Raw genomic sequence first — 461,373 nt, 5'->3', positions numbered from 1 at the left:
GCAGGACTTATCAACGACACTTACAAAGTAAACACCAAGGAAGCAGATGCTCCCGACTACGTTCTACAACGCATCAACCATGCCATTTTTCAGAATGTGGAAATGCTTCAATCCAATATTGCCGCTGTCACAAGCCATATCCGTAAGAAACTGACCGAAGCCGGAGAATCGGATATTGACCGTAAAGTTTTATCCTTTCTTTCTACTGAAGAAGGTAAGACTTATTGGTTCGACGGCGACAGCTATTGGCGTGTAATGGTTTTCATTCCTCGCGCCAAGACATACGAAACCGTCAATCCGGAATATTCTAATTATGCCGGACAGGCATTCGGTAACTTCCAGGCTATGCTGGCTGATATTCCTGAGACTTTAGGTGAAACAATTCCCGACTTCCATAATATGGAGTTCCGCCTGAAACAATTACGTGACGCCGTTGCAACCAACGCAGCCGGACGCGTAGCAGAAGTGCAGTATTATTTGGATGAAATAGAAAAACGGGCGGATGAAATGTGCAAGGCAGAACGTCTGTACCGCGAAGGCAAACTTCCTAAACGTGTATGCCACTGTGATACAAAAGTAAATAACATGATGTTCGATGAAGACGGAAAAGTGCTTTGTGTCATTGATCTGGATACGGTAATGCCTAGTTTCATATTCTCTGATTACGGAGATTTCCTACGCACGGGAGCCAACACCGGTGATGAAGACGACAAAGACCTTGATCGTGTAAACTTCAATATGGAAATATTCAAAGCATTCACCAAAGGATATCTGGAAGGTGCAAAATCATTCCTGACTCCTATTGAAATAGAGAATCTTCCCTATGCTGCAGCTTTATTCCCCTATATGCAATGTGTACGTTTCCTTGCCGATTATATCAATGGAGATACTTACTACAAGATTAAATATCCCGAACATAATCTGGTACGTACAAAAGCACAATTCAAATTGCTTCAAAGCGTAGAAGAACATACACCGGAAATGGTAGCATTCATCAATGAATGCTTAAAAAAGTGAGAATAGAAAATTGAGAATGGAGATTTTACTTAGTGAAAACTCCATTCTTCCAATGATAAACAATTGGGCGGCGGAGGAACGGTTTTAGTTTTTCCGCCGTTTCTTTTGCCATATAGTCAGGAGTGGTCAATGTAAGAGTCAGTTCCGAATTATCTTTGCTAAAATCAGCCTTCATCAGCAACATATCAGCAGAACGGCGAGCCTCATCAAAATCATAAATAGTTGTCGAATCAGGAGTACTCAAAAAGTCACTCATCACCGGTAGAGAGATAAACTGAGAATCTGCAAGTGGTTTCCAATCGGTCGTATAGAAACGCAGACTGCTATCACATGCCGGAGCACAAGCAGTAGAGACCAGACATACCACTTTCGTCGTATCGCTCAGTGCCAACACCTTCATCTGCCAAGATGTTTGCGGAGACATTTGCATACGGACATAATCCGTACCAAGCTCTGTCATTTCCGACTTTTTACCAAAACGGTTTTCAACTTGCGCTTTCATCTTGCTTTCCAAAAAGTCAATACAATCTTCACGATTTACTTTAGTAAGCAAAGGAGTTAATGAATCCGGGATATTCACAAACAAAGTTTTAGCTTCCTGCGCCTGAAGAGAAGCCAGCGAAAACAATCCTACAACAAAAAAGAATATAGCGGAAACGAGTCTATTTATTTTCATATCAATCTTATTTAACCTATAATAGTCAGATTATGAATCTGCCGTTTTAACTTTTAGACCCCAAATATAAGAATATCATTCCGATTAACACCAGTATAAGGTCAATCGCTTTGCTTTTTAAATTCTTTTCACGGAAGAAGAGTGCTCCAAAAGTGAAAGAAACAATTACACTTCCCCGGCGAATCATCGAAACAATGGAAATCATAGAATCATCATAACTCAATGCATAAAAGTAAACGAAATCGGCGGCCGAAAGAAATACGGAAATCAGGATAATTGTCCAGTCCCAACGAAACGGTGTGGTAGACTTCCGTTTAGGCCACCAAAGCAGAAGCAGAATAGGACACATGATAAAAACCTGATAGACATTGTACCATGACTGCACCAGCATTGGATTCAGAGATTTCATCAGATATTTATCATACAATCCGCTGATAGCTCCTGTTATTGCGGCCAGTACAATAAAAAATATCCACTTATTATGCTTAAAATCAATTCCTTCCTTCTTTCCCGAACGGCTTAACATGAAAAAAGAAGCAATAGCCAGCATCACCCCAATCCATTGGTAGAGATTCAGCCTTTCGCCAAATACCAACATCGCTCCGATAAGCACCATTACCGGACGAGTAGCATTGATAGGTCCCACGATAGTGATAGGAAGGTGTTTCATCCCAAAATACCCGAATATCCATGAGGATAACACGATGAATGACTTGATAATGATATATTTATGCTGTTCCCAACCAGCAACAGGAACATTAAATATTGTTCCTCCCAACAAATCCGGCTCATACACGGACAGCAAGATGAAAGGCAGAAAGACAAGACTGGAAAAGAAAGTATTCAAAAACAAAACGGGAAGCACTGCATTATCTTTCAGCGACTGTTTCTTGAATACATCATAAAAGCCCAGCAAAGTGGCTGAGAGAAAAGCTAATAATAACCACATAAAAGATTGTTATAAGTTATTAGTTATATAAACAAGGTTTCCGGATATTCCACATTGACCAAGAACAAGGCTTGTCCCGGAGCAGATGTCCCGGCCTTGCAACGATCCTGCTGCTCGATTATTCTTCGGAAATCTTCAACAGAAAGTTTTCCACGTCCCACTTCAATCAGTGTACCTACTATGGCACGCACCATATTTCGCAAGAAGCGGTCGGCACGAATGGTAAACACCCAAGTAGCTTCATCATCCGTCACTTTTGTCCATTCGGCATGAGTGATATGGCAGATGTTGGTTTTTACATCCGTATGCAGCTTGCTGAAACTTGTAAAGTCACTATATTCAAAAAGGGTACGTGCAGCCTCGTTCATCCGTTCATAATCCAGCGAACTATAAATCCGCCAACGATATTGCCGGTTGAAAGGATACTTCACTGCTGTCACATAATATTTGTAAGTCCTTGCTGTTGCATCAAAACGGGCATGAGCTTCCGGTTTTACACGGCAAACCCGATAAACAGAAATATCCGGAGGTAACAAACGATTCAATTTTTCAGCAACAGAAACTGTATCTAATAGTCCGTCATAATCGAAATGAGCCACCATTAAAGAAGCATGTACTCCGGCGTCTGTTCTACCCGCCCCCACTACCTCTATCTCGCAACGTAGAAAAGTGGATAACGCTTTCATCAGACATTCCTGCACACTAATCCCATTCGGTTGAATCTGCCAACCGTGATAGTTGGTTCCGTCATAAGCCAAATAAATGAAATACCTTTGCACTCTAATTCCTGTTTTTAGGGTTTTCGTGTGCAAAAGTACTCATTTTTTTATTCATAAGTAGAAGGAGTAGTACCAAAAGCGTCTACAAAATGTTTACGGAACGTCGGAATATCATTATATCCCACCATTTCAGCTACTTCCTGCACACCGTATTGTTTCGTTTTCAACAATACACCCGCACGACGCATACGTACTCCCCTGATAAGTTCTATAATCGTATAGTCCGTACTTTGCTTCACTTTTCGGTAAAGAGTCGGCTGACTCATATTTAATTCCGATGCAAGCTTCTTCACACTAAAGTCAGCTTCACAGATATTTTCCTCTACAATTTTAATTACGGAAGTGATAAATGGATCTTCTGCCTTTGCTTCTTCTTCTCCCGGCTGCTCTGTTTCATCTGCGTCAACGGCATCTGCTCCAGGTAACTTAAATAACTTTGCATACATTTGTTTCAACGTCTGACGGCCATTAATCAAATTACTGACTTTCGCTTTCAGAATACCGGGTGTGAAAGGTTTCAACACATAATCATCTGCTCCCAACTCCAAACCATGGATAATATCGTCATCCTCTACCTTCGCTGTCAGCATAATAAAAGGGATACTACAAGTTTCCGGGCATTCTTTTACTTCACGGCAACATTCAAATCCGTCTTTTATCGGCATCATGACATCACAAATTATCAAATCCGGCAACTCTTTCATAGCCATATCCACGCCTTCTTGACCGTTAGTAGCCATCAACAGATTATATTCATTCCCAAATAAAACTTTCAGATAAAGCCGAATATCTTTATGATCTTCCACAATTAATATTGTCTTTTTCTCTTCATTTGTCACAGATTGTGCCATTTCTTTAGGAGACAATACTCCCGGAAAAAGTATTGGACCCTGTCTCCCTATATTTTCGCTAATTTTCGAATCAGCTTTGAGTTGATCCAACACTTCCGGTTCTACTTCAGGCAGTTCTTCCGGATCAATAAACAATATATTCGGCTCACTTTCCAGGACGGCTCTATCTACCGGAAGATTCACCGTTACCTTTGTCCCCTTTCCTTCAACACTTTCCAATGAGATTGTTCCTTGATGCGCCTCTATCATCTGCCGCATAATAGAAAAGCCTAACTGTGCGGCAGATAAATCATTATCCAATGTCCCGTTCTCACTCATCAATTGCTCGGAAGTTCTCACCTTCTTCATTCCATTATCCTCTACTGTCAGACTGACATAATGCACATTATTCTCTATTATTTCACAAACAGAAAAATAAACTGTTCCTGCATAATGCGTATGAGTGAAAGCATTTGTCAACAGATTATGAATAATAAATTCTAGTTTCTTCTTATTTACATAGAATTCTAGTTCTTTCTTGACCCTTTTCTCGCAACGAAAATCAATCGGATATACTTTCAACAAATCACGGACTCCAAAAACACTACTGTCAATCATCTTTTCTACCGAATAGGGAGCTACTTCCAACTTCGTTTCCGGATTCCCCTGTCGGTATATAGCCAGTAGTTGATCACAAGCATCAACCATACGAAGCGAATTCCGGTATGCAACCTGCAAAGAAAGGTTCGATATTTGGGAATTGTCTTTCTGTAATTCTTTCAACGGAGCAATGATCAACGAAAGAGGAGTACGCAATTCCTGTACAAACAACATAAGCAAGCCGTTCCGCAAAGCTTCTATCTCCTTCTTTTGAGTCTGCTTCATCTTCTCCAGGCTCAAGTTCTCTTTCAATACCATCTCCCGGTCACGGTGCATCTGCTTACGCTGCTCTTTCTTCTTAAAATAAATGTAGAAAAAACAAGAAAATGCGACAAGTAACAAAACATAAGCTATATAAGCCCAAATAGTTTGAAACCATTTATCTTTCACAACCATAAGAATCTCATTCACATCCCCTTCCTTACCATCCGGAAATACAAGTTTCGCCTGCAAAGTATATTTTCCGGCAGACAGTCCATTGAACCATAAGCCTTCCGAAAGTGGCACCATTCTCCAATCCTTATCTAAGGGAAGTAATCGATAAGCTATCTTACGTTCAGCCATCCCATAACCTAAATCGGAAAAGAACAAATGGAAATCATTGTTATCAGAATTGAATACAAGCTTTTTCTGTTGTTCCGGAGAACCTGAAAGAATCAACTGTCCATTTCGTTTCTCCCCAGCCAAGATCGTTTCTCCACCCACTTCTATATCTGTCAGCATCAGCTGCCTTCTTTCACAATCCGCTTTCGTAGCAGAGGGATCAAAGAAAATCAATCCCCAAGAATTTGCCCAAAGCAACCGTCCATCATTCAAACGGCATACCGCACTACAATTACCTACCGAAAGATAATTATAGAAAGCATCCTGCCCATTTCTAATCGTCATCACTCCGACATTATTTCCGGCCCAAGTATTCCCGATACGATCATCTACCATACAGCCTACATGTCCATTGGTCAGTCCGTTTTGCAAAGTGTATATAGCTTCCAACTTATCCTTCTCCCTTCCATCAATACGGATAACAACATTCAAATAAGCTGCATAAATCTGATTATAGTTATTTACATAAATAGTTCGTACAGCCGCCTCTTCCAGTCCATTTTCTTTCTCAATATTTCCTTCTACTCTAATTTGTACTCCATCCGTTTCAAGTCTTTTCAAACCTCTATCCGTCCCAATCCACACATTGCCTTCTTTATCCTCTGCTATTGTAAATACATTCTTTATTTTTTCAGGCAATTTAATGCTCTTGCATTCGTGAGTTTCAAGTTCAACCTGCATCAACCCATTTGAAGTGCCTACCCACAAACGATTCCATGAGTCCAGGCAAAGACTATAAATAACAGTTTGTATCCTCTCACCTTTATTATTTTGCAGATGAAAGGACTCCACCTCATTTGTTAATGGATCAATGATAACAATCTCTCCCCAATTATTACCCAACCAGATATTCCCGTTCTTACCTTTATATATATGAAAGCGTCCGGAAAAGCCTGATGCTTTTTTCCAAGGTTCAAAATGTGTATCCAACGAAAACACAGGAGTAGTACTTTTCATAATCCCCCCATCGCTAACGGTCAACCATACATATCCTTTTGAATCTTCGACCATACCATCCACCCGAGAGCCAAAATCCTGCCGTACCCTACTGTACATACTATCACTAATATCAAATTTCACGACCCCACCGCCAAATGTACCTACCCAAAGAATTTGTTGTTTATCATCCCAAAACAGGCTGGTCATTTTATTTTCAATACTCGAATGGAATGCCTTCTCATTCTTCGTCAGCAAAGTCAACACAAACGGACTCTTACACAGATTGTCATTATCGAAACGCAACTTATACAATCCATTCCAAGTTGTCAAATAAAAAGTCCGGTTATCTTTCAAAACCAGATCCGTAACATAAGAATTAGAGAATTCAGACTGATCTTTTCCTTCCATGGAGATAACACGTTCCTCATTCGTTTTAAGGTCATAACATATAATGTCATCCCATAATCGGCAAATCCATAAATAACCATGCTTTAAAAACAATCTATTTACTACGCTGTATTCCTTAATCAAAGAAGTTTTTTTCGCCACTAAATCATAATGTACCACTTTCCTCTGATTAACAGAGAAATACAAATTTGTTTTTCCATCACTACAAAGATGAGCAACCTTTCCTCTTACCAAAGGCTCAGGATTCAAAAGACATAACACAAAATCATGTTTTCCTTCTGTCTTGCGAACAATGCGCGATTCAAATAAACCTTGTGAAGTAACCAAATACAAACTCCCGTCATTCCAGCAGAAATCCAGAATATCTTTCAGTTCCAGAGGCTTATCAAAACGTACCGGCAAAAACTTTTCAATATCCTTATCAAAACAAGTAATTCCACCTTGGAAAAGTAACGCATAATATAAACCGTCGGGACCTTCGCAAAGTTTTTTCACAGCTTGATGCAGAGGAGTGGAAAGAGAATCAATCCCCATAATGAGGGGATAGTCACGAAATCTAAATCCGTCATAACGTGAAATTCCTTTATCAGTAGAGAGCCATATAAAACCGTCACTTCCATAACAAACATTATAAATAGTATTGTCACTGACTCCGTTTTTGATTACTACCGGTTCCAGATTCCAATGAGTATCTATTGAATATGCAGGGAAAATACCTGACAACACCAGTAGTAAAAAGAAGAATTTCCTCATATCTTAATAGTATTTTGTTCATGTGTATTGGTCGATAAAGGTAGACAAAATAATTATCATCAAATCACATAACAAATATTTTTTAGAAATAATTCACAATAAAACAAAAGCCCTCCTATTCTTTTGAAATAGAAAGACTTTTGCCGTTTGTTTTGTTCATTACGCAATCGATCTCCAATTATTATATTGTTTGCTGCTTGGTTCCTCTTTTTTATTCAAAGGAGTGAATCATATCATACAGACACTCCTTAGTAATATATATTATACTAATACCTAAATGCAATAAATTCTTATGATATTATTTAGCAGCTTTCAGAGTAAAGCTATAAGTTCCTTGACCGGCAGCAAAGTTATAGCTACCTTTGAAATCTACCGGTACCTTTACTACACAGTTACCCTGGTCGCTTACGCGGAAATAAAGATAAGTAGTCGAATTGAAGATACTGTTACCGTCGGCAGTTGTTGATAAAGAAGCGCCATATCCCTGCCAACTGAATAAGTCAGTCGAAGAAGAGTAAGTAGTACCGATATAATATACCGCACCTTTATCTATATTAAAATTCAATGATACACATAATGCGAATTGCTCAACGAAAGCGCCACTTCTTGTACGAGCCTGATATTCGGCAAGCATTTTCACCGCTTTCTTATCAGTAGCATCACCATAAAATCCTTCTGTTGTTTCCGATTCACAGTTACGGACAGTATTACCATTCTGACGAAGCGCTTCCAGTACACTTGCCATTTCCTCTGCAGTAACAAAAGGAATTTCCTCAGCTTTCTGATCGTAAGCTGCCGACTCAATACCATATAAAGATTTCATGGATTCGAAGTTTGAAGTATTATCTTCAAAACTGTCACTTTCAGCATTAGAACATGCTACAAAAGTTAATGCCAATACACATGCGAAAAAGAATTTAATTGATTTCATATTAGTTCCTCCTAAATTTTACTTATTCATTTAATCTGCTTGCGAATCGTTATTTATCAGTTCGCGGTCTTTTTACACTTTTAATTGTTTATTTATTCATGTTCCTTAGGAGGGGAATCTTAAACTTAAGTTGTCTTATTTATCTTTCCTTGTTCGTTTGTACATTACAAACATAGGCATTTTATTCAATAAGGAAAACTTTCTGAAAAGAAAAATGAATGAATTACCACTCTTTAACGAACGAAATACAGCTTATTCAAGCGATTGACTAAGTTCTACAAGTATTAAAACACCACTCATATGCAAATCATTCATCACAAAGGATAAAAATCACCAATTAACAGCAACGAATAACCAACCACCCATGAATGAATTATTCACCACCCTACTTATCAATTTCCATTGAAGACAAAGGCAAGAAAGATGAATCTGCCAATCAACAGCTATCTGCATTATGCCTACTTTTGTAACATCAACAAACAAAACCCATCATGCGATGAAAAAGAAAAGAATCTTATTTTTATTCGTTACCCTGTTTGCTTCTACCTTATTATATAGTCAGGTAGTCGGAGTAAAAACCAATGTCGTAATGGACGCGCTTAAAATTATCAATCTTGGAGCCGAAGTCGGTTTAAGTAAGAAACTAACTCTGGACTTGTATGCCAACTACAACCCTTGGACATACAAAGATCAGAAGATGATGAAGATGCTTGCCTTCCAACCGGAACTTCGATATTGGTTCTGTGATAAATTCAACGGTCATTTCGTAGGTGCACACCTTCATGGAGGCGTTTATCAGGCAGCAGCCATTGATATGCCATGGGGCATCTGGCCCGAATTGAAAGACCACCGTTTCAAAGGACACTTTTACGGATTTGGCGTTTCCTACGGTTATCAATGGATTCTGGGCAAGCACTGGAATCTTGAAGGAAATATCGGTATAGGTTACGCGCGTGTCAAGTATGAGCAGTTCGAATGCAAGACGTGCGGTGAAAAAGTCAAGGAAGGACATAAGAACTATGTAGGTCCTACAAAAGCCGCCGTCAGTTTAATCTATTTATTTTAAAACAAAACAAATATGAAAAAGATATTATGCATATTCTTCTGCCTGCTGCCTATATTAGGCGGGAAAGCACAGACTCTCTATAAAGATCAAGTGCGTATAGAGAAAGAATCTATCACACGCAGTGAAGATAACAATGTATTAACTATCAATCTGGACATTGTCTTGAAAGAAAACCTGAAACTGGAATCCAACAATGTAGCCACATTGACTCCATTTCTTGAGGCAAACGGAAAGACCAAGGTGTTGTCTTCTATTGTAGTGTATGGACGCAAACGCGACATTGTCAACCAACGAAACCACAAGACTCCCGAGAACACTTATACCATTATACGTCGCAAACAACATCAGGAACAAAAAATAAACTATCTGGTACAAATGCCATTCGAAGCATGGATGCGCAATGCAAACATGAAACTGAATATAGACCTATGTGGTTGTTGTGACATCCTGGAGGAGAACAGCGGTGAATTAATCACCCAGTTGAACATTTTACCACTGAAAGTAAAACCTTCCATAGCCTATATCACTCCAAAAGCCGAAGACATAAAATATCGTGCAGTAGAAGGAAGCGCATTTCTGGATTTCCCAGTCAACAAAATCATCATCTATCCGGAGTATCGTCGTAACACAAGTGAGTTGGCAAAAATACGTGCAACAATCGATACCGTGCGCAACGACAAATATACAACTCTTACCGGTATAAAGATTCACGGTTACGCTTCACCCGAAGGCAGCTACGCCAACAATACCCGTTTGGCAAAGAATCGTACCCAGGCTCTTGTAGATTATGTGACCAGTTATTACAATTTCGATAAGAAGCTCATCACTTCGGAATATACCCCGGAGGACTGGAAAGGTTTCCGCAAATTTGTTTCCGCTTCATCAATAGAGAAAAAGGAGGAAGTTCTTCGCTTGATAGATGATGAAAGCATAAACATTGATAAGAAGGAACGCGATATCGCTAATCTGGTTGGACCTCAGACATACCAATATATATTGGCAGAATGTTATCCTGCACTCCGTCATTCAGATTATACGGTCAATTATACAGTACGCGGTCTCAGTCTTGAAGAGTCTAAAGAGATAATTAATAAACGCCCGCAATTATTGAGTTTACAGGAAATCTACCGGATTGCAGAAAGTTGTGAACCGGGAAGCGAAGAATTCAACCATTCTTTCCAAGTAGCCGCTACAATGTTTCCGGATGATCCAATCGCCAACCTCAATGCCGGAGCAATGGAAATACAAAAAGGTGGTGATATGACAACCGCTAAGAGATATCTGGCTAAAGCTAATCCAAAAGCCGCAGAGACACAGAACAATCTAGGAATTATCGCTATGATAGAAGGAGACTTAGACACAGCCGAAAAATATTTCAATGCAGCTAAAGCTGCCGGTCTCATAAAGCAAGCAGACGCCAACTTGAAAGAATTAAAAAAGAAACAAAATTACCCCTTAGAATAAACAAGAACAATAACACAAACAGTATTTGTTCCCCCTATGATTTATAATTAAAATTTTAACCCCAAATCAAGAAACGCACCACCTGAGAAGGCAGTGCGTTTTTTCTTATCTATCAAGTAACGCTCACATTATTTTCCTGGGGATTTAATATATTATTTCAGTTTGCCAATTTGAGGGATTTATTTCAAAGTAGCCTTATCCGAAATATTAGTCTCCGCTACTACAGATTCGAACTTATCCAGCACGGTTACAAACTCGCTATTTAATTAATACATAGCAAAATACGCTTCATTAAATTCTCAAACAATTCTCACCGTTGTGAGAAAAAAATACTCATCACTATGAGAAAATATTCTCACCTTGATAAGAATTAATTCTCACTAAAGTGAGAAAGTATTCTTGTAACGATGAGATCATCCACCTGTTCCACGTAACGCAGTCTACTATGAACACGACAACAGCAGCAATAAATCATTCAAAACAGAATGAAAAAGACACAAATCATTCCATCCCGCCTAAATAGTTGCAAAATTTATTCTATTGCGCAGAATAAGTTGAAGAAAATATATAATACAAACAGTGGAAAAAGAAAAGGAAAGGCGGTATAATATTCATCTCCTCAACAAATCATTCACAAAATGACTAATTCACCCACCCTAAAAGTGACATTTGAAAGATTGAAAAATTCACCTTGAAAATTGAAAAAAACACCAATCAACAGTTTTACATTTCTCCCATAACTTTGCAATGTCGATAAGGAACAAAAAGATTCCTTAAAACAAACAAAACAAAAATTTAGTAATAAACAAATAAAAGAAACATTGCCTATAAGAAACAAACAAAATCCCTCCAACTGGAAGTTAGTTATTTCACCTTATAATATATAAGGGCTTCCGATCAGAAAAAGAAATGATGTTTTTCACAAAACAAATGCTCCTCATCTTTTAGATGACTCTTACCCCCAAAAAAGAAAAAGAAATCAGCATAACTACTAATAATATGTAGTGTGCAACTAAAGAAAAGAAAAAAATTATAGCATCACACATTAAACTCAAAACAAAGATGAAAGTTAGAAATTTATTATTAGCAAGTCTAGCAGTAGCTGCCATGACAGCTTGTAGCAACGAGAATGACGAATTCGTAAACAATGGTAATCAAACCAGTGAAAAGAATGCGATTATGGAATTTGGTATCGCATTTCCTAGTTTAACCCGCGCCACAGAAACTGGATTGTCTGCAGAACAGGACTTCCAAAGCGCAACTGTTATTATTAGTTATGAAAGCGGAGGAAAAGATGTGACCATTATTCCTAGAATTAAGTTCGAAGAATCGACTCCCAATGTATTGTATACCAAAGACAAAATCACGGTACAGCCAGGAAATGCTACTGTAGATGTTGTGCTTAACCCGACATCTGCAATTGAAGCTGCTTTAACCGGGGATGGCTGGTTCACCAGCATTTATAACACATCCACATATAATGCTGGCGAAATCACTGGAATCGACGATATCACTGGCAAAAACAATTTCTTGATGAGTAGTGACGGCAAGACAAAAGTTAAATTTGTAGCAGAACAAGAAGTCCCTGCTTTAGTAAAAGTCAGTCGAGTAGCTGCTAAACTGGAAGAAACAACTCCAACCAATAATGCTTTTGATGTTGCCAATAGCAGCGAAGGAACAGCTATGAAAGATCCGGCTGGAAATGCTATCAAGGTGGAAATTTCCATAAGCAACTATTCATATGCTAATTTGCAAACGACTTCGTATGTATTCCCACAGACAAATGCCATCACCCCAGCTTTGTTCCAAGAATATACATTAGGTTCATTTGCTTACAAGCCTATTACTGGTATAACGACTCAAAACGAAGAAGAATTTGGTTCTATCGTATACTGTCTCGAAAACTATGGAGAAAATCACACAATGGCGATATATAAAGCTACAGCTACTATCAATGATGAAGCCAAAACATTCTGGGTAGACAGAGACAATGTATTGTACCAATCTATCAATGAATTAAAAGCAGTATATACAGACATTGAAGCAACGACCTCTATTGCAGATTGTTGGAGTAAGTACGGTGTCAGAAAATATGAAGAAGGTGTATGCTACTACAAAGCAGACATCCTAAGTAATGGCAAAGCCGAGATTGTTCGTAACAACGTTTATAAATTAAAAGTTACAGGCATAGCAAAGCTAGGATTACCGGAACCAAAAGACGAACCCAAGCTGGCAACATTGAAACTCTCAGTTGAAGTTGAACCATGGACTATTCAAACAAATAATTTTGAATTCAAATAATTTCCAAAGATAAAAAGTTGCAAGAGGGAGAGAAGGAGATTCCTCCTCTCCCCCCTTATCTATTTCTACATCTCTCGCGCTTCACCAAAAGAAGATTAATCAAACAAAACATAAGCGTTCCAAAAGCATAAAAACAGAAACAATGATAAGCATATTAACTGACATACAAAAAAAAGCAAACAAGATATTGCTATTCACAACATTGGTTGGTACAATGACTGCTTGCGATTCCGTACTTGATTTCGATGAAGGCGATTGCAGTATCGAATACGGCGTAACATTCAAGTACGACTACAATATAAAAAATGTGGACGCGTTCGCTCAAGAGGTGAAAAACATAACGCTTTATGCTTTTGATGACAACAATAATCTCGTAGCCATGAAAGCGGAATCAGGAGACATGTTGGCAACAGGCGAATATGCCATGACAATGGATATCGATCCCGAAAAATATCACCTCATAGCATGGGCAGGACTGGACGATGAATCATTTGCTGTTCCCTTGCTTACTCCCGGCAAGGCTAATATTACAGACCTTAACGTCAAAACGATACGCAACAGTGTGGTAGTCCCTACTAAACAGGGTAGATCAGAAGGAGATAAAGACAAGTTTATTGTAGAACATGAACTCTCCTCATTATGGCACGGAGAATTAAAGAAAGGCCCCTCTACCCGTAGTGGAAGAAAGCGCTTCACAGAAGTCAGTTTAATAAAAAACACAAACAATATACGCATTGCTTTGGTGCAAGTAAAACAAAACGAAAATGCAACAATCACACGTGCTATCAATAAAAACGAATTAAAATTCAATATATACGACGATAACGGATTTATGAATTATGACAATACGCTATTGGACGATGATATGTTGACTTACAAACCATTTATGACTGAACAAAAAACAGTTGCTACTAGGGCATTCAACGTGGTAGACACTGAATATCCTGCTGTCATTGCAGAATTGAGCGTAGCACGACTCATGAAGGACAAAAATCCCGAATTAAGTATCATAGATACGAAAACAAATAAAAATATCCTAAAAACCGGAGATTTGATCGGGTATCTTAACCTGTTGAGAACAGAGAAATACGCAGATATGCCGTTACAAGAATACCTAGACAGAGAAGACAACTATAGTATGCTTGTCTTTGTAGACGAAAACCTAACATTAATCAATACAGTCGTCGAGATCAATGATTGGGTTATCCAATTAAACGACTTTGACTTGTAAGAGAAGTTTTAAAACAAAACAACCCATTAGCCATGATACGAAAAAACGATATATACAGTTGGTTGTCCATATTAGCAATGCTTCCTATGGTGTTGACAGCGTGTTTGGAAGAGGATAATTATAAACAATGTCCCAACCAAACTGATAAAATTCAACTTACAATAAGCCTACCGGAGCAGACACGCATCGCTACAAACACCCGTGCGGTAAGTAACCGTGTTGATTATTCTATTGTTAATAATTTAAATATTGTATTAGCTAGTGGAAATGATATAACTAAGATCTATTATTTTGATGAAAGTGGTTTGACTCCCAACGATGACCGTGTTATCATGACCAGAAACTCTTTACCAATGAGACCCGAAGAAGGAGACAATAAAAGGTATATCACGATCAGAGGAGAAGAAGGAGATTTCGACCAAGTTACTGAAATATATGCAATTGCTAATTATAACAATTCTATCACGATAAAAACCATTGATGCACTCAAGCAATTAAAACAAACAGCTGCAGACGGGCAGCCCAATCGAGCAAACGATTGTATGATGTTCGGCTCCACTAAACAATTAACAAACGGGACACTTTCATTAAAGCGTACTCTTGCTATGTTTTCAGTAAAGATAGATGGCAGCGAACTGAAAGATGGCGTTAGAATCACTCCAAAAAGAATGAGTTTGCACAATGTCCCCAAATCTTGTTTCATCGGAAACGATAATAAAATAAGCCATTCGGATGGATTTGTTTCATTAGGCCAAACGATCGACTTGGCAAATGCCGAAGGTTGGGGAGCCCTAACAAATACAACCGAATTTGTAGGAGGACATGAACTAGAACCGGGGACTATCCCCATGTTTATGTTTGAAAATCTTCAAGGAACCAATGAAAACATCGCAATAGGTGACCAAAGAAACAAACATCCTAAAGAATACACAGGCAGTACGCCTGCTGATTTACAATCGTTCTTAGATGGTAACAATGGGAATAAGTATTCATATATTTTAGTTGAAGCTGAATATTATTATCAAGACCCCCAAAATTCAAATAAAGGAGTCCAAGGAACTATCGCATATCGTTTTCTATTGGGCAACAATGCATACAATGACTTTAATATAAAAAGGAACAACTATTATCAAGTTACGCTAACTTTAAAAGGCAATGGTGGCGCTAATGAAGATGGGAAAGAAGATGCCGATGGAAATCTAATAGTCAACAAAGAAGATCTTAGTTGGCGCATAGATATGAATATTAAAGACTGGGGATTCGTAAAAGACGATTTTGATTTCGATTGCCATGCGACACACGGGTATTTAGAAGTAGTGGGTGATGACAATTGGAAAATCAGTGCTGGTCCAGCCAGTGGTCAGTCATGGGTTAAGTTTTACTCTGAGACAGAAGGTAGATGGGTAGAACCTACTGAATACGGTGAATGCGGTCAGAATGGAAGAATAGAGTATTATGTTCAAACATGGGCTCTAAATGCGACAGGTTTCACTGGATCAGAAGACATATCAAGAGAAATTACGTTAACAATTACATCCAAAGTAAACAAGAAGGATCATCAGACAGTCACCATGAAGCAATGGACTCCTATAAAAATCGCCAATAAAGTATGGGTTGAACGTTTCGAAGAGGAAGACAATTTAGCTTGGGGATATATGGATAATGATATGAGTGGAACAGTTACTCAATCTAAACCTTATTTCAATACAACGTTCAATTTCGGAGAAAGTACAACCCAGCATGGACTTTATAATACATGGTTCATGTACTTTAAAGAGAATGAAACATCCCCGGTTCAAACATATTGTTATAGGAAATCCGGTCGCGATTTACCACACGGAGCTCCGACAAGTACTTCTGATGACTATTGTCTACCAGATGCAGAGACCATGAAAACTATCATGAATTTTAAGTATACAGGAAATAATCCGTTCCAACCGCTTCGGACTGATAAAGATTACTGGACCGGTTCTGTAGATAGTAATAGTAAACAAAGTACTTACTATCTGGACTCCGCTACGAAAACTCTTAAAACGACTCAAGACAGAAATGCCACTAAAAGAGCCAGAGCGATATATGTAACTCCCCATTAATTTAATACACCATATTATGACACCGAAAGACATCCTACAACTAGAATCAACAGATATACGCCAAGCGTATCTGTTTGAAGAAAACGGGCACTGGTATGCATACGAACATTCAGCCAACCGGATAGAGAAATTCGTGAAGGGTTTTGTAGACTTTAAACACAAAGTGCAAGATGTCTGCGGTAGAATAAAAATAGAGATCGATCTCAACGTCCTGGAAAAATGCTCCGTTACGCTGTGTGAAGACTCACTGCTTATACTCGACTGTCCTACGGCATAGAAGCCGTCAAAGAGTATAAGCTTCATAACTAGATATAAAAGAATTACACAGAAATTGTTTGTTTTGTTTGTGTTCCTCAGTCCACTCAGAGGCAGCTTGTGAAAGTAGCGCTGAGTGGGTGGGGATTTTTTTTATGAATTATCTTTGTTTATCTCCCATAAACCCGTATATTTGAGGTATTATAACTAGAGACTTTATATTAATACAGAATTACTATGAGCCATACCTTTTTTCTCATCATCGCTCTTGTCACAACGGGAATCTTTCTCATCCAATTCGTATTATCTATCTTTTTCGGAGATCTGGATGCAGATGTAGACGTAGATACCGACATCAGCAGTGTGGTTTCCTTTAAAGGACTTACCCACTTCGGAATCGGATTCGGCTGGTATATGTATCTGGCGGGAAACACGGAAATCCAAAGTTACGTTGTCGGTATTCTGGTAGGGTTATTCTTTGTTTTTGCCGCCTGGTTTCTGTATAAGAAAGCCTACCAACTGCAACAAGTCAACCGCACGGAACAGACAGACCAGCTTGTGGGACGTGAATGTACCATCTATTTCAAACAAAGCGACAGCAAATACACTGTACAAACCAACCGTGACGGAGCAATGCGCGAAGTAGACGTCATCTCCGAATCGGGAAAAGCTTATCAAACCGGAGACCGTACCGTTATCACCAGATATCAGGACGGAACATTGTATATTCAATAATTATTCTAAATACACAAATTTATGACACAAGAAATGCTAATCATGGCCGCTATATTAGTAGCGGTTATCCTGCTCACTTTCATCGGTATCCTTTCACGCTACCGCAAATGTAAGAGTGACGAAGTCCTCGTTGTATATGGTAAGACGGGAGGAGAAAAGAAATCTGCTAAATTATACCACGGTGGTGCCGCATTCGTCTGGCCGATTATCCAAGGCTACGAATTTCTGTCAATGAAGCCGATGCAGATCGACTGCAAACTGACAGGCGCACTTTCCGCACAAAATATCCGTGTAGATGTTCCGACTACAATCACTGTTGCTATCAGCACCGATGCCGAAGTCATGCAAAACGCCGCCGAACGTATGCTGGGATTGACCATGGACGACAAACAGAATCTGATTACAGATGTCGTTTACGGTCAGATGCGTCTGGTCATAGCCGACATGACAATCGAAGAACTGAACTCCGACCGCGATAAATTCCTTTCTAAAGTAAAAGACAATATCGACACGGAACTCCGCAAATTCGGTTTGTATCTGATGAATATCAACATCAGCGATATCCGCGATGCTGCCAACTACATCGTGAACTTGGGTAAGGAAGCCGAGAGCAAGGCCCAGAACGAAGCACAAGCTAATATCGAAGAACAGGAAAAACTCGGTGCTATCAAAATCGCGACTCAAATCAAGGAACGTGAAACGAAGGTTGCAGAAACCCGCAAAGACCAGGATATCGCCATTGCAGAAACCAAGAAATTGCAGGAGATATCTGTTGCCAATGCAGACAAGGACAGAATTTCCCAAGTAGCGATTGCCAACGCAGAGAAAGAAGCGCAGGTTGCCAAAGCCGAAGCGGAGAAAAACATCCGCATCGAACAGGCAAATACCGAAAAGGAAAGCCGCATCGCCGAACTGAACTCTGACATGGAAATCAAACAAGCGGAAGCCGGTAAGAAGGCTGCTATCGGGCGAAATGAAGCACAAAAGGAAGTCGCTCTTTCAAACTCCGAACTAGCCGTGACACAAGCCAACGCTGACAAACAAGCCGGTGAAGCTGCTGCCAGATCGGAAGCTGCCGTACAGGCTGCCCGTGAAATTGCTCAGAAAGAAGTAGAAGAAGCGAAAGCCAAAAAAGTAGAATCTTCACTGAAAGCAGAAAAAATTGTTCCTGCCGAAATTGCCCGGCAAGAAGCTATCCTGCAGGCGAATGCTATCGCAGAGAAGATTACCCGCGAAGCAGAGGCCCGCGCAAAAGCGACTCTGGCACAGGCGGAAGCGGAAGCCAGAGCGATCCAGTTAAAATTGGAAGCAGAAGCGGAAGGTAAGAAAAAGTCATTGCTCGCCGAAGCAGAAGGTTTCGAAGCAATGGTAAGAGCAGCCGAATCAAATCCGGCTATCGCTATCCAATACAAGATGGTAGACCAGTGGAAGGAAATTGCCGGCGAACAGGTGAAGGCATTCGAACACATGAACTTAGGAAACATCACTGTATTCGACGGAGGAAACGGGAGTACAAGCAACTTCCTGAATACATTAGTGAAAACGGTTGCGCCTAGTCTCGGTGTATTGGATAAACTGCCTATCGGTGAAACTGTAAAGGGAATTATTCATCCGGAAAACAAAACGGAAGAAAAAACTGAGGAGAAAAAAGAGGAAAAGAAGAAATAATCCCTAATCTCTACTAAAAGAGAGAGGAAACAACCATAACTTCTCTACCATAAGTTTGAAAAAGTATGAAGGTATCTGCAACAGAATAGTTGCAGATACCTTCATACTTTTTCAACTTTATAGTAGAGGAACGAAAAAATCAAATAGAATCCATTTGGTAAACTAAAACAAAATAGTGTATATTTGCAAGCAAAAAATACAAAATGACCATACATAAACTTCGTATTTTACCGATTTTCCTACTAATTACAGGGCTTACGCTTACTTCCGGTTGCAAAAAGAAAGATATGTCGCTCAGACTAAACGAACCACGCAATATTCGTGGCGTTGTCAGCTACAAACGCTCTTTCCCCGATTTGAATGACAAACATCTGGAAGTAGCAAAAGCTGTTGGTATCCGTCCGTTGGAGGACCGGGAAGAAGCGGAAAGCATGAAAGAAAAGTTGACACATATTACTGATAATGAGTTCTATGTGGTAGATTCGCTGACCCATTCCATCCCCTACCTCGTCCCTCGTGCAAGTGCGCTACTCGACACTATCGGTTCTAATTTTCTCGATTCACTTGCTGCCAAAGGATTAAATCCCAATCAGGTAATTGTCACTTCCGTATTGCGTACCCAAAGCGACGTGAAACGTCTGCGTCGCAGAAACGGGAACGCTTCCGCCAACTCGGCGCATTGCTTCGGAGCTACTTTCGATGTTAGCTGGAAACGGTTCAAGAAGGTGGAGGACGAGAATGGAAGACCCTTACAAGATGTCGGCTCCGATACCCTGAAACTTGTTCTGTCCGAGGTTCTGAGAGATTTGCGACAAGCCGAAAAATGCTACATCAAGTATGAGCTGAAACAGGGTTGTTTCCATATTACTGCCCGGTAAATATTATTATTCAAAGCCTTAGCCCGGAATAGTATAAAACCTCAAGGTTAATTTTGCGTTATGATGAAAAACAGCTATCTTTGTACGAATCCAACGCTAAAAAAAGCAGATTATGAGCAAGCTATATCCTATCGGCATACAGAATTTTGAAAGTCTCCGCAAAGACGGTTATCTTTATGTAGATAAAACCAGACTTATTTATCAATTAGTAAAGACCGGCCGCTATTATTTTCTCAGCCGCCCGCGTCGCTTTGGAAAAAGCCTGCTGATATCTACCCTTGAGGCTTATTATCAGGGAAAGAAAGAGCTTTTTGAAGGATTGGCTATCGAACAATTGGAAAAGGATTGGATAAAACATCCGATACTACATCTGGACTTAAACATCGAGAAATACGATACGCCCGAAAGTCTGGATCATATCCTCAATGACAATCTGGAACACTGGGAAAGCCTATATGGTACACGCCCATCGGAAGTTTCTTTCTCTCTACGTTTTGCCGGTATCATACAACGTGCTTACGAACAGACCGGGCAACGTGTCGTTATCCTTGTGGACGAATATGACAAACCCATGCTGCAAGCAATCGGAAACGAAGAATTACAGAAATATTTCCGAAACACACTGAAGCCTTTCTATGGTGTATTAAAAAGCAAGGACGGATGTATCAAGCTCGGATTCCTGACAGGCGTTACCAAGTTTGGAAAGATTAGTATATTCAGCGACCTGAATAACCTGATTGATATTTCTATGGACGAACAGTACGTGGAACTCTGCGGCATCACAGAAAAAGAAATCCACGATAACATGGAAGAAGACTTGTATATCCTGGCAGATAAACAGAAAATGACTTACGAAGAAGTATGCACCGAACTGAAAGAATGTTATGACGGCTACCATTTCGTGGAAGACTCCATAGGAATATATAACCCATTCAGCCTGCTCAACACATTTTACAAGATGAAGTTCGGCAGCTACTGGTTCGAAACCGGCACTCCAACCTATCTGGTAGAATTACTGAAGAAATCCAATTATAATCTTCAGCATATCACACATGAAGAAACGGATGCCGACGTACTGAACAGCATTGATTCGACTTCCCGTAATCCCATTCCGGTCATTTACCAAAGCGGCTATCTTACTATCAAAGGATTCGACAACCGTTTTGGGATTTATCGTCTAGGGTTCCCCAATAGAGAAGTAGAAGAAGGTTTTATTAAATATTTGCTACCGTTCTATACGAATATAGATGTTATCGAATCTCCTTTCCAAATACGTCAGTTTGTTGATGAAGTGGAACATGGTGATTGCAATGCTTTCTTCCGTCGCCTGCAAAGTTTCTTTGCCGATACACCCTACGAATTGATACGCGATCTGGAACTGCACTACCAAAATGTACTTTTTATTGTTTTCAAATTAATTGGTTTCTATGTAAAAGCCGAGTATCATACTTCACAGGGACGAATAGACCTAGTCCTGCAAACCGATCACTACGTCTACATTATGGAATTCAAACTGGAAGGAACTGCCGAAGAGGCCCTCCGACAAATCAATGACAAGCATTATGCGCAAGCATTTGCTTCCGACAAACGAACTATATTCAAGATAGGCGTCAATTTCAGCAACGAAACAAGAAATATCGAAAAGTGGATAGTAGAATAATTGCAATAAAATTCATCCCCAAACAATCAGAGAATCCAAAACGTTTCATTAAATTTGCAGAAATTTTTCTTTAATACAATTGAATGATAGAGAAACTGATTGTCCTTGAGGATATTGATCCGGTTATTTTTTATGGCGTAAACAACGCTAACATACAGTTAATAAAAGCTTTATATCCGAAGCTACGTATCGTTGCACGCGGCAATGTCATCAAAGTGCTGGGCGATGAGGAAGAAATGTGTGCCTTCGAAGAAAATATCACCAAACTGGAGAAATACTGCGCCGAATATAATTCACTAAAAGAAGAAGTTATCATCGACATCATCAAAGGGAATGCCCCGCAAGCAGAACAGAACGGAAACGTAATTGTGTTCAGCGTCACCGGAAAGCCGATCATTCCCCGGAGCGAGAACCAACTGAAACTAGTGGAAGGCTTCGCCAAGAATGATATGGTATTCGCTATCGGCCCGGCCGGTTCGGGAAAGACATATACCGCCATTGCCCTTGCCGTACGCGCACTGAAGAATAAGGAAATCAAGAAAATCATCCTCAGCCGCCCCGCCGTAGAAGCCGGCGAAAAACTCGGTTTCCTGCCCGGTGACATGAAAGATAAGATAGACCCGTATCTGCAACCGTTGTACGATGCATTGCAGGATATGATACCCGCCACCAAGTTAAAGGAATACATGGAGCTGAACATTATACAGATTGCTCCGTTAGCCTTTATGCGCGGACGCACGCTGAATGACGCAGTCGTGATCCTGGATGAAGCGCAAAATACCACTGCACAACAAATCAAAATGTTCCTTACCCGCATGGGGATGAATACCAAAATGATTGTGACGGGAGATATGACACAGATCGACCTTCCCGCCTCACAAACATCGGGATTGGTACAGGCACTCCGTATCCTGAAAGGGGTAAAAGGCATCAGTTTCGTTGAGCTGAACAAGAAAGATATTGTGCGCCATAAGTTAGTGGAACGCATCGTAGACGCTTACGAGAGATTCGACAAGGAAGCGAAAGCCGAACGGGAGAAACGGAAAAACGAGCAACTCGTCATCAACGGCGAACGCCCGGTGAAACTGGCAAAAGACTGATAGACTCAAAATCCGGAAGCCTATTGCAACTTATAAATTGGAACTTGTAATTTGTAATTATAGATAAAACAATGAAAGCATTAACAAAAACAGATTTCAACTTTCCGGGACAGAAAAGCGTGTACCACGGAAAAGTGCGCGATGTGTACAACATCAACGGCGAAAAACTCGTCATGGTAGCAACCGACCGTATTTCGGCTTTTGACGTAGTACTGCCTGAAGGTATTCCTTACAAAGGACAAATGCTGAACCAGATTGCAGCTAAATTCCTCGATGCCACTACTGACATCTGTCCGAACTGGAAACTGGCTACTCCGGACCCCATGGTTACCGTTGGGGTATTGTGCGAAGGTTTTCCGGTAGAAATGATTGTACGCGGTTATCTGTGCGGTAGCGCATGGCGTGCTTACAAAAGCGGCGTACGCGAAATTTGCGGTGTGAAACTACCGGACGGAATGCGCGAGAACCAAAAATTCCCGGAACCGATCGTTACCCCGACGACGAAAGCAGAAATGGGACTTCATGACGAAGACATCTCTAAAGAAGAAATCCTGAAACAAGGACTGGCTACTCCCGAAGAATACGAAATTCTCGAAAAATATACGCTGGCTCTCTTCAAACGCGGAACTGAAATCGCAGCAGAACGCGGACTGATCCTTGTAGATACTAAATACGAATTCGGCAAGCACAACGGCACAATCTACCTTATGGACGAAATCCATACTCCGGACTCCAGCCGTTATTTCTACGCTGAAGGTTATCAGGAGCGTTTCGAAAAAGGTGAGGCCCAGAAACAACTTTCCAAAGAATTCGTCCGCGAATGGTTAATGGAAAATGGCTTCCAGGGTAAAGACGGTCAGAAAGTACCGGAAATGACTCCGGCTATCGTACAAAGCATCAGCGACCGTTACATCGAATTGTTCGAAAACATCACCGGCGAGAAATTTGTGAAAGAAGATACCAGCAACATCGCTGAACGTATCGAAAAGAACGTAATGGATTTCTTGACAAAATAAGAATGGACTACCCACAACAACATATCAAGCCTTACAACGAGGAAGGCAAAAAGACCGAGCAGGTGGAACGTATGTTCGATAATATCGCACATGCTTACGACAAGCTGAATCATACCTTGTCTTTAGGTATCGACCGCAGCTGGCGTCGCAAAGCCATTGCCTGGCTCCGTCCTTTCCATCCGCAACGTATGATGGATGTGGCTACCGGTACGGGGGATTTCGCTATCCTTGCCTGCCGCAAACTGCAACCTGCCGAACTGATCGGCACGGACATCTCGGAAGGCATGATGAACGTGGGTCGTGAAAAAGTAAAGAAGGAAGGACTCTCGGACAAAATTTCTTTTGCCCGGGAGGACTGTACTTCACTCTCTTTTGCCGATAATGACTTTGACGCTATTACCGTTGCCTTCGGTATCCGCAACTTCGAAGATCTCGACAAAGGGCTCTCCGAAATGTGCCGCGTACTGAAACCGGGCGGACATCTCGTTATCCTGGAACTGACTACTCCGGACCGTTTCCCGATGAAGCAATTATTTTCCATTTATTCCAAAGCCGTCATTCCGTTATTAGGCAAACTTCTCTCCAAAGACAACAACGCATACCGTTATCTGCCGGACACAATCAAAGTCTTTCCGCAAGGAGAAATAATGAAAGGTGTCATCTCACGAGCCGGATTCAGCGAAGTAAACTTCCGGCGGCTGACATTTGGTATCTGCACGCTTTACACCGCGACAAAATAATGAGTTATTATGAATGGTTAATTTAATTCTTTCGTGTTATGGAAAAATATGGTTTAATCGGCTACCCTCTAAGACATTCATTCTCCATCGGATACTTTAACGAGAAGTTCAAATCCGAAGGCATCAACGCAGAATATGTGAACTTCGAGATTCCTCAAATCAATGATTTTATGGAAGTTATCGAGGAGAACCCCAATTTGCGAGGTCTCAATGTCACTATCCCTTACAAAGAGCAGGTGATCCCCTTCTTGAACGAGCTTGATCCGGACACCGCAAAAATAGGTGCTGTCAATGTAATCAAGATTATCCGCCAACAGAAAGGAAAAGTTAAACTGATCGGCTATAACTCCGACATCATAGGATTTACCCAGTCCATTCAACCGTTATTACAGGCTCATCACAAGAAAGCGTTAATTCTGGGAACCGGCGGTGCTTCCAAAGCTGTCTACCACGGACTCAAAAACCTGGGAATCGAAAGTGTTTTCGTTTCGCGTACTCACAAAGCGGACGGAATGCTTACTTACGAGGAGCTGACTCCTGAAATTATGGCCGAATATACAGTTATTGTCAACTGTACTCCCGTAGGTATGTTTCCCAAAGTAGATTTCTGCCCGAATATCCCCTACGAGCTATTGACTCCAAACCATTTGCTCTACGATTTGTTATATAATCCGAACGTCACCCTCTTCATGAAAAAAGGAGAAGCACAAGGCGCTGTTGTCAAAAACGGCCTGGAAATGCTGCTGCTTCAAGCATTTGCCGCTTGGGAAATCTGGAACCGGTAGCCAGCGGAATGTCTCTCCCGAGTTCTCATGCGGAAGGTAAATAACAGGACGTGATTTCCTGACAGACAAAGAGATTATTTATAAATTGGGATAAGTTATGAGAAAGAGAATTATTTATGTCATTATCATTGTCGTGCTGCTGTTGACCGGTTGTACAATCGGCGGGAGTTTCTATATGTTGAATTTCTCTCTGACCCCGGATGCCAAGATATTGTCTAAAGATGCTGACTCTTATCCCTATATGTACAGAAACTATCCATTCCTCCGCCCATGGGTGGATAGTTTGCGCCAAGCGGACGCACTCAAAGATACTTTTATTATCAATCCGCACGGTATCCAGCTTCATGCATATTATGTTGCCGCCCCTAAACCGACCGACAAGACGGCAGTGATCGTTCACGGATATACGGATAACGCCATTCGTATGTTTATGATCGGGTATTTGTACAACCGTGATTTGGGCTATAACATTCTGCTCCCCGACCTTCAACATCAGGGCGAGAGCGAAGGGCGTGCCATTCAAATGGGGTGGAAAGACCGTTTTGACGTACTCCAATGGATGAACATTGCCAACAAGATTTTTGGAGACAGCACTCAAATGGCGGTGCACGGTATTTCAATGGGAGGTGCGACCACCATGATGGTGTCCGGTGAGGAGCAGCAGCCTTTTGTCAAATGCTTTGTGGAAGATTGCGGCTATACCAGCGTATGGGATGAGTTCTCGCATGAACTGAAATCGTCCTTCTTTCTTCCTCCTTTCCCACTGATGTATACCACAAGCTGGCTATGTGAGAAAAAATACGGGTGGAACTTCAAAGAGGCTTCCTCATTGAAGCAGGTGGCGAAATGCAAGTTACCGATGTTGTTTATCCACGGAGACAAAGACACGTATGTGCCCACCTGGATGGTGTACCCGCTTTATGAAGCAAAACCGGAGCCTAAAGAACTTTGGATTGTATCGGGGGCTGCTCATGCCGTTTCATACCAGGAGAATAAACAGGAGTACACCGATAAAGTCCGTGACTTCGTCGGGCGATACATTCATTAAACCTATTATAACAAAGAGTTTTAAAACCATAACAGAAAAAGTTTCTATCTTTGCAAATGTAAAACAACTGTTATGAAATCAATATTCACATTTATAATTGCCGCCTTTTTGCTGTTTCCTCTGCAAGCTCAGGAGAAAGTATACACGGTAGATAATCTTCCCAAAGTCCACCTGCAAAACAAGATGCAATATGTTTGTAATCCGGCGGGAATACTGTCGCAAGCGGCTTGTGACAGCATAGATGCCATGCTATATGCATTGGAACAGCAGACGGGCATTGAAACGGTGGTTGCCGTAGTTCCCTCTATCGGGGAGACAGACTGTTTCGACTTTTGCCACCAACTGCTGAATAAATGGGGTGTAGGGAAGAAAGACAAAAACAATGGTCTGGTTATTTTATTAGTTACCGACCAACGTTGTATTCAATTTTATACCGGCTACGGCTTGGAAGGTGTGCTTCCGGATGCAATCTGCAAAAGGATTCAAACGAAATATATGATTCCTTATCTGAAAGATGGGAACTGGGACGCAGGAATGGTGGCAGGTTTGAAAGCAACTTGTCAACGGCTCGATGGTTCTATGGAGAATGATTCTCTAGCGGAACCCGGAGACGGAGGTTCATTTGATTTCTTCCTCGCTCTTTTCTGCTTCTTCGCTATCGGCGGGGGACTCGCCTTTTTTGCAGCACGGAAACAAAGCCGTTGCCCGAATTGCGGGAAACACCAATTACAAAGAAGCGGAAGCAGGCTTGTTTCCCGAATCAACGGAGTGAAGACCGAAGATATTACTTATACGTGCAGGAACTGCGGACATACACTCGTGCGTCGCCACCAAAGTTATGACAATGATTATCACCATCGGGGTGGCGGCGGAGGCGGTCCGTTTATCGGTGGCTTCGGAGGAGGTCGAGGTTTCGGAGGAGGCGGAGGTTTTAGCGGCGGCAGCTTCGGAGGAGGAATGGGCGGAGGCGGCGGTGCCGGCTCCCGGTTCTAAAACTAGAAACAATCAGATTATCAATTTCAATAAAAAAACAAGAAACATGAAAAAGTCAATTATCATCATCTTAGCCGTTGTGGCTATCCTTGTTATATGGGCAGTAAGTGTATATAACGGTCTGGTTACTATGGACGAGAATGTTACCGGTCAATGGGCAAATGTAGAAACTCAATACCAACGTCGTGCAGACTTGATTCCGAATCTGGTAAATACCGTAAAAGGATATGCAACGCACGAAAAAGAGACTTTGGAAGGAGTTGTCGCAGCACGCAGCCAAGCGACCCAAATCAAAGTGGATGCCGAAGACCTGACTCCGGAGAAGCTGGCAGAATATCAGAAAGCACAGGGTGCCGTAACTTCAGCACTAGGTAAGTTGCTGGCTATCACGGAAAACTATCCCGACCTGAAGGCCAATCAGAACTTCCTTGAGCTGCAAGCCCAACTGGAAGGAACGGAAAACCGTATCAACGTAGCACGCAAAAACTTCAACGATGCTGCACAAGCTTACAACACCAATATCCGCCGCTTCCCGAAAAATATCTTTGCAGGTATGTTCGGTTTCGATAAGAAAGCATATTTTGAAGCAGAAGAAGGAAGTGAAAAAGCTCCGAAAGTAGAGTTCTAGAGATAAGCAACGGCATTTCTAATAAGATAGTTGGCTGTACGAAAAAAAAGCAGTACTTTTGCAGCCGTATACAAAATAATTCTATAACTCATGAGTAATCAACGATACATGATGCGTGGCGTAAGCGCATCAAAAGAAGATGTGCACAACGCCATCAAGAACATCGACAAAGGAATTTTCCCGAAAGCTTTCTGCAAAATCATCCCGGACATATTGGGAGGTGACCCTGACTATTGTAACATCATGCATGCCGACGGTGCAGGAACAAAATCATCCCTTGCTTATATGTACTGGAAAGAAACAGGCGACCTGTCTGTCTGGAAAGGTATTGCACAAGACGCCCTGATTATGAATATCGACGACTTGCTCTGTGTAGGTGCCGTAGACAACATCCTCGTTTCTTCCACTATCGGACGTAACAAACTCTTGATTCCGGGAGAAGTGATCTCTGCAATCATCAACGGAACGGACGAACTGCTGGCCGAACTTCGCGAAATGGGTGTAGGCGTATATGCTACCGGTGGCGAAACTGCTGATGTCGGTGATCTGGTACGCACAATTATCGTTGACTCTACCGTGACTTGCCGCATGAAACGCTCGGACGTTATCAATAATGCCAACATTCGCCCGGGTGACGTTATTGTAGGATTGGCCTCTTATGGACAGGCTACTTATGAAAAAGAATACAATGGCGGTATGGGTAGCAACGGTCTTACAAGTGCCCGCCATGACGTATTCGGCAAATATCTCGCAGAGAAATATCCGGAAAGTTACGATGCGGCAGTACCCGAAGAACTGGTTTATTCCGGCGGACTGAAACTGACTGACAGCGTGGAAGGTTCTCCGATTGATGCGGGCAAGCTAGTGCTCTCTCCTACCCGTACGTATGCTCCGGTGGTAAAGAAACTGTTGGATGCACTCCGCTCCGAAATTCATGGCATGGTTCACTGCTCCGGCGGTGCGCAAACCAAAGTGCTGCATTTCGTAGAAAATGTACGTGTTGTGAAGGATAATCTGTTCCCCGTTCCTCCGTTGTTCAAGACTATACAGGAACAGAGCGGCACGGACTGGGCAGAAATGTACAAAGTATTCAATATGGGGCACCGTCTCGAAGTTTACCTGTCACCGGAACATGCCGAAGAGGTGATTGCTATTTCCGAATCTTTCGGCATCCCCGCACAGATTGTAGGACGTATCGAAGCGTGTGAACAGACAGAATTAATCATTAAGAGCGAATTCGGAGAATTCAGATACTAAAGAATGGCAGATAACAGTACCATATTAGAGAAATTAGACGGACTTGTAGCCCGTTTTGAAGAAATATCTACCCTTATCACCGACCCGGCAGTGATTGCCGACCAAAAACGTTACGTCAAACTGACGAAAGAATATAAGGAACTGGATGATTTGATGAAAGCCCGCAAGGAATATATGCAGCTGCTGGGTAATATTGAAGAGGCCAGAAACATTCTAGCCAATGAATCGGATGCCGATATGCGCGAAATGGCAAAAGAAGAAATGGACAGTAGTCAGGAACGTCTTCCCGTATTGGAAGAGGAAATCAAACTGATGCTTGTTCCCGCCGACCCGCAGGATAGCAAGAATGCGATTCTCGAAATCCGTGGCGGTACAGGAGGCGACGAAGCCGCTATCTTTGCCGGCGACCTTTTCCGTATGTATGCCAAGTATTGCGAAACCAAAGGCTGGAAAATGGAAGTATCCAGCGCCAACGAAGGGGCAGCCGGCGGTTTCAAGGAAATCATTTGCAGCGTGACGGGTGATAACGTTTACGGGACATTGAAATACGAATCGGGAGTGCACCGCGTACAGCGTGTTCCCGCCACAGAGACGCAGGGACGTGTACATACATCCGCTGCCTCGGTAGCCGTACTCCCCGAAGCGGAAGAATTTGACGTTGTCATCAACGAAGGAGAAATCAAATGGGATACTTTCCGAAGCGGTGGCGCCGGCGGACAGAATGTCAACAAGGTGGAATCCGGTGTACGCCTGCGTTATATCTGGAAGAATCCGAATACAGGCGTAGCGGAAGAAATCCTTATTGAATGTACCGAAACGCGCGACCAACCGAAAAATAAGGAACGCGCACTGGCCCGCCTCCGTACCTTTATCTACGACAAGGAACATCAGAAATATATCGATGACATTGCTTCCAAACGTAAAACAATGGTATCTACCGGAGACCGTTCTGCTAAAATCCGTACATACAACTATCCACAAGGACGTATTACCGACCACCGTATCAATTATACGATCTATAATCTGACCGCCTTCATGGACGGAGATATCCAAGATTGCATCGACCACCTGATTGTGGCGGAAAATGCGGAACGTCTGAAAGAAAGCGAACTTTAAAACATTTATATAGAAATGGATAAGCAACAATTATTTGAAAACATAAAACGCAAGAAATCATTCCTTTGCGTAGGACTTGATACCGACATCAAGAAAATACCCGAACATCTGCTGAAGGAAGAAGACCCGATCTTCGCTTTCAACAAAGCTATCATCGACGCAACAGCCGACTTGTGCATTGCTTACAAGCCAAACCTCGCTTTCTATGAAAGCATGGGCGTGAAAGGTTGGATTGCCTTTGAAAAGACAGTAAAATATATCAAAGATAATTATCCCGACCAGTTCATCATTGCCGATGCAAAGCGTGGCGATATAGGAAACACTTCCGCCATGTATGCCCGTACTTTCTTCGAAGAACTGGACATAGACTCTGTAACCGTAGCTCCTTATATGGGCGAGGACAGCGTAACTCCGTTCCTGACCTACGAAGGCAAATGGGTGATCCTGTTGGCACTGACTTCCAACAAAGGTTCTCATGACTTCCAGTTGACGGAAGACGTGAACGGTGAACGCTTGTTTGAGAAAGTGTTGCGCAAATCACAGGAATGGGCAGGCGATGACCGCATGATGTATGTGGTAGGCGCTACTCAGGGACGTGCGTTTGAAGACATCCGTAAAATTGTTCCTAATCACTTCCTTCTCGTTCCGGGTGTCGGAGCACAAGGCGGCTCGCTCGAAGAAGTTTGCAAGTATGGAATGAACAGTACCTGTGGGTTAATTGTTAACTCGTCCCGTGGAATTATCTACGTGGACAAGACAGAGAAATTTGCCGAAGCTGCCCGCACTGCCGCACAAGAAGTACAGGCACAAATGGCAGAGCAGCTAAAAGCCATTCTCTAAAAGAATAAAGAATCTCTAAAAGAAACGAATGCCTTACGAAAGAAAGATAATCAACGACCCTGTATTCGGGTTTATCAATATTCCAAAGGGGCTGCTGTATGATATTGTACGGCATCCCCTTTTGCAGCGTCTTACCCGCATCAAGCAAGTAGGGCTCTCCTCGGTAGTATATCCCGGCGCACAACATACCCGCTTCCAACACTCATTAGGTGCTTTCTACCTGATGAGCGAAGCTATCACCCAACTGGCCTCCAAAGGTAATTTTATCTTTGACAGCGAGGCTGAAGCTGTACAAGCGGCTATCCTGCTGCACGACATCGGTCACGGTCCTTTCTCTCATGTGCTCGAAAACACCATTGTCAAAGGAGTTTCTCACGAAGAAATCTCCCTTATACTCATGGAACGGATGAACAAGGAGATGAACGGGCAACTCAGCCTTGCCATTCAAATCTTCAAGGACGAATATCCGAAACGTTTCCTGCATCAGCTTGTAAGCGGGCAACTGGATATGGACAGGCTCGATTATCTTCGACGCGACAGTTTCTACACCGGTGTAACGGAAGGGAATATCGGTTCGGCAAGAATCATCAAAATGCTCGACGTGGCGGACGACCGCCTCGTTATCGAATCGAAAGGCATCTATTCTATTGAGAATTTCCTGACTGCACGCCGCCTGATGTACTGGCAAGTATATCTGCACAAGACCTCGGTTGCTTATGAAAGAATGCTCATCAGCACCCTGCTACGTGCTAAGGAACTTGCCTCAAAAGGTGTAGAATTATTTGCATCGCCCGCATTGCGTTTCTTCCTCTACAATGATATCAATCACCAGGAGTTCTATCATAATCCCGATTGTCTGGAAAATTTCATCCAACTGGATGATAATGATATCTGGACTGCTTTAAAAGTATGGAGCACTCATCCTGACAAAGTTCTTTCCACCTTAAGCCTGGGAATGATCAACCGAAATATCTTTAAAGTGGAAATTTCGTCGGAACCGATTAGTAAGGACAGAAAAAAAGAATTAACTTTGCACATCAGCCAGCAACTAGGCATAACCCTTTCCGAAGCGAACTATTTTGTCTCTACCCCCAGCATCGAAAAGAATATGTACGACCCGGCAGATGACAGTATTGACATTATCTACAAGGACGGCACTATCAAAAATATTGCCGAAGCATCGGACATGCTGAACATCTCATTATTGTCCAAAAAGGTAAAGAAATACTATCTCTGCTACCAGAGATTGCACAGATAAGTATAAAATATTCATGCAATAACACGGAAATCTGAAAAAAAAGTCCGTTATTTGTGAACTAATTAAATTTTAAAGAAAAGACATGGAGTTCTCGGCTAAGCAAATTGCAGCATTTATCCAAGGGGAAATCATTGGAGACGAAAACGCTACGGTACACACATTCGCTAAGATTGAAGAGGGAATGCCCGGAGCTATTTCTTTCCTGTCGAACCCTAAATATACACCTTATATCTACGAGACACAGTCCAGCATTGTACTGGTTAATAAGGACTTCACTCCCGAGCATGAGATCAAAGCCACCCTTATCAAAGTAGACAATGCTTACGAAAGCCTGGCAAAATTGCTCAACCTTTATGAAATGAGCAAACCCAAGAAAGAAGGGATAGATTCATTGGCTTTTGTCGCACCCAGTGCCAAGATCGGCGAAAACGTATATATCGGTGCTTTCGCTTATATCGGCGAGAACGCCGTCATCGGAGATAATACTCAAATTTACCCGCATACTTTTGTTGGAGACGGTGTAAAGATAGGCAAAGGTTGCCTGCTTTACTCAAATGTAAACGTTTATCATGACTGCCGTATCGGCAATGAGTGTATATTACATTCCGGCGCGGTAATCGGAGCCGACGGATTCGGATTCGCTCCCACTCCTAACGGGTATGATAAGATTCCACAAATCGGAATCGTTATTCTGGAAGATAAAGTAGACATAGGTGCCAATACCTGTGTTGACCGGGCTACCATGGGAGCAACGGTTATACATAGCGGCGCCAAAATAGATAATCTGGTACAGATTGCCCACAACGACGAAGTGGGATCGCATACTGTAATGGCTGCTCAAGTCGGTATTGCCGGTTCTACCAAGATCGGCGAATGGTGTATGTTTGGCGGACAGGTAGGTATTGCCGGACACATCAAGATCGGTGACCGCGTAAATCTCGGAGCACAATCGGGTGTACCAAGCAGCATTAAGTCCGACAACCAACTGATCGGAACACCTCCTATGGAGTTGAAACCGTATTTCAAGGCGGCTATTGTGACTAAGAAACTACCGGATATGTACACAGAACTGAACAAATTACGCAAAGAAGTAGAAGAATTAAAACAACTATTAAATAAGTAACCAATGCTGAAACAAAAAACGCTGAAAGATAGCTTTTCACTGAGCGGGAAAGGTCTTCACACTGGACTTGACCTCACTGTTACATTTAATCCTGCTCCGGACAATCACGGATATAAAATCCAACGCATTGACCTGGAAGGACAACCAACTATCGATGCAGTAGCGGACAACGTGACGGAAACCACCCGTGGTACCGTGTTATCAAAGAACGGAGTCAAAGTAAGTACCGTAGAGCATGGTATGGCAGCCCTTTACGCATTGGGCATTGATAACTGCCTCATCCAGGTGAATGGTCCGGAATTTCCGATTCTGGACGGTAGTGCACAATATTATGTACAAGAAATAGAACGTGTAGGGACAGAAGAACAAAGCGCTGTCAAAGACTTTTATATCATCAAATCTAAAATCGAATTCCGTGATGAAGCAACCGGTTCTTCTATCATCGTATTGCCGGATGAGAATTTTAGCCTGAATGTACTGGTTTCTTATGACTCGACAATCATCCCTAACCAGTTTGCTACACTTGAAGATATGCATAAATTCAAAGACGAAGTGGCTGCCAGCCGTACTTTCGTCTTTGTTCGCGAAATAGAGCCTCTTCTCTCTGCCGGATTGATAAAAGGCGGTGACCTGGACAATGCAATCGTTATCTACGAACGTAAAATGTCGCAAGAAAGCTATGACAAGCTGGCGGACGTAATGGGAGTTCCTCACATGGATGCCGACCAGTTGGGTTATATCAATCATAAACCGTTGGTTTGGCCGAATGAATGTGCCCGTCACAAGTTGCTGGACGTAATCGGTGATCTTGCTTTAATCGGTAAACCGATCAAAGGCCGTATCATCGCCACCCGTCCCGGACACACAATCAACAATAAGTTTGCCCGTCAGATGCGGAAAGAAATCCGCTTGCACGAAATTCAGGCACCGACTTATGATTGTAGCCGCGAACCTATAATGGATGTAAACCGCATCCGTGAACTTCTGCCGCACCGTTATCCTTTCCAACTGGTAGATAAAGTAATTGAAATTGGTGCCAACTATATCGTAGGTGTCAAGAATATTACCGCCAACGAGCCTTTCTTCCAGGGACATTTCCCGCAAGAACCTGTTATGCCGGGAGTGCTTCAAGTAGAAGCCATGGCACAAGTGGGAGGTCTGCTTGTCCTCAATTCCGTTGACGAACCGGAACGCTACTCTACCTATTTTATGAAGATAGACGGTGTAAAATTCCGCCAAAAGGTAGTGCCGGGAGACACGTTATTGTTCCGTGTGGAATTGCTGGCTCCGATCCGTCGTGGTATCTCCACGATGAAAGGTTATGCATTCGTCGGCGAGAAGGTGGTTTGTGAAGCGGAATTCATGGCACAAATAGTAAAAAACAAGTAATAATTGATATTTAAAAGCATGATAAGTCCTTTAGCGTATATTCATCCCGAAGCAAAAATCGGGGAAAATGTAGAAATTGCGCCTTTTGTATTTATAGATAAAAACGTGGTTATTGGCGACAACAATAAGATTATGGCTAATGCCAATATTTTATATGGTTCACGTATCGGTAACGGAAATACTATTTTTCCGGGAGCTGTTATCGGAGCCATTCCGCAAGACCTCAAGTTTCGCGGTGAAGAGTCAACAGCCGAAATCGGAGACAATAATCTGATTCGCGAAAATGTCACGATCAACCGTGGTACAGCAGCTAAAGGGCGCACAATCGTGGGCAACAATAACTTACTAATGGAAGGTGTACACGTGGCACACGATGCGCTGGTTGGTAACGGATGTATCATTGGGAACTCTACCAAAATGGCAGGTGAAATCGTGATTGATGATAACGCTATTGTTAGTGCCAATGTATTGATGCACCAGTTCTGTCATGTAGGCAGTCATGTAATGATTCAGGGCGGATGCCGCTTCAGCAAGGATATTCCTCCTTATATTATTGCAGGACGCGAACCGATCGCTTTCAGCGGCATCAACATCATCGGCTTGCGCCGTCGCGGTTTCGCCAACGAAGTGATTGAGAATATTCACAATGCATATCGTATCATCTACCAGAGTGGACTGAACACGACTGAAGCATTGAAGAAAATCGAAGATGAATTTGAAAAGAGTCCCGAGATTGACTATATCATTGAATTCATCCGCAACTCGGAGCGTGGAATTATTAAATAAACACTTCAAAATAGTCATATTATGATATACAGATTTACTATCATATCTGATGAAGTTGACGATTTTGTCAGAGAAATACAAATTGATCCGGAAGCAACATTCTTCGACTTCCATGAAGCTATACTGAAATCAGTAGGGTATGCTAATGACCAGATGACTTCTTTCTTTATCTGCGACGATGATTGGGAAAAAGAAAAAGAAGTGACTTTGGAAGAAATGGATGATAATCCGGAAATAGATAGCTGGGTGATGAAAGAAACTCCGATCAGCGAACTGATAGAGGACGAAAAACAAAAGTTACTGTATGTGTTCGACTACATGACAGAACGTTGTTTCTTCATCGAACTGACAGAAATTATCACCGGTAAAGATATGAATGGTGCTAAATGTACTAAGAAAGCCGGAGAAGCTCCCAAACAGACTGTTGATTTTGAAGAAATGGCCGCAGCCGGTGGCTCGCTCGACCTCGACGAAAACTTTTACGGAGATCAGGACTTCGACATGGAGGACTTCGATCAGGAAGGTTTTGACATAGGAGGAGGCGACGCTGGCAACCCATACGAAGAAGATAAATTCTAAGTCTTAAATATCAAGTATCAGGTATTAATTGCTATGCAGTGCCGGGCAGTTAATACCTGACATTTTTTAATTCCATGTTTTAGTACTCAACAACCGATACTTACTACTTTTAACCCCATGCCCACTCTCATCGCTCTGATAGGACCCACAGGCGTAGGAAAAACAGAATTAAGCCTGCGATTAGCCGAGAATTTTCAGACTCATATCGTGTCTGCCGATTCTAGACAGTTATATGCTGAACTGAAAATAGGGACAGCCGCTCCTACTCCCGAACAACTCGAACGTGTGCCGCATCACTTGGTAGGAACGCTTCATCTTACAGACTATTATAGCGCCGCGCAATATGAGACGGAAGCAATGGAGATTCTCGAAAAGTTATTCATGCAGCATGAGGTGGTTGTCTTGACGGGCGGTTCAATGATGTATGTGGATGCTATTTGCAAAGGTATTGACGATATTCCTACCGTAGACGCGGAAACCCGTCAGCTCATGTTGCAGAAATACGAGGAAGAAGGGCTTGAACAACTCTGTGCGGAACTCCGGTTACTAGATCCGGAGTATTATCGTATTGTGGATTTGAAAAATCCAAAACGGGTGATTCATGCACTGGAAATCTGCTACATGACCGGACGTACTTACACCTCTTTCCGCACACAACAAAAGAAAAAACGTCCTTTCCATATCATCAAAGTCGGTTTAACCCGCGACCGAGAAGAACTTTATGACCGTATCAACCGTCGGGTAGACCAAATGATGCAAGAAGGATTACTGGAAGAAGTACGTTCCGTACTTCCTTACCGACATCTCAATTCACTCAATACAGTAGGCTACAAAGAACTGTTCAAATATCTGGACGGAGAATGGGAACTTCCTTTCGCTATCGAAAAGATAAAACAAAATTCGCGCATTTACTCACGCAAACAAATGACTTGGTTTAAGCGGGATGAGGAAATACGTTGGTTTCATCCGGAACAAGAAACGGAGATACTTTCGTACCTCCGTTAAAAAAAGATCATATTGAGTAAAAACTTTTATTTACCCAGTTTCGATACTTTCTGATAAACTTCACGGTAAACACTGTTGCCTAATTGGAATAAAAGCGTCATTCGTTTTCCGTCAATCCGGTAGGATATAGGAACAAGAGCTGATGCGGTTCTTCCATATTCATTATGCAATACCTCACAATAAAGTCCTTCTGCAATAATATTATACTCACCCGAACGAGTAATCTTATAAGGACAAAATACGCTTCCCGTACCTCTGTTTCCTGCTTCTAAGTACATTGCATTTTTAACATAGGCATCTACATTATAAAATTTACCTTCTTTATCAAGTACCTTATATCTGGTCACTTGTGAAGTAGCGTCATTCTGAACAAGTCTCCAGATACCTTTTAAGTTTTGGCTCATACAAAGATTGGGCATAAGAAAAAGAAATGAAACAGCCAACAAAATCTTACATAAATTTCCTTTCATAATAAATAGAATTTAAAGTTCAACATATATTTATTCTTTAATTTAATCAGCACAACAACCTTGCGTATGAGTTCGTCGCTAGCTTATAAAATCATTCTTGTTTATCTTTCAAAATGACTTTAAGTGTAGGCTTCACTTTAACTTCAATGGTAGGCTTTCCATTATAACCAACCAGAAGTACACCGTTTTTAGGGGCTTTTATAGTAAAGTGCCCTATTGAATCTGTTCTTTCCGTAAATCTCGTACCTCTTACATTTACAATAGCGGATGTCGGTTTCTCGTCCTCATTATACACTACTCCGGTCACGGTAATCCAGTCAGAACGGTACTTGTCTGTTTTCAAACGTACAATTTTCTCTTTGCCCGCTTGATCTAAAGACACTGCTTTAATTGTCTTTATAGACATTCCTTTCAATTTCGATTTTTCGACTTCATCATCGTCTATACAATAGATAATCTTTCCTTCTACCCCTTCTGCGACACTTTCTGCCAGTTCCAAAGCATCAGCATAAGGTTTTTCCGGATTATCTTTTTTAAATTGATACTCTCCTTCCGTAAGCAAAGTAACAATTATCACTCCATTTTTTCCTTTTTCCCCATAAATAGATGTAGCAGTTTTATCTTTCAATATAGAAAAACTTTTAATACGGTCAGGAGCTATCTTAGACAAAGCTTCTTTATCCGATACTTCTTTATCATTAATAATGATTAAGGGTTGTTTGCCCTCTTCAACTCCATAAAGAGTCAAACTATTTCCGACTTTAGTACCGGAAGATAAAGTTCCGGTCGTTTTCAGACTAACGGATGTCTCAGGAAACAATTTAACCACATCCTGTTCCATTCGTATTGACATTTCAGAAGCTACGGCTGCTTTCACCGTTTTATATCCAATAAATGAGAACCACAAATAACTATCCTTCGGTGTTTTCAGACGAAAGCGGCCATTTGCATCTGTTATTGCGCCAATAGTTGTATTGGGAACGACTATGCTTACTCCGGCTTTAGGCTGGCCCTGCTCGTCAGTAACAATTCCTGCGACAAGAAAGTCCGGCACAGTATTTGTTTCAGTCGCTTTGATCTCAGTAAAAGTGCTGATGTCTTGTACACGTGTTTTCCCCTCCCTGCGAGTGGTAACAAGTATCACCCCATTTGCACCACGCTTGCCATATAAACCAATAGATGCACTATCTTTCAGTACCGAGAAACTTTCTATTATCCCTCTATCTATTTTTTCGAAAGTCTCCATACTCATTTCCTTGCCATCGACCATAATTAACGGCTTCTTATTCTCCGGAAATCTGATATCTCCAAACCTCACCGGAACGGAATATTTCACAGACACAGGCATACCACGTTGCTTTCCGGGAGTCCAGGCCGGCATTTCACTCACAATTCTTTCAGCCTCTTTAGTTAAGATAGGTTGGTCGGACTGAAGCGCTCGCACATCCTTTACTTTCCCGCTTTCAGATACAGTGAAACCGACTATCACACTACCTCCGGCTTTCCCTTTCACATCAGAACTTTTTGTTTTATTCTCCAAATACTTATACAACGCATTCATACCACCCGGATATTCAGGCATTTGCTCCACCACCTCAAAAACAACTAATTCTTCATTACCTTTCGTTTTTGCCGCACGATTTTCAGCACGAACCTTGGCCTTACTATCGCTATGTGACACTTTTACAGTATCTTGCAGCATATTTTCTGTATCTCTCAACACATTTTCTTGCACAATCTCGGCCAAATCATTAACTTTGACGGCAGAAATTTCTTCTACTTGTTCGGAGATTTCGGGACGGGCAAAAGCAGTTACTGCAATAGCTGCCAATGGAAGCACATACAAGTACTTCAACCGTGCCCACGGATTTGATTTTTCTTTTAACATCATAGTGATACGTTTTTTAAGTTTACTGTGATTAAAGCTGTTGGCCATAGAGTAGAGCCTTGTGCCAACGGCTTTTTTTATTAATAATAGTTGATATTCTTTCGCGTTTACACCTTCATTGATAACAGTCTCATCGGCTTCATACTCATGGATATTCTGCAACTCCTGTTTCAACAGCCATGCACCGGGGTTGAACCATTGGAAAAAGATACAGATATCAGCTACCAATAAATCAATAGAATGCCGATGACGGATATGTGCTGCTTCATGAATCAGAATTTCCCGCCCGTTCTCCTCCAAATCCTTCCGGCTGATAACGATATACTTCATCCAGCTGAACGGAGCTATCTCCTGTTCGTGGACAACAAGTGTTGTTCCATTCTCCAACTTTTCCCGTTTACCGGAATGTATTAACCTGAAAAGACGGATCAAAGAGTATAGATTGCGGCAAGCAAAGAAGATAATACCGGACAGATAAACAAGCAGAAGAATTTCTATCCAGGACAAGGAAGCGACTTCGTGTACAGCCACTCCGCCGGTTGCATCGACAGTCGCGGGTTCCATTTCTGCCATTAGCAACACCTGCTCAATGGTGAGCATTGTTTGTTGTACTTCAACCTGATGGTTCGTGGTTACTTCAATGAAGGGAATGAGCAATGACAAAAACAGTACGCCCAATAAAGCAACACGATTAAAGCGATGAAAAGTTTCTTTGCTAAGTAAGACCCGAAAAAACAGGTAAAACAAGACAAGGCAAACTGATGATTTTAATATATAGATAAAGAATGCTCCCATAGTATAGATTGTCGTTTTATTAATTGGTGTTCATTAAATAGTGTTCTCAGGTCAGCCTTTCCTGTCCGCCTTCTCTACCTCTTGAATCAATTGTCTAAGTTCATCCAAAGAAATATCTTCTTCTTTGACTAAAGACGAAACTGCATTCAGGTAGGAATTATTAAAATACTTACTGATTACATTCCGAAGTGTTCCTTTACGAAAATCTTCTTCACTGACGATCGGATAGTATTGATAAGTATTCCCAAAAATATAATGAGCCAGAAAGCCTTTATCTTCCAGCCCGCGCACAATCGTTGATAAGGTGTTAAAATGCGGCTTCGGTTCTTCATAGAAAGCCAACATTTCTTTCACAAACAAGGGACCCTTTTCCCAAAAAAATCCCATGATTTCTTCTTCCTTTGCTGTTAATCCTTTCATACCTGCATCTTTGTTTGATGCAAATAACGAGAAGTTTTAGTTTATAAACTAATTTTTCTAGTTAATATAAACTAAAAGATATAGTTTAAAAGATGACAAGCCTGTAAAAGGCTCTATCAAAGATAAATTCTTCATTCTTTTACCCCCACAGTTTATCAACAATAAAATTCCCTATAAAGAATAAATCGCCCATAAAGACGATACTGAATACCAGAAAAGTGAAACAGGTACTCCAACGAGCTCCCCCATTTTCTTCACCGCTTTTGATACGGAGCAAGGAGCTATGCAAGCAATCACCTGCTATGAACAACACAAACAAGCTCGGTATCAAGTCACCCCATGACACCAACCACAAGTTATCACCCTTTCCCATTAGGAATGTCAATGCCACGGCCAACAAGAAGACGGAAGCATACTGCAAGTCTTTTCTCTTTGAATTCATAGTGGTAATATTTAAAGTACTTTTCACAAAGATATTGAATCTCATTAAATATCCTCTATCAAATCCATACAAAAAATCAGTATCATTACATATTTTACTTGCCTTTATCTGTCACTACAAAAGTAAATGAACAAGCAGACACAAGACGAAAGGCAGAGCTCCTTCATCCACTAACACTGATGAACAGGGAAAGATGAAGGAATGAACGGATCATGAGATATTTCACCAAACCAATGAAACTCTAATCCTCCACTTGCTCTCCTTCAGATTCTTCCGGTTTATTTCCGGTTTTAGAAGACTTCTTTTTTAATCGGCCACTTTTTCTCAAGGCTTCGGCAATAATCCACTGAAGTTGCCCGTTTGTACTACGAAACTCATCAGCCGCCCATTTTTCAATGGCGTCCATTGTTTCAGTATCCACTCGCAAAACAAAACTCTTTATTGAAGATTCCTTTTTAGCCACTTCTATTTTACCTTCTTATTTATAGTTTATCAATGATTCAGCGTACCTGTATTCACAACCGGTTGCGCAGCTTCGTCCGCACAAAGCACCACTAGCAAATTACTCACCATGGCAGCTTTCTTTTCCTCATCCAGTTCAACAATTTCCTCTTCAGAAAGTTTATGCAATGCCATACGTACCATTGAAACAGCACCTTCAACTATCTTTTCGCGAGCACTGATGATAGCCGACGCCTGCTGACGGCGTAACATAACTGCTGCAATCTCCGGAGCATAAGCCAAATAATTAATACGGGCTTCCACTATCTCCATACCTGCCATGGCCAGACGTTCATTCAACTTTTGTTCCAACTGCTCGTTAATTTCATCACCGCCACTACGTAACGTCAATTCATCCAAATCCGCTTCGTTGTCGTCATAAGCATACAGTCCCGCTACCTGACGAAGCGCAGCGTCACTTTGCACACGAACAAAATCCTCAAAGGCATTCATTCGCCCGGCAACAGTCACAGTCATCTGTCCGCTCCCTCTATTATCCGCCATTGTCTGCGCATCAATTTCGAACATAGCTTTATAAGTGTCTTTCAATTTCCAGACAAGCACCAGACCGATCAAAATAGGATTACCAATCTTGTCATTTACTTTAATAGGCTCCACATCCAAGTTACGGGCACGTAAAGATAGTTTCTTCTTATTCATAAAAGGATTAACCCAGAAAAATCCCGTTTCAGTAAACGTACCTTTATATTTCCCGAAGAATACCATGACACGGGCTTCGTTCGGTTCCTGCGAAAAATAACCCGGAATCATTAGAACAGCTAATGCAAGAAAAAGCAATAGCAAGAAAAACATAATTATGCTTCCTTTGAAAAGCATAAAACTCACAACAACCAACAAAGGCAACACGATCAAATTAAGAAACAAGGCCAAAAAGCCATTAACAACCGCATCATCGTACTTAATTTCTTTTGTAATCATAGCATTTAATTTTGATATTATTTTGATATCACAAATATATCAAATTTAGAAATTAAAAAGCAAACAAAAAGAGACTTTTTTTCCATGAGAAGGCATATTTTTAACTAAACAGCCCTGTCTTGTTCCTAAACAAATATAAAAGTTAAGGAAATAAGCGGCTATCCGAACCTAAAAAAAGAGTTTGCTCTTTGAGGTATTTAAGTTTATTACTATTTTTGCAGGATACGAATTTAAAACCTATAAACAGTAAAACATAAAACAATTCATAAAATGAGAAAAGTAAGTTTAGCTCTACTCTTCTGCCTTCTCTGCCTTACCGGAATGGCACAAGGACAAAAGGCTCTTGATTTAAAAGATATCACCTCCGGACGTTTCCGCCCGGAAAACATTCAGGGAGTAATCCCCACGCCCGACGGTGAATACTACACACAGATGAACGGCGAAGGCACACAAATTATTAAATATTCCTTCAAGACAGGTGAAAAAGTGGAAGTGGTGTTCGATGTGAATACTGCACGCGAATGTGATTTCAAACACTTCGACAGTTACCAGTTCTCACCCGACGGTCAGAAATTGCTTATTGCTACGAAAACGACTCCGATTTACCGGCATTCTTATACAGCTGTACATTATATCTACCCTTTGAAACGAAATGATAAGGGCGTTACGACAAACAACATTATTGAACGGCTGTCCGACGGCGGACCTCAACAGGTCCCCGTCTTTTCTCCGGACGGAACAATGATCGCTTTCGTACGTGACAACAACATATTCCTCGTAAAACTGCTCTACGGCAACAGCGAAAGCAAAGTGACTGAAGACGGTAAGCAAAATTCTATCATCAACGGTATTCCTGACTGGGTATATGAAGAAGAGTTCGGGTTTAACCGCGCATTGGAATTCAGTGCGGACAATACCATGATTGCTTTTATCCGTTTCGATGAGTCTGAAGTTCCCTCCTACTCTTTCCCGATATTTGCAGGACAAGCGCCCTACATCAATGCCTTGAAAGATTATCCGGGCGAATATACCTATAAATACCCGAAAGCAGGATATCCGAATTCCAAAGTTGAAGTACGTACCTACGATATCAAATCACACGTGACACGTACAATGAAGCTCCCGTTGGATACAGATGGGTATATCCCCCGCATCCGTTTCACAAAAGATGCCTCCAAATTGGCAATCATGACACTGAACCGCCATCAGGACCGTTTCGACCTTTACTTTGCCGATCCTCGTTCCACCCTTTGCAAATTAGTATTGCGTGACGAATCACCTTATTATATAAAGGAAAATATATTCGACAATATTCACTTCTATCCCGATTATTTCAGTATGCTTAGCGAACGTGACGGTTACAGTCATCTCTATTGGTATAGCATGGGAGGTAATCTCATTAAGAAAGTGACTAACGGCAAGTTTGAAGTAAAAGACTTTTTGGGTTATGATGAGGAGGATGGTTCGTTCTATTACACCAGTAATGAGGAAAGTCCTCTGCGCAAGGCGGTCTACAAGACGGATAAGAAAGGAAAAAAGACCAAATTGTCTCAACAGACAGGAACAAACACACCGCTTTTCAGCAAATCGATGAAATATTATATGAATAAATATTCCAGTTTGGATACTCCAATGCAGATTACGCTGAACGATAATACCGGCAAAACATTAAAGACGCTGGTTACAAATGACCAGTTGAAACAAAAACTGGCAGGATACGCAGTTCCCAAGAAAGAATTTTTCACTTTTCAGACTACAGATGGAGTGACATTGAACGGTTGGATGATGAAACCTGTCAATTTTTCCGCTTCGAAAAAATATCCGGTACTGATGTTCCAATACAGCGGCCCCGGCTCACAACAGGTGCTGGATACATGGGGAATCAGTTGGGAAACGTATATGGCAAGCCTCGGCTACCTCGTTGTCTGTGTGGACGGACGTGGAACCGGAGGACGTGGAGAAGCTTTCGAGAAATGTACTTACCTGAAAATCGGTGTAAAAGAAGCCAGAGACCAGGTGGAAACCGCACTTTACCTAGGCAAACAAGCGTATGTAGATAAAGATCGCATCGGTATTTGGGGATGGAGCTACGGCGGATACATGACTTTGATGAGCATGAGTGAGGGTACCCCCGTATTCAAGGCAGGCGTAGCTGTTGCCGCACCAACCGACTGGCGTTTCTACGACACGATTTATACGGAACGCTTCATGCGTACACCGAAAGAAAATGCGGAAGGATACAAGGAATCGTCTGCTTTCACCCGTGCTGACAAGTTGCACGGTAATTTGTTGCTGGTACACGGCATGGCAGATGATAATGTACACTTCCAGAATTGCACGGAATATGCCGAACATTTAGTACAACTCGGCAAGCAATTTGATATGCAGGTATATACTAACCGTAATCACGGCATATACGGTGGCAACACCCGCAATCATCTGTACACACGGTTGACCAACTTCTTCTTGAATAATTTATAATGGCTGACAGAGTACGTAAGCCTGAATGGCTGAAAATCAATATCGGTGCCAACGAACGATACACCGAAACCAAACGGATTGTCGACTCCCACTGCCTGCATACGATATGCAGCAGTGGGCGTTGCCCCAATATGGGGGAATGCTGGGGAAAGGGAACTGCCACATTTATGATTGGCGGAGATATCTGTACCCGTAGTTGCAAGTTTTGCAACACCCAAACCGGACGTCCGTACCCATTGGATGTAAATGAACCTGTTCATGTGGCGGAGTCTATCGCATTGATGAAACTGGATCATGCAGTAATCACCTCGGTAGACCGTGACGATCTTCCCGACCTGGGAGCAGAGCATTGGGCACGTACTATCCGGGAGATTAAGCGTTTGAATCCTCAAACGACTATCGAAGTACTGATACCTGATTTTCAAGGAAAGACAGAACTGCTAAATCAGGTCATTGAAGCGCATCCCGATATTATTTCTCATAATATGGAAACTGTCCGGCGTATCAGTCCCCTGGTACGCAGTGCAGCAAATTATGATACCAGTTTACAAGTGATCTCTCACATTTCCAAAAACGGAGTAAAGTCCAAAAGCGGCATTATGGTTGGTTTAGGAGAAACTCCCGAAGAAGTGGAAACACTTATGGATGATCTACTGGCAGCCGGTTGCCAGATACTCACCATAGGACAATATCTGCAACCCAGTCACCGGCATTATCCCGTTGCCGAATATGTGACCCCGCAACAATTTGCAAAATACAAGATTATCGGCTTAAAAAAAGGATTCAATATCGTGGAGAGTGCTCCTCTTGTCCGTTCCTCCTACCATGCTGAGAAACATATCCGTTAGCAAACAAAACACAAGCACTATTTGTTTTATAGATAGAACCGACAAATAAACATAAAGAGATGGATCATAAAGGAATACTTTCTTCCGCATTTAACATGTCACTGGGTTTTATCCCCGTTATTATTTCCATTTTATTGTGCGAATTTATAACGCAAGACACGGCTATTTACATCGGTACAGTCATAGGTATCGTAGGTGTATATCTTTCTTATCATCGTAAAGGAATACTGCTACCCAACTTTATTCTTTATATATCGGCAGGAATACTGATTCTTCTTTCTCTGGCAGCCCTTATTCCGGGCGATTATGTTCCTGAAGGTGCACTTCCTCTCACATTGGAAGTGAGCATTCTCATACCGATGCTAATACTCTATATGCACAAGAAAAGATTCATCAACCATTTCTTGAAACAGATAGGTTCCTGCAACAAACGCCTGTATGCACAAGGGGCGGAGGCTGCTGTTGTTTCTGCACGAATTGCTCTGATTTTCGGTATACTTCACTTTATTATCATCAGTATCGTGATAATCTGCCAGAACCCGTTAAGTTCTACCAGCAAACTTACTCTTTATAAAGTGCTACCACCCATCGTCTTTGTCATGAGCATTCTATTTAACCAGATTGCCATTCGCTTCTTCAATCACTTGATGTCTCACACTGAGTACGTACCTATCGTCAACACCAAAGGAGACGTCATTGGAAAGACTCCTGCAGTAGAGGCGATCAATTACAAGAATGCATATATCAATCCGGTCATAAGAATTGCTATCTCCACACATGGGATGTTATTTCTCTGCGACCGGCCTTCGACAGCTATTTTGGATAAGAATAAGACAGATATTCCTCTGGAATGTTACCTGCGTTTCGGCGAATCCTTGTCCGACGGTGTTAATCGTTTATTAACCAATGCTTTTCCACATGCCAAAGAAAATATAAAGCCGGAGTTCAATATTGTTTATCACTTTGAAAATGAAGTGACCAACCGGCTGATCTATCTGTTTATCGCTGAAATAAAAGACGATGCAATCCTCTGTACTCCCCGCTTCAAGAACAGCAAGTTATGGAGTTTCAAGCAGATTGAAGAAAACTTAGGCAAAAGATTCTTCAGCAGTTGTTTCGAAGATGAATACGAACATTTAAAAGGAGTTATTTGTATAAGAGAAAAATACAGGGAATCTTAGACAGTTCGGGCACGTGTCCTTTCCAATCCTTCACCGTACGCGTTTGTATATACTCTCCTTCACAAGTAATATTGGCAGCAATACAAAGTTTGGTCTGCGGGCGGCAATTCTGCAAAATATCTTCTATCATCTTATGATTGCGGTAAGGCGTCTCAATAAATAGCTGCGTCTGGCTTTCGAAATACGCCCGCTGTTCCAAAGTTTTTAATTTCTTGGTACGCTCGTCCGGTTCAATCGGCAGATAACCATGAAAAGCGAAGCTCTGTCCGTTAAAGCCGGAAGCCATTACGGAAAGAATGATCGAAGAAGGTCCCACCAAAGGAACAACCTTTAACTTCTTGCGCTGCGCGATAGCAACCACATCCGCCCCCGGATCGGCAACAGCCGGACAACCGGCTTCGGAAATCACTCCCATAGAAGCACCGCCAACCAAAGGTTTCAGATAACCGGAAATGTCTTCAGGTGAAGTGTGCTTGTTCAACAGGTAGAACGTCAGCGCATCAATATCAATCTCCCGGTCCACTTTCTTCAAGAAACGGCGGGCAGAACGAATATCTTCAACGATAAAATGCCGGATACCGGAGATAATCTCCTTATTATAAGAAGGCAAAACCTTTTCGACAGGTGTATCACCTAGAGTCACAGGTAGTAAATAGAGAGCAGTTTCCACTTTTAAAATTGAGAATTGAGAATTAAAATTGCCAATGAAGCTATCAGGAAGCCAGATAATCGGACTGGTTCAACATCTCGTGATAGTCGGTAAATTCCAACAAATCTTTCAGCTTCATATCCTTATGCTTTTTCATATAGGAAGAAACAATCTGTGCGCCTATCCATATACCCACTGATGCAGGTGCTTGTCCACCCAGCATTTCAACAGCAGGGGCAGGTTTCATATAATAACGGATGATCATCGGGTCACGCGCATGCAAATGATCGTTGGAACAAATATGTTCCCAAATAGCCTTTTCGTTTTTCTTGCACCAGGCATTTTCCTCATCCGAATAACCGATTGCATCACCAATATTATCATAACCCAACAAATGCTGCACTACATAATTGATCTTCCCGGAATGCATCATCAGGTCAATCAGGCAAGTCCCCTCGTGATAACTCATTCCGTAACGGTCGAGGAGATAGAATACAAAACAATCCGGCACAATACGTTCGGGACGCATTGAACGGCATTGATAGTCGTAATAGAAGCGTTTGTAAAGCGGGTAATCTTCCCCCATATATTTATCGAGGCTGATACCGAGCAACGTGTCTACAAGAATAATAGACTCGTTGAATGCGGATATCTGCGAATAGACAAACGGCACCTTCGTACCGGGGACCTCTTTTTTCAGTTTCCGGAATCCTTTATTCAGTCCTTTCTCCACTTCATCAAGATTGGGGAACTTAGCTTCCACGTCACTCACTAAGCGGACTAACGTAGTATCCGAATAGAATTTTTGAAGACGCTGAAAAATGGTATCGTCTTTCACGGTACCGATAGCCAGTACATCTTCAATCAGAATTTTCGTCGGCTGGCGGTAATCCATTGTCAGCTTCTGCATAGCAGAAAAGCTGTTGGAACGAACATATTCGTTCAACAGCTTATCATATCTCAGAACAGAAATCTCTTCTCCTTTCTGCTCCGTACCTTTTCCTGTGCTTATCCCGCAGGAGGCGAAAAGCATACTTATTAATATAACAAGAAGAGAAATCCGTAGTTTCATAATCTTTTATCCGTAAATGATATTACCATTTTCGTCCATATATTCATCCAACCCTTTCTCATAGGTAGCCATTGCACGAAGACTCATACCTACGCTGGAGAAACCACCGTCATGGAAAAGGTTCTGCATAGTCACCTTACGGGTAAGATCGGAGAACATCACGATACAATAATCTGCACATTCATCGGCAGTCGCATTTCCGAGCGGAGACATACGGTTGGCGAAGTCGAACAACTTATCCATACCTTTCACGCCCGAACCGGCAGTAGTGAATGTAGGCGACTGTGAAATTGTATTCACACGCACACTATGCTCGCGTCCGTAGATATAGCCGAAGCTGCGTGCAATAGATTCCAGCAATGCTTTTGCATCTGCCATATCGTTGTAGCCGTAGAAAGTACGCTGTGCAGCCACATAGCTCAATGCAACGATTGAACCGTAATCTGCAATCGCATTCAGTTTCTTGGCCGACTGAATCATTTTATGGAATGAAACGGCTGAAATATCCAATGTCTTATCCAACATTCCATAGTCAAGGTCATCATAAGTACGTTTCTTGCGTACGTTGGGAGACATACCGATAGAGTGGAGCACAAAATCAATTTGTCCGCCCAGTATATCCATTGAGGTCTTAAACACATTCGACAAATCCTCTACGCTCGTTGCATCTGCCGGAACAATCTGGCAATTCAGTTTCTCTGCTAAAGCATTGACTTCTCCCATACGGATAGCCATTGGAGTATTTGATAATGTAATTGTTGCACCTTCTTCTACGGCACGCTCTGCCACTTTCCAGGCAATAGACTGATCGTTCAGAGCACCGAAGATAATACCTCTTTTTCCTTTCAACAAGTTATAACTCATATCTTTTAATCGTTAAATTTTGTGCAAAGATAGGAACTTTCTGCATAAAAACACGAGATGTGTGCAAATAATAGACAGAAATGACAAAAAATACACGTAATCTATCAATTAGTCCACATCCTCTTGAAGTTTCCCACCTATCTTTGCGAATGATAATTAAGAGGTTTTTTCATAATATTTATTTAAGGTTAGAATTAGGTTAACATGAATTCGTCTTATTCCGCTCCGGCAGGCTGCCTGCGAAAGATCGCCTGCGGAGGGACATAAGAATTATGAAATCATCCTTATTAATATCAACAATATACCAAGAAAAACAATAGATGTATAACCCTATAGAATTAGATTACTAAATGAACACATTGACAAAAAGACTCCTCTGGATAGCCGTATGCTGTTTGCCGTTTATCTCGGGATGTAAACAACCCAATGAGAATGCAGTAAGCAAGAACGCAATAAGCGACGCACTTTACCGGAATTTACCTTTTGAAATGCCCGAAGTGCAACAACCGGCTTTTCCTGCTTATGAGGTAAACATCGAAAAATTCGGAGCCAAAGGAGATGGATTATTCCTGAATACAAAGGCGATCAATGATGCGATCAAAGACGTCAACCAACGTGGTGGGGGGAAAGTGATTATCCCTGAAGGTATCTGGTTGACCGGTCCTATCGAGTTGCTGAGTAATGTGAATCTTTATACAGAACAGAATGCATTGGTACTTTTCACAGGCGACTTCGAAGCATATCCTATCATCGACACTTCTTTTGAAGGATTGGAAACCCGTCGTTGCCAGTCACCGATCTCGGCACGGAATGCGGAGAATATCGCTGTCACCGGCTATGGCACGTTTGATGGTAACGGAGATTGCTGGCGTCCGGTGAAGAAAGAGAAACTGACTGCTTCACAGTGGAAGAAACTGGTCAATTCGGGCGGTGTCCTGGATGAGAAACAGGAGATATGGTATCCCACCGCAGGTTCGCTGAAAGGGGCTATGGCTTGCAAAGATTTCAACGTACCCGAAGGGATTAATACAGATGAAGAATGGGCTGAAATCCGTCCGTGGTTGCGTCCGGTGTTGCTCAGCATTGTGAAAAGCAAGAAAGTGTTGTTGGAAGGCGTAACTTTCAAGAACTCTCCGAGCTGGTGTCTGCATCCGTTGTCCTGCGAAGATTTCACAGTTAATAATATTATGGTTATCAATCCATGGTACTCACAGAATGGTGACGCGATTGATTTGGAATCTTGCAAGAATGCGCTGATTATCAACAGCGTATTTGATGCGGGAGATGACGCGATTTGTATCAAGTCGGGTAAAGACGAAGATGGTCGCCGTCGCGGAGAACCTTGTCAGAATGTGATTGTGAAGAATAATACAGTACTGCACGGGCATGGAGGATTCGTGGTAGGTAGCGAGATGTCCGGAGGCGTGAAGAATATCTATGTAGAAGACTGCACATTCATGGGTACAGATGTAGGTTTGCGCTTCAAGAGCACTCGCGGACGTGGCGGTGTGGTAGAAAACATCTACATTAATAACATCAACATGATTAATATACCGAACGAGCCGCTATTGTTCGATTTGTTCTACGGCGGAAAAGGTGCAGGAGAAGAATCGGAAGAAGATTTGCTGAATCGTATGAAGACTGCCATTCCTCCGGTAACGGAAGAAACTCCGGCATTCCGTAATATTCATATTTCAAATATTGTTTGCAGAGGTTCGGGGCGTGCGATGTTCTTCAACGGTCTTCCGGAAATGCCAATCAGCAATGTGACGGTTAAAAACGTTGTTATGACGGAAGCTACGGATGGAGTTGTTATCAGCCAGGTAGACGGAGTTACTTTAGAAAACGTTTATGTAGAATCGGCAAAGGGTAACAATATATTAAATGTCAAGAATGCCAAAAACCTGACTGTCGACGGAAAAGTTTATGAAGAACTGGGTGCAAAAGGACAGATTCTGAGCCTCAAATAAGATACATTCCAGAAAAAAAGAAGAAAACCACAATATCATTATATAGAGTAAAAAGCTCAAATAGCAGACTATTTTATCCTTAAAAGATAGACGGTCTGCTATTTTTTCCGTTACTTTTGTGACAAAGAAATACAACGTATAATATCAGCTTTAGAAGCATGAAAAAGAATATTCTTATTATCGCTTTCCTTTTAGGGAGCGTCATCCTGCCCACCTTGGCTCAGAAACAGGAAAAGACGATTACGATAGAGGTACATAATAACTGGAACCAACCACAAACGGATGCACCGGTAGTGATCAGCCTACGCGAGCTTCAAATGGGGTTCAAGGTAAAGTCTGCCGTAGTCATGGAAGGAAGCGATGAAATACCTTCCCAACTGGATGACTTGAACAGGGACCACAAAATGGATGAATTGGCATTCGTTACCGAACTCCCTGCCCAGAGCAGAAAAACATTCCGGATTACTCTTTCTTCGGAAAAGAGCACGAAGACTTATCCTGAACGGGTTTATGCTGATATGTTTATCACAGACCACCGCAAAGGGAAACATCAACGGGTACAGGCTATTACCGTTCCCGGTACCAGCAATATATATAGTATGGTACGTCCTCACGGTCCGGTGTTGGAATCGGAGTTAGTAGGCTATCGTCTTTATTTCAATGAAAAGCAGACGCCGGATATATATGGCAAATTCAACAAAGGACTGGAAATCAAGGAATCACAATTCTATCCTACGGATGAACAGCTAACCAAAGGATTCGGGGATGATGTGCTGCGGGTATTTGACAGCTGCGGTCCGGGTGCCTTGAAAGGTTGGGATGGACAGAAAGCAATACACGTCACTCCGGTGGAGACCCGCACGGAACGTATCATCTCCTATGGACCGGTACGTGTCATTGCAGAAATCGAAGTGACCGGCTGGCAATATCAAGGCTCGGAACTGGATATGACGACACGGTATACCCTCTATGCCGGACACCGAGATCTCCGTATCGAGGCTTTCTTTGACGAACCGCTCAAAAAAGAGATATTCTGCACAGGAGTTCAGGATATTGTAGGTAATTCCAAATCTTTCTCCGACCATCAAGGTCTTGTAGGAAGCTGGGGTACGGACTGGCCCGTAAACGATACAGTGAAATATGCCAAAGAAACAGTAGGACTCGGCACCTGCATTCCTCAACGTTATGTGAAATCGGAGGAGAAAGATAAAGCGAACTTCCTTTATACAATTACTGCTCCGGGAAGTAACTACTTCCGGTATCACACCACGTTCACTTCCATGAAAGAAACTTTCGGATATAAAACCCCGGAAGCGTGGTTTGCTTATCTCCGCCAATGGAAAGAAGAACTGGCACATCCCGTCACTGTGAAAATTAAGGATATCTGTATAACTAAATAGGGATTATGAAACGATTGACACAGACTTTAGCTTTCTGCCTGCTTACGGCTTTCACCGCAGTAGCACAGAAAAACTATGTATCCGAAGTATGGGTTTCCGATCTCGGAAACGGCAAATACAAAAATCCGGTACTCTATGCCGATTATTCCGATCCGGACGCTTGCCGTGTAGGAGATGATTTCTATATGACTTCATCCAGTTTCAACTGCCTGCCCGGATTGCAGATTCTGCATTCCAAGGATTTGGTGAACTGGACAATTATCGGCGCTGCCATCCCCAATGCCCTTACTCCTATTGAAACTCCGGAACGACCGGAACACGGTAACCGTGTATGGGCACCGGCCATTCGTCACCACAACGGTGAATTTTATATCTTTTGGGGAGACCCTGACCAGGGGGCTTTCATGGTGAAAGCAAAAGATCCGAAAGGTCCGTGGAGTGAGCCTGTTCTTGTAAAGCCGGGAAAAGGGATTATCGACACTTGCCCGTTTTGGGATGAGGACGGAAAAGTATATATGGTACATGCATACGCAGGAAGTCGTGCCGGACTGAAAAGTGTAATCACAATCTGCGAACTGAATGCAGAGGCAACGAAAGCAACCACTCCTTCCCGTATCATATTTGACGGACACGAGGCACACCAGACTTGCGAAGGTCCCAAAATGTATAAGAGAAATGACTATTACTATATCTTTCATCCGGCAGGCGGCGTACCGACAGGCTGGCAGGTCGTGTTACGTTCCAAAAACATTTACGGTCCTTACGAGTGGAAAACGGTATTGGCACAAGGCAACTCTCCCGTCAACGGGCCTCATCAGGGAGCTTGGGTAGATACCCCTACCGGAGAAGACTGGTTCCTTCATTTCCAGGATGTAGGCGCTTACGGCCGTATCATGCATCTGCAACCGATGAAATGGGTAAACGACTGGCCTGTCATCGGAACAGACAAAGACGGTGACGGTTGCAGTGAGCCTGTTTTGACTTACAGGAAACCGAATGTAGGAAAGACATATCCCATTTGTACTCCACAGGAAAGTGATGAGTTTGACGGTTATACCCTTTCGCCACAATGGCAATGGCACGCTAACATCAACGAAAAATGGGCGTATTATGCGGGAGACAAAAGTCATGTCAGGTTATACTCTTACCCGGTGGTAGAAGAGTATAAAAACCTGTGGGATGTAGCTAACCTCTTGCTACAGAAAACCTCTTCCGATAATTTCAGCGCAACGATGAAGCTGACGTTCAGCCCTAACCTGAAAAACAAGGGTGAACGTACCGGACTTGTCGTTATGGGCAGGGACTATGCCGGACTGATTCTTGAAAATACAGATAAAGGTCTTGTGCTGTCGCAAGTTGAATGCCTAAGAGCGGATAAAGGAAAACCGGAAGAAGTGAGAGCCTCCGTTCCCCTTTCTCAAAATACGGTTTATCTGAAGGTACGTTTCAGTTGTGACGGAAAGAAAATCAAGAGCAGTGAAGGCGGGCACGACCTCATTGCAATGTGTAATTTCAGTTATAGCCTTGACGGGAAAAAGTTTGAATCATTCGGTGCTCCTTTCCGGGCAAGAGAAGGACAATGGATCGGTGCCAAGGTTGGTATGTTCTGTACTCGTCCTGCCATTGTTACTAACGACGGCGGTTGGGCAGATGTGGATTGGTTTCGGATTACAAAGAAATAAAAAAGAGTAACCAAATACAAAAAGACGCTCCTGCATCATAAAAATCTTGCAGGAGCGTCTTTTCTTTTCTACCTTTGTAAACGAAAAGATCCAAGATAGCAAGATTAATTATAAAACAGAAAGCTCAATGAAGAAACTAGTTATATTCGATTTGGACGGTACATTGCTAAACACCATTGCCGATCTGGCCCATAGCACCAATTACGCATTAAACAAATTAGGATATCCTACCCATGACATTGAGAAGTATAACTTTATGGTGGGAAACGGTATCAACAAGCTTTTTGAGCGTGCTCTGCCCGAAGGAGAAAAAACAGAAGAAAATGTACTCCGTGTAAGAAAGGAGTTCATTCCTTACTATGACGTTCACAATGCAGATGACAGCCGTCCTTATCCGGGTATTTCAGAACTTTTATCCTATTTGCAATCCGAAGGTATACAGCTTGCAGTAGCTTCGAACAAATATCAGGCAGCTACCGAGAAACTGATAGCCTACTATTTCCCAAAGATCCGCTTCACTGCCGTTTTCGGCCAACGGGAAGGAGTGAACGTCAAACCCGATCCGGCAGTCGTCTTTGATATTTTGAAATTAGCCGATGTAGAAAAAGAAAATGTTCTTTATGTCGGGGATTCAGGAGTCGATATGCAAACGGCAGCTAATGCAAATGTAACAGCCTGTGGTGTAACATGGGGGTTCCGACCTCGAACAGAATTGGAAAAGTTTAATCCGGCGTATATAGTGGACTCTGCAAAAGAGATTGAAAAACTGGTATCATCGACTTGCTAAAATGACCTATTGCAAATGTTATTCTCATAACTTAATCATCAACGCTTAATGAACTGTAGCAAAACTATCGTTCATTCTCATCATAACTAACAGACAATGAAAGATTATACCACCATAATCAGTCGATTTTCAATAAGAAACCTTTATCGTTGCACTCCAGTGAACAGGCTTGTGCACTGAAGTGAATAGGGCTATCCACCTGAGTGCACCGATCTGTTTACCAGAGTGCAACAATAAGGATGAAGGAACTATTTGCATACTACATGATAGACTTCATTCTCCCTGACAGAAAAAGCACAATAATCACGATATATAGTAACAGGCACTGTTCTTCCATTAGCTGTCACTTCTATCTCCCGGTCCGACCACGGATTCCGGATCTTGCAAACAGGTGCTTTGCCTGCCTGAATTTTCAACTCGGTCACTTGAGCCCCATCATACGAAGCTGACACAAGAAAACCTCCTTTAGCCCGAAGACGTGTAAAGGATGCCGGTTTCTTCATCCAGTCGGGAAAAAGGTAAAGCACATCATCTACCGTTTGTAGCATCATGGAATGTACCGCCTCCATAATCGCACTCTTCTCCAGACAATGGTGCCCATCCGTAATCAAGAAGTTCTTTCCCGCAGTTTCAGCCTGATACCTCATCTTGTCGATAAGTATTTCCGGGTCGAAAGCTACGCGGGCTCCCATCACATAAGCACTCAAGCCCAATTCGTTCATGAGTTTATAGCCCTCCTGTGCCACAAAATAATAGTGGACCGTATTGCGTGCAATCTGAAGAGCTTCAGGAGATGATGCCAGATTCAAGACTTCACATGGATAAGCGGCATGTAACTGTATCATGTGATTCGGCGCATCCCATCCGGCTTCATTCTTGGCATAAACAGGTAGTCCCTGGTTCGGTTGCCGGGTAGGCATAATCACTTTGTAGGCCGGAAGATGATCCACAATATCCTGCCATTTGTCTCGTCTGTCCGCATCCATGTTCAGGATTTGGCTATAACGCAGCAGGAGCCGGAATGTCTGTTCCACAAAAGCCACATCCGACGGCGGATTCAGGTCCCACGAGTTTTCATGTCCCCCGGTGGTAATCGTATATCGGTAGGAATTACCGTATCGTTCTTTTTGAATGTAATCTTCGTAAAAATCCCCACACTCCCTGATAAAAGGATAGGCTCTTTCACGTAGAAAAGTTTCATCACCGGTGTATTCGTAATACCAGCTAAACAACGGTACATTGAAAGGAGCATTGACTGTTTGCTGCCAGTAGGTACAATAAAAGCCACCAATTCCCAACGCACTGACAGGAAATAAAAGCCCCCTGCACGATTTTCCTTTCAGCGAAGGGTGTACCAATTCCAATTCTTCCTTTGCCCGCCTTCTACCCTCCGGAATCATCCCTTCAAGAAAACGGTAGTAGGGCATGGCAAGCTCGGGACGGTTAGATGAAAACATACTGTAAAATCCACCTTGGCTATTATAATTCAGATGAATATCTCCGTGGTAGTTCATTTCGTCATCCATATTCCATACACCATACATTCCTCCGCAAGCAGGAGAGTGTTCGTCATAAGCCGAAGCCTGTAAATAGACAGAGACAAGATATTGCCTGTCAATCAGGTCATCGCCGGTCTCCACATACGAACGTCGCCACATCTCTGTCCACCAAAGATCTTTCTGCTGTTTCAACCGACGGAGATCTTTTACCGACAAAGAGGTTAACCGGACGTAGGCTTCATCAAGACGCGCGTTATCTTCAGTACCTCCGCCCGATACATAAGTGACTACATACACCTTCTCACCTGCATTCAACGTGAAAGTACTTTTTACATTGTTTTCTGCATCCTGCTTCACCGACGAGACTGCCCCGAAAATACGGGTAGAGACACCTGCTTGCGAAATCCAACGTACACTGTCTGTCAACGTCCGGCGATATGCTTGGGCAATAGTACCTTTCACAATCGCCTTATCCTCATAATTTGAAGTTGTTCCGCCTGCATAAGTATCTACAGTGATGGTAACAGGGTGTTCGGAAGCAGTGACAAGTTCCGTCACTATCACGTTGGAGCCTCTGCCCATCCAGCTTGTCATCTCCACAGCCGGCAATGTCCCGCTTGTCATTCGCAATTCATTACCCAACATATCCATTTCGTAACGGAACCCTTCGGCAGAAGGAGCATCAACCGATACTTTTATTCCTCCTATCGGAAGGGCCGCCGGTCCCCTGCCCGTCCAATCCTCCCAACCATCCGTCACGAAATCGACTTTCGATATACGAATGGTCTGGCTATTGGCAGTTGTATGGCTGACACATCCCACATCTCCATTGCCCATAAAAGGTCCCATAGGTGCATGCTTGCTCCGTATACTTTCGTAAGAGAAAGGTTCTTCCCATTTGGCAGTCAGCAAGTTCCGCTTTCCGGCGAAAAACGCTTCGTCTTTTTGTTCATCATACATAGACTCCATCCTCTGCATTTGAGCCCCGACCGCCTGCCGTCTCCACTGAAACGGCTTATCCTTTTTCAATTCCAGACATTCTTTCATCCCATCGTGTGCCCATTCCAAAGTCTCATCAGCAACAGCGTGAATGGTAAACGATTCAAGTCTGCCTGCTTTCCAGCAGATGTCCAGTGTGTGCCCACCATAAATACGCATTCCCTTGAGCGAACCATCGGGAAATCCGACGGGCCAGGCGGGCAAGAATTCGATATATCCGGATTTTGTAAACACCAACATCTCCATCAACAAACGAGGAAAACTCAATATCGCATCTAGATTGAAGATAGCACGTCCCGGCTCATGGGAAGTGATTAATCCGTCGTAAAGATAGTTCCGCTTACTAAAACGCTCTATGTTTTGCCGCACCTTATCCGCATCTCCCAAACGGGCGGCCTGAAGCGCCAGATGAATCAAACCGTGAGCAGAACTTGTATCAAATCCGAAACGTTTGTCCAACGCCACTTTTGCCGCCTTCTGCAATGCAGGATCGGCATCCGGCCCAACCAAGTCAATCCCCGGGAAGACAGGATAAAGGTGGGAATTATGGCGGTGATTATAGATATCGGGATAAGCCGGATCCACCCACTCAGCCAAAGCGCCGTCATTGTTAATGCGGTAAGCCGGCAATTTCTGCAGTATAGCATTCCATCTTTCCATCTCAGCAGAAGAAGCATGGAAACGTCGGCCCATGTCACAAAGGAAAGTAAACACTTCACGGGCTATCGCCACATCCATAGTAGCATCTTTACTTAGCCAGGTATTCGTACCTTTCGGAGCGTTTTCCGGAGAAATAGAGGTTGTGATATGATATAATCCGTCAGTACCTTCCACCAAATAGTCTTCGTAAAAATCAGCCATTTCCTTATATAAAGGATAGACTTTCTCTTTCAGATATGTCACATTGCCGGTCAACATGGCATATTCATACAAAGGACGCAAATTCCATCCTGCCCCACCTGCCCAAAACATCCATGGAAAGGAACTACCGAAGTGTGTCAGGTAGCCATTGGTAGGATCATTGTAATGAGCAACGACAAAGCCGCGGCAACCTAAATAATTGCGGGCGTTCAGTCGCCATCCCGGCAGCAGGCTTTCTATGTGTCGGTTATAACTTTCGGCACATTCGGGCAGGTTGCTCATCGTTGTGGCGGATATAGCCAGATTAAGATTGGAATCCCAGACGAAACCTCCAATCCATGCAGGTTTCCATCCTCCACTCCATATTCCCTGTAAAGGAGGAGGGAATTTTCCACACGAAGAAATCAACAGATAACGTCCCATGGCATGAAGTTGTTCAAGGAACAAGGGTGTTGGCCCTGTTTCTTTGATCTGTGCCAACATCTGTTCAGTAGGCGTCACTGTCCATTGTTCACCACAACCTAAATCCAACTGCATACGGTGAAATAGTTCGCTGTGTTTTTGCGCATGAGGCCGCAACAACTTGTCATAGTTTGCAGCCAACTTATCCAGCCCGGCTTTGACAGCATCCAACGAAGCATTTCGGGCATCTTCCTGCGGGACAATACTCACTATAATTAATACTTCTTCTGCATTTCTGACTACCAACGATTTACCTTTCGTCTGTATGTTTCCTCCTCTCAAAGTAACCTTCGCCACTCCATCATATCCGCCGGGATCTTTGTCGTATGCGGCATGATAAGTGAGCCAATGCCCGGAAGCTTCCCGATTTACCTCAGAAAAGGCATGATCCAAATCGTGTTCAAAGTGTTCTCCTTCCCGTCCGGGAGTTTCCTCCAGACTAAGTTCCACATTTATTTTCCCTTTGTTGCTTGCTTTCAGGCGAATGACATTCACATTGTCTTTCCTTGAAGAAAAAACCGATTCTGTAAAACTGCCTGCACCTTGCTTCCAGACAACAGTCGCTTCCCCCGTCTCCAAGTTCAATTGCCGCCGGTAATCTGCTACCGGAAGAGGCAACTTGTCCAACTGACGGATGCAAAGATCGAAAGCCGGATGCGGAATTAACGGCCATCGTTGATTAGCTCCCATTGCACGCAATTGTCTTTCTGCCTCATCCGTCAACAGCCAAGCCGCTTCATCCGATTTACCTTTTTCCATTAGTTGACGAACGTATGGCATCAATTGTGCAGTTTGCGGAACAGTCACTTTATGCCTGTCCCATCCGCGGATAAACAATTCTTCATGAACACAAGTGATTCGTTCTTCCTGCGGACGTCCCGCTATCAAACTGCCAATCTTCCCATTGCCGGTCACGAAAGCGTCCTCCCATTGCAATGCAGGGTTCTTCGACCAGATAGTCCAACGACCGATAGAAGAATTAGCGGCAGCCAAGACACCTGTATTTAGCAAAAATCCCAATAATATTCCTAATCCACAGATTAAAACATGCTTCTTCATAGTTACTGATGATATTAATTCCATATATCATATACCTTAACCCGCACCCTGGAATCTCCTTTAAATTCAATAGCGCCGGGTAAGTTCCCTCTTTTTTTACGCTTTCTCCCCAAATAGTCTTTATCGAAAGCCTTCTTTCCATCCGGCAACTCAATCCGCTGTCGGGGAATAACAGCTTCTCCCAATTGCTGCGAATAGACCAATGCTTTAGTACATTCCTTGCTCAATGATTTCGTAGGGATGAACTCCAAATACCAACCATCAGCCATTTCTTCTACTCTATATTGCACCAGTGTATCTACTACATTCCCTTCTATCTTTGTCGGTAATTTGCTATTCTCGTACATACTCAAATTTTCCCGTAAGAGCAAATTATTGAAGTAACACACATTCCCGCAAGGACAATCATGGTATCCCTTAATTTGAGTGTCATGAGGAAACATATAAGGAGTTTGCCGTTCATCCACATCGCCTGTAGGCCATATTTTCCAAGCAATTGTATTGTGTACAAAAGCAACTCCTTGTGAAAGTTTGACTTGCGCCAGTTCGGGCGACAAAAATAAATTATTATCCACAATGATGGGACCGTGGTTCACTTCCAAGGAGAAATCCTGTACTCTGTTGTCGTGAAGGAGATTACGTGTCACCCTTGTACCTTGTGTCATCCAGTCCAGCCAAATGCCGCCCTCCGTCCGATAAATGTGATTGTGTTCTATCACAGCGTCTATAGCCGCATGCAGTTTGATACCGGCCAATTCGTATCCCCAAAATGAAGAACCTCCGATATCATGAACCACATTGTCGCTAATGGTACTGAAGATTGCTCCCAAACTACCTGCGATACCGGCTTGTCCACAGAAAGAAACACGATTGTGGCGTACCGAATGACTGCCGATATGCTCCCTGTTCCATTGGTTGTCCAATGCCCTTTTGACAGTGCCGACATATCCTTCTACGCTTTCTGCCTTATTATCCCATTCATCTCCGTATTTACCTAAAGTAATGCCCACACATTTTGAATGAGTAACCACATTGTCCTCTATAGTCCATCCTTTACTCCAATGTGTACCGATAGCCCCTATTTGTTCAGCAGTGGGCGGTGCCCATGGCGTAGCAGCTTGACTGACGTGAAAACCTCTTACTGTAATGTAGTTGACAAACGGTTTCTCCGGATAGAATACCGTCGGGCGTACATTAATCTCCACCAGTTCACGGTTCGGATCGCATCCCGGAAAATTGGCCCATATCCATGTACTGTCATTTCCTACTTTACTATACCACAACTGACGATTACCTTTATTCAGAAGCACATCTTCCAACCGTTCCGTTTCCGCAAGGGCACGGTCATTCAAATATACTTCTCCGGTATGCGACCATTGTCCTCTTGCCAACCAATCACCATGTATCGTATCATTGTACGGATTGAAGTCGCCGAACAAACTATTAGGGATCACCGTTTCCCATGTCTCATTGTTCAGCCGTCTCCAATTTTTAATGACTTCGGAACCTTTGATTTCCACTTTTTCTCCTTCAGCCGCTTGATAGGTTATCGGTCGCTCTTTAGATTCTCCTCCCCGCGGTGGAGCAACTCTCTCCCTGTAAACACCTTCGTGTACGATGACAACATCTCCCGGGTATGCCCGTTCGGCCGCAGTCTGAATATGCCGCAATGGAGCTGTCGCAGAGCCATCGGCACTATCATTTCCACTAATAGAAACATGCCACTGCCGAGGTGATTGTAAAGACTTCACCTCTTTGGCTTGTGCAAAGACACACATATATAGCATTGCATAAGTAGCAATAACCTTCATAAAACTCATACTTATTCCTTCCCTACCTTTAAACTTTTACGGGTAGAAAAACCTTTACCCGTAGCATTTATATTGATTTTCGAAATCTCACCGGTTCTCACCAAAAATGAAGCGACTCCTGCTTCTAGTGGATACGAAGTAGGACCTACGATTTCTCCTCCTTGTACCGACAATTCTACAGGAATTCCGTTAACAGGACAAAGTACTCCTTGTTTGTCCAGCATTCTGACATATACAATCAGCAAGTCATTCTTTGTAGCCGGTTTGCCACTCTCAAAATAAGTAATATCCAGACGTTCCGGGACCCCGGGAGTCTTCACCGTATATTCTGCCACTTTTTTCCCTTGATGATAACCGACAGCTTTCAATACCCCTCTCTCCTTAGATACTCCATAAAACGTGAACGGTGGGAAATGAAGATTCTTGCCATTGCCTCCATTCGGTACGGGAATATAGTCACTATCCGGGCCTTTATCAGCTGTTTGCCGTCTGATAGTTTTGCCATTTAAAACCAGTTCTACCTCATCCACATTACCGTACACCATTACTGTATCGGATAAAATTTCGTCCCTATACGCCGGAATAAATACCTCATAAGGCATCTTTCCCGAAGGTAGCATGCTACCTTCCGCAATCTGTGTTCTGAAAAAAGAAAGACTGAATTTAGGTAATCTAAAGATGTCGGCCACACCACTATAACAAATATTATCGCAACATCCCCGATTGTAATCATACATACTCCATACCGCATCCCCCATTGTCTTTGGATAATAAATACGGTATCGGTTGTGCGACCATTGCGCATTCCATGCGTTCTGAAGTTGAGCCTTTTCTCCGTCTCCCCGTCTGATACGTGTTGTGCTGTAATGCCCGCCAAACTCATAATCATAATATTCGCGTATAAATCCCGGTTTACCACTATTATTGGGACGTTTGAAGCCTTCTTCCCAGTCATTGTAACAGACATCAAATCCTTTATAACCATACGAATCGCCTGATGTGAAACATTGATCTCCCGGCAGTTCCTCATGGGCAATCTTGACTACTCCGTCTTTCCACTCGGCCGGAGGCCATGACTCATTAAGCGTTGTTTCCCACATCACAATGGATGGATGATTACGATCACGACGAATCATGTCACGCACATCCCGGTGCGTGAGCGATATGAACAACGGATTTTTATTGAAAAACTGCCATCCGGGTATCGGTTCTATGGCAAGAAGTCCCAACTCATCGCAAGCATCCAATGCAGCAGTAGCTTGCGGATAATGTCCCAAACGAACAATGTTGAATCCGTTTGAACGAATTTGATACATATCACGATATTGTGCCTGATCGGAAATAGCATTACCTACATACGGATATTCCATGTGTCGGTTACTACCTACCAACCTAAGCGGTTTTCCGTTGATGACAAACCCTTTTTCAATACTCATTTCTATATGACGTATTCCTATACGAGTTTCTTCCTTATCTACCACTTTCCCATTTTCTACGACTTCTGTCGACAACACATACAAATTCGGTTCATCCGGACTCCACAAAGCCGGATGTTTCACCTCCATGCGCTGATTGTTTTCTATTGTTACGCCAGGGTGCAATGTGAGTGTTTCTGAAATGTTCTGTACTTTTTTATCCTTTCCTTTCTGCTTTTTCCAAGTATAAAGCGTGTGTCTAAGTTCCACCACTTTTTCCTTATCAGAAGTATTCTTTATTTCAGTTTTCGCATCCACTACCGATAGCTCCTGCGACACCTTCGGATAGGTAATAAATATACCTGCTCCTGCCGGATGTCCGTCAAGAATGGGATGAGTAATATGTACATCAGCTTTCGCTATCAAGTGTACATTCCGATAAATTCCCCCATAATAACAAAAATCAAGTGTTTCCAACGGTTTTCCGGGAGGAATCAACGAATTGTTACGGTTGTCCAAACGGACTAATAATTCATTTTCTTTATCCGTTTTCAACAATCCGGTTGCGTCTACCACAAATGGGGTGTATCCTCCGGCATGTTGCATGACATGCTTACCGTTAATCCACACATCGGCCAAGTGCATCGCGCCTTCAAACTCTATCCAAATATGCTTCTTCTCCTCCTCCGGTGTAATGGTAATCTTTTTTTTGTAATAGCAGATACCTTGCCATTGATGCAGCACAGTCAATGGTTCTACAAATGGCGTATGCGGAAGAGTAATTTGTTCCCATTGTTTGTTCTCCAACTGCCGCAGTTCCGCTCCCAAAGTATTTTGCGGAACAGCCAATTCGCTATTTCCGTTCATATCCATGTGCTGCACATTGTATTGTGAACTCCAGTCACTTCCCTGATTCTTGATTTCCGCTTTCGACGTTTCATCGGAAATGCGACAAAAATTCCAATACTGACTGATACAACGCTTCTGCGCAAGCCCCGGAGTCCCGAGGCTAAACGCAAACAGCAATAGTAAAAAATAAAGTCTGTTATGATTCATCGTCCTATTTTATATCTCGTTGAATTCAATATTATTTTTCTCCATAGACTAATTTTCTCTTTCCATCCCAAGAAACAGCTTCAATGCGTGTGGAACCTTCGGGATAGCAAACCTTTGTTTCACTCAGGTCAGGAGAATCAGTTCCCACAATGGCAGCATATTTCAATTCATCTCCCTGATAGGTTTCAAAGACTACAGCATTTTTCCACACATCGTGATCGATGACAATCCAACCATTATTTCTTACCTTGACACCTTCATTATAAGTTCCTTCTACTGCTAATTTGTCCTTAAATGCCTTCTGACTATTGGCTGATAAATAATAAAGTACAGGAGTAGCCGGTTTAGAATACTTGGAAGCATACTTCACCAACTCATCGCAATCTGTTTGGGTAATAGTCATTTGTCCACGTGCATAGTCGTCCAATTCCTTATCAATAGGTTTCAGCATACCTGCCTTGATAAAGAAGTCGGTCAAATCCTCTTTCACAACATCCATAGTATTGCGCATGAAATTGAGCTGGAGTTGCCCGTTAGTCAATTGTGATTCATCCGTATTGCGTACAATCTCAGCCACATCACCGTACCAATCGCGTTTTTCTCCTCCCACAATCTCACGATAATAGAGCAGCAACTGCCATAGCGGACAGAGTTTCACAAAGTGATCGCCTCCGTAAGGATACTTAGAAGGATCCATATTATCCTGGCCTTTTTGACAGAGCCACTGCTCTCCTTTAATGATGCCATAATTGAGATAAGAATTAAAACGCCCTCCCCGGACATTATTATCATTTCCATCGTTACACCTTTCATGTTCCAACGGCATATTCTCCCGATAGAATTTATATCGTGCACATACAGAATATACATTATTCGTCACTTCAGTGGTTGATACCCATTTCAATCCCGGTCTGATTTGATTGACATGTCCGAACTCATGCGCAATGGCCCAAACTCCTTCACGCAAAGATTTGGTAGTACTGGCCAATTCGTTCATACAACCTTCATACCATCCGGCTCCCCAACCATCAGCAAACAATCCGTCTTTGGTTACACGAGCAAACATATGGTTTTTAGGCCGACGCCCCCATTTATCTAATCCCATGAGTTCATGTTCCAATTCCACTATATCGTCATAGTTCTGTATCAATTTTCCTAAATTGTCACAATAAGTCTTTATACTGTTCACCCCAAACACCAGATTAACACGATCGCCTTTAATATCTATGCAACCATAAGTAGCTTTATTCAAAATTTCACGCCAGTCGGCCGATACATCCCGATGTTTGTCGTAATATCCGTTCACTTTACCGGAAGCGATATGCAATTTAAGAGCTGGTGCAGTTTTCCAATTCGGAGTATAATACTCAATATAACTCAATCCTCCATGTGCAATCCTCAACTTGTTAATACCCTCACTTAAAGGATATGAAGTCGGATCCGGTGTACGTTGTCCTTGTCTTATTGCATCGAAATCGTACACTTTCAAATTCACTTGTTCTCCATTGGTATTACCTAAAATTACGACAGCCTCCTCGCCATCCTTAAAATAAATACCTGTGGGGTTCTCAAACGGATTATATCCACTAGTTTTCATCTCTGCCGCCAAATCGTTAATTTCACGATAAGGTTCATAAGTTTGCACACGGTACTCCAAATCATAGGTCTTGTCATACAAACTTTGCGCTATCATTCTGAAAAAGCTATTTTCCAATCCGTCTATCTTGCGTTGATCCACATCTGCACGAAGTTCGGAACAGAGTTCGTCGGCAAATACTTCCGTAAGTCCTGCTACAGGAGCAGCATTCCTATAAAATTCCATTTCACCACAACTCACCACTCCACCGACAGCTTCATTCACCTCAAATCGGAAGGACTTTACCCCCTTCAGCGGTTCAGCGAAACTTATTTTCGACGAAGAAGAACTACCAGCAAAATCATACGATGCTATCTTTTCATAATTTTCTTTCTGCGCTGTGGAAACATATAAGTCGAACTTCTTCCAATTACCATTATCACCTGAACCTCGAGGTTTATATACAAAATAATCCACGTCTTGAGGAGCTTCAAAAGTGTACTCAAGTTTCACAGGCAAAACTGTACCGTACCACCGTGAGTGATACCAAGTGGACGCAGTCCCGTCAAATGACTTTTCAATACTCTCATCATCCGAATTAAATTCACTTGCCTTTCCACTGGCGATAGGCAAGAATATATCGCCGAGTTCAGACGGATCACCGGGCTTGTATTCTTTATCCCGATGTCCCTGGCGAAACATCAATGAGCGTTCGACCTTCTGATCCACAGAACGGAATACGACAGAGATATAGCGCACCGTATCATCTTCATTTCTTTCAATGCTGAAAGTACGTTCCGATTCCGCCATAGCCCGTACCTGTACTTGTTGCTTCATTTCCTTAATCCAATCAGCGTTTTGCGGAATTTCCACTTCATATTCTACGTTACTTACCACCTTGACGGTAACTACCGTATCTGTATAGTTCAAATTGAGACGCTCATTTTCCAACAAAATATCCGGTTGCTCTCCCAATTGTTTCACGTGTACTTTTTGTTCAAGGCCTTCTCCTTTAACAACAATGTCTGTTTCACGCAAGTCTCTTCCCGTATTCTTTTCTACCGAAATAGACAACAAATCATCTGCTCCCTGAACCGTACACCAATTCCCGGATGAAAGCACATTGGCCTGCCACGCGATGTTTGTATTCACTACAATAGAAGTATTTGCAGCCTCTTGTGCAAACACCACAGTGTCCTTCTTTATTTCCAAAAAAGGTTGCGGTTTGCTTTCCTGATCGGAACAAGATATAGCAAACAGACTCATTGCCCAGCTACATAATATCAAAATAATAATACTATATTTTTTCATGGTTTAAAATCATTTTAGTTATAAAATAAGGTTATTCAAGTACTTTCCTTTATTTGTGATTCAATGTCTCAATCACAAAATGATAAGTCAGCGAGCCTTCATTCCACATGGAGAAATTCGTTCCCCACAAATTGTTGTTCAGATTAAAATGCACTCCTTTATGTTTATCAGGATAGTTGGTAGAATAATTCAACCCCTGAGCTTCTCCTACGTTGAGCAAGAAAGCTTCTTTACTGCTGATACGTATCGTTTCCCCGGAGGTTATCAAATCGACATAACGGTCTATCCCATGCATTTGCCGGTTACCTTTCTCCACCACATCCATCAGATCCACCCGTTCACCCATCTTCTCGGCTATCACCGATTCAATACCGGGCACCGTGAACGACAACCAATAAGATTCGGGCAAACGTACTGCCGGTTTACCATAAACGGTCAATGCCACTTCCGACCGTTTTCCATTCTTTGTCGTAAAACAGTTCACCTGTATTCGTTCGGGATATACGCGTTTGTCCACTTTCTCATTTTCAGGAAACCTCAGTTCAGTAATAATACGTGTCCCCTTTTTCTCTTTACGTACCGATTGCGCCATTGTCTGTGCATAAAGCGTTACACTCACTGCATGTGATTCTTTCAGACCTCGTTTACCCAAGTCATCCAATGCCCATTCATACCGTGCACGAAGATATCTATTTTGAAAATCATCATAATCATCTCCATCAAACATTTGATAAGACAATCCCGCCAACGTCATTCCACCGGCTATCGGTTGTTCCCAACGCTTCCGTGCCATTGGTTTCATCTTTGAGTTATCCTCCAGTTTAACCTTATCCACTTCTGCGACTACTTCACGCGCCTCTTTTTGCAAGGAAGCCGGAAGGAAAGCGATAGCACTGTCGATATAATTATCAATCTCTTTCCATGAAGCCTCAGCCATACTGAATACTCCTTCGGAACGACCTTTGAGAAACTTATCCATATCATATTTGTCCCATTGACGAAGATGTGTTTTCACATCCACACCTTGCGTATGTTCTGCTATCAGACCTAATTCGGCTGCAAAGTCCAAAGCAACGTCACTATCTTTTTTGATTTTCCCTTCATTCAACCATTGAGAATACAACCGCGAAACAGCACGAAATTTAGCCATACGTATCGGTGCTCCACCATAACCAAATATCCACGTATCACCAATCTCAGAAGTAACAACCGGCAAATCCTTCTTTATCAGCAACAGTTCCCGGGCGACATCATTGAACGATGCACCTACAAGCTGAGCTTGAGGATAACGCTTACGCAAATCGGCATAAATCTTTTTCACACGTTCATAGCTATGCGGTCCGTGGTTGTCGCCCGTAAAATTAATACTGACAACTGTCTTTCCATCCGGCAATACTTCATCTTCTCCATAATCTTTCTGATAAACCAGCAACAAGTCATTGCCAGAAGGACTGCGCCACCGACAGAAAGTAGGCACCGAAGGTAACGGACAAGCTGAATTAATTCCCACATGCAAAAGACGAATGCCTGCGTCATACATCGGATCGATGATACTACGAGTGTGTCCCGGCACATCAGTCATCTTTGCAGCAATAGTCTGCTTGTTGTATTTCTTATCCAAACGTTTGGAAAGCAACAAGCAGGTTTCAAACAGTTCACGCGTCATTGTCTCCGATTCCACAGTATAGGGAACGGAATTCCATACGATATCGCCACGACCAATGGCCTCCTCCAACTGCTTCACAGCCTCAGGAGATGCCGTGCGAAGATATTTCCAGATAAGCCATGAGCCGGTTGTCCATACATACCGGTCACCAGAGCCGTCAGCGCGCAAGCGTTCACTAACTTCTATGGCTTTCGGAATAAAATCATGCACATACCTTTCGGTCACAACGGAACTAAGATCAGTAAATCCCACATCAAGGTGAGTTTTGAATGCAACGTAAACTTTCTCGATCTTCTCACCGGATGCTTGAGCCATACAACCGGCTATACCTAAGAAGATGAAAAAAGTAAAAAGTGATATTCGTTTCATGTCATTGCATGTGTTTTAAGAAGATTGAATGGTATAAATACATTACTTATTCGTAAATCTAAACCAATTAAAGTCGGCATATCCGTTATTTCCTTGCGGCGCAGTATTGAAATTGAACAATGCAAAACGATTGGCTGTCCACGGCAATCCCAATCCCATCTGCAATTCATTACCAATGCGTTTATAATTCACACCATCCAGACTGTAATAGAACAAAGCCTTAAATTCTTTGTCTGTAGCACGTACACGTATCCACAGTTTATCTCCATTGAAATGCTCTACGGTTTCGATATCCTTACCGTCATTACACATCACAATTTTGCGTCTACCGGATTCTTGTCGTATCGCAACATAGGCATAAGGAAACTCGAAGATTCCGAATCCGGCAATATTGCCATCTTTAAGTCCGGTCACTTCCATTTCTACCGAACCCTCGCAACTCGGTCCCTGAACACGTTGTGTCAATGTATTACGAGCATCTTTCAATGTAGAAGCTTGGGAAGCATACAGACGCATATATCCCTTACGTTCCTTCAAACTCCATCTGCTATTATCCGGATTATGATTCCATTGCCATTGCAGACCTAATTGAGAAGCATTGAACTCATCGGTAGTAGCCGGACTCTTTATCTTCGATTTTTTCCCGGTAGCAGGTTTAGGATAAGTGATAAGATCTTTTCCTTCATCACCCAGCATAGGCCAACCGTTTATCCATTTCACGGGCACAAGACACGGAACACGTCCTATCGGTCCTCTGTCCTGCATAATCATAAACCACCAGTCTCCATTTTTCAACTGTACCATCCCACCTTGATGAAGTCCGTTTTCGGGATATGAACTCCAATCGTTCATTATGAGTTTATGTTCATAGGGACCATAGATATTATCCGACCGCAAGCAGATTTGCCATCCTCCCGTTCCCCCGGCAGGACAAGTAATATAATATTTTCCATTGATGCGATACATATGAGATCCTTCCATACCAAAACCGCCTCCTAACTCATGTGCATTTTTAAAACCGCCCTGCCATATCTTCACAGGTTTCCCTTTAACGGATTTCACGTCCGAGTTCAACTCTGTCAAGTATAGTGTACCTTGCCCGTGAACTACGTAAACCTTTCCATCTTCATCAAAGAATAACCCCGGATCATATAAATATTCAGGAAATATAGTACGTTCCCAAGGTCCTTTCACATCATCGGCTATACAAATAGAGAAATGCCCGGTTTCCCGTCCCCAACCATAGGGTGTACAGAAACCAACGTAAAATTTTCCGTTATGATGCCGTATCGTAGTTGCCCACGCCCCATTCAGATAAAGATTGCCACCCTGCATATCATATTTCGGATCCTCATCATAACGATCCAAAGCATATCCTGCCATTTCCCAGTTTACCAAATCTTCCGATACAGCAATAGGGCATCCCGGCACATAGTGCATACTGGTAGACACGAGATAAAACTTATCATCAACCCGGATCAGATCCGGATCGGGCCAGTCTCCCCACATGATAGGGTTCGTAAATGTTCCATTCTGATTATCCGGATTCCAAACAGTTGTTTGAGCGAAGGTGCAGTGCATTCCTGCACTACACACCAATCCTAAAAAAAGTGATTTATATATATTCATATACCTATTGAATTATTACTCAATAAACTCTGCATCCTCATAATAAGGAGCTACTTCTATCCCTTCCAACACGGCCCCGCAAGTTTCTGATTGTCGAAGTCCGAGCACCAATGTATTCGTTCCTCCCATATTCAACCAACATTCCGGTAAGAAAAACTCCCGTTGCGGACCTTCTTCCCAATAACGTCCGATATTATGCCCATTCAACCACATATATCCTGTACCTGAAGCATTGATAATGGCTCTCCAAGGAATCCAGCATTCTTTTTCCGTTTTGGGCAGATCAAATGTTACTTTATACCAAGTGAATAAGGCATCTTGTTTACCTTTAGGCTGTATATTGTTTCCTTTTCGATGCAATGTACCATCGGTTTTCAATGTCACCACCTTCCAATTGTCACTGCCGGCGGTTTTCCCTCCACAATATCCTTGTGTCACTCCTCCAAGATCAAGCGCTACTTCCCACTTCAGAGGCTTCAGTATTTTCAGTTCACTGAACAAGCGGATTCCCTTTAACAATCCTCCTGCACCGCTACTATTACGCACCACAATAGCCACTTTATTCTCTCCTTCATGCAGAAAATCTTTCATATTGGCTACAAACGGCTTGTCCCAAGCATCGTGGCTTGCCACCTCCTTACCGTTTACAAAAAGCGTACCCGCATCATCCACGCAAGCGAATTCTATCATTGTTTGCCCTTCGGTCAACATCTGACGTGTCATATCAATAGAAGTACGATAAATAGCCGTTCCTTCTTTCCCTTGCAACACCCATGCGGCAGGCCATTCCGGCTTCTCCAGTCCGGCTATTTGCAATGTAGCAAGATTGGCGATAGTGCTTTGATCAAGCATGATGGTTTCCCAGCCTTCATTGTTAGACAGCAGTGACTTGATATCTTTGACATTATTTTCCACCTTTTTCACTTCCCATTTTTCGATAGGAAGGATAGCAGATTGCTTCTTGCCCAATCCGGCAGATTTCATTCCGCTCAATTCCTCCATCGGGCGATATCCATGAGCGTGTCCACGATTTTCATAGATGCTTACGATTTCATTGCTTCCCTCATGCAGTAGCCCATCTATGACAAATGTATTATCCAGTTCATCGGTAGAAGCCCTTTTAGCTATTTTTCCATTCACTTGTACATAAAGCGGATCAGCCGTAAACATCTCACAAACCAATGTTCCATATTCCTCTACCTCTTTCTTCGATAGTTTTACTACACTACGATACATGGAGTAACGACAATCGTTCACACCAATTTCTGGTAAAGAAACACCTTTACGCAGTGGTCGCCAGTTCCCCTGAAAGGTTTCATCACAACGTTCTGCCTGTGCAATCCGTATCGGCATAGGCATATTGACGGGACGTTCCGGCAAAGTCTGTTCTTTCGGATACCATTCACATTGTCCATTCGCCTGAGAGAGTACCAGTACCTTGCTGTCCAATGGCTCAACCGAGCAATAAACATTGAATGCCGGCATACCTTTTATATGAAATTGAACGTTATCACGGAATGCTTTTTTCTTATCTTTATTAAATATAAAAATAAACAAAGTTCCCTCTTTTGTCCGGCGTACTCCAACGGTCAAATCCTTGATGTTGTCCGATGTAGTAAACTCTATCGCTTCACTTCTCGCTAATTGAGTACCAAAACGGTTGACGAAATCCCCGACTCCTTTCACGGCAGCGAATTTCTCACTCACACCACCACTTTCTTTTAATGCAGCTCCGTAATCGTAGCTGGTAGTCATGCGGCGAGCGCCCCAACCGGCTAGATTTGTTCCTCCGAAAAACATATAATAATTAAGTCCGGTAGAACCTCCGGCCATTGCCATCAATGCCATTCCACGCGCATGACGTCCATCCAAATAGCTGTCCTCACTCAATCCTCCACCTACCGTGGAAAACCAGCCACCCTGCAATTCACACACAAAAGCCGGCGCGTTAGGCTGTTGTCTCTTTAAATCTTCAATGCGGCTTTTCGCCTCCTGTATATTCCACCATACATATTGATTGTCCATATCGAACAGCTGACTGATAACGGCATCTTTCGAGCCTCTTACCTCAGGTGTAACACAGGTAAACAGCGGTACCTCAATTCCATTATTCGTGCAATAAGCTGCCATGTCGCGCAGCACCTCTTCTTTTTTCTCTGACTCCATGCCAAAGTAAATGTATTCGTTCTCGAGTTGCACCATGATAATTCCTTTCTCACCGGATTTCTTACGTGTAAGCTGCTCCTCGGCAAAAACCGGACAAACAGCATCGTACCAATGTTTGGTCCATTTCATGTGTTCGGGATGGTTACTTCGTAACCAAAAGCTAGTGTCATATTTTGCCGGACAAAACTTGGCAACCCATCTAGGATAACCTCCTCCTGCCCATTCTGCACAAATAAAAGGCCCCGGGCGGACAATGGTATACAGTCCGAACTCTTCGTGAGCCATCTTGAGCCACGCCTTCAGGTCGTCAAAGTCACATTGCGAATAGTCCTTTACATTACGCGGCATGGTGCGCTCATGCCAATTCCACGGCACATAAGTCTCCACAGTGTTGAATCCCGCCTCCTTTATTTTACGGAAACGATCCCGCCACAACTCTTGAGGAACGCGAAAATAATGAAAAGCCGCACTCAAGATAAAAATATCCCGACCTTCTATCGTGAAGCAATGCTGATCGTAACGAATACGTTCCGGATGTGAGAATTGTTTAGCGGGAAGTTGTTCGGCATATAAGTTAAAAGCAAAACAACATACGAGGATCAATGTTATCAATTTGTTCATGAAGTTCTATTGTTTAGACGAAAGGGAGGGAGACATGCCCCCTCCTTTCCATAAATAATAAGCAATAATTTCAGTTATTCTTATATATCAGCTATTCCTTGTCTTCGGGTCGGTAAATACCTTCCGGATCGTAAATCTCAGTTCTGACAGTATAGAATTCCAACTCAGCTAACGCAAAGTACACAGCATTGCCGGAAGTCTCATCTGCACGATAACGGATGTATGAATAAGGCTGTCCTTCTGTCCCCAGCGTAGGTGTGGTATAAGAAGCACCACCTTTACCTTCATCTTCTATTTCTGCAATCTTGTTCCACTGTTCACCGTCATTACTTCCTAATACGGTAATCTCTACAGGACATTGACCATACTTTCCACCACGGTAGTAAGTTTGTATCTTAAACTGCTCTACAGGAGATGGGAGAGTGATATCTATATAGTGCGGAACAGTACCCGCATCATGCCAATCAGTATGAAAAAAGTTAGTGTAATTACCATCCACCAAATACTCTATATACTTTCCTTCATCCGGATCAGGTTTATTACAAAACAAGTTGTCTTTACTTAATAAAATTTTATCAGTGATTTCCTTCACCACCGGCTGGACAGGAAGTGCGGAAGCTCTTACTTCCAACTTCTCACCCACATCTTGGGTTGAGCTGACAGGTGTGGCATGGAATGTGTATTCGCCATCTTTTGCCAACATGCCCTCAATAAGCATGGTATCGCAAAAAACACTGGCATTCTTATTCACACGTTTGCCTGTGACAGGATGAGTATAGTCTATCTGTACATAGAACAGGTTGGAATCAACGGGAACTTCCCATTCCAGCAGCACTCCTCCTTCAAGAGGCGTTGCTGTCAGATTGCTAATAGCCGACGGTAAGACAGCTGCATTGTCATCATCGTCGTTACAAGCAGATACCATAAATATGGTGGCTAAACATGCCATGAAAAAATATTTCTTTTTCATCGTAATTGCTATTTTAATGATTAATAACCCGGATTTTGCACAATCAACGTATTCTTATTCAATTCCGAATCTGCAATCGGAAGCAGGTAATGAGTCGGTGAAGTGAACTTCCAAGCACGATCTACTACCACTGGACGGAAGAAATCCTCATCCGACACACCATCTGTATTAAGAGCAGACGGATTGTGGTCTAAGACATGCTCCAATTCTTTCCACCTTGCCATGTCCCAACGGTAGTGTCCTTCGAAACTCAACTCGATGATACGTTCTTGACGAATTATTTCAATTAGCTTATCTTTTGTCAACGTAGCAATTCCTTCCCATGATTTTTCCACAGTCGGTATGCCGGCATGTTCCCTTATCTTGTTCAGTGCTGTCTTGGCAATGTTTAATTCACCTGCTTCTGCTGCAGCTTCTGCAAGATTCAAATACAGTTCACCCAAGCGAATAACAGGCCACGGATAATTCTGGAACCCGTTGCGGGTATCATAAGTAGGCGTGCACCATTTCTTTACTAAATATCCACTCAATGAAAAGTCCGTAGAACGGTTTTGTTTTCCATGATTGTCTGATTTACGGAACATAGTAACAATTCTACCTTCATTATATCCTTCACGCTGCATTTCAAAATATCCGTTATGGAATGAAACCCATGAATAGAAACGAGGTTCACGTTTCAAGTTGAGGTTACACGTGGTACGTCCTTCATACTGTCCTATCTTAAAATAATCACCAGGAGTGTAGTATTTCGGATCTTCGTCAATCGGGAGTCCGTTTTCTGTATAGAATACTTTCACAAAATCCAATGTAGGACCTACTCCATTCCAGCTATTACCTCCATTCACCGGATCACGCGGAGCGGATTGGTTTTGTGGCCCATAAACACCTTCCGTACGGGTATCCGCCCAAATGACTTCCATATTTTTCTTATCCATAATTTGCATCTTCAAAGCATATTGGATTAAATCCTTGGGCCAACATTCTTCAGGAATTTCGCTTTCATTAGCAATCTGAAACTGGGTGTATTTCTGTTCATTCGCCAGCGTCAACGCTTCTTGACAAGCCGTAAGCGCAGTATTCCATTTAGATGGATTATAATCCAACGGCATCAATGGCTCATTTGTCTCCGGATCGTAAAGAGATGAGTTGGCATAAAAACTATTGCCATTGAAAAGAGGAGACGCCGCATACAAATAAAGCCTTGCTTTCAGTGCTTTAGCAGCCAGCTGTGTAGCTCTGCCGTAGTAGGATGATGATTGAACGGCAAGCAATCCGTTGTTGCAAGCTTCGTCATACTTGTCGGCAATCCATTTTACGCATACGTCAAACGGACTTCGCTTCAGTTTCTCCGTGCTACTTACACTAACCTCGTGATCCATAATGATAATCGGACCATACGCACGTAGTAACATGAAGTGATAATACGCAATCAAAAAATTAGCTTCTGCCTTATATATGATTTTCAGTTCTTCTTCCATACGTGGCACAGCATCGACATTGTTTATCAGCGTATAACAACGACGTATACCGGCATACATACGACTCCAATACGCGAAATCACCTATATTGGCCGCAGTATGAGTTCCCTCAAGAAATTTCCGGTCATAATCGGTGAGACAATCACCTCCTTGATATAGATAGCACCCCTCGCGTTCTTTGGGCATAAAAGCATAACAAGAATACAAATAGCGTTCAGCTGCATTTTTATCTTTAAATGCATCTTCCTCAGTCGGACGTTCATCAGGAACGATGTCCAAATAGTCGCAAGAACTTATCCCTGCTACCAGAAAAATAAGCAATAGAGCTTGGTATAGTTTGTTTTTCATAAATCCGGTTTATTTATTGATTGAAAATTGAACACCCACATTAAACACTCGTTGAGTCGGATAAGACAATCCACTACCGCTTCCCATTTCAGGATCCCAATATTTGAATGGAGAGAATGTCAACAAGTTAGATCCTCTCAGATAAACACGGAAAAACTTATGGTTGAATCCGACCTCTAAGTTTTTCAACTTAAGGAATGCACCGTTACGTTGCCAGTATGTAGACGCTTTTGTATTGTTTTCATTGTCACGTTTACTGAGACGCGGATATTCAGCATAGATATTTTGGTTAGTTTCACTCCAATAGTCATCAGCTATGAACTGCAATACATTACGTGTACCTTCAGCACCAAAAGGATGGATACCATTCATCATAATAGATACACGAGCTGCACCTTGAAAGAAGAAAGAGAAATCAAACTTCTTGTAACGGAATGAAGGACCGAAACCATATACTATTTCAGGAGTTGTCGGCATACCTGTATATTGACGGTCGTTTGAATCGATAACATTATCATAATTACCGTTTACGTCCGGCAAGTTCTTGTATTTGATATCACCTCCGCTCACCCAGCCTCCAAGGTTTTGTTTCGGATTACGTTGTACCTCGGAATCATCGATAAAGAGACGTTCGGCAATGTACAAAAGCTGTTGGTCAACAGAATGTCCCACACGTGAGATATTGGGATATTTCTGGAAATCCGGCTCGTCATATTCAAGCACTTTGTTATGGGCATACGTAAATGTTCCCTTGAATGACATATCGAAATCGTTATTGAACCTCTTCACATAGTCGATAGAGAAATCAAGTCCCTTATTTTCCACTTTACCAAGATTACCATACATTTTTGTCGCAAGGTTCATCCATTTATCCTTTCCATTCGTACCCCAGTAGTCCGGAATCTGTTGACGCTCCATAAAGATATCTTTACGTATTTCCTTGAAGATATCGAACGTTATGTTCAGTTCATTCTTGATACCCAAGTCGATACCAAAGTTCCATTTGCTACCTACTTCCCATGTAATATCATTGTTGGCATAACGGATATATTTCGGACCATTTTTTGAAATGTTTTGATCTCGGCCTGTTGTATATCCCAAATCACCGTTTTCCAACTCTATGTTTGAAAGATAAATGTAACGTTCACCTCCAATTTGGTCATTACCTACAAGTCCCCAAGATGCACGCAGTTTCAAATTACTCACCACATCAGAGAACTTTTCAAAGAACTTTTCACGACTGATATTGTATCCTACTGCCACGGAAGGGAAGAAACCAAAACGGTTTCCTTTAGCAAAGTTCTCGCTACCATTGTATCCGAAGTTCAATTCAGCCATATAGCGGTAATCATAAGCATAAGTGACGCGACCGGCAAATCCTTGCTTGCGTTGCGGAAGCGACTCAATGAGATCCTCAGGAGCGTTACCGTTGTATTGGTCTTGATTGTAGAGGAACATTCCGGATACATTGTGCACCGTATTGAACGTACGATTATAATTAATCATTGCCTGAATATAGAGTCGACGGTCACCACTCGATTTATTCGAGGTCTGCAATACAGTACTTTGTTCAGAACCAATTCGATTCAACGTGTAGTCCGATAAATTGTCAGTATTATAGTTTATTACCTGAAACTGATTGTAACCGGCCGAACGATTGGTGTTAGTACTACTCCAGTTTTTGAACGAGAACAAAGCTTCTGCAGAAAGACCTTCGGTAATGAAATCAAGTTTTTGCTCAAATTTCAGGTTGGCCATAACCGTACTTTCAAATTGTGACTGATATCCTCTTGCCATTTCAGCGTATGGATTACGGAAGCCACTATTATATTTACCACCGGATTTTCCACCCCAACGGATGTAATCCACATTTGGGTCATCCGGGAAACGTACCGGAAAATCAACCGGATTGGATTCCATAACCATACCAAACAGATCACTCGTATTAGAGGTAGGACCAGAATAGTCCCTCAGTTGCACATTCAAGTTCAACGACAGTTTACTTGATTTAGATAAATTCAGATTGAAGTTATTTTGGAACACATATCGCATGATGTTGAGGTTATTTTTATAACTAAAATCATCGGTATTACGCAACACACCACTATCATGGTTGACAGACACACTGCTAAAATAATCTAATTTTTTGGAACCACCGCGAATAGTAACATTGATATTTTGATTCATAGCCCCGCTACGGAACAATTCATCATACCAATTCACGTTAGGATAAATAAGCGGATCCAATCCTGCCCTTGTACCGGCAATCTTATTGTCGGAATAAAGCACCTCACCTGTACCACGTGTCAACACGGCTTCATTGTACATCTCCATATAACGCACACCATCAACAAACTTCGGCGTTTTGGTATGGGTGGAATACGCGTTTTCTAAACGAATATTAACGATAGCTTTGTCACTTTCACGTCCCGATTTGGTTTTGACAATCATCACACCGTTTGCACCACGTGAACCATAAAGCGCTGTAGCCGTTGCATCTTTCAACACGGAGAAACTCTCAATAACTTCCGGATCGATAGCATTCAAGTCACCGCTCGAAGCTTGCACACCATCAATGATAATCAATGGACTCCTTGTGCCATTGAAAGTAGAAATACCGCGAATCCAAAAGTCGGCCCCATCAGCCCCCGGTTCACCGGAACGCTGTACGGCAACCACACCAGCCAAACGTCCAGCAAAACCTGTAGACAACTGGGAACTGGGAACTTTCAGTTCGTCAGGCTTCACCATCTGTACCGAACCAACTACTGATTCTTTCTTTTGCGTACCATAGCCTACTACGACCACTTCATTCAACGTTTGTGAAGATTCCTTCATGACTACCTTAACAAACGTGCCTACCGTAGCTTCCACATTGACCGGATCATATCCTATATAAGAGATACTCAACGTCACTTTCTTAGCAGGTACTGTCAACACGAAGTTACCATCAATATCAGTGATGACACCAGTCTCAGTATGTCCCTTCAAAACTACGGACGCACCAATAACGGGTTCTCCATTTCCATCCCGGACAGTACCTTTAATCTGGTATTTCTCATTGCTTACATTACTTACTTCTTCTCTCCGCTTCAACACGATATCTGTGCCATTTATCACATAATCCACCTGAGAATTCGCAAATATCCCATTAAGAACTTCGGACAAATTCATTCCTTTAGCAGAAAAAGAGATCTTCTGCTTAACGTTAAAATCTTTCGTATTATAAAAGAAATTGTACCCCGTCTTTTTTTCGATTTCCTTGAGTGCTTTTTCAATAGTCACATCCTGAAAACGGAATTCCATAGCCGCATTTTGAGAATGAACGGTCTCAGCATACGAAATCCCAATGGACATGAACATAAACATAATAAAGAACCTCATAAACAAAGGTATTTTACCAATTGCCCATAAAAAAGTATTTTTTCGGACATTTTTTTGGTTGTAATTACATAAATACATAACTTTAAAATGTGATTTAAGATTGGTAAAAAATGATTGTTGCTTGTTGGCAGACAAGCGATCTCGTTTTTTCAATATAGAAAAGCATGGCAGTGCTTTTCTATATTTTTTTGTTTCTTTTTTCAAGTTGGTGCTTTCATAGTACGTCAATAATTAAGATGATTAATATAATTCTATTGTTGCTCTATCTCCGTCGTTTCCCGGACTATTATTCTTTACAATACGATAATTAAACCGACAAGAAATAGAAAGATTCTTTATAATCTGTTCCACCCCCTGATTTTTAATTGTGCCGGTGAAACGGCTATTTTGCAATTCGTCATTGATAATACGGAATGTCACGTGGTATTTTTTAGATAAGATATCAAGTGCTTCTTGAAGCGGACAATCTTCAAGAACAATTTTTCCGTCTTTCCATCCTATTTCTCTTTCTATATCAACTTCCTCCACTTTAGATTTTCCCGTTTTAGCATCATAAGAAATCTTTTGTCCCGGCTGTATCAACACAGCTCTTTCTTTTTTATCAGCCGTTCGGCTAATAAACTTAACCGCCCCGCTAACCAGTGTCGTACTTGCTCCTTGCCTGTTAGTCTTGACATTAAATTCTGTTCCCAACACTTCGACTTCAGCCTCTGAAACAGTATGAACAATGAAACGTTTACCATTTTGCTTACGCACCACGAAGTAGGCTTCTCCATCTAAATACACCCTACGTTCCTTAGTAAAGTGAGTGGGATACTTTAGTGTCGCTTGAGAATTTAAATAAACCGTACTGCTGTCCGGCAAGAGTACAGTACAAACTTCACTTTCATTTCCGCGAGCTTCCATCCACACAATGGCATCATTTCCTTCACTGTTATCTGAAAACCAATAAATAGTAGTCAGAATAAGAACGGGGAGAGCTAATATCGCAGCCACCTTTCCTATATATCGCCAAATGTGTCTGTGTTTCTTCCGTTCTACCTGGCTCCAAAAATCTTGTAACGCCTGCTGAGGGGATGCCTCTTTCGAGCCATGCAACAGACGTGTAGCTACAAAGATCCGCGCCACTTGCTTAGCCATACGGCTATTGGCCTCGGAACTATGTATCCATTCCTCTACCTTTTTTTTCTCTTCTTCGCTGACCTCTTTTTCAAAATAGCGGAGTAGCAAAGATTCATCTATCATTTTCTGTTCTTGCATAATTGACATCGTAAGCGTTTTATTACCCGCCTACATATACAATACACAGAAACCGGAGGATGTACTAAACAAAAAATGATTTTTTTTATAACTACCCGATAAAAAAATCAGCAGATGAAAAAAATGAGAGAGATTATAATATAAAACCGTAGATAGCTAATATGGGAAGATAATCTTTCAATCTCTCCCGCAGAATTTTGAGAGACTGCTGAATGCGGTAATCAACAGTTTTAATAGACACTTGCAATGTCTCAGCTATCTCTTGACGGGTTTTGTCCTGAAAACGGTGCATAGTAAAAGCTTGGCGGTAGGAAGAAGGCAATTCGTCAATAGCCTCTTGGATAAGTGATTGCAGTTCATTGACTACGGATAAATCTATAAACTCATAATAATCATCCTGCTCTTGCTCAAACCACGATGATTCTTCAAGTATTTCCTTTTCTTGTCTCCGAAGTACATTGAAGCACCTACGTTTGACAGAAGTGATCAGATATTGTCGTAAAGAAGAAGTCGTATCCGGCACAAAAGTCGCCCTGTTTTCCCATAACCACATCATCAATTCCTGCAACACTTCTTTGGCGTCTTCTGCAGACACATAATAACGGCTATACCCATATAATAAGGTATAGTACTTCATAAAAAAGTCATCGAAGGCTTTCTTATCTCCTCTACTGATAGAATGCCACAGCACTATATCCTCATCTACCGTCAGTTCTATGTCAGGTTCTATCAACATTGCTTAGCCATTTTAAGACGATTCAGGTCACAATTATTTATAATTTGCAAATATACACTTCTTTTTTAAGCAAACATCAAATATCATTAATTTAATCAATAAAAATATATACTAAAAAGATGCAAATCTATTACATTCATATCTGCATCATTTACTTTTCATTATAAATCTCCCATAAAGGACATCTCAGTCCATAACAAAAAAAGAAAAAAACAGACTCTTCTCATTAAAACAATCTCTTCGTTTTTAATAAACTATTGAAGAGTTTATTATAAACGGTATTCAAGTTTATTATAAACTATAAATTCCGAAATCAAGGATAGAAATATGATTTTTTGCAACAAAAAAGGCTACAAACCCTATAAAGATTCGCAGCCTTTAGTTTATACGACATCCCTCACAGCTTAACTACTGCAAGAAACTACTATTATATTGTTATAATATTGCACTATTTTATTTTTCATTATTTTTAATTTTTTCCTTTATCCATTGATAGTTGGATCTACAAATATACAAAATCAAAAAGGCTTTGTCAAGAGTTTCCTGCCCATAAGACGTTTTTTGCAAACCATTCTGGCAAGTTTTATTCTCACCGCAATGAAATTCCCTCATAACGGTGAGAATACTTTGAAAATATCATAACCGGATTATAACTTTATAATCCTATCTATTATTAACCGCCTGCGTTAACTGTTTCAAGGCCTGTTCTAATGTAGCACGCGGACAAGCAATATTCAATCGCATAAAACCTTCGCCTTCTTTGCCAAAGGTAGTGCCCTCATTCAGAGCCAGATGAGCATCTTCCACAAACAGACGATTCAGTTCTTCCCGGTTCAATCCTAATTCGCGGCAATCAAGAAAGATTAGATAAGAAGCTTGCGGACGGATCATCTTGATAGTGGGAATCTGTTCTTTCAGATAGTGTTCGGTGTAATCAATGTTTCCCTGTATATAGGCAATGACCTGATCCAGCCATTCTGTTCCGTGACTGTAAGCGGCAGCCACACTAAGATAAGCAAACAAATGCCCTTCACTGAACTCGCTTGCTTCCATATAGGTCTGAAAACGGTGACGAAGTTCGTCATTCTCAATAATTGCATAAGAACTTGCCAGCCCCGGCATATTGAATGCTTTACTCGGAGACATAAAGACAAGTGAATTCATCCGTGCTTTTTCTGAAATCAAAGCAAAGGTGGAATGCTTGTAAGGAGGTAAGGTCAAATCGGCATGAATCTCGTCAGAAATAACCAATGTGCCGCTTTCATAACAGATATCAGCGATTTGAGAAAGTTCCTCTTTCGTCCATACACGTCCGCCCGGGTTATGAGGATTGCTCAAAACCAACAGTTTACATCCTTGCACATCTTTGCGGAAACGGTTGAAGTCTATATGATACTGGCCGTCTTTCAATATCAGCGGACTGAACACGACTTCGCGCTCATTCTTCTGTGTCACCAGAAAGAAAGGATGATAAACAGGAGGCATGACCATTACTTTATCTCCTTTCTCCGTGAAACAATGGATGGCAAAAGCCAATCCACGCACAATGCCGGGAGTAAATGTCAGCATATCTTCGCTAATCGTCCACCCGTGGCGTTCTTTCAGCCAGTTAATGATAGACTCCGCCCATTCCTTGCAGGCAAAAGTATATCCGAGCACTTCGTGTTCCAAACGTTTCTTCAAAGCATCTATCACAAAAGGAGCCGTACGGAAATCCATATCGGCCACCCACATCGGAATCAGGTCATTGCGTCCCCAACGACCTTCCACAGCATCCCATTTTACGGAATCCGTACCTTTACGGTTTATTATTTCATCAAAATTATAGTTCATACTGCATGATGTTTTTTTATATTATGTGAGACAGAAGTAGCATATTTATAATTAATACTGATTATTAATCACTTACATAGAATTAAATCAGAACTTAACCCATTTTGCTAACCGGGAACAAAAATAGAGATTTCCATTGAATTGTATAGTTCGAAAAAGGGAAAAATTATTATTCATTACACTTTCTATTCCACCCAAGTTAACAAACTGATAACGGAAAATATAGAAGAAATAACCAATGCAAAAATCTCCTTTATTGACTATTACGAACAATAAAGGAGATTTACCTAGAAATTAAAGTTCTTTCTTACTGAAAAGTAGGCATTTTGAATCTGTATAATAATCCACCTACCATGGAAGTTACACGGTCAGGTCTTCCCTGTTCGGAGCCATCGTATGTATCGGTACGGATACCGATTTTAGGTTCGGCGTACAGATACAAAGAAGAAGCCACCTTCAGTTTTACCTGCACACCAGCATCCAGTCCCGGCACTGCTCGGAACTTACCATAACGGCGTACCAGTCCGGCCGTAACTCCCATAAAAGGAACAACATCTATCACATGATTGGGGCTGTATCCTTTTGCCAATGTGGCCAGACTTATCATATAATCCATACCCAAACCAGCATAATGGAGATTCATCTTTGACGACGTTTTGGCCTTGTACATAATTGTTCCATTTGCCCGCCATGCAGATAACGGAGTGTACCATTTACCAATGCTTCCCTTTGCTTCTACACCTGCATTCTTCACCAAGTCTTTGTTGGCTACAAGCAAGCTACCCAATCCAAGTGCACCGGAAATGAAGTAACGCTTGTCATCCAGACCAAACACGCTACGATTGGCTGTTTTTGAATAAGGAACAAAGCGATAGTGAAAACCTGCATTGACTCCTACCATCACGTCTTTCTGCATAAAGCCCAGATTACCTTCAATAAATTTATCTCCATAAAAGCGAATCTGCGGTTCAATGTACAAACCGAGAAAATCATTCACATGCCATAATCCCTGTATGCTTGCATTAACACCCGGTTGGAATTTATGGTCTGATTTGGAAGTATAAGCAAGGTTGATACCTACCGAACCTATTAAATCAAAGATACGATCGGGATTGTATCCACTCATGGTAGACATTATGCCCCACAAGTAATCAAGACTGCCACTGACGCTGGCATGTCTAAGTTTGCCCGCTTTAACACTTCCTGGAACTACATAGTTCGTAAAAAATCCACCTGTACCCACGAGGCGCAAACCGGAATAAGGGCTCAACCACTTACCTATAGAAACAGAAGCCTGCGGACCTAAAGAACCAAAGTTTTCAAGGTTCGTCTTATTCAAGAACATTTGCACACCAATTCCCGAAGTCATAAACAGATTGTCTGCGATGTGATTGCTTGAGAATCTGTTCTTCGGACGTGCTGCACGGTCAATCGTATGATAAGTCAAGCCAAAATTCAACTCTCTGAGCTGATCTGTATTGCGACCTACTCCACGACCTCCTGCATATCTCTTACTATACACATTGAGGCGAGGTTCTATAAATAAATCCACAGAACGGTTGATACGGAAACTTCCCTGCACACCGACTCCTATTCCCGGAGCATACTTGGCGGTTTCATCCACTCCTTTCGTACCTGCCAGATTAACTCCGGCAATACCGATCAGACTAAATATTCTGTCTTCATCATATCCCCAAAGAACATTATTGATATTCAACAGATAGTCAGCATGCAGATCAACATGTTTAAAGTAACCGCTTGCGCTGCCCGAAGGGGTGTCCGAAAACCCAACTGTCCCGGACAAACGCAGGCCGGAAGAAGGACTGAACCATTTACCGATTCCGGCAGAGAACTGGGGACCTAATCCTTTAATCGTATTCTTGATTCCCGGAACTTTCAGTGTACTGATACCACCGGATAAAGAGATAAACATATGATTCAGGAAGGAGCTATTATCGAAACCATCGAAATGTATCTTAGTTCCCATTGGAGCACCAGGCATATAGGTCAGACCTACCAGAACTGAACCAGCCATTTTATAGTTTCTCCAATTTTCCGTATACGCAAAACTGTCATTATACCATCCGATCCGTGGCTCTACAAACAAATCCAATGTAGAAGAAAGACGTACATTTCCCTGTAAACCGAGATGAGCACCATAATAAAGCTGACCACCACCTTTCAAATCCGGATACTTTTCGGAACGATCGCTATTGTCACCCACCTTAGAATAACCGGCTTCTATACCTGCAATCCCTACTAACTCAAAACAACGATTTGCATTGTATCCGTATGCCAGGGAGGACATATTCAACAAATAGTCCAAGCTGCCGCCACCCATTTTTATTTTAGAATCGTAGATACTCGACGGCAGATAACCCAAATTCACCCCTATCCGAAGTCCGTGAACCGGAGTAATCCACTTTCCCATAAAGAGATGAGCGGTCATTCCCATTCCATCCTGACTATCTCCACTTGTTAACAAGCTGTATGGTCCTATTCCGGCAGAGAAAAAGAGATGTTCATTGAATCTATTACTCTCGAACTTTTCATTTGCAGGGCGTTTCTGTAACATATATTGCAATGCACCATAATCCTGTGCCCGTAAGGTAACAGCAAGCATCAGGAAGATTGCCACTGCTACATATTTATTGTTGATTCTGAAGATATTCATCGTTTACTCTTGTTGTATATATCATTATTTAATTTTCTGCTCTTCTGGCAGCAAGTCAATAATATCACCATCCACCTTCGCTACTTCCAATAAGGAAGGATCAAGTTCAAGGGCCTTCTCAATGCTCATAATCGCATCACCTATTTTCTCCAGGCGGTTGGCGGCAATCGCTTTTATATAATATTCGCGGGCGGTCTCTACCTCCATGGTAGAAATCTTATCCCATGCCTCCTGATTTTTCTTCATTGCCAATAGCATCACCACCTCATTGAAAGGACTAGTAGCCGCCACCTTCTCGAAAGCATCATTATAATAACCGGCCAATGCCTGAACGATGGCCTGCAAATCTTCAGAAACCACTTCTTCGGGAACCAATGTCAAGACTGAATCTGCTTTTGTATATTTGCCTTCATGCAGCAAGGCAATAGCCTGATTGGATAATAACTCCACCGGTGCCGATTTACTGACAAACGGTTCGAGAATATTTGAATCCGGAGTATCTTTCTGTATCGTTACTACTGCCAGTTCATTGGCTGCATACGTAAAGTTACCATAAAGTTCAAGAGCCTCCCTACAATACTTTTCCCTCTCGTCGGGAGTTTTTGCCGTCGTAATCATACGGTAATATTCGAAACGGGTAAGTTCCTTCGGATTCTTTCTGTAAAGTTCTCCAATCTCGTAGTCCGTTAAAGAACGGAAAATTGAATAACCATAGGTATATTGCACCTTTCTCAATTTAGGCAAATAAGTAGCCGCAAGTTCCTTGTAGAAAGGTTTCGATTTCAAGACCCCATTCAATCGGTGAGGAGTAGCTGCGTATTGTTTGATTAAATCCTCTACTTCTTTAGCCAGTTCCGGCTTGGAGTTTTTTTTCAGCAATTCTGCTACCTCCTTCCAGGAGGCAACCGATGCATCCGATTTCACTTCCAACAGTTTACGTGTTTCCGGGTCCAGTTGTGCCAGTATACGTCCCAGGGCTTTATCCGTACGCAATTTTGCCAGACGAAGATTCGTCTCGTAAGAACCGTCCGGCGAAGCCACCCCCGTAATATGAAAACTCTTCAAAGAGGCATCCGGGTTCGTCTCAATACTACGTAATTCCTGATTCAATCGGTTTAGTTCCACTTGATTCTGTGGATTCTTATCATCCAGGTCGGCTTTACCTACCAAAAAGGTCAAGTTTACCTCGCCTTTCGTATCCCGCAACTGCATCACAGGTTTCGGAAGATATTTCTCATCCGTCAGGCTGAAAGCGGAGAATTTATACTCCAAAAAACGAAGTGGGTTGACCGTTCCGCGTGCAATGGAGAAAGAGTCACGATAAATGATATTCCTGTAATTCTCCATTGCCAAATGCACATCTGCACGGTAGTCATGTTGCAGATATTCTATATAGATAGAATCATGGTAAGCAATAATATCCCCCTTGCGTGAAGAAGTCGTTTTCACACGGATGTAATCATGTAAAGGGTCTTTATCTATATCATAATCGTACATTCGATTTTGCGTTGTATCATAAGTATCCCCATCGAATACAACAGGACGCATCAACAGACGCTTTTTCAGTGTCACATCATAAATGGAAGGCTGCAATACCAAGCGACGATGCGAGTTAAACATCTCCTTAGGCACCGGGACACGGGTTTTCAGATGGAAATAATTACCCTTGATTTCGATGTCCGTAGGTTCCGGAATCACTTTGTCCTTCACTTTGGAAGTAATCGTTACTTCGTTCAGCTCGATGACGGCATCTTTCAATACTACATTCAAAATCTGCTTTCCTGCCACCTTCACTGTTTTGTCTTCATAACCGACACATGTAAACTTCAACGAGCCGTTTTTCTCAACTAAGACACTGTAACGGCCATCCTCGTCGGACATTTCTATACGTTCGTCATTGACCGGATTCAGCACATTCACATTCGGAACACTTTTTCCCTGCGGGTTTGTGATATGCCCCTGCACACGGATCCGTTGGGCGGATACATTCATGCCGACGAACATCATCGCCACGAGAAGTATACCTGTTAATCTATCACGTTTCAAATTGATTTTCATTCTCTTTTCTGACTAGCTAATGTTCGTTATCGAATAATATACACAAAGGATACCCCCAGTTTAACAGGTGCAATGGTGGTCTTACTATCGTTGACCACATCCGGTTTCGGAATACCCTTATCATACTTGAACTGACGGTAACGCAACACACCCACTCCGGCAGTTGCTTCGATATTCCAATGATCGCCCAGCACCCATACATATCCATAGGTCAAACCGGCGGCGTATGCATCACCTTTGTGATGCACATCTTTTACCATCATATTAAAATTATTCACGAAAGCGGTGATTCCAAGAAAATGGCTCACCATCGGACGATTTAGCCAGTAACGAACTTCAGGCTGAAAATGCGTGAAAGTCGTTTTAAAGTTGTCTGTACTGATTGGATTCGCAGCAATCCCTATGTTCAAGGAGACATGACTACCCAATACAAATTCTGCTTCTACATTCGGACTGGCGGTCAGCCAACCCAATGCATTTGTCTTCACAGCCACCCGTTGTGCGTGCACATGTACACCACAACATAATAACAGAAATGATAACGCAACTATTACCCTGCGACCATTTCTCATCACATATACCATCATTTATTTCCCACTAAATATTTCCCACTCAATATTTCCCCACAAAAAGGGGCTACTGTCCAATTTATACACTCCTTGGGCAGAAAGCCACAAAATTAGAAAAAATATAGTATTAAAAACGTTTAAACATGTTTTTTTTGTTTTTTATTGCAACAATTTCCATCTTAGACCATCATATACCATACTACAGATAAAATAAACTACAGTATAATAAATTGTAGTCGCTCTCTTTGTATCCGAATTAAACAGATTAAAATCCGGTCTAAAATCAAAAAAATATTTACTCATAATTCAGCATAATGATTAATTTTCAGGGTTAATTATTATGGTTATTTTTCAGGATTAAAGGTGGCACACCCTAAACAAATAGCTGATTATCAGAATTATATATAAAATATATGGTTATATTTTAACTTTTGGAATAAAAGTAGTACATTTGTACTCAATTCAAAAAGGAATTTATGACGAAAGCTCTATTTTTTGACATAGACGGAACGCTGGTCAGTTTTGAAACTCACCGTATCCCGCCTTCTACCATTGAGGCATTGGAGGCAGCCCACGCAAAAGGGCTCAAGATATTTATCGCTACCGGACGCCCGAAAGCCATTATCAACAACCTTTCCGAATTGCAAGACAGAAATCTCATTGATGGATATATAACCATGAACGGAGCCTATTGTTTTGTCGGAGAACAAGTTATTTACAAAAGCGCTATTCCACAGGAGGAAGTAAAAGCAATGGCTGCTTTCTGCGAGAAAAAAGGAGTACCGTGTATCTTTGTGGAGGAACACAACATATCCGTTTGCCAGCCTAACGACATGGTAAAAAAGATATTCTATGATTTCCTGCACGTGAATGTTATTCCGACTGTTTCGTTCGAGGAAGCAACAAGCAAGGAGGTGATCCAGATGACACCTTTTATCACGGAAGAAGAAGAAAAGGAGATCCGTCCGTCTATCCCTACTTGTGAAGTAGGGCGTTGGTTCCCGGCATTTGCCGATATTACGGCCAAAGGGGATACCAAGCAGAAAGGCATTGACAAAATCATCCGTTACTTCGATATGAAACTGGAAGAGACTATGGCATTCGGTGACGGAGGCAATGACATCAGTATGCTTCGCCATGCTGCTATCGGAATTGCCATGGGACAAGCCAAAGAGGATGTGAAAGCTGCCGCCGACTATGTGACGGCTCCGATTGACGAAGACGGAATCAGCAAAGCAATGAAACATTTCGGAATTATTTGAGACAAGCAAATACGAAGATGAGCGTAGACACTGACAATGCTGCATTTCAGGATGCACTGAATCTGATTCAGTACACCCGACAGTCGGTCTTTCTGACCGGGAAAGCGGGTACGGGAAAATCTACATTTCTGCGTTATGTCTGCGAGCATACCAAAAAGAAATATGTTGTACTTGCTCCGACCGGAATTGCTGCAATCAATGCCGGAGGAAGTACGATGCATAGTTTCTTCAAACTCCCTTTTTATCCGCTATTGCCGGACGATCCAAATTTAAGTCTGCAACGCGGCCGTATCCATGAGTTCTTCAAATATACGAAGCCGCACCGCAAATTATTGGAACAGATAGAACTGGTCATCATTGACGAAATTTCCATGGTACGGGCGGATATCATTGATGCAATCGACCGCATCTTACGAGTATATTCTCATAATCTGCGCGAACCTTTCGGCGGAAAACAGTTACTATTGGTAGGCGACGTTTTCCAATTGGAACCTGTCGTGAAGAATGATGAACGGGAAATACTGAACCGTTTCTATCCTACTCCTTACTTTTTCTCAGCAAGAGTATTCGGTCAGATAGATTTAGTTTCTATCGAACTGCAAAAGGTTTACCGGCAGACTGATCCGGTTTTTGTCGGTGTACTTGACCACATTCGTACTAATACTGCCGGAGCAGCCGACCTCCAACTGTTGAATACCCGATATGGAAGCCAGATTGAAGAATCGGAAGCAGATATGTATATCACGCTTGCTACCCGAAGAGATACGGTAGATTCAATCAACGAAAAAAAACTGGCCGAGCTTCCGGGAGAATCGATTACTTTTGAAGGAGTTATCGAAGGAGATTTTCCCGAAAGTAGTTTACCCACCTCACAAGAGCTAGTGCTAAAACCCGGTGCACAAATTATCTTTATCAAGAATGACTTTGACCGTCGTTGGGTAAATGGCACTATTGGCGTCATTGCCGGTATTGATGAAGAAGAAGAAACGATATACGTTATCACTGATGACGGGAAAGAATGTGACGTTAAACGGGATTCATGGCGCAATATCCGTTATCGCTACAACGAAAAAACGAAAGAGATCGAGGAAGAAGTATTAGGTAGTTTCACTCAATATCCTATCCGGTTGGCTTGGGCAATTACAGTTCATAAGAGCCAGGGCCTGACTTTCAGCCGGGTGGTAATCGACTTCACTGGAGGAGTATTTGCCGGTGGACAAGCGTATGTCGCACTCAGCCGTTGTACTTCTCTGGATGGTATCCAACTTAAAAAGCCTATTAACCGGGCAGATATTTTCGTCCGTCCGGAAATCGTCAACTTCGCCGGACGATTTAATAACCGGCAAGCCATTGACAAGGCATTGAAACAGGCACAGGCCGATGTGCAATATGCCGCAGCCGCCCGCGCTTTCAATAAAGGTGATATGGAGGAATGTCTGGAACAATTCTTCCGTGCCATCCATTCCCGCTATGATATTGAAAAACCTGTTCCCCGCCGTCTGATTCGCCGAAAACTCGGCATTATCAACACCCTGAAAGAACAGAATAAAAAACTCAAGGAACAGATGCGGGAACAACAGGAACGCCTACGCCAATACGCCCATGAGTATCTGTTAATGGGAAACGAATGTATCACCCAAGCACATGATATACGTGCTGCCCTTGCCAACTACGATAAAGCGCTCAGCCTCGATCCAAACTACATAGACGCATGGATACGTAAAGGAATTACTTTATTCAATAATAAAGATTATTTCGACGCTGAAAATTGCTTTAATACCGCAGTAAACCTTCATCCGGCAAATTTTAAAGCTGTCTATAACCGGGGAAAACTCCGGTTGAAAACAGAAAACACAGAAGGTGCAATCGCCGATCTGGATAAGGCTACAAGTCTGAAACCGGAACACGCCGGTGCACACGAACTTTTTGGAGACGCTTTGCTGAAAGCCGGAAAGGAAGTGGAAGCTGCGTTACAATGGAGAATTGCAGAGGAACTGAAGAAAAAGAAAAAACAATAAATATATACAAAAGGGAGGAAACGGGAACCGACCGTTTTTCCCTCACTGACCAATACACTGTTCCTCACCGAGAAAGAGACCGTTGCTCACCAAAGAACGAATCTCCTCCACTACAACCCCTGAAGAGCCATTGCCTCAACCACTCCCTGCCATAATTCCGTGCTTTGGATTCCCCTAATTTTAAAATAAGAATCCCTAAAAAAATCTCTTTTATCCCTTATTATCAAAAAGTTTTATTAGTTTTGTTCCTTACATATTATCAGACTCTTAAAATAGAAGCAAATGAAAAAAGGTTTGAAAATCGCAGCTATCACCGTAGGAGTAATTATCATTCTAATGCTCCTTCTTCCTTTCGCCTTCCAAGGTAAGATAGCCGATATTGTAAAAACAGAAGGCAACAAGATGCTCAATGCGCAATTTGACTTTAAGAAACTTAACATTAGCCTGTTCCGTAACTTTCCACAGGCTTCTGTCACTCTCGAAGATTTCTGGCTAAAAGGCACTGGTGAATTTGCCAATGATACCCTTGTACAAGCCGGAGAAGTTACTGCCGCCATCAACTTATTCTCTCTTTTCGGAGATAGCGGTTACGATATTTCCAAAATATTCATCGAAGACACAAAGCTGCATGCCATTGTGTTGCCGGACGGACGTGCCAACTGGAACATTATGGAGCCGGATACGACAGCCTCTGCCGAGACTCCCGCTGCAGAAGAAGAATCTTCCCCTTTCAAAGTGAAACTCCAACGTTTCGTCATAAAAAACATGAATCTGATTTATGATGACCAACAAGGAAAGATGTATGCTGACATCCAAGACTTTAACGCAACCTGCGCCGGAGACTTAGGCAGTGAACGCACCACACTGAAACTGGAAGCGGAAACAAAATCCCTGACTTACAAGATGAACGGGATTCCTTTCTTGGCGAATGCCAACATCTCCGCTGAAATGGATGTGGACGCCGATCTGGCCAATAACAAGTACACATTAAAGGATAACACCATTCGCCTCAACGCTATTCAGGCAGGTATTGACGGCTGGGTAGCCTTGAAAGACCCGGCTATCGACATGGACTTGAAACTCAATACCAACGATATAGGTTTCAAAGAAATCCTTTCGCTAATCCCGGCTATCTATGCCACCGAATTTTCCAGCCTGAAAACCGACGGAACCGCCACACTGAACGCAACAGCCAAAGGCACCCTGCTAGGAGATACCGTACCTGCGTTCAATGTCGATATGCAAGTCAAAAATGCCATGTTCCGCTATCCGGCTTTACCGGCAGGAGTAGACCAAATTAACATCAATGCCAACGTACAGAATCCGGGAGGAAATATCGACCTGACGACGGTGGATATTAACCCGTTTAGCTTCCGTCTGGCAGGTAACCCGTTCAGTCTGACTGCCTACGTGAAAACGCCGGTCAGCGATCCTGACTTCAAAGTGGAAGCAAAAGGAATTCTTAACCTTGGTATGATCAAACAAGTATATCCGCTTGGAGATATGGAACTAAACGGAACAATCGACGCTGATATGCAAATGTCCGGGCGCCTTTCATCTATCGAAAAGGAACAATACGACCGCATACTGGCTGCTGGAACGATTGGTTTAACAGACATGAAACTTAAAATGCAAGATATGCCGGATGTAGAAATTAAGAAATCACTCTTTACGTTTACACCCAAATATCTTCAGTTGAGCGAAACAACCGTCAACATCGGTAAGAATGACATTACTGCCGACAGCCGGTTCGAAAACTATATCGGTTATGCGTTGAAAGGCACTACCTTGAAAGGAAGTCTGAATATCCGTTCCAACTACTTCAATCTGAACGATTTCATGTCGGCTACGGGTGAAGAAATGTCTTCGTCCGGTGATGTAACAACTACGGATTCCGTTAGTTCCACGGGAATTGTTGAAGTTCCCCGCAACATCGACTTCCAAATGGACGCTAATCTGAAACAAGTACTGTTTGACAAGATGTCCTTCAACAATATGAACGGTAAGCTTACTGTCAAAGACGGTAAAGTAGACATGAAAAATCTGTCTATGAGCACTATGGGAGGAAATGTTGTGATGAACGGATATTATTCCACTGCCGATGCCAAGAAACCTGAGTTGAAAGCTGGATTCAAACTGACGAATATAGGTTTTGCCCAAGCTTACAAGGAACTGGATATGGTGCAGAAAATGGCTCCTATCTTTGAAAATCTGAAAGGGAACTTCTCCGGCAGTATCAACGTGTTGACGGATTTGGACGCAGCCATGAGCCCCATATTGGATACAATGCAGGGAGACGGCAGCCTCTCCACACGCGACCTTAGCCTAAGTGGTGTGAAAGCTATCGATCAAATAGCTGATGCGATTAAGCAACCCAACCTGAAAGAGATGAAAGTAAAAGATATGACACTGGACTTCATCATCAAAGATGGACGGGTAGAAACAAAACCGTTCGATATTCAAATGGGAGACTACAACCTGAATCTTTCCGGTAGCACGGGTCTCGACCAGACTATCGATTACACAGGAAAGATTAAACTTCCTGCATCTGCCGGTAATATCTCCAAACTAATGACTCTTGATTTGAGAATCGGAGGTTCGTTCACTTCACCTAAAGTCAGTGTCGATACCAAGAGTATGGCCAATCAAGCTGTGGAAGCAGTAGCCGATGAGGCTATCAGCAAATTAGGCCAGAAACTCGGACTTGACTCTGCTGCCAGTGCCAACAAAGATTCTATCAAACAGAAAGTAACGGAAAAGGCGGCCGAGAAGGCATTGGACTTCTTGAAGAAGAAACTTAAATAAGAAAAATAAGGAAAAGAGATTATGCTTCTGAAGCTATATGATAAAAATAACAATCCGCAGGACTTACAACGGATTATCGACATTCTGAATGATGGCGGACTTATTATTTATCCTACTGATACGATGTACGCTATCGGCTGTCATGGACTGAAAGAGCGTGCTATCGAACGCATCTGCCGTATCAAGGAGATAGACCCACGTAAAAACAATCTGTCTATCATCTGCTATGACTTGAGTAGTATCAGTGAATATGCCAAGGTGGACAATAACGTCTTCAAACTTATGAAACATAATCTTCCGGGACCGTTTACTTTCATCCTGAACGGAACAAACCGATTGCCCAAAATCTTCCGTAACCGGAAAGAGGTAGGCATCCGTATGCCGAACAACAATATCATCCGGGAAATTGCCCGTCTGCTGGACGCTCCGATAATGACCACCACCTTGCCATACGATGAAGATGAGGATCTGGAATATATAACCGATCCCGAACTAATCGATGAAAAGTTTGGCGATATAGTGGATCTAGTTATTGACGGAGGTATCGGAGGAATAGAACCTTCAACGGTAGTAAAATGCACAGAGGATGAACCGGAAATTGTTCGTCAGGGAAAAGGTTGGTTAGAAGAAAGTTAGTTTCTTCGACAGAATTCATTACAAAATGGAGGTGTGTCAAAATGCGCACCTTCTTTTTTTTAAGCACAAAGCCCCGACTTTCACAAGCTGGGGCTTTGTTATTACCTAAAGATTTTGTATCTTTAGGCATAAGATTTTCACTATGACAAAGATACATTTTCGTCCTTATAATTCCAACCAAACAGTGCTTTTTCCTCAAAGAATTGACGAGGATATTGCAGAGCATGATCCAGTTCGGATGGTTGACGCTCTGGTTGAGAGCCTGAACCTTGAAAGTTTCAGGAAGTTGTATAAGGAATGCGGCCGCAGCCCTTACCATCCCAGGATGATGCTCAAGGTCATTCTCTATGCCTATATGAACAACGTCTATTCCTGCCGGAAAATTGAAAAGCTCCTTCATCGTGACATCCATTATATCTGGCTTGCCGGATATGAGAAACCTGATTTCATTACCATCAACCGTTTCCGCAACCGGGTGAAAAAGGAAATCAACGAGGTATTTACCCAAACCGTACTCCTTCTCTCTTCCAAAGGCTTCATCAGGCTGAATGTGGAATACATTGACGGGACAAAGATTGAGTCCAAAGCCAATAAGTATACTTTCGTCTGGCGAAAAACGGTTGAGCGGAACTGTGAACGCCTGATGAAGAAGATACATGTCCTGTTAGGGCAGATAGACGATGTCATCGCCCAGGAGAACTCATCGGAAAGCAATGAGGAGATTGAGTTCACTCCGGCCATGCTGACTGAGATGGCTGGAGAATTGCGGAAAGCACTTGAACAGGTTCCTGAGCCCTCCACGAAAGAGGAAAAGACTGCGTTGAAAAAGAAACGCAAACAGCTGAAGGAACTGGAAGAACACAGGGACAAGCTGCAGGAATACGACAACCGTCTGAACACGCTACAGGACAGGAACTCCTATTCCAAAACGGACAAGGACGCTACTTTCATGAGAATGAAGGAGGATGCCATGCGTAACGGCCAGACAAAGCCCGGTTACAACCTCCAGATCGGCACCGAGAACCAGTTCATTACCGATTTTGCACTCTTTCCGAACCCTACGGATACACTGACCATGATACCTTTCCTGCAATCCTTCTCAAGCAGATATGACAGGTTGGCCCATACGGTGGTGGCCGATTCCGGCTACGGTTCTGAGGAGAATTACCGCTTCATGTCAGAAAACGGTATGGCGGGCTACGTCAAATACAACTACTTCCACATGGAACAGCGGCCGAGATTCAAACCGGACCCGTTCAGGGCGGAAAACTTCTACTACAATGAAGAACAAGACTTTTGTATCTGCCCCATGGGACAGAAGATGCAAAGGATAGGGACTAGACATGTGAAAACAGCATCCGGATATGTCAGCGAAAATGCCACGTACAGAGCCATCAGATGTGAAGGCTGTCCGCTAAGATGCCGATGTTTTAAAGCAAAGGGGAACAGAACGATAGAGTTGAATCACAGACTCAGAAGATACAAGCAAAAAGCCAAAGAGTTGCTCTGCTCAGAGGAAGGACTGAAACACAGAGGACAGAGATGCATAGAACCGGAAGCCGTGTTCGGACAAATGAAAAACAATATGAATTACAAACGTTTCCGCCATTTTGGAAAGGATAAGGTCTTCATGGACTTTTCCTTCTTTGCCATTGCCTTCAATATAAAAAAGATGTGTGCAAAAATGACTAAAGAAGGTATGGATTGGCTGATTAGACCGTTTTATGAGCTTACAGTTGCTCTATTTAGATGTTGCGAACACATAAACCAAAGAAATCCTCAAAATATCGCAGCTTAAAGAAAATGAACCGATTTTTATAGTCAATGAAAAAAAAGAAGGCGCATCGTGTATTACGACACACCTTCATTCTTTATAGAGTCTGTTCTATATTATTTAATCAAAGATTCCGGATCCAAATGACCAGCTTCAATGTCCTTGAAATAACGGTAAGTTCCTACTTTCAATTCTTCAGTCGCAGCATCATCACATACGATAATACCTTTTTCATGCATCTGCAATGCACTGATTGTCCACATCTGAGTGATAGAACCTTCTACGGCATGATACAGTGCACGGGCCTTGTTGTGTCCATTCACGATAATCATCACTTCTTTGGCAGAAAGAACAGTACCCACGCCTACTGTCAAAGCAGTTTTAGGCACTTTATTGATATCATTGTCAAAGAAACGAGAGTTAGCAATGATTGTATCCGTAGTCAATGTTTTCTGACGAGTACGTGAAGTCAATGAAGAACCCGGTTCATTGAAAGCGATATGTCCATCAGGACCAATACCACCCATGAACAAGTCGATACCGCCATAAGACTTAATCTTTTCTTCGTAACGTGCACATTCTGCATCCAGGTCAGGAGCATTGCCATTCAGGATATTCGTATTTTCAGCCTTGATATCAATATGACTGAAGAAGTTATTCCACATAAAAGAATAATAGCTTTCCGGATGTTCTTTCGGCAGTCCTACATATTCATCCATATTGAATGTTACTACATTCTGGAAGGAAACGATTCCTTTCTTATTCAGATCGATCAAAGCTTTGTACATGCCCAGAGGAGAAGATCCGGTAGGACAACCCAATACAAACGGTTTTTCAGGGGTTGGATTGGCAGCTTTTATTTTTGCAGCAACGTAATGTGCAGCCCACTGAGATACGGACTGATAGTCCGGCTGAATAATAAGTCTCATAAGTCGATTGTTTTATAGGTTAGTTAATAAATTAATAATCTTATTCACTGTTTTAACGGTCTTTCTTCAAGCGCTCTGCCATGGCATGTGCCAGATTCTCGCATTGAGTATAGGTAATATCCCTCATCGCCTGCTTCATCTCTACCGGATCGCCTACCAGTTCAAATTTGCTCTTTTCTGCAAACTCTGCCATACGTTTCACCGCAGCACCTGCCCATGCGAAAGAACCGAAATAACCCAGATAACGTCCTTTCACCTCACGCACCAGAATCTTTGAAAGCAATGATTCTACCTCCGGGAAAATCTGATTGCTATATGTAGGAGAACCGATAATCAATCCCTTATAACGGAAAATATCTGCTATAATATAGGAAGGATGGCTCTTAGCAACATTATGCATTACGATATTCTTGATTCCTTGTGCAGAAAGTTCTTCGGCAATAGCCTCAGCCATTTGTTCTGTATTTCCATACATACTTCCGTATGCGATAACTACTCCCTCATCAGCGTCATAACGGCTCAAACGATCATATATACCGATCACTCTAGCTATATTTTCTGTCCACACCGGTCCATGAGTAGAACAAATAGCAGAAATAGGAAGTCCGCCAAGTTTCTGCAAAGCCTTTTGTACAGGACTTCCGTATTTACCTACGATATTAGAATAGTAACGAACCATTTCTCCCCAATACTTATCCAGATTAATACGGGTATCCAGAAAGCCACCGTCTACTGTACCGAAACATCCGAAGCCATCGCCGGAGAAAAGAACTCCGTCAGTCTCATCAAATGTCATCATCGTTTCCGGCCAATGCACCATAGGGGTCATGTAAAAGCGCAGTTTATGGCGACCTAAAGCCAAAAAATCTCCGTCCTTCACCAGATATTGTTCCCCGGTCACACCGTAGAAACCTTCAATCATGCCGAATGTCTGCTTATTACCCACGATAATAATCTCCGGATAATGCTGTTTTATCAATCGGATAGATCCGGAATGGTCCGGTTCCATGTGATTTATTATTAAATAATTGATAGGACGTTCACCGATCACTTGCTTGATCTTACGCAGGTATACTTCAAAATAACAGATGTCTACTGTATCCACCAATGCCACCATTTCATCATCAATCAGATAAGAGTTATACGAAACTCCATAGGGCAACGGCCACATCGCTTCAAAACGGTGTTTATTACGGTCATTCACTCCCACGTAGTGGACATTTCCTTTAATTCTTGTTTTCTCCATTCTTCAACTTTATTAATTTCACTTTCACCACCGGCTTCCTCTAAAAAACAGGTAATTATTCAGTGGCAAATTTATCACCTGCAAAAATAATTCTTTTTTCCGAATCCCTGTACTTCTTCCCTTGATAAGCACCTCTTTCTTTCATTCTTTTTTGCAAACGTACTACAAATTCATAATTTTTCAATCCCCAGTCCGGAGCTATTAATAAATCTTTAGGAGATTGAGAGACAAAACGTTCTACAACCATATCCGGACGAAGATGTTCGACATAGTCAATCACCAGATCAATATATTCGTTTACCTCCGTGAACAGATGAAAATCCGCCGGGTTTATATCATATTCGTGCGCCATACGGGTCCCGCGAATCAACTGTAACTGATGAATTTTAAGAGTTGACAAAGGAAGGTCAGACAGGATTCCCGCTTGCGCCACCATAGCGTCAGATGTTTCTCCCGGAAGTCCTAGAATGATATGTCCGCCTACGAGAATGCCACAAGCAGCCGTCCGCCCGACAGTTTCTACGGTATCCTCATAAGTATGTCCGCGGTTTATGCGCTGCAAAGTTCTATCACAAGTACTCTCAATACCGTATTCTACCATTAGAAAAGCGTGTTTGTTCAATTCCTCCAGATAGCGCAACAACCTTTCCGGCATACAATCCGGACGAGTACCAATCACCAACCCCACTACGTCTTCTACTTCCAACGCTTCCTCATATTTACGTTTTAATCCTTCTAACTCTGCATATGTATTAGTATATGCCTGAAAATAGGCCAGATATTTCATTTCAGGATATTTACGGGCAAAGAAACATTTACCTTCCTCCAACTGAGCAGTGACCGACTTCTCTGTCCGGCAATAATCAGGATTAAAGGTCTGGTTATTACAATAGGTACAACCGCCCCACCCTTTCGTCCCGTCACGGTTAGGACAAGTGAAACCCGCGTTCAACGAAATCTTTTGTACTTTATAGGGAAAATACTTACGCAGAAAAGTTGGAAAATCATTATATAGAAGATGAGTTGACATATTCATTACTGTTCATTCATTATTTAATCTACAAACATAAGAAAAATTAGCGAGGTAAAAAAAGATGCCACAAAATATCTTCAATATATTAAAATAATCATAAATACCATAAGATAAATTAATAAATATTGCAAAAGGAGAAACTATTTAACTAGATTTGTCTTGATTTTAGGCATTGACGGGAGGACACTTGTGAAAGTATTGTGCAATTTATTCCCCAATTATGATTTCATCTCACCATACCCCATGCAACTCACGTCAATAAAATAATCCTCTTTGTATTCTTTAACCAGAATATAAAGAGGATTTTATATGAGGATACTAAACAATAGTATATGTATGCTTATTTTTGATTAATAAATGAAAGTTTTATCTTCAGTCATAAAATCAGTTTTATAATCCCAGTCTTTCTTTCAATAATCTGTAACCGGAAAGGCTTACCCGGAGCTTAACCCCGTTTTTTAGTAATAATTGATATGTTTCTTTCCCGAACAGTTCAACCCGTGATATCTGTGTCACGTTGACAATAGTTGAACGATGAACACGAACAAATGTTTCAGGCGGCAGATGCGTTTCAAAATATTTCATAGTTTGTTCTTTCAGGTATTCTCCTGAAGGAGTGATTAACATCACATAATCACCACAAGCTTGTATGTAGATTAGTTCATCCGCTTTAATCAAATGAATACGTGAACCGTCTTTCACTGTGATTCGATTAATTAATCCAGCCGGAACTTCCACCGGTGCCTCAACTACCTGATGCGCAATCAGTTCTTTTTCAAGTTCCTGATTCAAAACTTCTTCTTTAGCGGTAATCAAACGATACCAAAGAGTTACCGCAATCAGAACCGGTAACCCGAACAATAACCGGAAAGGGATTGTCTGTGTAAAAGGGATATAGGATATACCTGCTATCCGTACCATACTATCACAAACCATAAAACAACCTGCCAGCCAAAGCAGACTTCCTACCACTATCATGATAATATCTGTCTGCAATAACGAAACGAACCCGACAACATACCATGCCAGATAGGCTAAGGCAGCTAACCAACCCATCGTTGCTATCCCATCTACCAAGGCAGGAAGGTAATCAGCTCCGGTGTATAGGCAGACCAATGCTACCTGAGCCGCAACCAACACCAGCAAAAGCAGCAGTATCGGAATCCAACGATAAGGGTAATCTATAATTGGATGTGCTTTCATACGCTAGTCTTTTATCTCCAGACCTCCAAAAGAAAGCGTACCTCGAACTACTAATATGCTCTCATGGTTAATATCCCCGTTATGCCAACGTTTATCATCACAGCCACCGAAGAAAGTATTACATTTGAATACTACTTTCCAATCGGAAGGAACATAAATCTCAACTCCTCCCCAGCTACAGTCCAGATCGATATAAGTTTCTCCCAACGCAATATGGGTATGACGCAAATCAATAACTGTACCCCCGAACGAAGTACGAACAATAGCTCCTTTGAATAGCTCATCAAGTACGACATGACGTGCCGCTCCCCAAACATTTTCCGAATGCAAAAAGCCATCGACAGACTCGCATTGTTGCTGTTCTTCTTTAAAGTTCATACCCAGACCTCTCCGTTTCATCCATTCCTTGCGATGATGTGCCATATGGCTATGAGACCAAGGCCCTCTTCTTCGGGATTTGAAAATCAACAAAACACCCGCTATTATCAAAGCAAGAGGCCAGACCATTGCCTGAGAATTCTCAGGCAACCATGAAAGCCCACCCAATAAGAAATAGACACCAATCAACAAAAGAATTATTCCTCCTACAAAATGGCGACGTATCATCGAATATATACCTAATATAATAAAAAGAGAATACCAAGATACTATCGTGCTAAACAATTCAGCAGTAATCCATCCCATATTGCGGGCAAACAGTAGTATCCCCGAAAGGATAAAAAGTGAAGCTACCAGATATTTACCGGAAAAGCCTGTAGCAGACAAAGTTTTTTGTTTCTCTTCCATTATTTCTATTATTAATTGATTAATGGTTCAAAGATACGCCATTTCTTTATGCTTTTACAGGCTTTTCTGCTGATTTACGGTCAATAATCCGATGAATACCGGATAAAAAACGATGAAACTTATCATAATACTCATTGTTTTACCTGCTTTCACAAGCAAATAGAACTAAGAAATCTAATCATTAAAAAACAATTATTTGGAATGACTTGCCGGAAAAGTATTCTCCACCAAGCCATTCAGATACACCTCTAGATTTGTATAAGCAGCACTCAAATTATACTTCGCCCCGTCAGACGCATCATTAGGATTTAAGCCTTTTGCTATTTCCCATTCGTCCGGTATACCGTCCTTGTCTGTATCGACAAGAGAAGAGGTTGCAGTTATATATTCGTCCCACTTTTCTATAGTATCCTCCTGACTGTCTATCAAACCATATCCACCACCTTTAGATGCATTAGTACTATAAGTGCCATTAGCAGTTTCACTTACAATACGCCTATCAATCTTATCTCGCTCCGGAATGATATACTTATTATCCTTCCAGCCACATGTCCATGCCCCTGCATACGCCAGCACAGTTTCGTAAGCGTCTGTAGCAGATTGCATAAAACTGTAATCAGAAAGGATATCAATGCGCATGTCCAACAATAAGTCAGAAGATGTTCTTTCGTCATTCTTTACCTTGAATGCAGTAGAAGAAATATTATTGGCGTTGGCGCTGGCAATCTCCTTCTGCTGTTCGCCTGACAAGTCCACACATGTATTGTCCATTATATTGCCATTCACATAAAAGTAACCAAATACTCCGGCATCTTGGGCATTCTTTCCATCATCTATATAAGCGGTGAAAAAACGTGCATGGGTTTTATCCTTGGCGGAAGCAGGACCTAGTTTATAATAGTTATTCATAATATTGTAATAACCTCCCTGAGCTCCATAAGCACCTTCATTAGTCCAATTATAAATTACATTATTACATAAGTCCACCTTTTCCACATCTGCCCGATTCGAATAACGACTTCCACAAAGACGCGGAGTCCGATTACTGTGATGAGCCAACAAATTATGATGGAATGTGGCAGGTGAGCCACCCCATATTCCACCATAACCATGAGCCTCTTTTTCATGTATCGAATGCCACAAGCTTTCGCTGAGAATACACCACTGCATTGTAAAATTAGTATTCCCATAAAATGAGGCACATTCATCAGTGCTCCAACTCATGGAACAATGGTCAATAATAATATTCTGCTTTCCGGGATAATTATTCTGATAACCATTCATCGCATCATCCTCTATTCGTTTTTCATCTCCCATACGACAACGGAGGAAACGAATAATTACATTATTGGCATTCACCCGCAAAGTGTTGTCCTTCAAACAGATTCCCTTACCCGGAGCTGTTTGACCTGCAATAGTAATGTCATCGTTGGTGATAACTAGTTGTTTCTGCAATTCGATCACTCCTCCGACTGCAAAGACTATTGTACGTCTTCCCTTCTGCTGTATAGCATGACGTAAAGTACCCACCACCCCATCATCAGCTAATGAAGTCACTATATATACAGTACCTCCCGCACCTCCTGTTGTATACTTTCCGGCACCATAAGCTCCCGGAAAAGCAACAATGGTGGTACGGTCGGGGATAGGATATTCCGGTAGCCCCGATTCATCTGTCAACTGTTTTTCTGTTGCCTGTTCATCCGAACAGGCAACTACTCCCCCAAAAAGGAAAGCCGACAACATAATTCCCAATATATTTTCTTTATAAACCCAAATAACAAGTTGTCCTTTTATTAGTCTTTTCATGTTCCTGATAGTTTAAAGTGATTATCCTTTTTATTACGAACGAGTTCACCTCACAAAAGTATGGAAACAGAAATATACTCATGTGCAATATTTGTTTTTCACTTTGTATTTATTGTTGATTAATTATGGTTGAATTAAAAAAAAGACAAGTTTCAAATAACAATAAATACTATGCGAATAACAATTATTACACACGTAGCTACCTAAATATTCATACCTTTACGCCATTAAAACGAAAATCAGAATAAAGTTCCATATCAAAACAATAATCAACTAAAGAAAGAGCATGAATAAAAAACTACCGGCAGCACTGTGCATTTTACTCACTATACCTATAATGGTAAGTGCGACAACCTATATATCCATTGATATACAGGATAATAAAAGTGTCAATAATGAGAAGAAAGACTATCCGACCCCTGATCGAAACAAAATTATAGCTTTTCCCGGAGCAGATGGTGCCGGAAAGTATACAACAGGAGGTGCCGGAGGTACTGTATATATAGTGACTTCACTAGCCGATGACGGTTCCGAAGGAACTTTCCGTTGGGCTATCAACCAAAAAGGTACTCGCACAATCGTTTTTGCAGTAGACGGAATCATAGAGCTGCAAAAACCTCTGAGAGTCAACAATGGAGACCTAACCATTGCCGGACAAACAGCTCCAGGTGACGGTATCTGCCTAAAAAACTATACTTTCTCCATTCAAGCCGACAATGTAATTGTCCGTTTTATCCGCTCACGCATGGGAGTTGACATCAAACAAAAAGGAGACGACGCTATGAACGGCATCAAAAACCACCAAAATATTATCATTGACCACTGCTCCATGAGTTGGAGTACCGATGAATGCGCCACTTTTTATAATAATCGCAATTTCACTCTCCAATGGTGCATCATCAGCGAAAGCCTTGCCAACTCCATTCATGAAAAAGGAGCTCACGGCTATGGAGGCATTTGGGGAGGACAGACTGCAACTTTTCATCACAACTTATTGGCTCATCACACCAACCGTACTCCTCGTCTTTGCGGAAGCCGCTATACTGGTAAACCGGAAGAAGAAAAAGTTGATTTATTCAATAATGTAATCTATAATTATGGTAGTGACGGAGCTTATGCCGGCGAAGGAGGTTCCTACAATTTCATTAACAACTATTATAAACCGGGACCTTTCAGCGCTACAAAAGGTTCTTTTAAACGTTTGTTTACCGCATACGCCGACGATGGAACGAATAAGAATGAAGCCGGTGTCCACGGTATATTCTACTTTAATGGTAATTATATGGACCCTACTTGTTCTAAACTCACCGATAAACAAAAAGAAGCTCTTTACAAAGTGAACAGAGACAATGCCTACGGACTGGTAATCAAGAACGACTTTGCACCTGAAAAAAAGTTGTTGTCCTCTAAAGCTTTCAATATAGCCGAACGTACTTCCTTGCAATCTGCGAAAAAAGCATATAAAGACGTGCTCGAATATGCCGGTGCTTCGTATCGTCGTGACATAATAGACAAACGCATTGTAGAAGAAACCCGCAAAGGTAATTATACTTATGAAGGTTCCCACGGTAGCACCAACGGCATGATAGACCAGCCATCGGATGTAGGAGGATGGCCAGAATATAAATCGGAAGTAACTTTAGTCGATACCGATGGTGACGGTATGCCGGATGAATGGGAAAAGAAAAATAATTTGGATCCGAACGACCCTGCCGATGGTACTAAGTATAGTTTAAGTCCGGAATACACAAATCTGGAAGTATATATGAACAATCTGGTCAATCATTTATTCCCCACAAAGAAATAGAATTTTGACACATAACACTTCCAAACAGACACAGGAAAAGCGGAAAGTATATAGCAATACTTCCGCTTTTTTGTTACTCAGAGGTGGAAAAACAATATTTCCCATGATAAAAACAATTATTGCACATAGATAGCGCTGTCGATGACTTATTTTTGCACAAACAAAGCCTTACAAGTAACCGAATGTTTATAATATTAACAATCTATATTAAAAGAAGAATGATGTCTAAAAGAATGAAAAACATGCGAGTTTTACTGCTAATGATATTAGCAGTTTTTTCGCTAAGCGTATCAGCGCAGACTATTACCGCAACCGGTAATGTGAAAGATGCAACCGGAGATCCAATTATCGGTGCTTCCATCGTAGAAAAAGGAAATACCTCCAATGGTACGATTACCAATCTGGATGGTGATTTCTCTCTCAAAGTTCCTGCCAATGCCACTCTTATTGTTTCATACATCGGTATGAAGACACAAGAAATTGCAATCAAAGGAAAAAACAAAATCGACGTAACTTTGTCTGACGACACCAAAGCATTAGATGAAGTCGTTGTTATCGGCTATGGTACAGCCAAACGGAAAGATATCACAGGTTCCGTTGCTACGGTTAGTTCCGAAGTATTGAGCGCCGTTCCCGTAGCTTCGGCAACAGAAGCCTTGCAAGGTAAAATGGCGGGTGTACAAATCACCACTACCGAAGGTTCTCCTGACGCAGAAATGAAGATTCGCGTACGTGGTGGTGGTTCTATCACAGGTGACAATACTCCGCTGTTTATCGTAGACGGTTTCCCGGTAGAGTCTATCAGCGACATTCCCGCATCCGATATTGAGGATATGACTGTACTGAAAGATGCATCTTCTACAGCTATTTACGGTTCTCGCGGTGCAAACGGTGTAATCCTGGTAACGACTAAAAGCGGAAAGGAAGGAAAACTGAGTGTATCTTATAATACCTACTATTCCTGGAAAAAAATGGCAAAGACCTTGGAGACATTGAGCGCAACTGATTACGTAAAATGGCAAAGAGAATACGCCTTGTTGAGAGGTAATGAAAGCAAATTTACCAGTCTTTTCGGCAACTGGCAAGATGCAGACTTGTATGAAAACGCCCCAACCAATGACTGGCAAGACCAAGTATTCGGCCGTACAGGAAATACCTTCAATCATAGCTTGACAATTAGCGGTGGTTCGGACAAAACTAAATTCAACATGGGATATGCCCACATGAATGACAAAGCTATCATGCTGGGGTCTTCTTTCCGACGTGATAATTTAAGCTTAAAACTTAACCACAAGGTGAATGATAAAGTCAGCCTCGACTTCTCTATGCGTTATGCCAATACCACAGTAAACGGTGCAGGTGCCAATGAAAGCAAGAGTGAAGTATCTTCAGCCGACTCACGCATGAAGAACGTTATGATCTACCCGATGTTTAACTTTCCTGATTTGAGTGACAGTTATGACCCGGATTTTCAGTTGACAAACCCGATTACATCAGTATATGACACGGACCGCAAGCAGAACCGTCAGACTTTCAACATGAATGGAAGCTTTTCATGGGAAATCTTCAAGAACTTCAAGTTCAAAACAGAGTTCGGTCTGGACTGGTACTACAATACCGATAAGAAATATTATGGTCCAAGTACTTACAATGCACGTACCAACAGTTCCGATACAGAAGGTGTTCATCCGATGGCTTATTTTGCCGACACGCAGCGTAAGACTTTCCGCAATACCAATACAGTAAATTACAACTTCAAAGATATCATCAAGAATAAAGACCACAACCTGAATGTATTGGTTGGTGAAGAGACTATCAATAAAAAAAGTTCATTGAATGATGACCGTCTGAGCTTCTTTCCTGTCAGCTTTACTGCTTCTCAGGCTTGGGCCTTGTCTTCACAAGGTACTCCTTATAGTGTAGACAAATATACTAACGCAGACGACAACTTGCTTTCCTACTTCGGACGTGTCAATTACGATTTCCAAAGCAAATATTTGATTAGCGGTACATTCCGTGCCGATGGTTCTTCCAAATTCTCTAAAGGCAATCGTTGGGGGTATTTCCCTTCAGCTGCCGTAGCATGGCGTATTTCCTCAGAAAAGTTCATGGAGAAGACCCAGAATTGGCTTGATGATTTGAAAATACGTTTTTCTTATGGTACCGCAGGTAATAACAATATTCCCGCCGACCAGACTTCTCCCGTATGGTCTTCCGGTTCTACTACTTGGCTCAATCAATTCCCTTCTTATTGGACAAGCGGCATTGCCTCAGGTCAAAGTGGTTCCTACGCATCCAATCCGGACTTGAAATGGGAAACGACCGTTACCCGTAACGTTGGTTTGGATTATACCTTATTCGGTGGCAAGCTGACCGGTAGCATCGAATATTATAAGAATACGACTAAAGATTTACTAATCGCATTCCCTGTTTCCGGTTCCGGTTATGACTACCAGTACCGCAACCTCGGTAAGACTGAGAACAAAGGTTTTGAAATATCTCTTACCTGGAACATCATCAGCAAGAAAAACTATGAGCTGAGCTTCAATGGTAACGTAGGTTTCAATAAAAACAAAGTAAAGAACCTGGGTACATTATCACAATATCCGGCATCATCCGGTTGGGCCTCAACACAGATTCAGGATGACTTCATCGTGAAACCAGGCCATTCAGTAGGTGAGATCTACGGATATGTAACTGCCGGACGTTATGAAGTAAGTGACTTTGAAGACTATTATGCCAGCGGTGAAAAATGGGTATTGAAACAAGATGTAGCAAGCAATGCAGGTGTTATCGGTGCCAGTTATCTCCGTCCGGGTGCCTTAAAACTGAAGAATATAGACGACAGTGACAATGTCATTGATGAAAAAGACCGTACCGTTATCGGTAATACCAATCCTAAAGCCAGTGGTGGTTTCGCCCTTTCAGGTCGCGTATATGGTTTTGATTTGAGTGCAAACTTCACTTACAGTATCGGTAATGACGTTTATAATGCCAATAAGATTGAATATACTTCGTCCTATCAATACTATTACCGTAACATGATCGACATTATGGCCGAAGGCAAACGTTGGACAAACCTTGACGCCAACGGAAACTTGGTAAACGATCCCGCACAGTTGGCTGCATTAAACGCCAATACTACCATGTGGTCACCCTATACCAGTTATGTATTGACCGACTGGGCTGTTGAAGATGGCTCCTTCCTACGTCTGTCTACATTAACAGTAGGTTATACTCTACCGCAGTCCCTGACTAGAAAAGTGGGTATTAACAATTTGCGTTTCTACGCCACATGTTATAATGTATTTTGTCTGACCGGTTATTCAGGCTTCGACCCTGAAGTTTCCACCCGAAACAAAACAGCTCTTACTCCGGGAGTAGACTACTCTGCATACCCGAAGAGCCGCCAGTTTGTAATAGGTCTTAACTTAAACTTCTAAAACGAAAAAGAAATGAAAAATATAACGATTAAATCATTGACAGCTGTCGCCCTTCTTGCTAGTCTGTTTTCTTGCAGTGATTTCTTAGATCAAAGTTCTCCTTCATCTTTAGACGGTAAGAACATTTTCAGTACTTATGAATATGCACAAGGCACCATTGCCAATATCTATCAGGAATTTGGAGAGCAAAACTATCGTGCACGTGCCATTTGGTATGGATACAATACAGATATAGAATACTATAACAGTTCGGACAAGGCCGACGGAAAGGCAGACTTGGCAACATACAATGCCGGAGTCGGAAACGATCAAATGAACACCAGTACCGGGACCGACCTTTGGGCTAAGATATATGCCGCTATCGAACGTGCCAATCTGGCTATTGAAGGTCTTCGTGAATATGCAGACCTGACAAATGCCAATATGAAACAATTGTTGGGGGAAGCGCTCACGCTACGTGCCTTACATTATATTGACCTGATTAATATGTGGGGAGATGTTCCCGCACGCCTGACTTCATTGAACGCCGACAATATGTATTCAGGACGCGAAGACCGTGATGTCATCTACAAGCAGCTCATCATTGATTTGCAAGAGGCACAAGACCTTTGCGCGTGGCCTAATGAGATAGACGCCACACAAACAGTGGAACGCGTGAACAAAGTCTTCGTAAAAGGTCTCCTGGCCCGCGTATGCCTGCAAGCATCCGGCTACGCTCAGCGTCTTGACGGAGAAAACCGTTTAAGTACGGATCCGGAACTATCCAAAACACGTCTCTACCCTATCGCACTGCAAGCTTGTAAAGATGTAATGGAACAGGAAGGCACTTACGTGGCTTTGAAATCAAATTTTGAAGATATCTTCAACAACAACGGAATCTCAGGAGATGTTATCAATGCAGGCAGTGAATCATTGTTCGAGATAGGTTATAGCAATAACCCCGCACGCGGACGTATCATGTACACTTTCGGTATCAAGCATACCACTGCCGACAATATGACAACCATGCTTCAGGGAAGCCAGGTTGGTCCTACACCAACTTTCTTCTTTGACTATTCAGTAAAGGACTTGCGCCGTGATATAACTTGCTGCCCATTCCAATGGACAAAAGGCGTACAAACTCTTCAGTCTTTCAAAAGCTGGAGTTTCGGAAAGTTGCGTTATGAATGGACGAACCGTATGATTCCTACCGGAAACGATGACGGTATCAACAGACAATATATGCGTTATGCCGACATCGTACTGATGCGCGCCGAACTGGAAAACGAATTGAATGGTGCATCTGCTGCCGTTCCTTACCTGACTAAGATTCGCAACCGCGCTTTTGCGACCTCCGACCGTGCAACAGAAGTTACAGCTTATGTTGCAGAAGCAGCTCTCAGTAAAGAAAAGATGTTCCAGGCAATTGTTGACGAGAGAGCTTATGAGTTTGCCGGAGAACTGATCCGTAAAGCTGATCTTATCCGTTGGGGAATGTTGAAAAGTAAAATGGACGAGACAAAAAACAAGATGAAAGCTATTGTGAGTTTGACCGATTATGATTCTAAACATCCTTACAGCCAGCTATCAGGCCATGCATATTATAAAATGAGCGCATATACCTGGACTCGTAATGGTATAGAGACTACCGAAAAGGATGCAAAACTGAACCTTTACGGTCTGAACTATGGTGAAATGGATATTAATCCGGAAGGCTATACCGAATTTTCAGACAGTAAGGGCGAAGCATCCACTTGGATCAAAGATAATGCCCTGGAAGATGTTATTGACTATCTCTATGTTCGCGACCCAGACAAATATCAATACTGGCCTATCTTTAACGTCAACTTGAATGATAATCCTAATCTTTCTAATTACGAGTGGTATTAACTAACTAAATGATTAAACAACAATGAAAAAATATATACTATCAATTTGTACATTAGCTGCCGTTTGCCTGGGTAGTGTTGCAGTGACATCATGTAGTGAACCAGATGATATCAATGATTTAGTTCTTAATCGTGTCTTGTCGCCAACCGGCATCACTGCACGTATTTCACAGGAAGTAAACATCATTGTCAGTTGGAATGAAATGTCAGGAGCTACCTCTTACGAACTTGAAGTTTATGCGGACAGTCCCGACTATGACCAACGTACACCGGATGCCTCATATACCACAACTTTAACCGAAAAGACTTTAACCAATCTTATCGGAGAGACTGATTATTACATCCGCGTAAGAGCCATTGATGAAAACAATTCTTCCCGCACATCCAAATGGGTTGACATCAAGCGTACAACCAACCCCGAACAGAACATGAAAAAGGTAAAAGCCGGTGACATTCAGAGCACTTCTGTAAAAGTAACATGGACACCGGGTATTGAGGTCGATGCTGTCATCTGTGCTCCTACTACCGCAAACTCCAGTGCCAATACTGTGACGTATACGCTGAATTCAACCGACATATCTTCCGGCTCCGCCACTATCACAGGTCTTACACCGGAAACCAATTACAGAGCTACATTGAAGTTAGGTGAAAAGACTCGTGGTTATTCTACTTTCACCACTAATCTGGATTTGAGTGATGCTATCGAACTTACTCCTGCTGACGATTGGGTTTCTGCTATTCAAGATGCAACACCAGGCAGTAAGTTTGCTCTTGCAGCCGGTGAATATGTGCTGACAGCAGCCAAATTACAAATTAATAACAATGTAGTCATTGCTGCTAAGAATTCTGCTGAGCCACCGGTAATCAACACTTGTATCCATATCTATAACGGCGCTTCACTCTATCTCTATCAGGTTGTGTTAGATGGAACGAATACTGATGGCAGTCAGGCTATTGAATACAAAAAAGAAGGAGGATTCGGTGACCTTACCATTAACGGGTGTGAAATAAGAAACTATATTAAAGGACTTATTTACATCAATGTTGCAGCAGTACCAAATACTATCAAGATAGAAAACTCCCTCATTCATGATATCGTGTGTGACGGTGGTGACTTTATTGATAGCCGTAAAGGTGGTTGGAACAATCTCACCATTTCAAGTTCCACAATCTATAACTCCGCCTCCAAACGGGACGTACTACGTGCCGATGACGCATCAAACAGCGTAACTGCAAACATGGTAACTTCGATTGATAAATGTACATTCTATAATGTAGGTAACGGTGAAGCCAACTATCGCTTCTTCTATCTGCGATTCAAGGGTAACACCAACACGTTTACCAACAACGTAATTGCCAACTTCAACAACAAACGCGGCTTTGCCAACTCAAGTGCCGTAGGAAAGCCAACCTACTCGAACAATTATTACCACAACTGTAAGAACTTGATCTCATTGGCTGAAGGCAATACGGACACAACAGTAACGTGCTTCGACACAGAAGGAAATGTTCTTGAGAACAATCCGTTCGCCAACCCGGATAAGGCTGATTTCACTATCACTGATGAACTTTATCAGAGTTATGGTTTTGGTGACCCGCGCTGGCTGCCATAAATCACGAACAACATAGATACTAAAAAGAGAGGTCACTTCATCGGAATGAAGTGACCTCTCTTTTTAGTATCTTCACATGAAGGAAGAACTCTGTGCCTAAACTCGTATTATCTCCCCACTTTCTCTTTATACTCCGTCGGCGTCATCCCCACCTGCGCCTTGAAACATTTGCTGAAATAACGCGGGTCATTGATCCCGACCATATATGAAATCTGCGTCATATTAAACTCTCCGGTTTCAATCAATTGTGTAGCACGTTTAATACGGATTTCTTTGATAAACTCGATAGGCGCTAATCCGGTAAGCGTTTTCAGTTTCTTGAAGAATACCGAACGACTGACAGCCAGTTCGCGTACCAAATCATCCACCACCAACTCGCCATTATCCATGTTCTGCTCCATTAGTTCCACCAATTTATCCATAAACTTACGATCGTTAGGAGACATATCGGGAACAGCAGGTTGTACTTCCTGCTCCGGTTCAGTCCTGTTTTCTTCTCTTGATTCCCCCTCTGCCGATATAGGCAGATCTTCAGGAACAGCAGCCATGTTGATATGCATCAGGCTATCGCGATAGAAACTTTGCAGTTTCTTGCGCTGTATCAACAAGTTTTCTACACGGGCTTGCAGATAGGTGGCACTAAAAGGTTTCGTGATATAGTCATCTGCACCGTACTCCAGTCCTTCTAATTTGCTTTCGATAGTAGTCTTGGCAGTAAGCAGAATAATAGGTATATGGCTAGTCATCATATCCGCACGCAGTTCACGTGTCATTTCGATACCATCCTTTTCAGGCATCATCACATCACTGATAATAATATCCGGCAAATACTTCAACGCTTTACTCCAGCCTTCCATTCCGTCGGCCGCCTCCACCACCCTGTATACCGGAGTAAAGATGCTGCGCAGAAACTCACGCAACTCCTGATTATCTTCGACTAACAACATTAACTCTTTAGAAGTATCTTCCGCTAACGGTTCTTCCTCCGAAGACGATTTCTCAAACTCCGGACCAGCTGCCGTTACAAGAGTTTCAGATTGAAGCGATGCATTGGCAATGTCCACCACCTGCCCCATTCTTACCGGAGCTTCCGCATCGTCAAGGATAAATTCGACTTCTTCGTCATAATGTTCTTTCCCTTTCAGGAAGTCAACCTTGAAACAACTCCCTTCTCCCAAACGGCTGTCAACGGAAATTGTAGCCTTATGCATCTCCACAAGTTCCTTTACCAACGAAAGCCCGATGCCCGTACTAGCCTGATTGAAAAGATTCTTATCCACCAGATTCTCGAAGCGGACAAACAACGACTTCTTCTTGTTTTCCGCAATACCGATTCCCTGGTCCTGTACACCGATCGAAACGGTATTCTCATCTTCACGAATAAAAATCGTAATCATCTTGCCGTTCGGCGTATATTTGAAAGCATTGGAAAGCAGGTTAAACACAATCTTTTCCAACTTATCCACATCCACCCAAAGAAACAAATGCTGTTTCTCCGTCTCAAACAGGAAATCAATCCGATGTTCCTCGGCTACGGCTTCGAAATTATCCATGACCTTACGGACAAAGGGCACGACATCCACACGTTGCACCTGCATCTTCATCTTCTTGTTCTGAATCTTGCGGAAGTCCAGAATCTGATTGACAAGACGAAGCATACGGTTAGTATTCCTCTCTACCACCACCAACTGTTCACGGACGTCCTCCGGTAACTTATCATTCTTCAAGACTTGTTCAACGGGACCCGCAATCAGCGTCAGCGGCGTACGAAGTTCATGGGAAATATTAGTGAAGAAACGCAGCTTTATATCCGAAATCTGCTGTTCTATGGATACCTCATGCTTCAACCGATAAATAGTAAACAGGATATAAACTGCCACAAGAATGATAACTAGAATCAACAGCACATAGAGTACGTATGCCACCGGAGTTTCCCAAAACGAGGGAAGAATGACAATATCCAGCACACGTTCATTCTCTACCCACACACCATCACTGTTTGTAGAACGGACACGAAGCACATACTCCCCTTTCGGAAGATTCGTATAAGTCACACTACGTTGCTTGTCGGCAAAGGTCCATTGTTTTTCAAATCCGTCCAGAATGTAGGCATACTGCACATTCTGCGGATTGGTATAATCGAGCGCTGCAAACTGTACAGAGAAGATATTCTCATCGTGCGAAAGCACCAGCTGCTCCGTATCATCAATATCTGCCTGCAACAACGATTGTTCCCCGGGCACAACATCCTCATTGGCTACTGTTAATTTAGAAAACACGATCGGAGGCACATAACTACTCTTACGGATAGAATCCGGGTTGAAGATAAAAACCCCTCCACTGGCACCGAACAGCATATTGCCTTTCGCGGTCAATGTGGAAGCCGCCTCACTAAAACGTACTGGGAAAGTTATACTACGCTCATCATAACTTTCAAACCGTTCTTCGGAGGGGATGAATTTACAGATTCCATTCTCCGTACTAATCCATAAGTTCTGTTTATCGTCCTCGCGAATGGAAAGCAGTACATCCGAAGGAAGCCCGTCCTGCACCGAGTAAGACTTAAACGCCCCATGTCCGTCTTCACTGATAGAGATCAGTTTGTTGAGTCCGCCACCAAAGGTAGCCAGATAAAGTTCCTTATCCGTAGTGGGGATAATCCAGTGCACATCATTGTTACTCAAACTTTGTGTATCGTTCGGCATACGGGAGAAGTGATAGAACTGTACATCTTCCGGTTTCTCGAAATTCTCGTCAAAGGCTACGGCACCCGTCGTCGTTCCCACCCACAAACGGCCGTTATTGTCGGAAGTGATAAAACGAGCCTTGTAGCAGGGATCAATAGGATAACCTTTCAAATGGTTACGGTGATTGATAAACAAAACCTTTCCATCCTCATTCTCCGTGAGATAATTGATACCACCGGCAAAGGTAGCCGCCCAGATTCTCCCGTTATGATCTTCGTACACACAATACACATTGTTATCGCTCAAGCTATACATATCATCCTCTTGGTGAAGATAACGGGTCAGCTTGTACGACATTCCCGAAAGAGAGGTTGCCTCGGCACGGATCAGCCCGTCACCTTTTGTCGCAATCCAAATCACTCCTTTCGAATCCTGAATGATAAAATAGGCTGTTCCCTTCACGGGAGTGCCGACAGTGGAAATTATGCCGTTTTCCGTCAGATATCCCTTATAAGTTCGATCGGCGTCATATATACGAAGTATACCGTCCTTCACACCGACCCAGAGATTCCCCTGTTTGTCTTCACAGAGGGCACGTATCTCATTATGCAGTGATTCATATTCCTGCGGTACGGGAGTCATCATCGAAAAAGGAACATTACGGTAAGTCACCTTTTCCAATCCCTTGGAATGGGTACACATCCACAAATTCCCTTGTTTGTCGGAGAAAGCCGAGTGAATCTTATTGGAGAAACGCCAGTCACGGCTGCCCAGTCCGTTATAAAAAGGAACCAGCCGCTTCTTCTGAGGATCAAAATATGAGAAACCACCTCCATACGGGTGTACCCACAGATAGCCGTTCACATCCTCATGGATATGAAAAGCAGGACGTGAACGTTCAGGATTACTATATTCAATAAGAATCTGCTCACGCGTCACTACTCCGGTAAACGGATTGAAATGAGCTACCACACCCGGTTCTTCCTGTTCGAACCAGACTTCCGAAGAACGGTCTACATAAGCCGATAGAATGGGTTTGGCAGGTAACTCCTTGCAAGTCAGAAATGAATAGTGTACCGATGCTTTCGTTTTCAGATTACAGGTAAAGAAACCGTCCGAATCCGTAGTGATGACCGACATATCCGGTGCAACCGTATGAATGGAGGTGATCCGCCCTTTGGTCGGAAGTTCGAGCAATACAAATTCTCCGCTTCCTTTCTGATATACCCAGACACGTCCGTGGTCCGAAGCAAAGCAAATATCCTCATCACGCTCCTGCACGGCATAGAAAGCCTGGTTCATTCCGCTAAGCTTTCCTTTGGTTTCCGTAAAATAAGAAACAGGTTCTTTGTCTCCTGGACGAATCATGCCCAACCCGTTGTCTGTCAGCAGCCAGTCATTACCGGCTTTGTCCTGATGTACTTTAAACACGTGTAAAGAGGGAAACAATTCCGTCTTATTGGAATAAATATCCCATGTCAGCCGATGATTCTCGTCGGGATGAGTCAGAATGCGAATCGCACCGTCGTTTTCCGTCAGCAGCCAGACAGTTCCGTTCGGCATTACTTCAATGGTATGTACATTGAATGCACTCCCCTCCTCACCGGCAGCGGGCACTTGCTCGAAAGTTTCCGTTTTCGGATCAAAGCGATGAACGCGGTTGTCATAGGTCAACAGCCAGAGAAAACCGTAACGGTCTTCATACATACGGTCCGCCCGATTATTGGTCAGACTGATGTAATTTCCCTGTCGTGCCTTGTAAGTTTTGAAAGTGTACCCATTAAAACGGTTAATACCATCCCAGGTGGCAAACCAAAGATTGTCTTTATGGTCCTGAAGAATGCTCATGACTGTATTTTGCGACAGTCCGTCCTCAGTAGAGTAATGGGTGAAAAAGCAATGCTGCTGTGTATGTGCCGTGAACACAATAGCTAGCAGGAGAATCACTGAAAGTAAAGTTTTCTTCATCATATCACTCGGTTCTGTGGCGTAAAGATAGAAAAATAACAGGATTTTAATACTATCTTTACCAGCTATTTAGCAGAAACAGGTTATTCAATAAAACAAGTTTTCAGTTTCAGGCATAAGAGTTCAACGTTTTACATCTAACAGATGATTTCCGTTTTTTACCGGATTCCACCCGTCATCACCGGCCAGCACTGTTTCTATCTCATATCCTTTAAGAGTTTTCAACTGATGGGAGAAAGCGGCACGTGCCTTCGGATTGGCACCTTCACCACGACTGTCATACTCTGCATAAAAAGCAGTTTTCTCGTTTTCCTTCTTCCCCCAGTTGTTCCAGCCTTCGGGAAGGACGTGCTGTCCCAGTTCGCAACGGACAAATACGGCTTGGGCATACGGACGCCAGGGACGGGAGAGATATACTTTCTTCGCTTCAGGTGATGCGGTGAGCTTACAATCATAGAAGACGTAGCCATACTTTTTCCCTTGGTCGGTAGAAGGTGCGGTCACATAGCCGTCCCGTTTGCTGTGAATGTGGCAACGGTTAAAGACAGCCGTAGACCAACCGAAAATGAAATCAACTGTTCCTTCGATGTAACAGTCCTCATAATATTGACGACTTTGCTTGCCGTAAGTATAGAGGGTATCCTGAAAACCTAAAAAGCGGCAGTTCTTGAAGAAGGCACGGTCGGCGGAGACAAAGCAGGCAACTGCCTGCCCGACGGGACCGGCGGAGTTCTCAAAAGTGATATTCTCTGCATAAAAGTCCGGTGCATAAATATAGCAGCTCGATGAACCGGAAGTTCCCATGTTCTCGCCAAATACATTTTTCTTGTTGGCGAAGTCGTCATTGGTCAACGTCGCGCCTTCTTCTCCGATCAAGGAGACATTAATCTTGCTTTCGGGGATGATAATCTTTTCTTTATAAGTACCTTTACGTATCAGAATCGTGGTACGGATGTTCTTACGGAAATCGGGAACCGCATTAATCGCTTCCTGAACGGTGAAGAAATCACCGCTTCCGTCTTGTGCCACCACGTAATCATAGTGGCGGATATATGGTGCCAGTTCCGGAACTGCTTTGCCGATTGCCTCTACTGCCAACCCGGCAATCACACGTGCACCATATACATTCAGATGAGTATTGTCTTCGCGGCCTTTCGGGAAGGCGGGAACCTGATCCGGTTCGACGAACATGAACAGTTTCTTTGACTCTACCGGACCGAGTCCTTCCACCAAGTCGTGTGTTATCTTATTCATATCAATAAATGCAACTCTGAGTTCTTTCGCCACATTACGCGGAGAATCCAGATAAGCTCCGTGAGTATCGAATAAAACGGTTCCTTCTTTGGGCGGTTCACTTTCCCCCGGTGTCCGGCGGACATCTTTTGAAATGGAAGTGTCCTTAGGCTGAACAAAGTTACGGCGGACAATGGAATTGAACAATACGGGGATTCCCCCTTTGGCTCGAGTCTCGTTCACGTAGCGACGGAGATGATCATCGAAGGTGGTTCCGGGATCGGTATGGCGGGTGGGATCAGCTTTTTCATCATTGTGCCCGAACTGGATAAAGACATAATCTCCCTTTTTCACCTTAGAAATGACTTTTTCCCAGCGGCCTTCACTGATAAAACTTCTGGAACTTCGACCATTGGCAGCATGATTATCTATCCTGATATCCTCGGAGAAGAATCCGGGAAGTACCATTCCCCAGCCACGTTCGGGATTTCCTCCGTCCAGTTTCTTATTGGCCATAGTAGAATCTCCTATCATAAAGACAGTTACGACCGGTTTATCCGCACGAAATGCGGAACAGAGGATAAAGGCTGCTACCAGTAATCCTATCATTTTAGCCCCTAGTGTTTTCATATTCTTCACGCTCTTTTAGTTCTTCTTCGTTTTATCTGCCACCTGCAACATTTTGTCTTGCACCTGAACAAGTTCAGTTTCAAGGCTCTGAAACTTTAGTTTCAAGCGTTAGAAACTCTAGTTTCCACACGCAGAAACTCCAGTTCCCACATAGAGAAACTACAGTTCCCCGCCTCGGAACCAGGATTTCGAGCTTAGGAAACAAAAGCTTCAAGCTCCCCAACCGATCGGACATCTTATCTGTTCCTATTTATAAGGATACCAATTGCTATCTTCTTTAAAGATATTCTCCGGTGTATACTTCAATACTTCTTTCTTTGTAAGCTGTTCGGCCCATGCCACACGTCCTTCAGTCTTTGCGCCTTCGCCCGTATTGCCAAATTCGGCATAACGGGCTGTTTTTTCATTCTCCGGATTCTTCCAGTTGTGCCAACCTTCGGGACGGATATGGTTTCCAAACTCACAGTTAATAAAAGCTGTCGCTGCATACGGACGCCACGGACGGCCCAGATAGACCTTTTTCACTCCCGGAGCAGCAGTCAGCTTACAATTCTTGAAGACATAGCCAAATTCTATATTTTGAGGAGTAGAAGCGGCAGTGATATACGAATCACGTTTGCTATGCAGCTCACAGTATTCGAAAAGTGCAGTGGAAGGTCCGAAGATAAAATCGGTAGTACCTTCGATGTAGCAGTTGGTAAATAAGAGCCGTGCCCCTTCCGAACCGGTATAGATAGTGTCCTGATTTCCCAGAAAACGGCAGTTTATGAACATCAGCCGGTCACCCTCGGTATGAAGTGCCACGGCCTGTCCCAAAGGAGCCGCATTATTTTCAATCGTTAAGTCCTTGAAAGTAATATCGTTGCCCGATACCTTGACGGTGTACGTGCGGAATGTTCCCATTTTGTTAATATTGGCATGGTCGTCGTAGGTGATAATCGTATTTTCGGCGCTTTCGCCTACCAACTGAACGTTCTTGACCCAAGAGGGAATTACCAGCTTCTCTTTATACGTGCCGTTCTTGATATAAATTGTCACCGTGTAATCCATAAAAGCGCGGACCGCTTCCACTGCTTCCTGAATATTGCGGTAATCTCCTGTCCCGTCGCGTGTGACGACCAACGTATCTTTGCGCTGCTGTTGTTGCGAATAAACTGCCGTTTCTCCTACACCAAGAAAGAGAATTAGCAATATCCCTTTAAAAATAGTTCCTTTCATCGGCATAAATTACTTTTGTAAACGTTCATATTCCAAGCTAGCCATGATAAATGGCCCCACAACTTTGGGGTCGTTATTACGGATTGTTTCATTAATATAATAGTCGTAATCACCGGAACGATATACTTTTCCTCCCAACCCGGCTACTGCACAAGCCTTGGTTATGGTTACCAGGCCGTTCCTATCCACTTCGATAAAATTATCAAGGAAACCTTTATAGCCCTTCAACGCTACATCCAGATAAGATTTATCAATATATCCCTTGCGGACAGCCTTAAACAAGGAGTAGATAAACATGGCGGAACAGGACGATTCGACATAGTTTCCTTGATCTCCGCTTCTATCCATGACCTGATACCAGCCTCCGGTTTTCGGGTCTTGCAGTTTCTTTACCTGCACAGCAATATTATTCAGAATAGCAAGCAGCGAATCCCTCCCTGCTTCGTGCTTCGGAATAAAATCCAGCGCATCTACCAACGCCATGGCATACCACCCCATAGCACGTCCCCAGCAGTGCTTCGACTGCCCCGTGACCGGATCCGCCCAACGTTCGGTGCGACTAACATCACACGCATGACGGTAAAGTCCGTTTTTCGGGTCGTAAGTATGGCGGGCGCAAGTGACAAACTGGTTAATTATATCCGCATAGTCTTTCGGAAGGTTGTTGCGGAATGCATATTCTGCATAAAAAGGAGCTCCCATGTAAAGTCCGTCCAGCCACATCTGATGCGGATAAATTTTCTTGTGCCAAAAACCGCCATCATCATTACGGGGCTGTCCTTCAAACTGGCTGTAAAGCAGATCGAGCGCTTTCTTGTATTTCGGATCTTTGGTTTGCTCATAAATACGGAAAAGAATTTTCCCGGAATTGATGCGATCCAGACTGTAATCGGTTAATTTATAGGCGGTAATCGTTCCGTCGGCGTGCACCATTGTATCTGCGTATGCAATGGCGTAGTCGCGGATTTTCTTGTCACCATACGTATCATAGACATCAAGCATGGCTCCCAATTCAAGACCGTGACAATAATCCCACTTTAGCTTAGGCTGAAAGTCGAGTTGCCAAGATTCCGGCCAACGGATCATTTCTGATTGAGTCATTCGTACAGACCAGGGGAGTTTCTTATCTACCTGCTGCGCCGACATCGGGGGAATGATTGCAGCCAGTGTAAGCAATATAAAAAGAACAGATGCAAGGGTTCGTCTCATGGTTTGTTATTTTAAGGATTCAACATACTCGTTTTTCACGCTACGAAAGTAGTGTATTTCTTCCAAACCGGATAGGAATTTTTAATCAACTAGGTGCATTTTTTGTTTTTCGTGTACGGAAACGACTATTTTTGTGCACGCAAACGTCAAAAATGTCCATTTTTGATGCAATATCTGATAAATTAAGAGTTTCGTTTTGGAAGAAAGCAAAAAAGGTCTTACTTTTGGCACGGTTTAAAACTAATGCCCTCTGGGGAAACACAGTAAATTATCATTAAAACAGAGAAAAATAGAACAGAATGGAAGAAGTATTTAAGTACATTATCGGTCTTGGAGCGGCAGTAATGATGCCGATCATTTTCACGATTTTAGGAGTATGTATCGGTATTAAACTTCCCAAAGCGCTCAAGAGCGGTTTGTTGGTTGGTGTCGGTTTCGTTGGTTTATCAGTAGTGACGGCATTGCTTACCAGCAGTCTGGGTCCGGCATTAAGTAAAATGGTTGAAATCTACGGATTGGAATTAGGAATTTTCGACATGGGGTGGCCTTCTGCTGCGGCGGTAGCTTACAATACCTCAGTCGGTGCTTTCATCATCCCTGTTTGTCTGGGAATTAACTTATTAATGTTGCTGACTAAAACAACCCGTACCGTCAATATCGACCTTTGGAACTACTGGCACTTTGCATTTATCGGCGCTATCGTATACTTTGCTTCCGACAATATCTATTGGGGATTCTTTGCAGCTATCATCTGCTACATCATCACGCTGGTAATGGCAGACCTTACCGCTCCTGCTTTTCAGAAGTTCTATGATAAAATGGACGGAATCTCTATCCCGCAACCTTTCTGCCAAAGTTTCGTTCCGTTTGCTATCGTAATCAACAAACTATTGGATAAAATTCCGGGATTCGACAAACTGAATATCGACTCTGAAGGATTGAAAAAGAAATTCGGCTTAATGGGTGAACCCTTGTTTCTGGGTATCGTAATTGGTTGCGGTATCGGCGCACTGGGTTGCGGAAGCTGGAAAGAAGTGGTAGACAGCATTCCGAGCATATTAGGTCTGGGTATCAAAATGGGCGCGGTAATGGAGTTGATTCCACGTATCACCAGCCTCTTTATCGAAGGTCTGAAACCGATCTCCGACGCTACTCGCGAACTGATCGCAAAAAAATATAAGAACAGTGCCGGACTGAGTATCGGTATGAGCCCCGCTTTGGTTATCGGACACCCGACGACACTGGTGGTATCCCTGCTTTTGATTCCCGTAACTATATTCCTTGCAGTCATTCTGCCGGGCAACCGGTTCCTTCCGCTGGCATCTCTGGCGGGTATGTTCTACCTGTTCCCGATGATTCTGCCTATCACGAAAGGTAATGTAGTGAAATCGTTTATTATCGGACTGGTAGCATTAATCGTAGGTTTGTATTTCGTAACGGAACTGGCAGGTTTCTTCACCCTGGCCGCAAAAGACGTATATGCTGCTACGGGCGACCCGACAGTGAATATCCCCGCAGGCTTTGAAGGCGGCGCACTCGACTTTGCTTCCAGTCTTTTCTGCTGGGGTATCTTCCACCTGACTTACAGCCTGAAGATTATCGGCCCGGCAATCCTCGTGGTACTCGCACTCGGAATGGCTATCTACAACCGTATCCGCATGACGAGAAATGATGCAAAAGAAGCATTGAACAACAAATAGTACATAATATATAATTCAAATAAAGATTCGAAAGATGAAAAAATTAGCAATTGCAATGATGTTGGGTATCGCAGCGATGTCTGCTTCTGCCCAGGTGAATTACAAGATGCAAGTGGCTTGCAATCCGCAAGACGTGAAAACGTATGATACAAACCGCCTGCGTAGTAGCTTCCTTATGGAAAAAGTAATGGTTCCGAACGAAATCAACGTTACTTATTCTATGTACGACCGTTTTATCTTCGGTGGTGCCGTGCCTACAACAAAAGAACTGGTACTGGAAACAATCGATCCGCTGAAAGCTAAGTTTTTCCTTGAACGCCGCGAACTGGGGGTTATCAACGTAGGTGGCGAAGGAATCGTGACCGTAGACGGCAAAGAATATACATTGAAGTTCAAAGATGCACTGTACGTTGGTAGAGGCAAGCAGAAAGTGACTTTCAAGAGCAAAGACTCAAGCAATCCTGCCAAGTTCTACATCAACTCTGCTACTGCTCACAAAGAATACAAAACGCAGTTAATTACGATTGACGGACGTAAAGGCTCTCTGAAAGCCAACTCTTTCCCTGCCGGAAAATTGGAAGAAAGCAACGACCGCGTTATCAACCAGTTGATTGTAAACAATGTACTTGAAGAAGGTCCTTGCCAACTGCAAATGGGATTGACGGAACTGAAACCGGGTAGCGTATGGAACACGATGCCTGCACATACTCACAGCCGCCGCATCGAGGCATACTTCTACTTCAATGTACCGACCGGCAACTCTATCTGCCACTTCATGGGCGAGCCTCAGGAAGAACGCATCGTATGGATGCAGAACGAACAGGCTATCATGTCACCGGAATGGTCTATCCACGCTGCTGCCGGAACAAGCAACTATATGTTCATCTGGGGCATGGCTGGTGAAAACCTCGACTACGGAGATATGGATAAGATTAAATATACAGAAATGCGCTAATCATTGCGCATCTCTGCAACCATATAAACAATCCGAGAAACTTCATTCATTCCTCTGTATAAGGAAAGAATGAAGTTTTCCGGATTTATCATATTCTTCTCCCAAAGAATACAAATGTAACACCTGACATATACTATGCAACAAAATCATCCTATAATGCAACGAATTATACATGATTTTGACCAATTATTACAAATAACTTTCATTCGAAATACCGACCTTTGTCAGCAAATCAAAATCTATTAAATCCATTATCATGAATGCATTTCAAAAAACAGGCGAAAAAATGACAAACTACAGATGGACTATCTGTGCTATGCTATTTTTTGCAACAACAGTTAATTATCTCGACCGCCAGGTGCTATCGCTGACCTGGGACGAATTTATCAAACCGGAATTCCATTGGAATGAAGTACACTACGGTACTATCACTTCCGTATTCTCTATTGTATATGCAATATGTATGCTGTTTGCCGGTCGCTTCATCGACTGGATGGGCACCAAAAAAGGGTATCTCTGGGCAATCGGTGTATGGTCGGCAGGTGCTTGTATGCACGCACTCTGCGGAATTGTGACCGAACAATATGTAGGTTTGCACAGCGCAGCCGAACTAATGGCTGCTACCGGTGACGTCGTTGTTGTACTGGCTACCGTCAGTATGTACTGCTTCCTTGCCGCTCGCTGTATCCTCGCACTCGGTGAAGCGGGCAACTTCCCGGCTGCTATCAAAGTAACGGCTGAATACTTCCCTAAAAAGGACCGCGCTTACGCTACTTCTATCTTTAACGCCGGTGCCTCTATTGGTGCCTTGATCGCTCCCGTTTCCATTCCGTTGATCGCAAAAGCATGGGGCTGGGAAATGGCATTTATCGTAATCGGTGCGCTTGGTTTTGTCTGGATGGGTATGTGGGTATTCATGTATGATGCTCCTTCAAAGAGTAAACACGTCAACAAAGCCGAACTTGATTATATCGAACAGGATAAATATGAAGAAGGCGCTGCCCCTGTGATTGAAGAGGTGAAAGAAGAAAAGAAGATGTCTTTCCTTCAATGTTTCACTTACAAGCAGACATGGGCTTTCGCTGCCGGCAAGTTTATGACCGACGGTGTGTGGTGGTTCTTCTTGTTCTGGACTCCGTCTTACCTGAATACTCAATTTGACATCAAGACTTCCGATGGACTGGGAATGGCTTTGATTTTCACCCTTTATGCCGTAACAATGTTGTCTATCTATGGCGGTAAGCTCCCGACTATCTTTATTAATAAGACAGGTATGAATCCTTATGCTGCCCGTATGAAGGCAATGTTGATTTTTGCTTTCTTCCCGTTGGTGGTATTGCTGGCACAGCCATTGGGTACATTCTCTCCGTGGTTCCCGGTTATCCTTATCGGTATCGGCGGTGCTGCCCACCAATCTTGGTCGGCTAACATCTTCTCTACTGTAGGTGATATGTTCCCGAAAACCGCTATTGCAAGTATTACAGGTATCGGTGGCATGGCCGGTGGTGTAGGTTCCATGTTGATGCAGTTCGGTGCAGGTCTGCTGTTTGTTCATGCCGACGAAACGCACATGACATTTATGGGATTCGAAGGCAAGCCTGCCGGATATTTCATTATGTTCTGTATCTGTGCGGTAGCTTACCTGGTAGGCTGGGTGATTATGAAGGCATTAGTACCGAAGTACAAACCTATCGTATTGGATTAATCTATCATCTGATATAAAATGAAACAGGAAGGTATCCAATTAATAATACCTTCCTGTTTTTCGTAAAACAAAATATTCTAGTAAAACAAAAAAGCCTCTTCTCACGAAGAAGGCTTTTTAGGATTACTTATTCTACATTACTTCCTGCTTTTAAAATGAAAAAGAAGCATTCTAATAATGGAGGATAGTAATCGTTAAGATGAAAAAAAGGGAAGTCTCACGACTTCCACAATTCTTCTAACCTTAAATCTAAATCTCTATGAAAAAAACGTGTTGCAAATATAGGCGTTTGTTCATTATTAAGGTGTTAATGAATTGCATAAAGAGAGAATAAAAACTAACATCTGCAAAAATTAGCGAATTACCCCTGAGTCTCTATTAAATTTAATAAACTTTCATAAAGCGGGTTGGATTTCAGGTATTTCGGGACTCCTGTCACAAACATCTGTTTCCTTGCACGAGTAAGGGCTACGTTCAATTTCCGGTCTATCAGCACTCCATTCTCTTCTGTTAAATTCGACACAAATTTTAACTGATAATAACTATTAATACAACAGGAATAAATAATCACATCCCGCTCGCTACCTTGAAAACGTTCGACAGTATCAACCAATATCCGATTGAGCGCCGGGATCCCTAACGCTTCTATTTCTTTTTTTATAAGTGCTATCTGACTGCGATAAGGTGTGATAACTCCCAAAGTACGGGAATCGTCAAAGTCTGTCCGGTGAGATTCATAGATTTGAGCTGCCAGACCTGCGACAATACGGGCTTCGGAATAATTTATCTTGGCCGACCCGCCCGCCTTCTCCGGCTGTGAAGGATAAAAAGCAAGACGGGAAATGTGTTCGGATGACTCTGTCTGATGCGGCAGGCCTACCGGTATCAGATGTCCGCCATAGAAAGCCCGGTTGGCAAACAAGGCGACTTTGGGATGCATACGTCCCTGACGACAGAGCATATCGTGTGAACGGTGAACGGCAGGGCAATTCCGATAAAGACGTTCAAACAAAGAGTCTTTCAGGTTAGTCAGCCCGATAGCCAACAATGTTTCGTCATAGATAGCAGATTGCTCCGCTTTTTGCAGGACAACGGCAGGAAGTTGTTTATGATCACCGATCAGGATAAACTTATCTATCGCATTCCTGTCGCCTTCGCCGTGTGCACAAAGAATACCTAACAATTGCGGTTCTAATATCTGAGTAGCCTCATCGACGATAGCTACATCAAAGTGCTTCAACCGAAAGAGTTCGGGCTTTCCCGAAATGGCGGCCACAGTTCCTACCATGATACGGCAATTACGTATACGTTCATAAACATCGGCACGGCGTGTACAGGATGCCAACTCGTTTTCGATCAGATGTCCGCGATATGCTTCATCACAGGATAATTCGCTCCCTACACGGATAAAGTCGACAGCAGGACGAATCGAAGCAAGCGACTTGCATATTTCATCAACAGCACGATTGGTATACGAAAGTAGAAGAATTTGTGAGTCTTTATCGGTATGGAAAGTCTCCACCATTTTCTTCAGGGCACAGGAGGTCTTACCCGTCCCCGGAGGACCGACTAACAGGAAGTAATCTTTTGCAGCTTTCGCTTTCAATGCAACGCGGGTGAAGTCGTCTTCCGCTTGAGCTATGAGTATATCCAATGATTCGTCAAACTCCGGCGGGCGCTGAGAAAGCAATAAATCGCGCCGTTCCTGCGTAGCAGACAGATAAGCATATAATCCTTGATACATCGAACGGAAAGTGGTATCCATCGTATCGTGCTCTATCGCATAAAGACTCCGGGCAGGAAGTACGGAAGGATTTTGCTGTGTAGCACGTAAACGGATTCCGACTTCATGATCCGTCAGATATTCAATATTTCCTTTGAATACCATTTTATTAGTAACATTATCTGTATCAGAGTTCCGTTCGTAAAGGATTATGGCATCGCCTTGACGGAAATTAGGGAGAAAAGTTCTTTCTCCTCCCACCTTCTCTTCCGGAGGGAAGGCCAACGTAAGACCGGCTTTATGTTCATCGGCTGCATGATTCTCCTTAATTCTCAAATCATAAAGAATCTCTCCTGCTTCGCATTTCTCCGCCAAAGTGGAAAGCCACAAGGAAGCGGCTCCGGTGCGTCCCTCATAATCCACATCTCCGGATTTGGAGGTATAAAGTTCTTTTGTTATAAAGTTATATATTGCATAGAAATATTTTTTCTCCAAAGGAGAGAGTGCTTTCAATTTCGACTGGAAATTGTCAATGGAAGGACGCAGGTAGGTTTCCCAAAAATGCCCTTTCAAACCTCGCTCGTTCAAGGTGAAGGAATTGATGCCTTCTAGTTTCTGCGCGGTATACTCCAGACTATTCCGTAACTGAATTCCATATTCATCAGCAACAATGCGGTTGCGCAAGTCGATCACCCGACGCACCAGTGCCCAGGAAGGACGGGAAGGATAAAGCAACGGATAGCGGGTGTATAGCAGATAAGCTTTCACTTTCCGGTGGTCCATTCCCATAGAATATTGCAGGACTGCCTGATAAAGCAACATTTGCACTTTATTATTCTCTTTCGGCTCCACTTTGCCACGGATAGCATATTCGTCAGCCTTACCCGATTTCATTTCGATAAAGGAGGACATATCCCGTTGCATATAGTCGAGACGCCCTTGCAGTCCGAGTGCTTCGCAAATATAAGACGGTTCGAGCACAGCATCCGTCTTATCCAGTTCGTATCCGGCAGCATGGAAAGTATCGTTTACCGTTTCACGGATATGCTCAAAGTGAAGTTTACAGTCATCGAAGAACCGGCGTTCCTTTTCCTTGTCACGCAAATCGGGACAGGCTGCCAATTCGATAGGATAGCGCCGGAAAGCTTTCTGCATACACGCACGGTAATCAATTTCTTCTTCCTGTGCATGAATCCATTCATCCAGAAAAAGGTTGGCAATGTTTCCCAGCAACAAAGGGCGTGCATTCTCAATCGGCTGAAGGCGGGAAAGAACATAGTTTGCCGGATGATGCCCGTAGTCGCGGAAACATTCGGCAAGGGAACTGATGTCAAGCAGGTAATCCGGTTCGAGAACGATAAATGAAGGGGTCAATACGCCCGCTTCATCTACCGCAACGTCTAATAGATTTATTTGGGCATATTGCCATAGCAGCCGGCAGGTTTCAGCAAATTCTTCGTTTATCTGAGGAATGTTATAGCGAACCAAATAAGGTTTCTCCGATACTTCATCCAACGGAGTTACATATAAATATTGTTTATCGGCATACTGAAAGCAGACGCGCATCCGTTGCACACGTTCAAGGGCAGGAGGTGCAACCAGATAAGTTGCATCAGTACGGGGTAGCAAACGGTATAATTCAACAGGAACATCTTCACCGGACAATTTACGGATAAGAAAAGCCAATGTCTTGACGTCTCGCAAAAGATTCTCCCGGGTAGGAACAAGCTGGTGATTCAAAACCCGATTAGAAGTCAGACGGAATGTATGCAAACGATTCTGCTCTGCATAAGTAAGTCCGGTTTTGGCACCTACAAAACTGATTCTGGCGGAAAGGTCGGTCATTTGCAGACTCTCATTCTGCATCTCCGAACGACAAATACGTTCCAACAAATCACGCATTTGTTTATAGCCAACAACCAATTCCACACCTTTCTCCCGGCAAACAGCCAGCAGTAGTTCATAAGATTCTATTCCTTCATTTGCTTCCATAAAACAAAGGTACGTGATAAATCTTAATTCTTATGCAAATGAGTGCCTTCAAATACCCGACGATATTTAAACTTCTTCTGTTATATCTTCTTCCTTCTTGTCTTTTATCATCAAAATACTCATTTCATACAACAGATAAAGAGGAATAGCTACCACACTCAACGTAAAGGGATCGCCCGTAGGAGTGATTATAGCAGCGGCTATCACGATGACAACAACAGCGTGACGACGATATTTCCGCAAGAAAGACTTGTTGACTATTCCCAACAAAGAGAGTAACCAAGTCACCAGCGGAAGTTCAAAAGCAAGTCCCATACAGAGAATCAACATCATAAAATTGTCAATGTATGAATTGAGCGAGAGAATGTTTTCTACTTCTGAACTTAATTGGTAAGTAGAAAGGAAGCGAAGTGTCAACGGGTAGACCATAAAATACCCCAACAAAACACCGATAAAGAACATGAATGTACCTATTGTCAGGGCTTTCCGTACTCCTTTACGTTCATTGGGATAAAGGGCAGGACTAATGAAACGCCATATTTCAAAAAAGAGATAGGGTATGGCAGTCACTACCGACAACATAAAAGCCGTTGACAGATGGATAAAAAAAGGAGCAGCCAAGTTAATATTGACTAACTTCACATGAAAATCTTGCGTGAAAAAATCATCAGTCAGATCGAATTTCTGTCCGATGTATCGTAATAAATCGTAGAATATGAAATCATTGTGGCAAGGTGCCAGTATCACATGATCGAAAAGATAGGGCATAGCTATAAAATAGCCTATCGCCAACACGAACCAAATCCCAATCACCCGAAAGAGTACCTTACGCAGTTCATCCAAATGATCCCAAAAGGTCATTTCTGCCATTCGAACTTTCTTCTTTACTTAGCTGAATCTGCCGGTTTGTCAATTTCGTCTTTCGCCTTATTTATTTCATCTTTCGCTTCATTTACTCCGTCCTTGAAGCTCTTGACCCCTTTACCCAAGCCACGCATCAGTTCAGGAATTTTCTTTCCACCGAAAAGAAGAAGAATAACCAAAGCAATAATAATCCATTCGGAACCGCTGGGCAAAAAGCCTAACAATAATAAGTTTGTCATAAGTTTATTTGATAAGAGGTTTCTACTAGTTGGTGCAAATATAACATTTTCGCCACAGAGTAGCACAGAGTTCCACGGAGTTTTTTATTATTTTGCCCACCCTGTGAAACTCAGTGTTGCTCTGTTATGAACTAATCCTGATAATAAACCCGCTTTACCCGAGTGGATATACTAGTCAACACTTCGTAAGGAATCGTATCCAGTTTATCAGAAAGGACAGTAATCGGAAGATCATCACCGAAGATAATCGCCTGGTCACCCTCACGGCAGTCGATGTCCGTTACATCAATCATACAAACATCCATACAGATATTGCCGACATAAGGCGCTTTTTTTCCATTCACCAGACAGTAAGCGTTTCCACGTCCCAAATGGCGGTTTAATCCGTCCGCATAGCCGATAGGAATAGCAGCAATGCGTGAAGGACGTTCCAAATGTCCCTTTCGGCTATATCCTACCGTATCTTCTGCAGGCACGTCCCGAATCTGAAGAATCGTTGTCTTGAGAGTACTTACATTGTGTATAATCGAATTATCTATCGGACTCACTCCATAAAGTCCGATTCCCAAACGTACCATATCAAACTGTGCACCGGGGAAACGTTCGATTCCTGCCGTATTACAGATATGACGCAGAATCTTATGTGAGAAAGCGGCTTGCAACTCCTGCGAACCTTTCTCAAATAATTCTATCTGCTGACGTGTAAAAGAATCGAATTGAGGCGAATCACTACCTACAAAATGAGAGAACACCGAACGGGCAATCACAGCGTTCTGAGCTTTCAAGCGACGAATCAGCAAGGGAATCTCATCAATGCCAAAACCTAGCCGATGCATACCCGTATCCAATTTTACATGAATAGGGAAGTTGGTGATTCCTTCTTTCTCGGCTGCTTTAATCAAAGCATCGAGCAGGTGGAAATTATAAACTTCCGGCTCCAGCTTATAGTCGAACATAGTCTTGAATGCTGTGAGCTCAGGGTCCATTATGATGATAGAAGAAGTAATACCTGCTTTACGAAGTTCGGAACCTTCATCGGCTACGGCTACAGCCAGATAATCGACATGATGTTCCTGTAATGTCTTGGCTATTTCATACGAACCGGCTCCATAAGCGGAAGCCTTTACCATGCAGATCACTTTCGTTTCGGGATGACGAAGCATCGCACGATAATGATTCAGGTTCTCCACCATTGCACCGAGATTTACTTCCAGAATCGTTTCATGCACTTTCAGTTCCAGTTCTTCGGACAGCAGATCAAAGTTGAACACACGGGAACCTTTAATCAGAATTACTTCCGAATGAAGTGATTTCAGCAGATTCGAAGCCAGAAGAGCTTCTGTATTCGGGAAGAAATAACGTTCCAACGCATCGTCAAAACGAGCGGTACAGGAAGAAATCTCTGCTCCTACGCCAATCAGTTTGTCTATTCCACGACTCCGTACCAACTGTGCCACACGACGATAAAGTGTAGCGGTACTTTGTCCTGTTTCTAAAATATCCGACAAGATTAATGTACGTTTCAATCCTTTCTTCTCCGAACGACGTACCAAAAAATCAAGAGCGATATCCAATGAAGCCAAGTCCGAGTTATAACTATCATTAATCAATACACAATTGTTCTTTCCTTCTTTTACTTCCAAACGCATGGCAATCGGTTCAAGACGTGCCATACGCTCTGTTATCTGATCGGCGGGGGTCATTAAATAGAGGCAGGCTGCCAGACAGTTCAGTACATTCTCTATGGAAGCGTCATCAATAAACGGGATGCAGAAAGTATTATCCATATCCAGATAACGGTAGGAAATAACAGTATGATCTTCTTTCTTAGTCACCCGGCTAATATATAACGGACGTTCAATATCCTTACGGCTCCATGCTATTTCACGAGCTGTCAACATCGACTTTGCTACACAATTGCTGATAAGTTCGTTATCTCCGTTATAAATTACGACATCACAATCTTTAAAAAGAGTCAGTTTCTCCATGCACTTCTCCTGTAATGAGAAGAAGTTTTCCTGATGAGCACCGCCAATATTAGTCAGAATGCCAATAGTCGGCTTTATCATCCGCTTCAAAGCATTCATCTCTCCCATTTCAGAAATACCGGCTTCGAATATGCCCAATTCTGCTTCTTCATTCAGTTGCCAGACCGATAAAGGTACACCAATCTGTGAATTATAGCTACGCGGCGAACGGACAATACGACGGTCGGGACTCAGTAACTGGTGTAACCACTCTTTCACAATCGTCTTTCCATTGCTCCCTGTTATACCGATAATCGGAATTTTAAACTCCTCCCGATGTATTTCAGCCAGCTTCTGCAAAGCCTTTAACGGATTGGCAACGATGAGGAAATTGAGGGTGGAGAGCTTTCCTAGTTCTCCATTCTTAAATTTCTCAAAGTCTTCTTCAGTAACCACAAAATTACGCACTCCCCGGTCATATAAATCGGGGATATAGCGGGCTCCACTGTTACGTTTCGTAGTCAGGGCAAAGAAAAGAGTTTCTTCCGGGAAACTAAGAGAGCGGCTGTCTGTCAGTAGCCAATCAATTGTCGCTTCACATTCGCCCACACGGCGGGCACCGATACATTCGGCTATGGATTCAATCGTATATGACATAGTTCTGTTTCTTTTTGAAAATCTAAGTACGGGTATTTTCCGATAAGTCGTTCTATTTTTAACACTATTTGTCCTAAAAAGCGTTGATACGCTTCCGATTCGGGATGAAAGGGTTTATGCGCCATATCTTTGCGGATATCCTCCACTTCTGTCATAACCTGCTTTGTTTCAGCAGAAAAAAAGGAATCAGAAAAGCATTTCCACAGGTAGTTCACGGCCAATGGAGACGGATGCAACATATCATCGGCATAAAACCGGTAATCGCGCAATTCGTCAAGTACTATCTCGTAAGCAGGAAAGTAGAAAACCTGCTTCGGAAACAATTGCTGCAAGCGGTCGATTGTAAGCAACAGGGTCGATTTACTAAGTTGATTGGCATGCATTCCGTCACGAATATGCCGGATCGGGCTGACTGTAAAGAGAATCTTCAGATTCGGATTACGTGCCGTCATACCGGCAATCAATGAAGTGTATTCGTTCACAATCTCATCGACCGACAGGAGCCGGCGGTTAAAATTGCTTTCCGGCAGCTTGTGGCAGTTGGACACTACCCTCCCCGTTTCTTTCTGTTCATAGACGTAGGCGGTGCCGAAAGTCAACATCAACCAATCCAGTTGATGAACCGTCTTATAGGCCTGCTGCAAACGATGATTTATATTCCGGATGACCTCGCCCGCCGTAGCTGCGGAGAATGAGCCATGATGCATCGGGCTATGCCAACACTCCTTATAAGCAAATAAATCTTCCTCCTGATACACCTTCCCTTTTAATATTTCAACTAAGGCTGTTGAAACAGAAAAGGGATTGTAGAGAATACCAAAAGGATTCACATCTACCCTGAATTTGTTTTCCGCCAGTTGCCTACCCATGTTTTCTGCAAAACAGGAGCCCAGCAGAAGTATTTGTCCGGCATGAGTAACAGGCGGCAAGCTTACGGGCAGTTCAACCTTCGTTCGAAAATCCATATATTTTTTCTCCTTATTAATTCCTTTTCACGAAGCAAAAGTACAATAAAGATGTGTATTCCATTTCAGGTTCCACATTCTTTTCGTATTTTTGCACTAAATTTCCTAGAATCATGAATAATGAACCGATATATAACTTGCTAAACACTATTGATTACCCCGAAGATCTACGGAAACTAAACGTAGAACAACTACCGGAAGTATGCAATGAACTGAGGCAAGACATTATTAAAGAGCTATGCTGCAATCCGGGACATTTCGCTGCGAGTTTGGGGACAGTGGAATTGACCGTAGCCTTACACTACGTCTACAATACGCCTTATGACCGTATTGTGTGGGATGTGGGTCATCAGGCATACGGACACAAGATTCTTACGGGACGACGGGAAGCTTTCTCCACCAACCGGAAGTTGGGAGGAATCCGTCCTTTTCCTTCACCGGAGGAGAGTGAATACGATACTTTCACCTGCGGACATGCATCCAATTCTATTTCTGCTGCTCTCGGCATGGCAGTTGCCGCTGCTCAGAACGGAGATTCCAACCGTCATGTCATAGCTGTCATCGGTGATGGTTCGATGAGTGGCGGACTGGCTTTCGAGGGACTGAACAATTCATCAACCACCTCGAACAACCTGCTCATTATCTTGAATGATAACGACATGGCAATCGACCGTAGTGTTGGCGGTATGAAACAGTATCTTTTCAACATGACAACTTCCAACCGCTACAACCAGCTACGTTTCAAGTTGTCACGAATGCTGTTCAAACTCGGTATTTTAAACGAAGAACGCCGCAAAGCCCTTATACGTTTCGGCAACAGCCTGAAATCAATGGCTGCACAACAACAAAACATCTTCGAGGGAATGAACATCCGCTACTTCGGTCCTATCGACGGACACGATGTGAAGAACCTCGCCCGCATATTACGGGATATAAAAGACCTGCAAGGACCTAAAATCCTGCACTTACATACCATAAAAGGAAAAGGATTCGCCCCGGCAGAGATGCACGCTACCGAATGGCATGCGCCCGGCAAGTTCGATCCTGTCACCGGCGAGCGTTTTATTGCCAATACGGAAGGAATGCCTCCTCTCTTTCAGGATGTTTTCGGAAATACGCTTGTGGAACTGGCCGAAGCCAATCCTAAAATTGTAGGCGTTACCCCGGCCATGCCCAGTGGCTGTTCGATGAACATACTGATGTCTAAAATGCCTAAACGGGCTTTCGATGTAGGAATTGCCGAAGGACATGCCGTCACCTTCTCCGGAGGTATGGCAAAAGACGGTTTGCAACCTTTCTGCAACATCTATTCTTCGTTCATGCAGCGGGCTTATGATAATATCATCCACGATGTAGCTATCCAGAACTTGCCTGTTGTCTTTTGTCTCGACCGTGCCGGACTGGTAGGCGAAGACGGGCCTACTCATCACGGAGTTTTTGACATGGCTTATCTGCGTCCGATACCTAACCTGACGATTGCATCGCCTATGGATGAACATGAATTACGCCGTCTGATGTACACAGCCCAACTGCCTGACAAAGGTCCGTTTGCCATACGTTACCCCAGAGGTCGCGGAGTATTAGTCGACTGGAAATGTCCGCTCGAAGAAATTCCCGTAGGTAAGGGACGGAAATTGAAGGACGGTAAAGACCTCGCAGTTATCAGCATAGGTCCTATCGGAAATAAAGCGGCTACTGCCATTGCCCGTGCCGAAACCGAATCGGGCAAAAGCATTGCACATTACGATTTAAGATTCCTCAAACCACTGGATGAAGGACTGCTGCACGAGGTAGGCCGGAAGTTCCGCCACATCGTTACCATAGAAGATGGAGTGATTCAGGGAGGAATGGGAAGTGCCGTACTCGAATTTATGGCCGACCATGAATATACTCCGACCGTGAAACGTATCGGAATCCCGGATAAATTCGTTCAACATGGCACAATAGCACAACTATACCAACTCTGCGGAATGGATGAAGACAGCATCACTAAAGAACTTTTAAAGCAATGCGCACTTCAGCTAAGCATGAGTGGAGTTAAAGAATTAACCAACTGAAAATGAAGATTATTATTGCAGGGGCCGGTAACGTAGGCACCCACCTGGCTAAATTATTGTCCCGGGAAAAACAGGATATCATCCTAATGGACGATGACGAGGAAAAACTAACCGCACTTAGTTCCAACTTCGATTTGCTGACGGTCACCGCCTCCCCTTCTTCTATTTCCGGTTTAAAGGAAGTAGGTGTGAAAGAAGCCGACTTGTTCATTGCCGTCACCCCGGACGAGAGCAGGAACATGACCGCTTGTATGCTGGCTACCAACTTAGGAGCCAAAAAGACCGTTGCCCGCATCGACAACTACGAATATCTTCTGCCCAAAAATAAAGAATTCTTTCAGAAACTGGGCGTAGACTCCCTGATTTATCCGGAAATGCTTGCCGCTAAAGAAATCGTATCTTCCATGCGCATGAGCTGGGTACGCCAATGGTGGGAGTTCTGTGGAGGTGCTCTGATCTTAATAGGTACCAAGATGCGTGAAAAAGCGGAGATTCTGAATATTCCACTCTATGAATTAGGTGGCCCGAATATCCCCTACCATGTGGTAGCCATTAAGCGTGGAACAGAAACAATTATCCCGCGTGGAGATGACGTTATCAAATTGCATGATATTGTTTATTTTACGACCACCCGCAAATATATCCCTTATATCCGGAAAATTGCCGGTAAAGAAGATTACGCCGATGTGCGTAATGTGATGATTATGGGCGGAAGCCGCATTGCTGTCCGTACTGCACAATACGTACCGGACTATATGCAGGTGAAAATCGTAGATAACGATATCAACCGTTGCAACCGCCTGACTGAGTTATTGGATGACAAGACTATGATTATCAACGGAGACGGCCGTGACATGGATCTTCTGATTGAAGAAGGGTTGAAGAATACAGAAGCCTTCGTCGCCCTGACCGGAAATTCCGAAACCAACATTCTTGCCTGTCTTGCCGCTAAACGTATGGGCGTGGAAAAGACGGTGGCAGAAGTAGAAAACATTGATTATATCGGCATGGCCGAAAGCCTTGACATCGGTACGGTTATTAACAAAAAGATGATTGCCGCCAGCCATATTTACCAAATGATGTTGGATGCGGATGTATCCAATGTGAAATGCCTGACTTTTGCCAATGCAGATGTAGCGGAATTCACCGTGCCGGCAGGTGCCAAGATTACCAAACATTTTATCAAAGACCTTGGCCTTCCGAAAGGAACCACTATCGGAGGTATGATTCGTAATGGTGAAGGAGTACTTGTAACCGGTGACACGCTGATACAACCGGGCGACCATGTCGTTGTGTTCTGCCTGAGTATGATGATTAAAAAGATTGAGAAATTCTTTAATTAAGTATTAGGTTTTAAGTATTAACCGCAGCTTGTTTATGATTAACTCAAAGATGATATACCGCATCATAGGATTCCTGCTTCTGATAGAAACAGCTATGCTGCTATGTTGTGGAGCTGTCTCTCTTTTTTACAAAGAAAACGATTTGCAGAGTTTCCTGATTTCATCCGCTATCACCACAGGCGTCGGTATATTGATGCTTGCAATTGGCAAAGGTGCGGAAAAGTCGCTCAACCGTCGTGACGGATATGTCATTGTCAGTACTGCCTGGATTGCATTCTCGCTTTTCGGAATGTTACCTTATTATATAGGTGGATATATCCCGAGTATTACGGACGCTTTTTTCGAAACGATGTCCGGATTCAGTAGTACGGGGGCTACCATTATGAACAACATTGAATCAATGCCACACGGAATCCTTTTCTGGCGGGCAATGACACAATGGATAGGCGGTTTGGGAATTGTATTTTTCACAATTGCCGTTCTGCCGATTTTCGGAATGGGAGGCATTCAGGTATTCGCTGCCGAAGCCAGCGGTCCTACTCATGACAAAGTACATCCCCGTATCGGCGTTACCGCCAAATGGATATGGGGTATCTATGCCGGAATGACAGGAACGCTGATTGTATTGCTCGTATTCGGCGGCATGAGTGTATTTGACAGTATTTGTCATGCTTTCACGACGACCAGTACCGGAGGATTCTCGACCAAACAAGCTAGCATTGAATATTACCACTCTCCTTATATAGATTACGTAATATCCATTTTCATGTTTCTTTCAGGTATCAACTTCACTTTATTGTTGTTGATGTTCAACGGAAAAATCAAGAAATTCATCCATGACGCAGAGCTGAAGTTTTATTTTATCTGTGTATCTTTTTTCACAATATTCATTGCCTTCTGGCTCTATCGAACCTGTGATATGGGAGTAGAGGAAGCTTTCCGTAAATCATTGTTTCAAGTGATTTCATTACAGACTTCTACCGGTTTTGCCACAGCGGATTATATGCTTTGGCCCTCCATTCTTTGGGGATGTCTGATTGTGGTTATGTTGATAGGAGCTTGTGCGGGCAGCACGACAGGAGGTATCAAATGTATTCGTATGGTGATTCTCTTTAAAGTAGCAAAGAATGAGTTCAAACATATCCTGCATCCTAACGCCGTACTACCGGTACGGGTTAATAAACAGGTAATCTCTCCTTCGATTCAATCAACGGTACTGGCATTCACATTTCTGTATGCAGTTATCGCCATTATCAGCATACTCATTATGTTGGGTTTCGGAGTAGGATTTCTCGAGTCAATCGGAACCGTTGTTTCAAGTATGGGTAATATGGGACCGGGCCTCGGTACCTGTGGCCCGGCCTATTCGTGGAGTGAGTTACCCGATGCTGCAAAATGGTTACTTTCTTTCCTTATGCTCCTCGGACGTTTGGAATTATTTACGGTATTACTGCTCTTCAGTTCCGATTTCTGGAAAAAGAACTAAACGAGTATTGACATAGATCAATTGGAGTGCTAAAAAAACCTTTTTTGCTACTTAGAGTTTGCAAAAAGTATAAATATAAATCCTATATTTGCAGCCGTTATAAGAGAAAGATGAAACAAAGCTTAAAATTCGGATTACTTTTGGTACTGGCTTTGCTAATTCATTGCGTCACTAATGGAACAATGGAAGATATTTGCAAAGTTACCTCCCCGACTTATCGGCAGGAGAAGTGCTACGTATCCCAAGACCGTCCGATTCATAATGCGATTGAGCGTCTTTATAATCTATACTCCACCCAATCGTGCGATATGAGCCATACGGACGTCGCCCATGTTCCGACAGACAAGAGCATGTTATTACTGATCGCCTATTTCTGCGAACATTACAAATTGCAAAGTCCGCCTTACTCATTTTCGCTTCACACTCCCAACTACCTTTATGATCCTGTTACCCATTATATATATGGTTTAAGGAAGATTGTCATTTAGACAAGCCAGGGCACTATTTTTTATTCGATTTATTTCAGGCAATCAACCTCTTCTCCGGTGGGTGAAGGGTTTGTTGTTCATTTCTATAATATTCAATCTAAACAGCTATTGAATTATGAATTTTACATTTTTAGTTGTTGTTTTACTGACAGCGCTTGCTTTTGTCGGTGTTGTGATAGCTCTTTCGCGAGCTATTTCCCCCCGCTCATACAATGAGCAAAAGTTCGAGGCATACGAATGTGGTATACCGACACGTGGTAAATCATGGATGCAGTTCCGTGTGGGCTACTACTTGTTTGCTATTCTGTTCCTAATGTTCGATGTAGAAACAGCTTTTCTGTTTCCGTGGGCAGTAGTGATGCGTGACATGGGACCACAAGGACTTATTAGTATTCTCTTCTTCTTTATTATTTTAGTTCTGGGTCTTGCATACGCCTGGAGGAAAGGAGCATTGGAATGGAAATAACCAAAAAGCCAAAAATAAAATCAATTCCTTATGAGGAGTTCATTGACAATGAGTCATTGGAAAAGTTGGTCAGGGAGCTTAATGCCGGAGGGGCAAATGTCGCTCTCGGAGTCCTTGACGATTTCATCAACTGGGGACGCAGCAATTCACTGTGGCCGCTTACTTTCGCAACCAGTTGTTGCGGTATCGAATTTATGGCATTGGGTGCCGCTCGTTATGACATGGCCCGCTTCGGGTTCGAAGTAGCACGTGCCAGTCCGCGTCAAGCTGATATGATTATGGTATGCGGAACAATCACGAATAAAATGGCTCCGGTATTGAAACGTCTGTATGACCAAATGCCCGATCCGAAGTATGTGGTGGCCGTGGGGGGATGCGCAGTCAGCGGAGGCCCTTTCAAAAAGTCTTACCACGTAGTGAACGGAGTAGACAAGATTCTTCCGGTAGATGTATATATCCCCGGATGTCCGCCGCGTCCCGAGGCTTTCTATTATGGCATGATGCAGTTGCAACGCAAGGTAAAAATAGAAAAGTTCTTTGGTGGAGTGAATAGAAAAGAGAAGAAACCGGATTATATAAAGAACGAAGAGTAATCTTACATTCTTAATTTAAAAGATTTATGCAAGAAATACAATTTATAGCCCCCGTAGCATTACACGACGAGATGCTGCGCTTGCGGAATGAAAAACAGATGGACTTCCTCGAGAGCCTCACCGGCATGGACTGGGGAGCAGCAGATGAGAAAGATACTCCGGAAAAACTTCGTGGGTTAGGCGTAGTCTATCATCTGGAATCTACTGTCACAGGCGAACGGATAGCAGTAAAAACAGCTACAACCAACCGTGAATTACCGGAAATCCCGTCTGTCAGCGATATATGGAAGATAGCCGACTTCTACGAACGTGAAGTCTTCGACTATTATGGTATCACTTTCATCGGTCATCCTGATATGCGCCGTCTTTATCTGCGCAATGACTGGATAGGTTATCCGATGCGGAAAGACAATGACCCGGAGAAAGATAATCCGCTTTGTATGACAAACGAAGAGACGTTTGACACGACCCGGGAAATAGAGCTGAACCCGGACGGGACAATCAAAGACAAAGAAACCAAACTCTTCGGCGAAGAAGAATATGTAGTCAACATTGGTCCTCAACATCCTGCAACCCATGGTGTCATGCGCTTCCGTGTTTCTTTGGAGGGTGAAATTATTCGTAAGATTGATGCAAACTGTGGCTATATCCATCGGGGCATCGAGAAAATGAACGAAAGTCTTACTTATCCGCAGACATTGGCTCTGACAGACCGTCTTGATTACCTGGGTGCCCATCAGAATCGTCATGCACTATGCATGTGTATTGAGAAGGCAATGGGTGTCGAAGTTAGCGAACGCGTACAATATATCCGTACGATTATGGATGAGCTACAACGTATCGACTCCCACTTATTGTTCTTTTCCGCCCTTGCCATGGACCTCGGAGCGCTGACAGCTTTCTTCTACGGATTCCGTGACCGTGAAAAGATTCTCGATATTTTTGAGGAAACTTGCGGTGGACGCCTGATTATGAATTACAACACGATTGGCGGTGTGCAAGCTGACCTTCACCCGAATTTTGTCAAACGGGTGAAAGAATTTATCCCGTATATGAGAGGAATCATTCACGAATACCACGACATATTTACAGGTAATGTCATTGCCCAAAGCCGTATGAAAGGTGTAGGAGTGCTGAGTCGTGAAGATGCTATCTCTTTCGGCTGTACAGGAGGTACAGGACGTGCTTCGGGTTGGGCTTGCGACGTGCGCAAACGGATACCGTATGGTGTATATGACAAAGTAGATTTCAAAGAAATTGTTTATACGGAAGGTGACTGTTTCGCCCGTTACCTGGTACGTATGGACGAAATAATGGAGAGTCTGAACATCATCGAACAATTAATCGACAATATTCCCGAAGGCCCCTACCAGGAGAAAATGAAACCGATCATCCGTGTTCCCGAAGGTAGTTATTATGCTGCCGTGGAAGGAAGCCGTGGTGAGTTCGGTGTTTTCCTCGAAAGCCAGGGTGACAAGATGCCTTATCGCCTGCACTACCGTGCCACGGGACTACCGCTTGTTGCTGCAATTGACACAATCTGCCGTGGAGCGAAGATTGCCGACTTGATTGCTATTGGCGGAACGTTGGATTATGTGGTCCCGGATATTGATAGATAAACAAGTAATAAGTATCAAGTATTTTAAATTATATGTTCGACTTTAGTATAGTAACAAACTGGATACATGAGCTGCTTCTCTCCATTATGCCGGAAGGAGTAGCCGTATTTATAGAATGTGTGGCTATCGGTGTGTGCATCGTTGCATTATATGCCATACTGGCTATCATATTGATTTACATGGAGCGCAAAGTCTGCGGATTCTTCCAATGCCGTCTCGGTCCGAACCGTGTCGGTAAATGGGGTTCTATCCAGGTGATCTGCGACGTGCTTAAAATGATGACTAAGGAAATCTTCATGCCGAAGGGCGCCGACCATTTCCTCTACAATCTGGCTCCGTTTATGGTGATTATCGCTTCGTTCCTTACTTTCGCTTGTATTCCTTTTAATAAAGGTGCGGAGATTCTGAACTTCAACGTAGGCGTATTCTTCCTGTTGGCAGCTTCCAGTATCGGAGTTGTCGGTATTCTGCTTGCAGGCTGGGGCAGTAATAATAAGTTCTCGCTGATTGGTGCGATGCGAAGTGGTGCACAGATTATCAGTTATGAGCTTTCCGTAGGTATGAGTATCATGACTATGGTAGTGCTTATGGGAACCATGCAATTCTCCGAAATTGTAGAGGGACAAGCTAATGGCTGGTTTATCTTCAAAGGACACATTCCCGCGGTGATTGCCTTCATTATCTATCTGATTGCCGGAAACGCCGAATGTAACCGTGGTCCGTTCGACCTTCCCGAAGCGGAAAGTGAGTTGACCGCCGGATATCATACAGAATATTCGGGGATGGGTTTCGGTTTTTTCTATCTGGCGGAATATCTGAATCTGTTTATTGTAGCCAGCGTTGCTGCTACTATTTTTCTGGGTGGTTGGATGCCGTTGCATATCGTAGGGCTGGACGGATTTAATGCCGTAATGGACTATATTCCGGGATTTATCTGGTTTTTCGGCAAAGCATTCTTTGTGGTATTTCTATTGATGTGGATTAAATGGACTTTCCCCCGTCTGCGTATTGATCAGATTCTGAATCTGGAATGGAAATATCTGGTTCCTATTTCTATGGTAAACTTATTAATAATGGCATGTTGTGTAGCCTTCGGCTTTCATTTCTAGCAGATTAGATTATGGAATATAAAGATAAAAAATATACGTACTTAGGTGGTCTGGTGCACGGCATCAGTACACTGGCAACGGGTATGAAGACCAGTATCAAGGTGTATTTTCGTAAGAAAGTAACCGAGCAATATCCCGAAAACCGGAAAGAGCTGAAAATGTTCGACCGGTTCCGCGGCACACTGAACATGCCCCATAATGAGAATAACGAACATCGCTGTGTAGCCTGCGGTTTGTGTCAAATGGCCTGTCCGAATGACACCATCAAGGTTATCAGCGAAACCATCGAGACAGAGGACGGCAAGAAGAAGAAAATCCTGGCAAGATATGAATATGACCTGGGTGCTTGTATGTTCTGTCAACTTTGTGTCAATGCTTGTCCGCACGATGCTATCACGTTCGACCAGAACTTCGAACATGCGGTATTCGACAGGACGAAGCTTGTATTGAAGTTGAATCACGACGGTAGTAAAGTAATAGAAAAGAAAAAAGAAGTTTAAGATATGGGATCAACACTTGAAACAGTAGTATTCTACTTTTTGGCAGCATTTATTATTGCTATGTCCATTATGACGGTGACCACCCAACGTATCGTCCGCTCAGCTACTTATCTGTTGTTCGTGCTTTTCGGTACGGCCGGCATTTATTTCCTGCTGGGTTACACTTTCTTGGGTTCTGTCCAAATTATGGTTTATGCCGGTGGTATTGTCGTTCTTTATGTATTCTCCATTCTGCTGACCAGTGGAGAGGGTGACCGCGCAGAGAAACTGAAACGAAGCAGGTTCTTCGCGGGACTCTTTACAATGGTTGCCGGCGCAGCAATTATCCTGTTTATCACGCTAAAGCATAACTTCCTGCAAACCAACAATCTGGCTCCACAGGAGATAAACATCCACTCTATCGGTCATGCCCTGCTAAGTAGCGACAAATACGGTTATATATTGCCTTTCGAAGCAGTCAGTATCTTGTTACTGGCATGTATTATCGGTGGTATTATGATTGCACGTAAGAGATAAGGAGAATTAAAATTAAAGATTAGAAATTAAAAGTATACCATTATGATACACATGGAATATTATCTGGTAGTTTCTACTATCATGATGTTTGCAGGAATCTATGGATTCTTTACCCGCCGGAATACACTGGCTATCCTGATTTCTGTGGAGCTAATGCTGAACGCCACGGACATCAACTTCGCCGTGTTCAACCGTTTTCTCTTTCCGGGAGGAATGGAAGGCTATTTCTTTGCACTATTCTCTATCGCCATTTCGGCTGCTGAAACCGCAATAGCAATAGCCATTATGATAAACATCTACCGTAACATCCGAAGTATCCAAGTCCGCAACCTTGACGAACTAAAATGGTAGTACCAAGGCGGTGGCAAGATGCCACTTCCCGGTTTCCATTCGGATGATTCCGCAAGATATTATAGTATAAGTAACAATAAAACAAGTAATTAAATAAAACTGTATGGAACTAACAATTCTAATACTCCTTCTTCCTTTCCTCTCCTTTCTCCTATTGGGAATCGGAGGTAAATGGATGTCTCATCGGACAGCGGGTACAATCGGTACGCTGGTACTGGGAGCAGTAGCAGTGCTATCATACGTTACGGCTTTCCAATATTTCTCCGCTCCGCGACTGGAAGACGGAACTTTTGCCACACTGATACCTTACAACTTCACGTGGCTTCCTTTTACAGAAACTTTACACTTCGACCTGGGTATCCTACTCGATCCCATATCCGTAATGATGTTGATTGTCATATCTACCGTATCACTAATGGTACATATCTACTCCTTCGGTTACATGAAAGGCGAAGTCGGTTTCCAACGTTATTACGCTTTCCTGTCCCTGTTTACAATGTCAATGCTGGGATTGGTCGTTGCAACAAATATCTTCCAGATGTATCTCTTTTGGGAGCTGGTAGGTGTAAGTTCATACTTATTAATCGGATTCTACTACACCAAACCGGCTGCAATCTCTGCTTCCAAAAAAGCATTTATTGTCACTCGTTTTGCTGACTTAGGTTTCCTGATCGGTATCCTGATTTACGGATATTATGGCGGGACGTTCGGTTTCACTCCGGATACGGTATCATTGATTAGCGGTGGTGCTTCTATGCTTCCGTTAGCTCTCGGACTGATGTTTGTGGGTGGTGCCGGCAAGAGTGCAATGTTCCCATTACATATCTGGTTGCCGGATGCAATGGAAGGTCCGACTCCTGTCAGCGCTTTGATTCATGCGGCTACAATGGTGGTTGCCGGTGTTTATCTGGTAGCCCGTATGTTCCCGCTTTTCATTGCTTACGCACCGGATACCTTGCATATGGTAGCCTGGGTTGGTGCATTTACTGCTTTCTATGCAGCAAGCGTAGCTTGTGTACAATCGGATATCAAACGTGTGCTCGCTTTCTCTACTATCTCGCAGATTGGTTTTATGATGGTAGCTTTGGGGGTTTGTACTTCCATGAACCCGCACGAAGGCGGATTGGGATACATGGCATCCATGTTCCACCTTTTCACACACGCTATGTTTAAAGCGTTGTTATTCCTCGGTGCAGGTAGCATTATCCATGCGGTACACTCCAACGAAATGTCGGCAATGGGAGGATTACGTAAATATATGCCTATCACACACTGGACATTCCTGATTGCTTGTCTTGCCATTGCAGGTATTCCCCCGTTCTCCGGTTTCTTCTCAAAAGATGAGATTTTGGCCGCTTGCTTCCAATACAGTTCTGTTATGGGTTGGGTGATGACAGTAATTGCTGCAATGACTGCTTTCTATATGTTCCGTCTCTACTATGGTATCTTCTGGGGGAGCGAACCATCCCGGGCAAGTTCCCATTCGGATAAGAATTTGGAAGCGGCACCTTGCCACCCGCATGAAAGTCCGTTAGCTATGACATTCCCTCTGATGTTCCTGGCTGCGGTAACTTGTGGAGCCGGATTTATTCCTTTCGGACATTTCATCAGTTCAAATGGAGAATCCTATTCTATTCATCTCGATCCGTCGGTAGCTATCACAAGTGTCGTTATTGCTATCATTTCTATTGCAATCGCTACATGGATGTATAAGAATGCCAAACAGCCTGTTGCCGATTCTCTGGCAAAACAGTTCAAAGGTCTGCACAAAGCTGCCTACAATCGTTTCTATATTGATGATATATACCAGTTCATTACACATAAGATTATCTTCCGTTGCATCTCTACTCCTATTGCATGGTGGGACCGTCATGTAGTGGACGGATTCTTTAACTTCCTGGCATGGGCTACCAATACCACTAGTGACGAAATTCGTGGTTTGCAGAGCGGTCAGGTACAGCAATATGCGTATGTGTTCCTTTGTGGTGCACTGGCACTTATCCTACTATTAATCTTATAAAGCACAGAACGATATGAATTTCTTATCAATATTCGTACTCATCCCCTTACTAATGCTGGCCGGTCTTTGGGCAGCCCAAGGAATCAAAGCCATCCGAGGGGTTATGGTTACCGGCGCATCTGCACTTTTGATTGCCTCCGTCGTACTGACCTTTATGTACTTGGGAGAACGTAGTGCCGGCAACACGGCAGAAATGTTATTTCGCGCAGATACCCTATGGTATGCTCCGCTTCACATCTCCTACTCGGTAGGTGTCGATGGGATCTCAGTAGCCATGCTGTTACTGTCTGCTATTATCGTATTCACCGGGACATTCGCCTCATGGCGTCTGCAACCTTTAACCAAAGAATATTTCCTTTGGTTCACCCTGCTCTCTATGGGAGTGTTCGGATTCTTTATATCCATCGACTTGTTCACCATGTTCATGTTCTACGAAATCGCACTGATTCCGATGTACTTGCTGATTGGTGTATGGGGTTCGGGACGCAAAGAATACGCAGCCATGAAACTGACACTCATGCTCATGGGTGGTTCCGCCTTCCTGCTGATCGGTATTCTCGGAATCTATTTCGGCTCGGGAGCAACGACGATGAACCTTCTCGAAATCGCACAGTTACATAATATACCTTTCGCACAGCAATGCATCTGGTTCCCACTGACATTCCTCGGTTTTGGTGTACTGGGTGCCCTTTTCCCGTTCCACACATGGAGTCCGGACGGTCACGCTTCCGCGCCGACGGCGGTATCCATGCTCCATGCCGGTGTATTGATGAAACTCGGGGGTTACGGATGTTTCCGTATCGCCATGTACCTCATGCCGGAGGCAGCCAACGAACTTTCATGGATATTCCTGATATTAACCGGTATCTCTGTTGTTTACGGAGCATTCTCCGCTTGCGTACAAACGGATTTGAAATACATCAACGCCTATTCTTCCGTATCCCACTGCGGATTGGTTCTCTTTGCTATCCTGATGCTGAATCAGACAGCCGCAACGGGAGCTATCCTCCAGATGCTTTCCCACGGATTAATGACAGCCTTGTTCTTCGCCCTTATCGGTATGATTTACGGACGTACACACACACGTGACGTTCGCGAGCTTGCCGGTTTGATGAAGATTATGCCGTTCCTGAGCGTATGTTATGTGATTGCCGGTCTTGCCAATCTCGGTCTGCCGGGCTTGAGTGGTTTCATTGCCGAAATGACAATCTTCGTCGGTTCATTCCAGAACAACGATGTATTCCACCGTACATTGACTATCATTGCCTGCTCCTCGATTGTGATTACAGCAGTCTATATCCTGCGTCTGGTAGGTAAGATTCTATACGGTACCTGTACCAACAAACATCACCTCACACTGACTGATGCGACGTGGGACGAGCGTGTAGCCGTTATCTGCCTCATCGCCTGTGTAGCGGGATTGGGTATGGCTCCTTTCTGGATAAGCCACATGATTGGTGAAAGTGTATTGCCGGTTGTCTCACAACTAATCCCATAAGCCGGAATCTGTAATTAATAACTAGTAATTTGTAATTAACAATATGGATTATTCACAATTTCTACATATGCGAGAAGAGCTGTCGCTCGTAGTTGTCCTGCTACTACTGTTTTTGGCCGACCTCTTCATGAGCCCGGACGCACACAAAAATGATGGGAAAGCACGACTGAACACAATGCTACCTGTCATTCTGTTGGCGGTCCATACAGCTATCAACCTGATTCCGGGAACTGCCGCCGACGTATTCGGTGGTATGTATCACTATGTCCCCATGCATACGGTTGTCAAGTCAATCCTGAATATAGGTACGTTGATTGTCTTTCTGATGGCACACGAATGGATGAAACGTGAAGACACCGCCTTTAAACAAGGAGAATTCTATGTATTGACACTCTCCACCTTGTTTGGTATGTATCTCATGATTTCCGCCGGACATTTCCTGATGTTCTTTATCGGACTGGAAACAGCTTCTATTCCTATGGCTGCCCTGATTGCTTTCGACAAATACCGCCACAATTCTTCCGAAGCCGGTGCCAAGTATATCCTTACGGCACTTTTCTCCAGTGCGTTGCTGTTGTTCGGCCTGTCAATGATTTACGGTTCTGCCGGAACATTGTACTTCGATGATCTTCCCGCACACATCGACGGAAATCCCCTGCAAATCATGGCATTCGTATTCTTCTTTACGGGTATGGCGTTCAAACTGTCCCTCGTTCCGTTCCACCTCTGGACAGCAGACGTTTACGAAGGCGCTCCAAGCACGGTTACAGCTTATCTGAGTGTTATTTCAAAAGGCTCGGCAGCATTCGTGTTATTGGCTATCCTGATTAAAGTATTCGCCCCGATGATCGATGATTGGCAGGAGGTACTTTATTGGGTAACTATCGCTTCTATCACGATTGCCAACATATTCGCTATCCGCCAGCAGAATCTGAAACGCCTCATGGCATTCTCCAGTATCTCACAAGCCGGATATATCATGTTGGGCGTCATCGGAGGCACAGCACAGGGAATGACAGCATTGGTATATTACGTACTGGTATATGCAGTAGCCAACCTTGGTGTATTTGCCGTTATTACTATCGTAGCACTGCGCAGCCAGAAGTTTACACTCGAAGATTACGCAGGACTTTATAAGACGAATCCGAAGATAGCGCTCCTAATGACCCTGTCCTTGTTCTCATTGGCAGGTATCCCGCCATTTGCCGGATTCTTCTCGAAGTTCTTTATCTTCATGGCTGCCTTCGATGCAGGTTTCCACTTGCTGGTATTCATTGCACTGGTGAATACAGTTATCTCACTGTATTACTACCTGCTGATTGTGAAAGCAATGTATATCACTCCTTCCGATAATCCGATTCCTACTTTCCGCAGCGACCGTTGTACCAAATGGGGACTGGCGCTTTGTACGTTGGGTATTATCGGACTGGGTATAGCAAGCATCGTATATCAGTCTATTGATAAATTCTCGTTCGGAATATAATTGAAAAGAAAAAAGTTATCCCCGTCTCCAGTCTGCATTTATTGTGACAATAGAGACGGGGATAAAAATTATTAGAGGGTGTACACTCATTCCGCCACAATCACCCCCGGCAGTCTGAACCAGAACCGTGAGCCTTTGCCCAGTTCGGAATCAACGCCTATCCGCCCGCCAAGCTGTTCTATGATACTTTGGCAGATAGAAAGTCCCAATCCCGTGCCAGGCACAAAAGAGTTGAGCTTGACGAAACGTTCAAAGATATGCAACTGCTGTTCTTCATCAATTCCCACTCCTGTATCCTGTACATAGACTTCCAATTCTTCACCTTTTACCTGATAACCCACACGGATGCTTCCCTGTGAAGTAAACTTAATTGCATTGTTCACAAAATTTAAGATCACCTGATGCAGACGGTTGCGGTCGCTGATAATATGGCATTGCGGAAGATGCGAATCAAACAGCAGTTCTACCTCCTCATGCACTTTCATCTGCATACAACAAACAATATCCTCACATAGCAAATTCACGTCCACATCCCCACAAGAGAACTCAAATGTTCCAGCCTCAATCTTCGAGAGATCAAGTATATCCGTGATCAGTTGCAACAGCAGTTCATTATTGTTACGGACAATCTTGACATATTCCTTCCGTTCCTCGAGATTTTCTGCCTCAACCAACAAATCCGAGAAGCCGATAATAGCATTCAGCGGAGTACGGATTTCATGGCTCATATTGGCAAGGAAAGCACTTTTCAGACGGTCGGCCATTTCAGCCTTGTCACGCGCCAGAATCAGTTCCGCTTCCGTTTCCTTCAGTTCAGTAATATCATAGTTGATACCTATAATTTCTATTTCATTCTCATCGGGTCTGTAATTAGTCACCATAATATTAGAACGCACCCAGTTCCACTGGTCTGTGGTTCCCACGCGACGAATACGCATTTCTTTCTGAAAATGACGTCTGTTGCCCTTCTTCACTTCTTCATAGAAATCGAGAATATACTGACGGTCGTCCGGATGCACGTGGCGGTAGATACCAACAACTTCGTTCAACGGAGTATCTTCCTCCTCTCCCATATTCTTATACCATTGTTTTATGGCATATCCTTTCCGGGTTATAAGATTCAACTTTGCATATCCTACTTTAGCATAATCCGATATCATCAAGAAGAAATTCTCAAAGTCGCGAATACGGTTCATTGCGTCAATACGTTCGGTATTATCGATATTAATCAAAATATACCCGTTGAAATTTCCTTCATTATCATATAGTTTGCTAACTTTCGTATATAACTCTATCATAGACGAACGACTCGTTTCATAATAACCTTCGGCACGTTGAAAAGAATAGTTGAGACGAAAGTCCACCAAATCCTCATTTCGTACACGGTCACGTATTTGCTGGGGTACATTCGGATTCTCAAAAAAATTAATCCCCATCACTGCCGATTTATCCACAACTCCGAATATCTCCAAATTCATGTTGTTCATATCGACCAGATAGCCGTCCTTGTCGTATATTTCCACTCCCGCCGGAATATTAGCAAATATATTCTGGAATAGTTTTTCACTGCGGTCCATAGCCTGGTTAGCTTTCACTGCCTGGGTAGTGTCAAGAAACAGGGCCACCACTTCATCTTTCTCCGGTGAATAGACAATCCAATGGGTATAAACTCCTGTCTTGGGGAAATATTCATTTCCTTCCTTATAGGTATTATCCTGCATAACTCCAACTAGAAGATCAAGTTTTGACAGATAATCAGGATGTATCTCCGAAGCCAGACGACCCTTATATTCTTCAATCAAATTACCAAAAAACTTCACCACCAGATCATTGCCGTCCGTCACCTTATAATCGCAAGGCCGATTCTGTTCATCCCGAATGATCGATAAATGTATATATCCCATTGGCATAAAACGGAACAGATTATTCAGAAAGAGCTGTTCTCGGATTACTTTATCTTTAGCTTTACGCAGTTCAATACAGAGACCAATGATATTGGCTAATGAAGAAAACCACTGATAATCTTCATTACTCCATTCGTGATAGGACTTGACTAAATCAATACCCATATATCCCCAAATATGATCGTTTGCCATTAAAGGAGTCACCATCATCGACAAAATACCCTGCGCATCAAGGAAACGATATTCTTCTTCTGCCTCCTCGGGCAACTGGTTCAACGAGTCCAACAAGATAGGCGTACCGGAGAGAATCTGCCTAGTCCACCATTTTGCTTGGTCGATAGGCAGATACTGCTGGCTGTTTTTTCCCGAGGACACCCCTTCGGAAACCACTTCATATGTACAACTCTGATGAGTATGATTCTCGTCATATTCGAAGATATAAACACGTCCTTCTCCGTAATAGAGATTCAAAATATCATTCAATATCTCCGTGACACAGGATTCTATTTCTTCATCGCGAAGGAAACGAAGCAAAGACTGGGAGATAAAACTCTGACGGCGGAGCAGGCTGTTTACTCTTCTCAGAGCATCTCTTTGATCCGACTCTTTGGGAGTTTCTACGCGTTGGATAACTCCAAAAGATTTGTCACCGCCATTGATTCCCGTACCTTTCTCACGAAGAGCCAAACGGGTATGCAACCAGATTTCACCATATTTGGAGTAAATGGGAAAGGTTTGTTCATAAAAGTTCCGGTGAATATTCGCGTTTGCACGGAACTCTTGAATAACTTGCTCACGGTAGTCTTCACGTATCAATTCTTGGAAGTCCCGAAAAGAAATGGTATCTCCCTCTAATCCGAGGAGGTCGCATAGAAAATCCGAACACAAATAATGCCCTGCCGCAAAATCCGCTTCCCACCAACCAATTTGGGCTAGAGAAGACATTTTAATATACCGTTCGTAGTCTGTTTGCATATTTTATTTATCATAAGATAATGAGGAACAAATATACAAAAAGAAAAACAGACCAATTATATAATATACGAAATAATTGCTAATTACAGAGGAATTGGCAAAGAGAAGCAAAACAAAGGGAAAAGCTTGTCAATGCAAGCTCTCCCCCCTGTCTTTTTCGAATTAGAACTCTACACTCTGAAGAATCAGAGTGAAGAGAAATTATATCCCGTCCAAGTAAACAAAGAAGCCTCCGTACCTGTGTTGCCTGCCGGTTCGGCAAAGGTATTCAATGTACCGTTCAGTTTCTTTCCTGTCAGGTTCAGTGAGTTTGTAATGCTGACACTGGAATCTGCATTACCTGCACCCTTGCTATCGCTCATATCAATCAGGTCGATTGAACCGCCCGTACCCTTTACCAATGCGTTGACGATAGCAGCTTTCGCACCGCGACGAATCTTTATCACATCCTGCATACGGTCTACGTTGTCTGCCTTATCAGCTGCATTATTCACAATCGTCATGTTTTCCACGCGGAAATCAGACTGGCGCAGATGGGTAGGATACAAGCCGTCGAGATTACCGTCCGCTTCAATGCCGCGCGGATCTGCTTCCGTGCTGGTATAACCGTTTTCCCATACGCCATAGCAGTTTTTCAGCGTACCGCTATATCCTTGTGTGAAGTCGAACATATCATCATCCGGATTTACAGCCAGAAGATTGGTTACGTTCACCGTTCCGCCGAAGAACTCGATTGCGTCATCGGCACTTTCGAGCACATAGATGTTTTCTATCTTTGTACCGCTACCCACACCATTCAGTGTCAGACCGTTGTGTTCGATATCGGCAGTGGAACGGGCCCCGGCATAACAGATCTGCACGTAAGTCAATGAACCGGAGTTATCATCATCTACATTGCCTCCATATTTAAAACTGTTGTCGATTTCCGTCAAGCCCGTATCGCTCTTATCGGCGTTCTGACCGGAGATAGGAGCCTTACCATTGATAATGATACCACCCCAGTAGCCGGAAACGGGTGAAGTGGTGTTGGCAGTAAAGATGACCGGCTTGTCTGCCGTACCATCAGCGTAGAGTTTACCGCCCTGTGCTACCAAAAGATAGCTGCTGAAACCTTCACGAGCTTTAATCGTTGTTCCGGCAGGGATATTGAGGCGGCCACCGTCGGCTACGATTACCGTTCCGTTCAGGATATATTCTTTAGATTCCAGCGTCTGTTCGCCGGTCAGTGTTCCGGACAGGATGTTGTCGCCCACTACGATAGAGCTACCTGTGCCTTCTCCGTTTCCACCATTACCGTTTCCATTACCTTCTCCGTCACTGTCACTGCTACATGCAGCCAACGTAAGTGCAGTTGCCATAGCGGCACACGTCATAAAGTTCACAAACAATCTTTTCATTTTGCTTCAATAATTAGTTAATAATTCTATTCAGTAATCAGTTAATAATCAAGTTCTGCAATCAATTATCTTATTCTATTTCTATTGCCGGGACTTAGAATGTGCACGACACTCCCAGGCTGATGTTTATTCCTTTTTTATAATCGCCGAGCACTACCTTTTCGCCACTCTCATTGGCTTTGCGACTCAATTTATGGGAAGGATTCAGCAGGTTGCGAGCTTTCAGGTTGAGGGAGAGATATTTGTTCAACCGGACCTGCGAGACGAAGTCGAGTGTGACAAGTCCCCGTTCCATGATGTCCTGATATCCTTGCGTTCCAATCGTATAAATCTTATCGCTCACATAATTAAGAACCAGCGTATTGACAAAACTGCGTTCGTCTCGGGTGAAATGGTGAGAAAGGTCGAAGTTGGCAATCCACGGGGCAGCTCCTTCCAGTTGCGAACCGGTGGTGACGGTTGCCAAAGGCATCTTCGCATTGGTGTAAATGTAGGAACCGTTCAGTCCGAAGGAGAGTTTGTTCATGCCGTTCGCAGCACTGCTCAACGGACGGACAAACAGGTTTTTACGTATTTCCACCTCTACTCCGGCAACTGTTGCACGATCCGAAATATTCTCGTATGAGAGATATCCACCGGCACTGGCCACTTCAATGCGGGAGATCGGATCTTTGATATGTTTATAGAAAGCTGTCAGCGAAACGAGTTCCGTCGGGCTGGGATTGAAGTCCCATTTGAGGTCGAAGTTATAGTTGTCCGAGGGTTTCAGATTCGGATTTCCCTGACTGTTGAAATTCACGCCTACATAGCGGTAAGGAGATATTTCTTTGGCTTGCGGCAGCGTATAGGTCTTGCTTGCCCCCAAGCGGAGGAAATGTTTCTCATTCAGATTATATTTCAGATTGAGGCTGGGCAGGAAATAGTCTTTCCGGATGGTGTTGCTTCCTTCGGAACCGCCTCTATTCACATTATAATCTACATTGATATCTACATAATCATACTTCAACCCCAAGTTTACAATCCAACGCGGGGTAAACTGATAAGTAGCTTCGGCGTATGCCGAATGGATATTCTTGGTGACAGTATACTTGTCCACATTCTTCTGAATCTTGAACCAGCCGGAAGATAAGTTGTCCCGATTATAGTAATCATCAAGCGAGAAACCATCCAGCGAAGGGAAGTCGGAAGCATGTTCCACGGTCAGGTTGTATTCCGTAGCCTTGAAACTGTCGTCTACAAATCTGCCTGTATAGCCGAGGCGGATATTGGAGATTTCTTCCACATCGTCTTTCAAGCGGTAGACCAAGCCTGCTTTTACATTAATATCATCTTCGTCCAGTGCGGAGAAGTAGCGTTGTTGAGAGTTTCCACGAAGCAGGGTGTATCCGTTTTCCGCTTTCGTGATATTGTTGATGCGGCGGTCCGGCTCGTATCCTTTCACCATATTGTAGGAAGCACCGGCATCCAGACTTAATGATTTGGTCAGTCCCCAATTGGTCAACAACTGATTGACGATTAAAAGGTTATCATTAGATTGCTGACGGCGGGTCAATCCCAAGTTATCGTAATCATCGCTAAAGATAGAATTCTTGCCGGTGTAGTCGCCTACCGACTGCGTGCCGGCGTGTATCATCATCAAGTTATAGCTGACGTGGTGACGGTTGTTCATATCGTAGTCCACGTTGGCCAGTAGCAGTTGGCTGATATTCTCGGCATATTTTTTTCCCTGCATATCTTTATAGATTGTGCCGCTGGTAGTGGTATTGCGTATCACTTCGTCCGTATACTGATAATCTGTTGTATGTCCGGCGGTCAGGAAGAAAGAAAGCGGATTCTTGTCCTTACCTATATAGAAACGTTTTCCACCGGAAATGCTGTAACTCCGGTTTATCTGGAGATGTTTTTCGGTAGGGTCGAGTTTATTCTTAAATCCCCAAGTGTTTTCGTCGGCAGGTTCGGTGCGGTTGGCAAAACCCATAAAGTCCACCCCGTCCATTTTGAGGAAATCGGCTGTCAAGGTTTGCGTGTTCAGTCCGCCGGAAATGCCGATACCGAAGTTTCCGCCACCTATCAGTTCTTTGGAGACGATGTCGATCGTTGCGCCGCCGACATCACTGCTGCCACCTGCGTTGAAGGCTTTGTTGACACCTACGGACTGTATGACGTCCGTTCCGAAAAAGTCGAGAGAGATATTCTTATATTCAGGGTCTTCGGAAGGAAGGGAGAAGCCGTTGAAGGTGGTTGCATTATAGCGGTCGCCCAGTCCGCGGACAAAGACGTTCTTCACTCCGTCTTGTTTGGATACCCCTGATACTTTGGTTACGGCGCCTTCCGCATCGGAAACCCCTTTGCGCGAAAGTTCCTTCACCCCTACGGACTGCACTGCAATGACGGCTTTCTGCTGTTCGAGCAGCAGCATATTTTCATTCTCACGATTCTTCTTTGCTACGACTACCACATCGGCAAGTTCCTGTGCATCCGTTTCCAGTTCCAGATTCAGTATCACCAGTTTGCCGTTCTCCACACGGACCTTGCGACGAACCTCGGTCTTGTATCCTACATATTTTATTTCAATATCATACATACCTTCCAACACACCACCGGCATTTAACTCAAAATTACCGTCCATATCAGTGACGGCTCCGGCCTGAGTGCCTATCAGACGAATCGTTGCTCCGATTAAAGGCTCCTTGGAAAGTTTGTCTTTCACAGCTCCTTTCACCTTGATATTAGCAGCCAGCGAAGAAAGTACACACAGCATACAAAAAAAGGCTGCAACGGAAAATCTTAAAAGAAATAGTTTTTTCATCGAACTTTGCTCTACGTTTTAAATCCGTGGGCAAAGGTAGGGGGTGGGTGTTACAACGGTAATACGGAGAAGATACAATCGGTTGAAAGATAGGTTGCAAGATTATTACACGACAGACAAGCCCAGTGCCGGGATATGACACCGGCCTGTCACAACTGTGACATCGGCTTGGCACAACTGTGACACCACGATGGCACAACTGTGACAAGCCGGTGGCACAAGCCCCCACTCAGAACATCTCCAGAAAGCTTGCGAACAACTAATGGAAGAGATGTACGGACCTTAAACCAGCTTCTTCTTTTTCCGGTAGTTCTCACGAAATTCTTTAGGAGAGCAAGCCTTCTTCTTTTTGAAGATCCGGTTGAAGTTGGAAAGATTATTGAATCCGCACTCATAGCAGATTTCGGCTATTGACATGGTAGAATCCACCAACAGGCGGGAAGCAAAACCAAGACGTATATCAATGATATAGTCGGAGAGATTCTTACCAGTCCGCAGTTTGAAGAACCGACTGAAGGACACATCCGTCATTCCAACCATAGCTGCCAACTGCCCCAAGCGAATCTCCTCCTGATAATGGGCATTGATATACTCCTGCACCTTTTGCACACGGCGGCTGTCCGAATGAATATCTATCTTGGCAAAAGACGAACTGGACAATGTGCGGGCTTCTTCTTCAAAAAGGGAGAGTTCGTAGAGAATCGTCATAAACTTGATTACTGCATAGAATCCCTGTTTCTCAGAAGCAAGTGTATCGAGCAACGGATATATTTTAAGAATGGCGGACATCGGGAAACAAAGTCCTTTCTGCGCCTTATCCAACATCCGACGGATAGAGTCAAACTGGTTCTTATTGATAAAGCTCTTGAAGAAAAGATCGGAAGAAAACTGGATCGTTATCTCCCGTATCTCTTTCGAACGACATTCGTTCTGTTCCCAGACGTGCTCCAGGTCTTTACCTGTTATCAAGACCAAATCATAGTCGCCTATCACTTCGGAAGAATCTCCGACCACCCTTCTCACTCCCGCCGCCTTCTCGGTAAAGTTCAGTTCAAACTCGGAATGATTGTGGATAGGATAAGTAAATTCCGTCTTATAACGTTCTGCAATATAAAAACAGTCCTTGTCTGATAGAGGAGTGATTTCGCGGATTATCTGATTTGGTAACGGTGTAGTCATGACAATGGATAGTTAACAGTGTTTTATTGTTCTAATACTTATTTCTCTATTTTTACTCCTATCCGGCGCAGGTCGGCACCCGAAGGATTCTGGAATACTTGCAAGTCAAATTCGGGAATAATGGCAAGCACATGATCGAATACGTCTGCCTGTATGCCTTCATAGGCAACCCAGACTTTATTGGCCGAAAAGAAATAGAGTTCCAGAGGGATACCGGTTTCCGTCGGCTGGAGCTGGCGGACCATGCAAGTCAGTTCCTGATTAACGGTAGGAAGGCTTTTCAGATAATTAGTCAGGTAAGCGCGAAAAACGCCCAAATTTGTCTGACGACGCCCGTTTACGAGTACTGAATTGTCAATATTATGTTCTTTGTTATATTCTTCCACTACTTTCTCCGTCCGGTCTACGTAATCTTTCAACAACTGTATCTTTCGATACTTCGCCAACATCTCCGGAGTACAGAAACGCACGCTGCTCATGTCTATATTGATAGAGCGTTTCACGCGGCGCCCACCGGACTCCTGCATTCCCTGCCAGTTCTGGAAAGAGTCACTAACCAGCAGGTAAGGCGGAATAGTGGTTATGGTATTATCGAAGTTGCGCACTTTCACGGTGTTCAAGGTTACTTCTATCACCGTACCATCCGCACCGTACTTTGGCATGGTAATCCAATCGCCCACTTTCAGCATATTGTTGGCAGAAAGCTGAATACCGGACACAAATCCCATAATACTGTCTTTGAATACCAACATCAGGACGGCAGCAGAAGCTCCGAGTCCCGTCAACAACACCACCGGACTTTGATTAATCAGAATACTGATGATGATAATAGCCCCTATAAAGAAAAGGATGACTTGTGCCGTCTGCAAAAGTCCCTTCAAAGGCTTGTCCCTATATTGCTCTTTCCGGCTGTATACCTGATAAATGGCAGTAAACAACGAACTGACAAACCGCAGGAACACTGCAAGGATATAAATCATGCAAAGCCTGCGTAAGAAATCGAGCAACCCGGAATCAGCATGTTCGGGGAAAGCAATAGGAATGGCAATATAAATCAGAATCGGTGCCACCATTCTGCTAAGATGTACCATTACCTTATGATCGAATACGATATCATCCCACGTCGCCTTAGTTTGCTTCACCAGTTTTGCCACTACCCGCAAGATGATCCTGCGGCAGATTACGTTAGCCAGTAAAGCGATTCCGATAATAAACAGCAGCACTATCAGATTGTCAATCTTGTCAGCCCATTCTTCGTTCACTCCTGCCGATAGTAACGAGCGGTTGACTTCCTGCATCACTGCTCCTCCCAATTCTTCCACTTCCCCACTCGCTAATGCTACACTCACCGTATCAATTACTTCTTTCATAAATATTTTTTCTCTTTTGGTTTAGTTCTCTTTTATCTATTGTTTATTTCATTCTCCTTTCGCCAAGTATTCCTGAATGTCCTGCCGGAGCCATTCGTAATGAAAGAGCCGTTTATAGGCTACATTCTTTTTCAGCATGATCTCTACATTCACCTGACTGTTCTGATAACAGGTCAGTTCGTTTCTAAATTGTTCATTATGTTCTGCGAGGCGTTTGATCTCCTGCTCCCGTTCACGCCTCAGAGCAGTACAGACCGGAATCAGGAGTTTCATCACGACATTGTCCATTACGTGATGTCCCTGCATATATAAATAAGTCGTTTCGGGCATTAATCCCAGTTCCTTCAATTCATCACGTAAGTTGTTCACCTGATTGACAATACGGGGAAAACGTTTTTTCAATTCCGAAAGTTTCTGATTGACACGGTGTTGTAAAGCTTCCAGACTGTGTTCGGGATGCCTCAAACTTATCTCTTTCAAAGCCGTATATGTATGGAAGTCATACATCGGAAAGGTATAAGTATCACGCTGGCGGTAGAACCAGATATTCCACAGGAAAAGCGGATATACGATTTCCGAGTAACGTTTCAGGTAAGCATCGAAATCGAGAATAAAACGGTCGTTCAACGTAGCCTGCACACACACTTCATGAAGACTTTCAGCAAAACAATGGTAGTTTTCAATGGCGTAAGTGTAGGTCTGGAAAATATATTTGTTCCGGTTAATCTTACGGGAGGTATTGGTAGCTCCTTGCAACAGAAAATCATAGTCACTGTCGACACAGGCAATCAGGCTTCTTCCCAGTTCCTTTGTATTCAGCGTATTCATCAACACCATCTTCTTCCCTTTTGCCAGGGAGGTGGCGGAAGGAAGCATCACCTGGAAATAATGTTCGTCATCTTCAAATTCTTCGAGCAACGTACGCCAGAATGCGACATCATCATAGCTTTCTACATAAGCAATGATACGCCGGCGCGCCTTCTTCGAGTAGAGTTTATGGGCAGCGTTGAAGTAAGAAGAGGTCAGGTTATCTCTTAGTGAAGTTGCCATGTTGATAGTTACTAATTGTACAAATTATGGTTTCGTTTGGGAACATCCTTTTTCAAACGTATGTTCCAACGAGGTGGATATATCGCTCACTTCCGTCACGGCGTCCAGCCAACCTTCCATAATGACGGCAGGCGAATGGGTAGTCAGGATAATCTGCACATTCGGATTCAGTTCCCGTATCATTGAAATTAATCTCTGCTGCCATTCGATATGAAGGGAAGCCTCCGGTTCATCCATAAACAGCACACAATGGCTGTTGTCCTGCACGAGTACCGTCAACAGAATTACTAACATCTGCTTTTCACCGGAAGACAGTTTATAGGGAAACAGCAGTTCGCCATCCTGATAGAAAGCAATGTCGTTCCGTTTACGGTCTATCTTCTTACGGGTATAGCTGAACAGTTCGTCAATCATATCCTGAAAACGACGTTTGGCAATCGACAGGGTCGCGGCTTTTCGCCGTTCTTCTTCATCGTTGCTCGAAAGCATTTCTATCATTTTATTGCCTATGTTGACCTGATAATCAAGATAACGGCGTTGGAGAAGGTAGAGCTGCCAGTCCAGTTCGGACTTCACATTCTTATCTGCCATACGGGCTGTAAAGTCGCCCATAATCAGGGGGCGGTCGTAACTGCGAATCACATCATACGGTATATAGGTGGCCTCGGGATTGTCGAAGAAAAGACGCACGCCGTTTTTTTCGTCGCTTTTCATCTCGCCGGAAAGGTCTTCAAGATAGCCGACGGAACGATTGAGAATCGTTGTCTTCCCCACTCCGTTAATGCCGGAAAGGATATTTACGTCGGGACGTAAATCCCAGCTTATATTAAAACGTCCCCATAGTCCGTGGATTTCGATACGACGGATATAATTGGCTTGTTGTTCCATAATATTCAAGTTTAATCAAGGCAAATATAAATAAAATGTCCCGTTTTCATGCACAAACGGGACATTTTGTTTTATCGTCTTCTCCTTTCTCTGTTTCAACAGAAATGAGACTACTTCATTTCTATCTCCGGTGTGGACGAGGACGCGGTCTGGCAGTAGTCCGCCGGGAAGATGATTACATAGTATCGCAATGTCTGCCACAACACCTTTCTTTATCATTTATCAAATGCTTATTATGATTAAGTCTTTGTCTGTGCAGGGAAGAATTATTCCCCTTGCCATTTTTTCTCAAAGTATGTCAGTTTATTTACCGGATTGAGAAAATACAAGAATAAAAAAGTTACCTTTGCCAACCGTTTTTTCTAATTAGATGTTATTCTTATAAGATTATATTAGATCACTATTATCAGCATGGACAAAAGTAAGAATCTACACGGTCATCTGTTTGCGTTGACAGCAAACGTTATGTGGGGCTTAATGGCTCCTATTGGTAAATCGGCTCTGCAAGAGTTTTCCGCTCTTTCCGTCACTACATTCCGTATGATAGGAGCTGCGGCTGCTTTCTGGATGTTATCTATATTCTGTAAACAAGAGCACGTCAACCACAGGGATATGCTAAAGATTTTCTTTGCCTCTCTGTTTGCCTTAGTATTTAATCAGGGGATCTTTATTTTCGGACTTTCCATGACTTCGCCTATCGACGCCTCTATCGTAACTACTACTTTGCCGATAGTAACCATGATTGTGGCTGCCATTTATCTGAAAGAACCGATTACAAACAAGAAGGTATTGGGGATTTTTGTAGGTGCTATGGGGGCACTTATCCTTATTTTAAGTAGTCAGGCTGCAAGTGGCGGTAACAGAAACCTTATCGGCGACTTGCTCTGTCTGGTAGCACAAATCAGTTTCTCTATCTATCTGACGGTATTCAAAGGACTATCTCAGCAGTATTCAGCGGTAACAATCAATAAATGGATGTTCGTTTACGCCTCGATATGTTATATACCTTTCTCCTATTATGACATTTCAACGATTCAGTGGACCTCTATTTCCACCGTTGCTATCATACAAGTGCTCTATGTAGTACTAGGGGGAAGTTTCCTAGCCTATCTCTGCATTATGACGGCACAAAAACTGCTTCGTCCTACCGTTGTCAGTATGTATAATTATATGCAGCCGATTGTGGCTACGATTGCTGCCATTATTATGGGAATCGGAAGTTTCGGCTGGCAGAAAGGACTTGCCATTGCGCTCGTATTTCTCGGTGTATATATTGTAACGCAAAGTAAGTCGAAGGCTGATTTCGAGAAAGCGGGAAGGGAATTGTAATAACCACCAATCATTATTAGTTATCAGACACGGATTACACAAATTTCACAGTTCTTTGATTGACTAAAACTGTGAAGTCCGTGTAATCTGTGCCTGAATAGTTTTATTTTAGTTAGCCAGGATAGTCACTTCTGCACCGGACGCAAAGTCTTGTCCGTTCTGCGAACTCAAAGCAGTAAAGCGAATATAACGTGCCTTTACCGGTTTGTCGAACATCACCCTCTTTTCCTTTGAGTTATTAGCAAAAGTACCTTTCTTGACCGGATCACCCCATTCTTTACCATCCATGCTGACTTGAATAGAGTAATCCTTGATATTACCATTATTTCCATTCTGACGCGGCAGATAGGTAAAGCCTTTGATTTCTTTTACTTCACCTGCATCAAGATCCACCCAGTGCGGATATTTGGCAACCGTTACTGAATACATTGTATGCCATATCGTACTAGGATCACCGTCAACCAGATTAGCAGCATCTCCATCGCCTGATTCCTGGCTGCTAGCATATACCACCTGCATCTGGATACTTTCTATCTTTTCAAACTTCATAACGGCACTAATATCCTTATTGTCCTTATACCATGCTTTCACAGTACCTCCATTACGCAAAGGAATAGGTTCTGTATATTCCTGTACCTTTTTACTACCGTCAATCGTATAGCAGAATACAGCGTCTTTCTTTGCCGACGTCAATTCTACCATCCCGGCAGGAGTACGTGTGATAGACAAAGGAATATCTCCGGCAGGAGCAACATTAGCAACAGCTGCCAAATTCGCACCAACAGCCGGACGGATAATAAAGCCCATATTATGATGACCGGCAAATACCCTGTCTTGAACAAGAGGGCCACCTTGACCGCAGCTATTACCACCCAAACCGGTAACTGCACAATCCAGATGCAAATAAGTATCACCTGCTTTAGGCAATTGATATGGATGAGAAGCCAGGATCAAATCAAGAGCAGAATATTGAAGTGCAGACACCGACAGGCGATCGGTAGCTATAAAGACTGCCCCTTGTCCTGCCTGATTCGTCAATGCACACCAACGTACATCTTCATGATTACCCATATCCTGCGGCTTCGGGAAATTCACAAACTCACCCGCTACCGTATTCGTATGTTGCTCTATAAACTGGCCACTCTTACGGTCGGCATAGTTATCAATCGGTCCACGACCATAATAAGTAAAGTTAGCATATTCCTGAGGAACTTTCATCACATAGCCAAGACGTGGCAAAGTCAGGCTGGGACGAGTAGAAGTAATACTGGACTGCAATTCGATAGAACCGTCCGGATAAACCGTCCACACCTGATTGGTAATAAACTTAAAGTCATTGGCTCCAAATTTCCGGTCTGTCAGTTCCACAATACTATTCTTACCGGAACTGGTTCCCCCTTTAATGCTTGCAGCATTCGGCGCCTGCGATTCTACGGTAAAACTCAATACCATTTTACCATCCTTCTCACGAGCTGTTACCTCTATCATTTTATGTTGCAGGTTATGCAAACCATATTCAAACCAAGGAGCATAGAACCAGTTATCATTGTTTGTAAAGGCACGAAGTGCATCAAGTTTCGGTCCGTTTCCGGCCGCAATAATTGTTTTATCGCCGTATTTCAAGCTATAAATACTTCCGGTCTGCTGATCGAATTCCGCTTCAAAGCCGTCCCCTTTAATTTCGATTCTCTCTGTACTCGGGTTCATACGACTCTTCAGACTTCCTGCAGTAGCGGCAGCCACTTCACTGATTAACGGACGATCCGTAGCTTCCTTCACCAGTACCTGTTCTTCCGCCATTACGAAGTCTTTATCAGCCCAAGGCATCTTGTCTTTCAATATAAACTGCACTTTCACAAAGTACTCCGCATCTTTTTTAAACGCAGCACGATTATAGGGAAGAGAGATTTGCATCCGCTGGCGGGGAGCCAGATTGATGTCTTTCTTCAGAGTTGCCTGAATAGCCTTGCCGTCCTCATAAACGGACCACATCAAATAGTAGTCGTCCGCCAGATTCTTGAAATAATACTTATTGAAGATCTCAAAGACACCCTTCTCAACATCGACAGCTTTCACTCCGATATTCTGATATACTTTTCTCACTTCATAATATTGAGGTTTCGGTTCCAGATCTCCGAACACGATTCCGTTCATTACAAACTGCCCATCATTGGGAGTATCGCCGAAGTCACCTCCATAAGCCAGATAACGCGTACCCGTTTTCGGATCGTAATTATACATGGACTGGTCTACCCAATCCCATATAGCACCGCCACAGAAGAAGTTGGTAGACTCCATAGCTTCCCAATAATCAATAAGATTACCGCAAGCATTTCCCATTGAATGAGCATACTCGGAGATATGGAACGGATATTTAATATCATATTTCCCCTGTACAGCACCACGTACCCAACCGATAGACGGATACTGATTCGAACCCATATCAACAATATCATTGTTACGTTCATATTGTACGGGACGGGAAGTATCGAACTTCTTCAACGCATCATAAGCCGCCACAAAATTCTTACCCGGACCGGCCTCATTACCTAACGACCAAATCACGATAGAAGGATTGTTGACATTGGCATGCACCATTTCCATAACACGAGCCACATGAGCATTTTTCCATTCCACCGGATGAGAAAGCGAAGCGGCACCATAATAATATTCGTGTGATTCGATGTTAGCCTCATCTTCCAGATAGATACCATATTTGTTGCACAGGAAGTACCAATACGGATCATCCGGATAGTGAGAGTTACGAACATGATTGATGTTAGCACGCTTCATCAGCATAATTTCTTTTTCCATCATCTCACGGGTAATGGCATGTCCCACAGCAGGGTTGGATTCATGACGGTTCACCCCTTTCAGTTTAACGGTCTTTCCGTTCACATAATAATAGCGTCCGGCAAGCCCGAACTCATCTTCTGACGCAGGTGTATCTTTGATTTCCACTTTCCTGAAACCTACGATAGTAGAAACCGTTTCAATAGTCCTGTTCTTTTTATCTTTCAGTTCAGCAACAAGCGTATAGCGATAAGGAAACTCCGCCGACCACTTGTTAGGAGCCTTCACCTGAAAAACAGTTTGAACCTTACCAATCTCATTCGGAACGATCTTCTCTATTACCGGAGATGAAACGCCGTCTACCAACGTATTTTCATCAGAATACAGTTTATTGGCATACAAAGAATAATATACTTTATAATCCTTGGCTGCCTTTTTATCCAAGTTACGGATATCGGCGTTGATAGTCAAAGAACCATCCGTATAAGTAGCGTCCAAATCGGGAATAGCCACCAAGTCACGGAAATGAACCTTGGGAACCGAGTACAAAGCTACCGTACGGAAGATACCCGGCAGACGGAACATATCCTGTGCCTCCAGAAATGAACCATCCGAGCTACGATATACTTCGGCTGCTACGATATTTTTGCCTTTCTGAAGATAAGGGGTAATATTGAAATTAGCGGTATTGCGCGAGTTCTTGGAGAACCCCACATACTTACCGTTAATCCAAAGATAGAAGAAAGAATCCACACCGTCGAAACTGATGAATACTTCCCTGCCATCCCAATCCTGAGGAATCTCAAAATCGCGGCGGAAGGAACCAACCTCATTACGGTGCTTATAAGTAGTCCAGTTAGCGGGCGGAGTACGCATCACTCCTCCGCGCCAGTCGTCTACCTTCACGCTATGTTGGAAGATAACCGGTTGATTGACATAAATAGGAGTTCCATACTTCAAGCTTCCGTCTTTCTGAATACCATAGATATTCCAGCTCGACGGTACAGGGATTACGTCCCACGAAGTCACATCATAATTCGTCTGATAGAAATCTGCCGGACGGGAATCGGGGTCGGGTGCCCAATGAAACTTCCAGTCGCCATTGAGAGACTGCCAGAACTTACTGTTTTCGGGCAATACTTTGCGAGCACTTTCCAAGTCTTGAAACGGAAAGAAATAAGCATGCGGCTGCTCCTTATTGAGTGCCAAGTTTTCGGGAGATTCCCACTCCGCTCCTGTCGGAGCATTCAAGGTAGCATAGGTAAACCCTTCCAAAGGTTGGTCTGCGAAACTCTGTACTGTGAGGGTGCAGCACAGAAGACCTGTTAACAAGGTTTTGTTCATAAGGTATTTTAAGTCAATAAATAATATTCTGTGTCCAATATTCATGGTTCTCTGAATGTAAATACAATCAGAAAGCATACCACCCCTATTTTTTCATCCGCTTTTTAACGTTCTTTTTCTAGTCGTCCCGTTTCAGGTCTGCGAAATAAGTATCGAGTAGGCTCTTTGCGGCTATAAATGATGTCAGATTTCCTTGCAACACTTGCTGTTCCTTTTCCAGAAGCATGGCTTCAATCTTCGGATTATGATAGAAACTGTCACGAAGTTGTTCGTTGATCGTTTCATACATCCAGTATTTACTTTGCTCGTTACGACGATATTCAAAATAACCGTTGGTCTTCACAAAGTCAATATATTCATAAATCATATCCCATATCTCCTTCACTCCGATATTATAAAAACCGGAATAGGTCAACACTTGGGGAGTCCATCCCGATTCGGGAGCAGGGAAAAGATGCAAAGCGTTACGAAATTGAGTAGCAGCAAGTTTTGCACGTTCCAGATTATCCCCGTCGGCCTTGTTGATCACAATGCCATCGGCCATTTCCATAATACCGCGCTTAATGCCTTGCAACTCGTCTCCTGTACCTGCCAACTGAATCAGCAGGAAGAAATCTACCATAGAATGAACAGCCGTTTCACTCTGTCCCACCCCGACGGTTTCCACAAAAATCTTATCGAATCCGGCAGCCTCGCAGAGTACAATCGTCTCACGCGTTTTGCGTGCCACTCCTCCCAACGAACCTGCCGAGGGGCTAGGGCGGATAAATGATTTCGGATGTACGGAAAGCTGTTCCATACGCGTCTTATCTCCTAAGATACTGCCTTTACTACGTTCGCTACTGGGGTCGATAGCCAACACAGCCAGCTTTCCTCCTTTTTCAAGCACGTGCAAACCGAATACATCTATCGAAGTACTCTTTCCCGCGCCGGGAACTCCGCTGATACCTATACGGACAGAATTTCCGGAATGAGGCAGGCATTTCTCTATCACCTCTTGTGCTACGGCCTGATGTTCCGGTTTCACACTTTCCACTAATGTCACAGCCTGGCTCAAAATAGTAATGTCGCCTTTCACAATCCCCTCAACAAACTCCGCCACCGAAAGCTGACGTTTTTTCGGCTTACGTTTCAGGTAAGGATTTACAGACGAAGGCTGCTCGATGCCTTTGTTGACAGCAAGCCCTTTGTATTCTCCACTATTTTCAGGATGTTCCATAGCCATAGAATTTAGCGTTTGATATTGATTTCAACTTTGGGATTCAACGGGTCGTTTGTAATCATAAGAATGCGTAAATGATGCTTCTTATTACCGACGTCACGCTTACGAATCGTTACTTTCAGCTTCGTCATTCCGTCCGGCGGCAGCACGGTCTTTTTCAGACTAACGCCCACAGAAGAATTAAACACCTGCAACTTACTGATTACTAACGGAGTCTTTCCGGCATTAGCAATCAAGATATTGTAGCTGGCTTTCTTTTTCTTTATCAATGGTACACTGAGGTCTATATTTGTTTCCGAGATACGGATAGCCGGTGCGTCCAACGAATCTTTCGCCGTCATCCGCGAGAAATCGGGAAGTAGAATAGCCGAAACGGGAATTTCATTATCCTCACTGACCTTATCACCGGCAAAACGGGAGAGATAGACGGAAGTCTGTGTCAATCCGTAATCATTCAGTTGGCTGGCGTCCAGCGTCAGTTTGACAGTTCCTTTCTTTCCTTTGAGCAGCACTTTAGGTTCCGCCTCCATTTTCAGGTAAGGAGGAAGATGCATCAGTACCGGTTCATAAGGACGGTCGGAAAGGTTGGCAATGCTGAACGTCATAGTTGGTTGCTGTCCGCGATATACATCGGGGAAGGCAAATTCATCCCGGTCGATACGGATATTACCGATAGCGAAAGGATGAGTCTTCGTATAATCCTTTATTTCCTGCACCACTTCACCCGTAAACTTCAGATAAACCAGACTCGGAGTAGCATTGCTATAAATACCGACCGACTTCTCGAAACGTCCCAATGCTTTGGCATCAAATGAAGCCTTTACAATACCTTTCGCTCCGGGAGCAATCGGTTCTTTTGTCCAGTCGGCCACGGCACAGGCACAAGAAGTGGTGACGTTGGTCAGCACCAAAGGCTGATTTCCGGTATTGGTAATGGTATACTCCACTGTCACCGGACGTTTCCATTCTATTTGTCCGAAGTTGTGCGTCTCCTTATTAGAAGAAATACGAGGTTGGGCGACAGCTGCCAAAGTGACAATAAGCAGAAAAAATATAGATAGTAAATTACGTTTCATGTGATATATTTTATTTTGGTGTACAAATGTAGGAGTTTTAGATGAGATATGAAACGTATTGAAAGGATTATTAACGGTGAACGTTTACCGTTCACCGTTAATAAGTTAATTATTTCACTTCTACCGTCATTGAAGCCGAATGAGAAGCATATTCCGGCGCATAGGCACATTGCATGGTTGCCAGCCCCGTTTCGTAAGTTCCCGCACGACTGACACGGTAACTATATTCCAGTACATAAACTCCCTTCCCCAAGTGATCGAAGAAGAAATTGGTAGAAGCATCTTTAATGTCCACATAATAGCCGATTCCGTTATTCCAGCGATAACCGGAGACACTGCCGATCGGCTCGAAACAAGCGCCACGCTGATCTTTCAACTGTACAAAGTCCATTGCACGGTCTACACGGATACTCAAACGGGAAACAACCTTATCACCTACCTGAAGCACCGTCTTTGCCGTGACCGGTTGCAGCTGAGGGGTATCATTCACCGTACGTTCCACATATAATTGTTTCTGTACATTTAACTCACCTCCCTGTTGCTTCACACCCTTGATCGGCGATTCATATTCTGCATAAACAGCTCCCCAGGCAATCCCCGGATTTCTCTTTTCCACTTCAATCTTGCGGGCATCCATGACATTCTTCTGTGTAAACGAACGTTTGATATATCCCAGTCCCGGCACCGTAGTCTTGCTCGGACTCACCGTTTCCAGTACTTCATTGGCAATCACAATCCGTACATCGCCCTGATTGTCAAGCAAATTAGTACCTTTCATCAACAGTGCATACACCGCATCTGCCGTAGTTACAGGGGAATCCCATTGTTGCGTCTGCTTCTGTTTCAACAGCCAGAGTTTCATTTCTTCCACCGTTTCGCTGTTTCCGCCGATCAATTCCAAAGCTTCCATAACGTCTACATGAGCCTGCATCCTCATTCCTCCCCACGCATAAGGATTCTCGTTGAAAGCGAAGAACATCCCCTGTTCGTCCGTCTTTGTCAGATGTTCTTTCAGAGAAGCAACAAATTCCTGCGCTTCTTTCTTTTGTCCGGCTTTATCGAGCACGATAGCAGCAATCGCCTTCGTATTCATTGAAGCTGCCGGAAGCAACTCTTTCACTTTAGAAAGATAATAAGCATACGCAGCTTTATTGGCAGCAGGAACCTGTCCGCCGGAAATAGCGACAATATACAGATATTGCAGGATAGAGCCCGACACTCCTGTGAACTTCACTCCTTCTTTCTGTGCTTTAAGAATATTTTTGTATTCTTCCAAAGCTGATTGGTGAAGATAAGTCAACGCCTTTTCCTGTAAAGCAAGTGCTGGTCCGTCCAACTTCTCACCGGTCAGCAGAGCAAGGCGGGCATTCAATTCGGCAATATAGGCCGTGACATAACCGCTGCCGTTCATTCCTTTATACCATGACCAGGCACCGTTGGAATTTTGCAATTCCTGCAATCTGGTCAGTGCAGCGATATTATTGTTACGGATATTATTCAAGTCGAACAGTGTAGCGATACGCTCTTTCTGCTGTTCTTCAGTCTGTGCTTCGAGTACCCACGGAGATTCGGACAACAGAATATTCTTCACTTCCTGATTCTTTTGCAAGTTGCTCAAGAAGGTTTCCTTCGTACCGCCCTGAAGTCTCCAGCTATCAAACACAGCCTTGATGCGTGGCTGACTGTTCATTATATACGAAGCCAATGTATTCGCATAGTAGGCGGTAGCCCATGAAATAGCGTTATTATTGACCGGAAGGCTCAAAGAAGGCAATGCCTGAATAACATACCAAGCAGGATTTCCGGTAAATTCAATCGTCAGTTTACGGTCTGTTGCCGTTTTACTATGCCGGTTGAACAAACTGTCGAGCGAGAAGGTGCGAGTTTCTTCTCCACGTATAGGCATGGGCAGTGTCTCTACCAAATGTTCCTTGTTGCTGAGTACCGGAACCAATTGTTGCTCTCCGTCGCTAAATGTGCCGCTATCGGCTATCATCCGACAACCCAGTACCTCGTATTTATCACTGACGGTAAACATGAAGTTCACGCCAATTGTCTTGCCTGCCTCAACGGAGAACTTCTGTTTCTGTGTGTCGACAACCTTCTCCGTCACCGGATCGAAAAGAATCATACTTACTGTTCCTGCTTGCGGCTTGCCAGTCATGTTAGAGACAGAGGCAGCAATAGAGGTCTTATCGCCCACACGCACGAAACGTGGCAGATTCGGGGTCAGCATAAATTCTTTACTGGTAGTAGCTTCTCCGTCCAGCGTTCCCATTAACATTCCCTTGGTGTGAGCATATCCACGGAAATTCCAACGTGTCAGACTTTCGGGCATAGTGAAAGAGAAAGAAACCTCTCCCTGCTCATTGGTACGGAGTTGGGGATAGAAGAAAGCAGTCTCGGCAAGATTTGTACGCAAGCCGGCAGGAGCTTCAGGAAGCGCTTCTTCTCCGGAAGCGGCATCGGCCTTTCCTGCTGCCATTGGCACTAACTCCGATTCAAACATTGTATCCGCAGCATCTTCGGAAACTAGCGCCGATGGATATCTCACCGCATTGCTCCGGCTTACAACGCTGCCTGTCACCGACATTTTCTTTTGCACTGCATATCCTCTGACCACTACTCCATCAGCTATGGATTCTGACATCGCATATACATTTCTTATATCAGGCTGCATAGCGAATCTGTCATACAACATTGCAGGTACTTTGAGAGACTTACGATCCCACCAATAATTGTAGGAGTTATTTCCAACATATCCGTTCATCCAATCGGAATAAGGAAGCAGTTGCTGGTAGTAAACCCGGAAATCCTGCCGGCGGTTCCAGATTTTATCAAGTGAGGCATCATACATCGTCGCCAACATTTCGGCATGAGCAGCCTGTCCCTGCGGTGTCTTGATTGTCAGTTTCCATTCCTCTTTCTGTCCGGGACGCAATTTATCACGGAATACGTCCCACTTCATCACCAATGTCTTGTCCGGCAAACGTTTTCTCGCCTGAACCCGTTCCTGATAAACCTGTCCGTCCCTCACCATACAGAAGTTCACGAAGATACCGTTACCGTAACTTTCCTGATACGGATATTGAAAACGAACAATCGTATCGGACAGATTCAGTGCCTTGCTTTCCAGCAGTTTATCACCGCAAAATACATTCATCATTATATAGGTATCCTTTTCCGAAGTTCCGAAATAGAATACCGCCGGATGAGCAGTGTCAAATTCCGTATTCTCTGCATAGAACCACACGGCGGACTGAACAGGCGGACGTTTGTCGTCAGAAGAGAAAAGAATCGTATTTGCTTCCGCCGTCACTTCTTTTCCCTGGTTATCTTTCACCGTTGCCTTCAGCACATACGGCCCGGAAGAAAATTTCCCCCAATTGAAGGTCATTTCCTTATTAGAAGTAAACGTTCCGGTTGCAACCGGTTTCTCGCCCAGTTGCTTGTAGTCCTTATCTTTCGCCGGATATAAAGAGTATGTACCTTTCACTTCCACAGGCTGTCCGTTCAGATTCTGTGCTTCAAACACAATGTTGAACGGCCTATCCTTGCAAATCTTTTCTTTCAACTCCGTCTGCAAAATCAATGAACGCTGTCCTGCCGAAATCATCTCCGTAGACGACTGTGTTTCACCTGCCGCATTGATAACAGTCGCTTCAACAGAATAACGATAATATATTTTATCATTATTCTTATAATCTGCACTTTCTTCCAGGCGAACCGGGATCGTAAATTCTCCGTTCCCGTTGGCAGTCACTTCACCCGAAGCAATCTGTACAGCCTCCGAAATCCTCCAGAAACTGCGAACAGAACGCTTCACCGTATACTTTACCGGAAGGTCCTGAAGCATCACACCGCTATAAGACTGTATCTTGCCTTTTACCTGCACTTCATCTCCGAGTCGGTAACTTTCCGTTTGCTTTTCAAACGTAATATCGAATGTCGGACGTTTATAATCCTCCACACGGATATTCGTTCTACTTTCTCCCGCCGTCAAAGAAAACATTCCGTTCAGACAGGCCGAAGGTAATGCGAAATCGGTGGTAAACGAACCGAATTCATTGGTACGTACCGACTTACGCCCCACTTCCTGATTATTTGTGTCCAACAAAGTTACAGTATAATCTTTACCGGGAAGCACATTGGCTGTATCCGATTTCTGCATATAAGCAATACCTTTCACATACACTGTCTGACCGGGACGGTACAAGGAACGGTCGGTCAATAACGTCATACTTTCCGTCGCTTCATCCTCATCATCGTAATAACCGTAGCTTCCGCCGTAAATACTTCGTTTCGGCATGGCTGTATCCACGCCTTTCGAAGCTTTCAAATATCTGTATTCGGATTTCCAGGGGAACACCACTTTTCCTTCTTCTCCCGTCGTAAACTCCTGCAACACTTTTTCGTCATTACTATACAATATTATCTTTGCGTTGGGTACAGGATGCCCGGTTTGAGCGTCCAAGGCCGCCACTTCATACTGTTGCCCCGGCAAACGGCACGTCAACACTTTGAAGCGGGTCACGTTAAACTCACTTTCACTATCCCGCTTGGCACGAATATCAGGAACAATACGCATGACGTAAGCTCCCACTTCCGGGGACTTGAAAGTGAACACCGTGTCCTGCGTCCGATAATCTTCCGGACGAAGAACCGAATAATGCTGTTCCTTCACCAACTTCTTCGCTTTATTAAAAAGGCGTACCGTAAAACCGTCCAGATTCTTATGCGAAGCTCTCAGTTTAATTTCTTCGCCGGGAAAAGCCTGGCTGATCACATTGACATTCAAGTAAGAAGATAGAATCTCCTGCCTCAGATTCTTCAAAGCATTAATCCTATGGTAAGACGGATAAAGTCCGATTGCCTCGTCACACAGTTTCAAGGCACTTACCGGCTGGTCTTTTTCAATTGCAAACTGAGCTTGCGCCAAATAAACTTCAGCACATATCGGTTCCGATTTGAATTTGCTTTTCAGTTCATTCAATGCAGCCAAATAAGGATCTTGCGTCAGTCCTATCAACCCGTTTTTAGCCTGGAAGGAACGGAACGCCTGATCCGCCATGCGTCGCCACTGCAAATAGTTGAGCAGTGCCAACACGTATCCTTCGTTCAGACCGGCTGCCTGATAGGCGGAAATCATATTTCCATAGATAGATATAATATCCTGTTTTACCGGATCCGAAGAAATATCGCCCGGTAATGTTCCGCTACTAAGTCTTTCTATCCGGTTCAAGGATTCTATGCCACGGGAAGCCAACAAATGATACATATCATGGTGATAATATTCACTAGTCTCCCCTAATTCCACAAAAGGAATATAATCGCGTGAGGACGTTTTGAGCAGCAGCACAGAGTCCGCCAGAGCCTCTTTCACATTTGTCCGCACTTTCTCTACGAATATATTTGCTGTCCATTCGCGTAGATCTGCGGAAGGAGCTTCCTCCACGATTTCCGTCCTTCTCCGGAGCTCCCATTGGTTATTGGCTGCATAATCAGCATAGATTCCCGCTATCAATGAGTGCAATATAGCACGGTCCATAGGCTGTTTTGTTTGTTTCGCCCATTGTTCCAGCCCGGTCAGACCGACATAAAAACTGTCGGGAGTCACTATTTCCTGATATTTCATCCTCCACATATATGCCTTCAGCATCTGGGCGGAATTCTTTTCTTTTTCTCCTTTCCGGTAAATCTCGTCAGTCAATTTTATTACTGTTTTAGGCAAACTCTTTTTTCCTGCCTGTTCTACTTCTTTCCATAATTTGTCGAAACTCTGTGCCTGCACTGCCGGAATCACTCCCAACCATAACAGCACCACCATACAAATCTGCCTTATTTTCATAATCTTTCTAGTTTAAGTTCGCTATAAGTCTCACTGTATAAATAACAAAGTAAAGAAATAAAGTTTAAACAATCATCTTTTTTTGAATAAATATAATAGATTTGCACAATCATAACAGATATAACAACCACAATGATTGTGATCATAAAACAGAGTTATCGCCGTTAATCCTCTCCTAACAAATTGTTTATGATATATATCTGTCACCTGTCACGAAACACGACCTAACCAAATGATTATGAGCAACTAAAGATGTGACAGCAACAAGTGACAGCAGCAAGTGACGGCAATAATGCTGTCACCTGGAATTGGATTGAACATGAAAAACTGACACTACGCCTTAACACTGTTGGTTTCGCGGCTCGAAACCCTGGTTCCATACGCTGGAAACTTCAGTTTCAGTTACTTGAAACCATTAGTTTCTTACCGATGAAACCATAGTTTCTAACTGATGAAACTTTAGTTTCAAGCAAAGGAAACTAACTCGGACGGTAACTGTTTTGTCGTACACAACCTTCTTCTATCGAAAAAAACAGTGAATACAATATCCGGGACTTATAAGAAGCAAAAAAAGTGGGGATAACGCTTTCAATAACGTATCCCCACTGCAAACTTAGCTAATGTTCTCTCTCTCATTTTTCAATTCTGTACCCCCATGCAAGCATTTCGTTACGACCTACTTCACTGAGGATTTTTCTAACTAAAGAACTTATTTTCTTCATAATCTTTAAACTTTTAAATTACTAATACTTGAAAACTAAAAAATTAAGCTTCCTCGTTCGGGCGAATATTAATTGTTGAATATCCCCAAACATGTACGTCGGCTTCGCCGATCTTTCTAAACAATCTTTCTAACCTTTTCATTTTGTTATCCTCTTATTTACATGTTATACAACACAAAAATACAGCCTTTGTTTATACATTGTACTCCAAAAAGGAAGAATTTTATGTTTTATAGCATACTTATTGATTTGCATCAATTAATTTATTTGTTATGAAGTAAAATCGTAATATTTAAGGCAACAAATATGACAAAAAGGCACGGATGACATTTCATCCGTGCCTTTTTCTATAAGAGACCTATTATATAATAGGAAAGAATAGCATTTATTTCATTGGAGTCTGTTCCAAAGTTGCAACGAGGAAGTCATAGAACTTCTGTACAGTAGGAATCAATGCTCTTTCGTCCGGTGAATGTGGTGAGCGCAAGGTAGGACCGAAGGAAATCATATCCAATCCCGGAATAATGGCACCGATAATACCGCATTCCAAACCTGCATGAATCACCTTCACCGCAGGTTCCACGCCAAACTGCTGCTTATATGACGCTTTCATCGCGTGCAAAATCGGAGAATTCACATCGGGCTGCCAACCGGAATAACCTCCTGTCATCTCTACCTTCATACCTGCCATAGAGAAACAAGACTCAAGACTGGTAGTGAGATATTCCTTCATACTATCGCTGGAGCTACGAGCCAAAATTTTAATTTCCGCTTTTCCACCGGCAATTGTTATAATAGCAAGGTTGGAAGAAGTCTCTACCGTATCGGGAACAGTCGGAATCATACGGGTCACACCATTCTGACAAGCAAAAATAGCATCAATCAGATTGTCCTGAATTTCTTCGGGCACTTGACCTGCCGGAACTTCCACACGTTCTGCCGTGAAACTGATCGGAGTCTCAATCGTCGAATATTCTTCATTGAACAGGTCTTCGCAATATTTCACCAAGCCCAACAATTCTTCTTCATTCTCAGCTGGAATGGTAACAACCGCGTGTGCCTCCCGTGGAATGGCATTACGCATATTGCCGCCTTCCCAACTTGCCAGGCGTGCTTCGTAACTGGCAACTGCCTCGCGGATAAAGCGAACCAGCAATTTGTTGGCATTGGCACGCCCTTCATTGATTTCCAATCCGGAATGCCCACCACGCAAGCCTTTCAACGTAACCTTAACAGCGATATCGCCTTCTTCGGGAGCTACCTCCTTATATTCCAGTGTAGCAGTGACATCCATACCGCCTGCACAACCGATATACAACTCGCCTTCATCTTCCGAATCGAGATTCAGAAGGATTTCTCCGTTCACTGTCCCCGGCTTCAGACCGAACGCGCCATACATACCGGTTTCTTCGTCTTTGGTAATCAGTGCTTCCAGCGGACCATGTTTCAAATCTTTCGCTTCAAGCACAGCCATGATAGCAGCCACGCCAAGCCCGTTATCTGCTCCCAGCGTAGTTCCTTTGGCCTTTACCCAGTCGCCATCTATATAAGTTTCAATAGGATCTTTTTCAAAATCGTGCACCGTATCGTTATTCTTCTGCGGAACCATGTCCATGTGTGCCTGAAGAATCACACCTTTCCGGTTTTCCATTCCCGGAGTTGCCGGTTTACGGATAATTACGTTACCTGCTTCGTCTACAAAAGATTCCAGTCCCAAGCCTTTTCCGAAGTTAATCAGAAATTCTGTTACTTTTTCCATGTGTCCCGACGGACGGGGAATCTGTGTCAACGAATAAAAATGCTTCCATACGTTTTGTGGAGCTAAAGAAAGAATAGTACTCATAACAAATCTATTTTTATAGTGATTACTTTCGCTGTCTATTGGTCAACGACAAAGCCGCCAAACCATATACGCCCAACAAAACTACTAAAAAGGTTTGAATCCCGTGCACAATCAGAGCAAATATTCCGGCATCTGTTTCATTTACTCCATAAAGCATCATCATCGAAATGACCGCAAAATGCCATGGACCCGCTCCGTTCGGCGTAGGCACAATCACTGCAAAAGTACCGCCTACAAACATAACCAGCGCCGCCAGGATGCTCAGATGAGCAGTAAAAGCGAAGCAATAGAACGTAAAATAGAAGTGAAAAAAATAACATCCCCAAATAGCCAATGTATAAAAACTAAAGAGAGGTATATTGCGCACTCCTTTCAATGACATCACACCTTCCCAAATATTGAGCACAAAACCTTTCACTCTTTCATAAAAGAACAACGTCTTCCGTAAATAATAAAGAAGCATTCCCACTCCGATAAAACAGAACAGGACGATATAGAACCACACGGAAGTCAGCAGATGCAGGAGCGAAGGTATCTTGGTTCCAGTCTGCTGAAGAAAAGTAACAAATATCGGCAGCTGAAGCAACACCGTGACGCCTGTTATCAGAAGAATTGTCAATGTATCGACCAGCCGTTCTGTAACAACCGTTCCGAGCGACTTGGCAAAAGAAACATTATCATATTTGGCCAGCACGCCGCAACGGCTCACTTCTCCGACCCTGGGAACTATCAGACTCGCGGCATACGATATGAAAATAGCATTCACACAATCACTCCTTTTCGGGAAAGCTTCCAACGGCTCCAACATCTGCTTCCACCGCCAGCCGCGAAACACCTGTGCGAGCACCCCGAATAATAACGAAAAGAACATCCACCACCAGTTCGTACCGTGCAGCAACACCTCACCCACCTTTGTAAAATCAAAGTTGTGATATACCCAAAATAGAATAAAGCCGCCCAAAACAATCGGTAATATCAGTTTCAGCGTCTTCTTTAATAGTTTCTTCATGCTTAATTCTTCATTAGCTTCGCTGACACATCTATTTATTTTTTTTAAATAGTGGTACGTTCTTCATTTAAAAGAATTACCTTTGTCGGCTGCAAAAGTAATTATTTAGTTGGTAAATGAAATTAGTAAAGCCTAAAAAGTTTCTCGGACAGCACTTTCTGAAAGATTTGAAAGTGGCGCAAGATATTGCCGATACGGTCGACCCCTTCCCCGAACTGCCTATTTTGGAGGTAGGACCGGGCATGGGAGTATTAACCCAGTTCCTGGTGAAAAAAGAACGGCCGGTGAAAGTCGTGGAAGTGGACTATGAATCGGTAGCTTATCTCCGCGAAGCTTATCCGTCGCTGGAAGATCATATCATCGAGGACGACTTCCTGAAAATGAATCTCCACCGGCTGTTCGACGGCAAGCCTTTCGTACTGACAGGTAATTACCCGTATAATATCTCCAGTCAGATATTCTTTAAAATGTTGGATAACAAGGATATTATCCCCTGTTGTACGGGCATGATCCAAAAGGAAGTAGCCGAACGTATTGCCGCCGGACCGGGCAGCAAAACTTACGGTATCCTCAGCGTATTGATACAGGCATGGTATAAGGTAGAATATCTGTTCACCGTCAGCGAACACGTATTCAACCCGCCGCCCAAAGTAAAAAGCGCCGTTATCCGCATGACACGCAATGATACGCAGGAGCTTGGCTGCGACGAAAAGTTGTTCAAGCAGGTTGTGAAAACGACTTTTAACCAACGGCGCAAAACGTTGCGCAACTCTATTAAGCCGATTCTGGGAAAAGAGTGTCCGCTCACAGAAGACACATTATTCAATAAACGCCCGGAACAGCTATCGGTAGAAGAATTTATCGATCTGACCAATAAAGTGGAAATAGCGCTGAAAGAGATGAACCTTCAGCCGTAAGTTGTAATTCGTAATTTGTAATTGACAAGCAGATGAACGAGGAATACATTGACAACGTTAAACACCTGATTGAGCAAAAAGACGCCGACCAGGTAAAAGAGCTTCTCGCCGACCTACACCCGGCCGACATCGCCGAATTGTGCAACGATCTGAACCCGGAAGAAGCCAAGTTCGTCTATCGACTACTCAATAACGAAACCGCTGCCGACGTACTCGTCGAAATGGATGAGGACGCCCGTAAGGAACTTCTCGATATGCTTCCTTCCGAAACAATCGCCAAGCGGTTTGTGGACTACATGGATACGGACGACGCCGTAGACCTGATGCGTGAACTGGACGAGGACAAACAGGAAGAGATTCTTTCGCACATCGAGGACATCGAACAAGCCGGAGACATCGTCGATTTGTTGAAATATGACGAAAATACGGCCGGTGGTTTAATGGGTACGGAAATGGTGCTTGTCAATGAGAACTGGAGTATGCCCGAATGCCTGAAAGAGATGCGCCAACAGGCGGAAGAACTAGACGAGATTTATTATGTATATGTCATCGACGACGATGAACGCCTGCGAGGTATATTCCCGCTCAAAAAGATGATAACGTCTCCTTCCGTATCCAAGGTAAAACACGTGATGCAGAAAGACCCGATTTCAGTACACGTGGATACGCCGATAGACGAGGTGGTGCAAGCGATCGAGAAGTATGACTTGGTGGCTATCCCCGTGATCGACAGTATCGGCCGGCTTGTCGGACAGATTACCGTTGACGATGTCATGGACGAAGTCCGTGAACAATCGGAACGTGACTATCAGTTGGCTTCCGGTCTTTCGCAGGATGTAGAAACGGATGATAATGTTCTCCGCCAGACAACGGCACGCCTTCCGTGGCTACTGATCGGCATGATCGGCGGAATCGGCAACTCGATGATATTGGGAAATTTCGATTCGACCTTTGCCGCTCATCCTGAAATGGCTTTATACATCCCGTTGATCGGTGGTACGGGCGGAAATGTCGGAACGCAATCGTCAGCTATCGTCGTACAGGGCCTCGCCAACAGTTCGCTGGATGCCAAAAATACATTCAAACAAGTGACAAAAGAAGCGGTGGTGGCCCTAATCAATGCTACTATCATTTCCCTGCTGGTATATACATATAATTTCATACGGTTCGGTGCAACAGCAACAGTCACCTACTCCGTATCTATCAGTTTGTTTGCCGTAGTGATGTTTGCCTCTATTTTCGGTACACTGGTCCCCATGACTCTCGAAAAACTTAAAATAGACCCCGCCATTGCAACGGGACCATTTATAGCTATTACAAACGACATTATCGGCATGATGCTCTACATGGGAATCACCGTTTTATTATCATAAAATCAGAATAAACGAAAAAAAATAAGCAAAATAGTATGAAGTAATCGTTTTATTTCATTAATTTGTGACCCAAAACTAATATACAATGATGGACGCTCATGACACTAATCAGCCCTTGAACCAAGGGGAATTAGAAGAAGAAAAGAAAACAGTCGAGGTTTCTGAAGCCATTACAGAAACCCCGTCTGAAGAAACGACTGCCGAAGTTCAACCTGAAGCAGCTCCTAAACCTGCCACAAAGGAAGACGTACTAAACCGATTGAAAGAGCTTGCACAAGACGCAGAGAATGCGAACAAGCAGGAAATAGACAATCTGAAACAATCATTCTACAAGCTACATAATGCCGAACTGGAAGCTGCTAAAAAACAGTTTACCGACAACGGCGGCGCCGAAGAAGATTTCGTTCCCGAAGAAGACCCGGTGGAAGTGGAATTTAAACGCCTAATGGGGGTAATCAAAGAAAAACGAAGCAAACTTGTAGCCGAGCAGGAACGTCAGAAAGAAGAAAACCTTCAAGTCAAACTTTCCATTATCGAAGAACTGAAAGAATTGGTAGAATCGGGTGACGATGCCAACAAGTCTTACACGGAATTCAAAAAGCTCCAACAGCAATGGAATGAGACGAAGTTGGTTCCGCAAGGCAAAGTAAACGAACTTTGGAAGAATTATCAATTATACGTAGAGAAATTCTACGATCTATTAAAGTTAAACAACGAATTCCGCGAATATGATTTCAAGAAGAATCTGGAAATAAAGACGCATCTTTGCGAGGCTGCCGAAAAGCTGGCTGATGAAGAGGATGTGGTTTCTGCTTTCCACCAACTCCAGAAGTTGCATCAGGAATTCCGTGATACGGGTCCGGTAGCGAAAGAGTTGCGCGACGAGATTTGGAATCGCTTCAAAGCAGCTTCTACGGCTGTAAATCGTCGTCACCAGCTACATTTTGAAACGCTGAAAGAAGCGGAACAACATAATCTGGACCAAAAGACCGTTATCTGCGAAATCGTAGAAGCGATAGAGTTCGATGAACTGAAAACATTCTCAGCTTGGGAAAACAAGACACAAGAAGTCATTGCCCTGCAAAACAAATGGAAAACTATCGGTTTTGCTCCCCAAAAGATGAACGTGAAGATATTCGAACGTTTCCGCCGTGCCTGCGACGACTTCTTCAAGAAAAAAGGAGAATTCTTCAAGAGCTTAAAAGAAGGCATGAACGAGAATTTGGAAAAGAAAAAAGCGCTTTGCGAAAAAGCGGAAGCCTTAAAAGACAGTACAGACTGGAAAGCAACTGCCGATACCCTGACGAAACTCCAAAAAGAGTGGAAGACAATCGGACCGGTAGCCAAGAAACATTCGGACGCTGTTTGGAAACGTTTTATCACGGCTTGTGACTATTTCTTTGAACAGAAAAACAAGGCTACTTCTTCACAACGCTCTATCGAAGTAGAAAACATGGAGAAGAAAAAGGCATTGATCGAAAAGTTGTCGTCCATAGACGAAAACATGGATATCGAGGAAGCCAGCACACTGGTACGGGATCTGATGAAGGAATGGAATTCTATCGGTCATGTACCATTCAAAGAAAAAGATAAGTTGTACAAGCAATATCATGGATTGATCGACCAGTTGTTCGACCGTTTCAACATTAGCGCTTCGAACAAGAAGTTAAGTAACTTCCGGTCAAACATCAGCAATATACAAGGTGGCGGACCACAATCTCTATACAGAGAACGCGAAAAGCTGGTACGTACTTACGAGAGTATGAAGAATGAACTCCAGACTTACGAAAATAACCTGGGTTTCCTGACTTCCACCTCAAAGAAAGGCAGCAGCCTGTTAACCGAGTTGAACCGTAAGGTAGAAAAGCTGAAAGCAGATTTGGAACTTGTATCACAGAAGATTAAAGTAATAGACGAATCTATAAAAGCAGAAGAATAATCTTTTTGTAAAGAAAGTTGCTACTGAAAATATAAAACAGGCTTTATGTTCGTTGAACAATAAAGCCTGTTCTTCTTTATTATTAAATGATAGCATTTGACGCCTTCAAAAACTGTCACCGAATTAGTCTACATTATCTTTAAATTTCAAGCGGGCAAAAAATGATAAAACCCCGCAAGAACTAATTCTTAGCAGGGTTTATTCTAATTAACCATTGTTTTTTGTTGGGCTACCTGGATTCGAACCAGGAATGACAGGACCAGAATCTGTAGTGTTACCATTACACCATAGCCCAATTATTTTCGTTTGCGGGTGCAAAGATACAAATATTTTGGGAATTCAAAACATTTCCACTATTTTTTTTGCAAAAATCCCCAAATTAACTTTTCAAATAAAAGCATCTCCACTAAAAAACACAAAAATTAAGTGATAACTTTCTTGTATCCAATAAATCAGCGTATATTTGTCAAAAATATCACGTTTATAATCAGAAACAAAGGGGAAGCCTTTTTTGTTATAAACCAAAAGAGAACATGAATTATTAATCTCAATTAAAAGAATGAACGATACTAAAGTATTAATTGAAAAAATAAAAGAGGGAATTCAAGAGAAAAAAGGTAAAAACATCATTATTGCCGATTTAACCAATATAGAAGATACTATCTGTAAATACTTCGTTATTTGTCAGGGAAATTCTCCCAGTCAGGTTGGTGCTATCGTAGATTCTATCAAAGAATTTACCCGTAAAGGTGCGGACAGCAAACCTTTTGCCGTTGACGGACTTCGAAATGCAGAATGGGTAGCTATGGACTATGCGGACGTACTGGTACATGTTTTTCTACCGGAAACAAGAGCCTTTTATAATCTGGAACACCTTTGGGCAGATGCCAAACTTATTCAAATCCCCGATTTAGACTAATCAACGATTATGGACAATAATAGTAGCAACAAAAACAATAGCAATAAACCTAACAACAAGGTTAATATGCCCAAGTTCAACTTGAACTGGATGTATATGATTATTGCCCTTATGCTTCTCGGCCTCTGGTGGGGCAGTGATTCAAGGGGAGCCGGAAACAAAGCTGTCACATACAGCGAATTTCAGGATTACGTTAAAAACGGTTATGTCAGCAAAGTGCTGGGGTATGAGGACAAGTCGATTGAGGCTTATCTCAAACCTAATTCCGTAGGTGCCGTATTCGGAGCGGACTCTACCAAAGTAGGGCGCAACCCGATCATCACAAGTAGGGCGCCGTCTACTGACAAACTGGAAGAATTTTTGCAGGCAGAAAAAGAAGCCGGTCATTTTGACGGGACCTCGGATTATCCGCCTAAATCAGATATATTCCCTGCTATCCTGATTCAGGTCCTGCCGCTTGTGCTGCTGATTGCTTTATGGATATTCTTCATGCGCCGTATGAGTGGCGGTGGTAGTGGAGGTCCTGGCGGTGTGTTTAATGTAGGTAAATCAAAAGCCCAGCTTTTCGAAAAAGGAGGGGCGATCAAGATTACATTCAAAGATGTAGCCGGCTTGGCGGAAGCCAAACAGGAAGTAGAAGAAATTGTGGAGTTCTTGAAAGAACCTCAAAAATATACAGACTTGGGAGGTAAAATTCCTAAGGGAGCATTACTGGTAGGCCCTCCGGGGACCGGTAAAACATTACTCGCCAAAGCTGTGGCCGGTGAAGCTAATGTACCTTTCTTCTCGCTGGCAGGTTCTGACTTTGTGGAAATGTTTGTCGGCGTAGGTGCTTCCCGTGTCCGCGACTTGTTTAAGCAAGCCAAAGAGAAAGCTCCTTGTATCGTATTTATTGACGAGATTGACGCCGTTGGACGTGCCCGTGGCAAGAATCCTGCAATGGGAGGAAATGACGAACGCGAGAATACATTGAACCAGTTATTGACTGAAATGGACGGTTTCGGTTCCAATAGTGGTGTAATCATCCTGGCTGCGACCAACCGTGTAGATGTACTCGACAAGGCTTTACTCCGTGCCGGACGTTTTGACCGTCAGATACATGTAGACTTGCCCGACCTGAATGAACGTAAAGAAGTATTCGGTGTGCATTTGCGCCCGATCAAGATAGATGATACTGTAGATGTGGACCTTCTTGCCCGCCAAACTCCGGGGTTCTCCGGTGCGGACATTGCCAATGTTTGTAATGAAGCGGCCCTGATTGCAGCCCGTCACGGCAAGAAGTTCGTTGGAAAACAAGACTTCCTCGACGCCGTAGACCGCATCATCGGCGGTTTGGAAAAGAAGACAAAGATTACAACAGAAGCAGAAAGACGTTCTATTGCTCTGCATGAAGCGGGACACGCTTCGATCTCCTGGCTGCTGGAATATGCAAACCCGTTGATTAAAGTGACAATTGTTCCTCGCGGACGTGCATTGGGTGCTGCCTGGTATTTGCCGGAGGAACGCCAGATCACAACTAAAGAGCAAATGCTCGATGAAATGTGTGCCACTCTAGGAGGACGCGCTGCCGAAGATTTATTTCTCAATCGTATCTCCACAGGTGCTATGAACGACTTGGAAAGAGTCACCAAACAAGCATACGGAATGATAGCTTATTTAGGTATGAGCGACAAACTGCCTAACTTATGCTATTATAACAATGAAGAATATTCTTTCAATCGTCCATATAGTGAAAAGACAGCCGAACTGATTGATACGGAAGTCAAGAATATGGTGAATGAGCAATATGAACGTGCAAAAAAAATTCTGTCCGAACATCGGGAAGGACACAACCAGCTCGCTCAATTACTAATTGATAAGGAAGTAATCTTTGCCGAAGATGTTGAACGTATCTTTGGAAAACGCCCTTGGGCTTCCCGCTCAGAAGAAATCATGGCTGCCAAAGAAAGTCAGGAAGCTGCCGAAGCGGAAAAGAGACTGGCCGAAGAGGTGAAAGAGAAGGAGAAAGAAATCAAGGAAGAAGAAGCTGAAAACTCTACAGAGGAGAAAGAGGCAACCGAAGCTAAGATTACCGTGGAAGGTAAAGTTTCCATAGAAAAAAAGGTGATCTCGGCGGAAGGTGGAAAGAAAACAACTTAAAACGCAAATATTTTGGCTAGCAATTTTATCAAACGGGCTATTACAGGTGTGCTTTTCGTCGCCATTCTGGTGGGATGCATCCTTTACACATCATTCAGTTTCGGTATACTGTTCATAATCATTAGCGCCTTGACTATTTATGAGTTTGGACAACTAGTAAATATGCGTGCTGACGGAGTAAACGTAAATAAAACGATTATCATGCTGGGAGGAGCTTATCTCTTCCTTGCAGTAATGGGCTTCTGTATTGATGCAGCTGATTCCAAGATATTTATTCCTTACGTACTGCTACTGCTCTACTTAATGATTAGCGAGTTATACCTGAAAAAGGAAAATCCGGTGCTGAACTGGGCATATTCTATGCTTAGCCAGCTATATATCGGTCTGCCATTCGCACTACTGAACGTACTTGCTTTCCACAATGATCCTAGTTCGGAATACAGCAGTGTTAGCTACAACCCGATTTTGCCGTTATCTATCTTCATCTTCCTTTGGTTGAGTGACACAGGTGCATATTGCATCGGTTCGCTGATCGGAAAGCATCGTTTGTTCGAGCGTATTTCTCCTAAGAAATCGTGGGAAGGCTCTATCGGCGGAGGTATCGTTGCTATTGGTTCTTCCTTTATACTGGCACATTATTTTCCGTTCATGTCGATGTGGCAATGGGCAGGATTGGCGCTGGTAGTTGTAGTGTTCGGAACTTGGGGTGACTTGACAGAATCATTGCTAAAACGCCAACTTCACGTAAAAGATTCCGGGACAATTCTTCCGGGACACGGAGGCATGCTTGATCGGTTCGACAGTTCATTAATGGCTATACCGGCAGCAGTAGTCTATCTTTATGCTCTCACTTGGTTTTAAATCTGTATATTCAGAATAGAGATAAAAAATAAAGGTCGGGAAACTTTCTTTGCGAAAATTATCCCGACCTTTTTTTACACACAGTTACATAGGTTAGGTTATTTATCTGATTACAGATGTAGCATGTACATCTTTAGCTTTCTCCGGCACACCGACCGGATGTTCCAAGTCAAGTACTACCACTACTCCTTCTCCATTTTCTTCAGAGTTAATCGTTACCTTAAAACCTTTCATCGTAGTTTCACCTTCTTTGGGTGTCGGGTAGAACTTTTCCAAATTATAGGAAACTCGTCCCCACCCCCAATAGTCTGTTACATCATCATACGTATTATAACGTAACTCCAAATGAACATAGCCGTCTTCACCGATGCTTAAAGTTTCCGGAGTTTCGGGTTCACCCGGCTCAGTTGCTATCTTATTCTCCACGAGACTGATGCGATGTTTTTCACTGCGAGGCAAATTCTGGCGGAAGATAATGTTCAGAAACTTTCCTCCCAGCCACATATCACCCTGATAAATCAAAATAGGATCATTTCCAAATTCTTCTTCATTTTCAGCAGTCATCTCCTCAACTTCCTTAGTCAACACTTCCTGAATACCTTCCATTTTCACCTGAACACCTTTTTCATCACTCATGTCAGCCAAAGGATTGAAAAAGGATACCACACGTTCACCATCCACAGGTTTGAACCAAGGTATAGAAGTGGCAACCGGATCGATGATTCCCCAACGGTCACCTACCAAATAATAACCTCCTCCACCGGTAGTCCGGACCGTAGCCCAGTCCCAACTGAAATCTCCGATAGAATATCCATCATCATCATCACATGATTGCAACATTGGCATTAGTGCCAGTACTAACATACCTAAAAGCCACTTAAATTTTTTCATATCTGTTCCTTTCTTTTTTAATCTTCTGCTTAATAAATAAAAAAGCCGTGCAATTACTGCATCGGCTTTACGTTTATTCAGAAAAAGAAAGTTATTTTTTCAACAGCTTCACTATTCCATGAGCTGCATGACAGGGAGCACCGGCAGGTCCCAACCGTTCCGCCACATAATCATATCCAGTAAGCATTTCCTTCTTATACACTTCATTTTCAAGAAGATTAGCCAGTTCACACTGCATATTCTTTACCGTCATGGTATCAGCAACCAACTCTTTAACAACCTCACAGTCGGCAATCAGATTAACCAATGAAATATATTTCACAGTCAGAATGTGACGTCGTAGGAACGAAATAACTTTTCCAATCGGAGTATGATAGCAAACCACCTGAGGAACACGAAACAAAGCTGTTTCGAGAGTAGCCGTTCCCGATGTCACCAAAGCCGCATCTGCATGCTGTAAAATGCGGTATGTCTGTCCGAATATAATTTTTACGTTCGCCTGCCCCACATACTTTTCATAATATTCCGGGGTAATGCCGGGCGCACCGGCTAATACCAGTTGATAATCCGGGAAAGCAGAAGCAGCTTTCAGCATATCAGGCAAATTATCCTTGATTTCTTGCTTCCGACTACCTGCCAGCAAAGCAATAACCGGTTTATTCTCCAACTGGTTTGCTGCAATAAACGCAGCAAAGTCTTTCGGGTTCGTTTCCTGATAAGCAGCCACTTCGTCCACGGTAGGGTTTCCTACATAGTGAATGGGATACTGATGCTTCCCTTCAAAAAACTCAACTTCAAAAGGAAGTATAGAGAACAATTCGTCTACATCACGTTTGATATTCTTGATGCGATACTCCTTCCATGCCCATATCTTAGGAGATATATAATAGTAGACCGGTATTTGTGTCTTTGCATGAACAAATTTGGCAATATCAAGGTTGAACCCCGGATAATCCACCAAAATTACGACATCCGGATTCCAAGCAACAATGTCTTCTTTGCAACGTTTCATATTTGCAAAGATAGTGCGCAAATGAAGCAATACAGGAATAAATCCCATATATGCCAGCTCTTTATAATGCTTCACCATTTTGCCGCCAACAGCAGCCATTAGGTCGCCCCCGAAAAAGCGAAAATCGGCTTGCGGATCTGCCGTTTTCAAGGCACTCATCAAGTGGGAAGCGTGCAAGTCACCGGAAGCCTCACCAACAATCAGATAATACTTCATGATAGTTGAAGGTTCTTAATTGAACCATTTATTAAGCTCGTCCATAAAACCATAAGCCGTCACGTCAACAGTAGTCGGGGTGATAGCTACATAGCCGTTAACCAACGCCCAATGATCGTTTTTCTCATTTTCCGGTTCATGATCGGTAAATTCACCGGTTAACCAAAAATAATTTGTATCATTCAAACGGGGACAAGGAGTCCATTCCCCGGTCCAACGTCCCTTTGCCTGTTCACAAATCCTTATTCCTTTGATATCGGCAGTATTCGGGAAGTTCACATTCAAACAAGTTAAAGGAGGAAGTCCTTTCTCCAATATCATAGCAGATATCTTGCGTACATAGAGTCCCGTAGCTTCAAAATCCGCATCATGGTCATGGTTACAAAGCGAAAAGCCAATAGAAGGAATACCATTCAGACAACCTTCAACCACCACTCCCATAGTACCGGAATAATGCATATTAGTTGCCGAATTATCTCCATGATTAATGCCTCCGACCACAAGATCCGGTTCTCGGTCGAGAACGGTATTGCGCGCCAGCTTGATGCAGTCGGTAGGCGTTCCCGTACACTTATAGACTGTTAATCCGACTTCTTTCTTGACCAGTTGATAATGAACAGGCTGCGTCACCGTCAGCGCACATCCGCTACCGGAACGCGGAGAGTCAGGAGCCATGACCACAATGTCCCCAAGAGGACGAAGAAATCTCACTAATTCATTAATACCCTTGGCCATAACCCCATCGTCATTGGAAACGAGTATCAACGGCTTCTTATTTTCCATATATTCAATCCTTTCCTTTTTAATATTCGCACAAAAGTAACAAAAAGAAGCCGTACCTCCAAACCCTCTTTCCTCCAGATGAAAAAGTATCTTCCTTCCCTGTTTCTACCCGTTTACAAATCTTAATCTTCTGCAAGCGAGCAAAAAAAGAAATAAATATCCAATATAAATATGTATATTTGCAAGCTCATAAAGAGAAAGGTAGATGATGAACCTGTCGAAGTTTGGTATCTGTTTCGTCCGACAGTTATTAACAAAACAGGTGACTTATCAACAGAAATTGCAAAGTTTCTCTTTTTTCGTAGGCGCTCTAAGGATTTATCACTTATTTCGCTGCCAATAAATTTAGAGAATATGGGAAAAATTATTGCTTTGGCTAATCAAAAAGGTGGTGTAGGAAAAACAACGACTACGATCAATCTCGCAGCTTCGCTTGCTACACTCGAAAAAAAGGTACTCGTAGTAGACGCCGACCCGCAAGCTAATGCCTCCTCCGGTCTGGGAGTGGACATCAAGCAGTCGGAATGTACTATCTATGAATGTATCATTGACAGAGCCAACGTACAGGACGCTATCCATGACACCGAAATTGATTCTTTAAAAGTAATCTCTTCGCACATCAATCTTGTAGGAGCAGAGATTGAAATGCTGAACCTCCCAAACCGCGAAAAGATACTGAAAGAAGTACTTACTCCTTTGAAGAAAGAATATGACTATATCCTGATAGACTGTTCTCCTTCATTAGGACTTATTACAATCAATGCCCTGACGGCAGCCGATTCTGTGATTATCCCCGTGCAGGCCGAATATTTTGCTCTCGAAGGGATCAGCAAACTGCTGAACACAATCAAGATTATCAAGTCGAAATTGAATCCGGCATTGGAAATCGAAGGTTTCCTGCTGACGATGTACGATTCACGCCTGCGCCAGGCAAACCAAATCTACGATGAAGTAAAACGCCACTTCCAGGAACTGGTGTTCAACACCGTAATTCAACGAAATGTGAAACTGAGCGAGGCTCCCAGCTACGGTGTCCCGACTATTCTTTATGATGCGGATTCCACCGGTGCCAAGAACCACCTGGCTCTTGCTAAAGAGATTATTAACCGTAATAAATAAGTAACGAAGAAGATATGGCAACACAAAGAAGAAATGCATTAGGACGCGGACTTGACGCCTTGCTCTCAATGGATGATGTGAAAACCGAAGGTTCTTCTTCCATTAACGAAATAGAGTTAGCTAAGATTTCAGTCAACCCTAACCAGCCTCGCCGTGAGTTTGACGAAACGGCCTTGCAGGAACTGGCTGATTCAATAGCGGAAATAGGTATCATCCAACCGATCACTTTACGTAAGGTATCGGACAATGAATACCAAATTATCGCAGGTGAACGCCGCTACCGTGCTTCACAGAGAGCCGGATTAAAAACAATCCCTGCTTACATCCGCACAGCCGACGACGAAAACATGATGGAAATGGCGCTGATCGAGAATATCCAGCGTGAAGACCTGAATGCTGTAGAAATCGCATTGGCTTATCAACATCTGCTAGACCAATATGAACTGACCCAAGAACGCCTTAGCGAGCGTATCGGCAAGAACCGGACGACTATCGCCAATTACTTGCGTCTGCTCAAGCTACCCGCTCCTATCCAAATGGCGCTACAAAACAAGCAGTTAGACATGGGACATGCCCGTGCGTTGATTTCATTAGGCGACCCTAAACTACAAGTAAAAATATTCGAAGAAATACAAGAACACGGATATTCAGTCCGCAAAGTCGAAGAGATTGTAAAATCATTAAGTGAAGGTGAAGCTGTGAAAAGCGGTACGCGGAAAATAACTCCGAAACGTGCCAAACTTCCGGAAGAATTTAACTTACTGAAGCAACAACTTTCAGGCTTTTTCAGCACCAAGGTACAACTCACTTGCTCCGAAAAGGGGAAAGGGAAAATTAGTATTCCTTTCAGTAATGAGGAGGAATTGGAACGTATCATGGAAATCTTCGATACGCTAAAGAAATAAATGACAAGAAAAAACAAGAAATATCAGTTACTAATCAGCACCCTGCTTCTCTGTTTTTTACAGATGGCAGGGATTGATGTGTATGCACAAGCCCCTGTAACTCCAGTTCAGAAAGATACTACCATTACGCACCGAGAACCGCCAAAAGCCCGTGCACGAAGACATCGTGACCCTATGCAAGAGCAAGATTCATTGCGAAAAGACAGCATAGTGTTACCTCCTAAGCATCTTCAGTCTATTGACAGTTTATCGGCAGCTAAAATACAAGTAGCCGACAGCCTTGATGCAGCCAACAAAAAAGAACTGAAGAAGATAGAACAGCCGGCAGCCATTGTCGTGAATACCGATACGGTTCCGCCTCCATCCCAAGACATTAATAAAAAGATATTCGTACCTAATCCGACCAAAGCTACCTGGCTTGCCGTCGTATTCCCGGGTGGAGGACAGATTTACAACCGCAAATACTGGAAACTGCCTATTATATATGGAGGATTTGCCGGTTGTGCGTATGCCTTGAGTTGGAATGGCAAGATGTATAAAGACTATTCGCAAGCCTATTTGGACATTATGGACAGCAATCCAAACACTAAAAGTTATGAAGATCTGCTGCCCCCTAATTCCTCTTACAACGAGGAACAATTAAAAAGTACGTTAAAACGAAGAAAGGATATGTTCCGGCGTTACCGGGACCTTAGTATATTTGCATTTATCGGAGTTTACCTCATCTCTATCATTGACGCTTATGTAGATGCCGAGTTGTCCAACTTCGATATAACCCCCGACCTAAGTATGAAAGTGGAACCGGCAGTTATCGACAATAACAACCAGTTCCGTTCAAATAGTTTGAAAAGCAAATCGGTCGGCTTGCAATGCGTATTACGATTTTAAAAACACAATTTAGATTGATCTTATTATTGAAGCATGAAGAAATTAGTTAACTATTGTTCGATTATTCTTCTTTTACTATTGGCAACATCCCAAGTAAAAGCCCAAAGTGTAGATGTGGTGATTCGTGAAAATGGTACAGAACGTAAGGAAAGCATCGACCTGCCTATGAGTATGACTTATCCGCTCGACAGTTTGCTGAACGATTGGAAAGCCAAAAATTACATTGATCTGGGCAAAGATTGCAGCACGGCTGAAGTAAATCCTTTATTCAGTGATTCTGTTTACATGGACCGCCTCTCACGCATCCCGGCTATTATGGAAATGCCATACAACGACATTGTACGCAAATTCATAGATATGTATGCAGGACGCCTACGTAATCAAGTTTCTTTTATGCTGAGCGCCTGCAACTTCTATATGCCGATTTTCGAAGAAGCATTGGATGCATACGGACTTCCATTGGAACTTAAATATCTTCCTATCATTGAATCAGCTTTGAACCCTTCCGCCGTATCACGTGCCGGCGCATCAGGCTTGTGGCAATTCATGATCGGCACAGGTAAAATCTACGGTCTGGAGTCCAACAGTTTGGTAGATGAACGCCGTGACCCGATCAAAGCAACATGGGCTGCCGCACGTTATCTGAAAGAGATGTACGCCATTTACGGCGACTGGAACCTTGTAATTGCCGCCTACAACTGTGGTCCCGGCACAATCAACAAAGCAATCCGTCGCGCCAACGGTGAAACGGATTACTGGAAAATCTACAATTTATTACCCAAAGAAACACGTGGTTATGTACCTGCCTTTATTGCAGCCAACTATGTGATGACCTATTACTGCGACCACAATATTTGTCCAATGGAAACTAATATTCCGGCAAGCACAGACACTGTGCAAGTGAACAAGAACCTGCATTTCGAACAGATTGCCGATCTTTGTAATGTGCCATTGGATCAAATAAAGAGTTTGAATCCACAGTACAAGAAACAAGTTATCCCGGGTGACAGCAAGCCTTATACCCTGCGGTTGCCGATCGAAGCAATCAGCAATTTCATCGACAAACAAGATACAATCTATGCACATCGCTCGAATGAATTGTTCCGTAACCGAAAAACTGTTGCCGTAAAAGAGAATACACCTAGTACCCGCAAAGCTACAACAGCCGTTGCTGGAAAAGGAAAACTGTCTTACTACACAATAAAAAGTGGAGACACTCTGTCGACTATTGCCGGAAAATATGGTGTCAGTGTTAAGGATATACAGCGGTGGAACGGAATGTCAAACACCAAGATTGCAGCAGGAAAACGATTGAAAATATACAAATAAACGGTATCCCGCTTGCACCGTTCGGAAATTTGCTTATTTTTGCAAAAGTAAGCAAGTGAAAGGATAACAATTATGGATAATCTGACCCCCAAAGAAATAGCTGATGAAGAGATGATCAATCAGGCGTTCCACGAACTGCTGAATGATTATCTCGCTACAAAACATCGCAAACGTGTTGAAATCATTACGAAGGCTTTCAACTTTGCCAATCAGGCGCACAAAGGAATCAAACGCCGTTCGGGCGAACCCTATATTATGCACCCGATTGCTGTGGCGAGTATCGTATGCAACGAAATCGGTCTCGGATCGACTTCTATTTGTGCAGCGTTACTGCATGATGTAGTGGAAGACACCGATTATACGGTAGAAGATATCGAAAACATCTTTGGTCCAAAGATTGCCCAAATTGTAGATGGACTTACTAAAATATCCGGAGGTATCTTTGGCGACCGTGCCTCGGCACAAGCAGAAAATTTCAAAAAGTTATTGCTTACCATGTCGAACGATATCCGGGTGATCCTTATCAAAATAGCCGACCGCCTGCACAATATGCGTACCCTTGGTTCCATGTTGCCCAACAAGCAATACAAGATAGCCGGCGAAACTCTTTATATCTACGCTCCCCTTGCCAACCGTCTGGGGCTTTATAAAATAAAGACCGAACTCGAAAATCTAAGTTTCAAATACGAACATCCCGAAGAATATGCCGAGATAGAAGAAAAGTTGAATGCGACAGCAGCCGAACGCGACAAGGTATTCAACGATTTCACAGCTCCTATCCGTACACAACTCGATAAAATGGGATTGAAATACCGGATTCTCGCCCGCGTAAAATCAATCTACTCAATCTGGAACAAGATGCAGACCAAGCACGTTCCTTTCGAAGAAATCTACGACTTACTGGCCGTCCGTATTATTTTTGAGCCTCGCAACATAGAGGAGGAACTCAACGACTGTTTCGATATCTACGTCTCTATCTCCAAAATATACAAGCCTCATCCTGACCGCCTCCGTGACTGGGTAAGTCATCCGAAGGCAAATGGTTATCAGGCGTTGCACGTTACCCTGATGGGGAACAACGGGCAATGGATTGAAGTTCAGATTCGCAGCGAACGAATGAACGACGTTGCCGAACAAGGCTTCGCAGCTCACTGGAAATATAAAGAGGGAGGCGGCAGTGAGGACGAAGGCGAATTAGAGAAATGGCTGAAAACGATCAAGGAAATACTGGATGATCCGCAACCGGACGCTATCGACTTTCTGGATACAATAAAACTGAACCTCTTTGCTTCCGAAATATTTGTGTTTACACCGAAAGGGGAGTTAAAGACGATGCCGCAAAATTCAACAGCACTGGACTTTGCTTTCTCACTGCACACTGATATCGGCAGCCATTGTATCGGCGCCAAAGTCAATCATAAACTCGTACCACTAAGTCACAAGTTACAAAGTGGCGACCAGGTGGAGATTCTGACATCTAAATCGCAACGTGTACAGCCGCAATGGGAGGTGTTTGCAACAACCGCCCGTGCCCGTGCCAAAATAGCCGCTATTCTGCGCAAAGAACGCAAAGTAAACCAAAAGCTTGGTGAAGAAATCCTTAGCGAATTTCTCAAAAAAGAGGAAATCCGTCCGGAAGATTCCGTGATTGAAAAATTGCGTAAATTGCATAATGCCAAAAACGAAGAGGAACTGCTGGCAGCTATCGGCAGCAAGGTTATCATTTTGGGAGAAGTGGACAAGAACGAACTGAAAGAAAAACAAACCAGCAACTGGAAGAAATACCTCACTTTCTCTTTCGGCAATACCAATAAAGAAAAGCCGGAAGAAAAAGAGCAACCTCAAGAGAAAGAAAAAATTAACCCGAAACAAATACTCAAACTGACGGAAGAAAGCCTTCAAAAGAAGTATATCATGGCAGAATGTTGTCATCCCATTCCGGGTGATGATGTTTTGGGATATGTCGATGAGAACGACCGGATTATTATCCACAAACGCCAATGTCCGGTTGCAGCCAAGCTGAAAAGCAGTTATGGTAACCGTATTCTGGCTACCGAATGGGATACCCACAAAGAACTCTCCTTCCTCGTCTATATATATATAAAAGGAATAGACAGTATGGGGCTTTTAAATGAAGTAACCCAAGTTATCTCCCGACAACTGAATGTCAACATCCGCAAATTGACAATCGAAACCAACGATGGCATCTTCGAAGGAAAGATACAATTGTGGGTACATGATGTGGAAGACGTAAAGACAATCTGTAACAACCTGAAGAAGATTCAGAATATCAAGCAGGTAAACCGCGTAGAAGAATAGTCATCGAATTAAAATGTTTGCAAGTAGGGGCGAGAAAATTTACTCCCGCCCGTCGAGTTCCCGTTTGATTGCCAGCAACTCATCCTTTATCGCTTTGAGTCTGTTCACAATCTCATAATTGCGGACAGTAGCTTCTTTATTATCTTTCAACCGCTGTCTGGCACCCGGAAGGGTCATTCCTTTTTCCTTAACCAAATGATAAATTAGTCCGATCGTCTCCACATCTTCTTTGCGATACTGGCGTATCCCTCTTCCCGTTGTTTTGGGAGAGATCTGTGGAAACTCCTTTTCCCAGAAACGGAGCAAAGACTGATTGACACCAAACATATCGGCCACTTCACCTATTGAATAATACAGCTTTAATTCCTTATCCGTATTGAGCATAGCATTCTTTTGTTTCTTTAAAATTTAATCGAACACCTTACCATGGTTGGCAGCTAACTGTATCATCTTCTCATAATCTTCTGCACTCAGATCCATGAAATAATAGTTTACAGGATTCACCACCTGACCTTTCACGTGCACTTCATAATGAAGATGCGGTCCGGTACTCTTTCCCGTACTCCCCACCTTTCCGATAACTTCACCACGTACAACCCTCTTACCCACTTTCGTATTGAAACCTTGCAAGTGAGCATAGCGCGTCATATATCCAAAGCCATGATCTATCTCAATCGTATTACCGTATCCGGTTTCCCATCCCACTTTCACGACAGTTCCATCTCCGGTAGCATATACATCTGTCCCCGGATGAGCCGAAAAGTCCATACCGGAATGAAACTTCGTCGTTCCATAAATCGGATCGATACGCGTTCCGTAACCGGAAGCGGTCTGACGAAGGTCTTTATTGGAAATAGGCTGAATGGCCGGAATACATTTCAACATCTCGTCATGGTTCTTGCACATATCCACCACATCATCAAAAGATTTGGATTGAATATACAGTCGTTTGGACAATACATCCAACTTTTGAGTGGTATTTACGACAAGCTTGGCATTGGCCAAGTCCATAAGTTCTTCATAACGGTTCGTACCTCCGTATCCTGCCTGACGAATAGCCGGAGAAACCGGGTCAGCTTGCAGAATCACGCGGTACAAGTTATCATCACGCTGCTGAATATCCTGAAGTACCCCCATGGCGTCATCCAAACGGCGGGAAAGTACATTATATTGCGCCTGTAAACGACTGTTTTCTATTCGCAATTCCTTTTCTGACGGTGAACCGAAGATAAAGAGCAACACGATGAAACAGCCTGCTCCCAGCCCCATACCGTAAAAGAGTCTGCGCAGGATACTGAGCGCACGCTGCCGTACAGTAGGATAAATTCGGTCATAAGTCTGGGTCTGTGGATTATAGATATAGTATACTTTGCGCATCTTTTTGGAAATATTTCGCTTGTTAATACGGCAAAAGTAATAAAAACAAGCTATCTTTGCACAGTTTTTTGAGAATATTAACCTCAACGATAGATATATAGAAGATATGTTGACTGCAAAAGAAATCAGAGATTCATTCAAGAATTTCTTTGAGTCGAAAGGACACCACATCGTTCCGTCGGCTCCCATGGTGATAAAAGACGACCCTACCCTGATGTTTACCAACGCGGGTATGAACCAGTTTAAAGATATTATTTTGGGTAACCACCCGGCGAAATACCAAAGAGTCGCGGACTCTCAGAAATGTCTGCGCGTAAGCGGAAAGCACAATGACCTGGAAGAAGTCGGACACGATACGTACCACCACACCATGTTTGAAATGCTCGGCAACTGGTCCTTCGGTGATTACTTCAAAAAAGAAGCAATCAACTGGGCATGGGAATACCTGGTAGAAGTACTGAAACTGAATCCGGAACATCTCTATGCCACTGTATTTGAAGGAAGCCCCGAAGAAGGACTGAGCCGTGACGACGAAGCCGCTTCTTACTGGGAGCAATTCCTACCGAAAGATCATATCATCAATGGCAACAAACACGATAACTTCTGGGAAATGGGTGATACAGGACCTTGCGGACCCTGTTCCGAAATTCATATCGACCTCCGTCCTGCTGAAGAACGTGCAAAAATCTCCGGTCGTGATCTAGTCAACCACGATCACCCGCAGGTAATTGAAATCTGGAACCTTGTATTTATGCAATATAACCGCAAAGCAGACAGTAGCCTCGAACCGCTTCCGGCAAAAGTAATTGACACCGGTATGGGATTTGAGCGTCTCTGTATGGCACTGCAAGGCAAAACGTCCAACTATGATACGGACGTATTCCAACCGATGCTGAAAGCGATTGCTGTCATGTCAGGCACAGAATACGGAAAAGACAAACAGCAGGATATCGCTATGCGCGTGATTGCCGACCATATCCGCACCATCGCTTTCTCTATCACAGACGGCCAATTGCCCTCTAACGCAAAAGCGGGTTATGTAATTCGCCGTATCCTCCGCCGTGCTGTTCGTTACGGATATACTTTCCTCGGACAAAAACAAGCATTCATGTACAAGTTGCTTCCGGTATTGATTGATAACATGGGAGACGCTTATCCTGAATTGATAGCACAGAAAACCCTGATCGAGAAAGTTATCAAAGAAGAAGAAGAAGCATTCCTCCGCACACTGGAAACCGGAATCCGTCTGTTGGACAAGACAATGGAAGATACCAAGGCTGCCGGAAAAATAGAGATCAGCGGCAAAGATGCCTTCACCTTATATGATACATTCGGTTTCCCGCTCGACCTAACAGAGCTGATTCTCCGCGAAAACGGAATGACTGTAAACCTCGAAGAATTCAACGCGGAAATGCAACAGCAGAAACAGCGTGCACGTAACGCTGCCGCTATCGAGACAGGCGACTGGATTACACTGAAAGAAGGAACAACGGAATTTGTAGGTTACGATTATACCGAATATGAAGCCTCTATCCTCCGTTATCGCCAGATCAAACAAAAGAACCAGACTTTGTATCAAATCGTATTGGACTACACTCCGTTCTATGCAGAAAGTGGTGGCCAGGTAGGTGACACGGGTGTATTGGTCAGCGAATTTGAAACGATTGAAGTAATCGACACCAAGAAAGAAAACAATCTTCCGATACATATTACCAAAAAGTTACCGGAACACCCGGAAGCTCCGTTCATGGCTTGTGTAAATACCGACAAACGCGCTGCCTGTGCAGCCAACCACTCGGCCACTCACTTGCTGGACGCTGCTCTCCGCGAAGTATTGGGCGAACACATCGAACAAAAGGGTTCATTGGTCACTCCGGACTCACTGCGTTTCGACTTCTCTCACTTCCAGAAGGTGACAGACGAAGAAATCCGCCAGGTGGAACACATCGTTAATGCAAGAATCCGTGCCAATATTCCTTTGAAGGAATATCGTAACATTCCTATCGAAGAAGCAAAAGAGCTGGGTGCTATCGCTCTTTTCGGCGAAAAATACGGTGACAGAGTACGTGTGATTCAATTCGGTTCTTCTATTGAGTTTTGTGGAGGTACACACGTAGCCGCAACAGGAAACATCGGCATGGTGAAGATTGTCTCAGAAAGTTCCGTTGCTGCCGGTGTCCGTCGTATCGAAGCTTACACAGGTGCACGTGTAGAAGAAATGTTGGATACTATCCAGGATACGCTCAGCGATCTGAAGGCACTCTTCAACAACACTCCTGACTTGGGAATTGCTATCCGCAAATATCTTGAAGAGAATGCCGGTTTGAAGAAACAAGTGGAAGATTTCATGAAAGAAAAAGAAGCGGCCTTGAAAGAAAGACTGTTGAAGAATATACAGGAAATTCATGGCATCAAAGTAATCAAGTTCTGTGCTCCTCTACCCGCAGAAGTGGTGAAGAATATTGCTTTCCAGCTTCGTGGCGAAATTACAGAAAACTTATTCTTCGTAGCCGGAAGTACGGATGCAGGCAAACCGATGTTGACAGTTATGATTAGCGATAACCTCGTAGCCGGTGGTCTGAAAGCAGGTAATCTGGTGAAAGAAGCTGCCAAACTGATTCAAGGTGGCGGCGGCGGCCAGCCTCACTTTGCAACAGCCGGAGGCAAAAACGCTGACGGGTTACCGGCAGCAGTTGAAAAAGTACTCGAACTTGCAGGAATCTAAGAGTAAGTAAATAAAATAAATAGAGTGTGTCTTAAGGTAGGAATTACTGTGAGACACACTCTATTTTTATATCCAAATCCGGACGCAGAGAAGGTTTGAATCAAGATACCAAGGGCTCGGTCTCCGACGCCAGTGAGGGACATCTCCGATATCGGGAAGCACAAACACAATTATAAAGTCTATCTTCCTCACTTTAAAAATATTGCGTATATAATATAGGGTTGTCACAGTTTTTTTCTACCTTTGCACGCAGATTAATTATTTTTCTTATCCTTCAAATAAATAAAATAAATAATCACTAATACCCAAAGAACGATGAGAACACCCACTTGTCTATGCCTGCTGTTAATCTGCATGCTGATTTCTTGTACCCCTACACAAGAGAAACATGAAATAGATTACACATCTTATGTAAATCCATTTATAGGAACAGACTTCACCGGAAACACTTATCCGGGCGCACAAGCGCCATTTGGAATGGTACAACTTAGTCCGGATAACGGACTCCCCGGCTGGGACCGCATCTCCGGATATTTTTACCCGGACAGTACGATTGCCGGATTCAGCCACACGCACCTCTCCGGTACCGGAGCTGGAGATCTGTATGATATCTCTTTTATGCCTGTCACGCTGCCTTACAAAGAAGCAGAAGCTCCACTGGGCATTCACTCCAAGTTCTCCCACGATGACGAAAGCGCCTATGCAGGCTATTATCAGGTACGCCTGACCGATTATAATATCAACGTCGAATTGACGGCAACCGAACGCTGCGGTATCCAACGGTATACCTTTCCCGAAGCTCAATCCGCTATCTTCCTGAACTTGAAGAAAGCGATGAATTGGGACTTTACCAACGACTCTCACATTGAGGTGATAGACTCCGTCACTATCCAAGGTTACCGTTTCTCTGACGGCTGGGCACGAGATCAGCACATCTACTTCCGTACCCGCTTCTCCAAGCCTTTCGAGAAAATAGAACTGGATACAATGGCTATCGTCAAAGAGAACAAACGTATCGGCACAGCTACTATCGCACGCTTCGACTTCAACACTCAAGAAGGCGAGCAGATACTTGTCAGCACAGCCATTTCCGGCGTCAGCATGGAAGGAGCTGCCAAGAACCTGCAAGCTGAAGTCCCCGAAAACAACTTCGACAAATATCTGGCTGCAACCAAAGCTAACTGGAACCGCCAACTCGGAAAGATTGAAGTAAAAAGTGACAACGAAGATGATAAAGTGAACTTCTACACAGCTATCTATCATTCAATGATCGCCCCGACAATTTATAGTGATGTGGATGGAGCTTATTACGGTCCCGACAAGAAAGTACACCAAGCCGACGGTTGGGTAAATTACAGCACTTTCTCCTTATGGGACACGTACCGTGCCGCTCACCCGCTTTTTACCTACACCGAACCGGAGCGTGTCAACGATATGGTGAAATCCTTCATCGCTTTCTACGAACAGAACGGACGTCTGCCGGTATGGAACTTCTACGGCAGCGAAACGGACATGATGATCGGTTACCACGCTGTTCCGGTGATTGCAGACGCTTATCTGAAAGGAATCGGAGACTTTGATGCGGAAAAGGCACTGGCTGCCTGCGTAGCAACTGCCAACCTGGACAATTACCGGGGCATCGGGCTTTACAAAAAATTAGGATATATACCTTATAACGTGACGGATAGCTATAACGCAGAAAACTGGTCGTTATCCAAAACACTGGAATATGCTTTCGATGACTACTGCATCGCCGAAATGGCACAGAAAATGGGCAAGAAAGATATTGCAGACGAATTCTATAAACGTTCGCAAAACTACAAGAATGTCTATAACCCGGCCACTTCATTCATGCAACCGCGTGATGACAAAGGCGTCTTTATCAAAGATTTCAAAGCAGACGACTATACTCCGCATATTTGCGAAAGCAACGGATGGCAATATTTCTGGTCTGTACAGCATGATGTTGACGGACTGGTCAATCTCGTAGGAGGCAAAAACCGGTTTGCGGAAAAGCTGGATAGTATGTTTACCTATCATCCGTCCGAAGATGACGAGCTCCCACTTTTCAGCACAGGAATGATCGGTCAATACGCGCACGGCAACGAACCGAGCCACCACGTTATCTACCTGTTCAATTCGATAGGATTCAATGACCGGACTCAATATTACGTGGCAAAAGTAATGAATGAGCTCTACAAGAACGAACCGGCCGGCCTTTGCGGCAATGAAGACTGCGGACAGATGTCGGCATGGTACGTATTCAGTGCTATGGGATTCTATCCTGTAAATCCGGTCAGCGGAAGATATGAAATAGGCACTCCCCTATTTCCGGAAATCAAGCTGCATCTCGCCAATGGCAAGACTTTTACAGTACTCGCTCCGAACGTAAACAAAGAAAATATCTATATCCAGTCAATCAAAGTGGACGGCCAACCTTACGATAAGACTTATCTCACCCATGAACAGATCATGAGCGGAGCTACTGTGGAATTCGAAATGAGTAACACCCCTAAAGCAATAGGCGTCATATTCGAAGAAAAGAATCCATAAATAAAACCAAACTTAACTGACCGAGAGCATGAACGAAAACTTCGATATTACTTATAAAGCACTGTTCCGCAGATACTATCCCAACCTGATTTTCTACGCCACCCGTCTGGTGGGTGAGGAAGAAGCGGAGGACGTAGTGCAGGATGTATTTGTAGAATTATGGAAGCGGAAAGACACCATAGAGATAGGAGATCAGATCCAAGCCTTTCTCTATCGTGCCGTTTACACCCGTGCTCTCAACGTCCTGAAACATCGCAATGTGGAAGACGGCTACTGCGCCGCCATGGAAGAAATCAACCAAAGGCGTGCCGAATTCTATCAACCGGACAACAACGAAGTGATCCGGAGGATTGAAGACCGGGAACTACGGAAAGAAATCTACGATGCAATCAACGAACTTCCGGACAAGTGCAAAGAAGTTTTCAAACTCAGCTATCTGCATGATATGAAAAACAAAGAGATAGCCGATGTCCTCGGGGTTTCACTACGCACGATAGAAGCACATATGTACAAGGCACTGAAGTACTTACGCAGTCGTCTAGATCCTCTTTGGATCATTATAGTCTTATTTTTGTGCAAGTAAGCTAAGTGTTTTTAGGTTCTGAATTGTATTATTTATATGAAGGAAAAGAAAATGAGAAATCTAAGTGAAGACATAATGAATAAATATTTGACTGGGCAATGCTCGGAAGAAGAAATCATCGAAGTAAATGCTTGGATGAAAGAATCGGAAGAAAATGCCCGTCAACTCTTTCGCATGGAAGAAATTTATCATTTGGGTAAATTCGACCGATATGCCGACGAACAACGGATAGCTCATGCTGAAAAGCTGTTATACAAAAAGTTGGATGAAGCAAAAGGGAAACAGGCCAAACTACTGCGTATGCATCGTTGGATGAGATATGCTGCCGTTATTGCCGTCATTCTTCTTATGGGAGGCGGAGCCGGGTACTGGTTCTATCATAACGGGGCAGACCAGCAATTAATGGTCGCCGTTGCCAACGAAGGTATCGTAAAGGAAGTGGTTCTACCGGACGGTACCAGAGTCTGGCTGAACAACCTTGCGACCTTAAAGTATCCACGCGAGTTTTCTGAAAAAGAACGTAATGTCTATCTGGAAGGAGAAGCCTATTTTGAGGTAACAAAGAACCGTCATAAACCATTTACCGTACAAAGCGACGCTATGCGTGTACGTGTATTGGGAACCACATTCAACTTTAAATCCGATAAGAGTTGCCGGGTAGCGGAAGCAACACTGATTGAAGGTGAAATTGAAGTGAAAGGCAATAAGGAGGAAGGGCAGATTATTCTCGCCCCCGGCCAACGTGCCGAGTTAAACAAAAAAAGTGGACGGTTGACTGTGAAACAGGTGGATGCTAAGTTGGACGCCGTATGGCACGACAACCTGATTCCATTCCAAAAGGCCGATATCTTTACCATTACGAAAGCACTGGAACGTTTTTATGACGTGAAGATTATCCTGTCACCGGACATCCGGGCGGATAAGACTTACTCCGGTGTACTGAGAAGAAAGTCGACGATCGATTCTGTGCTAACGTCATTACAAAACTCTATACCTATTGATTATAAAATTGTAGGAAGCAATATCTTTATTTCCCCGAAATAAAGGGATTGCTTTCGGCAAAACTAAAAGCTATTACTACCATGAAACTAAAAACATTCCTAATAGTAGGATGTTTAGGAGGATTCTTCGCACTCAACTCCTGTACAGCTCCCACTAATGAGAAAGATTATAGCGTTTTTGTCAATCCCTTTATCGGTACCGGCGGACACGGGCATACGTTTCCCGGAGCAGTAGTTCCGCACGGAATGATCCAGCCAAGCCCGGATACCCGGATTGATGGCTGGGATGCCTGTTCAGGCTATTATTATGAAGACTCTACCATTAACGGATTCTCACACACGCACGTCAGTGGCACAGGATGTTGTGACTACGGCGACGTACTACTCATGCCGACTGTCGGCGAACAGCGATATCAGACCACTGATCCGCAAAGTCAGCAATTAGCGTATTCCTCCGCCTTCTCGCACGAGAATGAAACGGCAGAACCGGGATATTATTCCGTTTTTCTGGACACTTATCAGGTAAAAGCCGAGATATCGGCTACCAAACGTGGCGCTATCCATCGCTACACCTTCCCCGAAAGTTCCGAAGCCGGATTTATTCTTGACTTGGATTACAGCCTGCAACGGCAGACTAATTCCGACATGGGGATCGAGGTTATCAGCGACACGGAAATCTGCGGACATAAGAAAACAACTTATTGGGCTTTCGACCAATATATTAATTTCTATGCCAAGTTCTCCAAACCGTTCTCTTATACGTTGGTGACCGATTCCATCACTATGGATAACGGTAAGCGGCTTCCTGTCTGCAAAGTTTTATTACACTTTAATACCACCAAAGATGAACAAGTACTGGTTAAAGTAGGTATATCTGCCGTCGACATAGCCGGTGCACGCAAGAATGTAGAATCGGAGATACCCGGCTGGGATTTCGATAAAGTGCGCAAGAATGCACGCTCCGCTTGGAATCAGTATCTGTCAAAGATAGATATTACGACTCCCGACAAGGACGACAAAACGATCTTCTACACCGCTCTATATCATACGGCTATCAGTCCGAACCTGTTCACGGACGCAGATGGACGTTACCTGGGAATGGATCTCGAAGTACATCAGGGAGATACAATCAATCCCCTGTATACTGTATTCTCTTTATGGGACACCTTCCGTGCACTGCATCCGTTAATGACAATTATCGACCCGGATCTGAACAATCAGTTTATCAATTCGCTCATCAAAAAACATCAGGAAGGCGGAATATACCCGATGTGGGATCTGGGCTCCAACTATACCGGTACTATGATTGGTTATCATGCCGTTCCGGTCATCGTGGATGCATATATGAAAGGTTACCGTAATTTTGATGCCAAAGAAGCATACAAAGCATCTCTGCGCGCTGCGGAATATGACACTACCGGTATTAAATGCCCGGCCCTGGTGTTACCCCACCTTATGCCGAAAGCCAAATATTACAAGAACGCAATCGGCTACATTCCTTGTGACCGTGAAAATGAATCGGTAGCCAAAGCGTTGGAATATGCATACGACGACTGGTGTATTTCTATCTTCGCTGAAGCAATGAGCGACTTTGAAACAAAAGCCAAATACGAACGTTTTGCCAAAGCCTACGAGTTTTATTTCGACAAATCTACCCGCTTCATGCGCGGACTGGATTCAAAAGGTGAATGGCGTACCCCGTTCAACCCACGTGCCTCTACTCACCGCAGCGATGATTATTGCGAAGGAACAGCTTGGCAATGGACTTGGTTTGTACCTCACGATGTAGATGGATTGGTTAATCTAATGGGAGGTGAAGACGCTTTTGTACAAAAACTCGACTCACTGTTTACGGTAGATTCATCACTCGAAGGAGAAATGATTTCGTCAGACATCAGCGGCCTTATCGGACAATATGCGCACGGCAATGAACCGAGTCATCACGTCATTCACCTGTACAACTACGTCAACCGCCCGTGGAGAACACAGGAACTGGTAGACAGTGTTTATCAAAGCCAATATGCCAACAGTACAGACGGACTGTCAGGTAATGAAGACTGCGGACAAATGTCTGCCTGGTATATACTCAATTCTATGGGATTCTATCAGGTATGTCCCGGCAAACCGATATATTCTATCGGACGTCCCGCCTTCGACAAGGCAGTTATTAATCTGCCCGAAGAAAAGACATTCAGTATCGTAGTAAAAAACAACGAAAAGAAGAACAAATATATTGAAAGCGTAACACTGAACGGCCAACCGTTGAATACCCCATTCTTCCATCATCAGGATATTGCAAACGGAGGAACAATGGAAATCAAAATGACCGCCCAACCCACGAAATGGGGAGTGAGATAATACGTTTGATTGCTTACTATTAAAACATATACGCCATGAAAAGACTATTAATAATAGTTTGTGTACTTGCTTGCACATTCTTTGCCAAAGCCAAAGACCGGACACAGTATGTCAACCCGCTAATGGGTTCCCAGTCTACTTTCGAATTATCAACAGGTAATACTTATCCGGCCATTGCCCGTCCCTGGGGGATGAACTTCTGGACTCCGCAGACAGGAAAAATGGGTGACGGCTGGCAATACACTTATACCGCTAACAAGATTCGCGGTTTCAAGCAGACGCATCAACCCAGTCCGTGGATTAACGACTACGGACAGTTCTCTATCATGCCCGTAGTAGGCAAACCGGAGTTTAACGAAGAAAAGCGCGCAAGCTGGTTTGCCCACAAAGGGGAGATCGCCACTCCTTATTATTATAAAGTATATCTCGCCGAACATGACATCGTGACGGAAATGGCACCGACGGAACGCGCTGTCCTTTTCCGCTTCACTTTCCCGGAAAATGAACATTCTTATATCATAGTGGACGCTTTCGACAAAGGCTCGTATGTCAAAGTGATTCCGGAGGAAAACAAGATTATCGGCTATACCACCCGCAATAGCGGAGGAGTTCCCGAAAACTTCAAGAATTACTTTATCATCGAGTTCGACAAGCCTTTCACATACAAAGCAACAGTAGCCAATGGCAATCTTCAAGAAAACGTTACCGAACAAACAACTGACCATGCCGGAGCTATTATCGGTTTCCGGACACATAAGGGCGAACAGGTGCACGCAAGGATTGCTTCTTCTTTTATCAGCTTCGAACAGGCGGCTGTCAACATGAAAGAACTGGGCAAGGACAATATCGAGCAAGTAGCCAAGAAAGGAAAAGAAGCATGGAACCAGGTATTAGGAAAAATTGAAGTGGAAGGTGGCAATCTGGATCAATATCGTACATTCTATTCCTGTTTATACCGTTCACTCCTGTTCCCGCGCAAGTTCTACGAACTGGACGCGAACGGCCGGCCGATTCATTACAGTCCATACAACGGACAAGTATTGCCGGGATATATGTATACCGACACAGGTTTTTGGGATACGTTCCGATGTCTGTTCCCGTTACTGAATCTGATGTATCCTTCGGTTAACAAGGAGATGCAGGAAGGGCTTATCAATACATATAAAGAAAGCGGGTTCTTCCCCGAATGGGCAAGTCCGGGACACAGAGGATGTATGGTAGGCAATAATTCGGCTTCTGTTCTGGTAGATGCTTACATGAAAGGCGTGAAAGTGGACGATATAAAAACGCTGTATGAAGGATTGCTGCATGGAACAGAGAATGTACATCCTGAAGTATCTTCAACAGGACGCTTGGGACATGAATATTATAACAAGCTGGGATATGTACCATACGATGTGAAAATCAACGAGAATGCAGCACGTACACTGGAATATGCATACGACGACTGGTGTATCTACAAACTGGCAAAAGAACTGAAACGCCCGAAAAAAGAGATCAATCTTTTTGCAAAGCGTGCCATGAATTACAAAAATCTCTTCGACAAGGAGTCTAAATTAATGCGCGGACGCAATGAAGACGGTACATTCCAGTCACCATTCTCTCCATTGAAATGGGGCGATGCCTTTACAGAAGGAAATAGCTGGCACTACACCTGGTCTGTGTTCCATGATCCGCAAGGACTAATCGACTTAATGGGCGGAAAAGAGATGTTCGTCACTATGATGGACTCCGTTTTTGCTGTACCTCCCGTATTCGATGACAGTTACTACGGACAGGTGATTCATGAAATTCGCGAAATGACCGTTATGAATATGGGTAATTATGCACACGGCAATCAGCCTATCCAGCACATGATTTATTTATATGATTATGCAGGCCAGCCCTGGAAAGCCCAGTACTGGTTGCGCCAAGTCATGGACAGAATGTACACTCCGGGGCCTGACGGTTATTGCGGTGACGAAGACAACGGACAAACTTCCGCCTGGTATGTATTCTCTGCATTAGGTTTCTATCCTGTTTGTCCGGGAACGGATGAATATATCGTAGGCGCTCCTTTATTCAAGAAAGCCACACTTCATTTTGAGAATGGCAACAGTTTGGTGATTGATGCCCCGAACAACAGTAAAAAGAACTTCTATGTCAATTCGATGAACGTAAACGGCACTGACTATACTAAAAATTATCTTCGCCACGAAGAATTATTCAAAGGTGGTATCATCAAAGTAGATATGAGTAATCAACCGAATATGAACAGAGGTACGAAAGAAGAAGATATGCCTTATTCTTTCTCTAAAGAGCAATAATCCTTTATTCAATAGTGTGCCGCTATTTCAATTGCTGTCCTTCAGTTCACTTCTGAAAGCGGCTATTCATTGAGATTTCGACTAAAAGTGGTAGTCTGAAAGTAAACTTCTTTGCTTTCAGGCTATTTTTCAATAAGTTTTCACTACTTTTGCTCAACAAACATCTACAAATCATGGAAGAAAAAATTGACTTTGCAAAAGTCCCTTATCAATATTCGATGTGCCTTAACCGACAATGCCCCCAAGCAGGTACCTGCCTAAGACAACTTACAGAACAAAGCGTACCGGAAAACATAGAGCACTGGATTATCATCAGTCCCAAATATCTGTCTACCGTGAAAGGCGGCTGTCCCCATTACCGTTCCAGTACAAAAGTACGATACGCCCAAGGATTCATCGGAATCTTAGAGAATCTACCTTATAAACAAATGCAAACCGTTATCCTGCACCTAATGAATTATTTAGGACGCAGAACCTACTATCGTGCCCGTAAAGGCGAACGTTTACTCTCTCCTTCCGAACAACAGCATATACTGAATATCCTCAGAAACTGCGGAGTTACCACCACACAAGAATTTGATGCATACGTTGAAGACTATGACTGGTAATCCGGTCTCCCAATTGACATAACTGCAACACAGCATTGGCACAACTGTGCCACGGGCTTGTCACAACAATGACACCGTGGTGGCACAACTGTGCCAAGCCCATGTCACAACTCTTAAATGAGAAGCACTGCAATGATAGTACAAAGGGATTTACACACGAAATCATAATACTCTTAATTATATAAAGAAAAAAAGATAAATTAGACTAAGTGTTTATTGCGTTAGCATTGTTTTATTTATAAAAGAAGAAAATAAGACTTCTTTTATTAGTTCAATAATTTTTATACAACCATTAAATTAAATGTATGGAAAGCAATCATTCTATTCAAAAGTCGAACTTACTTCGAGCTTTATTGGTTTTAATTTTCATGGCAATCCCATTACAATGGGCTACCGCACAGTTGACATTATCAACTACACGCACAAACTTAGGAACTGTTATTAAACAGATACAGTCCCAGTCTAAGTATCAATTCTTTTATAACGACAAGTTATCTGCCACCCAAGTAGAGGCAGTGAATGTAAAAGACGCTTCTTTAGAACAAGTCCTCAACTCTCTTCTGAGCGGAACAAGCATTTCGTACAAGGTAGAAGACAATATTGTATACCTGTCAGAAAAAAATGCACAGCAAACCAACCAACAACAAGTTGGCCAGGAACACACGATTACCGGACAAGTCATCGATACTAAAGGAGAAATGCTGATTGGTGTCAGTATCCTGCAAAAAGGAACAAGTAATGGTACCATTACAGATATGGATGGCAATTATACCCTCAAGGTCAGCGGTGAACAACCTGTATTGGTATTTTCCTATATAGGATATAAGACATTAGAGATTCCGGGCAACAAACCGACTCTCAATGTCACGATGTCGGACGATACTCAAGTTATCGATGAAGTCGTCGTTACCGCATTAGGTATCAAACGCGAAAAGAAAATGCTGGGATATGCAGTTCAGGAAATAAAAAGCGACCAGCTGAACAAGACCGGAGATCCTTCTGTGACAAGCGCTTTGCAAGGAAAAGTGGCAGGTCTTCAGATGAATACGGCAGGTACAGGTTTGGGAGGTTCCACCAAGATTACGATTCGTGGTAATTCCTCCTTATCAGACAATAACCAACCTTTATGGATTATCGATGGTGTGCCTTTCAGCGACAACAACAGTTCTGACGCTTCTTACTATGGCGGTGTAGACCGTGGCGGTGCCTCTGTCGACATTAATCCCGATGACATCGAAACCATTTCTGTACTGAAAGGTCCGAATGCTGCCGCTCTCTACGGTTCACGTGCCGGTAATGGTGTCATCCTGATAACAACCAAAAAAGGTTCAAAAAAAGAAGGATTCGGTGTTCGTTATAGCGGGAACTTCACATGGAGCACAGTAGCTGAAACACTGAAAATGCAGGAACGCTACGGTCAAGGAACAGACGGTGTTTACAATAAGGCTGCGAGCAGTAGTTGGGGTAGCGAATTGGATGGACACATGGTAGAAGCCTGGAACGGAGAACAACGTGCTTATTCTAAGTATGGAAACAAACTGGAAGATTATTTCAACACCGGTTTTGCCCACAACCATAATGTGTCTATCAGTAATGTAACCGACAAGTCTCATTTCCGTGCATCTTTCGGCAGTTCTAACAATAAAGGTTTATTCCCGAACGAGAAATTGGATAAGATAAATATTGACCTGAACGCCGGTGCAGAAATGAACCAATATCTCTCTATGGAAGGAAAAGTCTCCTTATCACGAACCAAGGCAGAAGATCGTCCCTATTTCGGAAGTTATGGAGTTATTGCACAGTTAATCGGTATTCCGCACAACGTGTCTTTGGATGATTTAAAGAATTATTCAACAGAAAACTCCGCACACGTGAATTGGGCAGGCCCGAACCCCGGATTGGAAAATCCATATTACGTACAAGACCAGCGCCATAATTCTGACGAACGTTGGAGAGCTTTCGGATACTACAACGCAAAAATCAACTTTACCGACTGGTTACACTTTAGCGCCAAATATGCATTCGACTATTACCGTACACGTGTTCAAAGCACCGACTTATCGAACGGTATCGGTAAAACTATCGAAAACATTACCGATGACCGTATGAGCCGCAGTGAGGAAAACTTCTTTGAGTCAAATGCAGAATTTATCCTTGCCGGAGACAACCGTATCGGAGAAAATTTCCGTATCGGCTACACAGTAGGTGCCAACTTCATGTATCAGAAATTTGAGACCTTGTCGGCTGAAACAAAAGACATGGTGAACAAGAACCAATGGATATTCAATGCCGCAAATATTCTGAACAGTGCTGCTGAAGCTGGACACGAACGCGCTACCAACTCTGTATTTGCATCTGCACAACTTGCATGGAAAGAGTATTTGTCAATGGACTTGACTGCACGTAACGACTGGTCGTCCACATTACCCTCCAGCAACCGTTCATTCTTCTATCCATCTGCAAACTTAAGTTTCATCATAACAGATTTTCTTCGTTCATTAGACAAGACATTACCTTCATGGCTCACATTTGCCAAAGTTCGCCTATCTGCCGCACAAGTAAGTAAAGATACAGAACCATACAACCTGTATAATACATTGAGCTATGCATTCAGCAACGGAGTGCTCAATATCACAAAATCTGATATTAAAAAGAATGACCAGTTGAAGCCGGAGATTTCCTCCTCGTATGAAGCCGGTTTGGATATGAAATTCCTCAATAATCGTCTGGGATTCGACTTCACTTATTACAACAGCCGTACCAAGAACCAGATCATGAAAGTCCCTGCACCGGCTCCTTGGAGTGGTGGTAAAATGATTAACTCCGGTTTAATTGTCAACCAAGGATTCGAATTCATGCTATATTCTACTCCTGTACAAACGAAAGATTTCACGTTCGATTTGAATATCAACTTATCCAGGAATGTATCTAAAGTAAAAGAACTGGCAGATGGCGTTGATTATCTCTTCTTCAATGGAGATGCAAATTTCCCAATCAATGTCGGTACACGCGTAGGACACCGCTTGGGTGAAATTTATGCCAAAAACCTGTACAAGCGTGATGAAAACGGTAATATGATAGTTAATAAACAAGGCCGTCCGACCAAGGTCTCTGGTGAAGACGCTTTCCAATACACATTGGATCATCCGATCGGTAATATTGAACCGGACTTATTAATGTCCGTTTCTCCATCATTCACCTACAAAGGATTTACTCTTTCTGCATTGTTCGATATGAAATTTGGTGGTGACATTGTTTCTGTATCCGAGGCAATGGCAACCAGCACAGGATTGGCAGCACGCACCGCTAATCGTGGTAATGCAGAGAATGGCTGGAAAATCGTTGCTCCGGGTGTGACCGCCGACGGTACTGTAAACTCAACAGCTATGAACGCTCAAAGATATTACACATCAATGAGTGGTATGGCCGAAGAATTCGTATACGATGCTTCATTCATCAAATTGAAAGAATTGTCATTAGGTTATTCTTTCCCGAAATCCATACTGAAGAAGACTCCTTTAACTTCACTGAACGTAGCATTCGTTGCCCGTAACTTGGCTTACCTGATGAAACATACACCGGGAACAAGTCCCGAAGGAGGTTATGACACAAGTATGTTCTCTCAAGCTATCGATTATATGTCTGTTCCTTACACACGTACATTCGGTCTTTCTATTAATCTTGGTTTCTAATCTAAACATAAAAAGAAGTTATGAAATTCTATTATAAAACACTTGCATTCGCATCTCTACTTGCTCTAGCAGCATGCTCAGATTTTGATGAAATGAACACCAACCCGTACGAACCTCCTTATTCACCGGGTACTTCTAATACCGATGTAAGTCCTGAAGGCATTGATATTGATTATGAACTGCCTGAAGCTGATATAAAAGCATTAAAAGAAGCAGAAACTTCAATTGGTAGTTTGTTCCGTAATCTAACGAATGAGGGACCTTACAATGATTATCAGGTAACCACCAACTTAACTCATGACATTTATGCCGGCTATATGGCAAATACATCTGCCGGTTTCCATGAAAAAGCCTGCACATACGTATATACTGACGACTGGTCCAGAAACAGATGGGATCATTTCTATAATGACCGTACTGCAAACGAATATGCACAAATTATCAAAGTCTGTCATTTCGTCAATAAAGACAAATACTGGAACGAGTTCTACGTAACCCGTATTTATTATGCATTCCTCATTTCTATGCAGACAGATACATACGGTGATATTCCATTGTCGTACTACATAAAAGGAATGTTACCCCCGACACAGTATATTTCATATACCAGCCAAAAGGATGTGTACGATGCTATGTTCAAACTGCTGGATGAAGCTATCACCAACATCAAACCCGACAAAGGTTTGAACTGGGGAGAAGGAAAAGGAAGTAATGACCGTTGCTATGGAGGCGACATCAACAAATGGTTACGCTTTGCCAATACTTTACGTTTGCGTCTGGCGCTTCGTATTTCAAATGTCGATCCGGATCGTGCCCAAGAAGAAGGGAAAAAAGCAATCGAGAGCACTTATGGTTTGATGCAAAGCAATGCAGACAACATGAGAACTGTACCGAAAGTTGCCCCTATCGACAAAGGTGGTGAAGGAGGCGGCGGATCTGAAAATATCCATGCGCTGATATTCGGTTGGGGAGCGCAAATGGTTATGTCGAAAGATTTGGAAAAGGCCTATAAAAATGAATCTGAAGTATTAGATCCCCGATGCGAAATACTGTGGTGGCGCCCAAGTCCATTTTCAGATCTTAAGGAAGCCAAAGAAAGCAATAAGGACTTTGCCGGATGTCCGATTGGTAATATGGATGTACAAGGAGAGGATGCGACAAAAAGTTACTCTCCTGTAAGATGTAATAAACTGATAAGTTCGGATCATAATAATTTAGATGATAACTATTGGTTTAGCGAAGCTCGCGAACTGGTTTGGATGAGCTATGCGGAGAGTCGGTTCATGTTGGCAGAAGCTGCTCTCAGAAATTGGACGACAGGCTCAGTTGAGCAATATTATATTGACGGAATTAGAGCGTCCATGGATTACTATAATATTGATGAGGCTAAAAAACAAGCCTATATTGACGGATTGAAGAACAAACAAGATGTATCCGGAAGTGACAAGGAGAAAGCCTTGAAAGAGATCATCACCCAAAAATGGATTTCGATCTTCCCGAACGGCAATGAAGGTTGGGCAGAATTCCGCCGTACAGATTATCCTGAATTGCTGAATATCGAAGAAAACAACTCGGACGGTGACGTGCCTGAAGGTAAGTTCATCAAACGGATCAAATACCCTCAAAGTGAATCCTTTAACCCCAACCGGCCGATGGGCGACAACCAGGGAACGAAAATCTGGTGGGATGTGGCAGATACAAATAATGACAATGGTCAACGTGTACAGCCAAACAACTTCCGATAATCAGTCACTAACAAAGTGCTAAAACTCTTTGTGCCAAAGCCTGAAAAAATCTAATGACAGGAACTTGTCTTCTTAGATAGAATCAGAAAAACAGTAGATTGGGAACTTCTCCTTTAATCTACTGTTTTTTTCAACTAAATCACTCCACTTGTTCTTTCGGATAATTCACCAAATACAACGTCTTCGTCGCACGAGTAAACGCCGTATACAACCAACGAAAGTAATCGGGAGTCAAGTATTCATCCGTCATATATCCCTGATCCAGGAACACATTCTGCCACTGGCCACCTTGTGCCTTATGACAAGTGACCGCATACGCATACTTCACTTGTAACGCATTATAATGTGGGTCAGCTTTCATCTTCTTCATCCGGTCACGTTTATTGGGAATATCGATATAATCTTCCAGCACTGTGTAAAATAACCGGTCATTATCCGCTTTCGGTAATGCAGGCGAATCTGAATGTAGAGTATCCAACAACAAATTAGCATCCAATTCAAAATCATTCTGATCGGGAAATCTGAGAGTGACTTCCGCAAAACGGAAGCCGTACATTTCACGGGTACGACGGACACGGCGAACAATTGCAATCTCTCCGTTGGCTATGAAATCCATTTCTTTATATTTCTCCGTCCAATAATAATTATTCTTGGCTACCATTAACATATCTCCGGAATTCAATTCATCTTCCCGCCAAAGTATCTGCGCACGTATTCCATTATTATATAAGTTCGCGCGTTTATTAGAGCGACAAATCACAATCGTTTCATCCATTCCGTCATGGTCATAACAATCGGTCAGCTTTTCTATCAATTCTACTCCCGGAACGACTTGTATATCCGGAAAGCCGGTCACTTTTATCTTTGGTAACGAATAGCATTCATCTGCTGCTATCAATTGCCGCAATTGAGTCGCATTCCACAAGATGCCGGATTGTTGCACCTGACGAACTACTTGAGTCAAATCGACCTCACGAACTTCAAGTCCATATCCTTTCAATGCATCGGCAAACAACGCGGGACTTAACTCCTCTCCCACCGGCGGAAGCTGTGCCGTATCTCCCATTAACAAAAGACGGCAACCTTGTCTCGAATACACGAACTGCACCAAGTCATCCAACAAACGTCCCGTACCGAATACACTGCCCGACAACCCTTCATTAGAAATCATCGAAGCCTCATCAACAATAAACAAAGTATTTGTAGCAAGATTATCATTAATCGAAAAATTACTGATTTCATTAGAAAAAGACTGTTGTCTATATATTTTCTTATGGATAGTAAAGGCAGAATGTCCCGCATAGGCCGAAAAAACTTTTGCCGCACGTCCCGTTGGAGCCAGTAAAACAGACTTTTGCTGCAACTGGTTCATCGTTTTCACCAATGCCCCTACTAGAGATGTTTTACCAGTACCGGCATAGCCTCTGAGGATGAAAACTTCATCCGCCAAGGTAGACAGAAGAAACTCTGAAAGAGATTTTACAGCAATTTCCTGCTCTAAAGTTGGTTCATAAGGAAAATTTTCCTTAATTTGCCTTTCTAAATAGTTATTTATCATTTTTGTACGAGAAAAAAGTTCCTGGAACTATCGTATTTAAATTAATTTATTCTATTTTTGCGATGCGAATATAACAACTAAAAACATAATTTATCATGAAAACAGTATTTAATATTGTATTAGTACTCTGTGCTGCTGCACTGATTTACATCTGCTACAACAGCATCATGGGTCCTATCAATTTTGAAAACGCAAAAAAAGACAGAGAAAAAGCAGTCATTGCCCGTCTAATTGACATCCGTAAAGCACAGCAGGAATACCGTATGCTTCACCACGGAATGTATGCTCCTAAATTGGACACATTGATTGACTTCGTTAAGAATCAGAAGTTGCCGTTCGTTATGAAAATCGGACAATTGACAGACAAGCAGTTGGAAGACGGATTAACTGAAAAGAAAGCAATGTCGATCATCGAAAAAGCTAAGAAGACCGGCAGATATGACGAAGTTAAGAAATGGGGACTTGAAAACTTCAAACGTGACACTATGTGGGTAGCTGTATTGGATACTATCTATCCGAAAGGATTCAATCCGGATTCTATGAAATTTATCCCTCATGGAAATGGCGCTCAATTCGAAATGAATGTTAGAAACGATACCGCTAAATCCGGTGCTCCTGTATACTTGTTCGAAGTAAAAGCTCCATACGATACTTATTTGAGCGGACTCGACAAACAGGAAATTATCAACCTGAAAGACTTAGATTCCAAATTAGGTAAATACAGTGGTTTGATGGTAGGTTCTATCGACACTCCAAACAATGGTGCTGGTAACTGGGAATAATGATTGATTTTACTAAATCAAAACAATATACTTTATCCATCCGTCTTAGTACGGATGGATTTTCTTTTTCTATCTATAACCCGATTCACGACGACTCTTTCTCAGTGATAGAAAAGGAGATTGATACGTCTTTATCTCTTACAGCCAATCTCAAGGCTGTGTTTCACGAATCGGACTTCTTAGGTCATTCTTACAAACGGGTAAACATCATGCTGGCTAGCAAGCGTTTTACGATAGTGCCATTGGATTTGTTTGAAGAAGAGCAGGCCGACCTTTTATTCTATCACAACCATCAGAAGCGGGAAAATGAAACGGTCATTTACAATATTCTGAAAAAGAATAATGTAGTTATTGTCTTCGGTATAGACAGAAGCGCATACTCTTTTCTAACCGAACAATACCCCGAAGCTCGTTTTTATTCTCAATCGACTCCGCTCATTGAATATTTCTCCGTAAAAAGCAGACTGGGCAATAGCAAGAAAATGTATGTTTCCGTACGTGAGGAAGGCATCGACATCTATTGTTTCGAACGGGGACATCTCCTGCTTGCTAATTCTTTCGAGTGCTTCCATACAGAAGATCGTATTTACTATTTGCTGTATGCGTGGAAACAATTAGAATTCAACCAGGAACGGGATGAGCTTCATCTCACCGGAACCCTTCCCGACAAAGAAATTCTGATGAACGAACTTAGAAAATTCATTTTACAGGTATTCATCATGAATCCTGCAACTAATATTGACATGCAAGCCTTATTAACATGCGAGTAATCAGCGGTATTTATAAACGAAGAAGATTTGATGTGCCCCGAACCTTTAAAGCACGTCCTACGACAGATTTTGCCAAAGAGAATCTGTTTAATGTACTCAACAATTATATTGATTTCGAGGAAGGAGTCACTGCACTCGATTTGTTTGCCGGAACAGGCAGTATCAGTATCGAACTGGTATCCAGAGGCTGCGACCGCGTTATCAGTGTTGAGAAGGAGCCGGCTCACTATTCATTCATCTGCAAGATTATGAAGGAAGTGCAGACTGACAAATGTCTGCCGATACGGGGAGATGTATTCAAGTTTATCAATAACAGTCGCGAACAGTTTGACTTTATCTTTGCAGATCCTCCTTACGCCCTAAAAGAACTGGAAACCATACCGGAGTTAATCTTCAAGAATAACCTTCTCAAAGAAGACGGATTATTTGTACTGGAACATGGAAAAGATAATAATTTTGAAGAGAACCCTCACTTCATTGAAAGAAGAGTTTACGGAAGTGTTAACTTCTCTCTCTTCAGATAAGATTTCACCACAGAATAACATTTAAAGTAGCGGAGCCAACAGACGAACAACAGACTCCGCTGCCTTCTGCCTCCATGAACGCCTTACCCAGTTTTTCAAGAATATCTGCGTGCTTTCGCGCTGATCCTGAAGGAATATTTCTTTCATCTCAAGCGCTGTCTCCACATCATACATGAAAGCATTCACCTCAAAATTATGCTCAAAGCTGCGGAAGTCCACGTTAGTGGAACCAACCGTAGAAAGCATATCATCCGAAACCATTAATTTAGAATGCAGGAATCCCTTTTTATAAAAGAAAACCTTAACGCCCGCCTGCATCACATCCCGCAGATAGGAACGCGACCCAAGATGTGTAATCCAGTTATCAGCACGTTCCGGCAACATAAGACGCACATCCACTCCTGATAAAGCTGCAGTTTGCATAGCTGCCAATATTTGTTCCGTCGGCAAGAAATAAGGGGTCTGCATATAGAAGTACTTTTTCGCACCAGTAATTGCCACGGTCAATCCCTGCATAATCTCCTTCCATGGACCGATAGGTTCACTTGTGACTATCTGCACAAGAGAAGTTCCGCAAGAATCTATTTTCGGGAAGTAACGGGAAGCTGTAATCAACGTACGGTCCACAAAATACCAGTCGAGCAGGAAAGCCGTCTGTAGACCATGCACCGCTTTGCCTTCGAGCATAATATGCGTATCACGCCATATTCCCCAAGAAAAGCCACGCATATAGCGTTCGGCAAGATTCATTCCGCCAACAAAGCCCACACGCCCGTCAATCACTACAATTTTTCTATGATTCCTATAATTTACCCGGCTGGTAAACAAAGGGAAACGCACTTTCAGGAAGCTTCTCACCTCAATGCCTGCATTACGCATTTCCTCGAAAAAACGATTGGGTACGTGCCAGCACCCCACATCGTCATAGATTACCCTAACTTCAACTCCCTGCGAGGCCTTTTCTATCAATACATCCCTCACCAGACGACCAATGGCGTCATCCTCAAAGATATAATATTCCATGTGGATATGCTGTTTCGCCTTCTGAAGTTCGCGCAATAATGCCTGTAACTTGGTGTAGCCTTCCGTATAGACAGACACCCTGTTCCCTTCGAAAGGAAAAGCCTGATTGGTATGACGAAAAAGCTGGATGAGACGGGAGTATTCATAGGGAATATCGGAACAGTCCTGCGCCAAGTATTCCGCCATAGGTTTCTTCAACAAGCGGTCGTAGCTCTTTTGTCCGATTATACGCTCCCGACGCTGACTCCGGCCGAAGAAAAAGTAAAAGACAAGCCCCACAATAGGCAGGAAAAGCAAGATGAGTATCCAAGCCATAGTCTTGACAGGATTCCGATTGTCAAGAATGATAATGACAATCGTACTGATAATGGCTCCGAAATAGAGTATATCAAAAGCCACAGTTGCTATCTGACTCACTATATAGTTCCAATCAATCATAGAAATCTCCTTCTTTATAGAGCTACGGAACAACAAATATAAAGTAAATTATCGGATAAACAAAAAAGTCCCGGTGACAACTCATCATCGCAGCACCGGGACTTCACTATTCTATATTTGCTATGGCTTAGAAACGCATAGGCCGCATTCCGCCACCGCGAGGACCATGACCACCACCGTCAAAACCTCCGTGACGCATATTTCCGCGAGCTTCTTTATTTCCGAAGATATTCAGGCGATAGATAAAATGAAGCATACAATAGCTATTTACACCATTATATTCAGAAACAGAACGCATATCGGCAGTCAATGAACGGCTGATATTAGTCTGTTGCTTCAATATATCATAAATCTCAAAACTGATTGTTGCCGCATTACCTTTAAGGAAACTCTGAGCAATTTGTGCATTCCAGATAAGTTCATTTCTGTTCATACTGGCATCCCGATAGCCGCGACGGGCATTGTTCGTGATATTGGTAGACAATGACATATTCCAAGGCATATTGATATTCGTACTGGCACCATAACCAAAAGTGTACGGTTCCTGGTTATTCTCCGGACGCAACTTATTCTTCTCAAAGTTATAATTTATAGAACCGTTCACCGTAAACTCAAACCAGTCATTCCGAAAAGTACCTCTCACATCTTCCCCTAAATTCAATGTAGTACTTGTATTCTTATCGTTTACAGTTGTCTGTTGATTATACAGATAAGCAACCGCATTCGTATATCCGACACGAGAGAAAGTACTGACAGTAAATCGTTTATCCTTCAAAGCCGTATTAAATCCGAACATTCCCGACGCATTCCAGTTACCATTGATATTTTCCGGTTTCACAGTAACTCCACCGGTAGCCTGATTATAAGTAGTACCATTGGTAATGCTATTCTGGGTAGCATTGAAGAAAGCATGTGCCACTATCCCCTGCTGCCTGTCCGCGTTATAAGTATTATAGAACAAACGCATATTATGAGAGAAAGAAGGTTTCAATCCCGGGTTACCCATACGGATATTCAGCGGGTTTGAGTCATCGGTGATATCCAACAAATTCTCCATACTTGGCTGGCTCGCACGTCCGCGATAAGTAAAGCGCAATTGGCTCACCTTCGAGAAACGATAACGGAAATCAATATTCGGGGCAAAATTGAAGACCGACCGCTTCACAATAGTATCAAGCTCCGATTTCTTATAAGTCAACGTAGTATTCTGCGGTTGCAGAGAGACTCCTACATTAAATCTATATTTTTCTCTGATAAGATTCAACCCTGCATTTATATCATGATTATAATAATTATACTTGGCATATTTACTCAAATCCTGATCCCTGTTATTCTCATATCCCAGAGGAAGTTCGTCACCAAAATGCCAGTCCCAAACCTGACCTTTGTCAGCATCCGGTATCAGATCATAGGTGCTTCTGTCGCTTTCACTATATTTATATTGGAATTTATAACGGAACTGCAAAAAAGTAGCTTTCGCTATCGGTTCGTTATAAGTCAATTCTGCCGTGTAATCATAGTTCTTAGTAGGAGATGTGGTATACCGCCTGTTATCATCATCCGGCTTCCCGGCCACTGCGTCAAAATAGCGCGTCAATGCCTCACTAAACGACTCACTGTCATTATCACCATAACTGAATGTACCACGGAATGTAATGTTACGTCCCAGACTGTTCAACCTCCTGTTCAACTGCAAAGAAGCATTAGCCGAAAGACTCTTACTCTCTGACATAGATTCACTGTTACTCGCATTTACCCGGATATCCTTCAAAGGGTCATCCTCACTATCCCATACCACCTTATTCAAAAAAGCATTCGGATTAGACACAAGGTTAAAAGGATCCTCATTAAACGTTCCCGATTCTGAAATCGAATACCCATCAGATTTTCCATAAGAAAAATTAGGACGGAAAATAATGTTAGTCAACGTATCCGGTTTCCATTCCAGACGAAAATCGGCATTAAAGTTAGTATTCTTATTACGACCTTTACTGTTCGAATTAGAATAGGAGTTGCCATTCTGCAAGAAACGTTCCGAATAATTAGTAGATATAGCGTCTCTGTCACTAAAATTATAACGGGCACTACCGCCTAGTTCCAGTTTATCCGTCTGGGTGGCAAAGTTTGCACCGAGCATTTTAGTGGCGGTCAAACCGTTGCTATTCCGGAATCGGGGTCGGCCTCCTCCGCCCGAGAATCCCTGGTCATTCACGTTATTGGCTGATCCTATCAATGAGAACTGACTGTTTTCAACAAAACGGTTCAGCATTACATTACTTGAATAACGGCTTTCAGTCCCGCCTGCCACATTCGCGTTACCGAACCATCCCTGGTTCATTCCTTTCTTCACCTTCAAGTCAAGAACCGTCTCCTCCTCTCCGTCATCAATTCCGGTAACACGGGCCAAGTCGGACTTTTTATCGTATGTTTTCAACTTGTCAATCATATTGACCGGCAAATTCTTCAAACCGGTTTTCACATCACCGCCAAAGAACTCCTTACCGTCCACCATAATCTTCTTGACTTCTTTACCATTGATTTTGACGTTACCGTCATCATCAATCTCCGCTCCCGGAAGTTTCTTTACCAACTCCTCCAGCATGGCACCTTCAGGAGTACGATAAGCCGTTGAATTATACTCCAGCGTATCTTCCTTCACCGTCACCTCCGGAGCAGTCCCCGTAATCACTGCCTCACTCAACATCACAGCATCAGGTTCCAGAGCAATATTCCCCATTTTTTTCTCAGGAACATTGTTTGACAATTGTACAGGAACAAACTTTGTGCGGAAACCGATATAAGAAATCTTCAACAGATATTTCCCGGCTTTCACTTTCGGAAGCGTAAACCAACCCTTATTACTACTGGCTATACCAGCAGCATAAGCGCTATCGGGTAACGACAATAATTGAACGGTGGCCTGTGCTGCCGGCTCCTTAGAATCAGATTCCACAACACGTCCCGAAACAGAAATCACTTTATTCTGTGCGAAAATAGAGAGGGTGCATAACAACATCAGCACCAACCCGACTGATAATCTTTTCATTTACCTAAATTACGATTATATTAGTAGCAATAACAATGTCTTTTTGACAAATTGAATCGTAAAAGGTTTAATTGAAAGGAAAATTATCTTTTGAAGAATCGATCAACACGCGCTTTTTGTAGACCAAACTCCAAACAAAGCACATTAAATACCAAAAAAGTCAGAAAAGAAGAAGTATCCACATTAATGATATCCCTTTGAATGACACGCCACAACATTCCGCCGAATACAAAAAGGAAGGTCAAAAAGACTGCATTCCGAACCGCCGCATTCCGAATCTGCTCCGTTTCACGGCTTTCATTCTTGCTTAATGCAAAGATTATCAACAAGCATCCTGACATCATCAGCAACTTCGTACATTCTTTATAAAATAACAGATTATGATCGGTCACCATTCCTTGTATATACAGCACAGGAAGAATGAACAGAGCTATCAACAAGACCAAATATCCCACAGGACGACAAAATACGGGTAATAATGCTTTCATGATTTGAACGTTTTAACGAGACAAAAGTAAGTAAAAAAAGATATTTTATATACATTTGCAAAGTAAAAAAGCAAAAGAATCATGAGTAAACAAGAAGTTATTCTCTGCGAAAGCTTGGAAACAAGCCTTAGCCGCGCCATAGAACAGTGTCCGCATGACAAATTATTCATCCTCACAGACGAGCATACCCGGCGTCTCTGCCTGCCTGCCTTGAAGGAACTCCCCGCATTGAAAGATGCGATTGAAATCTGCATCGGAGCCGAAGACGTGCATAAGACACTAGAGACACTGGCTTCCGTATGGATGTCACTAAGTACCCAGGGAGCTACACGCCACTCATTGCTCATCAACCTTGGTGGAGGAATGGTAACCGATTTGGGAGGTTTTGCCGCCGCCACTTTCAAACGCGGTATTGCATACATCAATATACCGACAACTTTACTGGCAATGGTAGACGCCTCTGTCGGTGGTAAGACAGGAATCAACTTCAACGGACTGAAAAACGAAATCGGCTCATTTGCCCCGGCAAACAGCGTATTAATCGAAACAGAATTCTTACGGACGCTGGATGCACATAATTTCTTCTCCGGATATGCAGAAATGTTGAAACACGGACTAATCAGCAATACAGCACATTGGGCCGAATTACTGAATTTCAATACCTCGGACATTGATTATACTGCCCTCAAGCAACTGGTCGGCCGGTCGGTGCAAGTGAAAGAAGACATCGTAGAGCAGGACCCGTTTGAACATGGAATCCGCAAGGCCTTGAACTTGGGACATACGGTAGGACACGCATTCGAAAGTATGGCACTGGCAGAAAACCGTCCCGTACTCCACGGATATGCAGTAGCTTGGGGAATTGTCTGCGAACTGTATCTATCCCATCTCAAAGTAGGTTTCCCAAAAGAGAAGATGCGTCAGACGATCCAATTTATCAAGGACAACTATGGCGTATTCACATTCGACTGCAAGAAGTACGAGCAACTATACGCGTTTATGACACATGACAAGAAGAACACTTCCGGCACCATCAACTTCACACTGCTGAAAGATATCGGAGACATCCGTATCAATCAGATCGCCGACAAAGATACAATTTTCGAAATGCTGGACTTCTACCGTGAATGCATGGGAATCTGACCCAGTCCGGACAAAAATAAAAATATAAGGGGAATGGCTTCAACACCACTCCCCTTTCTTGATTCCCTTATTCTCCCATATATATTGATAATTGCATCGCAATCATCCCCACTTTCTCAATCCAAATGACTCATTCGATACTGGGACAATGACATCCCCGTATGTTTTCTAAAAAAACGTCCAAGCGACGATTGATTAGCAAAGTTCGTCCTAATTGCAATTTCCTGAATATTCAGACTCGTGTTTTTCAACAGAGCCTTTATCTCCAGTATAATATATTCAACAATCCAGTCTTTAGCAGACTTTCCGCTCGTTTCCTTGATTACCATGGTCAGGTATTTGGAAGTGATACATAATTTGTCCGCATAAAAGGCCACATCCTTATTCTCTTTGAAGTGCTTCATGATAAGGCTGAAGAATTTATTTGCCAATTCCTCTTTACGGGTATCCTTACGGGTATTCACCAACATCGATTCTTTCTCGTAAGCATTGAACAGTTCGAGATACAGATACCTCAGTAAATGAATAATCAATTCCCTCCTGTACGCGTCAGTAGACATCACCTTATCTTTTATCATTCCCAAATAGTTATATATCCGCAGAACATCACGTTCATTCTGAGGATAATAATAATGGCTCCGCATATAGAAAAAGAAATGCGGAGAAAAGCGCGGTACACCACTTAGGGCATCGCCGAACATAGAGGAAGATATTACCATTGTGACAGTTAAAAAGTCCTCACTAGGTTCACTGAATGAAACAAATTGTCCGGGCAACAATATGATTAACTCATCAGGTTGTATCCAATGCACGTCTTCGTGCACACTGATTTTAGCCGTTCCTCTCAAACTATATACAATCAAAGCTGATTGAATATTAGAAGGATAAGAAGTTAAAGGAAGATACTTCAGATTCTCATAATACTTGAAATCGTCACCTAAGACATATATCTCTAACGTTTCTTTGTTTTTGTTGTTTTGCATTTATCACCTCTCTCTTAAAGACTTTCCACAAATGTATAATATCCAAATTTACCATTCGTTAAAAAAGGAAATAAAGTATTATACAGAGGAAATTACATACTAATTATTTGCATTATTTTATAAACAAAACGCCCCTCCCTTAGTTCTTTACCCCAGTCTGTATTTAGATTTATTATAAACAGAAAAGTTTTTTATGGCATTCAAAAACAAAGAAATAGCTAATGCCGCACGTATGAGAACAGGTATATAGCAACTCATCTATTAACAACAAATTTCTTTCTGATTGACAGTAAACTTGCCATTAATTGATACTAAACTGATTGTGCACTGGAACAAACTATAAACGGAACTTGCATTTATAGATTGCAATTAATGAAAAACAACTTTGTTTCTTGATAATTGGAAGTTTACTATGAATGGAGAGGAACTTTTCTCCTAATGTCCAACAATTGGTTTACGGCAAGTCTGAAGAAGCTGCGCAATACTTTGTCATCCCTATCTTCACCGAGCCTCATTCTTTTAGCTCTATAACAGTTAGAAACCTTATTCAAGTGAATTGATAAAACAAAAATCAAGCAAATTATTTGCTATTTAAAAATTAATCAGTACTTTTGCAACCGCAATTCGGGATGTAGCTCAGCCCGGTAGAGTACGCGTCTGGGGGGCGTGTGGTCGCAAGTTCGAATCTTGTCATCCCGACTACTGGAAATCAGCCATTTACAACTAAGTAAGTGGCTGATTTATTTTTTAGTGGAACACATTTGGAACACTATACTAGAATAAGTATGAATAAAGGTGGCAATAATTATTAGACCATATTAGTATTGTCTGCTAGTTTATAGTATGATTAAAATCAATAGCAGTATTTTAAGAAGTCACTCTTTTTAATTTTCATCTTATAAAATTGACTATTACCAATCTCCGAACTAATGATTGTAAGCAATCGTTTCCACTTACGGTCAACATTTTCAAGCGGCAGACATGCTAACCATTCTCCAAAGTCTGATTTGAGATGCTCGTCATTCAAATATAATTTGCCTATGTTCGAAAATATAAAAGATTCGATGTCTTTATAGTAATAAAGCAATATGTTTTCATCATCAATATCAAAAAAGAAGTATAAGCCAGGCTGCTTGTAGCCATTATATACATATCCTATTACCTCTTTAAGAGGAAAATCTTTTATTACTAAGTCTTGAAAACGTTCAGTACGTTCATGTGTCACATTCCAATCTACAGTATTAATTTCCAACAATGTTGTTTTCAATTCACCATACACATACTCATGTAGGTTCGCTCTCACTTTGAAGCAATTGTATTCAACCATACTTACTGTTCTAAATTGGAGCCAAGCATCTAATTGTACGGCATTTGTCAACTTAGACTTACTATAACTAACAGACTTTTGACCATGATACTTGATGTCTGAAACATAACATGGGTAATTCTTATCGTAATTATCCCAATCTACAGTATCGGGGCAAAACCATTGCTTCAGTTTGTCAAACTCAATATTATCCGGACAATCAAACGTTGAAACATACTTGACATTGTTAAAATAATCAAGAGTAGAGTGATGTTTCCTCAAAACATAAGCTCTAGCAAGAAGAAACACCGCAACAGTGGATAGCACAATTACTAAAGCAATAGAGCCTTTTTTCCGATAGGAATTATTGAAAGTTTTCATATTAACTCATTTTTTAGTTATTAATAAATGCCTTATCTAAAAGATAAAATAAAGTCTACCTTCATCGGTTATGCGATTATTCTCTATAAATATCCTTTCGAATGATCCTTTGAAAATCTTTTTTCAAACAACGAATCAATTGAATGCGCAAACGAAAACGCCTACGATAGTTTATTTCATAAAGCCATACATGTCCTTTCTCAAAACACTCTGGAATATTCCGTTGCAAATACTCAAACTCATCGTTACTTAGTTTTTGCCCATAGCGTAAATAAACAACCATATACGTATCAACATAACCATAAATTGGTGCTTCTTCGTGCAACCATTTGACAAACATCTCATAAAATTCTCTGTCAGACTCATTTTCTTGTGTAAATTCATGAACTGACGGAATCGAAAATCTTGCAAGATAGTCTATTTCATCCGGACTAAAAATAGCTCCCCCTTTCATAAGGGGGACAGACGGTATTTTCAAGCCTTCTAAAAACTTTCTGAATGGTGTATTAATTTGGGTAACAATCATACATTTGGAAAATTTTATACATACATGTTTTTACAATAAACATTATTCATTCGAAAAATGCCACAAGCAACCCTCAATAAGCAAATCAATATTACAAATGCAAGAGATATGCCTAATAACTAAATCATCTGTAAATAGAGGTTATCTTATCATCTGTAAATACCAGCGTTGGACATTTTCGTTCTAATTCTATACCACTATAATAGCTGAGTGCTCCTAAAAGTCCTCCAAAACTCATACCTTGGGCAACCAAACTTGTATCAAACACCCATGATTCTATCGTATGTCCGCGAAATGTTGAAATACTTTTTTTATAAAATTTTTCCGCTTCTCCAAGAAGTTCTCTAACCATTTCTTTATTCATACCTAATGCAAACTCCTTCTTTAGAATCAAATTTCCATAATATTCGCCATACCTAGAAATACACCTCAGTCTATACATTCTTTCCTCTCTTAACTTTTCTTGCCTTTCACGTTCTTTGGCTTTCAGCATTTCTTGCCTTTTACGCTCTCTAATCCTCTGCTCTTCCAATCGTTTTCGTTCCTCAGCTATTTTCAACTTATCTAGTTCGCTTTTTTTTCGATAAACGTTATCACGAATTTCTGTCAGAGTCTTACTTTTTGCATAAATTTTCCTCCAATCTTTCTCTGTAAAATCATAAGATTTTAACCAATCTCCATTTAAAATTTCGCCATTGGCAAATTTTGTTACTCCTTTAGAAGGAACATAAATTCTTTTATTAAAATAAATATCATAAATAGAACCAGTCACATCACCCTTCTCCACTATACCAGTATAAATATCCCCATTCTTATAAAGAAGATTCACATTCTTAGAATTTTCAATAAAAGTATCAAATGCATAAAAACCATATTTCTTTATAGTATCTGGACTAATTACCACTTCCAAAGTTTTATCATCAAACAATATTTTTAGCTCATAACGGTTAGTAGATGTTTTTCGAAAAACAAGAGGATATTTCTCTGCATACGTATCCTTATGTTCTAAAATATCCAATGTCCTTATCTTTAATTTACCAACATTTTTTCTAACAGGTATTAACTGATTTGTTTTAATACTATTACTAATGATAAACAGTCCGCTTGTTACTTCATTATTCATACGCACAAAACCTTTATAATTTCCTTTTATGCATGGGTAACCATAATTTATTGAATAGATTCCACTAATTATAGTATCGCCAGTCTGAGTCTTGATAAAACTCAATTTTTGCCCTTCAACGAACCGGTCTTTATAGACATACCCAACAGCCGTATAATTATATTTCTTATACTTTATCGTCTTGAGTTTTGCTTTTTTAGACACCATATTTACTTCTTTATCTTGCGCTAATAATACAGAAGTTAGTACGTTAGTGCATACAAATAAAAGAATTAATAAAATAATGTTATGAGTTTTCATTACACACTCTCCTATTTCATTTGGTTACAAATACCTATCTGTTAGATAATTACAATACGTTTCATTTTCATCATAGAACTCTTTTGATAGGTTTATAATTACTTCTTGATAGGTTATATGACTAAACTTTATATTGTCCTTTTTAGCAATTTCTGCAAATTGTTCTATCTCTTTTCTATGCTCACTCCCCTCTTTTCCTATCGCATCGTACCAAAGATATAAGAGATGAAAATTGCGTTTGAGTATCAAATTCCTTTTACCTTCTTCAAAATGATGCTTTTGAACAAGATTTGAATTATACTCGTCACTATTCTTTTTCAGTCCCAATATGTGTTTTATTAATTGTGCCGCATCTAAATACTGGAACTTAGTATCATCAGGAGAAATTTCTTTTGCTAATTCATACAGATTAGGCAATCCGTTCCAAAAAGAGAGATTTTCAACATACTTTTGTTTGAGTCCTCCATGTTTTCTACTGCTATATGGTTCTGTAAATTTAGACTCAATACCAATAGTAGACAGTGGAGTATAAATCACAACATCAATATTGGGTGAATGTGGGAATTGAGATTTATCTCCACTTATCTCAAACTGCTCCTCAAATTTAATTTCGTAATTGAGTGGAGAAGGAATTATGGGAATTTTTTCAGAAGAAACAGAACCGACATTCTTAATCAGATAGCCTACCTTAGTAGTTCTTGAAGTCAATTTGCATGCATTTAGAATCGGGCAAACATCTTTTCCCTGCCAATACTGGAACAGATTAACCACAATCGCAGAAGATGAATGAAGTGCTTTCATTTTTGCCAATCGTGTTTTAGAATCTTTTGTTTCGTTCCCGTCACCCGAATTATAAGAATCTAAATTCTCCTTAGACAACGGCTCAAACAAATTATCTGCTAAACTATACAAATAGTTTTTCTCTCCTTTGTTGGGAATTGTACCTCCTAGTAGATTGAAGTTTTTTCTTTTTGCCCAACTCTGTTGTTTCGATTTAATAAAATCTAATCCATTCATAGTAATTAGTAAAGTTGCGTCATTCGACTCCTTTAATGACAGGATTAGACAAAAAGAAAGTGTGGAGCCATTCGTTTATTGTGTAGGAGGTTCTGACAAAACCCAAAAGCAAATAAACAATACTCCACACCTGTTTAGTATATGTCTTTTGAACATACGCTACCCAAGTGATGAATGTCATTGCTTATCCCTGCTTTTTTGAAACTGTCAGATTTCCTACACAGGATAAAAGCGAAACACTTTCACTATTACATTTGCCACTATTTGTGACTTTGCAAAGATAGTAAAGTTACTTAAAATAACATTCCGATTAAAGAATATTGTTTTCTTTGCTCTGGGTTATATTATTAATACGATAATAAAAATTAGAAAAGAGAAGAAGAAAAACACTTTTTCACTCTTCTCTTTTCTAATTTTTATCTTCCAATCCTCGTTAAATATTGATTATAAATAATTTAAGTAAATCATCTTAATTAATTTGCAAGGTTACCCCCTTTACTTCATTATCATTATTTAACTATTCTAGATATTATCGAGATTGTAACTCAACACAATTACCTATATTTTACTCCATTACATTCACATAAATAAAAAAATGTTCCAATTTTAATTCCTCCCTCATTTCTTTGGTATTTCAGACATTTATTATATTGATAATCACACTCACCTTCATCGTACCCATAATATCCTTTATACATACGACTAACCAAATGAAACCAATGTCGTCCATTTTCTCCATACTCAGACGCTAATGCACACCCTACCTTAAACCAATCTTTATATTGGGAAGTAATATCAACTCCATTTTCTACAATAAACGAGATAGCTTTTTCAATGCGGGCACGGGTTTCATTCCTTTCTGTTACCGGTCTTATCATATCATTTGCCCACTTATCTATTTCCAGCATATGTGTAAATGGAATGGGATTTGGATTATAATAAGGCTCTGCGTCATAACTTCCTACTCGCAAACTAACAGGGCTTTTTACACCTTTGTCTATTTGCAAATTAAACACCTTATTCAGAAACAATTCAAGAGCCGCAAAATGCTGTTTATGAAATTCCGAGTGTGATATTCTAAAAATCAGAAATATTCCGTCTCCACCAATTGACACTCCGGCATAATATAAACTATTAAAGTATTCTCCCAATATAGCTTTACATTCAGGTAAATCAACCATTCGATTATCTTTAGAATCAATATCAATACATAATAAGTTAGTATGTTTAATAAGGGCAGACTCTCGCCTTTGATTGAATGTGCCACTTGGCGTGACACATTCAATACTTTCTTTTATCTTTTTCCTTATTTTTTCATCGGTATTAGTTCTATACAACTCGACCTTTTCTTTAAATTTACGAGTATGCAAAAAGCTACTTAGCTTCACTTCCCTAATTGGTTCTTTACTATAAAAGTTCTCAAATAAAGATACTATTGGTTCTTCAAAAGGAGAAGTAAAGATTATGCAACTTTCCTCTTTCTTTTTATTTTTATTTTTTTTCTTTTCCTTATTAGAATTGTCATTCTTATTAAGGACGTTTTTCATCATATCCATATGATTAATTATTAATGGATTAAACGTGTTTTCTATTCCAAAACGGAACAAGATTTATTCTAAATAGAGCGTATTTTCATCATTATCTTCAAAGCTATCGTCTATAATTGAGGAACTTTTTTTTCTTGGTAATTGTACCTCTTCATTAAGCTTATCCTCAAAATCAGATATCTTTTTTTGTCTCTTACTCTTAACTCTTCGATTGTAATTTCGAATAGTCGCATCAATATTAGGCTTAGCCATTTTCAAGATAATCGCTACTTGTGGTGGTAAATCCTGTATTTCTTCTTGAGTAAGAGCATATTTTGCAATCGCTTCATACGCTAACAACCTGTTTTTCTTACTTAACAGTTCTATCGCATCAAAATATGAGCGATAAAAAACAAAAGTTTCTCTCTCCATGTTTTCTTTACTAATTATTGTTTTCATGTTAATCATTTTTTCTTGGTTTAAAATTAATTTCTTTCTTCTCTCTTTTTTTAAAAGATTCTTCAAAAGTTTCAATGCAATCAGATTCTAACCATTTATTGATTTCCTCCCGTTTAAAGAAAATTCTCCGTCCACCGTGCGCTGGCTTATGAAAAGGTATTTTCCGCTCACAAGTAAGCTTATAAATAGTAGCTCGTTTATAACCTGTCAACTCTGAAACCTCTTGAATGGTCAGCATTTCAGTTTGAACGTTCTTCGATAATGTTGCTTCTTTAAGTGCACTTTCAATGATAGCCTTTATTTGACTAACTGTTAAATGCACAACCAACACGTCATTGCAAATAAATTCGTTTTTCATAATCATTTTTTTTCGCTATAATTAGAATTCTAAAACAGCAATTTAGCTCAACTATTAAACGAATCCATTCAACAAAAAGTTCAGCAATACTATAACACTAATATTCAGGTAATTACAAATAAATTAAAAAGAAAATCATGTACATAACAAAGCATATCCTTTTATACACCTTTTTTTAAGAGAAACATCACATATTTCAGCTTGTTTCGTTGGATGTTTTTAAGAGGAATTATCAAGTAACTTATATTCATCCGTTCTTTAAGAATCGGAATAAAGCCATAAACATTTTGATTTTAAATAAGTCTTTTCTCTAAAAGCCTATTTTATATTTTAGTTTAAATTCTACTTAGGTTTAATAAACTACGAATACCCACAGAAACGCTATCTCAAAATTACACGTCATATAAAACCTTTGCAGCCTCATCTATTACAGTTGTATCAAAGCTATCTAAATAAGTATTGGTAGTTTTCATATCTGCATGTCCCAACATTTGGGAAATATGTTCACGGGAAACATCATTGCGTTGCAACATCATCGCCATAGTATGCCGACTTACATATGTTGTCAATTTCATATCAGTTATTTGCAGTTCCTTTGCTAACTCTGCCAAATAATCATTATATTTTTTATACCTGTAACGGATGTGATTATATAGTTTTTCTCCGGTATAACCACTAATAGAAACTATTGGTACAATAAAATCATCCACTGTAGGGCTACTCTCTTTAAGGCTATCTAATAAACGCTCAATTTCTTTCGTTATTTTAATCTTAATAGGTTTCACCCCTTTTTGATGTTGTATTTTATGGCGTTTGTAGACAATATACTCTCCACCATTGAACTTTACAATATTGCTTCTTGTCAAATATGCCATATCAATAAATGATATTCCATAGCAATAAAATGACAACAGAAATAGTTTGCGAGCGTACTCTCGTTGTGGCTTTTCCGAGACAGTATTTCTTATTTTTTTCCAATATTCTAAAGGAAGATAACGCTTTTCTGTTTCTTCATCCAGTTTTGCTATTTGAAAACCACCTTTACCAAAAGGATAAGTTTTCTCCGTTGCTTCTTTTTCTTGGATAGCCTTATTTAAAATGCTGCGCAATGCTTTAAAATAGTACTTTCTTGTATTTCCTTTACATCCTCTCTTTTGAAGGAAAATATCGAATCCATTTACAAACTTTATATCAATCTCTGAAAATACCTTTTGCTCCAATCTACTATCATAATGTTCAAGCATATTTAAAGTTGCAGCATAACAATTAGCATTACCAATATGCCCCGTTTCACGTAAAGTATTGATATGGTTCTCCATATAAGCTTTTATCTTCCCTTGCTTCGATTTATTCAAGAAAGCGTCTGCAAATTGATTTAAAGTCCAATCTATGCGTTCTCTCCGAAAGCCTTCTATTATTTCTTGTGCTTGCAACCTATATCTATTCAGTAAATAATTATACTGCTTGCGTTTTTCGTTTTCTTCTTTCTGCTTTTTATCTCTTACATTTTTAAGAATACGGAAACATTCGTTTTCCTCATCCCAGTATCCACTATCCGCAAATATGTTTAAGGAAAAATATCTGCGTTGCCGTTCCTTGCATATTCTTAGACGAACAGCATATAATCCTTGTGCATTAGCAACATCATTCCTTTTTATAAAACTTATCATGCTCAATATCTTTTATATCGTTATGAGGAGCATTTACTCCTCTATATTAGCAATACGATAAAAAAAACAGAGATTCTTATTTTTCATACGTCACAAAACGATAATAGATTGATAATCAAGCTAGCACCATTAAAGTTAAAAATATCTAAAGCATTTAGATAGAAAAGTTCAAGGTTTATCCTCTAATAATACCTCGACATTTAGACAAACGAATCGGTTCAGAAAACAATTTTATTCATTATCTTTGTGCCCAAACTAAAATAACGTGTATATAGCTCTTTGTTTAGTGGAACACATTTGGAACACATGTAATCAAAATAAGTAAAACTCAATAAAAGATACTCTTTTGATTTACAGCTACATACACAATTAATAAAAAGTAATATAACCAATGGATTATCATAAAAATACCTCTGGGGGGCGTGTGGTCGCAAGTTCGAATCTTGTCATCCCGACGAATTGATCTTCAAGAGGTTAGAGTAAAATCTAACCTCTTTCTTTTTATTCCAGGATGAAAGCTAAAAAATATGGGACAAGCAACAAATAGAACTTATTATACCAAGCAACAATGAAAGAGAATCCGAAACATATCCATATTAGCGAATACAACTATCCATTGCCGGATGAACGTATTGCCAAATTCCCGCTACCCGTTCGCGACCAGTCGAAACTATTGGTGTATCGCCACGGTGAAGTGACCGAAGATATTTTCACTTCCTTACCGGAATATCTGCCGAAAGGAAGCCTAATGATATTCAACAATACAAAAGTCATCCAGGCGCGCCTTCACTTCCGCAAAGAAACAGGTGCACTGATTGAGGTATTCTGTCTCGAACCGATTCAGCCCAATGATTATGTACTGAACTTCCAGCAAACGGAACACGCCGCATGGCTCTGCATGATCGGCAATCTGAAGAAATGGAAGGACGGGACACTGAAACGGGAAATGACCGTCAAAGGCTTTCCTATTACTCTGACAGCAACGAGAGGAGAATGCAAAGGTACCAGCCATTGGGTAGACTTCGCATGGAATAACCCCGAAGTAACTTTCGCCGATATCCTCGAAGTGTTCGGAGAACTTCCTATTCCACCCTATCTGAACCGGAATACGGAGGAAAGCGACAAGGAAACATATCAGACTGTTTACTCCAAAATAAAAGGTTCGGTAGCCGCACCTACTGCCGGATTGCATTTCACCCCGCGAGTACTGGAAGCATTGCAGGAAAAAGGCATAGACCTTGAGGAACTGACATTGCACGTAGGGGCAGGAACTTTTAAGCCGGTGAAAAGCGAGGAAATTGAAGGACACGAGATGCACACGGAATATATATCCGTCAACCGGAATACAATCAAGAAATTGATCGACCATGACGGTTGCGCCATTGCCGTAGGCACCACTTCCGTGCGCACGCTCGAAAGCTTGTATCATATAGGGGTCACATTGGCCGATCATCCGGACGCTACGGAACAGGAACTGCACGTCAGACAATGGCAGCCATACGAAAAGTACGACCAGATTCCTCCGGTTGTTTCCCTACAAAAGATATTGGGGTATCTCGACAGAAACGGGCTTGAAGCACTTCATACCAGTACGCAGATCATCATAGCTCCCGGTTATCAGTATAAAATAGTGAAAGCAATGGTTACTAATTTCCACCAGCCGCAAAGTACCTTGCTTCTATTGGTTTCCGCTTTCGTGAAAGGGAACTGGCGCACGATTTACGATTATGCCCTGAGCCACGATTTCAGATTCCTGAGTTATGGAGATTCTTCCTTATTAATACCGTAAAAATATCTATTGTAAGTTACGATATAATCTTGCTGATAAGAAAATAATAGCGACTATTATGCCAAGTGATAATAACCAAGAAATGTTTCCCGTTGTCGATGAACAGGGAAATATCACCGGAGCCGCCACTCGTGGAGAATGTCATAGCGGCAGCAGATTGCTTCATCCGGTTGTCCACCTGCACATCTTCAATACCAAAGGAGAGTTGTATCTACAAAAACGTCCCGAATGGAAAGACATCCAGCCCGGGAAATGGGATACAGCCGTAGGCGGACATATTGATTTAGGAGAAAGTGTAGAAATAGCTCTGAAGCGGGAAGTCCGTGAGGAGTTAGGCATCACGGACTTTACTCCTGAGCTTCTGACTCATTATGTGTTTGAGTCCGAACGTGAAAAAGAGCTCGTATTTGTTCATAAAACAGTTTACGACGGTGAAATCCACCCCAGCGACGAACTGGACGGAGGACGGTTTTGGACGGTCAAAGAAATAAAAGAGAACTTAGGCAAAGGCATTTTCACTCCCAACTTTGAAGAGGAGTTGAAGAAAGTATCCCTTATTTCTTCTCTATCCAAGTAAGGATTTTCTCGGAGAACGGACTCTCTTTGGGGGCAACGAACCCAATCCAGTTTCCGTTCTCGTCAATCATAAACTTTTGAAAGTTCCACTGGACCGGGGCATCCTCTTTCCCATTCAGTTTCTTTTCTGTCAGCCATTGATAAAGCGGTGCCATATCTTTGCCCTTAACAGAAATCTTGGACATCATCGGAAAAGTGACATCATAGTTCAATGAACAGAACTTGGCAATTTCCTCATTACTTCCCGGTTCCTGCCCCATAAAATTATTAGCAGGGAAGCCGATAATAACAAAGTTCTTATCCTTATACTTCTCATACAATTCCTGCAACTTGGCATATTGTGGAGTCAGTCCGCATTTGGAAGCTACATTCACTACCAGCACTTTCTTCCCTTTCAAAGATGAAAGAGGAAATTCCTTACCGTCAATTGTTCTCACAGTGAAGTCATAAAAAGACTTATTCTGTGCTTCCAAAGAAACCACACACACCATGGCTATCACCATTAAAATAAAAGATTTCATACCTGACACATATTAAGTTCGTTTTTTATTAAACGAACCGATATGGAAAAATGTTTGATTCAAATTAGGTTATTTATCAATGTTTTACCCGATACCAGAGAGGCAGAGCCGACCATTACTAATCAGCTTATCGGACGTATGAAGAAACGAAAAACATATCATGTTTCAATCAAGTCATGGTCGAAATTCCAACAATTCATCCATCTTCCCGTCCATTATACAAGGCAGGCATCTCGATATCTTTTCCATGTTCCAATTCCACCATTGCAATTCCTGCAATTGAGTGATTGTATCGGTATCGAAACGTTTCCGTATCTCCCTGGCAGGCGTTCCTCCTACTATCGTATAAGGAGGCACATCTTTCGTAACTACTGCCCGTGATGCTATGACCGCTCCATCCCCAACATGCACTCCGGACATGATAACTGCTTCATACCCGATCCACACATCATTACCTATCACTATATCACCTTTGTTGTCCCAAGCCGAAGCGATATCTTCTTTATCTAAGCCCCATTCTCCAAAGAAAAGAGGGAATGTATAATTGGATAAAGAACGCAAGGTATGGTTCGCACTGTTAAAAAGGAACTTGGTTCCGCAAGCAACAGAACAGAACTTACCAATTATCAACCGGTCTTTGTTAATAGGATAATGATATAGAACGTTGTTCTTCTCAAAATCAAGCGGGTCATTTACAAAATCATTATATATAGTGTAATCGCCTACAATAATGGCAGGATTCTTTATGACTGTATTCAGATAGATAGTCTGAAAATCATTGGTGCGAGGATATACTTTCGTATTCATTGTATTATAACTTCTTTTATATAGTTTCCGATATAGACTGACAAAACACCCTGCGACTTATGTAAAGCCACAGACAGTTGGGGACAACAGCTCTTTCCGTTATTCACCATCCATATAAGCGAAGCTATTTACAGAGTTGCCATTTCATTGCGTTAGAAGAATAGGATTTATATCACCCAGCAAATGTACAAAATAAACGGTCCGACACTATTCTCGAATCGGACAAATAGTAGAAATCATGCCGAATTTAACTTTATCATTCAGTTGCCACACCACTTTGCCTTCCGAATCAATCTCGACCAACTGGGGGTGTTTCCCTTTACCGGCTTCGCGGTCGTGCCCTTGCCAGTTACAGATATAAAGTCCCCCATTCTGCAAAGGAAAGAGTTGGGCTACAAAAAAGAGTTGTACACCTTCTATGTCATTGGCATTCACCCGGCGAACAATCCGGTTCGATTCAAGATTCAGTTGCACGAAACAATGAGCGTCTCCACAAGCAACCAGACAGTCTCCGTTGTCCAGAAAAGCAGAGGAAAAAGGAGTACCGGAGAGCTTTACACTATTCAGCAGTTGACCATTAGGGGCAATTTCGCGCACTTCCGAAGTGGCAAATAAAGGCACAAGATAATTGCCTTTCTTATTCTTGTTTATTTGACGGAATTGTGCATGAGGACGTTCGATCCCTGTTTCAAACTCGGTTTTAGAAAGGACCTCTCCTTTCATATTTACCTCCAGAATGGTAGACGGATGACCGCACCAAGCTACTAATGCATTACCGTCCGGCAATATACGTGCCGTCTGCATCTCACATCCTGCGGGTGCGGCGATATTCCAGAGTTCCCGCCCGTCACGGGTTATCATTTTTGCTCCTTTGGAGTAGGAAAAAAGAATTTCTCCCGCTTTCGTGGCTGCCACCGAGTTACATTCCCAGCCTTTTTCCAGAGGATATTCCCAGACTATTTCTTTTGTGTCTTTATTGATTATGGCAATCTTATTCCAGCCGGAACCACCGACCAACAGATGCTGAGGGGAACTGCCTTGAGCAAACGGTGCAACAAGGAATAAAGCAACTAACAATATAAAATTCTTCATACTACACATCATTACATTCGATTAGCTATTCTGTTTCTGTCTTCTCGCGAAAGAGATAAATCCAATCAGCGCGACCAAAAGTGCCGACAGCAAAAGATAGACAAACATTCCTCCGACATGGTCGTTTTGTCCATAGGAATGCATACCACTCAGGAAATAATTCACTCCGAAGAACGTCATCAACACACTGTAAAAAGCGACTACCGAAGCTATGTTGAACAGCCATAGGCTGTTTCTGAACGGCACCAGATGAAGATGAGTGACAATGGCGTAAACGATCATCGTAACCAGCGCCCACGTCTCTTTCGGGTCCCACCCCCAGTAACGTCCCCACGACTCATTAGCCCAGATAGCTCCAAGAAATGTTCCTATCGTCATCAAAGCCAGTCCAATCAGAAGAGACATTTCGTTGATAATACTCAATTCTTTTATCCGCTGTGCCAGCACTGCCTTCTTAAAACTCATCATCACCAGATTAACTAGTCCGAGCAGGCAACTGATACCGAAGAATCCGTATGCACCTACAATAACAGCTACATGAAACATCAGCCACGGCGACTTGAGAACAGGAACAAGCGGATTTATCTGCGGGTCCATCCAGTTCAGTCCCGATACAAACAAGATGACTCCACCGAACAACGTAGCCAAAGCGAAAGTCAGCAGACTACGACGCGCGAACAGCCAACCGGCAAAAACCGTAGCCCAGGCAACGTAGACCATTGTTTCATATGAATTGCTCCACGGAGCATATCCTGCAATATACCAGCGCATCCCCATTCCGTACGTATGGAAAAGAAAAACCGCCAGGACAGCCACACCAAGTGCCCGACTTGCCCAACGCATCCAACGGGCACGCTTGAATAAAGAAGCAAAAGCAAACACCAGCAATAACCCGCCAAAAATCAGATATCCTTTCTTGCACTGGCTGAACACATCCAAACGGTTATATTTTATCTCCGCCTCCATTTTCCCGGAAGTGACACCGGCTATCTTATTCTTTGCCTGTTGATAAGTGGAAATCATACCTACTATTTCATCAGGCTTTGTCCAGTCGCCACTCTGCAAGGAAGTCTGTACTTCTTCCACATACCAAGCCAACACCCGGGAGACAAACATCGAGTCTTTTCCCGAAAAAGCCGACAAATCATCCCCCGGAGCATACCACGTATGTTGCGGGTCGTCTTCTTTCGGAAAGAGATTCAACAGCTGCCAATTAAGCAACTGATGAAAGATGTTAATCTGCTCGTCAAACTTAATCAGGTCTTTATCAAAACGAGTCCGCGCAGCAGGCATCTTACCGTATGCTTCTTCCAACTTCTTCTGCAATTTATAATTCCCGTCCGCATCAAATACATCCATATAGGCGCATTGTCCGGACGGCAACTGATAAAAGTCACTCAATTCCTTGCCGGGAACAGCAATAAATGGAATATACGTCCAACGTTCCGGCATTGTCAAAACACTAAGAAGAAACTGGTCGGAATTTAAAGAATAAAAGGAATCAGACTTATGCAGTTTCCTCAATACTTCAGACGAGAAGGTATTGACAGGAAGTACACGCCCTCTTCCCGACTGAAGAGGCAATGCACCAAAACGGGCAGCATGCCCGCTATCAATGACGTCTTTCAGCACTGCCTCCCTCGCTTGTACCGAGGTCTCACCGGCATGAACCGTCAAAGAAGAGAGCGTCAGCAACATAAGGAAGAACGAACAACGCAACTCCTTCAACCGCCGGCTGAGTAACATAAAGCGTGAACGCCTGTCTACAAAACACAATACCAGACCGAGCAACAGAACAGCATATCCGGTGTAAGTGATGGTACGTCCAGCCACATCACGGTTGACAGAAAGCACCGTACCCTGTTCATCCTGATCATAAGAAGCCTGAAAGAAACGATAACCTTTCACATCCAGCACATTATTCATATAAACCCGTTCCGAAATGACTTCTCCATCCAGATGTACCAGCAACTCACTTTCATACGCAGACGGGCTGGACGAACCGGGATAACGGGTTAATGTAAAATTTATCAGTTCCACACTAAAAGGCAGCGTATGGTAAGTCACTTCACCGGCGTGACGGACAGCGAAGCGATTGCTCGTCTCTCCCTCACGCAAATGAAGAATACCTTCCTCACCATAAAGATGAGATACCAATGCTCCCAGCAGAATTAGAATGAAAGCCCCGTGAGTAACTAACATTCCCCATTTGCGCATTTTCAGCGAACGTTGCCTGATAACGATAGCCAACCAATTGAGTACTATCAAAAATTGAAGAAGGAAAAACAAAGGAGAACAGTACACCACCGATCGGGCTACTTCACTCCCCTGATACTTCTCAATAAAAGTAGCAATCGCCAAACCTGCGCCATATACAAGCAACAACACAATAGTCGTTGTTGAAGAGGAAATCAGTCTTTTCAGAGTAGCTTTCATTAGTATATTCGATTAATCTTCGATAATGACACGGAAACCGACATTAAACACACATTGATAAGGATAGAATCCCTTACGTGAGTATGCTGTGGAATATTTCGGCCGTTCAATATACGAACCGCCACGAACCACTTTATATTCGGAAACCTTTTTCGGATTCTCTTTATACGGATAAGGGACATAATCCGAACGCGTCCATTCGGCAACATTGCCATGCATACAGTATAATCCGAACGGATTTGCCTCATACTTCTTTCCTCCTACCTGCACCAAACTTCCGTCATCCACATTGGCTGCTTTAGGAAGGAACGTATAATACTTGTACCAGGGCGATTCGGGAGACATCGGCTGCGGATCGACTCCACTCACTGCAAACTTGTTGGTTGTCACATCGGCCAAGTTATCTTTCTTACCGAAATCCGCATTCAAGTTACCAAACCAGAAATCCTCGTCGCTTCCTCCACGACACGCCCATTCCCATTGCGCTTCGGTAGGAAGCGTAATGTTCAGTCCGGTCTTTTGACTCAATATCTTACAATATTCCATTGCGTCATTATAGCTTACGCGGATAACAGGCTGCTCCGGTTTATTAGCCGGATACCCCGGAACGACATGATCTTTCCACTGTTGATCCACATAACGGCTGTCATGCTGCGGGAATATAGTATTATACTGTTGGTTAGTCACTTCCAGTTCGCCCATCCAGAACGCTTTATCTATCTTCACCTTGGTAGTGGGATAAGTGTCCGGCTCCCCATGGTAACTGCCCATAACAAATTCACCCGCAGGAATACGTACAAATGTCATTTGAACGCCCGGAGCTATTTCCAACACCTTAACGGTCTCTTTCTCATCGGCTAGCATTTCCTTTACCCTGTCCGGAGCAAACGGCCACCCTTTTACCTTCAGGACTTTCTCCTTCACAGGACTCACCTTCTTGGGCATTACCGGTTTTATCTCACCTTTGTTTTTCAGTTGGGCAGCATAATCGGCAATCTCTTTTTTCCAATCCACTCCAGCACCGCCCGCATATTTATCGGTCAGTTGCTTGCGGCGTTCTATCTGGTCGTATCCCTGATACGGGAACGATTTCAGAACATTGGCATTGAAATATCCTTTGTCGGGAGCATTATAGTCAATCCAGTTATAAATTTTCCTCCACTCCGCATCCGTCAGTTGCACATTATAATGTCCTTTTTTCAAAAGACGGACCAACTCACTAGTATTAGGATGATATTCATAAGGATAAAGTACCACCATATCCCCTTCACCACCTTGACGATGCACATAAGGGTGGAGATTGAGATAGGATGTTCCATATCCTCTGTTATCTTTCTTGCCTCCACGCAGATCGAACGCTTTCCCCTCACCATTGTGGCAAGCGATACAGGCACGGTCCAGAATAGGCTGTACCTCCAGATCAAAAGTAAACGAACGGGGTCCTCCTTCCGGGGGAGTGAGAGCGTGCGGTGCTTTCTGTGAAGCAATCACACGTTTCGGGATCACAATCTGATTCTGATCTTCATGGCATCCCACACAAGAGACAATCTCTCCCGGTTGCCCTGTCAGCCAGCTACGCATCCATTGTACAGCCACTCCATCCTTATCCAAGGGTTGGATAGAAACCGGAGTATTGGCAGGAATTTTAAAAATAACCGAGCCGTCTTCCTCCACCGGTACGGTACCCAACATACGTTTAATATCCCAACCCGACTGGATACCATGCCAGTTATGGTCAGATTGTGTCTGGACATAAGCATACTCATAAGCGTGTAAACGGAGCGACTTCACCGTTCCACGCGGAATCCCCTTCAATCCTTCACCTTCATAAATATCCTGTATAAAGACCGTTGCCTGCTTATCGTCCAGTTTCACCCGGTCGGGTATAGCAGGCGGAGTCACCGTTTTGCGCACGGCTATCGGACTGATATATCCTTCCCCTTCCATTTTATGCAGACAAGTCACGTTATCAAACTTATCTACCAGATAGATACCCCACAAATCATTCTTATCCAATTTTGCGGCAACCAGAAAATAAGTATCATTGAGTGGAGAAGGCTTGATAAATTGAGGCCATACCCCGTCGACCAACCTGTCTTTCACTTCTTCAACGATGGGACGGTTGCGATGAGGAATCTCCTGCAACATACCGGCAGCTCCTTTACGCGCTTTTGCCGGGTCGAACAGAATAAGACGTCCCGAACGTGCCACCCCGTGATGTCCCGAAATGATTCCGACAAAGGCAGAAGCATAACCGGGTAAAGGTTGCACGTCAAATGTACTGTTGGGAAACATTGAACCACTTCCATACAGTGCCTTTTGCTCCGTCCCGTCAGGATTCATGTTCATCACAATACGGGTGTAATAGTGAGTCAGGTCAGTATATTCCCAACGAGTATACATCACACGTCCGTTATTCATAATCACCGGATTCCAGTTTGCATCCTGATCAAATGTCAGACGGCGGAGATTTTTACTCTGCGGCGTATAAAGTACCATGTTTCCTACAGGGTCGCTCCCATTGACACAGGGTACTCCCTGGTAACCGATGTTCGAATTGGCTATGATACGTCCATCCGGCAGATAAGTCCCGTCATAAAATTCCAAATCAGGTTCGGGATTATCAATCAATTTCTTACAATCGCCGTTATTCAGTTTTACTTCAAACACATTCCAACGATTGTCAGACATTGTCTGGGTAAACATCGCACGGTCTCCATCCCAATGCAGTTTCAAATCGGCAATGGAAGAAGTATTGTCAGGCTTATAAATAGTGCGGATTTGTACTTCATCACGCAAATTACTTAACTCAACAATATCGGCGTTAAAACCTTTCCGGCGGGCTGATTCCTGATTACTCCAGTTGTTCGACTGCGTACCCAGTTCGGGAGCCATTGCCCGACGATCCCTGTTTCCCAGTTGATAACGAACGGTCAATATCTTATCGCCGTTCAACAATGGGTTGGCCAGTAAAATAGCACGCTTATTGGCTACGGCCTTTTCCGCATTTGCCAAAACAGCCTCATCACCGCTATATATATTGCCGAATCCTTGCTTTACTTGTTGTTCCAGTTCGGTCAAAATAGGCAGGCACTTTACTGCATCGAAGCCTTCGATCCGCTTCATGTCCTCATAAGCCAGACGAATCGCTTCCATATTCAGCCACTTCAATTCGCTTTGCAACAGAAGCATACGTTGCACTTGCTTATGAAGTTTTTGATATCCGGTGATTTGGGTTTCGACTTTCTTTTCAGTCTCTATTTGTCGAATCGTATTCTTTATGTAAGAAGAATCCTTCAAGTAGGCAGCCAGTTTCAAGACGAGCGCGCGCTCAGTATCAGTATTCTTCTGTTGAGCTGCGGCTGTAAAAGTCAGCAAAGAAGAAGATACTAAAAACAATATTAATATGCGGTACCAGTTTTTCATAACGTAGCAGTAGGGTGAGTGAAACGCAGTCCGGCATTATCGTGATAGTTGGCCCATTCACAAACAACGGCACCTTCCGGACCTGCCATCATAAAGTGAAAAGTCTCCATTTCTTTCAATCGCAAAATATCGCCTACTTTCTGTATCACGCAATTCTTGCTTTTGACAGGCCCATGCGTGGCGGGAATCACCGGAGCATTCGGAGTCGTTTCTCCTACTTCCGAGAAATTATAAACCCAACCTTTCTCCACCATCCATGACTCATGTTTGGCCGGAAAGTCTGTTTTCACATGAGCGTGTTCAGGAATCATCTGTCCCGGAAGCAAATAAATGGCATGAGCAAAGTAACCATATTTCGGGTCATTCACCCAAAAGATACCTCCCATACCCACATTTTCAAAGTCTCCCAGACCAAAATCCGTTACCCACATATTCTCGGCCATAAATCCGGTAAAGGGAATGTTATAGTGGACAAACATTTCTTTCATTGCCTCTATGGCAATCTCTTGCTGAAATACGCCGTTCTTGTAGAAATCGGCATTTGTGTACTTTTTCAAATTAGTCATAGCTTTATCTGTTATTATTAATATTATTTCCGTATTTAATCTATCGCTATTCCCTCTATTTCAATCAATAGTTCTTCCCTGCATACGCCGGCCCGCAAATAGGAAACAGGAATATTCAGTCCATAACTTTCAAGTCCCCTGCGAGCTTCTTCATAATCAGACTCGTTCTTCAGGTAAACACGTAACATAACCAAACGGGCATCACCTATCAATTGAGCGATATTCTCCATAGTAATCTGCAACTGACGTTCCAAACCGACTCCCTTCAGACTTTCTTCTCCTCTGATTGCGGCTGTACCGGAGATATAAACCAGACATCGCTCCCGGAAAGTCATGCTCTTGGCCCGTTCAAACTTCGGGGTTGTTTTTTTCTGCCGGGCTTCTTCAAGCACCTGCTCGGAATAGGCGTGGGCAGCAACTTGCAGTTTATTATCAATAGGAGTGGCAAAAACATCAGGAGTGTGAAACATTGCCGCATCCACATCAATCAGCACACCTCCCATGTTCATCCCGATTCCCGTAGCGGCAGGATAGCCGTTCGACCAATCACTTCCCGCATAAAACGCTGTACGCACATTATTGAACGACTGATAATGTTGGCCGGCTCCGTCATATCCGGTGATTTGTTCTATATAATTCCATTGACGAATAATGCTGTTGACAGGAAACGATTCTTTCTCCAAAACTCCCTTCAACTGGCGGAAGGCTTCTACCGACCACTGTTCCATATCTGCACAAGGGTCATCGCCCTGAAATCCTCCGGCAAACAGGAAACGTCCCGACTCATTTTCCAACAATACGTAAGGAATATTATCATAGTGCCGATACAAAATCCGTTCATCGCTTTCAGGACGATAGCTATGTACTTCCATGACTAAAGGAGCATCCGGTACGGGTTGCAGAACATAACTAAGAGCCGGTTCGCTGTCTCCAAAGAAATGGCGTGCTTTCGCTTTGAATAGCTGACGTTGAGTGACATATTCATCTTTTAAAACCGGCGTACCGAACAAGACCAAACGTAGTATACGTTCTTCTTCGGGCAACCGGGACAATAAACTGTCTATCATCGACGGAAAATCTTCCGGGGAAGCAGTCAACAGGGAGTAATGTATTTTATCACAATAGTTCATACACTTTCTTCTTAAAGAGAATTTACATATTCAGTTAATTCCTCTATTTCTTTCTTGGATACTTTCTTGTCAATTCCGTGCTTGTGAACTTCGAACACTTCTTGCATAGTGGCAGCACGTCCGTCAAACAAATAAGGAGCCGTACGCCAACATTCTACCAGCGTAGGTGTATCCCATCCTTTCTCAAACTCGACATCTTCACCAATCCGATGCATTTTCAGATCCGTATAGAAAGGACCGTTATGACAATCGCCACATTTCAACTTATCAAAGACTTTTCTTCCCGCCTTCGCTTTTTCCGACAATTCTCCATCTACTAAATACGGGCTCGGAACCGGGCGTAAAGACTTCATATACGCGTCCACACATTCGGCCATTTCTTCTTCCGGCTCATAGAACTGAATATACCGGAATCCTGCACGTACAGCTACTTCAGCTTTGGCACGAATACCCGAAATCATATTGGGAGGCGTCACGTGGCTATAAAGCAGGCTCTTGCAGTTTTTAGGATTCCCTACTCCATCGTTCATCAAATCCCAGTTCATACCGTCCGTACGGCCGTCTCCGGGATGACATCCGTTACAACTTTGCCACCCCTGATAACAATGTCCCGCATCATTAAAGTACTTCTCTCCTTTTTGTTCTTTCGTCTCGGTACGTCCCACATTCATATTAACGGCAGCCACCGAGAACGTATTCAGATCTACCATATTTAATACATCGGCGAAATAGGTAGGAATAATCAGTTTATTATTCGAGAGAAGAAGATGACGTGGTCCGTTGCCCTGCAAAGGAATCCTTTTGCGGAGTCCGTAAAGAAAAGTCAGGTCATAGTCCAAACGACCTTTATCCGCATAATTCCGAAACTTATCCAACATTCGGGAATGGTCGATTACGCTTATTTCATGTGTCCCGCTATGGGCTACGTAGATGTGCTTCTCATCACAGGCGATCCCCCACACACCGGCAGCGCCCCGGTCGGGTTCGTCCACCAATACGGCTCCTTCAAATTCCTGCTTTTCTACGTTGATGATACTGAAAGCACTTGTATTCATCCACCCCTGCTGTAATTGAGAGGTAGGTACCATAAAACGCCCTAAATTATGAGATACATAAATATACTTACCGTCGGGAGTAATACACATATCCCGCAAAGCATTACTGCCGTTTGCCAGTTGGATATCCTTTACTTTAGTGAAACTTTTCACTTCAATTACAGATACACAAGCCGCCACTATGTTCAAGTCCGCCCTTTGTGCCGGCAGAAAGTTAGCCACAAATAGATATCGTCCGTCCTTACTGAATATAGCGGACCTTGGTTCGCGTAAGACTTTCACGCTTCTGACAACTTTACACGTTGCCGGATCTATCTCACTTACTGTACCTGCAAATTGATTGCATACATAGATATGCTTCTTGTCCGCCGAGAATATCGGATAGCAAGCTCCCGAACCGGTAGGAATAGCTGCTTCTATCTGTCCCGACTTCAACGACAAGACCTCCAACCGCCCGGTTTTCTCGAAAGTAGTCACATACGCTTTATCACCATCAAGTAAAACTCCTGTGGGAGTTTCCTTAAACGGGTACGAACGGAGCAAAGTTTTCCCGTCGGCAGCAAATACATCCAACTGTCTGGTTCCTTTCTGGGTCATCAATAATTCTCCTTTCTCGTTAACAGCAGTACCTGTAGTAAAGAAAGGAGGGTTTCCGGCTGTTGCCAAAGATATGCCGCAACCGAGCAAGCAAATTAGCAAAAAGTTCCTTATCATAATGTTTCGTATTTTTATAGCATGATCTTTTGTTATACTCTTCTATATCCTAGTTCTGCTGAGATTTGTCCGGCTATCTCTTTGACAATCTGCACCGTACTTCGCAACTGTTCCTCCGTCAAACGGTCTTTCGGTCCCGAAATCCAGATAGAGCCACAAGGATATCCTGTATAATTCAAGACAGGTGCGCCTACACAAATCACCCCGCTCAATTCTTCCTCATTGTCCAAAGCGTATCCCTGTTGATAAACCTTCTCCAATTCTTCCAGATAAACCTCGCGCGAAGTGATAGTACGGGAATTGTAACGAGGGAAAGTCATATAAGAAAGATAACGGTTCCGGACAGTGACCGGCAGATAGGCCATGATTGCTTTTCCCGGCGCAGAACAATGCAGTTCAAAAGGTTTACCGGGTGACAGGACAAAGCAAAAAGCGTGATCTCCTCGAGCTTGTTCGATAAAAATGCCTTTTTCATCGCCCAATACGCCAAAACAGGCCGTTTCCTTCACCCTGTCTCTCAAATCACGTAAATGTGGCAAGACTGTTTCCAGCAGATTATGTTCATTCAACGAACGGAATCCCAGAGTTAACAATTTCCGGGTTAATTTATACCGCTTCGTATCTTCATCGAAAGAAAGATAATCCAAACGTACCAATGTATTCAAGATACGGTAGGCGGTAGTCTGTGATATATCAAGTGCCACCTTGATTGCCTGCAATGTTTCTCCTTCCGATCTCGAAGAAAGATATTCAATCACCGCAATGCCTTTTTCCAGATTGGGCACTTTATAATTATCGTCTGTTTTTTCCAGACTTTGCTCTGTATTTTCCATATTTGGCAATATGTTTTCCATATTTGAAATATCATTCCAGCTTTTGGATAAAATTAGGGATGTTGCTATAAAATGGAACTATGAATGTGCAAAAAGAAGTTAAGTATGCTACATAACATATTTAGAGCACTAAATATGTATCCCATACCGGTGTTTCACCTCAGCCATGACAAAAGTACTTTCCAATGACCCCAGACTATCGATAGTGCCTAGTACATTTAGAATAAACTCTTGATAATACTTCATATTCGGAGCATGAATCTTGAGCAGATAATCATAACTTCCCGATATATTATAGCATTCGGTTACTTCAGGAATATCTTGTATGATTCGCGTAAACTCTGCTGCAATATCCCTGTTCAGCCGTCTGAGCTTCACACTGCAAAACACGACGAATCCCTGATTCAACTTTTCAGCATCCAGCACAGCAATATATTTCTTTATATATCCGCCGCTTTCGAGCCGTTTGAGCCGTTCAAAGACAGGAGTTGATGAAAGACTCACCCGTGCAGCCAACTCTTTTGTCGTCAATCGGGCATTCTCTTGCAGAGTACGGAGTATCTGCAAATCCACTTTATCCAATTTATCAAAAGTATCCATAGAAAAATATTCTTCTAAAGGGTGAATATCGAGAACAAGACAGTATCCTTATTCTATATAACGGTACAAAAATAGTATTATTTTCTATATTTCAGCTATATATTGTTCGATATTCCTACGCTGTCTAACTTTGCAAGAAAATAAAGACAAAATATTAAACTTTAAAAACATACGATTATGGAAAGAAAGAACTTACACTTCGAGACATTACAGATTCATGTAGGACAGGAACAGGCAGACCCGGCAACAGACGCCCGTGCAGTACCTATCTATCAGACAACTTCCTATGTATTCCATAACTCCGCTCATGCAGCCGCACGTTTCGGCCTGCAAGATCCGGGAAATATCTACGGACGCCTGACAAACTCTACACAAGGCGTTTTTGAAGAACGCGTAGCTGCCCTTGAGGGAGGAGTAGCAGGGTTGGCAGTTGCTTCCGGTGCTGCCGCCATCACTTATGCTTTCGAAAACATTACCCGTGCGGGCGATCATATTGTAGCAGCCAAGACGATCTACGGAGGAAGTTACAACCTGCTGGCACATACCTTGCCCAGTTATGGAATTACAACAACTTTTGTTGATCCGAGCGACCTTTCCAATTTTGAAAAGGCTATTCAGGATAATACAAAAGCCGTATTTATAGAGACATTAGGCAACCCTAACTCCAACATTATCGATATAGAGGCAGTATCCGAAATCGCTCACCGCCATAAAATTCCTTTGATTATTGATAATACATTCGGCACACCGTACTTAATTCGTCCTATCGAACACGGTGCAGATATTGTAGTACACTCTGCCACAAAGTTTATTGGTGGACACGGTACCTCACTAGGAGGAGTAATCGTAGATTCTGGTAAATTCGACTGGGTGGCTTCGGGCAAATTCCCGCAACTCACCGAGCCCGACCCCAGTTATCATGGAGTACGCTTTGTGGACGCTGCCGGTCCGGCTGCCTATGCAACTCGTATCCGTGCCACTCTACTGCGGGATACCGGAGCTACTATCAGCCCATTCAACGCCTTCATTCTGTTGCAGGGACTCGAAACGCTGTCATTGCGTGTAGAGCGCCATGTAGAAAACGCATTAAAAGTAGTAAGCTTCCTGAACAATCATCCGAAAGTAAAGAAGGTCAATCACCCTTCACTGGTCGATCATCCGGACCATGCACTATATCAACGTTATTTCCCGAATGGTGCAAGTTCTATCTTCACCTTCGAAATAAAAGGAGGACAGGAAGAAGCACATCGTTTTATTGACAGCCTGGAAATTTTCTCTTTACTGGCCAATGTGGCTGACGTAAAATCACTGGTCATTCATCCGGCAAGTACCACTCATTCGCAACTCAACGCGCAGGAACTTGCAGAACAGGAAATTTATCCGGGCACTGTCCGTTTGTCTATCGGCACGGAGCATATCGACGATTTGATTGCCGATTTGGAACAGGCACTTGCTAGAGTCTAGTCCGGAACACTGAACTTTCCATGACTGCCGAACGTTATACCAATATAACATTAAAACATTGCAGTCATGGAAAAATATTTAATACACAGCAACGAACTGCATCTGATAGACGCAGAGAAAATTCACCAAGCAGTAGAAAAAATGGTGGAATCACTCGATATGGCCGCAGGGTCAACCACTAATTTCGACCTTTACATGGTGGTGGAAAACTATTTTAAGGATCTGGAGAAAAGAAGAAAGATCAACCATGTGCTGGGGATGAAAGAAGACAGATACGAACTGGCCGAAGATTTCGGCATAAAATAAAAGAAATTCCTTTTCCAATCACACCAGACAATTTTTCATCTATAAAACGAGAGAGCCTCACTGAAGTGAAACTCTCTCGTTTTTGCATATAGCGTAGAATTATCAATTTCCCTGATGTACCGTAAGTTGCGGGAACGGGAAGTTAATGCCTTTTTCATTAAAGGTGGCATAAATTGCCTTGTTGATATCAAAATAAACTCCCCAATAATCAGCGCTGTTCACCCATACACGGGCTACTACATTCACACTGCTGGCATCCAATGCATGAAGAGCGATAAATGGAGCCGGATCTTTCAGGATACGTTTGTCCGCAGCCAAAATATCAGTCACGATCTGCTGCACTTTATCGTAATCTTCGCCATAGTCAACTCCTACAATCCATTCCACACGGCGAGTAGTCTGCGTATTATAGTTCGTCACTACTCCGCTGCTCATTGCACCGTTCGGTATATAAATCACTTTGTTATCTCCCGTAGTCAAAATGGTATGGAAGATCTGGATCTCTTTTACCGTTCCGGAAACTCCCTGGCTTTCAATCCAGTCGCCTACTTTATAAGGTTTGAATAAAAGCACGATCAGTCCTCCTGCAAAGTTCTGCAAATTGCCGGACAAAGCCATACCGACAGCGACACCGGCCGAAGCCAACAAAGCTGCAAATGATGTCGTTTCAACTCCCAAAGCACCGACAACGGAAATAATCAACAGAATGGTCAGCAGAATATTTACCAGACTTTTGACGAAAGTCTTGATACTGATATCCACTTTTCTTCTATCCATGAGACGTCCGACAAAGCGGTTGAGCATTGAAATAAGGAAACGTCCTACAATAAAGACGATGACCGCAATCAAGATACGCTCTCCGGCACGAATGGCAAAATCCAGCAGTTGTTGGGTGATGAGCGATAGTTTATCTAAGCCGTCGGCATTAGCAATCGCTTCTTTCATTAATTTATCTGCAACGACCTGCGTAGAATCCGCAACCTGTGTTGCTGTTGCTTGAAATAATAGTAGCATAATTTATCTGAATTAAAATGAATAAACTGTTGTTTGGTTATTTCAACAAACGACAAAGTTACATTGTTTTAAGCAAATCTAAAAGTTTTTTTGCATTCTTCCCGTAAAAGGCGTAATTTTGTCACCGATTCACTGGTAGGGGTGCCTTAACATGACGGGCTGAGAACATACCCATAGAATCTGATCCGGGTAATGCCGGCGTAGAGAACTAATTAATAAGCAAGATGAAAAAAATAGTATGGAGTGTCGTCGCCTTATTGGGCGTAGGCATTACTGTCCATGCACGAACGAGTGCAGAATCCGACAGTTTGAAAGTAATTAACCTGCAAGAAGTGCAGGTAGTATCTACACGTGCCACAGCAAAAACACCGATGGCATTCACCAATATAGGAAAAGCAGAACTTAAAAAAGTAAACTTCGGACAGGATATTCCTTACCTGTTGAGCATGACTCCTTCTACCCTGACCACATCGGATGCGGGAGCCGGTATCGGTTACACAACCCTCCGTGTACGCGGAACCGATGGTACACGCATCAACATCACCGTGAACGGGATACCGATGAATGACGCCGAAAGCCATAATTTGTTTTGGGTAAATATGCCGGACTTTTCTTCTTCCGTAAAGGATATGCAAGTGCAACGCGGTGCAGGAACGTCCACCAATGGGGCAGGTGCATTCGGAGCCAGCGTCAATATGCAGACGGAAGGTGCGGCAATGAAACCGTATGCCGAGTTCAACGGCTCTTACGGTTCTTTCAATACGCACAAGGAAACGGTGAAAGTAGGAACCGGACTGCTGAACAACCACTGGACTTTTGACGCCCGTCTTTCCAACATCGGTACGGACGGATATATCGACCGGGCTTCAGTAGACCTCAACTCTTACTATCTGCAAGGAGGGTATTTCGCAGAGAACACTTCCGTCAAACTGATTGCATTTGCCGGAAAAGAAAAGACTTATCATGCCTGGGGATATGCAACGAAGGAGGAAATGGAGAAATTCGGAAGACGATATAATCCTTGCGGGGAAATGTATACCGACGCCGACGGCAACAAACATTATTATACGGACCAAACGGACAACTACCTGCAAAAGAACTACCAACTACTTCTTAACCATAGTTTTTCTACCGCATGGAATCTGAACGTAGCCTTACACTATACCAAAGGCGACGGGTATTATGAAGAATATAAACCCGGAAGCAGCCTGGTGGAATACGGGTTAAAACCATTCAACCCGGACGGAACGGAAACTAACGAAAGCGACCTTGTCCGACAAAAGAAAATGGACAACAAATTCGGGGGAGGTGTATTCTCCCTTAATTATACAGGAAACCGCCTGACCGCTTCCTTAGGAGGTGGCCTCAACCAATACCGGGGAAATAACTTCGGAAAAGTGACATGGGTGAAAAACTATATCGGCAACCTGTCTCCCGAACATGAATATTACCGCAACAAATCAAAGAAAACCGACGGGAATATCTATCTGAAAGCCAACTATGATCTGACCAGCACGTTAAGCGCTTATGCCGACCTGCAATACCGCCATATTGATTACACAATCGATGGAGTAAACGATAAATATGACTGGAATAAAAACGCCCTGCGCCCGCTAGCCGTAGATAAGAAATTCGATTTTTTCAATCCGAAAGTCGGCTTAAACTGGAATATAACTCCCAATCACCGCCTGTACGCTTCTTTCTCCGTAGCACAGAAAGAACCGACAAGAAACAATTATACGGACGGCGATCCCGACTCCTACCCGAAAGCTGAAAAACTGCTTGATTACGAAGCGGGATATACGTTTGCCAACCCATGGCTGACGGCAGGTGCCAACTTCTACTACATGGATTACACCGACCAACTTGTCCTGACCGGTGCTTTAAATGATATTGGTGAAGCACTGACCGAAAACATTCCGGACAGCTACCGCATGGGAATCGAATTAATGCTCGGTATCAAACCGTGCAAATGGTTTCAGTGGGACATCAATGCCACATGGAGCAAGAATCGCATCAAGGATTTTGTGGAAAGTCTGCCGGGCTATCATTATAACGCAGATGAAACAGTAACTTCCCTTCCAACTGTCCTGATAAAGCATAAAGACACCCACATCGCTTTTTCGCCGGACTTCCTGCTCAACAACCGTTTTTCTTTCAATTATAAAGGCTTCGAGGCTTCCCTGCAATCGCAGTTTGTAAGCAAACAGTATATGACCAATGCGGAAGTAGAAGAACTGACTCTTGACAAATACTTTGTCAGCAATCTCAATCTGGCGTACACCTTCCGTCCCAAGAAGATTCTGAAAGAAGTCACATTGGGATTCACCGTTTACAACCTCTTTAACGAGGAGTATGAAAACAATGGTTGGGCTTCAAGCGATTACACCGATACAGTGGAAAATCGGGGAAACTATGCCGGCTATGCCGCACAAGCCGGAACAAACGTCTTGGGACACGTGTCTTTCCGCTTTTAATGACATCAGCAGATTATGGAACTGGACTTTTTAGAAATATTCGGTACGCTGGTCGGTTTAGTCTACCTTTGGTTGGAATACCGGGCTAGTATCTATCTTTGGATAGCAGGTGTCGTCATGCCTGCCATTTACATCTTTGTATATTACAAGGCGGGACTGTATGCCGACTTTGGCATCAATATCTATTATCTGATAGCCGCTGTCTACGGTTGGTTTTTCTGGATGTGGGGACACCGGAAAAAGAAGTGCCGGCCGGCAGACCAGCCAACCGCCGGTCGCTCCAAAGACCTCCCTATCGTGCACACTCCATGGAAATGTTACCTTCCACTGGCAGTTGTATTTATTGTCGCCTTTATCGGCATTGCATGGATACTTATCGAATATACCGACAGTAACGTTCCGTGGCTGGATAGCTTTACCACTGCCTTGAGTATTGTCGGAATGTGGATGCTGGCACGCAAATACATTGAACAATGGTTTGCCTGGATTATCGTCGATATCGTCTGCTGCGGACTTTATATCTATAAAGACCTCTATTTCACCTCAGCTTTGTACGGACTTTACTCCATTATAGCTATCTTTGGCTACTTCAAGTGGAAAAAACTAATGAACATACAATGATAAACGAACACTATACTCCCGAGGCAGTGATACTGGCCAACGGTGAATACCCAACTTGCCCCGTTCCTCTGACAATGCTGGAAGAAGCAAGTTTTGTTGCTTGCTGTGACGGTGCAGCCAATGAGTACATTTCCCGCGGACATACTCCGGATGTGATTGTCGGCGACGGCGACTCTCTTTCAACAGAATACCACAAACGCTTCTCCCCTATTATACATCAGATACCCGATCAGGAAACGAACGACCAGACTAAAGCCGTCCGGTATCTGCAAAAGAGAGGATTCCGGAGAATTGCCATTGTCGGAGCGACCGGCAAACGGGAAGACCATACATTGGGAAATATCAGCCTACTGCTGGATTATATGAAAAGCGGCATGGAAGTACGGACCATTACTGATTATGGAGTATTTGTTCCTGCAAAAGATACACAAACCTTTGCTGCTCATCCCGGACAGCAGATTTCCATTATCAATTTCGGAGCGAAAGGATTGCAGGGAGAAGGATTGGTTTATCCGCTAAGCGATTTCACCAATTGGTGGCAAGGCACGCTCAATGAAGCGACTTCCGATGAGTTTACAATTCATTGCACGGGAGAGTATTTAGTATTCCTTGCTTTTATGTAAAACAGACATCGCTGTGCCAAGTTTGTTCCACCCCATTGACACAGTTGTGCCATCGGCTTGGCACAACTGTGACACAGCGTTGTCACAATCGTGCCAAGGCGGTGGCACACACCCTTATCAGGAACCCTTCCAGCTGCTACCTGTACGTTGAAAAATGCGGCAACAGGAGAGAATACTTAAAGAGAAAGCAGATAGTTCTTGAAATCTGCAAATTCCTTTGTCATCTGCAAACTTTTCTTCTCGCCTTTCATAAACTCCTGCAATTTGGCAGGTATCTCTACCGATTCGCCGATAATGCTTTCTACTGTTTCAAGGAACTTGGCCGGATGAGCCGTTTCAAGGAACACACCGGTCTCGCCTTCTTTCAGTCCTTCGACCAAGGCACGGTATCCGCAAGCCCCGTGAGGGTCGAGCAGGTAGTGATGTTCTTTCCAGGTTTCTTTTACCGTTTCGCGAATCTGCTCGTCAGTGTAAGTCGTACCCGAAATCTCGGCAGAGATAGCGGCATGAGAATTGCCGTACAAGTCGATTACACGGGCAAAATTACTCGGGTCACCTACATCCATAGCATTGGCAATCGTAGCAATGGAGGGACGGGGATTGTACTTGCCTGTCTGCAGGTACTGATAGAAGATATCATTACGGTTGTTGGCAGCAATAAAACGCTTGATGGGTAATCCCATTTTCTTTCCGAACAATCCGGCAGTGATGTTTCCGAAGTTTCCGCTAGGAACACAAATCACAGCATTAGCCGCTTTTCCGGCACGCTTCAACTGGGCGTAAGCATAGAAATAATAGAATGCTTGCGGCAGGAAGCGGGCTACATTGATAGAGTTGGCGGAAGTCAGGGAAAGATGTTCATTCAGTTCCTTATCCATGAAAGCGGCTTTTACCAATGCCTGACAGTCATCGAATGTTCCGTCTACTTCGAGTGCAGTGATATTCTGTCCCAATGTAGTGAACTGTTTTTCCTGTATCTCACTGACTTTTCCTTTCGGATAGAGCACATACACATGAATACCTTCCACCCCCAGAAAGCCGTTAGCAACAGCGCTTCCCGTATCACCGGAAGTAGCTACCAGCACATTGACATTCTTCTGTCCTTCTTTTTTAATGAAGTACCCCAGCAGACGTGCCATGAAACGGCCGCCTACATCTTTGAAAGCCAGTGTCGGTCCGTGGAAAAGTTCCAGAGAATAGATATTGTCCGCTACCTTTACCAAAGGCACATCAAAACTTAATGTATCATATACTATCTGTTTCAGTGTATCGGCAGGAACATCTTCGCCAAAGAACGCATCAGCAACACGATAGGCTATTTCCTGAAAAGACAATGTATCAATCGTATCGTAGAACTCTTGCGGAAGAGGTTTGACAGTCATAGGCATAAACAGTCCCTTATCGGCTGCAAGCCCTTTCACCACTGCTTCCTGGAGGGAAGCCATTGGTGCTTGTTTATTCGTACTATAATATTTCATAATCTGTGGTGACTTATTTCATGAATTCTTTTATAAACTCGTCTTCTTTCAACACACCGTAACTACCGTTGCAGGCAGCTACCTCGTCGTATACCTGCACCTCATCGGGTTCGATGCCCGGATACCAGATAAGGAACGGGATCGGTTCGGACGTATGCGTGCGAAGTTCACAGGGAGTAGGATGATCGGGCAGAACGGCAATCGCTACCGGTTCGTTCCAGTCTTTCACTGCTTCGTAAATAGGTCCTACGGCACGTTTGTCGAGATTCTCGATCGTGAGAAGTTTCAGGTCGATATCCCCTTCGTGCCCCGCCTCATCGCTGGCTTCAATGTGAAGATAAACAAAATCGTCCGTTTTCAGGGCTTCCAGTGCGGCAGCTACTTTATTCTCGTAATTCGTATTATAAAGCCCGGTCGCCCCTTCCACAGCAATACGACGCAAACCGGCATAGTAACCGATTCCGTTAATCAAGTCAACAGCCGAGATTACCGCTCCCTTTTTCACTTGCGGGAAAGTTTCGGAGAAGGTAGGCATTTGCGGACGATACCCCGGACTCCAGGGCCAAATACTATTTGCAGGGTCCTTGCCTTCTGCCATGCGTTTCAGGTTTAACGGGTGGTTCTTCAACAGTTCCTGCGATTTCAAAATCAAGTCGTTAACCAAGTCTGCCGTTTCCTGCGCTTCCGGTGCCAGAGGTTTCACCATTAGCGGACGGAAAGGTTTCAAAGGCACATCGTGCGGAGGGGTACAGTCGAGTTCTTTATTTCCCCCTTTGATAACCAACAAATGACGGTACTGTACTCCTGTATGGAAACGCACGCGGTCGTTGCCCAGTTTTTCTTGCAGATATTGAATCAGCACGTCCGCTTCTTCGGTAGATATATGCCCGGAAGAGTGATTCTTCAGAATCTCCCCTTCCACACAAATCAGATTACAACGCATTGCCATTTCTCCCGGTTGCAGGTCTACACCGATGCTTGCCGCTTCCAGTGGCCCGCGACCTTCGTACACTTTCGGGAGATTATATCCCAGTACGGACATATTGGCAACCTCACTGCCCGGATGAAAGCCTTCGGCTACGGTTATCAACCGCCCGTTACGTCCCATGCGGGCCAACTTATCCATGTAAGGCGTTTTGGCATATTGCAGGAGCGTCTTGTCTCCTAATGACTTCACAGGCCAATCGGCCATTCCGTCACCCAATATGATAATATGTTTCATAAGGCATTAAACGTTTGCGATGCTCATAATATCGGCAAATACTCCGGCAGCCGTCACTCCGGCACCGGCACCGTACCCCTGAATCATCATCGGATATTCTTTATAACGTTCCGTAGTCAGCAAGATGATATTGTTACTGCCTTCCAGACCGTAGAACGGGTGGTTGGCTCCTACTTCCTGCAAACCGACAGAAGCTTTTCCGTCTTCCAGTTTGGCAACGAAACGCCAATGTTTATGCTCTTTTTCCAATACTTGGCGGCGAGCTTCAAAGTCTGCGTCGAGACTGGGCACCCGTTTCCAGAAGTCGTCCAAGGAACCTTCGAAGAAGTCGTTCGGCACAAAGAGATTTTTTTCCACATCTTCCTGTTCGATGCGGTATCCGGCTTCACGCGCCAGAATCACCAACTTGCGGATAACGTCTTTTCCGCTCAGGTCGATGCGCGGGTCGGGTTCGGAGTAACGTTCCTCCTGCGCCATTTTGATAGTACGGCTGAAAGGAATGTCGGCACTAATCTTATTGAAGATATAATTTAATGTACCCGAAAGTACTGCTTCGATTTTCAAGATTTTGTCACCACTATGAATCAGGTCGTTGATAGTGTTGATAATCGGAAGTCCGGCACCTACGTTCGTTTCAAACAGATATTTCACACCGCGCTGGCGGGCGATCGTCTTCAGTTCACGATAGTTTTCGTATGCCGAAGAAGCGGCAATCTTGTTGGCAGCTACAACGGAAATATTGTGTTGCAAAAGATCTTTGTAGAGTGAAGCAATATCGGGACTGGCCGTACAATCTACAAATACGGAGTTGAAGATATTCATTCCTACAATCTCGTCACGAATTGTCTGCAGATTACTGTCTTTTCCTTTCTGCTGCAACTCTTCACGGAAATTGGCGAGGTCGAACCCTTCACGGCTAAACATCGCTTTCGTTGCGTCAATGATACCTACAACGTGCAGTTTCAGTCCGTTTTCCAGCATTAGCTTCTCTTGCTGACAACGAATCTGCTCTACCAGGCTCCCGCCTACCGTACCGATACCGCAAATAAACAAATTCAAGACCTGATATTCGGACAGGAAGAAAGAGTCGTGGATAACGTTCAGCGATTTACGTAATGATTTTGCATCGACAACGAAAGAGATGTTGGTTTCCGATGCGCCTTGTGCACAAGCGATCACATTGATACCGTTGCGTCCCAGCGTACCGAACAATTTACCTGCAATGCCCGGCGTATGCTTCATGTTCTCACCTACAATGGCGACTGTCGCCAAGTTTCTTTCGGCGAGAATCGGGGAAATTTCTCCCATTTCTATCTCTTTCGCAAATTCTTCGTTCAGCACTTCACAAGCCAGGTCTGCATCCGCATTGCGTACACCGATAGAAGTACTGTTCTCCGATGAAGCCTGCGAAACAAGGAATACACTGATTCCATTCTTCGCTAACGCCTTAAAGATACGGTAGTTCACACCAATCACACCTACCATACCCAATCCCTGAACGGTAATCAGACTGGTATCATTGATAGAGGAAATTCCTTTAATCGCCTTGCTATGCGGATTGGAGACTTCTTGTTTGATGACGGTCCCCACTCCATCCGGATTGAACGTATTCTTTATTATAATAGGAATATTCTTATGATATACGGGATAAATCGTCGGCGGATAAACTACTTTCGCACCGAAGTTACAAAGTTCGGTTGCTTCTACATAGCTAAGTTCGGAGATAGTATAAGCCGTTGAAATCACACGCGGATCAGCAGTCATAAAGCCATCCACATCTGTCCATATCTCCAGACTGTCGGCATTGAGCGCCGCAGCAATGATGGCAGCCGTATAATCCGAACCGCCGCGACCGAGATTGGTTACTTCTCCGGTTGTCTTGTCGGAAGAAATAAAGCCCGGCACCAATGCTACTTTCGGGATAGAGCTGAAAGTCTCTTTTACCAGTTTGTTGGTCAGATCAGCGTCAATCGTATGTTTGTTATGCTTCTTTTCAGTTTTGATAAAAGTACGCGAATCGAACCACTTGGCATCCTTAATCAGCTCGGCAACAATGATAGATGAAAGGCGCTCGCCATAGCTTACGATTGTGTCCGAAGTCTTCGGGGAAAGGTCTTTAATCAGGTAAATACCCTGGAAAATATCCTTCAATTCATTCAGCAATTCGCCAATCTGACGTTGCAACGCCACTTGCCCTTCTCCGGCAGGAACCACCTCTTTAATCATTTCCACATGACGATAAACAATTTCGCGGAACTCACCCTCATAGGCCGAATCTCCGGTAGCCGCCATTTTCGATGTGTTTATCAATTTATCAGTGATGCCTCCCAATGCGGAAACTACTACAATAACCGGTTCGCCGGCCGATGCCGACTCTACAATTCTCTTTACACTTAAAATGCTGTTCACGGAACCTACGGACGTTCCGCCGAATTTCATTACTTTCATGAAGATACTTATTTTAATGCAATGTCCTGTGTATAGTTTTACAGAACGATTGGTTGTTTACGAAAAAGTTTAATTTGAATTTTGCCTACTTACACAGGCGTGAATCACGTAGATACACAAATACTATCCCTCAACCCCAAAGGGTCATGGTGCACATGGATGTGACTGTATGCGGATAGTACTTCATCATAGTCCTTGTTTCTACTCTTGTTTTTGATAAGTGTCGCAAAAGTAATAATAAAAACATTCAATCTATCACTTTTTCCCGTTTTTTTCTGATAAAAAGAATCCTACGTTTCTTTTCTCCTCAATCAACAGACAGCATTTTTATGACATTTTGCTACTTATTTATCAATTATATTGTTATATTTGCGAAAACAATCGCAGAAAATTAGCTTATGTACCCTTTAAATACTTCCGTATTGTTAATATACACAGGTGGAACAATTGGTATGATTGAAAACACCACAACCGGTGCTTTGGAGAGATAGGGGTACTCCGCACGGACGGAAAGGAAAATCTGATGACGAGTATTGAAATTGCCGTTGCACAGAATAAGGAAGGAAAAGCGCTTGTCCCGGAGGTCTGTATCTTCTTCGAGAACCATTTGATGCGGGGAAATCGCACTACCAAAATAAATGCCGAAAACTTCAACGCTTTCCGGTCATTCAATTATCCGGTACTGGCCGAAGCGGGGATTCATATTAAATATAATAATGTACAGATTCATGTGAACGGAGAAGAACGGGAATTGAAACCGCACTATTTACTGGATACCAATGTGGTCGTTCTGAAACTTTTCCCCGGCATTCAGGAGAATGTAGTGGCTACCATTCTGAAAATAGAAGGATTGAAAGCGGTAGTACTCGAAACGTACGGTTCCGGCAACGCTCCCCGGAAGGAATGGTTCATCCGCTTGCTCTGCCAGGCCAGTGCACGGGGAATCATCATTGTCAACGTGACACAATGTAGTGCAGGTACCGTAGAAATGGAACGTTACGAAACCGGATATCAGTTGTTGCAGGCAGGGGTTGTCTCCGGATATGACAGTACGACGGAGTCCGCCGTTACCAAATTAATGTTTCTGTTGGGACACGGCTATACACCGGACGAGGTGCGTGACCGGATGAACCGTTCAATGGCGGGAGAAATAACTCTATAAACTTACCGGTTCTATATAACGTTCCGTCCAGCATTGAGGAAGGTATCCGGTACCGATGAGGACTTCTTTCCTTACCGTCCAACAGTTAATAACATTTCAGCAATAACGATGAGTTTGGAAACGGATGATTGAACAATAAACTGATTTTGCCGGGATTTGTTTTGCGCGTTGAACAGATTATACATACTTTTGTATTCTCTAGAAAACTAATAAGAATGCAATGGCTAAAGAAAAGACCGTATATGTGTGTAGTAACTGCGGACAGGATTCACCGAAATGGGTAGGCAAATGTCCGTCGTGCGGAGAATGGAATACGTATGTTGAGGAAATCGTACGGAAAGAGCCGGTTAACCGCCGGCCGGTATCGGGCATAGAAACGCAAAAGCCCAAGCCGGTTATTCTTAGTGAGATCATAGCGGACGATGAACCGCGAATCAATATGCATGATAATGAACTGAACCGCGTACTGGGCGGCGGACTTGTTCCGGGTTCTTTAGTACTGATCGGCGGCGAACCGGGAATCGGAAAATCAACTCTCGTCATGCAAACCGTACTCCGTATGCCGGAAAAGAAAATCCTTTATGTATCCGGCGAGGAAAGTGCACGGCAATTAAAATTACGTGCCGACCGTCTTTCTGAGGTTTCCAGCGACTGCTTCATTGTTTGTGAGACTTCCCTTGAACAGATTTATGTCCATATCAAAAATACGAATCCGGATTTGGTTATTATCGACTCCATACAGACTATCTCTACGGAAACCATCGAATCGTCTCCCGGAAGTATCGCTCAGGTCAGAGAGTGTTCGGCATCTATCCTACGTTTCGCAAAGGAGACTCATACGCCGGTCTTGCTTATCGGACATATAAATAAAGAAGGGAGCATTGCAGGCCCCAAGGTGCTGGAACATATCGTTGATACAGTTCTCCAATTTGAAGGTGACCAACATTATATGTACCGTATTTTACGCAGTATCAAGAATCGCTTCGGTAGTACGGCCGAACTGGGTATTTATGAGATGCGGCAGGACGGGCTACGCCAGGTGAGCAATCCTTCGGAACTACTGCTTAGCCAAGACCATGAAGGAATGAGCGGAGTAGCAATCGCTTCTGCTATCGAAGGAGTACGTCCCTTCCTGATTGAGACTCAGGCTCTGGTAAGCTCCGCTGTTTATGGTAATCCCCAACGTTCGGCAACCGGATTTGATATACGAAGAATGAATATGCTTCTGGCCGTCCTCGAAAAACGTGTCGGGTTCAAGCTTGCACAGAAAGATGTATTTCTGAATATCGCCGGAGGACTGAAAGTGAATGACCCGGCCATCGACCTCGCAGTTATCAGTGCCATTCTTTCTTCAAATATGGATGCAGCTATCGAACCGGAAGTCTGTATGGCAGGAGAAATCGGTTTGTCGGGAGAGATACGTCCGGTGAACCGGATTGAACAACGTATCGGAGAGGCCGAGAAGCTTGGCTTCAAGCGTTTCCTGTTGCCCAAATATAATTTGCAAGGCATTGATACGAAGAAGCTAAAGATAGAGTTAGTGCCCGTAAGAAAGGTAGAAGAGGCGTTCAGGGCGTTATTCGGATAAGACACTGATTTATGTTATCTGCCTTATCTTTTTATAATCTAAAGTAACAATAACCAAATGATACAAGAATACCAACTCCGCGTACTTCCCGAAATCGCAGCGAACGAACAACGGCTGAAAGAATATCTCTCTGAAGAGAAAGGACTAAATTTACGCAATATCAATGCTACCCGCATCTTAAAGCGAAGCATTGACGCTCGTCAGCGAACGATTTTCGTCAATCTGAAAATACGGGCCTACATCAACGAAATGCCTGAAGAAGATGAATACGAGCATACGGTATATAATAGTGTGGAAGGAAAACCACAAGTAATTGTGGTTGGTGCAGGTCCCGGCGGATTGTTCGCCGCTCTGCGCCTTATCGAACTCGGATTACGCCCGGTGATTGTAGAACGCGGAAAAGATGTGCGTGAACGGAAAAAGGACCTGGCGCAAATCAGTAGAGAACATACGGTAAATCCGGAATCCAATTATAGTTTCGGAGAAGGGGGTGCAGGAGCTTATTCGGACGGGAAACTTTATACCCGCAGTAAGAAAAGAGGAAATGTAGACAAGATATTCAATGTATTCTGCCAGCATGGAGCTTCTACGGCTATACTGGCTGATGCACATCCGCATATCGGAACGGACAAGTTGCCGCGTGTCATTGAAAATATGCGGAATACGATTCTCGAATGTGGCGGAGAAGTACATTTCCGGACAAGAATGGATGCGTTGATTATTGAGAATAACGAGATCAAAGGCATTGAGACAAATACAGGAAAGACTTTTCTAGGTCCTGTGATACTTGCAACCGGGCATTCGGCAAGGGATGTTTATCGTTGGCTCGCAGCTAATAATGTAACGATTGAGGCAAAAGGTATCGCTGTAGGTGTCCGTTTGGAACACCCGGCAACACTGATCGACCAGATACAATATCATAATAAAAACGGAAGGGGAAAATATCTCCCTGCTGCAGAATATAGTTTCGTCACCCAAGTTGAAGGCAGAGGCGTGTATAGTTTCTGTATGTGTCCCGGCGGCTTTATCGTCCCTGCAGCCAGCGGACCGGAGCAAGTGGTAGTGAACGGTATGTCACCTTCGAATCGTGGCTCGCGCTGGAGTAATTCGGGAATGGTGGTAGAGATACAGCCGGAAGATTTCATAAATGAAGAGTTGAGAATGGAAAGTGGAGAGTTAGCTGCGCAACAAAATGAACAACTACTCGCTCTTAACCCTTCTCTCAGTAGCTCTCAACTTTCGATGTTCAATACCCAACTTCTCCCCCTGCACTTTCAGGAAGAATTGGAACGTCAATGTTGGTTGCAAGGCAGCAGACGTCAGACAGCTCCAGCACAGCGTATGCTGGATTTCACCCGCAAGAAGCTAAGTTATGACTTACCGGAATCCTCATATAGTCCGGGGTTGATTTCTTCTCCGCTTCACTTCTGGATGCCGGAGTTTATCAGCAAGAGATTATCACTCGGCTTTCAACAATTCGGACGCAGCAGTCATGGCTTCTTGACCAACGAAGCCGTTATGATTGGGGTAGAAACACGTACCTCTTCCCCTGTCCGCATCATACGAGATAAAGAGACGCTTCAACACGTAACCGTCCGCGGACTATTCCCTTGCGGAGAGGGTGCGGGCTATGCCGGAGGAATCGTTTCTGCCGGAGTAGACGGAGAACGGTGTGCGGAAGCAGTAGCCAACTATCTGAATCAATCATCCGAACAATAGAAAAGAATGAACTACAAACCTGAAATAGCAATTATTGAGCCGAATACTCTCTGTAGCCTGGGACTCAAATCCATATTGGAAGAGATCATCCCTATGGCAACGATCCGTACCTTCCATAACTTCAATGAGTTAATGGATGATACGCCGGATATGTACGCCCATTATTTTATCTCCGCACAAATCTATGTGGAGCATAACGCTTTCTTCCTTCCCCGGAAGCGAAAAACGATTGTCCTTGCCAGTGACAGCCCGCAATTCCAACTTTCCGGTGTTCCGGTACTCAATATTTATGAGTCGGAAGAAAAACTGGTAAAGAATATCCTGAAACTTCATCAACATGCTCATCACAACGGATATCCCGTGAAGGATATGCCTCCGATGATTCCTGCAGAACATCCTCAGGTACTTTTATCTGCTCGCGAAATTGAAGTACTCGTGCTGATTACCAAAGGGTTAATCAACAAAGAAATAGCAGATAAACTGAATATCAGCCTGACTACCGTTATCACTCACAGGAAAAACATAACAGAGAAATTAGGTATTAAATCGGTATCCGGTCTGACTATTTATGCCGTAATGAACGGATATATAGAAGCAGACCGGATATAAGTGTTTTTACTATTGACTATCAATTAGCCCATACTACTGAGTTATATGGCATATCAGAAAGATCGGTGTAATCTGTCCACTCTTTGCTGTTCCAATCAAAATCAGAAGTGGTGCGCCCTTTTTCTTTATCGGAAAAGAGCACGGTGATTGTACCGATACGGTCAAGTCTGTTAGTTATTGAAACAACTTTCTTATCGGACAATTGAGCAAACGGTTCTTGTAACTGTAACTTGCTGCTCTCCTTATCTGGTTCAAGAAGACGGAAACTGCTGCCACGATTGTCACCTGATGAGTAATAAATCATGTAACCGACCTTCTTTTGGTATAATAAGGAAGGACTACCGCTATCGGGAAGTGCCATTCCGAAATAAAACGGAATAATGGCATCTGCTTCAATCCCTTCAAGTACATAAAAGCCATTTCTATAATTATACAACATGGGAACCCATTTCCCGTTTCCTTTCCTTGCCGACAATAAAATAATCTCATTACCTTGCATAAACACACCCGGATAATCCCCGAATTGTTCAGGAGTAAATCCTTCCGGAAGTTCAAATTGAGGTTCCGGCATAGGAAAATTACTCCGCGTCTTAGTTGCATAATTACTTTGTTCCAAACCTGCGGAAACATTATATAATGAATATCCTTTACCTCTCTGTTGAATGGCCGCAATATCATTTCCGCTGCCAATAACCAATGCCAGTGTATTATAATCGTAGAAACTTAAAGCTTTCCACTCGCCTGTACAGAAATCAAGGAAGAAGGGTTGCTGCACACCATTTTCTTCTGCCAGCCCGCACAGCCCATAAGTCTTTTGAAGATTGACAACCGAACGGAAGTCCGGATGTGCACTCATATCCCACGTTTTTTTACCAGTGACGGTTTCTTCAGCATACGCCCGCTCTATTGTCTTGTCGGTCTCATTTATTCCATACAGTCTGAAATCTTTAGGCGTTTGTCCATCTGCAAGTAGTACTTTTCCCAACGACATTCTCTCACTTGCCCTGTTCAGGAATATCTCAACACGTGATTCCGGCTTGCGATAAGGCATTCGGATACTCATTCCATTCGAATGCCTCTCTACAATCTCCGCACCGACAGGTCCAAGATACCCTTCCGGGAACAAAGGTTCTCCAAGATCCCAGCGAAAGTCAAAGTCCACCTGGTCGCCTTCCTGAAAACCATCACCATAAATATGAACGATATCTCCCGGTTTAACCGTTTGGTTAGCTTCCGTCACCCCTGCATTAGTCACCAATATCTTTTTTGACGGACCGTCCTTTTCATCGCTGCAAGAGGTCAACGAAAAGCAGAGAAGTGTTATAGCCCAAGCGAATAGTTTATTCTTTGTCATAATCCGTTTCTATTTAGTTCTGTTGTCGGGCAAAGATATGATATTATCAGGCAAATAAAGAATATTTCCGACAAAATCTTCCGGATATTCATAGCATATTTTGTTTTTCTATACTGCATAATCCTAATAAATGAGGATTGCCTGTCAACGATATTTGCCGTTACTTTGCACCGGACAAATTAACTACAGATGAAGACAAAGAATATTATGATTGCCCTCACGCTCCTAACGACAGGGACAGCATGGGCGGAAGATTTCCCGAAAGACTCACTGAAAGTGGTAGATATCGAAGAAGTGGTAGTAATCGCTACTCCGAAAGAGAACCGTAAACTACGTGAGTTGCCGGTAGCTACCACATTATTATCTCAAAAAGATATGCAAGCAAATCAGGTACACTCCGTGAAAAACCTGACAGGCATCGTTCCTAACCTGTTCATCCCGGACTATGGTTCTAAACTTACTACCTCTATTTATATCCGCGGAATCGGTTCACGTATCAACACCCCCTCCGTAGGGCTTTATGTAGACAATATCCCTTATATAGATAAGTCCGCTTTCGACTTCAACTACGCTGATATCGAACGTATCGACATTCTTCGTGGTCCGCAAGGTACTCTTTACGGCCGTAATACAATGGGCGGACTAATCAAGATACATACCAAATCTCCTTTCACTTATCAAGGGACTGATATCCGAATGGGAGCCGCCACCTACAACGACTATAATGTTTCACTGACACATTATCATCGTATCTCCGACCGTTTTGCTTTCTCCACCGGAGGTTTCTATGAACATACAGGAGGTTTCTTTGAGAATGCAGCACGCAACAATGAGAGAATAGATAAAAGCAACGCCGGAGGCGGACGCTTCCGCGGTATTTATCTGCCGACACCGAATCTGAAAGTCGATATGACATTGAGCTACGAATATAGTGACCAGGGGGGATATCCTTATAAATATACAGGTGTTACAGAAGGAGAAGAAACTCGCCCCGAATATATCGGAAAAATCGCCAACAACGAACGCAGTAGCTATCGTCGCGGATTATTAAACTCCGGAGTTAATATAGAATATCAAGCCAGGACATTTATTTTAAATGCGGTCACAGGCTACCAAAACCTGAATGACCGTATGTTTCTCGATCAGGACTTTACAGAAAAAGACATTTATACTCTGGAACAGAAACAAAGAGCAAATACAATTTCTGAAGAGATCGTATTCAAATCAAAGCCGGAGAAGCGTTGGCAATGGGCAACCGGAGTTTCCGGATTCTATCAGTGGTTACATACAAGCGGTCCGGTAGATTTCAGGCAAGAAGGCGTAAAAACTGTAATTGAAAGTAATGTAAACAAAATATTTGAAGGGCTTGCTGGTCCCAAGATGCGCATGACAGCCAATAATTCCATATTGGGAGTTGGCGGTAGTTTTGACACTCCGATATTAAATGGAGCTGTTTTTCATCAGTCAACATTCAATAATCTGTTTATCAAAGGACTATCTGCCACAATCGGTCTACGTTTAGACTACGAGAAAATTAAGATGGAGTATAATTCTATCAGCAACCCTCTAAACTTTGACTTCTCTTTAGCAATGGGACCTATGAATATTACCAGTAAAGGTTTGGAAGCTATAAGCTCATTCATTGGCAAGGAATCCACCGACTACGTACAATTACTTCCTAAATTCGCTCTCCAGTATGAATGGGAAAAAGGAAACAGTATTTATGCAACTGTATCCAAGGGATATCGTTCGGGAGGCTACAATATTCAGATGTTTTCTGATTTAGCACAAGGAGCTTTAAAAAATTCAATGTTGGATGCATTAGCTGCCGACCCGAACTTTTCTTTAATGGCGGAGAGAATATTAGGAATGAAAGATGAACTGCCGGAGGTGAAAGCAACGACTCAATACAAGCCCGAATATTCCTGGAACTATGAAATAGGTTCTCACCTGACTTTGTGGGAAGGTAAACTTTGGGCTGACCTTGCCGCCTTCTACATGGATACACGCGATCAACAAATTTCTCAAATGGCAGAAAGTGGTTTGGGACGTGTCACAATCAATGCAGGAAAAAGCAGAAGTTATGGTGTCGAAGCTGCCCTACGTACCAGCCTGACAAATGAGTTGAGTCTAAATGCAAGCTACGGATATACGTATGCCACCTTTACAGATTATGTAACAAAGCAAAAAGACAGTGAGGGTAATCTTACGGATAAGTCATATAACGGCAAGTATGTACCCTTCGTCCCCAAGCATACATTAAATATCGGCGGAGAATACGCTATTACTTGTAATCCCCGTTCTATCTTTGACCGCGTAGTGTTCCAAGCAAACTATAACGCTGCCGGACGAATCTATTGGACTGAGCAAAATAACGTCAGCCAATCCTTCTACGGTACTCTCAACTGGCGCACAAACTTAGAAATAGGTGATGCAATGATTAGTTTTTGGGCACGTAACTTCTTGAATAAAGATTATGCAGCCTTCTACTTTGAAACGATGAACAAAGGGTTCATGCAACAAGGACGTCCGATGCAATTTGGGATAGATCTTCGCTGCCGATTCTAAGGAACTATAAGGAGGGCGGAGATCCCCGCTCTTACAATAATTTACTTCGAATAAAAAAAGGAAGAACTGATTAAGTTCCTCCTTTTTTATTTATCCAATATCAATGAAGCGTTATTTCTTCGCTAACTCATTAATTACGTCCATAATCTTCTGACCGATTTCTTCTGCAGCTTCCATTGTAGAAGCTTCGCTATATACGCGAATAATCGGTTCCGTATTACTTTTACGCAAATGTACCCATTTGTCTGCAAAGTCAATCTTCACACCGTCGATATCGTTGATTTCCTCATTCTTATAGATTTCCTTTACCTTAGCAAGGATAGCGTCTACATCAATTTCCGGAGTCAGGTCGACACGGTTCTTGGCAATGAAGTAAGGAGGATAAGTAGCACGGAGTTCGCTGACTTTCTTTCCTTCATGAGCCAAATGGCTAAGGAACAATGCGATACCAACCAATGCATCACGACCGTAGTGGCTGGCCGGATAGATTACTCCACCGTTTCCTTCACCACCGATAACAGCATTGGTTGCCTTCATCTTTGTTACTACGTTTACTTCGCCTACGGCAGAAGCATTATATTCCATACCATACTTACGAGTCACATCACGCAAAGCACGGGTAGAACTCAAGTTAGAAACAGTGTTACCCGGAGTATGTTTCAGTACATAATCGGCAACAGTAACCAATGTATATTCTTCACCATACATTACACCGTCCTCGCAAATCATAGCCAAACGGTCAACGTCCGGGTCTACTACAAAAGCTACATCAGCTTTTCCACCTTTCATCAGGTTCATGATGTCACCCAAGTTCTTTTCAAGTGGTTCCGGGTTGTGCTGGAAGTTTCCGGTAGGCTCGCAGTAGAGTTTTTCTACATGTTTCACGCCCAGACGCTCAAGCAATTCAGGAAGAATAATACCGCCTACCGAATTCACACAGTCGATAGCTACACGGAAACCGGCTTTCTTAATGGCTTCTACATCCACTAAGTCAAGAGCCAGCACGCTATCAATATGCTTCTGATTATAGGTCAGGTCTTTACGATAAGAACCCAGATGATCTACATCTGCATAGTCAAATTCCTCAGCTTCAGCAATACGAAGAACTTCGTTACCTTCGGCTGCATTCAGAAATTCACCATGTTCATTCAGTAATTTTAATGCGTTCCACTGTTTCGGATTGTGAGAGGCTGTCAGGATAATACCTCCACACGCGCCTTCCATTGTTACAGCCAATTCGGTAGTCGGAGTAGAAGCCAGATCGATGTCTACAACATCCCAGCCCATTCCCATTAGGGTACCGACTACTACGTTCTTTACCATTTCACCGGAGATGCGGGCGTCACGTCCCACAACAATCTTATTGCTTTTTACTTTGCAAGTCTTACGTATTAAAGTAGCATAAGCCGAAGTGAATTTTACGATGTCGAGCGGATTCAATCCTTCGCCCGCTCCTCCGCCGATTGTTCCGCGGATTCCAGAGATAGATTTGATTAGAGTCATAGGTTTTAACTAATAGATTTATTTAATGTTAGTGCTTTAACTTTTTGCTTTTTCAAACTTCCAGATATCATAATAATATGGAATCACATTCTGTTGCGAAATACTATGCCCCATTTTTGAAGGAATAATCAAACGTACATGAGCATTATCCCGCAAGTATGGCAATGCTAACAGCCATCCACCGGGAATAGCTGTTCCGTACGAATTTGCTGTCCACAAATAATCATAATCAAGAGGAGTGCTTAAAACAATTCCATAAGCTGATGAATTTTCGTTGACATAACGGAATGTAAGGGGAGATCTATAATAATCAGAAGCATTAATATATTCAGGAAGGACAACATTGAAACAAGTCAACTCATTACTCGCTATATTCTTTTCCAGATAGCGGGCACAAATCACATTATTATTAGCAAAAGTATCTTCCGGATCATCCGCATTTCCACGATCTACAATCTGCATATAGACGCCATTTGAGAAAGCAACATATTCATTTCTTGACAGATCGGTAATTGTATCCCGTTCGAACTCCTCTAAGGAGATCACATTAATTGCACTATCTTTGATGAACTTATTCACCGCATTCTTTTCATCCTCCAGCATTTCTGCATAAGTCTTAGAATTGTCGCATGCCTGGAACAGACTTCCGGCTGCTATCACAGAGAGAAATAAAAATATAAGTTTCTTCATTATCTGTTAATTAGCTATATTCCGCACAAATGTATCTCAAAATCATTAAAAGTTGAAAGAGGAATGTTGAAAGTTCGTATCTTTTAACCTTTCAATATTCACTTTTAACCTTCCGCACTCAGCTTTTTGCTGTGAGTAAAGGTTTATATTTCTCCAGTGCTTTCTCAAAGACAGCTTTGGCCTCCTCCATTGTTCCGAAAAACTCACCGCCCGAGGCATTGAGATGTCCGCCTCCGTGGAAAAATTCGGCAGCCAACTGATTGCATGGGAAGCTCCCTACCGAACGAAGGGAAATTTTAATCATCGGCTTCTCCGTATCCTCACGCAGGAAGCAGGAGAAACAAACGTTTTTAATAGTAAGAGGGATATTCACAAACCCTTCGCTATCACCTTTTATATAATTAAACTTACTCTGTTCGGCTTTTGTCAATGTGATTAAGGCTGCATTGTAGTCCGAATAAACAGTCATATTAGACAACACATACCCCATTAGACGCAAACGGCTTTCCGAGTACGTATTATATACTTTACGATAGATATCATCCTTATCAATCCCTTTGGAAAGAAGTTCGCTGATGATAAAATAGATTTCCCGATTGTTGGAGTTGTAGGTGAATCCGCCTGTATCCGTCATCATACCTGTGTAGATACATTCGGCTCCTTCTTTAGAGATGTCGCTAAAATAGCCCATACGGCAGATCAACCGAAAGATCAATTCGGAAGTAGAAGAAATCTTCGGGTAAGACATCGTAATCTTACAGAATTCTTCCGGGTAAAGATGATGATCGATCATTATTTTACGTGCGGGAGAAGCTGCTATCGCATCCGCCATATCATCAATACGTTTCAATGCATTGAAATCCAGACAGCAGATTACGTCTGCTTCGGCTATCAACTTATCCGCAAATTCTTTGTAACGGTCGTACAAGAGAATGTCTTTGCTGCCCGGCATCCACCGAAGGAAATCGGGGAAAGCATTGGGAACGATTACGTTTACTGTCTTTTCCTGTGAATCAAAAAAATGGTATAATCCTAGTGAAGAACCGATAGCATCACCATCAGGAGATACATGAGATACAATTACTATTTTGTCAGCCCGTTCAAACCATTTGGTAAAATGATCTATTTTGGCTTGTTCAATTACTTTCGTCAACATACTATAATACTTTATCAAGATGCAAATGTACGATAAATCTTTGTACTCAGAGCAAAAACCGCACAGAACCTTTTTCGGATAAAGAGATAAAACGCAAACCAGACTGTTTACATTCCTCTTCAAAGAGTTGCTTGCGATGTTCCGAAAGGGATGCATCTAATATAATGCACTCCGGAGCAAAGAGCAACCTGAGTTCTTTCAAATGACCGTTATAGCCTTTGCATAAGTAAAGATAATCAATATATAACGGAGTAGCGGCAGATTTGTTCCGCCAGCGATGATCGGTCACCATACAAATGCGTCGTCCATGGTAAGACAGTATTTGTTCCCGGCAGCAGAGCGCGGTATCTTGATAATCGGCTGTCACCTCTAACGGCGACAATAATTGGTGATGATTCCAATAATTTGTTGCAACACGATACAACTGCCTTTTATCAGAAAGACTATCTCCATAAACTATCCGTGAATTCCCATTATTGTCTATACAATGAACTGCCGGACAACCGCGAACATTATAGAAAACAATACTATCCAGAGGACGGTCCACCCAGGACATAGACACATGATAGACACCTAACAATAATATTGAAAAGAGACAGATCAGAAGATTCTTTAATCCCCGGTTTGCGAAATAGTAAAACACCAGACCGCCGGAGAGGTAAAGGCCGAGCACTTCCAACTGATATAGCCATATTCCGTCAATAGAAGCATAAGGAAGCTGTTCTACCCAATGAATGAAAGTATTAAGTGCATCCAGAAGAAACTTGACGCCCTCTGCTATAAAATTTTGTATCCAGTGTAGCGGAGTCAGGAGAAGCATAACAACGGCAGAATACAAAATGATGGTAACCAGAGGAATGACTACTAAATTAGTAAACAGAAAATGAGTTGAAAAACGGGAGAAATAAAACATAACAAGAGGAGCAGTGCCTAGCTGTGCCGCAATAGATACGCTCATTAGTCCCCAGAAATATCTCCCGATCCTACTCTTTACCGGAAGTAACCGATAAATAGGTTTATATGTCAGTAGAATAGAAGCAACAGCCAAGAAGGATAGTTGAAAGCCGACATCAAACAGCCATACCGGATTACAAAGTAACATAACCCATGCAGTCGCCGCCAACGTATTCAAAGATAAAGCCTGACGATTAAAAATATCCGCCACTGCCCAGATCGAAAACATACAAGCCGAACGGACTACCGATGGTGAAAGTCCGGTAAAAAAAGCGAAAGCCCAAAGAAGGATAAGAAGAAATACAGCCCGCAAACATCTGCCTGCGTTCCCTCTCTTCGCAACAGGACTCAATATAAAAAAGAGCAAGGCATACAACAGCCCGATATGCAACCCGGACAATGCAAGCACATGACTGGCACCGGCTACCGAATAACTTTCACGAACAGAGTCACTTAGTTCGGTTTTATCTCCTACAGTCAAAGCAGAAAGTACAGCCAGTCCGTCACCTTCAAAACCAAGTTGGCGATAAAGAGAAAGTATTCTGTCGCGACAAGAACCGGCTACCTCCAGAAGAGTGCTCTTCCGAGCAATATTTCCGTTACCGGAAGATAACATTTCTGAAGATGCCAGCATCCATTTTCCGGACACGACATATCCTGTTCCACTGATTCCCTTCCGCATCAGATAACGGGCATAGTCGAACTCATCGAAATTCTGTCCATTTACAGGCGGAGAAATACGAGCAGACACCCATAATTCATCTCCCCGCTTTAATCCGGCAGCCGCCGAATCCCGTTGCAGATATAGAATAGCCTTACAATCATCTATCGAATGAATAGCTGTCGAATCACGCTGTTCTTTCAACAATACCCGGCAAAGAAAAGTATGTTCCTTAGTTTCGGGAGTATCCGTCACCCACCCCCGATAAACCGTTTCCTCTTTCGGGAAAGTATACCCCGTTGCATGTTGTAGCTGCCAGGTTATTCCCACCCAGCCACCTGTAAAACAAAGAGCAAGAATCGCAATTCCGAAGCACCAACGCAGAGAATAGCGTCCAAGGAAATAACAACCTATAGAGAGACCGGCTAAAAAACAAAAGGCAAGGATTCCCCAAAAGAGCTCCGGCGAACCGTTGAAGAAACGATCACCACAAAAAACGCCTGCTATCCAAGGGATAACCAGGCGTATATAAGGATATCTATGAAGATATGATACCACAATTCTCTACAACTCGTGTAACCGGTGAATCATTGCTTCCGGATCCGGTGCTCCAAAGACTGCATTACCAGCTACCAAAGCATCTGCACCCGCCTCAACGAGACGTGCACCCGTTTCCAGATTCACACCACCGTCCACTTCAATCAAAGCCTTCGAGCCAGTCTGTTCAATCAAAGCACGTAGTTCACGGACTTTTTCTACGGAATGTTCAATGAACTTCTGCCCACCAAATCCGGGATTCACGCTCATGACAAGCACCATATATACATCTCGGATAATGTCCTGCAACAAAGCTACGGGAGTTGCCGGATTAATCGTCACGGCAGGTTGCATCCCTGCCTCTCTAATCTGTTGTACCACCCGATGCAAATGAGGGCAAGCCTCATAATGCACATTCATCGTATGCGCTCCCAATGCTTTTACTTCCGGGATAAACTTCTCCGGATTAACAATCATCAGATGCACATCCAACGGTTTCTTACTCAGCTTTGCCACATATTTCAGTACCGGAAAGCCGAATGAGATGTTAGGGACAAATACCCCGTCCATAATATCAATATGTACCCATTCCGCCTCACTGCGGTTTACCATTTCAATATCTTTCGCCAAATATCCGAAATCAGCGGAAAGAATGGAAGGAGCGATAATTGGTTTCATAATTCTTTTATTTTAGATTTTCAACGGTTTGATACAACCATTTGAGGAATAAACATTTAGCGGAGTATTTGAGAAATAACAGTAACGAATTGGCAACCGTGCGATTTTCAGCAATTTGCGGTGTTATGCTGTCAAATAACCCTTTCGGTTGCAAAGATACATCTTTTATGGTTAAATAAAAACAAGTCACAGTAATTTTCGAGGTAAGTATAATAGAAGTAATTTAAAAATCACTACCTTTGCACTTGAAATAGCCGTATATCATTAAAACAAAGGATATGAATCTGCCAAAAAAAATAAATCCAGATAATCTCATTGAGACTATCATCGAAATCCGAATGAATCCGATATGTCCTCCTGAATTATGGGCGGGAATGATTTCTGCACGTATACAAGAATTGGGATACAATTACATACCAGCTCCACAAGTAAGTGTTCGGTTAGATAAAAATGGGAAAATGGCAGTTTCTGTGGAGAGAGGTAAAGAGAATATCACATATGGCATTTTTATAAAAGAACACATTCGTTTTGTAATGCAGGGTAACAGCCTGTCCTTTAATTGTAATATGGGACATTATGTAGGATGGAACATTTACCAAAAAGAAATCAAGGATATCATTACAGCAATGCAAGAATGTAAAATTGCCAAAGATTTTAATCGTGTTCAAATACGTTATATTAGCGAATATCAAGATATTGATATTATAGATTATATTAACGGGAATATTTGTATTGGAGATGAAACGAATCGATTTAGAAGTCAGGAAATAAAGCTTAATCGCATAGATGGAAATACAAAGATTTTTGTGTCATTAGTAAATAAAACAAAAAGAAGGACTCCTAAGGGTGAAGAGTATTCTGCCTCTTTGTTTGATGTAAATATATATGAGAGTTTTGAAAGCTCAGATTCTATAGAAATGGTTATATCCTTATTGGATAAAATTCATATGGTTGAAAAGGAAACTTTCTTTGGTCTTTTGAAGAAAGATTTTATTCAATCTTTAAATCCTGAATATTAAGATGATTGCAAATGCGCCATACATAGAGTCTTGTGTGTATGATTATTTTAGCACGCCTATTATAAATGAATATATTATCAATACAAGCAAAAATGAGGATTGTATTGATGATAATACACTCTTTTTTTTGAATGCCTATAAAGATAGGGAGTATCAAACATCTTCGACTGAAGAAATCATTGACAAAGAACAAAGCATAAGTAGGCAAATTGGTGATATAACAAAAGTTCAAACTTTTATAAAAAACGCACCAAAAGTATTCGCATCCTCTTCTGAGCAATTTGTAATTACAGCCTTTGAAGAAATGCGAAATGGACTTATGCAATTGTCATTAGATTTATTGTTTACAGACATTTCACAAGAAGAGGAATGTTTATTTATGTATGGACAAAGAAAAGACGTAAAAATATTTTTTAATTTGTTTTTTGAAGAAAATGACGTTGAAACATTGGTTAATATATCTACTCCAAACGGTAAATATGTCATTGAAGACAATATTGAAAATAGTATTCAACGCGTATTCAAAATATTTCAGGCGGAGGGACTATATGGAAATCTATCCTAAGCATATTTTACCATATCCCCAATATCATTTTATAGAACAAAGCAAATTACTTACTCAATCAGGTCTTGTTCTTATTCGTCATATAGAAAGTGATAAAGTACAATGGATTGATAACTCTAATGTATTACATCCTGATTGTATTCAAATTCAAAGTGACCATCTTCGTGATTTGTCAAATAACCTTTTAGGAGTATTTAAAGTAGATGATATTTTTTACGGAATAAGCAAAGAATATAGACATTCCTATTGTGAGTTGTGGAAAGAAGATACAATGGGATTAATACCAGCTGACAATGAGTGTTTTAAAGATGAAAATAGAGGTTTCTATTTCATTCCAATAGATAATTTATTAAAGTGCGATTTGCCTGAAGTTGGAGAACAAAAATGTCATTTTATGATATTTCATACTCCAACAAAATGTAACTTTTGGCATATTTCCATTAGACTATTAAATAGCGAAAATAAAGAGATTAGTTCTTTAGATTTAAATGATAAGAAGAAAAAAAGGATATGGAAAAGTGCTAGAGACTTTTTGATTGCAGATATAATATCAAGAGAATTAAAGCCATATACTGCAATTCCAGACTATTTATATTTAAAATCATCCTAAAAAGGAGGAATTCCTCCTTTTTAGGATGTAAAGTTCTTATCTACTCGAATAGTGTGAACTATGAGAGCGATGAGAACTGTGTGAACTATGCGAGCTATGGCTGCTGTGAGAACTGTGACTGGCGAGTAGCTTAAACTCGGCAGAGGACTGCTCCAGCACCAATGATTGTTCCTGCTGTTGCTCAATTTGAGTGTCGCTGTTAGTTACCTTAGCAACAATCTTCTCGCTAACAAAGGAACAATAGCTTGCACCTGCAAGAATTGCAGAGACCGCAAAGAACAAGAGTTTCTTCATTGATACCTCCTTTTTTAAAATTAGACAATAAGTTACTTAACACGATATATCAGATGATATATGTTCTATTTTCTTAATATGCGAACTATGAGCCTGTCTGTTTGATTCAAAGAATCCTGTACACTGACCTTTCAATATGCACCCCTCACATTCGGGAATATATATGTCTTTCCAATCCGAAATAGATTGCTGGGCATAACAGCGAATGTCTTCGGGTAATACACATAATTGTGCGTTGTAGATATAAGGTTTCATTCCTCTGTCTGCAAGCAATAGTACAGCTTCCCGTAGTTCTCTGTTATAATCGTAAGGGTCAATCCATAATTCATCAAAGTTTTCTTTCGCCAATCCTGTTGTTTCCATTTGCATAAAAGCGATTTGGGCTACAAAAGGAAAGTTGTGATAGATAAAGTCAGCAAATTGAGGAAGACGTTTATAAGTCTGTTTGTGAACGACAATCCGAAGCCCTATCCGTTGGCGAAATAATGCAAGATTGTATAATCCTTGCACTGTTTTATAAAAAGTCTTGGCACCTACGATACGATTATGCTCTTCTGCAATATCAGAGAATAGTGGTATGTCTATCTGCAAATCTTGGTGTCTGCATTTAGCCAATTTCATGGCATATTCTTTATCTGCAAACTTTACACCGTTAGACAAAATGCTGATAGCAGTTTGGGGTAACACCTTTTTTATATGATTTATCAATGTAAAAAGATTGTCACCAATAAGCGTAGGTTCTCCTCCTGTTATGCCAATCTCTTGTGTGCTCTTATCGAACAATGAGATTAGTTTCTGGTTGAAAGGTGTTTTGTCTTTCTCTTGCAGTATAGGGGGCTGTGGGCACATGATGCAGCGGTGGTTACAACGTTCTGTTGCCATCAGTGCATTGTGATTGGAGTTTATTTCATACACAAATATGATTTCTCCTTGTTTGTTGATAACGACCACATCCCCTTCATAAAAGTCTTCAATGCTATCTACTATGCAATAGGGGGTTTCTTTACTCGTGAAAGTTGTACTTTCTGTGATGGTTGCCAAATAACCAAATGCTGGTTTGGTAGCATCCTTACAAACTAATATATCGTTGGAACGCCTAAACAAATTACCTTTACCAAAGGTGATACGCCCAACTATATCGTCTTCGATGTTGTATGAAGTTCCTAAAATCTGTTTCATGACGCAATCAATTTAACCAAGACCAAAATATTCTGTTTATCTCCGGGTCGTGTTTCTGCAATAGCTCAAACAAATAGTGTATGATGGCTTTCGTCTTTTTGCACATTTCATTTGTCGGTCTGAAGCCTATCATGTCACCTTGCTCAGACATATTGCGAACTGGGTCAGCACCGCAATAGGGCTGAAACACACATTCGGCACAGACAGGCAAACATTCGTTGCAAGCAGAGGCTATGATATGATGAAGTAATTCGCCATTGAACATTTCCTGATAGCTGTTTTCGTTTACATTGCCCAACCGAAAATAGTAGTTCTTGAAACGTGCCATCATACGGGCTTCATCCGAAACATACACATTACCATCATAATCGTAGATTGCCCCAGCGATACCCACTCCGGCAGGCGACTGTAAATCAACGAAACCAGTAGCAAAAGGAGTTAGCATACGTTTCAACAACAAGGCTGCAAAACCTTCCACAAAGAAAGTTCCTTGTTTGTTCAATTCTATGATATAATCCAAGCCTTCTTTATAGTTGGCGATGAACTCTTCAACCGGATAGGCTATTTTCTCTTTATATTGTTTGGCAAAGCCGTAGGGATTGAGCGAACGTAAGAAGATGTTGTTAAAGCCCAAACGTATGTATTCATCGATAATATCCTTGAAACGTCCCAAGCTATGTTTAGAAGTGGTCATTAACGCCGAAACGCAATCACCGTCACCCCATATTTGCCGTATCATGGCAAGATTCTTTTCAAAGATGACATGATGATCCAGTTCTTTGTTTTGCAGTGGACGGTTCATATCGTGCAAATCCTTAGGACCATCCAGCGAAGTGGAAATCATACATTTATGTTTCTTTAAGTATTTTACCATGTCTTCATTAAGCAACGTAAGGTTGGTACAAATAACGAAATCCAACTCTCGTCTCTTAAACAAGTTTTGCCATTCAGCTTCTTCGATAATATACTTCACCATATCGAAATCCGTTGAAGGGTCGCCTCCTTGAAACTCTATCTTGATGAAAGGCGATGGCGACTGAAAAATGGTTTTCACTACGTTCTTTGCCGTCTTTTTTGTCATGTCGGCAGAGTGGTCATCCATGTTCTTACGGGCAACTTGGCAATATATACAACTGGAATTACAGCGCAATGTAGGCACAATCATGTGCAGCGAGGTAAAATCACGTAAAATGCTTTTCTTGGTGCGGAACTTAGTGGCAAGCATCCGCACCACATCTTCCGTCTTGTCTGTTGTGGCAATCTGTTTGGAAGCGAGGTCGTAAAATAACTCACTATGTTCGTCTAACTTCCCATCAACAAAGCATTGAAAATCTTCGTTTGACAGAAAAATATATTCTCCTACTTCATTTGTAAGGAGATATTTGTTTTCATCGAATCGTTCGAAGCGGAACGGCAGTAATTGATAAGCCATAATTCGTTATTTAGAAGTTACAGGTTTGAACGCTTCTTGAACTATCATGTCACGAATATGTCCGAACTGTGCATTCGTATTATATCGAATCTGTTGGTCTATCAATTCATTGCAGAATTGTTTAGGCACATCTTCGGTCACCTTATTATTGTCTTTCGACTCAAAAATAACATTCACAAGCGTCTGATTATTAGCATCCGTTTGCTGATGTATATAGAATAGGTGAGAAAACTTGTAGATAGCCGCTGTCAAAACCTCCTTAACATACAGGCTCATATCTACTGAAACTTGAAACTTATCCTCCGCAAGCTCTACGACTGGAAACTTCATTACTGCCATAATTGTATATATGTCTTTGGCAGCCCTTCAAAGACCTTTATTGATGCACGAAGCGTGAACTGCAATGCTACCACGTCTAAGTTGGAGGTCGTAGGAAAAACCTTTAGTACGGATATGGTAATAGCAGCCCACGCTATAGCGTGAGAACCACTATGCCTTCTCTCGTACTAAGTCCGAAATTTCCTACGTTTCCAACTTACAAGATAAGCATAACGCTTCTTCTTTTTTCGTATGTCTTGGAAAGAGTTGCCTCAATCCAAATACAAAAGTATAAAATATCCGTGATATAACGCTCATAAAACACCAAATATCACGGATTTTGCCTTGATTTATAGTTTAAGTCGGCTTTGTTTTGGATTTTGCCGAACATTGAACCCCTGTTTTAGCTTCCCAAACTGCTCCCTGAACCAATCCCCAATTGGTTTCAAGTCAATCGTAAGGACGAACTTCCCTTTGTCGGTGAACACTTTGGCTTTGACATCCTTTGCCATGAATTTCCGTTTGTATTCTTCCGAATATAGTTCACCGCTATATTCAAGCGGCTTGCCCATCATCAGCACTGCCGTCTGTTCTTGACTGAAACCTCCGGCAAGGCACACCCTTTCGAGATTGAGTATACCCTTGATTTGCGGAAACCATTTCAAGGTCTTGTTCAACAAGGCGGTAAGCCTTGATAGCTCTTTCTTGTGTTCGGTCTGCATGGTCTGTATCTTGGCTTGTGCATAGCTGTCCTGATAGGATTTGAGCTTGGCACGTGTCATAATATCATCGGCACACAGTCGGGCGGCATCGGTCGGCTTCTTGCGGTATCGCTTCTTTACCTGCTGCTCTTTCTTCTTGCGCTTGCGTTCCTCTCTGACTATTGGAACGAGTGTTGCGTGGATATGAGGTGTCTGCTCATCCATATGCAGGACTACCGACACGATGTTCTCCCTGCCGAATGTATCAGAGAGGTATCTCAAATTATCCTCGCACCATTTATCAAGTCTGCCCTCTTGGGTGATACGTTCCATATCCTCGTGCGTTCCCGTAAGCAGGACACGGATTGCCCTCACTTGGTTGTTGCCGATTTTGCGTGTCAGTCCTGCGGTGTCCAATCGGTGCTGTATGGCTTGTGTCCTGTTCTCCACTCCGTCAGGAAACTTTATCAGTTCCCGATTGAGATGAGTCCGGCTCGCATCGGCATTTTTCGGATGGATAGTTCGTTCTATGTGTGCGGACATGGCGGCATCCGTTCCGCCTGTCTTCTCCATATGTAATACTGCATAGCCCATATATAACTTTCCTTTCTTCTTGAATTGTGAAACAATAATGATTATTCTGTACGGCTCTTGCCGTTGGTCTTTGGGAGAGTCCAGAGAGGTGCAACCTCTTTGGCTTATTGGGGAATTTTCAGCGTTGCTTGCAATGCGGCTCGGAAAATTCCCTAATAAACTATGGTATTTTCTTGCGGAAATACCTCCATGCGTTATCGGTATGCCGATTGAACCCGCTTGCGGGCTTTGCAGTCTGCACTCACTATATCCACTTTGCTCACTTTACCGAGTGTGCCGGACATCTCGAACGGCGGTTGCTATTTCTATGCTTGCCCAACCCAAACTCTCCATATATTATTTTTCCTTTCGGTCGGTGGGTGGCGGGGCGGTCGTTTCCGTTTGCAAAGGCTTCTCTTGCATGGGGCAGTCGGAAGCAAGGTTTTCCCGATAAATACGCTCGCAGCGAAGCGAGAGGAAGATTTGTCGGGAAACGGCATAGCCGCCTGACCTTGAAGCCGACATCAAGCCCCGTGCTTAATTTGCCTTTGAAAACGGGAATGATTGCTCCGCTTTGCCTGCGGCAAGGGAATTATCATCTGTATTTTCCGCCAAATAGCGTAAATTTTGTCGTATTGGTTTATTGATTTCAATACGTCAGTCCGTCAGACATATCAACTTGTTTGCATGGTGATATGCTTGCTTGTTGATATTCATCACGCTTGCCAACGGCTGTCGGATTTCCTCTCCGTGAACAGCGAAACGAAGACTGCCGTTTTCTCTTTTCTCCCGTGCATTATTCTATCCAATAAGGCTTGGCGTATCTGTTCCGCTCCGTATGTGCCGAGGTGGAAAGCGAGAGCGGTTATCGTTTCGAGGTTGTAAACATCCATGCTGCTTTTGTCCGATATTCGGATAGTTCGTCTTATCCGTATTTCTTCAAAACTCCGCTTTTGCAGAGAGCCTTTATAGCAGTCCTAAATGTCAGGGCGGTTATCCCGAACAGATTGCAGAGTTCCCACTCGGTCATGGCGGTTGCGCCTATATCGGTCGGTATGGTAACTTTTCCGTACTCGTCTATCGTGATTATATCCCTTTCTCTTTTCATCGGTGTTTCGTTTTTAGTGTTGTTAAATGGCACTGCAAATGTTCTTCTCCATATCCTCCAACTTATGCGACAGGGCTTCCATGTCCTGACTAATCTTCTGGGAGGTGATTTTGGCGTATATCTGCGTGGTTTTGATATTGGTATGTCCCAGCAGACGGCTGACGGTTTCAATGGGTACTCCGTTGGACAAAAGTACGGTCGTGGCGTTCGTATGTCTCGCAACGTGTGTGCTTAGACGTGTCTTGAAGCCGCATTGTCTGCCGATTTCTTTCAGTATCTTGTTGCAGGTGGTATTGCTCGGCATGGGGAACACTTTGTTATCCCTCGCCAAGCCCCTGTATTTCTCTATTATCTTTCTGGGAACGTCCAACAGGCGGATATTGGATTCGGTGTTGGTCTTCTTCCTTCGGGTGATTATCCACAGGTTGCCGTCAAAGAATGTTTGCAGGTTGTCGGTGGTCAGATTCTTCACATCGGAATATGCCAACCCCGTGAAAACGGAAAAGACAAACATATCCCTGACAAGTTCATGATAGGCGTTCTTCATCGGTGCGTCCATAAGCGTCTGTATTTCCGATTTGGTCAGATACCCTCTGTCCACGCTTTCGGGAGAGTTGATATATCCCGCAAATGGATTGAACGGCAACCGTCCGTCATTCCTTGCGATGGCAACGATGTGTTTCAACACAATCATATAACCCCATACGGTATTGGTGCGGCATCTCTTCTCAGTGCGTAGGAAATACTCGAAATCGTTGATGAATGTGAGGTTTAACTCTTTCAGTGGAATATCTTCACGTTTGTAGGTATATGGGATAAACTCATGGAGATGCTTGCAGACGGTTATGTAACGCTGGAATGTCCCCTTTGCCCTGCTGTGTCCCACTTTCTTGGCGAACTTGGCGTTGTGCCGGTCGAAGAGTTTCAACAGGGTTTCCTGCTTGACCCCTATACCGAGATAGGCATCTTTCAGCTTGGCTGCTGTAACATATCCGCCCGTCTGCATCAGTTCATGATAGCGGCGGTTTATTTCCACTCGGATTTTATCCACCGCACGGTTGATTCTCTGCGCTTCGACACTCTTGCCGGAAGCTCGGTTGTTCTTCACGTCCCACAGCCGCAATGGAACGTCCATCTTGCAACTGAACTGTTTGATTTCACCGTCCACCGTGATACGGCACATCAAAGGCAGGTTGCCGTTAGGCTTTTCGCTGCCTTTCTTCACATAGAACAATACTTTGAATGTACTTCTCATAACTCACTCCTTTTTTTGGTTACAAAACTATATTACAGTGAGTTACCGACAGCTATGCAAAATTACGCAAACCGCAGAATAAGAACCGCTTAACAAGAAATATGCACTATATCATGCGGTAATGAGGTGGTAACTGAACTCTTGCACAGTTCGGTTTCGATACGGTTTCAGATGGCTTCACTCCAAAAGAAAAACAAAGCGTAACGAACACTTTCTCAGCCAATTCGCTACGCTTTGCTCAAAAATCAAATTCCGTTATGTGTTTATTTTAGATTCGGTTTGTCTCGAACTCGAGACGGTTCATGTTATCTATTATCAGGTCAGTTCATTTTATATTCGTTCGTCAGACGGAATCCACGAAGCAATTCATCCGTTTTCAGACGTTTCTTGCCGGGAAGTTGCAAAGAAAGGACAGACACGAACCCATCGGGCACAGCCACCTTTATATATTTCTTCCCATCCGTCACAATCGTTCCGGCAGACAATTGATGCGCTTCACTAACTTTTTCGCTTTCGAAAATCTTCACGACCACCACTTCTCCTTCAGGACTGACCAATTCACTCCAGGCAGCCGGATAAGGAGAGAGTCCGCGAATAAAATCATAGACTTTCTTCACCGGTTGATTCCAGTCGATCCGGCAAGTCTCTTTGAATATCTTCGGAGCAGGACGAAGCTCACCGACAATCGCCATTTCTTCCTGCGGAACCGGTTTTACCACACCGTTCAGAATGGCGTCCACCGTCTCAACGACCAGCTTTCCGCCCAACATCATCAGTTTATCATGCACAATCTCTACATTATCCGTATCGGCAATAGGTACACGTACCTGCTGAATGACTTCTCCCGTATCTATCTCATGCTTCAGGAAGAAAGTAGTGATACCCGTTTCCGTATCTCCATTAATTACCGCCCAATTGATAGGAGCGGCCCCCCGGTATTGAGGAAGCAAAGAAGCATGGAGATTGAAAGTTCCCAACCGCGGCATACTCCACACCACTTCCGGTAACATACGGAAAGCAACCACAATCTGCAAATCCGCTTTCCATTCACGCAACGCCTGTACAAACGCCTCATCTTTCAACTTCTCCGGTTGGAGTAACGGCAAATTCTGTTCGAGCGCATATTGTTTAACGGGAGAATATTGAATCTTATGTCCGCGTCCGGCCGGCTTATCGGGCATCGTTATCACGCCCACAACGTTATATCCGCCTTCTACCAACTGACGCAAGGCCTCCACCGCAAAATCGGGAGTACCCATATATACTATTCTTAAATCTTCTTTCTTCATAATCTAATCACTTTTATCTACATAGAACCCAGGCCCCGGTACCTTGTCGGACGGCGGGTGGTTAGTCTTCTGAAAAATGTACTAATACCTGCCGGTATGAGTTAAATATCTTCGATTTAGAGACAAATCCCTGATAACGTCCTTCCTCATCCACCACGGGAAGATTCCAGGCTTTGGTATCATCGAAAGTCTGCATCACCTGTTCCATTCCGTCCGAATCGAATATCTTGGCTGGGGCGGATGTCATTAATTTATTAACAGTAAAACGATGATAAAGTTCCTGACGGAACATGATGTTCCGGATATCGTCGAGCAGTACAACTCCCAACAGTTCGCCAGTCTTCTTATCCGTCACGGGAAACACATTCCGGTGGGAAGCGGCGATAGCCTTCACCAGTTCGCCTAAATCCATTTCAGGATGAACCACTACGAAATCCTTCTCCACGACATTCTCCATTTTCATCAATGTCAATACCGCTTTATCCTTATGATGCGTAAGCAGTTGTCCTTTCTTTGCCAGACGCATCGAATAGATACTATGAGGCTCAAACGCTATAATCGTGAGATAAGAACTGACAGACACAATCATCAACGGAAGGAACAAGTCGTATCCTCCGGTCAGTTCAGCAATCAGGAAGACACCCGTCAACGGAGCGTGCATCACTCCGCTCATCACTCCCGCCATTCCCATTAAAGCGAAATTCTTTTCGGGCAGATAAGCTGAGAAAGCAAGATCATTGCTGAAATGCGAGAATACAAATCCGGCAATACATCCCAGATAAAGTGAAGGAGCAAATATACCACCACATCCACCACCACCGTTCGTCGCACTGGAAGCAAATACCTTCAATAAGATAATCAACATCAAATAGACCAATAACAGATTGCCGTAGCCGTAGAACATGGAGTTGTTCATCACCGTATCCCACTCCGCCGCAGACGTTCCGTTCAGCAACAGGTTGATTGTATCGTAACCTTCACCATAGAGAGGTGGAAAAAGGAAAATCAGCACACTCAGCATAACACCGCCGAAAGCCAGTTTCTTATAAGGATTGTTGAGCTTACCGAAAACTCCTTCTACCGAGTTCATAGCACGTGTGAAGTACAGCGAAATCAGACCGCAGAAAATCCCCAGCAGGATAACGAAAGGAATACGTTCCAGTTCGAATGCCTGGTCGAGATGAAACTTGAACATGGCTTCCGTGCCGGTAGTGATATACGAAACGGTTGCCGCCGTCACTGCAGAAATCAGCAACGGGAGTAAAGAAGACATAGTCAGATCTATCATCAGGACTTCCAGCGTAAACACCAGTCCGGCGATCGGAGCCTTAAAGATTCCGGCAATCGCACCTGCCGCGCCACATCCTACCAGCAACATCAACGTCCGGTGCTCCATTTTGAACACACTGCCCAAATTGGAACCGATCGCCGACCCCGTCAGCACAATCGGCGCCTCCGCCCCTACCGATCCGCCGAATCCGATCGTAATGGCACTGGCAATGGTAGACGACCAAATGTTATGCCGCTTGATGCGTCCCTGCCTACGGGAGATAGCATACAGAATCTTGGTGACCCCATGGCTGATGTCATCCTTCACAATGTTACGCACAAACCAGCCTGCAAGAAAAATTCCGACTACCGGATACACCAGATACAAATAGTTGGCTTCCGTCGCATTGAAATTATCTGTTAAGAAGTTCTGTATCTGGTGAATGAAGAACTTCAATAGTAAAGCGGCAAACGCAGTGAAAATCCCCACCAGAAAACTCAATATCAGGATAAACTGTTTCTCCTTGATATTATTTTCCCGCCACTTGATGCAACGCTGCAATAAACTAAGTTTTTCCTCTTTCATTTATTCGCGAATTATCTTAATCACTCCACCTTTGTCCAGTTTTATAATACTTGAGGGTTTCGGTCTGCTCATATCGTCCTGACGATAGCCGACGATATAGTCTACTGCCGATTTGATCTCGTCACTGATTTCACTAAAGTTGGCAGCTCCCGGCTGGCCGCTTACATTGGCTGATGTAGACACGATTGCCTTGCGGAACTGCTGGCAAAGACGTTTGGAAAACGCTTCATTCGTCACACGGATTCCCACGCTTCCGTCTTCCGCAAGCAGGTTCGGAGCCAAATTGCGTGCACCGGAATAGATAATCGTCAATGGTTTATCGGCAACTTCTATCAAATCCCATGCCACATCAGGAACATCCTGTACATAAAAATCCACCTTGACAGACGAATCAACCAGCACCAGCATAGCTTTGCTATCGGCACGTTTCTTAATCTCATATACCCGACGTACAGCTTCTTCGTTAGTCGCGTCACAGCCTATGCCCCAAACGGTATCGGTAGGATAAAGGATGACACCTCCTTCATTCATCACCTGACAGGCTTTTTTAATATCTTCTATCATTTCTTGAGTAATTTCAGTTGAGAATAACACGCAAAAGTACTACTTTTGCGTCGAATTCAAAAAGATTAAGTGAAAACAATGGAAGAAATCGTATTTCACCACACGCTACCTATTCAGTTGCGCTTCAATGACGTAGATAAATTCGGTCACGTCAACAACACTGTTTATTTTTCTTTTTACGATTTGGGCAAGACTGAATACTTCGCTTCCGTATGTCCCGGAGTCGACTGGGAGAAGACCGGCATTGTCGTTGTCCATATCGAAGCAGATTTCGTCAAACAGATCTTCGCATCAGACCATATCGCCGTACAGACTGCCGTTTCCGAAGTAGGAACGAAAAGCTTTCATCTGCTCCAACGGGTGATCGACACAAAGACGAACGAGATAAAATGTATCTGCAAATCAATCATGGTGACTTTCGACCTGGAGAGACATGAGTCCATGCCTCTGACGGAGGAATGGATAGAAGCGATCTGCAAGTATGAAGGCAGGGATTTAAGAAAGAAGAAATAAAAACATATACCTCTCAATATCAAACCAGCTCTTTCCAATATGATAAGGTTGGAAAGAGCTGGTTTGATATAAGTCATATATATATCTGCACTCCAACAGGATCAGAATCTTTATTTATCATAAGAGTATAGCAAAGTTGCTGTCTGTTTATTACAAACTTCCGCCCATCCAGTGACAAAGTTATCGTTGCCTAACATCAATCTATAAACGCAAGCTTTGATTATAAAAATGAAAGTTTCGTTTTTATAAATGAAAGTTTCGTTTATAAAAACGGAACTTGCGTTTATAGATTGATTCCTATACGAAAAAGTTCAATCCTTATCCAAGAGAAGTTTAGTCTTAATGCCGGAGAAGTCATCTATTAAAAAGCCACCGTAAACACTTAATGCCACCATTAGCAAACTTCCGATTTTCTATCCCCTTTGAAATATTTTCGTCATATCTACACTCACCTCCGGTTTTTTTCGTACTTTTACCCCTTGTTGGGAAGAAGTGCCTTTCTGACCCCTGAGAGCAGAAAAAGAAAAAACAATATATAAAATGAATCACAAATGGAATTATCAACCCATTACACCCGAACAGGCAGAGACAAGCCAGACATTGGCCCAGGAATTAGGGATTAGCCCGATACTTGGACAACTTTTGGTACAGCGGGGAATAACGAAGGCGGTTGACGCCAAGAAGTTTTTCCGCCCGCAATTGCCCGACCTGCACGATCCGTTCCTGATGAACGACATGGATATTGCAGTAGAACGTCTGAATAAGGCTATGGGAAAGAAAGAGCGTATTCTGATTTATGGAGATTATGATGTAGACGGAACTACCGCCGTAGCACTAGTCTACAAGTTTATCCAACAGTTCTATTCGAACTTGGATTATTACATACCCGACCGCTATAACGAAGGGTATGGCATTTCTAAAAAAGGAGTGGACTATGCCGCTGAAACCGGTGTAGGATTGATTATTGTACTCGATTGCGGCATCAAAGCAGTGGAGGAAATAACGTATGCCAAAGAGAAAGGTATTGATTTTATCATCTGTGACCACCACGTGCCGGATGACATCCTTCCTCCTGCCGTAGCCATCCTAAACGCCAAACGTCCGGACAATACGTATCCGTACACACACCTTTCGGGCTGCGGTGTCGGTTTCAAGTTCATGCAGGCATTTGCTATCAGCAACGGTATCGAGTTTCATCACTTGATTCCTCTGCTCGATCTGGTAGCGGTAAGTATCGCTTCGGACATCGTGCCGATTATGGGCGAGAACCGTATTCTTGCTTTTCACGGACTGAAACAGCTGAACAGTAATCCGAGTGTGGGAATGAAAGCAATTATTGACGTCTGCGGACTCTCCGAACGGGAAATCACTGTCAGCGATATCGTGTTCAAAATCGGACCGCGCATCAATGCTTCGGGACGTATCCAGAATGGAAAAGAAGCTGTCGACCTGCTCACGGAGAAAGATTTCTCGGTTGCACTGGAGAAAGCAGGACAAATCAACCAGTACAACGAAACCCGCAAGGACCTCGACAAGAGCATGACGGAAGAAGCCAACAACATTGTCGCCAATCTGGAAGGGTTGGCCGAACGGCGTTCTATCGTTCTCTACAATGAAGAATGGCACAAAGGGGTGATCGGCATCGTAGCTTCCCGCCTGACAGAAGTTTATTATCGTCCCGCCGTTGTACTGACACGGACAGATGACATGGCAACTGGTTCGGCACGCTCCGTTTCCGGTTTTGATGTTTATAAGGCGATCGAACATTGCCGCGACTTGCTTGAGAACTTCGGAGGGCATACATACGCTGCCGGATTATCCATGAAAGTAGAGAATGTGGAGGCTTTCACCAAGCGGTTCGAGGACTTCGTTTCGCAGCATATCCTGCCCGAACAGACCAGTGCGGTAATCGACATCGATGCTGAAATTGATTTCAGGGATATTACGCCCAGGTTCTTCAGTGACCTGAAGAAGTTCAATCCTTTCGGCCCGGACAATATGAAGCCGATTTTCTGTACGCATCATGTATATGACTACGGTACAAGCAAAGTGGTGGGACGCGACCAGGAACATATCAAATTGGAACTGGTTGACAACAAGTCGAACAATGTAATGAACGGTATCGCATTCGGACAAAGTTCGCACGTGCGCTATATCAAGACAAAGCGCTCCTTCGACATTTGTTACACCATTGAAGAAAACACGCACAAGCGTGGCGAAGTCCAACTTCAAATCGAAGATATAAAGCCGATTGAATAAGTATCAGGAGATATTAAAACAATATTGGGGATATGACTCCTTCCGCGACTTGCAGGAGGAGATCATCACCAGTATAGGCGAAGGTAAGGACACGCTGGGGTTAATGCCGACCGGAGGTGGTAAATCTATCACATTCCAGGTGCCCGCTCTCGCCCAGAGTGGACTTTGTATTGTCATTACACCCCTCATCGCCCTGATGAAAGACCAGGTGCAGAATCTGCGCAAACGCGGAATCAAAGCGCTCGCCATATATTCCGGCATGACACGTCAGGAGATTGTCACTGCGCTGGAAAACTGTATCTTCGGCGACTATAAGTTCCTTTATATCTCTCCGGAACGGCTGGATACGGAAATATTCCGTATCAAACTTCGTTCAATGAAGGTCTCCATGATTACGGTAGACGAAAGCCACTGTATCTCACAATGGGGGTATGATTTCCGTCCGGCTTACCTGAAGATAGCAGAAATACGGGAACTGCTGCCGGGTGTTCCGGTGCTGGCACTAACGGCAACGGCTACTCCGGAAGTCGTAAAAGATATTCAGTCACGGCTGAACTTTCGCGAAGAGAATGTTTTCCGTATGAGTTTCGAACGGAAGAATCTGGCATATATCGTCCGCAAAACGGACAATAAGACGGGAGAACTGCTACATATCCTGAAAAGGATAGACGGCAGCGCAATTATCTATGTCCGCAACAGGAGACGCACCAAAGAAATCACCGAATTATTAATGCAGGAAGGCATTACCGCCGACTTCTATCATGCCGGACTGGACAATGCCGTAAAAGACCTCCGGCAGAAACGCTGGCAAAACGGAGAAATCCGCGTCATGGTAGCCACCAACGCTTTCGGCATGGGCATCGACAAGCCTGATGTCCGTATCGTACTGCATATCGACCTTCCCGACTCTCCCGAAGCGTACTTTCAAGAAGCCGGACGGGCAGGAAGGGACGGGCTGAAAGCCTATGCCGTTATCCTGTATGCCAAATCCGACAAAATGACATTGCACAAACGGGTGGCGGACACTTTCCCCGAAAAAGAATATATCCTCCAGGTATACGAACATCTGCAATATTACTACCAAATGGCCATGGGTGACGGATTCCAATGTATCCGTGAGTTCAACCTGGAAGAATTTTGCAGGAAGTTCAAATACTTCCCCGTGCCGGTGGACAGTGCGTTGAAAATACTGACGCAAGCCGGCTATCTGGAGTATACGGACGAACAGGACAATGCTTCCCGCATTCTTTTTACAATCCGGCGGGACGAGCTGTATAAACTACGGGAAATGGGTACGGAAGCGGAAACTCTGATACAGACCATTCTCCGTTCCTACACGGGAGTATTTACCGATTATGCTTATATCAGCGAAGACACACTGGCTATCCGCACCGGATTGACACGCCAGCAAATTTATAATATATTGGTGACACTGACCAAACGCCGTATCGTAGATTATATCCCGCACAAAAAGACACCTTATATAATATACACGCGCGAGCGGCTGGAACTACGTTACCTGCACATTCCGGCTTCTGTCTACGAAGAGCGCAAAGCCCGGTACGAAGCACGTATCAAAGCCATGGAAGAATATGTCACTTCCGAAAGCGTTTGCCGGAGCCGGATGTTGCTTCGTTATTTCGGAGAAAAAAATGAGCATAACTGCAAGCAATGCGACGTCTGTCTGAATCGTCACGAAACGGACTGCCTGCCCGAAGACTCTTTCAGAGAAATGAGAAAACAAATCCTGGAACTGCTTGCCCGGAAAAGTTTGCCCCCTGCCGGAATAGCGAATGCCATTGAAGCAGAAAGAGAAGATATCAGCCGGGTAATCCAATATTTATTGGAAGAAGGTGAGTTGAAGATGCAGGACGGAATGTTACATATATCAAAATAAGTTATTACATTTGCAGATAAACTCAAAAACAACATATCATCATGCCGAACTTTTTTAAATCTTTCTTCTCCGGAAAGTCAGAAACACCGGAAAGTGAAAAACAGAAAAACGACCGGAAAAGATTCGAGATCTTCAAATATGACGGTCTGCGTGCACAACGTATGGGACGTCCGGATTACGCAGTAAAATGTTTCACAGAGGCCCTTGCTATCGAAGAAGATTTCGAGACAATGGGTTATCTCAGCCAGCTTTATATCCAGACGGGCGAAACCGAAAAGGCCCGCGAACTGCTGGAAAAAATGGCAATCATGGAACCTCATGTGACAAACACATTCCTGACATTGGCCAATGTGTGCTTCATACAGGAGGACTACAAAGCAATGGAAGAAGCTGCCAGCAAAGCGATCGCTATCGAGGAGGGAAATGCAGTGGCACACTATCTGTTAGGCAAAGCCCGTAAAGGACAGGACGACGACCTAATGACGATTGCCCACCTGACAAAAGCGATTGCCTTGAAAGATGATTTCATCGAAGCCCGCCTGATGCGTGCGGAAGCATTGCTGAAAATGAAGCAATATAAAGAAACAATGGAAGACATTGACGCCGTACTGGCACAGAACCCGGAAGAAGAAACCGCTATCCTCCTGCGCGGCAAAGTGAAAGAAGCCAACGGACAGGAAGAAGAAGCAGAAGCCGACTACCAACTTGTAACAGAAGTGAATCCTTTCAACGAACAGGCATATCTCTACCTGGGACAACTTTTCATCAACCAGAAGAAGTTGACAGAAGCTATCAGTCTGTTCGACGAAGCAATCGAACTGAACCCCAACTTTGCAGAAGCATACAAAGAACGCGGCCGCGCCAAACTGCTGAATGGAGATAAAGACGGTTCTGTAGAAGATATGAAGAGGTCATTGGAACTGAATCCGAAAGATGAGGCCAGCCTGAACGGAGAATTCAAGAACCTCGGCCCAAAACAGGAAGCATTGCCGGGAATCTTCTGATTGGCGGAAGTCATTCAACCCGTTCCGACAGAGGGTATCCCATGTCTTTTTCATTCTTTTTTGCAGAGAAAACAAAAAAAGTATCGCTTTTTGTTTGCGTTTAGCAGAAAAGTATTACTTTTGCCCCAGAATTAGAAACCAAAGCAAAAAACAAAGACTCGTATGAGATCATTTACTTATGCATATTACTTCTTTTTTTACTTTTACTTTAGCCAGAAAGTAGAGCGGGAGTTTGTATGTATCAAGTGACATGATGCTTAAGGACTGAATAAGAGAAATCAATCATATGAATCCCGCTCCAATATGGACGCGGGATTTTTTTATATAATACATTTATAACAATGAAAAAAATAGCAATTCAAGGAACACTCGGCTCATATCACGATATCGCCGCACACAAGTACTTCGAGGGAGAAGAAATAGAATTAATCTGTTGTGCCAGTTTCGAAGACGTGTTTACCTCGATACGTAAAGACAGTCAGGTTATCGGAATGCTAGCCATAGAGAATACGATTGCAGGCAGCTTGCTGCACAACAACGAGTTGTTGAGACAAAGCGGTACACAAATTATCGGTGAATACAAACTGCGCATCTCGCACAGCTTCGTCTGCCTGCCCGATGAAAGTTGGGAAGACCTGACGGAAGTCAACTCCCACCCTATCGCCCTGATGCAGTGCCGTGATTTCCTGAACCAGCACCCACAACTAAAAGTAGTGGAAGGTGAAGATACGGCACGTAGCGCAGAGGCTATCAAGAACGGAAATCTGAAAGGACACGCCGCTATCTGCTCCAAGATAGCCGCCGAACGTTATGGAATGAAAGTCCTTCAAGAAGGTATCGAAACAAATAAGCATAACTTTACCCGTTTTCTAGTCGTTGCCGACCCGTGGCAAGTGGACGAGCTCCGCCAGCACCGTACAAACACGATCAATAAGGCGAACATGGTATTCACACTGCCGCACTCGGAAGGCAGCTTGTCACAAGTGTTGTCTATCCTGTCGTTTTACAACATCAACCTCACTAAGATACAGTCGTTGCCGATTATCGGACGGGAATGGGAATACCAGTTTTATGTGGACGTAGCTTTCAACGACTATCTGAGATACAAACAATCGATCGCAGCAATCACTCCATTAACCAAAGAACTTAAAATATTAGGCGAATATGCAGAAGGTAAATCAAACGTATAAGATCGCTCCCGCCGACAGACTGGCAAGTGTAAGCGAATACTACTTCTCTAAGAAACTGAAAGAAGTAGCACAAATGAATGCGGAAGGAAAAGACGTGATAAGTCTGGGTATCGGAAGCCCTGATATGCCACCTTCGGAAAAGACAATCGAAACATTGTGCAATAATGCCCACGACCCGAACGGACACGGTTACCAACCGTATGTAGGTATCCCCGAACTTCGCAAAGGTTTCGCAGCATGGTATCAACGCTGGTATGGAGTCGACCTGAACCCGAACACGGAAATACAACCTTTAATCGGCTCGAAGGAAGGAATCCTCCATGTCACACTGGCTTTCGTCAATCCGGGAGAACAGGTATTGGTACCGAACCCGGGATATCCCACTTATACTTCTTTGAGCAAGATACTCGGCGCGGAAGTTATCAACTACGACCTGAAAGAGGAAGATGGCTGGATGCCCGATTTCGAAACTCTGGAGAATATGGATTTGGGCCGCGTAAAGTTGATGTGGACCAATTACCCGAATATGCCGACAGGCGCAAACGCCACTCCGGAACTGTATGAACGTCTCGTTGACTTTGCCCGCCGGAAGAATCTCGTGATTGTCAACGACAATCCGTACAGCTTTATCCTAAACGAAAAGCCAATTAGTATTCTGAGCGTGCCGGGAGCTAAAGAATGTTGTATTGAATTCAATTCCATGAGCAAAAGCCACAATATGCCGGGCTGGCGTATCGGAATGTTAGCGTCAAATCCCGAATTCGTACAATGGATATTGAAAGTGAAAAGCAACATCGACAGTGGAATGTTCCGCGCCATGCAACTGGCGGCTGCAACCGCCCTGGAAGCCGAAGCCGACTGGTACGACGGAAACAACCGGAACTACCGGAACCGCCGTCACCTTGCCGGTGAAATAATGAAAGCACTCGGTTGCACCTACGATGAGAAACAAGTCGGTATGTTTCTCTGGGGCAAGATACCCGATTCCTGCAAGGATGTGGAAGAACTGACGGAGAAAGTATTGCATGAAGCGAGAGTGTTCATCACACCGGGATTTATCTTCGGCAGCAACGGAGCAAGATATATCCGTATCTCGCTCTGCTGCAAAGACAATAAGTTAGCAGAAGCACTGGAAAGAATTAAAAGAATAAAAAACAAATAAGAATATGGAACTCGAATCAATTTTATTACCGGGCATAGAAGCCAAAAGACCAATCGTCATCGCCGGCCCATGTAGCGCAGAGACTGAAGAACAAGTAATGGATACCGCCAGACAACTGGCAGCCAAAGGACAGAAAATATTCCGTGCCGGAATCTGGAAACCACGTACCAAACCGGGAGGTTTCGAAGGAATCGGTGTAGAGGGTCTTGCCTGGTTGAAAGAAGTGAAGAAGGAAACAGGAATGTATGTTTCTACTGAAGTAGCTACTGCCAAGCACGTTTACGAATGCCTGAAAGCCGGAATCGATATTCTTTGGGTAGGCGCACGTACCACTGCCAACCCTTTCGCCGTACAGGAAATCGCCGATGCATTGAAAGGTGTTGATATCCCGGTATTGGTCAAGAATCCCGTGAATCCGGATCTTGAGCTGTGGATCGGAGCTTTGGAACGTATCAGCAATGCAGGTCTGAAACGTCTGGGTGCTATCCACCGCGGTTTCAGCAGCTACGATAAAAAGATATACCGCAACCTCCCCCAATGGCACATTCCTATCGAATTGCGCCGCCGCATTCCTAATCTGCCTATCTTCTGCGATCCGAGCCATATCGGAGGAAAGCGTGAATTGATAGCCCCGCTTTGCCAGCAGGCTATGGACCTGAACTTCGACGGTCTGATTGTGGAAAGTCACTGTAACCCGGATTGCGCATGGAGCGACGCTTCACAACAAGTGACCCCGGACGTACTCGACTACATCCTCAATTTACTGGTTATCCGCACCGAAACCCAGACTACCGAAAGCTTGTCCCAACTTCGTAAGCAAATCGATGAATGCGATGATAACATCATTCAGGAATTAGCAAAAAGAATGCGCATCGCCCGCGAAATCGGTACTTACAAGAAAGAACACGGAATCACCGTTCTCCAGGCCGGACGTTATAATGAGATTCTTGAAAAGCGCGGTGCACAAGGTGAACAATGCGGCATGGATGCAGAGTTTATGAAAAAAATATTTGAAGCAATCCATGAAGAATCTGTTCGTCAACAAATGGAAATTATTAATAAATAATCAGGTAATAAACTGAAGCTTCGTAAGCTTTCTGCATAGCTTCTCCTCCTTCGGGAAGGAGGAGTACCCGTAGGGGGAGGTGGTAGGAAAATAATGAATATACCTTTTTAAAAGAAAAATATACCTCATCCCTACCGGTACCCTTCCCTCTGAGAGAGAAAGCCATACGGAAGGCAGTATATGCGAAACTTTAATAAATAAGAATATGAGAATATTAATCCTCGGAGCCGGCAAAATGGGCTCCTTCTTTACTGACATATTGAGCTTTCAACATGAGACGGCCGTATTCGACGTCAACCCGCACCAACTGCGTTTCGTCTATAACACGTATCGTTTCACCACATTGGAGGAGATTAAGGAATTTGAGCCCGAACTGGTCATAAATGCCGTGACAGTAAAGTATACGTTGGACGCTTTTCGCAAAGTGCTGCCCGTACTGCCTAAAGACTGCATCATTAGTGATATTGCCTCTGTAAAAACAGGACTGAAGAAGTTCTACGAAGAAAGCGGCTTCCGATATGTATCCAGTCACCCGATGTTTGGCCCGACTTTCGCCAGCCTTAGCAACCTAAGCAGCGAAAATGCCATTATCATCAGTGAAGGAGACCACCTCGGAAAGATATTCTTCAAAGACCTGTATCAGACATTGCGACTGAACATCTTCGAATATACTTTCGATGAACACGATGAAACGGTAGCCTACTCCCTGTCTATCCCGTTCGTTTCGACTTTCGTATTCGCGGCGGTTATGAAACATCAGGAAGCACCGGGAACTACTTTCAAAAAACACATGGCCATTGCCAAAGGACTGCTCAGCGAAGACGACTACCTGCTTCAGGAAATCCTGTTCAACCCGCGCACTCCGGGCCAAGTAACCAATATCCGGACAGAGCTGAAGAACCTTCTCGAAATCATTGAGAATAAAGATGCGGAAGGCATGAAAAAGTATCTGACGAAGATCCGGGAAAAGATTAAATAATCCCCGGCCGATATAGGTAAGATTTAACGGTCCCCTGCAAAAAAGTTCTTTGCAGGGGATTTTTTTATGTGTACCTTTGTATCCGCAAAAACGGATTCACAGGAGAAAAGAAAGAATGATAGATCAAGCTACCATAGACCGGATATTGGATGCGGCACAGATTATGGATGTCGTTTCAGATTTTGTCACCCTGCGCAAGCGCGGTGTCAATTATGTTGGTTTGTGCCCGTTCCACAGTGACAAAACTCCTTCCTTTTATGTTTCACCCGCTAAAGGACTCTGCAAATGTTTCGCCTGCGGACAAGGGGGCAACGCCGTGCACTTTATCATGGCGCACGAACAGATGTCTTATCCGGAGGCACTGAGATACCTTGCCAAGAAGTATAATATCGAAATTAAAGAAAGAGAGTTGAGCGATGAAGAGAAGCTGGTGCAAAGTGAGCGCGAGAGTCTGTTCATTGTCAATAACTTCGCCCGCGACTATTTTCAGAATATACTGAAGAACCACGTAGACGGTCGCAGTATCGGTATGGCTTACTTTCGCAACCGCGGTTTCCGGGATGATATCATCGAGAAATTCCAGTTGGGATATTGTACCGAGAGCCACGATGCACTTGCCAAGGAAGCGCTACAAAAAGGATATAAGAAAGAATATCTGGTAAAAACCGGACTCTGCTACGAAACCGACGACCACCGTTTGCGGGACCGTTTCTGGGGACGTGTCATTTTCCCTGTCCACACTCTCTCCGGCAAAGTAGTTGCCTTCGGTGGACGTGTGCTTGCCAGTGCCACAAAAGGCGTAAAAGTTAAGTACGTCAACTCTCCCGAATCGGAAATCTATCATAAAAGTAACGAATTATACGGCATTTATTTTGCCAAACAGGCGATTGTGAAACAAGACCGTTGTTTTCTTGTGGAAGGATATACAGATGTCATTTCCATGCATCAGTCCGGCATAGAGAATGTGGTCGCTTCTTCAGGAACTGCTCTTACACCGGGACAAATCCGCATGATTCACCGTTTCACCAACAACATGACCGTACTTTACGACGGTGACGCAGCAGGTATCAAGGCTTCTATCCGCGGCATTGATATGCTCCTTGAAGAAGGAATGAACATCAAAGTCTGCCTTCTTCCCGACGGTGACGACCCGGACTCTTTTGCCCGCAAACATAACTCCACGGAGTTTCAAGCCTTCATTGCAGAACATGAAACTGACTTTATCCGTTTTAAAACCAACTTATTACTGGAAGATGCAGGAAAAGACCCGATCAAACGTGCAGAGCTTATCGGCAATCTGGTGCAAAGCATCTCCGTCATACCGGAAGCGATTGTACGCGACGTCTATATCAAAGAATGTGCGCAGCTGCTGCACATAGAAGATAAATTACTGGTATCGGAAGTAGCCAAAAGACGGGAAACGCAAGCGGAGAAACGAGCTGAACAAACAGAACGTGACCGCCGTATCGCTGAAAGAACGGCTAACATGACACAAGGCGGTGCAACTGCATCTCCCTCTTCCGACAACGGCATACCTATGCCTCCTGAAGATGTCATGCTAGCTCCCGAAGTAGATGGCGACGGTAACTATCTGAACGTTCCACCTGCCCTGCAAGAAGACAATTACGCTTCTTTCATCCCACAGGAAGGTAAAGAGGGACAGGAGTTCTATAAATTTGAACGGTTGATTTTACAAGCCGTGGTCCGTTACGGAGAAAAGATTATGTGTAACCTAACAGATGAGGAAGGGAATGAAGTTCCGGTAACCGTAATTGAATATGTTATCAACGATTTAAAGGAAGACGATCTGGCTTTCCACAACCCGTTGCACCGGCAAATCCTGTCGGAGGCTGCCGCACATATACATAATGTCGGATTCGTAGCGGAACGATATTTTCTGGCACATCCCGATCCTGTCATCAGCAAATTGAGCGTAGACCTGATTAATGTCCGCTATCAACTTAGCAAATACCACTCCAAGTCCCAGAAGATTGTGACAGATGAAGAACGGCTCTACGAACTGGTTCCGATGTTGATGATTAATTTCAAATATGCTATTGTCACGGAAGAATTAAAACACATGCTTTATGCCTTGCAGGATCCGGCTCTTGCACATGACGAAGAAAAATGTAATGCGTTAATGATACGTTATAATGACTTGAGAGGGATACAAAGTATTATGGCAAAACGTTTGGGAGACAGAGTCGTATTGCGATAAATTATTTTCGTCGCCATATGTGCGGTAGCCTCCGACAGGAAGCATCTCCTTTATCAAAACCAAATACCTTTTCTCATTGATGCCGGAGCATAACTTTATCCATTTCACGGCAACTTCCCCTATAATGTTGTTCCGTGTTGGATAAGATTCATAAATTCTTCACGCGTCTTTGCCTGGTTGAAAGCCCCTGTGAAGTCAGAAGTAGTAGTAATTGAGTTTTGTTTTTCCACACCACGCATTTGCATACACATATGTTTAGCCTCCACTACCACCATTACCCCCAGCGGGTTTAATGTTTCCTGGATGCATTCCTTGATTTGCAACGTCATACGTTCCTGCACTTGCAAGCGGTGAGAAAAGATATCGACTACACGAGCAATCTTACTCAGCCCGGTGATGTAGCCGTTGGGAATATAAGCCACGTGTGCCTTTCCGTAGAACGGCAGCATGTGATGCTCGCAAAGAGAGAAGAAATCAATGTCCTTCACAATCACCATTTGACTGTATTCTTCCTGAAATTTAGCAGAACGGAGCACCTCGTGAGGGTCCATGTGATAACCTTTTGTCAAACTCAACATTGCTTTAGCCACCCGTTCCGGAGTTTTCAACAAACCTTCCCGTTCGGCGTCTTCGCCCAACAAGGTAATAATACTGTGATAATGACTTTTCAACTCCTCCAGATTTGGAGAGACAATTTCTTCTTTTCCTAACATGATAGATTTATAAAGGAATATTAACCTCGTCTTTTACAATAGAAACTTCTTTAAACACACCAGTAGCTTTCATTTTGCGCATCATCGCGTCAGCTTCTTCTATACTCCGGAAATCACCCACACGACAAAGCCAACGGGGCGGATTGAACGACGTATACACTGCCAGCTCCGGGAAATACACTTTTACCTGTGATGACACACGATAAGCATCATTCTTTGCTTGACGAGTATTGTTACCGGCATACGCCTGTATCCGGAAGCCGGAACCCTTCATGACTTTCTGTTCACCGGTTGCAAGACGTTCCATACCAATCATCGCTTCAATGCGGGGATCTTGGTGAATGGTCACCTTTCCTTGTCCCGGAACGTTACGTTCGAGGCTTTTCACAATGTTCTGTGCCTGTGCACTGGCGCCAGCCAAAACAAACAGCAAGATAAGTAAAGCTAGTTTCTTCATTTGATAATTGTATTTAGGCACGGACTATATAATTCGCCCGTGCCCGAAATAAGTTTTAATTACGCGTTGAAAGCATCAATGATTCCCTTGAAATCAGATACTTTAAGAGCGGCACCACCAATCAGACCACCATCTACGTCAGGGTTAGAGAACAGTTCTTTAGCGTTGGAAGGCTTGCAGCTACCACCATAAAGGATAGAAGTGTTGTCAGCGATTTCCTTACCATATTTATTAGCTACGATTGAACGGATGAAAGCATGGATTTCCTGTGCTTGTTCCGGAGTAGCAGTTTTTCCTGTACCGATTGCCCAAACAGGTTCGTAAGCCAAGATAATCTTAGAGAAGTCTTCAGCAGACAAAGAGAATACAGATTCCATTTGAGCAGCTACTACTTCGTTCTGCTTGTTAGCTTCGCGTTCTTCCAATACTTCACCGATACAGAAAATCGGAGTCAGACCGTTAGCCAAAGCCAATTTTACTTTTTCTTCGAGGATAGCTACTGTTTCGCCATAGTAAGCACGGCGTTCAGAGTGACCCAGGATTACATATTTTGCACCTGTAGAAGCGACCATCTCAGCAGAAACTTCACCTGTATAAGCACCAGATGCTTTATCTGCACAGTTTTCAGCGCCTACACCAATCTTGGCAGCGTCTACCAACGGAGTAACAGAAGCCAGGTGGATAAACGGAGTACAGATGATTACATCACAGTTAGGCTTTTCATTAGCCAATGCTTCGTTCAGTTCTTTTGCCAAAGCGATACCCTCTTGAAGGGTTTTGTTCATTTTCCAGTTTCCTGCAACAATGTTCTTTCTCATTTTGTTTTTTATTTAAAGGGTTAATAAATCCATTTCCATTCTTTATATCAAAGCCGGACAATCAGTCTCGGTAGTATCTCCACTCTCCTCCTTCCGGAAGATGAAGATAGTATCAATTTATCAATCATCACTGCCATCAGTAACCGGCTCCTCTTCTTTTTGTTCTTCACCAACCTTCGGAACGATGTTTTGCACTTCACTCTTTTGCTTCTTAGCTTCCGCAGCTTTTCTGGCATTTCTCCTTTCCCTACGACGAACGACCAACACATCTACTCCAAGCACCAGCAGTAATGGAATAACGAACCACAAGAACACAAAGCCAACCGTATGCACATCATTACCGACCTTCTGTTGTCCTAACGGCAGATTCTCCAGTTTGTCGGTCAGTACGTATTCATCCGGGATATCCTCGTCACTCCATTTGTTCAGAATAGTCCCATTCTTAATCAGCATCAATCCCGGATTAGAGCGAATCATCGTCTTCAGTGTAATATCATCCATTTGGCAGAAAGGGTATTCCGCCCCGGTCTTATCCTTCCACAGTTCTATCTGCTCCTCCGGTGAAGAAGTGAGGCAATAAAACTTATAGCCATGCTCCACCGAGTAATCATAGACTTCATTAATCAAGTCTATATTACTGTCATCCGCTTCTTCAATCCGGTGGGCGACCAACAGGAATGTGTACCCCATATCAGTCAGTACATCTTCCGTGATGTCCTCTCCCGTATTCAGTTCTATCATAGAGAAATCATGAATAGCCGGCTCGTATCCTTTTTCTTTGAGTACAGTGCGTGTATCAACAAATGTCCATGTGCTATCCGGATAATTCTCCAGTGTAAATTCTTTCTTTTCTCCGTTCTTCTCCAAAATAAAGACACTTTCATATACACTCGGTTTCGCTCCTTCCGGCATCGTCATTCCTTCCAGTATATTCTTTCCTACCTTGTAGGGACGGAAGTCCAATACCGGCAAACGGTCAAGACAATAGAACGACAACGTAAACACAAAAAACAGCGTGTACAGAGAAACAAGCCATTCCATTTTTTGACTGATAAAGCGGACCAGCATCTTCCTGCCTTTGAACGCTCCGATTGCAGCAAGCAACAAGAGTACGTTCTTGATAAATGTCTCCCAATTAGTCAGCACCCAAGCATCTCCAAAACACCCGCAGTCGGACACCGGATTGAAGATTGCCAGATACAATGTCAACGGTGTCATAAAACTCATCAACATTAACGCCAACGTGGAAGCCACTGTTCTCCGGACACCAAAGAACAAAAAGATACCGATTGAAAACTCTATGGCAGATAATGCGATACCTCCCAATAACGGGAAGAATGAAGGAAACCAGGAAGCCATTCCGAATGCAGCCAGATAGTCCTGTATCTTGTACTGGAATCCCAGTGGATCTACTGCCTTTACAAATCCGGAAAAGATAAATGCAGCCGCCAAAATAAAGCGACTGATATTCGCTATTACCTCCTGAATGATATGTAAATTCTTAACCTTCAAATTCTATCTTAATCAATCCGAATACAGAGTAATTAATCATATCCATGTAATTGGCGTCGATTCCTTCGGACACCAACGTGTTGCCAGACAGACTTTCGATCTGCTTGGTACGGTATATTTTCATTAAAATCAAGTCTGTGTAAGAGCTGATACGCATACTGCGCCATGCCTCGTCATAGTCGTGGTTCTTGGCAAGCATCAGTTCCAGAGCCTCTTTGACATATTTATCATACAAAGCCAACGCTTCTTCAATGCTGATGTCGGCAGACTCGGCATACCCCAGTTCCAACTGAATAAGCCCTATAATACCGTAATTGACAATCGCAATAAACTCGGAACGAATTCCCTCGTCAACCAAAGTTACACCTTTTGTTTCAATACTACGAATCCGGTTGGCTTTGATAAAAATCTGGTCAGTCACCGAAGCCGGACGCAGAATACGCCATGCAGGCCCGTAATCGTGCAGCTTCTTGGAATATAAGTCACGGCAAATAGCGATGACATGTTCAAATTGTTGCTTGGTATCTTTCATTTTCTTCCAAATAGTGCGCAAAGGTAACAATAATTAAGTGAAAACAGAAAGAGGGCACTCTAAATTATATTAAAGTGCCCTCTTCTAAAGGTATTGTTGTATTACTGTTTTATAAGCAATGCTGTTTATGAACAGCGCAAAACTTGTCCGATGCGCAAAGTTGTAGTCGGTTTGATACGATTCAACTTACAAAGTGTACTGACTGATACACCACGCAACTTGGCAATACGCGACAAAGTATCACCACTCTTAACTTTATGATAGCGGATTGTACCGTCAGCCACTTGCGTGTCATGAGAACCGGCACGTTTCGAACCTTGAGTCCTCCTGAACGTATAGGTATCGGCTACGATATCTTGTTTCGGAAAGTCGAACATATAAATAGGATTGATTGCGATTCCGAGGAAACGGGTTTCAAAATGAAGATGAGAACCGGTTGAGCGTCCGGTATTACCACCTAATCCGATTACTTCACCGGCCTTGACCAGCTGATTTTCTTCAACCAGTTGTTTGGACAAGTGTCCGTATACAGTTTCCAATCCATTATCATGACGGATAACGACATACTTACCATATCCTCTGCGCTCATATTTCACAATACGCACTTTACCGTCGAAAGCTGCTACAATAGTATCACCGATATTTACTTTCAAGTCCAGACCGTTGTGCATTCTTCTCCAACGGGGACCGAAAGGCGAAGTGATTTTCGTGCTGGGAGTCGGCATGTGGAAACCTGTCAGGTCGATCGTGTAAGTATCAGGGATAATAGCGTTTCCGTAAGCGTGTACATACTGGTTGTTCCAGTTTGGATAGAGACTTAGGGCGGGATATTCCGATTGTTCGGCACGGATTTGCTTTTGCAATGCCAAAGAGTCTACTGTTTTTAATTTCTTGTCTATCGGTGCTTGACGAGCAATCAGGTCTTGTGAGAAAGAGCTCAAACTAACCATAGCCGCAACAGCTACCAATCCTGTTTTAATAATACAATTGAAATTCATTCGTTCTTTGTCAATTCAATTAATATTCGTCATTTGCATACAGGTAGTCAAATGTCGCCTGTTTGTAATCGAATATTTCTTCCGGTTTAAAAAATCTCGTTAACTCGATAGCTGCGGTCTCTGGAGAATCAGAAGCATGAACTATATTTTCCTGAAAGCTCATACTGTAATCCCCACGAATAGTTCCCGGGGCAGCCAGACGTCCATTTGTCGGACCCGCCAACGTACGGACAGTTTGAATAGCATCCACACCTTCGAAACAACAAACAATGACAGGAGCTGTCATCATGGAATCTTTCACTCTTTGAAAGAAAGGCTTGCTGCTCAAGTGGGCATAATGTTCGCTCAATAATTCATCAGTCAGTTGCATCATCTTCATGCCGGCCAACCGCAGTCCTTTGCGTTCAAAACGATGAGTAATCTCACCAACCAATCCCCGTTGGAGGGTACAAGGCTTTAAAATGACCAGCGTTTTTTCAAGCATGATATACGACTTTTCTAATGGTTAAACGATACATTTACTAAAAAAATTCCTCCAAAGATAGCATTTTTCGATGAAACAACAAGAGAGTTATTAACTATTTTTCAGATGATTAGCCGGAAATAAGACAAACATTCAGGCGTTAAATCCCTATGAATAGGGAGAATAGAAGCAAAATATGTTTTGCAACACATTCCCGCAAATAAACTGTATGTTTAACCGTTTTTCAACTAATGGCAGCCCAGTTAACATTCGTTTTCCGCAAGGATTTGAGTTGCCGCCACAGTATTTCATTCTCCGGACTCTGTGCACCGGGATCATGCTCTACAATATCTTCGGCTATCGCACGGACGTATTGCAGCAATTGTCCGTCACGGGCAATATCCGCAATTTTCAAATCGAAGGCGACACCACTCTGCTGCGTCCCTTCCAAGTCACCGGGACCGCGCAACTTCAAATCAGCTTCCGCTATTTCAAAGCCGTCATTTGTGCGTACCATTATCTCCAGTCGCTTACGAGTATCTTCGGTCAGTTTATAATTTGTCACCAGAATACAATAAGACTGGTCGGCGCCACGCCCTACCCGACCGCGCAACTGATGCAGTTGCGAAAGTCCGAAACGTTCGGCATTCTCTATAATCATCACCGAAGCATTCGGTACGTTCACGCCGACTTCGATCACTGTAGTGGCAACCATTATTTGCGCTTTGCCTGAAATGAAAAGTTGCATTTGTTCATCCTTTTCGGCAGCCTTCATTTTGCCGTGCACTTTACATACAGTACATTCGGGAAATTCTTCCAGGATATGCTGATAGCCTTCTTCGAGGTTCTTCAAGTCTATTTTCTCACTTTCCTTTATTAAAGGATAGACAATATAAACCTGCCGTCCTTCCTCAATCTGCTTGCGTACAGAGCGATACAGGCTTTCCCGGCGGTTGTCGAACTGGTGAACAGTAGCAATCGGTTTCCGTCCCGGAGGCAGTTCGTCGATGACGGACACATCCAAGTCACCGTATAAAGTCATCGCCAACGTCCGGGGAATAGGAGTGGCGGTCATGACGAGCACGTGCGGCGGTTGAATATTCTTACTCCAAAGGCGGGCACGTTGCGCCACGCCAAAGCGGTGTTGTTCGTCAATAACCACAAAACCGAGAGAAGAAAAATTAACGGTATCCTCAATAACCGCATGGGTCCCGATCAGTATTTTCACATCTCCTGTCAGCAAACCGGTGAGGATGGCTTCCCTCCTTTTTCCTTTGATAGAGCCCGTCAGCAGTTCCACGCGGATATCCATACCGAACAGTAACTCCTTAATCGTTTCGTAATGCTGGTTCGCTAATATTTCCGTAGGCGCCATCATGCAGGCCTGGTAGCCGTTATCCAACGCCAGCAGCATACTCATCAAGGCGACTAAAGTTTTCCCGCTACCTACATCTCCCTGCAAAAGACGGTTCATCTGCCGGCCGCTACCCACGTCATTCCGAATTTCTTTCAGCACTCGTTTCTGTGCGCCTGTCAGTTGGAAAGGAAGGTTCTTTGTATAAAACGTGTTGAATACGTCGCCCACTTTTTCAAAGATATAGCCGCGATACCTTCTTTGCCTGTCTTTGGCATAGCGCAAGATGTTCAACTGTACGTAGAAGAGTTCCTCGAATTTAAGCCTATATTGCGCCCGGCGTAATAAATCGGGATTAGTCGGGAAATGGATATTCCGCAGAGCCTCCGTCAAAGGCATCAAGTGATGTTCCGACAACAGTTTGGGAGAGAGAGTCTCAGGCAGAGGCTCCTGTATCTGCAGAATGACAGTTGCCATCATCTTCTCAATCGCGTGAGAGTTGAGGAAGCTGCGCTTCATTTTCTCCGTTGTATTATAATAAGGTTGAAGTCCCACGGAGGAGAGTTTCAAGTCATCCGTCTTGTCTACATCGGGATGAGCTAGATTGATGCGCCCGTTGAATACGGTCGGCTTGCCGAAGATGATATATTCTTCGTGAAGTTTGTATTTGCCGAGGATGTATTTTATTCCCTGAAACCACACCAAGTCCACGACTCCCGTACCATCCGAGAAATGAGCTGTGAGACGACGCTGCCGGCCTTCACCGATCGTTTCGAAACCAAGGATTTCACCTTTCAGTTGGATATACGGCATATTGCCATCTATCTCGTGAATGTAATAGATGCGGCTCCGGTCGACGTATTTGTAGGGGAAATAGTAAATCAAATCATGCAAGGAGTAGATTCCTAACTCCTTATTTAATACAGCCGCCTTCTGAGGACCTACACCGGAGATAAATTTTATGTCGCGTGTGACTAAATCAAACATTTACAAAAGAGCACTCCCGACTTTCAGGTCGAAAGGAGTCGTTATTTTTATATTTTCACGGTTACCTGCTGCAAGATGCACGGGTACACCCATTGCTTCCACAACCGAGGCGTCATCAGTAAAGAACGGAGTAAATTCCTGCTCATAAGCCTGCTTCAACAGTTCGACGTCAAAGACTTGCGGCGTCTGCACCAATTTATAATCATTGCGGCTCACAGTCTCGCTTCCGACTTCCGTTAAATGGCGCAGCGTTTCAACTACATCAACAACCGGAATCACCGCTTTGTGCTGTTCCGCCAAATCATAACAACGACGGATCACTTCTACCGAGACAAACGGACGGACACCGTCGTGCACTCCCACCAGCCCGGGAGCCTGCACCAATGCCAAACCGTTCTTCACCGAATGGAAGCGAGTTTCTCCTCCGTCTACCACCCGATGTTCCACATCGAAATCGTGTTCCCGACAGAGCTGCTTCCAAAAGTTCTGCTGCTCCCGTGGAAGGACTAAAATAAGTTGAATTGCCGCATCATACTTCCGGAAAACTTCCAGTGTATGCATCAATACAGGTTTACCGCCGACAGGAAGAAACTGTTTGGGGAGGTCGCTCCCCATACGCAAGCCCTTTCCACCGGCAACAATGATTACATATTTCTTCATGGACAACTTAGCGTTTAACGCACATCGCCTCTACCAGCTCGTCTACTTTTTCTTTACCTACCAACAAGTCCACGATAGTCAAAGCAAATTCCATGGCAGCGCCCGGTCCCATACCCGTAATGATATTTCCGTCACGAACAACCGGAGCATCGATACATTCGGCACCTTCCAGATATTGCTCGAAGCTAGGATAGCAAGTCGCCTTCTTCCCTTTCAGCAGCCCCAGCTTGCCCAGTACCATCGGAGCAGCACAAATAGCAGCAATCGGTTTGTTTTTGGCGGCGAAATCGAGAATCAATCTACGCAATCCTTCATGTTTATCAAGCGTAGCTGCTCCCGGCATTCCTCCGGGCAACAACAGAAGTTCGGCATCAAAGAAATCACAATTATCGAAGTTGATGTCACAAAGAACAGATACATCATGTGCACCTACTACAATTTCATCCGGTGTAACGGATACGATTTCCACATTCAGTCCGCCACGTCTTAGCGTGTCAATAGCAGTAAAGGCTTCAATTTCTTCAAACCCGTCTGCAAAAAAAGCGTATACAGTTCCCATAATCCTATATTTTTGGTTAATGATACTATCTCAAGTTAAAATAATAAGTGATTGTCCCTGTCTGGTTGGTCACTCCGTCTACTGTATTGAAACGAGCTTTCCTGGCCGCATCTTCGGCGGCTTTCCGCAAAGCAGAGTTTACAGTATTCGTTTGAGGGTTAATGCTGGTTGCAACAACCTGTCCTGCAGGATTCACGGTAATGTTCACCACCACACGTCCTTCTTCCTGCACATTGTAAGCAGGCTTGGGCAAACTGCCCGTACCTAAAGAACGTCCGCCAAGGTCAAAAGTTCCGTAACCGCCCGTTCCGGTCTTTGCTCCGGTGGAAGAATTACCTTCCTTACTGCCTTCCGTTCCCGTGCCACCGGCTGATGTCCCCTTGTTCCCTGTCATTTGTGAACCTTTGCCGAAAGCACCGGCCACTTTTTTTCTCGCGGCCTCTTCGGCAGCTTTACGTTCACGTTCCGCTTTCGCTTCAGCCAGGCGTTTCGCTTCCGCCGCTTTCTCGGCCTCGGTCTTCTCCGGCTTCTTCACAGGCTTTTTCGGTTTCACTACTTCTTTCGGTTTTACCGTTTCCTTCTTGGGCTCCTCCGTCTTCGGTTTCAGAGTGACGGTTTCTTCTTCGGTCTGCGTCAACAAATCCTGTTCCGAAGGGAGTTCCGGCTGGGTCTGAGCAGGAGCCGGAGCCTCTTCGTCCAACACATCGACATCGACCAACGATGGGTCGTCAAAACCACGCGCAGCATCCACATTCCCCATCATTACAGGGATTCCGCCTGCGTCCTCATCCGGTTGAGGAACAGTAAAGCTCACCAGAATCAAAAGAGCAATCACTGCCACGTGCACCAACAATGCACCCAACGCTCCTACGTATTCACCCTTTTTTCTTCTGTCCATCGTTCTTCTTATTTATTTTCCGGCGGGCGTGTAGCCAGCACCATCTTAAAATGATTCTCATTCGCAATGTTCAGCACCCGCACTATTTCACGATAAGGCACTGATTCATCCGCATACAACGCCACATACATTTCAGGCTCCTTTTCCGCACAGCTCTGCAAGAAGGGAGTCAGTTCGTTCAAGGTGTACAGCTTCTCCTTCTCATTACCGAAAGCGGCATAGAAGTTCAGGTCTTTATCAATGATGACTCTCGTCAGCGGTTTGGCCGAGGTCTGCTGCTTGCCTTGCGGCAACAACACCTTTATGGCATTGGGCGATACCACCGTAGAGGTTATCATAAAGAATATCAGCAACAGGAAAATGACATCCGTCATGGAAGCCATGCTGAAATTGGGCGATACTCTATTTCTTCTTTTTAATCCCACGTTTATGAGTTATTATAAAGTTATAAGTTCGGGGAATACGAATCACTTCTGAGCCGGTTCGTTCAGCAAGTCCATAAATTCCATGGTACGAGATTCCATCTTGTTTACCACGCGGTCTACCAGCATCACCAGATAGTTGTAGGCAAACATGGCAATAATACCGACAATCAGACCGCCGACAGTAGTAATCATTGCTTCGTAGATACCGCCGGAAAGTAATGTAATATCAATATTTCCGCTTCCGGCGTTCGCCATTTCGTAGAATGCGCGCACCATACCTGTCACCGTACCGAGGAATCCGAGCATCGGGGCACCGCCGGAAATGGTCGCCATTACGGTCAGCCCTTTTTCCAGTTTCGCAACTTCAATGTTACCCACATTTTCAATAGCGGCCTGTACATCGTTGATCGGACGTCCCAGACGGCTGATACCTTTCTCAATCATACGGGCCGAAGGAGTGTTCATCGTCCGGCAATAGTTAATGGCTGCTTTGATCTCACCACTATGAATATAGTCTTTGATACGTTCCATAAACATCGGGTCTTCTTTTCCCGCCTTGCGAATCATATAATTACGTTCGAACAAGATGTAAAAGCAGACTACGGACAACACACCCAGCACAATCATAATCCAACCACCCTTGATAGCCATATCAAGCATATTCATTTCGGGAGCGTTTACCTCCGTCAGTACGGGGTTGGCGGTAGCCAGCGAGTCAGCCATATTCATAGCCCCTTGGGCTAACAAGATCATTGCATTCATCAGCGTAGACAGTTTTTATATTCCTGGATAGTACGTTCCAGTCCCAAGTACAGTGCATCGCTAATCAATGCGTGACCGATAGAGACTTCATCCACCCAGGGAATGTTTTTATAGAAATAGTTTAAATTTACAAGACTCAGGTCGTGTCCGGCATTCAGGCCGATACCCAGTTTACGGGCAGTTTTGGCCGCTTCGATAAAAGGGGCAATGGCTGCTTCCGGATTCTTCGGGAAATCCGTCGCATAGGGTTCGGTATAAAGTTCAACGCGGTCGGCTCCGGCTTTTGCCGCATATTCCACCATTTCGGGATCAGCAGCTACAAAAACGGAAGTGCGGATACCTGCACTGTTGAACTGGTCGAGGACTTCAGTCAGAAATTCCAGATTAGCTTTCGTGTCCCAACCGGAGTTAGAAGTGATCTGTGAAGGATCATCGGGAACCAATGTGACCTGATGTGGCTTTACCTTCAGCACAAGATCTATAAATTCCGGTGACGGATACCCTTCGATATTGAATTCAGTCCGCAACAGGGGACGCAAATCATATACATCCGAACGACGAATGTGACGTTCGTCAGGACGGGGATGAACAGTGATGCCGTCTGCGCCAAAAGACTCACAATCAAGCGCCACCTTTACTACATCGGGTACATTCCCTCCGCGAGCATTTCTCAGCGTAGCAATCTTGTTTATGTTTACACTTAATTTAGTCATAGTTCTACGTAATATTTGGCGCAAAAATACAAATATTATTATTAGTTGCCTAATAATACGAAACGCATTATAGGTTCTTTTTTGGTTATTTAAAGTAGAAAACCACAAGAAAACACAGAATAAGCATACTTTTGTGTACTTTCCTTCCACCCGACGCATATTTGTAATACTATGCAAATCATTACATTTTGTGAAAGCACCGTTGAAGTTACGGGCACTTTTACTATATCGCCAAACCGAATATTCGCAAACTGATTGGCTATCTCAGAAAAAAGTGCCAAATTTGCAACCATAACTAATGATGTCGCTTATGAAATTTGCCATTTTCGGAAATACTTATCAAGCTAAGAAGTCTTCGCATGCCCTCAGGCTATTCCAACTGTTGAGAAGACAAAAAGCGGAAGTATGTATGTGCAGGGACTTTTATCAATTCCTGACCGCAGAGTTAAAAATGGATGTTCATGCCGACTATCTGTTCGACGGGGATAATTTTACCGCCGATATGGTAATCAGTATCGGAGGCGACGGAACGTTTCTGAAAGCCGCCCGCCGCGTAGGAAAGAAAGGGATTCCCATTCTAGGAATTAATACCGGACGTCTGGGATTTCTGGCAGACATTTCTCCAGAAGAAATGGAAGAAACCTTCGATGAAATTCAATCCGGAAGATATAGCGTGGAAGAACGAAGCGTACTTCAACTCATCTGTGACGACAAGCATTTGCAAGATGCCCCTTATGCCCTCAACGAAATTGCCGTTCTCAAACGGGACAGTTCTTCTATGATTAGTATCCGGACAGCCATCAACGGCGCATACCTGAACACTTATCAGGCTGATGGGCTGGTGATTGCCACGCCCACCGGTTCCACCGCCTATTCGTTAAGTGTAGGCGGTCCTATCATGGTGCCCCATTCCAACACCGTCGTTATTACTCCCGTAGCTCCGCATAGCCTCAACGTCCGTCCTATCGTTATCCGAGACGATTGGGAAATCACATTGGACGTGGAAAGCCGCAGCCATAACTTCCTCGTTGCCATTGACGGCCGAAGTGAAACGTGCAAAGAAACCACCCAACTCACTATCCGCCGGGCAGATTACAGTGTCAAAGTAGTAAAACGCTTTAATCATATTTTCTTTGACACGCTTCGCAGTAAAATGATGTGGGGGGCAGACGGCAGACGATAAGAAACAGATTACAGGGGTATTCCCGTTTCGCATCATTTAGAATTGATACATGGCTGTTCTTTGCCGAAATATCTATCCGATTCGGAAAGTTATTCTTACTCACTAAGAAGATCAGAGCCATAAGTTTCTTGGTGTTTCCATAGTTAGAAACTTCAGTTTCAACGCTTAGAAACTCTAGTTTCCATACGCAGAAACTCTAGTTTCCTTATGGAGAAACTTCAGTTTCCAGCCTTGGAACCGGAGTTTCAACGTTTAGAAACGCCCTCTCATCCATAAAGAATGAATTTCATATCCTACACGAAAATATTTCATTGCCTACGTGGTGTTGCAGATAAAGTATCTGCAATCGATCTGAAACAAGTATCTGAAACATCATAGCTATCTGACACCAAACAAACTGAATCGATTTTGTTACAGGTGGCAGACGGTATGGTAGACGGAGTTCATTCTATAGTCGCATAAAAAATTGTTTGATTCAAAACCATATCATATCCACCAATAAAGCAAGGGCAATTACCAACAGTCTGTCCTGAAAGGAGCAGCTGGCAATCCTGTTCTATCATATAAATTGCAATCCGGGTTATGATTGAATTTCCACTGATATCCCGGTTTTTCCGTTGAAAAATCATCATCCGTTTGGAGTAACACTCGATCAGATGTCTTGTTTATGTCCGATTTTGTCCAGGTTTGCACAGGCTTACTGATACCGTTCATACCCATATCGATTCCGTTCATAGGCCAATCCTCCCCACTAGCTACACCCTAAATAGGCTTCTCCGTTATCATCCCACAAAAAACAAGGATCTTCCCACCTTTCGGCAACGTCAGTCAATATCATTTTTCCTTCCCACCCAGACTTTACTTCTCAAAACAAATAAAATATAATAAAAAGACCCGTTTTACCAAGTGTATTTATAAGCCTATCAGTTTAGCGTAAATGTCTGCGAGCCTATCAAATTACCACCTTCGAAGATGTCGACCCGATAATTTCCGGCATATAAGAATTCTTCTACATCCCAGAATACATTGATATTCTGTTCTTCGCCATTATATTCAATATACTTCTTGATAGAATAAACCAATGTACGGTTTTCATAAGGGAAAGTATTGGATGCGCTCTTGGTCAGTACATCATTATCCGGCTTTGTGATACGTATATAAATAGTACGTTCGCCATTTTCGGCTGTAATATTCTTCACGACAGTAAAGCTGATAGCCAGTTTCACCACATCCTTCACCTTCTTCGCCACTTTGCCGCGCTTGTTACGTGGCTCTATACGAATATTGGTAGCGTCGAGCTGAGCAGCCAATGTCACTTTCTTATTCAAGTTCTTCTTTTCTTCAGAAAGATTACTGATTTGTTGAGAAGCCTGGTTATATTTCTTAGTTACATCAGCAATAACCAGTTTCTGCTGTTCCGTCAATTTATTCAAAGAGTCAATCTGGTTAATATAACCAATCATAACCTTACGCAAAGTAGCCAATTCTTTTTTCAAACGGCGAATTTCCGTTGCATTTGTACTTTTCACAGTACGAAGTTCTTCGAGCAGTCGTTGAGTCTTTAACTGTTCCTGATCCAGCAATTGAGCTAGAGAATCATTGGAGATCGTCATCTTCAACTCATCATATTGTTGGGCAAAACGGGTGTATTCATTTTCCAGATCTTCTTTATCCAACTGAAATTCCTGTACCAACTCCCGGTTAGCTTGTTTCTCAGTAAATAACAAATAAGTAATACCAATAATAGCTATCACCAGAATAGCCACGGCTGCAATAAGAAGACTTTTTTTATTCATAGTTCAGTGTGTTAATTGATAACCGCCGCAAAAGTAATCATTTCGTAACAGAGTAACATAGAATGAGGTATTTTCTTTAACTAAAATTATTACGGAAAAATTTCTTTAATCAGGATTATCGTTGTAATTTTGTCGCGCAAAATAGATAAAACAAATTATCAACTTTTTAAATATATAGTATTATGTCAAAAGTAACCGTAGTAGGCGCAGGTAACGTAGGTGCTACATGTGCAAATGTACTTGCTTTTAATGAAGTAGCAGACGAAGTAGTAATGCTGGACGTTAAAGAAGGCGTATCAGAAGGTAAAGCAATGGATATGATGCAGACAGCTCAGTTGCTGGGCTTCGACTCTACATTGGTAGGCTGCACAAACGATTATGCTCAGACTGCTAACTCTGACGTTGTTGTGATTACTTCAGGTATTCCTCGTAAACCGGGTATGACTCGTGAAGAACTGATCGGTGTTAATGCTGGTATCGTTAAGTCGGTAGCAGAAAACCTGTTGAAATATTCTCCTAACGCTATCATTGTAGTTATCTCTAACCCAATGGACACAATGACTTACTTGGCATTGAAAGCTCTAGGCTTGCCGAAGAACCGTGTTATCGGCATGGGTGGTGCACTAGATAGCTCTCGTTTCAAATATTTCTTGTCTCAAGCTATCGGTTGCAATGCTAACGAAGTAGAAGGTATGGTTATCGGTGGTCACGGTGATACTACCATGATTCCTTTGACTCGTTTCGCTACTTATAAAGGTATGCCTGTAGCTAACTTCATTTCTGCTGAAAAATTGGAAGAAGTTGCTGCCGCTACTATGGTAGGTGGTGCTACACTGACTAAGTTGCTGGGTACTTCTGCATGGTATGCACCGGGTGCAGCAGGAGCATTCGTCGTTGAATCTATCCTGCACGACCAAAAGAAAATGGTTCCTTGTTCAGTATTCCTGGAAGGCGAATACGGCGAATCTGATCTTTGCATCGGTGTTCCTGTTATCCTGGGCAAGAATGGCATCGAAAAGATCGTTGAACTGAACCTGAACGAAGACGAAAAAGCTAAGTTTGCTGCTAGCGCTAAAGCTGTTCACGGCACTAACGCTGCTTTGAAAGAAGTAGGTGCTCTTTAATCTAAAGATCCCCTTTAACTTTATATAAGCAAGAAAGTTCCTATTCTTTTAAAAGGTGTCTTCTTTGTAGAAAGACACATGGTAAGAATAGGAACTTTCTCTTTTTAGTTCTCCGCCGATTTCTTCACTGCCTTCATACAGTAATAGAACAACCAAAATGAATCTCGGTAATTGATTTCCAACATTTTCTGATTCATCGTTCCTCCTTTCAACAAAGCATGAAATGAATTAAAATCCTTCACTACCTCCTGTCCCACCGGATAGCGACGCAATATGTCCGGATGTTGTGTTGCCAGTACCAGCAACGCTTCTTCGTAATAACGGGGAAGCTTGACGCTAAAAGGCTTGTACAACAAACTGAATACCTTATAGAACTTATCCACATCTTTTGATATCAACAGCCCGCAAAGCAAATAATCCACAGCTTTCCGGTTTTCGGGATAACGGTCTACCATACGTGCCATATCCGAAAGAAAAGGATGCGCACCTATAAAAAACGGAGACGTATTCTTTCCACTGTTAATCTTATCTTCCACACCGGCTGACGCCAAGTATTCACCCAGCAACTGTGCCTGTTTCGTGTGGCAACTTGTATGCTTCATTACTTCTACATACTTGGCAAGCATTCGATTGCGACCTTGATGGACACAAGCGTCCACAATTGCTCTCATAGAACGAAAACTGTTCCCGTAGGGAGAAAGAATTCCTGCCTGGAAAGCATTATGAAGCAATTCGTTATCCAGTTCCAAAGCACGGAAGAACTGCATATTAAAATTACGACAGAATTGCTTGTCTACACGTTCATAAAAGAAACAGGCAGGTTCGGTCACTCCATAAGCAAACATCCGTTCCGGCAACTGTCCCTTTTCTGAAAGAGCCAACAAAGTCCAGCGCAACAAAGAAGAATTCTTTTTCGTCATTTCCGGAGTCACATTCTGTAAAATGGCATCCCAATTTCTATTCTCAGCAAGGTGGTCTATGCGAGAAATGAATTCCGTTTCCTTCTGCTTTTCATCGGTCACTTCACGGTAAACGATGAAACCCAACAGTAAACAAGGCACGATGTAAGTGAAAAAAGGAGAAGAAAAGAAATAACGTTCTCCCCATGCTACCGGAGCCTTTCTTCGGATCGTAAGCAACCATACAAGCAACGTTAACACAGCAGAAATGCTACACCACCACATCGAACGGACCAAAAGCACATCAGCAAACTGCCCGCTCATAAACCAGATAACCGGAATGAATGAAAGCCACAACAATCCTTTATTGCGCGTCAAACGGGCGATGATACAATCGGCTGAAAGCAACACAATAAGCACAAACAACATTTGCACCAAAGCTCCACTTGTACGGAACCGGAAGAATTGTAGGAGATAAGCCCCTACATATTGCGCCCAATCAGAAGGAAGGGAAAGTTGTATACCGGCAAAATCAGGCGTGAAAGAGAAAAAAGAGTTTCCTTCCAGTAACCAAAGATAATTAGGAAAGACAATATACCAAATCAGAAAAATTACCGGACAGACCAGTAATAAATGAAATAAAAATATCTTCTTCATAGCATCTTATTTTTGAGGGAAGAATAAAGCATTAAGCTGTTTCTGTGGCAATGTCACCTCCCCCTTAATAAATTCGGGAATATTATAGGACTTCGTACGTAACACATTATGTTCAACAGTAGACTGAGGGAGCAGGAAAGGTTTATGTATGTTTCCCTTTTCATCCATCCAAGCAATGAAAAGCCTTGTATAGCGGCCGTCTAGCCTACGGCTACTAAACAAAATCCAACGACCGTTCGACGACCAGGAATGATAGCTCTCAGTCTCGGCACTATTCAGAATTTCAACGTCCAGTTCCTCACCGTCAGATAGTCTCAGCATTTTCAAATCTGCCTCTTTGTGCCAAATAGGGAAAGTGGCACAAGCCGCTTTCGTGTACAGCAAATAATGTCCATCGGGAGACAAACGCGGAAAAGAGACACTGCCTCCATCGCGCTCCGCATTGTATATCGTATCAATTCGTTCGCCAAACGTTCCGGTTGCCTCATCAAAATCGACTTTGCAAAGGCTATAATGCAAATTTTGGTAATCTATTGGCATATTCTTAGGTAAAGCGCCACAATAATAGAGCGATTTCCCATCTGCCGACCAGGCAGGAAATGTCTCCCAATGCGCTTCGTCCATAAAGCGTTTATCCGTCAGTACCTTCTTGGTCTGAGTGTCATATAAAATCAAGTCAGACTGAAGATCATACACTTCCAGCGCCTTTTCACCTTCACTAAGAAAAGACTGACGGGTGAGATTGGAAGAAAACACGATATATCGTCCATTGGGATGCCACATCGGATAGGTTCCGCTTTTCTTGGGACCGGTTGTCTCCAACGGTAGTTTGCTCAATTCACCATCTTTCCATAAAGCAGTGCCACCACCTTCTCCCCTGACATGAAATATCATTTGTTGTGGAGAATAATTAGCGAAAGAATGACAGTTCATGCACTTACTTTTATCCGCACGATTAGTAGCAATCTCCTTTTCTTCGAACGAAGTGAGATTCCTCTGATAAATACCCAGCATATTCCAACCTTCATATCCCGGTTCTATCAGCCGATAAGCAATCCATTCGTCAATAGCATCCGATGCAACCCGAACCGTGAAAGGTTTATATCGTACCCCTTCAGGAGAAGACGAATTCCATACGGACACTGTGACTTCCAGATCTTTGTCCTTCAGTTTGTCTAACATTTCCTTCCACTTTTTCTTCGGGATACGAATCTCATGCTTACCCGTGACTGTCAGAAGATTGACACCTTCACCCGCAAAATCGGCACGTATTTCTTGTGCACCCTTCACTTCGAAATTTAAAGGCGCTATATTATAAGGTATAGCCGTAAACGTATAATCAGGAAAAACAGACGGATAACTGTTACTGACAGTTTGTGCCTCTTTTACATTTTCGCAGGATATAAACAATCCCACACTTATCGCTCCGATAAGCCATTTAATATTCATGATGTGTTGTATTATTGATTGCAGGTAACATTTTCTGCAAATATATATAAAACTGGAAACACAAACGAACAAACAAATAACAAATTAGCTGTTGGAAGGAAAATATTTCAAACAACAGCCCGTTATTAAAAAAAGCTAATTCATTTTGTGCTTTCAAAGAAAGCATATACTTTTGCATCGTTGTTTATGCAATTATTGTTTGTGATAACAAGTTCAAAAAAACAGACTACTTCAATAAACAAATTACATAAGAAGCGGGTTATTAAAATAGAAGTATCACCTTATTAATATGCAAGATGCGATGAAAAAGCTATTTCTTCTGACAATACTGCTAAGTATGACTTTTATAGTAAAAGGGCAAACTTTACTAAGCCTGGATAGTTGCCGCGCATTAGCCCTTGCCAACAATAAAGACTTGTTGATTAGCAATGAAAAGATAAATGCGGCCCACTATGAGAGAAAAGCAGCATTCACCAACTACCTGCCCAACTTCTCGGCAACCGGGACCTATATGAGAAACCAAAAAGAGTTTTCTCTATTAAATAAAGATCAGAAAGCTGCGCTTTCGGGATTAGGGACTAATCTGGCAGGTCCCATACAACAGGCTGCTACACAGATTGCAACAGCACATCCCGAACTTGCTCCATTAATATCTTCATTAAGCGGAGAACTCGGCGCCGTTTTACCTGCCCTCGATCAAGTAGGAAATTCATTAGTAGATGCCCTCCGTACAGATACAAGAAATGTATATGCCGGTGCTATCACACTGACCCAACCTCTCTATATGGGTGGTAAGATCCGCGCCTACAACAAAATAACAAAGTACGCCGAAGAGTTAGCCCAGCAGCAGCACCAAGGCGGTATGCAGGAAGTAATTATGAGTACTGACCAGGCTTACTGGCAGGTTATTTCGCTGGTAAACAAAAAGAAACTGGCGGAAGGATATCTGAAACTTCTGCAGCAACTGGACAGCGATGTGGAAAAGATGATTGCCGAAGGAGTAGCAACCAAAGCGGACGGTTTATCCGTACGGGTAAAAGTAAATGAAGCGGAAATGACACTAACGAAAGTGGAAGACGGATTAAGCCTTGCCCGAATGTTGTTATGTCAACTATGTGGCATTGATCTTAGCTCTCCCATTACGTTAGCGGACGAAGATATGGAAGATATTCCGTTACTCACAACAGATACTCATTTCGATATGTCTACCGCTTATGCAAATCGTCCGGAGATACGCAGTCTCGAACTGGCTACACAGATTTACAAGCAAAAAGTAAATGTAACCCGTGCCGAACATCTTCCTTCGATTGCACTAATGGGGAATTACATGGTCACCAATCCTTCTGTCTTCAATAGTTTCGAGAACAAATTCAAAGGAATGTGGAATGTGGGTGTCATGGTACAGATACCTATATGGCATTGGGGAGAAGGTATTTACAAAACCAGAGCCGCCAAATCAGAAGTACGTATCGCACAATACCAACTTCAAGACGCTAGAGAAAAAATAGAATTGCAAGTCAATCAAGCTGCATTCAAAGTAAATGAAGCAGGTAAAAAGCTGGTGATGTCTACCAAGAATATGGAAAAGGCGGAAGAAAATCTCCGTTACGCCACACTCGGCTTCAAAGAGGGAGTCATTGCCACCAGCAATGTTCTTGAAGCCCAGACAGCCTGGCTATCTGCCCAATCAGAAAAGATTGACGCTCAAATAGACGTAAAATTAACAGAAATCTATCTAAAGAAATCATTAGGAACTCTTAAATAACTCATATTATATGACAACTACAAAATCACAAAACAGCAATATGCTGCTTGCATTCCTTACCCTGCTGGGAGTTATTGCAATCGTTGCAGTCGTTGGTTTTTTCATGCTTCGCAAAGGACCTGAGATTATCCAAGGACAGGCTGAAGTTACTGAATATCGTGTTTCAAGCAAAGTTCCGGGACGTATATTGGAATTTCGCGTGAAAGAAGGCCAACAAATAAATGCCGGTGACACACTGGCTATCCTGGAAGCGCCGGACGTAGTGGCCAAAATGGAACAGGCGCGTGCCGCGGAAGCTGCCGCACAAGCGCAGAATGAAAAAGCAATCAAGGGTGCCCGTCAGGAACAGATACAGGCTGCTTATGAAATGTGGCAAAAAGCACAGGCAGGAGTTACCATTGCCGAAAAATCATACAAGAGGGTGAAGAACCTTTATGAACAAGGAGTAATGCCCGCACAAAAACTGGACGAAGTTACTGCACAGCGTGACGCCGCCATTGCCACTGAGAAAGCTGCGAAAGCACAATATACAATGGCTAAGAACGGAGCCGAACGTGAGGACAAAATGGCTGCGGAAGCACTGGTTAACCGGGCAAAAGGAGCTGTTGCCGAAGTTGAATCTTATATTAAGGAGACGTATCTGATCGCTCCTGCTTCGGGAGAAGTATCGGAGATATTTCCCAAAGTAGGCGAACTGGTAGGTACAGGCGCACCGATTATGAATATCGCCGAACTCAACGATATGTGGGTAACGTTCAACGTACGTGAAGACTTGCTCAAGAACCTGACTATGGGAACAGAATTTGAAGCTGTTGTACCTGCACTTGACAATAAAGCCATCAAACTGAAAGTATATTATCTGAAAGATTTAGGTACTTACGCTGCTTGGAAGGCAACCAAAACAACCGGCCAGTTCGACCTGAAAACATTCGAAGTGAAAGCCAGCCCTCTGGAGAAAATAGAAAATCTTCGTCCGGGTATGTCTGTCATCATTGATAAGTAACCATGAAAGAGAGAGAAAAAAAATATATAGCATTGTGGCAGGTCATGCAAAGAGAGTGCCGGAGGTTAGTATCACGTCCGCTATATCTCTTTTGCATGGTGATAGCTCCATTGTTCTGCTATGTATTTTTCACTACTTTAATGGATTCGGGACTTCCCAAAGATCTTCCGGCAGGTGTGGTAGATATGGATGATTCATCTACCTCCCGCAACATCGTGCGCAATCTGGACGCTTTTTCGCAGACAGGTGTCGTCGCCCATTACAGCAATGTGAGTGATGCACGTATTGCCGTACAGGAAGGGAAAATCTACGGATTCTTCTACATTCCGAAAGGTCTGTCCGCCGAAGCGCAAAGCCAACGGCAACCCACAATTTCCTTCTATACCAATTATTCTTATCTGATTGCAGGCTCCCTGCTTTTCAGGGATATGAAAATGTTGGGAGAACTGACAGCCGGTGCTGCCGCACGAACCACACTCTATGCAAAAGGCGCCACGGAAGATCAGGCAATGGGGTTTCTTCAACCGATCGTGATTGATACGCATCCATTAAATAATCCATGGCTGAACTACTCTGTATATCTATGCAACACATTGATACCGGGTGTTCTTATGCTGCTTATATTTATGGTAACGGTTTATTCTATCGGGGTGGAAATCAAAGACCGTACCGCCCGTGAATGGTTACGCATGAGCAATAACTCCATTTACATTGCACTGGCAGGGAAACTGCTTCCACATACAGTTGTTTTTTTCATCATGGGTATATTTTATAATGTATACTTATACGGTTTCCTCCATTTCCCATGCAATAGTGGTATCTTCCCTATGATTTTCGCCACACTTTGCCTTGTACTAGCATCGCAATGTTGCGGTATAGTCATGATAGGTACATTACCCACTCTCCGGCTTGGATTAAGTTTTGCCTCTTTGTGGGGAGTCATTTCTTTCTCCATTTCCGGCTTCTCATTCCCTGTTATGGCAATGCACCCTGTACTGCAGGCGCTCAGCAACCTATTCCCATTGCGTCATTATTTTCTAATCTATGTCGACCAGGCACTCAACGGATATAGCATGGCTTACTCTTGGAGCAATTACATGGCACTATTAATATTTATGATGCTCCCCTTCTTTGTGGTTCACCGCTTGAAGGAGGCACTGGTTTACTATAAATACATACCCTAAATGAAAGATATAAAATTAAAAGACAAGATAGCCCAAGGCATCAACGACCTGTTTTATATCTGGAAACGGGAGTTTCAGACTACTTTCCGCGACCAGGGGGTACTGATATTCTTTATACTCGTCCCATTGGGTTATCCTTTGTTATATAGCTTTATCTATGATAACGAAGTGGTGCGCGAAGTCCCGGCTGTCGTTGTAGATGACTCACATTCCTCTCTCAGCCGTGAATATCTCCGGAAAGTGGACGCCACACCGGACATTCAAATCGTCTCTTACTGTGCTGATATGGAAGAAGCTAAACAGATGTTGAAGAACCGACGTGCCTATGGCATTATCTATATCCCTTCCGATTTTAGTGACAATATCGCCAAAGGAAAACAGACGCAAGTCAGCATTTACTGCGACATGAGCGGACTGTTATACTATAAATCCATGCTGATTGCCAACACCGCCGTCTCACTGGATATGAACAAGGACATCAAGATTGCACGTAGCGGAAACACTACCGACCGGCAAGATGAAATCACTGCTTATCCGATAGAATATGAAGAAATCTCGATCTTCAATCCGACTGCCGGATTCGCTGCCTTTCTGATTCCTGCCGTCCTAGTATTGATTATCCAACAGACATTACTGCTGGGAATCGGCCTTGCTGCCGGAACAGCCCGCGAAAACAACCGTTTCAAAGACCTTGTACCTATCAACAGGCATTACAACGGAACATTACGAATTGTACTCGGTAAAGGACTAAGTTATTTTCTGGTTTATATATTGGTAGCTTTTTATGTACTATATGTCGTACCAAGACTATTCAGCCTCAACCAAATAGGACAGCCCAGTTCATTAGTATTATTTGTGGTTCCTTACCTGACAGCTTGCATCTTCTTTGCAATGACGGCCTCGATCGCCATTCGCAACCGAGAAACGTGTATGCTGATCTTTGTCTTCACATCCGTTCCCTTGTTGTTTATTTCCGGAATTTCATGGCCGGGGGCCGCAATCCCTCCATTCTGGAAATACGTCTCCTATATTTTCCCCTCTACTTTCGGGATTAATGGTTTTGTGAAAATCAACAATATGGGAGCTACGCTAAGTGAAGTTGCCTTTGAATATAAAGCTTTATGGTTACAAGCAGGCTTTTATTTCTTAACTACTTGCTGGGTATATCGTTGGCAAATACTTATGAGTCGTAAACATGCAATAGAAAGATATAAAGAATTAAAAGAGAAAGAGAATTTATCAAAGCAGATAAATAACTGATTGAAACAACAAAAGAGAGAGATAGTAACGGCGCCCCCTTTTATAAGGAGGATACGCCGTTTTTCTTTTTATAAGGAGAAACCCATAAAAAAATCCCCCGCCCAAAGAGAGTATAAGGCGAAGGATTTTCAGAGATATTATAAAGAGAGTATAATTCTATTAGAATTTGTAACCTACACCGATAGAGAAGTTGATGTTCTTCGGAGCACCATCACCATCATATATTTTAGTCAAACCAAATTCTCCAGTCAAATCAATAAAGAATTTATTGATTTCATAAGCAACACCTACACCAAGACCTGCATCGAACTTCTTTGCACCTTCCATTAAGATATCACCGTCTTCATCTTTAGTGTCTTTAAAGAAATCAATCTTTTCACCCCCTGCTTTATATTTACCAGCAATACCAAAGCCAAAATAAGGGCCTGCTTTTACCACAATATTTTGATTGTCAGCAATTGCAAATCTCGCAGCAGCCATTACAGGAATTTCCAAATACATAGGATTAGCTTTCAACTCATCCATTTTAGCTCCTTTCTGGGTGAACATCAAAGAAGGTTGAATAGACCACATATCAGTAAACTGATATTCCATACCAACACCAACATTAAACCCAACTCTCATGTCAGTGTCAGAATCTCCGGTGAAATTACTCATGTTCATACCGACCTTAGCATTCCAAGAAATCTGAGAATAAGAAACGATAGAAACAAGTGCAAATAGCACAAAAATCAAACCTTTTTTCATATCATTTATTTTTTAGTGTACCTTCCTCCTCCCTCTGGTTGGCATTATTAATTAACTTCTTCGCTAAGTGCGGGGAATCTTCCGTACCTTATCAACAGTATCGAAACGCACCTTTCATATTTAACGTCTGTTTTACAGCCACAAATATATTTCATTTATTTTATATAAAAAAGTCTCCAATGACACCTTTTTTCCACAAATGTTATTAAAGTGTGATTATTTAGGCAAAAATAGCGCCTATCCAACCAATTTTTATGCTTAAATAATTTTCCGATTACTCCTTAATCAAAATATTATTGCAGTAATCATACATTTACAATAATTAACTGACTAATTATTGCTTTATTACGAAATATTCGTAGATTTGCGAAGTAATCGTAATTAAACAACATCTCCATGGAAAAGTTAACAATACAAGAAGAAGAAGTAATGATCTACGTTTGGGAGTTACAAAGCTGTTTCGTAAAAGATATCGTTGCGAAGTATCCGCAACCGGCTCCTCCTTATACAACGGTAGCATCGATCGTAAAAAACCTCGAACGAAAGGGGTATGTCACATCAAAACGTGTGGGAAATACCTATCAATACACTCCTGCCATTCGAGAAAATGAATACAAACGTCACTTTATGAGTAGCGTAGTTCGTAATTACTTTGAAAATTCCTACAAAGAAATGGTTTCTTTCTTTGCCAAAGACCAAAAGTTATCGACTGATGATCTCAAAGACATTATCGAACTGATAGAAAAAGGAAAAGATAATTAATAGTAAAAAGATATCCATTATGACTCCGGAATTAGCCTATTTTCTAAAGATAAATGTAGCAATTGCTTTGTTCTACGCCTTCTATCGGTTGTTCTTTCATAAAGACACCTTCTTTCACTGGCGACGGATAGCCTTGTTATGTTTTTTTGCCATTTCCTTGCTCTACCCTTTACTAAATATTGAAGGGTGGATAAAAGCACACGAGCCAATGGTAGCAATGGCAGATCTTTATGCAACAATCATACTTCCGGAACAAGTCGTTACCATTCCACAAGAAACAGAGATTAATTGGCAAGAGCTAATCAAACTTCTCACAGGCATTATCTATTGGAGCGGAGTATTACTACTGACCGCCCGTTTCTTCCTTCAACTAGGAAGTATCATGCGACTGCATTTTCAATGTTCCAAAAGCCAATTGAAAGGAGTGCGTGTACACCTATTAAAGAAAGAAGCAGGACCGTTCTCTTTTTTTCATTGGATATTCATACACCCACAGTCACATACCGACTCTGAAATTAGTGAGATAATCACCCATGAAGAAACTCACGCCCGTCAATACCACTCGATAGATGTATTAATCAGTGAAATAATGTGCATATTCTGCTGGTTCAATCCATTTAGCTGGCTTATGAAACGGGAAGTCAGAGGCAATCTCGAATACATGGCAGACAGCCGGGTATTGGAGACGGGACATGACAGTAAATCATACCAGTACCACTTGTTAGGACTGGCTCATCACAAGGCTGCAGCAAATTTATCAAATAGTTTCAATGTTTTACCACTTAAAAATCGTATCAAAATGATGAACAAACGAAGAACCAAAGAAATAGGAAGAACAAAATATATCATGTTTCTTCCCTTGGCTGCCCTGTTGATGATTGTCAGCAACATCGAAGTAGTAGCCCGTACCACAGAAAGATTTGCAAAAGAGGTTATGGAACAGGTTAACACTCCTCAGCCGGAAATTGCAAATATCCCCGAACTGCAAAGTGAAGAAATTCAGCAAACAGTCGCTCTGCCGGCCAAAAAAGAAATCGCAAAGTCAACACCTATCGCTCAAAGCAAGAGTATACCCGATTCTGTGGTATTTGAAGTTGTAGAAGTAATGCCCGAATTTCCGGGAGGGCAACAAGCCTTGATGCAATATTTAGCTAAAAACATCAAATATCCTGTAACAGCTCATGAAAACGGAAAACAAGGACGCGTCATTGTTAGTTTCGTTGTTAAAAAAGACGGAAACATATCCGACATAAAAGTAGCCCGAAGCGTAGATCCCTATCTTGACAAGGAAGCTGTAAGAGTAATTGCCGCTATGCCCCAATGGAAACCGGGTAAACAAAGAGGAGAAAATGTAAATGTCAGATTCTCAGTTCCTGTAATGTTCAGGCTACAAGGTCCAGCTCCTTCAAAGGGAAAAGAAATAAAACAAGCTGATCTGGAAGAAGTAGTTGTAGTAGCGTATGGTCCAAAAGAAGATTCTAATGCCAACGCAACAGACGCAAAATCAGGTACAGCACTCAAAGTAGCGGAAGTAATGCCTAAATTCCCCGGAGGAATACCCGGTCTGATGCAATATCTTGCCAGAAACATCAAATATCCGACTATTGCACAAAAGAATAAGGAGCAAGGCAGAGTCATCCTACAAATGATTGTCGGTAAAGACGGAAGCATATCCAATATAAAAGTATTGCGTAGCATATCTCCGTTGCTTGATGCAGAGGCGATCCGTGTAGTGAGCACTATGCCCAAATGGGAACCCGGACAACAAGGCGGACAAGCCATTGCAGTAGAATATACCCTTCCGATAGTTTTCAAATTACAATAAACATTTCCCCGGTGCCGCGCCTCCTCCCCCATACCGGGGGAGATAAGGCGTTCATCGGTATCGGAAAAAAGATACATCTTTTTCTACTTTTTTGAGGATAGTCACAAAAATATCGTTATATTTGTTCGAAATAAACACTATTCGTATGAAAAGATTCTCATGGATTATGGGTTTGATACTCTGCGTAGTTTGCACCGTACAAGCCAAAGACAGAGTTATCGAGCGCCCACCTTTTCTAGCTTGGAGCTCTTCAAATATTGAAGTTGACAAAATTGTCATGAGTGACACAGTTACCACTGTATACATCAAAGCATTTTATCGTCCGAAATACTGGATAAAAATAGCCAGTGGCAGTTTCCTCAAAGATGAAAAAGGGGCCTTATACCCGATCCGCAAAGGTGTAGGCATCACATTGGACAAAGAATTCTGGATGCCTGAATCCGGTGAGGCAGAATTTCAGTTACTTTTCCCACCCATACCAGCAAACGTAACAAGTCTGGATTTCTCAGAAGGAGATTTTGACGGAGCATACAAAATATGGGGAATACAGTTGAATGAAAAAGATTTCCGTAAGTCTGCATTACCCAAAGGAGCCGTTATTCATAAGATAAACAAAAAGGCAGAACTGCCGGTACCTGAATTTGCGTATGGAAAAGCAACATTAAAAGGACAAGTGACAGGGTATCAAAAAGATATGCCAAGCTCCGGACAGTTACGTTTAAACGACCCGATCAGGTGGTTAAATTATGCCGAAGAAGTAACTATCAAGGAAGACGGAAGTTTTCAGGTTCAGACAGATGTTATTACCGTAACTCCTGCCACCCTTGTTTTCCCCTTTGCACAAATTCCTTGCTTGCTGGCTCCTGGAAAAGAAAGTACTATCATCGTTAACACAGCCGAGTGTTCACGCCAACAATCACATCTCCAGAAAGACAACAAGCCCTATGGCAAAAAAGCTTATTATGGAGGTTATCTGGCTGACCTTCAACAAGAGTTATCAGACAATTCTATTCCAAGTAACTTGGTTGACAACCCGAGCAAGATTGTCAAAGATGTAGCCGGAAAAGATATAAACGGACTAAAAGATTACTTTTTAGAGAAACGTCTTAACACCTACAAACAGATAGATGAAGCTCCTCTCAGTTCTGCTGCCAAAGAAATTCTGAAAGCCAATACGGATATTACCACAGCTATCGGATTATTTATGGGAAAAGACATTATCATGCGTGCCCATGTTGTCAGTCAGAAATTAAACAGAGAACAGACTAAAGAGTATTACACAAATACCAAAATAGAATTTCCAGTCGATTATCTTGATGTACTCAAAGATTTTACACTCAATGAGCCGGTAGATTTGTATGCCCCGGAATTTGCATACGGAGCAGGAATATTCAGTTCCAGAAAAGATCTTATGGAAGAGAAGTTGGGTACCAACCAAGGAATCTTGTTTCAAATGGGAGAAGCATACAAGTGCTATCGCTCCATAGAAGATTTCACACCATTGACTGCCGAACAGAAAGCAGTCCTTGAAGCCCTGCCTTCTCCTGCCTACAAACAGTTGTTGACGGTCCTTAATGATAAACTACTCAAGAAGATAGAACTGAACAAGCAAAAGACCGGATATAAAATCAATGAAATCGGGAAAGTAACAAACGAAGAACTCTTTTCGACTATCATCTCCAAATTCCGCGGACACGTACTGCTGGTTGACTTCTGGGCAACTTGGTGCGGACCGTGCCGAATGGCCAACAAGGCTATGATCCCCATGAAAGAAGAACTGAAAGACGAAGACATTCTTTACCTGTATATCACAGGAGAAACCTCTCCGAAAGGCACTTGGGAGAATATGATCCCCGATATTCACGGAGAACATTTCCGCGTAACAAATGATCAATGGGCGTATCTGATGTCTACGTTTAAAATCGGCGGAGTTCCTACTTATTTCGTAATAGATGCAGAAGGAAATACAACCTTCAAGCAAACGGGATTCCCAGGTACAGACACGATGAAAAAGCAACTGATGAAAGCTTTAAAGAAGTAATCGTAAAGTACATCACCTTGATCATAGGAAACGCCTCCATAGTCTTTTCGAAAACTATGGAGGCGTTTTTATACGATTACGGAAGCTTGTCGTCATCACAAGCGATTCAATCTCTGTCCGTCTTGCTTATTTATGCATCTCAACAATCTGTGTCGGAGCCATTTCTACGTTCCGCCGATCAACCTGACGCACCACACTGGCAGCCAACGACAAGAAAGCACGACCAGTCACCGAATCTTCATCCAGTGCAACAGGCGTACCATTGTCTCCTCCTTCGCAAATACTCTGCACAATAGGAATCTGTCCCAGCAAAGGAACATTCATCTCCTCCGCCAACTTCTTGGCTCCTTCCTTACCGAAGATATAGTATTTATTATCCGGAAGTTCAGCAGGAGTAAACCAAGCCATATTCTCAACTAATCCGAGAATAGGCACATTCACCTTATCATTAGTGAACATATTGATTCCCTTACGGGCATCCGCTAAAGCTACCGCCTGCGGAGTGCTGACAACAATAGCGCCTGTCATAGCCAACGTCTGCACGACAGTCAAATGAATATCACTCGTGCCCGGAGGAAGGTCAATCAGGAAATAATCCAGTTCACCCCAAGAAGCATCGCCAATCAACTGTTTCAGCGCATTGCTAGCCATTCCACCACGCCACAACGTAGCCTGATCGGGGTCGACAAAGAAGCCGATAGACAATAACTTCACACCGTATTTCTCAACAGGAATAATCAAGTCGCGACCGTCAATACGTTCGGCATACGGACGCGCGTCCTCCACCTGAAACATTTTCGGCATAGATGGTCCGAAGATATCCGCATCAAGCAAACCGACCTTATAACCCAATTTTGCCAAAGCAACTGCCAGATTCGCCGAGACGGTAGATTTGCCTACCCCACCCTTACCGGAAGATATACCGATGATATTCTTCACCTGCGGAAGCAGCTTTCCTACTTCCGGACGGGCAGCCTGCTTGCTTTCCGTCGCAACCGTAACTTGCACATCAGGCGACACATAAGTATGAATAGCTGTTTCGGCAGCCTTCACCATAGATTTCATAAACGGATCGGTCGGCTTCTCAAATATCAATGAGAAACTGACTGACATACCATCAATCCGGAGATTATCAGCAACCATCTCCGCTTCCACCAGATTCTTTCCCGTACCGGGATAACGCACCGTAGCCAGTGCATCCAATATTAATTTAGGATAAAGTGTCATAATTCATTCAGAGTTGAGAGCGGAACGTCGAACGTTCCACTCAATTATTCTTTATTTACTAGTCTGCAATCCACTCCGCTTACTACGATTATAACTGCGGTATGAATCCAGTTCAATTTCCACATCCGGTTCCTTCAACTGTCCTTCTTGCGGAAGGCGGAATTTGATATACTTGATATTTAAACCCCGGTCGAGCCATTGTTGTTCATAGTAGGTCTTGATACCAAGAATATCGTCTACCAGATCCGAATGATATAAATCCTCCGTCATAAACTCCACCGGAAGCCCGTTCGTTTCTATCATATACTTTGTATAAGTGAACATAAAGTTACTGTCCGTCTTCAGGTGAATGATACCGTTCGGTTTGAGGAACTTCCGATACCGTTCCATAAAATAGGTCGAAGTAAGCCGCTTGGTCGCCTTCTTCATTTGCGGGTCGGAGAACGTAAGCCATATCTCGCTCACTTCGCCTTCGGCAAAGAACCGTTCGATGATTTCAATGTTCGTGCGCAGGAATGCCACATTCTTCATTCCGGCCTGCAACGACTCCGTTGCCCCCGTCCACATACGGGCTCCTTTAATATCTACCGCAATAAAGTTCTTTTCAGGAAACATCTTCCCCAGACCGACCGTATATTCTCCCCGTCCACAGCCCAGTTCGAGCACAATCGGATGATCGTTCTTGAAAAACTCCTTGTGCCAATTTCCCTTCATGTCAAAAGGCACATTATCCACTGCCGAATACGGATATTCGAACACATGCGGATAACTCGCCATATCGGCAAACTTCTCTAATTTATTCTTTCCCATTCAATCTTTATAAGTTTCTCACCACAGAGAACACAAAGGACACAGAGATTATAAATGAATTATAAGGCTCCGTGTCCTTTGTGTTCTCTGTGGCGAAAGATAGTACTATTCGACAATTGTCACCCAACCATGCGTATCCGGTTCATCACCGTACTGGATACCCCGCAGCTTGTTGTACAATTTCGTACAAATCGGTCCCGGCTTTCCATCCTTGGAGATAACGTATGATTTGCCATTCTCCAGATCATCAATACGTTCAATCGGACTGATAACGGCAGCCGTACCGCAAGCACCGGCTTCTTCGAACGTAGCCAGTTCTTCTTCCGGAATCGGGCGGCGTTCGACTTTAATTCCCATATCTTCCGCCAACTGCATCAAGCTCTTATTAGTGATAGAAGGCAGGATAGAAGTTGATTTCGGCGTGATATACGTATTATCTTTAATACCGAAGAAATTGGCAGCACCACATTCATCGATATATTTCTTTTCTTTTGCATCGAGATAGAACTCGCAAGAGTACCCCAAGTCATGTGCTTTCTTGTTGGCACGAAGACTGGCTGCATAGTTACCACCCACCTTGTAAATACCAGTTCCATGAGGAGCGGCACGGTCGAATTCACGAATGATTACGTAAGGATTGGTAGAGAAACCACCCTTAAAGTACGGTCCCACGGGAGTCACAAATACCACAAACATATATTCGTCAGCCGGATGCACACCCACCTGAGCACTTGTTCCAATCAATAACGGACGGATATAAAGAGAAGCACCTGTCTCATAAGGAGGGATAAAACGTTCGTTCAGTTTCACAACTTTCAGGATAGCTTCTTTAAAACGTTCGGTAGGAAGCTCCGCCATAAGGATTCCCTGGCAGGTAGATTGCAGACGCGCCGCATTTTCTTCCAGACGGAAGATACGCACTTTTCCGTCTTTTCCACGGAATGCTTTCAGTCCTTCAAATGCTTCCTGACCATAGTGCAAACAAGTAGCCGCCATGTGCAAGTTAAGATATTCTTCACTGCTGACTTCCAGTTCACCCCACTTACCATTGCGGAAATTGATTCTCACATTGTAATCTGTCCTCATGTATCCAAACGACAGATTCGCCCAGTCTATTTCTTTCATATTGTAACGTATTAGTTTATTTTCTTATGCATTGAATTGCAAAAATAACCTTTATTCTTCAGACTGTTGCTTTTCTTGCAATAATTTTTCGACTTCGCGATCCGCTTTCGTCAGTTTTTCGGTGCAAAAGGCAATAATTTCATTGGCTTCTTTGATTTTTTCGCTCAAGATGTCGATATCCAATTCATTATTGTCTATCTGCCTGACAATCTTTTCGAGACGCTCCATAGCGCCGGAGTATGTTTCTTTTTTTGCTGCCACAGTGATATGTATTTAATGGTTGATAATAAAACTCTAAATATACCGGGTTCGGAACGTTCGCTACCGGACGGTGGACTGCACTTCTCCTTTCAGAAGCCGGGTGGTCAACTGATCGCCCGGCTGCAGTAAAGATGCGTCGGTTACCGCTTTCCCATCCTTTAGCGTGATGCTATACCCCCGGCTGAGTAACTTTTCGGGAGAGTTATCCGCAACGCGCTGTTGCAATAGTTCCAGCCGGTACCGCTGACGGGACAGCAAGTTTTGCGTCACCTGCGACAAGTCCTTCTGGGCTGTCAGCAGGGTAAAACGGGCTTCGGACAGCTTCCGATGAACAAGTGCAGGAATACGGGCTTGCATTGTAACCAGCCTTCTCTGCTCCTGTTCCAGCAAAGTATAAGCTCCTTGCTGAAGACGGGCGGACAATTCTTCAAGACGTTCCGCCGCCTCTCCTACCCGTTGAATTAAGAGTTCGGCTGCGGCAGTCGGAGTCTTTACACGAGTATGCGCCACGGAATCGAGCACGGTGTCGTCACGCTCATGTCCGATACCGGTTATGACAGGTAACGGGAACTGCGCACAGGCTGCTGCCAGCAGGTAAGTATCAAATCCGGATAAATCGGAAGCAGCTCCTCCGCCCCGGATAATCACGACTACATCAAACTCGCTTATACGGGTATTGATACAATCCAAGGCGGCCAAAACGGATTCTTCCACCTGATTACCTTGCATCAAAGCCGGAAATAGCTCCGTGTAAAAGAAGAAGCCACCGGAATTATGTTTCAGTTGATGACAGAAGTCGCCGTAGCCGGCTGCCGTAGCTGAAGAAACAACTGCAATACGTTGGGGAAGAACCGGCATTTCCAGCTCTTTGTTCAACGTCAGTACTCCTTCTTCTTCCAGTTGCAGCAGTATCTCACGACGGCGACGCGCCATATCTCCCAAGGTATAAGTGGGGTCGATATCGAGTACCGTCAGACTATACCCGTAGAGTTCATGAAATTGCACGGTCACCTTGACCAGCACTTTTATTCCCGAAGTGAACAGCTGTCCGGTAGATTCCTCAAAATAAGGTTTCAGCAGACGGTAAATATTATTCCAGATCATACCGCGTGCCTTGGCTACGAGACTATTGCTACGCGGATCCTTTTGTATGAATTCCAGATAGCAATGTCCCGTCGTATTGGAACGAACGTCACTCAGCTCCGCCTGTATCCAATATTCATCGGGCAAGCACTGCTCCAGGCTGCGGCGAACAAGCGCATTCAGTTCTAAAAGAGAAAGCGAGTCCATAATCAACGGCGAGTGTTTACCGTAGATTGATAAGCTTTCCACAAATCAGGAATGCCGTATCCATATATATTATCGGGGAAAACTGCCCGGTCGCCCGACCGGCGTACCAGTTCGATAATCTCTTTTGCAGTCAGCTCCGGACAAGCCTGCCACAGACAAGCCACCATTCCGCACATAATCGGAGAAGAAAAGGAAGTTCCGTTAGCATGGCGCAAATTACCGTCCGTTCCCATTACATCCGAACCCAGACCTACGGCAACAACATCCGGCTTCACCCGTCCGTCGGCCGTATTCCCAACAGAAGAGAACGGAGCCAGAACTCCATATTTGTTCACCGCACCTACGGTTATCACATTCTCCGCATCTCCCGGAGGCGTAATCTTCTTCCACGAACCGGACCCGGAGTTTCCCGCACTGCATACTACAACGATTCCCTTATCTGCCGCCTTCGCCGCCTCACGGGACATCAATGCATAATGTCCGTTCAAATCACGATAGCGGTAATTCTTCGTCGGGTCATCAAATGAATAATACCCGAGAGACGTATTTACCAAATCCACTCCGACACTATCGGCAAATTCGATAGCTGCCGCCCAGTAATCCTGTTCCACCAAATTCTCCGAATACTCGTCCTCACTGCGAAGCAACCAATAAGAGGCCTCGGGAGCCGTACCAATCATCACATTCGGCTGATTCATTGCCATACAGGAAAGCACGGACATTCCGTGACTGCTCTCTGCATAGATATCGGCTTCCGGATTCACGAAGTCACGAGTACCCAGAATATTGATATTTTTCATTGCCTCTATCTTGTCAACATTATGAAATCCGGCATCAATAACAGCAATCGTCATCCCCTGCCCCTTGAAGCCTGCTTCATGGAGACGGTCCGCATGGCTCATCTTTATTTGAGTAATTGCGGGACCGTAAAGGCTGTCCGTACGTAAAGGTTTATTAATCAATGAATCTCTCTCAGAAGCTCGTTTGGCGACACCTCTCCAAACTCTCTCCGTGGAACGGACGAAGGGTAACCCGGCTATTTCAGCAATCAACATACTGTCATTACAGGAAACAGTGACGAAATTATCCCACTTTCCTGTAACAAGCACATGAACGCCTTTCTTGCGTATCGCATCCACATATTTCTTACATACCGGCAGGTCAGTAGAATCTATCTCCAATCCCTGTCTTTTTCTCCGTTCAATAGATTTCTTGGATAAATACATCTCAGGCTTTTGCAAAGAGTAGTCCGTAGCCGCTTTGTCTTTCAGACTAATACGATACTTCAGGGTATCCCCCGGCGTGAATTGCGCAAAAGTACCCAAACAAATATTCAAGGCAAAAACCAATAATACAAGTTTCTTCATAAGTTATCTTTGTTTTAATCAATCAAAATCCTTCGTTCTCCAAAATCACCAATCCGATTCCTCGTTGCGAAGCAATAAAAGCTCCGCCCAGTACCCGCCTTCCGTCATAGAACACAGCAGATTGTCCGGGGGCAATAGCCGAGGCCGTTTCAAGAAATCGCACCAACAGTCGTCCATCCGCCAACCGCTTCACCCGGCAAGGCAACGGACGGCTTCGATAACGAATCCTTACCGTCAGATTCTCGCATTGGAACAATTCCCGTTCATCCACAATCTTATCTTGCTCCGTCAGCATATAATCCGTCCGCAACTGTTCGGCATCGCCAAGCATTACCGTATTTTTCTGCGGATTGATTTTCAACACATAAGCCGGTTTGCCCAACGCAATCTCCAGGCCTTTTCGCTGACCGATCGTATAATAGGGCGCACCTTTATGCTGCCCCAACTTCACTCCTTCGGAATTGACAAACCACCCTGGTCCTATTTCGTTATCCAGTTCCGGGCACTGTTCACGAAGGAAGTCACGGTAATCACCTTTAATAAAGCAGACTTCCATACTCTCTCCTTCTTTGGACTTGGCTTCGTAGCCTTTATCAGCAAGGTATTCGCGTACTTTCACTTTCGTATAATCCCCCAAAGGGAAAATACAACGCCTCAATACATCCTGCCCCAGTTGCCAAAGAAAATAAGACTGGTCTTTCTTGTCATCATCTCCGGCTACTATATAAATATCCCCGTTTCTCTCTTCCAAGCGGGAATAATGTCCGGTAGCAACCCAGGCACAACCCAGCTTGTCCGCCCACTCCGTCAGGACACGAAACTTAAATAAAGGGTTACACATCACACACGGATTCGGCGTACGTCCTTGCTTATACTCGTCTATGAAATTCTTTACGATCGTCTCTTTGAAAGGGATACGCTCATCCGCCACATAATGTTCAATCCCCATTTGCGCAGCCAGCTCTCTGGCGTCTTGCGGCTCGTCGCCCCATACACGCATGGTTACTCCTACTATTTCGTATCCTCGCTCCTGTAACATCAGACAAGTGGCGGTACTGTCAATACCGCCGCTCATTCCGACTAATACTCTTTTATTTCGTTCTTTCATCCGAATTCTGAAAATTATATGGCAACAAATATACGGGATTCTTCGGAGAATATAAATTTATTGCGAACGAAACATCATAGATGTAGAGAATACTATTTTCTTGTTCTTCTGAAATATTATTTGTTACTATATCTTTTCACAAACTGCTAGTTGTCATAAAGTTTGAGGAAACAATTCAGGTTGCTTCAAATTCGGCTGAATAACCCGAACCCAAATTTCTTTACTCGGCAACGGGCGACCAGGTAATTGATAACTAATCTGTAACAGATTCTCCGAAATAAATTCAAATTTCAGTTTACTATCTGCTCCTGTTAGTTCCGGATCAGTTATCGATTTAAAGATTTTTTCAACATAAGTACAGTCAGATGTTTGAGTATAAGTTCCCATTGCCGTTATAACAGCTCTCTCATCCGTTATTGCTAAATGTATATTGAAAAAGTTCTTATCCGATGATAATATTTTCATATAAGGTCCGGTTTGGATATCAAACTTTCCGTATCCTAAAGGTTCCACATGAGTACAAATTTGCCAGACTCCTTCCAAAGACGCCTTTATATTCTTATTCACCTTCAGTCCTTCATTTGAAGAGGAAGAATTATTTTCCCCACTCAGTCGGAAACTAACCGGGATAGTATATGACACCGGGACTTTCTTCCCTTTTTCTCTACCAGGTACCCATTTTCCTGGAATTCCTTTTACTACTCGAAGCGCTTCCTCGTCCAACAACGGGTCAACTCCTCGCACAACCTCAAACTGTTTATATGTTTTTCCTTAGAAATCATCAAGAGCTCACTACTGTGAATAAATAAGCTATCATCAGTAAACAAATAAGCTAACATACGTAAACAATTTTGCTAACTTATGTGAGTTTTTGAAGAACATTGAGAGTTTACAGAAGAAAACCTAAGCACTAATGTATAGTATATAGGAGAATTGTGTAGTATAGCCAGTCAACCAAAATCAAGACCAGACACGCTATGAGGGTAAAAGTTACCCTCACCTTACCCTCATAGTTACCCTCATACCTGTAACCATGATGAATAAAGGGATTAAGGCTATCTATGAAAGTATGAGGGTAAAATGTATGTATAACTTTTACTAGTGAAGCTGTCTTTCCTCAAAACGATACTTAATTGAAGTGATTTTATAAAAAAGAAGTTGCTTTTCTGAATAAAATTGCCTATATTTGAAATATACCAAAAGCGAGAACAATTATGGCTAACCCCAGATTACCGGGCATTTCCGAGAACGAGCAAGCCTTATTGTATGCCAAACTGAATGAATACAACCGAGGCAGAGCCTCTTTCAAAGAGGAGGGTGTTTACTTGGTGGTGTTACCCCGACCGGGGAAACCAAACTATTCCCTTTGGCTCTATTCTCCCCTGCCCGAAAAACAGTCGATTCTTTACATACATGATCTGTCACCGGATATTAACGAGTCTCTCCGAGTGGCCAGTACGATGTTCTATTACTCGAAACGCTGCCTTATTCTTGTGGATTATAATGAGAAAAGAATGCAGAGTAATGGTGACGATCTGATCTTCTTCGGGAAATATCGCGGACACTTCCTGCATGAAATCCTAAAAATAGACCCTTCCTATTTAAGTTGGATAGCCTATAAGTTTACTCCAAAGATTCCCAAACAGGAACGTTTCGTCAAAATAGCACAGGCGTATCACTCCATACACCTGGATATAATGCAGAGAAAATCGAGAGAGAAACGTTCGTCAAGCCGGTATCTGGGAGAGCTGGGAGAGAAACTGACAGACTTGAAACTGAAAGTGACCCGTGTGCGGCTGGAAGATGACCCGTACAAGACAAGAGTAAACGGAACCACCCCACAGTTTTTTGTCAAACAGATACTCACACTGACCGATGCAAGCGGCAACTTGGCTGTTATGAGTATTCCATCTAAAAATCCCAGTGCAGTATCATGTACTCTATCCGGGATAGAACATGAATACCGACTGGGAGAGATTATCTACATCGAATCGGCGAAAGTGTCACGCCGATACGAAAGCTATGGTTCTAAATATACACGCCTTAGTCATGTGAAGTTTGCCAACCTCAACGTTTAGTCCAATCGTCCTTGACAAAGCTTGCCGGATAAGAGACTTTATCCACGATGCCGTCTTTCTGACGGATCCAGGAAGTAAATGTACGGGCGCCTTCATCCAATACGATGATACGGGCGCCGTTCGGCAAATGGTTATACACAGTGTTCCCACCGGTATAACGCCCGTAAGCCAATAGGATGTTTTTCCACATGACCGCGTAATCATTATCGTGGTCGTGTCCGACAAATACTCCCATTACATCTCCCGCTTCTTTCATAGCGGCAAACATTCCCGTGTTTATTCTCGGCGAACAAGCCTCTTCCATTCGAGTACCCCGCAGAGCTGCATTTTCGTCACGGACAGCTTCATGATATTCGGGCAGAGGAATATGGAAAAAGGCCAGAGCGGGCACTGGTTGGCCACCGTTCTGAGCTTTATAAGCTGCGCTTTGCTGGCGATACCAATTTATCTGATCGAACGTAAGCCAGTTATATCCTTTCACGTCTTTCAACGGTGAATAGGAATGGCTGTCCATACAATAAAGCAAAGCTGCATCTTTTTTAGGATCGGAAGAAGACTTCACTGTCAGCACATAATCCGGTGACAAAGCAGTTCCCCGGTCGGGCATTAAATTCCCCGGAACGGTACGGATTATATCGTACAATTGCGTCCGGGTCAATCCTTGTTCATCATCATGATTGCCAAAAGTCACAACGAAAGGGAGTTTACGTTTGGACACCTGCTCCAGAACCTTCAACATACCGGAATCTGCCGGAGCGGAATAAATCACATCACCGGTGAAAATTACCACATCCGGTTGTTCGGCATCAAGCACCTGGTTTATACGTTCCAACGCTACATCCGAGGCCGGATTGCCATATTTAAAATGTACATCGGTAAATTGTACTATTTTAAACTTACCGTCTTTATTAAACTTCAACTCGCTCTTTTGAGCCATACAGAAAGTAGTTAAGAATAAAGCTAACAGTGTTAAGCAGAAATTTAAAGTTCTAATCATGTTTTATTTATTTTAGGGGGTTAATTAGTCTTCTCTATCAGTACCGTGGCATAAGCGGAGATACCTTCTTCACGACCGGTAAATCCAAGCTTCTCGGTAGTAGTAGCTTTGATCGAGATATCATCTGCGTCAATCCCCATTACGGTTGCCATCGTCTCCTGCATCAAAGGGATATGTGCCTTCAGCTTCGGACGTTCCGCACAAATCGTCGCGTCAATATTGCCGACCTTATATCCTTTGCCGGCAATCAGTTCCACAGTCTTTTTCAACAGAATCTTGCTATCAATATTTTTAAACTCTCCGGCTGTATCCGGGAAATGATAACCGATATCACGCATATTGGCCGCTCCCAATAAAGCGTCGCAAACAGCGTGCAGCAGCACGTCGGCGTCCGAATGTCCCAACAGCCCTTTCGTATGCTCCAAAAGGACACCGCCCAACCATAACTCACGCCCCTCGACCAGTTGATGTACATCGAAGCCAAAACCTACTCTTATTTTCATAAATTGTATACTAAATGTTTTTTTGATGAACGGATGAATCAGCGGATATAGAAATCCAGCAGTTTCTCACCTTCCAGATATCCCTGCAAATGCTGTCCGATACTGACCGGACCTACACCGGCAGGCGTACCCGTAAACAGGAGATCTCCGATTTTAAGCGTCACAAAACGGCTGACATAAGCAATGATATCGTCTATCTTGAAAAGCATATCTGCCGTACAGCCACTCTGCACTTCCTTACCGTCAATCAGGAGATTAAAATTCAGGTTCTGGATATCCTTATAGCGATCTACCGGAACAAAAGTACCAATAGCAGCCGATGAGTCAAAGCCTTTGCAGAGTTCCCAGGGGTTGCCCTGCTCGCGGAACTTCCGTTGAAGGTCACGGGCAGTAAAGTCAATGCCTACGGTCACTGCGTCATAATAGCGGTTAGCAAAACGGGGAGCGATATTCTTCCCCAGCCGGTTGATACGGACCACCAGTTCCGTCTCATAATGTATCTCGTTAGAAAAATCGGGAATGAAAAAGGGTTTACTATCTTTCAGGATAGCGGAATCGGGCTTCATAAAAATCACCGGTTCCGTATTTATCTGTGTATGTCCCAGTTCTTTGTTGTGCCGGGCGTAGTTCATTCCTACTGCAATAATCTTCATTTATTTCTCGTTAAAGTTCAATCGGTTAAACATTACAGCCAAGTGGGCATAAAGGGAAGTATTCTGCACCACAATATTCTCCGGTACGCGAATACGGAACGGAGTAAAATTCCATACCGCCTTTATACCTCCGTCTACCATTTTATTTGTAATTTCCTGAGCTATATTAATAGGTACTGTCAGCACACCGATATTCACGTCATATTCTTTCATCTTTGTTTCGAAATCATCAGAATGAAAAATAGGAATGCCATTCAGGTCTTTTCCCACCAATTCGGGGTTGACATCAAAAGCTGCCACAATCTCCAGTCCGAAATGATGCAAACCCGAGTCCCGGAGCAAAGCGGCCCCCAGACTACCTACACCAAACAAGAAGGCTTTATGCATATTGGTAAATCCTAGAAAGCTCTCTAATACCTCAATCAGTGCGTCAATGTTATACCCCACTCTCGTACGCCCCGATATATTGACGTACGACAAATCTTTGGCGATTTGGGATGCGTCAATATTTATTTCCTTAGAGATTTGTGTAGAAGAAACGTATTGTTCTCCTTTTTCTTTCATCAGTTTTATATTAGACAGATACCAGGGAAGTCTGCGCAAGGTAGGCTCCGGCACTTTATCCGCCTCTTTTGGTATATAAGTGCTCATACTTCTTACATAATTTGGTATTTTGCAAAAGTACATTATTTTTTGAGACTGACAACCCAATATCGCAAAACCTTAATAGAGATTAAACAAAACAATGAAAACCAATGCAAATTTTGCTCTTTTCCATAAGTTTGATACTTTTGGGAAGAAATAAAAAGAAGAAGCATGAAAAAGAACGATTGGAAAGACAGGCTGAATGTGGTGTATTCCACGAACCCTGATTTTGGCTACGAAATGGATAATGACGAAGAACAGGTCACTCTCGATAAAGACAAACAAAACCTCCGAGTTTCCATTGACAAGAAAAACCGGGGTGGTAAAGTGGTAACATTAATTACCGGATTTGTCGGTACGGAGAACGACTTGAAGGAACTGGGCAAGCTGCTGAAAAGTAAATGCGGAGTAGGTGGTTCAGCTAAAGACGGAGAAATCATCATACAAGGGGATTTCAAGACTAAGGTCATGGAACTGCTTGTCAGGGAAGGATACACGAAAACAAAAGGTATAGGAGGCTAACTTATTTAAAAGATATAAGAAATGAAGAAAGTTACTTTATTTTGTGCAGCAGCGTTATTCTCACTGCTGTCGTTTGCACAGAACGACAAAGGGGATATAGTCAAAACAGGCGACAAGATGCCTGCTTTCACCCTTACTTCGACCGTCAACGGAACAGTAAATTCCGCAGACTTGAAAGGGAAAGTAGTACTCATTAATATCTTTGCCACTTGGTGCGGTCCTTGCCAGAGTGAACTGGCAGAAGTTCAGAAAACCCTTTGGCCCAAATATAAAGACAACAAGGATTTCCGCATGATAGTGATCGGACGTGAGCATACCGATGAGGAATTAACGGCATACAACAAGCGCAAGGAATTTACGTTTCCTCTCTACCCGGATCCCAAACGGGAAGTCACGAATAAATTTGCCAGTCAGTACATTCCCAGAAGTTACCTGATTAACAAAGAAGGGAAAGTGATATCCGCTACTGTCGGTTACCAAAAAGAGGAAATGGACAAGTTGATGAAGGAAATAGACAAAGCATTGAAATAACAAAAAAATGAGACTGTCCTCAAAAAAAAGATTTGAAGACAGCCTCCTATATTCTCAGTTTCCTGACTGATTATTCAGCTTTCAAAGTGAAACGCTTGAAGTCAACGATTTTCAGTTCAGGATCAGCTGCAGCCAACACTTCTCTTACTGTCTTCTTAGCGTCCATGATATCTTCCTGATTCAACAGGCAAACTTCTTTCAAGAACTTACCCAGACGGCCTTTAGCAATGTTCTGAATCATTTGTTCAGGCAGATGTGCAGCCTTTTCAGCAGAAACGGTAGCAATGATTTCTTTTGCCTTCGCTACATCTTCAGCAGTAATCCATCCTTTAGCCATGTTGCTTTCCATGTGTTCTTCGCTGTCCACATGAGCCGGGTTGATGTTAGCTTTCTTCAGAGCTGCTTCTACAGCCTTCTGTACCTGTTCTGCTTTTGTCTTCTCAATGGCAACTTCGATTTCTTTCTGTTTTACTTCTTCAGAAACGCCATCTTCATCAATGGCAATCGGGTTCATAGCAGCAATCTGCATAGCTACTTGTTTAGCCAACTGATCGTTAACTTCCTTGTTGAAAGCAACAATAGTGCAAAGACCATTTCTGTTCATGTGGTTGTAAACAGCAGTGCATACACCTTCTACAGTCATGTAACCATCAAGTTCCATTTTTTCACCAGTGATACCGCTACGATCAACTACTGCATCCTGTACAGTACCGTTACCCATCGGCAATGCTTTTACTTCCTCCAAAGTCTTGCATTTGTTAGCCACAGCAAGATCAAGAATATCCTGAGTCAGCTTCACGTAATCTGCATTCTGAGCCACAAAGTCAGTTTCACACTTCAAAGCAATGATAACAGCACGGTCACCGGTAGTCTTAGCCAAAACGCAACCTTCAGCAGCTTCACGTTCTGAACGCTTAGCAGCAACAGCTTGCCCTTTCTTACGGATAATTTCCATTGCCTTGTCGAAATCGCCTTCAGCTTCAGTCAATGCGTTTTTACAATCCATCATACCAGCTCCGGTCATTTTACGCAGCTTGGTAATATCAGCCATAGTTACAGCCATAATAATTTCTTTTATTTAAATGAATAATAAATTTCAAAACAAAAAAATGTGCCAATCTGCCAATCAAGATGCAAGTGTATAAGCATACCCTTGCACATTAGCAAATTGGCACATTATTATATTAAGCCTCTTCGTCTTCCTTCAAGAAAGCAGCAGCTTTAGCTGCGTTGATAGCTTCTTCGTCAGATTTGTCGAGTCTTGCTTTAGCTGATTTCTTCTTGCCTTTGTTAGCAGGAGCTTCACCGGCAGCTTCCATATCGATCTTTTCAGCTTTTCTTTCTTCCAAGCCTTCAATCATAGCAGCACAACAAGCATCCAGAATAACTTCTACTGATTTAGTAGCATCATCATTAGCAGGAATTACGAAATCTACGTTTGAAGGGTCAGAATTAGTATCAACGATACCAAATACAGGAATACCCAAACGGTTAGCTTCGCGAACTGCGATATTTTCTTTCATTACGTCGATAACGAACAATGCAGACGGCAGACGAGTCAAGTCAGCGATAGAACCCAAAGTCTTGTCCAATTTTGCACGTTGACGAGAGATCTGAAGAATTTCTCTCTTAGAAAGGTTAGAATAAGTACCATCGTTAGTCAATTTGTCGATAGTAGCCATTTTCTTCACAGCCTTACGGATAGTCGGGAAGTTAGTCAACATACCACCCGGCCAGCGTTCGATTACATAAGGCATATTAACAGATTGAGCTTTCTCAGCTACAACTTGTTTAGCTTGTTTTTTAGTAGCAACAAAAAGAACTTTCTTGCCTGATTTAGCAATCTGTTTCAAAGCTTCAGCAGCTTCATCTACTTTTGCAACTGTTTTGTGGAGGTCAATGATGTGAATACCATTGCGTTCCATGAAAATATAAGGAGCCATTGCAGGGTTCCACTTTCTTTTAAGGTGTCCGAAGTGGCATCCGGCTTCCAATAATGTATCAAAATTTGTTCTTGACATCTTGTTTTTCTTTAAATCGTTTACTTTCTTTTTTGTTTTTTCTAAACCAACCGCCGGGTAGTCTATGAGTAGAGTCCCAGTAGTTTAGATACTAAACATATTCCTCGGTCAGGCAGCCCATTAACGCTTGCTGAACTGGAATCTTCTACGAGCTTTCGGCTGTCCCGGTTTCTTACGCTCAACAGAACGCGGGTCACGAGTCATAAAGCCTTCTGCACGAAGAGCAGCTTTATCTTCAGCGTTGATTTTAACCAATGCACGGGCAATTGCTAAACGCAAAGCCTGAGACTGACCTGTGAAACCACCACCACACAAGTTTACTTTGATGTCATACTTCTCAGCAGCACCAATCTTGTTCAATGGTTGTTTTACAACATACTGAAGAATAGTTGATGGAAAGTACTCTGCAAGGTCTCTCTTGTTAATAGTAATCTTTCCTGTACCTTCGCTTACGAAAATACGTGCAATTGCACGTTTACGTCTGCCTAATGCATTTACTACTTCCATTATATCTTATTTATATGAATTAATATCAATCATTTTCGGGTTCTGAGCTGCTTGTTTGTGTTCGCTACCAGCGTAAACATACAAGTTGTTCAGCAATTTAGCTCCCAAAATGTTCTTAGGAAGCATGCCCTTCACTACTTTTTTCAGTAATCTCTCTTCACCGTTCGGTTTTGCAATCAAACGGGCAGGAGTCATTTCTCTCTGACCACCAGGGTAGCCTGTATATGACAAATAAACTCTGTCATTCCACTTGTTACCAGTCAGTTTTACTTTGTCTGCATTGATGATGATAACGTTATCACCGCAGTCTACGTGAGGAGTAAAGTTTGGTTTGTACTTTCCTCTCAACAATTTTGCAACTTTTGCTCCCAGACGACCCAGTGTTTGGTCTGTAGCGTCAACAATAACCCATTCTTTGGTTACAGTTGCTTTGTTGGCAGAAATGGTCTTGTAACTTAAAGTATCCACTCTAATTTTGTTTTTTAAATGTTACTACTAAAAATATTCTTCACCACTTATTAGTCTTCCCCGGACAAAGGACGACTAACTTGCTATGAATTAATCTCTTATCATTTTGTGATAATAATCGGCTTGCAAAAGTACGGCTTTTCTTTGAATTGGCAAACTATTTCTTGCTTTTTTTGAATATATCTAATTGGCAAACAAGAAGAAATAGAACGAAAAACAGGCATAAAAAAGTCTGCATATCTTCTCCTTTAAAGAAGTAATATGCAGACTATAATAACAATCAAATTATCTTTATCTCACAATATCTTCCGGAAACTTGGCCGGCATACTTATTCTTTTCCAGGTTTCATAATACCAGGTGTTCAATTCATTTCCATTCAAGTCATTCTTGATGAAGTATTTTAAATGCAGATAATCGCTATCCTTTATTTCAAATTCCAGAATATTGTCCTGATTATCCAACATCGGAAGATGAATATTCTTCTCGATACTTTCTCTATAAGAATCATCTGTCAACTGCTTCCACGACCCATATCCCGTAACAATTGCACTGGAACCGGGAATAATAGTGAAGTTCACGATTCTTCCATCATCACTCAATACCTTAAATGTATTACTGGGTTTCAACTCTCCCGGAACATCGGGAGACTCCGACACATAATGGCAAAGTTGCCAGATTCCTTTCAACTCGGCCACCTTGAATTTAGTTTTCTTTTGGGCCATCGCACCTGTTACCGCCAACAACATTATTGAAAGCATGGTAAAGAAATAGAGTTTTTTCATTGCCGTATTATTTTAGTTAACACTCTTGAATGCGTATGTCCAAATATAAAGATTTATTTTGAGAATAGAACAATAAAGTGCATAAAAAAACTCGCATAACCAAAAGATTATGCGAGTTTTACATAAATATACCGAAATATTAGAAATCAGCATTTCTCGGTGTACGCGGGAACGGTATCACGTCACGGATGTTTGACATGCCTGTTACGAAAAGTAACAAACGTTCAAAACCAAGCCCGAAGCCGGAGTGAGGACAAGTACCGAACTTGCGGGTATCCAGATACCACCACATATCCTTCATCGGGATATGCATTTCTTCAATACGAGTCATCAGCTTATCATAATCTGATTCACGTTCGGAACCGCCTATGATTTCACCGATTTTCGGGAAAAGAACATCCATTGCACGCACCGTCTTACCATCCTCGTTTTGCTTCATATAGAAGGCTTTGATCTCCTTCGGATAGTCAGTCAGGATTACCGGACACTTGAAATGTTCTTCCACCAAATAACGTTCGTGTTCGGAAGCCAAGTCCACACCCCAATAAACCGGGAACTCAAATTTGTGGCCTTTTGCAACAGCTTCCTCCAGAATCTTGATACCGTCTGTATAAGGCAAACGTACAAAATTATCTTTCAATACACCTTGCAGCCGTTCAATCAATCCCTTATCGAACATATCATTCAGGAATTTCACGTCATCCGCACAGTTATCCAACGCCCATTTCACACAATATTTAATGAACTCTTCTGCCAAGTCCATATTGTCTGCGATGTCGTTGAAAGCAACTTCCGGCTCAATCATCCAAAACTCAGCCAAGTGACGGGGAGTATTGGAGTTTTCGGCACGGAACGTAGGACCAAATGTATAGATAGCTCCCAAAGCTGTGGCAGCCAGCTCACCTTCCAACTGACCGGAAACAGTCAAACTGGCCTGCTTGCCGAAGAAATCATCATCATAAGAGATAGAACCTCTTTCGTCTTTCTTCAAGTCATACAGATTCATGGTAGTCACCTGAAACATCTGTCCGGCACCTTCACAGTCTGAAGCTGTAATGATTGGCGTATGAAAATAGAAGAATCCCCTGTCATGGAAAAACTTGTGGATAGCAATTGCCATGTTATGACGAATACGGAACACCGCACCAAAAGTATTGGTACGCGGACGCAAATGGGCAATCTCGCGCAAGAATTCCATAGAGTGCCCTTTCTTCTGCAACGGGTATGTGTTATCGCAAGTACCCAGCACTTCGATTTCACGAGCCTGCACTTCCACCTTTTGGCCGGAGCCTACCGATTCCACCATTTCACCGTTCACGCTGATACAAGCGCCGGTAGTAATCAGTTTCAGCATCTCTTCATCAAAATTAGCCAAATCTACTACGACCTGCAAATTATTTATTGTAGAACCGTCATTCAGTGCGATAAAGTTTACTTGTTTGCTACCTCGGCGGGTGCGAACCCAGCCTTTCACATTGACCATAGCGCCGATATCCGTACGCTTCAACAAATCAACAATTTTTGTTCTACCAATCTTTTCCATTTAACTTATTCTTTTTAGATACAAGAAGACGAGGTTTAAAACACAAGATTCATTTTTCCTGCTTTCTTTCCCCGTCCTCTGCCAAGTTGTTATTTATTAACTTATTATTCAAACGAACCCATGCGGAGGTAGTTTACTTCTGCTTCCGACAGGTAACGCCAGTCTCCGCGACGCAAACCTTTTTTAGTCAGTCCGGCGAAGAATACACGGTCGAGTTTTACTACTTTATAACCCAGTGATTCGAAAATACGGCGAACGATACGGTTCTTACCGGAGTGAATTTCGATACCTACCTGGTCTTTCTTGAAATCATCGGTATAGCTGATAGCGTCTGCATGGATTTCACCGTCTTCCAACTGGATGCCGGCTGCAATCTGATCCATATCCGCTTTTGTCAGGTTCTTGTCCAGATGAACATGATAAATTTTCTTTTTCAGAAATTTCGGATGTGTCAGCTTGGAAGCCAAGTCACCGTCATTTGTCAGTAACAGTACACCAGTCGTGTTACGGTCAAGACGTCCTACCGGATAGATACGTTCGTTACAAGCGCCTTTTACCAAATCCATTACCGTACGGCGCTCCTGCGGATCATCCGATGTGGTAACAGTATCTTTCGGCTTATTCAGCAATACATATACCTTACGTTCGATGCTAACCGGTTCATCGTGGAATTTCACGACATCCGAGCGTTTGATTTTTGTACCCAATTCAGTAACAACTTCACCATTTACAGAAACCACACCTGCTGTAATAAATTCATCAGCCTCACGACGTGAACAAACACCGGCATTAGCCAGGAATTTATTCAGACGAATCGGTTCGTTCGGGTCAACAAACTGTTCCTTGTACTCGATTTGTTTCTTTATGCTATATTTAGCATTCGGGTCATAATCGCCGGTACGTGGACGAGGACGGTAACCGCCCTGACGGTCATTATTGAATCTCGGACGATAGCCACCACCGTTGTTGCTGCGATAGCCTCCACCTTCACCACTATTGAAGCGAGGACGATACGGGCGGTCACCACCTTCGCGGTTGTAAGGACGCTGAGGACGGTCGCCACCTTCACCACTATTGAAACGGGGACGATACGGACGATCACCATAAGAGCGTTGTTCGCCGCCTTCACGGTTGTAAGGACGCTGAGGACGGTCGCTGCCGTCAGAATTCGGATTAAATCTCGGACGATACGGACGATCACCACCTTCACGATTGTAGGAAGGGCGTTGAGGACGATCACCATAAGAACCACCTTCGCGGTTGTAAGGACGTTGCGGACGGTCGCCACCTTCACTATTGTTATTGAAGCGAGGACGATACGGACGATCACCGCCTTCACGATTGTAAGAAGGACGTTGCGGACGGTCGCCATAAGAGCGATCACCATACGAACGCTGTGGGCGTTCGCCCCCTTCATTGTTGGCATTAAATCTCGGGCGATACGGACGATCCCCACCTTCACGGTTGTAAGAAGGACGATACGGACGTTCTCCTCCCTCTCTGTTGTACGACCTGTTACCATCACGGCCGGCACCTGTATTCTCTTCATTGAAAGAATTTTCGCGCCATTCTTCGTTTTCTGTGCTCATTTTTTTATTCGAATAAAATTAGACTTTGGCCTCACGGCCTATTTAAAAAACACGTTTATTGTATAAGTAAACAATTAAAGCCCCGTATAAGTATGCGGAGTAATTGCTCTTAACTCTTTTTTAATATCTTCGTTTACATTCAGTTCTTCGATAAACTCTTTGATAGAATTTTCCGTAATCGCCTGATTTGTCCGCGTCAAAGCTTTCAACGCTTCATACGGATGCGGATAAGCCTCACGGCGCAGGATTGTCTGGATAGCCTCAGCTACTACGCTCCAGCAGTTATCCAAATCACGGTAAATAGCCGGTTCATTCAATAATAGTTTGCGTAGTCCTTTCAAAGAACTCTGAATTGCAATCACAATATGTCCGAAAGGTACGCCTACATTACGCAGAACGGTAGAGTCGGTCAAATCACGCTGCAAACGGGAAACCGGAAGCTTCACAGCCAAATGTTCCAGAATGGAAGTGGCGATCCCCAAGTTTCCTTCCGCATTTTCGAAGTCAATCGGGTTCACTTTGTGCGGCATTGCGCTCGAACCGACTTCTCCGGCTTTTATCTTCTGTTTGAAATACTCCATAGAGATATATTGCCAGAAGTCCCGGTTCATATCTACCATTATAGTATTGATACGCTTCATTGCATCAAAAACAGCAGAGAGGTTATCATAGTTTGAAATCTGAGTCGTATATTCTTCACGTTCCAGTCCCAGTTTTTCTGCAACGAAACGATTACCGAACTGTTTCCAGTCATACTGAGGATATGCCACATGATGTGCATTGTAATTGCCGGTAGCACCGCCAAACTTAGCGGTAATCGGGCAAGCCTTCAACATAGCCAGCTGACGTTCCAAGCGGTAAACGAATACCATTACTTCTTTACCTAAACGGGTAGGAGAAGCCGGCTGACCGTGAGTTTTGGCAAGCATCGGAATATCAGCCCAATCTGTTGCATAAGTTTTTAACTGTGCAATCAGTTCTTCAATCAACGGATAATACACTTTATCGAGCGCTTCCTTGATAGAAAGAGGAACAGACGTATTGTTTATATCCTGAGAAGTCAGTCCGAAGTGAATGAATTCCTTATAGTCATCCATCCCCCCCATTTTGTCAAATTCTTCTTTCAGGAAGTATTCTACGGCCTTCACATCATGATTGGTTACACTTTCGATATCTTTAATACGCTGTGCATCTGCTTCCGAAAAGTTACGGTAAATATTACGCAGAGTTTCAAACACGCTGTTATCGATTCCTTTTAATTGCGGCAAAGGGAGTTCGCACAAGGTGATAAAGTATTCCACCTCTACCTGTACACGGTATTTAATCAGTGCAAATTCAGAGAAATAAGCTGCCAAAGCTTTAGTTTTGCCTCTATATCGACCATCAATCGGAGATATGGCCGTTAATACATCAAGTTCCATACGTTTTCTTAGATAATTATCAGACTGCAAAATTAACTCTTTTTCCTGAGTTATAAGGCAAAAGGACAAAGAAAGTTTGTATAAAAGAGGTAAGAAATAAAAAAAGTCTCACGAATTTCTTCATAAGACTTTCCTTTTGGTAGTGGGCGTTGACGGATTCGAACCGCCGACCCTCTGCTTGTAAGGCAGATGCTCTGAACCAGCTGAGCTAAACGCCCTTGTTAATGAGCCGGAAGTGTTTCGTTTTTGTGTGGGCGTTGACGGATTCGAACCGCCGACCCTCTGCTTGTAAGGCAGATGCTCTGAACCAGCTGAGCTAAACGCCCTTACACTTCCGTTTCAAAAGCGATGCAAAGGTACGGCATTTTTTGAAATCTGCAAACATTTATCGAATTATTTTTCAAACTTTTTATGTATAATTCCGTGAAGTTACTGATTATCAGCCCGCAAACTATAATTTTTTTTTCAGTCCCTACGTCGGATTACACGCGCCGGATTCCCGACTGCGATACTATCATCAGGAATATCTTTCGTCACGACACTTCCCGCTCCTATCACACAACGATCACCAATCGTCACACCGGGACATATAATAGCTCCGCCACCAATCCAGCAGTCCTCACCAACCGCCACCGGATAAGCGTATTCCTTGGAGCCTCTTCTTTCCAAATAATCCATCGGATGATGCGGTGTGTAAATCTGCACACAAGGCCCGATAAGCGTATGAGCACCAATCGTGATATATCCGCCGTCCAGAAATGTGCAGTTAGCATTGACAAACACATGCTCGCCTAACTTGATTCCGTCCCCATGATCGCAATAGAAAGGCGGACAAATAACCGAAGTTTCAGGAATCCTCGGCACCAGTTCTTCCAGTAATTTCCTGTACCCTTCATCATACGTACTCATTCCCCGCATGCGAGCCAACAATTTCTTGGCATGCTCAAAACGCACCTGCAACTCCGGCGAAGACATATCTGCCAACAGGCCGTTACGCATCTTTTCAACTTCCGTCATACTCTTTATCCTCCCTGACCATTAATAAATACAAACCGCCTCTCATCCGAAAGAGCCTCATCAAACTCGAAGCCTTCCCACGAAAATTCTTTCAAATCTTCCGGATTCTCTATTCTATTTTTCAAGATAAAACGCGTCATTTCACCACGAGACATCTTGGTATATATTACCACCGTAGCCAGTTTCCCGTTCTTCCACACATGAAATTCAGGAGTCACGACACGCACTTCTTTCTCCACCCGTTTCCAGTCAAACAAACTTCTCATTTCGTCACTGGCCAGATTGCATAAAATACCTCCCACCTGTTTGATGTCTTGTATAAACGTATCCGTCAGGCGCGACCGCCAGTAAGAAAACATCGTCTGATTACCCAACTCCGGCAATACCACATCTCCTTCGAGACGATAGGGGCGAATCACATCCAGCGGACGCAACAAACCGTAACAAAAAGATGTCAGCCGCAAATGTTCCTGTGCATATTCGAGTTCTGAGGCAGAGAAGTCTTTCGGATTCAACCGCTTGAACACAATTCCCGTATAAGAGAACAAAGCCGACAATTCCGGAGTTTCTTCCGCATGGAAAGCCTGATAACGCTTATAATTCTCTACTGCTATTTTAGCATTCACACGCAACAAACGTTCCAGATCGCCGACAGCAAACTGCGACATCTGCAAAGCTATCTCAGAGGCTTCCTTTTGAAAACGGGGAGCCGTAGTCAAAGGAACCTTCACCTTTGAAACATCACTCATTGTCTTGGCACAAGATAAAAGCACAAGCATATTTCAACTACTAATTACAAGTTACTAATTACGAAGTAGCAAAGATAAAAAATAAAACAAGAAAACCCGCTATTAACAGACTGTCAATAGCGGGCACTTATTAAGAATTATAATAGTTCTTATTTGTATTCCTGCCAGCTCTTAATCTGAATATCGCTCAGCTTCAATTCACAGAACGCTTCGATAAAGGCACTTGCCAGACGGGCATTCGTAATCAACGGAATGTTATGATCGATCGCACCGCGACGGATACGATAACCATTCGTCAACTCACGTTTGCTGTGATTCTTCGGAATGTTAACGATCAAGTCGAACTTGTGATCGGCAATCATCTTCATTACATTGTTTTCCGCACCCGGTTTTTCATCCGGCCAATAAACCGGAGTCGTATCTACACCGTGAGCATTCAAGAAGGCAGCAGTACCGGCGGTAGCATAAATCTGATATCCTTTGGCAAACAACATACGGCTTGCATCCAGCAAATCAACTTTAGACTTCATTGCTCCTGAAGAGAACATTACCGCCTTTTCAGGAATCTTAAAGCCGGTAGCAATCATTGAGTTCAGCAGTGCTTCGGAGAAATCATCACCGATACATCCCACTTCACCCGTAGAAGACATATCTACGCCTAATACAGGATCGGCCTTATGCAGACGTGAGAAGGAGAACTGCGATGCTTTCACACCGATCCAGTCAATATCAAATGCCGATTTATCAGGACGCGAGTATGGAGCGTCAAGCATGATGCGGGTAGCCGTTTCGATAAAGTTACGTTTCAGTACTTTAGATACGAACGGGAAACTACGAGAAGCACGCAAGTTACATTCAATTACTTTCACCTCGTTATTACGAGCCAGGAACTGGATGTTGAACGGACCGGAGATATTGAGTTCCTTAGCAATCTGACGGCTGATCTTCTTGATGCGGCGGGCAGTTGCAAAGTATATCTTCTGTGCCGGGAACACCAGTGTAGCATCACCGGAGTGAACACCCGCAAATTCTACGTGTTCAGAGATGGCATATTCTACCACCTCACCGTTCTGTGCCACAGCGTCGAACTCAATTTCTTTTGTATTCTCGAGGAACTGTGAAACAACTACCGGATATTCTTTAGATACTTCGGCAGCCATTTTCAGGAAGTTTTCCAATTCTTCATCATCATAGCAAACATTCATTGCCGCACCCGAAAGAACGTAAGAAGGACGAACCAGCACCGGATAACCTACTTTTTCCACAAAGCCTTTCACATCTTCGAGACTGGTCAGCTCCTGCCAAGCCGGCTGGTCGATACCCAGTTGGTCAAGCATTGCAGAGAACTTGTTACGGTTTTCAGCACGGTCGATAGAGATCGGCGAAGTACCCAACACAGGAACCGACTGACGATAAAGTTTCATAGCCAAGTTGTTCGGAATCTGTCCGCCTACCGACACAATCACACCGCGAGGTTGTTCGAGGTCGATCACATCGAGCACACGTTCGAACGAAAGTTCGTCGAAGTACAGGCGGTCGCACATATCATAGTCAGTAGAAACCGTTTCAGGGTTGTAGTTAATCATGATAGACTTGTATCCCAGTTTGCGGGCAGTCTGAACCGCATTCACCGAACACCAGTCAAATTCAACAGAGCTACCGATACGGTAAGCACCCGAGCCCAGCACGACTACTGATTTTTCATTCTTATAATAGTTCACATCATAACCTTCCACTGCATACGTCATATACAGATAGTTAGTCAGTTCCGGATGTTCGGAAGCAATCGTATTGATGCGTTTTACTGCCGGAAGAATCCCCATAGCTTTACGATGAGCACGTACAGCCAAGTTTTCTTTCTCCATGTTTCCAGTCGGGTTCAGTACGAAACGTGCAATCTGGAAGTCAGAGAAGCCTAAGATTTTAGCTTCACGCATTACGTCAGCCGGAATATCTTCCACCTTATTATATGTAGACAATTTAGCTTTGTAGTCAACGATGTTCTTCAGTTTGCCGAGGAACCAAGGATCGATCTTTGTCAGTTCATGGATACGGTCAATCGTATATCCTTCTTCCAAAGCCTGTGCGATAGAGAACACACGCAAGTCAGTCGGGCGGGAAAGTTCTTTATCAAGGTCATCAAAATGCAGTTCGTCATTTCCTACAAAGCCGTGCATGCCTTGTCCGATCATACGAAGACCTTTTTGGATGATTTCCTCGAAAGAGCGACCGATAGACATGATTTCACCTACCGACTTCATGCTTGAACCGATTTCGCGGGAAACACCGGCAAACTTCGTCAAGTCCCAACGAGGAATCTTACAGATATAGTAGTCGAGTTGCGGAGCAACATAGGCAGAATTCGGAGTACCCATTTCGCCGATCTGGTCGAGTGAATAACCCAACGCGATCTTAGCGGCAACGAATGCCAGCGGATAACCGGTAGCCTTGGAAGCCAATGCGGAAGAACGGCTCAGACGAGCGTTCACTTCGATCACACGGTAATCATCCGTATCTGAGTTGAACGCATACTGGATATTACATTCACCTACAATGCCCAAGTGACGGATACATTTTGTAGACAATTCCTGCAACAGTTTCAGTTCTTTATCGTCGAGAGAGCAGGTAGGAGCCACAACGATAGATTCACCGGTGTGGATACCCAGCGGGTCGAAGTTTTCCATGCTGGCAACTGTGAAACAGTGGTCGTTGGCGTCGCGGATAACTTCAAATTCGATTTCTTTCCAGCCTTTCAGGGATTCTTCCACCAGGATTTGTTTGGAGAACGCGAAAGAACTTTCGGCCAGTTTCAGGAATTCTTCTTCGTTGGCGCAGATACCGCTACCAAGCCCACCCAATGCATAAGCCGAACGTACCATTACCGGATAACCGATCTTACGTGCAGCAGCAATCGCGTCTTCCATGCTTTCTACCGCCTGGCTTACCGGAGTCTTCATATTGATCTCGTCCAGCTTCTTCACGAACAGGTCGCGGTCTTCTGTGTACATGATAGCCTCTACCGATGTACCGAGTACTTTCACTCCGTATTTATCAAGAATACCTTGTGTGTAAAGCTCAGCACCGCAGTTCAGTGCAGTCTGTCCGCCGAATGCCAGCAGGATACCGTCGGGGCGTTCTTTCTTGATAATTTCTTCTACAAAATAAGTAGTTACGGGAAGGAAATACACTTTATCTGCAATTCCTTCAGAAGTCTGAATGGTTGCGATGTTCGGGTTTACCAATACTGAGCTGATGCCTTCTTCTTTCAAAGCTTTCAGTGCTTGTGAGCCTGAGTAGTCAAATTCTCCGGCTTGTCCGATTTTGAGTGCTCCAGAACCCAAAACGAGAACTTTCTTGATTTCCTTTTCCATTTCTTTTGTTGTTATAATAAGTTGTTGTTTCTAAGTTCATCCATAAAAAAAATGCGTTACCCTCAAAAAAGGATTAACGCATTACCAAAGAACTAAAATATCGTTTTTGGAGAAAAGAGAAGAAGCCTGCCGTTTCCGGGTGAAAAACATCCGAATGGAGATAATACTTGCTTCTGATTTCCTGTTGATTCATTGTCGGTTTTAAAATTTGTGCAAAGTAACGACATATTTTGCACATGACAAAAAGAAACGTTCACTTTTTTACAGTGAAGTGCCCCCATTTTGATACATCTTTCAGTTTTTATCTGTATCTTTGCCGCTCAATCTATTATAATAAGGTAATAACAATGGGAAAAGAGAAAATCATACTTACTGGTGACCGTCCTACCGGAAGACTCCATATCGGGCACTATGTAGGTTCACTGAAACGCAGAGTTGACCTGCAGGACGCGGGTGATTATAGTAAGATGTTTATCTTCATTGCCGATTCGCAGGCATTGACAGACAATATAGACAACCCGGAGAAGGTACGTCAGAATGTTATCGAGGTTGCTCTTGACTATCTGGCATGCGGAATCGACCCTTCCAAAGCTACTATCTTCATCCAGTCGCAGATACCGGAGCTATGCGAACTTAGCTTCTACTATATGGACCTTGTAAGCGTATCCCGCCTGCAACGTAACCCGACCGTGAAATCGGAAATCCAGATGCGTAACTTCGAGGCAAGCATTCCCGTAGGCTTCTTCACTTATCCTATCAGTCAGGCTGCGGACATCACTGCATTCCGTGCAACGACTGTCCCCGTAGGCGAAGACCAGGAACCGATGCTCGAACAGGCACGCGAAATAGTCCGCCGTTTCAACTATATCTATGGCGAGACATTGGTGGAACCGGAAATCCTGTTGCCGGACAATGCTGCCTGCCTGCGTCTGCCGGGTACTGACGGTAAAGCCAAGATGAGCAAATCACTCGGCAACTGTATCTATCTGTCCGAAGAACCGGAAGAAATCCAGAAGAAGATCATGAGTATGTATACCGATCCGGGACACCTCCGCGTGCAGGATCCGGGAAAGATTGAAGGTAATACCGTCTTCACATACCTCGACGCATTCTGCCGTCCGGAACATTTTGAACGTTATCTGCCGGATTACCCGAATCTCGCAGAACTGAAAGCACACTACCAACGCGGTGGACTGGGAGACGTGAAAGTGAAACGTTTCCTGAACGCTATCATGCAAGAGACACTGGAACCTATCCGTAACCGTCGCAAAGAATTCAGCAAAGACATTCCTGCCGTTTACGAGATGTTGCAAAAAGGATGTGAAGTAGCCAGAGCTGCCGCCGCCGAAACACTGGCAGATGTCAAGAAGGCTATGAAGATTAACTACTTTGACGACAAGGAATTGATCGAGGAACAGGTAAAACGTTTCTCACAAGAATAAGTCGTCAACAGATAGGCCAATTAATAAGTAAAGGCTGCCGTTCTATAAAAGAGCAGGCAGCCTTTATCATTGTTATAAGTACAACGAAGATTAGTCCGTTTCGGCTTCATCATTTTTAAAGAATACTCCTTTCAACTTCTGATAGAGGAAGGAAAGTATCAGCAGTATCAGTCCGAGAATAATTTGTAATGATAACAAAGACCAATGCTCTGCTCAACTTCCCCACTTCCGACCGGAGTATGGAGAATACCGGAAGCAAAAAGATGAAATAAAACATCTACATAAAAATATCAGATTTGCCGTGTGTATTCAATAAAAATAAAGCCTGCTCATGAACTTATTACGTTCTTTCCCCTCATCTTTAACGTATCTGAAACAGAAAAAAGCCGGACAGAAAAATCATTTTCCCAAAAAGCAAACGATCGTTTGCTTTTTCTATTTCTTTTCTCTACTTTTACGGCAATATTAATCAACAATTCCATTATTCATAAACTCAAAAAAGAAAAACATGAAACATCTAACCCTTTTCTTTGCATTCGGCGCTCTCCTTTTCCTCTCTTGTCAAACGGTATCCGCGCGTGGTGTAAAAATTCCTTTCGGTGATCGTGAAGTCTTAAACAAAGTAGCAGACCTGCCCGACACCGAAGAATATAAGACAGACAACGGCAACTACATTGATCTGGGGACCATTCATCAGGAGTTCAACATCGCTTACATCCTTCCTCTCTATATCGAGCAGGAGCCCCGCCTCGTAGGATATTGCGAAAAAGAAGACACTTATTATGAACTGACGGAAGAACAACTCTCCGCCATTCTGAAAGAGAATAACCTGGACGGTGAAAAGCTGAATAAAGTCGGTTTCTACTCTCGATATGGTGGCAAGATAGTAGGACTGATCATCATTGCCCTTATCATCTGGGGATTCATCCCAAGTAAGAAAAAGAAAACAGAGCCGGGTAGAAGTATAAAACACACCTAATTAATCACATTAAAAAACAGATAAGCTATGTCAATTTACACACTTATTCCGATTATTTTCATCGTTCTCTATGCAGGGTACTGGTATTATGTAAAGAACAAAAACTCGCAACAAGCACAAGTGGTAAACAATACTGATTTCAAAGCGGAATTTGCAAATGCCGAACGATATAAAAACAGCGTACTCACTTCCGAATTGCCTTTCCTCCAAGAAGAAATGAAGCAAGAAAAGATTGACGCTTTCAATTATGCCAGCACCGAATATGGCGTGGGATCCGCCCTTAAAGACGGGGTTAAAGATAAACTGAAAGGAATGGCTACCTTGGGAACCGTGCGTTTCAACACCGTGCAAACTCCCAAATACCTTGTTCTCAGCGGAAACAGCCTTCATTTATTCGATACGGACACAGAAGGGGAAATCGACCGGCATCTTGTATTCAACCAATCCCGCCTCGAAAACTCCAGACTTACCGAAATCCCAATGGAAGGACAAGTAAAAGCACAGGCCCAAGCCCGGGGAAACAATGTAAAAGCATACAAACTGTCTTTGCAGACCGATGACAAGCCTATCGAGCTCATCATCTACTCCTGCCTGATCTTTACCAATATACCGGAAATCCCTACCGACCCGCAGGAAACGGTACAAGCTATCGTGATCGGCAACGATTTCCTTAAACAACTGGGCGACAGATATCCTAATCTAAAAGTATCTCTACCAATATTCAGCTAAAGAAGTACTCACATAACGGGAATGCCTGTATTGGCAATACCCGAAACCGATAATCGAAGGTTCGCAAACCGGTAGCACACAGGTTTGCGAACCTTTGTTTATTTCCTCTCTACCCACCGACAGCTTTCCGTTCACCAATGACGCGTCCGAAATAAAGCCTTTAAAATTAGGTTAGCAAGCCTTTATGTAGTAACTTTGCCATAAGGAACAATAACAGCTAACCTATGCTAGCTGTTACGCTAGTCACTGTCAGCCTGTCAGCCAATAAAGGTTAGCCGACAGGCCAATAGAAATTAGCCGATGAAGATGAAGCCGGATTAATCGGAAGGAAGTATAGGAAATACGAATCAGAACTACTTATATAAACAAAAGGAACTATGGCCATATCATTTGACTGGTACGAGAATCCGGTATCACCGGACAAACCAGAGGAGAAAAGATTTCATCCGCGCATCATCGCCAACGGACAGATAGACACGAAAGACCTCCGCAGCAGGATCCAATCCCGGTGTACGCTGAACGAGGTGGATGTAACGGCAGTGCTGGACGCACTATCACAAGTTATGGGTGAAGAACTGTGCGAAGGAAGGCAAGTGCACCTGGACGGTATCGGTTATTTTTATCCGACACTAACCGCCACCGAAGAAATCGCCGCCGATACTCCCCGCCGGAATACGAAAGTAAAGTTGAAAGGCATACAGTTCCGTTCAGACCAAAAACTGAAAAACTCCGTCGGCCATATAAAAATCAAACAGATGAAAAGAATTATCCACTCTCCCAAACTTTCGGAGACGGATATCGACAGCCGGTTGAGAAAATATTTCACCGATCATCAGATCATGCAACGTTCGGATTTTCAAGATATAACGGGTATGGTTCGCTCAACAGCCATGATTCACATCCGCCGCCTCCGCACGAAAGGCAAGTTGCTGAACATCGGCATACCCAGTCAGCCGATATACGTACCGGCGCCGGGATTTTACGGAAAGCCCGCAGATTATCAGCCGGTGAAATAATGGGATTGCGACAGGCGGTTACGCAGAAAGCGGCTGACGCCTGCTCCCACTTTATAAACATAGAAATTTATTAATCTTAATACAGACTTATTAATTATGAAAAGCCCCCTCATCATCGTATGCTGCCTGTTAATGGTATGCGTGTTTGCCACCGCCCAAGAGCCTTGCCCGCAAGTGATCCCTGCCCTTCAACAATGGAAAGGAGGAAAAGGCGAACTGGCTCTGCCCGCCGAAGGTTCAATCGTGCTCTCGCCTGCGGATGAAGCGACGCTCTCGCCTACCGCACAAATCCTGGCGCAAGACTTAAAAGAACTGTTTGGCTGGAACTATGTCATCAAAACCGGAAAACCAGTCGGGAAAGACATCTGCCTCTCACTGTCGAAACCGGACAAGGAACTTGGTGAAGAAGGATATACGTTAACCGTAAACCGCTATGCCGGTATCGCCGCCCCCACCGGTCAGGGCGTATTCTGGGGAACACGTACCCTATTGCAGATACTCCACAACGAACAAGGAAAGCTCCCCAAAGGGACGGCACGGGATTATCCGCTTTTCCCGAACCGCGGCTTTATGCTGGATGTGGCCCGCAAATTCTTTACAATGGATTATCTGAAACAATACGTAAAGATACTTTCCTTCTACAAGATGAACGAATTTCAGATTCACTTGAACGACAACGGTTTTCCGCAGTTCTTCGGCGATGACTGGAACCGCACCTACGCCGCATTCCGACTGGAAAGCGAACGCTTTCCGGGACTGACAGCCAAAGACGGTTCATACAGCAAACAGGAATTTATCGACTTGCAACGTATGGGATTGGAATACGGTGTGCGTATCATTCCCGAAATTGATATTCCCGCCCACTCACTCGCCTTCGCCCACTACAAACCCGAAATAGCAAGTCGGAAGTATGGCATGGATCATCTGGACCTTTACAAAAAAGAAACTTATCAATTCGTCGACAGCCTGCTGGACGAATATCTGTCGGGCGACAATCCCGTATTTATCGGAGACCTGCACATCGGTACCGACGAATATAACAAGAAAGAAGCCGAACAATACCGCTACTTCACAGACCGTTATCTGAAATTTGTTGAGAAATACGGCAAAAATGTACGTATGTGGGGCGGACTGAAATGGCTTCCCGGCAAGACTCCCGTAAAAGCGGAAGGTGTCACGGTCAACGCGTGGTCGTATGACTGGGTGGATCCTGTTGTTTCCCTGCAAGACGGGTACAAGTTGATTAACACTTGTGACACTTATCTCTATATCGTTCCGGCAGCAGGTTACTACCGGGATTTCCTCGATCACCAGTGGATTTATGAGAAATGGTCGCCGTGGATAATGAACAGGAAACAGACACTTCCCGAAGGTACTCCCGGCGTATTGGGCGGTATGTTTGCCGTGTGGAACGACAAGTGTGGAAACGGGATATCCGAACAGGACGTACACTTGCGCAGTTTCCCCGCCATGCAGGTGCTCGCCGAGAAGCTGTGGAAAGGGGAAAACAAGAATGTCACCTACGAAGCATTTGCAAAGCTGTGCAAAACAACTCCCGAAGCTCCGGGAATTAACCTGTTGGGCAAAGTCCCGGCAGAAACCGCACTGACCGAAGCAGGAAAAGAACTTTCTTTTAATGGGAAAGAGGCCGTCAGTACTCCTTTGCAGGAAGTAGGTTATCCTTATAGTGTGGAGTTCCAGCTCTGTCCGGAGAAGACGAATCCTATCAGCAGCATTCTCTTCCAAGGTCCGCACTCGGTAGTATACACCAACTGGGAGAATACCCGCCGAATCGCTTTCTCACGCGACGGTTACACCTTTGTTTTCAATTCCTACCGCCTGCCGGCCGATCAATGGACTACGATCCGCATCGAAGGTGACTACAAAGGTACTTCACTTTATATAAACGGTGCATTGCAGGAACGGCTCGAAGGACGTACCATGCAAGTTTACCGAAAGGAATACGACCGCATGGAACACATGACTTATCAGGAAACACTGATCTTCCCGCTGCAACAAATAGGTGATTCACGCAACGGATTCAAAGGAAAACTAAAAAATATCCTTGTCCGCCAGCAGCATTAAGCGTGGAGCCGAAAGGAGAACAACAAAAGAGAGAGACTAAAAAACCGCAGTATCCCAAAATCGAGGATAACTGAAAGTCGATAGTATCCGAACTCTCCTCCTTCGGGAAGGAGGAGTACCCGCAGGGGGAGGTGGTAGGTAAATACACAAGAAGTGGTAAGTAAATACACAAATTGATTATTGCCAACATTGTGTATTTACCTACCACCCAGCTTTCAGCCACCCTTCCCGCAGGAAGGGAGTTGAAGAAACTACCGACTTTTTATAGTCAAGTTATTCTTTTATTTTTCAGATTCTACCAATACAACACGGTTCAGAATCGGTTGGCCGAACTTATCGACACCACCACCGGCAGCGACTTTCAAGTTATCAGCCGGGATTCCATACTTCTTCACCAGCAAATCTTTAACAACCTGTGCACGTTTCAAACTCAACTTTTCGTTGAAAGCCGGAGTGCCTGTTGCAGAATCTGCATATCCGTTAATAGTATAGGTAGTACCCGGAAATTCTTTAATCCGGTTGGCAAGATATGACAAGTTCATTTCTTCTTGTGGAGACAGTCTGTCCGAACCAATCTTGAAGAATACAGTACGCGGAGCGATATTAGGATCTGTAATCACTACTTCTTCAGTATCTTCTACCTCTACCGGCTGCTGTGCATTAGCCAACTGCTGTTGCAACTGCATATTAGCGGCAGCCATTGCATTCATCTGGTCACGCATCTGATTCAATTCGATTTCAGAGATAATCTGTGGCGTAGGACGTTGGAATCCTCGGGTCGGGAAATAGTAAGTCACACCAAGCGTAGCACCCAGAATACCGTCATAGTCTGGTCTTCCTCCATGTTCGCCGTCAAATTTGCCTTCCAAGCCTGTTGCACTCAGTTCCAGATTCAAGTCAACGGCATTCGACAAGCGGAAGCGGTTGATGATACCTGCATTGAAAGTAGCGGCATTGGTATGAGGACGTGAATAAGAATGAGCCCAACCGGCACCGATATAAGGGATGATTTCATATACACGGTTCGGATTGTAACCGCCGAAAAGTGCATTCAGGTTAATCATCAAGTCACCGTGCAGGTTCATATAGTCCCACCGTTGTTTGTATGAACCGTCAGCTCTCGGACCACCCACTACATAATTGGCAGTTTCGTTGGTCGTGAATCCTTTAGCTTGCAGACCGCTGTACTGCATACGCAATCCGAATCCCGGAGTCACCCATTTACCGACAGACACATTAAATGTAGGAGCAACACGGTCTCTGAATTTACCGATATGGTCATTGTTGCCATACAGCACCTGTGCACCTCCTCCGACGGAGAAGAACCAGTTACTCCAGAAAGGGTTCGTTATTACTTGATATTTATCTTGCACCTGAATAACCTCGTATTCAGTTACAGTCATTGTCTGCTGCGCAGAAGCGACAGACGCAACGCCGGCAAAAGCCAGCAACATCAGAATCTTTTTCATATACCTAATAGTTAAGTGGTTATTTAAATCTTTTTCTTTGTTGAACTATTTAAATAACACGAACAAGACTAAAAGGTTTTAGGAAAAGATGATTTTATTTATTTTATTTGAATAAGCGTTCGATATCTTCCTCCTTGATTGTTGTCAAAACCGTTTTCCCGTCCGGCGTGTAATTCGGTGAGGGACAAGCGAAAAGGCTGTCTACAAGGCTTACCATTTCCTCATTGCTCAGTACCTGACCGTAGACGATAGCCGCCGCACGTGCCAGTGTCAGAGCCAGAATATTCTGGACTTCTTCCTTGACATCATTCCCTTTTTCCATAGCTGTATGTAGCATATTACGTACCAATTCCACCGGATTCAGTCCTTCGATGCCTGAAGGAATACCGTTGATAGCATAGCTGCCTCCACCCAGATCGCTCAGATCGAAACCTACTGCCGACAAATCATCCATAATGCTTTGCAGTACGGCAGCTTCCGAAGCGGGCAACTGTAATATTTCCGGGAAAAGAACACCTTGTGATACGCCCTGTTTCTGCTGGATTTGAACCATATACCGGTCGAAAAGTACACGGATATGCGCCCGGTGCTGGTCGATCAACATCAAACCGGACTTCACGGAGGTCAGAATAAACCGTCCCTTAAACTGCAAATGCTGATTACCCTTCTCAATTACAGGCTCACTGGCATATAAGGTCGAAGAGGCCGCCGACATTACAGTTTCCGTCCTTTCTTCCATAACGGCACTTTCTCCACCCATTGAAGAATCCTCCCAATCCATTTCCGGCTCCGGCTGGGGATTATTCATCTTACTGGCTTTGGTCAGACCGCCATAAAGATCTTCCCAGTCCACCTTTGAACGGCTGTATGCTCCGCCGCCACCACCTCCCGCAGAAACCTTGAACGGATTATAATCCGAATTATACTGTACCGTGGGAGGTGCAGAGGATAGATTTTGTTCGAATGCAGGAATGTCGGGCATATCTTCCGTATCAAAATCAATGGAAGGAATGGCGCTGAACTTACCCAACGACTCTTTGACTGCCGCCGAAAGGATTTGCCAGATTGCCTGTTCATTCTCAAACTTGATTTCGGTCTTCGTCGGATGAATATTCACATCAATATTAGCCGGATCGACTTCAAAATAAATGAAGTAAGAAATCTGTTCGCCGACAGGAATCAACTGTTCGTATGCATCCATTACGGCTTTATGAAAATAAGGATGCCGCATATATCGCCCGTTGACAAAGAAATACTGATGGGCACCTTTCTTGCGGGCTGTCTCCGGTTTGGCTACGTATCCGGAAATCTTCACCATGGTAGTATTCACCTCGATATTCAGCAACTGCTGATTGAGTTTCTTACCAAAAATAGCCATAATGCGCTGACGCAACGGAGAAACCGGAAGATTGAAAAGCTCGGAGTCATTGCTGTAAAGGGAGAAAGCTACTTCGGGATGAACCAGAGCAATGCGTTCAAATTCGGCAAGAATATTACTCAATTCGGTGGAGTTTGCTTTCAGGAATTTACGACGGGCAGGGATGTTAAAGAATAGATTCTTTATGGAGAAGTTACTTCCCTTGGAACAGGATACCGCTTCCTGGCTCTCTACCTTAGAGCCTGCAATCACCAGTTTCGTTCCCAGTTCTTCCGACTCGGGGCGTGTTTTTAACTCCACCTGTGCCACTGCTGCGATAGAGGCCAAGGCTTCCCCACGAAACCCCATTGTACGCAAAGCAAACAAATCCGCCGCTTCGCGAATCTTCGAAGTAGCATGACGTTCGAAAGAAAGACGGGCATCTGTTTCGGACATTCCTTTTCCATCGTCAATCACCTGAATACAGGTTTTACCTGCGTCAGTCACCAACACATGTACATTCTGCGCATCTGCATCAATCGCATTTTCTACCAGCTCCTTGATAACGGACGCCGGACGTTGTATCACTTCACCGGCAGCAATCTGATTAGCTACCGAATCTGGTAACAAATGTATTATATCACTCATAGTTCGTTAAGCAGTAAATCAGTTAAGTAGTCGACTACTAATAAATTCTTTCCTTTAGAAACTCCAGCTTCCCGTTGCCAAATAATGCCACAGATAGATAAGGAAAGCAATGATAATCAATATGATTCCGAAAGAGACAGGTTTACGCCCGCTAGCCTTCCGGCGTTTCAGGTGCGTTGTTCCTTCAACAAACTTGCCACGGATATCTTCCGGCTTAAATTCTTTTTCAGGAAGCATTCCCAAATCGCGCTTCGCTTTCTCTTCCATTTTAGCGAGCTTCTCCTTTCGCTCGTCTACATAAATGTATTGATGATTAAAGCCACGAGGTTTTCTCATCGAATTGAAAAACATTCCCATACTACTTCATATTAATTAAGTTTCGCTTATTTGTCTTTGGCCGCCGGTCAGTTGTCGGTTTCAGCATTTCGCCTTCCCGCTTGCCTCTCCAGTTGAAAATGTCCTCTTTATTCAGCGGACGCACATAATCAAACCAGGAGAATGTAGGCAGACGTAACTTATCGGGCGGTATCTGATCCATGGGATACATCGTACCGTTGGACTTTCCCACAAATAATCCTTTCTCCATCTTCTTGTCTTTCATATAAAGATGGAGCAAGCTCCCTTCCAGACAGTTGAATCCGGTCATCGTACTGTCTTTTTCTTCCGGATAAAAGGCCGTCAGCACATTACCAATCACTTCGATATGCCGCATATCCCCATTTTCAAAATAGGCTTTCATCTCCTTACCGGACACTTGGTTATAATGAATGGAGTCTTTCATCTCTACCGTCAACGCCTGATTGATAATGTGGGCCCAGTCGATAGTACTGTCATTCATATAAATCTTGATCTGCTCACCAAGCAACTGCTGACCTTCATTCCAAAGAATAGGGTCAACATACATAGTCATGCAAGAATCTTTTGAGTTATAAACCAGTGAATCGCATACTCCCTGCACATCCGTACGATACATACGTACTTTATGATAAGCTTTCATCAACCGGTACAGAGAATCTGTATTCAAGTTATAGGAAACCATTTGCAGAGTATCACCATGCATAAAAAGACTGTCACCCTGCGAATAGTCAATGGCCACGGCACGCTTGGTAGCAAAAGCAGAGTCGGTCAGTTCGTTATAGAAACAGTAATCGCCCGTCAACATGTTCTTGTTGATCGTATCTGTCATTTTCACATTGTCGAATGCTTCACCATATCCGACCAACCGGTCATAAAATAAGCTATCACCCACCAATTTCTTCCCTTGGTTTGTCAATATGGAACGGTCTAACAGTTCCGCTTGTTCGGTCATTGTATTATAGAATCCACGCTCCGAATAGATATGATTATTATCACTAACGATATTCGAAGGTCCGAGAATTACGGCAATCTTATTTTCTGTGTTATACCTTAATGTATCGGAAGTCAACACAAACTTCGGATTAACCAACTTCACATCATGGTTGAACACGGATTGTTTGGTAGCCGGACTGTATTCACCCCAATCGGAAGTCAACACATTTTCCTCGTCCATCAACGTCCCCCCCTCGAAATAATATCCGAGGTCATAAAGACGGTCGTAGTTCAAACTATCCGTCAGCAGCGTCGTGTTCCGGTTTATCATCTTTACATTTTCACGGAGCTGCGCAATCTGAGTCATTCCATCATAGTAAAGATAATCACCGTAAATGAACAGCGTATCTCCCTGCTCCATACGTACATTACTGAAAGCCTCAACTGAATTGGTTTTCTCAAAGATCAACGCACTGTCACAATACATATACATGCTATCGTGACGCATTTTCACATTACCAATCAGCACTTGCACATCAGGACGAGCTAACTTATCCGCCTGACCTTCATCAGCATGGAGCAAATAAACCTTCGTTTTCTTATTCTCCGGCTGCTTCTTCGTTGTTTTGGATGTGTCTGCAACCGATTTTGTAGATGTTCCGGTTGCCTTCGTTTTTTGCTCTGTAGGACGCACCTGCGCTACAAGACATACGCCAAACAGGCATAGAAAGCCTATTAGGAGCCATCTATGCCTGTCTTGTTTATCTTTTTTATTTTGTTTCAGCATATAAAGTCAAGCTGTTAAACATCAATCCTTCTTAATCCAACCCGGATACTTGAAGTCACACTTCTGCCAGTTTTCGTTGATACGTACATAAGTATGTTTCTGCTTATCCAGAATCCACTTGTGCAACATTTCTTCGCGGCGTTTATCCATTACAATTTCTTTCAAGTCCTGATAGTCCTCTGCAATAGTCGCTTTATGACCGTTGATTTTTGCCTTCAGTTTCACAATCGCACAAACTTCCTTTCCGTCTTTCTCATTAATCATTGTAAATGCTTTGGAAATCTCTCCAACGTTCATCTTGTCTACCACTTTGGCAACATCCTGAGGTAGATCCTGCATTTGGAATTTAGAAGTAGTCACTCCTGAATTTTCATTGATATTCACCATGATACCATGATTATTACGAGTATCTTTATCATGTGAAATAACAGCAGCTGCTTCATCGAACGAGAACTTATTTGCACGGATATCATCAGCAATAGAATCCAGACGTGCACAAGCCTCTGTCAGTTCTTTTTCCGAAACTTTCGGACGCAACAGAATGTGACGGGTATTGACACGGTCACCACGCTTCTCAATCAACTGGATAATATGATAACCGAATTCAGACTCAACAATCTTGGAGACTTTCTTCGGATCCTGCAAACTGAATGCCACATTCGCATAAGAAGGGTCCATCATACCACGTCCCATGAATCCGCATTCGCCGCCTTTTATGGCAGATGCCTTATCCTCGGAATACAAACGGGCCAACGTTGAGAAGTCGATTTCTCCTTTTGTCACACGATCCGTATAGTCGCGCAGCCTTTTCTTCACATCTTCGATTTCTGCAACAGGAATTTTAGGTTGCAGCGTGATAATCTGCACTTCTACCTGCGTCGGAATGTAAGGGATACTATCCTGCGGAAGGTCTTTGAAGTAACGGCGTACTTCTGCCGGAGTTACTTTGATTTCCCCGACTAATTTCTGCTGCATCTTCTGTACTGTCAATCCGTCTCGTGCATTATCACGCAGTGTTTCACGAATCTGAGCGGAAGTCTTATTGAAATACTCCTCCATTTTCTCTCTTGAACCGATCTGCTGAATGTACATATTAGTCAGCATATCTACTCGCTGGATGATTTCCGCTTCGGAAACCTCAATACTATCCAACTTTGCCTGATGCAGGAATAACTTCTGAACAGCGATTTCTTCGGGAATCACACAATATGGATCGCCGTCGAATCTGCGTCCATTATACAAGGCGTCCATACGAGCCTCTTCTACATCTGATTTTAAAATAGCTTCGTCACCTACTACCCAAACTACTTCATCAACCACGTTGTCCTGGGCATAAGTTACCACGTTAGCAAAAACTGCCAGGACAAGGGTAACAACAAATCTAAAGTTCACAAACTTCTTCATTCTTTGTATTTAATAATTATATATAATCTTCTTCTTGTCTACCGCCTGCTGATACAGGTCGCTTTTTACTTGCTCCATAAAATTCACCCGTTTCTGATTGACCAGCAAATCTTTCACTTCCGATCGGGCAAACTCATACGGTTTTTCCTCTCCTACTCCACGATAATCGCTCACATTCAGGAAATAATAAAATGCCGTATCTTTCAATTCTACCTGACGGTGTTTGTTTACATATTCTTCCGGTGTATCTACTTTTAACGGAATCATGTCGAGTATATCTGTCACGGAGACCCATTTGTCATAGAAATATTCATATTTCACCGCATTTTGCAAACTGTATTTTTCCAGACTCTCTACTGCATCCTGCTTCTCTGTCTTATACCATCTGCGGACATTATTCAACTGGGGAGCCGTTAACGGCACTTTGATAAACAATCCCTTAATCAACGGATTCTCCAGCTTAAACAATTCTTTGTTTTTCTCATAATAATCTGCAATTTCCTGTTCCGGAATATCATTTATCAACTTCTGATTAATCAGTTCCTGCTGATAAGTATGCATAATCAAAGCTTTCCGGTAGTTCTCCACCAACTTTTCCACATCCACATTATCAGGAATGTTGTTCGCAGCTTTTTCATACAACAAGATTTCCTCCGCCCAACTACGAATATAGTGTTCGGCGAAAAGAATGCTATCATCTTTTGACAATCCAACAGGAAGTACGGACATCAAATCTTCTTTATATAAAAAATTACCATCCACCTCTACCAAAGGAGTCTTACCTTTATGGTCATGCTGTTTTTTGCACGCTCCACAACCAAGAAGGGTAATCAGTAAGAGGACTAATATTCGCATTGTCAATTGAAATCTACTTATTTAAGGTACGAAGATAGTGAATAATCGGTTACATCAGTTATTATTAACGGTTTTTAAAACCTCTTGGTTTATTTCAACCTTACCGAAATCCTGCAATTCCCGCATCCAGAATGCGTTAAGATAGCTTCGATAATCCTTCCGGACCTGTTCTATTACCTCTCGATAATCATCCGGGCCTTTCTGTTTTTTGCCGACAACAACAGTAAAAGGATAAGACATTAGAGGTTCAAAATCCCCCTTCTTAAAAACCAGTTTATCTATATATTTATTATCCCCGTCGGCAAAAATTCCCTGTTCAACTTTTATCTTTTCTTCTCCGGATGTATTAAAAGTTTGCCGAAGTACTTCCGCCCATTCTTTTTCCGGGGTTTTCTTCAATAGTTTTTTAGCCTGCTTCGACGTTTTTTTATCAACGCAATGAAGAATAGCACCTTTATATCGCGGACTATCCCAACGATAATCCGAAGTGTGAAATTTAAAATAAGTTGCTAGTCCTGCCCGGTCATTTATGGCAGGCAAATCCACTTTCTGACGAGTTACCTCTGCTATGAGATACTTATCAGTAACTTTCTGCAAAGCATAGCGGACTTCCGGATGTTTCCGCTCTATATTCTTACCTTCATAGTCCAATAACGACTTTGCTATAAATCCATTCAGTTGCCGCTTCACCGCCTGCGGATGCGAAGAAGCAAACTGCTTGAACATCTCTCCCGAATATACCTGTCCGTCGATTGTAAACAAAGTCTGCTCCGTTCTGCCAATTGTCAACAACTCGTTCATGCCACTCGGATTGGGAGCATATTGCCAGTCTCTTTTTAGTCGTTCCACTATGGTTTCCGTAGCTTTATCCACCCCCTCCTTACGTATCAAACGTTCTGCCAACTTCTCATAAACCTCTCCATACGAAGGATTTTCTTTCCGGTCAATCACTTTTATAATATGAAGCCCTTCCGGAGTAAAGAAAGGATGGGATATTTCTCCTGTTGACAAAGAAAAAGCTACATTTTCAAATTCGCTCGTTGTTTGCAAACGTTCCAACCACATACTACGCTTATCCTCCGAGTACATTTCCACCAAACGGGCAAAATCCAAATCTGACTGAGTCCTTAGCGACTGCCAGATAGAATCTATTCGGTTTTTCTCTTCCTCCAAATGCTTGGCAGTTATTGTCTGAGGCAGATATTTGAAAATTTGCATTATCCGCACCCGACTCCCCAATCCTTTCAAACCTCTATCCTGATACAGAACACGAATACAACTATCCAATACCTGCTTATCCGTCAAATAAGATTTGAGCAACTGACTTCGCCACGCTTCCTGTAGTTTTCGGAACATAGTAGTCGTATCAAGTCCTGCAACTTTGGCCGCTTCAACCTTCAATTTCGATTGAGCGAAAAGTTCCGCATATTCCTTCGGAGAGAGTTTTGCATCTGCATTACCAGTCCGATGCCGATACGAATACTCAAACTCCGAACGAAGTATATCTTTTCCATTCACCCGCATCAGCACCGGGTCTTCCTGTGCAAAGACCGAGATACCGAAAAACCAAAACCAAGCTACAAGCAGACCTCTTTTCATCATCAATTCTTATTTTCCAAACTCTAAAAACCAAACATTAACTCCATAAACAACGAACGGTGAGCAGCGAACACCCTGCAGATCGACACAGTCTGTTCACCGTTCACCGTTAATAGTTCACCGTTTATATATGCTGTTATTCCGGACGGCTATAATTAGGCGATTCACTGGTAATCGTCACATCGTGCGGATGACTTTCCATTACACCGGCATTTGTGATACGGGTAAATTTGGCATCGTGAAGTTTTTCAATATTGGCAGCACCACAATATCCCATACCTGCACGCAAACCACCTGTTAATTGATAAACAACTTCGAACAATGTACCCTTATAAGGAACACGGGCAGCAATACCTTCCGGAACCAATTTCTTCACGTCAGCTGTTCCACTTTGGAAGTAACGGTCTTTTGAACCATTCTCCATAGCTTCCAACGACCCCATGCCACGATATGATTTGAATTTACGTCCGTTGAAAATAATAGTATCACCCGGAGATTCTTCTGTTCCGGCAACCAATGATCCGATCATTACACTATACCCACCGGCAGCCAATGCTTTCACGACATCACCGGAATAGCGCAAACCACCATCGGCAATCAAAGGAATACCTGTACCTTTCAGCGCTTTTGCTACATCATATACAGCCGACAGCTGGGGAACCCCCACACCGGCAACCACACGGGTCGTACAGATAGATCCCGGTCCGATACCTACTTTCACAGCATCAGCACCAGCTTCCACCAAGGCCTTAGCAGCTTCTCCGGTAGCAATATTACCTACAACAATATCAATGCCCGGGAAGCGTTTCTTAGCTTCTCTCAGTTTCTCAATAACGAATGCAGAGTGTCCGTGAGCCGTATCAATAACAATGGCATCCGCACCCGCATCAACCAAAGCCTGCATACGATCCAATGTATCGACAGTCACCCCCACACCGGCGGCAACACGCAAACGACCTTTGGCGTCTTTACAAGCCATCGGTTTGTCTTTTGCTTTTGTAATATCCTTATAAGTAACAAGACCGATCAACTTTCCGTCCATTCCTACAATCGGAAGTTTCTCAATCTTATGTTTCTGAAGAATCTGTGCAGCAGATTCCAAGTCAGTAGACTGGTTGGTAGTTACTAATCTTTCTTTAGGAGTCATGACAAGATCAATATGTTTTGCCATATCTCTTTCAAAACGCAAGTCTCTGTTAGTAACAATACCTACCAGATAACCTTCATCATCCACAACAGGGATACCACCGATTTTATATTCAGCCATAATATCCAAAGCGTCGCGAACGGTAGAACCTCTCTTGATAGTCACAGGATCATAAATCATACCATTCTCGGCACGCTTTACAATAGCAACTTGTCTTGCTTGTTCTTCGATAGACATATTTTTGTGAATCACACCGATACCACCCTCACGAGCAATGGCAATAGCCATTTTCGCTTCGGTTACCGTATCCATGGCAGCCGTCACAAAAGGTATTTTTAACTCAATGTTTTTTGAAAACTTTGTCGAGAGATCGACAGTGCGCGGTAAAACTTCAGAATAAGCGGGGATCAACAGTACGTCATCGTAAGTCAACCCATCCATTACAATCTTATCAGCAATAAATGACATAGGGCTATGCGTTTAAAAATTATTGCGTGCAAATATACGGTTTTTATTCAAAACCGCATACCTGCACGCCTATTTTTTTCGCTTTTTTTAGTTTGCCATTTCAGAGATGAACTTAATACGTACCAAACGAACTTCTTCTTCAGTGAAGTCATCCCCCAGTTCATCAAGTGCATCATCAATCTTGTCTGTCGTAGATTCCTTAAAATAATCGTAGATGTCAAGCAAATGATCTTCATCCATGATCTCTTCCAAGAAGTAATCAATATTCAGTTTGGTTCCGGAATAGACAATTGCTTCTACTTCATCCAACAGTTCTCCAAATTCAATACCTTTGGATAGAGCAATATCATCTAAGGCTACCTTACGGTCAATAGCCTGAATGATAGACACTTTCATTTTCGACTTATTAGCAACCGTACGTACACGCAAGTCTTCGGGACGTTCTATTTCATTCTCTTCACAGTGACGTTTAATCAGTTTACAGAATTCTTCACCGTAGCGTTTCGCCTTTCCGGCACCTACACCGGGAATATTCTGTAGCTCTTCCAGTGTTACCGGGTAGATAGTAGCCATTGCTTCCAAAGACGGGTCCTGGAAAATTACATAAGGAGGAACTTCCAGTTTCTTAGAGAGCTTCTTCCTCAAGTCTTTCAACATTGAATAAAGAGCAGGGTCTACTGCACAAGAGCCACCGCCGCGTGCCGGTACTTCCTCCTCCACTTCTTCAAAGTCATTATCCTCCGTTATCTTGAATGATTTAGGTTTCTTCAAGAACTTGTGTCCTTCTTCCGTCACTTTCAAAAGACCGTAATGTTCTACATCTTTGCTCAAATAGCCTGCTATCAGAGCCTGACGGATTACTGCATTCCATGTTTTGTCTTCTTCGCCCATACCTGAGCCAAATACTTCGAGGTCCTCATGCAAATGAGCCTGTACCTCCGAAGTCTCTCTACCTTGTAATATGTCAATGATATAATCTGCCTTAAAGTTTTCTTTCACCGCGATAATCGCTTCAATCACGGCACACAATAATTCTTGAGCCTCCACTTGTTTTTTAGGGTTTAAACAGTTGTCACAATTTCCACAATTTTCTTCCGTGTACTCTTCACCGAAATAATGTAGTAATGTCTTACGTCGGCATACGGAAGATTCGGCATAAGCAGCGGTTTCCAACAGAAGCTGCTTGCCAATTTCCTGTTCTGCCACAGGTTTCCCTTGCATGAACTTTTCCAGTTTCTGCAAGTCTTTGTTTGTATAAAAGGTTATGCACTGACCTTCACCGCCATCTCTACCGGCGCGCCCCGTTTCCTGGTAATATCCTTCCAAGCTTTTCGGGATATCATAGTGAATCACAAACCGCACATCCGGTTTATCAATCCCCATACCGAAAGCGATCGTAGCCACAATGACTTCCACTTTTTCCATCAGGAAATCATCCTGATTCTTCGTCCTCGTCAATGAGTCCATACCCGCATGGTAAGGACGCGCGTTGATACCGTTTGCCTGAAGAATTTCAGCAAGTTCTTCTACTCTCTTCCGACTAAGGCAGTAAACGATACCCGATTTTTCCGGATTATTCTTGATAAACTTGATAATATCACGATCAATATTAGCAGTTTTCGCGCGTACCTCATAATACAGGTTCGGACGGTTGAACGATGACTTGAAAACCTGTGCATCCACCATTCCCAGATTCTTCTGGATATCGTGCTGCACCTTTGGCGTTGCCGTTGCAGTAAGTGCTATCAACGGAGCCTTTCCGATCTCGTTGATGATAGGACGAATCCGCCGATATTCCGGCCGGAAGTCATGCCCCCATTCGGAAATACAGTGAGCCTCGTCTACCGCGTAAAACGAAATTTTCACCGAGCGCAAAAAATCTACATTCTCTTCCTTTGTCAAAGACTCCGGAGCCACATATAACAATTTTGTCTTTCCGGCAAGGATGTCAGACTTCACTTGGTCTATCGCGCCTTTGTTTAATGAAGAATTAATAAAATGGGCGATACCATCTTCTTCACTAAAATTACGCATTGCATCCACTTGGTTCTTCATCAACGCAATAAGCGGAGAAATTACAATTGCCGTTCCTTCCATCAAGAGCGAAGGTAACTGATAGCATAAGGATTTCCCGCCACCGGTAGGCATCAGTACAAAGGTGTCTCTACCATCAAGCAAGTTCTGAATGATTGCTTCCTGGTTTCCCTTGAATTTATTAAATCCGAAACACTTCTTCAGTTCATTTATTAAATTAATCTTCCCTGCCATCTTAACTTAGGTTGTTTTATTCAGTTCATGGTTTAACTTTAAGCAAAGCACTCTTTTTCAAGAGAACCAAACAAAGTTATAAACAACTTCGTAATTACCAAGCAAAATACGACTAATATTTTCAAGAAAAAACAGAAGCCTTCATTTACAGTCGCCTTACTTTTTGATTTTAAGCGGTTTGCAGCCTTGCCATGTTTGCTTTTTCCAGTTGCTGCTTCGCGTAATCCAGCGTCACTTCATACTCTTTTTTGCTTCCCGAAGGGATTTCAAACATAACATCCATCATAATCGTTTCCACAATGGAACGCAATCCACGGGCACCAAGCTTATATTCAACCGCCTTATCGACAATATATTCAAAGACAGAATCTTCAAATGTCAACTTGATACCATCCATTTCAAGCAGTTTAACATACTGTTTGATGATAGAGTTTTTGGGTTCGGTAAGGATAGCACGAAGCGCATCACGATCCAGAGGATTGAGGTAAGTCAATACTGGCAGACGACCGATTATTTCGGGAATCAGTCCGAATGACTTCAAATCCTGGGGAGCGATATACTGCATCATGTTATTCTTATCAATCCTCGCTGTTGTCTGCGAAGCTGTATAGCCTACAACATGCGTATTCAGTCGTTGTGCGATTTTCTTTTCAATACCATCGAAAGCACCGCCACAAATAAAGAGGATATTCTTGGTATTTACCGGAATCATCTTTTGGTCGGGGTGCTTACGGCCTCCCTGTGGGGGCACATTCACCACGGAACCTTCGAGCAGTTTCAGTAATCCCTGTTGTACACCTTCACCGCTCACGTCACGAGTGATAGAAGGATTATCTCCTTTGCGGGCGATCTTGTCGATCTCATCAATAAATACAATTCCCTGTTCAGCTTCCGGTACATTATAATCAGCCACCTGAAGCAGACGGGTTAGAATACTTTCAATATCCTCTCCCACATAACCGGCTTCCGTCAGTACCGTAGCATCCACAATTGTAAACGGAACATGGAGCAACTTGGCAATCGTACGAGCCAGCAATGTTTTTCCGGTTCCGGTGCTACCCACCATAATGATGTTCGATTTTTCAATTTCCACATCATCTCCACTATCCTTTTGGAGCAAACGTTTATAATGGTTATAGACCGATACGGAAAGAAAACGCTTGGCGTCATCCTGTCCTATTACATACTGGTCAAGGAATTTCTTGATTTCTACCGGTTTGGGTAGTTCATTTAAATTAAGTTTGGTAGCTCCGGCGCTTTTCTTGACTTCGCCCAACGCTTCCTGAGTAATCTCATAAGCTTGGGTGGCACAACTGTCGCAGATATAACCGTTTACTCCCGTAATCAGGAATCCAACTTCATTCTCCGACCGACCGCAGAAGCTACACTTTTTCTTTGCTTTTGAATCAGCCATTTTTATTTCTTAATCAATACTTCATCAATCATGCCGTACTCTTTCGCTTCCTGTGCTGTCATCCAGTAGTCACGGTCAGAGTCCGCCCATACCTTATCAAAATCAGTATGCGAATGATCGGCGATAATCGTATAAAGTTCTTTCTTCAATTTTTGAATTTCACGGGCAGTAATTTCAATATCCGAGGCCTGTCCCTGTGCGCCTCCCATCGGCTGGTGAATCATGACACGCGAGTGAGGCAGTGCAGAACGCTTGCCTTCTTTACCGGCAACCAGCAATACAGCTGCCATAGAAGCCGCCATACCTGTACAAATCGTAGCCACATCACTCGAGATAAACTGCATCGTATCGTAAATGCCCAGTCCGGCGTACACACTTCCGCCCGGAGAGTTGATATAAATAGAAATATCCTTGCCCGGATCAACAGAGTCCAAATACAGCAACTGTGCCTGAAGCGTATTAGCAGTATAATCGTCCACCTGTGTACCGAGGAAAATAATGCGGTCCATCATCAAGCGGGAGAATACGTCGAGCTGAGTTACATTCAACTGTCTTTCTTCCAGAATATAAGGATTCAAATACCCGGCTTGCGATTTAATCACATCGTCCAAAACCATGCCATTCATTCCTAAATGCTTGGTTGCGTATTTTCTAAAATCATCCATGTTATTGTTCCTTTCTTATTAATTAAAAATAAACGTAAGTACAAAGAAACGAAAAAGAATACAGAGACACAAAAAAACACAGAGTTATAATTTTATAAAAACTCTGTGTTTCTGTGACTTTATATTCTGTTCAGCCGAACGTTTATTCAAACATCTTATTGAATTCCTCGATAGAAACGTTCTTGTTCTCCAAAGTAACCTGTGCCTTCAAGGCAGCAGCCAACTTCACTTCTACAACACGACTCACCAGATTGTTGATAGTTTCTTTCTTCTTCAACATTTCCTGTGCATAGTTGTCAAGTACATCATCAGGAATAGAAAGCATACCATATTGAGCAAACTGTGCCTTTGTTGTATCTCTTGCCATTTTCAGCACATCTTCCTGTTCTACCTTGATATTGTTTGCTTCTACCAGCTGTTCTTTAATCAGGTGCCAAGTCAGTTCTTCAATACTCTTATCATAGTTTTCAGCAACATATTCTTCGCCCTTTTCTTCGTTGTTCAGCAACATAATACGTTTCAGCAGTGCATCCGGGAATTCCAGTTTACCTACTTTATCCATCAATACCTTGCGAACATCAATCAAGAACTTATAATCGCTGTCTGCAACAAATCTTGCAGCAATTTCTTCTTTGATCTTAGCGCGGAATTCTTCTTCAGTCTTCACAACGCCCTCACCGAATGCCTGATCGAACACTTCCTGAGTAAGTTCGCCCGGAACAAAACGAGTGATTTCTTCTACCTGAAAGCTAAAGTTAGACTTAACATCCTTAGCGATTTCCTTGTCGATTTTCAATAAAGAACCCAACTCAGCAGCGTGACCGTCATAAGCCACATTCGGGTTGAACACCAGCACATCGTTTACCTTCGCATTAGCAAAGATAGCTTTCTGGTCGTCATTCTTCATATAAGAAGGCATCAAAACAGCACCTTCTACCTGAATACCGCCTTCTTTCGTGTTACCTTCTTCGTCCAACTGAGCCAACAGGCCTTTCAGCATATCATTATCTTCGTAAGCATCTACTTTATCGTATTTGCCGGTGCGTTGAGTATACATCTTCACCTGATTGTCGATCATCTCGTCAGATACCTCAATCGTATAATAATCGACTTTATCTTTAGTGCTTACTTCCGCTTTAAATTCGGGTGCCAAAGCAATATCGAACACGAAATCAAATTCATCCATTGTATCGAAGTCGATATTCTGCTGTTTTTCTTCGTTAGGCAACGGTTCGCCCAACATATTCACCTTATTTTCTTTAATATAATTGTAAACAGCTTCTTGCAGCGTCTTATTCACTACCTCTGCAATCACCGACTTACCATACATCTTTTTAATAAGACTTGTAGGAACCATACCTTTACGGAATCCCGGGATCTGTGCCTTCTGACGGAGTGATTTCAACTCTTTGTCTACTTTCTCCTGATAATCGGCTTTCTCAAGCTTTACAGTAAGCTCTGCGCTTACTTTGTCAATGTTTTGTAATGAAACGTTCATTCTGACAATTATTTATTTGATTTATACTTTGTTCTATACTCAAAGAGGGTGCAAAATTAGTGCTAATCTTTCAAATTTCAAAAGACATTGCAGATTTATTTCAGTAATGTAACATATAAACAAATGAAAAATCCTTGTGAAAGAACACGCTGTACAGTTCTCCGTTTTACTTTTTTCTGTCTTTCTGCAAATAAAATCTCTAAAAAGATGGTCAATCCAAAAATTATTCTTTTCTTTGCTGCGGATTGATGGACCATTAGTTTCTCGATTTCTATTACAAGGTTTTTACTTCCGTTGAAAAAACGCTTTTGTAAACTCTCTGTCGTTTTAATCCTTTTATTAGTAACCATCTATCCAGAGAGTTTTATTCATTTATTTATTTTTTATCATTTTCATTATGAACATTTATGTTGGAAACCTTAACTACCGCGTTAAGGAAGGAGATCTGCAACAAGTGATGGAAGATTACGGAGCAGTATCATCAGTTAAAGTTGTTATGGACCGTGAAACCGGTAGATCCAAAGGATTCGCTTTCATCGAAATGGAAGACGATGCTGCCGCTGCCAAGGCTATTGCAGAATTGAACGGAGCCGAGTACATGGGCCGTACCATGGTAGTTAAAGAAGCTAGACCTAGAGCTTAATTGCCGACGCTAATATAGCTAAGAAAAAAAGAAACTTCTGCCACTCGATGACAGAAGTTTTTTTATAGCCTAATTTCCAACTATATCCGGTCTCAGCCCTCCATACTTTGTACTTCAAGGTCTTTCACCTTGCGAAGTAAATCCGAAGCAAAGATAAAGTTATTCAGACGTTCGTTGGTAGAAGTGAATATATCGTCTTTAGTTCCTTCCCATTCTTTATGTCCTTCATAAATATAAATCACCTTTTCACCGATTCCCAATACAGAATTCATATCATGTGTATTAATAATGGTAGTCATGTTATATTCCTGGGTAATATCGTGAATCAGATCGTCAATCACTAACGAGGTTTTCGGGTCTAGTCCCGAGTTCGGCTCGTCACAGAACAGGTATTGCGGATTCAAAGCAATAGCACGAGCAATAGCTACACGTTTCTGCATACCGCCACTGATTTCTCCGGGAAACTTATCTTTTGCCTCGGTCAGGTTGACACGGTCCAAGCAGAACATGGCCCGCTTAGTACGTTCGCGTAAGGTGTCATTACTGAACATATTCAAAGGGAACATCACATTATCCAACACCGACAAGGAATCGAAAAGTGCGGCACTCTGGAAAATCATTCCCATTTCCTTACGAAGCATCTTCTTCTCCTTCTTCCCCATCATCACGAGATTTCGACCGTCATACAGAACTTCACCCTTCTCCGGAGTAAGCAGCCCCACGATACATTTCATCAATACCGTCTTGCCGGAACCACTCTGACCGATAATAAGGTTTGTCTTCCCATTCTCAAAGGTCGCATTGATATCACTCAATACCGTCTTATCGTCAAACGATTTATAAAGTCCTTTAACCTCAATCATCCCATCAAAAGTTTAGTTAATATCAAATCCGCAAACAGAATCAAAACACTACTGGACACTACGGAATCCGTGGAAGCCTTTCCCACAGCAATAGAACCGCCTTCCACCGTATATCCGAAAAAGGCGGATACACTTGCAATAATAAAGGCAAAGAAAAGAGATTTGATAATACCTGCCCAGATAAACCATTCATTAAACATATACTGCAAACCATATTCAAGATCGACAGCATTCATGACTCCGGCAAACCAACAAGTACAAAAGGCCCCTATTATACCGGCAAAGATACTGAATGTCACCAATATAGGAATCACGGTCACCATAGCCGCAATCTTAGGCAGTATCAGATAGTTGGCAGAATTAACTCCCATAATTTCAAGCGCATCAATCTGCTGCGTCACCCGCATCGTTCCCAACTCCGAAGCAATGTTCGACCCCACTTTCCCCGCAAGAATCAGACACATAATAGAAGAAGAAAACTCCAGTAACATAATTTCGCGGGTCACATATCCCACCGTCCAGCGGGGCATCCACGGACTTTCAATATTCAACTTAATCTGAATGGTAATAACCGCGCCGATGAAAAACGAAATCAACAACACGATTCCGATGGAGTTCACACCTAGCTGCTCCAACTCGTTAAGGTATTGCCGGAAAAACATCCGCATACGTTCCGGGCGGGAAAAAGTCCGTCCCATCAGCATGAAATATCTTCCGACGGTTCTCAATGCTTTTATCATAACTCACACTATTTGTCTGCAAATGTACATTATTTCGGCTTATTTTTACTACATTTGCCGCAAAATAACTAGAATATGGAAGAAAGCAAGATGGTGCTCCGCACGGAAGACTTGGTTAAGAAGTACGGTAAACGAACCGTTGTAAGCCATGTTTCCATTGATGTGAAGCAAGGTGAGATTGTGGGTTTGCTGGGGCCGAACGGTGCCGGTAAGACGACTTCATTCTATATGACCGTGGGGTTGATTACCCCCAACGAAGGACGCATTTTCCTCGACGATTTGGAGATTACCAAATATCCTGTTTACAAACGGGCACAAACCGGTATCGGCTACCTCGCTCAAGAGGCTTCCGTATTCCGTCAGATGAGTGTGGAAGATAATATCGCTTCCGTTCTGGAAATGACTAACAAACCTAAAGAATATCAGAAGGAAAAACTTGAAAGCCTGATTGCTGAATTTCGCCTGCAAAAAGTACGCAAAAACAAAGGTAACCAACTATCCGGAGGTGAACGCCGCCGCACGGAAATCGCCCGTTGCCTTGCTATCGACCCGAAATTCATCATGCTCGACGAACCTTTTGCCGGTGTCGACCCGATCGCCGTAGAAGATATCCAGCAAATTGTATGGAAGTTAAAGGACAGAAATATCGGTATCCTGATTACCGACCACAATGTGCAGGAAACATTGAGCATTACCGACCGTGCCTACCTGTTGTTCGAAGGCAAGATTTTGTTCCAAGGCACACCGGAAGAACTGTCTGAGAATCAGATTGTACGTGAAAAGTATTTAAGTAACAGCTTTGTATTGCGCCGTAAAGATTTCCAATTGGAGAAATAAGAATGACTGAAGATTCACCTCTAACAATAAAGAAAAACACCCGAAAACATAATGTTTTCGGGTGTTTTTCTTTATTGTTGTTTATTTCTGTCGAATATAAATATTAATCGGGGTACCTGTCAGATTCCACTTCTCACGCATCTTATTTTCCAGGAAACGCTTGTAGGGCTCCTTCACGTACTGCGGCAAGTTGGCAAAATAAACAAACGAAGGAACTTGTGTATTCGGCAACTGCGTAATATACTTAATCTTGATATACTTACCTTTGTTTGAAGGGGGAGGATACGCCTCAATCAACGGAAGCATTTCCTCATTCAAACGTGCGGTCGGTATTTTTGTCGTACGATTCTCATATACATTACGGGCTTCTTCAAGCACCTTCAAGATACGTTGCTTGGTCAATGCAGAAGCAAATATAATCGGAAAATCCACAAAGGGAGCAAAACGTGAACGAACAGCTTCTTCAAACGTTTTCTGCACTTTCACAGATTTATCCTCCACCAGATCCCATTTATTTATCACGACAACCAATCCTTTCTGATTCTTTTGAATCAGGGAGAAGATATTCAGGTCCTGACTTTCGATTCCTCTCGTGGCATCCAGCATCAGAATACATACATCCGAACCTTCAATGGCACGAATCGAACGGATCACAGAGTAGTATTCCAAATCCTCATTCACCTTATTCTTCTTACGGATACCGGCGGTATCCACCAGATAAAAATCAAATCCGAACTTATTGTAGCGGGTATAGATAGAATCACGAGTCGTTCCGGCAATCTCGGTCACAATGTTACGGTCTTCACCGATAAATGCATTTACAATAGAAGATTTACCGGCATTCGGACGTCCCACCACTGCAAAACGAGGTATCTCATCATCCAAGATTTCCGAGGATTCCTTCTTGAACTTACCGACAATCAAGTCCATTAAATCACCCGTACCACTTCCTGTAATCGCAGAAATACAATACGGATCGCCCAATCCCAATTTATAGAATTCCGGAGCATTATATTGTAACTCGTTATTATCTGTCTTGTTGGCAACTACAATCACCGGACTGTTGGCACGACGCAGGATAGTCGCCACCTGCATATCCAGGTCGGTCACTCCATTCATCACATCCACCACAAACAGAATCACATCCGCCTCGTCCACAGCCAGCAACACCTGCTTTCTGATCTCTTCTTCAAAGATATCGTCCGAGTTTACCACCCATCCTCCGGTATCCACCACAGAGAACTCACGGCCCAGCCATTCCGACTTGCCATACTGCCTGTCACGGGTTGTTCCCGCTTCTTCATTCACAATAGCCCGACGCGACTTCGTCAGACGGTTAAATAAGGTAGACTTGCCCACATTGGGGCGTCCTACAATTGCAACTAAATTACCCATAGTTCAATACCTTGTTTTTCACGACTATCACAGTCGCATGAATACTTTTAATCTAACTGATAACCAAAATTACGTAATTCCTTATCCGAACTACGCCAATCCTTATCCACCTTCACATACGTTTCCAGATAAATAGTCTTTCCAAAGAAACGTTCCAGTTCACGACGCGCTTCAGTAGCCACTTTCTTCAGCGCCTTTCCCTGTTTGCCGATAATGATTCCTTTCTGCGAATCACGCTCCACATAGATCACTGCCCGGATATGGATTTTCTTCGCTTCTTCCTTAAACTCCTCTACGGCTACTTCCACCGAATAAGGAATCTCCTTGTCGTAGTACAATAGAATCTTTTCGCGGATAATCTCATTCACAAAGAAACGGGCAGGCTTATCCGTCCACTGATCCTTTCCAAAATAAGGAGGAGAATCGGGCAGCAATTCCTTAATCCGCTTCATCACATAATCTACATTAAATTTGGAGGCGGCAGAAATAGGAATAATCTCGGCTTGCGGAAGCAATTCCTTCCATTCCTCCACCAGCTTAACCAGCTTTTCCTGATCGGTGAGGTCAATTTTGTTTATGAGCAGCAGGACAGGTACCGTCATTTGACGCACCTTTTCCATAAACTCATTATTCTTATCCGGTGTCTCTACCACATCAGTCACATAAAGTAAAATATCCGCATCCGTCAGTGCTGAAGTAGAAAAATTCAGCATCGATTCCTGTAATTTGTAGTTAGGCTTCAATACTCCCGGAGTATCAGAAAAAACAATCTGCATCTCATCCGTATTATAGATCCCCATAATCCGGTGACGAGTAGTCTGCGCCTTGAAAGTAGCAATCGAAATACGCTCACCTACCAAAGCATTCATCAATGTCGACTTTCCAACATTCGGATTTCCTACGATGTTTACAAAACCTGCTTTATGCATTTCTCTTTATATTTTATTGGTTGAGACAAAAAAACGCATCGAATCGAAATAGGATGCGTTTTTGAGTGTTATAGTTCAGTAACTTACGTTACGATTCCTTTTTTCCGTCATAACCCCACTTCACGTAAACGGCTCCCCATGTAAATCCGGCGCCGAATGCAGTGAAAATAATGTTATCACCTTTCTTGAGTTTATCCTCAAAATCCCATATACATAAAGGAAGAGTAGCAGCACTTGTGTTACCATAGTGTTCTATATTTACCAGCACTTTATCCATCGGCACTTCCATGCGATGAGCCACAGCCTCGATAATCCGGACATTTGCCTGATGCGGCACAATCCAGTTGATGCTGTCTTTCGTCAGTCCGTTCTTTTCTGCAATAGCAGCCGACACGTCCGACATACTGGAAACAGCATACTTGAACACTGTTCTTCCTTCCTGATGCAGATAGTGCATTTTGTTGTCTACCGTGAAATAAGACGGAGGACAAACCGAACCACCAGCTTTCATGTGGAGGAAAGGCAATCCTTTACCATCAGTTCTTAGTATCGAATCCATGATACCGTAATCTTCCGTAGTCGGTTCCACCATAAAAGCAGCAGCACCGTCACCAAAGATAGGACATGTAGCACGATCTGTATAGTTAACCATTGACGACATCTTATCGGCACCGACAATGATAATTTTCTTATATCTTCCCGAACGAATGAAATTAGCAGCCGTTTCCATCAAATACAGGAAACCACTACAAGCCGCCTGCAGATCAAAAGCAAACGCATTTTTCAGTCCGAGTTTATCGCAAAGAATAGAAGCGGTAGAAGGGAAGTGATAATCAGGAGTAGTAGTAGCAACAACAACCAAATCAATATCGTCGGGATTAGCACCAGTCTTTTTCATCAACTGCTTGGCGGCCTTGCGAGCCATGTATGAGCTACCTAATCCTTCCTCATTCAGAATATGTCTTTCCTTTACTCCGATACGAGTCATAATCCATTCATCGTTGGTATCTACCATTTTAGATATCTCGTCATTAGTCAAGATATAATCGGGTACATATCCTCCAACTCCTGTGATTACTGCATTTATTTTTTCCATCAAACCTATTTTAAATTAGCAATACTATAATACTTAAAGCAGCCGGAGAGCATCACCCTCAGGCTGTTTTTCAGTATAACTGTACTAATTATACAGCTGCTTCTTTCTCAATAGCGAGCTTACCTCTGTAATATCCGCAAGCACCACACACTGTGTGATATACATGCCATTCTCCGCAATTCGGACAAATAGCCAATGTAGGAGCTACTGCCTTATCGTGAGTTCTTCTCTTCGCTGTTCTTGTTTTCGATTGTCTTCTCTTAGGATGTGCCATTTTCTTAAAACTTTAATTATTATCTAATATTTTTTTTAATTCATTCCAGCGAGGATCAATTTGTTCCTCCACTTCCTCTTCAATTACGATATCGTCTCCTCCAGTGTCGAAAACTTCATCGCTATCCTCGTTCGCATTTGTCTTCAAATGCTTGCTCAATTTACTAGTCATAGCTTTATTGCACTTACCCGGAGCGTGTACATGCTTCATTGGGATGGAGAGTGCTATAAACTCATACATGAACCATGCAACGTTGATTTCTCCTTCTTCTTCGGGAATCACAATCAGGTTCTCACCTTCCTCTGCATATTCATGTCCAAACTTCACCATCAGTTTATCAGAAGAACTGATCGGTAGTTCCATATCATCCAGACAACGATCACATGGCACCCATACCATTCCATCGGTCTGAAAGCTCAATTCGAAAGCGCGAGAGGTTCTTTTCACGTTCAAAGTTACATTTACTTTTCCCTTTTGAACTTCAGGACCATCAATGTGAGCGAAATAAAGGTTATCCAATACAAACTCATACTTAGCAGAGTCTGTCTGCATTCCTTTCAGATCAATTTTGTATTTATCAAATTTTCCCAAAGCTTCTCTCTTTTTTAAATCGTTAGCTTACAATTCGGGCGACAAAGATACAAATAAATATCCTCATAACATACAAATTATCAGTAAATATTCACTTTTTTAATAGGTATTATGAGGTTTATAAGCGTTAAAATCCGCTGTCGTTTTTCCAAACAGTTAAAAACAGAAAGCCTCGCCCGTCAAATAGACAAGCGAGGCTTCATAAAAAACGGCGGCTACCTACTCTCCCACTGTTACGCAGTACCATCGGCGTGACGAGGCTTAACTTCTCTGTTCGGAATGGGAAGAGGTGGAACCCTCGTGCTATAACCACCTGAAAAAGGTTATGACATGACGAAAAGTAAAATGAAAGACATTTGACAAGCTAAACGTATATAACAACCGTCCCGCAGAAAGAAAGTGGACGGGCAATTAGTAATGCTCGGCTATGATGTTACCACCTGTACACCTGCATCCTATCAACGTCATCGTCTTTGACGACCCTAAGAAATCTAATCTTGTGGCTGGCTTCGTACTTAGATGCTTTCAGCACTTATCCAATCCCGACTTAGATACCCAGCAATGCACCTGGCGGCACAACTGGTAAACCAGAGGTCAGTCCAACACGGTCCTCTCGTACTAGTGTCAGAGCCACGCAAATTTCATACGCCCACGATAGATAGAGACCGAACTGTCTCACGACGTTCTGAACCCAGCTCGCGTGCCACTTTAATGGGCGAACAGCCCAACCCTTGGGACCTTCTCCAGCCCCAGGATGTGACGAGCCGACATCGAGGTGCCAAACCCCTCCGTCGATATGAGCTCTTGGGAGGGATCAGCCTGTTATCCCCGGAGTACCTTTTATCCTTTGAGCGATGTCCCTTCCATGCGGAAACACCGGATCACTATGCTCTAGTTTCCTACCTGATCGACTTGTATGTCTCCCAGTCAAGCGCCCTTATGCCATTACACTCTACGGACGGTTACCAATCGTCCTGAGGGCACCTTTAGAAGCCTCCGTTACACTTTTGGAGGCGACCACCCCAGTCAAACTACCCACCAAACAGTGTCCCCGTTACAACGGGTTAGAACTCAAATAATCAAAGGGCCGTATTTCAACAGCGACTCCACACAAACTGGCGTCTGCGCTTCAAAGTCTCCGGCCTATCCTACACATCAATTACCCAAATTCAATGTTAAGCTATAGTAAAGGTTCACGGGGTCTTTTCGTCCCATCGCGGGTAATCGGCATCTTCACCGATACTACAATTTCACTGAGCTCACGGTTGAGACAGTGTCCAGATCATTACACCATTCGTGCAGGTCGGAACTTACCCGACAAGGAATTTCGCTACCTTAGGACCGTTATAGTTACGGCCGCCGTTTACTGGGGCTTCAATTCAATGCTTCTCTTGCGATGACATCTCCTCTTAACCTTCCAGCACCGGGCAGGTGTCAGGCTGTATACGTGATCTTTCAATTTGGCACAGCCCTGTGTTTTTGTTAAACAGTTGCCTGGACCTATTCTCTGCGCCCAACTCTCGTTGGGACCCTTTATCCCGAAGTTACAGGGTCAATTTGCCTAGTTCCTTAACCGTGAATCACTCAAGCGCCTTAGTATATTCAACCCGACTACGTGTGTCCGTTTGCGGTACGGGTACCTCAAGGATTAAGTTTAGCGGATTTTCTCGGGAGTATGTTTACACGCACTATTACCGTTTCCCGAAGGAATTGGTATACTATCAGGTTCGACTCTCGTGGTGGATTTGCCTGCCACAATCAACATCTACACCCTTCAACGGACTATTCCGTCAGTCCGCGGCGTTGTCACGACTCCGTCTCCACGTCACTCCTTAAGGTAGTACAGGAATATTAACCTGTTCTGCCATCGGCCTCACCGTTCGGCTGAGCCTTAGGACCCGACTAACCCTGATCCGATTAGCGTTGATCAGGAAACCTTAGTCTTTCGGCGAGGGGGTTTCTCACCCCCTTTATCGTTACTTATACCTACATTTGCTTTTCCACACGCTCCAGCAAAGCTCACGCTTCACCTTCGACGCGGAGTGGAATGCTCCCCTACCGATCATTAATGATCCCATAGCTTCGGTAAGATACTTAATGCCCGATTATTATCCACGCCAAACTCCTCGACTAGTGAGCTGTTACGCACTCTTTAAATGAATGGCTGCTTCCAAGCCAACATCCTAGCTGTCTTAGCAATCTGACTTCGTTAGTTCAACTTAGTATCTATTTCGGGACCTTAGCTGATGGTCCGGATTCTTCTCCTTTAGGACATGGACCTTAGCACCCATGCCCTCACTCCTGTGATAGAACTAATGCGCATTCGGAGTTTATCAAGACTTGATAGGCGGTGAAGCCCTCGCATCTTATCAGTCGCTCTACCTCACATTAGTAACTCACAAGGCTGCACCTAAATGCATTTCGGGGAGTACGAGCTATCTCCAAGTTTGATTAGCCTTTCACCCCCACCCTCAGCTCATCCGGAAGCTTTTCAACGCTTATCGGTTCGGTCCTCCAGTTAGTGTTACCTAACCTTCAACCTGGCCAAGGGTAGATCACTTGGTTTCGCGTCTACTCCTTCCGACTTATCGCCCTGTTCAGACTCGCTTTCGCTTCGGCTACGGATCTCTAGATCCTTAACCTTGCCGGAAAAAGTAACTCGTAGGTTCATTATGCAAAAGGCACGCCGTCACAGCATAAGCTGCTCCGACCGCTTGTAGGCGCATGGTTTCAGGGACTATTTCACTCTTCTATTCGAAGTGCTTTTCACCTTTCCTTCACAGTACTGGTTCGCTATCGGTCTCTCGGGAGTATTTAGCCTTACCGGATGGTCCCGGCTGGTTCACGCAAGATTCCTCGTGTCCCGCGCTACTCAGGATACCACTACGCTTCGTTCAGCTTCGAATACCGGACTATCACCGTCTATGGTTTCATTTTCCAAAGAATTCTTCTCACTGAATGTCTTGCGACAACGTGGTCCTACAACCCCAATATTGCCGTAACAACATTGGTTTGGGCTAATCCCCGTTCGCTCGCCACTACTTGGGGAATCATTATTATTTTCTTTTCCTGCAGGTACTAAGATGTTTCAGTTCCCTGCGTTAGCCTCCTGCCAAGCAGGATGACATTCCTTCAGAATGTCGGGTTGTCCCATTCGGAAATCTTCGGATCAAAGGTTATTTGCACCTACCCGAAGCTTATCGCAGCTTATCACGTCCTTCATCGCCTCCGAGAGCCAAGGCATCCGCCATGCGCCCTTGCTTACTTTCTTTCAAACTGACTGCTCCGAAAACTATCCATTACTGAAATGGGAAAATATCGGAGAGAGTACGGTTTGATATATACTTTTAGCTCTTTACTTTTATTTTACTTTTTGTACATCATGTCAAAGATCGTTTCCCATTGCTGGGGATGTGGAGAATAACGGATTCGAACCGTTGACCCTCTGCGTGCAAGGCAGATGCTCTAGCCAGCTGAGCTAATCCCCCGTAAGAGTCGTTTCGGAGTAGTCCCAGGCAGAGTTGAACTGCCGACCTCTACATTATCAGTGTAGCGCTCTAACCAACTGAGCTATAGGACTAGTTCAACCGTGTCTGTCTTTAGACTCGGCTTCTGTTTTCTCTTGTTTATCTCTATCTATATTACTATAGATGGTTGATCTATATATTATAAATAAACAAGTACCAGTAGTACAATCGAAACAGAACCCGGTTCAATATTCCCCTAAAGGAAATGAACCATGAAGTCATTGTAACGACATCGCTCCAGAAAGGAGGTGTTCCAGCCGCACCTTCCGGTACGGCTACCTTGTTACGACTTAGCCCCAATTACCAGTTTTACCCTAGGACGCTCCTTGCGGTTACGTACTTCAGGTACCCCCGGCTTTCATGGCTTGACGGGCGGTGTGTACAAGGCCCGGGAACGTATTCACCGCGCCATGGCTGATGCGCGATTACTAGCGAATCCAGCTTCACGAAGTCGGGTTGCAGACTTCGATCCGAACTGAGAGAGGTTTTTGGGATTGGCATCCTGTCACCAGGTAGCGGCCTTCTGTACCCCCCATTGTAACACGTGTGTAGCCCCGGACGTAAGGGCCGTGCTGATTTGACGTCATCCCCACCTTCCTCACATCTTACGACGGCAGTCTCTCCAGAGTCCTCAGCATGACCTGTTAGTAACTGAAGATAAGGGTTGCGCTCGTTATGGCACTTAAGCCGACACCTCACGGCACGAGCTGACGACAACCATGCAGCACCTTCACAAATGCCTTGCGGCGTATGGGTTTCCCCATAATTCATTTGCAATTTAAGCCCGGGTAAGGTTCCTCGCGTATCATCGAATTAAACCACATGTTCCTCCGCTTGTGCGGGCCCCCGTCAATTCCTTTGAGTTTCACCGTTGCCGGCGTACTCCCCAGGTGGAATACTTAATGCTTTCGCTTGGCCGCTTACTGTATATCGCAAACAGCGAGTATTCATCGTTTACTGTGTGGACTACCAGGGTATCTAATCCTGTTTGATACCCACACTTTCGAGCATCAGCGTCAGTTACACTCCAGTGAGCTGCCTTCGCAATCGGAGTTCTTCGTGATATCTAAGCATTTCACCGCTACACCACGAATTCCGCCCACCTCTACTGCACTCAAGACTGCCAGTATCAACTGCAATTTTACGGTTGAGCCGCAAACTTTCACAACTGACTTAACAATCCGCCTACGCTCCCTTTAAACCCAATAAATCCGGATAACGCTCGGATCCTCCGTATTACCGCGGCTGCTGGCACGGAGTTAGCCGATCCTTATTCATATGGTACATACAAAAGTCCACACGTGGACCACTTTATTCCCATATAAAAGAAGTTTACAACCCATAGGGCAGTCATCCTTCACGCTACTTGGCTGGTTCAGACTCGCGTCCATTGACCAATATTCCTCACTGCTGCCTCCCGTAGGAGTTTGGACCGTGTCTCAGTTCCAATGTGGGGGACCTTCCTCTCAGAACCCCTATCCATCGTAGTCTTGGTGGGCCGTTACCCCCCCAACAAACTAATGGAACGCATCCCCATCTCATACCGAATTTCTTTAATATAAAACCCATGCGGGAAATATATGCTATCGGATATTAATCTTTCTTTCGAAAGGCTATCCCCGAGTATGAGGTAGGTTGGATACGTGTTACTCACCCGTGCGCCGGTCGCCAGCTTTGGTTTGCAAGCAAACCAAACTGATGCCCCTCGACTTGCATGTGTTAAGCCTGTAGCTAGCGTTCATCCTGAGCCAGGATCAAACTCTTCATTGTAAAAGTATTTTTTAATCGGCATGTGCCGGTTATAGCTCTGTTCAGGATGCCGTACAATTTATTGACTTCATTCTAAATACCTGTATCTATTACATATAGATAAACATAAATAACAGATTGTATTGACGGTTCTATCTTTTCTTGTACTACTTGTATTGTTTATCAATATTTCAAAGAACTAATGTGGCCTTCGCCGCACTGCTTTCTTTACGAAAGCGGATGCAAAGATAAGGACTTTTTCAGATAACATCCAAACTTTTTTCGAAGTTTTTTGTTTTTATTTTCCGAACCCTTTATCATTAGCAGAATGTCAATCATTAGGCTCTGTCTCTCTAGCAAAGCGGGTGCAAAAGTAGACAACTTATCCATAACATCCAAATATATATGACTATTTTTCTAATCTTTTTTGAAACTTTTTTGTAACACGCTGATTGACAAGGATGTTGTAGAACATAAATTTTACTGCAGGGAGAACCCATGTAGAATGACTACACATTATTATATTCACACGCGAGAGGAAGGGAAGGAAATGAGACTGTAGAAAAGAAATAAGTACTGTAAGCAAATTTATTCGGTTTCTCAAAAAACAATGCTGATACATAAAGTTGATAATAACCGATTCTGGCATTCACCTACCACCTCCCCCTACGGGGCCTCCTCCTTCCAGAAGGAGGAGAATAGAGGATACTATCGACTATAAACTAGCAAATCATTATTTTACAGATTCAACTTACAAACAAATTGGAAGAAAAACTGATTCATCAAATTCATTTCTCATATTCTCATACTTTCGGAATAACGCGTTTATTATCAGATAAATGATGTATGAGAAATAAAATAACAGACAGCCATTTCTCATAGTATTCGGGATTATTTCTCATAGAATTCGTTGTGTTCTCATATAGCTTCATAAATCAAATTTCAATATACGACACATTTGAACTAATATTAAATTGTAGAATATAGACTGTTAAATAAATGGTAAATACCTTATAGTTAGAGACTTTTCACCTATTTATAACAGATAATCGATAAGACATATAATTCGTTCCACTACAGTGAATAGTTCTGCGCACTCTAGTAGCAAGAACCGGCTACTAGAGTGAAAAAGCCTGTGCACTGAAGTGGAACAAAAGAGATGATAGTAGAAATTCACAAGGATAAAGGCATAATATAACAAGGGCATTAGGATAGAATATGGTATGTAAAGGGAAGACTTCAGAAAAAGAAGCATATATCAGGAGAACAATATGGAGTAGTGAGAAAAAGAACGGGGGGGCTATGATAAATAAAGAAGAAAGAGTATGAGAAATGACTGAATTATGAGGGAAAACAACAGAAAAACTATGAGAAATACCTCTGTGTTATTTTATTTCTCATACATCATTTATCTGATAATAAACAAGTTATCCCGAAAGTATGAGAATATGAGAAATGAATTTGATAAATTCGGTTCTTCTTCAAATTTGGTGGTAATTTAACCAGTCGGTGGTATCTCTATTCCCCTCCTTCGGGGAGTGGCTGAAAGCCGGGGTGGTAAGTAGATACACAATGCTGATAATAACAGACTTACGTATTCACCTACCACCTCCCCCTACGGGGCCTCCTCCTTCCCGAAGGAGGAGAATGGAGAATACTATCGATTATCAAATTATTATTTTCCTAATTAATTTTGCCACCAAATCTGAAAAAGAACCTTTACTACATGAATCAGACGAGAAACCAAAGAATTATTCTTTCTGTTAAAACCTCCACAAGCGATAAACAAAAATATCCCCCGGCTGTTACATAGGCAACTTAAACATATTAACCTAAACATAAAAATTATGGCTAGAGAAAGTGTAAAAATCCTACAAGGGAAATTGGATGTAGAAAGTTTGATTTCACAGTTGAACGCAGCATTAGCTGAGGAATGGTTAGCATACTACCAGTATTGGGTAGGTGCATTAGTAGTGGAAGGCGCTATGCGTGCCGATGTACAAAGTGAGTTCGAGGAACATGCCGAGGAGGAACGCCGCCATGCACAACTACTCGCCAACCGTATCATCGAGTTAGAAGGAGTTCCGGTACTGGACCCTCAAAAATGGTTCGAACTAGCCAGATGCAAATATGATGCTCCGCAAGAGTTTGATTCAGTAAGTTTATTGAAAGACAATGTGGCTTCCGAACGTTGCGCAATCATTCGTTACCAAGAAATCGCCGACTTTACTAACGGGAAAGATTTTACCACCTGTGACATCGCAAAACATATTCTTGCTGAAGAAGAAGAACATGAACAGGATTTGCAGGATTATCTGACGGATATTGTCAGAATGAAGAAATCATTTCTCGAAAAGTAAATTCTAATTTAATAATGATTAGGTAAGAGAGGGGCATCCATTTACAGGATATACCCTCTTTTATGTATATAGTACGATAAAAACAAAACTATTTTAGAGTAAATCAAGAAGAAATCTTTCTTTTTTCGTATTTTTGTCCCAATATGCACGTTTAATCCAAATAGGTAACGAACATTTGCGAAGAGAATGAAAGTAATTGATTTAATAAATAACAGCAAAAAAACAGCCTTTTCTTTCGAAATCCTCCCTCCACTGAAGGGTACGGGGATTGAAAAGTTATATCAAACAGTCGATACGCTCCGGGAATTTGACCCGAAATATATCAATATCACCACGCATCGCAGCGAATACGTATATAAAGACCTCGGCAACGGCCTGTTTCAACGGAACCGTTTGAGAAGACGTCCGGGAACTGTCGCTGTGGCTGCTGCCATTCAGAACAAATATAATATCACCGTAGTTCCGCATATTCTGTGCAGTGGTTTCACACGCGAAGAAACTGAATATGTACTGCTTGATCTCCAGTTTCTGAATATCACCGACTTGTTGGTGCTGCGCGGAGACAAGGCGAAGCATGAGTCTGTATTTACTCCGGAAGGCGACGGATACCACCACGCCATTGAATTGCAGGAGCAAATCAACAACTTCAATAAGGGAATCTTTGTAGACGGTTCGGAGATGAAAGTCACCGCCAGTCCGTTCTCTTATGGCGTAGCTTGTTATCCGGAGAAGCATGAAGAAGCTCCCAATATAGAATCCGACCTCTATTGGCTGAAAAAGAAAGTGGAAGCAGGTGCAGAATATGCCGTGACGCAACTATTTTATGATAATAAGAAATATTTCGAATTTGTGGAACAGGCAAAGGCGGCGGGTATCAACATCCCTATCATTCCGGGAATCAAACCTTTCAAAAAACTATCCCAATTAAGCATGATTCCTAAGACATTTAAAGTGGACTTGCCGGAAGATTTAGTAAAGGAGGCCTTAAAATGCAAAAACGATGCTGAAGCCGAACGGGTCGGTATCGAATGGTGCGTGACACAATGCAAGGAATTGATGTCCCACGGAGCCCCAAGTATTCATTTCTACTCTATCGGAGCAGTAGACAGTATCAAAGAAGTAGCCAAAATCATTTATTGATATGTTTTTTAGAGACGTAATCGGACAAGAAGAAATCAAGCGACGGCTCATTCAGGAAGTGAGAGAGGGACGGATTCCGCACGCCCAGCTCATCTGCGGCCCGGAAGGAGTCGGAAAAATGCCGTTAGCTATTGCTTACGCACGTTATATCAGCTGCACCAACCGGGGCGAGACTGATGCTTGCGGCGTCTGTCCGTCCTGCGTAAAATTCAATAAGCTGGTACATCCGGACGTACATTTTGTTTTCCCGATCGTCAAAAGTGCGAAGGGGAAAAAGGAGGTATGCGATGATTATATCGCCGACTGGCGGCCGTTTGTTATCAACAATCCCTATTTCAATCTCAATCACTGGCTGAACGAAATGGACGCCGAAAACTCGCAAGCATTGATTTATGCCAAAGAGAGTGACGAGATATTGAAGAAGCTCAGTCTGAAATCCAGTGAAGGCGGATTTAAGATTACGATTGTATGGCTACCGGAAAAAATGCACCCGGTATGTGCCAATAAATTGCTGAAATTACTGGAAGAACCACCCGAGAAGACGGTTTTCCTGCTTGTATCGGAAGCGCCGGATATGATTCTGCCGACTATTCTGAGCCGTACACAGCGTATGAATGTTCGGAAGATTGACGAAGCCAGTATCGACCGGATATTACAGTCAAAATATAGCATTCAGCCTGCCGACAGTCTTTCCATTGCCCACCTGGCAAACGGTAATTTTATAAAAGCGCTTGAAACAATTCATCTGAACGAGGAGAACCAACAGTTCTTTGATTTATTCGTCAGCCTGATGCGGTTGTCTTATCAACGGAAAATCAGGGAGATGAAGATGTGGAGCGAGCAAGTGGCAGGTATGGGACGCGAACGGCAGAAGAACTTTCTGGAATATTGCCAGCGCATGATTCGGGAGAACTTTATCTTCAACCTGCATCAACGCGACCTTACTTATATGACTATCAACGAACAGAATTTTGCAATCCGCTTTGCTCCTTTCGTCAACGAACGTAACGTCATGGGTATCATGGACGAGCTAAGCGAAGCACAACTGCATATTGAACAGAATGTAAATGCTAAAATGGTATTTTTCGACTTCTCATTGAAGATGATCGTACTGTTGAAGCAATAATAAATATATAAACTATGGAATATAAACTTCATAATGGGAGCGGCAGCCTTTGTTGCAAAGGATGCTCCCGCCAAGATAAAAAGCTGAACACCTACGATTGGCTGGCAGACATACCGGGCAATACGGAAGAAAGTGATATGGTAGAGGTACAATTCAAAAATACCCGCAAAGGGTATTATCGCAACAGCAATAAAATCAAACTGGAAAAGGGAGACATTGTTGCCGTTGAAGCTGCCCCCGGACATGACATTGGCGTAGTAACTCTTACCGGCAGACTTGTCCCCCTGCAAATGAAGAAAGCCAACTTCAAAGCGGATGCGGAAATCAAACGAATCTACCGGAAAGCCAAACCGGTGGACATGGAGAAGTTCAACGAAGCAAAAGATAAAGAACACGCTACCATGATCCGTGCACGCCAGATTGCATTGAACTTGAATCTGAACATGAAAATCGGAGATGTGGAATATCAAGGAGACGGTAACAAGGCTATCTTCTATTACATCGCCGACGAACGGGTAGACTTCCGCCAACTGATTAAGGTATTAGCCGAAGCTTTCCGAGTACGCATCGAGATGAAGCAGATCGGTGCCCGTCAGGAAGCCGGACGTATCGGTGGAATCGGTCCTTGCGGACGTGAACTTTGTTGTGCTACCTGGATGACGAGTTTTGTTTCCGTATCTACCAGCGCCGCACGTTTCCAGGATATCTCACTCAATCCCCAGAAACTTGCCGGACAGTGTGCAAAACTGAAATGCTGCCTGAACTACGAAGTAGACTGTTACGTAGAAGCACAGAAACGTCTGCCTTCTAAAGAGATTGAGCTGGAAACCAAGGAGGGTACTTTCTATTTCTTCAAGGCCGACATCCTCAGCAACCAAGTTTCTTATTCTACAGATAAGAACTTCCCTGCCAACTTAGTCACTATTAGCGGGAAACGTGCTTTTGAAGTGATCGGCATGAATAAGAAGGGTATGAAACCGGACAGCCTGCTTGAAGAAGAAAGGAAAGCGGAGCCGAAGAAACCGATAGACTTGTTGGAACAGGAAAGTGTAACCCGTTTCGACCGTAGCCGTAATAACAGTAAGGAAGGCAATAACGCCAACCGAAACAAGAAAAAGAAAAAAGGAACTCCCAACAACCGACCGCAACAACAAGTAGAAGGGACTAATCGTCCGCAGCAACCGCAACGGGAAAACGAGGGTCGTCCACAACCTGCGGAAAACGGAAACAGAGGAGATCGGGAAAACAGACCAAGAAATAATAATAACAACCGGAACAGAGGACAAAACCAGGGACGGAATAATGAGAACAGACGTCCGGAGAGAAGACAGGAACGGCCACAAAACCAGGAACGCCCGCAAGGTCAGGAACGTGAACGCCCTGCAAGACCAGAACCCAGACCGGAAAGAAACCCAAATCAAGCGAAACCGCAAAATAATGAAAAACCTTCTCAGGAATAGTTTATTCTGTCTGCTCGGTATTTGCCTAATGGCTGCCTGCAATGAGAATACCGTGTATCACTCCTATCAGTCCCTTCCCGACGAAGGGTGGGGAAAGAGTGATACACTCTCTTTTCTGATTCCTGTCACCGACAGTATTCCGCCTACACTCAGATTATTCGCGGAGGTTCGCAACAGAACAGATTACCCTTATCATAACCTGTATCTATTTATCAGTCAAAACCTGCAAGACTCTACGGTATGGCGGACGGATACTATTACTATAAACCTGGCTGATTCCACGGGAAGGTGGATCGGAAATGGTTGGGGAAGTATCTATCAATCAGCGGTCTTTATCAAATCCGTACGTCCTTTGTATCCTGCTAATTACACCTTCAAAATTATGAACGGGATGAAAGATGAGAAGTTGTCCGGAATCAATGACATTGGTATCCGAATTGAAAGACAGGAGAATTAGAAAATAAACGAACTAGAGTCTCCTGCCGCGCCCTGCATCTATCCGCAGGAAAATAAACAGCAATATCGTAAATCCCCATAAAGAAGAACCTCCGTAACTAAAGAAGGGTAATGGGATACCAATTACAGGAGTCAGCCCTAACACCATCCCTATATTGATAAATAGGTGAAAGAGGAAAATACTCACGACCGAATACCCATATACGCGACCGAAAGCAGACGGTTGCCTTTCGGAAAGGAATATCAATCTCAATATCAAAATAAGAAAAGCCAGCAAGACCGCGGCCGAACCTACAAACCCTTGTTCCTCTCCCACCGTACAGAAAATGAAGTCGGTATCCTGCTCAGGGACGTATTTCAATTTGGTTTGCGTTCCGTTCAAAAAGCCTTTCCCTGTCAATCCGCCGGAACCGATAGCAATCTTGGACTGGTTTACATTGTAGCCGGCACCGGTTAAATCTTCTTCCAAACCCAATACTACTTTAATACGGATTTGCTGATGCGACTCTAATATATTATCGAAGACATAGTTACTGGAATATAAGAATCCAATGGAGCCGATTGAGAATAAAGCAATCAGGAAATAAGAGCGCTGACGCTCGCTCAATGCCAAGTAAATCAAATAACCTACCACAACGACACAAAGCCCCCACTGCACCCAGACCAGACTGAAATGGATCCAATATTCGGATATCAGATAAGCGATAAGCAAGACAATCAAACTTCCTCCGATAATATTCCGGGCAGGTTCCCACCGCTTGCGGTATACCCACACCATACCACCGGCAAATAATAAGATCAGCAGCAACACAATAAACTCTCCCAACGGAGTCGGTGTATCGGCTATGAATACTTCATCGAAGCGGATGCCTACCACAAAATAGATGACCGCACATACCCCCGAAAAAAGTACCACACCCGGCATTCCCTCCCGGTAAAGCACCAAGAAGAAAGCAAGATAGACCAAGGCAGAACCTGTCTCCCGCTGACCGATAATCAACAACATCGGAAGGAGGATAATAAAACCCAGTACCAGAGCACATTTCTCTTTCTTTATGCTGAATGAATAGGAGTTTATATATTTGGCCAATGTCAATGCGGTAGCAAACTTGGCAAATTCGGCTGGCTGCAGGCTGACAGGCCCCATTACCAACCAAGAACGGGAGCCTTTGGTATCCGGCGCGATAAAAATAGTAACGATAAGCAAGATTATCATTCCTATATATATAATGTACGCGAACATATCATACATCCGGTCTTCCAACATCAACAACACGAAACCGAGACCGAAGGAACAGATAATCCAGACAAATTGCTTGCCGGCACGGGTAGAGAAGTCGAGGAAGTCACGATCACCATAGTCATAGCTGGCTCCACAGACACTGAACCACCCGCCGACAATCAGAAGCAGGTAAATGCAAATCGTTACCCAATCCAGTGATTTCCACAAACTATCGTTCCTCGTTACCATACAATATCACTCTGTTACTAAATTCTTCTGCTCTCAATTCATTCTCGGGAGATAGTTTGCCTTTCAAGTACTGCTCCATAAGCAATGCCCCGAAAGGTACTCCGTATGTAGCTCCCCAACCTCCATTCTCCACATACACAGCAATGGCTATCTTCGGCTTGTTCATCGGCGCAAAGCCCATAAATACAGAATGGTCATGTCCGCGGTTCTGTGCCGTACCCGTCTTTCCACAAGCTTCCAAGTCCGGAACCATTACCGACAACATACGGCAAGTTCCGCCTGTGGCAGCTCCGCGCATCCCTTCCACCACCGATTCATAATGCCGTTTCTCAATTGTAGTATAACGTGGCGTACGATAAATACTATCCAACTGATTATCTTGAATCTCCTTCACAATATGCGGTGTGATAAAATATCCGCGATTGGCAATCGTTGCACCTAGATTGGCTATCTGGAGAGGAGTAGCCAGAATTTCTCCCTGCCCGATCGAAATACTGATTACCGTCAGTCCATTCCAATGGCCGCGATAAGCCTTATCATAGAACTGTGCATTCGGAATCAAACCACGTTTCTCTCCGGGCAAATCAACACCTAACTTATAACCGAAGCCTTGGGAAACCATGTGATCTTTCCAGACTGTAATTGCGTTTTGCGGTGAACCGTATTTACGGTCGCCGAACATACGGAACAGTCCCCAACAAAAATAAGAGTTGCACGATGTAGCAATAGCAGGAATAAGTGGTATCGGTGCTCCGTGGGCATGACATCCCACCGTCAGCCTGCCGTAATGGAAACCGCGCGAACAAGGGAAAGAAGGAGCCTGCTCAGTCACAATGCCTTCCTGCAAAAAAGTTAATCCCTGTGCCGTCTTAAAAGTAGAACCCGGAGGATATACTCCCATCAATGCACGATTCAGAAGCGGTTTCATCTTATCACGCTGCAACATCAGATGGTTCTTTCCACGCTGACGGCCAATCATCAAATGCGGGTCGTAATTCGGCGAAGATACCAGACAAAGAATCTCTCCTGTCTCCGGCTCAATAGCAACAATACTTCCGATCTTATTTTTCAGTAACCGTTCACCCAACATCTGCAAGTCAATATCCAAACTGAGTGTCAAGTTCTTTCCGGGTACGGAAGGACGGTCATATTCTCCGTCCATATAATGCCCCTGAATACGTCCGTGAGCATCACGAAGCAGAATTTCAATGCCTTTCTCTCCACGCAGATACTTCTCATACGATTTCTCTACACCCAACTTGCCGACATAATCGCCACGAATGTAGTAGCCTTCTTCATCGGCTTCCATTTCTTTTGCCGAGACTTCTCCAATATCACCCAAGGCATGCGCGGCAGCATCATAAGAGTATTGGCGAATCGTACGCCGCTGGATATAGAAGCCACGGAATTTAAACAACTTCTCCTGAAAGACGCCACATTCTTCCGCCGAAAGTTGCGACATAAACAATTGATTAGTGTATCTGGAATATCCCGGATTCCGGCGACGGTCTTTCATGTCGCTCATGATTTTCAGGAATTGAGCACGAGTAATATTCAACGACTGGCACAGGTCGAGTGTATCCAAGTTCTCTACTTCTTTCGGGACAATCGTTATATCATAAGCAGGCTGGTTAAAAACCAGCAACTTACCTGTACGGTCATAGATAGCTCCGCGTGAAGGATATTGAATTTTATTCAGGAACGCATTGCTATCGGCGTTCTTCTTATAATCATCGGTAGTAATCTGCAATACAAAAAGACGGATCAGATAAATCAGCACAATAGACAGTGCAATTCCCCCGATAACAAATTTCCGTTTCTCCAGTCTATAATCTTTTGCCATCGCTATCTCCTTATGCCTTCCACAGCTACAATACAAGTTACAGTCAGAACGGTACACAATGCCACCCGCAGCAGCAACAGCCAAATGCCGGAAAACGAGAAGAACTCAATAGAGAGTAAAGCCAGACTATGTATAAAAACACTTGCAGTAGTATATTTCAGAAAAGGAGTGATTCCCATACTCTTGAAAGAAGGTACGAGATTGTCCTGATTATCGCGGGGAGTGAACAAACGCAATAAAGAAGGACGAAGAAAAGCAAGCAACACGGTTGCTGCTGCATTCATTCCCGGAGTATCGGAAAACACGTCAATGGTAAGCCCGAAAAAGAAGGCCCACAACATCAGTTCATTCCGGGAAGTGCCGGAATTGAACTTCAAAATAAAATAAATATAGAGAAAAGGCGTAGCATATCCGGCTATATGCACATTATTCAGAATTAGCACCTGAAGAAGCACCAACCCAATAAACCAACCGATTCTATGTATATAGGTAATAATCATTGTTTCGTTGTCTTGTTTTCGAGTTCTTTCTGCTCCTGCTGACCGTTCCGCGCTATCACCCGCACATCACTAAGCTTGCCGAAATCGGTAGCCAGCTTGATCTTCAGCAGATAGGATAATCCATCATGAGAGTCGGACATATCATCCACCGTCCCCACCATAATTCCTTCGGGAAATACAGTCGAGAAACCGCTTGTCACTACGGTATCTCCCAGATTAAACTCGGCATGACGAGGCAAATCTTTCAGATAAGCGTATCGCGAATCTCCGTGTTCCCACTTCAGATAACCAAAATAATCGCTTCCTACAATCTTGCAACTGATGTTTGATTTGCTATTCAGTACAGAAATCACCACCGAATAGGAAGGAGATGTTTCGTAAACAATTCCCACAATCCCGTTTCCATCTACCACGCCCATTTCGGAATGAATGCCGGAAGAAGAACCTTTATCAAGCGTTATATAATTATCGGCCAGGTTCAGGCTATTCTTAATCACACGTGCCTTAAACAGCTGATAATCTTTCTGAGGCATCTTCCGGATACTGTTCACCGCGATAGAATCGAGTTGACGTTCTTTCAACGCTTTTTCCAAATTATTGATCTGCTCTTCCAATAACATATTCCGGTCCAGCAGGTCTTCATTGACCGATTTCAGGTGGAAATAGGAAGATATACCTCCCGAAACTTCATAAACCGCCCCCACAACTGTATTGGCAGAAGTGAAATAAGCACTCTGCTGGTAATTGTTGAACCGAAATAACAAAACAAAACTGGCTACCTCCAATATGACAAAGAGGAACCAGTAATTGTATTTCAAAAGGAAGTTTATTAAATTCCGCATGAATCAGAGTCCGTGATTTTATCTCATTAGGAAAGAGAAACGATCTACATTCTTTAATGCTACCCCTGTCCCCTTGGCAACAGCGTGTAAAGGATCTTCCGCAATATGGAACGGGATATTTATCTTATCAGTCAGTCGCTTATCCAAACCACGGAGTAACGCACCACCACCGGCCAGATAGATACCATTATGAACGATATCCGCATAAAGTTCGGGAGGAGTATTCTCCAATGCACTCAAGATAGCCGTTTCAATCTTGGAAATCGATTTCTCCAGACAGTGAGCCACTTCCTGATAACATACCGGCACTTCCATAGGAAGGGCAGTAATACGGTTCGGACCGTGAACGATATAATCTTCCGGAGCGTCTTCACCCAGTTCGGTCAAAGCCGCACCTACATTAATTTTGATACGTTCCGCCATACGCTCGCTGACCTTCACATTATGCTGACGGCTCATATATTCTTGAATATCCGCAGTCAAGTCATCACCGGCAATACGGATAGAGTTGTTGGAAACGATACCTCCCAAAGAGATAACGGCAATCTCCGTAGAGCCACCACCTATATCAACAATCATGTTTCCTTCCGGAGCTTCCACGTCAATACCGATACCGATAGCTGCAGCCATCGGTTCGAAAATCAGATAGACATCACGTCCGCCGGCATGCTCGGCAGAGTCGCGAACAGCACGGAGTTCAACTTCCGTACTTCCCGACGGTACGCCGATCACCATACGGAGAGAGGGTGAGAAAAGATGATTGCGGGTGTTTACCTGCTTAATCAGACCACGCATCATCTGCTCGCAAGCATAGAAGTCAGCGATTACCCCGTCTCTCAACGGACGAATTGTACGTATATTTTCGTGGGTCTTTTCATGCATCAACTTCGCCTTTTCTCCTACGGCGATCATCTTATCCGTACGGCGGTCCAAGGCTACAACCGAAGGCTCATCCACCACGATTTTCCCGTTCGTGATGATAATGGTATTGGCTGTACCCAAGTCCATTGCTATTTCTTGTGTAAAAGAGAATAATCCCATTCTTGATTCTTGTTTTTAATGTTTAAAATGACGGATACCGGTAGTCACCATTGCCATGCCATGTTCATTGCAGTAAGCAAAAGACAAATCATCTTTCACTGAACCACCCGGCTGAATTACAGCTGTAATTCCTTCTTTATCGGCAATTTCCACACAGTCAGGGAACGGGAAGAAAGCATCCGAAGCCATTACTGCACCATCCAGGTCGAAACCGAATGATTTAGCTTTTTCAATCGCTTGCTTCAATGCATCCACACGTGAAGTCTGTCCCACACCGCTTGCCAACAGTTGTTTACCCTTCGCCAGTACAATAGCGTTTGATTTACTATTCTTGACAATCTTGTTAGCAAACAGCATATCCTCTACTTCTTCCGGAGTAGGAATCTTGTCGGTCACTGTTTTCAAGTCGGCTACCGTTTCAATATTAGTATCTTTATCCTGCACCAATACGCCGTTCAACAAAGCACGGAACTGATTCTTCGGCAGTTTGGCCTCCTTACGTACAAGAATGATGCGGTTCTTTTTCTGTCCCAGGATTTCGAGTGCATCCACATCATAATCCGGTGCGATAATCACTTCGAAGAAAATCTTGTTAATTTCTTCTGCTGCTGCCTTGTCAATGACACCGTTAGTAATCAGTACACCACCGAAAGCAGATACAGGATCACCTGCCAATGCATCTTTCCAAGCCTCCAACACAGTAGGACGGGAAGCCAGGCCGCAAGCGTTATTATGTTTCAGGATAGCGAAAGTAAGATCCTCGAACTCGTCGATCAAGTCAACAGCAGCGTTGATATCAAGAAGATTGTTATAAGAAATTTCTTTTCCGTGAATCTGATCGAACATTGCCTCCAGGTTTCCGTAGAAATAACCTTTCTGATGTGGATTTTCACCGTAACGAAGTTGTTTCTGGCTGTTCACCGAACAACGGAAGGCAGAACCTTCGCCGGCATCGAAATAATTGAAGATAGCCGAATCATAGTGAGAAGAAACGGCAAACGCTTCTTTTGCCATCCAACGGCGTTCTTCGAGTGAAGAAGTGGCTCCGTGCTCCATTAACATATCCAGCAACGGCTTATACTGAGCCTGAGAAGCTACGATAATTACATCGTTGTAATTCTTGGCTGCGGCACGAATCAAAGAGATTCCGCCTATATCTATTTTTTCAATAATATCTGCTTCAGATGCACCGGAAGCAACAGTTGCTTCAAACGGATACAAATCAACAATTACCAGATCTATTTCAGGGATCTCATATTTCTCAATCTGCTGCATATCTTGTTCCAGACCGCGACGACAAAGGATACCTCCGAAGATCTTCGGATGTAATGTCTTCACTCTACCACCCAAAATAGAAGGATAAGTGGTCAAATCTTCCACCGCCTTACAGGGATATCCCAACGATTCAATAAACTGACGAGTTCCCCCCGTTGACAGAAACTCTACTCCCTCTTCATGAAGTTTGGTAATAATTTCGTCCAAACCTTCCTTGTGGTATACAGATACCAGTGCAGTTTTTATTCTTTTAGACTCTGACATTGAATTGCTTATTAAGTATTTGACGCGCAAAGTTACGAAATATTGTTTATCGTACGTAATAATAAGGTGTGAATTAATAAAAAAAAGCGTTGACTCTTCCGGAGGAAAAGCCAACGCTTCTTTGCGCATACAGTTTATATTCAGAATTTATTACCAGATAGATACTCGTTTTTCTTTTGGTACAAACATGGAATCTTGTTCGGTGATATTGAATGCTTCGTACCAGTTGGCAATATGAGGTAATGCACCGTCCACACGCCATTTTCCTAATGAGTGAGGATCGAGTTTCGTCAAACGGAGAATTTCTTCCGGACGAATATTTCCCGCCCACACATTTGCATAAGCAAGGAAAAAGCGTTGTTCCGGTGTAAATCCGTCAACAACTTCCAACGGTGCGGTTTCCATTGCTTTCTTGAAAGCATGATAAGAAACTTGCAGTCCACCATGGTCTGCTATGTTTTCTCCCAGCGTTAGGCTACCGTTTGCATGTACTCCTGGAGCGACCTCAATACTGTCAAAGAAGTTCACCATTACCTGAGCACGTTCCTCGAATTTCTTGGCATCTTCTTCCGTCCACCAGTCTTTCAGATTTCCGTCTTTGTCATACTGACGTCCCTGGTCATCAAATCCATGTGTCATTTCATGACCGATAACAACTCCGATAGCACCGTAATTCATTGCATCATCAGCATTCATATCAAAGAATGGAGGTTGCAGGATAGCTGCCGGGAAGCAGATTTCATTGGTTGTCGGGTTGTAATAAGCATTAACGGTCTGAGGAGTCATCAACCATTCATCCTTATCTACCGGTTTGCCGGCTTTGGAAATCATCTCGGCATACCCCCATTCATTGGCACGTTCGATATTTGCCCAATAAGAATCGTTTTTAATATCCAAGGCTGAGTAATCTTTCCAGGTATCGGGATAACCGATCTTGACATGGAAGGTAGCCAGCTTCTCCTGTGCCTTTGCTTTGGTCGGTTCGCTCATCCATTCAAGAGCATTGATGCGTTCGCCCAAAGAAGTCTGTAAGTTCTTCACCAACGTTACCATACGTTCTTTGGCAGCAGCCGGGAAGTATTTCTCGACATACATCTGCCCTACTACTTCACCGAGAGCACCGTCTACCGTACTTACAGCACGTTTCCAACGAGGTTGCATCTCTTTTTTGCCGGACATTGTCTTGCCGTAGAAATCAAAATCCTGCGCTACGAAGTCATCACTCAAGTAAGAAGCTGCCGAGTTAATCAGATTCCATTGAAGATATAGCTTTTGCTCATCGAGGGATACTGTATTAATAACGTCCGCCACTTCTTTCATAGCTGCCGGCTGACCAACATTCACTTCTTTCAGATCATTTAAGCCTGATGTAGTGAAGTAAACATCCCAGGCAAATGTAGGGAAGTTCTTTTTCAGCGTCTCCATATCCATTTTATTGTAATTAGCATGAGGGTCGCGCAACTCTACCTGCGAACGGGCTGACTTGGCCAAACGAGTTTCAATATTCATCACCGCTTTTACAGCTTTTTGTGCAGCAGCCTCATCATAACCAGCCAACTGAAACATCTTGGCAATATGTTCCTGATATTTATCACGGATATTCTTTGTTTGCTCGTCATTCTCCAGATAATAATCGCGTTGTCCCATTCCAATACCTCCCTGATAAGTCTGAACCAGATTCATCGAACTGTTCATATCATCAGCACCGATATAGAGGCTAAAATAAGGATTAATTCCTTTCTTCTGAATTTCGGCGATGTACGTATAAATTTCACCTTTATCTTGGAGGGCGTCGATCGCTTCCAGTTCAGCTTTAATTGGAGCAACCCCTTCCTGATTCAGTTTCACGCTATCCATGGCGATATTGTAAAGATCACCCACTTTCTGAGCGGCACTGCCCGGTGCGTTGTCTTTCTTTGCAGCCAGTTCGGCGATTAATGTTTTCAACTGCTCACGGCTGTTTTCACGCAACATATCAAATGTTCCGAAACGTGAATACTCGTCAGTCAGCGGATGAGCTGCAACCCAACCGCCACAAGCGTATTGATAAAAACTTGTACCCGGCATAGCCATGGTATCCAGATTAGCAAGGTCGATACCGGATGTTAGCACGGCCTCTTTCTTACTGTTACATCCTGTTGTCATAAGGCATACGGCAAGAATTGGTAAATACTTAGTTACTTTCATATTGCATACATAATAATTTATCATTTTTTCGCGTCTTCCAGCTCCAACGAGACACGTTCCCATTCTTCTACGATAGCATCCAACTGCTGTTTCAATTTCTGATGCCGCTCATAGAGTTGCATATCAGAGGCTCCTTCGGGAGTTGCCATTTGTGCTTCAACAATAGATATTGCCGCTTCCGTCTCTTCTATCGAAGCCTCACAATCAGCCACTTGGCGTTCGAGTTTCTTCAGTTTTTTATTCAACTCCTTCTGTGCCTCATAAGAGAGTTTATTCTCCGAAGGTTGTACCGGCTCTTGCTCACTTCCCTTGGCAGAAGCCGTAGGCGAAGAAGATAAAGATGCTCTTTTCTGAAGTTCATTCAGGTTCTCTATCTTTTTCTTTTGAAGGAACTCATAGATACCGCTGAGATGTTCTTTTACATGCCCGCCACCAAACTCATATACTTTAGTCGCAAGTCCGTCCAGAAAATCACGGTCGTGACTGACAAGTATCACAGTACCGTCAAACTCACGGATCGCCTCTTTCAACACATCCTTCGAGCGCATATCCAAATGGTTGGTCGGTTCATCGAGAATCAGGAAGTTTACAGGCTCAAGCAAAAGCTTAATCATCGCCAGACGGGTACGTTCTCCACCGGAAAGTACTTTCACTTTCTTATCCGAGGCTTCACCGCCAAACATGAAGGCTCCCAATATATCCCGTATTTTCAAACGTATATCCCCCGTTGCCACACGGTCAATCGTATCAAATACCGTCAGATTTTCGTCCAACATTTGTGCCTGATTCTGGGCAAAATATCCGATTTGCACATTATGCCCGATTGTCAACTTACCGTCGAAGTCAATCTCACCCATGATACATTTTACCAAGGTAGACTTACCTTCACCGTTCTTGCCGACAAAAGCGACCTTCTCTCCCCGATTGATAGTCAGATTGACGTCGTGGAAAACGACATGGTCGCCATACGCTTTGCGTACATCCTCACAAATCACCGGATAATTACCGCTACGGCTGGCAGGAGGAAATTTCAAACGTAGTGCCGAATTATCTTCCTCATCCACTTCGATACGGTCAATCTTTTCCAATTGCTTGATACGGCTTTGTACTTGTACTGCCTTCGTTGCTTTATAACGGAAGCGTTCGATAAAGTCTTCCGTATCCTGTATTTGTTTTTGTTGATTCTCGTAAGCACGGAGTTGTTGTTCGCGACGTTCTTTGCGGAGAACGACAAACTCATCATACTTCACCTTATAGTCATAAATCTGCCCGCAAGTAATTTCAATCGTACGGGTAGTTACATTATTAAGAAAGGCACGGTCGTGACTGACCAGTACAACAGCATTGGCACGAGTCGCCAAAAAGTTCTCCAACCACTGAATACTTTCAATATCAAGATGATTGGTCGGCTCATCGAGCAGAAGTACGTCCGGACGGCGAAGCAGCAACTTCGCAAGTTCGATACGCATACGCCAACCACCGGAAAATTCCGAAGTAGGGCGTTCGAAGTCCTCACGGCTGAAGCCCAATCCTAGAAGCGTCCGTTCTATTTCCGCCTGATAGTTTGTACCGCCCATCATCAGGAAGCGATCATTCTCATGCGTAAAACGGTCTATTAACTGGTGATATTCTTCCGATTCATAGTCTGTCCGTTCTGCCAGTTCCCGGTTCATCCGTTCCAGTCTCGCCTGAAGTTCAAAAATATGTTCGAATGCCAGTTCCGCCTCTCCCATCACCGTCCGGTTATCGGCGAGAATCATCACCTGCGGCAAATATCCAATCATGACATCTTTTGGAGTAGCCACTACTCCATGTGTCGGTGATTGCAAACCTGCCAATATTTTCAACATTGTTGATTTACCTGCACCATTCTTGCCGACCAGTGCAATACGGTCTTTTTTATTTATAACATAGCTGACGTCTTCAAAAAGCGGCGTCGCATTAAATTCTACTGATAATCCTTCTACTGAAATCACTTCTGTCTCTGATTTATACGATTTTGAACTGCAAAGATAATGAATATTTATTGGATACAGAGTAGTATGGCACGTTATGAAAAACAAAAAAAGCAGCCACTCATCAGAATGACTGCTTTCTATTTTAACCAATAGTACTTCTTTAGAACAACTTGGCAGGATATTCACCGGCATCAACCAATGCCTGAATCTTGTCTACTACACTTTGACGGTCTTCCGGATAAGTAACGCCGAACCATTTGCTGGCAGTATCCAGCACTTCAACAGTAGCCGTTCCGTCATTAATCAATTTATCTACCATCAATGGAATAAAGAATTCGCTCTTCAAGTTTTCCATGTTTTTCGGGTCGCTCAGGAAAGTCTTGAAGAATTCCTGACTGTAAGCGAAGTAATCAGGAGTGAAGCCCCAGAAGTTCATACTTACCGGAGTAGTATCGGGAGTTGCAGTCCATTCGCCGTTATCATCGATATATTTCACTTCACCATCCAGACGTTGGATCTTAGTACGTTCCACTACTGAAGTCAGCAGACCTTTATCATCTGTACTACAAATACCACGAGATACCGTACCGCTTTCACTCAGCGTATTTCCTACGCGGAAACCTACCATTGAATAAACATTTTTAGAATCCGCAGGAAGTGCAGAAAGGAATTTACCCATTACTTGGAAGGAATCACGACCATAAAAGTCGTCACAGTTAATTACAGCGAACGGTTCTTTAATCACATCAGCACCCATCATTACTGCATGGTTGGTACCCCAAGGTTTTGTACGGTCTGCCGGACAAGTGAAGCCTTCAGGAAGTGCATCCAAAGCTTGGAAAACCAGTTCACAAGGAATGTGACCTTCGTATTTAGAAATAATCTTATCACGGAAATCCTGTTCAAAGTCTTTGCGGATTACAAATACAAGTTTACCAAATCCGGCATTGATAGCATCATAGATAGAATAGTCCATGATCGTTTCACCATTAGGACCCAGTCCGTCCAATTGTTTCAAGCCTCCATAGCGGCTGCCCATACCGGCTGCCAATAAGAATAAAGTTGGTTTCATAAATTGTGTAATATTAAAAGGTTAGTGATGTCAACGGCATCTGATTTTGGTGCAAATGTACAAAAACTTTCTTTCTTTTGTCTTATGTGATGTCCTTTCTTTTGTCTTGAGACAAAGAAAGAACGTTAGAACGGATACCCGATAGCGAAATGTATTCCCAGATTTTTGAAGAAGGTACCGGTAACATTATAATATCCGCTTCGTTCCGTATCATAGGGCAGATGCAAAGGAATACCGAAGTCAAGACGGAACACAAGAATATCCATGTCGTAACGGACGCCTACGCCTGTCCCCAAGGCTATTTGTTTCGGGAAAGTTTTCAGACGAAGTTGCGAATCAGGACGTGCCTCGTCCTTGCGCAGCAGCCAGACGTTACCCGCATCCAGGAAAGTAGCTCCCCAAATGCTCTTGAAGATACGGAAACGATATTCTACGTTCGCTTCGAAACGGAACGTACCTGTCTGGTCGAGATAAGAATACTTGCTGTCTTTCGGGTGATAGCCACCGGGACCAATACTACGCACCGTAAAAGCACGGATACTGTTGGCACCACCAACGTAGAATTGTTCACTATATGGGGCAATCGTAGCATTACCGTATGCAAAAAGAGCGCCTAACGCTACACGGGAAGCTATTTTATTATTTTTGTCCATGTTCCACAAATGGCGGAACTCGGTATTAAATTTCATAAACTGCGAGAACGGAGCCCCCAAAAGTTTTTTCCCTTCCTCATTATAAGGTTTGCCGAAAGCACGATAAATAGTGGCAGTCACATTTCCGGCAGAAGTCACGGTAGATTGCCACCAGATAGGATTCTTCACTCTCCGCACAGAGGCATTATCATACGTATAAGTGTACTCCATAGCCGGGATGAACTGGTTGTCTAAGCTGACATATAGTGCCGGATTGTCGGCTGCAATCTCCATAAACTCTTTCGACTGGTGTTGCAAGACGTTGAATGTCAGTTTGAAAGGTGTGATACTATGACGACTGGTACGCGTCGGCTGGAAATCGTAGGTTGCGTTTCCGCCGAAAGATAACAGTTTATAATATCTTGCCCGGTTCAACTGATCGATATACAAACGGAAAGTAGTCGTAGCGGGAAAGTCAAATTCCCTTTTCCCCCAACGCGGGAAAACCACTCTAGGGAAAGTCAGAGAAGTAGATATTCCCATTTCCCAACTGTTCATCAACGAACTTTTCTCTCCGCCACCGGTCTGCCATTCATAAGAGCCTTTCAGTTTCACGTTCCAACTTTCTCCACCACCAAATACATTATTCCGTGTAACTCCGAACGAAGCACCCGGACCGGTCTGGTCGTTACTTTTAGTTACTACGTTCAATTCCAGTTCAGCGTCCAACGGTTTGGCAAAAGTAGCCTGCATCGTGATGTCCAACGTATCACAAACAGCTGTTGTATCTTTGGGGGCATATTGGATATCCATATAACTAAATATTCCCAACTGGCTGAGTTTCTCCTGTATCTGTTCCTGCCGATACTGGCTGTAAAGCCGGGTACGGTTGGAAGCACGCATCTGTGCGTTCCGTACAAACTGTTGATAATTCAGCCAACGATAAAGCATATTGGGACGAACCTGCAATTTATTGTAATAGTGGATATTCAAGTTCTTATACATCATACTGTCATTCGGCGCTTCTCCGTTCTTTCCGAACAGATAGACAGACGCATCACCCACGTAATAAGGACGCTGTGCCGCAGCCGGCAATCCCGGCACAGGAATCAGGCGAAGACTGATATGCCCTCCGGGTACCAAAGTCGTATCCGCCTGGTAAGTCATATAGTCGGGACGGAAATAAAAATATCCGAGGTTACGCAACAATGTACTGATACGGGAGCGTTCTTCGTCCAAATCAACCACGTTGAACTGCTCACCCGGACTTATATAAGACATCCGGCGTCCGCGCTCCATAATCCGCAGAGTCTGGGGAGTGAACCGTTGATAGTAAACCGTATCAATGAAATAAGGGTTCTTCATATCCACCGTATAGATAATGCCCGCCTTCAGACTGTCTTTCTTATCAACAACCGTTTCATAAGCTACCTTCCCATTGAAATAGCCATAATCACGAAGCAAATTAGTCGTTACCTTCACACGTACCTCCGGGTTGACCGTAGAAATAAATACGGGAGGATTGGCCGCAAAACGGTTGAACATCCATTTACCGAATCCCTTCTTATATTTCACGAAGTCATTGTACATCCACATTTTAAAAGGGATAGGAAGGATACCGCCAAACATCTTTGTACTAGGTGTCTTATCGAGTGCAGCATCAATTTCCGTCAGCGCCGTCTCTCCTACCGGTGTTGTCGATTTATTCAATATGACAGTCTTGCTTCCGGTGTAAAGCACCTCCCCTTCGGGAAGATGTTTCGTCACCGAACAAGCCGACAGTAACACTACACTTATCAGACAAACAGCCAATATATTTATATGTATCTCTTTCATACTTACTTCTTTTTCTTAAAGATGAACAGTTCACTAAGTTTGTCCAGCTTCTTGCGAAGCACAATACCGACTCCGGTTTCCGTAATCTCACCTTCGAGCACACTCTCGTAGTTCTTGTCATAGAACAGGCGGATATACCGGGTTCCGGTTCTATCCAAACGATATTCCAGAGAAATATTGTCGATGAAGGATTCGGCGTCATTCGTCGCATTCTCACCTTGAGAAACCTTGCCACCGATTACAATCTGGAAACGATTGTTAAACAAGCGTTGTGAATAACGGAAACTGTAATCCGTACGTTTACTTCCCGTCTCTGAATCGTCGTGGTCTTCGACACCGACAGAGAGACTCGCATTCTTCAAGTTACCCATCAAGGAGTTTATCTGACTACTCAATACAGAAGTCAGAGCAGATCCCATATTCAGCTTGCCGAGTCCGCCGCCACCCCCACCAATCGGTCCGGTGCCGAGATAAGTTTTCATCACCATGATATACAATGCCTGTTTACCTCGTTCTTCCGCCCCCATAGCGGTCAACTCGTTTTGTACGGTCGCATCTTCGGGAGCCGCAACATCGAATGCAAACGAAAGATTATCCAAGCGGTTCTTGACTACAACGGAAACATCGAAATTAACCATACGACTTCCACCATTCTCTCCTTCGGAAACTGACGCACGGATACGGTCAGTCGCCTTAAAGTTCAACATCGGGTCCATCGGATTTCCCGTCCATTCCACGTAACTACCGTTATCAATGGCAAATTCCTTTGCTGCAATCACCGGCAAAGCATATTTCATCAAGCCGCCACTCAACGTATAACGTCCGGTCAGAGTCAGGTCGCCTTGCGGAGTGTATTTCATGGAAAGGTCACCCCCGCCTTCCAGTTCGATACGGTTATCATTACTTGCATCCAGGTCAACTTTCACTCGGACGGACGGATCGATATGTACCATCATTACCATGTCCAATCCGCCTAAAGAGACAGTCGGCACTTCCTGCCGGACAACAGTTGTAGTATCGCTAAATGAAGTAAATGTTACCAAACTTCCCAAACGGTCCTGCACTGTCAATGGTGAATCGGTCAAGACATACGAAACATCGGTGTTCCCCAGCAGACTCACGTTCCCACGCATATTCAGCCCGTCCAAAGGCCCTTTCACCGTCGCCCGGAAATCAGCAAATACTTTGCCGTAAACCAGACTTTCACGGGTACGCTTAGCATCCAGTAACGTATAATTTTGTGCCAGCATATTCAGGTTCGCCATTGGACGGCTCATATCACGGAAATCAACATAGCCATCAATAGTAAACGGATTCTTCGATGTTGTGTAAATAGCAAATTTATCAAATTCCAACCGATTGTTCTTTATTTGCACAGGACGATTGTCAAACATGAAACGCGCACCATATTGACGGGAAAGGACAGCAACACTATCCAATACAAGTTCGCCGTTTATCAAAGGTTGTTCAGTACTGCCCGTTATATTCAGATTACCATCCATATCACCGGACAAAGTGACCATCTGGTCAGGAATAAACACATTCGCCACCCGCAGCGGAAAATGCTCCAATGTTGTATTCACTTCCAAACTATCTTTGCCTGTGCGGGTAGGAACCAGTTTCCCATCTGCCACCAGCACTTCTGCCTGTTCGTGATTCAGATAAGCATTCAGATATTGTTTTCCCTGTTCGCCCGGCAACCACGTAGCCCCTAATGCAACGTCACCGATACGCTGACGTTCATAAGTCAGTTCATCAACAGACGCCTCAGCCGAGAGTTGCAAATCCTTTTCTGTCTGTATGTAATGAGCTTCCAACGAGAACAATCCGGTTATTTCGGGGAAGTAAGGCAACACACTCGTTATCTCTTGCAGACGGATTCTACGTATTTCAACATCTATATTCTGCAGAGACACCGTATCGCCCGGTACGGAATGTACCCTGAATCCCATTCCTTCTTCATCCCACATATCCACGTTCGCGTATACACGCATATTTTTATGCAGGTAAATCCAGTTATGATTCTCGTTGAAATGAAATCTTTGGAAGGCAACAATCGGATTCTCCGGAATCAGTGTGAAAGCGATTCCGTTCCCCTTACCATGTCCTTCGAACAGAGGGCGGGCATTTACCCCCAGCAATACGCCTGTTTCTCCTTTGCCGTTTTTGTAGTCTACCAGCAATTCCGCATCGCGGTCGCGAATCTCTCCGGTCAAAGTAGTAGCAAAAGAGAATTGCGGATTCTTCGGTCCGTTTATTACACCGGCACGTAGTTTCATTAAAGTAGTATCCTGTTTGACAGTGAAGAAGATTGTATCCAGTTGCAATGTGTCCATCTTCAATGCATGCACCGCAGCTTTTCCATTGATTCCCCAATCGGGAGCCGTACCGAACTTCATGGAAACATCATGGTAGGATATGTTTTTAGTAGCCAGAAAATAAGCTAACGGATTCTCTTTTCCTGCGGAGAAAGATAAAATAGCTGTCGGCAACGCTTCACGCAGTTCGGCGTGGTTCAAGGCTTTTTCATCAATCTGCTTCATCAGGACATCCATGAAGTGTGTAGACTGACTTATCAAAGAATTAACACCGGAACGTGCACTCAAGTTGAGTTTCATATCACCAGATGTTAGATGTGTGAACACCCTGTTTTGACGAGCTTCGGCAGAAAGATTAAAGGCGAGCGGGCGCTTCATCGGTTGAGGCATCAACCCCAGTTCGTGTAAGTCGAGCTGAGTGACGTCAACCGTCACTTTTCCATCTGGATAACGATGTGCCAGATTGTATTCTGCATCTGTTGTCATCTTCAACAGCGCATTGTCACTTGTCAGATTAGCCGTCACCAATGCACCTTTCAAAGCTCCAGTCAAATGAACATTGGAAAGCTGGTAACGTGCATAATGTAGTTGATCTAATGAAAGATTCAGTTTGGCTAAAGCACGATAAGACATGACGTCCAGCCCACGGCCTTTGGCATCTGCCGAAAGAGAAAGTTCGTAGATAGAGTCTTTCGGAAGGAAATTATGGAGTTGTAGATTGTCAATCTTCAAGTCGGCTGCATAAGCCTCGGTTGAGGTATTAAGTTCTGCATTCACCCCCATAGAGCCTTGCCCCTGTTTCAAGTGAAGATTAGCCTTATATTCAGGTCCTTTCAGCTCGACACGGGCCTTCAGATTCATGCTATCTGGGATTACGATAGTACCGTTGGGGGCTTCTCCCGTTAAAGCAGTCAGGAAGTTTAGATTCTGAGTAATCATATCCAGACCGATAGTCCCCGAACGCGTCAGGCTGTCAGCCAAGTTTTCAAGAATACCGCCTCCTTTCATGGAAAAAGCTCCCGGGAGATCGACTGTGAAACGAGAAATCTGCATTTGTTTCAGATTTCCGTCCGTACCGGCACGAACCACAAGCGGACGGAAGGGATACGCCTCTTTGAAACTATCCGGCAAACCGCCGGCAAATAACATAACATCCTCTTTACCGATATAAGCATTGAGACCGGCGGACAAACGTCCTGTAGTGGGAATATTGACAAGTTCCCAATATGTCTGGGCGGATAAATCTATTTCGGAATGAGGGGTTTGCAGTTTTATGCCGGGAATACGAATAATCGAGTCGTTAGAAAATGCCCTACCCGTCAATGAAGTGATACTCAATCCGGAACGTTCATTCATCGAAAACTCACGGATTACAGCATTCATATCCCGACCTTTATATAATAAGGAATCCAAACCGATACGGATATCACGAACGGCAATATGAGACGCATCGAAACCTTCTCCGGGTTTGGCTGCTCCGGTATCATAATTGGCAGAGCTTCCGGATAACAGGAATTGTTTCAGTTCATAAAACTGATTCTTCAGATCAGCTTGTGCATCATTGATAAATGCTTCTTCGATATGAGCAGCCATTCGCATCGAGTCAGCAGGAAGTTGCATACTGAACGACACATTCTTCAACTTCAGTTTATGAAGATCCACTTTCCAGTTTACAGGAGCAGAAGCTGTTGTATCTTTAGGCGTAGTCGTAGTATCGTTCATCAACATTTGTACGTGAGTGTCCGATAATTCCGTCTGGTTGATAACGGCCAGCTCATTAGAAAGATCAACTCCATGACTTTGTAAAAAGAAACGTCCCAGTACCCCCTTTATCTTCATGCCTTCTATTAGATTAGCCGAATTGAACGCTACCTGACTTAATGTTACTTCATCTACCTCTACCTTTCCCTTGACGAGCGGCCATGCCTGTACACGCACGTTCAGACTTTCCAAAGACAACAGCGTATCCGGTTGCTGGATCACTTCCACGCCACGAACCAACAGATTGAGCGGAAAACGAAGGTCGATTCGTTCCACCTGAATCTGCATACCGGTTGCTTTGGAAGCGTATGCTGTCACCTCCCGACGCAAAAGATTCTGAACGGGAGGTATATAAAGTAATATCATTAGTATTACAAAAAGCAATACAGGAGTGAGCAATATCCAACTCACCCTTCTTATCCATTTTCGTTTCATGTAAAATGTGCCAGTGTATTAAAAGGTGACACAAAGTAAACAATTAATTCTGAAAAAAGGTTGACGTTAGGAGCAAAATGTTCAATCACAAAAGAAATACAAGCATTATGGTTTTCTTTCTTCACCTTCTTTACCGGAGCTCTTGTCACTACTTCAAGCTACTTATACCTTACGAGCTTCTTCCAGAACCTTCTGAATCTCCAGAAGTACACAAGCCGTTTTTTCACCTATCTCCTCTGAAAAACATTGCCCACGTTGTGTTTCCAGCCAGTTCAATAAAGGCACAGCTTCCATTGCCCCGATTAAAGTGAAAAGCGGAAGTAGTTTGTGAGCCATAGCCGCTATTCCGTCCACCTCCTTGCCTGCCAATGCTTGTTGCATCCGATCGGCATTCTTTCCGGTTTCTTCGATAAAGGTCTGAATAATGGAATGTGCGGCATCAGCATCGTCTTCAGAAAAGGCTGTTAATGCAGAAAAGTTCAAGGAACTTACAGTCTGCATATCCTCAGTAATGTGTGCTTCGTCAGCGGCAAGCTGTCCTTCGTTGACTGTGAGCAATAGTTCTTTCACCGTAAAAGGTTTGTGCAGGCAACCGGCAAAACCGTGTTCTTGTAAAGCATCTATATCCATTTCACTGCGGGCAGTTACGGCAATCACAGGAATTGTCTTTGCCTGCGGAATATTGGAAGCGCGCAAGAGTTTTACCAAATCAAAGCCATTAATAGCAGGCATTTGTATATCAGTCAGCAATACATCGAAAACAGAGGTACGGAGCTGTTCTATCAACTCCTCCAGTTGCTCACAACAAACGGCGTCAATTCCATGTTGCTTTAACATGGCTGCCGTCAAGCTTAATTGAATTTTATCATCATCAATCAACAGTACACGTATCACTTTCATCGGTGGAAGCGTGACAGGGTCTTCTGCCGAAATTGTTTTTTCTTCCAATGCCCTTTCGGACACAGATTTTCCCACCGGATAAAGAGGGAGAATGACTGTGAAGCAACTTCCCTCCCCCAGCTTACTCTGCACATCAATCGTACCTTCAAGCAAAACAACCAACTTCTTCACAATAGACAATCCCAAGCCGAAGCCTTCTTCTCCTTGTGCACCGGATAAACGGGTAAATTCCTGAAAAATCCGTTCGCGGTCTTCCGTAGCCATACCTTTTCCGGTATCCGAAATCGCTATCGTCAGCTTGGAAGAATCATATTTAGCCGTTAATGCAATCTCGCCTTTCGGAGTAAACTTCACTGCGTTAGACAAAAGATTATTCACTATCTGCCGGAGCCGTAAAGGGTCGCTGATGTATCTCCCATTTAATTCCTGAGCGACATGGCATTGCAAGGTTAATCCTTTGGCGGCTGTCAATGGTTCGAAGCTAACATGGATTTCTTCGAATAACTGCGAAGGATTGAAGGTGACGCGGTTCACTTCCGCTTTATTAAGGTCGAGCCGATGAAAGTCGAGCAAGTCGCTGACCAATTTCAAAAGATGTTCCGAAGAACTTTTCATATTGTCAAGATAGAAGCGCTGCCGTTCGTCCTCCGTCAGTCGGGAAAGTAATTCGGTATATCCCATAATAGAGCCTAACGGTGCTTTAAAGTCGTGAGTAATGGCGAGCATCAGCTTTTCACGGGCAATAAGCAGGTCTTCCGCCCGTTTATTAGCTTCTTCCAATTGCCGGCGGTAACGATTGCTGCGGGATATGTCACGCACTATCAAAATCAGGAAAAAGACAGAGAGCAGCACTGCTCCGATAGCTATTCCACCAATGGTGCGTGCTGAACGCATTCTTACCTCCTGTTGCATTTCTGCATCCTGGCGGGCACGCAAGGTCATTTCCTCCTCGTATTGTTTTATCAGGCTATCCATTCTTGCTGTCAACTGCGAATTCATACGCTGATATTTTGTACTAGTCCGCCGGATTGTTTTTCGCCGCTGCAACCGTTTTTCCTCTGTAGCCATACGAATCTTTTGCTGAAGGGAATCTTTAGAAGTGGTCGGTTCCAGAATAGTATCCGTAGCAACCTCCATGGAGGTATTAACAAGCACGGCACTGTCTTGTTTAGTTGGGACAAACACTTCTGCCAATCTCTTAAAGAAACCTTTCTTCTTAGGCGTAGTCAGTAAAGAATCCCGTTTAGTGATAACTCGGTGTTGTACCCGTTGCTGAGTAATGACAGAATCTTGTTCGGAAATTATTTCTTCAATCTCCGAAGCGGAAAGTAAGCTGTCATTCGCTTCGCTCAATACCCGGAGCATCTGTATCGTATTCCGGTCTTTCTCGTGCAGCAGGGTCAACAGGCTGTCTGTCCGCAGATTCTCCTGGTCATCGGCAGCCGACAATGTCTCCATTTCGCGATGTACAAATACCAGAGAAAAAAGAAGAATTGCAAGTAATAACGTATAACCGATTGTTACTTTCAACTTTGTGGAACGATAGGAAGCCATACGGTAAAGTTTTAAGTATCAAGTATTCACTTGGGGAGTGGGGAGTTTCGTCATGTAATGAAAACGCCACCAAAGCATTAATCCTGCACTTGTCAGACCGAAAGGGAACGCCATCCAGACACCTACCACCCCCCAGCCCATTACGAAGCCGCAGAAATAACCTACGGGAAGTGAGATGATAAAGTAAGCGATAAAGGCGATGAGCATCATCAGTTTTACATCCGAAATGCCACGCAAGGCATTAGCAAAAGTAATCTGTAACCCGTCCCCGAACTGATAAACGAGGAAAGGAAAAATGAGAGAAGTTACCATAGCCGCCACCTCAGGACTGTCGGTAAACCAACCTCCTAAATAGTTACGGCAAAGAAAGACAATAAAAGAAAGCACTACGCCCAATGTCATCATCAGATGAAAACCGGCATAGGCCGAACGACGAACGTTCAAAATATCGTTCTGACCTTTGAAGTTGCTGACACGAACAGCTACGGCAGCTCCCATGCCATAATACATCATAAACGTAAACTGTGAAATAGCCAACATAACCTGATGCGAAGCCAGTGCAATGGTCCCCAACCAACCTATCATTATGGCACTCAGACTAAAAGAAGCTGTTTCCATTCCCATTTGAAAAGCAACCGGCCAACCAAGTCCGTTCAACCGACCGAATATAGCCCGTGACCACCCCAAACGGAAGAAGCCAACTTTGTAACGGATAAAACGAGAACTACGCAAGAAGATAATGATAAACACGAGCACCATCATAATACGCGAAAACAATGTGCTGATACCGGCTCCCAACAATCCCAACTCGGGCAAACCTAACTTTCCGTAAATCAAAAGATAATTTCCTATGATATTCAATACATTTCCTCCCAAGAGTATCCACATGGCCGTCTTGGTATCCGTGATTCCATCCGTAAACTGCTTGAATCCATTGAAAAGCATAACAAACACCAATGAAGCCAGCAGCACCAAATAATAAGGCTTAATCAAAGGAATCAGTTCTTCCGGCTGGCCAAGATTCTCTATATTCAGATAAAGAACAGTCATACAAAGCGTCAATAATAACGCGACCATCAGATTCGCTAACAAACTATTACGCAATGCCTGTCCGGCAGGTGCAAACTGATGTGTTCCATATAGACCTCCCACAACAGGAGTTAGCCCGTATGAAAAACCGGTACTGAAAATGATAGCCAAATTGAACACGTTATTTACAAAAGAAGCTGCTCCCAATTCTACCGTACTATGATGTCCAATCATCAGGGTATCGGCAAACCCGAGCACGATCACTCCTATTTGTCCGATAACGATAGGTAAACCAAGAAAAAATAATGCTTTATAATGCTCTCTGTATGTTCTATATATATTTCTCATTTACTTTTATAATAGAGTACAACTCCGTTCTCTTTCCGAAAAGCCGATTGAGCGACTTCCCGCAACTGCATAGCAGTGACAGAGCGATAACGTTCTACTTCTTTCTCCAAATCTTCCGCTTTACCGAGCAATTCGAACCAGGCAAGATTGGTAGCCACATTCAAATAATTTATATTACCGAATATCTGGGTAGACTCAAACTTATTTTTCACCTTCTCCAATTCCTGTCCGTCAACCAATTCTTGTTGCAGGCGATCGAGTTCGTCGCGCACTGCCGCTTCCGCCAGTTCGAGGCTAACTCCCGCCGAAGGTTTTCCGGCAATGTGAAACAAGCCTGCATCCACACTACCTGAGATGTAAGCATCAATGCTCGAGAATAGCTGTTTTTCCTGTACCAGATGTTGGTTCAATCGACTGGAACGCCCGTTACTCAATACATCCGACAGTATATCGAACACATAATAATCCGGGTGACGATGATCGCACATGTGATAAGCCATGAACAGAGAATCAAGAGGTACATTTCTCTCTACCGTCAGCCTGCGTTCTTCCGTCTGTTCCGGCTCCTGTGGCAGATTCCGTACAGGAACTTCCCGACGGGGAACAGATCCGAACCATTTCTCCGTCAATTCCACTGCTTCCTCAAAAGAGATATTCCCGGTCACCGCCAGTATCGCATTGTTAGGAGCATAAAAACGGAAAAAGAATGCTTTCACCTCTTCTAATGTTGCATTAGCGACATGCGACAGGTCTTTTCCGATAGTCGGCCATTGATAAGGATGTTTCTGATAAGCCAACGGGCGCAAAAGATGCCCCACATCTCCATAAGGCTGGTTCAGACAGCGTTGCTTGAATTCTTCCATTACTACCCCTCGCTGTACTTCCAGACTCCGTTCGCTGAAATCAAGGCTCAACATACGGTCGGACTCCAACCAGAAGCCGGTTTCCACATTCTGCCGGGGCACAGTGAGGTAGTAATTGGTGATATCATTGTTCGTCCAGGCATTATTCTCTCCACCCGCTAGCTGAAGCGGCATATCATAATCGGGGATATTTACCGATCCACCGAACATCAAGTGTTCAAACAGATGTGCGAAGCCGGTATGTTCGGGATGTTCGTCACGAGCTCCCACATTATATAATATATTTAGAGCCACCATCTGTGTACTTTCGTCCCGCGAATGTACCAGCCGCAACCCGTTGTCAAGAATGTGCCTATTGATTTTCATATCATTTAGTCAAGTATAGTCGCTTTTATTATCTTCACATCTTCTTCGGGACGGTCGCTACGGTCCGTCTTCACCTTCTGGATTTTATCTACGACGTCCATACCCTCCACTACTTCGCCGAATACTGTATATTCGCCATCCAGATGTGGAGTACCACCCACAGTAGTATATGCTTCTATCTGCTCCGGCGTAAAATGGAATTCCGGTTCTTTTGCCGACAATTCCTGTGCTTCCGCAAACAATTTCTCCTGCAAGTCATAAAGCCCGTTTTCGTCATTCGCCTTACGCATCTTATAGATTTCTTTCATGTGTTTCTGCGCCAATTTATTGAAAATGACATTGATCTTATTTTCATTCATCTGGCTTTCCATACCCAACAGTGTAGAATCATTGTAAACCTTACCCGTTACGATATAGAACTGACAACCGGAAGATTCTTTTTTCGGATTCACATTGTCTCCCTGACGGGCTGCAGACAACGCTCCTTTCTTATGGAAATACTTCGGATATACAAATTCTGCCGGTACGGTGTAGCCGACATCACCGGCACCCAACATCTTCCCTTTCGGCGCATTCTTTGAATCCGGGTCACCAGCTTGAATCATAAAATCTTTGATGACACGATGAAATAATGTTCCTTCATATACTCCGTCTTTCACCAGTTTGATAAAATTATCACGATGCTTGGGTGTCTCATTATACAACTTCACTTTGATGTCTCCGGCTGTTGTTTCAATCTTTACCAATGTCTCTTTATCCATGTCTCCTCCTTTTTTTGTTCCGGTTTTGCAGGCAGTAAGTCCGCAAAACGATATAGTTAATAATATCAATGTAATCTTTTTCATAACGCTTTTATTTAATTTAAGTTTGCAAATATACCACTTTCGCCTAAATCATCTTACCTTTGTGACTTAAAAGAATCAAAACCTGACACAATGAAAGCCATATTAATAGTCGAAGATGATATAACTTTTGGAATGATGCTCAAAACCTGGTTAGGCAAAAAAGGATTTGAAGTATCATCAGTGAGTAATATAGCACGTGCCCGAAAGCATATCGAAAGCCAGACTGTTGACTTGGTATTATCCGATTTACGATTACCCGATTACGAAGGCATTGATTTGCTGAAATGGATGAATGACCGGGGACTGGATATTCCCCTGATTATCATGACCGGTTATGCGGATATTCAATCAGCGGTATTGGCCATGAAACTTGGTGCACGGGATTATATCGCAAAACCTGTCAACCCGGAAGAATTATTAAAGAAAATATCAGAAGCTCTACAAACAGAGAGAACGCCAACAGCTCATTCCGCAGCCAAGATGTCTTCGAAAAAAGTCTCTCCCGCCTCATCCAAAGAGACAACAGAAACTCGTCGTGCCTATCTGGAAGGAGAAAGTGATGCTGCCAAGCAACTCTACAATTATGTAGGCCTGGTAGCTCCTACTAATATGTCCGTACTCATCAACGGTTCTAGCGGAACAGGTAAAGAATATGTGGCACACCGTATTCATCAACTTAGCAAACGTAGCGACAAACCGTTCATTGCCGTAGACTGCGGTTCGATACCTAAGGAATTGGCAGCCTCCGAATTCTTTGGTCATGTAAAAGGCTCGTTTACGGGAGCATTGACGGATAAAACGGGAGCTTTCGTTGCAGCCAACGGTGGCACTATCTTTCTGGATGAAATCGGAAATCTCAGCTACGAGGTGCAGATACAACTACTCCGCGCCCTGCAAGAGAGAAAAATACGTCCGGTCGGTTCTACACAAGAAATATCCGTGGATATCCGCCTGGTATCGGCCACCAACGAAAATCTGGAACAAGGAATCGAAAAGGGAACATTTCGCGAAGACCTTTATCATCGCATCAATGAATTTACCCTGCGAATGCCTGACTTGAAAGAACGGAAAGAAGATATCCTGCTATTCGCCAACTTCTTCCTTGATCAGGCAAACAAGGAATTGGACAAGCATCTGATTGGTTTCGACGCAAAAGCGTCACAAGCTTTATTGAGTTATCATTGGCCGGGAAACCTGCGTCAAATGAAGAATATCGTGAAAAGGGCAACCTTACTGGCGCAAGGCAGTTTTATTACATTGCTCGAATTAGGTACTGACTTACTGGATACTACTACAACTTGTACCACAAGCATGTCATTACGCAATGAGGAGACGGAAAAAGAACATATATTGGAAGCATTACGCCAAACCGGGAATAATAAAAGTAAGGCAGCACAACTGTTGAATATTGACCGGAAGACGTTATATAATAAACTGAAGCTATACAACATTGATTTATAGCATTCAAGTCAGCCTCAGACAACACACAAAACAACGATTGAATGAAACACATACGTAAATTGAAAGAAATGACATATTGCAAAAGCACACATTTGTGTACTTTTGCAATATAAAAGCCTTACGAATATTATCGCGCCATTGCATAAACATTAACACCATACAAATCAATATTATGAAGAAGTTTAATTTTATATGCCTTTCTATCCTCTATTCAATTTGTAGTTTTGCGCAACAGCAGAGTATTCCTGTCCCCAAGCCTCATCAACTGAAATGGCATGAAGCCGAAATGGGAGCAGTCTTTCATTACGACTTGCATGTATTCGATGGTATCCGCTACGGACAAGGCAATAACCGCATCACCCCCATTGAAGATTATAACATTTTTAATCCAACCGAACTCAATACTGATCAATGGGTACAAGCAGCCAAAGCTGCCGGATGCAAATTTGCCGTACTCACAGCCACCCACGAAACCGGATTCGGACTTTGGCAAAGTGATGTCAATCCGTATTGCCTGAAAGCTGTCAAGTGGAAAGACGGCAAAGGAGATATAGTTCGCGATTTTGTAAATTCCTGCCATAAATACGGCCTTCAACCGGGCATTTATATAGGTATCCGTTGGAATTCTCTGTTGGGTATCCATAACTTCAAAGCTGAAGGCGAAGGAGAATTTGCCCGTAACCGCCAGGCGTGGTATAAACGCTTGTGCGAGAACATGGTAACAGAGCTATGTACACGTTATGGTGATCTCTATATGATATGGTTTGACGGCGGAGCTGATAATCCACGCCGTGACGGTCCTAACGTAGAACCTATTGTGAATAAATATCAGCCCGACTGTCTTTTTTATCACAACGTTGACCGCGCAGACTTTCGTTGGGGTGGTTCGGAAACAGGTACAGTAGAGTACCCTTGTTGGTCTACCTTCCCCTACCCATACAGCCACAGTAATGCTACCGAACCCGCACGTAACCACAACATACTATTAAAACACGGCGATAAAGACGGCAAATATTGGGTACCGGCTATGGCAGATACTCCATTACGTGGAGCAAACGGGCGTCACGAATGGTTTTGGGAACCGGATGATGAAAATAACATCTACCCATTGGATGCACTAATGGACAAATACGAGAAATCAGTAGGAAGAAATGCAACTCTCATCCTCGGATTAACGCCTGATCCGACCGGATTGATTCCCATAGGAGATACGCAACGACTGAAAGAAATGGGAGATGAAATAAACCGTCGTTTTTCTTCCCCCATAGCGAAAACTTTAGGGAAAAAAAAGAGCCTGACTTTGAATCTCGGGAAGAAGCAAACTGTAAATTACTGCATTATTCAGGAAAATATAAAAAACGGAGAACGTATCCGTCAATATAAGATAGAAGCAAAAGTTAATGGGAAATGGCAGCCTGTCTGTTCCGGAGAATCCGTAGGGCATAAACGTATTGAGAAGTTTGATCCGATAGAAGCAAGCGCATTAAGACTAACCATTCCCGAGTCTGTTGCATTGCCTGACATTATCAATTTTAGCACATACTATATCAAATAAAAAGTACAAGAAGAAATCTGCAAATAACACCTAATAACTACCCCATGAATAAAAAGAAACTATTCCCACTCGCACTTGTACCACTCGCAGCCACCAGCCTGCAAGCACAAAGCAACATTCAGACAGGGCGTACAGACAAACGCCCGAATATCATCCTCTTTATGGTAGATGATATGGGTTGGCAGGATACTTCCCTTCCTTTCTGGACACAAAAAACGCATTACAACGAACTATACGAAACGCCGAACATGGAACGACTGGCCCGTCAGGGAATGATGTTCACTCAAGCGTATGCCAGTAGCATCAGTTCTCCCACCCGATGCAGCCTCATCACCGGAACGAATGCGGCACGCCACAGGGTAACCAACTGGACGCTACAAAAAAACACCATGACAGACCGTAAAAACAAACAGCTTGCCGTCCCTGATTGGAATTATAACGGAGTAAGTCAGGTACCCGGTACTAACAACACCTTTGTAGGAACTTCTTTTGTACAAATCCTAAAAGACAACGGCTATCATACTATCCATTGCGGAAAAGCCCATTTCGGTTCCATCGACACTCCGGGAGAAGACCCGCACCATTGGGGATTTGAGGTAAACATCGCCGGACACGCTGCCGGAGGACTTGCCAGTTACCTCGGGGAAGAGAATTACGGACATACCAAAGACGGAAAACCAGTTTCACTAATGGCTGTCCCCGGACTTGAAAAATACTGGGGTACGGAAACATTTGTTACCGAAGCATTAACGCAGGAAGCTATCAAGGCACTAAACAAAGCCAAAAAATACAATCAGCCTTTTTATCTGTATATGGCTCAATATGCTATCCATGTTCCTCTGAATAAAGATATGCGCTTCTACGATAAATACAAGAAGAAAGGTATGACCGACCATGAAGCTGCTTATGCTACCCTTATCGAAGGAATGGATAAAAGCCTCGGCGACCTCATGAACTGGCTGGAGAAAAATGATGAAGCAGACAATACAATTATTATTTTTATGAGTGATAACGGAGGACTTGCAGCCGAATCCTACTGGCGTGACGGAAAGTTACATACACAGAATCATCCTTTGAATAGCGGCAAAGGTTCTACCTACGAAGGAGGTATTCGTGAACCGATGATTGTCAGTTGGCCGGGAGTGGTGAAGCCGGGTAGCAAATGTGACAATTACTTATTGATAGAAGACTTCTACCCTAGCATTCTCGAAATGGCAGGAATCAAGAAGTATAAAACAGTCCAGCCGATAGACGGGATCAGTTTTATTCCCCTATTGAAGCAAACGGGAAATCCTTCTAAAGGACGCAGTCTTTTCTGGAATATGCCCAATAACTGGGGGAATGACGGTCCCGGAATCAATTTTAACTGTGCAGTTCGCAATGGCGACTGGAAGTTGATTTATTATTACGGAACCGGTAAGAAAGAGTTATTCAATATCCCTAATGATATAGGTGAAAGCAACGACTTAAGTGCACAGCATCCTGACATCGTGAAAAGGCTTTCTAAAGAATTGGGAAACTATCTGCGAAAAGTAGATGCACAGCGACCAACTTTCAAGGCTACCGGACAACCTTGTCCCTGGCCGGATGAAAAGAAATAGTCGTTGAAAAGAAAAAGAACTGTGGCGGGGAGTGTGGAATAATTCCACACTCCCCGCCACAGTTTCCACACACCCCACACACAATTCCCCACTAGTTCAGCTTGTCTTATTATTCGCAACCATTTATTTTTCAACCACTTATCACACACTTTGCATTTCTGGCACACGCTTTGAACTTTAATTAGACGTTAATGCAAAAGCAACAACCGATTCCTTAACACAAAAGAGAATTGAAAACATATGTCTAATAATCATTAAAGCAAACGATTATGAAAAAATTAGTATTAGTAGTAGCAATGTTTATGTTTGTTTGTGGTGGTTCATTCCTTGTAAAGGCTCAGAACTCTGAAAAAGCTGCGACAGCCCAGTCAGAAGTTAATGCCGCACTTATCGTTAATGATACAGTAGTCAAAGACACTGTAACTAAAAAAGACGAACCTGTGAAAACAGAACTGAGTGCACCAACCGCTTTTGTCAATGATACAGTAGTCAAAGACACTGCATCCAAAGACAAACCGGCTGAGCCTGTCAAGGAATAACCTTACCAAAAACTCTCAGAACAAAGTCTGCTGAATAATAGTAAGCACACTACAAAAAAGTCACCCCTACTTCGTCTATTCCGGGGGTGACTTTTTTTTTGTACCTACATACTTACTTGTTTGGATAAAATATTGTACTTTTGGAAGTCAATAAATTATCCACCCAAACTAACTGAATAAACATGAAGCTAAGAAGCCTTTTACTCATTGCCCTCGTTGCGGTCGTATTTTGTGGTTGCCACAGTTATCAACCGACCTCTATCACCGTTGCCTCCTATAACCTCAGAAACGCCAACGGCTCCGATTCTGCCAAAGGAAACGGTTGGGGACAACGTTATCCGGTCATTGCCAAAATGGTGCAATACCACGATTTCGATATTTTCGGAACACAGGAGTGTTTCATTCACCAGCTGAAGGACATGAAAGAAGCATTACCCGGTTATGACTATATAGGTGTAGGCCGCGATGATGGCAAAGAGAAGGGGGAACACTCCGCTATCTTCTACCGCACCGACAAATTTGATGTGATAGAGAAAGGCGATTTCTGGTTGTCGGAGACTCCGGACGTGCCGAGTAAAGGCTGGGATGCAGTCCTGCCCCGCATTTGCAGTTGGGGACACTTCAAATGCAAAGATACGGGCTTTGAATTTCTATTCTTCAACCTGCACATGGACCATATCGGCAAGAAGGCCCGCGTGGAAAGTGCTTATCTCGTGCAAGACAAGATGAAGGAACTCGGTAAGGGTAAAGAGCTTCCGGCTATCCTGACCGGCGACTTCAACGTTGACCAGACTCATCAGTCTTATGACGCTTTTGTCAGCAAAGGTGTGCTTTGCGACTCTTATGAAAAGTGTGACTTCCGCTATGCAACCAACGGAACATTCAATGATTTCGATCCGGACAGTTTCACGGAAAGCCGCATCGACCATGTATTCGTCTCTCCTGTTTTCAAAGTAAAAAGATATGGTGTGCTGACAGACACGTATCGCAGTATCAGAGGAAACGGAGGCAAGAAGGACGCAACGGACTGTCCGGAAGAAATCGACATCAAAGCTTATCAAGCCCGCACGCCCTCGGACCATTTCCCTGTAAAAGTAGAACTGGTGTTCGAGGGAGAAGAACAAAAATAACTCGAAAAGCTTTACCTGTACTAGGTCTACCCGACAAAACACACTGTTGGGAGAGTTAATTCTGAGACTTATCAATGAAGGAAAGGTTGACTTATTGAACAGCATCCAATCGTTTCCACTCCCGCTCTTACCCATGAAATAACTGTTTCATACGGCAAAACCAATAGTTTCATGCATTGGAACCTTTGGTTTCGCCGTACAGAAACCATAGTTTCACCGGTGGGAAACTTTAGTTTCATCATGGAGAAACTTTAGTTTCAGACGCTTGAAACTTTTGTTCCCAAGGCTTGAAACTTCCAGTTTCATACAGCGAAACTACTCTTTTCTCTATGAACAGTGAAAGCAACAGTTACCGTCACACTATTGTCACGCCTTGCTATCACAGCAGAACTCACATATTATCAACTATTTATATCTTACCATGTGACAGATGACAGTATTTTTTTTAATTCATTTGTAGAGAGATAAATCCGATGTTGGTATCAGACACCGAACGCTCCGCCCCGACTATACAGCCTCCACCGAGAGGATACATTTCCAACGCAAAAAAAAAGGATTTGTACTGATTAAAACAGTTCAAATCCTTTCCATAAATTTCCCTCGGGAAGGGGAGCTTTCAGTTCTATCAGCTCCTTCGAGACAGGGTGTACGAACCGTACCCTCCTGGCGTGCAGACAAATACTTCCATCCGGATTGGAACGCGGAGAACCGTATTTCAAATCTCCTTTGATAGGACATCCCATTTTTGCCAGTTGGCAACGAATCTGATGATGCCGTCCGGTTTTTAAGTCAACTTCGAGTAAATAATAGTTCTCCGAACGACCGATCAAACGGTAGTCCAAAACCGCTTTCTTACTATTCGGCACTTCCTTGTCGTATGCATAGCTCTTGTTCTGCTTTTCATTGCGCACAAGAAAATGCACCAATTCGCCTTCTGATTCTTTCGGAGCATTCTTCACAACTGCCCAATAAGTCTTTTTCACCTCACCGGCGCGGAACATCTCATTGAGCCGCGTAAGCGCCTTACTCGTTTTGGCAAAAATAACAAGACCGCTTACGGGGCGGTCCAGCCGGTGTGTCACACCGAGGAAAACATTGCCGGGTTTCTGATATTTCTCTTTCAGGTACTGCTTCACAGTCTCCGAAAGAGGCGTATCACCCGTCTTGTCTGCCTGGACAATCTCGGAAGCGGTCTTGTTGACTACAATGATATGGTTGTCTTCGTATACAACAGTCATTCTGTTCGATTACATGTTCATACCACCATCTACCTGAATCACCTGTCCTGATACGTAAGAAGACATATCGGAAGCCAGGAAGGTAGCGATGTTTGCCACATCTTCAGGAGTACCACCACGACGCAAAGGAATTTTCTTTGCCCATTCTGCTCTTACTTCGTCAGAAAGAGCGGCAGTCATGTCTGTCAGGATGAATCCCGGAGCGATAGCATTGGCACGGATGCCACGAGAACCGAGTTCTTGTGCGATAGACTTGGCCAATGCAATCATACCTGCCTTGGAAGCAGCATAGTTAGCCTGTCCTGCATTACCGTGAACACCTACGACAGATGCCATGTTGATAATGCTACCGGCTTTCTGACGCATCATGACAGGTGTACAAGCGTGGATGAAGTTAAATGCAGATTTCAGGTTCACGTTGATTACCATATCCCACTGCTGTTCGCTCATACGCATCATCAAACCGTCGCGAGTGATACCGGCATTGTTTACCAATATATCGATACGTCCGAAGTCTTTGTGGATTTCTTCTACGACCTTTGCAGTATCTTCAAAGTTAGCTGCGTTAGAAGCATAACCTTTGGCTTTTACACCCATTGCTTCAAGTTCTTTTGTTGTATTTTCTGCATTTTCGTCAATGACAAGGTCAGTAAATGCGATGTTTGCACCTTCGGCAGCAAACTTCAGAGCGATAGCCTTACCAATACCGCGGGCAGCACCGGTTACAATGGCTGTTTTTCCGTCTAATAATCCCATACTAAAAGTTATTTAATTAAATTTCTGTTCTATGCAGTGCGCCAAACACAATGTTGGCTACGTACTTATTTCTCGTATCTTCATCCAGATGTGCACCTATATGACCACGGATGTAAGGAACTTCAATCCCTTTCACACAATAATGAATCAAGTCAGCCGTCATCTCCACATCGTCAATGTGAAAAACTCCCTTTGCCTGTCCTTCCAAAAGAACGGCCTTAAAGAGTTGTACCTCCTTCGCATCAAATTTCTTACGGACTTTCTCCACCCGCCAGATATCACGGAAGAAATAAGCACGTAAGGTTCCGTTTCGATAGACTACTTCTTTTACTGCATCCAACCGGGTATATATCATCTCCAACAGTTTTTCGTCCGGCGAGATATTCTTCTCAGCTACCCGCTTCATCATATCCGACAGGATATCTAATTCCGATTCTACAACAGCCAGATAGATTTCATCCTTACTTTTAAAATAGGTATAAAGCGTTCGTCTACCTTTTTTAGAAGCAAGAGCGATATCATTCATCGTAGTGTTCTCTACCCCCATCTTTGCGAAAAGCTGACGGGCAACATCTACTAACTTGGCTTTTGTTTTGGATACGGTCATAGGTTACAAATTGCACATTGCTGAATATTTTGAGCAAAAGTAACTCTTTTCTTTAGACCATACAAGAAAACAGACAGAATATTAACATTTGTATATTAATAGGTACTAAAAAAACTATCATCATTATCCTGCTCATTTTCAGCAAAATAAGAAATAAATGATGATTTATTCGAAAAATATTCAGCAATTTATTTGTTTGTCTCAAAAAAAGCCGTACCTTTGCACCCGTTAAACATCGCGGAGTGGAGCAGTTGGTAGCTCGTTGGGCTCATAACCCAAAGGTCATTCGTTCGAGTCGGATCTCCGCAACTAGAAAAAGAAGAATCGTAGAAATGCGATTCTTCTTTTTTATGTAGACTCTTTCAATAGTAGTTCAATTCACAAGTTCCTTTCAGTTACCAACAAGAATACCAACAAAGTTATTAACAGGTTAATTATCTAAAAATAAAATAATTGCTCCTAAACGAGGACTGTTTATAAACAAGGCAAGATTCACTTATTCACAACTATATATTTCGTTGATATACTATAAATTCACTCTTCTCTCCCAAACGAACGATACTCCAACGAAGTAAGCCCTGTACGCTTCTTGAAAAAAGAAAAGAAGTATTCGGTAGACTGGAAACCAAGAAAAAAAAGAATCTCCTTGACGGATTGGGAAGTACCGACCAGTAGTTGTTTGGCTTTACGAAGTTTCAGTTCTTGAAAGTATTTGGCGGGAGCATATCCTGTATATTCTTTGAAAACACGGTGGAACCATGAATAGCTAATATTCAACCTCATCGCCAACTCCTCCGGATCCACATTGCCGGCTACATTTTCATTCATTATAATCTTGGCCTGTTCAATCTTCTGATCGACATCACTCATTTCAAAAATCTTGTTTTTTGGAGACAGAATGTTCTTTCAACGGATAAGGAGAGTCGGGAGGAATAGACTGATAACCGAGCGTATTAACCCACAAACCGAATTTCCGGTCCATGTCATTTACAATCAAGTATTTAAATTCCACTCCTAAGCCATTGTCCTCAGCCATATCAATGTGTTCTCATACAATTTGGGTTAGACAAAAATAAGAATTATCTTCAGAAATCGTATGCTAAGAAACAAAAAACACCCGGAGTGTCTTTTTGGATACATCCGGATGTTTCTCACAAACAAATATTATTTAAACATTAAAATGCTTTGCGATATAATACTTCAATGTCTTCAACTGATGTAGGACGAGGGTTACCACCCGTACAAACATCATTAAAGGCAGCTACCGCCAATGCAGGGATATCTTCTTCTTTCACATTGATCTCATGCAATTTTTGCGGGATACCGATACTGAGAGAAAGAGATTTTACCGCTTCAATAGCCGCTTTTACACCTTCCGCCTCACTCATACCGGCAGTTTCGACTCCCATAGCTTTCGCTATATTGATATATTTCGGAGCAGCCGGAGATTCGGCATTATATTCCATTACATAAGGCAACAATAAAGCATTTGCCACCCCATGAGGAGTATCATAGAAAGCACCCAACGGGTGAGCCATTGAGTGAACGATTCCCAAACCTACATTTGAGAATCCCATACCAGCAATATATTGTGCTTGAGACATCGCTTCGCGGGCAACTACATCTTTGCCATTATCCACAGCCGCTTTCAGATTCTGCGCAATCATTTCAATGGCTTTCAGTTCAAACATATCGCTCATCGCCCAAGCTCCCGGAGTGATGTAACTTTCGATAGCATGCGTCAAAGCATCCATACCCGTAGCAGCAGTCAGCCCTTTCGGCATAGAATACATCAATTCCGGGTCCACAATAGCCACTGCCGGAATGTCATTCGGGTCTACGCAAACCATTTTCTTACGGGCATCTTCGTCGATAATCACGTAATTGATAGTCACTTCGGCAGCAGTTCCTGCGGTAGTAGGCAATGCGAAGGTCGGCACAGCCTTATGTTTGGTATCGGCCACCCCTTCCAAAGATTTCACATCTGCGAAATCCGGATTGTTCACTACAATACCAATACCTTTTGCCGTATCAATAGAAGAACCACCACCCAATGCCACGATAAAATCAGCACCGGAAGCTTTATATGCAGCCACACCATTCTGTACATTGGCAATAGTAGGATTGGCTTTTACATCACTGTAAAGTTCATAAGGAATCTTATTGTCGTCGAATACTTTGATGATTTCGGCAGCTACACCGAACTTGACAAGGTCTTTATCTGTAACAAAAAAGGCTTTCTTAAAGCCACGTCTAGCTGCTTCCACAGCAATTACACTCCGGCAACCTGCGCCGAAATAAGAAGTCTCATTTAAAATAATGCGATTCATGGTTGTGTTATTTTGTTTAAAGGGTTAACCGCAACATCTCCTATTGTAGGAAATATTGCGGTCGCTAAAGTAGATAAATTCAATGATTAATACAAATATTATTTAGGAAGATTGAAGGCAACAGTCATTTCCTTCATCTGTTCCCGGCTCATGCCATCCGGTTCGAAGCCCATATTCTTGGCTGCAATATAAATTAATGCGGATTTATTTAATACGTCAATTTGGTCGAAAGCCTGCATCGCATCGCAGTCAACAGCAAATACTCCATGCTTTTCCCACATCACCACATCATAGTCCTGCAATTCCTTAATCGTAGCTTCTGCCAGTTCTACCGAACTAGGCAACTTATAAGGAATGATTCCCAAACCTCTCGGGCAGAATGCCTTTGTCTCCGGAATCATACTCCACAACAAATTGGTAGCCACATCCTTTTGAAGGAATTTTTCACAATGCGTCATTGCAATCAATTCGATAGGGTGAGTATGTACGGAAGCCTTATAAGGAGAATTCTTACTCAACAAGTCATTATGCACGCTCAAATGAGAAGGCAGCTCTGATGTCGGGACAACCGCCTCATCAGCTATAATAACATAACTGGCACAATCATCCAAAATCCGGATTACCGAACCATTCTCCATCGGCCAGCGAGCTAAATCACGCATACGTTTGTTGGTTCCTTTACAGTAAAAATAACAGCCTTTGAGATAAGGCAGTGTGACACCGATTGACCTGACTTCACTAATCGGCTGCATCCGACGAATTTCATCGTCTACAAATTCTGTGATATTAATGGTGATATTACCGCCATTACGTTCAGCCCATCCTTTCTGCCACAAGTATCCGGCAACTTCTGCTACCTTGTCTACTTCCTTGGCAAGTGCCGAGCGATTTTCTAAAATTGATTTCATATATATCTATTATTTAAAACAAATTCGGGAATACCAGCGAGAAAATCAACACCAGCAGTCCACAAACCAGCACAGTGATTGTTTTCACAGATACTCCCTTCCATTCTTTCAGGATAATCCCCCAGACATTACTGAAGGTCACATTCAATGCCATTAGGATACACCAGGAAAAAGCCAGTAATACGGGGCTTTCGGCAAGAAAGCTCTTTCCCATTTCCAGTCCGAAGAACTGCATATACCACAGCACACCGGCCAACGCACAGAATACTAAATTGTTACTCCACACTTTCCCTTTAGCATAGTCATTCATGGATTTATTAGTCACATTCTGTTGCAAACAATAAATTGCATTTGTCAGGAACCCTCCGAATGTAACCAGAAAGATAACAGGAAGACCTGCATAAAGTCCTTCAACTCCTCCCGCTAATGCAGCCTCCTTGATAGGTGTCCCGGCATCCAGTCCCAAAGCGAAACAGGCACTCATCACACCTGCCAGCAACGCTACCAACAATCCCTTCGTCAAAGCAAAGTCTTTCACAGCAGCGCGCTTTTCTTCTTCACTCATATTCTGCGCACGCAAACTACCAGCATAGCCAATAATCGCAATACCGGCTAACGTAATACAAACACCTAGCAGAAGAACCAGTCCGTTACCTTCGAACAAATTTGTTCCCGCAAAAAGAGCCGGAAGGAGCGTTCCGAAACCGGCACAAGTCCCCAACGAGATGCTCTGTCCCAATGCAACACCCAGATAACGCATGGAAAGCCCGAAAGTCAATCCTCCTACTCCCCACAATATGCCATACAAGATGCTCATTCCGGCACCTCCAGCTCCCCACAGTTCAAACAAACTGCCTCCTTCGGACACCCCCAGCAATGATCCCAGGAACGGAAACACTAACCAGGCAAATACACCTTGTATCAACCAAAAGCTTTCCCAACTCCACTCTTTTACCTTTTTAATAGGTACATAAGAACTAGACTGGCAAAAGCTACCAATGGCTATAATCAGCAAGCCGATCAGAATATCCATAACTTATCGTTTAGAAGTTACTTCAGCTTCGTACTTTTCGATCTCCGCAATGAAATCTTCGCCTACCGGAACATTATTTTTCAAGCAGAACATATCCCATACCGCATTCCAAGGAAGCGCTTTTTCTTCTTCAAGCAAAGCCAAACGCTGAAATCCTTGTCCGTTAGCTTCGTATTCACGCAATTTGGCAATCGGTTCAAGCAAAGCACGAGTCATACATTTCTGTGCAGCACGGCTACCGATTACATAAGCACCGATACGATTGATAGATGCATCGAAATAATCAAGGCCATAGTGTACACGATCTAGTGCACCACAACGAACGATTTCACTGAACAGTTCCATAGTAGGATCATCCATGATAGTGACGTGGTCGGAATCCCAACGTACCGGACGGCTTACGTGCAGCATCAGTTCAGGAACATAAAGTAACAATGAAGATACTTTGTCAGCCACACTTTCTGTCGGATGAAAGTGACCTGTATCCAATGTAATCATCTTATTGTGTGAAGCACCATAGCCGATGTAGAAGTCATTAGAACCTACCGTATAACTTTCCAAACCGATACCAAACACCTTAGATTCGATACAGTCTTTCATATTCTTATATCCAGTAGCGAAAATCTGGTCCAGAGAATCTTTCAACAGTGCACGGTATTTCATACGATTGACTGTAATATCCTTGCTTCCGTCGTGTACCCAAAGATTCATGATGCAAGGATCACCTTGCGCTTTACCCATTTCTTCGGCCACTGCACGACAACGTTTCGTATGTTCAATCCAGAACTGGCGGATACCCTCATCCGGGTTAGAAAGCGACAAATCACCGGATTTCGGATGTGAGAAAGAAGTAGAATTAAAGTCCAGTTTCATATTATGTTCTTTCCCCCACTCTATCCAGCTTTTGAAATGTTCGGGTTCCACCTGATCGCGGTCTACCACCTTCCTCTGAAAATCTCCGTAAATCTCATGCAGGTTCAGCCGATGAGTACCCGGGATATAAGAAGCGGCTTTCAAGATATCGGCACGCAGTTCGTCAATATTGCGGGCTTTACCCGGATAGTTACCGGTAGCCTGGATACCACCAGTCAACGAACCGGCCTGTACTTCAAATCCTGCTACGTCGTCAGCCTGCCAACAATGAAGTGACAGATGAAAATCCTGCATGGTTTTCAATACTTGTTCGGTGTCTACCCCTACCGCTGCATAACGTTCCACAGCAATCTCATACGCTTTCTGAATCAGTTCTTCTTTTTTCATGATATTCTATTGTTTAAAATGATATTCCACCGGTTATTTATTAATTATCGAATGCAGTTTTTAAAGTGGATATAAGCCGTATCCCAAGCATCCGTATCTTGTGGATGATAAGTTTTTAAAGGAACAGACCGCTGAATTAGCCGACGCATACCTGCCATATCCGTTGCTTCCCCCGCCGCCATTGCCTGAATCATCACATTACCGATAGCAGTGGCTTCGGACGGTCCCGCAACTACCGGAATACCGATAGCATTGGCAGTAAACTGGTTCAGTAAATCGTTACGGCTGCCACCGCCAATCACATGCAATGTTTCAATCGGACGAGGAGAAAGAGAACGCAAGTTCTCCAACACCTGACGATAACGCAAGGCCAGACTCTCAAAGATACAACGCACTACTTGTCCACGTTGTTCGGGAACAGGCTGTCCAGTGGCATGGCAATAGGCAGCAATCGATTTTTCCATATTCGCAGGGTTTACAAAGCAATCATCATCCGGATTAATCAGGCTGCGGAACGGTTCGCAAGCATCTGCCTCGCTGATTAACTCAGGATAACTTGTATCTCCCCAATTCAAACGGCAACGTTCCAATAGCCACATTCCGCAAATATTCTTCAGCAGACGAATTGTTCCTTCCACACCACCTTCATTCGTAAAATTCAAGGTTTCTGTTTCGGTATTAATCACCGGAGCGTCCGTTTCAACTCCCATCAACGACCAAGTACCGCTACTCAAATAAGCAAAATTACGGTCTAACGCTGGAACAGCGGCAACAGCAGCCCCCGTATCATGTCCGATCACAGCAATCACAGGCACAGCTCCCAATCCGGTTATTTTCTGCACTTCTTCTGTCAATACTCCTACCTTTTCACCCGGGAATACAAAACGACCGAAGTTCTTCTCTGTCAATCCAACCACTTTCAGTAACTCCGGTTCGAGACTTCGAGTTTGTGCATTCACCAATTGAGCAGTCGAAGCAATCGTATATTCCATCACCATTTTCCCGGTCAGCATATAACTTAATGCATCCGGCATAAACAATATCTTATCCGCTGCCTCCAATGCGCTATCATTATTACGGCGTAAAGTATCTAACTGAAAAAGTGAATTAAAATTCATTATCTGAATACCCGTCTTTTCATATACCTTGCTACGGGAGATGCGGGAAAAGAGAGCGTCCGGAGCTCCTACCGTATGAGGGTCACGATATGCATAAGGCTGACGAAGTAAGTTTCCGTCTTTTCCGACACAAACAAAATCCACTCCCCACGTATCAATACCGATAGAAGCAATAGACTCGCCACGGTGAGCCACCAATTTTAATCCTTCAATGACATGACGATATAATGCATAAATATCCCAATAGAAATGCCCGCCCACTTCAATCAAGTGATTAGGAAAACGATTGATTTCTTCCAGATTCAATCCACCTTCAATAAAAGTACCCAAGATAGTACGGCCGCTCGTTGCGCCCAAGTCGACTGCAAAAAAGTTTTGTTTCATGGTATTCTGTCTATATATTTAAAGTATTCATTTACCTACATGGCAAAGATAGACGATTCCTTCTTCATGCTCCTTACACATTTTGATTGAAAGGATATACATTTTGACACAAATACATAAACCAAACTTCCACTGTTTAGCATATTTTTCACTTTTATGCAAAAAAAGTATTGTTTTATGCATATTTTCTCCAGAATAATGCATACTTTTGCGCCATTCTTAGAATAATTATACAATGAAGAAGAAAGCAAATCGGTTAGACGCCATCAAAATGATTATCTCAAGCAAGGAGGTCGGTTCGCAGGAAGAACTGCTGCAAGAGTTGAACCGCGAAGGCTTCGAACTGACACAGGCCACCCTCTCCCGCGACTTGAAACAACTGAAAGTAGCCAAAGCTGCCAGTATGAACGGGAAGTACGTATACGTGCTGCCGAACAACATTATGTATAAACGCTCCACCGATCAGAGTGCCGGCGAAATGTTGCGAAGTAACGGATTCATTTCCTTGCAATTTTCAGGCAACATCGCCGTTATCCGCACCCGCCCGGGTTACGCCAGCAGTATGGCTTACGATATCGACAACAATGAATTCAGCGAAATACTGGGAACCATTGCCGGCGATGATACTATCATGTTGGTGTTGCGTGAAGGAGTTGCGACAAGCAAGATTCGCCAGCTTTTGTCACTCATCATTCCGAACATTGAATAACTATACATATTTATATATATAAAGAAATGGACACTCAACAAATAGATGTTATGGTAGCCGACGCCTCACATGAGGTATACGTTGACACTATTTTGGAAACTATCAGAAATGCTGCCGCCGTGCGAGGAACGGGAATCGCAGAACGCACACACGAATACGTAGCGACAAAGATGAAAGAAGGTAAAGCAATCATTGCTCTCTGTGGTGACACATTCGCCGGATTCACCTATATCGAATCATGGGGAAACAAGCAATACGTGGCTACCTCCGGTCTGATCGTACATCCCGATTTCCGTGGTTTGGGGCTGGCAAAACGCATCAAACAGGCTTCCTTCCAACTGGCACGCCTCCGTTGGCCGAAAGCTAAGATTTTCAGCTTGACCTCCGGAGCAGCTGTTATGAAAATGAACACCGAACTGGGATACGTCCCTGTCACCTTCAACGAACTGACAGACGACGAATCTTTCTGGAAAGGATGCGAAGGATGTATCAACCATGACATCCTGAAAGCTAAAAACCGTAAGTTCTGCATCTGCACAGCTATGCTGTACGACCCGACAGATCCACGGAACATTAAAAAAGAACAAGAAAGAAATAACATTTAAAAGATACAGCACTATGGAAGAAAAGAAGAAAAAAGTAGTGGTGGCATTCAGCGGCGGACTGGACACATCGTTCACCGTCATGTACCTCGCCAAAGAAAAAGGTTATGAAGTATATGCAGCTTGTGCCAATACGGGTGGTTTCAGCGAAGAACAACTGAAAACAAACGAAGAAAATGCCTATAAACTGGGAGCGGTAAAATACGTAACGCTGGACGTTACTCAGGAATACTACGAAAAGAGTCTGAAATACATGGTTTTCGGAAATGTGCTGCGTAACGGTACTTATCCTATTTCGGTCAGCTCCGAACGTATCTTCCAGGCATTGGCTATCGCACGTTATGCCAACGAAATCGGTGCGGATGCCATTGCCCACGGTTCTACCGGAGCAGGTAATGACCAGATTCGTTTCGACATGACTTTCCTCGTACTGGCGCCGAACGTAGAAATCATCACACTGACCCGTGATATGGCATTGAGTCGTCAGGAAGAAATTGACTACTTGAACAAACATGGTTTCAGTGCGGACTTCACCAAACTGAAATATTCATATAACGTAGGTCTGTGGGGTACCTCTATTTGTGGTGGTGAAATCCTCGACTCCGCACAAGGGCTGCCCGAAACAGCTTACCTGAAACACGTAGAAAAGGAAGGCAGCGAACAACTCCGCCTGACTTTCGAAAAAGGAGAACTGAAAGCTGTCAACGATGAGAAATTCGATGACCCGATCAAAGCGATCCAGAAGGTAGAAGAGATCGGCGCCGCTTACGGTATCGGCCGTGACATGCATGTGGGCGACACAATTATCGGTATCAAAGGCCGCGTAGGTTTCGAAGCCGCCGCCCCGATGCTGATTATCGGTGCTCACCGTTTCCTTGAGAAATACACATTGAGCAAATGGCAGCAGTACTGGAAAGACCAGGTAGCCAACTGGTACGGTATGTTCCTCCACGAAAGCCAATATCTGGAACCGGTTATGCGTGATATCGAAGCGATGTTGCAGGAAAGCCAGCGCAACGTAAACGGTACAGCGATTCTCGAACTCCGCCCGCTTTCTTTCTCTACCGTAGGTGTAGAATCGGAAGACGACCTCGTGAAAACGAAATTCGGAGAATATGGTGAAATGCAAAAAGGTTGGACTGCCGAGGATGCAAAAGGCTTTATCAAGGTAACTTCCACTCCGTTACGTGTTTACTATAACAACCATAAAGACGAAGAGATATGATTAAAGCAGGAATCATTGGTGGCGCAGGATATACAGCAGGCGAACTAATCCGCCTGTTACTCAACCATCCGGAAACTGAAATCGTATTTATCAACAGCAGCAGTAATGCCGGAAACAGAATTACTGACGTACACGAAGGCTTGTATGGAGAAACAGATCTAAGATTCACCGACCAGTTACCTCTGGACGAAATTGATGTTCTTTTCTTCTGCACAGCTCACGGTGACACGAAGAAATTCATGGAAAGCCATAACATACCGGAAGACCTGAAAATCATTGACCTTTCCATGGACTACCGTATCAAGAGTGACGACCATGACTTTATCTACGGTCTGCCGGAACTGAACCGACGAGCTACCTGTACGGCAAAGCACGTGGCCAATCCCGGTTGTTTCGCCACCTGTATCCAACTCGGCCTGCTCCCGCTAGCCAAAAACCTGATGTTGACAGACGATATTTCGGTAAACGCCATTACCGGAAGTACGGGTGCCGGCGTGAAACCGGGAGCTACCAGTCATTTCAGTTGGAGAAACAATAACATCAGTGTGTACAAGGCATTCGAGCATCAACACGTTCCGGAAATCAAGCAGTCACTGCAACAATTACAGAACAGCTTTGACTCCGACATTGACTTTATCCCGTATCGTGGCGATTTCCCTCGCGGCATTTTCGCTACCCTTGTGGTAAAGACCAAAGTAGCCCTCGAAGAAATCGTCCGTATGTACGAAGAATATTACGCCAAAGACTCATTTGTACATATTGTAGATAAGAATATAGACCTCAAACAGGTAGTCAACACCAACAAATGCCTGATACATCTTGAGAAACATGGCGACAAGCTATTGATAATCTCCTGTATCGACAACTTGCTGAAAGGTGCCAGTGGACAAGCGGTTCATAACATGAACCTGATGTTTAACCTGGAAGAAACCGTAGGACTACGTTTGAAGCCTTCAGCTTTTTAAAAACAAAAGAATTATGAAATTATTCGATGTATACCCATTATACAACATCAACATAGTCAAAGGGAAAGGCTGTAAAGTCTGGGATGAAAACGGAACCGAATACTTAGACCTTTACGGAGGTCATGCCGTAATCTCTATCGGACACGCACATCCTCACTATGTGGAGATGATTAGCAATCAGGTAGCTAACCTCGGTTTCTATTCGAACTCAGTAATCAACAAACTCCAGCAACAGGTGGCCGAACGACTGGGAAAGATTTCCGGTTACGAGGATTACAGCCTGTTCCTGATAAACAGCGGAGCCGAGGCGAATGAGAACGCTCTGAAACTGGCTTCTTTCCACAACGGACGTACCAAAGTGGTATCTTTCAGCAAAGCCTTCCACGGACGTACTTCACTGGCAGTAGAAGCAACCAACAATCCGTCTATCATTGCACCTATCAACAACAACGGTCATGTTGTTTATCTTCCTCTGAACGACGTCGAAGCCATGAAGCAGGAACTGTCTCGGGGAGATATATGTGCCGTTATCATTGAAGGAATACAAGGTGTAGGAGGGATCAAGATACCGACTACCGAATTTATGCAGGAACTCCGCAAAGCTTGCACAGAAACCGGCACTATCCTGATTCTGGACGAAATTCAGAGCGGATACGGACGTAGCGGTAAATTCTTCGCCCACCAGTATGCTGATATCAAGCCAGACATCATCACCGTAGCCAAAGGAATCGGTAACGGCTTCCCAATGGCAGGCGTATTGATTAGCCCGATGTTTAAACCGGTATACGGACAATTAGGAACGACTTTCGGAGGAAACCACCTGGCATGTTCGGCAGCCCTTGCCGTTATGGACGTGATTGAACAGGAAAATCTGGTAGAGAATGCAGCCAAGGTAGGTAACTACTTGCTGGAAGAACTGAAGAAATTCCCGCAAATCAAGGAAGTACGCGGACGCGGACTCATGATAGGACTCGAATTCGATGAACCGATCAAAGAATTGCGCAGCCGCCTCATCTATGACGAACATGTGTTTACCGGAGCAAGCGGTACGAATGTACTCCGCCTGTTACCCCCTCTCTGTCTCAGCATGGAGGAAGCCGACGAATTCCTTGCCCGGTTCAAGAAAGTACTCTAATTGCTCATTCTGATTAATAAACAGCCAACAATAAAAGCAGCCTTTACAAGAAAACGATTTCTTATTCAGGCTGCTTTTTGTTTTTTCGTAATTAACCGTTACCTTTGCCTGTGACAACTCATTAAAAACAAGCGTATATGAAAATAGCCATTATCGGTGCAGGAAATATGGGCGGTTCAATCGCCCGTGGCCTGGCAAAAGGAAGCCTGATAGCAGATTCGGACATCATCGTATCCAATCCCAGTGCCGGAAAACTAGAGAGACTGAAAAAGGAATTTCCGAGTATCTCTACCACAAACAATAACGCAGAAGCCGCCACAGGAGCAGACATTGTCATTCTAGCCGTCAAACCGTGGCTGATGCAACCGGTCATGCGCGAGTTGAAACTAAAAAGCAAACAGATACTTATCTCGGTAGCCGCCGGTATCAGCTTTGAAGAACTGGCTCATTACGTCATCGCACCGGAAATGGCAATGTTCCGTCTGATTCCGAACACGGCCATCAGCGAACTGGAAAGCATGACACTGGTCGCCGCACGTAATACGAATGACGAACAGGACCAATTTATCCTCCGCCTATTCAGCGAAATGGGAACAGTCATGCTGATTCCCGAAGATAAAATAACAGCAGCCACCGCATTGGCTTCCTGCGGCATTGCCTACGTATTGAAATATATCCAGGCAGCTATGCAAGCCGGCATCGAAATGGGACTCCGCCCCAAAGACGCCATGCAAATGATAGCGCAATCCCTGAAAGGAGCTGCTGCATTGATTCAAAACAACGACACCCACCCCAGCGTAGAAATCGACAAAGTGACTACACCGGGCGGAATCACAATCAAAGGGATCAACGAACTGGAACACAACGGCTTTACTTCCGCCATTATCAAAGCGATGAAAGCCTCCAAATAACGCCACAAAATTATTAATCATAAAATACCAACCACTTGTATGAATGACCAAATTAAACAAATAGCAGAACGCCTCCGCGGACTACGCGACGTACTCGAACTGACTTCTGAGGATATCGCCCGCGACAGTGACATTTCTGCTGAAGAGTACCGACTCGCAGAAACTGGAGAATACGATATTTCTGTCAGTATGTTGCAGAAAATAGCCCGTACCTACAATGTCGCCCTCGATGCCCTGATGTTCGGCGAAGAACCCAAAATGAGCAGCTACTTTGTAACCCGCGCCGGCAAGGGGACCAGTATCGAACGTACGAAAGCCTACAAATACCAGTCTCTGGCAGCCGGATTCATGAACCGTACCGCCGACCCGTTCATCGTCACCGTTGAACCGAAAGGAGATGACGAGCCGATCCATTACAACAAGCATAACGGTCAGGAGTTCAACCTCGTACTCGAAGGACGTATGCTTATCAACATCGAAGGCAAGGAAATCATCCTCAACCAAGGCGACAGCATTTATTTTAACTCCAAACTTCCACATGGCATGAAAGCGCTCGACGGCAAAACGGTACGTTTTCTGGCAGTAATTATGTAATAACATCATGGTAGAAAGATTTTTATCACAGACCTCCTTTACCTCACAAGAGGATTTCATCAAGAACCTGAAAATAAACGTCCCGGAAAACTTCAACTTCGGTTATGACGTAGTAGATGCCTGGGCTGCCGAACAGCCCGACAAGAACGCTTTACTGTGGACAAATGACAAAGGTGAAAGCCGTCAGTTCTCATTTGCCGACATGAAACGTTACACAGACATGACGGCTTCCTATTTCCAAAGTCTGGGCATCGGCCGTGGCGACATGGTTATGCTGATCCTGAAACGCCGCTACGAGTTCTGGTATAGCACGATCGCCCTTCACAAACTGGGAGCAACCGTCATTCCGGCCACTCATCTGCTGACTAAAAAAGATATCATCTACCGTTGCAACGCTGCTGACATCAAGATGATCGTAGCTGCCGGCGAAGGAATCATCCTGCAACATATCAAGGACGCCCTGCCCGAGTGCCCTACCGTAGAAAAGCTGGTCAGCGTCGGTCCCGAGATTCCGGAAGGATTCGAAGACTTCCACGCAGGGATTGAGAGTGCCGCCCCGTTTGTACGGCCCCGCCATGCAAACACCAACGATGATATCTCATTAATGTATTTCACTTCCGGCACCACCGGCGAACCTAAAATGGTGGCACATGACTTTACCTATCCGCTGGGCCATATCGTTACCGGCAGCTTCTGGCATAATCTGAACGAAAACAGCCTTCACCTTACTATCGCCGATACAGGCTGGGGCAAGGCCGTGTGGGGAAAGCTCTACGGACAATGGATTGCCGGAGCAAACATCTTTGTCTATGACCACGAGAAGTTCACTCCGGGAGACATTCTGGAAAAGATACAGAATTATCATGTAACTTCCCTCTGTGCACCTCCCACTATCTTCCGCTTCCTGATTCACGAAGACCTGACGAAGTTCGATCTGTCTTCACTCAAATACTGCACTATTGCCGGAGAAGCATTGAATCCCGCTGTATTCGATACATTCAAGAAGTTGACAGGCATCAAACTCATGGAAGGTTTCGGTCAGACCGAAACTACTCTTACCATTGCCACTATGCCTTGGATGCAACCGAAACCGGGTAGCATGGGATTGCCCAATCCCCAATATGATGTGGACTTGATTGACCATGAAGGCCGTTCCGTAGAAGCCGGAGAGCAGGGACAAATCGTAATCCGTACCAGCAAAGGTAAGCCGCTCGGTCTTTTCAAAGAGTATTACCGGGATGCGGAACGTACCCATGAAGCTTGGCACGATGGAATTTACTATACCGGAGACGTTGCCTGGAAAGATGAAGACGGTTATCTCTGGTTTGTAGGTCGTGCCGACGACGTTATCAAGAGTTCCGGCTACCGCATCGGCCCGTTCGAAGTGGAAAGCGCCTTGATGACACATCCCGCAGTTGTAGAATGTGCCATTACCGGAGTGCCCGACGAGATTCGCGGACAAGTGGTGAAAGCAACGATTGTATTGTCTAAAGAATATAAGAACCGCGCGGGAGAAGAATTAATCAAAGAATTGCAGAATCACGTGAAGAAAGTGACTGCGCCCTATAAATATCCGCGTGTAATCGAGTTCGTAGAAGAACTTCCGAAAACAATCAGCGGTAAGATTCGTCGTGTAGAAATCCGCGAGAACGATCAGAAGTAAATAAAAAACGACCATTTCATCGATAAAATCCTCCTTTAGCTGCTTCCCAACAGCCTAAAGGAGGATTTCTTTTCATGCACAATGCTACAAATTGGTCAACTTATGCAAATTCTGGTTCAATGAATCATTTGTATACTATATCTGAATCAAAATTACACGTCTAAGTCGTTTTTGTCTCTTATCTTTGCCACAGTAAAAATAAAAACACACTATAAAGATTATGATTACAAGTAGAAAGATTTCTCAAGTCAATGTTTTTGCTGGTAGTCCTTGGGAAGTAGCCAGCGTAAAGAATCTGCTGAAAGCAGCATATATTGAGGTTTCAATGAAAGAGAATGGGCGGAACGGTTTCCTCTTATCTGTCCCTTGCGAATATTATACGGCAGCAATGCGTGTGATTGGCAATAGAAAGATTTCATAGGTTTTAGGTTAATATATTCAGGATTGAGTGCCGATTGTAATGGGGGTTGCAATCGGCTTGTTTTATTATCAGCCTACTGCTTTACCACTCACTCTCCCCTATGTCCTTTCCGTTCAGCTATACTCGCCTTTCGGCTTAGGCCCCCATTAAACATCCGTCATACAGTAGGTATTCATCTGTTATCAGGTAATGATTGTTCGCAAAAGCCGCCGTTATAATTAACTCGCCACAGCCGTGGAGAGTATTCGCCACGGCCGTGAAAGGATCTCTCCACAGCTGTGAGAAGAACTCGTCACAGCCGTGGCGAATTAGTAATACCGGTATCCTGACAGAATAATACCGGTATCTCAACACAACTATACCGGCTTCCCTTCTTATAAAGTCTTACTTAACCTGCCCGTAAACAAGCAACTTCAGTCTTTATTGTGTTCAAGCTATGTAACAACTTGCACCACAAACAATCCATGCATACCCTGCTACCCGTAGCGAACACTTATAATCGCAAGAAATCAAGATAAGAAACAATGACGATTACACAAATCAGGAAGAAGAAAGATACAGTACTGTATCTGAACCGAGCAGTGTACTTCTGTCCCATTTTAGAAATAAATAAGGCACGAGGCAAAAAATACCAATAAACCGATAAAGAAAAAAATAATTGTGACCGGCCATATTACAAGATTTCCATATCTTTGCCCACTATAATTTATTACAACGTATTAAATCAATAATAACATGAAATTCAATTACCACATTATCATCCTTTTGCTTTTAATTGTCCGATTGTTCACACCAAGTACGGCAAAGGCTAGCCAAAACTACATCAACAACCTATATCCCTCCGACAATGATGAATTTGAAACTTTAATGGAGAAAATAAGGAAAGACTTTGCACAGAATCCGCTTATTGACGAGTTTCTACACAAATACGATACCGCCAAAGGCTGTTTCACCGACGTGGACTACAGCCGCCGCGACCGTACAAACTGGGAACCTCTCACTCACATAGACCGACTGTATGATTTTGCATTTGCCTACACCAACCCTCAGAATACTTACTATCAGAACGAAGATATCTATAATAAGATAGTGAAAGGGCTGGAATATTGGTATGAACGCAATCCGAACTGCAACAACTGGTGGTACAACCAGATTGCCGAACCGCAGAAAATCGGTATACTGCTTATACAGATGCGTGTCGGGAAAAAACAGATACCGGCAGAATTGGAAACTAAAACCTTGCAACGTATCCGCAAAGAAGGAGGAGACCCCGTCAAATGGACCGGTGCTAACAGAACCGACATCGCACTTCACTGGATTTACCGGTCATGTCTGGAAAAAAACGAGGCCGACCTGGAAACGGCTCTCGCAAATGCTTACAGTCCGATAGAATATACAGTAAAAGAAGGTTTCCAGCACGACAACTCTTATTTCCAACATGGTGTACAACTTTATATCGGTGGATATGGCGATGAGATCCTGAAAGGAACAACTCAGGTGGCTATGTATACCCAAGGAACAAAATATGCCTTGAGCACCGAGAAGATACAGCTGTTAAGCAAGTTCATGCGCCAAACTTATTATCAGGCCATACGCGGAAAATATATGCTTTTCGATGTACTGGGCAGAGGCATAAGCCGGAAAGATATCACCGACAAAAGCGCCACCGCCCTATTTGCCGAACGTATGGCGGTTCTCGATCCGGAACATATTGAAGAGTACAAAGCTATCATCGCACGTCTAAAAGATGAACAGGCTGCCGACTACAAACTAAAGCCTCTGCATACACATTATTTCCGAGGAGACTATACCCTGCACGTACGCCCCGGCTATACGTTCGACGTCCGTACTGTATCCACCCGCACCATGCGTTGTGAATACGGCAACGGAGAAAACCTCAAAACTTATTTCATGTCGGACGGATGTACCAATATCGTAACTCAAGGAAATGAATATGCCAATATCTTCCCAGCATGGAACTGGCGCAGAATCCCCGGAACAACGGCTCCGCAACTGGACACGATCCCAATGGCCGCAAGCGACTGGCAGACTCGGGGAACTTCCACTTTTGCCGGAGGGGTGTCCGACAGTATCTACGGAGTGTCCGCCTATGCTTACATGGACAATTATGCCGGTGTGAATACCGGAGCCAAAAAAGCCTGGTTCTTTTTCGACAATGAAGTGGTGTGTTTAGGATCAGGAATCAATTCTACTTCATACGCACCTGTATACACCACAATCAACCAGTGTTTGCTTGATGACAAGAACATATTATTATCACAGAACAAGCAGCAAACGACAATAAAGAAAGGAGAATTTTCCTACGATTCTCCCGATTGGGTATTACATAACGGAATCGGATATATCTTCCCTCAAGGCGGCAGGATATTCTTATGCAATCAGCAACAAACGGGCTCATGGTATGACATCAACCATACAGAATCGAAAGAAATGCAACAACGGGAGGTTTTCACACTCGGATTCAATCATGGAACTAACCCTCGTAACGCTACTTATGCATACATCATAGCACCGGGAATAACTTCTGCCCGACAGATGAATGCATACAATAAAAAGAATGGGATTGAAATCCTGGCAAATACGGATGCCATGCAGATCGTAAGAAACAAGAAGCTGAATATCTGGCAAATGGTATTTTACCGGGAAGGAACTTTCACTCACAAAGATATTACTGTAAAAGTAGATAAGGCATGCGCATTAATGCTCAAAGATATCTATCAAAGTAGTGCAGAACTGCACATTGCTGATCCTGCACAGAGTCAGTCGTGCATCAAAGTGGATGTATACATCCCCAAAGTTTCCAAAAACACCCGTAGTATCTTATGTGATTTTGAAAAGACAGGCATCTACGCCGGTGCATCCAAGAAATACTCTCTTTAATATAATACGAGTTGAGTGCTAAAACCGGAAGATATTCAGGCCCGTCAGACAATACATTAACCGTGGCTTTCATATACACTTCCGGTTTACCTCCCGGTTTACATAAAGCTCATAAATCAAACTCAAATCCGGTTTTAGTCAGTATCAAAGACAAAATAACGCCATAACTGGTACATAAACAAAAAGCTCCGTAAATCAAAGATTTACAGAGCTTTTAATCAGGAATACTCGTACTCGAAGCGGGACTTGAACCCGCACAGCCGCAATGGCCAAAGGATTTTAAGTCCTTCTTGCCGGTGACTTCGCCGGTCGAATACGATTGTAATATATCTCTAATAATCAACACATTACAATAAAAGCTTTATAAATCTCTCCTACACTAACTATACTCCGGTTTACATATTGGTTTACATCAACTATGTAGAACAAGATTAGTTATCCAATAAATTAATAATCTCCTTTGTAGGATTTACCCACGCTGCAAAGGTAGTGAATTATACTTATAATGCAACTATTCAACCTTTCATAGATAGGGGTATTATATAAATATATTCTGCAATAAAAGGTAGTATTGATTATGGCTATATAAGAAACATTCAACTTTCAAATAGAATACAACTAGATTATTGACCAGACAGCTTCTTATTTTAAACCTAGTGATTGCCTTGTAGATTTCGAATATTCTGTTTCCTTTACAAGCCAACATATCAAATATCCAATATCATCAACCTTTGCATAAGCTGCAATATGGGTCTTCGAGTTTATTATTTCATTCCAATATTCTAAAATAAATAGTGAGTATAATGCCATGTATTGGAATTTAAATTCAAGAGAATTATCTAGAAGAAGTACTGCTGTTGAAACAATCCTAAAGGGGTATGGCACAGCATTTCGTACTTCATAACCCTTTAATAATTCTTTAGTACTCTCAAACTCCCTAACTTGGGTACGTAAAGCATAATATCGTTCTTCACATAGTCCAACTTCTTTGATAAAATACAATTTACAGCGTCTCAACATTTCGCCTAAAGTAGTAAAGGGGAACGGGAAGATTCCACTAGGTCTTATATTAACTTTCATCGTAGCCCCTCTAGACAACAAATAATCAACAATGTTGTCATGACGATAATTATAGGCAATTTGTATAGGAGACATATTGGCTAACTCTCCCGTACTATATTTCCAAATATACATCTTCTCATCATCTGTTCTCTTCTCTCTTGGTTTAATGTACAAATCATCAGAAGGTTCTTTCACTCTAATCCTTGTCTTGTTAAAATATACGTCTCTATCTGATAGGTTTCTCTCCACACAGAAATTAATATCTGCACCATTATCGAGTAATATTTTAACAGATTCTAAATTACCTATTTTAACAGCCTCTATCAATGGAGTTGTGCTTTCATAACACCTTCTATCGCTATTGTACCTCCTTAAACTAGAATTGGGGTCAGCACCTTTATCTAATAAGAATTGTAACACATCATACAGTCGATTCTCTATAGTAAAGAGCAAACTCTTCGCATTATTTATAAATGACCTATCTACTTCAAACATTATAGCCCAATCCCTATTGGGTTCATCAGCTCTTGCAATCTTAGCCCAATCCCTATTCATACAGTCTTGTAAGAAGCTATCATATTCCCTCTGCCATTGTGCCACTACTTCTTCCCTTCGCATATTACATTATTTAGTCGGTTTATTTATCAATTATAGCATTAAGTTAATGGAAACCATAACTTGAAATGCTAAGCACAAATATACAACTTCTTTATTATTATAGAATATTTACGTGTAAGAATTTATAACGATTATCCTAGATAGATAACCACACTAATACGAAAGATTTACAAGAATAATAAAACAGGTCATTCTATCTATTAAGATTATCAATATTGTATTTGGTAAAATTGCACACATTAAATACTCATACTTTATAATTAATAAAACCCAGCCTAGCGAAAGCTAAGTTGGGCTTATTTTATTATATAATCGCAGAACTAATAATATAAAAGTTTCTCCTTATAAGTCGGGCAGTCCCCCCCCTTCCCATAATCTATTGACATACCAGTCAATTCGTTTAGTCTACCTTCTGTTACTATTTTACTCATTATTATATTTAGATTTGATGTTAATCATACAAGACTAATACATCATGTTAAGATTAATTATCTACTTGCTATATTAATAATAATCTGTATATTTGTGATATGTTTAACCATTAATACTTATAGATTATGTATATCAAATGCCCTAAGTGTAATAACACTAATTTCTGTATCAGTCAAGACACCATAGACGGTGTAGAATACAACGTTATAAGTTGTGTTATTGATGATTATATTATAGGCGTATATCCTAACTCCGATTCTAAATTTAAAGAACTTCAAGAGAAGATTGAGGATTTAGAAAGTACTATTAGTGATTTAGAGGACCGAATTGAGCGTCTAGAACGATAGTCTCACTTATATAGGCTTTAGGAATTACCATACAATCCTTACATAATGAATCAGGTATATTAATACCATAAATACTTGAAGCAAGTACAATAGCTTTATCATCTTCTTCTATGAAGTAACCTACTGTACTTGTTTCTATATCTCTATCTAAGTATCTAACACCTTCTGATAGACTGCATCCTTCTCTATCAGTCATGTACTTGCTATTCCATTTAACAAGTACTAAGTCTTTACGTTTTAATTGCTTATCCATATTAATCCATTTAATGTTATTAGTTATATATCTACATGTAAAGTTATTGATTATTAACCTATTAAACAAATGGTAATATGTTAAGTATTGTTACTAGGTTGTTCATCTAGCATATCATCATCTAACTCCTCATGTATAAAAGCTAATATTTCACCTGTTATAGCGTTCTTAATACATTTGAATCCGGGTGCAATTTCTTCAACTATCTTCTCACATTTAATATTGCACCACTCGGGTATTGTTTTATCCTCACTTTTCATTGTCATAATTATTAATAGTAGCCGCAGTAGGAACTCCAACTGCTGTACCAAATCCATACTTGTTAAATCTTCTCATAAATTCATTCTTATCCTTATTAATTACTATATTTGCAGTATTGTTTAACTTTAAATACTCAATAGATATGGCTAAGTTTATATTAAAACGTAAGCAATTTAAGTCTAGTACACTAATTACAGTTCGGAATGCCATAACTGGTAACAGTACAGTTCCAGATGATACTTGTCTTGATTATTATTTTAAAATTAAAGACTATCATCTTTCAGTTATGTTCTGCCCAAGTTGCCATAAACTTATGTTTCGTAAAAGAGTATTTCCTAATACAAGGGACAACAACATAATGGTAGGTGGACATGTGGAACTCGTATTCTTCCCACAGTTTAAATACATAATACCAATATGTAAAGAGTGTAATGATAAAAAGCAAAATCTACGACCGTTTAAAGTTGAATTAGACAGATTGTGTCGGGCTCCAAGAGAGTAGGTATTAACCTACTCTTTAGCCTCTATATTACTCTCTAAACATTCATCAAATACAGTATTAAGTACCTCATTTGCTTGTTCCTCTGTTATTACGTCATTATTAACCATTTCATATAATAACATCGGTATTAGTTCTTCTGCCATTTCTACATTTAATTTATATCCTTCCATATTAATTCATTTAATATTGCCTTTACTAATTAATCCTTCTATAATGAAGTCTCTTATTGTATCTAGATATTCATCTACTTGCTTCTCCACATACTCACGTGGAAATCCTCCTCCAAAGTTCTCATTACCTGCTATATTAATAGTATAGCTACATTCTCCATTATCTTCGTATGGTGGAAGTAAACGGTCCATTACAATTCTAAGAGACGCATCATATACTTCCAATACTACTTCACCGCTTTTAAATTCACGTTTCATAATTCCAGTTATTAATCCATTGCCTCCATTTCCATTAGTAATAACCACTTTAAATCTTCATCTTCAAGCTTATCTATGAAGCCATAAGGGTCTTCCCAAAACTCCTCTTTGGGAATATTATATTCTTCTAATGTCCTATTCAGTGTCTTTAGTAACATAATCATTGGTTTTATTTAAAATTACCGGAGTGCCAATCATAGTTGACCACTTCGATAACCATTACGTTCCTTATCTATAATGTGATACATCTTCTCAAATGTAATTTCTATCGCAGACATATCATAGCTCTTAATAACTCCTTCATTAGAAATTACTCTCACTTGTAACGTGTCTTTGTCTGATTTATGAGATGTTATGTGGTGAGTACGCTTCTTATCAAATTCTGGAGTAAATATATCTAATTCGTTTCTGAAATGGGAATTATTAATATAATCTACTATGTAGCTATAATCACTAATAGAATGGCATACTCCTATAACTTCTTGATTGCAGTATATAGACTTCTGATATTCAGCAAACATTATTTTAAAGCTATCTACAGTATATTCCTTATTCGCATTATAGAACTTTATACGTGCAATACTTCCGTCTGATAAATCAGACAGTTTAGTCATTCTTCTTTGTGGTCTGCTTATCCACATTTCTTCCATTAAATCCATAAATTGTTCCTCCGATTTAATGTATTATAATCCCATATAGAATGCTAGCATAAGCTTTGCTGCCTGATTGTCCAACTTGTCAATAAATGCTTTAGGGTCTTTCCAAAACTCCTCTCTTGATAATCCGTACTCATCTAGTACAGAATTAATCCCGTTTCTCCACTGTTCTGCTGTTATCATATTTGTTCATTTTAGATATAGTTATTCATCTCATATCTAATCCTCATATATAATACCGTCAATTTCTGGTAAATATCCGTGTATAATACCTTCTGCTTCTTTTATGAGTACCTCTTCATAGCTAAAGTAGATAGACCTACGCATATAACCATGATTGTATCTTTCTACTAAGCTAGTGAGTAGTATTATTTCAGCTTTAGATACTTCTTTAGGATTTACACCTAACTTTATTATTAAAGTCTCTACTGTCATCATATTAACAATTACTACTAGGTGGTATATAATCATCTGGTACATCATGCGGTTCACGTGGGTCTGACTTCCATTCACTAATAGTTATCTCTGCTAATATGTCATTCACTCCTTCTTCTGTTAATTCCCCAGAATCACATTTAGCACAAAGCTCATCTATAAGCTCTATGTATTCATTCATTGTTACCTTTCTCATAATTCATTCCTCCTATTAATGCTGTACCTACTGCGTTCTACACCTTCTCAATACACGCCTTATAAGTAAATAGAATAGTAGTATAGTGATAGTAACTAATAGAACATCTTCTACTTGGCATAGTATATAATGTAATGTACCACCTTTAATTACTAGATTATAATATGCTCCACATTTATATTCATACCACCAATAAGATAATACTGCTTGTATGCAACATTCTGCTACAACTAGTACCAATAATACAATTCTTACATTCCGCATCTTATTAGCTGCTAATAAACATTCTATAGAACCTTTGCATTATATCAATAAATTCTTCAGACAGTCTTTTAAGAACTTCATCTATGATATATTGAGGAATCTCTTTATAATATGCTTCTGCTATTCCACCTGTAATAGCCCCCATTGTATCAGCATCGCCACCTAAAGATATAGTAAGACGGATAGCGCTTTCATAATCCGTACTCTCCAAGAAAGCGATAATAGATTCTGGTATTGTACCTTGACAGCTTTCATTGAAGTGGTATGTAGGTCTTATATCATCACAAGTTCTATTTAGATTATATCCAAATGTAGTTTCAACATACTCTTTAATCTCCTGCTTGGATTTACCAGTACGAGCCAAGTATATACAAGCTGCTGTAGCCTGTGCTCCTTTTATTCCTTCTGGATGATTATGTGTGACTTCTGCACTTTGTTTGGCAGCTTCTAATGTTTCCTCTAAAGTATTAAAAGCCCAATCTATAGGGCTTACTCGCATGGCTGAACCATTTCCCCAACTGTTATATGGTTGAGGATTATCAGCTCTCAACCATTCATAGAACATACTTCCATAACTACTGTGATAGCGATTACCATAGTCCTGCATTATGCCTAATAAGCTATCGCCTGTTAATAGCCAATCAGCATTGGCGATAGTCATTATGGTATCATCAGTAAAGTGTGATGAAGAACCATTGAATAACGGGAAGTCAATAGACTTTATTGGGACAAATTCATAGTAAGAACCTATTATATCTCCTGCTATTGCACCTATCAGTATATCAGTATTCATTGTTACTAAAATTAAGTTGGAATAAAGATATGAATTAATCTGTGGATTTCAATGTACTTCATAAATGCTTTATATACTCTTCGTTACTTATCTAATCCGTTATATTATCTATCATTCTTCATCAGTATAGTTACTTCCCTGATTACATTTAGTTCTGCGATAGAATATGAGTACTTTCTTCTTTAGTAACCAATGAATTAGTAACCTTTAATGGATGTTTCTTATTCCAGATTATTCTTTATAAGATATAATGTTATCAATAATCTTCTTAAATACATCACCTGTCATTAGTCCACCACTTGCAGGTAATCCAGCCTTATTAATAGATACAATGATACTATACTTAGGATTATCAGTAGGGAAGTAACCACAGAACTCTACCGCATACATATCCTTAGTACTATCCTCATTAGTAGATAACGAACTAGTTCCCTGTATACCTGCAACTACTACCTTATCAGACTTGGCAGGTTGACCTAATCCGTCAGTAATATTAAATACTAGAGCTTTCTTCAAACTATCAATACTAGCCCTACTAGCTATTTGGGGATTAATAACTACTACACTATCCTTATATAGTTGAGGCTGTATCATCTTCCCATTGTTAGCAATAGCATTATAGAAGGTTAGTATTTGAATTGGCGATACGTGTTGGTTATAACCAATACTAGACCATACAAAGGCTGTCTTAGTCCAGTTGTTATCTTTAGGAGTTATAAAGTGTGCAGGCTTTAGATTGGCTATTCCTGTGATACTATCCGGTTTACCATAGCTCATATTAGCTAATAAATCAAAATACGATTGGGGATTATTAGCAAATGCTTTCTCCATAGTCTTATAAATAGCAATATTGGAACTAGCTGCCAATCCTTCTTGTACTGTAAGCTCACCATATCCACCTCTATGC

General features: G+C 43.1%; 349 protein-coding genes, 8 tRNA genes, 3 rRNA genes, 5 pseudogenes and 1 riboswitch (2 of these 366 cut by a window edge). Of the genes and pseudogenes, 151 read left to right on the top strand and 214 right to left on the bottom strand.

Features of this window, described 5'->3' with window-relative positions:
• Positions 1–1,017, top strand: the 3' portion of a protein-coding gene (locus CGC64_RS07460; RefSeq protein ID WP_005677328.1) for a phosphotransferase enzyme family protein. It extends 72 nt beyond the left edge of the window; the window shows 1,017 of its 1,089 coding nt (coding positions 73–1,089); its start codon lies off the left edge, out of view; it ends in the stop codon at positions 1,015–1,017.
• 25 nt (positions 1,018–1,042) lie between these two features.
• Here the strand turns inward: CGC64_RS07460 and CGC64_RS07455 are convergent, their stop codons facing one another.
• The 5 genes from CGC64_RS07455 to CGC64_RS07435 form a co-directional block, all read right to left on the bottom strand.
• The gene (locus CGC64_RS07455) at positions 1,043–1,693 is read right to left on the bottom strand and encodes a DUF3256 family protein (RefSeq protein ID WP_005677327.1); all 651 of its coding nucleotides are present in this window, start codon (positions 1,691–1,693) and stop codon (positions 1,043–1,045) included.
• Between the two features lie 46 nt (positions 1,694–1,739).
• Positions 1,740–2,642: a DMT family transporter gene (locus CGC64_RS07450; protein ID WP_005677326.1), complete on the bottom strand. Its 903-nt coding sequence runs from the start codon at positions 2,640–2,642 to the stop codon at positions 1,740–1,742.
• Positions 2,643–2,665: 23 nt separating this feature from the next.
• Positions 2,666–3,421 carry a tRNA pseudouridine(38-40) synthase TruA gene (gene truA / locus CGC64_RS07445; protein WP_032855117.1) on the bottom strand — a complete coding sequence of 252 codons (756 nt, stop codon included), beginning with the start codon at positions 3,419–3,421 and terminating at the stop codon, positions 2,666–2,668.
• A 47-nt stretch (positions 3,422–3,468) separates the two neighbouring features.
• The gene (locus CGC64_RS07440; RefSeq protein ID WP_005677324.1) at positions 3,469–7,614 is read right to left on the bottom strand and encodes a response regulator; all 4,146 of its coding nucleotides are present in this window, start codon (positions 7,612–7,614) and stop codon (positions 3,469–3,471) included.
• Positions 7,615–7,912: 298 nt separating this feature from the next.
• The gene (locus CGC64_RS07435) at positions 7,913–8,545 is read right to left on the bottom strand and encodes a DUF5033 domain-containing protein (protein WP_005677323.1); all 633 of its coding nucleotides are present in this window, start codon (positions 8,543–8,545) and stop codon (positions 7,913–7,915) included.
• 496 nt (positions 8,546–9,041) lie between these two features.
• On the opposite strand from CGC64_RS07435, the gene CGC64_RS07430 reads away from it, so the two are divergent.
• From CGC64_RS07430 to miaA, 26 genes are all read left to right on the top strand, one after another.
• A complete protein-coding gene (locus CGC64_RS07430) occupies positions 9,042–9,611 on the top strand; it encodes a DUF3575 domain-containing protein (protein WP_005677322.1) in 570 nt (189 codons plus the stop codon).
• A gap of 12 nt (positions 9,612–9,623) precedes the next feature.
• Positions 9,624–11,075 (top strand): DUF3868 domain-containing protein, encoded by a 1,452-nt coding sequence (locus CGC64_RS07425; RefSeq protein WP_005677320.1) that lies wholly within the window; start codon positions 9,624–9,626, stop codon positions 11,073–11,075.
• Between the two features lie 1,062 nt (positions 11,076–12,137).
• A complete protein-coding gene (locus CGC64_RS07420; protein ID WP_005677318.1) occupies positions 12,138–13,376 on the top strand; it encodes an Mfa1 family fimbria major subunit in 1,239 nt (412 codons plus the stop codon).
• 142 nt (positions 13,377–13,518) lie between these two features.
• Positions 13,519–14,607 (top strand): FimB/Mfa2 family fimbrial subunit, encoded by a 1,089-nt coding sequence (locus CGC64_RS07415; RefSeq protein ID WP_005677317.1) that lies wholly within the window; start codon positions 13,519–13,521, stop codon positions 14,605–14,607.
• Positions 14,608–14,639: 32 nt separating this feature from the next.
• Positions 14,640–16,700 carry a DUF4906 domain-containing protein gene (locus CGC64_RS07410; RefSeq protein WP_005677316.1) on the top strand — a complete coding sequence of 687 codons (2,061 nt, stop codon included), beginning with the start codon at positions 14,640–14,642 and terminating at the stop codon, positions 16,698–16,700.
• A 16-nt stretch (positions 16,701–16,716) separates the two neighbouring features.
• Positions 16,717–16,977 (top strand): hypothetical protein, encoded by a 261-nt coding sequence (locus tag CGC64_RS07405; protein WP_005677315.1) that lies wholly within the window; start codon positions 16,717–16,719, stop codon positions 16,975–16,977.
• Between the two features lie 215 nt (positions 16,978–17,192).
• Complete coding sequence (locus CGC64_RS07400; protein WP_005677314.1) at positions 17,193–17,690, top strand: hypothetical protein; 498 nt, start codon at positions 17,193–17,195, stop codon at positions 17,688–17,690.
• 21 nt (positions 17,691–17,711) lie between these two features.
• Positions 17,712–19,358 (top strand): flotillin family protein, encoded by a 1,647-nt coding sequence (locus CGC64_RS07395; RefSeq protein ID WP_005677313.1) that lies wholly within the window; start codon positions 17,712–17,714, stop codon positions 19,356–19,358.
• 203 nt (positions 19,359–19,561) lie between these two features.
• Entirely contained in the window at positions 19,562–20,236 is a 675-nt protein-coding gene (locus tag CGC64_RS07390; protein ID WP_005677312.1) for a DUF5715 family protein, read from the top strand.
• Between the two features lie 112 nt (positions 20,237–20,348).
• Positions 20,349–21,896: an ATP-binding protein gene (locus CGC64_RS07385; protein ID WP_005677311.1), complete on the top strand. Its 1,548-nt coding sequence runs from the start codon at positions 20,349–20,351 to the stop codon at positions 21,894–21,896.
• Positions 21,897–21,979: 83 nt separating this feature from the next.
• The gene (locus CGC64_RS07380; RefSeq protein ID WP_005677309.1) at positions 21,980–22,996 is read left to right on the top strand and encodes a PhoH family protein; all 1,017 of its coding nucleotides are present in this window, start codon (positions 21,980–21,982) and stop codon (positions 22,994–22,996) included.
• A 71-nt stretch (positions 22,997–23,067) separates the two neighbouring features.
• Entirely contained in the window at positions 23,068–24,012 is a 945-nt protein-coding gene (locus CGC64_RS07375) for a phosphoribosylaminoimidazolesuccinocarboxamide synthase (RefSeq protein WP_005677308.1), read from the top strand.
• 2 nt (positions 24,013–24,014) lie between these two features.
• A complete protein-coding gene (ubiE, locus tag CGC64_RS07370) occupies positions 24,015–24,752 on the top strand; it encodes a bifunctional demethylmenaquinone methyltransferase/2-methoxy-6-polyprenyl-1,4-benzoquinol methylase UbiE (protein WP_005677307.1) in 738 nt (245 codons plus the stop codon).
• A 38-nt stretch (positions 24,753–24,790) separates the two neighbouring features.
• Positions 24,791–25,537: a shikimate dehydrogenase family protein gene (locus CGC64_RS07365; protein ID WP_005677306.1), complete on the top strand. Its 747-nt coding sequence runs from the start codon at positions 24,791–24,793 to the stop codon at positions 25,535–25,537.
• Positions 25,538–25,634: 97 nt separating this feature from the next.
• Positions 25,635–26,585: an alpha/beta hydrolase gene (locus CGC64_RS07360; protein ID WP_005677305.1), complete on the top strand. Its 951-nt coding sequence runs from the start codon at positions 25,635–25,637 to the stop codon at positions 26,583–26,585.
• A gap of 72 nt (positions 26,586–26,657) precedes the next feature.
• Positions 26,658–27,578 (top strand): TPM domain-containing protein, encoded by a 921-nt coding sequence (locus CGC64_RS07355; RefSeq protein ID WP_005677304.1) that lies wholly within the window; start codon positions 26,658–26,660, stop codon positions 27,576–27,578.
• A 46-nt stretch (positions 27,579–27,624) separates the two neighbouring features.
• A complete protein-coding gene (locus tag CGC64_RS07350; RefSeq protein WP_005677303.1) occupies positions 27,625–28,206 on the top strand; it encodes a LemA family protein in 582 nt (193 codons plus the stop codon).
• A gap of 90 nt (positions 28,207–28,296) precedes the next feature.
• Entirely contained in the window at positions 28,297–29,463 is a 1,167-nt protein-coding gene (locus CGC64_RS07345) for an AIR synthase related protein (protein ID WP_005679956.1), read from the top strand.
• A gap of 3 nt (positions 29,464–29,466) precedes the next feature.
• A complete protein-coding gene (gene prfA / locus CGC64_RS07340; protein WP_005677299.1) occupies positions 29,467–30,579 on the top strand; it encodes a peptide chain release factor 1 in 1,113 nt (370 codons plus the stop codon).
• 15 nt (positions 30,580–30,594) lie between these two features.
• Positions 30,595–31,419: an orotidine-5'-phosphate decarboxylase gene (pyrF, locus tag CGC64_RS07335; RefSeq protein WP_004301706.1), complete on the top strand. Its 825-nt coding sequence runs from the start codon at positions 30,595–30,597 to the stop codon at positions 31,417–31,419.
• Between the two features lie 28 nt (positions 31,420–31,447).
• Positions 31,448–32,677: an HD domain-containing protein gene (locus tag CGC64_RS07330; protein WP_005677297.1), complete on the top strand. Its 1,230-nt coding sequence runs from the start codon at positions 31,448–31,450 to the stop codon at positions 32,675–32,677.
• An 82-nt stretch (positions 32,678–32,759) separates the two neighbouring features.
• A complete protein-coding gene (lpxD, locus tag CGC64_RS07325) occupies positions 32,760–33,800 on the top strand; it encodes a UDP-3-O-(3-hydroxymyristoyl)glucosamine N-acyltransferase (protein ID WP_005677295.1) in 1,041 nt (346 codons plus the stop codon).
• Between the two features lie 3 nt (positions 33,801–33,803).
• Complete coding sequence (locus tag CGC64_RS07320) at positions 33,804–35,189, top strand: bifunctional UDP-3-O-[3-hydroxymyristoyl] N-acetylglucosamine deacetylase/3-hydroxyacyl-ACP dehydratase (protein ID WP_005677293.1); 1,386 nt, start codon at positions 33,804–33,806, stop codon at positions 35,187–35,189.
• Between the two features lie 18 nt (positions 35,190–35,207).
• A complete protein-coding gene (lpxA, locus tag CGC64_RS07315) occupies positions 35,208–35,975 on the top strand; it encodes an acyl-ACP--UDP-N-acetylglucosamine O-acyltransferase (protein WP_005677292.1) in 768 nt (255 codons plus the stop codon).
• Positions 35,976–35,996: 21 nt separating this feature from the next.
• Positions 35,997–36,554, top strand: a complete 558-nt coding sequence (locus tag CGC64_RS07310; RefSeq protein ID WP_005677291.1) for an IS1096 element passenger TnpR family protein — start codon at positions 35,997–35,999, stop codon at positions 36,552–36,554.
• Positions 36,555–36,671: 117 nt separating this feature from the next.
• Complete coding sequence (gene miaA / locus CGC64_RS07305) at positions 36,672–37,559, top strand: tRNA (adenosine(37)-N6)-dimethylallyltransferase MiaA (protein WP_005677290.1); 888 nt, start codon at positions 36,672–36,674, stop codon at positions 37,557–37,559.
• Between the two features lie 26 nt (positions 37,560–37,585).
• Here the strand turns inward: miaA and CGC64_RS07300 are convergent, their stop codons facing one another.
• The 6 genes from CGC64_RS07300 to CGC64_RS07275 form a co-directional block, all read right to left on the bottom strand.
• On the bottom strand, positions 37,586–38,029 hold the full coding sequence (locus CGC64_RS07300; protein ID WP_005677289.1) for a hypothetical protein: 444 nt from the start codon (positions 38,027–38,029) through the stop codon (positions 37,586–37,588).
• A 91-nt stretch (positions 38,030–38,120) separates the two neighbouring features.
• Positions 38,121–40,712 carry a M56 family metallopeptidase gene (locus CGC64_RS07295; protein ID WP_005679948.1) on the bottom strand — a complete coding sequence of 864 codons (2,592 nt, stop codon included), beginning with the start codon at positions 40,710–40,712 and terminating at the stop codon, positions 38,121–38,123.
• A gap of 51 nt (positions 40,713–40,763) precedes the next feature.
• Positions 40,764–41,132, bottom strand: a complete 369-nt coding sequence (locus CGC64_RS07290) for a BlaI/MecI/CopY family transcriptional regulator (protein ID WP_005677286.1) — start codon at positions 41,130–41,132, stop codon at positions 40,764–40,766.
• 139 nt (positions 41,133–41,271) lie between these two features.
• Complete coding sequence (locus CGC64_RS07285) at positions 41,272–41,574, bottom strand: G protein-coupled receptor family protein (RefSeq protein ID WP_005679947.1); 303 nt, start codon at positions 41,572–41,574, stop codon at positions 41,272–41,274.
• Between the two features lie 241 nt (positions 41,575–41,815).
• Positions 41,816–42,037 carry an Arc family DNA-binding protein gene (locus tag CGC64_RS07280; protein WP_005679946.1) on the bottom strand — a complete coding sequence of 74 codons (222 nt, stop codon included), beginning with the start codon at positions 42,035–42,037 and terminating at the stop codon, positions 41,816–41,818.
• A gap of 29 nt (positions 42,038–42,066) precedes the next feature.
• Positions 42,067–43,014, bottom strand: a complete 948-nt coding sequence (locus CGC64_RS07275; RefSeq protein WP_005677281.1) for an SPFH domain-containing protein — start codon at positions 43,012–43,014, stop codon at positions 42,067–42,069.
• A gap of 270 nt (positions 43,015–43,284) precedes the next feature.
• On the opposite strand from CGC64_RS07275, the gene CGC64_RS07270 reads away from it, so the two are divergent.
• The 3 genes from CGC64_RS07270 to CGC64_RS07260 are packed head-to-tail and all read left to right on the top strand — an operon-like array spanning position 43,285 to position 47,524.
• Positions 43,285–45,495 carry a S9 family peptidase gene (locus CGC64_RS07270; RefSeq protein ID WP_005679943.1) on the top strand — a complete coding sequence of 737 codons (2,211 nt, stop codon included), beginning with the start codon at positions 43,285–43,287 and terminating at the stop codon, positions 45,493–45,495.
• On the top strand, positions 45,495–46,343 hold the full coding sequence (gene lipA / locus CGC64_RS07265; RefSeq protein ID WP_005677279.1) for a lipoyl synthase: 849 nt from the start codon (positions 45,495–45,497) through the stop codon (positions 46,341–46,343). The genes CGC64_RS07270 and lipA overlap by 1 nt, the downstream gene beginning before the upstream one ends.
• Before the next feature lie 59 nt (positions 46,344–46,402).
• A complete protein-coding gene (locus tag CGC64_RS07260; RefSeq protein WP_005677278.1) occupies positions 46,403–47,524 on the top strand; it encodes a hypothetical protein in 1,122 nt (373 codons plus the stop codon).
• On the opposite strand, the gene CGC64_RS07255 is transcribed toward CGC64_RS07260, so the two are convergent.
• From CGC64_RS07255 to CGC64_RS07245, 3 genes are read right to left on the bottom strand one after another with little or no spacing between them, the layout of a single operon-like run.
• Positions 47,490–48,194 carry an SAM-dependent methyltransferase gene (locus CGC64_RS07255; RefSeq protein WP_032855116.1) on the bottom strand — a complete coding sequence of 235 codons (705 nt, stop codon included), beginning with the start codon at positions 48,192–48,194 and terminating at the stop codon, positions 47,490–47,492. The two genes, CGC64_RS07260 and CGC64_RS07255, sit on opposite strands and share 35 nt — an antisense overlap.
• Positions 48,195–48,237: 43 nt before the next feature.
• Positions 48,238–49,245 carry a gliding motility protein GldB-related protein gene (locus tag CGC64_RS07250; RefSeq protein WP_005677275.1) on the bottom strand — a complete coding sequence of 336 codons (1,008 nt, stop codon included), beginning with the start codon at positions 49,243–49,245 and terminating at the stop codon, positions 48,238–48,240.
• Positions 49,246–49,251: 6 nt separating this feature from the next.
• The gene (locus CGC64_RS07245; protein ID WP_005677274.1) at positions 49,252–50,109 is read right to left on the bottom strand and encodes an enoyl-ACP reductase FabI; all 858 of its coding nucleotides are present in this window, start codon (positions 50,107–50,109) and stop codon (positions 49,252–49,254) included.
• Positions 50,110–50,459: 350 nt separating this feature from the next.
• Between CGC64_RS07245 and CGC64_RS07240 the strand changes: the two genes are divergently transcribed.
• The 4 genes from CGC64_RS07240 (at position 50,460) to CGC64_RS07225 (ending at position 55,948) form a co-directional block, all read left to right on the top strand.
• Positions 50,460–52,079 (top strand): glycoside hydrolase family 28 protein, encoded by a 1,620-nt coding sequence (locus tag CGC64_RS07240; protein ID WP_005677273.1) that lies wholly within the window; start codon positions 50,460–50,462, stop codon positions 52,077–52,079.
• Positions 52,080–52,237: 158 nt separating this feature from the next.
• Positions 52,238–53,479, top strand: coding sequence for a DUF4861 domain-containing protein (locus CGC64_RS07235; RefSeq protein ID WP_005677272.1), 1,242 nt, complete (start codon positions 52,238–52,240; stop codon positions 53,477–53,479).
• Positions 53,480–53,484: 5 nt separating this feature from the next.
• Positions 53,485–55,161: a glycoside hydrolase family 43 protein gene (locus tag CGC64_RS07230; RefSeq protein ID WP_005677271.1), complete on the top strand. Its 1,677-nt coding sequence runs from the start codon at positions 53,485–53,487 to the stop codon at positions 55,159–55,161.
• A 127-nt stretch (positions 55,162–55,288) separates the two neighbouring features.
• Entirely contained in the window at positions 55,289–55,948 is a 660-nt protein-coding gene (locus tag CGC64_RS07225; protein ID WP_005677270.1) for an HAD family hydrolase, read from the top strand.
• 248 nt (positions 55,949–56,196) lie between these two features.
• Here the strand turns inward: CGC64_RS07225 and CGC64_RS07220 are convergent, their stop codons facing one another.
• From CGC64_RS07220 to CGC64_RS07145, 16 genes are all read right to left on the bottom strand, one after another.
• A complete protein-coding gene (locus CGC64_RS07220) occupies positions 56,197–60,828 on the bottom strand; it encodes a glycosyl hydrolase family 95 catalytic domain-containing protein (RefSeq protein WP_050396678.1) in 4,632 nt (1,543 codons plus the stop codon).
• A 14-nt stretch (positions 60,829–60,842) separates the two neighbouring features.
• Complete coding sequence (locus tag CGC64_RS07215) at positions 60,843–62,648, bottom strand: right-handed parallel beta-helix repeat-containing protein (protein WP_005677267.1); 1,806 nt, start codon at positions 62,646–62,648, stop codon at positions 60,843–60,845.
• Positions 62,649–62,650: 2 nt separating this feature from the next.
• Positions 62,651–65,110 (bottom strand): glycoside hydrolase family 2 TIM barrel-domain containing protein, encoded by a 2,460-nt coding sequence (locus CGC64_RS07210; protein ID WP_089421565.1) that lies wholly within the window; start codon positions 65,108–65,110, stop codon positions 62,651–62,653.
• A 31-nt stretch (positions 65,111–65,141) separates the two neighbouring features.
• Positions 65,142–67,997, bottom strand: a complete 2,856-nt coding sequence (locus CGC64_RS07205) for a M60 family metallopeptidase (protein ID WP_005677265.1) — start codon at positions 67,995–67,997, stop codon at positions 65,142–65,144.
• Between the two features lie 49 nt (positions 67,998–68,046).
• Positions 68,047–70,032 (bottom strand): DUF5054 domain-containing protein, encoded by a 1,986-nt coding sequence (locus tag CGC64_RS07200; RefSeq protein WP_005677264.1) that lies wholly within the window; start codon positions 70,030–70,032, stop codon positions 68,047–68,049.
• Between the two features lie 42 nt (positions 70,033–70,074).
• Positions 70,075–71,661 carry a glycoside hydrolase family 43 protein gene (locus tag CGC64_RS07195; RefSeq protein WP_005677263.1) on the bottom strand — a complete coding sequence of 529 codons (1,587 nt, stop codon included), beginning with the start codon at positions 71,659–71,661 and terminating at the stop codon, positions 70,075–70,077.
• 15 nt (positions 71,662–71,676) lie between these two features.
• Positions 71,677–74,448 (bottom strand): glycoside hydrolase family 35 protein, encoded by a 2,772-nt coding sequence (locus CGC64_RS07190; RefSeq protein ID WP_005677262.1) that lies wholly within the window; start codon positions 74,446–74,448, stop codon positions 71,677–71,679.
• A gap of 91 nt (positions 74,449–74,539) precedes the next feature.
• Positions 74,540–75,418 (bottom strand): DUF4959 domain-containing protein, encoded by an 879-nt coding sequence (locus CGC64_RS07185; RefSeq protein ID WP_005677261.1) that lies wholly within the window; start codon positions 75,416–75,418, stop codon positions 74,540–74,542.
• Positions 75,419–75,438: 20 nt separating this feature from the next.
• Complete coding sequence (locus tag CGC64_RS07180) at positions 75,439–77,244, bottom strand: RagB/SusD family nutrient uptake outer membrane protein (RefSeq protein WP_005677260.1); 1,806 nt, start codon at positions 77,242–77,244, stop codon at positions 75,439–75,441.
• A 9-nt stretch (positions 77,245–77,253) separates the two neighbouring features.
• Complete coding sequence (locus CGC64_RS07175; RefSeq protein ID WP_005677259.1) at positions 77,254–80,706, bottom strand: TonB-dependent receptor; 3,453 nt, start codon at positions 80,704–80,706, stop codon at positions 77,254–77,256.
• 162 nt (positions 80,707–80,868) lie between these two features.
• Complete coding sequence (locus CGC64_RS07170) at positions 80,869–81,888, bottom strand: FecR family protein (protein ID WP_229127073.1); 1,020 nt, start codon at positions 81,886–81,888, stop codon at positions 80,869–80,871.
• A gap of 133 nt (positions 81,889–82,021) precedes the next feature.
• On the bottom strand, positions 82,022–82,624 hold the full coding sequence (locus CGC64_RS07165) for an RNA polymerase sigma-70 factor (protein WP_005677256.1): 603 nt from the start codon (positions 82,622–82,624) through the stop codon (positions 82,022–82,024).
• A gap of 663 nt (positions 82,625–83,287) precedes the next feature.
• Positions 83,288–84,457: a MalY/PatB family protein gene (locus tag CGC64_RS07160; protein WP_005677254.1), complete on the bottom strand. Its 1,170-nt coding sequence runs from the start codon at positions 84,455–84,457 to the stop codon at positions 83,288–83,290.
• A 307-nt stretch (positions 84,458–84,764) separates the two neighbouring features.
• Positions 84,765–87,131 (bottom strand): hypothetical protein, encoded by a 2,367-nt coding sequence (locus CGC64_RS07155; protein WP_005677253.1) that lies wholly within the window; start codon positions 87,129–87,131, stop codon positions 84,765–84,767.
• A 24-nt stretch (positions 87,132–87,155) separates the two neighbouring features.
• The gene (locus tag CGC64_RS07150) at positions 87,156–89,189 is read right to left on the bottom strand and encodes a carboxypeptidase-like regulatory domain-containing protein (protein ID WP_005677252.1); all 2,034 of its coding nucleotides are present in this window, start codon (positions 89,187–89,189) and stop codon (positions 87,156–87,158) included.
• Positions 89,190–89,215: 26 nt separating this feature from the next.
• Positions 89,216–89,761: a DUF3575 domain-containing protein gene (locus CGC64_RS07145; protein ID WP_032855137.1), complete on the bottom strand. Its 546-nt coding sequence runs from the start codon at positions 89,759–89,761 to the stop codon at positions 89,216–89,218.
• Between the two features lie 473 nt (positions 89,762–90,234).
• Here CGC64_RS07145 and CGC64_RS07140 point away from each other — a divergent pair, with 473 nt between their 5' ends.
• The 5 genes from CGC64_RS07140 (at position 90,235) to CGC64_RS07120 (ending at position 98,277) form a co-directional block, all read left to right on the top strand.
• A complete protein-coding gene (locus CGC64_RS07140) occupies positions 90,235–91,020 on the top strand; it encodes a Cof-type HAD-IIB family hydrolase (protein ID WP_005677249.1) in 786 nt (261 codons plus the stop codon).
• Between the two features lie 17 nt (positions 91,021–91,037).
• Positions 91,038–93,038 carry a tetratricopeptide repeat protein gene (locus CGC64_RS07135; protein WP_005677248.1) on the top strand — a complete coding sequence of 667 codons (2,001 nt, stop codon included), beginning with the start codon at positions 91,038–91,040 and terminating at the stop codon, positions 93,036–93,038.
• 282 nt (positions 93,039–93,320) lie between these two features.
• A complete protein-coding gene (locus CGC64_RS07130; RefSeq protein ID WP_005677247.1) occupies positions 93,321–95,843 on the top strand; it encodes an AsmA family protein in 2,523 nt (840 codons plus the stop codon).
• 21 nt (positions 95,844–95,864) lie between these two features.
• Complete coding sequence (locus CGC64_RS07125; RefSeq protein WP_005677246.1) at positions 95,865–96,479, top strand: L-threonylcarbamoyladenylate synthase; 615 nt, start codon at positions 95,865–95,867, stop codon at positions 96,477–96,479.
• Between the two features lie 142 nt (positions 96,480–96,621).
• Positions 96,622–98,277, top strand: a complete 1,656-nt coding sequence (locus CGC64_RS07120; RefSeq protein WP_005677245.1) for an IS1182 family transposase — start codon at positions 96,622–96,624, stop codon at positions 98,275–98,277.
• A 92-nt stretch (positions 98,278–98,369) separates the two neighbouring features.
• Here CGC64_RS07120 and nagB read toward each other — a convergent pair whose 3' ends face one another.
• The 6 genes from nagB to CGC64_RS07090 form a co-directional block, all read right to left on the bottom strand.
• Positions 98,370–99,182: a glucosamine-6-phosphate deaminase gene (gene nagB, locus CGC64_RS07115; protein WP_005677244.1), complete on the bottom strand. Its 813-nt coding sequence runs from the start codon at positions 99,180–99,182 to the stop codon at positions 98,370–98,372.
• Between the two features lie 52 nt (positions 99,183–99,234).
• On the bottom strand, positions 99,235–100,428 hold the full coding sequence (locus CGC64_RS07110) for an FprA family A-type flavoprotein (RefSeq protein ID WP_005677243.1): 1,194 nt from the start codon (positions 100,426–100,428) through the stop codon (positions 99,235–99,237).
• A 55-nt stretch (positions 100,429–100,483) separates the two neighbouring features.
• The gene (locus CGC64_RS07105; RefSeq protein WP_005677241.1) at positions 100,484–101,464 is read right to left on the bottom strand and encodes a TIGR01212 family radical SAM protein; all 981 of its coding nucleotides are present in this window, start codon (positions 101,462–101,464) and stop codon (positions 100,484–100,486) included.
• 387 nt (positions 101,465–101,851) lie between these two features.
• A complete protein-coding gene (locus CGC64_RS07100; RefSeq protein WP_005677239.1) occupies positions 101,852–102,664 on the bottom strand; it encodes a LytTR family DNA-binding domain-containing protein in 813 nt (270 codons plus the stop codon).
• A gap of 3 nt (positions 102,665–102,667) precedes the next feature.
• The gene (locus tag CGC64_RS07095) at positions 102,668–103,450 is read right to left on the bottom strand and encodes a LiaF transmembrane domain-containing protein (RefSeq protein WP_005677238.1); all 783 of its coding nucleotides are present in this window, start codon (positions 103,448–103,450) and stop codon (positions 102,668–102,670) included.
• A 192-nt stretch (positions 103,451–103,642) separates the two neighbouring features.
• Positions 103,643–105,259, bottom strand: coding sequence for a hypothetical protein (locus tag CGC64_RS07090; RefSeq protein WP_005677235.1), 1,617 nt, complete (start codon positions 105,257–105,259; stop codon positions 103,643–103,645).
• A 286-nt stretch (positions 105,260–105,545) separates the two neighbouring features.
• On the opposite strand from CGC64_RS07090, the gene CGC64_RS07085 reads away from it, so the two are divergent.
• The 4 genes from CGC64_RS07085 to CGC64_RS07070 all read left to right on the top strand — a co-directional run bounded on the left by CGC64_RS07085 (position 105,546) and on the right by CGC64_RS07070 (position 113,990).
• Complete coding sequence (locus tag CGC64_RS07085; RefSeq protein WP_005677234.1) at positions 105,546–107,066, top strand: hypothetical protein; 1,521 nt, start codon at positions 105,546–105,548, stop codon at positions 107,064–107,066.
• Positions 107,067–107,287: 221 nt separating this feature from the next.
• Entirely contained in the window at positions 107,288–110,509 is a 3,222-nt protein-coding gene (locus CGC64_RS07080; RefSeq protein ID WP_032837535.1) for a SusC/RagA family TonB-linked outer membrane protein, read from the top strand.
• A gap of 12 nt (positions 110,510–110,521) precedes the next feature.
• Complete coding sequence (locus CGC64_RS07075; protein WP_005677232.1) at positions 110,522–112,378, top strand: RagB/SusD family nutrient uptake outer membrane protein; 1,857 nt, start codon at positions 110,522–110,524, stop codon at positions 112,376–112,378.
• Positions 112,379–112,400: 22 nt separating this feature from the next.
• Positions 112,401–113,990, top strand: coding sequence for a DUF4957 domain-containing protein (locus tag CGC64_RS07070; RefSeq protein ID WP_005677231.1), 1,590 nt, complete (start codon positions 112,401–112,403; stop codon positions 113,988–113,990).
• Positions 113,991–114,097: 107 nt separating this feature from the next.
• On the opposite strand, the gene CGC64_RS07065 is transcribed toward CGC64_RS07070, so the two are convergent.
• From CGC64_RS07065 to CGC64_RS07050, 4 genes are all read right to left on the bottom strand, one after another.
• A complete protein-coding gene (locus tag CGC64_RS07065; RefSeq protein WP_005677230.1) occupies positions 114,098–118,648 on the bottom strand; it encodes a hybrid sensor histidine kinase/response regulator transcription factor in 4,551 nt (1,516 codons plus the stop codon).
• Positions 118,649–118,768: 120 nt separating this feature from the next.
• On the bottom strand, positions 118,769–120,508 hold the full coding sequence (locus CGC64_RS07060) for a pectinesterase family protein (RefSeq protein WP_005677228.1): 1,740 nt from the start codon (positions 120,506–120,508) through the stop codon (positions 118,769–118,771).
• 246 nt (positions 120,509–120,754) lie between these two features.
• A complete protein-coding gene (locus tag CGC64_RS07055; RefSeq protein WP_032837965.1) occupies positions 120,755–121,726 on the bottom strand; it encodes a pectinesterase family protein in 972 nt (323 codons plus the stop codon).
• A 9-nt stretch (positions 121,727–121,735) separates the two neighbouring features.
• Positions 121,736–122,872: a glycoside hydrolase family 88/105 protein gene (locus CGC64_RS07050; protein ID WP_229030882.1), complete on the bottom strand. Its 1,137-nt coding sequence runs from the start codon at positions 122,870–122,872 to the stop codon at positions 121,736–121,738.
• Positions 122,873–123,234: 362 nt separating this feature from the next.
• Between CGC64_RS07050 and CGC64_RS07045 the strand changes: the two genes are divergently transcribed.
• The 3 genes from CGC64_RS07045 to CGC64_RS07035 all read left to right on the top strand — a co-directional run bounded on the left by CGC64_RS07045 (position 123,235) and on the right by CGC64_RS07035 (position 127,295).
• On the top strand, positions 123,235–124,635 hold the full coding sequence (locus CGC64_RS07045; protein WP_005677222.1) for a PTS galactitol transporter subunit IIC: 1,401 nt from the start codon (positions 123,235–123,237) through the stop codon (positions 124,633–124,635).
• 34 nt (positions 124,636–124,669) lie between these two features.
• A complete protein-coding gene (gene kduI / locus CGC64_RS07040) occupies positions 124,670–125,590 on the top strand; it encodes a 5-dehydro-4-deoxy-D-glucuronate isomerase (RefSeq protein WP_005677221.1) in 921 nt (306 codons plus the stop codon).
• A 256-nt stretch (positions 125,591–125,846) separates the two neighbouring features.
• Positions 125,847–127,295 carry an MFS transporter gene (locus tag CGC64_RS07035; RefSeq protein ID WP_005677217.1) on the top strand — a complete coding sequence of 483 codons (1,449 nt, stop codon included), beginning with the start codon at positions 125,847–125,849 and terminating at the stop codon, positions 127,293–127,295.
• A 361-nt stretch (positions 127,296–127,656) separates the two neighbouring features.
• Here the strand turns inward: CGC64_RS07035 and CGC64_RS07030 are convergent, their stop codons facing one another.
• The 5 genes from CGC64_RS07030 to CGC64_RS07010 form a co-directional block, all read right to left on the bottom strand.
• The gene (locus CGC64_RS07030; protein ID WP_005677216.1) at positions 127,657–131,010 is read right to left on the bottom strand and encodes a DEAD/DEAH box helicase; all 3,354 of its coding nucleotides are present in this window, start codon (positions 131,008–131,010) and stop codon (positions 127,657–127,659) included.
• A 66-nt stretch (positions 131,011–131,076) separates the two neighbouring features.
• Positions 131,077–131,880 carry a twin-arginine translocase subunit TatC gene (gene tatC / locus CGC64_RS07025; RefSeq protein WP_005677215.1) on the bottom strand — a complete coding sequence of 268 codons (804 nt, stop codon included), beginning with the start codon at positions 131,878–131,880 and terminating at the stop codon, positions 131,077–131,079.
• Positions 131,881–131,894: 14 nt separating this feature from the next.
• Positions 131,895–132,113, bottom strand: coding sequence for a Sec-independent protein translocase subunit TatA/TatB (locus CGC64_RS07020; protein WP_005677214.1), 219 nt, complete (start codon positions 132,111–132,113; stop codon positions 131,895–131,897).
• A gap of 131 nt (positions 132,114–132,244) precedes the next feature.
• Positions 132,245–134,737, bottom strand: a complete 2,493-nt coding sequence (locus CGC64_RS07015) for a bifunctional UDP-N-acetylmuramoyl-tripeptide:D-alanyl-D-alanine ligase/alanine racemase (RefSeq protein ID WP_005677213.1) — start codon at positions 134,735–134,737, stop codon at positions 132,245–132,247.
• Positions 134,713–135,702 (bottom strand): GSCFA domain-containing protein, encoded by a 990-nt coding sequence (locus CGC64_RS07010; protein ID WP_005677212.1) that lies wholly within the window; start codon positions 135,700–135,702, stop codon positions 134,713–134,715. The genes CGC64_RS07015 and CGC64_RS07010 overlap by 25 nt, the downstream gene beginning before the upstream one ends.
• A gap of 113 nt (positions 135,703–135,815) precedes the next feature.
• Here CGC64_RS07010 and dxs point away from each other — a divergent pair, with 113 nt between their 5' ends.
• The 14 genes from dxs to CGC64_RS06940 all read left to right on the top strand — a co-directional run bounded on the left by dxs (position 135,816) and on the right by CGC64_RS06940 (position 151,231).
• Complete coding sequence (dxs, locus tag CGC64_RS07005; protein WP_005677211.1) at positions 135,816–137,759, top strand: 1-deoxy-D-xylulose-5-phosphate synthase; 1,944 nt, start codon at positions 135,816–135,818, stop codon at positions 137,757–137,759.
• 2 nt (positions 137,760–137,761) lie between these two features.
• A complete protein-coding gene (trkA, locus tag CGC64_RS07000) occupies positions 137,762–139,102 on the top strand; it encodes a Trk system potassium transporter TrkA (RefSeq protein WP_005677209.1) in 1,341 nt (446 codons plus the stop codon).
• A 34-nt stretch (positions 139,103–139,136) separates the two neighbouring features.
• Entirely contained in the window at positions 139,137–140,588 is a 1,452-nt protein-coding gene (locus tag CGC64_RS06995; RefSeq protein WP_005677208.1) for a TrkH family potassium uptake protein, read from the top strand.
• A gap of 110 nt (positions 140,589–140,698) precedes the next feature.
• Positions 140,699–141,076 carry a hypothetical protein gene (locus CGC64_RS06990; RefSeq protein ID WP_005677207.1) on the top strand — a complete coding sequence of 126 codons (378 nt, stop codon included), beginning with the start codon at positions 140,699–140,701 and terminating at the stop codon, positions 141,074–141,076.
• Positions 141,077–141,191: 115 nt separating this feature from the next.
• On the top strand, positions 141,192–141,542 hold the full coding sequence (locus CGC64_RS06985; RefSeq protein WP_005677206.1) for an NADH-quinone oxidoreductase subunit A: 351 nt from the start codon (positions 141,192–141,194) through the stop codon (positions 141,540–141,542).
• The gene (locus CGC64_RS06980) at positions 141,533–142,135 is read left to right on the top strand and encodes an NADH-quinone oxidoreductase subunit B (RefSeq protein ID WP_005677205.1); all 603 of its coding nucleotides are present in this window, start codon (positions 141,533–141,535) and stop codon (positions 142,133–142,135) included. The genes CGC64_RS06985 and CGC64_RS06980 overlap by 10 nt, the downstream gene beginning before the upstream one ends.
• A gap of 26 nt (positions 142,136–142,161) precedes the next feature.
• Positions 142,162–143,754, top strand: coding sequence for an NADH-quinone oxidoreductase subunit D (locus CGC64_RS06975; RefSeq protein WP_005677204.1), 1,593 nt, complete (start codon positions 142,162–142,164; stop codon positions 143,752–143,754).
• A 32-nt stretch (positions 143,755–143,786) separates the two neighbouring features.
• Positions 143,787–144,863, top strand: a complete 1,077-nt coding sequence (gene nuoH, locus CGC64_RS06970; RefSeq protein ID WP_005677203.1) for an NADH-quinone oxidoreductase subunit NuoH — start codon at positions 143,787–143,789, stop codon at positions 144,861–144,863.
• A gap of 11 nt (positions 144,864–144,874) precedes the next feature.
• Positions 144,875–145,363, top strand: a complete 489-nt coding sequence (locus CGC64_RS06965; RefSeq protein ID WP_005677202.1) for a 4Fe-4S binding protein — start codon at positions 144,875–144,877, stop codon at positions 145,361–145,363.
• 3 nt (positions 145,364–145,366) lie between these two features.
• A complete protein-coding gene (locus tag CGC64_RS06960; RefSeq protein WP_005677201.1) occupies positions 145,367–145,879 on the top strand; it encodes an NADH-quinone oxidoreductase subunit J family protein in 513 nt (170 codons plus the stop codon).
• Positions 145,880–145,921: 42 nt separating this feature from the next.
• On the top strand, positions 145,922–146,230 hold the full coding sequence (gene nuoK / locus CGC64_RS06955) for an NADH-quinone oxidoreductase subunit NuoK (protein ID WP_005677199.1): 309 nt from the start codon (positions 145,922–145,924) through the stop codon (positions 146,228–146,230).
• 103 nt (positions 146,231–146,333) lie between these two features.
• Positions 146,334–148,250 carry an NADH-quinone oxidoreductase subunit L gene (nuoL, locus tag CGC64_RS06950; protein ID WP_005677198.1) on the top strand — a complete coding sequence of 639 codons (1,917 nt, stop codon included), beginning with the start codon at positions 146,334–146,336 and terminating at the stop codon, positions 148,248–148,250.
• Positions 148,251–148,263: 13 nt separating this feature from the next.
• Positions 148,264–149,748 carry a complex I subunit 4 family protein gene (locus CGC64_RS06945; protein WP_005679892.1) on the top strand — a complete coding sequence of 495 codons (1,485 nt, stop codon included), beginning with the start codon at positions 148,264–148,266 and terminating at the stop codon, positions 149,746–149,748.
• A 43-nt stretch (positions 149,749–149,791) separates the two neighbouring features.
• On the top strand, positions 149,792–151,231 hold the full coding sequence (locus CGC64_RS06940) for an NADH-quinone oxidoreductase subunit N (RefSeq protein ID WP_005677196.1): 1,440 nt from the start codon (positions 149,792–149,794) through the stop codon (positions 151,229–151,231).
• A gap of 86 nt (positions 151,232–151,317) precedes the next feature.
• Here the strand turns inward: CGC64_RS06940 and CGC64_RS06935 are convergent, their stop codons facing one another.
• The 8 genes from CGC64_RS06935 to CGC64_RS06900 all read right to left on the bottom strand — a co-directional run bounded on the left by CGC64_RS06935 (position 151,318) and on the right by CGC64_RS06900 (position 163,022).
• Positions 151,318–154,110, bottom strand: coding sequence for a sensor histidine kinase (locus tag CGC64_RS06935; RefSeq protein WP_005677195.1), 2,793 nt, complete (start codon positions 154,108–154,110; stop codon positions 151,318–151,320).
• 185 nt (positions 154,111–154,295) lie between these two features.
• Entirely contained in the window at positions 154,296–155,507 is a 1,212-nt protein-coding gene (locus CGC64_RS06930) for a hypothetical protein (RefSeq protein ID WP_005677194.1), read from the bottom strand.
• Positions 155,508–155,601: 94 nt separating this feature from the next.
• On the bottom strand, positions 155,602–158,316 hold the full coding sequence (locus tag CGC64_RS06925; protein ID WP_005677193.1) for a TonB-dependent receptor: 2,715 nt from the start codon (positions 158,314–158,316) through the stop codon (positions 155,602–155,604).
• A gap of 282 nt (positions 158,317–158,598) precedes the next feature.
• Positions 158,599–159,495, bottom strand: a complete 897-nt coding sequence (locus CGC64_RS06920) for an AraC family transcriptional regulator (RefSeq protein WP_005677192.1) — start codon at positions 159,493–159,495, stop codon at positions 158,599–158,601.
• Between the two features lie 38 nt (positions 159,496–159,533).
• Complete coding sequence (locus CGC64_RS06915; protein ID WP_005677190.1) at positions 159,534–160,865, bottom strand: mechanosensitive ion channel family protein; 1,332 nt, start codon at positions 160,863–160,865, stop codon at positions 159,534–159,536.
• Positions 160,866–160,913: 48 nt separating this feature from the next.
• Positions 160,914–161,915: a DUF4435 domain-containing protein gene (locus CGC64_RS06910; RefSeq protein WP_005677189.1), complete on the bottom strand. Its 1,002-nt coding sequence runs from the start codon at positions 161,913–161,915 to the stop codon at positions 160,914–160,916.
• A gap of 24 nt (positions 161,916–161,939) precedes the next feature.
• Positions 161,940–162,803 (bottom strand): AAA family ATPase, encoded by an 864-nt coding sequence (locus CGC64_RS06905; RefSeq protein WP_005677188.1) that lies wholly within the window; start codon positions 162,801–162,803, stop codon positions 161,940–161,942.
• Between the two features lie 15 nt (positions 162,804–162,818).
• Positions 162,819–163,022 (bottom strand): hypothetical protein, encoded by a 204-nt coding sequence (locus CGC64_RS06900; RefSeq protein ID WP_005677187.1) that lies wholly within the window; start codon positions 163,020–163,022, stop codon positions 162,819–162,821.
• A gap of 192 nt (positions 163,023–163,214) precedes the next feature.
• On the opposite strand from CGC64_RS06900, the gene CGC64_RS06895 reads away from it, so the two are divergent.
• Entirely contained in the window at positions 163,215–164,132 is a 918-nt protein-coding gene (locus CGC64_RS06895; RefSeq protein WP_005677186.1) for a DMT family transporter, read from the top strand.
• Positions 164,133–164,240: 108 nt separating this feature from the next.
• Here CGC64_RS06895 and CGC64_RS06890 read toward each other — a convergent pair whose 3' ends face one another.
• The 6 genes from CGC64_RS06890 to CGC64_RS06865 form a co-directional block, all read right to left on the bottom strand.
• Entirely contained in the window at positions 164,241–168,269 is a 4,029-nt protein-coding gene (locus tag CGC64_RS06890) for a glycoside hydrolase family 2 TIM barrel-domain containing protein (RefSeq protein WP_032855113.1), read from the bottom strand.
• A 118-nt stretch (positions 168,270–168,387) separates the two neighbouring features.
• Entirely contained in the window at positions 168,388–169,488 is a 1,101-nt protein-coding gene (gene meaB, locus CGC64_RS06885) for a methylmalonyl Co-A mutase-associated GTPase MeaB (protein ID WP_032855132.1), read from the bottom strand.
• An 11-nt stretch (positions 169,489–169,499) separates the two neighbouring features.
• On the bottom strand, positions 169,500–170,567 hold the full coding sequence (locus CGC64_RS06880) for a DUF1573 domain-containing protein (protein ID WP_005677183.1): 1,068 nt from the start codon (positions 170,565–170,567) through the stop codon (positions 169,500–169,502).
• Positions 170,568–170,676: 109 nt separating this feature from the next.
• Positions 170,677–176,415 (bottom strand): alpha-2-macroglobulin family protein, encoded by a 5,739-nt coding sequence (locus CGC64_RS06875; RefSeq protein ID WP_167562260.1) that lies wholly within the window; start codon positions 176,413–176,415, stop codon positions 170,677–170,679.
• A 1,107-nt stretch (positions 176,416–177,522) separates the two neighbouring features.
• Positions 177,523–178,980: an aminoacyl-histidine dipeptidase gene (locus tag CGC64_RS06870; RefSeq protein WP_005679876.1), complete on the bottom strand. Its 1,458-nt coding sequence runs from the start codon at positions 178,978–178,980 to the stop codon at positions 177,523–177,525.
• A gap of 22 nt (positions 178,981–179,002) precedes the next feature.
• The gene (locus tag CGC64_RS06865; protein WP_005677177.1) at positions 179,003–179,989 is read right to left on the bottom strand and encodes a lysylphosphatidylglycerol synthase transmembrane domain-containing protein; all 987 of its coding nucleotides are present in this window, start codon (positions 179,987–179,989) and stop codon (positions 179,003–179,005) included.
• 116 nt (positions 179,990–180,105) lie between these two features.
• Here CGC64_RS06865 and rsmA point away from each other — a divergent pair, with 116 nt between their 5' ends.
• The 3 genes from rsmA to CGC64_RS06850 all read left to right on the top strand — a co-directional run bounded on the left by rsmA (position 180,106) and on the right by CGC64_RS06850 (position 184,218).
• Positions 180,106–180,906 (top strand): 16S rRNA (adenine(1518)-N(6)/adenine(1519)-N(6))-dimethyltransferase RsmA, encoded by an 801-nt coding sequence (gene rsmA / locus CGC64_RS06860; RefSeq protein ID WP_005677176.1) that lies wholly within the window; start codon positions 180,106–180,108, stop codon positions 180,904–180,906.
• A gap of 32 nt (positions 180,907–180,938) precedes the next feature.
• On the top strand, positions 180,939–182,279 hold the full coding sequence (gene mgtE / locus CGC64_RS06855; RefSeq protein ID WP_005677175.1) for a magnesium transporter: 1,341 nt from the start codon (positions 180,939–180,941) through the stop codon (positions 182,277–182,279).
• An 85-nt stretch (positions 182,280–182,364) separates the two neighbouring features.
• Positions 182,365–184,218, top strand: a complete 1,854-nt coding sequence (locus CGC64_RS06850; protein WP_005677174.1) for a DUF349 domain-containing protein — start codon at positions 182,365–182,367, stop codon at positions 184,216–184,218.
• Between the two features lie 224 nt (positions 184,219–184,442).
• On the opposite strand, the gene CGC64_RS06845 is transcribed toward CGC64_RS06850, so the two are convergent.
• Positions 184,443–184,513 (bottom strand) — tRNA-Gln (locus tag CGC64_RS06845).
• Between the two features lie 264 nt (positions 184,514–184,777).
• Between CGC64_RS06845 and rsfS the strand changes: the two genes are divergently transcribed.
• Genes rsfS through CGC64_RS06830 form a run of 3 tightly spaced genes read left to right on the top strand, consistent with a single transcriptional unit; the run spans position 184,778 to position 188,137 of the window.
• Positions 184,778–185,137, top strand: a complete 360-nt coding sequence (gene rsfS / locus CGC64_RS06840; RefSeq protein ID WP_005677172.1) for a ribosome silencing factor — start codon at positions 184,778–184,780, stop codon at positions 185,135–185,137.
• A gap of 9 nt (positions 185,138–185,146) precedes the next feature.
• The gene (gene ftsH, locus CGC64_RS06835) at positions 185,147–187,276 is read left to right on the top strand and encodes an ATP-dependent zinc metalloprotease FtsH (RefSeq protein ID WP_005677170.1); all 2,130 of its coding nucleotides are present in this window, start codon (positions 185,147–185,149) and stop codon (positions 187,274–187,276) included.
• Positions 187,277–187,288: 12 nt separating this feature from the next.
• Entirely contained in the window at positions 187,289–188,137 is an 849-nt protein-coding gene (locus tag CGC64_RS06830; protein WP_005679870.1) for a phosphatidate cytidylyltransferase, read from the top strand.
• A 102-nt stretch (positions 188,138–188,239) separates the two neighbouring features.
• Here the strand turns inward: CGC64_RS06830 and CGC64_RS06825 are convergent, their stop codons facing one another.
• The 3 genes from CGC64_RS06825 to surE form a co-directional block, all read right to left on the bottom strand.
• Positions 188,240–189,028, bottom strand: coding sequence for a NigD1/NigD2 family lipoprotein (locus CGC64_RS06825; protein WP_005677167.1), 789 nt, complete (start codon positions 189,026–189,028; stop codon positions 188,240–188,242).
• A gap of 91 nt (positions 189,029–189,119) precedes the next feature.
• Positions 189,120–190,256, bottom strand: coding sequence for a lipid-A-disaccharide synthase (lpxB, locus tag CGC64_RS06820; protein ID WP_005677166.1), 1,137 nt, complete (start codon positions 190,254–190,256; stop codon positions 189,120–189,122).
• Between the two features lie 15 nt (positions 190,257–190,271).
• Positions 190,272–191,039: a 5'/3'-nucleotidase SurE gene (gene surE, locus CGC64_RS06815; RefSeq protein ID WP_005677165.1), complete on the bottom strand. Its 768-nt coding sequence runs from the start codon at positions 191,037–191,039 to the stop codon at positions 190,272–190,274.
• Positions 191,040–191,393: 354 nt separating this feature from the next.
• Between surE and CGC64_RS06810 the strand changes: the two genes are divergently transcribed.
• The 5 genes from CGC64_RS06810 (at position 191,394) to CGC64_RS06790 (ending at position 197,599) form a co-directional block, all read left to right on the top strand.
• Positions 191,394–192,158 carry a ParA family protein gene (locus tag CGC64_RS06810; protein WP_032837962.1) on the top strand — a complete coding sequence of 255 codons (765 nt, stop codon included), beginning with the start codon at positions 191,394–191,396 and terminating at the stop codon, positions 192,156–192,158.
• A 14-nt stretch (positions 192,159–192,172) separates the two neighbouring features.
• Positions 192,173–193,063, top strand: a complete 891-nt coding sequence (locus CGC64_RS06805) for a ParB/RepB/Spo0J family partition protein (protein WP_005677163.1) — start codon at positions 192,173–192,175, stop codon at positions 193,061–193,063.
• The gene (locus tag CGC64_RS06800; protein ID WP_005677162.1) at positions 193,064–193,951 is read left to right on the top strand and encodes a DUF5683 domain-containing protein; all 888 of its coding nucleotides are present in this window, start codon (positions 193,064–193,066) and stop codon (positions 193,949–193,951) included.
• Between the two features lie 33 nt (positions 193,952–193,984).
• Positions 193,985–195,280, top strand: coding sequence for a lytic transglycosylase domain-containing protein (locus CGC64_RS06795; RefSeq protein ID WP_005677160.1), 1,296 nt, complete (start codon positions 193,985–193,987; stop codon positions 195,278–195,280).
• A 72-nt stretch (positions 195,281–195,352) separates the two neighbouring features.
• A complete protein-coding gene (locus CGC64_RS06790) occupies positions 195,353–197,599 on the top strand; it encodes a RelA/SpoT family protein (protein ID WP_005677159.1) in 2,247 nt (748 codons plus the stop codon).
• Between the two features lie 39 nt (positions 197,600–197,638).
• Here CGC64_RS06790 and CGC64_RS06785 read toward each other — a convergent pair whose 3' ends face one another.
• Complete coding sequence (locus CGC64_RS06785) at positions 197,639–197,983, bottom strand: MerR family transcriptional regulator (protein WP_005677158.1); 345 nt, start codon at positions 197,981–197,983, stop codon at positions 197,639–197,641.
• 24 nt (positions 197,984–198,007) lie between these two features.
• Positions 198,008–198,976 carry a M23 family metallopeptidase gene (locus CGC64_RS06780; protein ID WP_005677157.1) on the bottom strand — a complete coding sequence of 323 codons (969 nt, stop codon included), beginning with the start codon at positions 198,974–198,976 and terminating at the stop codon, positions 198,008–198,010.
• A 106-nt stretch (positions 198,977–199,082) separates the two neighbouring features.
• On the opposite strand from CGC64_RS06780, the gene alaS reads away from it, so the two are divergent.
• The 9 genes from alaS (at position 199,083) to CGC64_RS06735 (ending at position 216,547) form a co-directional block, all read left to right on the top strand.
• Complete coding sequence (gene alaS, locus CGC64_RS06775; protein ID WP_005677156.1) at positions 199,083–201,701, top strand: alanine--tRNA ligase; 2,619 nt, start codon at positions 199,083–199,085, stop codon at positions 201,699–201,701.
• A 315-nt stretch (positions 201,702–202,016) separates the two neighbouring features.
• Complete coding sequence (locus CGC64_RS06770; protein WP_005679868.1) at positions 202,017–204,254, top strand: GH92 family glycosyl hydrolase; 2,238 nt, start codon at positions 202,017–202,019, stop codon at positions 204,252–204,254.
• A 28-nt stretch (positions 204,255–204,282) separates the two neighbouring features.
• Positions 204,283–204,837, top strand: coding sequence for an RNA polymerase sigma-70 factor (locus tag CGC64_RS06765; RefSeq protein WP_005677154.1), 555 nt, complete (start codon positions 204,283–204,285; stop codon positions 204,835–204,837).
• Positions 204,838–204,873: 36 nt separating this feature from the next.
• Complete coding sequence (locus tag CGC64_RS06760) at positions 204,874–205,881, top strand: FecR family protein (protein WP_005677153.1); 1,008 nt, start codon at positions 204,874–204,876, stop codon at positions 205,879–205,881.
• Between the two features lie 38 nt (positions 205,882–205,919).
• Positions 205,920–208,196, top strand: coding sequence for a GH92 family glycosyl hydrolase (locus tag CGC64_RS06755; RefSeq protein WP_005677151.1), 2,277 nt, complete (start codon positions 205,920–205,922; stop codon positions 208,194–208,196).
• Between the two features lie 35 nt (positions 208,197–208,231).
• Positions 208,232–210,502: a GH92 family glycosyl hydrolase gene (locus tag CGC64_RS06750; RefSeq protein ID WP_005677149.1), complete on the top strand. Its 2,271-nt coding sequence runs from the start codon at positions 208,232–208,234 to the stop codon at positions 210,500–210,502.
• A 173-nt stretch (positions 210,503–210,675) separates the two neighbouring features.
• Positions 210,676–211,110, top strand: a complete 435-nt coding sequence (locus CGC64_RS06745) for a DUF6078 family protein (RefSeq protein WP_005677148.1) — start codon at positions 210,676–210,678, stop codon at positions 211,108–211,110.
• A 305-nt stretch (positions 211,111–211,415) separates the two neighbouring features.
• Positions 211,416–214,802, top strand: coding sequence for a SusC/RagA family TonB-linked outer membrane protein (locus tag CGC64_RS06740; protein ID WP_005677147.1), 3,387 nt, complete (start codon positions 211,416–211,418; stop codon positions 214,800–214,802).
• Between the two features lie 20 nt (positions 214,803–214,822).
• Positions 214,823–216,547: a SusD/RagB family nutrient-binding outer membrane lipoprotein gene (locus CGC64_RS06735; protein WP_005677146.1), complete on the top strand. Its 1,725-nt coding sequence runs from the start codon at positions 214,823–214,825 to the stop codon at positions 216,545–216,547.
• Positions 216,548–216,686: 139 nt separating this feature from the next.
• Here CGC64_RS06735 and CGC64_RS06730 read toward each other — a convergent pair whose 3' ends face one another.
• A complete protein-coding gene (locus tag CGC64_RS06730; RefSeq protein WP_005677145.1) occupies positions 216,687–218,105 on the bottom strand; it encodes an ATP-dependent DNA helicase in 1,419 nt (472 codons plus the stop codon).
• Between the two features lie 95 nt (positions 218,106–218,200).
• Between CGC64_RS06730 and CGC64_RS06725 the strand changes: the two genes are divergently transcribed.
• Genes CGC64_RS06725 through CGC64_RS06715 form a run of 3 tightly spaced genes read left to right on the top strand, consistent with a single transcriptional unit; the run spans position 218,201 to position 220,181 of the window.
• The gene (locus CGC64_RS06725) at positions 218,201–218,887 is read left to right on the top strand and encodes a hypothetical protein (RefSeq protein ID WP_005677143.1); all 687 of its coding nucleotides are present in this window, start codon (positions 218,201–218,203) and stop codon (positions 218,885–218,887) included.
• Positions 218,887–219,657: a DUF3822 family protein gene (locus tag CGC64_RS06720; RefSeq protein WP_005677141.1), complete on the top strand. Its 771-nt coding sequence runs from the start codon at positions 218,887–218,889 to the stop codon at positions 219,655–219,657. Before CGC64_RS06725 ends, CGC64_RS06720 begins: the two co-directional genes overlap by 1 nt.
• Positions 219,648–220,181 carry an RsmD family RNA methyltransferase gene (locus CGC64_RS06715; protein WP_005677139.1) on the top strand — a complete coding sequence of 178 codons (534 nt, stop codon included), beginning with the start codon at positions 219,648–219,650 and terminating at the stop codon, positions 220,179–220,181. Before CGC64_RS06720 ends, CGC64_RS06715 begins: the two co-directional genes overlap by 10 nt.
• A 21-nt stretch (positions 220,182–220,202) precedes the next feature.
• Here the strand turns inward: CGC64_RS06715 and cls are convergent, their stop codons facing one another.
• The 3 genes from cls to CGC64_RS06700 form a co-directional block, all read right to left on the bottom strand.
• Positions 220,203–221,642 (bottom strand): cardiolipin synthase, encoded by a 1,440-nt coding sequence (gene cls / locus CGC64_RS06710; RefSeq protein WP_005677138.1) that lies wholly within the window; start codon positions 221,640–221,642, stop codon positions 220,203–220,205.
• A 127-nt stretch (positions 221,643–221,769) separates the two neighbouring features.
• A complete protein-coding gene (locus CGC64_RS06705; RefSeq protein WP_005677137.1) occupies positions 221,770–224,688 on the bottom strand; it encodes a TonB-dependent receptor in 2,919 nt (972 codons plus the stop codon).
• 83 nt (positions 224,689–224,771) lie between these two features.
• Entirely contained in the window at positions 224,772–225,176 is a 405-nt protein-coding gene (locus tag CGC64_RS06700; protein ID WP_005677136.1) for a hypothetical protein, read from the bottom strand.
• Between the two features lie 81 nt (positions 225,177–225,257).
• Between CGC64_RS06700 and aroB the strand changes: the two genes are divergently transcribed.
• Positions 225,258–226,319, top strand: a complete 1,062-nt coding sequence (aroB, locus tag CGC64_RS06695) for a 3-dehydroquinate synthase (protein WP_005677135.1) — start codon at positions 225,258–225,260, stop codon at positions 226,317–226,319.
• 116 nt (positions 226,320–226,435) lie between these two features.
• On the opposite strand, the gene CGC64_RS06690 is transcribed toward aroB, so the two are convergent.
• Positions 226,436–227,302 carry a helix-turn-helix domain-containing protein gene (locus CGC64_RS06690; protein ID WP_005677134.1) on the bottom strand — a complete coding sequence of 289 codons (867 nt, stop codon included), beginning with the start codon at positions 227,300–227,302 and terminating at the stop codon, positions 226,436–226,438.
• Between the two features lie 625 nt (positions 227,303–227,927).
• Between CGC64_RS06690 and CGC64_RS06685 the strand changes: the two genes are divergently transcribed.
• A tRNA-Pro gene (locus CGC64_RS06685) sits at positions 227,928–228,001 on the top strand.
• 154 nt (positions 228,002–228,155) lie between these two features.
• Here CGC64_RS06685 and CGC64_RS06680 read toward each other — a convergent pair.
• The 8 genes from CGC64_RS06680 to CGC64_RS06645 all read right to left on the bottom strand — a co-directional run bounded on the left by CGC64_RS06680 (position 228,156) and on the right by CGC64_RS06645 (position 235,968).
• Entirely contained in the window at positions 228,156–228,989 is an 834-nt protein-coding gene (locus tag CGC64_RS06680; protein WP_005677132.1) for a hypothetical protein, read from the bottom strand.
• Between the two features lie 76 nt (positions 228,990–229,065).
• Complete coding sequence (locus CGC64_RS06675) at positions 229,066–229,515, bottom strand: hypothetical protein (RefSeq protein ID WP_005677131.1); 450 nt, start codon at positions 229,513–229,515, stop codon at positions 229,066–229,068.
• Between the two features lie 124 nt (positions 229,516–229,639).
• The gene (locus tag CGC64_RS06670) at positions 229,640–230,938 is read right to left on the bottom strand and encodes a hypothetical protein (RefSeq protein ID WP_005677130.1); all 1,299 of its coding nucleotides are present in this window, start codon (positions 230,936–230,938) and stop codon (positions 229,640–229,642) included.
• 24 nt (positions 230,939–230,962) lie between these two features.
• Positions 230,963–231,955 carry a PGN_0703 family putative restriction endonuclease gene (locus CGC64_RS06665; protein WP_005677129.1) on the bottom strand — a complete coding sequence of 331 codons (993 nt, stop codon included), beginning with the start codon at positions 231,953–231,955 and terminating at the stop codon, positions 230,963–230,965.
• A 554-nt stretch (positions 231,956–232,509) separates the two neighbouring features.
• A complete protein-coding gene (locus CGC64_RS06660) occupies positions 232,510–233,511 on the bottom strand; it encodes a PriCT-2 domain-containing protein (protein WP_005677127.1) in 1,002 nt (333 codons plus the stop codon).
• 54 nt (positions 233,512–233,565) lie between these two features.
• Positions 233,566–233,940, bottom strand: a complete 375-nt coding sequence (locus CGC64_RS06655) for a DUF6291 domain-containing protein (protein WP_146109164.1) — start codon at positions 233,938–233,940, stop codon at positions 233,566–233,568.
• Between the two features lies 1 nt (position 233,941).
• Complete coding sequence (locus CGC64_RS06650) at positions 233,942–234,298, bottom strand: helix-turn-helix transcriptional regulator (protein WP_032855130.1); 357 nt, start codon at positions 234,296–234,298, stop codon at positions 233,942–233,944.
• Between the two features lie 392 nt (positions 234,299–234,690).
• Positions 234,691–235,968, bottom strand: a complete 1,278-nt coding sequence (locus CGC64_RS06645) for a site-specific integrase (RefSeq protein ID WP_032855110.1) — start codon at positions 235,966–235,968, stop codon at positions 234,691–234,693.
• Between the two features lie 568 nt (positions 235,969–236,536).
• On the opposite strand from CGC64_RS06645, the gene CGC64_RS06640 reads away from it, so the two are divergent.
• Entirely contained in the window at positions 236,537–237,757 is a 1,221-nt protein-coding gene (locus CGC64_RS06640; RefSeq protein WP_005677123.1) for an S-adenosylmethionine:tRNA ribosyltransferase-isomerase, read from the top strand.
• Positions 237,758–237,815: 58 nt separating this feature from the next.
• Complete coding sequence (locus CGC64_RS06635) at positions 237,816–238,334, top strand: NUDIX hydrolase (protein WP_005677122.1); 519 nt, start codon at positions 237,816–237,818, stop codon at positions 238,332–238,334.
• Here CGC64_RS06635 and CGC64_RS06630 read toward each other — a convergent pair.
• The 10 genes and pseudogenes from CGC64_RS06630 to CGC64_RS06585 form a co-directional block, all read right to left on the bottom strand.
• Positions 238,312–238,854, bottom strand: coding sequence for a glutathione peroxidase (locus tag CGC64_RS06630; RefSeq protein WP_005677121.1), 543 nt, complete (start codon positions 238,852–238,854; stop codon positions 238,312–238,314). The two genes, CGC64_RS06635 and CGC64_RS06630, sit on opposite strands and share 23 nt — an antisense overlap.
• Before the next feature lie 174 nt (positions 238,855–239,028).
• Positions 239,029–239,661, bottom strand: coding sequence for a CatB-related O-acetyltransferase (locus tag CGC64_RS06625; RefSeq protein WP_005677120.1), 633 nt, complete (start codon positions 239,659–239,661; stop codon positions 239,029–239,031).
• Between the two features lie 207 nt (positions 239,662–239,868).
• On the bottom strand, positions 239,869–240,753 hold the full coding sequence (locus tag CGC64_RS06620; RefSeq protein WP_005677119.1) for a beta-propeller domain-containing protein: 885 nt from the start codon (positions 240,751–240,753) through the stop codon (positions 239,869–239,871).
• 21 nt (positions 240,754–240,774) lie between these two features.
• Positions 240,775–243,189, bottom strand: coding sequence for a cytochrome c biogenesis protein CcsA (gene ccsA / locus CGC64_RS06615; protein ID WP_005677118.1), 2,415 nt, complete (start codon positions 243,187–243,189; stop codon positions 240,775–240,777).
• 12 nt (positions 243,190–243,201) lie between these two features.
• Positions 243,202–246,615, bottom strand: a complete 3,414-nt coding sequence (locus CGC64_RS06610; RefSeq protein WP_089421559.1) for an SUMF1/EgtB/PvdO family nonheme iron enzyme — start codon at positions 246,613–246,615, stop codon at positions 243,202–243,204.
• A pseudogene (locus CGC64_RS06605) lies at positions 246,612–247,181 on the bottom strand (hypothetical protein); the annotation flags it as partial. The gene CGC64_RS06610 and the pseudogene CGC64_RS06605, both read right to left, overlap by 4 nt.
• A gap of 35 nt (positions 247,182–247,216) precedes the next feature.
• The gene (locus tag CGC64_RS06600) at positions 247,217–248,311 is read right to left on the bottom strand and encodes a chorismate transformation enzyme, FkbO/Hyg5 family (RefSeq protein WP_032855108.1); all 1,095 of its coding nucleotides are present in this window, start codon (positions 248,309–248,311) and stop codon (positions 247,217–247,219) included.
• Positions 248,312–248,322: 11 nt separating this feature from the next.
• Positions 248,323–250,080, bottom strand: coding sequence for a YncE family protein (locus CGC64_RS06595; RefSeq protein ID WP_005677112.1), 1,758 nt, complete (start codon positions 250,078–250,080; stop codon positions 248,323–248,325).
• Positions 250,081–250,112: 32 nt separating this feature from the next.
• On the bottom strand, positions 250,113–250,913 hold the full coding sequence (locus CGC64_RS06590; RefSeq protein ID WP_005679844.1) for an IclR family transcriptional regulator: 801 nt from the start codon (positions 250,911–250,913) through the stop codon (positions 250,113–250,115).
• 129 nt (positions 250,914–251,042) lie between these two features.
• Entirely contained in the window at positions 251,043–251,513 is a 471-nt protein-coding gene (locus tag CGC64_RS06585) for an Lrp/AsnC family transcriptional regulator (RefSeq protein ID WP_005677110.1), read from the bottom strand.
• Between the two features lie 177 nt (positions 251,514–251,690).
• Between CGC64_RS06585 and CGC64_RS06580 the strand changes: the two genes are divergently transcribed.
• Together CGC64_RS06580 and CGC64_RS06575 are read left to right on the top strand one after the other, a co-directional pair.
• Complete coding sequence (locus CGC64_RS06580; RefSeq protein WP_005677109.1) at positions 251,691–252,977, top strand: O-acetylhomoserine aminocarboxypropyltransferase/cysteine synthase family protein; 1,287 nt, start codon at positions 251,691–251,693, stop codon at positions 252,975–252,977.
• 66 nt (positions 252,978–253,043) lie between these two features.
• Entirely contained in the window at positions 253,044–253,283 is a 240-nt protein-coding gene (locus CGC64_RS06575) for a hypothetical protein (protein WP_005677108.1), read from the top strand.
• Between the two features lie 102 nt (positions 253,284–253,385).
• Here CGC64_RS06575 and CGC64_RS06570 read toward each other — a convergent pair whose 3' ends face one another.
• Complete coding sequence (locus CGC64_RS06570; RefSeq protein WP_005677106.1) at positions 253,386–254,297, bottom strand: mechanosensitive ion channel family protein; 912 nt, start codon at positions 254,295–254,297, stop codon at positions 253,386–253,388.
• Positions 254,298–254,424: 127 nt separating this feature from the next.
• Positions 254,425–254,521, top strand: a riboswitch (TPP riboswitch).
• On the opposite strand from CGC64_RS06570, the gene CGC64_RS06565 reads away from it, so the two are divergent.
• The 3 genes from CGC64_RS06565 to CGC64_RS06555 are packed head-to-tail and all read left to right on the top strand — an operon-like array spanning position 254,522 to position 258,018.
• A complete protein-coding gene (locus CGC64_RS06565; RefSeq protein WP_005677104.1) occupies positions 254,522–256,774 on the top strand; it encodes a TonB-dependent receptor in 2,253 nt (750 codons plus the stop codon). It abuts the riboswitch before it with no gap.
• A gap of 15 nt (positions 256,775–256,789) precedes the next feature.
• Positions 256,790–257,395 carry a nicotinamide riboside transporter PnuC gene (gene pnuC / locus CGC64_RS06560; protein ID WP_005677103.1) on the top strand — a complete coding sequence of 202 codons (606 nt, stop codon included), beginning with the start codon at positions 256,790–256,792 and terminating at the stop codon, positions 257,393–257,395.
• Entirely contained in the window at positions 257,392–258,018 is a 627-nt protein-coding gene (locus CGC64_RS06555; protein WP_005677102.1) for a thiamine diphosphokinase, read from the top strand. Before pnuC ends, CGC64_RS06555 begins: the two co-directional genes overlap by 4 nt.
• A gap of 176 nt (positions 258,019–258,194) precedes the next feature.
• On the opposite strand, the gene thrC is transcribed toward CGC64_RS06555, so the two are convergent.
• Genes thrC through thrA form a run of 3 tightly spaced genes read right to left on the bottom strand, consistent with a single transcriptional unit; the run spans position 258,195 to position 263,166 of the window.
• Entirely contained in the window at positions 258,195–259,496 is a 1,302-nt protein-coding gene (thrC, locus tag CGC64_RS06550; RefSeq protein WP_005677101.1) for a threonine synthase, read from the bottom strand.
• Between the two features lie 13 nt (positions 259,497–259,509).
• Positions 259,510–260,718, bottom strand: coding sequence for a cofactor-independent phosphoglycerate mutase (locus tag CGC64_RS06545; protein WP_005677100.1), 1,209 nt, complete (start codon positions 260,716–260,718; stop codon positions 259,510–259,512).
• A gap of 6 nt (positions 260,719–260,724) precedes the next feature.
• Positions 260,725–263,166, bottom strand: a complete 2,442-nt coding sequence (gene thrA / locus CGC64_RS06540; RefSeq protein WP_005677099.1) for a bifunctional aspartate kinase/homoserine dehydrogenase I — start codon at positions 263,164–263,166, stop codon at positions 260,725–260,727.
• A gap of 329 nt (positions 263,167–263,495) precedes the next feature.
• On the opposite strand from thrA, the pseudogene CGC64_RS06530 reads away from it, so the two are divergent.
• The 4 genes and pseudogenes from CGC64_RS06530 to CGC64_RS06515 all read left to right on the top strand — a co-directional run bounded on the left by CGC64_RS06530 (position 263,496) and on the right by CGC64_RS06515 (position 268,244).
• Positions 263,496–264,328: pseudogene (locus tag CGC64_RS06530) on the top strand (asparaginase domain-containing protein).
• 220 nt (positions 264,329–264,548) lie between these two features.
• Positions 264,549–265,916 (top strand): DNA repair protein RadA, encoded by a 1,368-nt coding sequence (gene radA / locus CGC64_RS06525; protein ID WP_005677094.1) that lies wholly within the window; start codon positions 264,549–264,551, stop codon positions 265,914–265,916.
• A gap of 57 nt (positions 265,917–265,973) precedes the next feature.
• Positions 265,974–267,635: an NAD(P)/FAD-dependent oxidoreductase gene (locus CGC64_RS06520; RefSeq protein WP_005677092.1), complete on the top strand. Its 1,662-nt coding sequence runs from the start codon at positions 265,974–265,976 to the stop codon at positions 267,633–267,635.
• Between the two features lie 6 nt (positions 267,636–267,641).
• Positions 267,642–268,244, top strand: coding sequence for a response regulator transcription factor (locus CGC64_RS06515; protein WP_005677091.1), 603 nt, complete (start codon positions 267,642–267,644; stop codon positions 268,242–268,244).
• A gap of 19 nt (positions 268,245–268,263) precedes the next feature.
• Here CGC64_RS06515 and CGC64_RS06510 read toward each other — a convergent pair whose 3' ends face one another.
• Entirely contained in the window at positions 268,264–269,598 is a 1,335-nt protein-coding gene (locus tag CGC64_RS06510; protein WP_005677090.1) for a WD40-like domain containing protein, read from the bottom strand.
• Between the two features lie 189 nt (positions 269,599–269,787).
• Here CGC64_RS06510 and CGC64_RS06505 point away from each other — a divergent pair, with 189 nt between their 5' ends.
• The gene (locus tag CGC64_RS06505) at positions 269,788–272,166 is read left to right on the top strand and encodes a TonB-dependent receptor (RefSeq protein WP_005677089.1); all 2,379 of its coding nucleotides are present in this window, start codon (positions 269,788–269,790) and stop codon (positions 272,164–272,166) included.
• Positions 272,167–272,277: 111 nt separating this feature from the next.
• Here CGC64_RS06505 and glmM read toward each other — a convergent pair whose 3' ends face one another.
• The 5 genes from glmM to rpe all read right to left on the bottom strand — a co-directional run bounded on the left by glmM (position 272,278) and on the right by rpe (position 278,345).
• Complete coding sequence (gene glmM / locus CGC64_RS06500; RefSeq protein ID WP_005677088.1) at positions 272,278–273,669, bottom strand: phosphoglucosamine mutase; 1,392 nt, start codon at positions 273,667–273,669, stop codon at positions 272,278–272,280.
• A gap of 36 nt (positions 273,670–273,705) precedes the next feature.
• Positions 273,706–274,359, bottom strand: a complete 654-nt coding sequence (locus CGC64_RS06495) for a DUF4827 domain-containing protein (RefSeq protein WP_005677087.1) — start codon at positions 274,357–274,359, stop codon at positions 273,706–273,708.
• Positions 274,360–274,477: 118 nt separating this feature from the next.
• Positions 274,478–275,515, bottom strand: coding sequence for a DHH family phosphoesterase (locus CGC64_RS06490; protein ID WP_005677086.1), 1,038 nt, complete (start codon positions 275,513–275,515; stop codon positions 274,478–274,480).
• Positions 275,516–275,561: 46 nt separating this feature from the next.
• Positions 275,562–277,691, bottom strand: coding sequence for a ComEC/Rec2 family competence protein (locus tag CGC64_RS06485; protein WP_032837524.1), 2,130 nt, complete (start codon positions 277,689–277,691; stop codon positions 275,562–275,564).
• Positions 277,692–277,694: 3 nt separating this feature from the next.
• Positions 277,695–278,345 (bottom strand): ribulose-phosphate 3-epimerase, encoded by a 651-nt coding sequence (gene rpe / locus CGC64_RS06480; protein ID WP_005677081.1) that lies wholly within the window; start codon positions 278,343–278,345, stop codon positions 277,695–277,697.
• A 278-nt stretch (positions 278,346–278,623) separates the two neighbouring features.
• On the opposite strand from rpe, the gene CGC64_RS06475 reads away from it, so the two are divergent.
• Genes CGC64_RS06475 through CGC64_RS06465 form a run of 3 tightly spaced genes read left to right on the top strand, consistent with a single transcriptional unit; the run spans position 278,624 to position 280,539 of the window.
• The gene (locus CGC64_RS06475; RefSeq protein WP_005677080.1) at positions 278,624–279,364 is read left to right on the top strand and encodes a TIGR04255 family protein; all 741 of its coding nucleotides are present in this window, start codon (positions 278,624–278,626) and stop codon (positions 279,362–279,364) included.
• A 1-nt stretch (position 279,365) separates the two neighbouring features.
• On the top strand, positions 279,366–279,929 hold the full coding sequence (locus tag CGC64_RS06470; protein ID WP_005677079.1) for a hypothetical protein: 564 nt from the start codon (positions 279,366–279,368) through the stop codon (positions 279,927–279,929).
• On the top strand, positions 279,913–280,539 hold the full coding sequence (locus tag CGC64_RS06465; RefSeq protein ID WP_005677078.1) for a hypothetical protein: 627 nt from the start codon (positions 279,913–279,915) through the stop codon (positions 280,537–280,539). Before CGC64_RS06470 ends, CGC64_RS06465 begins: the two co-directional genes overlap by 17 nt.
• Positions 280,540–280,575: 36 nt before the next feature.
• Here CGC64_RS06465 and hxsA2 read toward each other — a convergent pair whose 3' ends face one another.
• The 5 genes from hxsA2 to mobV form a co-directional block, all read right to left on the bottom strand.
• Positions 280,576–280,833 carry a His-Xaa-Ser repeat protein HxsA2 gene (hxsA2, locus tag CGC64_RS06460; protein WP_081447299.1) on the bottom strand — a complete coding sequence of 86 codons (258 nt, stop codon included), beginning with the start codon at positions 280,831–280,833 and terminating at the stop codon, positions 280,576–280,578.
• A 36-nt stretch (positions 280,834–280,869) separates the two neighbouring features.
• Positions 280,870–282,012 (bottom strand): His-Xaa-Ser system radical SAM maturase HxsC, encoded by a 1,143-nt coding sequence (gene hxsC / locus CGC64_RS06455; protein WP_005677077.1) that lies wholly within the window; start codon positions 282,010–282,012, stop codon positions 280,870–280,872.
• Positions 282,013–282,019: 7 nt separating this feature from the next.
• A complete protein-coding gene (hxsB, locus tag CGC64_RS06450) occupies positions 282,020–283,444 on the bottom strand; it encodes a His-Xaa-Ser system radical SAM maturase HxsB (RefSeq protein ID WP_005677076.1) in 1,425 nt (474 codons plus the stop codon).
• Positions 283,445–283,450: 6 nt separating this feature from the next.
• Positions 283,451–283,783, bottom strand: coding sequence for a His-Xaa-Ser system protein HxsD (hxsD, locus tag CGC64_RS06445; protein ID WP_005677074.1), 333 nt, complete (start codon positions 283,781–283,783; stop codon positions 283,451–283,453).
• 329 nt (positions 283,784–284,112) lie between these two features.
• Entirely contained in the window at positions 284,113–285,057 is a 945-nt protein-coding gene (gene mobV, locus CGC64_RS06440) for a MobV family relaxase (protein WP_005677073.1), read from the bottom strand.
• Positions 285,058–285,266: 209 nt separating this feature from the next.
• On the opposite strand from mobV, the gene CGC64_RS18800 reads away from it, so the two are divergent.
• Positions 285,267–285,683, top strand: a complete 417-nt coding sequence (locus CGC64_RS18800) for a hypothetical protein (RefSeq protein WP_157448285.1) — start codon at positions 285,267–285,269, stop codon at positions 285,681–285,683.
• A gap of 69 nt (positions 285,684–285,752) precedes the next feature.
• Here the strand turns inward: CGC64_RS18800 and CGC64_RS19090 are convergent.
• The 5 genes and pseudogenes from CGC64_RS19090 to CGC64_RS06410 all read right to left on the bottom strand — a co-directional run bounded on the left by CGC64_RS19090 (position 285,753) and on the right by CGC64_RS06410 (position 291,107).
• A pseudogene (locus tag CGC64_RS19090) lies at positions 285,753–286,144 on the bottom strand (hypothetical protein).
• 22 nt (positions 286,145–286,166) lie between these two features.
• Entirely contained in the window at positions 286,167–287,399 is a 1,233-nt protein-coding gene (locus CGC64_RS06425) for a site-specific integrase (protein WP_005677070.1), read from the bottom strand.
• 320 nt (positions 287,400–287,719) lie between these two features.
• A complete protein-coding gene (gene fmt, locus CGC64_RS06420; protein ID WP_005677069.1) occupies positions 287,720–288,688 on the bottom strand; it encodes a methionyl-tRNA formyltransferase in 969 nt (322 codons plus the stop codon).
• Positions 288,689–288,749: 61 nt separating this feature from the next.
• Complete coding sequence (locus tag CGC64_RS06415) at positions 288,750–290,543, bottom strand: chloride channel protein (RefSeq protein ID WP_005677068.1); 1,794 nt, start codon at positions 290,541–290,543, stop codon at positions 288,750–288,752.
• On the bottom strand, positions 290,544–291,107 hold the full coding sequence (locus tag CGC64_RS06410) for an L-threonylcarbamoyladenylate synthase (protein WP_005677067.1): 564 nt from the start codon (positions 291,105–291,107) through the stop codon (positions 290,544–290,546). It lies immediately after the preceding gene.
• Between the two features lie 78 nt (positions 291,108–291,185).
• Between CGC64_RS06410 and CGC64_RS06405 the strand changes: the two genes are divergently transcribed.
• The 9 genes from CGC64_RS06405 (at position 291,186) to dnaG (ending at position 303,395) form a co-directional block, all read left to right on the top strand.
• Complete coding sequence (locus CGC64_RS06405; protein ID WP_005677066.1) at positions 291,186–291,620, top strand: acyl-CoA thioesterase; 435 nt, start codon at positions 291,186–291,188, stop codon at positions 291,618–291,620.
• A 540-nt stretch (positions 291,621–292,160) separates the two neighbouring features.
• Complete coding sequence (recJ, locus tag CGC64_RS06400) at positions 292,161–293,879, top strand: single-stranded-DNA-specific exonuclease RecJ (RefSeq protein WP_005677064.1); 1,719 nt, start codon at positions 292,161–292,163, stop codon at positions 293,877–293,879.
• Positions 293,872–295,776, top strand: a complete 1,905-nt coding sequence (locus CGC64_RS06395; RefSeq protein ID WP_022042307.1) for a RecQ family ATP-dependent DNA helicase — start codon at positions 293,872–293,874, stop codon at positions 295,774–295,776. The genes recJ and CGC64_RS06395 overlap by 8 nt, the downstream gene beginning before the upstream one ends.
• Before the next feature lie 41 nt (positions 295,777–295,817).
• On the top strand, positions 295,818–296,780 hold the full coding sequence (locus CGC64_RS06390; protein WP_005677060.1) for a tetratricopeptide repeat protein: 963 nt from the start codon (positions 295,818–295,820) through the stop codon (positions 296,778–296,780).
• 341 nt (positions 296,781–297,121) lie between these two features.
• The gene (locus tag CGC64_RS06380; protein ID WP_005677059.1) at positions 297,122–297,970 is read left to right on the top strand and encodes a prephenate dehydratase; all 849 of its coding nucleotides are present in this window, start codon (positions 297,122–297,124) and stop codon (positions 297,968–297,970) included.
• Complete coding sequence (locus CGC64_RS06375) at positions 297,945–299,132, top strand: pyridoxal phosphate-dependent aminotransferase (protein WP_005677058.1); 1,188 nt, start codon at positions 297,945–297,947, stop codon at positions 299,130–299,132. Before CGC64_RS06380 ends, CGC64_RS06375 begins: the two co-directional genes overlap by 26 nt.
• Positions 299,133–299,136: 4 nt before the next feature.
• A complete protein-coding gene (locus tag CGC64_RS06370) occupies positions 299,137–300,198 on the top strand; it encodes a bifunctional 3-deoxy-7-phosphoheptulonate synthase/chorismate mutase type II (RefSeq protein WP_005677057.1) in 1,062 nt (353 codons plus the stop codon).
• Between the two features lie 205 nt (positions 300,199–300,403).
• On the top strand, positions 300,404–301,177 hold the full coding sequence (locus tag CGC64_RS06365) for a prephenate dehydrogenase (protein ID WP_005677055.1): 774 nt from the start codon (positions 300,404–300,406) through the stop codon (positions 301,175–301,177).
• A gap of 115 nt (positions 301,178–301,292) precedes the next feature.
• Entirely contained in the window at positions 301,293–303,395 is a 2,103-nt protein-coding gene (gene dnaG / locus CGC64_RS06360; RefSeq protein WP_005677053.1) for a DNA primase, read from the top strand.
• 119 nt (positions 303,396–303,514) lie between these two features.
• Here dnaG and folE read toward each other — a convergent pair whose 3' ends face one another.
• The 14 genes from folE to CGC64_RS06290 all read right to left on the bottom strand — a co-directional run bounded on the left by folE (position 303,515) and on the right by CGC64_RS06290 (position 315,246).
• Positions 303,515–304,108 (bottom strand): GTP cyclohydrolase I FolE, encoded by a 594-nt coding sequence (folE, locus tag CGC64_RS06355; RefSeq protein ID WP_005677051.1) that lies wholly within the window; start codon positions 304,106–304,108, stop codon positions 303,515–303,517.
• A gap of 7 nt (positions 304,109–304,115) precedes the next feature.
• Positions 304,116–304,565 (bottom strand): SPOR domain-containing protein, encoded by a 450-nt coding sequence (locus CGC64_RS06350; RefSeq protein ID WP_005677050.1) that lies wholly within the window; start codon positions 304,563–304,565, stop codon positions 304,116–304,118.
• Positions 304,566–304,624: 59 nt separating this feature from the next.
• Positions 304,625–305,383 carry a triose-phosphate isomerase gene (gene tpiA, locus CGC64_RS06345; RefSeq protein ID WP_005677049.1) on the bottom strand — a complete coding sequence of 253 codons (759 nt, stop codon included), beginning with the start codon at positions 305,381–305,383 and terminating at the stop codon, positions 304,625–304,627.
• 120 nt (positions 305,384–305,503) lie between these two features.
• Positions 305,504–306,895: a BT_3928 family protein gene (locus CGC64_RS06340; protein ID WP_005679825.1), complete on the bottom strand. Its 1,392-nt coding sequence runs from the start codon at positions 306,893–306,895 to the stop codon at positions 305,504–305,506.
• Complete coding sequence (locus CGC64_RS06335; protein ID WP_005677047.1) at positions 306,885–307,427, bottom strand: DUF1599 domain-containing protein; 543 nt, start codon at positions 307,425–307,427, stop codon at positions 306,885–306,887. The genes CGC64_RS06340 and CGC64_RS06335 overlap by 11 nt, the downstream gene beginning before the upstream one ends.
• A 125-nt stretch (positions 307,428–307,552) precedes the next feature.
• Complete coding sequence (locus CGC64_RS06330) at positions 307,553–308,425, bottom strand: peptidoglycan DD-metalloendopeptidase family protein (RefSeq protein WP_005679823.1); 873 nt, start codon at positions 308,423–308,425, stop codon at positions 307,553–307,555.
• A gap of 19 nt (positions 308,426–308,444) precedes the next feature.
• On the bottom strand, positions 308,445–308,909 hold the full coding sequence (gene ndk, locus CGC64_RS06325) for a nucleoside-diphosphate kinase (RefSeq protein WP_005679201.1): 465 nt from the start codon (positions 308,907–308,909) through the stop codon (positions 308,445–308,447).
• Positions 308,910–309,132: 223 nt separating this feature from the next.
• A complete protein-coding gene (gene recG / locus CGC64_RS06320; protein WP_005679200.1) occupies positions 309,133–311,229 on the bottom strand; it encodes an ATP-dependent DNA helicase RecG in 2,097 nt (698 codons plus the stop codon).
• On the bottom strand, positions 311,230–311,889 hold the full coding sequence (locus CGC64_RS06315; protein ID WP_005679199.1) for a 2-C-methyl-D-erythritol 4-phosphate cytidylyltransferase: 660 nt from the start codon (positions 311,887–311,889) through the stop codon (positions 311,230–311,232).
• Positions 311,890–311,896: 7 nt separating this feature from the next.
• Positions 311,897–312,448: a DJ-1 family glyoxalase III gene (locus tag CGC64_RS06310; RefSeq protein WP_005679197.1), complete on the bottom strand. Its 552-nt coding sequence runs from the start codon at positions 312,446–312,448 to the stop codon at positions 311,897–311,899.
• Between the two features lie 25 nt (positions 312,449–312,473).
• On the bottom strand, positions 312,474–313,346 hold the full coding sequence (locus CGC64_RS06305; RefSeq protein ID WP_005679196.1) for a cell envelope integrity protein TolA: 873 nt from the start codon (positions 313,344–313,346) through the stop codon (positions 312,474–312,476).
• An 8-nt stretch (positions 313,347–313,354) separates the two neighbouring features.
• Entirely contained in the window at positions 313,355–313,771 is a 417-nt protein-coding gene (locus CGC64_RS06300; protein ID WP_005679821.1) for an ExbD/TolR family protein, read from the bottom strand.
• A gap of 42 nt (positions 313,772–313,813) precedes the next feature.
• Positions 313,814–314,533 carry a MotA/TolQ/ExbB proton channel family protein gene (locus CGC64_RS06295; RefSeq protein WP_005679193.1) on the bottom strand — a complete coding sequence of 240 codons (720 nt, stop codon included), beginning with the start codon at positions 314,531–314,533 and terminating at the stop codon, positions 313,814–313,816.
• The gene (locus CGC64_RS06290) at positions 314,533–315,246 is read right to left on the bottom strand and encodes a pyridoxine 5'-phosphate synthase (RefSeq protein ID WP_005679192.1); all 714 of its coding nucleotides are present in this window, start codon (positions 315,244–315,246) and stop codon (positions 314,533–314,535) included. The genes CGC64_RS06295 and CGC64_RS06290 overlap by 1 nt, the downstream gene beginning before the upstream one ends.
• A gap of 310 nt (positions 315,247–315,556) precedes the next feature.
• Here CGC64_RS06290 and CGC64_RS06285 point away from each other — a divergent pair, with 310 nt between their 5' ends.
• Positions 315,557–316,429 (top strand): NAD kinase, encoded by an 873-nt coding sequence (locus tag CGC64_RS06285; RefSeq protein WP_005679819.1) that lies wholly within the window; start codon positions 315,557–315,559, stop codon positions 316,427–316,429.
• 513 nt (positions 316,430–316,942) lie between these two features.
• On the opposite strand, the gene CGC64_RS06280 is transcribed toward CGC64_RS06285, so the two are convergent.
• The gene (locus tag CGC64_RS06280; protein WP_005679188.1) at positions 316,943–317,164 is read right to left on the bottom strand and encodes a hypothetical protein; all 222 of its coding nucleotides are present in this window, start codon (positions 317,162–317,164) and stop codon (positions 316,943–316,945) included.
• Positions 317,165–317,352: 188 nt separating this feature from the next.
• Positions 317,353–318,225 (bottom strand): hypothetical protein, encoded by an 873-nt coding sequence (locus CGC64_RS06275; protein WP_005679186.1) that lies wholly within the window; start codon positions 318,223–318,225, stop codon positions 317,353–317,355.
• Positions 318,226–318,407: 182 nt separating this feature from the next.
• Between CGC64_RS06275 and mdh the strand changes: the two genes are divergently transcribed.
• Positions 318,408–319,349 carry a malate dehydrogenase gene (gene mdh / locus CGC64_RS06270; RefSeq protein ID WP_005679185.1) on the top strand — a complete coding sequence of 314 codons (942 nt, stop codon included), beginning with the start codon at positions 318,408–318,410 and terminating at the stop codon, positions 319,347–319,349.
• A 104-nt stretch (positions 319,350–319,453) separates the two neighbouring features.
• Here the strand turns inward: mdh and CGC64_RS06265 are convergent, their stop codons facing one another.
• On the bottom strand, positions 319,454–320,905 hold the full coding sequence (locus tag CGC64_RS06265) for a DUF6057 family protein (RefSeq protein WP_005679183.1): 1,452 nt from the start codon (positions 320,903–320,905) through the stop codon (positions 319,454–319,456).
• Positions 320,906–320,911: 6 nt separating this feature from the next.
• Positions 320,912–322,354 carry a TolB-like translocation protein gene (locus CGC64_RS06260; RefSeq protein WP_005679182.1) on the bottom strand — a complete coding sequence of 481 codons (1,443 nt, stop codon included), beginning with the start codon at positions 322,352–322,354 and terminating at the stop codon, positions 320,912–320,914.
• Positions 322,355–322,655: 301 nt separating this feature from the next.
• Here CGC64_RS06260 and CGC64_RS06250 point away from each other — a divergent pair, with 301 nt between their 5' ends.
• The 4 genes from CGC64_RS06250 to CGC64_RS06235 are packed head-to-tail and all read left to right on the top strand — an operon-like array spanning position 322,656 to position 327,566.
• Entirely contained in the window at positions 322,656–324,119 is a 1,464-nt protein-coding gene (locus CGC64_RS06250) for a TolC family protein (RefSeq protein ID WP_005679817.1), read from the top strand.
• Positions 324,120–324,129: 10 nt separating this feature from the next.
• Positions 324,130–325,122 (top strand): HlyD family secretion protein, encoded by a 993-nt coding sequence (locus CGC64_RS06245; protein WP_005679178.1) that lies wholly within the window; start codon positions 324,130–324,132, stop codon positions 325,120–325,122.
• 2 nt (positions 325,123–325,124) lie between these two features.
• The gene (locus CGC64_RS06240; RefSeq protein WP_005679177.1) at positions 325,125–326,306 is read left to right on the top strand and encodes an ABC transporter permease; all 1,182 of its coding nucleotides are present in this window, start codon (positions 325,125–325,127) and stop codon (positions 326,304–326,306) included.
• The gene (locus tag CGC64_RS06235; protein WP_005679176.1) at positions 326,307–327,566 is read left to right on the top strand and encodes an ABC transporter permease; all 1,260 of its coding nucleotides are present in this window, start codon (positions 326,307–326,309) and stop codon (positions 327,564–327,566) included.
• Between the two features lie 159 nt (positions 327,567–327,725).
• On the opposite strand, the gene CGC64_RS06230 is transcribed toward CGC64_RS06235, so the two are convergent.
• Positions 327,726–328,313, bottom strand: coding sequence for a porin family protein (locus tag CGC64_RS06230; protein WP_005679175.1), 588 nt, complete (start codon positions 328,311–328,313; stop codon positions 327,726–327,728).
• A 396-nt stretch (positions 328,314–328,709) separates the two neighbouring features.
• On the opposite strand from CGC64_RS06230, the gene CGC64_RS06220 reads away from it, so the two are divergent.
• The 3 genes from CGC64_RS06220 to CGC64_RS06210 all read left to right on the top strand — a co-directional run bounded on the left by CGC64_RS06220 (position 328,710) and on the right by CGC64_RS06210 (position 332,941).
• Positions 328,710–329,075: a BlaI/MecI/CopY family transcriptional regulator gene (locus CGC64_RS06220; RefSeq protein ID WP_005679174.1), complete on the top strand. Its 366-nt coding sequence runs from the start codon at positions 328,710–328,712 to the stop codon at positions 329,073–329,075.
• Between the two features lie 19 nt (positions 329,076–329,094).
• Complete coding sequence (locus CGC64_RS06215; protein ID WP_005679172.1) at positions 329,095–330,900, top strand: M56 family metallopeptidase; 1,806 nt, start codon at positions 329,095–329,097, stop codon at positions 330,898–330,900.
• Between the two features lie 145 nt (positions 330,901–331,045).
• On the top strand, positions 331,046–332,941 hold the full coding sequence (locus CGC64_RS06210) for a TlpA family protein disulfide reductase (RefSeq protein ID WP_005679170.1): 1,896 nt from the start codon (positions 331,046–331,048) through the stop codon (positions 332,939–332,941).
• A 126-nt stretch (positions 332,942–333,067) separates the two neighbouring features.
• Here CGC64_RS06210 and CGC64_RS06205 read toward each other — a convergent pair whose 3' ends face one another.
• From CGC64_RS06205 to CGC64_RS19235, 9 genes and pseudogenes are all read right to left on the bottom strand, one after another.
• Entirely contained in the window at positions 333,068–334,168 is a 1,101-nt protein-coding gene (locus CGC64_RS06205) for an Mrp/NBP35 family ATP-binding protein (protein WP_005679169.1), read from the bottom strand.
• 51 nt (positions 334,169–334,219) lie between these two features.
• Positions 334,220–334,978: a tRNA (guanosine(46)-N7)-methyltransferase TrmB gene (trmB, locus tag CGC64_RS06200; RefSeq protein WP_005679168.1), complete on the bottom strand. Its 759-nt coding sequence runs from the start codon at positions 334,976–334,978 to the stop codon at positions 334,220–334,222.
• 105 nt (positions 334,979–335,083) lie between these two features.
• Positions 335,084–336,103 carry a branched-chain amino acid aminotransferase gene (locus tag CGC64_RS06195; protein ID WP_005679167.1) on the bottom strand — a complete coding sequence of 340 codons (1,020 nt, stop codon included), beginning with the start codon at positions 336,101–336,103 and terminating at the stop codon, positions 335,084–335,086.
• A 51-nt stretch (positions 336,104–336,154) separates the two neighbouring features.
• Positions 336,155–336,364, bottom strand: coding sequence for an exodeoxyribonuclease VII small subunit (gene xseB, locus CGC64_RS06190; RefSeq protein ID WP_005679813.1), 210 nt, complete (start codon positions 336,362–336,364; stop codon positions 336,155–336,157).
• A 60-nt stretch (positions 336,365–336,424) separates the two neighbouring features.
• Positions 336,425–337,654, bottom strand: coding sequence for an exodeoxyribonuclease VII large subunit (xseA, locus tag CGC64_RS06185; RefSeq protein WP_005679165.1), 1,230 nt, complete (start codon positions 337,652–337,654; stop codon positions 336,425–336,427).
• 2 nt (positions 337,655–337,656) lie between these two features.
• Entirely contained in the window at positions 337,657–339,021 is a 1,365-nt protein-coding gene (locus CGC64_RS06180) for a S8 family peptidase (RefSeq protein ID WP_005679164.1), read from the bottom strand.
• Positions 339,022–339,043: 22 nt separating this feature from the next.
• Positions 339,044–340,129: a tRNA 2-thiouridine(34) synthase MnmA gene (gene mnmA, locus CGC64_RS06175; RefSeq protein WP_005679163.1), complete on the bottom strand. Its 1,086-nt coding sequence runs from the start codon at positions 340,127–340,129 to the stop codon at positions 339,044–339,046.
• Positions 340,130–340,282: 153 nt separating this feature from the next.
• Positions 340,283–340,696 (bottom strand): DUF4488 domain-containing protein, encoded by a 414-nt coding sequence (locus CGC64_RS18790; protein ID WP_259323254.1) that lies wholly within the window; start codon positions 340,694–340,696, stop codon positions 340,283–340,285.
• 54 nt (positions 340,697–340,750) lie between these two features.
• A pseudogene (locus CGC64_RS19235) lies at positions 340,751–340,879 on the bottom strand (energy transducer TonB); the annotation flags it as partial.
• A gap of 464 nt (positions 340,880–341,343) precedes the next feature.
• Here CGC64_RS19235 and CGC64_RS06165 point away from each other — a divergent pair.
• Entirely contained in the window at positions 341,344–342,207 is an 864-nt protein-coding gene (locus CGC64_RS06165) for an exodeoxyribonuclease X C-terminal domain-containing protein (RefSeq protein ID WP_005679161.1), read from the top strand.
• On the opposite strand, the gene CGC64_RS06160 is transcribed toward CGC64_RS06165, so the two are convergent.
• The 4 genes from CGC64_RS06160 to CGC64_RS06145 all read right to left on the bottom strand — a co-directional run bounded on the left by CGC64_RS06160 (position 342,197) and on the right by CGC64_RS06145 (position 345,011).
• A complete protein-coding gene (locus tag CGC64_RS06160; protein WP_005679160.1) occupies positions 342,197–343,144 on the bottom strand; it encodes a metallophosphoesterase family protein in 948 nt (315 codons plus the stop codon). The two genes, CGC64_RS06165 and CGC64_RS06160, sit on opposite strands and share 11 nt — an antisense overlap.
• Positions 343,145–343,224: 80 nt before the next feature.
• On the bottom strand, positions 343,225–343,707 hold the full coding sequence (gene ispF / locus CGC64_RS06155; RefSeq protein ID WP_005679158.1) for a 2-C-methyl-D-erythritol 2,4-cyclodiphosphate synthase: 483 nt from the start codon (positions 343,705–343,707) through the stop codon (positions 343,225–343,227).
• A gap of 38 nt (positions 343,708–343,745) precedes the next feature.
• A complete protein-coding gene (locus tag CGC64_RS06150; RefSeq protein WP_005679157.1) occupies positions 343,746–344,360 on the bottom strand; it encodes a fumarylacetoacetate hydrolase family protein in 615 nt (204 codons plus the stop codon).
• Positions 344,361–345,011: a redox-sensing transcriptional repressor Rex gene (locus CGC64_RS06145; RefSeq protein WP_005679156.1), complete on the bottom strand. Its 651-nt coding sequence runs from the start codon at positions 345,009–345,011 to the stop codon at positions 344,361–344,363.
• Positions 345,012–345,176: 165 nt separating this feature from the next.
• On the opposite strand from CGC64_RS06145, the gene CGC64_RS06140 reads away from it, so the two are divergent.
• Both CGC64_RS06140 and CGC64_RS06135 read left to right on the top strand, forming a co-directional pair.
• Complete coding sequence (locus tag CGC64_RS06140) at positions 345,177–345,527, top strand: translation initiation factor (protein WP_005679155.1); 351 nt, start codon at positions 345,177–345,179, stop codon at positions 345,525–345,527.
• Positions 345,528–345,548: 21 nt separating this feature from the next.
• A complete protein-coding gene (locus tag CGC64_RS06135; protein WP_005679154.1) occupies positions 345,549–346,058 on the top strand; it encodes a TlpA family protein disulfide reductase in 510 nt (169 codons plus the stop codon).
• 70 nt (positions 346,059–346,128) lie between these two features.
• Here CGC64_RS06135 and tsf read toward each other — a convergent pair whose 3' ends face one another.
• The 13 genes from tsf to carB form a co-directional block, all read right to left on the bottom strand.
• Positions 346,129–347,121, bottom strand: coding sequence for a translation elongation factor Ts (tsf, locus tag CGC64_RS06130; protein ID WP_005679153.1), 993 nt, complete (start codon positions 347,119–347,121; stop codon positions 346,129–346,131).
• Between the two features lie 121 nt (positions 347,122–347,242).
• Complete coding sequence (gene rpsB / locus CGC64_RS06125; protein WP_005679152.1) at positions 347,243–348,079, bottom strand: 30S ribosomal protein S2; 837 nt, start codon at positions 348,077–348,079, stop codon at positions 347,243–347,245.
• 120 nt (positions 348,080–348,199) lie between these two features.
• Complete coding sequence (gene rpsI, locus CGC64_RS06120) at positions 348,200–348,586, bottom strand: 30S ribosomal protein S9 (RefSeq protein WP_005679151.1); 387 nt, start codon at positions 348,584–348,586, stop codon at positions 348,200–348,202.
• Positions 348,587–348,592: 6 nt separating this feature from the next.
• Positions 348,593–349,054: a 50S ribosomal protein L13 gene (gene rplM, locus CGC64_RS06115; protein WP_004314716.1), complete on the bottom strand. Its 462-nt coding sequence runs from the start codon at positions 349,052–349,054 to the stop codon at positions 348,593–348,595.
• Between the two features lie 291 nt (positions 349,055–349,345).
• Positions 349,346–349,837, bottom strand: coding sequence for a DUF4488 domain-containing protein (locus CGC64_RS06105; protein ID WP_005679149.1), 492 nt, complete (start codon positions 349,835–349,837; stop codon positions 349,346–349,348).
• A 139-nt stretch (positions 349,838–349,976) separates the two neighbouring features.
• The gene (gene asnS, locus CGC64_RS06100; protein WP_005679148.1) at positions 349,977–351,380 is read right to left on the bottom strand and encodes an asparagine--tRNA ligase; all 1,404 of its coding nucleotides are present in this window, start codon (positions 351,378–351,380) and stop codon (positions 349,977–349,979) included.
• 104 nt (positions 351,381–351,484) lie between these two features.
• The gene (locus CGC64_RS06095; RefSeq protein ID WP_005679147.1) at positions 351,485–352,969 is read right to left on the bottom strand and encodes a pseudouridine synthase; all 1,485 of its coding nucleotides are present in this window, start codon (positions 352,967–352,969) and stop codon (positions 351,485–351,487) included.
• Positions 352,970–353,043: 74 nt separating this feature from the next.
• Positions 353,044–354,390: an adenylosuccinate lyase gene (purB, locus tag CGC64_RS06090; RefSeq protein WP_005679146.1), complete on the bottom strand. Its 1,347-nt coding sequence runs from the start codon at positions 354,388–354,390 to the stop codon at positions 353,044–353,046.
• Between the two features lie 143 nt (positions 354,391–354,533).
• A tRNA-Val gene (locus CGC64_RS06085) sits at positions 354,534–354,608 on the bottom strand.
• Between the two features lie 33 nt (positions 354,609–354,641).
• Positions 354,642–354,716 (bottom strand) — tRNA-Val (locus CGC64_RS06080).
• Between the two features lie 139 nt (positions 354,717–354,855).
• Positions 354,856–355,407 (bottom strand): sugar O-acetyltransferase, encoded by a 552-nt coding sequence (locus CGC64_RS06075; protein WP_005679145.1) that lies wholly within the window; start codon positions 355,405–355,407, stop codon positions 354,856–354,858.
• A gap of 5 nt (positions 355,408–355,412) precedes the next feature.
• Positions 355,413–356,186 (bottom strand): peroxide stress protein YaaA, encoded by a 774-nt coding sequence (gene yaaA, locus CGC64_RS06070; RefSeq protein ID WP_005679144.1) that lies wholly within the window; start codon positions 356,184–356,186, stop codon positions 355,413–355,415.
• Between the two features lie 119 nt (positions 356,187–356,305).
• Complete coding sequence (gene carB / locus CGC64_RS06065) at positions 356,306–359,527, bottom strand: carbamoyl-phosphate synthase (glutamine-hydrolyzing) large subunit (protein WP_005679143.1); 3,222 nt, start codon at positions 359,525–359,527, stop codon at positions 356,306–356,308.
• Positions 359,528–359,874: 347 nt separating this feature from the next.
• Between carB and trpS the strand changes: the two genes are divergently transcribed.
• From trpS to CGC64_RS06035, 5 genes are all read left to right on the top strand, one after another.
• Positions 359,875–360,969 carry a tryptophan--tRNA ligase gene (gene trpS / locus CGC64_RS06055; protein ID WP_005679142.1) on the top strand — a complete coding sequence of 365 codons (1,095 nt, stop codon included), beginning with the start codon at positions 359,875–359,877 and terminating at the stop codon, positions 360,967–360,969.
• A 508-nt stretch (positions 360,970–361,477) separates the two neighbouring features.
• The gene (locus CGC64_RS06050) at positions 361,478–361,948 is read left to right on the top strand and encodes a hypothetical protein (RefSeq protein WP_005679138.1); all 471 of its coding nucleotides are present in this window, start codon (positions 361,478–361,480) and stop codon (positions 361,946–361,948) included.
• A 27-nt stretch (positions 361,949–361,975) separates the two neighbouring features.
• The gene (locus tag CGC64_RS06045) at positions 361,976–362,677 is read left to right on the top strand and encodes a hypothetical protein (RefSeq protein ID WP_005679137.1); all 702 of its coding nucleotides are present in this window, start codon (positions 361,976–361,978) and stop codon (positions 362,675–362,677) included.
• Between the two features lie 377 nt (positions 362,678–363,054).
• Positions 363,055–363,693: an HU family DNA-binding protein gene (locus CGC64_RS06040; protein WP_005679136.1), complete on the top strand. Its 639-nt coding sequence runs from the start codon at positions 363,055–363,057 to the stop codon at positions 363,691–363,693.
• Positions 363,694–363,789: 96 nt separating this feature from the next.
• Positions 363,790–365,778 (top strand): family 20 glycosylhydrolase, encoded by a 1,989-nt coding sequence (locus CGC64_RS06035; RefSeq protein WP_032855465.1) that lies wholly within the window; start codon positions 363,790–363,792, stop codon positions 365,776–365,778.
• Positions 365,779–366,059: 281 nt separating this feature from the next.
• Here the strand turns inward: CGC64_RS06035 and CGC64_RS06030 are convergent, their stop codons facing one another.
• The 12 genes from CGC64_RS06030 to tig form a co-directional block, all read right to left on the bottom strand.
• On the bottom strand, positions 366,060–367,247 hold the full coding sequence (locus tag CGC64_RS06030; protein ID WP_005679134.1) for an OmpA family protein: 1,188 nt from the start codon (positions 367,245–367,247) through the stop codon (positions 366,060–366,062).
• 103 nt (positions 367,248–367,350) lie between these two features.
• Positions 367,351–369,252, bottom strand: coding sequence for a DNA mismatch repair endonuclease MutL (gene mutL, locus CGC64_RS06025; protein WP_005679133.1), 1,902 nt, complete (start codon positions 369,250–369,252; stop codon positions 367,351–367,353).
• Between the two features lie 54 nt (positions 369,253–369,306).
• On the bottom strand, positions 369,307–369,609 hold the full coding sequence (locus tag CGC64_RS06020) for a hypothetical protein (RefSeq protein WP_005679132.1): 303 nt from the start codon (positions 369,607–369,609) through the stop codon (positions 369,307–369,309).
• A gap of 1 nt (position 369,610) precedes the next feature.
• Positions 369,611–371,329: an OstA-like protein gene (locus CGC64_RS06015; protein ID WP_005679130.1), complete on the bottom strand. Its 1,719-nt coding sequence runs from the start codon at positions 371,327–371,329 to the stop codon at positions 369,611–369,613.
• A 21-nt stretch (positions 371,330–371,350) separates the two neighbouring features.
• Entirely contained in the window at positions 371,351–372,733 is a 1,383-nt protein-coding gene (locus CGC64_RS06010; protein WP_005679128.1) for a peptidylprolyl isomerase, read from the bottom strand.
• Between the two features lie 9 nt (positions 372,734–372,742).
• Positions 372,743–373,588 (bottom strand): peptidylprolyl isomerase, encoded by an 846-nt coding sequence (locus CGC64_RS06005; RefSeq protein WP_005679127.1) that lies wholly within the window; start codon positions 373,586–373,588, stop codon positions 372,743–372,745.
• A 54-nt stretch (positions 373,589–373,642) separates the two neighbouring features.
• On the bottom strand, positions 373,643–375,190 hold the full coding sequence (locus CGC64_RS06000) for a peptidylprolyl isomerase (RefSeq protein ID WP_005679126.1): 1,548 nt from the start codon (positions 375,188–375,190) through the stop codon (positions 373,643–373,645).
• Between the two features lie 133 nt (positions 375,191–375,323).
• Positions 375,324–376,802: an IMP dehydrogenase gene (gene guaB, locus CGC64_RS05995; protein WP_005679125.1), complete on the bottom strand. Its 1,479-nt coding sequence runs from the start codon at positions 376,800–376,802 to the stop codon at positions 375,324–375,326.
• Between the two features lie 87 nt (positions 376,803–376,889).
• Positions 376,890–379,070 carry a DNA helicase RecQ gene (gene recQ, locus CGC64_RS05990; RefSeq protein ID WP_005679124.1) on the bottom strand — a complete coding sequence of 727 codons (2,181 nt, stop codon included), beginning with the start codon at positions 379,068–379,070 and terminating at the stop codon, positions 376,890–376,892.
• Positions 379,071–379,239: 169 nt separating this feature from the next.
• Positions 379,240–380,484 (bottom strand): ATP-dependent Clp protease ATP-binding subunit ClpX, encoded by a 1,245-nt coding sequence (gene clpX / locus CGC64_RS05985; protein ID WP_005679123.1) that lies wholly within the window; start codon positions 380,482–380,484, stop codon positions 379,240–379,242.
• A 2-nt stretch (positions 380,485–380,486) separates the two neighbouring features.
• Positions 380,487–381,149 (bottom strand): ATP-dependent Clp endopeptidase proteolytic subunit ClpP, encoded by a 663-nt coding sequence (gene clpP / locus CGC64_RS05980; protein ID WP_005679121.1) that lies wholly within the window; start codon positions 381,147–381,149, stop codon positions 380,487–380,489.
• Positions 381,150–381,291: 142 nt separating this feature from the next.
• The gene (gene tig, locus CGC64_RS05975) at positions 381,292–382,647 is read right to left on the bottom strand and encodes a trigger factor (RefSeq protein WP_005679119.1); all 1,356 of its coding nucleotides are present in this window, start codon (positions 382,645–382,647) and stop codon (positions 381,292–381,294) included.
• 397 nt (positions 382,648–383,044) lie between these two features.
• Here tig and CGC64_RS05965 point away from each other — a divergent pair, with 397 nt between their 5' ends.
• Positions 383,045–383,290 (top strand): RNA recognition motif domain-containing protein, encoded by a 246-nt coding sequence (locus CGC64_RS05965; RefSeq protein ID WP_005679116.1) that lies wholly within the window; start codon positions 383,045–383,047, stop codon positions 383,288–383,290.
• A gap of 92 nt (positions 383,291–383,382) precedes the next feature.
• Here CGC64_RS05965 and CGC64_RS05960 read toward each other — a convergent pair whose 3' ends face one another.
• Together CGC64_RS05960 and CGC64_RS05955 are read right to left on the bottom strand one after the other, a co-directional pair.
• Positions 383,383–384,153 carry an ABC transporter ATP-binding protein gene (locus CGC64_RS05960; RefSeq protein ID WP_005679114.1) on the bottom strand — a complete coding sequence of 257 codons (771 nt, stop codon included), beginning with the start codon at positions 384,151–384,153 and terminating at the stop codon, positions 383,383–383,385.
• Complete coding sequence (locus tag CGC64_RS05955) at positions 384,150–384,893, bottom strand: MlaE family ABC transporter permease (RefSeq protein WP_005679113.1); 744 nt, start codon at positions 384,891–384,893, stop codon at positions 384,150–384,152. The genes CGC64_RS05960 and CGC64_RS05955 overlap by 4 nt, the downstream gene beginning before the upstream one ends.
• Positions 384,894–384,968: 75 nt before the next feature.
• On the opposite strand from CGC64_RS05955, the gene lptB reads away from it, so the two are divergent.
• Entirely contained in the window at positions 384,969–385,730 is a 762-nt protein-coding gene (gene lptB / locus CGC64_RS05950) for an LPS export ABC transporter ATP-binding protein (protein ID WP_005679112.1), read from the top strand.
• A gap of 81 nt (positions 385,731–385,811) precedes the next feature.
• Here lptB and der read toward each other — a convergent pair whose 3' ends face one another.
• The 10 genes from der to CGC64_RS05900 all read right to left on the bottom strand — a co-directional run bounded on the left by der (position 385,812) and on the right by CGC64_RS05900 (position 395,312).
• Positions 385,812–387,125: a ribosome biogenesis GTPase Der gene (gene der, locus CGC64_RS05945; protein ID WP_005679111.1), complete on the bottom strand. Its 1,314-nt coding sequence runs from the start codon at positions 387,123–387,125 to the stop codon at positions 385,812–385,814.
• A 47-nt stretch (positions 387,126–387,172) separates the two neighbouring features.
• On the bottom strand, positions 387,173–388,054 hold the full coding sequence (gene era, locus CGC64_RS05940; protein ID WP_005679109.1) for a GTPase Era: 882 nt from the start codon (positions 388,052–388,054) through the stop codon (positions 387,173–387,175).
• 88 nt (positions 388,055–388,142) lie between these two features.
• Positions 388,143–389,150 carry a beta-ketoacyl-ACP synthase III gene (locus tag CGC64_RS05935; RefSeq protein WP_005679108.1) on the bottom strand — a complete coding sequence of 336 codons (1,008 nt, stop codon included), beginning with the start codon at positions 389,148–389,150 and terminating at the stop codon, positions 388,143–388,145.
• Positions 389,151–389,238: 88 nt separating this feature from the next.
• On the bottom strand, positions 389,239–389,424 hold the full coding sequence (rpmF, locus tag CGC64_RS05930; protein ID WP_002562387.1) for a 50S ribosomal protein L32: 186 nt from the start codon (positions 389,422–389,424) through the stop codon (positions 389,239–389,241).
• A gap of 12 nt (positions 389,425–389,436) precedes the next feature.
• On the bottom strand, positions 389,437–390,015 hold the full coding sequence (locus CGC64_RS05925; RefSeq protein ID WP_005679794.1) for a YceD family protein: 579 nt from the start codon (positions 390,013–390,015) through the stop codon (positions 389,437–389,439).
• Positions 390,016–390,221: 206 nt separating this feature from the next.
• Positions 390,222–390,332, bottom strand: a 5S ribosomal RNA gene (rrf, locus tag CGC64_RS05920).
• Between the two features lie 74 nt (positions 390,333–390,406).
• Positions 390,407–393,286, bottom strand: a 23S ribosomal RNA gene (locus CGC64_RS05915).
• 143 nt (positions 393,287–393,429) lie between these two features.
• Positions 393,430–393,503, bottom strand: a tRNA-Ala gene (locus CGC64_RS05910).
• A gap of 18 nt (positions 393,504–393,521) precedes the next feature.
• A tRNA-Ile gene (locus tag CGC64_RS05905) sits at positions 393,522–393,595 on the bottom strand.
• A gap of 188 nt (positions 393,596–393,783) precedes the next feature.
• Positions 393,784–395,312: ribosomal RNA gene (locus CGC64_RS05900) — 16S ribosomal RNA — on the bottom strand.
• The 16S, 23S and 5S rRNA genes sit together here with 2 tRNA genes alongside, the layout of an rRNA operon.
• A 1,826-nt stretch (positions 395,313–397,138) precedes the next feature.
• Between CGC64_RS05900 and CGC64_RS05880 the strand changes: the two genes are divergently transcribed.
• From CGC64_RS05880 to gldH, 5 genes are all read left to right on the top strand, one after another.
• A complete protein-coding gene (locus CGC64_RS05880) occupies positions 397,139–397,651 on the top strand; it encodes a ferritin-like domain-containing protein (RefSeq protein ID WP_005679101.1) in 513 nt (170 codons plus the stop codon).
• A 186-nt stretch (positions 397,652–397,837) separates the two neighbouring features.
• On the top strand, positions 397,838–398,791 hold the full coding sequence (gene metF / locus CGC64_RS05875) for a methylenetetrahydrofolate reductase [NAD(P)H] (RefSeq protein ID WP_005679100.1): 954 nt from the start codon (positions 397,838–397,840) through the stop codon (positions 398,789–398,791).
• Position 398,792: 1 nt separating this feature from the next.
• Positions 398,793–399,917, top strand: a complete 1,125-nt coding sequence (locus CGC64_RS05870; RefSeq protein WP_005679099.1) for a DNA polymerase III subunit — start codon at positions 398,793–398,795, stop codon at positions 399,915–399,917.
• 14 nt (positions 399,918–399,931) lie between these two features.
• Positions 399,932–401,377: a PSP1 domain-containing protein gene (locus CGC64_RS05865; protein WP_005679098.1), complete on the top strand. Its 1,446-nt coding sequence runs from the start codon at positions 399,932–399,934 to the stop codon at positions 401,375–401,377.
• Complete coding sequence (gldH, locus tag CGC64_RS05860) at positions 401,355–401,834, top strand: gliding motility lipoprotein GldH (protein WP_005679097.1); 480 nt, start codon at positions 401,355–401,357, stop codon at positions 401,832–401,834. Before CGC64_RS05865 ends, gldH begins: the two co-directional genes overlap by 23 nt.
• 12 nt (positions 401,835–401,846) lie before the next feature.
• Here gldH and rodA read toward each other — a convergent pair whose 3' ends face one another.
• The 15 genes from rodA to CGC64_RS05785 all read right to left on the bottom strand — a co-directional run bounded on the left by rodA (position 401,847) and on the right by CGC64_RS05785 (position 427,173).
• Entirely contained in the window at positions 401,847–403,304 is a 1,458-nt protein-coding gene (rodA, locus tag CGC64_RS05855) for a rod shape-determining protein RodA (protein ID WP_089421557.1), read from the bottom strand.
• Entirely contained in the window at positions 403,285–405,147 is a 1,863-nt protein-coding gene (gene mrdA, locus CGC64_RS05850; RefSeq protein ID WP_005679094.1) for a penicillin-binding protein 2, read from the bottom strand. Before mrdA ends, rodA begins: the two co-directional genes overlap by 20 nt.
• Positions 405,148–405,149: 2 nt before the next feature.
• Positions 405,150–405,647, bottom strand: coding sequence for a rod shape-determining protein MreD (mreD, locus tag CGC64_RS05845; RefSeq protein ID WP_005679092.1), 498 nt, complete (start codon positions 405,645–405,647; stop codon positions 405,150–405,152).
• Positions 405,644–406,489 carry a rod shape-determining protein MreC gene (mreC, locus tag CGC64_RS05840; RefSeq protein ID WP_005679090.1) on the bottom strand — a complete coding sequence of 282 codons (846 nt, stop codon included), beginning with the start codon at positions 406,487–406,489 and terminating at the stop codon, positions 405,644–405,646. Before mreC ends, mreD begins: the two co-directional genes overlap by 4 nt.
• Before the next feature lie 18 nt (positions 406,490–406,507).
• Positions 406,508–407,530, bottom strand: coding sequence for a rod shape-determining protein (locus tag CGC64_RS05835; RefSeq protein WP_005679089.1), 1,023 nt, complete (start codon positions 407,528–407,530; stop codon positions 406,508–406,510).
• A gap of 15 nt (positions 407,531–407,545) precedes the next feature.
• Positions 407,546–409,069: a bifunctional phosphoribosylaminoimidazolecarboxamide formyltransferase/IMP cyclohydrolase gene (gene purH / locus CGC64_RS05830; protein WP_032855461.1), complete on the bottom strand. Its 1,524-nt coding sequence runs from the start codon at positions 409,067–409,069 to the stop codon at positions 407,546–407,548.
• A 150-nt stretch (positions 409,070–409,219) separates the two neighbouring features.
• Positions 409,220–411,256: a M13 family metallopeptidase gene (locus CGC64_RS05825; RefSeq protein ID WP_032838438.1), complete on the bottom strand. Its 2,037-nt coding sequence runs from the start codon at positions 411,254–411,256 to the stop codon at positions 409,220–409,222.
• A gap of 20 nt (positions 411,257–411,276) precedes the next feature.
• Positions 411,277–413,232: an ABC-F family ATP-binding cassette domain-containing protein gene (locus tag CGC64_RS05820; protein ID WP_005682170.1), complete on the bottom strand. Its 1,956-nt coding sequence runs from the start codon at positions 413,230–413,232 to the stop codon at positions 411,277–411,279.
• 142 nt (positions 413,233–413,374) lie between these two features.
• Positions 413,375–414,286 carry a nucleotidyltransferase family protein gene (locus CGC64_RS05815; RefSeq protein WP_005679085.1) on the bottom strand — a complete coding sequence of 304 codons (912 nt, stop codon included), beginning with the start codon at positions 414,284–414,286 and terminating at the stop codon, positions 413,375–413,377.
• Positions 414,287–414,411: 125 nt separating this feature from the next.
• Positions 414,412–416,754 carry a translocation and assembly module lipoprotein TamL gene (gene tamL / locus CGC64_RS05810; protein WP_005679084.1) on the bottom strand — a complete coding sequence of 781 codons (2,343 nt, stop codon included), beginning with the start codon at positions 416,752–416,754 and terminating at the stop codon, positions 414,412–414,414.
• 2 nt (positions 416,755–416,756) lie between these two features.
• Positions 416,757–421,268, bottom strand: a complete 4,512-nt coding sequence (locus CGC64_RS05805) for a translocation/assembly module TamB domain-containing protein (protein ID WP_005679083.1) — start codon at positions 421,266–421,268, stop codon at positions 416,757–416,759.
• A gap of 162 nt (positions 421,269–421,430) precedes the next feature.
• The gene (locus tag CGC64_RS05800; RefSeq protein WP_005679080.1) at positions 421,431–423,722 is read right to left on the bottom strand and encodes an ATP-binding response regulator; all 2,292 of its coding nucleotides are present in this window, start codon (positions 423,720–423,722) and stop codon (positions 421,431–421,433) included.
• 18 nt (positions 423,723–423,740) lie between these two features.
• Positions 423,741–425,099 carry an MATE family efflux transporter gene (locus CGC64_RS05795; protein WP_005679079.1) on the bottom strand — a complete coding sequence of 453 codons (1,359 nt, stop codon included), beginning with the start codon at positions 425,097–425,099 and terminating at the stop codon, positions 423,741–423,743.
• Positions 425,096–426,328 carry a M16 family metallopeptidase gene (locus tag CGC64_RS05790; RefSeq protein WP_005679078.1) on the bottom strand — a complete coding sequence of 411 codons (1,233 nt, stop codon included), beginning with the start codon at positions 426,326–426,328 and terminating at the stop codon, positions 425,096–425,098. Before CGC64_RS05790 ends, CGC64_RS05795 begins: the two co-directional genes overlap by 4 nt.
• 5 nt (positions 426,329–426,333) lie before the next feature.
• Entirely contained in the window at positions 426,334–427,173 is an 840-nt protein-coding gene (locus tag CGC64_RS05785) for a peptidylprolyl isomerase (RefSeq protein ID WP_005679077.1), read from the bottom strand.
• A gap of 90 nt (positions 427,174–427,263) precedes the next feature.
• On the opposite strand from CGC64_RS05785, the gene CGC64_RS05780 reads away from it, so the two are divergent.
• From CGC64_RS05780 to CGC64_RS05760, 5 genes are all read left to right on the top strand, one after another.
• Positions 427,264–428,634 (top strand): sigma-54-dependent transcriptional regulator, encoded by a 1,371-nt coding sequence (locus CGC64_RS05780; protein WP_005679076.1) that lies wholly within the window; start codon positions 427,264–427,266, stop codon positions 428,632–428,634.
• A 172-nt stretch (positions 428,635–428,806) separates the two neighbouring features.
• Positions 428,807–430,189, top strand: a complete 1,383-nt coding sequence (locus CGC64_RS05775; RefSeq protein ID WP_005679074.1) for an alpha-L-fucosidase — start codon at positions 428,807–428,809, stop codon at positions 430,187–430,189.
• Between the two features lie 44 nt (positions 430,190–430,233).
• Positions 430,234–431,790, top strand: a complete 1,557-nt coding sequence (locus tag CGC64_RS05770) for a sulfatase (protein ID WP_005679073.1) — start codon at positions 430,234–430,236, stop codon at positions 431,788–431,790.
• 269 nt (positions 431,791–432,059) lie between these two features.
• Positions 432,060–432,329: a hypothetical protein gene (locus tag CGC64_RS18930; RefSeq protein WP_005679072.1), complete on the top strand. Its 270-nt coding sequence runs from the start codon at positions 432,060–432,062 to the stop codon at positions 432,327–432,329.
• Between the two features lie 182 nt (positions 432,330–432,511).
• Positions 432,512–433,459: an endonuclease/exonuclease/phosphatase family protein gene (locus CGC64_RS05760; protein ID WP_005679071.1), complete on the top strand. Its 948-nt coding sequence runs from the start codon at positions 432,512–432,514 to the stop codon at positions 433,457–433,459.
• 566 nt (positions 433,460–434,025) lie between these two features.
• Here the strand turns inward: CGC64_RS05760 and CGC64_RS05755 are convergent.
• From CGC64_RS05755 to CGC64_RS05745, 3 genes are read right to left on the bottom strand one after another with little or no spacing between them, the layout of a single operon-like run.
• Entirely contained in the window at positions 434,026–434,697 is a 672-nt protein-coding gene (locus CGC64_RS05755) for an RluA family pseudouridine synthase (protein WP_005679070.1), read from the bottom strand.
• A 9-nt stretch (positions 434,698–434,706) separates the two neighbouring features.
• Positions 434,707–435,453, bottom strand: coding sequence for a 3-oxoacyl-[acyl-carrier-protein] reductase (gene fabG / locus CGC64_RS05750; RefSeq protein ID WP_005679069.1), 747 nt, complete (start codon positions 435,451–435,453; stop codon positions 434,707–434,709).
• A gap of 16 nt (positions 435,454–435,469) precedes the next feature.
• Positions 435,470–436,060, bottom strand: a complete 591-nt coding sequence (locus CGC64_RS05745) for a TetR/AcrR family transcriptional regulator (protein WP_005679068.1) — start codon at positions 436,058–436,060, stop codon at positions 435,470–435,472.
• Positions 436,061–436,296: 236 nt separating this feature from the next.
• On the opposite strand from CGC64_RS05745, the gene CGC64_RS05740 reads away from it, so the two are divergent.
• A tRNA-Met gene (locus CGC64_RS05740) sits at positions 436,297–436,369 on the top strand.
• Between the two features lie 225 nt (positions 436,370–436,594).
• Here the strand turns inward: CGC64_RS05740 and CGC64_RS05735 are convergent.
• The 6 genes and pseudogenes from CGC64_RS05735 to rhaB all read right to left on the bottom strand — a co-directional run bounded on the left by CGC64_RS05735 (position 436,595) and on the right by rhaB (position 443,093).
• Positions 436,595–437,096 (bottom strand): annotated as a pseudogene (locus CGC64_RS05735) (helix-turn-helix domain-containing protein).
• A 139-nt stretch (positions 437,097–437,235) separates the two neighbouring features.
• Positions 437,236–438,390: a lactaldehyde reductase gene (gene fucO, locus CGC64_RS05730; RefSeq protein WP_005679063.1), complete on the bottom strand. Its 1,155-nt coding sequence runs from the start codon at positions 438,388–438,390 to the stop codon at positions 437,236–437,238.
• 98 nt (positions 438,391–438,488) lie between these two features.
• Positions 438,489–439,298 carry a rhamnulose-1-phosphate aldolase gene (gene rhaD / locus CGC64_RS05725; protein ID WP_005679061.1) on the bottom strand — a complete coding sequence of 270 codons (810 nt, stop codon included), beginning with the start codon at positions 439,296–439,298 and terminating at the stop codon, positions 438,489–438,491.
• 13 nt (positions 439,299–439,311) lie between these two features.
• The gene (gene rhaT, locus CGC64_RS05720) at positions 439,312–440,331 is read right to left on the bottom strand and encodes an L-rhamnose/proton symporter RhaT (protein ID WP_005679060.1); all 1,020 of its coding nucleotides are present in this window, start codon (positions 440,329–440,331) and stop codon (positions 439,312–439,314) included.
• A gap of 3 nt (positions 440,332–440,334) precedes the next feature.
• Positions 440,335–441,591, bottom strand: coding sequence for an L-rhamnose isomerase (locus CGC64_RS05715; RefSeq protein ID WP_005679059.1), 1,257 nt, complete (start codon positions 441,589–441,591; stop codon positions 440,335–440,337).
• 44 nt (positions 441,592–441,635) lie between these two features.
• The gene (gene rhaB, locus CGC64_RS05710; RefSeq protein ID WP_005679058.1) at positions 441,636–443,093 is read right to left on the bottom strand and encodes a rhamnulokinase; all 1,458 of its coding nucleotides are present in this window, start codon (positions 443,091–443,093) and stop codon (positions 441,636–441,638) included.
• A gap of 235 nt (positions 443,094–443,328) precedes the next feature.
• On the opposite strand from rhaB, the gene CGC64_RS05705 reads away from it, so the two are divergent.
• The 10 genes from CGC64_RS05705 (at position 443,329) to CGC64_RS05660 (ending at position 454,219) form a co-directional block, all read left to right on the top strand.
• Positions 443,329–443,802: an arginine repressor gene (locus tag CGC64_RS05705; RefSeq protein WP_005679057.1), complete on the top strand. Its 474-nt coding sequence runs from the start codon at positions 443,329–443,331 to the stop codon at positions 443,800–443,802.
• A 26-nt stretch (positions 443,803–443,828) separates the two neighbouring features.
• On the top strand, positions 443,829–444,407 hold the full coding sequence (locus CGC64_RS05700) for a GNAT family N-acetyltransferase (protein ID WP_005679056.1): 579 nt from the start codon (positions 443,829–443,831) through the stop codon (positions 444,405–444,407).
• Between the two features lie 13 nt (positions 444,408–444,420).
• The gene (locus CGC64_RS05695; RefSeq protein ID WP_004310468.1) at positions 444,421–445,629 is read left to right on the top strand and encodes an argininosuccinate synthase; all 1,209 of its coding nucleotides are present in this window, start codon (positions 444,421–444,423) and stop codon (positions 445,627–445,629) included.
• Positions 445,626–446,594 carry an N-acetyl-gamma-glutamyl-phosphate reductase gene (gene argC / locus CGC64_RS05690; protein WP_005679051.1) on the top strand — a complete coding sequence of 323 codons (969 nt, stop codon included), beginning with the start codon at positions 445,626–445,628 and terminating at the stop codon, positions 446,592–446,594. Before CGC64_RS05695 ends, argC begins: the two co-directional genes overlap by 4 nt.
• Before the next feature lie 13 nt (positions 446,595–446,607).
• The gene (locus CGC64_RS05685; RefSeq protein ID WP_005679050.1) at positions 446,608–447,729 is read left to right on the top strand and encodes an aspartate aminotransferase family protein; all 1,122 of its coding nucleotides are present in this window, start codon (positions 446,608–446,610) and stop codon (positions 447,727–447,729) included.
• A gap of 137 nt (positions 447,730–447,866) precedes the next feature.
• A complete protein-coding gene (proC, locus tag CGC64_RS05680) occupies positions 447,867–448,640 on the top strand; it encodes a pyrroline-5-carboxylate reductase (protein ID WP_005679049.1) in 774 nt (257 codons plus the stop codon).
• Between the two features lie 39 nt (positions 448,641–448,679).
• A complete protein-coding gene (locus tag CGC64_RS05675) occupies positions 448,680–449,234 on the top strand; it encodes a helix-turn-helix domain-containing protein (protein WP_005679048.1) in 555 nt (184 codons plus the stop codon).
• Positions 449,235–449,241: 7 nt separating this feature from the next.
• Entirely contained in the window at positions 449,242–450,897 is a 1,656-nt protein-coding gene (locus tag CGC64_RS05670; protein WP_005679047.1) for an AMP-binding protein, read from the top strand.
• Positions 450,898–451,117: 220 nt separating this feature from the next.
• Positions 451,118–451,318, top strand: coding sequence for a DUF2007-related protein (locus CGC64_RS05665; protein ID WP_005679046.1), 201 nt, complete (start codon positions 451,118–451,120; stop codon positions 451,316–451,318).
• A 735-nt stretch (positions 451,319–452,053) separates the two neighbouring features.
• A complete protein-coding gene (locus tag CGC64_RS05660) occupies positions 452,054–454,219 on the top strand; it encodes a polysaccharide lyase 8 family protein (protein ID WP_005679045.1) in 2,166 nt (721 codons plus the stop codon).
• A 229-nt stretch (positions 454,220–454,448) separates the two neighbouring features.
• Here CGC64_RS05660 and CGC64_RS18785 read toward each other — a convergent pair.
• The 13 genes from CGC64_RS18785 to CGC64_RS05605 all read right to left on the bottom strand — a co-directional run.
• Positions 454,449–454,536: transfer RNA gene (locus tag CGC64_RS18785), tRNA-OTHER, on the bottom strand.
• A gap of 325 nt (positions 454,537–454,861) precedes the next feature.
• Complete coding sequence (locus tag CGC64_RS05655) at positions 454,862–455,899, bottom strand: ankyrin repeat domain-containing protein (protein ID WP_005679044.1); 1,038 nt, start codon at positions 455,897–455,899, stop codon at positions 454,862–454,864.
• 738 nt (positions 455,900–456,637) lie between these two features.
• Entirely contained in the window at positions 456,638–456,931 is a 294-nt protein-coding gene (locus tag CGC64_RS05650) for a hypothetical protein (RefSeq protein ID WP_005679043.1), read from the bottom strand.
• An 80-nt stretch (positions 456,932–457,011) separates the two neighbouring features.
• Positions 457,012–457,197: a hypothetical protein gene (locus CGC64_RS05645; protein WP_193900895.1), complete on the bottom strand. Its 186-nt coding sequence runs from the start codon at positions 457,195–457,197 to the stop codon at positions 457,012–457,014.
• A gap of 505 nt (positions 457,198–457,702) precedes the next feature.
• A complete protein-coding gene (locus CGC64_RS18780) occupies positions 457,703–457,864 on the bottom strand; it encodes a hypothetical protein (protein ID WP_005679039.1) in 162 nt (53 codons plus the stop codon).
• Between the two features lie 6 nt (positions 457,865–457,870).
• Positions 457,871–458,122 carry a hypothetical protein gene (locus CGC64_RS05635; protein WP_005679038.1) on the bottom strand — a complete coding sequence of 84 codons (252 nt, stop codon included), beginning with the start codon at positions 458,120–458,122 and terminating at the stop codon, positions 457,871–457,873.
• 11 nt (positions 458,123–458,133) lie between these two features.
• Complete coding sequence (locus CGC64_RS18775) at positions 458,134–458,280, bottom strand: hypothetical protein (RefSeq protein WP_157448290.1); 147 nt, start codon at positions 458,278–458,280, stop codon at positions 458,134–458,136.
• 36 nt (positions 458,281–458,316) lie between these two features.
• Positions 458,317–458,781 carry a hypothetical protein gene (locus tag CGC64_RS05630; protein ID WP_005679036.1) on the bottom strand — a complete coding sequence of 155 codons (465 nt, stop codon included), beginning with the start codon at positions 458,779–458,781 and terminating at the stop codon, positions 458,317–458,319.
• 24 nt (positions 458,782–458,805) lie between these two features.
• Positions 458,806–458,961 (bottom strand): hypothetical protein, encoded by a 156-nt coding sequence (locus CGC64_RS18925; RefSeq protein WP_005679035.1) that lies wholly within the window; start codon positions 458,959–458,961, stop codon positions 458,806–458,808.
• A gap of 36 nt (positions 458,962–458,997) precedes the next feature.
• Positions 458,998–459,216: a hypothetical protein gene (locus CGC64_RS05625; protein ID WP_005679034.1), complete on the bottom strand. Its 219-nt coding sequence runs from the start codon at positions 459,214–459,216 to the stop codon at positions 458,998–459,000.
• A 1-nt stretch (position 459,217) separates the two neighbouring features.
• On the bottom strand, positions 459,218–459,409 hold the full coding sequence (locus CGC64_RS05620; RefSeq protein ID WP_005679033.1) for a hypothetical protein: 192 nt from the start codon (positions 459,407–459,409) through the stop codon (positions 459,218–459,220).
• A gap of 268 nt (positions 459,410–459,677) precedes the next feature.
• Positions 459,678–460,466 (bottom strand): ADP-ribosylglycohydrolase family protein, encoded by a 789-nt coding sequence (locus CGC64_RS05610; protein ID WP_005679031.1) that lies wholly within the window; start codon positions 460,464–460,466, stop codon positions 459,678–459,680.
• Positions 460,467–460,697: 231 nt separating this feature from the next.
• Positions 460,698–461,373: the 3' portion of a penicillin-binding transpeptidase domain-containing protein gene (locus CGC64_RS05605; protein ID WP_005679029.1), read on the bottom strand. It continues 401 nt past the right edge of the window; only the last 676 of its 1,077 coding nucleotides appear in the window; its start codon lies off the right edge, out of view; its stop codon occupies positions 460,698–460,700.

Source organism: Bacteroides caccae, from assembly GCF_002222615.2.
Classification (GTDB): domain Bacteria; phylum Bacteroidota; class Bacteroidia; order Bacteroidales; family Bacteroidaceae; genus Bacteroides; species Bacteroides caccae.
The sequence above is the reverse complement of the archived record's forward strand: the minus strand, read 5'-3'. Positions and strand labels throughout refer to the sequence as shown.

Coding starts and splice junctions, on each gene's coding strand:
- CGC64_RS05700 (WP_005679056.1), top strand. CDS start 443,829: ATGGACACTCAACAAATAGATGTTATGGTAGCCGACGCCTCACATGAG.
- CGC64_RS06380 (WP_005677059.1), top strand. CDS start 297,122: ATGAAAAAAATAGCAATTCAAGGAACACTCGGCTCATATCACGATATC.
- CGC64_RS06675 (WP_005677131.1), bottom strand. CDS start 229,515: ATGATTGTTACCCAAATTAATACACCATTCAGAAAGTTTTTAGAAGGC.
- CGC64_RS18930 (WP_005679072.1), top strand. CDS start 432,060: ATGAAAAAATTAGTATTAGTAGTAGCAATGTTTATGTTTGTTTGTGGT.
- CGC64_RS07155 (WP_005677253.1), bottom strand. CDS start 87,131: ATGAATATCTTCAGAATCAACAATAAATATGTAGCAGTGGCAATCTTC.
- CGC64_RS07145 (WP_032855137.1), bottom strand. CDS start 89,761: ATGAGAAATGGTCGCAGGGTAATAGTTGCGTTATCATTTCTGTTATTA.
- CGC64_RS05715 (WP_005679059.1), bottom strand. CDS start 441,591: ATGAAAAAAGAAGAACTGATTCAGAAAGCGTATGAGATTGCTGTGGAA.
- kduI (WP_005677221.1), top strand. CDS start 124,670: ATGAAAAAATTAGCAATTGCAATGATGTTGGGTATCGCAGCGATGTCT.
- CGC64_RS06465 (WP_005677078.1), top strand. CDS start 279,913: ATGGAAATCTATCCTAAGCATATTTTACCATATCCCCAATATCATTTT.
- CGC64_RS07050 (WP_229030882.1), bottom strand. CDS start 122,872: ATGTCGGCGCAGCAGGTAGATAAGAAACTCCCCTGGTCTGTACGAATG.
- nuoH (WP_005677203.1), top strand. CDS start 143,787: ATGTTCGACTTTAGTATAGTAACAAACTGGATACATGAGCTGCTTCTC.
- CGC64_RS07350 (WP_005677303.1), top strand. CDS start 27,625: ATGAAAAAGTCAATTATCATCATCTTAGCCGTTGTGGCTATCCTTGTT.
- dnaG (WP_005677053.1), top strand. CDS start 301,293: ATGATAGATCAAGCTACCATAGACCGGATATTGGATGCGGCACAGATT.
- rsmA (WP_005677176.1), top strand. CDS start 180,106: ATGAAATTAGTAAAGCCTAAAAAGTTTCTCGGACAGCACTTTCTGAAA.
- hxsA2 (WP_081447299.1), bottom strand. CDS start 280,833: ATGAAGAAACTCTTGTTCTTTGCGGTCTCTGCAATTCTTGCAGGTGCA.
- CGC64_RS07250 (WP_005677275.1), bottom strand. CDS start 49,245: ATGAAACTACGGATTTCTCTTCTTGTTATATTAATAAGTATGCTTTTC.
- CGC64_RS06905 (WP_005677188.1), bottom strand. CDS start 162,803: ATGGAACAACAAGCCAATTATATCCGTCGTATCGAAATCCACGGACTA.
- xseA (WP_005679165.1), bottom strand. CDS start 337,654: ATGGACTCGCTTTCTCTTTTAGAACTGAATGCGCTTGTTCGCCGCAGC.
- CGC64_RS07135 (WP_005677248.1), top strand. CDS start 91,038: ATGAGCGTAGACACTGACAATGCTGCATTTCAGGATGCACTGAATCTG.
- CGC64_RS18775 (WP_157448290.1), bottom strand. CDS start 458,280: ATGTTACTAAAGACACTGAATAGGACATTAGAAGAATATAATATTCCC.
- CGC64_RS07300 (WP_005677289.1), bottom strand. CDS start 38,029: ATGAAAGGAAATTTATGTAAGATTTTGTTGGCTGTTTCATTTCTTTTT.
- CGC64_RS06765 (WP_005677154.1), top strand. CDS start 204,283: ATGAACGAAAACTTCGATATTACTTATAAAGCACTGTTCCGCAGATAC.
- CGC64_RS07070 (WP_005677231.1), top strand. CDS start 112,401: ATGAAAAAATATATACTATCAATTTGTACATTAGCTGCCGTTTGCCTG.
- CGC64_RS05645 (WP_193900895.1), bottom strand. CDS start 457,197: ATGACAATGAAAAGTGAGGATAAAACAATACCCGAGTGGTGCAATATT.
- CGC64_RS06870 (WP_005679876.1), bottom strand. CDS start 178,980: ATGAGTACTATTCTTTCTTTAGCTCCACAAAACGTATGGAAGCATTTT.
- CGC64_RS06205 (WP_005679169.1), bottom strand. CDS start 334,168: ATGACACTTTATCCTAAATTAATATTGGATGCACTGGCTACGGTGCGT.
- CGC64_RS07420 (WP_005677318.1), top strand. CDS start 12,138: ATGAAAGTTAGAAATTTATTATTAGCAAGTCTAGCAGTAGCTGCCATG.
- CGC64_RS06915 (WP_005677190.1), bottom strand. CDS start 160,865: ATGAAAGAAGTAATTGATACGGTGAGTGTAGCATTAGCGAGTGGGGAA.
- CGC64_RS07130 (WP_005677247.1), top strand. CDS start 93,321: ATGAAAAAAGGTTTGAAAATCGCAGCTATCACCGTAGGAGTAATTATC.
- CGC64_RS06555 (WP_005677102.1), top strand. CDS start 257,392: ATGATAAACGAACACTATACTCCCGAGGCAGTGATACTGGCCAACGGT.
- mutL (WP_005679133.1), bottom strand. CDS start 369,252: ATGAGTGATATAATACATTTGTTACCAGATTCGGTAGCTAATCAGATT.
- CGC64_RS06785 (WP_005677158.1), bottom strand. CDS start 197,983: ATGCTCAATACGGATAAGGAATTAAAGCTGTATTATTCAATAGGTGAA.
- CGC64_RS06000 (WP_005679126.1), bottom strand. CDS start 375,190: ATGATGAAAAGAGGTCTGCTTGTAGCTTGGTTTTGGTTTTTCGGTATC.
- miaA (WP_005677290.1), top strand. CDS start 36,672: ATGCCCACTCTCATCGCTCTGATAGGACCCACAGGCGTAGGAAAAACA.
- CGC64_RS07440 (WP_005677324.1), bottom strand. CDS start 7,614: ATGAGGAAATTCTTCTTTTTACTACTGGTGTTGTCAGGTATTTTCCCT.
- CGC64_RS06050 (WP_005679138.1), top strand. CDS start 361,478: ATGAAACATCTAACCCTTTTCTTTGCATTCGGCGCTCTCCTTTTCCTC.
- CGC64_RS06780 (WP_005677157.1), bottom strand. CDS start 198,976: ATGCGCAAAGTATACTATATCTATAATCCACAGACCCAGACTTATGAC.
- ndk (WP_005679201.1), bottom strand. CDS start 308,909: ATGCTTGAAAAAACGCTGGTCATTTTAAAGCCTTGTACCCTCCAACGG.
- CGC64_RS06645 (WP_032855110.1), bottom strand. CDS start 235,968: ATGATAAGTTTTATAAAAAGGAATGATGTTGCTAATGCACAAGGATTA.
- mnmA (WP_005679163.1), bottom strand. CDS start 340,129: ATGAAAGAACGAAATAAAAGAGTATTAGTCGGAATGAGCGGCGGTATT.
- CGC64_RS05785 (WP_005679077.1), bottom strand. CDS start 427,173: ATGAAAAAGATTACATTGATATTATTAACTATATCGTTTTGCGGACTT.
- thrA (WP_005677099.1), bottom strand. CDS start 263,166: ATGAAAGTAATGAAATTCGGCGGAACGTCCGTAGGTTCCGTGAACAGC.
- CGC64_RS06575 (WP_005677108.1), top strand. CDS start 253,044: ATGGAAAAATATTTAATACACAGCAACGAACTGCATCTGATAGACGCA.
- CGC64_RS07400 (WP_005677314.1), top strand. CDS start 17,193: ATGAGCCATACCTTTTTTCTCATCATCGCTCTTGTCACAACGGGAATC.
- CGC64_RS07190 (WP_005677262.1), bottom strand. CDS start 74,448: ATGAACAAATTGATAACATTGATCCTCGTATGTTGTTTTGCTTTTAAC.
- pnuC (WP_005677103.1), top strand. CDS start 256,790: ATGGAACTGGACTTTTTAGAAATATTCGGTACGCTGGTCGGTTTAGTC.
- CGC64_RS06375 (WP_005677058.1), top strand. CDS start 297,945: ATGCAGAAGGTAAATCAAACGTATAAGATCGCTCCCGCCGACAGACTG.
- CGC64_RS06390 (WP_005677060.1), top strand. CDS start 295,818: ATGCCGAACTTTTTTAAATCTTTCTTCTCCGGAAAGTCAGAAACACCG.
- recG (WP_005679200.1), bottom strand. CDS start 311,229: ATGTTTGATTTAGTCACACGCGACATAAAATTTATCTCCGGTGTAGGT.
- CGC64_RS07385 (WP_005677311.1), top strand. CDS start 20,349: ATGAGCAAGCTATATCCTATCGGCATACAGAATTTTGAAAGTCTCCGC.
- CGC64_RS05960 (WP_005679114.1), bottom strand. CDS start 384,153: ATGATTGAGGTTAAAGGACTTTATAAATCGTTTGACGATAAGACGGTA.
- guaB (WP_005679125.1), bottom strand. CDS start 376,802: ATGTCATTTATTGCTGATAAGATTGTAATGGATGGGTTGACTTACGAT.
- yaaA (WP_005679144.1), bottom strand. CDS start 356,186: ATGCTTGTGCTTTTATCTTGTGCCAAGACAATGAGTGATGTTTCAAAG.
- CGC64_RS07435 (WP_005677323.1), bottom strand. CDS start 8,545: ATGAAATCAATTAAATTCTTTTTCGCATGTGTATTGGCATTAACTTTT.
- CGC64_RS06240 (WP_005679177.1), top strand. CDS start 325,125: ATGAAAGAGAGAGAAAAAAAATATATAGCATTGTGGCAGGTCATGCAA.
- tig (WP_005679119.1), bottom strand. CDS start 382,647: ATGAACGTTTCATTACAAAACATTGACAAAGTAAGCGCAGAGCTTACT.
- CGC64_RS06215 (WP_005679172.1), top strand. CDS start 329,095: ATGACTCCGGAATTAGCCTATTTTCTAAAGATAAATGTAGCAATTGCT.
- dxs (WP_005677211.1), top strand. CDS start 135,816: ATGAATAATGAACCGATATATAACTTGCTAAACACTATTGATTACCCC.
- CGC64_RS05955 (WP_005679113.1), bottom strand. CDS start 384,893: ATGATAAAAGCATTGAGAACCGTCGGAAGATATTTCATGCTGATGGGA.
- CGC64_RS07210 (WP_089421565.1), bottom strand. CDS start 65,110: ATGAATCATAACAGACTTTATTTTTTACTATTGCTGTTTGCGTTTAGC.
- CGC64_RS06705 (WP_005677137.1), bottom strand. CDS start 224,688: ATGAAAAGATTATCAGTCGGGTTGGTGCTGATGTTGTTATGCACCCTC.
- CGC64_RS07275 (WP_005677281.1), bottom strand. CDS start 43,014: ATGATTACAAAAGAAATTAAGTACGATGATGCGGTTGTTAATGGCTTT.
- CGC64_RS07100 (WP_005677239.1), bottom strand. CDS start 102,664: ATGAAAGCACATCCAATTATAGATTACCCTTATCGTTGGATTCCGATA.
- CGC64_RS07380 (WP_005677309.1), top strand. CDS start 21,980: ATGATAGAGAAACTGATTGTCCTTGAGGATATTGATCCGGTTATTTTT.
- CGC64_RS06520 (WP_005677092.1), top strand. CDS start 265,974: ATGATACAAGAATACCAACTCCGCGTACTTCCCGAAATCGCAGCGAAC.
- rpsI (WP_005679151.1), bottom strand. CDS start 348,586: ATGGAAGTAGTAAATGCATTAGGCAGACGTAAACGTGCAATTGCACGT.
- CGC64_RS05655 (WP_005679044.1), bottom strand. CDS start 455,899: ATGCGAAGGGAAGAAGTAGTGGCACAATGGCAGAGGGAATATGATAGC.
- CGC64_RS07375 (WP_005677308.1), top strand. CDS start 23,068: ATGAAAGCATTAACAAAAACAGATTTCAACTTTCCGGGACAGAAAAGC.
- CGC64_RS06930 (WP_005677194.1), bottom strand. CDS start 155,507: ATGAAAAGATTGTTTGTGAACTTTATGACGTGTGCCGCTATGGCAACT.
- CGC64_RS06795 (WP_005677160.1), top strand. CDS start 193,985: ATGAAGAAATTAGTTAACTATTGTTCGATTATTCTTCTTTTACTATTG.
- folE (WP_005677051.1), bottom strand. CDS start 304,108: ATGTTAGGAAAAGAAGAAATTGTCTCTCCAAATCTGGAGGAGTTGAAA.
- CGC64_RS07080 (WP_032837535.1), top strand. CDS start 107,288: ATGTCTAAAAGAATGAAAAACATGCGAGTTTTACTGCTAATGATATTA.
- CGC64_RS06330 (WP_005679823.1), bottom strand. CDS start 308,425: ATGAATTTCAATTGTATTATTAAAACAGGATTGGTAGCTGTTGCGGCT.
- tpiA (WP_005677049.1), bottom strand. CDS start 305,383: ATGAGAAAGAACATTGTTGCAGGAAACTGGAAAATGAACAAAACCCTT.
- CGC64_RS07110 (WP_005677243.1), bottom strand. CDS start 100,428: ATGGAGAAAACAAGAATTAAAGGAAATGTCCACTACGTGGGAGTGAAT.
- CGC64_RS05880 (WP_005679101.1), top strand. CDS start 397,139: ATGGCTAGAGAAAGTGTAAAAATCCTACAAGGGAAATTGGATGTAGAA.
- CGC64_RS07010 (WP_005677212.1), bottom strand. CDS start 135,702: ATGGATTTTCGAACGAAGGTTGAACTGCCCGTAAGCTTGCCGCCTGTT.
- CGC64_RS06610 (WP_089421559.1), bottom strand. CDS start 246,615: ATGAAAAACTGGTACCGCATATTAATATTGTTTTTAGTATCTTCTTCT.
- CGC64_RS07230 (WP_005677271.1), top strand. CDS start 53,485: ATGAAACGATTGACACAGACTTTAGCTTTCTGCCTGCTTACGGCTTTC.
- CGC64_RS06790 (WP_005677159.1), top strand. CDS start 195,353: ATGGATAATCTGACCCCCAAAGAAATAGCTGATGAAGAGATGATCAAT.
- CGC64_RS06510 (WP_005677090.1), bottom strand. CDS start 269,598: ATGACAAAGAATAAACTATTCGCTTGGGCTATAACACTTCTCTGCTTT.
- nuoL (WP_005677198.1), top strand. CDS start 146,334: ATGGAACTAACAATTCTAATACTCCTTCTTCCTTTCCTCTCCTTTCTC.
- tamL (WP_005679084.1), bottom strand. CDS start 416,754: ATGAAAGAGATACATATAAATATATTGGCTGTTTGTCTGATAAGTGTA.
- CGC64_RS06415 (WP_005677068.1), bottom strand. CDS start 290,543: ATGAAAGAGGAAAAACTTAGTTTATTGCAGCGTTGCATCAAGTGGCGG.
- CGC64_RS18780 (WP_005679039.1), bottom strand. CDS start 457,864: ATGGAAGGATATAAATTAAATGTAGAAATGGCAGAAGAACTAATACCG.
- CGC64_RS06505 (WP_005677089.1), top strand. CDS start 269,788: ATGAAGACAAAGAATATTATGATTGCCCTCACGCTCCTAACGACAGGG.
- CGC64_RS06410 (WP_005677067.1), bottom strand. CDS start 291,107: ATGATAGAAGATATTAAAAAAGCCTGTCAGGTGATGAATGAAGGAGGT.
- mgtE (WP_005677175.1), top strand. CDS start 180,939: ATGAACGAGGAATACATTGACAACGTTAAACACCTGATTGAGCAAAAA.
- CGC64_RS05625 (WP_005679034.1), bottom strand. CDS start 459,216: ATGATGACAGTAGAGACTTTAATAATAAAGTTAGGTGTAAATCCTAAA.
- CGC64_RS06580 (WP_005677109.1), top strand. CDS start 251,691: ATGGAAAGAAAGAACTTACACTTCGAGACATTACAGATTCATGTAGGA.
- CGC64_RS06595 (WP_005677112.1), bottom strand. CDS start 250,080: ATGATAAGGAACTTTTTGCTAATTTGCTTGCTCGGTTGCGGCATATCT.
- CGC64_RS06230 (WP_005679175.1), bottom strand. CDS start 328,313: ATGAAAAAAGGTTTGATTTTTGTGCTATTTGCACTTGTTTCTATCGTT.
- lptB (WP_005679112.1), top strand. CDS start 384,969: ATGGAAGAAAGCAAGATGGTGCTCCGCACGGAAGACTTGGTTAAGAAG.
- CGC64_RS06625 (WP_005677120.1), bottom strand. CDS start 239,661: ATGAATACGAAAGTATATCCTCGCACCAATGATTTTCAGACTATCTAT.
- meaB (WP_032855132.1), bottom strand. CDS start 169,488: ATGGAACATCCTGAAAATAGTGGAGAATACAAAGGGCTTGCTGTCAAC.
- CGC64_RS06865 (WP_005677177.1), bottom strand. CDS start 179,989: ATGAAGAAACTATTAAAGAAGACGCTGAAACTGATATTACCGATTGTT.
- CGC64_RS05685 (WP_005679050.1), top strand. CDS start 446,608: ATGAAATTATTCGATGTATACCCATTATACAACATCAACATAGTCAAA.
- rhaD (WP_005679061.1), bottom strand. CDS start 439,298: ATGAAATCAATTTTAGAAAATCGCTCGGCACTTGCCAAGGAAGTAGAC.
- mreD (WP_005679092.1), bottom strand. CDS start 405,647: ATGATTATTACCTATATACATAGAATCGGTTGGTTTATTGGGTTGGTG.
- clpX (WP_005679123.1), bottom strand. CDS start 380,484: ATGGCTGATTCAAAAGCAAAGAAAAAGTGTAGCTTCTGCGGTCGGTCG.
- CGC64_RS06030 (WP_005679134.1), bottom strand. CDS start 367,247: ATGAAAAAGATTCTGATGTTGCTGGCTTTTGCCGGCGTTGCGTCTGTC.
- lpxD (WP_005677295.1), top strand. CDS start 32,760: ATGGAGTTCTCGGCTAAGCAAATTGCAGCATTTATCCAAGGGGAAATC.
- CGC64_RS07065 (WP_005677230.1), bottom strand. CDS start 118,648: ATGATGAAGAAAACTTTACTTTCAGTGATTCTCCTGCTAGCTATTGTG.
- hxsD (WP_005677074.1), bottom strand. CDS start 283,783: ATGGCAGTAATGAAGTTTCCAGTCGTAGAGCTTGCGGAGGATAAGTTT.
- CGC64_RS06900 (WP_005677187.1), bottom strand. CDS start 163,022: ATGATAAAGAAAGGTGTTGTGGCAGACATTGCGATACTATGTAATCAT.
- rpsB (WP_005679152.1), bottom strand. CDS start 348,079: ATGTCAAGAACAAATTTTGATACATTATTGGAAGCCGGATGCCACTTC.
- CGC64_RS06515 (WP_005677091.1), top strand. CDS start 267,642: ATGAACTACAAACCTGAAATAGCAATTATTGAGCCGAATACTCTCTGT.
- CGC64_RS05665 (WP_005679046.1), top strand. CDS start 451,118: ATGATTACAAGTAGAAAGATTTCTCAAGTCAATGTTTTTGCTGGTAGT.
- CGC64_RS06545 (WP_005677100.1), bottom strand. CDS start 260,718: ATGAAACATATTATCATATTGGGTGACGGAATGGCCGATTGGCCTGTG.
- gldH (WP_005679097.1), top strand. CDS start 401,355: ATGAAAAACCTTCTCAGGAATAGTTTATTCTGTCTGCTCGGTATTTGC.
- fmt (WP_005677069.1), bottom strand. CDS start 288,688: ATGAAGAAAGAAGATTTAAGAATAGTATATATGGGTACTCCCGATTTT.
- rsfS (WP_005677172.1), top strand. CDS start 184,778: ATGAACGATACTAAAGTATTAATTGAAAAAATAAAAGAGGGAATTCAA.
- CGC64_RS06630 (WP_005677121.1), bottom strand. CDS start 238,854: ATGAAATCTTTTATTTTAATGGTGATAGCCATGGTGTGTGTGGTTTCT.
- CGC64_RS05760 (WP_005679071.1), top strand. CDS start 432,512: ATGAAGCTAAGAAGCCTTTTACTCATTGCCCTCGTTGCGGTCGTATTT.
- rpe (WP_005677081.1), bottom strand. CDS start 278,345: ATGAAACCAATTATCGCTCCTTCCATTCTTTCCGCTGATTTCGGATAT.
- CGC64_RS07455 (WP_005677327.1), bottom strand. CDS start 1,693: ATGAAAATAAATAGACTCGTTTCCGCTATATTCTTTTTTGTTGTAGGA.
- CGC64_RS06475 (WP_005677080.1), top strand. CDS start 278,624: ATGAATCTGCCAAAAAAAATAAATCCAGATAATCTCATTGAGACTATC.
- CGC64_RS05650 (WP_005679043.1), bottom strand. CDS start 456,931: ATGGATAAGCAATTAAAACGTAAAGACTTAGTACTTGTTAAATGGAAT.
- CGC64_RS06745 (WP_005677148.1), top strand. CDS start 210,676: ATGGAAGAAAAAATTGACTTTGCAAAAGTCCCTTATCAATATTCGATG.
- surE (WP_005677165.1), bottom strand. CDS start 191,039: ATGGAAAATAAGAAGCCGTTGATACTCGTTTCCAATGACGATGGGGTT.
- CGC64_RS06590 (WP_005679844.1), bottom strand. CDS start 250,913: ATGGAAAATACAGAGCAAAGTCTGGAAAAAACAGACGATAATTATAAA.
- CGC64_RS07450 (WP_005677326.1), bottom strand. CDS start 2,642: ATGTGGTTATTATTAGCTTTTCTCTCAGCCACTTTGCTGGGCTTTTAT.
- CGC64_RS05870 (WP_005679099.1), top strand. CDS start 398,793: ATGTTTTTTAGAGACGTAATCGGACAAGAAGAAATCAAGCGACGGCTC.
- CGC64_RS06805 (WP_005677163.1), top strand. CDS start 192,173: ATGGCAACACAAAGAAGAAATGCATTAGGACGCGGACTTGACGCCTTG.
- CGC64_RS06690 (WP_005677134.1), bottom strand. CDS start 227,302: ATGCAAAACAACAAAAACAAAGAAACGTTAGAGATATATGTCTTAGGT.
- CGC64_RS05620 (WP_005679033.1), bottom strand. CDS start 459,409: ATGAGAAAGGTAACAATGAATGAATACATAGAGCTTATAGATGAGCTT.
- CGC64_RS07320 (WP_005677293.1), top strand. CDS start 33,804: ATGCTGAAACAAAAAACGCTGAAAGATAGCTTTTCACTGAGCGGGAAA.
- ftsH (WP_005677170.1), top strand. CDS start 185,147: ATGGACAATAATAGTAGCAACAAAAACAATAGCAATAAACCTAACAAC.
- CGC64_RS06005 (WP_005679127.1), bottom strand. CDS start 373,588: ATGCGAATATTAGTCCTCTTACTGATTACCCTTCTTGGTTGTGGAGCG.
- CGC64_RS05865 (WP_005679098.1), top strand. CDS start 399,932: ATGGAATATAAACTTCATAATGGGAGCGGCAGCCTTTGTTGCAAAGGA.
- CGC64_RS07105 (WP_005677241.1), bottom strand. CDS start 101,464: ATGAATATGTCAACTCATCTTCTATATAATGATTTTCCAACTTTTCTG.
- ccsA (WP_005677118.1), bottom strand. CDS start 243,189: ATGAAAGCTACTCTGAAAAGACTGATTTCCTCTTCAACAACGACTATT.
- trkA (WP_005677209.1), top strand. CDS start 137,762: ATGAAGATTATTATTGCAGGGGCCGGTAACGTAGGCACCCACCTGGCT.
- hxsC (WP_005677077.1), bottom strand. CDS start 282,012: ATGAAACAGATTTTAGGAACTTCATACAACATCGAAGACGATATAGTT.
- CGC64_RS06105 (WP_005679149.1), bottom strand. CDS start 349,837: ATGAAAAAACTCTATTTCTTTACCATGCTTTCAATAATGTTGTTGGCG.
- CGC64_RS06470 (WP_005677079.1), top strand. CDS start 279,366: ATGATTGCAAATGCGCCATACATAGAGTCTTGTGTGTATGATTATTTT.
- CGC64_RS06370 (WP_005677057.1), top strand. CDS start 299,137: ATGGAACTCGAATCAATTTTATTACCGGGCATAGAAGCCAAAAGACCA.
- CGC64_RS06960 (WP_005677201.1), top strand. CDS start 145,367: ATGGGATCAACACTTGAAACAGTAGTATTCTACTTTTTGGCAGCATTT.
- CGC64_RS07055 (WP_032837965.1), bottom strand. CDS start 121,726: ATGAAAGGAACTATTTTTAAAGGGATATTGCTAATTCTCTTTCTTGGT.
- CGC64_RS07085 (WP_005677234.1), top strand. CDS start 105,546: ATGAATAAAAAACTACCGGCAGCACTGTGCATTTTACTCACTATACCT.
- CGC64_RS05935 (WP_005679108.1), bottom strand. CDS start 389,150: ATGGAAAAAATAAATGCAGTAATCACAGGAGTTGGAGGATATGTACCC.
- CGC64_RS06570 (WP_005677106.1), bottom strand. CDS start 254,297: ATGCTACTATTATTTCAAGCAACAGCAACACAGGTTGCGGATTCTACG.
- CGC64_RS07425 (WP_005677320.1), top strand. CDS start 9,624: ATGAAAAAGATATTATGCATATTCTTCTGCCTGCTGCCTATATTAGGC.
- CGC64_RS06665 (WP_005677129.1), bottom strand. CDS start 231,955: ATGAATGGATTAGATTTTATTAAATCGAAACAACAGAGTTGGGCAAAA.
- CGC64_RS06305 (WP_005679196.1), bottom strand. CDS start 313,346: ATGGACAGAAGAAAAAAGGGTGAATACGTAGGAGCGTTGGGTGCATTG.
- CGC64_RS07235 (WP_005677272.1), top strand. CDS start 52,238: ATGAAAAAGAATATTCTTATTATCGCTTTCCTTTTAGGGAGCGTCATC.
- CGC64_RS07075 (WP_005677232.1), top strand. CDS start 110,522: ATGAAAAATATAACGATTAAATCATTGACAGCTGTCGCCCTTCTTGCT.
- lpxA (WP_005677292.1), top strand. CDS start 35,208: ATGATAAGTCCTTTAGCGTATATTCATCCCGAAGCAAAAATCGGGGAA.
- CGC64_RS06015 (WP_005679130.1), bottom strand. CDS start 371,329: ATGCTGAAACAAAATAAAAAAGATAAACAAGACAGGCATAGATGGCTC.
- CGC64_RS07090 (WP_005677235.1), bottom strand. CDS start 105,259: ATGAAAAGACTAATAAAAGGACAACTTGTTATTTGGGTTTATAAAGAA.
- CGC64_RS06770 (WP_005679868.1), top strand. CDS start 202,017: ATGAGAACACCCACTTGTCTATGCCTGCTGTTAATCTGCATGCTGATT.
- CGC64_RS06945 (WP_005679892.1), top strand. CDS start 148,264: ATGAATTTCTTATCAATATTCGTACTCATCCCCTTACTAATGCTGGCC.
- CGC64_RS07405 (WP_005677315.1), top strand. CDS start 16,717: ATGACACCGAAAGACATCCTACAACTAGAATCAACAGATATACGCCAA.
- CGC64_RS07140 (WP_005677249.1), top strand. CDS start 90,235: ATGACGAAAGCTCTATTTTTTGACATAGACGGAACGCTGGTCAGTTTT.
- CGC64_RS07285 (WP_005679947.1), bottom strand. CDS start 41,574: ATGAATTCAAAGAGAAAAGACTTGCAGTATGCTTCCGTCTTCTTGTTG.
- CGC64_RS06265 (WP_005679183.1), bottom strand. CDS start 320,905: ATGAAGAAGATATTTTTATTTCATTTATTACTGGTCTGTCCGGTAATT.
- CGC64_RS06750 (WP_005677149.1), top strand. CDS start 208,232: ATGAAAAGACTATTAATAATAGTTTGTGTACTTGCTTGCACATTCTTT.
- CGC64_RS06195 (WP_005679167.1), bottom strand. CDS start 336,103: ATGAAAGAAATAGACTGGGCGAATCTGTCGTTTGGATACATGAGGACA.
- CGC64_RS06715 (WP_005677139.1), top strand. CDS start 219,648: ATGCGAGTAATCAGCGGTATTTATAAACGAAGAAGATTTGATGTGCCC.
- CGC64_RS05670 (WP_005679047.1), top strand. CDS start 449,242: ATGGTAGAAAGATTTTTATCACAGACCTCCTTTACCTCACAAGAGGAT.
- aroB (WP_005677135.1), top strand. CDS start 225,258: ATGAGTAAACAAGAAGTTATTCTCTGCGAAAGCTTGGAAACAAGCCTT.
- thrC (WP_005677101.1), bottom strand. CDS start 259,496: ATGAAATATTATAGTACGAATAAACAAGCACCAATGGCTTCCCTCCAG.
- CGC64_RS06755 (WP_005677151.1), top strand. CDS start 205,920: ATGAAACTAAAAACATTCCTAATAGTAGGATGTTTAGGAGGATTCTTC.
- CGC64_RS06260 (WP_005679182.1), bottom strand. CDS start 322,354: ATGAATATTAAATGGCTTATCGGAGCGATAAGTGTGGGATTGTTTATA.
- CGC64_RS07020 (WP_005677214.1), bottom strand. CDS start 132,113: ATGACAAACTTATTATTGTTAGGCTTTTTGCCCAGCGGTTCCGAATGG.
- CGC64_RS05790 (WP_005679078.1), bottom strand. CDS start 426,328: ATGAAAATCAATAGGCACATTCTTGACAACGGGTTGCGGCTGGTACAT.
- prfA (WP_005677299.1), top strand. CDS start 29,467: ATGGCAGATAACAGTACCATATTAGAGAAATTAGACGGACTTGTAGCC.
- CGC64_RS06565 (WP_005677104.1), top strand. CDS start 254,522: ATGAAAAAAATAGTATGGAGTGTCGTCGCCTTATTGGGCGTAGGCATT.
- nagB (WP_005677244.1), bottom strand. CDS start 99,182: ATGAGACTTATTATTCAGCCGGACTATCAGTCCGTATCTCAGTGGGCT.
- CGC64_RS06245 (WP_005679178.1), top strand. CDS start 324,130: ATGACAACTACAAAATCACAAAACAGCAATATGCTGCTTGCATTCCTT.
- CGC64_RS07045 (WP_005677222.1), top strand. CDS start 123,235: ATGGAAGAAGTATTTAAGTACATTATCGGTCTTGGAGCGGCAGTAATG.
- CGC64_RS07355 (WP_005677304.1), top strand. CDS start 26,658: ATGAAATCAATATTCACATTTATAATTGCCGCCTTTTTGCTGTTTCCT.
- CGC64_RS06640 (WP_005677123.1), top strand. CDS start 236,537: ATGAAAGAGAATCCGAAACATATCCATATTAGCGAATACAACTATCCA.
- CGC64_RS06935 (WP_005677195.1), bottom strand. CDS start 154,110: ATGCAAACAGACTACGAACGGTATATTAAAATGTCTTCTCTAGCCCAA.
- CGC64_RS05695 (WP_004310468.1), top strand. CDS start 444,421: ATGGAAGAAAAGAAGAAAAAAGTAGTGGTGGCATTCAGCGGCGGACTG.
- CGC64_RS05795 (WP_005679079.1), bottom strand. CDS start 425,099: ATGAGAAATATATATAGAACATACAGAGAGCATTATAAAGCATTATTT.
- CGC64_RS05815 (WP_005679085.1), bottom strand. CDS start 414,286: ATGAAACCAACTTTATTCTTATTGGCAGCCGGTATGGGCAGCCGCTAT.
- CGC64_RS18925 (WP_005679035.1), bottom strand. CDS start 458,961: ATGATAACAGCAGAACAGTGGAGAAACGGGATTAATTCTGTACTAGAT.
- CGC64_RS07345 (WP_005679956.1), top strand. CDS start 28,297: ATGAGTAATCAACGATACATGATGCGTGGCGTAAGCGCATCAAAAGAA.
- CGC64_RS05745 (WP_005679068.1), bottom strand. CDS start 436,060: ATGACCGTATCCAAAACAAAAGCCAAGTTAGTAGATGTTGCCCGTCAG.
- CGC64_RS06635 (WP_005677122.1), top strand. CDS start 237,816: ATGCCAAGTGATAATAACCAAGAAATGTTTCCCGTTGTCGATGAACAG.
- radA (WP_005677094.1), top strand. CDS start 264,549: ATGGCTAAAGAAAAGACCGTATATGTGTGTAGTAACTGCGGACAGGAT.
- CGC64_RS06250 (WP_005679817.1), top strand. CDS start 322,656: ATGAAAAAGCTATTTCTTCTGACAATACTGCTAAGTATGACTTTTATA.
- CGC64_RS07015 (WP_005677213.1), bottom strand. CDS start 134,737: ATGTCATATACGATTGAATCCATAGCCGAATGTATCGGTGCCCGCCGT.
- CGC64_RS06180 (WP_005679164.1), bottom strand. CDS start 339,021: ATGAAGAAACTTGTATTATTGGTTTTTGCCTTGAATATTTGTTTGGGT.
- recQ (WP_005679124.1), bottom strand. CDS start 379,070: ATGGCAGGGAAGATTAATTTAATAAATGAACTGAAGAAGTGTTTCGGA.
- proC (WP_005679049.1), top strand. CDS start 447,867: ATGAAAATAGCCATTATCGGTGCAGGAAATATGGGCGGTTCAATCGCC.
- CGC64_RS06920 (WP_005677192.1), bottom strand. CDS start 159,495: ATGACTACACCGTTACCAAATCAGATAATCCGCGAAATCACTCCTCTA.
- CGC64_RS05770 (WP_005679073.1), top strand. CDS start 430,234: ATGAATAAAAAGAAACTATTCCCACTCGCACTTGTACCACTCGCAGCC.
- CGC64_RS07245 (WP_005677274.1), bottom strand. CDS start 50,109: ATGAGTTATAACTTGTTGAAAGGAAAAAGAGGTATTATCTTCGGTGCT.
- CGC64_RS05965 (WP_005679116.1), top strand. CDS start 383,045: ATGAACATTTATGTTGGAAACCTTAACTACCGCGTTAAGGAAGGAGAT.
- CGC64_RS07060 (WP_005677228.1), bottom strand. CDS start 120,508: ATGAAAACACTAGGGGCTAAAATGATAGGATTACTGGTAGCAGCCTTT.
- CGC64_RS05780 (WP_005679076.1), top strand. CDS start 427,264: ATGAAAGCCATATTAATAGTCGAAGATGATATAACTTTTGGAATGATG.
- CGC64_RS07220 (WP_050396678.1), bottom strand. CDS start 60,828: ATGAAGAAGCATGTTTTAATCTGTGGATTAGGAATATTATTGGGATTT.
- CGC64_RS07215 (WP_005677267.1), bottom strand. CDS start 62,648: ATGAGTTTTATGAAGGTTATTGCTACTTATGCAATGCTATATATGTGT.
- glmM (WP_005677088.1), bottom strand. CDS start 273,669: ATGACTCTAATCAAATCTATCTCTGGAATCCGCGGAACAATCGGCGGA.
- CGC64_RS06135 (WP_005679154.1), top strand. CDS start 345,549: ATGAAGAAAGTTACTTTATTTTGTGCAGCAGCGTTATTCTCACTGCTG.
- CGC64_RS06880 (WP_005677183.1), bottom strand. CDS start 170,567: ATGAAACGTAATTTACTATCTATATTTTTTCTGCTTATTGTCACTTTG.
- CGC64_RS06075 (WP_005679145.1), bottom strand. CDS start 355,407: ATGACGGAAGTTGAAAAGATGCGTAACGGCCTGTTGGCAGATATGTCT.
- der (WP_005679111.1), bottom strand. CDS start 387,125: ATGGGTAATTTAGTTGCAATTGTAGGACGCCCCAATGTGGGCAAGTCT.
- CGC64_RS07365 (WP_005677306.1), top strand. CDS start 24,791: ATGGAAAAATATGGTTTAATCGGCTACCCTCTAAGACATTCATTCTCC.
- alaS (WP_005677156.1), top strand. CDS start 199,083: ATGTTGACTGCAAAAGAAATCAGAGATTCATTCAAGAATTTCTTTGAG.
- CGC64_RS06275 (WP_005679186.1), bottom strand. CDS start 318,225: ATGAATAAAAAAAGTCTTCTTATTGCAGCCGTGGCTATTCTGGTGATA.
- purH (WP_032855461.1), bottom strand. CDS start 409,069: ATGTCAGAGTCTAAAAGAATAAAAACTGCACTGGTATCTGTATACCAC.
- CGC64_RS07410 (WP_005677316.1), top strand. CDS start 14,640: ATGATACGAAAAAACGATATATACAGTTGGTTGTCCATATTAGCAATG.
- trmB (WP_005679168.1), bottom strand. CDS start 334,978: ATGGGAAAGAATAAATTAGAGAAGTTTGCCGATATGGCGAGTTATCCG.
- CGC64_RS07035 (WP_005677217.1), top strand. CDS start 125,847: ATGAATGCATTTCAAAAAACAGGCGAAAAAATGACAAACTACAGATGG.
- CGC64_RS06140 (WP_005679155.1), top strand. CDS start 345,177: ATGAAAAAGAACGATTGGAAAGACAGGCTGAATGTGGTGTATTCCACG.
- CGC64_RS06350 (WP_005677050.1), bottom strand. CDS start 304,565: ATGAAGAAACTAGCTTTACTTATCTTGCTGTTTGTTTTGGCTGGCGCC.
- CGC64_RS06620 (WP_005677119.1), bottom strand. CDS start 240,753: ATGAAGAATTTTATATTGTTAGTTGCTTTATTCCTTGTTGCACCGTTT.
- carB (WP_005679143.1), bottom strand. CDS start 359,527: ATGGAAAAGGAAATCAAGAAAGTTCTCGTTTTGGGTTCTGGAGCACTC.
- CGC64_RS06285 (WP_005679819.1), top strand. CDS start 315,557: ATGAAATTTGCCATTTTCGGAAATACTTATCAAGCTAAGAAGTCTTCG.
- rhaB (WP_005679058.1), bottom strand. CDS start 443,093: ATGAAACAAAACTTTTTTGCAGTCGACTTGGGCGCAACGAGCGGCCGT.
- trpS (WP_005679142.1), top strand. CDS start 359,875: ATGGGAAAAGAGAAAATCATACTTACTGGTGACCGTCCTACCGGAAGA.
- CGC64_RS07125 (WP_005677246.1), top strand. CDS start 95,865: ATGCTTCTGAAGCTATATGATAAAAATAACAATCCGCAGGACTTACAA.
- CGC64_RS06995 (WP_005677208.1), top strand. CDS start 139,137: ATGATTAACTCAAAGATGATATACCGCATCATAGGATTCCTGCTTCTG.
- CGC64_RS06985 (WP_005677206.1), top strand. CDS start 141,192: ATGAATTTTACATTTTTAGTTGTTGTTTTACTGACAGCGCTTGCTTTT.
- recJ (WP_005677064.1), top strand. CDS start 292,161: ATGAATCACAAATGGAATTATCAACCCATTACACCCGAACAGGCAGAG.
- CGC64_RS06735 (WP_005677146.1), top strand. CDS start 214,823: ATGAAATTCTATTATAAAACACTTGCATTCGCATCTCTACTTGCTCTA.
- CGC64_RS06825 (WP_005677167.1), bottom strand. CDS start 189,028: ATGAAAAAATTTAAGTGGCTTTTAGGTATGTTAGTACTGGCACTAATG.
- CGC64_RS06585 (WP_005677110.1), bottom strand. CDS start 251,513: ATGGATACTTTTGATAAATTGGATAAAGTGGATTTGCAGATACTCCGT.
- CGC64_RS06295 (WP_005679193.1), bottom strand. CDS start 314,533: ATGAATGCAATGATCTTGTTAGCCCAAGGGGCTATGAATATGGCTGAC.
- CGC64_RS07225 (WP_005677270.1), top strand. CDS start 55,289: ATGAAGAAACTAGTTATATTCGATTTGGACGGTACATTGCTAAACACC.
- CGC64_RS06730 (WP_005677145.1), bottom strand. CDS start 218,105: ATGATAAATAACTATTTAGAAAGGCAAATTAAGGAAAATTTTCCTTAT.
- fucO (WP_005679063.1), bottom strand. CDS start 438,390: ATGAATCGCATTATTTTAAATGAGACTTCTTATTTCGGCGCAGGTTGC.
- CGC64_RS05800 (WP_005679080.1), bottom strand. CDS start 423,722: ATGGCTTCCTATCGTTCCACAAAGTTGAAAGTAACAATCGGTTATACG.
- CGC64_RS06020 (WP_005679132.1), bottom strand. CDS start 369,609: ATGGGAATGTTTTTCAATTCGATGAGAAAACCTCGTGGCTTTAATCAT.
- CGC64_RS06160 (WP_005679160.1), bottom strand. CDS start 343,144: ATGGCTCAAAAGAGCGAGTTGAAGTTTAATAAAGACGGTAAGTTTAAA.
- CGC64_RS05805 (WP_005679083.1), bottom strand. CDS start 421,268: ATGAAACGAAAATGGATAAGAAGGGTGAGTTGGATATTGCTCACTCCT.
- CGC64_RS05610 (WP_005679031.1), bottom strand. CDS start 460,466: ATGAATACTGATATACTGATAGGTGCAATAGCAGGAGATATAATAGGT.
- CGC64_RS05775 (WP_005679074.1), top strand. CDS start 428,807: ATGAAGAAGTTTAATTTTATATGCCTTTCTATCCTCTATTCAATTTGT.
- CGC64_RS07175 (WP_005677259.1), bottom strand. CDS start 80,706: ATGTATTTATGTAATTACAACCAAAAAAATGTCCGAAAAAATACTTTT.
- CGC64_RS06655 (WP_146109164.1), bottom strand. CDS start 233,940: ATGAAAACAATAATTAGTAAAGAAAACATGGAGAGAGAAACTTTTGTT.
- pyrF (WP_004301706.1), top strand. CDS start 30,595: ATGGATAAGCAACAATTATTTGAAAACATAAAACGCAAGAAATCATTC.
- CGC64_RS06490 (WP_005677086.1), bottom strand. CDS start 275,515: ATGTTGACGAAAGTAATTGAACAAGCCAAAATAGATCATTTTACCAAA.
- CGC64_RS06940 (WP_005677196.1), top strand. CDS start 149,792: ATGGATTATTCACAATTTCTACATATGCGAGAAGAGCTGTCGCTCGTA.
- CGC64_RS06875 (WP_167562260.1), bottom strand. CDS start 176,415: ATGAAAATAAGGCAGATTTGTATGGTGGTGCTGTTATGGTTGGGAGTG.
- CGC64_RS07295 (WP_005679948.1), bottom strand. CDS start 40,712: ATGGGAGCATTCTTTATCTATATATTAAAATCATCAGTTTGCCTTGTC.
- CGC64_RS07415 (WP_005677317.1), top strand. CDS start 13,519: ATGATAAGCATATTAACTGACATACAAAAAAAAGCAAACAAGATATTG.
- CGC64_RS07150 (WP_005677252.1), bottom strand. CDS start 89,189: ATGAAAATCAATTTGAAACGTGATAGATTAACAGGTATACTTCTCGTG.
- CGC64_RS06975 (WP_005677204.1), top strand. CDS start 142,162: ATGCAAGAAATACAATTTATAGCCCCCGTAGCATTACACGACGAGATG.
- CGC64_RS07185 (WP_005677261.1), bottom strand. CDS start 75,418: ATGAAAAAGAAATATTTTTTCATGGCATGTTTAGCCACCATATTTATG.
- CGC64_RS06760 (WP_005677153.1), top strand. CDS start 204,874: ATGAAGGAAAAGAAAATGAGAAATCTAAGTGAAGACATAATGAATAAA.
- CGC64_RS07200 (WP_005677264.1), bottom strand. CDS start 70,032: ATGAAACGAATATCACTTTTTACTTTTTTCATCTTCTTAGGTATAGCC.
- CGC64_RS06720 (WP_005677141.1), top strand. CDS start 218,887: ATGATTGATTTTACTAAATCAAAACAATATACTTTATCCATCCGTCTT.
- CGC64_RS06650 (WP_032855130.1), bottom strand. CDS start 234,298: ATGAAAAACGAATTTATTTGCAATGACGTGTTGGTTGTGCATTTAACA.
- CGC64_RS05660 (WP_005679045.1), top strand. CDS start 452,054: ATGAAATTCAATTACCACATTATCATCCTTTTGCTTTTAATTGTCCGA.
- ispF (WP_005679158.1), bottom strand. CDS start 343,707: ATGAAAATAAGAGTAGGTTTTGGCTTCGATGTACATCAACTGGTCGAG.
- CGC64_RS07270 (WP_005679943.1), top strand. CDS start 43,285: ATGAGAAAAGTAAGTTTAGCTCTACTCTTCTGCCTTCTCTGCCTTACC.
- CGC64_RS07180 (WP_005677260.1), bottom strand. CDS start 77,244: ATGAAAAACAAACTATACCAAGCTCTATTGCTTATTTTTCTGGTAGCA.
- CGC64_RS06040 (WP_005679136.1), top strand. CDS start 363,055: ATGGCCATATCATTTGACTGGTACGAGAATCCGGTATCACCGGACAAA.
- fabG (WP_005679069.1), bottom strand. CDS start 435,453: ATGGGATTATTAGACGGAAAAACAGCCATTGTAACCGGTGCTGCCCGC.
- CGC64_RS06895 (WP_005677186.1), top strand. CDS start 163,215: ATGGACAAAAGTAAGAATCTACACGGTCATCTGTTTGCGTTGACAGCA.
- CGC64_RS06850 (WP_005677174.1), top strand. CDS start 182,365: ATGATGGACGCTCATGACACTAATCAGCCCTTGAACCAAGGGGAATTA.
- CGC64_RS06980 (WP_005677205.1), top strand. CDS start 141,533: ATGGAAATAACCAAAAAGCCAAAAATAAAATCAATTCCTTATGAGGAG.
- CGC64_RS07170 (WP_229127073.1), bottom strand. CDS start 81,888: ATGCAAGAACAGAAAATGATAGATGAATCTTTGCTACTCCGCTATTTT.
- CGC64_RS05705 (WP_005679057.1), top strand. CDS start 443,329: ATGAAGAAGAAAGCAAATCGGTTAGACGCCATCAAAATGATTATCTCA.
- CGC64_RS06990 (WP_005677207.1), top strand. CDS start 140,699: ATGAAACAAAGCTTAAAATTCGGATTACTTTTGGTACTGGCTTTGCTA.
- CGC64_RS07430 (WP_005677322.1), top strand. CDS start 9,042: ATGAAAAAGAAAAGAATCTTATTTTTATTCGTTACCCTGTTTGCTTCT.
- CGC64_RS06725 (WP_005677143.1), top strand. CDS start 218,201: ATGAAAACAGTATTTAATATTGTATTAGTACTCTGTGCTGCTGCACTG.
- mreC (WP_005679090.1), bottom strand. CDS start 406,489: ATGCGGAATTTAATAAACTTCCTTTTGAAATACAATTACTGGTTCCTC.
- lipA (WP_005677279.1), top strand. CDS start 45,495: ATGGCTGACAGAGTACGTAAGCCTGAATGGCTGAAAATCAATATCGGT.
- CGC64_RS06600 (WP_032855108.1), bottom strand. CDS start 248,311: ATGAACTATTGTGATAAAATACATTACTCCCTGTTGACTGCTTCCCCG.
- nuoK (WP_005677199.1), top strand. CDS start 145,922: ATGATACACATGGAATATTATCTGGTAGTTTCTACTATCATGATGTTT.
- CGC64_RS06150 (WP_005679157.1), bottom strand. CDS start 344,360: ATGAAGATTATTGCAGTAGGAATGAACTACGCCCGGCACAACAAAGAA.
- CGC64_RS06290 (WP_005679192.1), bottom strand. CDS start 315,246: ATGACTAAATTAAGTGTAAACATAAACAAGATTGCTACGCTGAGAAAT.
- CGC64_RS06910 (WP_005677189.1), bottom strand. CDS start 161,915: ATGGCAACTTCACTAAGAGATAACCTGACCTCTTCTTACTTCAACGCT.
- CGC64_RS06165 (WP_005679161.1), top strand. CDS start 341,344: ATGGCTAACCCCAGATTACCGGGCATTTCCGAGAACGAGCAAGCCTTA.
- CGC64_RS06660 (WP_005677127.1), bottom strand. CDS start 233,511: ATGGATATGATGAAAAACGTCCTTAATAAGAATGACAATTCTAATAAG.
- CGC64_RS06405 (WP_005677066.1), top strand. CDS start 291,186: ATGGAAGAAATCGTATTTCACCACACGCTACCTATTCAGTTGCGCTTC.
- CGC64_RS07205 (WP_005677265.1), bottom strand. CDS start 67,997: ATGAAAAAATATAGTATTATTATTTTGATATTATGTAGCTGGGCAATG.
- CGC64_RS06310 (WP_005679197.1), bottom strand. CDS start 312,448: ATGGGAACTGTATACGCTTTTTTTGCAGACGGGTTTGAAGAAATTGAA.
- CGC64_RS06810 (WP_032837962.1), top strand. CDS start 191,394: ATGGGAAAAATTATTGCTTTGGCTAATCAAAAAGGTGGTGTAGGAAAA.
- lpxB (WP_005677166.1), bottom strand. CDS start 190,256: ATGAAGTATTATCTGATTGTTGGTGAGGCTTCCGGTGACTTGCACGCT.
- CGC64_RS06045 (WP_005679137.1), top strand. CDS start 361,976: ATGTCAATTTACACACTTATTCCGATTATTTTCATCGTTCTCTATGCA.
- CGC64_RS06235 (WP_005679176.1), top strand. CDS start 326,307: ATGAAAGATATAAAATTAAAAGACAAGATAGCCCAAGGCATCAACGAC.
- asnS (WP_005679148.1), bottom strand. CDS start 351,380: ATGGAAAAGATTGGTAGAACAAAAATTGTTGATTTGTTGAAGCGTACG.
- argC (WP_005679051.1), top strand. CDS start 445,626: ATGATTAAAGCAGGAATCATTGGTGGCGCAGGATATACAGCAGGCGAA.
- CGC64_RS07330 (WP_005677297.1), top strand. CDS start 31,448: ATGCCTTACGAAAGAAAGATAATCAACGACCCTGTATTCGGGTTTATC.
- CGC64_RS06670 (WP_005677130.1), bottom strand. CDS start 230,938: ATGAAAACTCATAACATTATTTTATTAATTCTTTTATTTGTATGCACT.
- CGC64_RS06335 (WP_005677047.1), bottom strand. CDS start 307,427: ATGAAAGATACCAAGCAACAATTTGAACATGTCATCGCTATTTGCCGT.
- CGC64_RS07030 (WP_005677216.1), bottom strand. CDS start 131,010: ATGGAAGCAAATGAAGGAATAGAATCTTATGAACTACTGCTGGCTGTT.
- clpP (WP_005679121.1), bottom strand. CDS start 381,149: ATGGATGATTTTAGAAAATACGCAACCAAGCATTTAGGAATGAATGGC.
- CGC64_RS06095 (WP_005679147.1), bottom strand. CDS start 352,969: ATGAGCACAGAAAACGAAGAATGGCGCGAAAATTCTTTCAATGAAGAG.
- CGC64_RS06010 (WP_005679128.1), bottom strand. CDS start 372,733: ATGAAGAAGTTTGTGAACTTTAGATTTGTTGTTACCCTTGTCCTGGCA.
- CGC64_RS07120 (WP_005677245.1), top strand. CDS start 96,622: ATGACAAAGATACATTTTCGTCCTTATAATTCCAACCAAACAGTGCTT.
- cls (WP_005677138.1), bottom strand. CDS start 221,642: ATGATTGATTGGAACTATATAGTGAGTCAGATAGCAACTGTGGCTTTT.
- tsf (WP_005679153.1), bottom strand. CDS start 347,121: ATGGCTGTAACTATGGCTGATATTACCAAGCTGCGTAAAATGACCGGA.
- tatC (WP_005677215.1), bottom strand. CDS start 131,880: ATGGCAGAAATGACCTTTTGGGATCATTTGGATGAACTGCGTAAGGTA.
- CGC64_RS06280 (WP_005679188.1), bottom strand. CDS start 317,164: ATGAACGGAATCGATATGGGTATGAACGGTATCAGTAAGCCTGTGCAA.
- CGC64_RS07165 (WP_005677256.1), bottom strand. CDS start 82,624: ATGTTGATAGAACCTGACATAGAACTGACGGTAGATGAGGATATAGTG.
- CGC64_RS07160 (WP_005677254.1), bottom strand. CDS start 84,457: ATGAACTATAATTTTGATGAAATAATAAACCGTAAAGGTACGGATTCC.
- CGC64_RS07360 (WP_005677305.1), top strand. CDS start 25,635: ATGAGAAAGAGAATTATTTATGTCATTATCATTGTCGTGCTGCTGTTG.
- CGC64_RS07395 (WP_005677313.1), top strand. CDS start 17,712: ATGACACAAGAAATGCTAATCATGGCCGCTATATTAGTAGCGGTTATC.
- CGC64_RS05635 (WP_005679038.1), bottom strand. CDS start 458,122: ATGAAACGTGAATTTAAAAGCGGTGAAGTAGTATTGGAAGTATATGAT.
- CGC64_RS06210 (WP_005679170.1), top strand. CDS start 331,046: ATGAAAAGATTCTCATGGATTATGGGTTTGATACTCTGCGTAGTTTGC.
- CGC64_RS06365 (WP_005677055.1), top strand. CDS start 300,404: ATGAGAATATTAATCCTCGGAGCCGGCAAAATGGGCTCCTTCTTTACT.
- metF (WP_005679100.1), top strand. CDS start 397,838: ATGAAAGTAATTGATTTAATAAATAACAGCAAAAAAACAGCCTTTTCT.
- CGC64_RS06800 (WP_005677162.1), top strand. CDS start 193,064: ATGACAAGAAAAAACAAGAAATATCAGTTACTAATCAGCACCCTGCTT.
- purB (WP_005679146.1), bottom strand. CDS start 354,390: ATGGAACTTGATGTATTAACGGCCATATCTCCGATTGATGGTCGATAT.
- mdh (WP_005679185.1), top strand. CDS start 318,408: ATGTCAAAAGTAACCGTAGTAGGCGCAGGTAACGTAGGTGCTACATGT.
- CGC64_RS06145 (WP_005679156.1), bottom strand. CDS start 345,011: ATGAGCACTTATATACCAAAAGAGGCGGATAAAGTGCCGGAGCCTACC.
- CGC64_RS06315 (WP_005679199.1), bottom strand. CDS start 311,889: ATGAAGAAATATGTAATCATTGTTGCCGGTGGAAAGGGCTTGCGTATG.
- CGC64_RS06220 (WP_005679174.1), top strand. CDS start 328,710: ATGGAAAAGTTAACAATACAAGAAGAAGAAGTAATGATCTACGTTTGG.
- CGC64_RS05825 (WP_032838438.1), bottom strand. CDS start 411,256: ATGAAAGTAACTAAGTATTTACCAATTCTTGCCGTATGCCTTATGACA.
- rhaT (WP_005679060.1), bottom strand. CDS start 440,331: ATGGATATTCTGATCGGCTTGCTGATTATAGCCATTGGTAGCTTTTGC.
- CGC64_RS05835 (WP_005679089.1), bottom strand. CDS start 407,530: ATGGGATTATTCTCTTTTACACAAGAAATAGCAATGGACTTGGGTACA.
- CGC64_RS06890 (WP_032855113.1), bottom strand. CDS start 168,269: ATGAACAAAACCTTGTTAACAGGTCTTCTGTGCTGCACCCTCACAGTA.
- CGC64_RS07310 (WP_005677291.1), top strand. CDS start 35,997: ATGATATACAGATTTACTATCATATCTGATGAAGTTGACGATTTTGTC.
- CGC64_RS07290 (WP_005677286.1), bottom strand. CDS start 41,132: ATGAAAGGATTAACAGCAAAGGAAGAAGAAATCATGGGATTTTTTTGG.
- CGC64_RS06495 (WP_005677087.1), bottom strand. CDS start 274,359: ATGAAGAAACTTATATTTTTATTTCTCTCTGTGATAGCAGCCGGAAGT.
- CGC64_RS06035 (WP_032855465.1), top strand. CDS start 363,790: ATGAAAAGCCCCCTCATCATCGTATGCTGCCTGTTAATGGTATGCGTG.
- CGC64_RS06680 (WP_005677132.1), bottom strand. CDS start 228,989: ATGAAAACTTTCAATAATTCCTATCGGAAAAAAGGCTCTATTGCTTTA.
- ubiE (WP_005677307.1), top strand. CDS start 24,015: ATGGACTACCCACAACAACATATCAAGCCTTACAACGAGGAAGGCAAA.
- era (WP_005679109.1), bottom strand. CDS start 388,054: ATGCATAAAGCAGGTTTTGTAAACATCGTAGGAAATCCGAATGTTGGA.
- CGC64_RS07240 (WP_005677273.1), top strand. CDS start 50,460: ATGAACACATTGACAAAAAGACTCCTCTGGATAGCCGTATGCTGTTTG.
- CGC64_RS07260 (WP_005677278.1), top strand. CDS start 46,403: ATGGATCATAAAGGAATACTTTCTTCCGCATTTAACATGTCACTGGGT.
- CGC64_RS06425 (WP_005677070.1), bottom strand. CDS start 287,399: ATGAGAAGTACATTCAAAGTATTGTTCTATGTGAAGAAAGGCAGCGAA.
- mobV (WP_005677073.1), bottom strand. CDS start 285,057: ATGGGCTATGCAGTATTACATATGGAGAAGACAGGCGGAACGGATGCC.
- rpmF (WP_002562387.1), bottom strand. CDS start 389,424: ATGGCACATCCTAAGAGAAGACAATCGAAAACAAGAACAGCGAAGAGA.
- mrdA (WP_005679094.1), bottom strand. CDS start 405,147: ATGGCAAAAGATTATAGACTGGAGAAACGGAAATTTGTTATCGGGGGA.
- CGC64_RS05755 (WP_005679070.1), bottom strand. CDS start 434,697: ATGACTGTTGTATACGAAGACAACCATATCATTGTAGTCAACAAGACC.
- CGC64_RS06700 (WP_005677136.1), bottom strand. CDS start 225,176: ATGAAAGCATTATTACCCGTATTTTGTCGTCCTGTGGGATATTTGGTC.
- CGC64_RS07390 (WP_005677312.1), top strand. CDS start 19,562: ATGACCATACATAAACTTCGTATTTTACCGATTTTCCTACTAATTACA.
- CGC64_RS05675 (WP_005679048.1), top strand. CDS start 448,680: ATGAATGACCAAATTAAACAAATAGCAGAACGCCTCCGCGGACTACGC.
- CGC64_RS06965 (WP_005677202.1), top strand. CDS start 144,875: ATGGAATATAAAGATAAAAAATATACGTACTTAGGTGGTCTGGTGCAC.
- CGC64_RS06925 (WP_005677193.1), bottom strand. CDS start 158,316: ATGAAAAAACTATTTCTTTTAAGATTTTCCGTTGCAGCCTTTTTTTGT.
- CGC64_RS07095 (WP_005677238.1), bottom strand. CDS start 103,450: ATGGAAGAGAAACAAAAAACTTTGTCTGCTACAGGCTTTTCCGGTAAA.
- hxsB (WP_005677076.1), bottom strand. CDS start 283,444: ATGGCTTATCAATTACTGCCGTTCCGCTTCGAACGATTCGATGAAAAC.
- rodA (WP_089421557.1), bottom strand. CDS start 403,304: ATGGTAACGAGGAACGATAGTTTGTGGAAATCACTGGATTGGGTAACG.
- CGC64_RS06740 (WP_005677147.1), top strand. CDS start 211,416: ATGGAAAGCAATCATTCTATTCAAAAGTCGAACTTACTTCGAGCTTTA.
- CGC64_RS05630 (WP_005679036.1), bottom strand. CDS start 458,781: ATGGATTTAATGGAAGAAATGTGGATAAGCAGACCACAAAGAAGAATG.
- CGC64_RS07195 (WP_005677263.1), bottom strand. CDS start 71,661: ATGAATATATATAAATCACTTTTTTTAGGATTGGTGTGTAGTGCAGGA.